Here is a 461,373-nt window from a genome sequence, read left to right on the forward strand (position 1 = left end):
GAGGCCACCGGAGAACCTATATTGGAGCTCTGCCCGGTCGTATATTGAGGGCCATGAAGAAATCAGGAAAAGGTAATCCGGTTATGATGCTGGATGAAATTGACAAAGTGGGTTCCGATTATCGCGGTGACCCGACTTCCGCCCTGCTTGAGGTACTTGACCCTGAGCAGAATGACAGTTTTGCCGATAATTTCCTCGAGCTTGAATATGACTTGTCACGCGTTCTCTTTATTGCTACGGCAAACTCACTCGAAACCATTCCTGCTCCGCTTCGTGACCGTATGGAAATCATCAATATCAGCGGTTACACGCTTCAAGAGAAAAGTGAAATTGCCAAACAGCATCTCATACCAAAGCAGATTAAAGAAAACGGGTTGACGGAAGATCAGATCAAAATTACTTCTCAGGCACTAGATAAAATTATTGAGGAGTATACCCGTGAGTCGGGCGTTAGAACGCTTGAACGTCAAATAGGCTCTGTCTGCCGGGGTGTAGCAGCCAAGGTTGCAAAAAGCGGTGACAAAGATAAGAAGCATACTGTTGGTGTAAACGAAATCCACGAATACCTCGGTAAACAGAAATACTTCTCAGAAGTCGCCGAACGAACCACTGTACCCGGTGTTGCTACCGGATTGGCATGGACGCAATACGGCGGTGATATTTTATTTATTGAGGCTAGCGTCTCTAAAGGATCCGGTAAAATTCATATTACCGGTCAGTTGGGTGATGTGATGAAAGAGTCGGCCATGCTTGCCATGTCATACTTGAGAGCCCAAGCCGAAGAACTGGGTATACCGGAAGAGGCATTCAAATATTGGGACCTCCATATCCACGTGCCTAAAGGAGCCGTACCTAAAGACGGGCCATCTGCCGGAGTCTCCATATTCTCTGCCGTTGCTTCCATCTTTACCCAGAGAAAAGTAAAAGGTACTCTGGCTATGACCGGAGAAATTACGCTTCGAGGTCTTGTACTGCCTGTCGGCGGTATCAAAGAAAAAGTCCTGGCCGCGAAACGATCGGGTATAGAAAAAGTACTGCTGCCCAAAAAGAATGAGAAAGATGTCGATGAGATTGAAGAGGATGTAATCGGTGATTTGAAGGTACAATACCTTGACCGCATGGATCCCCTGCTTGACATCGTGCTTGAGAAAGAAGCTGTGATGGACCCCAAAGAGAGGTTCAAAGTTTCAGAAGCACATAAATCTCAAAACGGCAGAACCGATCAAACCAAGGACTCCACTGAAGAGACGGTTGTAATGGAGTAATATCTAAAAGTCAATATTGTTCTCTAAAGCGATATCACTAAGTGTTCCTTAGTGGTATCGCTTTTTATGGAATCATTTTCCGGGCATCTGAATTTTATTATTGAATAGAAATAAAAAGAAATCAGAGCCTATTATGACAAATCAATTACAAGGACGTAAGATTGCCATATTAGCAACTGATGGTTTTGAAGAAGTTGAATTAACCAAGCCTAGGGAAGCGCTGGATAAAGCCGGTGCAGAAACCCATCTTATCTCTCCAAAAGAAGGTACCATAAAAGCCTGGAACCATACCAAATGGGGTGATGACTATGACGTAGATACTACACTTGATGAGGCGGATCATACCGACTATCATGGTCTGATGCTACCGGGCGGTGTCATGAATCCGGACAGTCTGAGAACGGAGAAGAAAGCAGTAGAATTTGCCACCCGTTTCCTACACTCCGGTAAACCAATCGCAGCCATCTGTCACGGTCCACAGCTTCTCATTGAAACGAAAGAACTACAGGGAAGAACCATGACCTCTTATCCATCTATTAAGACTGACCTGATTAACGCCGGTGTTAACTGGGTGGATAAGGAAGTAGTGGTCGATTATGGATTAACCACCAGCCGAAATCCAGATGATATACCGGCATTCAATAATAAAATGATAGAAGAATTCCGGGAAGGAGTCCATGAAGAACTTGCTCCAAATTAGTAACTGATCATTCCAGAACAAGGCCATCTCGCTTTTGCGGGATGGCTTTTCTTTTTTGATGTAATAGAAATACCTTAACAGCAAATTATCATAAATAATAACGAATTGAGAACTGTAGAAGGACGTATAGTAGAATCAACCGGCAGCTGGTATGAAGTTGCCATCTTCGATGAGATCAATCAATCGGAAGGAACGATAGAGGCCCGTTTGCCGGGACGTTTTCGCCTGGATGACCAACAGGTAACAAATCCCTTGGCTGTAGGAGATTACGTGGAGCTATCACTAAACGAAGACGGCACTTGCTCCATTGAAGATATTAAAGAACGGGAAAACTATATAACCCGCCAAGCTACCCATGGTCGTCAGGGTGAACAGATATTAGCCGCCAATATTGATCAGGCTTTTGTTGTACAATCTGTGCGTAAACCTAAAATTAAGGAAGGATTTATCGACCGTTTTCTGGTTACCTGTGAAGCTTACCAGCTGAAGCCAGTGATTCTGATCAATAAGATGGACCTGGCCGGTGAAGAGGGACAAGCCTACGTCGATGAACTCATAGAGCTTTATCAGTCTCTGGATTATACCATACTAAACTGTAGCATATTTGATGAGAAATCACTCGAGAATCTGAAAACCCACCTTAAAGATAAGACCTCCGTATTCATTGGTCCTTCAGGCGTTGGCAAAACCAGCATCTTAAATCATATAGATCCAAACATAGAACGTAAAGTGGCTGATGTATCGGACTATTCAAATAAAGGAAAGCATACAACCACCTATGCCAAACTGTTACCACTCTATTTTGGCGGATATCTGGTCGATACACCCGGTATACGTGAATTCGGGCTCGTTAATATAGAACCGTGGGAGTTGTCCCTGTTTTTCCCGGAAATGTTGGAGCCACGTCAGCATTGCAAGTTTAACAATTGCACACACAGTCATGAGCCCAAATGTGGAGTCATTGAAGCCTATGAAAATGGTGAAATTGATGCCGGAAGATACCACTCCTACCTTCAAATGCTCGATTCACTTAAGAAATAATTAATTTTGGGGTTCCTTTTCTTTTATCTAGATTCGGTTAAATAGCCTAACAAGCTATAATATCACTCTTACAGACATACTATTACTAATTAACACCCCTTTTGCTATGAAAAACGGAAAAAGTATAACCCTTTCTTTTTTGACGGGAATATTATTGTTCTTTCTCGTTACGCCCACGGCATCTGCTCAGATAGACAATGTCAGTCGTATTTTGCAGGCCAGCCAAGGAGATGCAAATATCCTGGTCAGAGAGTACCTGAAGCCATTTGGAAGTGGGTTCGGTGCAGGAATTAATACCGGATGGACCAATACCGCTCAACCTCATAAAAAATTCGGTTTTGATATTACTATTACCACAGGGCTTGCGGTTGTACCGGGATCGGATAAATCATTTGATGTTACCCAAATCGGGCTGCAGCAGCTGGAATTGGAAAGTGGACCCAGTATTACTCAAACAATAAATGGCTCCGATGAATCACCTTCAAATAACGCTACAACTTTAGCTGCCTATGAAACTATCAATGGTCAGAGAGTAAAATTATTTCAGTTTGACATGCCTTCCGGAACGGGGTTTGGTTATGTCCCGGCACCTAAAATTAAAGTAGGTTTAGGATTGTTTAAAGATACTGAAATAATGGTGCGATACGTGCCTGAAATCAGTATAGAAGACTACGGAACCTTTAAGCAGACCGGTTTTGGCGCCAAACACGGTATAAACCAATGGCTGCCGGGAGGAAAACTGCTTCCTGTTGACATTTCAATAATGGCCGGTTTTACTAATCTGAATGTGACTTCTGATTTCAGAATTACTGACCAAGATGTAATAACAGATCCGAATAACACGGAAAATCCATATGCAGGACAGTCAACCACCTGGGATGGCCAAAAGGTTGAAATAAATACCGATGCATTTACCTTTAGCGCTTTGGTAGGAAAAACACTCCCAATTATCTCAGTTTATGGTGGTGTTGGATTGGAAACTTCAACTATGAGTATCAAAACACCCGGAACCTATCCGACTATTGTTCCGAATCCGGCATTTGAAACTGATCCCCAAAATGAAGATCCATTGTTAGTTGATACCATTGAACAACCAATTGATGTGGAGTTAGAAGGCGGCAACAGCTTTCATGCTTTGGCAGGATTCAGGCTTAAACTTTCCGTATTCCATATTTCGGCCTCTTACACCCTATCGAACTACTCGACTTTAAATGCCGGTTTTGGATTTACCTTCAGATAGGCCGGAAACATTATACTTCATTTTTAAAAGGGGACCTCAGAGGTTCCCTTTTTTTATTTGCGAATATCTTGATATGGCTATCAGGGAACATTCTGAAAGCTTAGAACTATAATGTATTCAATACGTTGAATTCTATAATCTAATTCGGGGGATATATGAAAAAGATTACCCTTACACTGGTATTTATATCACTATTCGCAATTTCAGAGCTACATGCGCAGCAACAGCTAGAGCTTTCCACCATACAGTTCGGAACGGCAGTTGAGAACCGTGAACTGGTTGGGGCCGACAGTACCTTCTCTACCGATGTGGGTACGGTATTTTGCTATACGCATGTTACCGGCGGCCAGGATACCACTGAGATCGCACATGTATGGTATTATCAAGACGAGGAAAAAGCCCGCGTCTCTTTAGGCGTTCGTTCTTCTGACTGGAGAACCTGGAGTTCTAAGAAAATCTTGCCAACATGGGCCGGAGAATGGAATGTAAGAGTTGAAGATGCCGAGGGAAATGTACTAGGAAGCAGCTCGTTTATTATTAATGAGTGAATTGAAGGGATTGATTTACTGATCTACTGAGGGATTGATTGAATATAGAAGCTATACACACTCAGGCCCTCAGTAAATCAATCCCTCAGTCCCTAACTCCGTCCCTCAGTAAATCAGCTCCTCAACTCCTCTTAATGTGCTTCCAGCCAGTTATCTGCCAACCCCATATCAACCTTTAACGGAACTTCCAGCTCAAATGCTGTTTCCATCAGGTTTCGAATTTTCGAGGGTAGGGTGTCCTTTTCTTCTTCATGGATCTCAAAAATCAATTCATCATGTACCTGCAGCAGCATGCGACTTTGACATTCCTCTTCTTCCAAATACTGCTGGATATTGATCATGGCTGCCTTTATGATATCTGCGGCCGTACCCTGAATAGGCATATTTATGGCCGTACGTTCAGCAAAGGAGCGCACATTCCAATTTCCTGAATTGATTTCGGGTATATATCTCCGTCGGCCCATTAGAGTTTTAACGTAACCGTTTTCTTTAGCGTAATCCTTGGTCTCGTTTATATATTTTAGGATACCTGGGAAACGATCAAAGTACTGATCGATCATCTCCTTACCCTCATCGTTACTGATTCCCAGGCGAGAAGCCAGCCCATAGGCACTTACTCCGTATGGAATACCAAAATTCACCTCTTTGGCCTTTCTTCGCTGGTCGGGAGTTACATCATCAATGGAGTCCAAGCCAAAAACTTCTTTTGCCGTTCTTGAGTGAATATCCTCGTCATTCATGAAAGCTTCCATCATATTTTCATCCCCGGCAATGGATGCAATAACACGCAGTTCAACCTGTGAGTAGTCGGCGGAGAGCAACTTGAACCCCTCCTCTGCTATGAAGGCTTTCCGTATCTCTCTGCCACGTTTTGTCCGTATGGGAATATTTTGCAGGTTGGGATTCGATGACGAAAGCCTGCCTGTTGCCGCAATGCTTTGGTTAAAATCAGTATGAATTCTACCCGTTTCTTCATTAATCAGTTTGGGAAGCGCATCAACGTAGGTAGACTTCAACTTGCTAAGAGCCCGGTATTCGAGTATCAGGTCGGGCATTTCATAGTCATTCGCCAGTTTGGTCAGCACCGATTCAGCGGTAGAGTATTGACCGGTTTTTGTTTTTTTGCCTGCCGGCAAACCCATTTTATCAAAAAGTACCTCACCCAGCTGCTGGGGCGAATTGATATTGAATTCTGTCCCCGCTTTTTCATATATACTCTGTTCAAGCTCCAGAATATCGTTTGTCAGGGTTTTGGAAAAGTCATTCAGCATTTCCGTATCCAGAAGAACTCCATTCATTTCCATCTTGGCGAGCACTTCGATGAGTGGAAACTCCAGCGTCTCGGCAATGTCTTTAAGTTCATCCTCTTCCAGGATATTCTTTAGAACTTCATGAAGTCGGAGTGTTATATCCGCATCCTCACAGGCATAGTCGGTTATCTTTTCGGGTGCAATCTGATCCATCGTCTTCTGTTTTCGGCCCGAACCGATAAGCTTCTCAATTGAAATGGGATCGTAATTTAGGTATTTCTTCGCCAAATCATCCATTTTCAATTTCTGATTGGCATCGATAAGGTAGCCGGCGATCATGGTATCGAATGCCTCACCTTCAATTTGCAGACCCGCCCTCCTTAGCATGATATAATCGAACTTATAATTATGTGCAACCTTAAGAGAGTCTTTTTCAAAAAGCGGCTGCAAAATTTCAATAGCCTTGGATTCCTCAATGCCTCCTTCGACGTTAATCGGAATATAGTAGGCCACACCGGGCGTAGTGCTTAGAGATATACCGACCAGTCGTGATTTCATCATATCAACGCCGTCCGTCTCCGTGTCGAAACAGAGCGTATCCTTTTCCAACAACTTATCTACCAATGATCGAAGATTATCAGCCTTATTTATAAATTCATAGGTTACCAAATCCTCATCGTAAGAATCCGGTTCATCTTCCGCTACTGCGGCCGGTTTTGGAGAACTGAATAAATCCTTTTGCCCGTTATCGGAACTTTCCTGCTTATTTTTACCTGGAGCTGATTCTTCCCCGAGATATTTTTTGGTGAGCGTGCGAAATTCCATTCGTTTAAAGAATTCACCAAGACTCTCTTTATCCGGTCCTTCCCAAACCAATTCTTCCCATTCAATAATGTCAGGTACATCCGTTTTTATCTTAACCATCTCCTTGGCATGCAGTGCCTGTTCAGCATACTCTTGCAGGCCTTCACGATGGCGCTTTGAACTCATATTAGGCGCATCATCTATGGCTGCCTCCAGTGTATCGTATTTATTGATGAGCTTAGGGGCACCTTTTTTGCCTATGCCACGCACGCCGGGAATGTTGTCTGAAGTATCACCTAGAATAGCCAGCACATCAACAACTTTTTCGGGATAAACACCGAAATATTCTTTAACCCCTTCACGATCGATAATATTAAACCCACCGTTTTGGTTGTCGGGTTTGTACATTTTTATGTGATCATGGATGAGCTGCATGAAATCCTTATCAGGCGTAACCAGATAGACATCCACATCTTCTTCATTAGCACGGTCTGCTATGGTACCTATCACATCATCTGCTTCATAACCGTCTTTTTCAATACTTGGAATTCCATATCCGTCCAGCATCTCTTTGATTAAGGGTATACCTATTTTCAGCTCTTCCGGCTGTGGAGGACGGTTGGCCTTATAATCTTCATCCATCTCATGGCGAAAAGTCGGTACATGGGTATCCCAAGCAACAGCAATATGGCTTGGTTGCTCTTCCTCCAGCATCTTCTCCAAGGTATTGGCAAAACCTAATATAGGTCCGGTTGGAATACCTTCTGAATTCTTAAGATTGCTGTTTATAAATGCAAAATGGGAACGGTAGGCAAGTGCCATACCATCCAGTAAAAAAAGGAGACTCTTAGACATATGGGTTTAAAAAAGGTTCGATTTGTTCTCTCCAAAGGTAATAAACCCTCGCATTAATTTTTAACCGTTAAAGCCAATCAATTTGTATTTATTACTTATGTTATCTCTTTACATTTATTGGCTTCTGTTGCATGTATTAGGTGAGAACTTTGAAACAAATAAAGCGTAAATTAAAATCACAGGTTTAGCTTATTTAGTAATCATCCCTTTGTTACATTGAGGAGTTGTAAAATTAACCTAAACTTTTAATCCTGAATCTCGAATAAGTATTTCACTAACTAAATTCTGAAAGAATTTATATGGGACTAAAGAACGAAGCGCAATCTGCGTTGCAAAATACAAAGACGGCTTACAAGGAGTATATTTCCGGAATGACCAAGGACCGTCTTGGCAAGGAGTTTTACAAAGACACCGATCGCCTTAAACAGCTCTATCATGATGCCATCGGGCAGGACGTGGACGATCCCCAGAGAGAAGAGCTGCCTGCCCATACCAAATTCCTGCGACTCTTTTCTTCCTTGACACAGCGGCTTAATCCAACGCGAAGGCTGATATTCGGACTCTCTTCCCTCACCTTTGTTGGATACTACCTATTCGATTTGCTGGGCATCAGTCAGTATATCATTTTCTACGATCTGATGATGCCCTTTGCCTTCGGATCTATGCTAATGCTCCTGCTTGTAGAACTGTTAGAGAAGAGTGATGTAAAACGTGAAATAGATCTGGCACGTGAGATACAATTGAGCCTGCTCCCTCCTACCGAATTTGCCGGCAATAACTTGGAAATTTACTCATTCGCCAATACGGCCAAAGAAGTTGGCGGTGACTACGTTGACATGATTGACACAGAGGAAGGCACTTACATTGTCATTGCTGATGTCTCCGGAAAAGGACTAACTGCTGCCCTCTATATGGTTCGTATGCAGGCCCTTGTGCATCTGATCATAGAGAAAAGTAAGCCTTCTCCCAAAGAACTGTTTCTCGAACTGAATAATTACGTGAAATCGGATATCAAGGATAAAACCTTCGTTACCGCTTGTGCGGCTTTCTTTCCAAAGGGAGAGAGTAATTTTCAATTTGCACGGGCGGGACATAATGCTCCCATATTCTTCAGCAATGAAAGAGATGCCACCTTCGATCTCAGATCTGATGGCTTTGCCTTGGGTATGACGAACACGCAGAGTCTAGAAGATCACCTGCAAGAGAAGAAATTTCATTTCAAACAGGGTGACAGCGTACTCTTCTATACCGACGGACTAACGGAAGCACGCAATGAATTCGGGGAAGAGTATGGTGAAGACCGTCTGGACGCCATCATGAGCGTGTATGGCTCCCTGCATGCCAAAACAATCATCAGGAAAGTACAGTCATCCCTGGAAAACTTTATTGGTACAGAAAAGCCGGCGGATGATATCACCTTTACCTGTGTACACCGCGTGGAGTAAGTGGCCTTCATTATCGCAAATGACTAATCTAAGCAGTTAATACTCAAGGCCTATAGTAATATGCAATTTGCAACTTTACTGGCCTAATTTTAATCATTTCGATATAAAGCTTGCAGGAACAGTCATATTTTATACACCCACCTTCAAGTATTAAGGTGCTTTTGTTTAATCAGGCTAATTTCAGCATTCCCTTAGCTTCTTTGACTATTCGCTCGCTGGTAAGTCCGAAATGTTCATAAATTTCTTCATATGGTGCCGAGGCCCCGAAATGGTCTATTCCAATGGCAACGCCTTCCGAGCCTACCCATTTTTGCCAGCCAAATGTGGAACCCGCTTCAATGGATATCCTGGCGGTAACTGATTCCGGTAGCACTTTATTTCGGTAGGCCTGATCCTGCTTTTCAAACAACTCCCATGATGGCATGCTTACTACGCGGCTGTCGATATCCATTGATCTTAACTTTTCCTGCGCGTCCATGATCAGTTGCACCTCAGACCCCGTAGCCATCAGTATCAAATCAGGTACTTCGCCTTCTGAATCGGAAAGAATATAAGCGCCCCTGCCAGTGTGGGAAGCCGCATTGTTTTCCTTTCTGTCAAAAATTGGCAACGCCTGACGCGTTAGAGCAAGTAATGAGGGCCCGTCTTCATATTCAAGAGCTGCTTTCCAGCACCAGGCTACCTCGTTGGCATCAGCCGGGCGCAAGACCTGTACATTAGGCATGGCCCGTAATGAGGCAAGGTGTTCAATAGGCTGATGGGTGGGTCCGTCTTCCCCAAGGCCGATACTATCGTGGGTGAGAACAAAAATGGAAGGTATATGCGACAAGGCTGCGATACGAATGGCCGGACGGCAGTAATCGGAAAATATCAGGAAAGTACCCCCAAATGGAATAATGCCACCATGCAGTGCCATACCATTTAGGGCCGCTCCCATGGCATGCTCCCTAACCCCGAAATGTACATTTCTACCGGCATAATTTTCAGCATCAAAGATAGTGGCATCATCAATCCAGGTTTTATTGCTACCTGTCAGGTCAGCCGACCCGCCCAGCATTGCAGGTATGTGACCGGCAATCGCATTGATTACTTTGCCAGATGCTGCTCTTGTGGCAATTCCCTTCTCACTTGTTTCGAAAACCGGCAGTATCTTTTCAAACTCACTGGGAAAGACTCTTTGAGTACGATTTTCAAATTCTTGCGCTTTCTCAGGATTTGTATTCTTAAATGCATCAAACTTAGTTTTCCACTCCTCTGAGAGAGCTTTGCCTTTAGAGACAGCTTTTCTGAAATGAGAAAGTACCTGCTCGGGGATATAAAATTTCTTATCGGGATCCCAACCGAGGTTCTCTTTAGTTTTTGCAACTTCTTCAACACCAAGTGGCGAACCGTGAGAATCGGCGCTGTCCTGTTTGTTAGGACTGCCAAAACCGATATGGGTCTTACAGATGATGATGGAAGGTTTGGAATCTACATTTTGGGCTTTCTTAATAGCTTCTTCTACTGCCGAACGATCATGTCCATCAACCTCCAAGACGTGCCAGTTGTAACTTTCAAAACGCTTAGCGGCATCTTCGGTATAAGTCAAATCAGTATTGCCATCAATTGAAATATGATTGGCGTCGTATAGATAAATGATCTTTCCCAGTTTCAGGTGCCCGGCAAGTGAGGCTGCTTCATGTGAAATTCCTTCCATCAAGTCCCCGTCACTGACAATACCGTATGTATAGTGATCTGTGATAAGATGCTCTTCAGTATTATACTCCGCTGCCAAGTGTCTCTCAGCCATAGCCATTCCCACACCTGTGGCAAATCCTTGTCCAAGGGGGCCCGTAGTAGTTTCCACTCCGGGCGTATGACCATACTCCGGGTGACCGGGTGTCTTGCTTTCCCATTGTCTAAAATTTTTCAGTTCTTCCAGGGAAAGTTCATAACCCGTAAGATGAAGCAGGCTGTAGAGCAGCATCGAACCGTGTCCTGCCGAAAGGATAAATCGATCCCTGTCGTACCAATTGGGGTTAGAGGGATCGTGTTTCAAAAACTTAGTCCATAACACATAAGCAGCATCTGCCATACCCATCGGCATTCCCGGATGACCTGATTCAGCTGCCTGAACGGCGTCCATAGACAGGGTTCTAATGGTATTTACACATAGTTCATCGAGAGATTGGGTAGACATGCTAACTGAGTCGCCTAAAGTGTTAAGTTTTATAAGATTTAAACTGTGGGGAAAATAGGTAAAGCTGAAATTACTTAAAAACTAAAGATAGGCTCTCAGATCGTTTCAAATAAAAAAGCCCTCTCAACTGAGAGGGCTTTCAAGAAATTCTATAACCAGGAATCGTACTTAGTTGGTCGTGCTCTCACACTTAAGTTCAAACTCCATCTGGTGTTCTGCAGGAGATTTGAACGAACCGAAAGCAGCGTTTTTGAATGCACCGCAGGCTTGTTCAACATTTCCTTGATTCTTATAGGCGGTTCCAAGTTCAAAATAGATCTTGGCTTTCTCTGTACGACCGCCATTTTCCAACTCAAGAGCAGTATTAGCATGAGAAATCGCCTGATTCCACAGCGCCTGCTTGTTATACGCTTCAGCGAGTCGATAGTGAGCATCGGCAGACTCAGTTTCATACTCAAGTGCACGATCGAGTAGAGTTACGGCTGTTTTATAGTTTTTGGATTCCGTTGCTTTAGACCCTCTGTAAAGAAGCTCATCGTGAGCAGCTTCACGCGCCTTTCTAACAATCTGGTTGTCATTAACCCTGTTTCCGACTTCAATAGCCTGATCGAATTGTTCCAGAGCTCTTTCAAAATTGCTGGACTCCTGGTTCTTCAGAACAATGCCTTTCTGATAGTAAGCCTTAGCATAGTTCGGATTTCTTTCAATCGCCTGATTTAATGAAGCAAGAGATTCCGAGTAATTACTTGACTTATATTGTAATATGGATTTTGTGTAATAGAGCTGGGTAACTACCTGATCGGCTTTACCGGAAATATCATCATTACCATACTCTGAAGACATCTCAGAAGCTTCCTGGAAATTTTCGATCGTCGTTTCCAGGCTGGATAGAGACTTTGCTTTCTGAAACTCTTTATAAGAAGCCAGCGCCTTCTGATAATAGATGGATGGCAATTGTTTTTCTACACGTTGTACAATATCCTGACCTTCTTCACCCAGCTGTTCTGCTTGAGCGATGGCTTGGTTGTACATTTCAATTGCCTGATCATATTCGTTAGACTTTGCCAGTTCCAGGGCTTTATTGAAAGCCTGAACTGCGGCTCCTCTATCCTGGGCCATCAGGTTAGTCGAAAAGCCAACCAGCATAAGTCCTAGTAGAAATCGTACCGAGATTTTCTTCAAATGCTTCATTTTCCTAATTATTTTTGGTTGATCGTTCAAAGCGATTAATGTAATGAAATAAAAAGTTTATTTAAAAGTAAATAAGAATGCCCATTAAATCACTGATTCATAAGGATTTGGTGATATATTTTACCATTCTTAACCAATCACTTCCTACTTCGCCTTAAAGGTATTTTATTTTAATATGTTCCGCTTTAGATAACTAACGCGATACCCGTCTCTCAGATTGTGCACAAAAAAATTTAGAAGTTCGGACTTACGGAATGTTTCTTATAGAACTCACAGATTATGTTGACTGCTTCTCTGGGTTCATCAGTAAGATGAAAGAGATCGATATCACCCGGTGAGATGGTTCCTGCATCAACCATATTGCCTCTAATCCATGATACCAGTCCTTCCCAATAATCACTACCCATCAGGATGATAGGGAACCGGGTAATTTTACTGGTCTGTATAAGAGTCAAGGCTTCGAAAAACTCATCCAATGTTCCAAATCCGCCCGGGAAAACAATGAAACCCTGTGCGTATTTGACAAACATCACCTTGCGAGCGAAAAAATAATTGAAGTCAATTTCGTAATCGGGATCTACAAATTGGTTTACACCTTGTTCGTGTGGCAGGCTTATTCCCAGACCGACTGACTTTCCCTTGCCTTTTGCGGCTCCTTTATTGGCTGCTTCCATAATTCCCGGTCCGCCTCCGGTAATTACACCGAAACCCTGCTCGGTAATCATGGTTGCGGTATCCATAGCTAATTCGTAATACTTGTCGTCAGGTTTTGAACGAGCAGATCCAAATATGGATACACAGGGACCGATTTTGAAAAGTTTATCGTAGCCCTCAACAAATTCTCCCATGATCTTAAATATACTCCAAAGATCCTCGTCGTGCCCCTGTTCAAAGTTTTCAGGCAGTTTCACTCTATCATTATTGTCAGAACTCATATTTATTTCGTTTTATTTTTTTTGAATAACTCCATTGATAAAGTAACCCCCGGCCTTCCACTAGCCAGGACGGATGGTTTCACGCTGGTTCGAACGCTAAGATCTTCAGATACATCAAAAGACCGCATGTGGGCAAAAACATAGGCATCAATAATGTTTAAACCATACGCAAGCCCTATAGTTATATAAATGAAGTCTCTTCTGTTCCGTAAAAAATTGCGGTTGGTCCTTAATGATTCCAGGTTTTGTCCGGCCAGGTAATCGGGTGTGGGACCAAATCTCAAGTCATCGGGTGTATTTGTATTTTGATTATAATAGGCAGCGCGATAGTCGTGATATTTTTTTGTCAGATCAATACTATACCAGGTCAGTCCGCCCAACAAACCGTAAACCAACGGTACCTTCCAGATTTGCCTGTTGGTAATCTGCCCCCAGCCCGGAATGATCATTGATTTAAACATTACAGCCTTGGGGTTGGGTAACTCCCCGGCAGTATTTTCATTCTGAAGAGTATCTAAAGCAGATAATCCTATATTAACATTGCTACTTAAAGCAATTGAATTAGGAGAAAGTTGGCGGGATAAGCTTTGACCGCAAGCAAACGTACCGGTTAACAAGACAGTAAATAAGCAGGCACTAAGAGATCGACTCAAAAAGCTCAAGCAGCCTTTCCAGCTCTTCATCGGTATAATACTCGATACGAATTTCACCGCCATTCTTTTTTGACTTGATGTTAACTTTAGTACTCAATTTACGTCTCAGGCGGCTGGATATTTCATTGTAGAACGCCTGATTTTCATCTTTGCCTGACTTCTCTTTTTTGGATTTCTCATCACCCAATGAGCGAACGGCCTTTTCAATTTGCCGCACCGAATAGTCGTTCTTTACTGCCTTTTTATAAATTTTTTCCTGATCATCGGGATCATCCACACTGATCAAAGCACGTGCATGACCCATGGATATTTTATCATCTCTCAAGCCAGCCTGAATAAATGCCGGCAGATTCAACAATCGAAGCATATTGGTAACCGTAGTACGGTTTTTACCAACCTTTTCGGCTACTTCAGCCTGAGTGTAATCGAGTTCATCAACCAGCCTCTTATATCCCATGGCTACTTCAATGGGATTCAAATCTTCACGCTGTATATTTTCAATCAGTGCAAAAGAGATAACCTCTTCATCATCAACTTCCCGAATATAAGAAGGAATTTCCTTCAATCCCGCCAGCTTGGAAGCCCTCAATCTGCGTTCACCGCTAATAAGCTCAAATCGCTTCTCCCCGATATATCTAACAGTTATAGGCTGTATGAGTCCATGCTTTTTGATCGAACCGGCCAGTTCTTCCAGGCTCTCCTCTTTAAATTCTTTCCTGGGTTGATGTGGATTCGGGCGTATATTTTGTACCGGAATGTTCAGAACAACGTTGACCCTTTTCTTAGGATCTAAATAACTGCCGGAGGTGTCTGCCTGTTCTTTGGGTTTCTTCCCTCCTTCCCCTTCATCCTCATAGTCAGGAAAGAAGGCTCCTAAGCCGCGACCTAAAACTTTTTTCGATGCCATAGAATACCTCTTCTATTAGCTTGCAAAGACAGTGCTGTCTTTAAATAGCTTCTTATTTCTCTGGATGATTTCTTTGGCTAATGCCAGATAATTTTTGGCACCTGTACTGGTAGAATCATAAAGAAGGGCCGGTTTCCCGAAACTCGGTGCCTCTGCCAGACGTACGTTTCTGGAAATGACTGCTTTGAACACTCTGTCCTCGAAATATTTTTTTACCTCATCAGCTACCTGGTCGGAAAGGCGGGTACGGGTATCATACATCGTTAAAAGCACACCTTCAATTTCCAGTTCCGTATTGAGGTGCTGGCGTACAATTTTGATGGTATTTAACAGTTGACCGAGTCCCTCCAAGGCGAAATATTCGCACTGTACCGGGATGATGACCGAGTCAGAAGCCGTAAGTGCATTGATTGTCAATAATCCAAGTGAAGGCGGACAGTCTATGATGATAAAATCATATTTATCACGCAGACCTGAAATAGCTTTTTGCAGAATGCGTTCGCGTTGTTCGCGATCTATCATTTCAATCTCTGCACCAACAAGATTTATATGAGAAGGAATCAGATCTAGAAAAGGTAACTCTGTTTCACGAATGGCATCGGTTGCATTTACCCCACCCACCATAATTTCATACACGGAATTAGATACCGTTTTAGATTCAATGCCTAAACCGCTGGTGGTATTACTCTGAGGGTCGATATCAATGACAAGGGTAGGATGTTCTATAGCTGCCAGGCTGGCGGCCAGATTGATAGCAGTGGTTGTCTTTCCTACGCCGCCTTTTTGATTAGCTATGGAAATAACCTTACCCATATAATACTTTTATCAAAGATTTTTAAGTAGATGTTTATTTTGAAAATATAATGTGCAGTAATATGGTAAACAAAAATACTTATTAACAAGTTGTTAACCAATCATATACATATTCAACTCCTTGAGAGACATGTATTTACGGTGTATTCCCTCGTAAAAGGATATAATATTCCACAATTTTGTCGTTTTAAGCTTCAGTAATGGCATTCAACCGGGTCAAAATATCCTCTTGAACCTTATAATTTCCAGAATTCCACAAGCAAAAACTAAAAATAACTTACAGCACCTCATCAATGGATGTATATTCCATATCGAATGCCGCTGCGACATCTTTATAGACAATTTTTCCTTCGGCTATGTTGAGGCCCATTTTCAGCTCTTCATCTTCATTAAGGGCTTTTTTCCATCCTTTATTAGCCAGATCAACGGCGTAAGGCAGAGTTACATTGGTGAGACCTAAGGTGGAGGTATAAGGAACAGCTCCCGGCATGTTGGCCACACAGTAGTGTACCACATCGTCAATCACGTAAATCGGGTCGTCATGAGTGGTGGGCTTGGAGGTTTCAAAACATCCCCCCTGGTCAATAGCGACATCTACAAGAACTGTTCCCGGGCGCATGTTTTTAAGCATTTCACGGGTAATCAAGTGAGGGGCTTTGGCACCCGGCTTCAGAACTGCGCCGATGATAAGGTCTACATCCGGCAAGAGTCTTTTTATATTCGCCTCTGAAGAGAACATGGTGTTTACATTCTTATCCATAACGTCATCCAGATACCGCAAGCGTGACATATTGATATCCATGATCGTGGTATCGGCACCCATACCGGCAGCAATTTTAGCAGAATTAACCCCAACGATTCCGCCTCCCAGTACCAGAGCTTTTGCAGGAGGTACACCGGGTATGCCACCCATCAGAATTCCTCTTCCACCTGTAGCTTTCTCAAGGTATTTGGCTCCCTCCTGCGCCGCCATCCTTCCCGCAACTTCGCTCATTGGTATCAATAATGGAAGAGAACCGTCTTCTTTTTCTACCGTTTCGTAAGCGATGGCAACACAGTTTGAATCGACTACCTTTTCAGTGAGTGTTCTGTCGGCAGCGAAATGGAAATAGGTAAAGATAATCTGCCCTTCTCTCATACGGCTGTATTCTGCCTTAATAGGCTCTTTCACCTTCATGATCATTTCAGCCTTTGCCCAGAGCTCCTCGACATCATCAATAATAGTTGCACCGGCATCAATGTATTGCTGATCCTTAAAACCACTGCCATTGCCGGCTCCCTTTTCGAGTAGAACTTTATGTCCGTTTCGCTTCATTTCGGTAACGCCGCCGGGAAGCAGGGCTACACGATTTTCGTGAGTCTTTATCTCTTTGGGTACTCCGATAATCATGGCTAGAAAATTTAATTCAGGTTGATCAATTCCGTGCCAAAGGTAGGTAAATTTTCAGAAAATTTTTAACTAAATAGAGAAAGGATGCAGAAGTCCAGAAAGGTCAACTATTTAGGTCTCTACATTTATCCAAGCCTTTTTGAGTGACTTTTATGTGGCCATAAAGCAAAGGTCCGCCAATAGTAACTATTTCGATGTAATCAAGTTCTTGTAAGTACTCCAACACATTCTTCAACTGGGTACGATCAAGCCCCAATTTTTCGTTAATGTCATGTACCGATAACTTGTTATCTATATCCCCATTTGAAAGGCGGCAGATTTCACAGAGGTGTTCCTGGTTCTTTTTACTGAATTCGCTCCCAATAATCATTGTACTGATCTGTAACTATTTACCTGAAGTATCAATACACAAAACAAGTCTCATGAAATCTTTACCTAATTGTTATGATATTGTTAAGAAAAGTTCGGTAATGCTTTTTACAAACATTTCTATATTTTCAAGAGCCGCAAAAAGAGTATGGTCAACAATCTCAAGCACGCATGATTTCAAAAGAAATACTTAAGAAAGTCCGAAAAATTGAAATCCACACCAAAGGCATGGTGAATAATATTTTCGGGGGAGAGTACCAGTCGGCCTTCAAAGGTCGCGGTATGGAATTTTCAGAGGTGCGAGCATATACATATGGGGATGACATCCGACAGATTGATTGGAATGTAACTGCACGTACTGGTGAACCCTTTATAAAGATGTTTGAAGAAGAGCGCGAGCAGACCCTGATGCTCTGTGTAGATATTTCACCCAGCGGCATTTTTGGTAGCCGAACCCAAAGCAAAATGGAACTGGCTATTGAAATATGTGCCGTACTTGCTTTCAGTGCCATCAAAAACAGTGACAAGGTCGGGTTGGTTCTCTTCACCGACGTTATTGAAAAAGTTGTCCCACCCAAAAAGGGACGCATTCATGTACTTCGACTGATCCGGGAGTTGCTAACCACGGAACCCGAAGGTACCGGTACGGATATCAGCGAAGCGCTTTCATATGTCAACCGATTATTGAACAGGCGAGCTATTGTAGTAATGGCCAGTGATTTTCAGGATGATAACTATGATAAGCAGCTAAAAATCACCAACAAAAAACATGACCTGGTGAGTATTTTCATCAATGACAAACTCGAAGATGAGCTTCCCGATTTAGGACTTATTCCTTTAAAAGATGCAGAGACCGGTCAGGAGGTACTCGTTGATACTTCAAGCAAGAAAGTGAGACAAACCTATCAAAAACGGCGCCTGTCTGAGAAAAAGCAGATCCGTGACCAGTTTCTGCGCATGAAAATCGATACTATTGAACTGCATACCAATGAATCGTATGTGCAGCCGCTCATGAATTTCTTCCACCGTCGCGCTAGACGTTATTAATAGCACCGGATTATGCAGATTTTACTGATTTACACTGGTTATTGTAATGGGGAGACACCCCTGAGTCTTTGCTCCCTTTTGTTGGAAATTTTAGCGTTTTTCGAATCAACAAAGTTACATCGGCGGGACTCTTCCGCGCTGGGGTTTTAGTATAATCTCCTCAGCGACCGTTCGCGTTGAGAGCTGGGAAATGCTTACCAGCAGCTTTCCAACATCATCCGGATCAATGAGCAAAAGCGGATTCACATCCGAACTTTCCCAGGAAGTCGATTTGGTCTGGCCCAGGTTGAGGGCAGTCACGGCGATATTAGATTGCATAAGCTCTTTACGTAAGGAGCGTGTGTAACCCAATAGTGCATGTTTGGAGGAGGCATACGCTCCGCTCTCCTTAAGACCCTCAATGGATCCTACCGAGCAGATATTTATGATAATTCCACGCTCTCTGTTTTTTAAGTCACCTAAAAACCGGTTGGTCACATATACCGCAGAAAGAAGATTGGTCTCAATTTGTTCAATAAATTCACTGGTCTCTGTATCATTCAAGTCCTTGTAGAGATAGGAACCGGCATTATTGATAATTATACCCGGTTTTGGGAAATCTGCAGGCATTGAAATTTCTGAGATATTGCTTTCATTGGTCAGATCGCAGGGAATTACAGTTACTCTTTCTGCTCCCGCCTCTTCACAGAGCTGCTTAGTCTTCTCCAAGCCTTCTTCTGAACGAGCTATGAGCACCAGCGGGTGTCGGGTTTTACTTGCAAATTGTACCGCTATTCTTCTGCCGATACCTCTGCTTGCACCGGTAATAACTACAGCGGATGACTCAAAGCTCACGTTAGCGAACCCCCAGAAATTTATGGGTTTGCAGGCTTATGCCCCATTCGGGATGCTCTTTCACATACTCTACGATAAGATCCATGGATGATGGGGTGTCCCATTCCGGTTGTAGCAACAGTCGTGTTCCTTCAGGGCATTTAGCGGCATTCTTCTCAGCCCATTCGATATCCTTGTTTTTAAGGACTACCACTTTTAGTTCATCTACGTAAGGAAAAATATCTTCAAGCGGTTTCTTGAATCGTTTCGGGGAGAGAGTAATCCAGTCAAGATACCCTGATAAGGGTGAAGATCCGCTGGTTTCGATGTGTGTCTGTAAGCCCTCCTGCTTCAGGCGCATTGTAAGAGGATCCAAATCGTGTAATAAGGGCTCTCCGCCGGTGATCACTGCAAATTCAGCACCGCTCTCTTTGGCGCGCTTAACGATATCTCCGACTTTGACCTCAGGATGTTTCGATTCATCCCAGCTCTCCTGAACGTCACACCACCAGCAGTTGACATCACAGCCTGCCGTTCTTATAAAATAAGCCGGCCGGCCGGTATGTGCCCCTTCACCCTGGATGGTGTAGAAATCTTCCATCAGCGGTAGTTTGATGTTATTCAATTCATCCGCACTGCGCTCCAGAATCGATTCAAAGGCTTGATTGTCTTCTAAGGGTGTAAACATTCTATTCTGTGTATTCTACCCAGCTGTTTTCTGTTTCCCAAACAGTAATTGTGAGTTTAATGCCTTCAGGAATTCTCCGATCGGTTTCTTTATATATGTACTCTGCAATGCGTTCTGCTGTAGGATTCACTTTCACCAGTTCATTCAGAACTCCGTGGTCTAAACCCCCTTTTTCTGCATCTTTAGCAGCCCATTTCAATTCTCTGAAATCGCATACCATATCTGAAGTTTCCAAATATTTTGAAGGATTCAGCTTATTGGATTCAGCACTGAGATGTACCTTATAACTATGGCCATGCATACGACCGCATTTTCCATCGTAACCCTCTATCAGGTGGGCTGCATCAAATTTGAATTCTGTGTGTAAAGTCCATTTTGGCATTACTACCGTTCTGTATACCTATTTGTACGTTAGTGTTCATATGGTAAGCCTGAGAGGCTGACAAACCATAAAAATAAGGATAATTCTAGCGAATGTGAATTTGTTTACGATGGCCATTTAATGGTGCATCCCAGCGACTTCGATGTTTTTACGCTGATTCCCTCACCGTGACCAAGAGCCTGAATAGCATTTTTGAGGTATGGCTCTTTTACATCTTCAGCTGAGTTGGCATTGTCATCTATGGCACCCCTGTACACAAGTTCCATGTCTGAGTTGAACAAAAAGATATGCGGTGTTCGGGTTGCACCGAATGCTTTTGCCATTTCGCTGTTTTTATCGAGGGCATAATAAAATTCATACCCCTGTTCTTTGGCACGCTCCTGCATATCCTCAAAGCCATCGCCGCGATCACGATAAGCGGTATTTGGATTTAGCGCAATGGTCCCTATTCCATTTTCTTCTGCCAACCTTGCATGAGGGTTGTATCGATCTTCCCATCTTTTGACCCATGGACAGGTGTTGCAAGAAAAAATGACCAACAATCCATTCTCTTTGGATACCTGTTCGAGCGTAACCATCTCGCCGGATACATCTTTAACTTCAACATCAGTCATAGGAGCCTTGGCCCCAATCTCAAGCTCTGTGAGAAGAGAAATATCAACCGGTTTCCACGCACCAAGAAATACTGCTATAAGTATCGAGGAGGTGATAAAAAGAGTCGTTTTCTTCATAATATTTAACGGTTTAAGGCCTGTTTAACATGATTATCAAATTTAGAGAATGTAGCACTGTTTTCCCAACTGGCTACTACCTCTCCTTCCTTATTGATGATCTTAGAAAATGGCAATGCACCGGTCCACTCACTTGAAAGTGCTTCAATAAATTCCTGGTCACTCCCCGTTTTAAAATAGGTCGTCCAGTCAACGCCTTGCTCTCTTAGAAATTGCAGGGCAAGATCACGGCTATCCGGGAAGTCGGCCGAAATAAAAATCACCCGTAAGCTGTCTTCGTATTTACGCTGTACCTTCACAATTTCCGGAAACTCCTCAATGCAGGGAGCACACCATGTCGCCCATACATTGACCAAGACAGCTTTATCCCCTTCAAAAGATTGTAGAATACCCCTCAATTCTTCTGCAGTTACATCCTTCAACAACGGATCGGAAGTCTGAGTATCACTGTGTGAAGGATTATGCCACCCATAGGCACTCAATAAAATAAGGGCCATCCCGGCGAAAAAAGTTTTCCCAAATTTCTCGGCACTCATCATTCAACTCATTTCATTCGGATTCCAAAAATGTTTCTCGATATCTACAGTGTACTCTTCTGTAAAGCTAATGTTTTCCTGCTGCAAGCGCTCACGCATCGTATCATCTGGGAAATGCGCTCTTCCCGTCAGCTGTCCCAACCTGTTCAATACCCGGTGAGCGGGGATACCTGCTTTATGCGACTTATTCAAGGCATACCCTACCATTCTGGCACCTGAAGCTATCCCTAGATAGGAAGCTATGGCACCATATGTGGTTACCCTGCCTTCAGGTATTTCAGCCACAACCCGGTAAACATGTTCATAAAAATCTTCACCAAAATTATTATTTGTCATCTTTAAGCAGTCGATACATTTCCGCTTTTTTACCTCCACCCAAGCTTCTTGATTCTTCCGAAAGTTGCAGGGTTTCTAAACCTAAGCTCTTATACGTGTCAAGCAGATCTACATCACTTTTTAATAATTCCAGGTGTAGCCTTACCGTTTCGATATCTCCTCTTTTAATTGGGCCGGTCAGTGCTTTCGCCGCACTCTTTGATTCCAAATTCTGCAAGGTAGTTCGAACAAGTGGAAGCATTGCTGCCATAGCTTCCTGTTTGTCAATGCCTCCCAAAGCGGCAATCTTGCCGGAAATATCAAGCAAGGCAACCAGGTAGTTGGAAGAGACGACCGCCGCTGCATGCAGATAAGGTTTTGCTGAAGAAGTTATTCGAATGGTTTGTCCGCCCAAATGTTCAGCAAGATTCCGAAGGCGGTTATAGGTGATATCATCAGCTTCAACATCAAAATAGATATTCCTGAATTCCTGAGTACCCGAGCCGGATGTAAAGGTCTGAAGAGGATGAAAAGCAGCTATCCCAGCCCCTCTTCTTTTCAACGGCGTAAGAACCGAAGCTTCTTTACTGCCTGAACAATGAACAACCATTGTACCCGAAAAGTCGTGGGAGATGCGTGAAAGATTGTCAACTGAGTGCTCAATTTCAGAATCCTGAACTGTCAGAAAGATCAGCGAACCGAGCTCTTTAGAAGATTCCGGGAACTCGGAAAAATAGGTGGCCCCAACTTCACGGGCAACGGACTCAGCCTTTCGCAGGCGCCGGTTAAACAAACTGGTTATGGTGTAATTATTATCAAACAACGCCTTTGCAAGCGCTGAGCCAAGGGAACCTGTTCCTATTATGGTAACATCAGGTCGGCTCATGGCGACATTTAAAGTAACACTTTCTGGCGATCTGCATAGCCGGTCAGCAAGCTTCCCCGGTAATTGCTGTATTGATCTTCAAGAAACCTGATATCCAGCTCCCAGGCTTTGGCAACCAATACACCGGCGATAAAAGTAGCCACACCTTCCATGTTGGATTCGCCGCTATTCAAATAGTTCAAAAGGCCCGACTCATTCTCATCTTCAAGAAGCTTGTTAATTTTTTCAAACTCTTCCTTGTACCTGTTATCCAGGCGACAGCAGAAAATGATGAGCGCTCTTCTGGGCGCCAGTACTTCCTGCATTACATGGGCCAATTCTTTTACGATAGCCTGTGCCATGTCAGCTATCTGAACACTGACGACTGAAAAATCATCAAAAATGCACTGCAGCATCATCAGCTGACTGAAAAGACTCATATCTTTATTGAATCCTTCGTCATGGATGAAGAAGTCATCATCCTCATCGCAAAACTCATTGCGCATGTAATCATTCACCTCTACCCTTCCAAGTGGTGTTTCAAAGTATTTATTGGATGGCATCGGAAGTTTTTTGTCAAGCACCTCATCATATGACTCAATGATTACCACGGTTTCATAGTTATCGGGATCTATTCGGCTGTAGATATCGCAGGCCCTTTCAAAGTTATCTTCATTGATATCGGTCGGCGCGAAAAGTAGCCTGATATAATCGTTGGCACCGGGATGATCGGCTCTAGCGTCGGTCAACCCCTTCTGAATCTTCTCTTTAGAATACGAAGTAATGTTCATTGCTTAAGTGTGTGCAGATATCTTTAACATTATTGATAATAGGCAACTGAAACCCAGTGTTCGTTATGCTTAAAACTACAAATTCTGGCGCTTTTCTCATCATTAAATATGGTTGCATATTCTGTATCACTAATTCTTTGAAGCCGCAAATCATTCAGATTTGTTCTTAGTCCGCCCCCATGTAACTTGACCAATGCTTCTTTCAACGTCCATATGCGAATTAGCTGCAAAGACCTAATATCATCACCCTCTTCCGGATGAAATATTCTTTTTTTAAGACCCTCATGCACCTTTCGATCTTCAGGCTCCAGATCTATTCCAATATCAATAGTTTCGGAAAGTGCACAAAGAACATAGTCGGATGAATGAGCAATGCTCAAAAAAAGGTGTTTTGCTCCGGTTTCACAGTAAGGTTTACCCAGATCATCTTTTCGAATCCTGAAATCTTTTTCGAGAAGTCCGAATTTTGCTGCTAATCCCCTGATCAAATGCCGGCTACTCAGAAATTCATTCTTCCTGTTCTCACTTTTTATACTTTCGTATTCAACTATTTCCTCCTCTTCCAAACTTTGAAGGACTTCTTGAGAATGGTCGATAAAAGCCATTCCCAAATAGATACCTTCAGGAAGGTTTTGATTGTTAAGCAGTGAATAACTCATAAAATTCGATATTGGGAATCGGGTTAGGGCTTTTGGTTCTTTAGAATCATGTTTTAAGATCAATAAAGCAAAGAGAAAATCTCACAACTCTGTTTACAATTCCCTATTTTACGCGACTAAAATTTACACGTTAATTTATTGAATTTTTTATCCATCATTTACCATGAGTAACTCTGAACTCTCCATCAGTGAGCAACATGAAATACGCCTGGAAAAGCTTGAAGAACTCCAGGAAATGGGCATCAATCCTTATCCCTATGATTTTGATGTGACCCATTCCAGCGAGGAAATTCTTAACAATCCGGAGCTGATAAAAAAAGATGACCAAGATGCAGAAGACGCAGAACAGGTTGCCGTAGCCGGTCGCATCATGACACGCCGAATCATGGGTAAGTCTACTTTTTTCAACCTCCAGGATTCGGAAGGTACCATTCAGGTTTACATCCGCCGGGATGATGTTGGGACGGAAACTTACAATACGGTATTCAAGAAGCTTACTGACATTGGCGATATTGTAGGAATCAAAGGACATGTTTTTATTACGGGTACCGGTGAAACAACAGTTTATGCCAAGGAATTTGCACTGCTCAGCAAAACCTTGCGTCCCATACCGGTTCCGAAAGAAGTAGAGACAGAGGATGGAGAAACAAAAGTATATGATGCCTTCACCGATAAAGAACAGCGTTACCGCCAGCGCTATGTAGACCTGATCGTGAACCCCGAGGTTCGGGATGTATTTCGCCAGAGAACCCAAATGGTTCAACACATGCGAAATTTCATGAACAATAAAGGCTACATGGAAGTGGAGACACCCATACTTCAGCCAATCTATGGCGGGGCATCTGCAAAGCCTTTCAAGACCCATCATAATGCACTGGATATGGATCTCTACCTTAGAATAGCCAACGAGTTATACCTCAAGAGATTGATCGTAGGTGGCTATGATGGTGTATATGAATTTTCAAAAGATTTTAGAAATGAGGGACTTTCACGCTTTCACAATCCGGAATTTACACAGGTTGAGCTCTATGTAGCCTATAAAGATTACAACTGGATGATGGATTTCGTTGAAGCGTTGATTGAAAATGTAGCAAAAGAACTTCACGGAACCACTAAAGTCACCGTTGGAGATCATGAGATTGACTTCAAGCGTCCCTGGCCACGCATACCGATGTTTGAGGCTATTGAGAAAGAGACCGGTAAAGACCTCTACGGAAAGGACCTGGACGAACTGAGGAGCGCAGCTGAAGAACTCAATATTGAGCTTGAAGAAGGTTCCGGTAAAGGAAAAATTATTGATGAAATTTTCGGAGAATTTGTAGAACCCAAACTTATTCAGCCAACATTCATAACCGACTATCCTATTGAAATGAGTCCGCTGGCCAAGAAGCACCGCGAAAAAGAAGGACTTGTTGAGCGTTTTGAGTGCATCTGCAACGGTAAAGAGATAGCTAACGCTTTTTCCGAGCTTAATGACCCTGTTGATCAGAAAGAGCGTTTTCAGGAACAAGCCCGGTTACGGAGTGAGGGCGACGAAGAGGCGATGGAGATCGACGAAGATTTTGTGAGAGCTTTGGAATACGGAATGCCCCCTACTGCAGGCCTTGGCATCGGCATAGACCGCCTGGCTATGATCATGACCGATTCCGATTCAATCAGAGATGTCCTATTCTTTCCGCAGATGAAGCCGGAAAAAGAGTAATATGTTAATAAGGATTGGGTCTCGTGATACTATTTGCCTATCCTTTGCGTAGGATAATATTCCGGAATTGCGAAATCTCCTAAGTGATAATCTATGAAATTTGAGTGGTATCTGGCACTAAGGTACTTTAAAGGAAAACGGAAAGGCTCCCGCTTTCTCTCCTTCATTAAAATTATGGCTATTACCGGTGTGGCTGTAGGCTCTGCGGGTTTGCTGATTGCACTTTCCATTGTTCACGGTTTTAAGTCAACCATCGATAATAAAGTGCTGGGTTTTGCTCCTCATATTACCATATCAACCTACTCCAGCGATCCGTTGTACCGGTCGGACACTCTTGTCACCGATCTGACTAAATACGAAGAGATTGAAAACGCTCAAGCTGTAGTATATGGCCAGGCGATGATTCAATCACCGCAGGAGGTTACCGGCATCTTTTTTAAAGGCGTAGAGTCACAAGGGGATGTTACAGACCTTAATCAGTATATTGCGGAAGGCGAATTCGATCTGCGCACGGACTCATCTAATATGCCCGGAATCGTTCTCGGTCGTCAGATGGCGAATACACTGAACGCTTCCATAGGTACCATACTGACAGCTTATACTATTGAAGGTATTCCCTCCCCTCTGAACTCTCCCGAGATTCAGCAGTTCAGACTTACGGGAGTTTATCAGACCGGCATTGACCGCTTTGATGAGATCTATGCACTGGTCGACCGGCGCTATGCACAGGAACTGTTTCGAATTCCAGGGGTCCATGCTTCGGCGGTAGAGATAAGACTGCGTGACAATTCGAATATACAGTCCTTCAACAAGGAGCTTTCGGAGAGCCTGCCATTTCCCTATTACACGGAGACGATTTACAGCCAATATGGAAATATTTTTGCCTGGGTTGACCTTCAGGAAGAAACAATCCCTTTTGTTATAAGCGTGATGATCATCGTGGCCGCGTTCAATCTGATTGGAACCATTTTAATGATGGTCATTGAGCGTACCCGCGATATTGGAATACTTAAAACAATTGGAGCACAGAGCAAAAAAGTGCGAAAAATATTTCTACTTGAAGGTTTCTTTGTTGCGAGTGTGGGACTGATTATAGGAATGGGCATCTCACTTCTGTTTGCATGGGCTCAGAGCACTTATCAGATTATTCCGCTCTCAGAACAAAACTATTACATGTCTTACGCGCCGGTAGAACCTCATGGGTTGGACTTCATAATAGTGGCCGCAGTCACCTTTTTACTTTGTGCGCTGGCCTCCTGGCTCCCGGCCCGGGTTGCATCGAAAACAGACCCACTCAAGGTTATTGCTTACGGTAGGTAATCAGCCAAAGACAGGTTCCCTATGTTTCCTTATCTGAGACTTTTTCGTTCTCAGTCAGCATCTTACCATTATCAGAAGCTGTTGAAATATCAAGCTCTTCTAGAAATTGATCACGCTTACTCTTGAAATTATCTATAGAAGAGGCCGGAATGGATTCCGAGGAAGGTAAATCGACTGTCAGTGGATTTACGGGGCTGTCATTTTTATAGATTCGATAGTCAAGATGGGTCCCCGTTACACGTCCCGTTTTACCGACATAACCGATAACCTGTCCCTGTTTTACAGTTCTGCCTTTCTTGATCCCACTTGCAAAACCACTGAGATGCAAATAGGCCGTTTCATAGGTACTGTTGTGCCGAATTTTGACAATATTACCATTGGCACCACGATACCTGGATTCGGTAACTGTTCCGTCACCCACTGAAAGTACAGGAGTACCGTGAGGTGCGGCATAATCTACGCCGTAATGTGGTAGCCTTCTCTTTAGAACCGGATGAAACCTATTATGTGAAAAACCGGAACTGATACGCTGATTAAACTTAAATGGGGCCTTTAATAGGGCTTTTTGCACGCTGTTGCCGTCTTCATCAAAATACCCACTAATATTCTCATCTTCGAATTTAAACGCATTATAGGTTTCACCGCGATGAGTAAATGAAGCTGCCTTTATGTCTCCAATTTCAAAAAAGGTGTCATCAATATATTTTTTCTCATAGATCATTTGAAAACTATCGCCATTGCGAAGGCTGAAAAAATCTATCTCCCAGGCATATATTTCAGAAAGTTTGTAAGCCAGCAAGGGACTTAATTCTTCCATCACCATAGTCTCATATAGTGAACTATTGATCTCTGCAGATGCTGTTTCTATCTTAGTTGTTACAATTTTACTGGATTTATAAATTTGCAGCGAGTCCTGCCAGTCAAAGACTACATAATCCAGCGGATTAGGCTGCCAAACCAAACGGGTAAGGGCTTCATTTTTTCCTTCATTTAGGGAGGCGTATATTCTGTATCGCTGTCCGGGTTTAAAAGAACGAACATCAATAAGGTCACGTGCCTGCTGTGTGACAGCGTAAATTTCCTGGGCAGAGAAATCAAATTTGTCCAATATCAGATAGAGGCTTTCGTTCTTCAACACCTCATGATCCTGTACTTTTGCGGTGTCTACTCTAAAACCGAAATCATCATACTCTTCATTTAATGTATCAGCTTCAGTAGCTACGGAATCAGTGGTTAACTGATCGCCTTTCACAAGAGCTTTATCCTTTTCTGTATCTTGGCTACAGGATATAAATAAAGCGACCGCTAACAATAGCGCAACTAGTCTTGACATGTACGGATGAATGTGGATTTTAAAATTTCATGCCTAACATACGAGTTTTACACTTTCATTGCATATTTCTTTGAATTGAGTAAGCATAAAAATTAGATCCGATTTTTTCCCAACGCTTAGATTTTTTCTATATTTAGCGCCGCATTCAGCGCCATTCCAATACAATATCTAAAGCCATTGTATTGTTAATTTACAAATGAATAATTTGTCGCCATTGAATAACAGGACTTTACACGTAGCGACTCTCGTATTAATTGCGGGAATTCTCTTCTTATTATCTCCGCATGCTACGCAAGCGCAGAGTGTTAAAGAATACGCCAGTATTGATTCTCTTAGCGTAGGAGACCGATTTTCTTATACCATTACCTTGAGTAAAGATCAGCCTTATGAAGAGATAATTTATCCCGACTCCTTAAGCTTCGGTTCGCCATTTGAGATTCGTTCCCGGCAGAGATACCAGGTTACCGATTTTAAAGACAGCCTGGTGTATGATTTGCAATTCTTCGGTACAGAAGAAACACAAATCCCCCCGGTATCAGTAAGACTAGTAAATTCAGGAGATACAACAGTGGTGTATACCAATCCTGTTCCTGTTCCATTTAAAACAGTGTTACAGTCAGAACAGGAGTCACTTCGTCCGTTTAAACCAATATTCGATTTTGCTGCGGCATGGTGGCCTTATCTAATAGCACTTTTACTGCTTGTGGCTGCAGGCTGGTACCTCTACAAGCTTTATCAGGAAAAAGGATTGGAACCGAAACCTGTGAAAAAGAAACAGGTTTACTCTCCTACACCTTTTCAGGATCCGTTACACAGGCTGGGTAATATTCTAAAGCAGCTCAAGGGCTATACCTTCAGTTCGGAAAAAGATTTTGAAGTTTTCTATGTAAACCTCGGAGATGCCATCCGTGAGTATTTTGAGGATCTGTATCGCATCCCTGCCCTGGAATCTACAAGTCGTGAAATACTCTATGAATTGAGCCGCCGTTCTGTCGATTCCGAACTCATAGATAAAACAAAAGCGGTTTTGCAGGAAGCCGATATGGTAAAATTTGCTAAGTTCACTCCTTCTGAGAAGCAAGCTGAAAAAGCACTGGAGAAGGCTGATGCTTTTCTGGAACGTGCCCGGGAAGTTGACAAGCCACGCGTTGATCACCTGCGAAATAAACATCAACAGGAGAACGAAGAAAAGCGTAAAGCTTTCGAGGAATCACAAAAGTCTGAGGTAGAGCGGGTATGAGCTGGGCAAATCCTGAATTTTTATGGCTATTGCTACTTCTGCCCTTGCTGATGGGACTGTACATCTGGCGCTATCTGAAAAACAGAAGGCCAACATTGACATTTTCGGATACTTCCAAGCTCACCGATCTGCCGGGCAACTGGCGTACCTACGGTACCTGGTTGGGACCTGTAACCCGATGGATAGCGTTTGCACTGGTTGTGCTGGCACTTGCACGTCCACAATTCAAAAATACGACCGTCGAGCGCAATGCCGAAGGTATCGATATTGTGCTGGCGCTGGATATTTCAACATCCATGAAAGCCGAAGACCTGAAGCCCAACCGTTTTGAAGCTGCCAGAAGTGTAGCTATCGATTTTATAGACAAACGCTTATCTGACCGTATCGGGCTTGTAGTTTTTGCAAGAAAAAGCTTCACCGTTGTTCCTCCTACCCTGGATTATCGCCTTCTCAAACAGCTTCTCAATGATGTTCAGATGGGAATCGTGGAAGACGGAACAGCTATCGGAATGGGTATTGCTACCGCCGTAAACCGCTTGAAGGAGAGCGAAGCAGAAAGCAAGGTTATCATACTGCTTACCGACGGACAGAATAATTCAGGTGAGATTGACCCCGTAACAGCAGCCGACCTGGCTGTAACATATGGAATCAAGATTTATACTATTGGGGCCGGTACACGCGGAACAGCTCCATATCCTGTTCAGGATCCAATTTTCGGGAAGCGATATCAGAATGTTAAAGTAGACATTGACGAAGAAATGCTCACCCAGATTGCCTCAATGAGTAACGGAGCATATTTCCGTGCTACCGACACTGAAAGACTAAAAGAGATCTACAACCAAATTGACGAATTGGAAAGAACAGAAATTGAGGAACTCATTTTCACCGATTTTGAAGATTTGTATGGCTGGTTCCTCATTCCCGCCGTTCTGCTATTGTTGCTTTCCATCGTGTCAGAAAAAGTACTCTTTAGAACGGAACCCGCCTGAGTATATAAACTTATTTAAGAGTCATGAATTTCGAATTCTATCTGCCGGCTAACTTCTCTGCCAGTTGACCGTTCCAGAGCTTTCAGTTCAAGCACATAACTTCCGGGATCAAATGAAGATGTATCAATCTCCAAATCCGTTTTATAAGTTGATTCAAATGTTTCAAAATTAAGTGTCAGGCTTGTCTTGTTACTATTTTTAAACAAGCGCTGGAAGAAGTTTCTGTTCTTGGGACGAACCTTATATTGCACTTCAAATGGACCGGGAGTTTGAGAAATAGAATCTGTTCGCAAGTGATATATCTCAAAGTGAATCATCAAATTATTATCTGCGGGTATCTTTCTATGGTGACTTACATCAAATTTAACAGGGGAATCAGCGTATCTTACAAAAGGTGTGATAGTTGAACCTACAATAATGTCACTCATTTCCAATTGCTCAGGATTAGTGGAAAGAGGTTCAGGCTGATTTTTTTCAATTTTGCCAAATGCACTGATAGAGTTTGATTCCACCGCCATGATACTGTCTGATGCGGTTTCTTCATTCAATCGGAGTTCAGCAGTAAATAATTGGTCAATTTCACTCTCTATGTTCGGAACACGCATGAATACGCTGCTCGGATCCATCTGCTCAACATCCCCTCTCCCATCCAAATAAATGGGAGCGTTTTTTTCAGCTCGGTATATAACATTATAATCCGAATCGGTACTCTTGTTGTAAAAAGTAAGACTAAAATCATCGGACCCGTATCTATTCTCTTTTACCTGGTTAAATACCAAAGCTTTTTGCGGCTGTCCGGTCAAATAAGTAGCCAAATAAGGCTTATTGTTATCATCTAAAAGGCGATATTGGTATACATCCAGATCAAAAGCTCGTTTTTCGTTTTCAAAGGTTGACTCTTCCTCAGGTGCCTGAACCTGGATATAATTCAGTTCGTTGATGTTTTTTGAGCGCGCCGTAAAAGCCGTCATTTTATTGAGACCGTTTACCGAGGTCAGTCTGGATTCCAGATCATAAAAAGCGTTTGCGAAATAGTCATCAACGGTCAGCACCTGCTGGTAAAAAAGAAGCTGTAACAAATAAGCCGGACTTAACACAGCGCCCTGTCCTCCCTGGTCCCGGAATGCGGCATCCGGTATCATATCTTCGAGTGACCTCAGCATACCGAAAAAGCCGGTATCTCCATGCTCGCCGAATATATAGACAAGGTTCTTATCATAATCTCCCGTAGGGCCATTTTCATCTCTGAGGTAGATCCAAATTTCATAATCTCTGATGCGATGCAGCTGCTCTGCCTCCCTGCTGAACCTATCAGCCCTGTCAACTCGTGCTCTATCCTGAACCATACTACGCGAGATGGAAGGCCTGCGATCTCCACTGGTTGCACCCGCCCTTGAAAGAGAATCACTGCTGGAGGAAGCACCACCCAGTGATCCGCCCGGAAAATTCATTGCATCCATCACCCAGGCACGAACCTGGGAACGATTATAGCGCATGGTGTTTCTCCGTCTGTAATCGGGTTCACCTAGCTTGATATAAACCAGTGCCCGATCATCAGTACCGTAAACCGTAGCCGAATTTCTGTTGAAGTGGGTCTTGGAATAAGCGATCCTCTCCCAGTGTTCAATTAGCCGTTCATTATACTCTGTGGATAAAATCGGATCCATCTGCTTCCAATACCTGCTAAGTATGCTACAAATTGTGTCGAGATCGTTATTCAGATATCCTTTCCAGGCTTTGTACATACCAGGGTTTATGATAGGCCTGATTCGCTCCAATTCGGTTCCGATCTCACTTCGATGATTTTCATTACATTTTCCCGAAAGCCCCCAATAAACCATATCGGAAGCATCCTTATAATAGTCCATAAGCTTATTGCTTGTGACTACTTCGATATAATCAAAACCGATTCTTGGATCCGGCTCAATATTTTCATTCGCATCTTTAGCTGTTTTCCAAATCCTTAGAGCCTCTTTTGCATTACCGCTAGCTAAAGCCTCTTGTCCCTGCCTCCATATAGTTTCGGAATAATCGATGGACTGGTTAGAAGCAGGCCAGGCCTGAAAGGATAAAACAACCAGTGTGAGTAGTACACTTTTCATAGATTGCAGGTTATTTGATATATCATACCAAAAATCGTGAATTATCTCCAGCAATCCGTTATCAACACAAAAATAAAATGATAAGATGGTGATAGATGGGCTGAGAAGCCTATCATTTTTGAATATTGAGATTAATCAAAGCTTTGAATGAAAAGCAAAATGAAATGCTCTTTTTGTTTTCTATGTTGGCATAATCTGTTTAATTTGAACTTTAAATGCCTTTTTAATCTCCAATCGTTTAATGGCTCTTACATCAATATCCAAAACACTCTCCTCACTGATTCCCTGGCAGGAGATACATGACCATATCCAGTCAAAAAAAAGCATCAACCTCGAACATTTTGTCGGATCCTCGCATGCTTTTCTTATAGCTGAACTGGCTGAAAAATACGATAACATTGTTGCAATTTATCCTGATGTGGAGCATGCCAAGTTCCTTAAATCAGATCTTGACCAGATTGGCATTCAACAAGCACTCTATTTCCCACAAACCGGACAAAAACCATATGATAGGCAACACATAACCGACAGCAGCCTGATGGTACAGCGATCCGAGGTACTTGAAGGCATTCAACACTCCAATAAATCGGTCACGGTAACATCTGCCCAGGCTCTTTTCGATAAAATTGTATCGCCGGAAACATTTGCCTCGGTATCTATTACTATTGAAACAGGGGATGAAATTGATTTGGACTCACTCAAGGAGTCGCTGGTTGATCAGCAGTACGAGCCTGTAAAGTTTGTCGATCAACCGGGTGAATTTGCTCATCGAGGAGGCATTATCGACATATTCCCTTTCTCCGGTGAATATCCTATCAGACTTGAACTGTTCGGCGATGAAGTGGATTCCATTCGTGAATTTGATCCGGATTCACAGCGCTCTATTTCATTCCTTAACGTTGTGCGAATCGTTCCTGACGCGACTAATCTGGACAAAGGTGAAAAAAATCACCTTCTCTCCTACTTCAATGATGATGATACACTACTGCTATTATTTAATGCACCACTCATTGAAGCTGAGTTTGAGAATCGCTTTACAGATGCGGAACAACACTATAGTGAACTAGAAGATAATGAGGATGCAGTTAATCCTTCCAAATTATTCTTTTCGTTTGAGGAATATCACAAAGCAAGCGGTGATTTTGTAAAACTTCATTTTGGAGGATTTTCTTCCGGCAAAAAAGCGGACTTTCGCTACCGCCTTGATGCCTCTCCTCAACCCGATTTCAATGGCAGCATCAAACTGCTGAGAGAAAATATTAAGGATCTCAGTCTGCAGGGATATGATGTCTATATTTTATGTGATAATGAGGGCCAAAGAGACCGATTTGAAGAATTACTGGGAGAACAGAGCAAGGAACTACGCTATCACCTGTCCATAGACACCATCCACGAAGGATTTATCCTTAAGGAAAAGGGACTGGCTGTTTATACTGACCACCAGATATTTAACCGGTATCACCGCCCTAAAGTGAGGAAGAGAAAATATCACGGGGGTATTTCATTCAAGGAACTACGTGATTTAAGCATAGGCGATTATGTAGTTCATGTGGATTACGGAATCGGGAAATTTGCCGGTTTCAAAAATATCACTATTAAAGGTGTGGAACAGGAATCTGTAGTACTCAGGTACAAAGAGGATTCTGTTCTTTACGTCAATGTTTCCAGCCTACATAAAATTCAGAAATATTCCGGCAAGGAAGGAACCCAGCCAAGGATAACAAAACTGGGATCAGGTCAGTGGGCTCGTAAAAAAGCACAGACCAAGAAGCGAGTCAAAGATATTGCGCGTGACCTGATCAAGCTTTATGCCAAACGCAAAGCGCAAAAAGCCTATGCCTTTGATGATGATACCTCCTGGCAGACGGAAATGGAAGCCCGGTTTGAGTTCGAGGAGACACCTGACCAAAGAAATGCCATTGAGGCTGTAAAGAAAGATATGGAACAGAAGATGCCGATGGACCGACTCGTCTGCGGCGATGTCGGGTTCGGCAAAACAGAAGTAGCAGTAAGAGCTGCTTTTAAGGCCGTCATGGATCATAAGCAGGTTGCCTTGCTGGTTCCGACCACTATTCTTGCCGACCAGCATTACAAGACCTTTTCACGGAGAATGAAAGAGTTCCCGGTATCCATCGAAGTTCTCTCGCGTTTCCGAACCAAAGCCGAACAGCGTGAAACCCTGAAGAAACTGAAGGATGGCAAAGTGGATATCGTAGTGGGCACCCATCGCCTGACCTCAAAGGATGTTGAATTTGATGATTTGGGCCTGCTCATTGTTGATGAAGAACAACGATTCGGTGTTTCAGCCAAAGAAAAGCTGAAAGAGTATAGAGCAACAGTGGACGTCCTTACCCTCACGGCTACTCCGATCCCGAGAACCCTTCAGTTTTCCCTTATGGGAGCCCGTGATCTGAGCATTATCAATACCCCACCACCAAACAGGCAACCGGTTGAAACCGAGATACATAGTTTTAACCACGAGCTGATACGCGATGCTATCACGCAGGAGATGTCTAGGGGCGGACAGGTTTTCTTCATTCATAACCGGGTGAAAAATATTGAAGAAGTCTCCAACATGGTGCGACAGCTTATACCGGATGTCAGGGTCCGTTTTGCTCACGGGCAGATGAGTTCGGCAAAGCTGGAAAAAATAATCGAGGACTTCTACGATCATAAATTTGACGTACTTGTATCGACAAATATTGTGGAGAACGGCATTGATATTGCCAATGCCAACACCATGATAATAAATCGCGCGGACCGGTTCGGCCTGGCCGAGCTTCACCAATTACGCGGGCGAGTAGGAAGATCTAATAAAAAAGCTTTCTGTTACCTGATCACTCCCCCCATCGAGACATTGACCAATGAATCCCGTAAGCGCCTGCTTGCCCTTGAGGAGTTTTCAGACCTAGGCTCAGGATTCAATATAGCAATGAGGGACCTTGATATCCGTGGTGCAGGAGATATTCTCGGTGCTGAACAGAGCGGATATATCAATGATGTGGGCTTTGAACTGTATCAGAAGATACTGAATGACGCAGTAAAAGAACTGAAAAAAGAAGAGTTTAGCGATGTATTCGAAGATGTAGAGGTAGAAACAGAACTGCCTGAAACCAATGTTGAATTTGACGTACCCGCATTACTGGATAAGAATTATGTATCCGACAATATCGAAAGGCTTAATCTTTACCGGAAGCTGGCCAAAGCTACGAGCAAAGAAGAGATCGCTGACTGGGAAAATGAGATTACCGATCGTTTCGGTCCCCTTCCAAAATCAGGTCAAAATCTTGTTCTGGCAGCTAAAATCAAGCTTTTTGCCTCACAAAACTTCTTCACAAAGGTGACAGTGCGTTCAGACAGGATGTGGCTGGTATGTCCTAAAAATGAATCGGAACTTGGAGAAGAATTTTACCAGAACCGATTCCAGACCTTATTGAAAAAACTGCAGGAAGAAAAGGACAATGAGTTGAACGTAGTTCAGAAGAATGATCGGGTACGTTTTGTCATAAGCGACATTCCTGACCTTGAAAGTGCAACAGAATATCTAAAATCTATTGTCATATCCCCGAAGACTGAAAAAGAGGTTAGCATTGCTTGAAAAGTACATACAACTGATTAAATCTGGTGAAGTTGTAGCTTTTCCTACCGAAACGGTTTACGGACTGGGTGCTGATGCGCGAAACCCGGATGCTGTCAAGAAAGTATTCGAAACCAAGGGCAGACCGGCAGATAATCCCCTCATCATACATATTGCCGACATCAAATCGGTAAAAAACTTTGCCCTGGATGTACCCGAAGCCGCTGAGAAGTTGATGGAATCATTTTGGCCCGGACCGTTGACTCTGATTTTTAAGAAAAAGCCTGAGGTTCTGGATATTATTACGGGGGGACTGGCAACAGTTGCTCTGCGATGGCCCAGTCATCCCATATCCCAAAATTTGATAGCACAGACGGGGCCACTGGTTGCTCCAAGTGCAAATACCTCCGGTAAACCTAGTCCCACTAAACCGGAACATGTAACCGAAGATTTCGGAGAAGACTTTCCGGTAATAGAAGCAGGAGAAACACAAATCGGTCTGGAATCAACAGTGCTGGACGTGTCCCATAAACCTTTCAGGATTTATAGACCCGGTTACATCGGCAAAACACAAATCGAAAATATTATCGGGGAAAAAGTATGTTTTGCAGAGTCCGGAGAAAATACTGAAACAAGGAGTCCCGGAACTAAATATAGCCACTATAGCCCTAAGGCAACGGTCCGTTGGCTGAAACCGGGAGAAATGGCAAATGCTGATAACGCCTTATATTTATTCCATGAAAAAAATCCTGAACATGTCTCTGACCACATCATCTACTATCAGGGAAACTATCACCAAATGGCCCATGAACTGTTTGATCGATTCCGGCAAGCCGATCACCGTAACCTCAATGAGGTAGTTATTGAACAGATTTCTGAAGAGACTCAACAAGAAAATGCCATAGCCATGGCGCTCTATAATCGCATAAATAAGGCTGTGGGCTAAAAAACTAGCTAATAACACAGATCACAGAAAATAAATTCATTTTTTTTAAATATTTCCTAGTCATGCCCTGTAATTCTTGTGTACTAACACTGTAAATCTAAACGAATGGATTCAATATCAGATCAACAATTTTCATTATGGGCTAAGCGCATACGAAATAGCGACGAACAGGCTTTCAAGGCAATGTTCGATGCCACCTTTGAGAATTTTGTACGATATGCCTGGAAATACACCAAAACGAAAGATTCGGCTATGGACATTGTTCAGGAAAGTTTTATCAAATTATGGAATATCAGAGAAAGGTTGGATCCGGCTCAATCTCTGAAAACCTATTTCTACCGAATGGTAAAACACAAATCACTCAACTACCTGCGCGATGTTAAAATACATACTGAAGATGTGACCGAGATGGAAATTGCTGATAGCAACCTTTCCATTCTAAAGGACGATGATAGTGAGTCTTCAAAATTATTAGAACCTTTAAAACGCTGGATCGATGAATTGCCGGATAGACAACAAGAGGCATTCAAGCTGAGCCGCTATGAAGGTCTTACGCATGAAGAAATAGCAGAGGTCATGGAAGTCTCTCCACGCACCGTCAATAATCATATTGGTGCGGCACTTAATCATTTGCAGGAACGCTACAAGAAATATAAGGACCATAATTAAAGACATTATGCCACGCGACAAATCCGAAAATAACTGGCTCGAAAAAATCCTGGAAAAGCTGGATCCTGAACCGAGAAAGAACGCTGAACAGATCTGGAAGGAAGCACCGAAAACAGATGACAGTCAACACGTCCCCATCAGTGACAGCGACAAAGAAGATATATTCTCGAATATTATGGCGGAAACCGGTATCAATCCGGAAGCAGAAAACGTCCATCATTTTGAATCTAATACAGAGTATGCATCTCGCTGGAAATGGATCGCAGCCGCTGCCGTAATATTGATAGCAGCAGGTCTCTCCTATTTAACTATTCCAATAAATCATACAGCGCCATATGGAGAGATGGTCACAGTAACTCTGCCCGATGACTCCAGGGTCACTTTGAACAGCGGAACATCTATCTCCTACAACAGGCTTTTTGACATTATGGATCGAGACATCTCATTACAGGGTGAAGCCTATTTTGAAGTGGAGAACGATGATATCCCCTTTATCGTCCACACCTCCAATACTTCCGTGAAGGTGCTGGGAACTGCTTTTAACATCCGTTCGTGGGCACAAGAAACAGATAATGAAACCTCGGTCGTACTAACAGAAGGTTCGCTTTCATTTTATCCGGAAGGTCAACCCGACAAATACGTAATACTGAAACCCGGAGAAAAAAGCATATTTAAGCAGAGCAGCGGAACGCCCACGCAGCCGGTAACAGTTGATAGAGAACGTGCATTGGCCTGGACTGAAAATCGTTTTGCTTTCGAATCGATGACACTTGTACAAATCATCAATGAAATCGAAAGAAGATTTAATTTGGATATCCAAGTTCAGCAAGAGGATGTTTTGTTTGACACGCTGACTGTTTACTACAACAAGAATGTAACAGCAGAGCAAATCATACAGGATATTTGCCAAACCAAAGCACTTAGTTTCCGAAAAATAAACGGTGGGTTTGTTATAGAAGATTAGAGTTATTATCTCTTTATCCTTACAGTATGAAGTTCAAAAGCATTCTGCTATTCATCTTTTTGTTACTTTCAGTTTCCCCGGTCCTTGCCCAGCAGGATGGTAAAACGGAGAATGAGCGATTCACCCTATTGTTTCGCGGTACTCCTATAGAAGAAGCTATCAAAGATCTCGTTAAAGAGACTAGAATAGATCTTATATACGATCCGTCCATACTTAGTTCTCAGCGGGTTTTCAGTCTTTCCAAAAATGAGTATCCCGAACAGATTCTTTCAAATATTTTAAAAGGCACTAACCTTGATTATATCCAACTCTCATCGGGCACGTATGTCATTATTAAATCGGCAGTAAATGAACCGCGATATGGAAGTCTTGCCGGTATCGTTCTGGACAAGAGTACCGGAAAACCGCTTGAAGGCGCTAATGTCTTGATTGCCGATGCCTCTACCGGAACCTCCTCCAACGGGGCCGGACGCTTTACAATTGCTCCCTTGCTGACCGGTAATTATGAAATAACTATTACCTATGTCGGTTACCAAACGGTACGAGATACCGTCTCCATTCCAAGACAACAGGACTCACTGAGGAGATTTTATCTTGAATCGCGCCCCGTTTTTGTAGAACCCCTGGTTATCTCCAGCCTTCAAAAAAGGCTACCCTATTACAATTCCGGTAAGGAAGAGGTTACCAATCTGACGAATTCGCTTTCATCCTATACAGGATCCCCCGATGCCTTACGAAGTGTGGAATCTGTAATGGGGGTGAATTTCAGTATCCCTCTTGCTGATTTTAACATTCAAGGTGGAGCAGAAGGCGAACACCAGGTAATGCTGGATGGGGTCCCCATTTACAACCCTACCAGTTTTGGCAGGCTAACTGGTGCTTTTAGTCCTTATGCACTACAAAAGATTACAGTGCATAAAGCCGGTTATGGATCATCTGTAGGGAGTCAGCTATCCGGAATAATTTCCATCGACCAGGATCTGCCTGCCGATGAAGAAAAAAACCTTATGCTTCAGGTTGATCCGCTCAGTTTGAACGGAAGAATTAACCTGGCCACTTCAATCAATGATGATATACAGTTTAAAACAATGATTGCCGGGCGCAGCAATATATGGAGGTGGTATCAAAAACCTGCCCTCTCGAATACTCTCGAAAACTGGGACCGGCTGGATCCCATAATCTCCGGCAATCTTATTAACAACGGTATGGAGGACGTATTCTTTGAAAAAGTAAACCACCGGTCAGATGTTGATTTTTATGATTTCCATTGGAGTAATGAAATAGCATTCAGTGATTTCCACACTACCTACTTCAGCTACTATCGTGGCACGAATTACTTGCAGACCAGGCTTCTTTCTGATAACAGCAGTCCGCAAGCCGGTAATCCGGAATCTATGTATACCCGTGATACTTATGACTGGCTAAACGATATTGTTAGAGTAGAACATAACTGGCTCATTAATTCGAGATGGCAAACCCAGCTTGGTTTTTCCTATTCCAATCACTATTCAAATCACCACTTTGGAATGGCGAGTACGGATGATATCTCCGCAATTCCTTCAAACAATTCACAGCTAATATCTAGCCTCGACAGGTATATCGATGAACAACCGCACACCGGTGATCAAAATCTCATAAGGGAAACAACCTTTAATGCACGTTTTGAATATAGTTTGAACCAGGACCACAAATTGAATTTCGGTATTGAGTCTAAGGTAATTGATTACTCATTCAGTCTCTCCGATCTGTTTTACCATTTCTCTTCGTCCAGAAATTCTACTGTCATGCTCAATGGATTTCTGGAAGATGAATTTTCACTCAATTTTAATACCAAGCTTATAGGCGGTTCGCGGTTTACCTTTATCCCAAATGAGCAAAAGATTTATGCGGAACCGAGGATCTCTGTTCAAACAGATCTACAGGAAACGCACCTTGGATTTATTTCTTTAAAGCTGGCCGGGGGGGTATACCGCCAGTATGTCAACCAGTTTGACCTGACAAATGTCGGACCCAGTTCCATTGTACCTTCCATTCGTTTCTGGGTACCGGTTGATTTCACCACCGATGTTCCGAAATCGTATCACGCCAGTTCAGAGATTCTTATAGAACCTGAAGAAACATTATCCATTAAATGGGAAGGGTATTATAAATGGAATCCTTCCGTTCTTTCCCTTGATTATCACGCACTTCTTGAAGAACCCGATAATCCTAATGCCAGATTTAACAATCAAAGCACTTTCACCGAACAGGGACGCAGTTACAGCTATGGAACCGGCATCAGTATCGAAAAGCTATTCGAAGACCCCATGATGGAGTTTAGTCTCTCTTATGAGTATAGTTTGGCACGTAAGAGAACTCCTAAACGATTCAATGGGCAGTATGTGGATACGCCCTGGAATGAACCACAAAAACTGCAAGCTGCAGTCAATTGGAACATTATTCCCTCACTCTTAACCACAATCAGATGGCAAAGTATTTGGGGAAGAAGCTGGGCCTACAACCAGGCATATTATGATTACCTGACAATAGATGGTAATCAATCCCAATATGGAACCATAACCTTTGACAGCCCTTCTAACGACACTTTGAGCCCTTATCACCAACTTGATATCGGTTTCAGCTGGTCTCAAAATATTAATCGCTCAAAAGTACAGTTAAGGCTAGACCTGGTAAATATCCTGGACCGGCAAAATACACTCGAGAAAAGACTGATTCCTCAACAAAATAATGAGGGTACATTGCAATATACCACTCAGCCAAAAACTCTGCCCGGTTTCACCCCATCTATAGGTATCCGATTTATTTATTAAAAAAATTCTTCTAAGACTAGTCATACCCCATTTTTCTAGTGTACTTGAGTGTGAAGTTAACCCTTAAACATTTCACACAATACACTATTATGGATTCAGTAAACGATACATTTAAAAAGTTTGGTCTTAAGACCATGCTGATGCTATCAGCTTTCATTGTATTCGGCCTTACAGGATGCGTGGATGATGACGATAACGTAAATGCCCCACCGACCAGTCTTAACATAGTCACATTGGCTGAAACCAATGATCAGCTAAGCATTCTCGCCAGTGCAATTTTTGATGCCGATTTAGGAGGAACCCTGCAAGGTACGGGACCTTTTACCGTATTTGCTCCTAATAATACCGCATTCAACAATCTGCCTGACGGTACACTTGACAATCTCTCATCAGAACAACTGGCACAAATACTTTCTTTCCACGTTGTGGAAGGTGAGATTACAGCGAGCGACCTATCCGCAAGCCAGACAGTGGAAACTATTCAAGGTGAAGAGCTACTTGTTACCGTAGACGGTGGAACTGTTACCGTTAACGGTAGTGCTGTAGTAGGCACACCGGATGTTGAAGCTTCTAATGGTATCATTCATATCATTGATGAAGTATTGCTACCCCAGGAATTCCGTGAGCCTAACATCATAGATCAAGCGGAAGAACTTGGTAATTTCACAACCTTGACAAGTGCAATTGAGCAGACAGGACTGACATCAACTCTTCAATATCTCGGACCATTTACCGTGTTTGCACCGACCGACGCCGCCTTCAATAACCTGCCCGCAGGATTGCTGAACGGCCTTTCCGATGAAGAGCTTGCTGAAATTCTCCAATATCATGTCTTAAACGGTACCGTACTATCTACCGATTTAATGGCAGAACAAGCTGTACCTTCGCTTACTCAAGAAGAGCTATTTATAACCGCAAATGGTGGTGTCACTGTTAACGGAAGTTCTTCAGTGGCTACGGCCGATGTTGAAGTGAGTAATGGTGTTATTCATGCCGTAGACCAGGTCTTACTGCCTGACGCTTACGGTACCATTGTAGATGCAGCATCCAAGAGATACTTCTTCTCAACGCTTGTTTCTGCAGTGGCAGATGCCGGGCTTGTGGATGCACTCTCTAGCACAGATGCCAACCTGACCGTTTTCGCACCGACTGATGAAGCTTTTGCGAATCTACCTGATGGACTGCTTGGCAGTCTTACCAATGAGCAACTCTCCAGCATTCTTCAGTACCATGTATTGGGCTCCGAAGTATTTGCAGGTGATTTGTCTTCCGAACAATCACCCGAAAGCCTTACAGGTGAAGATCTCTTTATCACTGCTGGCAGTGAAGGTGCATTTGTAAACGGTTCTACTGAAATCATCACCACCGATGTTGATGTAAATAATGGTGTAATCCATGCAATCGACGGGGTACTTTTGCCCAACGTATTCCTGGATATCGTCCAAATTGCTCAAAAAGATTACAACCTAACATCACTGGTCACTGCCTTAAGCGATGCCGGTTTGGTGAACACACTTAAGGGTGACGGGCCATTTACGGTCTTCGCTCCTACTAACCAGGCATTTGAAGATGCCAGCGCTGTTATTGAATCGCTGAGTGCTCAGCAGGTTGAAGATGTACTTCTCTACCATGCTGCAGCAGTTGAAGCTTTGTCAGGAGATCTCTCCGACGGGCAAACCATTCAGACTGTTCAAGGAGAAGACATTACCGTAAGCATTGATGGTCAAGGTAACGTCACTTTAAATGGTTCTGTGAATGTTATTGAAGTAGATCGGCAAGGCACCAATGGTGTAGTCCACGTCATAGACGGAGTACTTGTACCGCCAAGCTTCAATTAATTGACTCCAAAACCTGTGTAACATGGGTTCGAGCCCGTCTCTTTTCGAGACGGGCTTTTTTATTTCCAACGGCTCCTAAAGTATTATCTATTCCTAATGTAATATTTCTTCGTTTTGTAGTCTTGTAGTATCATCGGCATAAAAACTACAGACCATATACATCATATTACCATGAGATTAATCGGCCTATTACTCATTATTTGTTTTGTACTAAGTTCTTGTACCTCATCCAGGAAATTGCTGGAAAAGGGAAAGTACGATCATGCAATAGAGAAATCTGTTAAAGCATTGCGTAAGGATCCGGGGGATACTAAAGAGTTCAACGTACTTAAGGAGGCATATCAAAAAGCAAATTATTTCGACAATGATCGTATTGCCTACCTCAAGAATGAAGGCCGTTCTGAAAACTGGCTCGAAATATATACACTTTATTCACAACTGGAATCACGTCAGAATTGGATTGAATCGTTGCCCGGAAACTTGCCAAATCGATTCGAGCTGGTGGACTATGATGAGTATTTAATCGATAGTAAAGAAAATGCCGCTGAATTTGCTTATCAAAAAGGCATTGAATACCTGGACCGTGGGGATAAAGAGAGTGCAAGACTTGCCTACCGAGAATTTGAAGAGGTTCAATATTTGTATGGCGACTACAAGAATGTAGCTCAACACATGCAGGAAGCACGTTTCCTGGGTACTTCTCATGTTCTTTTCCGTGTTGAGAACAACTCAGAAGTTCTACTTCCAAGAGATTTTGATTACGAGTTGAGAAAAATCAGTTTGAAAGACCTCAATGATCAGTGGACCAACTATGACACCTATGCCGACACCTCATTGGTATATGACTACTACATCGAACTTAACCTGAATGACATTCGGATATCACCGGAACGTATTGATAAAGAATCATATACTGAGACCGCAGAAATACAAGACGGTTTAAAGTATGTCTTTGATCAGAATGGCAATGTCAAAAAAGACTCGCTGGGAAATGATATTAAGGTACCGAATATGATTACTGTATCAGCAGACATAACCGAATCACGCCAATTCAAGCATGGTATCATTTCCGGCTCTCTGGATTATATCGATCTGAATACAGATCAGCTTTTAAAAACAGAAGATATTTCCGTAGATGCCATATTTGAACATTTTTCAGCAGTTTATTCAGGTAATGAAAAAGCTCTAACTGAAGAAACTAAAAGAAAGCTACGGAGCAGACCCGTTCCCTTTCCAAGCGATGAATCACTACTCTTGGATGCCGCAGAGCTTCTGAAAAACGAAAGCAAGGCATTTGTACTGAGCAACAGAAATGTGCTTCTTTACTAATCAACCTATCACGTTAAAGGTCTGATCAGGTTCCAGAGCCAGCACCGTTTCGGTCATCAGGTTGATAAGGGCATCTACATCCTTGATGGAAGCCATTTCGACCGGTGAGTGCATGTACCTGAGCGGCAGTGAAATCAGTGCGCTGGCAATGCCCGTTTTCTGATAAAAGATGCTGTCGGTATCGGTTCCGGTACGCACACTGGTTGCCTCATGCTGTACCTCTATTTCTTTCTCATCACTGACTGTTTCCAGAAACTCTACGATCTTTGGATGATTTGCCCCGCCATGCTGTAATACCGGTCCCTGACGAAGTTTTATCAGACCGTGCTGCTTGTTATCAATTCCGGGAGTATCGGTCGCATGGGTAACGTCAGTTACAATAGCCATGTCGGGTTCCAGTCGGTAGCTCATCATTCTTGCCCCGTAACCGCCCACTTCCTCCTGCACCGAATTGAGTGCCATAACATTTACCTTAAGCTCGTCCCGTCGCCGGTGCAGGTTTTGCAGAACGCGCGCAATCACATAACCGCCGATGCGATTGTCCAGAGCACGACCGGTAATGATGTCATCCGATAGGTACTCATAATCATCGCTATAAGTGATGGGATCCCCAATCTGAACCATCTTCAGGGCTTCTTCCCTGCTTTTGGCTCCTATATCCACGTAAATGTCTTTCCATTCCGGCTGTTTCCCGCCACCATTCTTTTTGTCTTGTAAATGAATGGCCGTATTTCCAACAACACCCGAAACTATACCATCCCTGCTGTGGATAAACACCCTTTTAGCCCGGGCTATAGTAGAATCGCTCCCACCGAGCTTATTGATAAATACATATCCGTCATCTGTTATATGCTGTACAATCATGCCGATTTCATCACAATGCGCCTCGATCATGACGGTGATGACATCAAAACTGGTATTAAGTTTGGCAACAGCCGAACCATAGGTATCGGTTTGAACTTCATCGGCATACTCTTCTACATAATTTTTCCAAACTTTTTGGCCCGCCGATTCAAACCCGGTTGGACTCGGAGTGACTAGCAACTCTTCTAAAAAATCAAATTCAGGTGATTCATCCATATTCTGCAGTAGTTTTCTGTTTCATGATTTGAAGAGAATATACAAATTCAATGATGATCAGCTAAATAACTTTTGAGAATTGATTTTTGAAATGAGTCAAAAGGATCGCATTTTTTATCCGAATTTAAAAAGTATCATTATTCATGTATAAACCTGAATATCAGAAAGATCTGTTCCCTCACTGGTTCACACAAAAGATTAGATTTCGGGATCTCGACCCACTGAATCATGTCAATAACGCAATCTTTAATACCTACTATGAGGAAGCGCGTATCGGCTTTATTCAGGTTGTCCCGGAACTGGCCGAACAAATGTCAAATGGGTACAGTTTTGTATTGGCGACCATTTCAATCAATTACCTTAAGCCTGTCACCTATCCTTCCCGGCTGCTCATAGGATCCGGAGTTAAGAAAATGGGAAATTCAAGCATCACCAGTTTCCAGGCAATTTATGATGAAGAAAGCAAAGAACTGGTTTCAGTAGCTGAAGCATCAGGCGTCTGGTTTGATCTCACTAAACAACGTCCCAGCCGGATTCCGGATATTGAAAACAAACAAAAATATATGCTTGATATGGAAGAGTTATGAACCATTTCTTATTGAATGAGAATTCAAATCAACTCTTCTATTTAATACTAATTTCGAATAATGGATAAGAGTACTCAGTACAAGATTTTCAACGACCCCATTCACGGCTTCATCACGGTGCCTAAAGGCATCATTCTACAACTGATTGATCACCCCTATGTTCAGCGCTTGCGGCAGATCAAACAGATGGGACTGGGTTACCTGGTGTTTCCGGCAGCGGAACATTCCCGTTTTTCCCATGCCCTCGGGGCTATGGAACTGGCACAGAGAACCCTTAACAACCTGAGGGAAAAAGATACCACTATCAGTCCGGCTGAATTTGAAGGTACCCTGATTGCCATCTTATTGCATGATGTCGGACACGGCCCCCTTTCCCATACCCTGGAATGGGATTTGATCAGCGATTTCAGTCACGAAATGATGACGCTGGCCATCATGCGGGAGCTTAACCAAACCATGGATGGGAAACTGGAAACTGCCATCAAAATATTTACCGACCAGTATCCCAAGAAGCCTTTTTTGAATCAGTTGGTTTCTTCTCAGCTCGATCTCGACCGGCTGGATTACCTGAAACGTGACAGTGCCTTTACCGGTGTCTATGAAGGTTCGGTGGGAATTGATCGTATCCTGAAAACCATGCGGGTTCACAAAGGCAATGTCGTTATTGAAAAGAAAGGTATCTATGCCATTGAAAACTACATATTAGCACGTCGACTGATGTACATGCAGGTTTATCTGCATAAAACCGTTCTGAGTGCCGATAAGCTGATGCGAAATATCTTTAAACGTGTTAGAGTACTCATTGATCATGGTGTTGATTTGCCAAGCCACTCCCCATCCCTTACTTATTTCCTTAAAAATAGACCAAGCGCAAAAAAAGAGATTTCCCAGGAAGTGCTCTATAATTATGTTCAGCTCGATGATAATGATGTTTTTCAGAGCATCAAATACTGGCAAAATTCCGATGATGCTATACTCGCTGACCTTTGCAAACGCTTTCAATCACGATCGCTCTTTAGAACCACCTTTCTCAAATCCGGCAAAACGGGAAAGCTAGAACAGAAGATCAAAAACAAGACCAAATCGCTGCTTAAAAAGCGAGGCCTCCCTCATGATGATGAGTCAGCCGCCTACTACTATGACTTTGACAAGAGCTATAGCGAGGCATACAAATACGAAAATGAAGGAATATGGATACTGGAAGAGCAAAACAAGGCCATAGAGTTTTCAAAAGCGGCCGACACCAAAAATATTATCGCTCTTACACAGCCTGTGGTAAAACCTTATGTAGTACACTTGAAAGGATTGGAGATATAAAAATGGGAGGAATTCCTTTGTAAACTCCTCCCAATAAAGGATTGTAACTTATTTTCTGAGCAGTATATTCAGCCCGTTGGTACCTTTAGCAACGAAAATGGTTTTTCCGGACGGATCTGTTTTGATATAATTCGCAGATGCCCCGCTGTCGTCATTCCATTGTGCAACCAGTTCCAATTCAGGATTTTGATTGCTTTTCTTGGTGATATAGACACCGTCTGTGCCGTGAGCAATAAATACATATTTAGCGTCAGCTGTGACACCGTTTGCTACATCACTGCCCAAGCCATCGAAAGAAAATACCGGCACTTCCTGCTGGCTTAAATCATATCCACGCACACCCTTATTTCCCAAGGCTATCATCGTAGTATTATCACGATGTTCTACCACATTTTTGCCGTCTTTGGGCAGCACATTGAATCCGGTTTCAACGCTATTAATACTCATGGTATTGAAATCAAAAGTATAGATCATCGCGTTATCACCTTCTACCGAAAGACCTACCAGATCGTCATTGCGCCGATCGATATATTTGGAGTAGCTACGGAAAATACTTTCTGTAATTACAAAATCGTCTTTGTCAACCTGGAATAGTCCCCCACCCGTGGCACCGCTGGTAGCATACACATTCTGGCCCATCTCAACGACAGCATTGCCTGAATAACTTGGCAGCGGCAGCTCATTGATATTTTCGGTGAGCTCTTTTTCTTCAAAAATGATCTCTCCAAGTATGGCACCTTTGTGAACTTCAGTATCATAACCGGAAGCATCAACATCACGTCCTCCTACATACCAGGCTTTCTTGATATTTTCATCGACAACTATGGCATTCACATCCGTATCATCGAAAAGTACCTGAGATATGATCTCCGGATTTTCAGGATCCTTAAGGTCAAACATTTCAATCGCGCCTCCATACTCAGATCCCTTAAGATGATAGGAGACAAAAGCGAGATGTTTATGATAGTACACACTTGTAGCACTCAGTACATTCCCGTTCTGATCACTTGGAGATTGTACGTTGGCTAGATGAACAAACTCATCTTCCGCTTTGGATAACGCTTTCGCTGGTTCTGATTGGTCCGTTATCGGTTTGTTAATGATGCTGATTCGGGAACTCAGGCTTTTAACATCATTTGTTATTTTTAAACGATCATCCTGAAAACCGTTTTCACTCTGAAGGTCGCACCCAATAATACCCGCGACAAGGGCAATAGCTATTATTGATCTTGTAATCCTAGTCATGATTCACTCCTCTGTATTGATGGTTTATTTAAAAGTATTTAATGATTAATGAATTTTTAAATTAAGATACCCTAATCTCAAATCTTAAAATGTCATTAAGCCGGCAGTATCGACTTAAATATCCAGCTGTCGGGCTTGTTTTGATGTTTTAGCCGGATTCCAGGAATCTTTGTAAGATGACCTGAAAACGAGCTCTTTAAGGTACGCCCATGAACGTACAAACCTGATGAAGTTACCTGTATAAAAGACCATGGCAGGCATATACATATAGTATTGTAACTTCTCCCACTTTTCGTCAGAAAGTGCTATGACGATTGTAAATTCTACCGTTTTTGATACCGTGTACAAGGCAATACCCATAAGCAAGATGTACATAATAGTCTGGGTAAAACTGGTGACGATATCGAAAATATAAAAGTACCACAAGAACGTAAGCACAAAGTTGAAGAAGATATTTTCGGTAATCGACAGGAAATTCAACAGATCGAAATTTTTGTCTATGAAGAATATGTTCTTGTGCTTCCGGAATCGAAAACGGATCAGTGATCGACTCCATCTTACCCGCTGCTTAGCCAGTTTCGCAAAGGTTGTGGGAACCGAAGTTAAGGCTACCGCACTGTACTCAAAATGGGCCTTATATCCCAGTTTTCTGATCTTAAGCGTAAGATCACCATCCAAACCGGGTCCTACATCCCAGCCGGACACTCGCTCCAGAGCTTCTTTCCTGAATGCCCCGAAGGCTCCTGATATGATACGTAGTATTCCCAAAGTTGAAGCACCCAGCCGTCCTACCGAAATGGTCAGATAGTATTCAATGGTCTGCAGGGCCGTACAGAGGCTGTCCTCTTTATTGCGAACCTCAAGGTTGCCCCCTACGGCCCCGATTTTTTCATCCTGATAAAAGGGTATCAGAATATTTTCCAAGGCATCCGGTTTAAGGGAACAGTCGGCATCACAGTGAACAACGAACTCTCCATCAGAATATCTAAGTCCCATATTGGCTGCGGAAGCTTTACCTCCCCTCACCTCATTCCTCAAAAAGTGCTCTACCTTTCCCTCCCTTTCCAGTTTGCGGCCTATCAATTCTGAATCATCTGTAGACCCGTCATCCACCAGGATAATTTCATAATTCTTGTAGGTCTGCTCTTCTAATGATTTTACCAGCCTGTAATAGTTTCGGCCTTCATCTTTTCCCGGAACAATTATACTTACCAGAGGCATCTCTTTGAGCAGCTTCTTGTGGCCCTCCCGGCGATCTTCATTACCAAACTTCCGTTTATACAGGTAGTAGGCCAGCACAAAGTAATCGAGCAACACGTATCTAGGCAGCTCGAATACAAAATAGAACCAAAAGATTCGAATGAATCCATCGGTCCCCTGCTGATGCCAAAAGTTTAAAAATTCCTGCATACTCTCAGACTTTCTGCTGATTTTCTACCAATTCAGTGATAAGGTCATCCGCGTAAGTACCGGATGGCACCTCTTTTATTTTAGGATCAGCAACCAATTCAAATCCCTGGAAATTATCTGCAATCAACTCCTTGACGATTCGAATGATCTCCTCAACAATAGCTTCTGCTTTGTCCGTATCCTTGTCGGTAAAAAGCATCATTACCGTTATCATATCCTCAAAAACAGCCAGATCCGACACCGGAATGTTTTCCGTAATAACTTCATACAACTCTCTGACCAGATCTTTTTGCATACTTTCTCCGGTCTCTTTAAATAGCTCAGGCAGATTGGCAAATCGTATCATGGCCATCGTAGCATCTAGGTCGGTATTCTCTATTCTCTCGATCTCCTGCTGCAAGATTTTCCGGAAGTAGCTCATATCCATAATCTCCGAAAGCTCATCAAACTCTTTGAGGCGTACCGTGATTTTACCCATCGCAACATCCTCGCCTAATTCCGTCATACGGTATGCCTTAAGCATGGATTTTGTCAAATGTTCCACCCTTGTATCCGAACCGCAGTTGTTGCACTTGGCTTTAACCTGGGGATCCTGAAAAGAGTGGTCGCAATTCATGCAGTTGTACATCACCGAAGGCTTATCATAGTCAACACCGATATGCTTCAAATATCGGCTGCACTTGGGACATTCCATGCTATCCCGTTCACCATCACCTTCAAAATCAGAGGCTGGCCCTACATATGCACATGGAAAGTGATGTATGAGGTCTTCCGTTTTTAAATGGGTCGATGAGCAGAAAGGACAGCTTTCCCTGAAGTGCATATAAGCATTGGAGCAGGTATTACAAAGGTACAGGCTCTCAACAAAATCTCCGGTAAGCAGATCTTCCTCTTCTGCAGCTTTCAAAATTTTAAGAGCTTTCTGCTCTTCGTCAAATTCTAGATTAGTACTGAGCATGGGATAAATAAACCCAAGTTTTGCCTCTCGGACCGGAATAGGACTTAACATATCTATTTCCCTGGTGTACATATACCGCAGTACTTTCTCCAGGAGAATATTCTCCAGATCTTCAAACTCATTGACATTCCTGACTACCTCAGCAGCCCTGTTGATGGCCTTGTTAAAACGTGCATAGGAGAAAGGCTTTTTCAGGTAATCAGTCACGCCATATTCAAATGCCTGTAAGGCGTAATCGCCCTTTTCGCTATAGAGAATGGTCTGAATATCCTCAGAAGCATCAATCTCATCCATAAATTCAAAGCCGGACATGTCTTCCAGTTCCACATTCAGAAAGATCAAGTCAATCTGGTGCCGGTAGAAAAAACCAAGCGCCTCCCTCCCGCTCTCTGAGCTGCCAACCAGTTTAAGCTGGCTGCTGTTTCGCTGGATAAGATTTGCCAATAATTCCTTGGATTCTTTGTCACTGTCAACTATTACACAATTTAATCTCATAACGGCATCTCAATTTGTTGAATGCTATTTACATCCGGGATTTTATTTTCCGGGTGATATCTGCAATCGGTTTCAGATCTCCCAGGTTGCTGGTGGTACCATCAACCAGCTTTGCTATCAGTTTGTCAGGTTCACCGTAGAGCCGGTAGAGAAACAGGGGCGTCAAATAGACCGATGCCTGATTATGCGAACGGATATTTTTAACAAGTTCCAGTGAAGACTTCTTTTCGGTAAACTCAATTACAACACCGTCAAAAGGCTTGATCTGGTCGAGATGAAAAGGATACCTGTCACTGACTCTCAGGAAGGTCAACTCTTCATATTTTAAGGTCTGTACGGTATTGTTCATAATGAATAAATACTTTTAGTTACCGTTACACCTAAGTGGCTTAGTGACTCCCACATCTTTCGGGCCTCTTCATCCACCGGCATTAATTCAACGATATACTGATCATTCATCTCGTTAATATCCAGCTGTTCCAGGGCTTGACCGTTAGCTGCCTCCAGATTAACAATTCTGCCTCTACTGGTCTGCCCATCGTCGAAAGTAACTCTTACCTCATCCCCAATTGACAAGTGTTTCACACTCTGCTCACTGAACACTGCTTTTATCCTGACTTTTGGTTTCTGGATTTTAATGGAAAGTACTGGCTCCGAGCGAAATGCAAATTCTGATTGCTCTTTAAACAGGTTGCTTATTTGTCCGCCTATGGGTGAACGGTACAAATTATCGCTCCCGGGATATTCGGTGTAAAGTAGGCGTTCTGAAGCAACCGCTTCTGAAATACCCTCGCGAGATTGCTGCATCCTATTGACTTTCAGGCTCATCAGGTTCAACTCTTTTTGAAGGATGTTGAGTTCTGAATTGAGATCAACCAGTTTGCTGTTCAGCGAATTTAATTTATTCACCGGCTCGATATCGAGCTTAACCTCTTTCTCTATCAAACCCTTTTGCCTTTCGTAGAAATTGATTCTTTCTCTCAACTCCGCTCTCTCTGTAGCTTTCAAATCGATCTCGGACCGCATCTCAAAGATTTCCTCGCGTAGCTCTTGACGGATATCCTGCAGCTCACTCCGCGACCTGCTTTTCTCTATTAAGATATAGCTGAACAGAGAATCTTGTTCACTGACTCTGTCCCCTTGGTCCACAAAGATTTCGGTGATTTTTACATCCGAAGGGAAACGAACCTGGAGATGAGTGCCGATGATACGACCTTCTCCGCTCACAAAGAAGTAAGCACTCAGCAAATAATACAAAACCACAATAATTAAGATGCCAAGAAACACCATGTAGATGACGCGATCCCAACTGCGATCTCGCGCTGTGGTTTTTTCTTTCGTCCCCCTTATCTGTGAAGGTCGATTTTTAAATTGTTCACTCCTCATAATAATTCAGGGTAACTTCACTGTTATCTAGTTTCATCAAAGATTCTATATCGTGTATAGCAAATGTTCGAACATTCAATTCTCGAGATAGCTTTTCAATAAAAGATTCAAATTCGTTCAGACTCTGAAAATCTTCCGGACGCAAAGCAATTGCCAGGTTCTCATCCATTACTTTCATCTCTCCTTCTACCTTTTCTTTGACTTTATCCGAATCATCCATTCCATATGCCATCACATAAATATCATCCGTCAATTCAGCAACCTGTTCAATAATTGAGTCATAAAACACGGGTACAGAAACGGATAGGCTCAATCCATGGGCACCGGCCAGCTTTTGTGCTTTGCCCAGCATCTCCAGGTAAAGTACTTTATACTCTCCTTTTCTGCTGTCCCAATCATTTCTTGCATGAGGTTCTACATCCAGGTGAATACCGGTCATGCCCAGCTTTTTACCGGTGCTGAATAATTGCTCTAGTTCAGTATCGTGACCTGGCATCAATAGATCATTATCCCCTATCATCCATTCAACTTTTATACCCCGACTTTCGGCAATCGGTATAAAGTTTGCCGCTTTTTTTCTTAGCAATGAATCAGTACCGGTGGATAGAAGCAGTTGATTTATCCCATGCTTCACAAGGAATTCAACAAGCTCTTGATTGGAAAGTTTATTGAATTGAGATGACCAAAGATATGCTGTTTTTGAAAGTTTAGAATTACTATCAGCAAAATAATCATCAGGATTTATGACATAAATAAACTCACTGAAGTCACTGCCTGGTACATTATCACGTACCTCAATAAGAATCTCGTACATATCCTGCTTGATGGACAGAAGATCCCTCTTTACGTCAATTCGTTCAGCGAGCAATTCAAACAGTACCAATGGACTATAAGCTGGATCATTCAATTCTTGACGCTGTTGTTGTTTCCGGATGCTGGTATTCAGCTGCAGTAATTGTTGATAGCTGCTCAAATACTGTTGCAATTTCTCCTGGTAACGGGAATAGTCTGAATATATACCTTCGGAGCTTCGGTTTTTTGTACGAGTCAGTTCAGCCTTAAAGAGGTTTTCCCTCGCTTTGGCAATCTTTTGATTGCTGGACTTAAGCAGTGGCAGCGGTACAGATAAGTTCAGTCCAACCGAGAAATATTCCCTATTTCTGATATTTGAAATATTGACATCTGAAGTACTATTGTAATAATTGTAGCGAACAAATGTCGATAGGGAAATATCTCTCCAGGAATTGTACTCATTATCAATTTTACCGACCTGCTGTGCAAATATGCTATCCTGCAGCGATTCAAACTGACCCTCCTCAAGCAGCTTATTAATACGGATATTCAAAAGGGGCAATTCATTATCCCCTGAAACTGGTAGTTCCAGATTAGCAAACTGCCTGCTTCTTGATAACAGATTTTCAAGCTCCACCTCAGCCTGTGCCCGTTTGGATGTCACCTCTATAACCTCTTCCCAAGGTTTATAATTGAGCTGATACAGCTCCGTAGCAATCCGATGCCGGTCTTCTAAAATGGCAAGGTAATCTCGCACAAGTGACGCCTTTTGACCGGTGAAATAGTTCTTGAAAGCATACTGCAGGGAGTCAATTTCATCAGCCTGTCGGCGGCCTGCATACTCAAAACGTGCAATTTGTTTTTCATTTTCCAGCTCCCTGATTTCATGGCGGTTATCCAGGTAACCGTTATTCAAAATATCCCACTCCAGCTCCAGCTGAGCGCGCCGACGATAGTAGATTCCCTCCACATTAAATACTCCCTGCTCCAGGTTTTCCAGATATCCGGCGTTCAAATCCAATCCGATGTCCCGGTGTAATTTATCTTGCTCGGCCTCAATTACCTTCACCTCATATGAGCCTGATCCCGAATACTCCAAACTGAATAACTCTTCTAAATTACCTTTAAATGACGGTTTATCAGTTACCGGGGCAGTTTCGGTATGATAGGCAACGAGGGAGTCCACTTTTGAAATGAGATCGGATAATCGCTCTTCCCTTTCGTTCTGGGCTGTAGCACTATTAACGGTGATTGCACAAAGGCATACCGATAATGCTATGATTCTGAAAGCAGATACACTTGTTGCAGGAACCTTTATAAAAGGGTATAGATTGCTATTGTGCATTATTACTTAGCACCTGTCTGTTGTCAACTAGTTAACTGTTTAAACCCCGTATTCCAGAGGAAAATTATTCAATTTTTTATCTATTGATTCCTAATCTATGCTACAGCTTGAAGAACTTCGTTAATGAACTTAAAGTCAAAGTCTCTTGCTGATTTTTTTAGTTTTTTCAGCGCTTTATTGTTTGGTTCAAACCGCCTGCTGAGATATTGATCTATTTTTGAAAGCTTCTCAAGATCCTGAAGTTCCAGCGCCTCCATTATGATATCTTTATTCTCACTGTCTAAAGTATCAATAAAACTTGAAATATCATTAACAGTAACCTTTTCCTGCTTCATTTCCGTCTTATTCACAAAGGTGAATACCTGGCTTTCCTCGTATAATTCATCGGATGCCTTTACAGGTATTACAACCATGAAGTCAGATCCAAAACCCGGGTCACTCTTTACTTCTACTTTACCGCCCAAAAACCGTGTCAACCTGTCAACAAGGGTTAAACCCAAACCGGTACCTTCTTTGGTTTCGGAATTAATTTTGGAAAACGGCTTAAAAATCTGACTCTGCTTATCTTCCGGAATTCCAATACCGCTATCGCTGACTATAATAAAAAGCTTTCCGTTAACACCGCTCCCTTCCTCTTCTACTCTTTCAAAATCAATGTTTATCGAAACTTCACCTTGGTAGGTGTACTTCAAAGCATTGCCAACCAGTTGCTGTAGGATGCGTTCCAATTTCTGAAAATCAGTAGTAAGCGTTCTGGGTACCCCTTTTGAAACGGTACCGCTCAGTCCCAAACCCTTTTTTCTGCACTTACTGATAGAAGAGTCAACCGCGTCTTTTATAAGTTGTTCTACCGAAAATGAAACTTCCTTATAGGTAATTCTCGAGGTTTCAATCTTAGAGAGGTCAATCACATTATTGATCATGGATAAAAGTTGCATACCACCATTTGAAATCTCTTCAACAAAGGTTCGCTGCTCATCCGAAAGTTCACCGGTATTTTGCATTACCTGGGTGTAGCCAAGGATAGCATTGAGCGGTGTCCTGAACTCGTGAGACATATTTGCAATAAAAGTAGATTTGGCCCTACTTGCTTCTTCGGCCCGTTCCCTTGCTTTTATAAGCTCCATTTCGGTGTTCTTTCTATCCGTAACTAATTCTGCGTAAATGATTATTCCTCCAACTTCTCCGGAAGTTTCATGCCATGGATGAATTTCCCATTCAATCCACTCTTCTTTGCCGCCGCGTGTTATAATTTTATCTTCACCTTTTCGGGTGATTCCTGTCATACAAATCTGGTATATTTCAACCCAATCTTCCGAGATGTCAGGAAAAATCTCGTAATGTGATCTTCCAATGACCTCTTCATCCTTGATATCATAATCCTCCAGCCAGCGGTCACTCACCACAATGTATCGCATATCCCGGTCGAACATCGCAACCGATGCCGGATTATGCTTTACAAAAATTCTGAACCGCTCTTCACTTGACTCGAGTTTTTCTTCAAAACTCTTGTCATTGAGATTATCTTGATTCATTACTTTCAGAATACGCTGCTCCTGTCTTTTTGAAACTAATTGATATTGCTTCAATATGTGAGAAGTACGTTAGACTCTACGGAATTATGATACTATTGCTTAATCTGATTTTTCAGAAATCCCTAAATAGGGTATACGATCACTCCTTTTATATTAGAATGAAAACTAAAGAAAAATTAAACAGTCACACAGTTAGGCTTTTTTAATATCAATCAAGTGAAGATGTAATAGGAAATACAAGAAAGGACAGATTAGGCTTAAGTAATGGACGCTCAAAACTTGTTTTAAGAAATCAGTTCCTTATTCTTTCATACACTACGAAGGATAATTCGGGATGATCCTCTCTTTTTATTTCTTTCCAGACAGATCCGATATCATCCCTGTATTCCGGAAAATAAGTGTCTCCTTCATATTTTTCGTGAATTTCAGTAACAAAAAGTTTGTCGGCATCTGAAATGGTCTGCCGGTAAACTTCTCCACCACCAATCACAAATACGATATCCGCACGTTTCAAATAAGTTAATGCCTCTTCTAAAGAAGAAAAGGTTGGAACATGATCGTAGTTACGTGAACGACTTAAAACTACGTTTTCACGTCCGGGGAGGGGTTTCTCATTAATTTCTTCAAACACACCTCTGCCCATGAGAAGCGGGTGACCCATAGTAGTTTTTTTGAAATACTTCAGATCATCTGAGTAATGCCACGGTAAAGTACCGTCTTTCCCGATAACAAGATTAGGATCATGCGCTACAATCAAAGCCAGCGTCATACCGCTACCTCAAATTTGATAGACGGGGCCGGATCATAATTTTCGAGCTTGAAATCCTCGTACTGAAGATCATCCAGCGGTTTATCGGCTATATGCAATGTAGGTAGAGGTCTGGGCTGCCTTGTTAGCTGCTCCTTGAGACCTTCCACATGATTTTCATAAATATGGGCATCCACGATCGTATGAGCAAATTCGCCATACTCCAAACCAACTTCATTGGCGATTGCCATGGTTAAAGCTGAATAGCAAGCAAGGTTGAAAGGAATTCCCAGTGCTATGTCCCCACTTCGCTGGGTTAGGTGACAATTGAGCTTACCGTTTGAGACATTAAATATATACATCACATGGCAAGGCGGCAGAGCCATCTCATCAAGCAGACCGGGATGCCAGGCACTGACCACAATGCGACGACTGTTTGGATTGTTTTTAAGCATATCAATAGCTCTCTGTACCTGATCAAATTCTTTCTTGACCCATACGGTTTTAACGATATTTGTGGCGTCGCCCTCGAATCCGACATCCTCTCGTTCAAAATATGGAAAACGCCTCCACATTACGGGATAAATCGGGCCTACATGTCCATCTTCATCTGCCCAGTCATCCCAGATATGGCAATCCTTTTCATCGCGCAGCCAGCGAATATGGTCTTCCCCCCTCAGGTACCACAATAATTCTAAAATCACTGATCGAAAATAAACTTTCTTGGTGGTAAGAAGCGGAAAACCTTTTTGAAGATCTACCCTATAAGATTCGGCAAAGCTGGAAATTGTATCTGTCCCCGTACGGTTTTCCTTCTTTACTCCATGATCCAATACATTTTTAACCAGATCGAGATATGCTTTCATAAGTACTGTAAATCAATTAATAAATAACTGTTTGTCTCTTAAAGAACTACGCCCTGCAAAAGTAACAGAGCAATAGAGAAATAAATAATGATTCCTGTTACATCAACTAATGTTGCTACAAAGGGTGCTGAAGTTACTGCGGGATCCAGGCCGAATTTTGTCATTACAAAAGGTAACATTGAACCGCTTAAATTACCAAACAACACTACGCCAACCAGACTGCATCCTACGGTCAGCGCCTGGAGTACCAGCTGAATTGAAAAAAGCTCACCCCTATACATCATCCAGAGTGCAATAACTATTGATCCCATCAGTCCGATCAAACCACCTAGTAATGCACCCGACAAAAATTCTCTTTTTAAAACCTTCGTCCAGTCTTCAAGATTGATATCGTCTGTTGAAAGTGCCCTGATAATCAGAGTAGCAGCTTGTGAACCGGAGTTACCACCGCTAGAGATAATCATCGGTATAAAAAAGGAAAGAACTGCCGCTGCGGCAAGAGCACTCTCATACGTAGCCATGGCCGTAACGGTTAGCATTTGGCCCATAAATAAAATGACCAGCCAGCCAATTCTCTTCTTCACCATCTCTGAAATGGAAGTTTGGGAATAGTAGTCATCGAGGGCATCCATACCGGCCATAAGCTGCATATCCTCGGTGGTTTCCTCTTCTGCCACATCAATAACATCATCAACAGTTACAATCCCAACGAGAATGCCCCCTGAGTCAACCACAGGCATTGCCACACGGTCGTACTTACTCAGCATCTTTACTGCCTCCTCCTGATCATCGAATGCACTTAATGCTTCGAAATTCTCATCCATCAGGGATGATATCTTTGCTTCCGGATCAGCCAAAATGAGCTGATTCAGCCTCAAATCATCAATGAGTTTTTCTTTCTCATCCACTACATAGATCACATTCACCGTCTCAACACTGTGACCAAAACGCCTGATGTGTTCCATGCTTTTTAGGATGGTCCAGTCTTTTTTCACTTTGACATAGCGAGGCGTCATTAAACGACCGACGCTCTCCTCGGGATAACCCAACAGCTTCTGAACCAATTTACGGTCGTCTTTCTCCATTGAGTTCAACACGCGCTGGGTGAGGTGGCCCGGCAACTCCTCCATCAGAGCCACTCGCTCATCAGGCTCCAGGTTAGACATGACATCACTCAACTGCTGAGCGGTAAATATGTCAAGAAGTTCAGCGCCTTTACCAGTACTCAGATAGGAAAATACATCAGCGGCTTTTTCTTTTTTCAGTAGACGAAAAATGACCACTGCTATTTCGTTGTCGAGCTCTTCCAAAAGCTCTGAGACGTCAACTGCCGGAACATCATTCAAAACCTCTTTGAGTGTAACCCAATCCTTTGCTTTGATTAGCTCCTCAAATTCCGGTTTTAGAAGATGGACGATCATAAGACGTCTGTTTAATTTAGCAACAAATTAGTGTCGGGTATTAAAAAATTACCTCCACAGGAGGCCGGATTGGGTACAAGAATCGCATAAAAAGATACAAAAAACAAGCCACTAATTTCATCCCCCTTCTGGCCCCGACATGGAGTTAAAATATTCTTTAAACAATAGTAGTTTTATTTTGCGATTTTATGCTCACTTTGTGACTTTAGGACTTAAATTTAACAAACCAGTCATTTCACTTTGAAAATTATCATTATTGGTGCCGGTGAAATCGGCTACGATCTGGCAAGTGTACTCTCCAAGGAAAAACATGATGTCATAGTTGTAGATCGCGAAAAGACCTGCCTCGATAAAGTATCTGAAAACCTTGACGTACTCTGCTATGAAGGCAATGCCACCTCAGCCAAAGACCTCGTAGAGGCAGGTGTGAAAGATGCCGATATTCTGATTGCTGTGACCAGTATTGATGAAGTGAACATGATTGCATCCATGATGAGTAAGCGTCTTGGAGCCGATATGGTGATTGCAAGGGTTCGCAGCGACGAACTTTCCCGCCCCAATGCACCACTGAAATCAACCGATCTTGGCATTGATGTGCTTATTCATCCCGAACAGAGTGCCGCCCAGGAAATTGTACGTCTGATCAAGCGGGCCTCCGCCAGCGACCTTATTAACCTTGCCGATGGGAAAATGCAGCTGATCGGTCTTAGAATAGGCAAGAACTCTCCACTTACCGGGAAGCTGATCAGCGAGTATGCCCAGGAGTTTCCTGATATTACTTTTAGAGTAACTGCTATCGGTAGAAAAGGGCTAACCATTATTCCATCAGGAAACCTGCGAATTCAGGCACTTGACCAGTTATTTATTCTTTCCAAGACCGAGGATATTCCTGCTATCATCAAAACAACCGGTAAACCCGATATAGAGATAAATCGCATTATGGTAGCCGGGGGTACTCCCATCGGTGCCATGATAGCCCGCATTCTATGTAATGAGGAGAAAAAATGGAATATAAAGCTGATTGAACCCGATTATGATACTGCTGTTGAATTAGCCCAAGAGCTAAAAGACGTACTGGTATTGAACGGAAACCCGACCGATCCGGATCTTTTGGCTACCGAAGGCATCACCGATATTGATGCATTCATTTCTGTTACCGATGATGAGGAATCGAATATTATTTCCTGCTTGATGGCCAAACACCTGGAGGTAAAAAAGACGGTTGCTCTTGTATCCAAGTCCGATTACATACCGCTCAGTCAGACCATTGGCCTCGATGCAGCTGTTAACAAAAAATCGGCGGCATCGAACGAAATACACCGTCACGTTCGCGGCGGACGCGTAATTTCAGTCACTGCTTTACAAGGAATTAAAGCTGAAGTGATTGAGCTTCAAGCGGCACCCAAATCAAAAATTGTTAAGAAACCCATACACCAAGTCAAATTCCCAGAGGGATGTGTCGTGGGGGGGATATTGAGAAACGATTCCATTGAAATTGCTACCGGACAGTCTCAGGTGAATGCTAATGACCGGGTTATCATATTCTGTCTGCCGGAAGCTATTGACAAAGTAACATCACTGTTTCAATAATGGCCAATACGCTAAATACCTCCTTTAAACGGGCTCAGTTCGATTTTTCTTCCGTACTTGGCATTTTGGGTGCCTTTATCTTTTTTCTGGGATTTGCCCTGATCTCTCCTTTAATCATTGCTCTTATTTACGGGGAGGCTATCTGGAATACCTTCTTATATTCAGCAGCCATCGCCTTTGTGGTTGGCGGGGCTCTATACTACTTCTTTAAAACCGATCGCGAGTTGCGGATTCGAGAAGGGTTTTTAGTTGTCAGTTTAACCTGGCTCTTCCTTTCGTTGGTTGGTGCCCTGCCCTTTGTCATTTCCGGGATATTACCCAGTTACACCGATGCCGTATTTGAGACCATGAGCGGACTAACTACTACCGGTGCCACCATCATGGGTGGGACGACGAGTGATGGATTTCATAACCCTCAAATCGAGACCCTGCCCAAAAGCATTCTCTTTTGGAGATCGCTGGCACACTGGCTGGGCGGAATGGGAATCATTGTACTATCGCTTGCCATTCTTCCGCTATTGGGCGTGGGTGGCATGCAGCTATTCCAGGCCGAGTCGCCCGGCCCTACCGCGGATAAACTGACTCCACGAGTTCAGGAGACAGCCAAGTTGCTCTGGGGTATTTACGTGGCCTTTACTGCTACAGAATTTCTGCTACTCTGGTTGCACCCTTCAATGGACTGGTTTGATTCGATAAACCATGCTTTCGCTACACTTGCAACCGGAGGGTTCTCAACCAAGAACAGCAGTATAGCGGCCTTCGATTCAGTGTATGTAGATGTAATCATAATCATATTCATGTTTTTGGCCGGTATTAACTTTGCCATGCACTTCCGACTGCTCAAGGGCGATGCGGAATCATTTTTCAATAACCGGGAAACACGCTTTTATTCCCTGATTACACTTGTTTCTATCATTGTAATTACTTTATCGCTGTGGTTTTTTGACGGGTACTCCATCGGCAGTGCCCTTCGATATGGTGCTTTTCAGGCTGTCGCCATTATAACCACTACCGGTTTCGGTACAGATAACTACGAGGTGTGGTACTCATTTGGGGCCTTTTTTCTCTTCCTCCTATTCTTTACCGGCGGATGTGCCGGTTCGACGGGCGGCGGACCTAAAATGATCCGTTGGATGATCATCATCAGAAATTCTTATAGGGAGGTGAAACAGATCGTACATCCCAAAGCTATCCTGCCTATTCGCATCGGGGAGAAAACAGTAGATCCGAATATTCAGCGTACCGTACTCAGCTTTTTTATGCTGTACATATTTGTATTTGGGCTCGGTGCATTAATAATGGCATCGATGGGTTATGGTATGGATTCGGCTATAGGCGCCAGTATTGCCTGCCTTGGAAATATTGGTCCCGGTTGGGGAGAATTTGGACCCACCGACAACTTTGCCCAGATACCATATGTTGGAAAATGGGTTTTGATACTATTGATGATGATCGGCCGACTTGAAATATTCACCGTACTTCTGCTCTTCACCCCTACCTTCTGGAAACAATAGAATAATTGTAGAATTATTGAGTTGGTGTGTTGGTGAATATTTAGCTTGAATTCTGTAAGGAAAGTTCAACTTAACAGTCATATTAATAAAGTATATATAAACTTTAGTTTGTTAATGTGAATAATAGTAAATCTAATTTTGCTGATGTGTTTAGAGACAGAACCAAGGCATTTGCTATTTCTGTAATCAAAATTTGTAGAGAGCTACCGAGGTCAAGAGAATTCAACATAATCAGCTATCAACTACTACGCTCATCTACTTCCGTAGCTTCCAATTATCGAGCTGCTTGCAGAGCACGTTCAACTAAAGAATTTTATGCCAAACTCTGCATTGTAGTAGAAGAAGCTGATGAATGTATCTTCTGGTTGGAGCTTCTTATGGAGTTAGAGGGGAACAAAAATGGGATTAAGATATTGATGCAAGAGGGGAAAGAAATATTGTATATCTCAGCAAAATCCAAGAAAACAACCGGCGGATCTCTTTAGACAAGATAGGATTACATTACTTTTCTAATTCACCAACTCACCAATTCACCAACTAAAACCGTATCCACTTTTTGTCTTCGAGCAGCTGTATAAGAGCGGGTAAGAAGGTGAGTGCAGCTACCAAAGTCATACCAATTCCAATTACGGCCATTTCACCAAGTGACTGCAAGCCTGGATGGTTGGTAAATAGCAGTCCCGAGAATCCAAGCATGGTGGTAAGAGAACCGATTGTAACATGCTGACCGGTACTGGAAAGCACGCTCCACATGCTATTCTCTCCTTCATCGCGATAGCGATGGGCAAGATGAACCCCATTATCCTCCCCTATGCCCAGAATAGCCGGCAATACAACAAGATTGTAAAAATTGAACATCATCCCGGCCATCATCATAATGCCAAACAACCATAGAAGTCCTACCACCAGCGGAAGCATGGCAATGAGTGCCCATCGCAGAGACCGGAAAGAAAAATACATCAACAGGAAGACGATAGTAAACGTCGCTCCAACCATATATGGACTCTCATTACGCATCAACTCCAGCATTTCAGCTGCAATGATGGAAGTGCTGGCCGCATAGAACGTTTCACCGTTGTCGAGTGTAACCTGCCCGACATCGTGCTTGAAAGCTATGGACTGCCTTCCGTCTGCCAACCCAACACTCGGATAGACGATAACAAAATTGCCAACCTCTCCATCTTTATTCATGAATTGGTCTTTGAAATAATCCGGTATTTCATCCATATCCATGGGTTTCATGGTCTGGGCCGCTCGTCTCAGCTTATCTAACTGAGGATCTTCTTTATTTCGCAAAAAAGGATCATCCAACAGTTGTCGTATACGGGCAATATCTTCCAATTTCTCTTGGGCTTCATCATCGGATACCGGAAATCGCTCTGGCAAAGCTTCGACATCCCTGATCGTCGGACTTGTGGTATCAGTTCTCATCTTGTAACGCAGCTTTTCCAATATGCCCATGACCTGTTGCTGGTTATCGGCCAATATGTAGGCAGGATTTCTCTTATCGGAAGTAGTCACCTGGTCAGAAAAATTTCTAAAAGATTCGTACTCCGGATATTCGGGTTCAAGCTCGCCAAAGTCATACTGAAATCTAAGTTGCCCGGAATTGAATATAACAAATACTGAAATGAGCAGGCCGACTGCCACAATGCTTCTGGCATAGGGGAATCTATGAAAACGTGTGGTATCTTCTGATTCATCCTCCTTTTCATTCAGCAGAATCCAGTCAAATTTCTCAAATAGAACCAATAAGGAGGGCATCACAAAAAGCATACAAAATAGAGCCAGGATAATGCCGGTGCCTGCAATAAACCCAAATTCAGAAAATCCCCTGAATTTCGCCAGAATCAATACAAAGAGTGAAAAAGCAGTAGTCAATCCGCTTACAACGATAGCCGAACCGGTCTTGTCATAGGTATTATCCATGGCATCCATGATGTTCATACCTGAAGAGCGAAATTCAATATACCGCGCGTAGAAATGGATGCCGTAATCTATTCCCATACCGAAGAGAATAACAAAGAGCACGGAGGTCATGGTATTCAGCATTCCGAGTACGCCGTAAGTGATACCAAAGGTCCAGGTGAGACTGATAAATAGAGGTATACCGATAATAAAGAACGGAACCGGCATTCTGATAATATGACTAAAGATACCGTGTTCCAGATCCCTCCTACTTCCATGCCTGTAATGAATATACTTCTTAAAGAAAAAGTATAAAATGACCAGCAAAATGACACTCGAAATACCTGAGGCAAAACTACTTAAGACATCATCCATCACTGAGTTAATCTCAGAGAGGTGGCGTTTTAAGCGACCACCAAATCGAACTTCCATCTCTTTATTATAGGTAGTCGGTTGCATCACCGCCAGCAGCGAATCGTACCTGCTAAACATTCGCTCCAGATAGGAAAGGTCACTCTTCGAACCGGTAGGATAAAATTTTAACAGCATAACAGTGCTGTCCGGACTAACAGGATATTCGGATGGAATCAGATTCTCGTAACTTTCTTCAAATCGAGAGAGATTACTTTCTCCGGCACTATCTTCTTCCTCACCAAAGTCTATATAAAAGGGATTGGCTTCTTCCTTTGCTGCCTGAATTTCATCTTGCAGATAAGTAGTTATGTCGCTGATTTCATTCGGTGTGGCAAAATAAAGTGCGTTATTTTGCAATACCTCCGTTTCTTTCCGGAACTCAGCCCGTTCAAAAAAAGGTGCGTTTCTTGTCGAATCGTATAGAGCCAGGCTTTGCTCGACCAGATCTTCGGCAAAACGCCGGTTATCCTCAAAACTGGGTGACTTTATAGCCACCTCCATCGCGGTTTCCCCTCCTACTGTTTCCTGAAGTTTTTCAAGTGCGATTACATGTTCGTTCTTCTTGGGCAGCAGGTTGGCAAGATCTGTATCTACTTTCAGTTGTAGGGCAAAATAGCCTGCAACAAAAGCGGAAGCCACCGAAACTGCCAGCACCAAAATAGGATGGCGATAGTTTAATTTTACAAGCGGTCGCAGAAACTGAAGAATCTTCTCCATTTAATTAGTCAGTAGAATGTTTCTTGCAAATAATGGGCAGAAGTTACATATAATTAAGGTAATTATTGAGCCTCCAAAATCGGAAGGGCTAATTAGAAAATTTATCATGGCGATTTCAGCATGATATCATCATAATCAGCCTTGACAAAACTTCCCGTGCTGTCACCGTCACTTAATATCAATATAGCTAATGGTGTCCTCGGTGGATCATCTCCAAATAATCTCCGATAATCCTCAACAATATTTCTTTCAAATTTAATCCATTTTCCGGTATTCTCACTTCCCGATTCAACGACTACGATTTGCTGATTGCCGAATAGTTTGGATGTCCGTGTACCTTCTTTCAGCGTAGTACTCCAAGTGTAGCGTATGGATTTAGGTACTTTTTTAAAGAGTGCCACTCTTCCAAAATCAAATACGACATAAACACTGGCTACCACATCATTTCGGTCACTGGAGTCCTCATTTCCATTATTGGGTAACGAATAAGCCCTGACTTTCCACGATAGAATAGGTGTTTTATATATATCAATACCGTAAATATTTTCTTTCTTCTTATTAATTAGCGGATAGTTGATATGTTTGGCTGAGGTACCTTCGTACCGCAAAAATTTATTAGAGTCTTCACTTAGTATCCGGTAATTATAATCCTCAACCACTTTAGGATCATGGTTTTTTAGTGTCTTATTTCCATTACGGTCATACCACCCGATTGGAAACTGTCCTACCGAATCTTCCTGAAAATCTTCAAGCAGGATGATGCCTTCATCAATCCTCTCCGGTCCGTTCTGTGCCAAAACAGGCAGACTGAATAGCCCAAGAAGCGCTCCTGCGCAAAACAGCGTAATCAAGAATTGAAAATATCGTAACCGTTTTATCATAAACTGTAGATTATAGTTGTTGTATTTTATTTCAACCGTAAATGCCTAAAAGCCTTATTAATTAGCTAACGTTCGGATTGTTTATTTATTCGCTTCATATTTTCTAATAATGAATCCGACACATGGTCCCAGGTTGCTTCTCTTAAGATACGCTCCCTTCCTTTCTTCCCCATCTGATTCGCAAGCTCTTCATTATTTAACAGTTTCAGCAAGGAATCTATAAGCTGCTCAACATTTTTATTTTCAATCAAATATCCCGTTTCACCGTGAATTACGGCATCAGGTATTCCACCTGTCCTGGAACCTATAACTACTGTTTCACAGGCATTTGCTTCAAGAAATACGATGCCGAATCCCTCGACATCCGGCGGATTATTACCGGCAGGCATAACAAATACATCTGCCATACTGTAGTAAGAGGCCATCTTCTCATCAGGGATTCGTCCGAGAAAACGAATATGGTCATTGAGCCCCAAATCAGTTACCAGTGCCCTAAGGCGACCTTCATCCGGACCGGTACCCCCTATCAGGTAGGTAACATCTTCATTTGATAATACTATTTGCTGCATTGCTTCAACCACCAGGTCCAGTCCTTTTCTGGGCACCAGCCGGCAAATTGAGAGTATTACTTTTTTATTTCCGATATCTAACTCTTCGGCTAATGTTGCTGTATTTTTTGGCTTGAACACCTCAGGATCGGTCCCATTTCCAACAACATAAGTATCTGATTGAGGCACCCCATCATTGTGAAGAAGCGAAGCCGTATAATTACTGACCGGGAAAAAGCCGTCAATACTTTTAAAAAGTTTTTTTCTAATACTGTGCAGTTTTTCTGATAACCACCCGTTGTCTCCATTGAAAGGACGCAATAGAAGTTCTCTTGCATGTGCTGCTACGTAGATATGTTTCGGATAACCTGCTTTCCGTGACAACACTGAAGCAAAAGAAGTCTGCCACTGCGTATGAAATGCCGTATCAAATTTATTTTTGAACATAAAATAGATAACACAAAATGGAGCCACCAAGGGCAAGAGACTGTTTTTGACCGGAATTCTGTAAACAGGAAATGATAATTTCCGATCGAACGCATCTGCATCCTCATGAGTCGGTGCTATTACCGCAAAAAATTCGACCGACGTGACAAAACGCTTGGCCAGTTCGAAACTGTATGTTTCGATTCCTCCGGTATTAGGAGGGAAATCTTGAGTCACCAGTAATAAACGCATGCTAAAGACGGTAGAATTTTCTTTTTGATAGACCCGAAACTAAGTATATTTTATCAGACATTTAATTGATTTACCATCCCAATAGTGAGCAATTTAGTTAGCGTTTATAAAAAATCCGTACGTATTGTAATTACAACATTTGTAATATATGCAATACTCGTGGCAACCCATCTAGGTGAGTTTTGGCCCTTTAGTATCTACCCCATGTTTTCACAAGCCGGTAAGCCCTGGAAAAGAGCCGTAGTAAGGGATGTATCAACAATTGAGGACAGCACCATCTGGAAAAACTACAATCACGATAATCTAGCCGGAGAACCTGTACCTCTGGATGATTTTAATATCAATACCAATGATATTGCAAACCTTCTTTCCAAAACTGATACATGGACCGAAGCAAAAGTAAACGGTGTCAGAAAGTTATTTTCAAAAAATATAGGTTCACAAGAGTTACTTATACTTCAAGCCCGAGGTATGCTAACTGAACAAGATAGTGTTGACGTTCAGTTCATTCCATTTATTTATTTATCACAGGACACTACTATTTTGAACAGCGAATTAAAATCCGAGTAACTTTTGAAATTCTGGAAACATTTATTCAAATACGACGCTGAAAAAAGTTTCGGCGAGGCTTTACATTTTAGACTATTTGAAGCCTTCGTTGTAAGCTATGTGATATATTTTGCCTGGGATTGGGGCTTCTACATACAACAGATCGGAGAGGTCGTTCTACCCCTTGGAATAGCCCAGTACATTGATATCAGTTTCATGTTTGATAACTATATTTCGGTATTCAATGCACTGCTGATGACTCTGTTTTCCGTGTTGGGACTGCTCAGAATTATGCCTAAATATGCATACATCCTCTCTTTCATCTGTTTTCACCTGCATTATGTATCCAGATATTCCCTGGGTGAAATTTCTCACGGTTCCAACTTTATAGGTATGAGTATCCTGGCGCTGGCCATCGCACTGTTTTTCTTTAAAGATCCGAAAATTTACAGGCGCTTTGTGTTCGGATTTCTGATTCTGTTCTTTGGCATCGGATATACCTCTGCAGGTGTCAGCAAGCTGATTGGAACCGGCATTACATGGATCGATGGCAGGCACTTGTGGTTGTGGATTGCAGAACGACGAGTGGATGTTTTATCGGCAGGCGGATCTTTTTCCCTAAATTGGCTTCAGGAAATATCACTCCAATACTCATGGATTGCCTCCCTTACCCTGCTGTTCGGTTTACTAGCTGAATTAAGTGGTTTTCTTCTCTGGTTTGATAAAACACGGCCCTTTATTGCTACAGCGCTTATTGGTATGCATTTTGGCGTGTATATTACTATGAATATTATGTTTGATGTCTATATTTATTTACTCTTATTCATAGGTTTTCCCTGGGGCTACTGGATTAACAAATACACCTCTCTGGGAGAGAGCAACCTATCTAATATCGCTTTATTAAAGAGGTAGCAATTATTGGAATTGATAGGATAGTAAATCTCCAGTTTGTTATCTGATGTTTCGCCAATTTATGTCTCTAATTTCAAAATTTCGAGTATCTCCTGCAACTACTTGGTACATACCGCAAAAAGGTCAAGGCCTTCAGGGGCATTTTCATCGAGAAAAAAACAGGATGTATCGTATTTTTTCATGAAGTCACCGTATAAATAACGCTGCATAAAATTGGGAACCAGTTTTTTAAGCGTTATTCCTCGTTTAACACGGTCAACCTCAATTTTCCTAACAACTTCCTGTGCATTCACGCCTTGAATCTCAACTTTTGAAAATATCTCCTCTAAAAGTGAACTAAGCTGTGAAGCACTGTATTCTCTAATGTGGAATGGATTCCAGGGTTCCTGTTCCCGCTCAAGTCTATGTCGCCTGTTGGGTGTTGTGAGTAGCAATGTACCACCTTTCTTAAGTACTCTGGCAATTTCTTCCAGGTACTGCTTGTCATTTTCAATATGTTCGATAACCTGATAGCTGACTACAGCATCAAACTCTTCATTTTCAAAAGGAACTCGGTCACCATCAAAATGTTCAAAGCTGCAATTATCCGAGCCATATCGTTTACCGGCATAATTTACCGCCTCTTCATTGACATCCAACCCAATCACAGAATCTGCAAATCGTGAAATCATCTTGGTTCCATATCCCTCTCCAAACCCGATTTCCAGCACCTTGTCGGTAGAATTTATATATGATTCCAACACTTCATAGACAAAAACATGCCTCAGGTAAAGCAGGTACTCTTCCCTGCTTTTAAAATTTTTAGGTACAATGCGTTCAACTGTTTTTTCAAGTTCCATGCGTCAGTTCTAAGGCTTGATTGTATATCATGAGTTTGCAGTCACTTTTCCGGCAGTAACTTCAACCTAAATGATGCTAATTTAAAAGAGGCTCAAATTACCCATCAACTTGCTGCCAAGCAATGTAGCAATTTTAATCAAGGGGAATTTCCATACAAGAGGCTTGTTAAGATATTATATGATTATACTTATATTGGCATCTGAATAATTTTGGCATAAAGTAGATATAAGCCCTCATAGCTTGTAACATATTTAATGGATTTAACCGATTCGAACGCAGAACATACTAATCCTCTAGTTAGCTGCCTTATAGTTACTGCCGACAGAGAGGCGTTGCTTCGACGCTCTTTACACTCCTACAAAAATCAGACCTATCCAAATACCGAGTTGGTCATCGTTGATAACGGACACGAGCCCATTCAAAGCCTGTTAGATGAATTCAGTTCTGAAGAGGTTCAGTACATTCGAATTGATCCTTCCGAAGAAATGGTATTAGGTGATCTTAGAAATATTTCTCTCTCTGAAGCAAAAGGTGACTATCTAATCTGTTGGGATGATGATGACTGGTTTCATCCAAAACGTATAGAAATCGAATTTAAAACTCTTCAGGAAGGATATGACGCTTGTTGCCTGACCGGAAATCTTTTCCATATTGATACGGAAGAATTCATGGAGCATCCTTACCGGGGATCTTTACCCAAAGGATCACCGAGTTCAATTATGCACAAAAAAAGCAGTGATATCAGATATCCCAGTTTACCACGGAAAGAAGACACTGTTTACCTGGAAAAATGGCGAAATAAAAAAAAATATAAGCGATTGGATTTATCTTACTCATACCTCTTCGTTCGTGTATTTCACGGTTCCAATGTTTCCTCCAAAAAACACTTCCTCAGAAGATTAAAGAATAACCCAATCAGCTGGGTACAATATATCTGGTATGCAAAAATTAAAAATCAGCTTTTTGATCACCCTAAATTTAACCTCACCGAAAAAGAGATAGAATCTTTCAACTTATTCATAGAGGATTCCAAAAAATTCGGTTTACTTTGATTATTGCCAATCCTGATATTTCACTGCAGGCTTCTTCATGAAAATTAAACTCAGAGCTATTTACAATCTCTACAGGAGAAAGATGAAGATCTTTTTTAAATCTCCTCCTGGCAAGAGGCTGGTTAAATATGGAACCTATTTTTTTCAGGTTCTCGTTTTTGGCTTAATTGTTTACCAGCTTACTGATATCGGTTGGGGAAACATCTGGAGATCCCTCCCTACAGAACCTTTATTTTACCTGCTGTTTCTGGTCATATATTTTCTACTACCTCTTTCCGATACTCTCGCATACAAGATAACCTGGGGTATACCCTACTTTAAAAGCATCCCCATATTTATCAAGAAAAGAATTTTCAATAAGGATGTGATGGGCTATTCCGGGGAAATTATTCTGATGCAATGGGGAATTAAGACACAATCTATCGACAAGAAGCAGGCGTTTAAGGATATCCGGGATATAAATATCCTATCCTCAGCAGCTTCCACATTTATCGCACTTGGACTACTTGTTGTTCTGATTATGACGGATCAGATACGTATTCTTGATTATTTTGACAATCTTGATTTTTGGGCTGAGACGGGGATCATGGAATACGTCATCGGAAGTGTTTTGCTAATCATTCTGCTTGGCGTGTTGTATCGATTCAGAAGTTATCTTTTTTCGATGTCCCTGAGCATTTCTTACAAGGTATTTTTAATCCACTCAATTCGAATGGTCATTCTATATGCCGCCCAGATTCTGCAATGGCATACCGTATTACCGGACTTAAGCCTGGAGATATGGTTTACCTTTTTAAGTGTAAATATCGTAATCAGCCGGATTCCCTTTTTGCCTAGTCAAGAACTCATAGCTACAGGAACCAATATCGAAATAGCAAAATTATTGAAAACACCGGTAGCTGCCGTATCAGGCATACTCTTGGTCCATAATGTTTTGGATAAAATTCTAAACCTGCTTTTCTATATTTACTATACGGTTCGGGAAAGGATTACTCCAAGCTATACTACCTCATTCAAATCTCCGGAGAAGGAATAAAGCTGAGACGAGGACAGAGCTCATCAATATGTTACGTAATAACCCGCCTATAAAGCAGTAATATAACTTACATACTGGGTTCCTTCAGAAGAATTATTTCGTCAAAATCTACTTTTGAACTGTCGTTGGTAGAGTCGGAATCTCCCCAAATTGTAATAGAAAGGGGGCGGTCAGGCGGTGTACCTTTTTTCAGGAAGCCTCCGAATACATCTTCATAATCCTCCAATAAATCGCGCTCAACAGTTTTCCAGCTTCCTACAGGACCTTCCAATGCGGAACTGACTACTATAACCGTCAGTGGACCGAAACCAACCCGTGTTCCGACCGGTAAACTTGAACTATACGTGTATTTGATGCTCTTTGGACGTCCAAGCCAATCAGTATCAAATGTGACATAGATTGCCCCACCTGAATCATTCTTGTCTTTTTCACTGGCACCTTCCGGTAGGTGCAGTGCCCTCCAATTCCATTTCAAGTAAGGGTACTCTTGGATATTCCAGTTGATGGCGGACCCATTGACCTGGGATAACCGGATGGATTCATTTTGTGTTTCCACCCTCAGATATTTATTTCCATCCTCCTGCATGACATGGAAACGTTCTCCCGCTTCCAGCGCTTCTCTTACGGGTAACTCATCTCCTGATTTAGTAATGTATTTCCAAGTATCAGCAATGGTACCGGTCTCATAAGACTCGAAATTATCAATCACTTTTGAAACTGATTCAACTGTTGATTGCTGCGCTTTGACCGGCATATGAATTAGCACGGCACCTAAAGCAATGGTAACTGCAGAGAAGATAAATATCGACTTAATCACTTGTTTAGTGAGCATAATGTGCATTGTATTTGTAGTAAGAGCTTATGAGAAGGTTTTTCATAATTCCCAAAACAGCATTTTAAAACACTTTTTGATGGTTAGTGAAAATGAAAATCGAGTTTTTGAAGCATCTTCTCCATAGGTTTTTTGGTAGAAAACTTATGTAGACACTCAACGGCATAATTTCGTGCATTATTACCCATTTGCTTCATTAAGACTTTATCATCAAAAAGCTCTTTTATCTCCTGAACATACGAATCCCTATCCAAACGCAGGCCGCAGTCTGTTGGCAGTACATCGGTAGCAATTGAATCTGCAAAAGCCAGCAAAATGCAACCACAGGCTGCAGCTTCCGAGATAACGCGCGGGAAATAATCATTCTCTCCAGGATGGATAAAGGCGTGAGCCTGATTAAGATAGTTGGGCACTTCATCATTTGGAACTTGCCCGACGAAATCTATTTTGGGAAACTTTTTCTCAAACTCTTCCTTGGCAGGACCTCCACCCACCATACAAACCTTAAAATGTTCCGAAAGCTCTTCCAGTTCATCATACGTTTTATATCGATTGATAAGGCGCCCTACGCAAACAATATCCCATTTTTTGTTCAAATCAGGTGCCGGACTAAATAGATCTGTATCGACAGATTTAGGAAGGCGAAGTAACCGTTCTTCTTCTACTGCTCTTCTCCAGAAGCGCCATCCAGGATTATTCAGTTTCTCTTTTTGTTCTTCAGTCTCATAAAAAACCAGATCAGCTTTTGGCACATTGCCGGTGTAGAACTTACCTCCTATGATGAATACAAAAGGTTTATCTTCAGGCAGTAAATACTGGTTCAGTAGCCGAATTCCGACGCCTCCATCCACCCCTTTCAGGAGATGGAGGTCCGCATCATAGCTTTTGGCATACTCCACTAAGGCATCGCTATAGTGTTTTTTTGTTTGGCTTTGGTCAGAAACCGTTTCAAATAACCGGATCTTGTAAGAACCCATGCCCTCTTCATCGATATCAGATTTGTGTACACTGCCCTCGTAATCTCCTCCCCATAATTCAACCTCACTCCCCATGTCAGCCAATATACCGGGCATCCACCGGTCTCTGTTGATACGACCCAGCCATTGTTCGGTATCTAACAGGTCGTGATAAATCGGGTAGGTTTGAATAAAAACCGAACGCATCAGGAGGCACTTGTTTCTAAAAGCTCTAGATCTTTACTGTCTTCCAGATAGAGCCGGAAAGCTTCCTTGGCCTTTTCATTGAGATCGAATCGAGAATGAAGAAAAATATTCTTCTTCACATAACGGTACCATAAATATGAAAGGGTATCGGGGATGGTGTTTCTCATTCGAGTTAAAAAGTGCTTCTTTTCCCATGTATTCTCCCCATGAAAACATCGGATAAAAAGATAAGCCTTCTCTGCAGAAAGCATCGTATAATCTTTTTGAAGCCATTTTTCCAGATAGATGGAATCTTCGGCTCTTTTTAATTCCGGGTAGCGAATATCTTTACTTGCATAATGCATGATACTGCCGGGCACTCCTTTTTTCAGGTGACCAATGTACGGATGATTAAAAAACTCCTCATCACTGATATGCATCAGCGTGGCCTCGAGACAGCAGGCATCATAACCTTTCAGCAGTATTTCTACCTGTTTTTCGATTCTTTCGGGATGGTACCATTCATCATCATCCCATTGGGTAAATATATCTCCGGAAGCGGTATCAAGAGCTATGTTTCTCAGCTTGCCAAGTACAAAATTTGAACCTCCGGTCAATCGTAAATAGGTCAATTCATCGGCAGGTACAGTTGACAAAACCGGGGTGAGGTCTGTGTCTCCATCATCTACAACGACCAGTTCCTTATTCTTGTAGGTTTGCCTGTTATAACAACGAATAGCTCTTCGGCACAGGTCCGGACGATCTGCCGTCACCATCAGACAACTGACTTTAGGTAAATTTTTTCTCTCCGCAAACATAAAAATTAATTAAAAACTACATTTTGTAGAATGCGATAAACAAATTTAGAATCGCAAAAAGACTTCTACACAATAAAGTAAAAGTTATGCAAATGTTCACAGGTCTGGATTAATTTTTGGAGTTAATGTATTCCAATCTTTCAATGGATTCTGATTTTAGTCTGTACATGCGGCTGGCTGTCAATTATGCGCCGTTACATACCATCTGTTTTCAATATCTAAGGGGTACAAATGAAAATTACTGTAGTTTTCTTTTAGAATCCCAATAGTGTTTTCTGCGTTACAGAGATCACCGTGGACTTCTCCAAACAGGTGACGAATTTTTTTATACCCTGCGAAATTAGCAAAGAGCTTTTCTTCTGATCCTTCTATGTCAAATTTCAAGATATCTATTTCTTCTATATTCAACTCATCCAATACAGTGGCAAGTGTTTTAATCTGAACTTTTAATTCCAGTTGGCGATCCCTGAGTTTTTGCGTGGAAGAGGAACTGCCCCTATGAGGATCTGCATAGAAGGAAATTTCCCCGTTCTCACCCCCCACCGCAAAATCATAAATCGTCATATTCCCCAGATACCCGGCATTTTTCTTTAACTGCTTTAGATTTGACGGATCCGGCTCAAAGCTGTGTATGTGAGCTTCGGGGTAGAGCAAACGAAAGTAGAGCGCTGAGACACCTACATTGGCGCCCAGATCGAATATAGTGGAGACGTTATTGTATTTTTTTGGACTATAAGGATTATCAAGAAATATTTCACAGAACAGACCATAATCACTTAAGTCATCGAAGTAAAAGAGGTTTTGAGAATCAAAATGGGAAACAGTCGCCGTAAAGCTTAGTCTTGATTTCCAGGTGTCGTTGAGGATAAACCAAATGCCGCCAAAAAAGAGCTTGACCTTTGATATCGGATCTGCAGCCATATGAACCGAAACATCTCTCACCCAATCAAAACGCTCCTTCAATCTTTCAAAAAAGCTGTAGATGCCTTTTAACATGAATTTCGTGATAATCTAAAATAAAATCGGTGTGGCAAATAAAATCCCTCTTCCAAAAGACTTTTATAAGACCACACCGAAATAAAACTGTGACAGATTTTTATCTACGTGGTAATGTATTAATTACATGGTGCCGCGCAATCTGTATATCTGGGTCCCTCCATCCTGTAGTACCCATGGAACTCCCTGTGGAGTAACCGCTATCTTACTTGCCTTACCGCCTTTGTTCATCCATTCAAAAGCCTGATCATTCCACTGGTAAACTTGTCCGTTTTCACCGATAACCCAAACGGTTCCGCCTCCGGCTGCGATGGCTGTTGCTTTTCCGGGCATGCTCTGCCAGTTACGACCCCTCAAGCGATATATCTGTTTATTGTTTACAACCCATGGGATTCCATTTGAATCGACAGCAATCAAATCAGCATTTCCGCCGAACTCTTCCCATGAAAAAGCTTCATCATTCCATTTGAAAGCTGTCTTATTTTCACCGAGTACCCAAACGGTTCCGCCTCCTGCAGCAATGGCTGTTGCTTTTCCGGGCATGCTTTGCCAGGTTCTGCCACGCAGTCGATAAATCTGCTTATTGTTAACTACCCAGGGTCGGCCCTGGTTGGTTACTGCGATCAAATCACCTTTTCCCCCGAAATCTTCCCAGGAAAAGGAATTTTCATTCCATTTGTATGCAGAGTTATTTTCACCAAGTACCCAAACTGATGCTGTGCTATCCCCTCCAGCAGCAATTTCTTTGGCTTTACCGGGAAGATTTTCCCATTGGGCAAAGGCCGTACCGGAAAATGTGCCACTAAACACAAAAAATAGAGTAACCAGTAAGGAAGTTAAAGTGGTTTTTTTTCTTGAAGTGAACATTGTCTTTATCATATCCATTGAATTGTTGGTTTGTTAGCGTGTACCGTATTTATTTATACAAGCCAGGTATTATAGATGCCAGGTAGATGACCCGTATCCCTTTTGTTATTTCTTAATTTATAGTTTATATCTCAATATTCACTAATCTATAAAAATATTCTAATTATAAAACTATATTAAAAAATACCTCAATATAGTCTGATGTATATAAAATTAGATTACGATTTCCCCTCTGCCTGTTTTTTGGCTCCTAAGTCCTCGATCCACTGAATTAAAGCGGGTAAAAACAATAGCGCTGCCATTAAAGTAGTTACGGCACCAATAACGGCCAGTTGTCCAATCGAGCGTAATCCCGGGTGAAAGCTGAAAAGCAAACCAAAAAATCCAATCATTGTTGTCAGAGATGCAATGGTACAATGTTCACCCGTTGAGCGAAGTACCTTCATCATAGATCCTTTACCCCTTTCACGGTAACGATGCACCAGGTGAATACCGTCGTCGTTTCCGATTCCCAGCATTGCAGGCAATACTACCAGGTTGAAAAAGTTAAGCCTTGGTCCAAATAGTTCTACTGACAGTAACATCCAGAGTAAACCCACCACCAATGGGATCAACGCAAGAGCAGCCCATTTTAAAGACCTGAAGTACAATACCATAATCAGTGCTACGATGATAAATACTGCGACTACCATATACGGTGATTCTTCTTGCATAAGGCGAAGCATTTCAGCAGCTATCAGCGATGTGGAACCGGCATGGTACACCTCCCCGTCATCAGTGTTTATGGTTCCAACATCATCTGCAAAAGCAATAGATTTTCTCCCGTCAGATAGTCCTACCGAAGGGTAGATCATCACGAACATACCGATCTCGCCGGATTGTGTGGTAAATGTATCTTTTAGGTAATCAGGTACCTGCTCAGGAGAAATGGGCTCACGTGTTTGGGCAGCACGGCGAAGTCTTGTAAGCTCTTCTGAGTTTTCATTACTGAGGTACTGACTGTTCAGCAGTTCCCTAATTTCTGCAATATTTTCCAGGCGATTCTGCTTTTCCTCTTTCTGTAATGGGAATCTCTCCTGCAAGGTCTGAACCTGCTTGATGGTCGGTGAAATAGTATCCTTTCTTGCTTTTTCACGTACTGCCTCTGCAACTTTTACAGCCTCTTCAGGAGTATCTACGACAATGTATGCGGGATTACTACCCATCCTGCTGCTGCTTACACGGTCAACTATATCATCTTTTGCTTCATATTCCGGGTATTTTGGCTCTAACTTACTAAAATTGTATTCAAAGGAAACCGTAGGCAACATGATGAGTGAAGCAACTACAGCTAAAACACTGACCATAAGGATTGATTTGGCAGCGGGCATGCGCTTATTCCTGACCGTAGCCTCACCTTCAAAGCCACCGGCCTTATTTAAATTGAGCAACCCATACTTTTCAAATATTGAAAGTAGGGCAGGCATAACAACAATCATCGCTACTACTGCAAACAGAATACCGATACCCGCAATCAAACCGAATTCACTGAAGCCTTTAAAGTCTGCAAAAGTCAGCACCAAGAGTGCCGTGGAGGTTGTTAATGCACCTACAGCTACAGCCTGACCCGTACTTAAAAAAGAAATTTCAGCGGCATCAATGATGGATTTATCCATACCTCTCTCTTCGGAATAACGTCCATAAAAATGCACTCCAAAATCTACACCAAGCCCGAATAGTAGCAGGGCAAGAGTGGAAGTCATAATATTCAAATTACCAACCATCAGATAGGCCATACCGAAGGTCCAGGCGAGACTCATCAAAAGCGGTATGGTAATAACAAGAGCAAGAACAGGCATCCTGGCCAATTCAGTAATCAATATTTTCCATGAAAATCTCGACCCTGCCCTTGCACTGTAAGATTTATACAAAAAATAGAAGATAACCAGCAGTATCACGGCAGAAGCTCCTACCCCAAATGTTTTAGCTACATCTCCGCGGATGGCTTCAACCTGTATACTTCTGCGCATAAGACGACCCGCAAGTGTAATTTCCATCTCCGGATGATACATGGAAGGTTCCATGGTCGCCAGCAGTTCTTCAAAATCCTCATACAGATTATTTATAAAACTGATATTGGTCTGTGACCCTTCCGGAAAGAAGCGCAATGTCATGGTCGTGCTATCATCCGATATTGGGTACTCTTTCCCAACCAGCTGCTGATACACAGAGTCCAGTTCACCGATGGTAACGCCCGATTCGTTGGTTGACTCATCTTCTTCACTAAAATCAGTGTAGAATGGATTGGCCTCGAGCTTGGCTTGTTCTATCTCGTCCTGCAAATAATCTTTAATGTCATCCAACTCTTTATCAGTGGCAAAATACAGGGCATTCTCTTCCATAAATTGCGTATCCCTTTCGTATTCCACTGTTCTGAGATATGGCTTGTTATATCCCTCTCCTTTAAGTTTCAGTGCCTTTGGGATTAACTCCTCAGCAAAAGCTTTATTGGCCTCAAAAGAGGGGCTAACAATTCCAACAGCCAAATCACTGCCTTCGCCGCCAACCGTATTTCTGACTCTTTCAAGAGCCTGGTAACTGGGATAATCCTCAGGAATAAGCTTTGAAAAATCCGTATCAATTTTCAGAAAGCTGGCATAATAACCACCTGCAGCGGCAAATAACGCAGCAATGAATAGCACCAGCCATGCCCTATTGACTACTCCCCTGATGAAAGGACGAAGCGATTCAAAAAACCTATTCATATCACTGTGCTATTTAAAATAAACCGTAAATCGGTTCAATTGAATTTCCTGAAATTTCACTGCAGGTCATTATGAAACTAAAACGAAAGAACTTAGATGAAATATTGGTCAATTCAAATTAAGCGGACTATTTAGTTACGACTAGCCCATTAGTATTATCCAGTCAGTCTTAATCCATAATTCATAGATAGTTACCTAAAATTCCAGGTCAGATCTGCCATGAATCCCAGATTTTCACGGTACATCTCTCCGGTATCTGCAGAAAGTGATAATCCTATTGTTAATGCTGATACATTTGGCACATTGTAATTCATGGCTATGAGAAAAGAGTACTGGTCTTCTCTTCTGGATGGGAAATCAATCGTTTCGGGTGGTACTTTCCCACCGACGATTCCATAATTACGGGTATAGGTTCCAAAAACTTTGTATTCCAGATTTTTCTTTAAAAAGCCTGAAGCACCAATGTGATGGCCCACCAATATGTTATTATCCACGCGATTGGTTTCGGGATTATAGGTTATTAATGGAATGCCAATAACCCTTCCATAATTTGACCAACCATTCCGGTAAAGAAAATGATTGTAATAGTTTGCCCTTCCCCTTGCCTGAAAAGCCCTGGAATCCTGTCTCCTGGTATTGATATGTTCATAAGTTATTGCCTGCAATAGACGTGACTGCTCTTTAAAAACAATATTTAATCCCCAGGATCCGTCCCATGGACTGCGAAATCGCCTGGAAACACCATCTTCTAGAAAAAATACCCTTGTTGCAGTGAGTGTAAGATCTTCAAAATCATAAGTCGCACCAAATTCATACGAAGCGATAGAATTACCGATGGTATTGCTGATCTCTCCTCCCGGAGCATCACTATCCGGATCAGCTGAAGAGCCCGTAATGACTCGTAAATAATCAGAAAAAGATTGAGGAAGGCTGCCAACATTAGGATTTTCACTGGTTCCTCCCCATAACGCGTTATGAACTACTCCTCCGATTGCTGAGAGTTTACCGATATTAAACTTTAGGTAGAGGTACTTTTGGTGTAGATAGGCATCATCCACATATCGGTCTTCTGTGAACCAACCGTGACTGAACATCCCTTTATACTCTAAGAAACCATTACTGAAGGGAGCTGAGACAAACTCCGGATTGGAAATGGTGATCCTGGTTACGGGAATGGCATTGGTACTCATCATCATTGACCCGACTGACAGTGCATGATTATTCAACCCAATCGGTTGATTGAATCTTCCAACATCAAGACGAAAGGCGCGATAGTTTATACTGCCATACAGCTCTGTAAAATGCATGCTGTTATCTTCCGACAGGCGCCCTACCAGATTGCTACCGGTTTCAAAACTTAAATCAGGCGAAATCTCAAATGTCCTGCTGAAACCAAGTTCATTGATAAAATTTGTATTGTTCGGATCTACTTTCCCATTCACATTTGCTGTAAACCAAAAAGGCATAGAGCCATCGGTACTACCATAAATTGAAGTACGGTAGAAAAGATTAAAATCATTATTTTGGGCACTTGAGAATTGAGTAAACAGGAAAAAGAGACAAAGTAAAAGCAGGCTACCTTTCAGGATGCTGGATTTCTTCAAAATTATATGATTGGATTAAGATTAGGACGTCCGGATAATATAAGTTGGCAGCAAATATAACATGGAATGAAAAAATTCACCAAATATAAGTTCATCCTCTTCGCTATACTGGCTCTGAATATAGTGTTGGTCGCCACACATGAAGGAGAGTTCTGGCCGTTCAGTATTTTCCCGATGTTTTCGCAAGCGGGAAACCCGTGGTCAAGAGGTGTGCTGGAACGCGTAGAAAACAATAACGACTCAACCATCTGGAATACCAAAACATTATCCGATATCAGACGCAGAGCAGTGTCTCTAGATTCTATAGGGGTTGACGCTATTGACTATGCCAACTTCGTAGCCAAAACCGAAGACTGGAATCAAAAGAGAATAGCAGGCTTAAGGGATTTATTGAATATTAACGAGTATCCGGATGCTCGTTGGATGGCTACCAGGGTAAGTGGATACCTCACAGAAGAAGATTCAGTAGTAGTGGAAGCTGTACCTCTCCTTTTATTTACCAGAGACACAACCTATAAGAATCCCAAAATATTCCAGGATAAGTAACATGAATTCACTCCTGCAAAACCTGTTTGAATTCAAGAGGCCAGACTCCATTGGAGTAAAGCTGTATTTACGGTTGTTTGAACTATTTTCCGTCTGTTATACCCTCATATATGCATGGGACTGGGGATTTTACATACTAAGAATCAGTGATGTTGTTCTGCCCCTGGGATTGGCAAATTATATCGATGTAGAGATTTTTTTTGGTAACAGCCTTCCTTTGATTTCAGCTGGGCTAATTAGCGGATTGGCAGTCGTGGCCTTTTTCAGCAGGCGATACAAATGGCTTTATATACTAATTTTCCTGCTGCTCCACTTGCAATATGTAACACGGTTTTCACTGGGTGAAATACCTCATAGTTCAAATCTCATAGGGTTTAGCATACTGGGATTGGGACTGGCTTTCTGCTTCATCAATAATAGATGGAAAGCACTGTCATTTGCCTATGGTTTTCTTGTTTTCTTTGTCGGACTGAGTTATACCTCCGCTTCTATTTCTAAGCTCGTCGCTTCAGGTATTTCCTGGGTTGATGGGAATCATTTATGGCTTTGGATAGCAGAGAAATCTACCGATGTACTTTCTGCAGAAGGAAGCTACACCCTAACCTGGGTTCAGGAGCTTGCCCTACAGAGCAGGTTAATTGCCACAATAATATTAATTATAGGATTAGTTACTGAGATATGTGCTTTTTTATTCTGGTGGAAAAGGCTTCGTCCTTATATAACCCTTCTGCTGATCGGGATGCACATCGGGATATATTATTCCATGAATATCTGGTTCATGTCATACCTAATTGAACTATCCATCATTGGTTTTCCCTGGTACAAATTATTCAATTACCTTGATGAAAAGTACAATTTACAGAACAGGAATAATCTGTTGAAATACCTGTAATATTTATCAATTACCGGTTCTGCTTGAATACTTTACTCGATTGCTTAACCTGTTCGATATTTTTGGTAAGCTGGTTCCAGGTTCTCTCGGCAAACTCAAAGAAAGGTTGTTTCTGGTGATACCAGCCGAAATGAAGGCAGTAAGGTGTAGTTTTTAGATAATCCCCTTTTCCGGGCCAAAGTGAGAAAAACCCTTTCAATAAATTTCTAATCCACTTTACTTTTAACCCGCGCAGGTTATAAACCAACTCATCACAGTAATAGGTGCATACTACATATTCAAAATCAGGATCATGGGAAGTGAAATCCGAAATATAATCCAGTTGCGGACTGTTGTGTCCCTGTAGCCAGGGATATACCGGAATATTTAACTTAGACATAGCCATAGCCATGCTCCATTCACACGACTCTTCACTGCGTCCTTTTTCAAGAGTCCGGCTTCTGAAATGTGTTTCATTTTTCCGATCCAGCATCTTGCCGGCCAACTCCGAAACTTTTTTGGTGAGATTGTAGTCTTCAGCATAGATCATACCGGTTTGCACCCTGCTTAAATAGGTTAGCCCAAAATGATTAAGAGTGCGCTGACGACGTCTTAGTAAAATATCTGATAGTATTCCGATATTTTTGGGACCACCAAAAAAGTTGTCAGATACCTGGGTTCCGGTGATGGTAAAAGAATAAGGCTTTAGAGATTGCCAAAGAGAATCCGGATCCTTACACCATATAATATCGCTGTCGAGAAAAAGATTCTTTTCAAAAAAGAGATAATCATGGATGTTATGCTTGAATCCAACAATTGAAGCTCTTTCCGGCGACATAATATGGATGATATCGAAAATACCCGCGAGCCCGTTCTCTTCCAGTATCCTTTTCTGCTTTTCTTCACAAACCAAGGCTACAGGTCGATCTTCATCATACCTGCGTAATGAAACTACCGATGCAATGGCATGCTTGAGATACTTAGGGTGACCGTAGGTCGCGTATACGTAACCCTCAGGTGCAATCTTCTTATGTTGGATTGATCTTAGCATAAATTGATTTAGACCCAATATAGGGCGAAATTATCACTTATTAAATTACCTGCTGGCCCGCTTTCTCAAGGTTTCGAGTAGAGATTGATAGCCCTTTTTCCGTATGATGTTCTGAAACTGTCGTCTGTAAGATCCCGCAGTGGAAACATCATCGATAACCATATCCGTAACTACCCACTGATCATCGTATTTCATGTCATAAATCACAGGTGTTCTGACATCATCAAGTGTCACCATGGTAGTAACCTCTGCTGTATCATCATTCACCTTAATTGCGTCGTAGCGCACATCCGCACGGTATATGTCCAGTTTATTTAAGGATTGATCCCGTATAATGGTAGCAAAGAGATCCACAAATTCTTCACGTTGATCTGTGGTAAGGGTGTCATAGGTTTCTTGAAGAGCAAAACTCGCCATGGCTTCATAGTCTATGATGCCGTTAATAATATCTTTCAACTTTTCTCTACGTTCCTGGGTATACTCCGTCCCTTTCGGTCCTACCAAGTCCTTGATCTCCTGGTCGCGCTGTTCGAGCAGCTCTCTTACTGTTGTACTATCCCGCTGTGCCGCTGCCGAACTGTTGATAGCGCTAAGTGAAAAAATTATCAGACTAATTAGAAGAAATAAATTTCTAGATGACTTCATATCAATTGTTGTTCAATTTAAGGGTAGTAATATCCATTCCTGATGCTTTATAGAGTTCCGCCATATTTTTGTTGAACTCGAATATTTCTCGTTTCAGCTGAACTTTCAGTTCCAATTCTTTCTGCATGGCATCAATCAGGTCCTTTGTATCTCCCATACCGAAGTCGTAATCCAATTGTTCCTGTCTCAGCCATTTTTTACTGGTTACCAGTGCCTCATCCGTTCGATCTACTTTTACTTTTGATAAACTGGCGTTTTTGTATTTGTCATTAATTTCAAGGACAATGCCATCAACGGCTGCATCTTTAAGATATTTTGCCTGGTTATATTGAATGTTGCTTCTTTCAACGTCAGCTTTCATACTGAAGAAATCCAGGTTTTGACGAATACCTATTCCAAAAGCTGCAGAAGCATAATTTGAATTGTTTATTATAAAAGGGTTACTCTGCCTGGGACGATTCGGTGTGTTGGCATAGCTTCCTGAAAGTCCGAGGAAAAGAGTTGGGTAATTTTGGGCCTTTGTTGCATCCAAACCATATTCCGCTGCTTCGATACCTGCTTCAATAGCTTTAACTTCTGCCCTTTCCTGAATTGCATGGGTCCTGTAGTAATCAAGTTCTTGAATGCTGTTGCCTACTGGGTCCAGGAACTGCAGGTCGGGCATATAAATGGTATTTTCATCCGACTGGGTAACATAAGACCAGATACTTTTGATGTAGGCTATATTTTCATTGACTTCAGCTGCCCGAATGGCAAACTCTGATTTAAATATCTCAAACTTAAACACATCCGATTCATCCAGTTCGGAATCTCCGCTTTCTCTCTGTTCTTCAATCTGTTCACCAATATCTTCAATCTTTCCATTGGCTTCATCCAGCAGTCGTTGCAGCTCTACAGAAAGCAGATAACTTTCATATAACTCATACAGACGTATTTCAATGTTGCTCTGTTGTGATTCGAACTGTTCTTTTGCAGACTCCGCACCGGCACGAGCTGCTTTAACCAGACTGCGAAGTCCACCCCAGGCAAAAATGGGTTGAATAGCATTTACTTCCGCTCGCGTAAATACACCTATATCCTCCCAATCATTCTCCAGGTCAGGGTCCAGGTAAAACTCATTCGGATCCAGTCCTTCCACGTTACTTTTTACACCGGGTACCAAACCGTGTTGTGTTGAGAGATCAAATCTCGGCAGATAACGCTGGTTTTGTGCCTGATCGATGCGGTTTTCAGCCAGGGAAACTTTTTGTTGCTCAAAATCCAGCTGACCGGAGTTGTTAATACCTATTTCAATAAACTCCTGCAATGATACTTTAACAGTATCCTGTGCCGATACATTATTAACCGCAACTACCAGTACGATGCCTGCAAGCAGTAGTCGTAAAAACATACGTGATCTTTTCATTATTTGACTCATTGATTGGTAGTTTAACGTGGAATCAATTGAAATATTTAAAGAAAAAGCCCCAACCTTTTAGGGATGGAGCTTTATGGTTGCGGAGAGGGAGGGATTCGAACCCCCGGAGACCAGAAGCCTCAACGGTTTTCAAGACCGCCGCATTCGACCACTCTGCCACCTCTCCTTAAAAATCACAAATTGCAAAAGTCAGTTTTCAAACAAGCTAAAAATAGCAAAAATAAAATTTTGAAATTTGATAATTGAATATTGGTATTTAAAATTTTCGAAGAAAATTTTTCTACGCTTCCTGCAGCGCCTGGGCACCGGAAATAATTTCGGAAATTTCAGTAGTAATTGCGCTTTGTCGTGCCCTGTTATATTCCAGCTTAAGATCGTTCTGCAACTCTTTCGCATTCTCCGTTGCATTATCCATTGCCGTCATACGAGCACCTTGCTCTGCGGCATTGGATTCAAGAATTGCTTTCCAAAGCTGCATATTCAGGTGCAAGGGTAAAAGCTCTCCCAGAATGGCATCTACATCAGGTTCATAGATATAATCAATATTCTGATCCGCCTCCTCCTCATCCCCCAAAAGAGATTCGGGTTCGATAGGCAATACATTTTCAACAATTCTATTCTGAGCAATAACCGACTTGAACTCATTGTAAGCCAGAAATACTGAATCGTATTCCCCGAATTTGAATTGATTGATTATTTCCTTCATGATTTCGGAAGCATTGCTGTAAACCAACTCATCAAAAAAGCCGGGATAAGAATCCACAATATTATATTTACGCTTCTTGAAGTGCTTGGTGGCTTTGCTTCCCAAAGTAATCAGCAAGAGATTATCATTCGCACGATACTCCGAGAAATCATCTTTTATTCTTTGTTCAACCTCTTTGAACAAATTATTATTAAAACCGCCGCATAAACCTCTGTCGGAACCAACAACAATCATCACTACCTTCTCGGTTTTTTCAGGTTGACGAAGAAGTATATCGTTTTCGTCAGCATTCCTGGCCAAACGTGCTACAACTTCTTTCATCTTGTAAGAGTAAGGTCGCGTCTCTATGATACGATCCTGGGCCTTACGTAATTTAGCTGCCGCAACCATTTTCATGGCTTTGGTAATCTGCTGGGTATTTTTAACCGACTCTATACGGTTTCGTATGTCTCGCAGGTTTGCCATAAATTAAACTTCTTCAGCAGCTTTAACTTGATCAATTACTGTGTTAGCAGTTGAAATCAGCTTCTCGCCAAATTCATCACTGAGAACACCTGAGTCTGAAAGATTTTTCATCTCTTCGTCGTATTTGGCATTGATCGTCTCTAGATAATTCTCTTCGAATTCCGGAATCTGATCAACCGTCAGGTCATCTAACAAACCTTCACTATTTATTTTCAACAGTGCAATCTGTTCCTGAACGGATAGCGGCTGGTAGATATCCTGCTTGAGCAGTTCTACCGTACGCTCACCACGTTTCAGCTGTCTCTGAGTAGATGGATCCAGATCGGAACCGAACTTAGCAAAAGCCTCCAGCTCGCGGTACTGTGCTAGATCAAGCTTCATAGTACCGGAAAGTTTCTTCATTGATTTAACCTGAGCTGAACCACCAACACGTGATACCGAAGTACCAACGTCAATCGCAGGTCGTACACCCTGGTTAAAGAGATCAGTATCCAGAAAAATCTGACCGTCGGTAATAGAAATTACATTCGTCGGTATATATGCAGAAACGTCTCCAGCCTGGGTTTCAATTACAGGTAATGCTGTAAGCGAACCTCCGCCTTTGATCATTGGCTTTAACTGTTCAGGTACGTTGTTCATCTGCTTTGCAATCTCATCATCTCCATTAATCTTAGCTGCGCGTTCGAGCAGACGACTGTGGAGGTAAAATACATCTCCCGGGTAAGCTTCACGTCCCGGAGGTCTTTTCAGCAGCAGTGAAAGCTCACGGTAGGCTACAGCCTGTTTTGAAAGATCATCATAGACAACGAGCGCATGACGTCCTGTATCACGGAAAAATTCACCGATAGCAGCACCGGCAAATGGTGCAATATAACGCATGGGGGCAGAAACACTGGCAGGTGCAGAAACAATGATTGAGTAATCGAGAGCTCCGTTATCTTCAAGTGCCTTTGCAATACCCGCAACCGTAGAACCTTTCTGCCCTACAGCTACATATATACAAACTACCGGTTTGTCAGTATCCTGTGTTTCACGCTGGTTAATAATGGTATCGACCGCAACAGAAGTTTTACCTGTTTGGCGGTCACCGATTATAAGTTCCCTCTGTCCTCTTCCAATGGGAATCAAAGAATCAATGGCTTTAATACCGGTTTGCAGGGGTTCCTTTACCGGCTCACGGTAAATCACACCGGGAGCCTTTCTTTCGAGGGGAACACGAATAGTATCACCGCTAATTGGTCCTTTGCCGTCAAGAGGTCTTCCGAGCGGGTCGATTACACGGCCTTTTAAACCGTCTCCCACATTGATTGATGCAATATCCTTGGTTCTGCGAACAGTATCACCCTCTTCTACAGCACTGGTGGCACCGAAAAGTACGACACCAACATTATCTTCTTCAAGGTTAAGCACCATACCGCGAACGGCATTGCCGTCACTGTCCTTGGAATCAGGAAGTTCAACAAGCTCACCGGCCTGTACTTTAGATAACCCGTATACACGTGCAATACCGTCTCCAACTTCAAGAACGGTACCCACATCATATACGTCGGCTTCACTGTCGAAGCCCGATAGTTGTTTGCGTAGAATTGCTGATACTTCGTCTGGTCTTACTTGACTCATTGGTAGTGTTTAACGTTTAAACTGATTTAAGTTCTATTCGATGGCGGTGCTCAAAAGCTTCTGCTCCAGTTCCACAAGCTTATGCTTTACAGAACCGTCAATAACGGTATCATCTATTCTTACCGCTATGCCGCCTTTAAGGGAAGCATCCTGCGAAAGAGACATGTCTACTTTCTTATTGGTTCTCTTCTCAAGCGCTTTTTGTAATGATTGTACCTGGTCATCATTCAGCTCTTTGGCTGATAATACTTCAATCTTTATGATGCCTGCATAATCGTTATACTTATCAACGAAAGCCTTGGCAATCTGGTGCAGTAAATTGGCTCTGCCCTTTCGTGCGAGCAAGGTTAAAAATTTTCCGGTAACCTCACTTACCCTGCTGGTAAATATTTCATCGAGTGCAGCTTTCTTATCATCGTACTTAATGATAGGACTACTGATAAACATAGTCAGCTCTTTTGAGCCTTCTATGGTATTGTCAATAAGTTTAATATCATCAAGAATTTCTTCTACCTGATCCAGCTCCTTGCCAATTTCAAGAAGGGCGGTAGCGTATCTTCGGGCTGCTTTAGTTATGAACATCTCTTAGTTTTTTGCGATGTCTTCAATGTAGTTGTTTACCAGCTTGCTGTTCTTCTTCTCATCCAATTCCGAATCCAGAATAATGGAAGCAGATTTCACAGCCAGTTTGGCGACCTCGTCACGCAACTCAATTAGAGCTCGTTTCTTCTCCTGTTCGATTGTTGTTCGTGCCTGCTCAAGAATTTGAGCCGCTTCTTCCTTTGATTTCTCGATGCGCTCGGCACGCAGCATTTCGGCTTCCTCAATCGCTTCTTTACGAATTTTTTGAGCTTTGACCTCGGCTTCACGAAGTGCCTGCTCATTGTTTTTCGATATCTCTTCGGCGCGAGTGAGAGCTCTTTCTGCTGATTCGAGGGATTCCTTAATGCGGTTTTCACGCTCCCGAAGAGCATCCATAATCAGGGGTACTGCATATTTACTCATCACTACCAAAAAGATAATTAGCGTGATGGCTACCCAGATGGCAAAACCACTGTTAAAATTGAGGATCCCTCCTCCACCGCTACCTGCTGCTGCTATTATCAGCGACATAATTTAGTTGATTTTGAATTAAGCGAAGAATACAAGTAGAATACAAACGATAGCTGCAATAAGAGCAACACCCTCAATAAGAGCGGCTGTCAAAATCATCGCGCCACGAATGTCTCCTGAAGCTTCAGGCTGGCGGGCAATACTTTCAACAGCTCCTTTACCAATCATACCGATTCCTATACCAGCTCCGATAGCTGCGATTCCTGCTCCAATTCCTGCTGCTAATAAACCCATAATGTATACCTTATTTTGTTTTAGTTGTGTTGATTTAGTGGATTATAAAAGTTCTTTATTTGTCAAGCGTGTGCTTCGACTCCTTCTTCATGATGATCATGCTCTTCGGCAGCCATGCCTATAAACACGGCAGAGAGCAAGGTGAAGATGTAAGCTTGCAGTACTCCTACAAAGGCTTTGAGAACGTACAGTGCTACAGTCAATGGCACAACCAGAATACTTGACCCCGCTCCAAAAATGGTTCCGAAAAATTCTGTGAAAATAAAGATCAATCCCAGAATACAGATGATCATGATTTTACCGGATAGCATATTTGCAAAAAGACGTACAGCCAGTGCAAGTGGCTTAGTAAATAATCCCAAAATTTCAATGGGAGTAAGAATCACACGCATCAGCGGAGGAACACCCGGAAACACAAACACATGCTCCCAGTGATCTTTGGACCCATTCCATTGTGTTAAAAAGAAAGTAAAAGCCGCCAAAATACCAGTTACAGTGATATCTGCTGTTGCAGTAACTCCCCAGGGAAGCAGTCCGAATAAATTCATAAAGGTGATGGCGACAAACACGGCAAACAGATAAGGAACGAATTTTTCATACTTATCTTCGGGGATATTGGTTTTGGCTATATCATCACGGACAAATACAAAGGTGATTTCAAATAAGTTCTGGAACCAACCCTGCGGTTCAGTTTTTCGCCCGGCCCCTTTCTTGTATTTACGCGCCATGGCTATGGTAAGCCATAATGTTAGCACCACGCCAAACCAGAAATACATCAGGTGGGAAGTAATAGAAAAATCCATGGTCATCGTTCGACCATCGGCTGGTACCAAAGCCCCTGCTTTTTCAGTAAATTCGCCGGATTCAATCGCACTTTCGGTGTTACTGTAAACATACCATTCGCCTTCGACTAAAAGTATGCGTGGCAGGTATAGGTGATATCCCGCTACATCAAGATAATGATGATCCTGAACCTTGCCGATTACATCAATAGGCATTTCCTGTTCAGATTCAGCTTCCTGGCTGTTCTGAGCAGACTCTTGAGTAGCATGAATGGTCGGTACAACAGTAAATAATATAAGAGCAGTGACTAGTAGTCGGCGAAAGGCCTGTATCATGTATCTCTAGCTGTCGGTTTCCAATATTTGGTTTATAAAAATAATTTCGATTACAGAATGGAAAATATAAGAAATTATAAAACTAACTGTAAAGAAAATCTGATGAATTTTTATCACTTCAAGAACAAATATCAGGGCGGCTATAACCAGTATAAATCTGGCCGCTAGAGAGACCAGAAAAATCCGATAGAATTTTTTGTGATCATTGAGATCAAGTTTGCTGACGGTAAAGAAATTGCTCCCAACAAATAAATAGCTCAACACAAAGGCTAAAGAAAAGGCAAAAAGAAAAGAAGTACCCAGCAGCAAACCACCCAAGAATATTAAGCAAAAGAAGATTAAGGATATCTTGGTAAGCCTGCTGAAGTAGTGCCGTACTGTTGTTTCCACGCTTAATTATCGAGACGTTTTGCCAGCCGAAATATAATGACAAATATATTGATGATTCCCAGGCCACACCCTCCCAACAAGATCCAGGGACTGGTTTCAAAGTATTCATCCAGCCAGTAACCGATTAGTATGGGAGCTGCCAGACCGATAGCTATTTCAGCCCCCAACGATAAATATTCTGCGTACTCGGTTAAAGGATTTTTCTTGTCACTCAAGCTTCTTCTTTTTCTTTCTCTTTTAACTTCTCTGCTACTTTAGAACTTGAAGTTGAGGAGGAAGAAGATTTTGAGGAGGAACCGGAGGATGACGAAATCGAGGATTTACTGCCATCTTCATTCATGCGGCAGGCACCGTTTATTTGAGCCCCTTCCTCGACCAACAGTGACTTGGTGTAAATATCGCCGTCAACGATAGCCGATTGCCTGAGAATCAATTTGTTGCTTACATGGATTTCTCCGAGCAACTTTCCTGCGATGTCAGCATCCACAGCTTCTATGTCTCCGTCAACAACACCGGTAGAAGCAATGATAAGCTTTCCTTTCGCTTCTGCCTCGCCTTCAAGTTTCCCGGCAATCCGTATGTCATTTTTGGTGTTCAGTGTCCCCTTAACGTGGGTTCCTTCGCTAATCATATTGATCGATGGTAAATTGTTACCTGAGGTATTTGAATTCACTTTAGCAGCCGATGATTTTTTGTTGTTGTTATTGTTAAACATAGACAAGATAGATATTTATGATTTAATAAGATAAGAATTGGGGTTTTGGGGTACTCCGTTCTTCCAGATTTCCAAATGCAAATGAGGACCGGAGCTTAAGATCCCGACATCTCCTACTGTCCCCAGAATTTCGCCTTTTAATATCACATCACCAATATTTTTTGAAACACTCGATGCATGTTTATAAATGCTGATGATTCCGTCGTTGTGTTGAACCTGAATCACATAGCCGTAATTTGCGGTCCAGTCCTGATTTATAACAGCCCCATCTGCCAGTGCTTTAAATGGGATATTATTTTTCGTTGCTATGTCAATTCCGTAGTGACCATTACCTGGATTATATCCCCTGGTCAGAGTGCCATTCACCGGATAAAATGCCGGGAAGTCTGGTGCGCGCTTGAATAAACTGGAGAAAATAATCTCATTTTTAGAGATCATCTCATAGGCATTTACTCCTGACGCAACATTTTGTTCCGAATTACTTTGCTCGGCAACCGTACTGTTAGACTTCTGCAGTTGCATGCCTACCCTGAATGTGGTGTCTTTACCGGCAGCCATAATCTCCTGAATTTCTGCGAGCTGCATATCACGCGCATGGAGCGAGTCTCTGAGGGCTTCCACTTTTTGGGATATTTCAATTACCGACTCGCGCAGTTCCTGATCTTCCTGGTTATATATAAGGTTACCCAGCGGAGTAAACATAAAAAGCAGCAGGGCAATGACAACCATCAGAAAAAGAGATGTAAAGTAGAGTTGCCAAAGTTTTTTTGGCTTGAACTTATAAGTGTTGGATGAAGCAGGTCCTTCATCATCATCAAAGAGTACGAAAGTAAGATCGCTCTCTTTGGAATTGAATATTTGTTTTAGGAAATCCAGCATGGCTTAGGCTTCGGGTGTCGGACCCCTGAAGTTAAATGGGACATCAAACTTTTGATCGCTGTTGATAGCTCCGTGCTCTTCCTCAAACTTATTAACATTCTCAGCGAGTGCTGTGGCAAGCCTTTTGGCATGATCAGGAGTTAAAACCATTCGTTTCACCACTTTTGCTTTGGGATTTCCAGGCATTACGGCGATAAAATCCAGAATGAATTCTGAAGCCGAGTGGGTAATCATTACCAAATTAGAATAGGTACCCGTGGCTTCCGATTCCGGAAGCTCAATTTCCATTTGTCCCTGGTTGACGTTTTTAGTCTGGTCTGGCATAGAGGATAATAGCTTAGAAGATTAATTTTATAGATTTAATTTTCAGATTCCAAAAAACCCTTTTCACGCATCCATTCATCATTATAGATTTTCCCTACGTAACGCGTACCGCTGTCAGGAAGAATGACAACCATAAGATCATCTTTTTCGAACGAGTTATTCCGGGCGTATTCCAGCGCACCATAAACCGCAGCACCGCAGGAACCACCAACAAAAAGAGCCTCTTCCTCGGCAAGTCTTCTCGTGGTTATAAAGGCATTTTTGTCATTTACCTGAACCACTTCATCCAAGATATCGAAATCCATGTTTTTGGGAATAATGTCTTCGCCTATTCCCTCGGTGAGGTACGGGTGAATTTCATCCTTATCAAACTCGCCGGTTTCAAAATATTTCTTGTAAACAGAGCCATCACTGTCTACGCCGATTATTTTTATATCGGGATTCTGTTCTTTAAGATAGCGCGCCGTACCTGAGATTGTGCCACCGGTACCCATTCCTGCAACATAATGCGTTATCTTGCCCTCAGTCTGATCCCATATTTCCGGTCCGGTAGTTTCGTAATGCGCCTGAGCGTTACTCGGGTTATCATATTGATTAGGATAATAGGAGTTCGATATCTCTTCACTTAATCGTTTGGCTACCGAGTAATAACTACGGGGATCATCCGGTTCAACATCTGTCGGACACACTTTTACTTCCGCACCCATTGCCCGTAATAAGTCAATTTTCTCTTTACTCTGTTTATCGGTAGTGGTAAAGATACATTTATAACCTTTGACAGCTGCTGCAAGGGCCAGTCCGAGACCGGTATTCCCGGAAGTTCCTTCTATAATTGTACCTCCCGGCTCTATAAGGCCTTCTTTCTCGGCATCCTCAATCATCTTGAGTCCGATTCGGTCTTTTACACTCTGACCGGGATTAAAATATTCAACTTTCGCCAGTATGGTGCCTTCAAGATCTTCGGGCACTGCATTAAGTTTCACCAGAGGAGTGTTCCCTATGGTTTCCAAAATGGAATTGTAGTACATTGGGTTTTTGCAATCCGTTTATGATTCATTTGTTTAGCTCAATATAGCAAAATTGTGCTTTCAACCCGAACAAGAGCCTTGATTTTCGCTTAGGGCAATCTTCATTCAGTTTTTATATTCACTTTCTATTTCCTTAACTTCGATTCCAACCGAAAAAAAGTGTATTACCTAAATGTTTATTGAACAGAAAAAACCAAAGGATTACGATTGCGGACGCAACCTTGATAAGATGATTGCTTCCCTTCCCAGAATAGAAGACGAGGAACAGCGAATAGAATATGCCAAGCGGGCTGTAGGACTTATCAAACAGAGCCACCCAAACTGGGTCGACGATAATGGTAAAAGCGAAACAGCCTGGGAGCATTTCTTTAATCTGGCCGAATACAATCCCAAAGATTACGGAATATACAATCCCTTTGACTCCGGTCAGGAAGATGACGCCGCGTAGTTAACCGATAGAAAGAGCTTTTTTTTCGGGCATCGTGGTATCATACTCCGCTTTCAGCAGGCTGAAGATCAACTTATTACGGAAGGAACCTTTCTTGAGCACATGTTCGCGCAGCTCACCCTCCTGCTGAAATCCCAGTTTCTTTAACTGTTCAATCCAGGACGTGTTAAAATCAAAAGCGGTGGCGCCTACCTTGTGTAAATTCTTATCGGTAAAGCAGTGCGATAGTATAATTTTCAAAGCCTCAAAATCGTATCCCTCCCCTGCGTAATTCCGATCGCCAATGGTACAGTTTACAAAGCAGCGCTGATTGTACTTGTCAATGGCATGAATATCCACGATTCCTATCAGCGCATCATTTTCTGTAAGATGAATTTCAAATAGCTCGGCCGTTTGATTACGTTCATCCACCACCGATTTAACCCTTTTGAGAAATGACTCAAAACTTTCATGCTGATGCGGGTATTCCGAGTCGTAGTAATTTAACTCCTCATCATTATTCCATTTATAATGAATAGTAACATTTTGGAGATCGAAGGGTTTTATCTCTACCATAGCTGCACCCGTGCTGTGTGCCAATTTGGAGTTTAAGATAACAATGTGCTGTAGATTATTTGATGGTGTAGTGTCGAAAACTTCGTGAACTTATGCAAATTATATTAGCCACTTCTAACTGTATTTCAGATACGAAACAAAGAAACAGAAATTATGGTTTTTCCAATTTTCAATTTATATTGAAAGTTCTGAATATTGAATGACTGCAAGACCATATGTCTGAAAAATATACCGGACAAGACAACATAGAAGATCATCACGTTTTATCACGGCTGGAAACGTCGGACTATTCCCTATTCCTTAAAAATGTAAATGAATCGATAGGGTCAGACAGCATCGTTTCCGTTACCATGCCCATTGAGAAGATAGATCCTCTCGCCTGCCTGGAACTTCTCAATAACAAACAGGGGTATCATTATTTCTGGGAAAAGCCGTCAGACGAATTTGCAATAGCGGCAGGCAAGGCCTTAAAGACTTTTGATTCAAGAGGTGAAAAGCGATTTAGGGACATCGAGAATCAAATATCCAAGATTAAAGAACAAGCTCTCGAATTCACTACGGTTGAACACAGTCATGCAGGCATTCACTTCCTGGGCGGCTTTTCTTTCTTTGAAGAGAGTACTGATCCCGCTTGGAAGTCATTCGGGTCTGCTTCTTTTGTCATTCCAGAATGGCAGATAATCAGAGACGGACACCTAACACTGCTGACTCTGAATTTCAAACTCTCTGAATTTTATTCGATAACAGAATTGGATGAAAAGATAAAAGAAAGTTTTTGTGAGATTGAGGAGGTTTTAAAACTTAATAGCGAACCGGAGTTTTCTACATCTGAAACTCTTTACCGCACACCGGGTAATATTGTAAGCCGTAAAGCAACTAGCAGCTGGATAAAGTCAGTTAACAAAGCTAAAAGGTTGATAGCTGAGAATCAGTTTGAAAAAATTGTACTCGCTAGAGAAGCAACCATCCGTCTGAGTGAAACTCCCGAACCCACTCACATAATAAATATACTCAGAGAACAGTACCCTAATTGTTATTCCTTTTTGATTCGTAATGCAGGAAACAAAACCTTTCTGGGCTGTACTCCCGAGCGGTTGATTTCGTTTAAGAAGAACTATCTTTTAACCGAAGCTTTAGCGGGTAGTATTCAACGAGGTAATACGGCATCGGAAGACGCCTACATGAGCAAAGAGCTTATGAAGAGTCCTAAAAATGCTCACGAACATAATTATGTGATAAGGGCGATTGAACAGAAACTTAAACCCTTCGTTAAGAAAATTGAAAAGGGTACCAAACCGGTCATTAAAAAATTGACGAATGTTCAACATCTGTTTACCCCTATCACTGCCTGGCTGAAAGAAGATATCAGTCCTCTAGACATAGTAGAAACACTCCACCCTACTCCGGCAGTCGGTGGGTTTCCATGGGACCAGGCAAAGCCTTACATCAAAGAACTGGAAAATTTCGATCGCGGGTGGTATGCCGGACCGGTAGGATGGCTGAACAGTCAAAACGGTGGCGAATTCGCTGTAGCCATACGCAGCGGCTTAGTTGAAAAAGAAACTGCCACTTTTTTTGCAGGATGCGGTATTGTCGAGGATTCAGATGCAGAAACCGAGTGGCAAGAAACTATTTTGAAGCTCAGGCCGATGCTTTCTGCTCTGAAATATGACTGACTTAAACCACCAAAACCTCTCTTTTTACCGTTGTACTGTTTTCATTAGGGAACTATTCCAACGAGGTGTAAGGCATATTGTGATCTCTCCGGGTTCCCGATCTACACCTCTTACCCTGGCGGCTGCCGCACATCCCTACATTAAAAAGCATGTAATTCTCGACGAGCGATCTGCCGCATTCACCGCGTTGGGAATTGGCAAAGCAACCGGCATGCCTGCCGTACTGATCTGCACTTCAGGAACCGCTGCTGCCAACTATTTTCCAGCGGTCATTGAGGCATTTGAATCAGGTGTACCTTTGATCGTTGCAACGGCTGATCGACCTCCCGAATTACGGAATACCGACGCCAATCAAACAATTGATCAAACCGAACTCTACGGAAATTTTGTACTTGAATTCCGGGACATCAGCGAACCCACCGGTAGTGATCTTGAGCTGAATACTTTTATTGATAACACGGGTAAAATTATAGAACGGTCACTGACTGAGAAGGGACCGATTCATCTAAACTTTCATTTCAGCAAACCCCTTGAGCCTGAAAAATCCTTTTTAGAAGAAATTGAAGCTGAGAATAAATCCCTTGCACAAAAAACCGAAAAGCATATTGATCTTGAGCGAACAAGGAGTGCCGATCAGGAGGCTGAATTATACCCTCTTCTTGAAAATGCGATGAAGCCTCTGGTTATCATCGGACAATTGCCGGTGGGTATCTCCATTGATCCAATTTATCATCTTGCTGAAAATCTGAATGCCCCGGTACTCTCTGAGTCGGGCTATCAAAATCATTCAGTATCCATTCAGGGCTATGAAGGTTTTTTGCGGAACAGAGAGATCGTTGAAGAATTGTCACCGGATTTGATACTCCGTTTGGGTTTACAACCTGCCAGCAAGAGTCTATTAAATGCTTTAGACTATTGGAAGCCGGATCACCATATTTATTTCACCATCCCTCCCGGAAGAAAGGAAACCTCCCTGCCGGTTACGCATACATTCAGGTGGAATGGAAATGATTTTACCACAGAACCATTGACCGGAGGACGGAATTTTTGGCTGGATCAGTGGGATGAGGCAAGCAAAAAATACTTGGAATACAAATCTGTGCTCCGCGATAGCTATGATGTGCTAACCGACGGACATGTATACGAGCATATCTCCCGACAAATTCCCAAAGGCTGGTGGATTTTCTACTCCAACTCCTTCCCTGCCAGAGACCGATCCATGTTCGGCCAATGGAAAGGTCAGACAGTGTACACCAACCGTGGTGCAAGCGGAATAGACGGCATCACTTCTACTAATATCGGCATAGGACTATCAAGCTCTGATCCGGGAATACTGTTTACCGGCGACCTGGCTTTTCTTCACGACACCAATGCCCTGTTGAATAGCAGACTGCTAAGCAAGCCTCTTGTTATCGTGATTTTAAATAATAATGGCGGATCTATTTTTAGGATGCTTCCAATTGCAGATCATAAAAAATACTTTAACGATTATTTTGAAACTCCACAGCAAGTGGAGATTTCAACTCTTTGTAAAAGTCATCACGTATCCTACCAAAAGATAGAAAGCATAAAGCAATTCACAGATTTTGAATTGGGTACCTTTATAAATGAATCGAACAGCTCCTTGCATGTGGTAGAATGTGTTACAGATCCCGAGGCTTCCATGAAATTCCGAAAACAGTTATGGCAGAAGGAGTAAAGAAATGTATTCATATCAATGGATTAGACTATGCATGCCAATTTTACGGGCAAGATGCTTCTTTACCCTACCTGTTGATGCTACACGGCTTTATGGGAGACGGTAGGGGATTTTCTCACCTCGTTAATGACTTAACTAAGAGTTGTAATCCCATAACGATCGACCTTCTCGGACACGGTCAAACGGACAAGCCGGTAGACCCGGAAACCTATAGGGAGAAAGAACAAGTTGATCATTTAGTTGCCCTAGTAAATAAAATCGACAAATCGCCTTTATTTCTATATGGATACAGCATGGGCGGAAGGCTTGCCCTTAAAACAGCACAGGCTGCACCCAATTTATTCAGCGGATTGATACTCGAGAGTACCAATCCCGGTCTGTCTGATAAAAAAGAACGAGCAATAAGAAGAGATACAGACAAAGAACGAGCATCATCTATTAAAAATGATTTTTTGGCATTTCTTGAGAAATGGGAAGCCTTACCCCTCTTCAGCTCTCCTGCCGGTTTGAACTCAGAATTGTCAGAACTCTACAAACAGATACATGCCGAGCAGGAACCGGAGGCGATGGCTGCGGCAATATGTGGTTTTAGTCCTGGATCTATGAAGCCTGTTACAAAGAAGACACAAAATTATTACCATCCGGTACTATTAATTGCCGGTTCCGGGGACCAAAAGTATGTAACCATTAACAAAAATATGGAGCAGCTTTTCCCAAAGGCAAGATTGAGCATACTTAGAGCCGGACACAGGGTGCACATGGATAATCCCGATGCGCTCGGAGCAGAAATTAACACTTTCATTGAACAAAATTCTTAATAGATAATGAACTGGAAAACCGTAAAAGAATTCGACGATATTACATTCAAAAAATCAAACGGGGTCGCCCGAATCGCTTTTAACCGACCTGAAATTCGAAATGCTTTTCGGCCGAAAACATTGTTTGAACTTCAGGAGGCTTTCCTGGATGTCAGAGAAGATCAATCCATAGGAGTCGTACTTCTTTCCGGGGAAGGGCCTTCACCAAAAGATGGAAAATGGGCCTTCTGTTCCGGTGGGGACCAAAATGTACGGGATAAACTTGGCTACAAAGACGACAAGGGCACTGCCAGGCTTAATGTTCTGGATCTTCAGCGATTAATCCGGTTTATGGGTAAGGTAGTCATTGCGGTGGTACCGGGATGGGCGGTTGGCGGCGGTCACAGCCTGCATGTAGTATGTGATCTCACCATAGCAAGTAAGGAGCATGCCATTTTTAAACAAACGGATGCTGATGTCGCGAGCTTTGACGGTGGATTCGGCTCTGCGCTGCTCGCTAGGCAGGTAGGACAAAAAAAGGCGCGTGAAATATTCTTTCTTGGTAGAAATTATTCAGCACAGGAAGCTTACGAAATGGGCATGGTCAACGCAGTAGTACCTCATGAGGAATTGGAAGAAACTGCATACCGGTGGGCACAGGAGATTCTTGAGAAAAGTCCGACTGCAATCAGGATGATCAAATTTGCTTTCAACCTGGTAGATGACGGGATGGTGGGGCAACAGGTGTTTTCCGGAGAAGCTACTCGCCTGGCCTATATGACCGATGAAGCCAAGGAAGGCCGTGATGCCTTTCTGGAAAAACGGAAGCCGGACTGGGAAAAGTTTCCTTGGATTGGGTAGCCCTTATTGAGCTTTAGGAAACTTCAGAAGTTTCCTAAAGCTTGTGTTTAAGCATTGATATTCTATCAGTTACTGTTCTGATACATGTAATCAACCGTTAGTCCGGCCAATGCTTTTACACCTAGCTTCATCCCCTCTTCTTCAATATAGAAATCCGGTGTGTGATGCGGAGCGGCATCTGAAGGTTCCATTCCCTTAGGCATGCCCCCTGTAAAGAAGTAGAACCCGGGTACTTCATTCTGAAAGAACGAGAAATCTTCCGCTCCTGTGATGGCATCGGAGAGCACTACATTTTCGGTACCTGCCAACTGTTCAAGTGTTGGCACCATTTCTGCTGTCAACTGAGGATCATTGAAGGTGACCGGATAACCTTGCTGGATATCTACTTCGACCTCAGCTCCCATACTCTCTCCAATTTTGGTAGCAACATGACGAATATCATTATGAATCTTTTCCTGCATCTCGGTATCAAGAGTGCGGATTGTTCCGATCATCTCGGCTTCTTCAGGTATGATATTATTTCTCACCCCTGATTTGATTTTACCCACCGAAATTACTGCAGCAGCTTTTGTGAGCTCGGTTTTTCGTGAAATTATGGTCTGAAGTCCCTCAATTATTTTGGCTGAAGTTAGAATGGGATCTACCCCGGTCCACGGTGTGGATCCGTGTGTCTGCTTTCCTTTGACGGTTATGACAAAGCGATCTGCGGCGGCCATGGTACCTTCCGGACGATAGCGAATAGTACCCACTTCCGTCTGGGAGTTAATATGCTGTCCAAAAATAACATCAACATCGGGATTCTGTAATACCCCTTCTTCAACCATCAGCTCGGCACCTCCCTCTTCCCCCGGAGGCGCTCCTTCTTCGGCCGGCTGAAAAATGAATTTCACAGTACCATGTAAATCATCCTTCATGTCGGTCAATATTTTGGCAGCGCCCATCAGCATGGCTATATGAGTATCGTGTCCGCAGGCATGCATCACGCCCACTTCCTGGCCCAAATAGGTAGTTCTTTTGGTAGATTTGAAAGGTACGTCTGTTCGTTCTTTAACCGGAAGTCCATCGATATCCGCCCTAAGTCCAACAACCGGGCCGGGATTTCCTCCCTCCAAGATTGCCACTACACCGGTATGAGCTATCCCTGTTTCCACTTCCATGCCCAAAGAACGCATGTAGTCTGCAATATAGGCAGCAGTTTCATCTTCACGGTTTGAGAGTTCGGGATGCTCGTGGAAGTGACGTCTCCATTCCACTACCTGATCGAATACAGACTCAGTTTTACTGTTAATTATTTCATGTAGTTCAGCTGTATCCTGAGCTTTTAGGTCGGTTGTTAACAGAAGGGTAAAAATGCATAGTGCGTTGAAAAGATATCCTGGTTTCATCCCAAAAAAGTTTGTTAAAGAATAATATTGTGAGAATGTAATTAAGCTGAGGCTGAATATCGAATTATTATAAAAAAAGCGGCGCCTTCACTTGAAGACGCCGCTTTAAGATTTAGTTTAATGAATATTATTTCACAAAAAGCATCTCGCGATATACCGGCAAAGGCCAGTAATCGTCCGCCGTGTGACGTTCTAGGAAATCAACGGCATCCCGAATATCATTCATTGCGGGAATCACCTTATCCTTTACGTGGGTTGCGCGATCGATGATATCCTCATCTCCCACTTCGAGCACTTCTTCCCTCAGCTGCTCAAGTGCCTTGTTGAGATCGTTTAACCCATCGTTCACTTTATTCAGCATACTCGATGAACCGGTTGTTGCAAGTCCAAGCTTGTCAACCCGTTCCACGTTCTCAGCAAGTTCGTTCATGTAGCGAACGGCCGCCGGATAGATCATGGTTTTTGCCATGGCTTCAGTGGTATCGGCTTCAATATTTATAGTAGTTAAATATTGTTCAGCCCATATCTCCTGACGCGAATGTATCTCTCTATCATTGAGCACGCGATGCTTCTCAAAAAGATCGATGTTCTTTTTGTCGGTAAGCTTAGGCAAGGCATCCATTGTAGTTCTTAGATTCAAGAGGCCGCGCTTCTCGGCTTCTTTTTCCCACTCTTCGGAATACCCGTCTCCGTTGAAGATGATATCGTGTGACTCACTTAGAGAATCTTTCAGTACGCTTCCAAGTGCTTCCTCCAGGGAATTGTTGTCTTCCATCTCTTTTTCAAGCGTCGTGCACAGTTTATCAATAGCATCTGCTACAATGGTATTGAGTACGACGATTGGGAATGATATAGACTGGGAAGAGCCAACCGCACGGAATTCGAATTTATTACCTGTAAATGCAAAGGGAGAAGTACGGTTTCGGTCCCCTGCATGTTTGGGAAGAGAAGGCAGTACAGGAGTTCCGAGTCCCAGCAATCCGCCCTGCTTAGACTCACGCATACCACCATTTAGAAGCTGGTTCACAATATCTTCGAGCTGGTCACCTATATAAGCGGAAATAATGGCTGGCGGTGCTTCATTAGCACCCAACCGGTGATCATTCCCGGCATGTGCTATGGAAATACGAAGCAGATCCTGATGCTCATAGACTGCTTTTAGTATAGCAGCAAAGAAGAACATAAACTGCATGTTGTCGTGAGGATTATCTCCCGGCTCCAACAAGTTCATTCCTGAACTGGTACTCATAGACCAGTTCAAGTGCTTACCGCTTCCATTCAAACCGTCGTAAGGTTTTTCATGAAGTATGCACTCAAATCCGTAGATCCTGGCCACCCTTTTCAGTGTAATCATCATCAGCTGCTGGTGGTCGGCCGCAATATTGGCTGTTTCGAAAATCGGAGCAATTTCAAACTGGCTCGGGGCCACTTCGTTGTGACGTGTTTTCACAGGAATGCCCAGTTTGTAAAGCTCTTTTTCAGCTTCAAGCATGAAAGAAAGTACACGCTCAGAAATTGAGCCGAAATAGTGATCATCGAGTTCCTGCCCTCTCGGAGGCTTAGCGCCAACTAGCGTACGTCCGGCGGTCATAAGATCCGGCCGACGGTAGTAAAACTCTTGGTCAATCAGGAAGTATTCCTGTTCACATCCTACAGTAGAAGAAACGCGCTTTGCGTCCACATCAAAAAGTGCCAGAGCACGTTTGGCTTGCTTGTCGAGTGCTTCGACAGATCTCAGAAGTGGTGTTTTATGATCCAATGCTTCACCGGTCCACGACGCAAATGCAGTCGGAATACAGAGATACGAACCATTTTGATTTTCGATAATAAACGCCGGAGATGTAGGATCCCAGGCCGTGTATCCACGAGCCTCAAAAGTTTGTCGCAATCCACCGCTTGGAAAGCTGGAGGCATCCGGTTCGCCCTGAATCAGTTCCTTGCCTGAAAATTCAGCAAGGGCTCCGCCCCCCTGGTTTGGTGTAATAAAACTGTCGTGCTTCTCTGCAGTGAGACCGGTTAAAGGCTGAAACCAGTGCGTGTAGTGTGTTGCTCCTTTCTCGGTGGCCCAGTCTTTCATGGCCACCGCAACGGCATCCGCCACCTCAGAATTAAGCTGTTCGCCTTCACCCATTGTCTTTTTAAGATCTTGCCAAACTACCTTGGGAAGGCGTTCTTTCAGGTCTTCGAGTTGAAGCGTGTTTTCACCGAATATCTCGGTGATGTTAAACGGTGTATCAAAAGAGCCGTTAGACTTCGGCGTCCAGTTCCTGGCTGCTGCTAAAGTATCGTAACGTCTGATTGCTTTTGTCATGGAAGTATTAAAAGATGAAAGTTAATGTTTTCATTTCTGACTGCGTTAAAAATAATGCAATTGCATATTAACACAAATTATTTAGCCATATATTTATAAACATTTAATATAAAAAGGTGAATATTTTATTATTGTTTAATTTTTTAATGTATTGGCCTCGTTTCTCCTTTCTCACTTAACATTATTTTGTGAGCCTGAGGTTTGGTCTTCTTTTTTTAAGCATCGCTATATTTCACTATTTTCAGACAGACACTTATCCACAATTTATCACCAAAAAAATCCTCAATTGCCCCCATCAAAATTAGCAACTTGGATTGAAGCTGCGCGTCCGAAAACTTTGGCCGCCGCCTTTGTTCCGGTACTGGTTGGAGCGGCTATAGCTTATAACCATGACTCATTCGATTGGCTCCCCAGCACGGTAGCCTTGCTCTGCGCATTTCTCATTCAGATCGGTACTAATTTTGCAAATGATTACTTCGATTTTGTCAAAGGAGCTGACACCGAAGATCGGGTCGGATTCAAAAGAGCCACTTCCGAAGGGCTTATCTCCGCAGATGAAATGAAAATGGCAACCATATACACCATGACGATGGCATTCGTATTAGGATTATACCTGGTATGGCATGCTGGATGGGTAATCCTTGCCCTAGGTATTGCATCGCTGGTATTCGGTGTGTTGTACACCGGAGGTCCATTTCCATTGGGATACAATGGCTTGGGTGATCTCTTCGTTTTCATCTTTTTTGGTATAGTTGCTGTCATGGGAACCTATTATGTGAATGCACTGGAGTGGTCCACTGATTCATTCTGGTCATCTCTTGCTATCGGGGCCCTCTCGGTAAATATTTTAGTGGTGAATAACCTAAGGGATGTGGAGCAGGATGGACCGGCCGGGAAGAACACACTGGGTGTACTACTCGGTGAAAGTGCTTTGCGTTGGGAATATCTATTGATGATACTGGTAGCTGCAATTATACCCTGTTACATGTATGTTTATCTATCTTATAGTCTCTTCATTTTTCTTCCCTATACCACTTTTCCTTTTGCTGTCTACCTACTTAAGGTTATCTGGACTGAGAAAGAAAAACCTAAGCTCAATAAAACTCTGGAACAGACCGCCCAATTCATGACTTTATTTGGAATATTATTCAGCGCAGGTATAATAATCTGATATGAAGCTAAACGCCTATACTTACGCTTTTCCCTTTAAAGAACCTTTTCAAACGAGTTCCGAGACTTTCACAGAACGTAGAGGCCTTGTACTGGAATTGAAGGATGGTGAAATTGAGGCCTTGGGTGAAGCTGCTCCCCTACATGGATTTTCTGCAGAAACGCTGGATGAAGTTGTTCAGCAATTGAAAACATTTTCATCTGAAATTATTGAACTATTTCAGAAAGCTCTTTCATTGGATGCCATGCAGGTATTCCATAGAAAAAATAATATCTATCCCTCACTTCAGTTTGCTCTGGATACCCTGGTAGTGGATTTTTTATCACAGCGAGCAGGAACAACCGCGCAGGACTTTTTATTTGATGATTATTCCGACAAACTCCAGGTAAATGGAATTGCTCCCATTTCAAAAGGTGAGAAGACTTTGAAGAGAATTGAAGAATTGATCGATAAGGGATACTCCACTGTTAAAATCAAAATCGGGCAAGCGTTTGAAAACGAGCTAGAAGAACTCAGAAGAATTCGCTCTCTTTATCCGGATTTAAAGCTGCGGCTAGACGCCAACAGGGCCTGGGATCTTGAGGAGGCCGTTAGCAATCTTTCAAAGCTGGAGTCTTTGGATATTGAATATTGCGAGGAACCGCTTGCCAAAGCCACAGTTGAAAATTATAAGAAACTCCAAAAAAAGACCCGACTTCCACTGGCACTGGACGAAAGCCTTGTGAAGATCCGGGACTGGGAATCTATCATGCCCGTCATCTCTGCAGTAATCGTTAAGCCAATGGTTTTGGGAGCCTTATCAAAATTATTTGCAACAAATCGCCTTGCAAACAATCATGGTAATAAAGTCATCTACACAACAAGCCTGGAAAGTGGCATCGGGCGAACAATGACGGTAATTTTGGCAGCCGGCTTGGGCAACAGGGATTCAGCACACGGCCTCTCCACCGGCAGCCTGCTAACTATGGATGTTTGGAATGATGGAACTTATATTAATAACGGGAGTGTTAGTCTGCCTGATCGTTCTGAGTTGGGTGAAAGATACCACTCCAACCACAAATATTTAGAACCCGGTCAAATAGATTTGTAGTGTGAAAAGCACAGATTTACAGATACCTTCATTTGCGTCTCCGGATGCAGAAAATCTGTTTTTAGCTTCTAAAAATGGCTTACGAACCTACGCCGAACTCGCCCTCTTCTCTGATTTCTTTCTCCAGTTTCTTATTGATTTTGATCACGACCTTAAAAAGCCGGTCGGGTTCCTTGCCTCATCGTCTGATGAGCTTATTTTCTGTATCGGAGCTTGCTGGCAGCTGGGTATTCCTTTTATCTGTTTCAATCCGAAATCAACCGATGAAGAGCTTCAGTACCAGGTTAATGAATTACAACCGGGATTAATCATTACTGATGAAGATCATAACCACCATGACTTTCTAGGAAACCAGGTTGGCATCGCTGAAGTCAGGCTGGAACGAGCACTCAGTATCGATGTAGAATTAGGTCGAAGGGCAAAAAGATATAAGCCAAATTTCAAACCGGAGGACATTTTCGGTTACTTTTTTACATCCGGTACTACCGGTCATCCTAAGATTGTGCCTTTGAAACGGAGACAGATGCTCTTTGCAGCGGAAGCCTCTTCCCATAATTTTAAGCCCCGCGTGAATCATTTCTGGCTCTTATGCCTGCCACTTAATCATATCGGGGGCATCTCAATTATTCTCCGGTCCATCTTGTACGGATCTGGTATTTATCGCATGGATGAGTTTAATATCAATGCGGTTTCCACTTTTTTATCTGAGAATCCGATGTTCCAGGCGGCCTCCCTGGTACCTACTATGCTCAAAAGACTACTGGACATCAAAGGATTCCAGACACATAAAAACTTTCAGGCAATTTTGCTGGGTGGCGGACCGATAGATTCAGGTCTGCTGAGGGAGGCAACCGAATGGGGTATTCCCGTTGTGTCAAGCTATGGTATGACCGAAACCTGTGCCCAAATTGCAGCCAACCCCCTGCTCAAGCCGAGCGGAACCTATCGACCTCTTAAAAGTGTAGGCAACATATTTGAACCCAATCAAATTGAGATTCGCGACGATCAGAACAGGGATATTGGAGTAAACAATTCAGGTATTATCTGGCTCAAAGGACCACAGGTATTTGACGGTTATTACAAGAAACAGAAACCCAACCTCTCCTTTGATGAGGATGGATGGTTCAATACCGGAGATTATGGACATCTGAATGCCAACGGTCACCTTTTCATTGAATCGCGCCGTACCGATCTTATAATCACGGGTGGAGAAAATGTATCACCCTTTGAGGTCGAAGCGGAGCTTGAAAAAATCGAACCTATCAGAGAAGCCGCTGTTTTCGGTGTGGATGACAAAGAGTGGGGACAAAAGGTTGTGGCTGTGGTAGTTGCCAAAACACATGACCTGCTGGAAACTGAATCTATTCAGAAAACCCTTAAGAAACGCATCACATCCTATAAGGTTCCCAAGCAGATTGTGCAGGCAGACACTTTGCCCCGAACACATTCGGGTAAAGTTATTCGCGAAGAGCTGATCAAATTGCTGAAGGAACGAAAGAGAAAAGATAGCTAAGCTTTCTCTGACAAAGATCTCCTTTATATAGGATTTTAACATACAATTTCTTAGCAGGGAATCTATTCTTCGTCGAGATGTGCCAGACCCTTAACCCCGATATCGCTTCGATAGTAGGCATTTTCGAAAGTGACTTTCCTTACTTCGGCATAAGTATTCTTAATGGCGTCTTGAAGCGTTTCACCGGCTCCAACAATACTTAGAACCCTGCCACCATCCGTAAGAATCTCCCCATCCTTGGATACCGTTCCTGCATGAAATACATTGGCATCTACAGATATACGGTTAAGACCTTCAATAACTTTGCCGGCTTCATACGATTTGGGATACCCTTCAGAAGCAATAACCACACAACAGCGATATAGGTTGTCCAGCTCAATTTCATGTCCGGCAAGTTCACCTTTAGCAGCTGCCTCCATTAATTCAAGCAGATCGGTTTTGAGAGACGGTACCACTGCCTGGCATTCCGGATCTCCGAATCGGCAATTAAATTCTACTACCTTCGGACCTTTATCAGTAATCATCAAACCACAGTAGAGAATACCCTTATACGGCATATCATCCAGTAGCATAGCGGATATGGTGGGCAGTACAATCTCTTTCTCAATTCTGTGCCTGATCTCATTGGTTACTACAGGTGCCGGGCAGTAAGCTCCCATTCCGCCTGTATTCAAGCCTGTGTCTCCTTCTCCTATACGCTTGTGATCCTGGGCATTATGGATAACCTTGGCAGTCTGTCCGTCGGAAAGTACAAACACGGATGCTTCCTCCCCTTTCATAAACTCTTCCACCACCAGAGTCTCGGCGGCATCACTCAGTTTAGAATCTTCTTTAAGTTGATTTAGTCTTTGTTCAACATCCTCCTCTGTTTCACAGATAAACACTCCCTTGCCTCCTGCTAACCCGTCGGCCTTTAATACAACGGGATACTCGTCCCTATTTTTTATGTATTCAAAAGCTTCATCATACTCATCTTGTGTAAAAGTCTCGTAATCAGCTGTAGGAATCCTGTTCTTTTTCATGAACTCCTTGGCAAATTTCTTGCTGCCCTCTAGCTGTGCGGCTTTTTTTGAGGGACCAAAAACCTTATGTCCCTTCTGCTCTAAAAAGTCAACAATTCCGTCAACCAAGGGCTTCTCCGGACCCACTACCGTTAAATCTATCTCCTGATCCTCTATGAAGTCGAGAATCTCTTCAAAATCGGATAGCGACAGGTCGACATTTGTTCCTACTTCAGCTGTTCCGGGATTTCCGGGTGCAATGTAGAGTTTATCCAGTTTTTCCGACTTGTTGATGCACCAGGCCAGTGCATGTTCACGTCCGCCGCTGCCAAGAAGTAATACGTTCATTTGCTAGTTAGTATATTAGTTAGTGAAAGAAATACGGTAACTATTTTTACTTAATACTTAATGATGACTGTTCATCTGAGCCTCAGAGGAAAAGCTTTCTGCTAAGACAGCTTTTCAGCAATATTTATGATATCGGTAAAGCTATCCGCTTTCAAAGAAGCCCCGCCAATCAGTCCGCCATCCACATCAGGCTGGCTTAGAAGTTCTTCTGCGTTATGCGGCTTCATACTTCCCCCATAAAGAATTCGAATGGCATCGGCAGCGTCTTCATCATATAACTCAGAAAGTACCGACCTTATCATTTCATGCATTTCTTGTGCCTGCTCAGGGGTAGCTGTTTCACCAGTACCGATGGCCCAAATAGGTTCATAAGCTATTACTACATCACTGACATTATTTTCTTTTACACTATTCAGTGCCGCCTGAACCTGCTTTTTTACCATTTTCTTGTGCACTTCCTTTTTCCGCTGGGCCAAGGATTCTCCGACACAGAGAACAGGTTTCAGGTCATCTAAAAGTGCTTTAATAACCTTTGCATTAACTGTTTTATCCGTCTCTCCGAAATATTCCCGGCGCTCGGAATGTCCGATTATCACGTAGGAACAGCCCACTTCTTTTAACATACCCGTACTAACCTCACCGGTAAAGGCTCCTTCATCTTCGTAGTGAACATTTTGTGCTCCCAGATAGACATCATAATCATTGAGCACTTCCGAAGCCGTTGTCAGCGATATTTCAGGCGGACAAACAAGTACATCTACAGCTTCCGGTATTTGAGGTGAGAGTTCCTTGATCCCTTGAAGCAATTCTGAAGTTCTTCCGGGCCCGCAATTCATTTTCCAATTTCCTGCTATTAAATATCGTCTCATGACGGTGAATTATCTTGCTTAATTATAGTTTGTATACCTTGAATTACATCGGTGTATTCTCTGCCGACGTACTTTCGGATGATTCGTCCCTGCCGATCAATAAGAAAACGGGTGGGTATTACCCGGACATTAAATAGCTCGAGCAATTCCTGACGTTCGAATGCCTGAGCGGGTGCAACCGGCCAGGGCTTTATGCCTCTGGCTTCAAAAAAGGCATCTACCGTTACCTGACTGTTATCCAGCGGGATGGTGATAACCTGAAGCCCAAAATTCTTATAAAGACTGTGAATAGCAACTGTTCGGTCGTACTGATCCTGGTAGAGTCTGTTGGCAAGTGTAGTGATCTCCAGTATATACGGAGTGCCCATCAGGGAGTCTCTGCTGAAGGTATTTCCATTTACTTCAAAAGAAAATGAAGGAATAGTATCGCCGGGTGAAAGGTAGTTAAGATCGTAGCTGATTGCTTCAGCCCAGCTCTGGGCGTTTCTATTTTCCGGGTAACTCTGTTCAAATTGCAGCAGAAGTTGCTTGGCTTGTTCTACCCTGGCGCTGTCGTAAAGCAGCTTTATTCTTTCCATAGTAACGCGCATCTCGGAATCTTGGCTATTGGAATTATTCTGAAGGGTATCCAGGTATTGAAGCGTATAATCCAAACCCTTTTCTCCGGCAAGATAGCTCTTTCCGTAAGTTGCTCCCAGGCTTACCAGTTCATCCTTATCCTGAACCGATCGTATCTTGCTCATCATGGCTTCGTCATTCCACCCCTGAAGCAGACGAACTGACTCTGAGGCTGCCATCTGTGATGCCAGCGTTCCTTCGTGGTTTTGGTAAACCTCCCAGTAGAGATTGCTCCATTTATTCAGTTCCGTATTCAGACTGTCTCCGGTCAAACGTCCGGCCTGTGCAAATGCGGCTACACGCTGAAAGCCCCGGTTTATACGCTGGAAAACCTCCATTGCATTATGTTCTCTGGACTCAACTTCAATGGAATTTTCCAGGTTCGGCAGTTCCCCTCTTATTTTAATGGTATCCCTGTCAGCCAGTATGAGGCCGAAACGGGCAAGGTTCCGTTCATTTCGACTGATCAAAGCCGAGTACTGTCTTCTGTCTTTGAAGCGTGCTTCACCGCGAAACTTGCCTGTGGAGTCGGTCACCTGGTGAAAGAGTGTATCGGCATCAGCATTTGAAGAATCTCGTTTAACGATAGTCAATCCTATTCCCGAGAAGTCTCGACTGCTGTCTATGGAGTCGGCAACTGAAAATGATCCTTCAATAAATGCTGTTTTAAATTCATCATTACCGGAACAGCCGATCAAGGCTGAAATCAGCAATAAAATTGCCGTTAATTTATAAATCTTCATGAACCCGATTCTATTTAAAAGTTAGCCAACGAATTTCCTAAATATCACTCTTCAAGCTTTTCAGCAATTAGTTCTCGGACAAGATTGGGATTTGCTTTTCCTTGTGAACGCTGCATTACCTGACCAATAAAGAAGCCGATAAGCCCTTTCTTGCCGTCCCTGTACCGTTCTACTTCATCCGGATGATCACTGATTACCTCCTCTACAATAGGTTCGATGAATCCGGCATCAGAAACCTGCAGCAGATTCATTTCTTTTGCCAGCTCTTCGGCGGATTTATCCACCTCCAGCATAGCATCAAATATCTCGGTCATCGCTGAAGAGTTAATCTTGTCGTTTTCCCTTAGGGATATGAGTCCACCAAGCCTTTCGGGAGTGATTGGAAATGAGCGAATATCAATACTTCTTTCATTCAGTACCCTCAGCACCTCGGTTAGAACCACATTGGAAACAGCCTTTGGATTCTCAGCATACTCCAGAGTTTCTTCATAAAAATCTGCCAAATATCTATTCTCGGTAAGATTGTAGGCATCCTCTTCGCTCATACCGAATTCATCGGCAAAACGCTGCTGGCGAACATCGGGCAGTTCAGGAAGTTCTTCTCTAATATCATCCAGCATCTTTTCCGTTACCACCACCGGTGGGATATCCGGTTCGGGAAAATACCGGTAGTCATGAGCCTCTTCCTTCGTTCTCATGAGCCGGGTCTCCATCTTGTTGGCATCCCAAAGCAGGGTTTGCTGAACCACTTCACCACCTGACTCAATTAATTCAATCTGTCGGTCGATTTCATACTGAATAGCGCGTTCCACATTCCGGAACGAGTTCATATTTTTCAGCTCGGTACGAGTGCCGAATTTTTTCTGACCTTTAGGTCGAACGGAGACATTAGCGTCACAGCGAAGGCTTCCTTCCTCCATGTTACCATCGCAGATTTCCAGATATTGAACAATTTGCTTAATTCTGTTCAAGTAGGCATAGGCTTCCTGTGGGGTGCGAATATCGGGCTCCGATACAATTTCAATCAAGGGCACCCCTGCTCGGTTAAGATCCACCAGCGTGTTATAGGGATCCTGATCGTGGATTGATTTACCCGCATCCTCTTCCATATGGATACGCGTGATACCTATCTCTTTTTCTTCTCCTTCCGCTTTAATAGAAATATGGCCGTCATGACAGATAGGCGTTTCATATTGTGAGATCTGGTACCCCTTCGGAAGGTCGGGATAGAAGTAATTTTTACGTGCAAAAATTGATTTTTTGGCGATATCACAGTTGGTTGCGAGGCCCATTTTTATGATATACCTAACCAGGTTCTCGTTCAGAACCGGTAAGGTACCCGGGTGACCCAGGCAAAGTGGAGTAACCTGTGTATTAGGCGATCCCCCAAATTCTGTGGAGACCGGGGCAAAAGCCTTACTTTCCGTAAGCAGTTGGGCGTGGACTTCCAGACCGATCACTGCTTCGTATGAATTATTAATCGAAGTGCTCATGAACACCTATTTCTTGCTGTTGATTTTCAAGATGCGAAAGATATTAAAGATCAGAGACATTTATTAATGAATATCGTAGTAATCTCGCAACCCTAGAGGGCATTCAGAATAAACTTTCTGATTAGTTTCGTAAACTAGAGTATAAATATTCACGTTCGCCTATTGTCTAACTGAAATGTTAGATGATGGATTAATTCACAAGTAAAGAGTTATCAATCAAAATCTTACATTCGTTTGCAAAAGCATATAAATAAGACAATTGACGAACCCAGGATTTTCAAGGACCACTATTGAGAAAGCAAGAGCTACATATTTATGAAGAGGCCACCAATCTGTTTTGGGGACTCATTATTGTGGTTTCCACGACCTTGGCTACCTATATACTTGCCAATGCCTTTGTGACCAGCGGTTGGTCCATATCCAGCCTAAATCAAATCATTGCTCTGCTGCTATTTGTGTTAAGCTTTGTAGGTATACTTAAAATATCCGAACCACTTTACCATTTTGTTTTTACTGTCGAGCAGCAAAAATTGAAGATCATCTCCTATAAAGGGGAACAAGAAATCAATACCGACATGATTTCACTAAATGATATCGAAGGACTGAAATTTTCACCCTACCTTCCGAGAGAAAGAGGAGAAGCATTATTTGATTTCTCAACCAATTATAAATTGATGTACAAAAAGGGTTCACAATTTGATTATCAACCACTCATAGATATTGAAGACGCTGCTTTTACGCTGAAGGTGGATGATATTATTAAAATCATTAGGTTTATAAAATCTTACCAATCATCAGTAACCGTACCCCGAGAACAGGCTGAATTTTTTAAGATCTAAACGGCCGAGTATCCTAAATCCCGTACAGCTGTTGGGTAACACAATGAATGCTTCCCTGTCCCCATACCAGGTCCGAGCAAGGGATTCCGATGATTTCTCGGCTGGGAAAATAATTTCTGAAGAGATCCAGAGCCATCTCGTCAAAACGGATGTCGTAGGTGGGTACTAATACCACACCATTGGCAATATAAAAATTGGCATAACTCGCAGGTACAAATTCAGAACCGTCGACCGTGGTGCCTTCAATTTTTGTTTGAGGAAGCGGTAAAGTCTCAATGGAAAAAGAATTACCATTTACGTCTTTTGCCTGTTCGAGTATCTCCAGATTTCTTTCAAGAGCTTGGTAGTTTATATCGTCTTTGTCATCCACGACCATGGTGAGGATGGTTCCGGCATCGAGAAACCGGGAGAGGTCGTCAATATGACCGTCGGTATCATCTCCTGCCAGTCCTTTTTCAAGCCAGATGATCTTTGCAACTCCCAGGTAATCCTGTAATTTCTGTTCTATTTCCTCTTTTGACAGATCGGGATTTCTATTCTCATTCAATAAAACGGACTCGGTTGTAAGCAGCACACCCTCTCCATTAACCTCAATAGAACCGCCTTCCAGCACCATTTCGGGTTCAAAGCGCGGCAAATTATATTTCTCCGCAAAATATTTTGGCAGCTTATTATCGTCATCATAAGGTGGATACTTTTCTCCCCAGGCATTGTATTCCCAATCGGTTATCGCGAACTCTTCCCTCCCCTTCTCAACACGGCTGATAAATATGGGACCACAATCACGTGCCCAGACATCATTTACCTGTTGCAAGTGAAATGTAATTTGTTTGGGATCTATGGATCGCGTTTCAAAAAGGGATAGGATTTTTTCGCGGTAACCTTCGTCCGGTACTAATAAATGTATGGGCTCAAAAGTGTGGAGCGCATCGACAATATCTAGATATACTCGTTCCACCCTCTCCAATCTTTCACCGGGCCATGTTTCCCGATTGGTCGGCCAGTGCAGCTGCGTCCCGGCATGGGGATGCCATTCGGGGGGCATATGATAGTCTAGTTCTCTTGGTGTACCTTTCATACTCAAATTTCTTTTAAACACTAAGACACTATTGTCACTAAATTCTTTGTGAGCTTAGTGTTTAAAATTCGAATTTTAATCAATATATCGCTTTAGTATCGGCTCATAAGTATCAATCCTTCTGTCACGGAAAAATGGCCAAATTTGGCGTTGTTTTTCAATTTTGGATAAATCAATTCGGCTGATCAGCATCTCTTGCTCAGTACCCGCTTCAGCCAGCATCTGCCCGAATGGACCTGCCACAAAGGAATGACCCCAAAATCTGACCTCTCCTTCAACACCTACCCTATTGATGCTCGCCACGAAGCAACCGTTCGCAATGGCATGACTTCTCTGCATGGTCTGCCATGCTTCCAGGAACTCTTTTCCCATGGCTTCACCTTCATCCGGCAGAGTACCTATGGCTGTTGGGTAGACCAGTAACTCCGCCCCTTTGAGCGCCGTGATCCTAGCAGCTTCAGGGTACCACTGGTCCCAGCATATCAACGGGCCAATTTTAGCATATTTCGTCTCATAAACCTGGTAGTCGTCTTCACCGGGCGTGAAGTAGTACTTTTCATAAAAGCTAGGATCATCCGGGATATGCTTTTTTCGATATTTACCCAACAGAGTTCCGTCTGCATCTATTACTATCAGAGAATTGTGATACACGCCTGCTGCGCGCCTTTCAAAATAGGGCGCAACGATTACTACATCCAATTCTGAAGCCAATGGACAGAGTTTCTCAGAAAGCGGTCCAGGAATGGCTTCCGACCAATCAAAAAAACGGTCGTCTATTGACCGGCAAAAATAGGTAGTATTAAAAAGCTCCTGAAGCAGAATGATTTCTGCCCCTTTTGAAGCAGCTGCACGAATTTGTTCAACCGTTTTCGCAATATTATTCTCCTTCTTTTCAGTACAGCTTAACTGAACTAGTGCAAGTGTAACTTCTCTTTCCGGCATAGTTGTAAAAGTTAATAATGTGGTCGTTCACAAAGATCAAACATCGCAAAATTACGGAAAGATTATAAATCATATCTAAAAGACATGTAATTGTTGGTATCACTTAGGGAAGAAGAGCAAGCAGTTCTTCAAACCAATCAAAACCCCTCATTATTTTGCATCTAAAGCATAAAAGATAAGCCACCGGACGAATCTTTCGCATATATATTAAGCATCACAATTGATACAATTTAAGAATTAAGGATGTAAGCGCTTTCTTCTCTGAATGCCTTCGCAATCAGCCCATACACCCAATTTCAACCAAATTATTTGTATCTTCACCACCTGAAACAGGAGGCTATTTCTCTCCGTTTTAATATTTCATCAATTGTAATAGAATTAAAAAAGCACAAACATTTTACTGATGAGCAACCATTCAAATCCGAAAAGTTCAGTGGGTCTTGGCTACCTCAATTTGGAAGATAACGAACAAACGCTCTGGAACCTGACTCCACCGGAGCTTTATGAGGAGGCTATTGAGAACGGAGAAGCCATTTTAACCAAAGACTATGCACTTAGGGTACTGACTGGGAAGTATACCGGGCGCTCCCCCAAAGATAAATTCATTGTTGATCAACCATCTATTCATGATGACATCGATTGGGGAGATATCAATCAGCCGACGGATGAAGCTGTATTTGATAACCTGTTTGAAAAGGTTACCGAGTACCTATCCGACAAAAAGATTTATGTTAAGGATTGCTTCGCCGGTGCTGATGATAAATACCGTTTGAATGTACGCGTAGTAAGTGAAGCCGCCTATCACGGATTGTTTGCACATAATATGTTTATTCGTCCGAACAAAGACGAACTGGAGAACCATGAACCGGAATTCACCGTACTGGCCGCGCCCAATTTCAAGGCCAATCCTGATGTTGACGGTACCGATACAGAAACCTTTATCCTGGTAAATTTTGACAAGAAAATTATCCTTATCGGCGGCACCCTATATTCAGGGGAAGTGAAGAAAGGTATTTTCTCTATAATGAATTATCTGTTGCCCAAGCAGAATGTCATGGCCATGCACTGCTCGGCAAATATGAGCAAAGATGGCGATACAGCTGTATTTTTCGGACTTTCCGGAACGGGTAAAACAACGCTTTCTTCCGATCAGAATAGAATTCTCATCGGTGATGACGAACACGGATGGAGTGAAGACGGGGTATTTAATATTGAAGGCGGATGCTATGCCAAGACTATCAACCTCTCGGAAGAGAATGAGCCGCTAATTTATGCCACTACAAAAATGCCGGGTACCATTCTGGAGAATGTGGTTCTGCACGAAAACCGGGAACCTGATTTTGATGATACAACACTGACGCAAAATACCCGGTGTTCCTACCCTATTACCTCTATCCCGAATGCAAGCAGTGACGGCGTGGGTAACCACCCGAGCAATGTCATTTTCCTGACCTGCGATGCTTTCGGCGTACTGCCTCCGATTTCAAAGCTGACCCCCGAACAAGCAATGTACCACTTCATAAGCGGCTATACCGCCAAAGTGGCCGGGACCGAAAGAGGGGTTACCGAACCCCAAGCAACATTTTCAGCCTGCTTTGGAGCTCCCTTTATGCCTCTGCACCCAACCGTTTATGCAGAATTGCTGGCAGAAAAGATACGAACCTATAACTCAACGGTGTGGCTGCTTAACACCGGCTGGACGGGCGGACCCTATGGTGAAGGACATCGCATGAAGCTGAGCTATACCCGTCAGATGTTGAGTGAAGCTCTTGAAGGAAATCTTGATGATGCCACCTTTGAAATTGATCCTGTATTTGAACTGGCTATTCCTAAAGAAGTAGATGGGGTTCCCAGTGATATACTCGTCCCGAGAAATACCTGGAAAAACAAAGATGCCTACGATCAAAAGGCGGAGCGTCTGGCAGGAATGTTTGCCAGCAACTTCGAACAGTTCAAAGAAGCAGCAAGCAGGGAATTGATTAAAGCGGGTCCGAAAGTTTAGAGTGCTGGATGCTGGATGCTGGATGCTGGATGCTGGATGCTGGATGCTGGATGCTGGATGCTGGATGCTGGAAAAGGCTGATCAAATTTAGATTAGAATAGCAAATTGAGTACTCCTCGACACAGCAGCTTTAATAAACTCAAAAATTCTGGATACTGAATTCTGAGTTCTGAATTCTCATTCCATCACTGCATTCAGTTTTTCCAGGTTATCCTGCACGCGGAGCGCCTTGATGACTTCACCGATCTCTCCTTTCATGATGTCATCGAGGTTATACAGGGTAAGATTGATGCGATGGTCGGTTAATCGACTTTGAGGAAAATTGTAGGTGCGAATTTTTGCGCTGCGATCTCCGGTAGATACCTGACTTTTACGCTCCTCTGCCCTCTCCTTGCGCAGTTTCTCTTCTTCCATTTCATAAAGCTTTGACCGCAGCATGGTCATCGCCTTCTCCTTGTTCTGATGCTGAGAGCGCTCCTGCTGGCATTCCACCACAACCCCGCTGGGTTCGTGAGTCAGTCGGATAGCTGAATCAGTCTTATTCACATGCTGCCCTCCGGCACCGCTGGCACGGAAGGTATCAACCCGGATATCCGACATATTCACGTCGATATCTACCTCTTCGGCTTCGGGGAGTACGGCAACCGTCGCCGCTGAGGTATGAACCCTGCCCTGCGTCTCGGTATCCGGAACACGCTGCACTCGGTGAACCCCACTCTCGTACTTCATTTTTCCGTACACCTCATCGCCCTCAAGGCCAAAAACGATCTCTTTGTATCCGCCCTTTTCTGATTCGGAAACACTCATAATATTTTGCTTCCACCCCATCTTCTCGGCATAACGGCGGTACATATCAAATAAATCACCGGCAAAGATCGCGGCTTCATCGCCGCCCGTTCCGGCACGGATTTCAACGATAACGTTTTTGGAATCGTCCGGATCCTTGGGAATCAGCTTGAACTTGATTTCTTCTTCCAGCTCCTCCAGCCTGGGTTTCAGTTCTTTATTCTCTTCCTCTGCCATCTCGGTGATCTCCGGATCATCCCCATCCTCAATCAGCTCTTTATTACCTTTCAGCTGGTTCTTGATGCCTTTCCACTCTTCATAGAGCTCAACAAGCTCTTTAAGTTCACTATGTTCCTTGCTGAGTTCGGTATAGTGATCAGGATCATCAAATACGGAAGGATCGCTCATTGCAGAGGTTACCTCTTCGTATCGCTCTTTTACCTGCTGTAGTTTTGCTTCAATATCCATGTATGCAGTTTGGTACGTTTACAAATGAGATGGCTTTTAAAATTCGCACTTAAAATACGATTCTTTCTCCAAAATTAAGAATAGGTATTAGATAACAGGTTATCGGAATTATTCCTGCAGTTGTTTTCTTAATTCCCACTCAGATAATTCTTATAATTGCATACCTTTTTAACCACATTATTTTCAACAGTCTGTGAAAGAATTACAAAATCCACTTTCAGCAACATTTAGAATCGGTTTTTTAGGAGCGGGACAGCTGGCCAGGATGTCAGGTCTGCAAGCCTTCCGTTATGGAATTCAAATCGGGGTTTTTTCTGACCGCACCGAAAATGAGCCCGTTCAGTTTATGACCCCGCACTCTCAAAGCGGTTCATTCGATTCCGTATTTGATCTTGTGGAATTTGCCGGGACTTGTGATGTGCTTACCCTCGAAAACGAATTTATTAACTCCGATATTCTAAAAGAGGTACAGTCAGAAAGCGGGACGCCGATTTATCCTTCCCCCGAAAGTTTTGCCCTGATCGAAAACAAGCTGATTGAGAAACAGACTTTTGAAAAAGCAGGCATTCCTGTAACTCCCTATTCCCTAGTGGAAAGTGAAATGGATCTGGCTGATTTCGGTGAAGAATACGGCTGGCCTTACCTGCTTAAATCATCCAAAGGCGGTTATGACGGCTATGGTAACAAAACTGTTGCCAGTATTGAAGAAGCCAAAACGGCCTTTGATAAGCTGGGAGGAAATAAGGGCCACGACATCATCGCGGAATCTTTTGTGGATTTTACTCATGAACTTGCCGTACAAGTGGCAAGAAATGAAACCGGTCACATGGTCTACCCATGTTGCGAAACCGTTCAGGAGAATCATATTTGCGTTGCCGTCAAATCGCCGGCCCCGGTTGAGGAATACATCCGGAAAAAAGCAAGAGAATTGGCCCTGAAAGCCACTGAAGCCATAAACGGAAAGGGTATTTTCGCTTTTGAATTTTTTCTTAAAAGGGACGGGAGTCTGTTACTCAATGAATCTGCTCCACGCCCGCACAACTCCGGACATTATACAATTGAAGGCTGCGTGACTTCTCAGTTTGAAAACCATGTACGTGCCGTGATGGGACTGCCACTCGGTTCTTCTGAATTGCGTGCACCGGCAGTGGCCATGATCAATCTGCTTGGAACGGATCGCCGTGATGCCCAGGTGGATATTTCTGATGAAGCCCTGGGGGAGTCCGACGGACACTTGCATGTATATGGCAAGCTGGACAGCAAGCCGGGCAGAAAGATGGCACATTACACGCTTTTGGGTGAGAATATGGAAGAGACTTACAAAAAAGCACAGCGATTGACAGAGTGCATCAGGATTTAAAGTGATGCGATATTCTCGCTTTTGAATGTTGAATGATTGGCATTTAACATTCACTTAAATGTTTGTCACCGGCAAAAATTTAAAATTCCAAGTGTTTACTTTTTGACATAAGTAGATAACAAAAAAATCAACCAGCAATTATTATTTACTATGAGCAAACAAAACCCTTTAGTAGGCGTCATCATGGGCAGCGACAGTGACTGGCCTACCATGAAAGAAGCATGTGACATTCTGGATGACTTAAATATTTCGTATGAAAAGAAAGTGGTATCCGCCCACCGCACACCCGATGTAATGGCTCAATACGGTAAAACAGCCCGCGAGCGGGGACTGAAGGTGATCATAGCCGGTGCCGGAGGAGCGGCCCATCTACCGGGAATGACGGCGGCTTACACTACCCTTCCGGTCATCGGTGTACCGGTAAAGACAAGTACCCTAAGCGGGCTTGACAGTCTTTACTCTATCGTTCAGATGCCAAATGGTGTACCTGTCGCCACAGTTGCTATAGGGAAAGCTAAGAATGCAGGACTACTCGCGGCCCGGATACTAAGTACTGCTGATGATAAGCTTGTGAGCAAACTGGATGATTATCATACTTCGATGGCGGAAGCTTCAAAAGCAAAAACCAAGAATTTAACTTGAGACTTAAAGTCAGCGACTATCATGCAAAAACGGAATTGGGAATGTCCGAAATGCAAAAACAGGGAATTTGAAACAGACCAGATTTCAGCTACCGGTGGTGCCATTTCCAAGTTTTTTAATGTCCAAAATAAAAAATTCACCACAGTAACCTGTACCCGCTGTACCTATACAGAGCTCTATCGCGGCGACACAAGTACCGTTGGCAACATTTTGGATTTCTTGGGGAACTAGACTCAGTTTTAAATGGAGGTCAGTATACTCTCAATCCACCCTACCTTGTAATTCATGTTCTATCTCTCTCCACTCGGGAAAATAGCTATCCATCAGTCTGTAAAACCGTTTATTATGTAGCCTCTCGTGCAGGTGCACCATTTCATGAACAACTACTGATTCCAAACAGTCTGGCGATTTCTTAGCCAGTTCAAGGTTCAACCAGATACGCCGGGCTTTAATATTACAACTCCCCCACCGGGTTTTCATCTGCTTTACCCCAAATTCCTTGACGCTGACGCCCATCGGAGATTCCCACTTTTCAATGAGCTTTGCTATATCTTCCTTTAGTCTTGCCCTATACCACTCTTTAAGTACGCCGGCCCGCTTCTCGATCTTAGCGCCCGGTCTGACCTGTAGCTTGATTATGCCCTTCTCAATAGAATGCGATACTGTAGGCTTGATGTTCTTCTTGATAACCTGCAATTCATAGGGCTTGCCTTGATAGTAATGCACTTCACCGCTTTCATACCGTGGTTCGATTTTCCCCGGTATTTTCTGATATTTTGCAAGGTGTCTATTAATCCATGGCAACTTAGATTCGGCAAAGTCTTTTATCACCTTCATCTTTAAGTACCATGGAGCAGAAATGCGAACTTCACGCCGTGACGGATAGACCCTAAGATTGATGTTCTTGACTTTTTTCCGGGTGACTTCAATTGTGATACCGGATAGTTGCATCTCAGTTTTTTTCGGCGGCTTCCTTTTAAACATGAGGTTAGAATAGCACTTCCTGTGCAGTTTATAAAGCAGTGATTACTGATACCTTCCCTTAATTTTCATATCTTACTGTGCTTTTAAAATTACGGTCTTCGCCTTAGATCCTGACCCAAAAATTCTTACTTAAGCTACTAACAGACGCACCCACATCGCATGACCTACCTATCCGTAGAGAATCTTTCCAAGAATTATGGGCATAAAGTACTCTTTGAGGGTCTGACATTCGGCATCTCGAAAGGAGATAAAACCGCTCTTATCGCTCAAAATGGAACAGGCAAATCGACCTTGTTACAGATACTGGCCGGTAAGGAGGTCCCCGATGAAGGTAAGGTAATGACTGCAAGAGGTCTGGAAATCGATTTTCTGGAACAGGAACCCCAATTGGACGACCGCATGACCATCACTGAATTTATTTCACAGGGTGAATCGGAGATGGTAAAACTAGTGCGGAATTATGAAGAAGCTGCTCAAAATCAGGCTCAGGATTTTAATGCTGAGACGCAGGAAGCGTTTCAAAAAGCAACAGCGGCCATGGATGCCGCCAATGCCTGGGATTTCGAACACCGGCTGGAACAGATACTCGGGAAGCTCAATATCCACGACCTTGACCAATCTATTGCCTCTTTATCGGGTGGTGAACGTAAAAGAGTTGCCCTTGCCTTTGTTTTGCTGGACAATCCAGATCTGCTGATTCTGGATGAGCCCACCAACCACCTGGACGTGGAAATGATTGAGTGGCTGGAAGAGTATTTGCAGCAGAGCAATGTCACCTTGCTGATGGTTACCCACGACCGGTATTTTCTGGATCGGGTATGCAACCATATCCTGGAACTGGATAATGGCGACCTATATCACCACAAGGGCAATTACCAGTATTTTCTGACAAAACGGGCCGAGAGACAGGAAATAGAACGTCGCGAAGCTCATAAGGCGAAGCAATTGTACAAGAATGAGCTTGAGTGGATGCGCCGATCACCAAAAGCCCGTACCAGCAAATCAAAGGCGCGTATTGACGATTTTTATGAAACCAAGGAGAAAGCAGATACCGGACGTGATGATCCTGAGTTGAAGCTGGAAATGGACATGCAGCGCCTGGGCGGCAAGATCCTTGAGTTAATAAAAGTATCAAAAAGTTTTGATGATCAGGTTATCCTGGATGACTTCACCTATACCTTCAAAAAAGGCGAACGCATCGGTATCATTGGGAAAAACGGATCCGGCAAAAGCACCTTCCTGAATATCATCACAGGGAAAGAGCCATATGATTCAGGAAAAATCCGAACAGGTGAAACAGTAGTATTCGGGCACTATCGTCAGCAACAGCTGGATTTTGATGAAGATCAGCGTGTAATTGATGTCATTGAAGAGGTCGCTAAAGTAATTGAACTGGCTAATGGCAACAAGATATCCGCCTCTCAATTTCTAGAACATTTTATGTTCACCCCGGAGATGCAGTATACTCCGGTGGAAAAACTGAGCGGCGGAGAGAAACGGCGGCTTGGTTTAATGATGGTACTGCTCAAAAATCCTAATTTCCTGATTTTGGATGAGCCTACCAACGACCTGGACCTCCTGACCTTGAATAAGCTGGAGGAATTCCTGTTAAATTTTGGCGGATGCCTGATACTTGTTTCCCACGACCGGTTTTTTATGGATAAACTGGTGGAACATTACTTCGTATTTGAAGGTGACGGCGAAATACGGAGCCATCACGGCACCTATGAAGAGTACCGCGAGCAGAAGCTGTCGGAGGAAAAGGAAAAAATCAATGAAGTAAAGAATACCGGAGAAAAGAAAAACGGAAGACAGGATGAGGATTCAGCTTCTTCTAAAACACTTAAAAGTAAAAAACTGAGCTATAACGAAAGGCGGGAGTACAAAAAGCTTGAAGATGAAATTGCCAACCTTGAAGAATCCAAAGAGAAGCTTGAAGCCGAACTCAGCAGTGGATCACTGGACCATGAAGAACTACAGGAAAAATCCGCTCTCTATGGTGAGCTGTCTGAAGAGCTGGATCGCAAAACTGAACGCTGGTTTGAACTTGCTGAAAGATCAGAAGATGAATAAAAGTTTTGTTTCCTCCCTCAGGTCACTTTTCCTTCTGCCAGGACCTTACTGCAAAAATAACCAGAGTTAGTACAGTAATTGGGGCAACAAATATCATCATGACCTCATTAAACAATTCCAGATATTGATGCTGGGTTGCATCCAGGAACAAGTATAGTAGATAAGCAGCGTAGTATCCCAGGAATACAAATCCTTCCCACCTTGCTATGATATGCCCGGTGAAAAAAATTGGCAAACATGCAATGCTCACGGCTACCATAAATGGCAGATCGAGCGACAGGGCCGCGCTAGATATCGGCAACCCATCGGATGAAAAAAATGCACTGATGCCCAAGACCAGCAGTATATTGAAAATATTGCTGCCGATAACATTTCCAACAGAAAGGTCAGATTCATTCTGCCCTGCCGCGAGTACTGATGTAGCCAGTTCCGGTAAGGACGTGCCTATGGCAACTATGGTGAGACCGATAATCAATTCGCTCAATCCCCAAATGCGAGCAATAGTAATGGCGCTTTCTACCAGCCAGTGAGCACCCAAGGCCAGAAGGGCAAGTCCCAGCAGTAACAACACTCCCTGTAAATAGGGATTAGCTTCCCCTTCTGCCTCCTGGTTCTCATCTCTAGCTTTGACATTGTTATTCTTGTCTTTTCTGGCCTGTTGAATTTGAAATACCATAAAGCCGGCGAAGAGAACGAGCATAATAACTCCATCCATCGGCTGAAGTTTCTGATCGAGCGCCAACACGTAGAGTGCCACAGAGGCTAATATCATGATAGGAATATCCAGCCAAACTACTCTTTTGGTAACTTTGATGGGAGCAATAACTGCACTGAGTCCCAAAATAAGCAGAATGTTTGCGATATTACTTCCCAGCACATTACCCAGTGCGAGGCCTGCTCGATCTTCGAGTACCGCATCTAGACTGACGGCAATTTCAGGTGCACTGGTGGCAAACGCTACGATGGTCACCCCAATAAAAATGGTCGGAATACCAAAGCGTACAGCCAGCGTTGAAGAAGAGCTAACCAAAAGATGGGCCCCACCCAGCAACAAAATAATACCCGCTACAAAAAAGAGTCCGGTGCTTAGCATCAATAAAAGTAGATCAAGAGTTGCAAATAGCGTATTTGGAAGATATTCCTAAATGGTTGACCAGAGTCAGCTGTTCTCTTTATTCCATTCAAGGAACTGCACAACTGCTTTCCAGACTGCTTCCATTTTGGTCTGTTCCTCCGATTCAAAGGCGGTATCCTCATCCACAGTGACCCTACAGGTTTTATTCTTGATGGTGATACTATATCCCAGATCATCCTCGATTTTGATTACAACCGGCATCAGCCATTTCCAGGCGACATGAAATTTCATGTCTTCCAGTTTCAAGAATGCCAATGGGATATCCTTTACATCATCCTGATTTATCTTAATAGTGCTTCCCATAAACTGTGAAATCAATCGGTTGCCGTCAGTAATTTCCTGGTGTTCCAGTGCCATAGTATTGCGTCATTTGGTTAATTGACTGATTATTTGAGGCATAAAATGATAAAAAAAAATGAATTTTGAGAATCTGATATCGGTCATCTTTTAACCTGTATCATATAATCAATATAATGGGCCAATGATTTCCTGAATTATGTTAATTCCAACTGCTAAATCGACATAAAGAGTTCATTATGGGTGACCAAAATAATATCCAAACTGTAATAGAACAGTTTTTCCACGCTATGGATACCCAGGATTATGAACTAATGGATAATCTCATCCCAAATGAGTCAAACATGGTTCATATCGGTACAGGTGTCGGCGAGATTTGGAAAGGAAAGAATGAACTTTTGCAAGCGACCCGCGAGCAATTTGAAAATCTACAATATTACCGAGCCAAAATTCACAATCTGACAGTTAATTTCTCAGATTCAGGAAATACAGCCTGGTACTTTCATCTGCTGGATGCTGAGATTAAGTCAAACGATGTGATTACCCGCTGGGAAAATGCTCGTTTTACCGGTGTGCTTGAAAAGCAAGATGAACAATGGAAAATGATGCAAACCCATGTGTCCATTCCTGAATAATCTTAGGCTTAATTGCTACCTAAAAGGCTGTTACACGGAGTTACCCGGAGGAGCATAGAGTTTCACGGAGAATATTAGCCCGCAATAAATATCTACACATTATTATTGGCGATATTTTTGGAACCAGGCCAGTATGTGATCAATTTTTGTAATCAGCTGGCTCGGGCGGTTGGAGATAAAGTGGTATGATCCCGGAATCTCAACCAGCGCCGTCTCAATTTTACGCAATTTGAGTGCATGATAGAGTTGTTTCGCCTCAAAGAGCGGCGTCCTTAGATCTGCTGTTCCGACCATCACAAGCGTCGGTGTCTCTACGTTGCCTACCAGTGAAATGGGCGAATACTTCCAATACTCTTCAAAATTCTCCCATGGTTGCCCCGGATACCGGTAATAGGCGTAGCCGTAATAGTTATCTGCCGTAAGTGTTTTACTGATCCAGTTCATCACCGGCTTTACAACCGCTGATGCACGGAATCGATTGGTTTTTCCAATAATCCATGCCGTCATGATTCCACCTGCGCTTCCACCGGTCACAAACAAGCTGTCTTCAGAAACATACCCCCGGTCAATAACAGCATCGACACCATCCATCACATCATGGTAATCATTCCCGGGATAGTTATGGTACAGCAGGTTTCCAAATTCCTCCCCATAACTTGTACTTCCTCTTGGGTTGGGATAGAAAACTACATATCCGTCTGCTGCCAATAGCTGTATTTCCGGTGAAAAACGGTCTCCATAATTTGATATGGGTCCACCGTGGTTCTCTACAATTAACGGATAACTCTTTTGAGGATCGAAAAAAGGTGGTTTCACTATCCAGCCCTGAATATCGCGACCGTCAACTGAGGATGTATACCAAATCTCTTCCGTCTCTCCCAGCTTTCGATAGTCAAGCAGATCTCCATTGAGATCAGTGATGCGATCGGTTTGCTGCCCTCTCTTCACCACCGCAAGTTCGGCCGGGTAATAAGGCGTTGTAACATTCAAGGCAATGATGTCATTATCGGAGATAGAAAAAGAACCACCGCCATAAGGTCGGCCGATGGAGGTCCCTCCCACATCACCCGTAACCAGCTCGGTATTGCCATTCAAATCCGTGTAGCCGATTTTTGTATTCCCCTTGTCATCATACATGAAATATAAGCCCCCGCCTTCTGCATCCCATACAATATCAGATATACTGCGATCGAGACCGGTGGTAAGTTCTCTCTTGCCGGACCCGTCACTGTTCATCAGATAGAGTTTGTTCACCTGATAGGTCTGCACTTTATCATCATAGCCGACATAAGCTATTGTTTCGCCATCCGGGGAGACAGCCGGACTGTAGTCGGGACCGTCACGGTCGGTCAGTGCTTCTATATTTCCGTCTTCTACCGATACGGTATAGACCTCAGAATTACGCCTGTTGTATTCCCAATCTTCATTCCTGTTTGCTGAAAAAACGAGAGATTTACCGTCGGGAGTCCAGTGCGGTTTGCTATCGTGATGATAGTTGCCGGAGGTAATTTGACGCGCCGTTCCTCCTTCTGCAGGAACCACGAACAAATGGGAATAGCCAGGCTCGAGGTAACCTACGCCATCAGCTTCATGCTTAAGTCTTTTGGTAACACGTGGATGTTCTGCCCACTCGGCTCCATCCGGCTTTTTCGGCGGTTTGACCAACACGGGATTGGGTTCAGGTACATGCATGTTAAATGCGAGATACTTTCCGTCAGGCGACCAGCTAATATCACCCGGAGAGCGCTCAAGCTGAGTAATTCGGGCCATCTTATCGGAATCCACCCAATAAACAAAGATTTCACTGCCATTTCCCTCAGCCGAGCTTGCAAAGGCTATGCGCTTCCCATCGGGCGACCACCGGGCACTCGACTCATTTTCGTCCCGCTGAGTCAGCTTCATATGTCCTGTACCGTCTGCGTTAATAATCCAAAGAGTAGAAGTCCTTCGATCGGTCATTTTATCCATGCCTCGCCTTCGATAGACAATCGTATTACCGTCCGGAGAAATCTGCGGATCGGCAGCCCATTCCAGCTCAAAAACATCCATATCTTGAAACGGTGTGTCCTGAGCTTGGGTAGGGAAAATTAATATTACTAATAAAAGAGACGTAAGAATTGTTTTTCGTGGCATAAATGGTAGACAAAGTTAAGCGTTAAAATCCTGTTTTAAGTAACTTACTTGCTTCATCATTATCCAATAAAAAATTGAAAAGTGAAAAGGTCTCTTTCAGTAGGGACATCAATCATAGAAAACATAGCCTGAACCGCCTTACGGTTCTAATAAATGCTGATTCGTAACTTTAAGCGATCCGATACTGAGCAAATCGCCACGCTATTTCATGAAACCATCCGCGAAATAAATCGGGATCAGTACAGCTTGGAACAGGTTAAAGCCTGGGCGCCTGATGACATCCATTTCAAAGACTGGGAATCATTTTGCCTATCCAAGCATACCCTGGTTGCCGATGATGAAGGAGTCATCGCCGGATTCGCTCAAATCGAGGATAACGGATACATTGACTGCTTTTACTGTCACAAAAATTATCAGCAAATGGGTGTTGGTAGCCGGCTGTTTGAAGCCTTGGTAAAAATAGCGAAAGAGTTGAAGCTGGAAGAACTCATGGTGGAATCAAGCATCAGCGCGAGACCATTTTTTGAACATAATGGCTTCTCCGTGGTTACTCCCCAGAAAGTATATAGAAGAGGTCAAGTACTGGAGAACTTTCTGATGAAAAAATCTATCTGAATAATTTTTTCGAGATAGTAGGCATTACACATATAAACGTGTATATTTTTATTTCAATCACAATACACCTATTGCTTAATCGTCCATTTGAGAAGAGTCAGTACTCCATTCTTTTTATAAAGGTCCTTTTCGCATTGGTGACAATAAAACAATACTCGATATGCAATACGGTAAAGTAAAATGGTTTGATGCAGAAAAGGGATTTGGCTTCATTGAACCGGAAGATGGTGGCAAAGATGTATTTGTTCACCGTAATAACATAGAGAACCTTGGTTACGAAGAAGGGCTGCGTGACGGTGAAGAGGTAGAATTTGACATCGAAGAGACTCCAAAAGGCCTGAGTGCCGTGGATGTGCACCGTCTGGACTGATTCTCCTCATTCTATTCACAACGAAAGCCCTGTCATTTGACCGGGCTTTTTTTATTTCCGTAATTTCTTGCTTAACAGCTTCCATTTCAATCCAAACAACTCGATTTTGATTACAAGGGCACAAAAAGAACATCTGCCGGAAATCAATGATATCTATAACCAGGCCATAAATGACGGATTGCGTACCGCCCATCTAAGTCCGATTTCTGAGCAAGAGCGTCTGGAATGGTTTGAGCATCATGATAATGAGCAGTTTCCGATTTTTGTCTGGCTGGATAACGATACAGTTCTTGGATGGTTATCCGTATCGCCCTATCGCTCAGGAAGAGATGCCCTCAGCGAAGTGGCTGAAATTAGTTACTATGTCGATTACAATAGGCATGGCGAGGGAATTGCTTCTGAGCTGATGAAGCATGCCATAGCCTTCTGCAGTAGGGCTTCATACAGAATTCTGGTTGCCATTCTTATTTCAGGTAATGAAGAGAGTATCGGATTGTTGCATAAATTCGGTTTTGAAGAGTCGGGACGAATTAAGCGCGCTATTCACTATAAAGATATCTACCGGGATCATTTGTATATGAGTCTTAATGTTGAAAAGTGAAAAGTAAGAAGGGAGAAGGGAAACCGGAGAGTGGAGATTATAGTCTAGGGATTGAAATCAAACCTAGTAAATGGTTGACTAATATTTGGAGCCCGCCAACATTTTATAAAATGTAGATACTTTAACGACTTTAAAATCAACATGAGAGTGAATAATTAATTTCTTTTTGGTGAGTTTTAGATTTACTTTTGAAAAATAACGATGCAGGTTTTGTGGAAACAATACAAATTAGTTAGATAACTGTTTCTATTACTCTTGCACTCCATTCCTTTAAACCATAATTATCGGACAAAATTAGATGAATATTTACGTGGGAAACCTTGCCTACAAGGTTTCAGATCAGGAACTGAAAAAAGCCTTTGAAGAGTACGGTGACGTCCTTTCTGCCAAGGTTATCACCGATCGGGAAACCGGACGAAGCAAAGGTTTCGGTTTTGTTGAAATGAATAACGACAACGAAGCCCAAAATGCCATTGATGAATTGGACGGCCTAGAGATGCATGGACGCGCCCTGAGGGTTAACAAGGCCAAACCGAAACCAGCAGGAAAAAGCAGCGGTGGACGCCGAAACTATTAGTTTATCAAACAACTATATTCAAATCATTAAAAGCTTCGGATTTTGGTTCGAAGCTTTTTTTAATCCAACCCGGTGCTAAACTGCTATTTTTGAAATGACCCGATGATTGGCGTATTTACGTGTACATAAACGCATATACCAAGCGGAGAATTATTCATGCATGAACATCCGGATGTTGTCAATTTGATGCCACCGGGAACGTACCTGGAAACACTTGATCATCCTTCCGGTGAGTCCCGCAAAATTGAACTGGCGGTTTTTAAGGAACACCGTTTCGCTTTCTATTTCTGGAATCGCTGGAATAACACGGAATCGAATCTGCCTCCCCCCACCCTTGTAACGATAGATTGGCACCGGGATCTTGCTCCTCCCTCTGATGAAGAAAAGAAAGGACTTGATCACCTCGACCTGAAAGAAGAAGACAAGGTATCTACCTTTATCTGGTCGAATCTGAATACTCATAATGACAGTCACCTCTTGTCTGCCGCCTATAGAAATATTGTTGGCGACATACTATTGCTGAAAAACTATGGAAACGAATCACAATCGGTTTATAAGGATTGCCAGGAAAACAATCACCGAATCCTGGAATTTAAAACCACCGAGAATCTGGAAAATAACCTGTCGGAAAGACTAGACAGGCGTTTTATTCTGGATTTGGACCTGGATTTTTTTATAAAAGGAAAAGTGTATTCCCACCAGTTGAATGAGGTCGAACCCTATTCAGAAAGTGAAATTGCAGAAATTATAGATCCTTATTCTGCTCTGTTCCAACAACTTTTCCGGAGGCTGGAGGGTATTACTATTGCCACCGAACCCAGATACTGCGGCGGTATCTTGAAAAGCAATAAGATACTCAGGCAGGTAATGGGACAACTTTTTACGGACGAACTGGAATGGAAACACCTCATGCAGTAATAGCACCGCCCAAAGTGTAGATTATCAGGTAGTTACCGGAGCTCCTGATCCCACAACTCCGGTTCTCTATCCAAAAACGTCTTTTATTTTAGAAAAGAATCCTTTACCGGAGTCGTCTTTGTTCGTAGCAGCAAAGTTTTCATTGCCGCGCAATGCCTCAATATGTTTGCGCTCTTCACCGGATAGGTCTTTCGGCATATACACATTTACGCGAATGAATTGATCGCCGGTACCTGAGTTGTTAAGTCCGTTAATGCCTTTCCCCTTCATCCGAAGCAGTTTGCCGGGTTGGGTTCCCTCTTCAATTTTAACCTTGGCTTTACCTTTCAGGGTAGGAACTTCTACTTCGGTTCCAAGGATGGCGTCAGGTACACTGAGTACGAGATCATAAAAAATATCATTGCCTTCCCTCTCAAACTCCTCGTGTTCTTTTTCTTCAATTAGGACGATAAGCGATCCTGCTTCTCCTCCTCTTCTGCCTGCATTACCCTTTCCTCTCAGGGTTATATAATTTCCTTTGGAAACACCCGAGGGTACGCGAACCTTGACTGTCTCTTCGTCTTTGTAGCGGCCTTCTCCGTTACACTTACTGCATTTTTTGGTAATAATGCGTCCGTCACCCTGGCACTCAGGACAAGGTTGAACATTCACCATCTGACCCAGCATGGTTTTATGTACCTGGCGAACTTCACCCATGCCATTACAAGTTCCGCAGGTCTGGAAATCATCTTCCGTTTCAGCACCTGTGCCGTTACACTGGTCACAGGTCACCTGCTTTTTCACTTTCAGTTTCTTCTCAACGCCTTCGGCAATCTCTTCCAAACTGAGCTCCATGCGCAGTTTCATGTCCGATCCCGGCTGGCCGGGTGAGCGCCGTCCTCTGGAACGACCGCCGCCTCCGAACATTTCTCCAAAGTCGGAACCAAAAATTTCACCGAAACGGCTGAAAATGTCTTCAAAACCTACATTTTCAAATCCTCCGCCACCGAAACCACCGTTCATGCCCTGATGGCCAAATTGGTCGTAACGACGCCGTTTCTCTTCATCCCGCAATACCTCATAAGCTTCCGAAGCTTCTTTGAACTTCTCTTCAGCTTTAGGGTCATCCGAATTGCGATCGGGATGAAATTTCATGGCCCTCTTACGGTAAGCCTTCTTTATTTCATCCTGACTGGCATCTTTACTGATTCCGAGTACGTCGTAGTAGTCGCGTTTTGACATGTATTAAAAGTAGAGTTTATTCGCTTACAATTACTTTTGCGTGGCGTATGGTACGGTCGCCCATTCTGTAACCGTTCTCAATAACATCGAGAACGATGTCACTGTCGATGTTATCCTCTTCAGGTTTTCGACGCATCATGGCGTCATGCAAATCAACATCGAAAGGCACCATCTTTTCGTCAATTCGCTCAACACCATGATTTTTCAGTACATCTTCAAATTTTGAGGCGACCAGATTAACACCGTCAAGGAATGTGGGATTCACATCCAGATCTTCAGAAGCTTTCAATGTGCGTTGCAGGTCATCATTGATGGAAAGAAAATCGCGCAGTGCATTCGCCTTGGCTGTTTCATAAACTTGAGTACGTTCCTTTTGAACTCTTTTCTTGTAGTTCTCAAGCTCAGCAGCCTTACGAAGGTGTGCATCTTTGGCCTCTGAAAGTTCTTTTTCCAATTCTTCAACCTGTTGCTGCCGCGCATGGAGCATCTCTATCAGCTCATCTCTGCTATAATCCTCGTAAATCGAATAAATGTCTTCATCACGTTCTTCAACGACATTCTTTTCCTGATCCTGCTCGGCAGTATCCTGTTGTTTTTCAGTATTACCGTTGGTTTCGCTCATATATGTTGGTAACTGTTAATAAGTTTGTATAAATAATTTCTGATTCTGTTACTTGATTATGCAAATAACATGCCATTACCTGTAAGTATTATACGGAGTGTCAAAGTTGCGGAATTTAGAGAATCCGCAACTTTTAGTAACCTGTTCTGATCGTGCTATACATGTTTCTGACATGCTTTAGTTATCCCCTTCATCGTAGAAAAACTCAATCATATTGCCATCCGGATCAGAGATGAATACAAATCGTCCACGTTTACGGTTAGCCGGACCGCTTAGAATGGTCACTTCCTGCTCGCGGAAATAGTCTGCCAATTCATCTACCTTTTCCGCTGATTCCAGGTAAAAACCGAAGTGATCGACACGGTAATCCCGAGAAGAAGGATCGTAACTAGTCTCTGCTTCAACCAGTACAAGGGTGTCTTCCTCTCCTACCTGGTAAACAGCCATACTTTGGCCCATTTTTCGCAAAAGCTCAAAACCCAGCATATCGCCATAAAACTCTTCTGCTCTTTTGATGTCATTGACACGTATTGTGATATGATTTATTCCGGATGGATTAAATTTTGCCATATTTTTTAGTACAAATTTGATATTAAATAATTGACACTGATAATAACCTTTTTATCGTATTAGTTCATCCTGTATCGGGGATTAATGATTTGAAGGACTTAAATAATAATCCTATGCAAGCATTTGAATCTTCTAGCACAGATTTTTATCGCAGTGTTTACAAGAGTACTACACAGATATCGAACAATTTAAAGTTACGGGATTACTTGGCGTCACTATCATCAAGGCTTGGAGAGGAGTCAGTAATTATATCAACGAATTTATTCGCAGTGTCTGCCGAATATGAAAAATGATCTGCCTTTCTATGCTACAGCTATTATCTTCATACAAATTTAATTAAACTGATTACGTGAGCACCCTTTATCTGGTAGCAACCCCCATTGGCAATTTGAGTGACTTTACGATACGCGCGGTCGAGATCCTTAAAGAGGTTTCCTATATAGCTTGCGAAGACACTAGGACTTCGGGGAAGCTGCTCAGCCATTACGGTATTGACAAGCCCACATTTGCATTTCACCAGCATAACGAACACAAAAAAGTGGAGCACTTAATTAACCTTCTGGATGCCCACCATGACGTCGCACTGATATCCGATGCTGGAATGCCGGGAATATCAGATCCCGGTTTTTTGGCCGTTCGTGCAACCCATAAAGCGGGTCACAGTGTCAGTGTAATACCCGGTCCGGATGCCGCAACAACAGCCCTTGTGGCAAGCGGTCTACCCTGCGATAAATATGCTTATGAGGGTTTTTTACCTCAAAAAAAGGGGCGCCAAAAAAGACTTAAACAGCTTGCTGAAGAGGAGCGTACGTTGGTTCTTTATGAGAGTCCGCACCGGCTGATGAAATTATTGGATGAACTTGAAAAATATATGGGCAGCCGGCGGTATATAGCCATTGCAAGGGAACTGACCAAAAAATTTGAAGAGGTCGTCAGAGGTCCGCTAGACGAAGTAATGCTTAAATTCGAGACCCGTGATGAAATCAAAGGTGAAATCGTAGTCGTTATCGCACCCGAAGGGTATCAGGATTAGTTGTTCAGGAATAAGGAATAAGGAATAAGGTGAACACAATTGAATTCTAGCTTCTAGCTTCTAGCTTCTAAAAATGAATTTTTGTTTAATTGATCATCAATGAAAAGATTTGTCGAATTTGTTTGGAATACCAAGTGGGCGTTAAGCCTTTCCGCCGGTATATTGCTCGGCCTCAGCTGGCCTCCTTTTCCCTTTCCTTTCCTGGTTTTTCCGGCCTTCTTTTTGCTTTTTCGTTTGATCGACATCTGTGATACAGCTCGTGAAGCAGCCTATTGGGCCTATCCCGGACTTATAGTCTGGAATATCATTACTACCTACTGGATGGTTATGGCTACCGTAGCAGGCGGTATAGCCGCAATTTTAGCCAACTCCGCCGTTATGACCGTCCCTATCATGCTTATGTATCTATTTCAGAAAAAACTGCATAGTCACTGGCTGATAGCAATTACCCAGACAGCCACCTGGATCAATTATGAATACCTGCATCACTTATGGGACCTCGCCTGGCCGTGGCTCGCTCTTGGCAATGCATGGGCCAACGTACCTTCCCTGGTACAGTATATATCCGCTACCGGATACCTTGGCATTTCACTCTGGATTGTACTCGTAACTGCTTTAGCTTACCAGGCTACAAAAACTCAAAGCAGAAAACCGGTTTATGCCTCCGTTGTCGTTCTCCTCATATTTCCGCTTATATCGCTAGTACAGTTCAGTTCCCTCAACGTTGAAACGGACGGGTCACTGGAAACGGTAGTTGCACAACCTAATTATGATACCGCAACCTATCCCGATTTCGGGGGATATAGCGATGCCTATGAAGCATTGGATGTAGTTCTTGAAATTTCCGATTCCGTTCGCACCGACTCCACCGAACTGGTCGTCTGGCCGGAAAGCGGCATACGTACCCAAATTTATTCAGCTAGAGTTAACGACCGGGCAGCCAATGAGATCAAGCAACTCCTAAAAGAGAAGGCTGCTGAATGGGATCTGACGCTCCTTAGCGGAGTGGTTTACTATGAATTTTTCGATTTGGATAATGCACCATCACTCTCTCGTGGCACCGGCAGCAATCCCTATCTCTATTACAACGCAGCTTTAGGTTTTTACCCGGACAGCACCATAGAGGTTTATCGAAAACACAACCTGGTGCCTGTGGTTGAGCGTATTCCTTTCATCCATTTTCTGGATGCTATCGATGTATTCGACTGGGTTTCATTTGCAGATATTCAGGCTTTCGGTAAAGGCTACGAACCCACATCATTCAAAGCTGATGGAGTAAAGACTCAGGCACTGATCTGCTACGACTCCGTATTTCCAAGCTGGGTTCGCCGCTTTGTTCAGGATGGTGCCGGATTCATTACGATCATAACCAATGACGGATGGTGGGGTAATACCAGCGGACACGAGCAACATTTCTCTTATGCCCGGCTCCGGGCAATAGAATTTCGTAGATGGGTAGTTCGCAGCGCCAATAATGGTATTTCTGGAATCATTGATCCTTCAGGTTCCATCAAGGTAGAAACCAAGTACTGGACCAAAACCGCCTTTCGATATGATGTCCCGATTATCTATGAACAAACCCTCTACTCACGGTTCGGGGATTGGCTCCCCTATTCCATGATAGTCATTACGGGCTGGGGTATTTTGCTTCTTCTTTTCCGGAAATTCAGACCTGAAAAGGCAATCAGTTCGACCTAATTGAGACGATAATATTGAATAATAGATCGTGATCTATCCTTGGGAATACCAAGGATGACTGCGGGATAATCTGGCGATAAGTGTATTCAAAATTCGCCTTGATGGTTTGTGAAAATTGATAACCGATAATAGCAGACCCGTTGATGCGTGACTGTCCCTCCGTAAAGCTCTCCGTAAAATCATAGGCATTTACGTCTCTATTAATATTCTGCGGACCCTCCTGCAGGGCATTGTCCAGATCGGAATCGAGAATGAATTTCTGTTCGGTATCTTCAATGTAGGAGGCATTAAGAGTGAAATCCACGGCATTATCAAGTCGCGGGAAAAAGGGTAGCTTGAAATTTCTGATGGTATAACTGAAGCTGAACTGCAGCCCACGTGACAAACGCTCAGTAATTGTGGAGTTAGAAAGCGCCAGACTGGTGACTTTGCTGACTTCATACTGAAGGTTAGTGCGCAGATTCGACTGCCATGTGATATTAAGACCAATCAGCGGCACAAAGCGCTTCTCAACATTGATGGCATTGGGTTCATAGGGAGAGCGGTTGTTGGCCACGGTATATACTCCCAGGTTGAAAGGCTGTAGCGGACTCGTATCCGCATTAAAGGTCCATCCCAGACGGTATCTCCCACTATAGGCATGGTTGATGGTAGCCCGGGCCATAAAATTGCCGAAATAGGGAATAAAACGCTCCAGACCGGTCCACGTCACTTTCCAGCCCGGCAACGGAAAAGGGGTGAAGTTTCTACTGCCTATACCGGTAGTTGAAACTCCCAGGTAAGCTTGCCTGAAATCTTCCTCCAGAGAACGCTTGCCGAGCACGGTCTCACCATCCCTATTACCCAAAGCATCCGTCAGGCTGTCGTTGGCTGTATTGATATCATCAAAAGCGGTTTGCAGCTGTTTTCTAAAAAGTTCTCCGTAGCCTTTACCAAATGCCCACACGCTGGAGCTAATATTTCCGCTCTGGGTGCGAACCGTTGAAACTGACTCTGAAGGATCAATGGTTATGGATCTGGTTTTGGTCACATCCCACTGGGTGTTGAAAGTAAGGTCTATGGTAAAATTCCGGAATGGCTGGAACCTGGAAGTGGCCGTTAGATCATCCGAGAAACGTTTATTGGAAGGCAGCTGAATATTTGAATTTAAATCCGGATTGTCAATCAGCTGGGTGAATCCGATTTCATCTGTAAAACCGGTCCTATACGAGAATGGTGGAGAGTAATCATTTTCGGAATCCCTGAACATATAGTAGAGCTGTGAACCGCCGGCATACCCGCTTTGAAGAGAATTTTTTGAAATATTAAATGAAAAATCCAGTGACTGTATACTCAACAGTGCCATCAGACCTTTTCGAAACAGCCGGCCTATACTTTGTCCGGAAGAGCCGTTCGCAGTGTCAGCAACTGACCCATTTCGACTCCGTCGGCGTTCATCTGTGAGCCTGCTATACCAGTCCATACGATTAAACAGGTCACTGAAGTCAAAATCCAGTGACTGATTTAAACTCAGATTATTTGATATTGTGGCCCCAAGATTGGAACCCGCAGGACTGTTTCGCCACTGGTAACCGCCCCCGTAATTGGCCGAATAGCTGATCCAGCTGATAGGATCAATAGTGTTGAGCCTGGGCTGCCAGCCGGCAGTATAGGCTTCTTCATAATTGCTTCTCCTCGATTTGAGCGTGTCTGTGATCAGTTTATCGAAAACCTCAAATGTGGGGATGACCCTGAATTGGGTGCTATCTATAGTTCCCGGTTGACCGATCTGTTCTATACCGGCGCGTGAGAGATCAAAAACAGTTCTTGTCTGAAATGTTGTTTTGATAGAAGGTGTCAGGTTATAGCCCAACCCAAAATTTGTGTTGTAGTTGAAGGTATGGGACTGTTGCAGGGAAGCCAGATTCTGTCCTTCCAGGGTTCTTCTACGTCTTTCGTCGTAATCCCTATTTACTCCAAACGAGGCATTAATGGAAGCCGGTGTGTAACCCAGTTTAAGTCCGGAAAGTATATCCAAGAGTGGCACTTCCCCAAGAAAGCCGAAAGGTCTAAACAGCAGGGTATTCTGAAAGTTTACGTTGTAGCGCAGCGACCCGCTGTAGTTCCAATTATCCTGGAACACGTACTCCGGACTGCGCCGATCGGTGGTGTTATAAACGAAATTCAGGGTGGTTTTGTCGAGGGTGTACTGCAGGAAATTGGACTCAGAAAGTCTTTTTGAAACATTGGAGACGTTGATGGAGTAACTCTCAAGGTAAGTTTGACTTTCCCTGATGCGCTGATCAATAATAGTCTGCTTCTGCTCATCATTGATATCATTTCGAGCCTGAACGGCATCCTCAAATTCAGTAAGTCTCACGTCACCCTGATTAGGAAGGTACCTCGGAGTGGAGGTGGAACTGCGGGTAGAGAGGGAAACCGGAAAATTCCATCCATAGCGATCGGGCAGAAATTTATGAAGGTTCACAGTAGTATTGATATCGTAGCCAAAAATATCGGAAACCCTGCGCTGCCCAAGCCTTGAATTCAACGCACCGAACCCGTCGGTCTCCTGGGTTACATTTGCATTGATGGAGGCAAAATCGGCAAGCTGCAATTCTGCCTTTGCATTGGCTGCCCAACCGTTCTTATTGTCAAATCCCGAAACACGCAATTCATTAAGCCAGAACTGTGCCTCAAGTGATTGTACGCCCTGTTGCGGATTTGCAGGATCATAGGGATTACGTATTCCCATACCAATCTCACCGATGCGATCCAGCGAAGGATTTCCCTTAATAGCAACCACTGCACCCGGTGGCGCTTCCCGGACGATGTCACTCCGTTCATAGACCGTGCTGGGATCATCCTGCTGCTGATCTCGGAGCTGTTTCAGCTGGTTGAAAATCCTTAGCAAAATATTGACACTGTTTTCATCATAAAGCCATACCTGTTCAGCTTCTTGCTGTCTTTCTGCTTCGGTAAGTTCATCGAGTGGCTGGTTGGAAAAGGGATAGTCCGGATCCGTAGGTGAAATCGGCTGGCGATACTCATAGTAGTTGTTGATAAGGTCGGTACCGAAACGCATAACAAGCTCGGCTTCTCCCCGGTTTTCAAAGCCTTCGCCATGCACAAACATCCGCACATTGGAGTAATTGATCATATTCAATCCGCCCGGATACACCCGTTTCACCATCTTGAGTTCCTGGGAGCCCAGATTCTCCACGTCCAGGATGAGGGACTGTTCGTTGGCAATAGTCTGTCGCTGGCGGCTCCGGTTAGTAGCCCGGATAGCTCCCTCCGGCTGACGGTAAGGGATTGGCTGCCGGCGGCTGTTCTCCTCGATATTGACCGATGAAATGCTGAAATCAGCCTGTGAGGTCTGTTGCTGATCAACGTCATCGGCGTTTCGCCATTGGCTTCCTACCAGTTCAAAGGTGGCAAAACGCATTGTAAAAGGCTTTTCATAACCCGAAAGCCAGACGCGTATATAAGAAATATTCTGAAAATTTTCGATACTTCCGACTCTGCGAATCCAGTCTTGTAGCGGAATACGTACCTGATACCAGCGATCCTGCTGACGACTACCGGGCACCTTGTCGACGATAAACGTTCCGGGCTGGCCGACATCCAGCTGATTAAAATCAGCGGGATTCCAGTCTATTTCGTATTGGAAATAAGAATTGTTTTGCTCGACAATAGAGGGTGTAATTAGACCTTCGGTATCCGGCTTATTGGTAACAGCCCGTTTGTCGCCGCTACTGTTTGGCGGGGTGTTCCCGTCATGATACCCGTAAAGGCGGTGGAAACGGTTTTGCAGCGTCAGCTCAGACACCTGTTCTTCCCCGTAATAAATGTAATCATCGTTTGAGGGGTCAGCCTGAATCTCTCGAAACGCCTCACTACCGGCCCCATAGGATGCCTGCATAGCATTGATAAAGCTGCTGAACAGGGCCTGCTCATTCCGGCCATCGATGCCATCTGTATTTGGAGCCCCGTCCAAGCCCACATCTTCCTGCTCCCTCCTGTCGTTGGCAAACTGACCTTCAGGCGGTGGCGGCGGTACAGCTATATAAGAACGACTATCGGTGCCAAGATTATCAACCTGAAGGTCTTCCGGACGTCGGGTCAAACCGTCTTCCGTGTTGGTCTTGAAATTGGGCACGATATCTTCCGATACGATACCGATATCAATATACATGGTGCCATCGTAATCGGCTAGGTCTTGGGCTGTGGGTTCACGGCCGTTCGGTAATATTGGCTGTACCCAGAATTCCAGAAATTCGATGTTATTTTGGGTAAGATCTTCCTGCCCGGAAGGTACGGTAGTGACCATACCTCCCCATGTTCTGTCCTGATCGTTCTCAAGCAGGTTGCGGAGGTCCAGGTTGTAATTGTAGGGCCCCCTGTTTTCCGGATTGTAGTAAACATCCAGGGTGGTAATGAAGTTTTCTTCACTAAGTACATCCCGGTTGGGGAAAACATCCGTAACTCTTACAGGTTGGGTCTCCGGGGTCAACTGAACCCCGCCAAGAATTTCGGTAATATTACGTGGAATAGAATACCACGAAAACTGGCTGCGGAGATCCGAACGTGCGATCTTGTCGCTTAGGGTTACCGAGGGGTTGACCTGGGGGTCGGTACCGAATAAGGTCTGATCAGGAGCGTAGCCCGGCACGGCAGCAGGGGCGGCAGCCAGATTCCAACGAGATGGATTGGTAAAATTCAGCGTGATATCCACTCCCTCAAAATCATCGATGAAAGATAGCCCGTTCTCTTCATCCTTAAATAATTCATTACGGTCGATGGCATCGCTAACGGCATTGGTCTGTGCCACTCCCGGACGAAGCTGTGCAAACTCCCCGCTCATCGAAAAACTGGAGGGTGCATTGGTTTGCAATAGTGGTACCTTGTCGATGGCCCTGGTAAGCCATGGCAAATCGAAACGGGCATTGGCATCCAGGCCTATTACGGTGTTGTTCACCGGTTCATCCCCAATGCGAATTTTGTCCTGCAGGGGTTTCTCTTTGAGCTTAAAAAAGGTGCTGCCGAGCCGTATGTTATCGGTAAATTCATACTCAGCCCGCAGGCCGGTAAAATTCTTTTGCTCTATTTGAGCAAACTGGTTTTTCTCGTACTCTATCTTGATCTCCTGACCTTTTTTAAGGTACTGTTCATCCAAAATAGTGATGCTGCCTATGGAATAGTCAACCACGTAATCAGTTCCTTCAGTCAGCTCCCGCCCGTTGGCAAAGACTTTTACGGAACCTTCAACCAGTCCGAAGTCCAATGAGTAGCTTCCTGATGTTGTTCCCTTTGAACTCCCTTCAATAAGGAAAAAGCTATTCTTAGAGAGTTGGTTTGCATTTACCTTCTTCTCGTTGTAGAGCTCATTGAATGCGATTGCATTGATCTCTGTTGCCGGCAGACCGGTATTCTGCAGTAAATTCTCAATTCTGGAACCAAAAGGCTGCAGGTATGGAAAGATGATCTTACCATTTGCAGGATCGAGGGTCCCGGTACTGAAGTCAATACGGTTATCCGGTGAGAGGGCTCCCTGGTTGTCTACGCGGTCTAGTCCTAGATCTTGCAACAAAATATTGGTACGCTGCGGCAGGGAGCTGCTGGGTACGTTCTCCTGGGTATACTTGATAACCACCTCCAGTCCTTCGGGTGTGAGGTTGGAGGCCCCGACCGAATAGATATTTTTCATCATTAGGTCCCACGCTTTGTTCGTGGTCGTGGCATTTTGCGGGCGCAACAGTTTGAGATAAATGCGGCTGCCTCCCCCCTGACTCACATCACCCACACTTATCGTCTGCCCGGTTTGCGGATCGAGGTATTTAAAAGAGATTGCCAGTGCCTGCCTTGAACCCAGGTTACGCTTCAAGGATAGATAGCCCAGGTAACGGTTTACCTCATAATCCACTCCTTCCTGTAACGGGATAAAATACCCTTCCACAAATTCATCGGCATTGACCCCGAAATCGGTGGCAGAAGTACCTACTGAGGGATCCCTGAAATTATCAAGTGTTGCATCGGCAAAAGGATCGTTCTGCTCGTTTGGCAGTCCAAAGGTGCCGTTGATTTCGTTGACGCCCAGATCGACCAGAGCTATTGCCTGTCGCTCGCCTTCAAATGACTGGGTGGATTCCCGCAATATCCAGACATTGATTTCGGAGAGCTGATAGGCCTGACCCAGCTGCTGTGGATTCGACATATTTTGCTCAAACTGCTGGCGGTTGTAAAAATCCAGGAAAAAGTGGCGGTCGTTTTCATAATCTGCGGGCCGAATGGACAGCTGTTGCTCCTGGGCACCGCCGGTAAGCGTCTCGGTCTGCCCCTCACCCTCCTGTTGGGAAACAACCGAGGTGAGACGCAAAGAGCCAATCTGGGCAATGGACTTAATTCCGAACAGGGCACTTCCTCCCCTGATCAGAGAGTTGCCGGTCTCCATGGAAACATTACCCATCTCAATACGCTGTAAGATCTCATCCTCATAGCCTTGATAGACGATACTCAGCCTATTCTGAAAATCAAAAGCTGCTTCCGTGTCCCAGTCGGTCTGGATGGACAGTTTATCACCGATAGTTCCCTGGATGTTAAGCTTCAGGCTCTGCTCGAAGGTCGGATCAATTTGTGTCTGCTGATCAGGCGGTATCTCCGGATTTTCTGTCTTTTGAATGGATGCTCCCAGGTTCATATTCGCCGTACCGTTTACACGCAGATTGACCTCCGGTTTACCGAATATTGTGGTAAAGGTAGACTCCCTGCCACCCGGAACATCAAAGCGGAAGTCCAGCAATCCCCTCCTCTCTTCCCTGGTATCTTCGTATTGGGTGATAAGCATCTCCCAATTCTCCCTCTTGGACTTCTCAAGGCTTCTTTGGGCATACTCTTCAAAAGTCATGACATAGGGAAGCGCCATGGGTATATCATTGAGCAACCTTTGGCTTACATAATGCCCCGATGAATCACGATTAACCACTACTCTCTCTTCATTCAAGGCAACATGAAACAGGCGCGAGCGTTTTCCGGGAAAGGGATATGAAACGAGGTCGGGAGTGTGCATGACCGGCAAAGAATCAGGAAGCGCTGTAAAATCAATATCAATTGTGGTATCGACTTCAGCCGAAACCTGGGCAAATGCCCGGTCTGTGCCTGTTGCTAAGGCAATCAGGAGCACAAAAAGTAATTTATACCATATTTTGATGGCTTTGAGCTGCACGAAACCGTTTTTTAACTAAATTCTTGTCTTTTAACTATATAAAACCAGTCGTAACAGTATTAGATAGGCAGCTCCTTAACTTTTTGAAATTTAAATATGTTCGTCCTTTGCTGAATAGATTATACTACTAATTCAGAATTCTTGAAAATTACAAACTGAGGACTTGTTTCCGTTTAAATTGATTTTGCAAAGACGTAGTATAGGCCTAATTTAAAGGTTGTTCAAACCCGAAAATCCAAAGCCGTCAATGCTTAATAAGCTTCAACTCGACATTCTCAGAAGGCATGTAGGCCCGTTTATCTTCTGTTTTTTTACGGTGATGTTTCTGCTGTTGATGCAGTTTCTGATGCTTTATATCGACAAGCTGGTCGGCAAGGGCCTGCCTTTTGACATTATTCTGGAATTGATTGTTACCAATCTGGCAGCCATGGTGGTTCTGGCGGCACCAATGGCCGTTTTGGTCGCTTCCCTGATGGCCTATGGTAAATTTACTGAGCTAAATGAGCTTACTGCATTACGCGCCGCCGGTGTAAATCCCATACACATTATTAATCCGGTACTTGGAGCTGCCACCATTTTAACCATCAGCCTGGTGCTATTTGGCAATTATGTGCTTCCCGATTCCAACCAGAGGGCACGATCGCTGTTTATCGATATCCGTTTAAAGAAACCCGGCTTTGATCTTAAAGAAAATGAGTTCTATGAAGGCATCGAAGGCTATACCTTTCTGGTCAAGCGAATAGAGAATGAGGCAGATTCTCTGTATGACGTCACGCTTTTCCAGGAATCCACCAGAAATCGGGAAAAAGCCTACATCACGGCCAAACGCGGGACCTTGCAGAGTGAAGACGACGGGCAGACCTTAACCCTGTTTCTTTTTGACGGTAGCATACTCAGGTACCTCGATCGCGTTCAAAACGGTAAAAGAGTTGATATGTATGAAGAAACTGATTTTGACCGTTACCGTATCAGCTTTGATCTTTCTGAACTTGCGTTTTCACGTTCCAATCCCGACAAGCACTCCCGCAGTGACCGTACCATGAATATCAAGTCAATGCTGGCGGTTGTTGATTCGCTGAATATGGAAATCAATGATCAAAAGGAGAAGTTCGTTGAAAGAAATAATGATATCGCGCTGAATCCGGAAGACTCTCTCTTTTCCCAACAGCAGCATCTTGCCGGTGAAGACCGCGAGTATTACACTGAAACAGACAGTACAGATCTTCCCTACCAAAGTCATTATGTGGTTTTAAATAATATAAACCGGCTTTCTGCCCAAAAAAGCATACACCGGTCTGCATTAACTGAAATGCGTAACTATCGCTCTTCACTGGAAAATCTTGAGGTAAACCTGGATTGGAGGATCAGCCGTATTGCACGGTACCTTGTGGAGGTACATAAAAAGTTCTCCATCCCCATTGCCTGTATCATCTTTGTATTGATCGGAGCACCAATAGGCATGTACACCAAGAAAGGAAACCTCGGCTATGCTGCACTAATAAGTACCGGATTCCTGACCTTTTATTTCATCTCCATCATACAGGGAGAGAAGCTGGCGGACCGGCTGTTTGTGAGTCCTGTGACCGGCATGTGGTTTTCAAATGTGATTTTATCGGTCATCGGCATTTACCTGGTGATAAGGCTCTGCACTTCTTTTAAATTTTCAAACCTCTGGAGAAAAAGTGCGTAACAAGATCGACCGTTACATTTTTATCCGCTTGTTTGCCATCACCATATTTGTGCTTGGTGTGCTGATCTTCATCTTCCTGGTTATCGACTTTTCCAATAACAGTGATGATTTTACCGATCGTGGGGCCACTTTTATAGAGATATTCGGAGATTATTACCTGAACTACATTCCTGAGATCATCCGCCTGGTGATACCTGTTGCCATCTTTGTAGCCTGTTTATATCTGACCGGACAAATGACTGATCGTCTGGAAATCACTGCTTTAAAAGCAGCCGGGGTGAGCTTGTACCGCCTTATTGTGCCCTACCTGCTCTTTGGGTTTATCATGCTTGTTATTATCAGTTACCTGGATGGCTTCATCATACCCGATTCAAATTCCAAGCGCATCGCCTTTGAAAACCGCTATCTCAAAGACAAAACAGAGAAGGTAGACCGCAACCGTATCTACCGCCAGGAGTCGGAGAATACAATCTTTGAGATCAGGACTTTCGACGCCAACCAGAAGATTGGCTACAATATTGAAGTGATTGAATTTGAGGGTGATAGCATCAAAAAAATGATGAAAATTCAACGCATGGAGTGGATCCCGAATGACAGCCTCTGGAAATACACCGATATTGAAGAGAAAACGTTCACTCCTACAGGGTACGTCGATGAGTATAGTGACTCTATGAGAGTAGCCCTGAATATACTGCCCCGAGACCTGGCCCGTACCACTTCCGATATCTACCAGCTCACATACCGGGAGGCCTACAACTACATCCAATCCATTAAACGAAGCGGGGCCAGCAACACTGAGTTGCCACAGGTACAGTTTTATGGCAGGCTTGCATACCCGTTCTCCATCATCGTCTCAATACTGGTTGGGTTTGCCATCGCATCGGTCAGGCGCAGAGGCGGCAGGGGATTTCACATAGCGGCCGGGCTAACCATTAGCTTTCTATACCTGGCGCTTATGAAAGTAATTGAACCATTTGGCGGGCAAGGTGCCCTTGATCCGGTCATTGCAGCAACACTGCCCCATGTGTTCTTTCTGTTTGTGGGCCTAGTGCTGTTGTTTGCGGCAAGGAAATAATTGTTGAATTAGTGAGTTGGTGAATTACTGAGTGAATTATTTATTTCGCACAATCACCAACTCACCAACTCAATAATTCACTATTTAACTTACTGAGTAGTTCGGTGATTCTTTGGTAATCTGCACCGAGTGGGGATGGCTTTCTTTGTAGGCCGCGGCAGAGATCTGTACAAATTCGGCTTTCTGGAGATCCTCAATATTAGCTGCACCAGCATAACCCATGGCTGCCCGCAATCCACCGACCATCTGGTAGACCACCTCGCTGAGGTATCCTTTATATGGGACACGTCCTTCAATACCTTCCGGGACCAACTTGTTGATATCATCCTCCACATCCTGGAAATAGCGATCTTTTGAGCCTTGCTCCATTGCACCGAGACTTCCCATGCCGCGGTAGGATTTATATTTCCTGGATTCATAAATAATGGTCTCTCCCGGGCTCTCATCTACACCGGCAAACATGGAACCCATCATCACAGCCTGGGCTCCGCCTGCAATGGCTTTGGGGATATCTCCGGTTTGTTTGATACCGCCGTCTGCAATCAATCCCACGCCTGCTTTATGAGCAAATTCTGCAACTTCCATAACCGCGCTTAGCTGCGGCACCCCGACCCCGGTTACCACGCGAGTAGTACAGATGGACCCGGGTCCCACTCCAACTTTAAGAATATCGGCTCCGGCCTCAACAAGGGCTTTGGCCGCACTCTTTGTGGCGATGTTGCCTGCGATAAGATTGAGATCCGGATAGGCTTTTTTGATCTTCTTTACCATATTCAGCACTCCTTCGGAGTGCCCGTGAGCGGTATCTACGGTAATCACATCCACCCCGGTTTCAATCAGCGCATCTACCCGATCCATGGTATCGGGGGTAACTCCTACTGCAGCACCCACGCGCAGACGGCCCATCTCATCCTTGCAAGCATTGGGGAAGTTCATCTTCTTTTCAATATCCTTAAACGTAATCAAGCCCACCAGCCTCATGTTCTCATCTACGATCGGAAGTTTTTCTACTTTGTGCTGCTGCAGCAGCTTTTCGGCTTCTTCAAGGGTGGTTCCTTCTCTTGCCGTGATCAGATTGTCACTGGTCATGATTGAACTCAGCTTCTTGTCCACATAATGCTCGAAGCGAAGGTCCCGGTTGGTGACGATGCCGATCAGTTTGTTATCCTTTTCGATAATAGGGATACCGCCGATCTTGTGTTTTTTCATCAATCCCCGGGCTTCCCTGACGGTAGCATCTTCCGGCAGAGTCACCGGATCAACGATCATGCCGCTCTCACTGCGTTTCACCATGCGCACCTGGTCGGCCTGGTCTTCAATGGACATATTCTTATGCAACATGGCAATGCCTCCCTCCCGGGCCAGGGCAATGGCTAGCCGGTATTCAGATACCGTATCCATGGCGGCGCTCATGACGGGAACGTTCAGGGTGAGATTCGGCGTGAGTTTTACACTGGTATCGACATCGCGCGGCAGGGTTTGGGAATAGGCAGGGACCAGCAACACGTCGTCGTAGGTCAGTCCCTGTCGGGTAATTCGTTCGAATGGAGAGGAGTTTTGCATGATTCCGGGTTCTGCAAAATTTGGGTTCAGATTTTGGCTAAGATAAAAAAAATGTGGACGAAGTGCTTAATGGAAATGGCAATAATCTTTGATTGTTGTGCAGAGTAAATCCATTTAGAATTACATGGATTTAAAGGTGATAGTGATAGCAAAGGTTAGTCTGCTTCATGAATAAACTCCCGCAGATCCCGCTGATTTTCGCAGAAATGAATAACTAAATTCTGCGCTTGTCTGTGTCATCTCGACTTTGCCATAGTGCTGCGATTAATCTTCCTTGATGTAAGACCGCCAATTTTTCAATTACTTACAATCCCGAAAAAAAATATCCGGATTACTCAGCCAAATATCCCAAAGTATTATAGGAACGTTTTATCAGGCCGGTTTATCGCAATTTCTCGTTTCTAAAACCTATCTATTGTTTATTAAATCAAGATTAGAGCTTGTGCTATAAATTATTATCTCCTAGGTTAATTGGTATAAGATTATGTTAGCCTTTTTCTTCAGTAAGCAATTCAGTAAAAGTCAGTACATTCAATAATAGACAATTAAATTATTTCAGTTGAAAGAATTACTCGTAAAGTACAACTTCAGGGTTATTCTAGGTTTAACTGTATTAGTTGCTTTAATACTACTAATTATTGGAATAACAGAAGGAATTACTAGTCAAACCTTACTTATTGCCAGCCTCATTTTAGGTACTCTTTTAATTTCGAGTCAAATATTGCGTCATTCAATAATATCAAACAGCATACCGAAGTTGGATGTTTCGATAAAGAAAGCAGAAGAAATAGAGGTAGAGAATAATGCAGTTACCTTTGTTTCACTCGAATTAGGAGTTAAAAATGAAGGCATGGGAGTTGCTCTAATCAGAGATTATAAATTCGAATCCGAACTTCTTTCTGATGTAAAAGATAGGTATTTCGAAAAAGTACGAGATTCAGAGAGAGGGCAAATTAGCAAACCAGGTGTATCAAATAAAAATACTCCCACTCAAATAAGTTATGGTGAATCAGACATTGTACGAATTGCTATTAATGGCTTTGAATATTTTGGTTCTTATAAGATATTATGGCTTCAGATATATCCTGGCAATTAATAGTTGAGAAAACCGAAAAATACTAACAATTGCTTCAAAGATGACGCCACTCAAACTTGGTTAATGACTTTTAAAATGAATTAAAACACAAAAGAAATGAAGCCTAAAATAGTAACAATTATAGCAATACTGACTTTTATTGTGACTTTCAACAGTAATGCTATGGTTGGAAAAGGTATAGTAGCTGAGAGCTTCGATATCCAAAAAGATCTATTGTTATTACAGTGTGACTTTAAAACGGATGTAGATGACCTTCAAACTGTAGCAGCCTTTGCTACTTTATTGCATGACTCCAGGTTCTCAAAAATAAATTATCATGCAGTTGCCGGTACCTATGGAATTCAGGAAGGTTTATATGTTCCACCTAATCCCTTGTTTCAGCTTGCTTTTGGAGACAACTGGACAGACGCCCATAAAGATTCAGACACCGCTGTTGAAAAACTTTTAAAGATTATTAAACCTATCCTTTCAAAACAAGGTGATATTTGGATTTCAGAAGCAGGTCAATCTGATTTTACCGCAAAACTCATAAAAGCTATTCAATCTCATTATCCTGACGTATCTATTTCACAGCGTATTCATGTAGTTCAACATGCTGAATGGAATGAAGAGGCTACTTCCCCTGAAAGCCTGGAATTCGTTAAGAAAAGTACTGATTACCATAAAATACCTGATGGTAACGGAGTTGGAAACGGAACTCCGGGATTTAGAAATCCTGAATTTACACAATGGAAGAGTAAAATCTCTAACCCTAAGTTGACAGATTTATGGCAGCTAGCCATTGATATATCAAACGAATACAATGGAAAAGAGGGACGTTACAATAATGAGGCTATTTCGGCCGGCGGTCTTGACTTCTCGGATCTTGCCGCAGTTTGTTGGATTTTAGGAATACACAATGATATAAAGGATGTAGAAGATTTTTTTGATCGTTTTTCTAATTAGTAACACCTGCCATCATGTTTAAAACGCTTGAACAGGCTTACCAATTTGTCAAAGAAGTAAAGATTTGTACGGTCTTTATAAGTGATAAAACCGAGTATACGTCTCTTTGGGAACATGTTGACCTTCCGGAAAAACAACCCGGTGAAAAGGGATGGGGAGAGAAGATGACTGCCGTTTGGACATGGAAAAATCAGCTTCCGGCTGAGTATCCGAATGAAATATTTTATGGAAAAATCAAAGGTGGGTTAGCGGTACTGATGGATATAGATTATTTGGCTTGCGATCACTTTCCCCAAGCCTATAAAAATATCCAAACTTTAGATAGCCTAGCTCAGCATATCTACAGTAAAATAGTTGTAGAACCATGGGATACCACATCACTTAGAAAGGCGACAATACAGGAAGTTGGCTGTACTAAGAGTCAGTTTGACACGGCCCTAAAGAACCTTCAGATAACCATGAATATTGCCAGATTAAATGATTCTCAAATCGAACGAGATACGTGGGTACCCTTTTCGGATTTGTACCTCGATATATGGCAGCAATATGTACGAGATAAAAATGACTCGAAATAGACATTTTGATTAAGTCTCCCGCTTATACCAAGGGGGATATACAAGGATCTCTAATTAGTATAAGTATGGTATTTAGTGTTCTCTTTACTCGGTTCCTTTTCCATTCTGAGCTTGTCTCTCTCCCATATCTCGATCCAGCATGTACAGGCCGGAACCGTCTTCTCCGACTAAATTTAGTTTATCGATAATATCTTTCACCATCTCTTCTTCCTCTACCTGTTCATCAATAAACCAGAGTAACAGACTTTCAAGCGGATAATCATCCTCATCCCTGGCAAGCTTATACATTTTGTGGATACATTTTGTTATATGCTGCTCCTGTTCAAGAGCTAGTTCGAAGGCCTTTCGAGGAGAATCAAATTGCACTTTTGGCTTTTTAATATCTTGCAATATGGGTCGCCCGTCTCTTTGAATCAAGTGATTGTAGAACTTCATAGCATGTTCAATTTCCTCCTGCCACTGGGCTTTTAACCAGCTTGCAAAGCCGCTAAGGTTTTTGTCTTCAAACCAAGCCGACATCGCTAAATACGTATATGCCGATTGAAATTCTTCCTGAATCTGGTTGTTTATTTCTTCTTCGATATGTTGCTTAATCATGGCAATAAATGTTCAATTAAAAATTGAATGAGTTAAACTTCAGCTCAATAGTACTAACTTGCTGCTTTATTATCCTATATACTTATTATCTAATCCATAATGGGTACTAATGACCAACCGTCTATTATTTCTGCAATACATATTCCTGCTTCCAAAATAGTACTTTTTTGACAGGGTCTGCCAGGAACCAAACATGTAAATTGAGACAGAAAAACTAATCGTCACTCAGTCTTATAAATGCCTGTATCACAGCTTCAGCGGATGTCAGTTCCAGGGCACCTATACAAAAAAGTAACATTCCTTTAGCAAGAACATCAACTCTGGGCTCTTCATTGACGATTTTTTTTTGCAGTTAAGCCTATAAATCCGCTACTTCTAAATAATAAAACCCACAGCACCATTTTGCGCAATACCGTTATAACGCTGATAAACCGCAATTTTCAGGAGCTATTTTCAAAAAAGTCTAGATCAGGGTTTAAAAGACAATCTTTTGGACCTTAAAAAAGCATCAGAAACGATTTACTGAGAATCATTAATGGGAAACACTTCCGCCAACGCCCTGGCGAGGTGAATCGGTGTCGTGCTAAACACAATTTTTACCGGCTTATTAGCCGAATTTATACCGGGAGTACTTACAAATAGGACTAATTGAGCTTTATCATTACAAAAGTTTCAACCAGCACGATTATTCCAAAAATCAACGTATAGATCCATATTTTACCCTTTCCGGCTGTCTTCACCTCCTCATTATTAGTATCCCGGATGCTTAACACCCAACCCAGAATCAGGCCTATTGCCACTCCAATGGCAGGTCCCAAAGCTAAATTGCCGAAAACTAATCCCAGTGGAGTTCCAATTGGGATTCCAATTGCTAATCCCATTGCAAAATGACGTCCTTTGGTGTTTTTTGTGGATGCTTTCATATGTATGTGCTTAGATTAGATTAAAAAGTATAACTGTTACTGTGATGTATAAAATAAATCCGGTGATTAGACACCTTTTAAGTATCTTTCTTTCACCTGCTTCATGATGCTCATATATGCGCGAATAGAAAACGGTGAAGACCGGTGCCAGAACTGCCGTGAGTCGTAATATCCACTTGTCTGAAGTCATTGGTGTCATAATAATTTGATGATAAATAGTATCAACAGGGCTATACCGATCAAAGAAACGGTAGCGTAAACAACCTTCCGAGCCCTGCGTTTTGACTGAAGTTCAATGATCTTTAACTGCTGCTCTACTTCGTCAATATCAAGTTTAACCACCTGTTCCATTTCATCCATGAGCCTTGCATAGGTAATCCTCTGGGTTATAAACGGAATGAAAAAAGCGACCAGCAGGAACAGATACATAACCGGATCATTCATAATCTGAAGGAGACGGTCCTGCCCATACCTGAAAAGATTGTAGTACTGGAAACCGGTCAAAACGAAAAGAGAATGAGTAATGGAGCTGCTGAATAGAAATTCCCTGTAATACCGGTTTAGCATATCATATCTTTTTTGCAAAACATCTATGACGGGGTCTGACTCATTTATGGAGGTAAACAATTGTTTTATTTGGATATTTCTGTACAAGAGAAATGCAAGACTTGTGATAACCAGTATCCAGACAGTTAGTTTGACAGGTGTCGCTATACCAATGGCAATCAGGATGATATTACCGGAAAGTACCAGCGCTTTATAAGCTGAATCAAGGATCACTGTCCGCTGGCCGGATGTAAGGCTTTGAGTTGAAAATTCATTGGTCCTTTTTTGTATCTCTTTCAGAGAGAGTGCGTTTTCCAGATAACCGGGATCGTTCTGTTGATCCCATACAGATTCAAGTTGTTCGGTATTCATAATTGTGGAGTTTTGGTCAATTTTAGATACTGATCTTTAAGTTTCTCCTTAATTCGAACCAGTTTGACGCTTACATTTTTTTCGCTGAGACCCGTGATTTCAGCAATTTCCTTATAGGAATACTTATCCAGGTAAAGGATGATTATTGATCGATCCACGGGATTAAGCCGGCTGATAGCAATGTATAAGGCTTCTATATCGTATTCTGCTTTGTGCTTGTTGGGAGAGAGCATCGTAGATTCATCTAATTCGGTGGTCTGTACTCGTTTTTTCCGGCTATAATCTATGGCCCTGTTAAAACTTACCCGGTAGATCCAAGTCGTGATTTTTGAATTGCCCGAAAATGTAGTTCTCCCTTTCCAAAGGTTATATAGAATTTCCTGAAATAGGTCTTTCTGATCTTCCCGATTTCGAGCGAAAGCCCTGCATACCTTCCAAATAATTCCCTGGTGTTGCTGAATCAGCCTATCAAATTCATCTTTATTCAAAGCATTTCATTTATTGAAGTACCATTTATCTAATTAGACGTAAATCAGAAGAAATCACTACATTAAAAATGAAGGTATTAACAGGTAAGTACCACTTACTTTATAGATACCTATTAAATACCAAAACACTTTTCTACGATGGGCTGCTCTCCTCTTTTGCGACGAATTCCTTAACAGAAACATTAAAAATATACTGATTATGGAAGAGCATACACCAATTATTCGACTGTATTTTACGAAAATGAAGGAAGCTTTTAGTAATCTTTCAGACGAAGAGGAAATGGCTTTCATGCGAAAGGACAGAGAAAACCTTGACAAACTCGGAATGAAGGCAGTTACTATGATTAACTGCATCGGATTTAGTGACGACTGGGAGTACATCGGGGTTGAGGAATGGCCCTCCATGACAGCCATAGAAGAACAGGAAAAGTTTGAAAATGACATACTGGAAGTATCAAAATACGTAGAATTTAAAACCATACTGGGAGCTCCCGAATCCTTTGCCGAATACGGCAGGAGTTGAATGAACTAATTATCTACAAGCTTTAAGTGGTAATTGGCTGTGCCATTGTAATCGGAGTAGCAATTCGATCTGATTGCTGTCTTCTGTTATATATTGGCTACTTTTCTGGTATTATATAACGTTGTGGCTGTTATTTTTAAGACGGACTATAGATGAACTCATATTTGCATCCATGAAGAAATCTTTATTGTCATTTCTTGTACTTATTCTTTGCATACAGATTCAAACCAGGGCACAAATTGACTCTACCTTTCAGGGAGAACTCAGTGATTTTATCATTGAGCAGCATCCCCATTATTACCTCAAATACATCCATTCAAAGGAACTAAATGATGGTCTCAAAGCTCATTTTTTCATTTATAGAAATAAGGATGACAAATGGCCGTACGGTTCGGGATTTGAAATAATCCACCCCGAAAACGATAACCCCATATGGTATCTGAAAATGAACGGGGATTTTGGGCTTCACAGTCTTCAACAGATCGATATAAACGCAGATGGGAAGATGGATCTGTTTTTCTATGCAGGTTTTGAAGATGTATTCTCAACCTACATCTATACTGCCAACTACGGTACATTGTCAGGCAACGGCTATGATTCAAACAACTTTGCCAAGGCCTATGCAAATAAAAATGACTACTCAGTACTCCTGAATTTCGATAACCAATCCCGGCCTATCATTATTGATTCCGGATATGATGGTGACGAAAAAAGAAGCGGTATGTCCTGTTTCAGTAATCAAAGCGACTTGGCCGTCAGATCTGAAAACAAATTGATATTATCGGATTCGGTAAAACAGGAAATTACGAAGAAGTATGAGGAAGTTACGGGTCTTCTCGACCAATACAATTTTGATTACAATATGCCTGAAGTCTATTCGATTTTTAACACTAAAATTCTTGATCCTATCAAGCTATATAAAATTGAAGATAATGAGTCCGTCGAAGTTACCTCAGAGTATCCGACATACCTTAAATGGAGAATTGATCTGTTGAAAACGATACAATCAGAAAGTTCTGAAAATTGTATGGATAATATTCAGAGCACCATCAAGCACCTGGAAAGCTATCTTTGAGAGTATCCAATCTCTTATTATTCTTTCTATTGCTTCTTAAAGCTCTATTCCTTTTGCAGTCAATATAGCTAGTCCGGAAGAGCCCTCCGTCTTTTACGGCTTTAAAGATTGAAACCTTGCCTCCTGAAATAGCGTAGTGTTTAAGAGTTAAATGTGATTTCTAACCTGCAGTAAATAGCAGTTCTTTATACTAGCGATAGGAATTCAAATGGCTCATGATAAAGCATCTCCTTTAATTTTATACTTTGGGCTGTTCGCAGCAGTCGCGCTATTGATTGGCGTTGCCGGCTGTTCCACATCTTCGCAGTCATTAGGATGTGAGGGTAATACTGATGTAATGATACAGGCAGGTTCCTGTTTGCATTTCGAAGACGAAGGTCAACTTGATGAGTATCGCGATCGCATTATTGCGGTTGTAAAGGAGACTTATTCTCTGGTCAACAGTCTGATGCCTATTGATGATGTTCAAATTAGGGTCCTTGCCAATCCCCAGAATGTCATACCGGAGCTGGGAATGAATGGATATAATCCCGGTGCAAATGAAGTCATTTTATATTTCGATCCCCAGTCGAATGCATTATCCCATTCACTGGAGAGCAGCCTCTCCTCTATTTTATCGCACGAACTGCATCATGCCAAGCGCAAGCGCTCAGCAGGCTATGGATCTACCCTGTTGCAGGCTATGATATCAGAGGGACTTGCCGATCATTTTTCTATGGAAGTTACACAATCGGGTCCGCCAATCTGGTCAAAGGTATTAACGGAAACCCAATTGGAAAGTTTGCTACAGAAAGCTAGTCAGGACTGGAACAGCAGTCCCTATAATCATAGCCAATGGTTCTTTGGAAACGGTGAAGATATTCCCCGATGGACAGGCTATTCTATAGGTTTTGAGCTTGTTCAAATATACTTAATGAACCATCCCGACAGCAAAGCTTCCATTCTACACGAGGAACCGGCATCTTCTTTTGCACCGGAATAGTACTGCTTAAATTAGGGTATCCACAGTAATCCTATTTAACCTTCCGGAAATTTTTCAATTGGCAATACTTTCCAAAAGAAACTTGCCCATGTGCAGTTAAAGATTTTGGAGTTCTGCTTAATATAGGTTTTTAAATGATCCCTTCGTTTCTTACTGAAAAGTTTGTACTTGTATCACTAATACCTGGATAGACAAAAATGAAGAAGGTTATTGTTAAAATTACGCTCTCGATAATGCTTATTGTTACAGTTACCGTAGCCGGATTCTACTGGAATGAAGCACGGAAAGAGATAGTTTTTCTGTGTGCTAATTTTAAGAAAGGTGTTACCGAAGAAAGTGTACGTGAGCAGCTTGATACAGGAAATTTTCTGAAGTATCTAACGGAGGATATTCCCGGGGGAAAACGCATTATAGCTGAAAGTCCCTACAACTTATACATGAACCGCTGTGTCATTGAATTTGATAGCAGTGGTTTAGTGCAATCCAGCACAGTGAATTAGATACTATTGGATGAGAATCAAAACCGGAAGAAGTTTTTTGCCATGAAAATGCAAGTACCGACACCTGAAGAGTCAGCTAATAAAAAAAGGAACAAGTCCGCCGCTTTGTTGCCGGATTCGTAGCCGGTATAGTTATTTTCGGTCTATTGGGCTCACGAATCCTATGGTATGGTTTGGAAAGCGTGAATCCGGTTACCTGGATAGCTCTCGGAATCGGTGCCCTTTCATTCGGATTTCTATCCATGAAATTCGGACATGAATTCTGGCATAGGCTATTTGGGACCCACTAATGCATCCATCATTCCGTTCGTCTTTCCGAGATGGAAAGAAATACCCATAGAACAGTGACAGCGCAGGAAGTATTAATCAACATGTAGCGAAGAAAGTCTTGTATTACTCTCCTATGCAAAACTGCCTTTAGTTTTGTAGTTCTTAGCCTGATTCATCTGCTTCCCGGCAGATATGACTTCTATAAACTTTTTACTTTTAAAGCCTGAATAGCCGTATTCAGAGAGCAAATGCCGTCTTTGTAGCAATTTACCCAGTAGGTGACGCTTTGTCGGCGTCTTTTTACGTAGGGATCGCAGGATGAATACTGTCCCTGTAGTTCATCCACCATGGAAGAGACATCTTCTTTGATCTCTACTTTCAGTGCATCAGGTAAGTCTTCCCAGCCCATAAGTGCGAAAATTTCCTGCAGCTCCTTATGTTCCTTTTCTGCTACCAGGAAGGCTTCGCGCAGCAGCGGTTCAACATCAAATGTTCTTAAATCAGAAGGTGAAGTTATGGTCGATTTCATATTAGTACCTGTGGTTTGATTGAAGTTCATTTATAGTATAAACAGAGGGGGTGACATCATTATGTCACCCCTGTTTAAAAAAATTTTCACTCACTGATTATCATGGGTAATTATACGCTAATGCAATATTCAGACTAAAACTGAATGTTATAGGAATGCTTTTCTACATTTTTAAACCAAATTGAAGAGAGGCGTTTTAAAGATTTTTGAACTTTCCTGCAGATTTAATTACATAAAGTGTTTACCATGCAGGATAATCATATATAAAAATCACAAGTCTTGGATCTTTAATCAATAATAAGCCTGAACTCATGGATTCCATAGAGCATATCTTCTCAAGCCTCGCACTCTTTTCATTTTTTTTACTTATGGCTTCCTGTACGATTGAACAACCTAACTCTGTTACCTCACCTAACAGTAACGTGCGTATTTCCTTCTCCCTGTCAGAGAATGGTACGCCTCAGTATCAGGTGGCCTATCGGAATCAAACCTTGATAGATCCCTCTTCTCTGGGCTTCGAGTTTAAAAATTCCGGTTCGCTGAATTCCAATTTTTCGATAGAATCTACTCATACCCGTTCGGTTGATGAGACATGGAATCCCGTTTGGGGTGAGAATAGCGAGGTTGAAAACCGGTTCAATGAGCTGCTGGTTGAATTGCAGGAACAGTCAGAGCCTTACCGACGATTGCATTTGCGCTTTCGGGCCTATGACGACGGCATCGGGTTTCGCTATGAAATACCGCTACAACAGAACCTGACCGACACACTGTTTATAACCGATGAACTTACGGAGTTCAAACTCAAGGGAGATCATGATACCTGGTGGATACCCGGTGACTGGGACATCTATGAGCATTTATACAACACCACAAAATTTTCTGAAATTGATGCTACCAGTAAAAGAGATCATCCGAACCTGGCCCAGACCTATATCCCGGAAAATGCCGTAAATACTCCCGTTACGATGAAAACGGCAGAAGGACTTTACCTTAGCTTCCATGAAGCCGACCTGACCGATTATGCTGGCATGACGCTAAAGGTAGACACTGCAAATATGAGTATGACCAGCAATCTTGTGGGTTCTCAGCGACGCGATTATAAGGTGGAACGCAAAGCGCCTTTTAACAGTCCATGGCGTACCATTCAGATCGGTGAAAAAGCCGGCGACCTGATAGAGTCAAATCTCATTGTAAATCTGAATGACCCGAATGAGCTGGGTGACATTCCCTGGTTCAAACCTACCAAATATGTGGGGATCTGGTGGGAGATGCACCTCGGCAAGTCAACATGGGACTATGAAAGCGGTAGGCACGGTGCAACTACTGAAAATACCAAGCGATATATCGATTTCGCTGCGGATAATAATATAGGTGCCGTACTGGTGGAAGGATGGAATACCGGTTGGGAACGCTGGATAGGCTTTCCCGACCGTGAAGGTGTCTTTGATTTCGTCACCCCTTATCCCGATTACGACCTGCAGGAAGTAATGGGATATGCAAAAGAGAAGGGCGTGGAGATTATTATGCATCATGAAACCTCTGCTGCTCCTCGTACTTATGAAGCACAGTTAGACACCGCCTATAGTCTCATGCAAGATTTGGGTATACATGTGGTGAAAACCGGTTATGTGGGCAAAATTATTCCGGAAGGCGAATACCATCACGGACAATGGATGGTGAATCACTATCGCAAGGTGCTGGAGAAAGCGGCTGAATATGAAATTGCCGTCAATGCCCATGAGCCTATAAAAGGAACCGGTATTCGTCGCACACTGCCCAATGCTATCTCGAGAGAAGGTCTGCGCGGACAGGAGTATAATGCCTGGAGCGTTGAGGGCGGCAACCCGCCGGAACATCTCACAATTGTACCTTTCACCCGCATGCTTGCCGGACCAATAGATTTTACCCCTGGCATCTTCAATATTAAATTCGATGAGTACCAGGAAAACAACCAGGTGAACACAACGCTGGCACAACAGCTGGCCCTCTATGTAGTGTTGTACAGTCCCGTTCAGATGGCGGCGGATCTGCCTGAACATTATGAAGGAAATCCTGCTTTCCAGTTTATACGCGAGGTTGCCGTCAATTGGGATGAAAGTCACGTTCTAAACGGTGAGATCGGTGAATACGTCACGATCGCAAGAAAGGAGAAAGATTCGGACAACTGGTTTGTAGGAAGCGTAACCGACGAAGAATCCAGAAGTCTTGAAGTAACCCTCGATTTCCTTGATCCCGACATGACCTACCGCGCCGTGATTTACCGTGACGGAGAAGATGCCCATTGGGATGATAATCCATTGAGCATAGAAATTGATGAACAAGAGGTAACCAACGAGACCGTTCTGGAATTTGACCTCGCTCCCGGCGGTGGTCAGGCGATCAGTATTTTCCCGGTAAAGGAGTAAGAATAAAAAAATACACCTTACTACTTCCGGTGCTCTGCTCCGGAAGCATAATATTTCTTGAATTCTATTGAAGATCCGGGGAATGAGAGGTAATAGTGTATTACTTTGACATTCCGCAGCAGAGCGGTGGAATGAGTACTTAAATGAAATACTACTATCTTACTCCGGGTAAATAGACTTCTTGGCAGCAAGCAAAGTATTTTTCATAAGCATGGCTACGGTCATAGGTCCGACGCCCCCCGGAACCGGGGTGATCCAGCTGGCTTTCTCTTTGACGCTTTCAAAATGGCAATCGCCTACCAGCTTATACCCTTTTTCACTCGTATCATCGGCCACACGGTTGATACCCACATCAATTACCACTACGCCTTCTTTCACCATCTCACCCCGAATCAGGTTGGGCTGACCGGCTGCAACTACCAGGATATCCGCCGATATGGTGTGCTGCGTGAGATCTTTGGTATACTTATGGCAGACCGTTGTTGTGGCTTTTCCTTCCGCTTCTTCTTTAGACAGTAAAATAGAAACGGGCCTACCCACGATATTACTCGCCCCAACAATTACGGCATGCTTACTTTTAGTGGTTATGCTGTAATATTTAAACAGTTCAAAAATTCCTGCCGGCGTGCAGGATCGGAAACTGGGTTGCCCCACTGTCAGGCGACCGACATTCATAGGATGAAAACCATCCACATCCTTGCGATAATCGATAGATTCAATTACATCATGCGAAGAAAGGTGATTGGGAAGCGGTAGCTGAACCAAAATACCATCCACTGAATCGTCTTTGTTCAATTTACCAATAGTACTTTTCAGTTCCTTGGCTGAGATAGTATCAGGAAGACGCATGGTATCGGTTTCAATTCCCACTTCACTACAGGCCCTTGTTTTGGCTCCTACATACACATCCGATGCCGGGTCACTCCCAACCAGGACCACCTGCAAAAAGGGCGGGCGATTCCCATCTCCTACCCAGTCTTCTACATCCTTCCGGACTTCATCCCGCGTGATCTGTGCTACTTTTTTCCCATCAATTAGCTTTGCTGACATAATTGTTCTTTTTGAAAATTACTACTTAAAAATAAGTTGAAAATTCTTTGACCTAATAAATGAATAAACAAAGAAGTTAAAAGCTAGAAGTTAGACGCCTCTATTCATTTTAAACTAATCTCAACTTCTGGCTTTTTGCTTCTAACTTCCAGCCTCCAGCTTCCAATTTCCAACCTCCAAACTCACCTTTCTATATCATACTTCTTCATCTTGGTGTACATATGGCTTCGCTGTATGTCAATGGCTTCTGCCGTCTGACTGATGTTCCAGTCGTATTGTTCCAGTTTTCTCTTCAGGAACTCTCGTTCGGCAGCTTCCTTGAACTCCTGGAAATGTTCAATTTCGTCTATCATGTTTTCAAGTTTCCCGGTGTTCTTTCCTCGTGAAAGGCTGAGGTTCCTGACATCTTCTTTTTCAATCAGTGAATCAGAGGCCAGCAGGCCCATTCGTTCGATGGCATTTTGCAACTCCCGCACATTACCCGACCATTTGTGTTCTTTAAGGGCATCAAGTGCTTCTTCGGTAAACTCTACCCCTGAAAAAACGATGTCTTTTGCCGATAGTCGCTTCAGGCAGTTCACCGCCAGAGCGGGTATATCCTCTTTTCTTTCCCTCAGTGGCGGAATATGAATGGGTATGACGTTGATCCGGTGATATAAATCCTCCCTGAAATTGCCCTGTTCAATTTCTTCCATCAGATCTTTATTGGTTGCAGCCAGCACCCGAACATCCACTTTGATCTTCTGGCTGCCACCTACTCTAATAATGGCATTTTCCTGCAGAGCGCGCAATACCTTAGCTTGGGCATCTGCACTCATATCCCCAATTTCATCAAGGAAAAGCGTACCTCCGTCAGCCTGCTCAAATTTACCAATGCGCCGGCTGGTCGCGCCGGTGAATGCTCCCTTCTCATGGCCAAAAAGTTCACTTTCCAGAAGCTCGGTAGGAATAGCGGCACAATTAACGTCAACCATACGTCCCGATCTGCGACTACTTTTTTCATGTATCCATCGAGCCACAAGCTCTTTTCCGGTTCCATTTTCACCGGTAATCAGCACCCTTGAATTGGTGGGCGCCACCTTTTTTATGGTCTGCTTAATTTTTTGAATGGATTCGCTTTCTCCGATTATTTCCGGTACATCGGGAAGCTTCGAGCGCATGCTCTTGTTCTCCCTGGCAAGCTCCCTGCGATCAAGGGCATTCCGCACGCTGACCAGCAGTCGATTCAGATCCGGCGGCTTTTCTATAAAATCGAATGCTCCCAGCTTTGTGGCCTCCACCGCCAGTTCAATGTTGCCGTGGCCGGAAATCATGATAACCGGAAAATCCTGTCGGTTCTCCCTCAGGCTTTTTAAAACTTCCATCCCGTCCATCCCCTTCATCTTGATATCGAGCAGCATCAGATCCATATTCTGCTCTTTTACCTTCTGAAGGGCATCGGCTCCGTTCTCGGCTTCGAATACATCATAGCCCTCAAACTCAAGAATTTCTTTTAAAGAGTTCCGGATACTCTTCTCGTCGTCTGTGACCAGTATGTTTGCTTTAACCGGTGCCATGACTAATATTTCTCATAGATTTGCAACAAGATGGATTCATGCAAGGAATCAATATAGGAGGTCTTCTCAGTATGATTGTTGGTAATAATACTGAAAATGAGCGGTTTCCCCGTATCTGCCGTCATGTAACCGCTGAGTGCCCTCACACCTGATACATACCCTGTCTTTCCATAGATCTTTTTATATAGCGGTGTGCCCTTAAATCGATGCTGTAGCGATCCGTCTATGCCTGCAAGGGAGAGACTTTTCTTGTAGGTATCAAAATCAGAACGATTCTGCATCTTTACCATCAGGCTTGTAAGATCTTCCGGGGTAATCAGGGTAGCCGGAGCCATACCTGATCCGTCATTCAGCTCGATCTTGGTAGTATCCATCTGCATGGATGCTGCGAAGTCTTTAATCAGTGTGAGTCCCAGATCGGTTGTTCCCTGCACGTCGTAATGCTCGGCTGCCGCCGTTTTGAGCATCATTTCTGTAAAGAAATTGCTGCTTTCCTTGTTGATTTCAGCAAGCATTTTACCGACCGGTACCGACTCGTGCATGGAAAGCATTGTATAATCATCATCGTCAGTTTCCGGTACTTGCTCATCTATGATGATTCTTCCTCCCAGTGATATACCGCCGTCATTGAGATACTTTTTAAAGGTATCCATGAAATACATCGGGGCATTCAACACTGACAGGGATTCTTTTTCAACATAATTTTGCGGCACTTTACTTCTCAGAATAATAGTATTCGTACCGAGAATACGCCGGTAAAATTCATCATATTCAGTATTTGAAGGGGTTATGACCTGTTCGTTGATAAAATTCACATAATCGGTGTCAAACGGGAACCAGCGAATCTCAGGGGTCTCTCCCACAGCATTATCGGCAACGACCGTCAAATCCACCGCATTTTCGTTAAAGGAAAGAGCGCTTATCTCCACCCCATAGTAAAAGCTGAGGTCTTCCCAGCTCCACCCTTTGGGATAGGGCTGCTGATCAAAATAAGCAGTATTACCTATCAAATTGCCGCTTATCTTGCGAATACCAAGGGTATCAATGGCAGTATAAAATTTTTCTAAAACATGAAAGCGGTCTTCGTTGTAAAAGGTGCCGCTAATTGAGGGGTCACCGACACCTTCAATAATGATATCACCCTGCCAGGTTCCACCCTCTTGATAGCCAAACCCTAACATTCTGGTTTTATAGGTAAAGTCTTCGCCCAGCTCATCCAGGATAGTTGCGGAACTCAGCAGCTTCAGGTTGGATGCCGGCTGAACCAGCTTGTCGAAATTATAGCCTTCAAGTATACGTCCAGTAGAATCCCTGACGATTACCGACCAGAAAGCATCGTAGGCTTCACTGTTCTCTATGGTTTGAACAACATCGGGAGAAAAGATGATTGACTGAGCTCTGCCGGGAATACACACAGATATCAATAACGCAGTAATAATAAGATGTCTGTATTGCTTGTTCATAGCCCGCTGTTCTAAAAAAGTGTTGTGCTAACTCCCGAAATGAGTCTCCTCTTCTCTATTGAATACTTCCAGGATTTCCTCAGCCGTTTTACAGTCATTCAGTTCCGTTCTGAATTCACTGTTATTCATAAGCCGGGAAATGCGACTCAGCATTTTAATATGGAAACTGTTGCTCGACTGGGGCCCTACCAGTAAAAATACCATGGTTACCGGCTGCCCGTCAATGGCCTCGTACTCTACGGGTGAATCCAGTAATGCAAAAGCGGCATAATTATCCTTGATTCCGCTCGCTTTCCCGTGCGGAATGGCAAGACCTTTTCCTACACCGGTTGACATGATTTTTTCTCTTTCAAAAACTGCCTGATGTATGGCATCCAGCTCATCACTGTCAACTTTTGAAGATAAACTCGATATCAGCTCATTCAATACCTCTTTCTTGGACGAGGCTTTTAAATCAGGAATAACAGTGCTCTTATCTAACAAGCTGACAATGTTCATTATGGTAGATCTCTATTCATTTTCAAATTAAAGCCAAATATAGTCATCGTTTCACTTATGATACAGTTTATTTGCGAAGGCACTAAAATTACCCTGAGGTTTAACAATTTCTTTATTCGGATCGCCTGTAGCCGGATGATTGATGAATTAAGTGTGTCAACCTTATAGGTTTTGCCACAATTTTTGTAAACTTTGCCCATGGATTTTATCAAAGGTACAACCGCCGTTTTTTGGAAGGATATGCAGGCAGAGCTGCGATCCCGGTATGCCATCAATACAGTACTGGCATTTGTGGGAGCGGCCCTTTTGCTTATCCTATTCACTTTGAAGGCACAGCAGCTGCCTCCTACCCCGAAAAGCGGTTTGATCTGGATCGTGATACTTTTTGCAGCCTTGTCCAGCCTGTCACGTTCTTTCGTTGCTGAAACTGAAAGGCAAACTTTTGACTTACTGCGTATCCATGGGAAGCCTTCGGAGGTCTTTACAGGAAAATTGTTGTATAATTTTACGTTCACGTTGGCAGTTAATATCGGTACATTCGCTTTATATATATTTTTATTGGGTTTGCCGGTTGCCGATTTCCTGGCCTTAACACTGACGATCATTTTGGGGACACTGGGACTGTCATCTGTTGCAACCATGCTTGCCGCTATTGTTGCACAGGCAGACCGTAAAGGAGCCATTTTTTCGGTTTTAAGCATCCCGCTTTTGTTTCCGCTGATTCTTATTTTAGTGCGCACCAGTAAAGCGGCCCTGATTGAAGGTCTGACCCCGAATTACATCAACGACTTCTGGGCGCTTTTCGGTTTTAGCGGCGTGAGTATCAGTGCAGGAATATTACTTTTTGACTATATCTGGGAAGAATAATGACGGATTATCAGGATCTTAATTTTGAATTTGGAGACGAGCGACTGGTTGGACAACAGCTGGCTAAGGAACATATTGAGCGATTAATGACATCCGGGAGAGTCAGCCACTCCTACCTGTTTTCCGGACCTTCCGGAGTCGGGAAAACCGCTTTTGCCCTGGCATTTGCTGAAGTGCTTAACGGTATAAGTCACCTTACTAACCTTGGTGATCAGACTTTTTCGAAAAAATCCTCCTGGTTCACTCATCCCGATATTCACGTATTTATACCGGTACCGACCTCTGTCACCATAGAAGAGCTTCGCCTGCGCCTGGAGATGCTGAAAAAAGATCCTTATGAGATTGTGGATTTCAGTCTTCGTCCATCCATGACAGACGAAAGCAGTTCCAAGAATCTGCGCGCATTTTATCCCATTGATTATTTTCATGATGAAATCAGGCCCAAGGCTTTTCTAAAACCGAATGAGGGAAGAAAGACCGTCATCATAATGACCGGCATAGAAACCATGCGGAAAGAGGCAGCAAACGCATTTCTAAAGTTGCTGGAAGAACCTTCGGAAGATCTCATCTTTTTGTTGACAACCGGCAATACCGAAGCACTTCTGCCAACCATCATCTCACGCTGCCAGCACATTCAGCTGACGCCTCTTAAAACGGAAGAGATTGAAAAAGCGCTGATCAAGCAGGATGGACTGGCGGAAAAGGAAGCAAGATATCTCGCACGGGTATCCGGCGGAAACTATGCAATGACCCGGTTTTTTGATGCCGAAACCCTAAAAGCCACTCGGGAAGATATTATTAAATTTCTAAGGTATTCCTACACCCTCGATGCCAGAAACATTATTGAAGCCGCACAGGATTGGCAGAGCCAGAGAAATCTGGAGGGTCAGATTGCCCTGCTCAATGTGATGGAGGTATTTATTCGTGACCTGATGGTCTATCGAAGCTCGCAAAATGCTTCCCTGGTGACCAACGCCGATCAGATAGAAGTAATAGAAAAATTCTGCGAGACTCTGAATAATGCCCGGCTGGAAGACATGATTACCGAAGTAAACCGTTGCAAGCCTATGATGTATCAGTATGTTCAGCCCAAACTGATTTACACCGCGTTGGCTTTCCGATTTTCAAGCCTCATGCGCGGACTGGATACCACCATCTCATCCGGAGATTCATGGAAACATCTCCCTGCGTTTGTTGAATAGTTCATGGCTGAGATAAAGCACATACCGTTTGTTAAGATGCAGGGTACCGGAAACGATTTTATGGTGATTGACAACCGTGATACAACCTATACCAAAGCACAGCTTATTGCACTGACACCTAAGATCTGCCACCGAAAGTATGGCGTCGGTGCCGATGGACTGCTGGCGCTGCAGAAACCTCTGCTGGATGATACTGATTTTGAAATGCTCTACCGCAATGCCGATGGTAGCGATGCCGGCATGTGTGGTAACGGAAGTCGATGCCTGGCTCTCTATGCCTCTAAACAGGGCTTGGGCGACACATTGAAATTCAGCGTTCATGACCGGGTATATTCCGCCGATATCCGGAATGATGGACAGGTAGAAATTCATTTTCCCGTCACTACAAAAGTCAGAGAAATTTCGGTAGATGGAGAAAAGATGTTACAAGTTTACACCGGCACGGAACACGTAGTGATGCACGTCCCAAAGTTTAAGCTGGATGAGGAAGAAGAACTGGTTGACAAAGGAAGAAAGTTAAGATACGATGAATTCTTTAAACCCAACGGTACCAACGCCAATTTCTATTGCGGGGTCAATGAACAGGCAATATCAGTGCAAACCTATGAACGAGGAGTGGAAGGTCTTACCCTAGCCTGTGGCACCGGGGCAATCGCTTCTGCCATTGGCTGGCACCATCAGCAGGAACTAGGATACCATAGCAATGAGGTAACGGTAAAAACCAAAGGCGGGGACCTTCAGGTTTTATTTCAATACAAACCCGAAAAAGACGCCTATACCAATATCACATTGACAGGACCGGCTCATTTCATATGCAAAGGCACCTACTATGCTGAATAGAATCGAACTGATCACTTCTTCATTTCTTATATCAATCCTGCTCTTGCTGTTGATATTCGGCTGTACTTCACTGGAAACGGGCTCTCGTGAAGTAAATAACCGGCAGAGAAGTCCGGAATTTCAGAACCGATTCACCATTTCCCAGCAAAAAGCTCCGCCCCGGGAAATTCAAAGTGTTCAGCTTTACAGAAAAGGTAGCATGCAGAGTGCACCAATTATCACTTTAAACAGTTCGGAAAAACTTTCACTTGAATTCGATCATCTGGGTGAGGGTACAAAGCAGTTTAGACTTACGGTATCCCATCGATCCAAAAACTGGGAAGAAAGTCCTTTACCGCCGGATTTTTACCTTACCGGATTCAGTGAAGTTTATTTTAGCAATGCATCAAAAAGCTTCAGCCAGCGTCCCTCCTATTTTCACTATACGTATGAATTCCCCAATTCCCAGTTGAACTTCAAGGCAAGCGGCAACTACCTTTTGTCGGTTTATGATTACAACAACAATGAGCTGCTATTTACACTTCCTTTTTTCGTCACTGAAAACCAAGGCTCCCTCGATACCAGAGTAGAAACTCTCTATGTTAGGAGAGATGACCTGCGGCCTGAGGATCAGCCATTCAGCCGCTACCGGTATCCTGATTTTGTGGAGTTCCCCCAGTTCGACCTGTCCTATATGTACGTTCAAAACCAATTCTGGGGACGCTACCGGGTAGTCGAAAATAGTGATACAGCCACACCCGAAGTGGTAAATTTTCACTTGTCACGAGACCGCGCATTTCTGGGGAATTATGAATTCAATGCACTGGATCTAAGAAGCTTGAGGGCTGACGGACAACAGATCCTCGAAGTTCAACAGGGTGAGATCCCGCCCAAGGTGATACTTCGGCGAGACATACAATCGTTCGATGTCAAACCTGGCTTTGCTCCAGACGGCCGCTTCGGTATTCCTCTTGATAACCGAAGTGCGTCATATGCCAATGTACAGTTCCGGTTGGAAACTTCCGGGATGGTTTCGGGTGATGAAAATATCTTCCTTCTAGGTGACTTTAATAACTGGACCATCAATAATGACAATAGGATGCAGTACAATGTTGAATCCGACTTATGGGAGGGACAGGCATTTATCAAAGAGGGAGAATATGCCTATAAGTATGTGATGGTCAAAAACGGCAATATCGATGACCTCTCTCTTGATCGGGGATTTCAACGCACCGGTCAAAATTACGTGACCTTTGTTTACTACAAAGACCCCACCAGAAACTATGACCGCTTATTGAAGGTGGAACAAACACAAAGTAGATCCTTTTAAACCATTTGCATTTAGGGATGGCTGATTGATTAAAAGGGAGATTCCCTTCTTTTTGTCAAACATAATTGTCGGACGGTATAAGCGCTTCAGGCTAACTGCAATGGAAACTTTCGCCCACTTAAAGTACCTATAGTTACCGTAACCTGTGCAGTTAAAATAAAAAAGCCCCTCCAAATGAAGGGGCTTTGAAAAATAAATCATGTATCAACGTATTTTCTAAAAGTCGATGCCGATGGATATATAATGAATCGGGCTTCCGTCAAATCCGTCACGGTAGTACGGCCATCCAACATCATATCGCAGTGGGAAGCCAAGGAGTATGGTCCTTAGACCGAATCCGGCTCCAATCAGAACATCACCGCTCTGGAAGGGCTGCTGAAGGTAATCTACTCCATCTTGGCGACCATTTTCCTTAACTACTATGAGATCTCCATTAGGATCTAAATCAACACGACCCTGATCATCAAGTTGTATATAACGTGGCTCATCTTGCTGAACTTTAAAATTAAGATCAGAATCATTAACCGCATATTGCACATCCAAAGACTGAACACCATTTGACAATCGGACATTGTACGGAATGCTCTGTCCCCAGGCCATACCGGCATCCACAAAAGCCACGCCGGTCAGGTTATACAATGGAATAATCGGAATTGGTCCAGGTAAGAGGGCCGCAAACAATGGGAACCGAAATTCAGCGTTGACCAGGCTGAATCTATCACCATAGATTGAATTATACTCATGACCTCGCAGCGGTAGTGCAGGTAGGGTAAAGAAGGTATCACCCAAACGCTCGATAGGAATATTAGTATTCTCAGAGAACCTCCTGTTTAACCAACCAAGCATACCACCCATAAAGAAAGTTTGTGAGTCTCGTCCAAAGGAGGCAGCACCCGATCCGCGCAGGGCAAATGAGTAGCGGGATCCCAGGTTAAAATACTTGCGGTAATCACCCAGTACCGAAGCAAACTGTAAGGTATTGCTGGTAATCGGGGGACTTGCCGACAGACTCACGGCATACCTAGAACCCGAAACCGGAGTGATAAATCCCGGTAAGGTATTGTCTCTGGTATAGGTCAGCTGTGGGTAGGCAAAGGTAGACTCTTCATTTTGAGTCACATCACGCCCCACAACACTGAAATCCTGCGACAGACTGATAACAGAGAGACCGAAATCTATACGGCGAAACTTGTCAATGGGATACTGCGCATTGATCCCTCCACCAAAGGTTCGGAACCGGTACAATTGTCCGGAGAATGACTGAAACTGCTGGGAAGAGTGGAAAAAGTTAAAGAGATAATTGGTTCGCTGTTTCAAATAAGCGTACTGTAAAAAGTAATCGCTGTTGCGCAAGTCGAATACCAGGTTGCTACCGAAGGCTATCTGGTGGTTACCCAGCAAGTCACTGAACACGATCTGGGTGGTGCCATATGCCCCGTAATAGGTAGAAAAACTCCCACCGCCATAGACAAAGTCGGTTGAGAATCGGAGCCTATATTCTTTGGGAGAATATCTGCCATCATCTGTTACGTTATCCTCAGGCTCAAATTTCGACTCTTCGAGATATTTGTTGGTAAAAGCGGTGTCATTTTCAACCTCACTGTCGAATACGTAATTCCTAAAGTCAATTCCCGCATCTTCTGCGGTTTCATCGACAGTGGTGTCGCTTCCCGCCGAATCGGGACGCGATGCAAGAGTGGTATCCCCTGCTGCACCGGTCACTGCCATAGCACGAGCCGGTTGAGATAGATTATAATTGGCGCTTTGCGGAGTAGCAAGCATTTGCTGGGTATATCCAATGGCCGGTACAAGGTCTGCGGGCGTGGTTCGTGCACGACGTTCCGCCCAGTGATTTGGTGTCAGCTGCGCATCCATCTCACGCATAAAAGGTGATCGTACCAGAAAAATATCAAGATAACCCTCGTTGATCGAGTTTACGGCTAATCGGCTGCCATCGGAACTGACTGACATCTGAAGTACGCCCGTTTGTAAGTTGGTGAGCGGTCTGGTGGTGCGGTCATCCAGGTTCAGTTCATAGACATTAGGAATCCCGTTCTCGTCAGAGATAAAAATCAGTCTCCCATCACGTGTTGTAGCAGGTTGTTTCTCATTCCAACCCGGTGTCTTTGTTAACCGTACTGCACGATTCTCGCCCATGGTAACGGAGTAAATATCCGTGCTGTAAAGGTAATCTTCCGCGAGTAATCGGGTGTTATTCCTCACTTGGTTTAGCTGAACATTATCACCGCGCGCCGAAGTAAAATAGACGGTTCTGGAGTCGGCCGACCAGGAAGGTTCATAATCGGATATGACATCGTTGGTCAGGTTAGTAAATTCCTGCGTTTCAAGATTGTACACAAAAATATCCTGAAAAGGACCGACACTTCCATCAAAGGCAATTTTTTTGCCGTCAGGCGCCCATGCAACAGATCCGATGGCGTCAAGTTCCGGGAATTCAATCTTCCTTACTTTTCCTGACTCATAATCTACGATAGCCAGATTATCCGCACCCTTGGTTTTTGTGGAGAGCGTAATCTTCGAACCGTCAGGCGACCAGCTCAAATTCGGATTTAAAATATTCAATTCCTCAAAATTCACGTTATCGCCACCCTTGATCAGCGTTTTCAGCTTGTTACCGGTGACAGCACTGATAACCACTACATCCAGAAAACCTCTTGCGTTGGTGATAAGGGCAATTTTGTCTCCCTGGGGTGATACTGCCGGACTTGTATTATAGGTACCCGCTTTGCTTCTTTCGGTGAGCAGCGTAGCAAAATTTCCAATTTGCTCACGTTCAGCTACTTCAGGGAAATAAAGTTTTTTATTGTAGTCAATCCAGCTTTTTGACAACTCTTCCACACTTTGACCGATGGAGCGCTGAAAGGCTGCGTTGACACTTCGCTGGCTCTTCATGGTCTGCATGATCTCGCCGATTTTTTCCCTTCCGTACTCCTCAACAATATAATTCCAGACAGACTGGCCGCCGCGATAGGCATAATATCCGCTGAGTCTCGGTATGGGAGGCAAATAGTCGTTGATAGTGGCATCACGAATATAAATATCAGAGTTGGTATCCCAGCCGTTTGATGTATACTCGGCCAAACCCTCACTGAGCCAAAGAGGTATCTGCAGAGCTTCACCGCTTAATCGCGACTGCACCGTACCGCCATAATACATGTCATTCATAACCGCATGAACCAACTCATGGTGCAGGGTACTGCGGAATTCCGTGTAGTTACCACTAAAGGGCATGGTAATTCGGTTTTTGAACGCATCAGTCACACCTCCAATACCTTCCGCATTGGTCGGTAGAGGCACCACATTGGTCTGAGAGAAATCGTTGTGGGAATCGTAAATAATGACCTGAATTCGTTCGGCTATTTGGTGGTCAAAGTCTTCCTGCAACTGCCGTAAGGAAGCTTCAAGACTGATCGCCGTAAAATTGGCCAAGTCGTAATTCTTAGACTGATAATAGTAGACATCAAAATGCTCTGACTGAATGAAGCGCCAGTCAAAGGAATTGAATTGCACCCGGTTCTTCCCAAATGAAAAATACTGGGCATAGCTCTCGGTCACTGAGCTCAGGCCGATAAGCGAAGTTAGTAATAGAACTGCTGTTATTTTTTTCGAAAGCCTTGATGCATTCATGGTATTCACAATTATGGAGTCTGTAAGCTGTTTATCAGTCGTCGACTAATTGCAGATCAATTTGTCGTTGTTCTACATCAGTTCTAACGACCTTAACACGAATTTCTTTTCCAAGCTGGTATTTTTTTCCTTTGTTTCTTCCAACAAGACAGTGCCGCTTCTCATCATAAACATAATAATCATCCTTCAGATCACTCACACGGATCATTCCTTCACAGTGAATATCTTTCAGGTCGACGAATATGCCCTTGTCCATGACACCGCTGATAACACCATCGAAGTCCTGCCCAAGCCGTTCGCTTAAGTACTCAACCTGTTTCAGTTTGATGGAGTCACGTTCCGCATCTATTGCAGATCGTTCTTTTTCGCTGCAGTGAGTGCCGTGCTTTTTCAGGTCATCATACTTGTAGCTTGGTTTTCCTGCCGAATAATTCTTTAACAGTCGGTGCACAATCACATCAGGATAACGTCGTATGGGACTGGTAAAGTGCGCATAGTGATCGAACCCTAGCCCAAAGTGCCCGATATTATTCGGACTATATTCAGCCTTTGCCATAGCTCTCAGCATCAAATCATTCACTGTCAGTTCCAGCGAGGTATCTTCTACGTCCTGCAACAGGGTATTGATGGCTTTGGAACTGACGGTATTACTGTCAATTCGAAAATCAATCCCTATCGGTTTAACATTTTCTTCAATATTTCTGAGTTTGTCAATGTCCGGCTTATCATGAATACGGTAAAAGAAAGGATACAGATCTTTGGTCTTTTTCTTGTTGGATTCGCGCCGCAGCTGTTCCACGTGTTTTGCCACAGTTTGATTTGCCATCAGCATACACTCCTCTACCAGTCTGTGTGCAAATAGTCGCTCCTTCAACTTGACATCTACAGGCTTGCCATTATCATCAAGCACAAACTTGGGTTCCGGTGTATCGAACTTGATGCTGCCTTCTTTAAATCGCTTATCCAGTAAAGTATGAGCCAGTTTGGATACAATCTGCATCTCTTGGGAGAATTCACTCTCAGCTCCGTCGATCACTTCCTGGGCTTGCTCGTAGGTGAACCTATGATTTGAGTGTATGACCGTCTCTTCGATTTTGTGGTCTACAAGCTTGCCGTTGGGGGCAATCTCCATAAAGCAGCTGTATGCCAGTTTATCTTCTTTCGGACGAAGACTGCAAACACCATTGCTCAATTTCTCCGGAAGCATCGGTATAACCCGATCAACCAGGTAAACACTGGTACCGCGGTTATAAGCCTCCTTATCGAGTACTGTATTTCGCGGCATATAGTGGGTAACGTCTGCAATATGTACGCCGAGATAGTAATTGCCGTTATTCAGCATTTTAATGCTGATGGCGTCATCAAAATCTTTGGCATCTTCGGGATCGATGGTAAAAACCACTTCGTCCCTCATATCGTTACGTCGCTCGTATTCTTTAGAGGGAATCCGTTCGGGAATATCCTCCGCAAACTGAGTTACTTCATCCGGAAATGGGGCTTTAATATCATTCTCGGCAAGTATGGAAAGCACATTAGCATCATTGCTCCCCTCTTTACCCAAAACCTGTACAATTTTGGCCTCCGGTAAAGATTTGGGATGCACCCAGTCAACCAGTTCAAACACTACCTTGTCACCATCCTGGGCCTTGCCGACATTTTCAGGAAGCACAAAGAAGTCGGTATGAGCTGATTTCTCATCGGCGTGTATCAGAAAGTTCTTCTTACCTTTGCGATCGAGTTTACCTACATAAATATCTTTTCCTCTTTCCAGAACCTTTTTGACTTTGCCTTTACGGCGTCCGCCACGGTCCTTTTTGGAGAACAATTCGATTTCTACAATATCATCCTGCAGCGCCGTGCCCAGATGCTTGTTGGAAATGACCACATCTTCATCGAAGCGGTCAGTGATTACATAACCGGTTCCCCGCCTGTTGACATCCAGTTTACCTGAAATGCCCGAGGAACTATCTTTGTCACCATTTGGTGACAACTGAATTGCTCCACCTTTCTTTTTTACTATTAAATTCCGATCAAAGAGGCTGTTGATAGCCCCTTTTAACTTGTTATTATCTTTTTTACTGCTTACCTGAAGGATATTCTGCAATACATCGAAGGGAAGGTGTGCTTCAGGATTTTTCTTTAAAATATCGAGGATAATATCCTCGTATGTTTCTCTTTTATTATTTGACATCTATAATTTTTAAACTAACTAATAATTTCTTTTCTAATTCTTGGCTGCTTGTTTTGAATCTTCAGAAGCCAACTCTTCATTTTTCTCTTTGTTCTTAATTCCTAATAATTTATTAAATGTTCTTTTAATTCGATTTTTAAGTTCTTGCCAGGTGTTAAATTCCACTTTGGCTTCCAAGCCGATTCCATCCACGCTTGGGGTTACATCACCGGTACCGGAACCGCGGCTTACATTACTGATGGTTTGATCCTGCCTGTGAAAGGCCGTGACCGAAAGTCCCCGGTTAATTCTATAGGTTGCATTCAAGTCACCAATTTTTTCCCCAAAGGAACTTTCCTGTGATCCACCTGTCAGCTGGCCCTGACGCCGCAATATGAGCCTATCATTGTATAATCGCAAAGCGATACCCAAATCAATCTCATTGTAGGCATTCAGGTTAAAGTCTATATCAAAGCGGCTGACGTCACTGTCGAGCAACGCATTTATCTGGTTTGACAATAACGGACTGATCACCTGGTTTGAAAGCAGCGGATTAAATACAGTTGAACCACTGGTCAAATTCCTGCTCAGTGAGGTTGTTGCCTGGCCGTAAGATTGCGAAGGAATAAATTCACCGGTTAGCAGAATACTGGTAGCCTGTAAAAATTTTTGCTGTTCATCCCGGTTAATTTCATTGAGTGCAAATTGCAGTGTGGAGTTGGAAGATAAGTCAAGTGTGTTGGATGTCCTAAAATAGAAGTTATTTTCCACACTGGAAACCGTACCGGTGATTTCTATGATCAGATCAATGGGTACCCGTTGTCCGCTTCCATTTTCCCGGGTATTATCCTGCGAAACTGCAGCAGCACTCAAGTTATTGATATCCGGCCTTACGTTATAGATTGCATTGATATCCAGGCGCGCATTGGCGGGATCACCCTCCCAAACAATTGAACCCCCGCTCTCCAGCGACAGTCGCCTTGAGATGATTTCACCGCTCACAAACTGGTAATTACCGCCGGAGATATTATAGCGGCCAAACATCTGTACTTCTTCATCCTGCAAGGTAATTCTCAGCTGACCTGTTCCATTTGCTGTCAGCACCTCGCCGGTCACCGGATCAAAAATCAGCTTCACATTAATGGGTCGGGGTGCATCGAACTGCAGATCAATATTGAAGCGCTCATTAAACGTTAGGTCGCCTATGGCCTCTTCAAGCATCTGAGAGTTTACTGTAGTACCTCTTACCTGTTCCGAACCAAGCTTCAGGCGCTCTCGGCGGCTGAGATCAAACTCATCTACGAATTGAATAAAGCGATTACTTTCATCCAGCTCGGTTTCTTCTATTAGCGGAATAGACAACTCGGAATTCTCCGTTACTGAAATGGGCCTGGTAGATTGAAGAAATAGATCCGTGTTTGCCCCGGATAGCTTGACTTCACCCGTACCCGAAACACTACCGTAAAATGGCACATCAGGACCGAAATCATTATTAAGAAATTGCAGTTGGTTCAAGCTCAGGTTGAGGTCAAGAAAGGTAATGGGATCAAAATCATTCAGGTCAATGGTCCCCCAAAGCTTACCCTGTCCGCCTTTGGTGTCCGTAACATCTACAGAGTCAATAATGACACCGGTCTCACGATTAAACACCACATGTCCATTTAGAAAATAGTTTGTCTCCAGGAATCGGGGCTTGGCAAAAACATTTGAGACATTAAAATCAGAACTGAAATCAAAGTCTTCCAGGTTCCCTGTAATATAACCTTCACCGGTGGCCCTCCCCTCCATAGATTCAAAGACCTTATCGGCAATAAGCGGGATAATCCACATATCAATTTCATTGAAATCTACGTCAAAATTGTAGACTGTATCCTGTTCTACCTCAGGATTGGGCGGTACGAAGTAACCCGAAATCAGGATATCCTGACCAATATCATCATTTCGATCAAGATATTCATTGTACTTAGTGGTATCCGTGAGCACTCTCAGACGGGTATCGAAACGCTCCATCTGTTGATTGTATGTACTTTTAAACGCCGCATCCCCTATGATACGATCCTGAATGGTGAGTTGGTTGATATTGAGCTCACCCTGTACAGAAGGCCTGTCGGTTAGAGATCTGGTAACAAGCATGCCATTCATTCTCCCCCCAAAACTAACCTTGCCCTGAATCAGATCGGAGATCCGCTCCAGACTGACCTGCCGTAAAATATATTGTACTGAATCTTCCCTGTCTGCACTGAGGATTCCCTTCAGCTCAATGAATTCATTTTGGTTCTTGAAGCGAAAACGGTTGAAGGCAAGATCATCCTCACGGTTGTACACCAGCTGAGGTGTGCCATCATTTTGCCAGGCATAAATTTCATTACCCAGAAAAAATTCGGGAACACTTATTTTGAGCGTGGTATCGGTGATTACCGAGCGTAGGGCCAGATTCATACGTGCATTTTTCCCAATGGTACCTATCTGCTGGTTCAGGCTTAGTGAGTCATTACGCAGCGTCATAGCCATATTTATTGAATCTGCGTTTACCACGTTGGAATTTACCCGGGCTATGTCAGTTTTAAAGTCAATATTTGCAAACTCTTTTATTTTTCTGTCGCTTCGGAAACTGGCTGTTAACTGCGATGTGGACCTGCCCAGCTCAACCGAATTATATTTCAGACTGTCGGCTATAAGGCTACCGGAAGCCAGCATTCGTGCAGAATCGGCATTTACGTTAAACTTGAGCACTGTATTGCTTACAATTCGGGGGAATTGAGGAAGGTAATTTCTAATAAGAGAAAGATCTTTTACCCTGAATTCACCCTCCAGGAACATTGGCTGTGTTTGGATTTCAGTAGAATCGCTTACTACCACCGAATCCAACTTAATTTCCTGCTTGTAACTATTTTCAAGGTATCGCCTCCAGTACCTGTACTGACTGACCATATTGGTGGGGACAATATTACCCTCAAGGTTAAGGTCTAATATAGAACTGGTCAGCCTTAACGTACGGTTACTTTGATCCGGGGAGTCCAGATCAACATAAAACTGGTGGCTTCTCACCGTATCCTGATTGATAACCGATTGTTTGACATCGAGGTTGGCCCTGCCCTGCAGGTTATCGACTGATCTGCCTCTCAACTCAACATTATAGTCAAAGTTCAGGCTGCTTTGAGGTACAATCTCCTTTGCGGAATATCCGGAAAGGTCAATATTTCGCGCATATCCTTTTAAGGCCAATCGCGGTTCTTCCCTGCTGAAGTCTATCCAACCGGTACCCTCAACACTCTCATTACCCGATACATAGGTATAATCCTGTTCAAAAAACCCGCTCACCAGGCTCGACTCCAGTTCCATGCTCGAAATGGCGATATCGTTGATTCTGCTGTTGTAGGCACTGGCATTGAATTCCACCACAGCCTCTTCCATGGTAATGCCTGATCCATTGACGGAGGCATCAAAATTCAAACTCGTTGAGTCCACACGCGGGCCAAACAGAGACCGTAGGTTTAAACGTTTTCCGCTAATAGACCCGTTGTAGCTGAAAGGTCTGGTCAGCCTGGTACCTCCAATGAGGCTCAGGTCTCCTTTGGGACTGTATACATTTATATCAAAATCCAGGGAATCCCTGGTTCCGTTTGCCTTTCCCTCAAAACGCAGGCTGTCGAGCAGGGAAAACTGATTTTCATTGAGCGGTCCGGAGAAAATCTCTACATCATTTTTCTGTAGAACCACCTGAGACATTTTAAGCTCATACCTTAGATCACTAACGTTAGAGAGATTCCTGAAAAATCCATTAATACTGAAATAGCTGTCACCGACTCCCATTGAAAATTCATCAACCCAAAGTGAATCAAGAATACCTTCTGTTTGAACTGAAAATTCTATGGGCTTGGGAATGGCCGGCAGATCCGATACAACACCGCTAAACTCCTCCAGGTTTATTCTATTAGAGCTGACATCAATATTATAGCGAGCATTTCGAAGTTGTGAAGTAATGTCTTCCCGGTATAAATTGACCCCGTCAATCTCCCCGTTTAACCTGATCTCCGAACTTCCTGCCAGCAAGTTGAATGAATTAAATTCAAGAAAACGGTCATCGTTATAAACCTGTCCGTTTATACGGATATTGCCGGCTTCTACATCGACAATATCAGCCTCCAGATTTTCAATATCCCAAAACAGTTGTGTTTCGCTGATCTCCAGGAACATATTGGTACTGATGTTCCTGATACTGAGCGGTTCAGGCAGATTGATACGTGCATAGTCACCATGAAGCTTCTCAATGAATACCTCGCCATCGGAAATGGTAAGCTGTGGCGCCACAATCTCAATGTTAGGCATCCAGCCGGGTTCGTCATCTGCTGCCCATTGAAGCTTTTCTTTTCTGGTCAATGACTTTCCAAGAGTATAGCCGCCGCTTTCAGAACTGAGAAGGCGCACACGGGGAGAACTTACTGAAAACCCGGTAATGGAAATCTTATTTTGAAACAGGCTCCAAATGTCCAAGCTGGCATTTATCTGTTGTACACTCGCTAAAGTATCTCCGGGCAATGAATCTGTAGCAGAACTGTCCACGAGTGATACATCCTGCAACTGAAAATTAAACGGTATGAGCCCGTCAAGCTCACGGATTTCCAGCTTTGCATTGTAGGCCTTGCCGAAATCGCTTTCAATGCGTTCGGATATATAGTTCTTGGTTACCTGCATCTGCAGTATACCCAATAAACCGCCAGCCAGGATCATTATGATCAAAAGCGTAGAGAGCAGGATCGTCCAAAAATACTGCCAAATTCTATGAAACCAGCGTAGAAACAATGTTTATGTTATCGTATTGTCAATTTTCATTAATGGTGCGGTATGCAAAGTTCCAGGCTTCCCTCAGCAATCGTTCATCCGTACAGGTATGCAGGTAAGGTCTTCCCCAATCTTTGAGAAGTACCAAACGGATGTTGCCGTTCTGTACTTTTTTATCATGTTGCATGGCCTCGATCACTTTATCGATGGGAATTGTCAGCTCCTCAAGTTGGATCGAATAGAGATCCAAAAAGTCATCAAATATTTCAGGTGGCACCTCAGCACCCAACTCGTTCGAAGCTTTGCACGCCGCGAGCATACCTACCAGAACGGCTTCCCCATGCGAAATAGTACCGTAACCGGCTTTTTTTTCGAGTGCGTGCCCAAAAGTGTGCCCGAAATTAAGAAAAGCTCTTTCCCCTGCTTCCAACGTATCGTGTGAGACAATTTCACTTTTAATAACGGCACTTTGTCCTATGATTTTGGTCCATAACGCACCGGGCTGAAATCCCGAAGACACACAATCATAGGCCAGCTCAAATAATGATGGGTCTGAAATGGCAGCATATTTTAAAATTTCGGATAAGCCATTCACCCACTCTTTTTCAGAAAGCGTCTCCAGGTAATCGACATCAGCAAAAACCGCATCGGGTTGATAAAACGAACCTATGAGGTTTTTACCGGTCTCATGATTTATACCGGTCTTGCCACCTATTGAACTGTCGACCATGGCAAGCAAGCTGGTCGGCATATGAATCAGAGGGATACCCCGGAGAGCGGTTGCTGCCACAAAACCGGCAATGTCGCCGGTCACACCCCCTCCTACTGCGAGCAGTGGTGTCTTACGCTCTATACCACTCTTTAATACCGCATCTAATGTTTTGTTCCAGCAGGAGATCGACTTGCTCGTTTCGCCTCGGGGAATCTCAATGATTTCCAGTTCATTGAATAGTTCAGAGCACTCTTTGTGCACTCTTTCTCCGTGCAGGCTATTCACATATTCATCAATTATAATGACAAGCTTCTCAGGGGTATAGTGCTTCTTGCAAAAGCTGCCCACCTCACTCCACAAATTTGTCCCGACGGTAACAGCATATTGCTGTTCGATTGATACTGAAACCTCAGTAGTGAGAGACATGGTATTTTATTTTATTTGTTAATTGTTCTACCAAGGTCTCTAGTGTTTTCTCTCCGTCATCAGATACAGTCAGTTCCGACTGCTGATACAAAGGGAGCCGTTTTTTATAAAGTGCGCTGAGTTCTCTTTCCAAAGTTTCTCTTTCCTTAACCTTTCCCTCTTCATTCAACAGTAGAGGGCGATTTAAATCTTTGTCTATACGATCTAAGATAACGGAAATTGGCGTCTCAATAAATACAAGAAGTCCGTTTAATTTAATATGGTCAAGCATGTGTTGATTATGCAGGCTTCCCCCACCCAATGCAATAATGCCTTCGTATGTTCTAATGAGTTCAAGTATACATTCCCTTTCAATTTTACGAAATGCATCCTCTCCTCCTTCCTCAAAAATTTCAGAAATGCTTTTCCCGGCTTTGTGTTCTATGTAATCGTCAAGGTCCAGGAAGGTACGCTCCAGTTTTCCGGCAAGTTCACGACCTATAGTCGATTTCCCGGCCCCCATAAAGCCGCTTAGAAATATTCTGTCGGGTAAATTTGAAATCATAATGCTCGGTCTAACTGTTTTTGGGATTCAAGGGTGGCACCACTTCAACGTTCTCCCGCTCCACCACAACGGCGCCCGGAGCGGCGCCTTTTGGCTTTCGAACATACTTTCTTTTAGTGTACATAACAGGTGCCATCTCCATTCCTTTTGCCTTTGAATAAAAGGCCGCATATCCGGCAGCTTTCAGTATTACCTGCTTCGGTGGATACTCTTTCTGATTCCCCATTCTGATCACTACATGTGATCCTCCCACTCCCCGGGCGTGCAGCCAGATATCTTCCTTGTGCGCCAGACTTGTCAATTGATCATTGCTTTTGGCACTTTTGCCTACCCAAATTTCGTATTTGCCTTCCTTAAATTTTCGGTATGGCGAACTAGCTTGTGCATCTTCATCTACTCCATAGCCGAATTTTTCGAGCTCACTAGAATACTGCTTCATCCAGGATTCCAGTTCCGGCAGATGCTTAATTTCCTGCAGTTCATCCAGTAACCGGTTAGAAAGCTCCACCTCTTCCCTCACTGTCGGTATACGCTTTTTAGCTTCCTTATATGATTTGCGGGATGATTTTGCCTTATCGTAATAATACTCGGCATTTTCAGCAATCGATAGGCCTTCTTTCAGAGGGATCTCAACAGTTTCATTCTCATTATAAAAATCATCTACTTCTACCGCTTCTTTACCGAAATCAACCGAGCGATGCGCATTGGCCATTAACAGATGCCCGTATTTTTCATATTCATCTGCCCGATCCAGACTTTTATCAGCCTGCATCAGCTGCTCCAGCTGTGCCTCCTTCTTGGAAGTAACCCGTTCCAGTAACTGCTGCACATTTTGTTTCTTGTTGTGCAGACGGCGCAAATGCACGGCATTGCGATAGGCATGCCGAACCGCATTATTAACCGTTTCAAAACGGGCATCATCAGGAATATCCAGTATCTCATGCGACCACAGGCAAAGATCACCCGTTTCCAGTACTCTCGGATGGGGATCACTCTCCAGGGCTTTGGTTATAGTTTCAACAAAGGTTTTAACCTCATCCACGTCCATCTCTTCAACCCGGTGCTGTTCAATCAGGTAAGGCAAAAGATTCCTGGGAAGCAGCGGATTGAGTTTTGTAATTTGATTCTTGGGTTTTGCCTTTTCTGTTATTTCATCGGCAAATGAAGGGGCAAATGGCTCCGGAGGCTCCTCACCTTTCACCTTTTCTGGATTTTTAAAAGCCTCTTGTATTCTGCCATCCTCTATCAAGTATACATTTGGATTGCCCCCGTAGAGTTTAAAAAGCAGCTGTTTACCCCCTTCAAAATGGATATAAAAGAGTCTGTCTTTATCAGCAAGGTCCAGTTTTTCAATGGCATGTCCCTCTAAGCCTTGAAAAAAATCGATGACATTGCTTTTTTTAGGCGGTCGGTAATTATCCAGAAACAAAGCCGTCTCATTTGGGTTTGTACTGAATATCAGGCGGTACTCTCGCTCTCTTTGCTGAATATATATTTCGAAAACGTCTTTATGCGGACTTATGGAGAAATTGAAAATTCCATTTCGGATTTTTTCATTTAATTCTCGGTTTAAATATATTAGCGTATAAAAATTATTCATGTTCTATAGAGAGTGAACGCGAAACTATAATAAAAAAATAGGTTAGCGAATGACATACCCGATTTTTAATTCCGTAGTGAATTGTATAGAGAGTGAGCTAAATAAGAGGGATATTTCTATCAAGACATTTAAAACCTGGAATGAAGATAGAATAAATGCAACAGGGCTGGAAATTGTAATTGACCTTAGCAAAAAGGCAAATTTTCTTAAAGCCTTATCCATCAATTTCGACTGGGATCGGTTCAGGGAAACGGTTCTGGCACGTCAGCTTGATGGTATGGAAGAACATCCATTTCTACAGGAAGAAAACATGGTCAGCACTTCCATCTCACCGTTGATCGATATTGAGGTAACCTGGCTCTTTGATGAGGAGCAGTCACAGCCTCAGGTTCAGACCGAGAATGGTGCTTCACGCCTGGAATCAGCCAGTATCTGGATGGAAAAAATCAGTTCAGAGGTTAATGAACTGCTGGCAGAAGATGATATCATCACTCGTTGGCATGTTGAGGTGGAAGGTGACGAATATGGCAAATACCTGTCAGCCGTCAACCTGATCTCCTACTTCCAGTATACCCTCACTGATTTAAAGAGCTTAAATGCCGTTCACGAATTTGTGGGAGAACGGCTGCAGGAGCTCCTGTTGAAATCGAATCAGGTGATGAAAATTTCCGATTCCATCATTCATGATGTAGCTGCCTAAAATACAAAAGGCCTTCTCGAGAGAAGGCCTTTTGCTTATTAAGGACTTACTTTTTCTTCTTATGACGATTCTTTCTTAGGCGTTTTTTACGCTTATGCTTTGCTATTTTTTTACGCTTCTTTTTTTTGCCACTTGGCATAACTATCACCTGCTTGCTTTAAATTAATACGATTTATTTCTGATATTCTTTTAGGTTCTATCGGGCGATAAGATACAAACATTTTGCTGTTTTTCTAACCGGCCCGTTTCAATTTGTGTGCAATAGTAAATTCCGGATTCCGGGATCAGTTTTCTTCCTCTTCCATCATTGCCTCATTGACTTCCTCTTTGAAGTCTTTCGACATTTTCAATACCGGCACATATTGCTCGGGAACAATCACTTCTTCATTGGTTTTGGGATTTCTGGCTACCCGCTGAGCCCTTTTAACCACTTTGAAACTTCCGAATCCGCGAAGCTCAATAGTCTCTCCTCTTTTCATGGCATCGATAACGGTTTCCATAAAACCGTTAACCACTGCTTCCGTCTCAACTTTTGTCAAACCGGTTGATGAAGAAATCACGTCAACAATATCGGCTTTAGTCATAAATAGTCACCCTTTTTACTTTTATTCCATTTTATTTCCGTGAATAAAACGAGCGGTGTAAAATTAATTTAAATTTAAAGCATTTAGATGCTTTAATTCCAATCTTAGGCAAAAAAACTGATAAACGACATAAAAAAATCATACATAAGGATGCCAATGGCATAAATCTTTTATACTTTCAGCCTGATTTAAGAAATAAACAAATAAAATTACTGCATGGATACCTTCGACTTTATTATCTCCTGGCTTGAAAATCTAATCTGGAATACGCCCGAAGCTTTTCCTGCGATGGTCGTTGTTCTCCTCTCATTCGGTGTATTCATCACTTTTCGATTAGGTTTCATTCAAATACGAAGATTCGGTCATGGACTGAAAGTGGTTACCGGTTTTTATGATGACCCCGATGATGACGGTGATATCAACCACTTCCAGGCCCTGACTACTGCTTTGTCAGCTACAGTAGGTATCGGTAATATTGCGGGTGTAGCTCTCGCCATTCATTATGGAGGTCCGGGTGCCCTTTTCTGGATGTGGGTAACGGCTATACTCGGTATGGCAATTAAATTTACTGAGGTAACGCTTGCTCAGGAGTACAGAAGCCAGAATCCCGATGGTACCGTGTCAGGCGGGCCTATGTATTATATAGAACGGGGATTGGGACCCAACTGGAAGTGGCTGGCTTTCGCCTTTGCAATTTCGGCAGCGATTTGTGCTTTTCTGACCGGTAATGCCGTTCAGGCAAACACGGTAGCGGATGTGATGAAAACAGATTTTCAAATTCCCACAGCAATAACCGGACTAATCACTGCGAGTCTCGTTGCAGCGGTAATATTGGGAGGGATAAAACGTATCGGTAAAGTGACTTCAAAACTGGTTCCTTTTATGGGGATCCTGTACGTAGCCGGTGCTATCATAATTTTACTGCTTAACTACGATGCCGTTCTGCCTTCACTGTGGACGATTGTCAGCAATGCTTTCAATCCGCAAGCCGGGGCACTGGGTGTTGGTTCTGGAGCACTGATTTTTACACTTAGTTACGGGGTTCAAAGAGGACTCTTCTCGAACGAGGCCGGCCAGGGTTCGGCACCTATAGCCCACTCCGCGGCCAGAACCGACGAACCGGTACGTGAAGGGGTTGTTGCCTTGTTGGAACCGTTTATTGATACCTTGATTATCTGTACCATGACCGGACTCGTTATCGTATCTACCGGATCATGGGATATGCAGCATAAATCGGCAGTAGACCCATCTGCAGATATCGTATCCTATGAGGTTACCACAGAAATGGATGGGCAGAAGGCAAATCCGGATGCACGTGTACTTTATTTTGAAAACGGCCTGCCTGAAAACGGTACGATGACCCACTACAGTTTCCCGGTTGATACTATGTTTGCCGATGGCGGATATTCCCAGCCATTTACCGGTCGGGTTGAGATCACCGAACAAGGCGCGATGGCATATGGCGAAAACGGTACCCAGCTCACTTCGCTTTATGGAGGTGTCGTACAGAATGGGGCCCCACTGACTTCAGCAGCTTTTGAAAAAGGATTGAATCCCCTGTTCCCCGGTGGCGGATATCTGGTAACTTTTGCCGTACTACTTTTTGCAATTTCCACATCCATCAGCTGGAGCTATTACGGAGACCGTGCCGCTCAGTATCTGTTCGGCTTTAAGTCTATATTCTGGTATCGCCTTGCATTCGTGGGCATGCACTTTTTAGGTGCTGTAGCCACATTGACGGTTGTATGGAACTTTGGTGACGTGATGCTTGGCTTGATGGCCTTCTTCAATATTGTTGCCTTGTTTGCATTATCCGGCGTGGCTTATAAGATTACCAAAACATACTTCAGCAAAGATCATGAAACGCCAGAGTCTTAATTAGTGACTAGAGCCTTATGTCTCAGGAATCTTTAGAGGATCTTACATTAGTTGAACATCCGGTCATCTCTCGTGACCTCACGATACTGCGTAACAAAGAGACGAATATTGCCGAATTTCGTCAGGCTTTGAAAAGAGTGGGTATTATTCTTGCCTACCACGCATTGAAAGAACTCCCTCTAAAAGAGTACACTATAGAGACGCCGATAGAAAAGACGACGGGCTACGATATTGATCAGGAAATCATCGTGGTACCCATTTTAAGAGCCGGTCTCGGACTCACCGACGCTATCATACAGTTTATCCCCAATGCCAAGGTAGGGCATCTGGGTATGTATCGCGATGAAGAAACCCATGAGCCTGTCGATTACTACTCAAGCATTCCAGAAGGGGTTGAGGACGCTATGGTACTTGTAGTTGACCCAATGCTTGCCACTGGCGGCAGTGCTCATGACGCCTTATCGTTTCTGAAAAAACAGGGAGCACAACATTTACGATTTGTATCCTTAATATCGGCTCCTGAAGGAATTAAGAAACTCAGGGAGCTACATCCCGATGTTCATATCATCACTTCAGGCATTGACGAAAAGCTGAATGATGATGCATTTATCGTCCCCGGTTTAGGAGATGCAGGTGACAGATATTTTGGTACAGTTTAAAACATATCATGCACTCATCCTCAGTATCTTGATCATTCCGATCATTGGAATGTCTTGCAGTGATCTCTCAGAGAGAGAAAGTCAAAAGGTTACCGAAGCGCTCGACGACTCTCTGCTCTCCTCCACCGAAACCTGGAACATTGACATGAACCTTACCGAAGAGGGTCTAAAAAAAGTTCGTGTCCGTGGAAGTTATTCTGAGACCTTCAACCTGCCTGAGCTTAAGGAAACACGAATTAAAGGTCCTGTGCATATTGATGTTTTCGACAGTACCGGGGCAGTCAAAACGGTGGTTAAAAGTAATCGAGCTGTTTACCGGGCTGAAGAGTCCATATTTGAACTCTATGGCAATGTCAGGGTTGATACCCGCGATTCTACACATCTGGAATCGGAATACCTGATGTGGAATCAGTCGGAGAATCTTATTTCCACCCCGCAATTTGTTTATATCACCACACCTACCGATACTACGACAGGAAGTGACTTTACAGGCTCAACCGACCTGGATAATATTCGGATCCGGAATTATAGCGGGAGCAGTGTCATCAACAGAAACTGATCTGCAGAACAGTAATGGAAATCGATCTCCTAAACTGAATTTTGGGTATTATTGATTTTCTGACTCAAAAGTAAGTAATGAATACATTTCTGAAATTTTTACGATCTGCCCTACTGTTACTGGTTCTACTATCCCTGTTTACGTCAGCACGTGCTCAGATTTTATTGGATTCTCTTGATGCCGACCTTTTCGTAACAGAAACGATCGACGGGCAACGCGTGCAGAAGATGCTGGGAAATGCCTATATCATCAGCCTGGAAGAGGACATAGAAATCTTTTCCGATAGCATCTATCGATATATCAATTTGAATGAAATAAGGGCCTACGGTAACATCCAGATTAATACCGAAAATGAAAAAATCTGGTCCGATTCACTCGTCTATTTTACTGATATTGATTTCACCCAGCTTCGAGGGCGTGTAATAATTGAAGCCGACAGTACCACGCTTTTCGGCAGCAGCGTGGACTATCGTTTTAGCAACAAAGTGGCGCATTTCATTGATAATATCCGGCTGGAAGATCCCGAAGGTATTTTAACGGCCAATTCCGGTTTCTACTACCGCGAAGCGGACAGTGCGGTCTTTCGTGGACAGGTACAGCTTAGGGATACCACACAATACATTGAGGGAGATAGTCTTTTCAGCAATCGCGGCGAGAAATACTATGAGATGTATGGAGAAATATTTGCCGTTGACGGTGACAACAACAGCACTCTGAAAGGGGACTACCTTGAAGCAGATGCATCCGGTAGACGATTGCTTAGAGGCAATGCCTGGCTTAAGAACATCTCTGAAGATACTACCGGGACAGCACAATCTGATTCCATCCGGACCCGGCCACCTATTATGACCTCTTTCAGACCCGACTCAGTTTCTCTCCGACCTGACACTTTAAGCGATGTTTCTGATTCGGTTGCTGTTATCGCTGATGATGAGGATAGCATTGGTCAGGCTGAAGCCCTTACACACCGTGTTAGGGCAGGTGAAACACTGTTTGGTATTGCCCGGAACTATAATGTCACCGTAGATAGCCTAAAAAAATGGAATAACTTTTCGGGCAACAATTTGAATACCGGGCAGAATCTATTGGTAAAACCTCCTGAAAGCGTTTCTATTATAAAGCATACTGTTCGACCGAAAGAGACACTCTTCTCTTTGTCAAGGGAGTATCAAGTTACTATCGAACAAATTAAATCATGGAACAGTCTAACAAGCAATAACCTGAATGTAGGTCAGGAGCTGACGTTTTATAAAGATTCGTTAAATGGCGAATCCATTTATATCGTGGAAAGAGGTGACAATCTTTTCCAGATTGCACGCGATTATAATATGACTGTGGAGGAGCTTAGAGAACTCAATAATCTCACCACAAACAATATTACAGCAGGGCAAGAATTAAGAGTTAAGACTACTGATTCAACTAATTTTTCCATCGATACAGTGGCCTCTGACACAACTAATGTTCCTGTTTATGCCCGTGCAGAAGTCCCCGAGGATTCATTGCGATCACCCAGATCCGCAGGCATAGACACTACCCACATCCGTGCCAGTCGCATACTTTCTCAGCAATACAGTACGCCTACTGATACTTCTACTATAGTCAACGCGTATGAAAATGTGAGAATATGGTCACGGAAATTTTCAGCTATCTCCGACACCTCACGTTATGACGACCGGGAAGAGACCTTCGAATTATGGTCAAACGCCAAAACCTGGCACGAGCAGGTTCAACTCTCGGGACCCTACATTAAAGTATTTTTGCAGGATGGAGAAATTGACCAGCTCAGGGCTTTCCCAAAACCCTTTGCCGTACAGCAAGACACCAGCCTGAATCGTTTGAATCAGATTAAGGGAGATACCCTCAACGCCTATTTCACTGGGGGTGACTTAAGAGAAATTCACGTCTTTGGAGGAAGCCACCTATTAAGATTCACAAAAAATGATCAGGGTGATCCGGATGGGGCTATTGATTTGACTGCACCTTCTACTAGAATATTTTTTGAGGACGGTGAACTTGTAGAAATGAAATCTTTAGGTACCATCAACGGTTCCTACCTGCCTCAAAGCGAGCAAACTTCAAAACGCCAGTTGGAAGGATTTATCTGGACACCCGATCTGCAGCCCCAGCGGCCTCAGGAGAAGATGATTCCGCGTTTCCCACCTGTTCCTGAAGTGCGGCCCTTTGAACTGCCACGCAGGTATGTAAACTATATTGATGGTAAAACCGATCAATAATACGACATGCCAAGTTCAGCAAAACTTGGCATGTCTTGTGTTTCAGTTTTGTAGAAGTCCAAAACAGCTATTTATCCTACCTCCTCTAAGGCCATGGTTTCGTCCACGATGTGCTGCTGCATTTCATGCGGAACCGCCGCGTAATGAGAAAATGACCGGGTGTAGGAAGCACTTCCCTGGGTCATCGACTTAAGACGCGTGGCATAGTGATCGAGCTCCTTAAGAGGAACCTGGGCCTTAATTTTCTGGATGGAACCCTCGGCATCCATGCCTTGTATCTGTCCGCGCCGCGTACTGATATCGCTCATCACATCGCCCATGTAATCGGCAGGTACCGTCACCTCAATTTCATAGATCGGTTCCATCAATTTGGGCTTGGCCTGCATAAACCCGTCCCGGAATGCCATCAGGGCTGCGGTTTTAAATGCAGCGTCATTGGAATCTACAGAGTGCATGGACCCATCGTACACCGAAATCCGGATATCACGAACCCTGCATTGGCTCATCGGTCCGTTTTGCATTTTCTCCATTATACCTTTCAAAATGGCCGGCATAAATCGATTATCTATAACCCCGCCGACAATACAGTTTCTGAATATCAGCTTACCGCCCCATTCAAGTTCGATTTCCTGTTCGTCGCGCACCTTAAGATCACTGTGTTCGGGCATGTTGTCACGAAGCGGCTCCATCAACATGTACACTTCGCCAAACTGACCTGCACCACCTGACTGTTTTTTATGCTTGTAATGGGTCCTGACTTCCTGGGTAATGGTCTCCCGATAAGGAATACGAGGCTCGTGGAATTCAAAATCAAGATTGAATCGATTTTTTAGCTCGTACTCAATTACCGATAAATGCTCCTCCCCTTGCCCGTGGATAATAATTTGCTGTAGTTCCTGGCTGTGCTCAACCTCCATGGAAGGATCTTCACGCTGCAACTGGTGCAGGGCATTGCCTAGTTTATCTTCATCACCTTCTTTTTTCAGCTTAATGGCAGTACGAATTATGGGATCCGGGAAATGTATAGGCTCAAGCTCTACATCATGACCCTTCACATGCAGCGTATCATTCACCCCGGTATCCTTGAGCTTTACAGCAGCCCCCAGGTCTCCCGTTTTAAGTTCGTTCACTTCTATTCTTTTCTCCCCGTTGGTTAGGTAGAGACTTGAAAGACGTACGCTGTTGCCGTTTCTGCTGTTCACCAAATCGATTCCGGGTTTAACACTGCCACCGTAAACTTTAAAATAGAGCAGATCCCCGACGTGTGATTCGGCACTGTTCTTGAACATAAACATCACCGGATCTCCATCCTTGTTGAGCGGGAACTCTTCACCATCCGTTGTTTTGGGTGGATTTGCTTCCAGCGGGTTCGGAGATACATTGCCCAGAAATCCCATGACCCTACCGGTGCCCATATTTCGTTCAGCAGAGCAGCAGAACAAGGGGAAAATGTCTCTATTCAGCAAAGATTTCTGCAAGCCCTCTTTCATCTGGCTCTCAGTCAATTCACCTTGCTCAAGATAAAGATCAAGCAAAGTCTCATCATTTTCGGCTACCGCCTCAACCAATTCGTTATGCAACAACTCGGCCTGCGCTTTTTGTGAGTCGGGAATCGGCAGCTTGTCGGGCTTGCCTCCTTTTTCGGGAAATTCGTACATCGTCATTTTTAACACATCGATGATAGCATGAAAGTCATCTCCCTCGGTAAATGGATATTGCACAACCACTACTCCGCGACCGAAATGCTCTTTGGCCATATCTACCGTATTCTGAAAGTTCGACTGCTCAGAATCGGGCTTATTCACAATAAATAGAGAAGGAATACGGTATTTCTCGGTGTACTTCCATAATGAATCTGTACCTACTTCCACCCCGTACTCAGCGTTTAGCGTAAAAATGGCTGTATCAGCAACCCGCAAAGCCCCGACTACCTCTCCTATATAATCAGCAGTTCCAGGGGTATCGATGAGATTGATTTTACTACCTCTCCAGTCCAGATTAAGGAAAGAAGAGAAGACCGATTTCTGTTTCTCTTTCTCAATTTCGTGATAATCGGAAGTCGTTGATTTATTCAATACCGAACCCCGACGATGAATGGTTCTGGATTCAAAAAGCATCGTTTCAGAAAGCGTGGTTTTACCGGATCCGGCATGACCTAACAATACGACATTTCTGATTCTTGATGGTTGATACACATTCATAGTCTACCTCATATATATTAAGTTGAAACATAGTCTGAGCCGCCGACGTCCAAGAATGGCATTAGAAAAGTGCAGCGTATTTCTGATAATTTCAGTGGCATATCCGTACATCAGAGCCCGGCTTGATTGCTATCTAATGGTAAGTAATAGAAAAAAAGATTTGAGTTCAATTTTTTTTATCATTGGTTTGCACGAATCGGGTGGAGAATCAAAATTCTAACAAAATGCATCATACCAGGTAAATAATGAAGGAGATATTACTCATCCAGACGGGCGGTACCATTGCCATGGATATCACTCATGGAGAACCAAAGCTTGATCCGTCGAAGTGGTCGGAGCTGATGTACAAGGAAGTCCCTGAATTGTCAGAAATCGCGAAAATAGAGATTGAACAGTTATTTTTTGAAGACAGCTCGGATGTTAGTCCCGATCACTGGTCTCGACTCATAAAATACATTTCCGATTGCTACGGAGATTATGACGGCTTTGTAATTCTTCACGGGACTGATACCATGGCGTACACCGCTTCTGCCCTTTCTTTCGGATTGCAGAATCTTAAAAAGCCCGTCATCCTTACTGGCAGCCAGGTGCCGATGAGCAATATTCGCAGTGATGCTCGCAGAAATCTGGTGAATGCCATTGAAATGGCAACACTCCCCTTGAATGAGGTCGCCATTTGTTTCAACGATTTTGTGTACCGTGGCAACAGGGCTACCAAAATGAGCATCGGGGATTTTGACGCCTTCGCCTCTCCGAACTTTCCTCCCCTGGCCGAAATCGGTTTACATATAGAAATAAACAACCATCTGCCGGAGACGAAAAAACCATTTCTGAGCCTTCCATCATTCCGCGATGAGGTCTTCCTGTTGAAAATTTTCCCCGGACTTAACGCTTCCATGCTGGATGATATCGATTTTTCAGATGTACGCGTGCTTATTATAGAAGCCTTTGGAAGCGGTAATTTCCCCTTAACCGGCAAGCGAAGCCTTCTTCCCTTTTTCAAGAAATGTGTGGAAAATGGAATCATGCTGGTCATTACCTCTCAGGCGGCCTATGATGCCGTGGAATTAGAGAAGTACGAAAGCGGGAGAAAAGCCAGAGAACTCGGTGCCATCAGTGCCGGAGATATGACCACCGAAGCAACCCTCACCAAAATCATGTATCTTCTCGGTAATTATTCATCGGATGATGAAATCAAAGAATTATTCCAGAAAAATATTGCAGGAGAATTAACCGAATAACCTTTCCCTATGTACTTTGTTTTTGATGTAGAAACTGTTCCCGATTTTGAATTTGTACGCTCTGTGATAACGGAACCCGAAAAAGAAAATGAAGCTCTCCTCCTTCAGGCGAGTGAGGAATTGGCACATAACAAGTCAGGTTTTCTACCACCCATGTATCATCGCATAGTTTCGTGGGTTGGCCTGTGGATTGAAAACAACGGTGTACCCAAACAGAAAGTCAGCTGGAATGGTGAGGATGAAAAAGAAGGGCTTGTAACATTATTTGACGCGCTGAGTACCTATAAGGATTTCGGACTCATACATCATAACGGACGCGGATTTGATCTTCCTCTGGTTACCTATCGGGCGATGAAGCATGGGTTGCAGATGCCCTCTCGCATGAATCATCGTGAGATTCGTTACCGGTACAGCAACCATAACGTTGACCTGCTCGATGAATTCAGCAACTATGGGGCAAGTTCATGGCCCAAATTGAAGCACCTGGGCTATTTGATCAATATCCCCTTTAAACAGACCGGCGAAGGCAACGAAGTGCTCACTATGTACAATGAAGGCAAGCTGGAGGAAATTGAGCACTACTGTTACGAAGATGTCATGGCTACCTATATTGTTTGGCTGCACCTGAAGTATACGGTAGGTGACATCTCCAAGGAATTGTTCGATAACCTGAATGAGCGTGCCATGAACAAGCTGAAGGAGATTCAGGACACGGATCACTGATTATCATTATTCCACAGATCCGACTGATTCTTGAGAGATTCGGTGTAATCACCTAAATCCGGGATCAGATTTTCGTACCGTCGGGTATAACCGCACCTTTGGGTATCACCACAATACCGTCCACAACGTGAAATTTCCCGTGATCACCTTCATCCAGATGATCCCCACCGGCTATACGAACATCATTCCCAATCCGGCAATTTTTATCAATGATAGTATTGCTGATGAAGCAGCGCTGCCCGATAGCCATGGCCGGGTGGTCTTCCGTACCGCTTTCAATTTCTTGCTGAGATTGAAAGTAATCATTACCCATGATGATGGAACGCTCAATAGTTGTTCCTTTACCGATGCGGGATCGTATACCGATTACTGACCTTTCGATGCGGCTGGCTTCGATGAGACATCCTTCTGCAAGTACCGAGTGATCAAAGGTACTTCCCGAAAGTTTCGAAGCCGGAAGCATCCGGGCCCGGGTAAAGATGAAGTCTTCGTTGTCATACAGGTTAAATCGAGGCAGATCATCGCTCAGTTCGATATTTGCCTCAAAAAATGATTTCACTGTACCGATATCGGTCCAGTACCCGTCAAATTCATAGCTGGATACTTTGAAATCCCTGTTGATCGCTTCCGGTATAATCTCTTTACCGAAATCTGTGGCATCAGGGTGATTGTCAAAAAGTTCATGGAGGGTGTCTTTATTGAAAATATAGATACCCATGGAGGCCAGATAATGTCTGCCGTCACTGGTGAACTTAGCCGGCATATCAGATTTCCATTTATCCAGCTCATCCATAGAAGGTTTTTCAACAAAGTTTTCAATAAAACCTTCTTTATTGGTCTTCATAATGCCGAATCCGGTAGCATCTTCTGCAGCCACCGGTATGGTAGCTACCGTAAGGTCGGCATTACTGTCTTCATGCTGCTTCAACATTTTGCGGTAATCCATCTGGTAAAGCTGATCACCGGAAAGTATCAGCACATGTTCGTGTCGATGGTTTTCCATATGGTGCAACGACTGACGAACGGCATCGGCTGTGCCCTGGTACCAGTTTTTACTCTTCGGTGTCTGCTCAGCAGCCAGAATGTCAACAAAGCCGCGACTGAACACATCGAAATTGTAGGTGTTTTTGATGTGCCTGTTCAGTGAGGCAGAATTAAATTGGGTAAGCACGTAAATTCGACGAACTCCTGAATTAAGACAGTTGGAAATGGGAATATCGACTAATCGGTATTTACCTGCTATAGGAACAGCCGGCTTCGAACGTTCTTTGGTAAGCGGATATAGCCGGGTTCCCTGCCCGCCTCCTAATATTACTGCAATCGTCGAATTTCTCATACTTTCTACCCCTTAATTAATTGTTATTTGATTATACATCTTAATGTACTCACTTGCAGATGCATTCCACGAAAAATCCAGCTCCATGACTTTTTTCTGTATGCCGCTCATAATTTTAGGCTGTCCATAAATGCTTATTGCACGCCAAACAGCTTCGGCAGCCTCATAGAAGTCAAAATGCTGAAACTTTATTCCGTAACCTCCCTCCTCATCAAGGTCTTTAACGGTATCTTTTAAGCCCCCGATGTTTCGGACAATAGGTATGGTACCGTAGCGCATACAGTACATCTGATTAAGTCCACACGGTTCCACTCGGGAGGGCATGATCATAAAATCACTCCCGGCATAAATTAGATGCGCCAACTTCTCATTGTAATCAAGAGCAGCATCAAAATAACCCACATACTGATTGCTCATCTTCTTGAACTGCTCATGCAAAGCCGGATCTCCGGTACCAAGTACCACAAAATTAACACTGTGCTGGGAACTCAGGTAATTCCGGAATAGATTAGGCAGTAAATCGGCACCCTTTTCATAGGCCAGCCTCCCGATATAAGATATGGTTGGATATTGAGGATCAAGGCCAAACCGCTTGCATAATTTCTTTTTATTGGATGCCTTCCCAGCCTTTCGGGTTCTCACATCATAATGACGATCCAGATAAGTATCCGTTTTGGGATTCCAAACATCCGTATCTATACCGTTTACTATGCCACGTGACTTTGCCCTCTCATTTCTGAACAGAGGTTCGAGCCCATTGCTATGTTCACATAGTTCATCCATGTACGATTTCGAAACCGTGCTTATCTGCCACGCACATTTGAGTCCGGCAGCCATACAGTTCAGTTTACCGTTCCAATCCAGCATCCCTGCATTTCCCCTGTTAAAATCGGGTATCAGCCGGTCATTCCACCTGTCATAGGCTCCATGGTATTGCCCGTTGTGAACCGTGAAAACCGTAGGTATCCTTTTCAGTTCATCATAACGAAAACACTGCGTCATCATAAACGGCGCAAGACCTGAATGATGATCGTGGCAATGCACAATATCAGGTTTTTTTTTCATGTCTTTGATCCAGTCTAGAGCAGCTATCTGGAATCCCAGAAAACGTTCAAACTCGTCCCAGTAACCCGAACCGGAGTGGGGATCGGTATAGATGCCCGGCCGATCCAGCAGGCCCGGAATATCAACCACATATAGCGGAAAGCCCAAGCTGTCATCTTTTTCGCGTTGAATGCTGTAAAATATTTTGCCCGTATCCATGGGAGCATCACCCTCAAATACCGTTTTAAATTCATGGTTTTCAGTCCACTCATTCCGGTATTTGGGCATTACCACGGAAGCTTTTACACCCTCTTCAATTAAATACTTTGGCAGTGATCCGACTACATCAGCCAATCCCCCTACCTTGGCAACCGGGTAACATTCAGCGCTTAAATGAATTACATGCATTCGTTTAGGTCTATGGTTGAACAGTATAGGTTACACGAGTAACCAATTTGTTAACACGAAGTAATTAAAACTTTATGCTTGTGTCAAAGTCTTTCTTAATCAAGCAGTTCTATAGATTTCCCACGGTCATATAGCAGCCGTTATTAGATATCAACTCTACAAAAATTAACCGTACCAAGCGTAATGCTTCACTTTTAAAAATTCTCTTAAGATCAAACAAACTTATTTCAAAACCTTTGTTTGTTGGATCGAAACTTATATGTTCAGATGAATTTAAATCAACAGAACACTATGGCGGTAATAGAAGTAAAAAATATTGACAAATCCTTCGGCAACACACATGCCGTTAATAATGTCAGTTTTGAAGTTACCAAGGGAAAAATATTCGGTTTGCTCGGGCCAAACGGCGCGGGTAAAACGACCGCTATTCGAATCATCAACCACATCATTATTGCCGATTCCGGCACCATTACCATCAACGGAATGGAGGTCAGCCCCGAGACGCAAAGCATGATTGGCTATATGCCGGAAGAGCGGGGTCTTTATAAAAAGATGAAGGTTGGAGAGCAGCTGATATACCTTGCCCAGCTAAAAGGCATGGACCATGGAAAAGCAAAAGAAGCGATCCAATACTGGCTGGATCGTTTCGAAGCGGCTGACTGGTATAACAAGGAGGTGGGAGAACTTTCAAAAGGTATGTCACAAAAAATTCAGTTTATTGCCACTATCGCCCACGATCCTGATATCTATATTTTTGATGAGCCCTTTAGCGGACTGGATCCAATAAACAGTGAAATGCTAAAAGATATTGTCATTGATCTTCGGGACCAGGGAAAAACCATTCTATTCTCTACACACAGAATGGAGCAGGTTGAACAGATGTGCGATGAGATATGTCTATTTAACAAAGGGCGCGCCGTATTGAAAGGTGATCTGAGGGATATAAAAAAGTCATTCGGAAAAAATACCATAAATATCGAATTCCAGGGGGATGCAAGTTTCTTGGATCAGCTTGAAAATGTGAGGATTAACAATCGCTCTACCAACTATGCCGAAATTCGAGTTTTGAACGGCGAAAACATGCAGGATATTCTGAAAAAAGCTATGGAGCATAGCGAGATATACAAATTTGAACGCGTGGAACCCTCGTTAACTGAAATATTTATTTCCACAGTGGGAGAAGACAATATCAACCCAAAAGAACTGGCCTTAAAATGAATTTGCGACAAATAGTACTGGTATTAAAACGGGAATACCTTACCCGCATTAAGAGTAAAGCTTTTATTCTGCTGACCATACTCTTGCCTTTGGGAATGGTAGCATTCATTGGCATAGGAATCGGTATTGCCCTCTGGGATACCGAGACAACGCACAATATCGGCATTGTAGACGAAACAGAGGTCATCTTCCCCCGGCTAGAGCAGGCCAATGAAGAGCGATATTTGAATGTGTCTGACACTCCTATCGATACGTTGCGTAATATGGTGATCAATCAGGAGATGGAAGGCTACATCATCATCTCTAAAGAAAATATTGAATCAGATAAGAATGCCGAACTGGTCTATGGCGGGTCCGGAGGAATCAATCTGCTGAACAGCATACGTTCCGACCTGCGGGACGCCATCAGGGAAGAACGTTTAGATAGGGCGAACGTATCCGAAACGGTAAAAGATATATATGCCAGTCGTGCGGGTCTGGATACCCGAAAACTGACCAAAGAAGGAATTGAAACCGAAGATGATGCCGGTTTCAGGACCGTGATAGGAATGGTTATGGGTGTTATCATTTTCGGAATATTGCTGGGCTACGGCGGTTGGTTGACGCGAAGTGTCATCGAGGAAAAAACAAGCCGTATCATTGAAGTCATAGCTTCCTCGGTAAAACCTATAGAACTGCTGATTGGAAAAATCCTCGGAGTGGGTGCTCTTGCCGTGACTCAAATTGGAATCTGGGTGATTGCCGGAATAGGACTCAGCGCAGCTGCAGCCCCAATAGCCGCCATGTTTGTCGGTTCACAGATGTCACAAATTGATGCGGAAGCTGCAGAAGTGGCTGCTAACCCTGCCATGTTTGAGATACCTTCTATAGAAGCCTCACTGATTTTCTATTTCGTACTCTTCTTTGTTCTGGGATACTTTATTTACTCTTCGCTTTTTGCTGCCATCGGTTCCGCCGTTGACTCAGAAACCGATACCCAGCAGTTTATGTTTCCGGTGATGATTCCGATCATGATTTCCTATTTCATTCTCTTTCGACTGGTGGAGGCACCCGATTCCAGCCTGGCTGTAATCAGCTCCATGGTGCCATTCTTCTCCCCTATACTGATGGTATCACGCATCGCCATTACGGATGTCCCATTCTGGCAAATTGGCTTATCTGTAATATTGATGATCGGTACGTTCTTTGCCACCATTTGGCTGAGTGCCAAAATTTACAGCGTAGGTATCCTGAGTTACGGAAAAAGTGCCAGCTTCAAAGAACTCTGGAAGTGGGTTAAACAAGGATAGAATAGACGATATATAGGTTTAGTAAACTTTAAAAGTTTACTAAACCTGAGAGGGAATTAAACTCGTCAACCCGCTCCGCATTCATTAGAGCATGTTACTCTTATACTTAGAACTCAGTACTCAAGACTCATGACTCACGACTCAATATGCTTTCCATAGCCTTAAACACGCGCTGATCATATTCGTCCTGAATCACACTTTCAAGCAGTTCGCGGTAATCCAGTCCGGTAATTTTCGGGAGTCCGTTCACCGTGATATAGCGGATCCTCGGATCGGAATCCGATAGCATCTCTTTGGTTCTCACTTCCCAATCGGCGGGAGCATGGTCATGCTGAAGAAGAATTTTGAGAGCAGCAGAACGGACTTTGAAATCATAAACATCAGAGATATAAAATTCAGCCTGTCTAACGGCCCTATCAATGCTACCCCTGTTGGCAAGCTCCTGGATGGCAAAAATTGCTTTGTGACCCGCAGTATCTGCGCTTACCATATTTGATACAAAGCTCTCAAAAGCATTTGAATCACTAACCGATGAGTAAATTCGGGTAGCATTTTTGTAAAACTTCAGGCTGTCTGCTTCAAGGGCATAATCTCTGACCCGCTGTTGAACCGTCTCACTATCAGGGTAGTTCTGCAGTACCGAGAGGGCAGCCTCCCTTATATCCCTGTTTTCGTTTTGGAGGGCTTCGAGGAATACCTGCTCGGTTCCACTGGCTCCTCCTGCTATCTCCCCGAAAGATCTCAACAAGGCTGCCTTTACCCGTGGATCCAACTCCCTGTTCATAAAGTCCTTGATTGCCAGCTGCAGATCCGGATCATCGGAATGATAACCCAGTTTTTCGGCCGCTTCAATTCTCTCCTCAACCGATGCGGCATTGCGCAGTTGATATATCAAGAATGAGGCCGGCTTATACTGTTCAAGTATTAGGTTGGATCGGTCACCGGTTGTTATCGAAACGTTTTCAACAAGGGCAGGTACATTTATAGTGACCGAATCACGTGCCCCGGTAAAAGTAACCTGCGAGGTATCCACAGCATTGGCACTTACCTGAACAAGAGGTAGGGTAACCAATTCCTCATACCCTCCTTGCAGTGCTTCAAATGTAAGCTTTATATTGTCGGTATTTTGAGTATAGTCTACGCGATAAATAACAGTATCTGACTCCATTGATTCGGTGACACTATTACCGGAACCTTCCATTTTAAGTTCAAATACCGGCTGTCCCGTTTTTTGGTACCAAAACTCTCCATAGTCGCTGAAATCGTAGACTCCTTCACCCCAAGCTAATACCGAAGGCAGGTTTTCTTCAATCGTATCTAAGAAATTCTTCTCCAGGTTATCATAATTGCCCTGAAAGGTATTCCAGATCGAAGGGCCAAAAGTATCATAAACGCTTGAAGGCTTCTCAGAAGGGATATCCTCATAAGAAAGCCTGATGGTTGAATCTTGTAATCGGTAATGAAGGGCTGTCTGTAGCAGGTTTACGGCATTGGCATTTGCCCATTGCTCTTCCCGCTGGTAAACACCGAACCATTGACCATAAATGCCCCTTCTCAATTGTGCTTGAAGATTGCCGCCGTTCTCATGGATAAAAATCACAGAGGCGCCCCAGGTTTTTGTTTCCCAAAAATGATCCTGAAGCATCACGATATTGAGTCGTTCATAGGGATATTTCATGCCAATCTGCTCCTCGGTACGTTTAAGAATCTGAGCTGCTTCCTGTAATAGTGTTTTTCGCTCTGCAGCTGACCATAGGCCGCTCTCGGCATTCAGGTTTATTTTCTTAACCCCGAATGAGGTTTCATTCCTTTCCAATCTACCGACAGCGAATGTTAGGGAAGTAGTCGGAATTTCATTCCTGGTTTTAAAGACATACCTGACTTGCTCCACATCCAAAATTTCCTCTTCAAGCTTTACACCGTTAGCAACAGCTTGATAACCGGAAGGTACCGTCAACGATAGCGTACTGTTAAATGTAACCCTGGGATGATCAATAGTGGGGAACCAGTGTTTGTGGGATTGAGGCAATAGGGAGGTCCAAACCGTTCCCAAATCATTACTTAAAATTCCAAATTTCGGTATGGTACTATAATCAACGGTCAAACTGTAAGTCTTGCCCGGTAATGTACTGTCAGGAAGTTGAATAAACAGTGAATCATTATTCAAAGTAAATGAGGCTTCTGCATCATTAATACTAACGGAAGCTATATCCATGTGCGCTGCCTGCAGTACCAGTGAATCAACACCTCCTATATTAGCACTCAATTCATAGGCAGCGGTACCCTTTATACCATTGTTCTCAGGATCGATCGTTAAATCAAGATTTAGCTGAGAAAAATTGAAATTTAGTTTAGGGTATTTTTCAAAGTCAAAATCCTGTGCTTGTAATGGAGATATGAATAGTAAAAGTAAAAATAATAAAGCCAGTGGCAATCGCCCGGTTCTTTTCATGCTAATCTATTTCTGAAAGGTTACTAATTCTATCGATAGTCAATCTAAAATAAGAATCACAGGCTCACACAAAAAGTTTTTACTGCAAATTTGTAAACATGTAAATGTTTGCTGACATATTTCTGTTGAACATAATCAAAGTGATCTGTTTAACCTTAAACTATATTAGTTGACATGGCAAAAATGAACGCGATGCAGGTAACCGAAGCAGGAGGCGATTTCAAACCTGTGGAGTTGGATATACCTGAACCCAAAAATGACGAAATTCTTATTAAAGTTGAAGCATGCGGAATCTGTCACAGTGATGCTTTTGTAAAAGAAGGAACCATGCCGGGTATTGAATACCCCCGCGTTCCCGGACACGAGGTAATCGGTATCATTGAATCTGTTGGAGAAGATGTTAGTAAATGGGAAAAAGGCCAACGTGTAGGTGTAGGCTGGCATGGAGGACATTGCCATGAGTGTGAATCCTGCCGAAAAGGTGACTTTATAAATTGTGAAAATGCCAAGATAACCGGAATTAGCTTTGACGGAGGTTATGCCGAATATATGACGGCACCGGAAACAGCAGTAGCCGGAGTACCCGAATCGCTTTCATCTGCAGAAGCTGCACCGCTGCTGTGTGCGGGCATTACCACGTTTAATGCTCTTCGAAACAGCAATCTTCAACCCGGTGACCTGGTAGCAGTTCAAGGTATCGGAGGACTAGGACACTTGGGAGTACAGTATGCTCATAAATTCGGGTGTGAAGTGGCTGCACTTTCCCGCGGAACAGATAAAAAGAAATTGGCTGAAGAACTAGGGGCTGATCACTATATCGATACGGATGCTACCGATGCTTCCGAAGAACTTCAGAAGCTCGGCGGTGCCAAAGTAATTTTGGCAACAGCCCCCAATAGTAAAGCTATATCATCCGTAGTGGATGGTTTGTCGGTCGACGGTACGCTGATGGTTGTTGGAGCAGTTGCAGAACCTATGGAAATCAGTCCTTTTCAACTCATTATGGGTAGAAAATCTGTCAAGGGCTGGCCAAGCGGTACTGCCAAAGACTCTGAGGACACACTTGACTTCAGTGCTCTTACAGATATCACTCCAAAAATTGAAACCTATCCTCTTGAAAAAGCTAACGAAGCGTACGAACGAATGATAAACAACGAAGCCAGATTTCGAGTCGTTTTAGAGGTGGGATAACTATCCTGTAAGCATATTGCCGGGCACCTTAAGATTTGGGTGTCCGGTTTTTTTATACCGCCCTATTTTGCCTTATTAAATCTGCGCTTTCCGGTTTGTAACTCACCATCAACCCGGCGCATACAGCACCCATTAGCACAAGGCCCGCCGAAATAAACATCACTGTTTGAAAACTAATCAAAAATGACTGCTTGATAGTATTCTGCAGGGTGTTTTTCATTTCAGATGGTACATGATCCGGCACACTGGCTGTTGCTAAATTCGCTTTTTCCTGCATTAGTTGTTGTTGAATAGTCTGAGGAACATCGTTCTGCTGCATCGTGACCGACAGTTCATTGCCAAACAGAGTTATGGCAAGTGCACCCAAAAGTGCCACTGAAAGCATGCCTGAAAGTCTTGCAACTGCTTTGTTAACTCCCGATGCCGATCCGGCATCGCTTTTATCTACCGAACTCATTACAGTGGTATTCATTGGTGCAAAACTCACAGCAACTCCCAGTCCCATTAGGGAGATTCCCGGGAAAAAACAGAACCAATAATTACTACCGGTACCGTAAAGTCCCAAAAGCAGAAAACCAAGACTGGTAATAATGGGGCCGGCCATTAACATTGGCCGCGCGCCAAAGCGAACTATCATTCCACCCGACCAGCGTGAGAGTCCCCCCACCAGTAGTGGAAACGGGATAAAGGCTGCTCCTGCCGCTGTAGCAGAGTATCCCTGAACCTGAATAAGGTTAAAAGGAAGCAGAAAGAACACTCCTGCCAGGGAAAAATAAAAAAACAGGGTCACCAGATTTGCACCGCTGAAACTCATGGATCGGAACATGCCGAGCCTAACCATAGGATTCTCAATATTCTTCTCCAGCCATATAAAAGCACAGAAGATTATAATCCCTAACCCACCGGTTATGAGCACCACCGGGTTGTATATTCCAAATTCTGATGCCTCGATCAAACCGTAGCAAATCAGTCCCAGACCCAACGTAGCCAGCAACGCTCCTTTCCAGTCGGGTTGCCCTTCATTTGCTTTGACTTTGCTCTCAGGTACCCGGAAATAGAGTATGGCGAGAGCAGCAATTGCCATGGGTACACTGATAAGAAAAATAAATCTCCAAGAAAACTGATCAACCAATATCCCTCCCATTAGAGGTCCGGTAGCCGTTGCAAGTGCTGTGAAGCCCGACCACGTGCCTATAGCTTTTCCCCGCTGTTCTTTTTCATAAAGATCCGTAATGATAGCTAGGCTGCCGGGGATCATCATGGCGCCTCCTATGGCCTGTCCTCCCCTGGCTATGATAAGCTGAATCACATCCGGAGCCAACCCGCACCAAACCGTTGAGAGCAAAAATACAAAAACGCCCAGTCCGAATACCCTCTTTCTTCCGTAGTAGTCACCGGCTGATCCCCCGGTTAGTATCAACGTTCCGAGAATAAAGGTGTATATACTTACCACCCATTGCATGTCGGCAACAGTGGCATCGAGAGATGATTGAATAGCGGGTAGAGCTACATTGACTACGGATCCATTAATAAAAGCCATTCCTGAGCCAATGATCGTAGCCGCCAACGCCCATTTTTTTTCGGTACTGCTGATTTCTGACATATATAAGTCTAAAATTCTTCCAAATCACGAAAGTACTGCATAGCCTTTACCAAAACAAAGAAAATTAGCAAATAACCGGGATCCATTTAATCCATACTAAAATTGGAGATGCAGTTCAGAAATTATATTATTTACCCAATATTTTATAAATCTGTCTGATACTGTAACCTACGGTCGGAATTCCCGATCTCGAATTGTTGATATCATTCAAAAAGTATTTTCATGGAAAAAATCATCAGTGGTATACAGCAAATAGGTATTGGTACTCCAAATGAAAAAAAAGCCTTTGAGTGGTATAGAAAACACTTGGGAATGGATATCTGTGTCTTCCAGGATTCGGCGGAAGCTTCATTGATGTCGGGGTATACCGGGGATAAAGTACAAAGCCGTTCAGCCACCCTGGCAATGAATTTACAAGGCGGAGGCGGACTTGAAGTGTGGCAATATACGAGCAGAAATACCGAACCTCCCTCCTTCAATGTTCAGCTTGGAGATTTAGGCGTCTATGGAACCCGTATTAAATGCAAAAATCTGAAGCAGACCTATGAATTTTTAAAATCCCGGGATGTGAGGATTGTAAACGGAATTGAAAAGGATCCTTCCGGTTCGCCTCATTTTTTTGTTAAGGATCCCCACGGTTTGGTAATTCAAATGGTGACCGGTAATTCCTGGTTCTCCAACGGCAGTCACCACTCGGGTGGTATAGCAGGCTGTATGATTGGCGTATCTGATATCGATCGATCGATGGAGCTCTATCATGATATTCTCGAATATGATGAGATTGAATACGATGTCACCGGCGTTTTCGATGATTTGAAAGGATTGGATGGCAGTGATCAAAAAATCAGACGTGTGCTCCTAAGCCATAGCCAACCGCGCAAAGGCTCGTTCAGCCAATTGTTAGGCCCCAGCAAGATTGAACTTATTCAGACTTTTGACAGGGAACCGCGCAGAATTTTCGGCGACCGCTATTGGGGGGACCTAGGCTATATCCACCTCTGTTTTGATGTCAAAGGCATGGACCAGCTGAAGAAGGAGTGCAACGCAAAAGGTTTCAAATTTACCGTTGACAGTAAGAATTCCTTCGATATGGGGGAAGCAGCAGGTAGATTCAGTTATATCGAGGATCCCGACGGCACCCTGATCGAATTTGTTGAAACTCACAAAATTCCCATTTGGGAAAATGTTGGCTGGTACCTGGATGTAAAGAATAAGCCACCTGAGAAACCCATCCCCAAATGGATGCTTCAGTTTCTGAGATTGAGCAGGGTTAAATAACCACTAATTGAGATTTATCAGCTTATTCCCAGGCTGGAGAATAGTCTGCGCTTCAGCTCTTCAAATCTGTTTTTGTTGTCAACTGACATAAACTTCAGCTTAAGCTGTTGCCTCCACTCTTTCCATTTTTCATGTAGCTTCAAGCTGATTATACCTGATAAGGGTAGGGACATAAAATAGCCTAAGGTCCAAAATAGACTTCCTGAAAAAGCCTGGACCAATAAACTCTGCAGGATATAAATGACTGGAAAGGCAAGCAGTCCCATAGCCATCCGGGCTGAATTGATAAACTGGGTGTCATCTATCCTGTCCGCCATTTTGTGGATCAGGTTCCAAGGGATAATATTGTTAACCCAGCCATACAGAAAGAACGGAAGCATAACTACAAAACCGAGACCTCCAACTAGCAATTTTAGGGATGAGAAGATTGCTGCTAACGAGCAACTGCTGTCGAGCTTCTTCTCCTCAAGAAATTCACGAATTTGCTCAATAGTTTGTACCAGTTGTTCAGATGTCTCATCGCCTCTTTTTAGCACAGCCTCTAACTTTGAAACTATTTCTTTCTCAAATTTCAATTCATCGAGACTATATTTCTGATGAGAGGTAAAATTGTGAGTCATATTTTTTGTCAGCCGAATGGTATCCTCGATTAAATCATACCGCCCATCCAGCTGAATATCCACGGTAATTTCCTTTACCCGCTGCTCTACCTCGGAGGTGAGTTCAGCAAAAGCTGCGGCTTCATGCTGCCGATAGGACTCTTCATAATCTGCCAGTGAAACCGGTTCCCCGTATCGAACGTGTATGCCGCCCCTGGCTTCGGTACTCTTTCGATAATTAATTCCCACCGGTACAATCAAAATATCCAGATCAAAGTCATTTACCGTCTCGGCACCGAATGCGATACGTGCCAGTCCTTTTTTAAACCGCCTAACCTTTTTTATCGGAAAACAATTACCCTCGGGATGAATCAGCAAGTTTCTGTTTTTTGACAAAATGTAGTGGCAATCTTTAAATACAGACTGATTCCGTTTTTTGATATCAACCTTGTCTTTTGGACGATATACGGGCATCATATGAAACGAAGTCAATACCCAATCGATGAATTTATTGTTGCCAAAAGCATCGGCCCGAACTAATGGGTAGATAAACCGGTCATTTACATATCGGGCAGGTAAAATAAGGCAAAGCGCATCAGTAAAAGCACTTTGGTGAGATGCGGCAAAGATGATTGGCTTTTCCCAGTTAAGATGTTCTTTGCCTGAGTAGGTTACTGACTTATGATAAAAGTCGAACCACACCTTGACTACCGGCCGCACCCAAAAGTGAGTGAATGTCCAGTCTCTTATTGTGACATTCATATCCTTATACCAGTTCCTCATTCAATGATTCAAAAGTTGTGAACAATTAACTATAATAGAAGCTTCTTAACAACCGCTTATTTGAGGTTGGCACACAGAACATTAAACAGCAACGGCGATCACTTCGAAAATGTACAACCGAAGGCACCCTATTCATAACCTGACAATACAACTCAGGAAGAACCGGGCATTTTCAAAAGAAAATCTTCCTAAAATTGCCCTCTTTTACTTTAAACTACTGCTGCAGGAGCCGTTGCGAATTCTGGAGGAGGTTAATTATGCCCATGCCATTGATGACCACCGCTTTGTAAAAGATCCGATATTTATTATCGGCCACTGGCGCAGCGGGACCAGTTTTTTGCAATACCTACTGGGCCAAGATGATCAGTTTGGATATATAAATAAATTTCAGGTCGTATTTCCTGACATTTTTCTTTATTCGGAATCTTTTTTAAAACCATTTATCAGCAAAATCCCCGAGACATTCAATCTCACACAGGATGCCCAAGATATGTCTATAGACTTGGATTTGGATAGCCCGAGTGAGATTGAAATTGCATTGAGTACAATGATCTCTCCTGCAAGCTTGCATTGGGGACATATCTTCCCTCAAAAAGCCCGGCGATATTTTGACAAATTTTTGTTCTTGGAAAATACCGGTGAATCGGAATTAAATAGGTTGAAGCGGGACTACAATCATCTGATAAAAAAGATTTCCCTGGATAATGAAGGAAAACAGCTCATCATAAAGAGTCCCGGCAATGCAGCACGCATCCCTTTTTTGCTGGACCTATATCCAAATGCCAAATTTATTTTTATTCACCGGAATCCCTACGACACCTTTTACTCCAGCAAAAAGCTATGGCATACCCTGCTGGATAATCTGGCCCTTCAGCCAATGAGCAAGAAACAAATGGAGGATGAGATTATCAGAACCTACCAAAAACTCATGACCTCATACCTGCAACAGCGTGAACTGTTACCGGAAGGTCAACTGGTAGAATTGCGCTTTAACCAATTCATTGGCGATCCCGTAAATAAGCTTGCCAAGGTATACGAGGCTCTGACCCTTGATGGTTATCAATCGGCAGAGGGTAAATTTAATCAGTTTCTGGAACAAAAAACCAAAGGCAAATCCAGCAGTTACCGGTATGAAGATAGAATTCTGGATCGTATCAATTCAAAGTGGGATTTTGCTTTTAGGGAGTGGGGATATGACAAGATTGGCTGCGTTAACTAAGCAATTCTAGCGAAAAAGTTCATGGAACATTTCCAAAAATGGTGCCGTTTTAGTATTGTATAAATCCAAGAGTTGGTTAATTTTATCATCATAAAGTGGTTTCAAACAAAATAGGCAATAGCTATGCACAGAGAAATAAAGAATGAGGGACAAGGTGCGATTTTTGAGAACTCATTTCTGGAACCTTTAACAAAATCGCCACCTTATATTTCAGCTACGATTTACACGATTACCGTGATAGCATTACTGGTTATAGGCTATCAAATGGAGGTAGTTGACAGTTTTTGGACAGGAGCCTCCATTTATTTAGGAGCCATATTTTTCTGGACCTTTTTTGAATACTTTGCTCACCGGTATCTGTTTCACATTGATGAATATTTCCCTAAATCTGATTTTGCTCAAAAGCTGGCCTACACTTTCCATGGCATTCATCATGAATATCCCAGGGACAAAGAGCGAATCATTATGCCTCCGGTTCCCGGTCTCATGATTGTAGGACTACTCTACCTGTTTTTCTTACTGGTACTCGGTGATTACGCGTATCTGTTCATGCCGGGATTTGTAACAGGGTATTTATTATACACCCGCATCCACTATAAAACACACACAACACCCGTTCCCTCCTATTTGAAATCACAATATCGCCATCACTCTCTGCACCACTATAAATACCCGGAAAAAGCTTTCGGTATCTCTACCACTCTTTGGGATAGAATTTTCGGTACAATGCCTCCCGAAGAAAGTTAAGCCGAATAGATCTGATTTTTTTAAAAGGCGCCACACCGGCGCCTTTTTTATTTTAATACCTCAAGAACCTCCGGCAAAAGATCCTTGCCGCAAGAAAGTCCGTTTCCGGCCTCTATAGTTTCCACTCCTGTAACATCACAAAAGACACCTCCGGCTTCTTTCAAAATCGGCAACAAAGGAGCAGCATCCCAAATATTAAGAATGGGATCGAACATCAAATCGGCACGACCGGTAGCGACCAGCATATGACCGTAAGCATCTCCCCATGTTCTATTTATCCACGTCCTCTTAAGGAGTTCCTGGAAGGGTGCTGCAAAACCTTGTTCTGCCGATGTTGTGGCATCGGTTGACAGAAAAGTGGCCTCAGAAAGCTTGGCACAAGATCTTACCTTACATGGTTCGCCGTTCAACCGAGCTCCTAAGTTTTTGGTTGCCTCACAGATCTCTTCCAAAGCGGGTGCGTATATCACTCCAATCACAGGTTCGTTCTCAACCTGAACCCCAACCAGTGTCGTGTAAAGAGGCACTCCGTGTATAAATGATTTTGTTCCGTCAATAGGATCCAGAATCCACTGCACCGTGCTTTCCTCATTATCAGTCCCATATTCTTCGCCCACTATGCCGTGATCCGGAAACAGTCGCTGGATCTCTTCTCGCATGATTTCTTCAGCTTGCCGATCCGCTTTGGTTACCGGAGAATCGTCACTTTTCCGCTCCACCTCTATGGACTCTCCAAAATATTTTAGCGTATGATCACCGCCCTTTCTGGCTATCGCTATAGCGGCATCGTGCATCTTATTAATATCGAAATCCATGTGTGAATATTCTTTTAAGTGTTTATTTTTGGAGGCTCCCTAAAATAGGATGCAATACCTGAATGTACCGATCTTTGTTCCTGATAGTAAATAAAATTCAGGCTGGCGGCTTCAAACATCCAACAATACAAATCTAACCAGAATTAAGAATGACCGAATCACAGATCTTCAAACTCATTGCCTCAGAATTAAATCTCAAATCCAAACAGGTAATCAGTGTTGCAGAGTTTCTTGACGATGGTGCCACAGTACCATTTTTAGCAAGATATCGGCAGGAAGCAACCGGCGGACTGAATGAGGAAGAGATTCGTGATGTACGTGACAAACTCGAATTTCATCGTACGCTCGAAGATCGAAAGAAAACCATTCTTAAATCAATTGAAGAGCAGGACAAGTTAACCCCGGAACTTGAGGATAAAATACGTTCCTGTGCTGATCTCAAAACACTTGAGGACCTCTATCTGCCCTACAAGCCCAAACGGAAAACCAAGGGTGACATGGCAAAAGAAAAAGGACTTGAACCGCTGGCTGATTTGATTTGGAAGCAACAGACCATTGAGGGTAATCCACAAAATTATGCCCGAAATTTCGTTGATAAGGAAGGGGATGTGCCTACGCCGGAGAGCGCCATGGAAGGGGCCCTGCACATAGTAGCAGAATGGATTAACGAGTCTGTTGAGGTCAGGGACACATTAAGGAATATTTTTGAGGAGCATGCAGTAATAAGGACCGAAAAAAATCCCGCCGTTAAGGAGCGAACCAATTTTGAAGACTATTACGATTACAGCAACAAAGCAAAATATCTGAAACCGCACCAGATACTGGCCATCAATCGAGGCGAACGGGAAAATATTCTTTTCGTAAATGTGGAACTTTGGGATGAAATAACTCTTGAGCAGATAGATGACGTTGTAATTGAAGATGAACGAAGTATCTTCACCCCGCAATTGCAGGATGCGGTAGAAGATGCTTACAAGCGATTGCTCTTCCCATCTCTTGAGCGAGAACTTCGTAATGAGCTTACTGAAAAAGCTGACGAACATGCCATCGAGACCTTCGCTACTAATCTGGCAAACTTACTCATGCAGCCTCCTCTCGACGACAAAATCGTAATGGGCATCGATCCCGCTTTCCGAACAGGCTGCAAGATTGCTGTAGTTGACGAAACTGGAAAGTATCTGGAGGGAACAACCGTCTATCCAACCCCTCCCCAGAACAAACAGGAAGAAGCCGCAAAAGTCATCAATAAACTGATCGACCAATACCGGGTAGAACTGATCGCCATTGGTAATGGTACAGCAAGCCGGGAGACCGAACAGTTTATTGCAGAACTGATACAGAACCGAAAGAAGTCAGGAGATAAAAAGGAACTGAATTATATGATCGTCAATGAAGCCGGTGCCTCGGTCTATTCGGCATCAAAAGTTGCCAGGGAAGAGTTTCCTGACCTGGAAGCCGCCCAGCGTGGCAATATCTCTATTGCGCGCCGGGTTTTGGATCCACTGGCCGAATTGGTGAAGATCGATCCCAAATCCATCGGAGTCGGACTCTACCAGCACGATGTTAATCAAAACCGACTGTCACAAAAACTGGATGATGTGGTAGAGAGCTGCGTTAACCAGGTGGGTGTAAACCTGAATACCGCAAGTGCTCCGCTTCTATCTCATATATCGGGGCTGACTAAAAGAGTAGCCACAAATATCATAAAGAGAAGGGAAGAGCATGGAAAATTCAAGAAACGTGATCAGATAAGAGAGATCGACGGTGTCGGTGATTTTCGGTTTCAACAGGCTGCCGGATTTATGCGCATACCGGAATCATCAAACCCACTGGATAATACTGCCATCCATCCCGAGAGTTACGAAGCCGCTGAAAAGTTATGCAATCTTTTTAATATCAATTTGGAAAAGCTTGGTACAGAACGTGAAAAAATTGAGAATGTTTTTGAGGGGATTGACAAAGAAGTGATAGCCCAGCAGATAGGCGTTGGGGTTCCGACTTTGGAATTGATCATTGAGAATCTACAGAAACCCGGCAGAGACCCAAGAGAAAATCTCCAGAAACCGATGCTTCGCCAGGACATCATGAAGATGGAAGATCTTAGTATCGGACAAGTTCTGGAAGGAACCGTTCGCAATGTTGTTGACTTCGGTGCCTTTATCGATATTGGAGTCAAACAAGACGGGCTGCTGCACATATCGAACATGGCAGATCGAAGAGTAGAAGACCCCCATGAAATTCTTTCGGTTGGTGATATTTTAACACTTAAAATCGTTTCACTGGATCTGGAAAGAGGACGGATAGGTCTTTCATTGGAAGACTAAAAGCCGGACCAAGGGTAGGAAGTAATGTTCCATATTTTTACCAATAAGGGCTGTCGGTACTGAGCAATTATTCGATAGGAATCCAAGGATTTTATTCCCACCAGTCCAATCATTAGCCACTTCATCCTGAACGAAAAACAGTAGTTCAGGATGATTATTTCTCATCACAAAAGCATTCATCAGTAATAACCAGTGATTTTTTATTAATTATTACATTAAATATTTATTCTAATTAATTGGGCGACATGTATTTATAATTTTTATAATTTGTATTGCCAAATTGTCTATTGATGTAAAAAGAGTCCATACTTAAATAATTAAGGCAACAATTACTCTCAGCTTTCACCAAGCATCAGGCGTCAAAACATTTCCATAAGTTACATGTTTCCAATGATTTAAAAGCTTTGAGAAATAACAGATCGATACCTTCTACTTTTATGTATTATCCGATTGCCTAATTTATTTAGGTAGAGCACAGAAGGGGTCGAAAGTACATGGAAACGATTGAGATAACGAATTCTTATAACCCCATGGCAGGCATATTTTTATAAGTTTTCAGGAGCAAAATATAGTCAGCTTGACAATTTAAAAATACGCTATATCAGGTAACTTTAGACTATGGAACCGCCAGATTCTGTAGTGATCCTCCTAAGTTATTGATGGGCATCAAATTAATACCTGACTCACCCCTGCATTCAATTTTTTAAGTGCTAACTCTGACAAAAAGCCAGTGTCATACCTGTTAGTACTTCCTTGCAAATTATACTCTACAATTTTCGTTTTTTAACTTGATATAATTCATAAAGAAGAGTCCGACACCTTTGAGATGCCGGACTTTTTTCTGATGGATTGTTATCAATAAAATAGCGCGATGACGGATCGCTAAATTCGATTGATTAAGTTTATATCTAAGCGAAGTCTTCTTCACCATTCATTCGCTTGACCATCCACTGCGGATAGATCTCCTTTGGCTTGGTGACTTCTGCAATCTTTGCAAACTCTTCATCGGATAGCTCAACCTCGGCAGCGCCCAGATTGTCTTCCAGCTGAGACATTTTCTTTGCCCCGATGATGACAGAGGTTACCCCCTTTTTATGCAACAACCATGATAGCGCTACCTGGGGAATACTGGTTCCTTTGGCTTCAGCTATTTCGTCCATTACCTCCACCACGTCATAAGCCATCTCTTTATCGATAGGCGGGAAATCAAAATCCTTTCGCCGTGATCCTTCCGGTGCTTCTTTATCGCGACGGTATTTACCTGTTAGGAAGCCGCCCGCAAGCGGTGACCAAGGCAAGACTCCCAGTCCCTCTTCCCTGCACAATGGAAGCAACTCATATTCCAGATCACGTCCCGCTACCGAGTAATAAGCCTGAAGAGACGAAAAGCTTGCCCAGCCATTAGCCCTGGAAAGTTCTATGGATTTGGAGAGTTGACGCACACTTAGATTGGAACATCCGATATAGTGGACCTTACCCTGACGAACCAGATCATTCAGAGCTGCCAGCGTCTCTTCAATGGGGGTTTCGTTATCCACCCCATGAATCTGATACAGATCGATATAATCTGTGCCAAGGCGATCTAGACTGGCTTCAACAGATTCCATGATGTGTTTGCGGGATAAGCCTACATTATTGACGTCGCCTGTTCCTTCAGCCGCTTCTTCGCTCATGGCTCCGCGAACCTTGGTAGCAATCACAGCCTGTTCGCGTGGTATTTCCAGATCTTTTAAAGCTTTACCCAAAATCTTTTCCGATTCTCCCCAGGAGTATACATCTGCCGTATCAAAAAAGTTGACGCCTGCTTCCCAGGATTTCTTTACAATCTTGTTGGCCAAGGTCTGATTTACCTCACCTATGTTATAGAAGGTCGACCCAAAGGTCATCGTACCCAGGCATATCTCTGAAACTTTCAGTCCGGTATTGCCTAATCTTCGGTATTCCATATTTTCTATGACGATGTTTATCTTTGCCTTTCGAATTGTGTCTGGAATAACGTATAATTTTGGGCTTACGTTTAGTTCACTTGGTGAACGCACCCCCTACCCGGGTAGGTTATTGCGATGCAAGAATTACAAAGATTTTCCTGTGTATAAATTAGTTTTGACCTTCAAATCCGCACTATAATTATTTTCATGGATATAAAGGAAACGATCAACCGCTTCCATCTAGATGTATATAACCGATTTCCCATTACCCTTGTGAAAGGTAGAGGAGCAACGGTTTGGGACCGTGAAGGCAGGGAATATATTGATGCCCTTGCCGGAATTGCAGTCAATAGCCTTGGGCACTGTCATCCAAAGGTAGTGAAGGCAATTCAGGAGCAGGCTTCCCAGCTCATGCATATTTCTAATTTCTATTACAGTGAGCCCCAGTCTCGTCTCGTCGAGCTTCTGGCTGATATAGGAAACATGGACCGGGTTTTCCTCTGTAACAGTGGTGCTGAAGCTATGGAAGCTTGCCTGAAAACAGCCCGAAAGTTTGGTCAGAAATATCAAAAGAAAGGACCCTTGATTACGGTAAGTAATGCATTCCATGGCAGAACTATGGCGACTATATCTATGGGCATGGATAAATATGCTAAAGGCTACGATCCATTACTGAGTGGATTTAATGAAGTCCCCTTGAATGATGTCAAGGCTCTGGAAGCGGCATTCGATGAAGATACATTGGGCGTGGTACTTGAACCCATTCAGGGCTCAGGTGGTTTGCATATAGCCTCAGCTGAATTCATGGAAAAGATACAGGAACTCTGTGACAAACATGAAGCGCTCTTCATTGTAGATGAAGTTCAGACCGGCATGGGTAGAACAGGCCGGATGTTTGGATACGACCATTTCAAGGTTAAACCTGATATTGTTGCTATTGCTAAAGCAATGGGGGGAGGATTCCCCATCGGGGCCATGCTTTGCCGGCAAAAAGTCGCCGATGTCATGCATCACGGAGATCACGGTAGTACCTATGGTGGGAATCCCCTGGCCTGTGCGGCGTCCCACGCTGCTATCAAAGCCCTATTGGAGGAGAATCTTCAGCAAGAGGCACAGATAAAAGGTGAATATCTTATGGATCTCCTGAAGGATAAATTTAAACACTCAGACAAAGTAACAGATATAAGAGGTAAGGGACTTATGGTCGGTGTTGAATTGAGTTTTAACGGTCGTCCCGTCGTGGAGCGAATGCTCGAAAATGGTGTTTTGTCCAATTGTACCCACGGAAATGTTATGCGTTTAGTACCGCCGCTGGTAATAACCGAAGAAGAGCTCAACAACCTGGCAGATGTGTTAGAAGAGGCTATTAATACCACCCAATAAAATTCCTCAAATATCGTTACTTTACCTTGATATTTGGTGTAATACCTATAACTGTAATTAAATTTTGAGTTTGGCCATATCCGACACATACCGAACAGCAATGATAATGGCTGCTATTTGCTCTTTTATCCTTGTTCCTGCTCTCCTGGCTCAAGCTCAGCAGGCCGACTCCACGAAGAGGACGTTTTTCCTCAGGCCCGAAACAAACTCACTCAAGGCAGAGCCTCATAGCGAACGATCCATTGGAAGTTATACACTACCGGAAAGTGGTGTTTTTGGAGTACCCGAGGAGACCGAGTATTATGTCATTCCATTTAAAGGGCAAGAATATCTGGATATGGCTGTAGAAGCTTTACGCGAAGAACAGCGGGACAAACTTGGGCTCAACTGGTTATTTCGATTTTTAAATGCCATATCTCCCTATGTCAATAACCAATTCCAATTTGGAGTCTATCGCATCAATGACATGCCTGTTGTGGCAAGAGATAACCCCCTATTCCAGTCACACAACAGTCGCGAGGAGAGAAATTAAGTGTCCTTTGCCTACAGATCTTTACTTATAGACCAATTTAAAGATTGCTGAACTTGTTAGTCAAATAGCGCCTCCATTGCCTCGCTTACCATTTTCAATTCAGAATCACCAATCTCAAAATGAAATGTTGCACGAATGGTATTTGATCCAAAGGGCACCATATGAATTCCTTTCTTCTCAAGTAATTTTAGTGTTGAGTCTACTTCCCCACTATTGACTTCAAAAATAACAATATTCGTCTCTACAGTATCAGGATCAATAGCCAGTTTTCTGCAATTTGAAATGGTATAGGCCAGCTCTTTTGCCCTGCGGTGGTCTTCTTTCAATAGTGGTAAATGATGTTTTATAGCATAATCAGCAGCAGCGGCAAGCATACCTACCTGACGCATACCCCCTCCCAGCATTTTGCGAAAGCGTCGGGCTTTGTCTATTCGTTTTCTGGATGATAAAAGCATGGATCCGACCGGCGCACCCAGTCCCTTACTGAAACTCACCGTTATGGTATCGGCAACGGTACCATAAAATTCAGGGGCAGTTTGTGTAGCCGTCATGGCATTCCAGAGGCGAGCACCGTCAAGATGTACAGAGAGACCCAGTTCTTTTGCCGTATTTGACATAACCCGGAGATCGCTTTCCGAATAACAGGTACCCCCTCCTTTATTGGTGGCATTTTCGAGAACAATTACAGAAGGTTTCGGCTCCCAGTCTTGTCCTGAACGCATCGCCTCTTTTATCAGATCGGGAGTTAGCTTACCCTTTGTTCCTCTAAGCGGATTCAGTTGCACTGATGATATGAGAGAAGCCGCAGCCGTTTCATAATTGAATATGTGTCCCTTGTAGTCTATTAAGACTTCATCCCCGGCACTGCAGAGCAATTTCAAAGCGAGTTGATTACTCATGACACCGCTTGGCACAAACAGACCCGATTCCATACCAAACATGGATGATACTTTTTCCTGCAAGCGATTGACGGTCGGATCTTCCCCAAACACATCATCCCCTACCTCTGCCTGCACCATAGCTTTTCGCATCTCCTCGGTAGGTTTCGTTACGGTATCACTTCTAAGATCAATCATAGAACTCATTGTTTGTGCTTTGTGATATTATCGTAAAAGGTTTGAAGATCTATATTGCTGCCACAGACGATAATGCCCACTCGCTTATCTTTTAGCTTTTCGTGAAGCGGGTAACGCAGAGCTGCAGTAGCCGAGGCACCGGCCGGTTCTACAGCCAATTTCATTTCCAGAAACATCAGTTCCATGGTTTGCGACATCTGTTCATCAGAAACTTTGACTATCTCATCAACAAATCGTTTGGCCAGTCCAAAACTGTAGGGTGCTGCATGTGGAGCACCAAGGCTGTCGGCCATAGTATCAACTTTATCAATTTCTTCGGGCTTACCCGCTGCAAAACTTTTTGACATGGAGTCGGCCCCCTCCGGTTCAACGCCATACACCTTACACTCAGGCTGCATTTGCTTTACGGCAGCAGCAATACCTGCAATCAGTCCGCCTCCGCCAATCGGTACAATCACCGCGTCCATATCTTGAACCTGTTCGCATAATTCCAGTCCCACTGTTGCAGTACCCAGTGCTGTCAGCGGACCTTCAAAGGGATGGATAAAACTTCTTCCCTCCTCCTCTTCAATTTGTCGCACCTTATCAAAAGCCTGGTGGACATCATCTACAAGAATAACTTCAGCTCCATAGGACTTGCAACGTTCTACACGTGATGGATTTGCCGATTTTGGCATAACCACTTTAGCAGAGGTATCTACGGTTTTTGCGGCGTAAGCAACGGCAATAGCATGGTTACCGGCGCTCACGGCAGTCACTCCCCGCTTGAGCTCCTCCACATCTAGATCCAACATATTGAGGAGAGCACCGCGTGGCTTGAAACTGCCCCCGTATTGAAAGAGTTCTAGTTTCAAAAATAGCTCAGTTTTCTCACCGAATATCCGAGATGATTCATCACCTTTCCACTGCCATACCGGCGTGTGACGAACCTTGTCTCCCAATTTTTTACGCGCCGAACGGATTTCATCTGTAGTTGGAAATTCAATAGAACTCATAATGAATCATTTTTTGATTAGGCAAGATTATAAAAAAGGCAACAGCCATATGGAAATGCAATATAGAGAACATGAAGAGGGCTCTTTGTTAATACTTATAACAATTTCTTCACCTTGATAATACCCAATATGCCGCATTAATCTCAGAAGTGACACGCTTACTGCACTTACATGCACCCTGAAATTAAATACTCCAGTTGTTATACTGGTTTTTGAACTGTTGAATGGGACGATCAGGGAGTATTAAGAAAAGACGGGACCAGATGAATAGCCCTAAAAGTGAAAATGAGCTTAAGATTGACAAGAGTACCCACAAACCGGTACCCACCACTAAAGAGCGCATCAAATATGCCCTAACTTCTGTCCTGTTAGGCTTTCTCTTGGTACAAATTATTGGATTCTGGATGTTTCCAGGTCCCGGACTAGGCGGTATTTATATGTTCTCCTCCGCCCATCACCTGGTCAACTCTGTGGGCAGTATAACCACTGTAATCATAACCGCTTTTCTGGCTATCTGTTTGGTTGCAGGATGGTTTCAGGGTAAATATTTCATCGACCGTTTGAAAGGGTATGTCAACTTTTGGAAGTTTTGGTGATTTGCAATCTCCGGCTACCACGCTGAATTTGTACTTTGATAACTTCAACACATAAAAAAGGCGACTCTCTTTCTGAGCCGCCCTTTAATGATCCCAATAATTCACTAATTGGAAAATTTTCAAATTTACGGTTAATCAATCATACTCAAAGAAGCCTTCTCCGGTTTTATCTCCCAGCTTTCCGGCATCGACCATTTTTACAAGAAGCGGACAAGGTCGGTATTTGGGATCTTTGAACCCTTCGTACAACACATTCATGATATCCAGGCATACATCCAGGCCGATGAAGTCAGCTAGTCGCAACGGTCCCATAGGATGTGCCATGCCCAGCTTCATTACCGAATCCACATCTTCGGGCTCGGCCACGCCTTCATGCACACAGTATATCGCCTCGTTGATCATTGGCATCAACACACGATTGGATACAAAACCGGGATAATCTTCCACCGGTATAGGTGTTTTATCCAGAAGACGTGCTGTTTCTTCGATGGTTTCGTAAGTCTCTTCGCTGGTCTCAAAGCCTTTCACAATCTCAACCAGCTTCATCACCGGTACGGGATTAAAGAAGTGCATCCCGATAAATTGTTCGGGTCGTGAAGTGGCCGCTGCGATTTTGGTAATGGAAATGGAAGAAGTGTTGGTAGCTAGTATGGTTCGTTCCGGTGCGGCTTCATCAACCTTGGAGAATACCTTCTTTTTAAGCTCAAAATTCTCCGGAACCGCTTCCACGACCAAATCAACATCCTTAACCGCATCTTCCACAGAAGTAAAAGTGGTAATGCTCTCAAGAGTTTCCACTTTTTCAGTGGCATCAATTTTCTCTTTCTTTACCATCCGGTCGAGATTCTTTTCTATAGTCGAAAGGGCTTTTTCTGCTAATTCCTCGCTCATTTCTACCAGGTTGACCGGAATTCCGTTCATTGCAAAGACGTGCGTGATGCCGTTGCCCATGGTACCGCCACCTATCACTGCTACTTTTTTAATATCCATAAATATGTTGAACTCTTTGGTTTCGGTTAACGCTAAACTTTTTTCTAGTCGTTGAGAGTATTGAAATTAATCGGCACTTTCAATCACCAATTCATACAATAATCAGTGCATCTTTTGTACATTACCCTAACGTTTATGAACTAACCAAGATTCAACTTTCATGAAGACCTTTCTAAAGGGAGCACTTTTTCTGCTGGTATTTATTATCGGAGTTTCGGGCATTGCTATTTACTGGACTTTCTACCGTCCCCTTCCCGATTACAATGGAACCAAGGAGCTCGCCGGTCTGAACAATGATGTAGAAATCCACTGGGATACATTTGGCGTACCTCATATTTATGCTTCAAACAAAGAAGACCTTTACCGAACTGCCGGTTACGTTCATGCACAAGACCGGCTTTGGCAAATGACATTAACACAGCTAGCAGCTGAGGGTCGATTTGCAGAGTTCTTGGGTAAGGAACTTCTACCCTATGATCAGCTGCAACGTACCATTGGGTTTTGGAGAGTGGCAAAAAGAATGGAAGAGCAGCTGTCGGACAGCACCCGATCACTCATTCAAGCTTATGCAGATGGTGTCAACAGCTATGTTAAAAACCATCCGAAATCATTACCTATTCAGTTTGCACTTGCCGACATGGAACCGATACCATGGACAGTAACTCATACGCTTGCTCTCTCCAGGCTTATGGCCTGGGATTTAAATATTCCATGGAAGGCTGAAATAAGTTATTCTCTGGCACGACAAAAACTCAGCGACAATCAATTCAGGCAACTATTTCCCAACGAAAAATTATATGCGGAAAGGCAGCTTTCTGACTCTTCTACAATTCATTATGCTGAGATGCTCATCCCAATGCTGAAAAAGCAGCAGGAACTTGACAAGCTTCTGAATAAACAGGGAAGTTTGAAAGGAAGTAATGCCTGGGCGGTGAACGGTTCTAAAACCGACACCGGATTTCCTCTGCTTGCCGGTGACCCACACCTTGGCCTGAACATGCCGGGCAATTGGTACGAAATACATTATAATTTGAATGGCAAAAATCTATCAGGTGCTACTCTTGCCGGTGCCCCCGTCATCATTCTGGGACAAAACGATTCCCTGGCCTGGTCGCTGACTAACATAATGCTCGATGATACCGATTTTTTTGAAGAGGCTATCAATCCACAAAATTCCGATCAGTATGTGCTGGATACCCTGGCGGGGGAAACCCTTTATGAACAGTTTACTGTTCAGCGAGAGGTTATCAAGATTAAAAATGAAGATGATACCACTTTTACCCGCCGGCTCTCAAAGCACGGGCCCGTCATTTCAAATATTTATCACGACCGGGAACTCATTGATGATCGGGTAATTACCATGCAGTGGACCGGCCTGGATGTTACCAACGAGATGGAAGCACTTGAAAACATGGGATGGTCACAGTCATTTGAAGAGTTTCAACAGGCCCTTAGGTCATTCAGAGTACCAGGCCAAAATATTATCTATGCAGATAAAGCCGGAAATATTGCACAGTTCGCGGCTGCCAATATTCCTATTCGAAATCCCAATCAGGTGTTGATCAGGGAAGGTTGGGATCCCGATCAGGACTGGCAGGGCTATATTCCGTTCAACCGTTTGCCCAAAAGTATCAATCCCGAACAAGGCTGGGTAGCGAACGCAAATAATGCCATCCTTGAAGAAAATTATTCTAACTATATCACTGCTTACTGGCATGGAGATTATCGCTATCAACGTATACGCCAGTATTTGAGTCGCAACGATATTGTTAATGAACAACTATTTCAGCTGATGCAAAACGATACCTACTCTGCTCTGGCTGAAGAAGTAACCGGCTATATTCTGCCCGTTCTTGAATCGAGCCAAAATGAGAATGAGTATTTCGAAACTGCTATCTCCTACTTGCGTAACTGGGATTATACCTACAGTCCATCGGAAACGGCTGCTTCCATAATGGATGTGTTTATACTTGAGCTTACAAGAAACGTTCTCGAGGATGAACTGGGTAAGGACGTCTATGATGCTTTCATCAACTACTCAGGGCAGCCTGTAAGGGTAATCACCAGATTGATGAGGGATGGAAGCTCACTCTTTGACAATGTAAATACCCAACAGGAAGAAACAATGCGCATGCAGATCATTGCAGGTATGGAAGAGGCCCTTCAGTATCTTGTGGATACGCGTGGTCCGGAACCTATTGAATGGCGTTGGGAACAAATACATACCCTTACCCTGAAAGCACCCTTGTTTGGTGAAGCAGCAGAAAATGATTCGGCTCCTGTCGCCTTAAAGCTCATCGTAAACAATATGCTGAATAAAGGTCCGTTCCCGGTAGGCGGTCATAGCTACAGTATCAACAACGGCGAATATCGTTGGACCGACCCTTATGATATGGTGCTTGGACCGTCGATTCGCAGAATAGTCGATTTTTCAGACCTAAGCAGCACGCTATCCATACTGCCAACAGGACAATCGGGCAATCCACTTTCCCAGTACTATGGCGACCAGACAGAAAGCTGGCTAAACGGGGAGTACAAATTCTTTTACCAGGACAGTTCCTTTTTTAATGAAAGTCAGTATAGAAGCATGAGACTGACTCCCCCAGAATGACCGGTGAACAATAGATTGACTCAATTTGAAGTTTAAACTATGTTGCGTCACGAAAAAGTATCAGGCGAAAGCACTATCTAACTTAATACCCCATGTACAACTTATATATGCAAAAGCAATTTTTATTGGTCTTAGTACTCTTTCTGGGCCTCACAACTTTTACATTTAGTTGTTCATCCAGTAAAGAAACTCTTGAAGAAGAGAATCAGACATCACATGGTATTCAACAGGAAAGTGTTCTTAAAAATATCGAAGAGAAGCCTGCTTCTTCTGAAGGTTCAGATACATCTACTACTGCAGAGCATCAAGACATTGCTATATCTGCAGAAGGAGGAATTGATAGCCTTATTGAGGATATGTCATTGCGAGAGAAAATCGGCCAGCTGTTTTTTGTTTCCGCTTACGGAACCTATAAAAGTAATGATAATGCTTCCTACCGGGAACTAGTTTCACAGATCAAAGATCATCATGTCGGAGGAGTAATCTTTTTTAGCGGAGAAATCTATGGCCAGACGATACTTACCAATAAACTACAGGAAGCCAGCAGAATCCCTCTTTGGATTACCCAGGATATGGAATACGGAGCCGCCATGCGGGTTAGGGGTACTACCCGCTTTGCACCGGCTATGGGCGTAGCTGCCACCCGAAATACCGATTATGCCTATTGGGTCGGCAAAGTGACGGCAAGAGAGGCCAAAGCGCTAGGTGTCAATCAAATCTTTGCCCCGGTACTTGATGTAAATAATAATCCGGACAATCCTGTAATCAATGTCCGTTCGTTTTCAGGTGATCCGAAGACCGTAGCCTCTTTCGGTGAAGCATTTATTAAAGGGGCAGAATCAGAAGGAGTAATATCTACAGCTAAACACTTTCCGGGCCACGGTGATACCGACACCGATTCTCATATTTCACTGCCCACTATCAATTACGATTACGCTCGACTCGATTCATTGGAACTGGTTCCCTTCCGTTCTGCCATTAATAACGGATTGAAAAGTGTTATGAGCGCTCATATTGCTTTTCCAAAGATAAGCGATACTCCATCCATGCCGGGTACCATGGATGGATCCATACTCAACGGCATCCTTCAGGATTCACTTAATTTCAACGGTGTTGTGGTAACCGACGGCTTGGAAATGAGTGGTATTTCGTCCAACTACTCTCCCGGAAGTGCAGTGGTCAAGGCTTTGCAAGCCGGGGCTGATCTGATGTTACTTTCACCGGATTTGTTGACGGCAATCAATGAAGTTGAGAAAGCAATTGAAAAAGGAATCATATCCAAAGAGCGAATAGAACACTCAGTTCGCAAGCTGCTTCAATGGAAACAGCAGCACGGCTTATTCGAAAAAAATCGGGTGAATATAGAAAATCTTAGTGCCAGAATAAGCACACGTGAAAATGAACTTATAGCAGACGAAATAAGTAGAAAATCCCTGACACTGGTTAAAAATGAAAACGACATTTTACCAATCCGCCCTGATAAGTTTCCAAAGGTTATGGTTCTTTCCGTTGCAGATGACGAATCGGGCAGCACAGGGACGGGTTTCGCGGAACGACTGCGGACCTACCATCCCGACGTCACTTTTCATGTCTTAGACAAACGTACCAGTGAGGAAGAAGAGCTAACCATTCTGAAAGATGCTCTGGAGACTGATTTACTCATTATTGGATCTTTCATTTACGTCCGTTCGGGTCAATCTGTTCAAATAAGTGAAAAACAGATGAAATTGCTTAAGAGCTTGCCTGATAAGCCCACCGTACTGGTAGCTTTTGGAAACCCCTATGTGGTTCATGATCTGCCGGATAGCGATGTACAATTGATGGCATGGGCGGCAAATAGCGGTCAGATTAAATCGGTTGTGCCGGCTTTATTCGGGGGCAGCAGAATAGACGGAAGACTTCCCATAGAGATACCTGACATGTACAGCAATGGCCATGGCATCGATCTGCCTCAGACCACAGTTCGTTACGATGAGCCTGAAACAGCAGGCTTACAACGAGACTCACTCTTGCAGATCGATCGTATTATGAATGAAGCTATTTTTGACAGTACCTTTCCTGGTGGAGTCGTTGCTGTTGTAAAAGATGGGGTCATTGCATACCGCAAAGCATTCGGATATCACACGTATGATAAACTCGAAAAGGTCAGTGAGACAGATATCTATGACCTGGCTTCCCTGACTAAAGTTCTAGCCACTACCACCTCGGTGATGAAATTGGTTGATGAGGGTGACTTAAAACCATCCGATCCCGTTTCCAAATACATCCCGGAGTATAACAAGGGGCAGAAGCAAAACATTACCATTCGCAATCTGTTGCTTCATAATTCCGGACTACCACCATTTCGTGTTTATGTTGATTCCTTGAAAACCGAAAAGGAAATCATTCAGGCTATAAAAAATGAGCCCTTAATCAATGAGCCCGGTAAAAAGTACGTATACAGTGACCTTGGATTTATTTTGTTGGGTGAAATTGTTGAACAAATTACCGGCACCTCACTGGATAAGTATGTACGTAAAACCTTTTTCTATCCGATGGGTATGGGATCTACGTTTTATAATCCCAAAAAGGTAGGAAACTGGATTTCGAATAAGATCCCTCCTACCGAAATTGATACGGTTTACCGTGAAAAAGTAATTCGGGCCGAGGCACACGATGAATGTGCCTGGTATCTGAACGGAGTCGCCGGTCATGCCGGTTTGTTTTCAAGTGCCCATGACCTAGCTGCCTATGCACAAATGCTGATGAGTGGCGGCAGTTATGGGGGGAGAGATTTTATTTCAACAGAAACTGTGAACATGTTTACAGCGCGACAATCTGAGAACAGTGACCGCGGTTATGGTTTCGATCATAAAAGTGAAGAGGGTTTCAGTTCGGCCGGTACACTAAGCAGTACTGCAACCTATGGCCACACAGGTTTTACAGGAACCAGCATGTGGATTGATCCTGAAAAAAACGTGGGTATCATTATGTTGACTAACAGAACCTATCCGTATAGGTCCTATGGTTCAAAAATCAGTCAGGTACGGGCAAAAGTAGCAGATATAGTAATTTCTTCAATCATGGAATGATGAATATCGAACAGCTTAAAGATTCAAACTATGTTCCCTATTCCGGAAAAAGTTCCGTTGCAGTGGTAAAGAGTGTAGCCGGAAATTACTATCCGGGAGTACGGGTAGAAAATGTCACTTTCCCACTGACTATCAATGCTGCGCAAAATGCCTTATTCACATGCTTGAGTGAAAAAGAAAGGCCCAAAGCAATTTATGTAGAAGATACCAAAGCAAATGACCTTGAATTCTGGAGAAATGAATACAATGTATGGGTTTATCCACATGAAGAACTTGAAACCGGAGACTTAAAAGAGATACTATTGGATCTTCAGGAAAGTGAAATTAAATCAACGCTGAAAAAACTTTTGGATCATGCAGTCACTGAAAATTCCGACTTTCCTGTTTCTGCACTCCTGAAAACACCCCGGGGATATGTTTCAGGCGTAAACATTGAATGTTCCGAATGGAGCCTGGGGCTCTGTGCCGAACGGGTAGCCATTGGCAAAGCGTTGTCTTATGGCATCAAAGATTTTGAATCTATCTATATTCATACGCGATCGGGTGAATACAGTAGCCCATGTGGGGCTTGCAGGCAGGTCATTTACGAACATATGCCCCACAATCCGGTGCACCTGTTTCATGCAGACGGAACACGTTCCAAGCACTTCAGCTCTGACCTGCTGCCATATAGTTTTCGTTCAACCTCTCTAAATGTAAATGCTCGACAATAATTTTTATGCAATATCTTGCAGCTCTCGATTACGAACATCTCGACAACGGTGTATTTCTTACCTCTTTGGCACGATCTATCTCACGTCAGAAGAATGTACGTCCTATACTCCTTCACGGTGACAGTGAGTACACCGAAAGAGTGATACAAACCGGTGTTATGCGTGAAGAGGCTACCATCAGAAGCATCAAGGGCCTTAACCACAGGCTTATCGCACTGCTCGCAGATCAGGGAGTATCAACGATTGGCATAAACGGTTACCAGCGAGAGTTTATCACACTCAAAAACGACACGTTAAGCCTTGACAAGAAATTCTTTGACTCTTTACCCGGCCAATCGGCCTTGCTTATCTCTACGCTTGTCTTAGACGCCTCAAACGGCAGGCCGACTCCCGTTCCACTTACAAAACTAGCTTTGTTCCTCAGAAGTAAGCTTAACCTAAGAGATCTCTTTATATTTTCCGCTTCAGATGCGGATGAAATATTTACCCAAGAAGAGAAACCTGATAAAGTAAAGTGGAGCAAGCTCGATGAGGAGTATCAAAATGTGTTTATTCCAAAAGAGTTTACGAATTTTGGGGAACCTGTAAGACTCACTACTGCCCGGGATTTTGATCAAGTACCTGATCTTTCCAAGACATCTCTAATCCACTGATTTCATTTTTACCGGAACTTATAACACCTCATCTCAGTAAAATTGAAGTAAAATCAAGGATTAAATATTAAAAACCCCTTTTTTACTTGACAGAGCATCATCATATACATAGATTCGACCATTCGAAGAAAGTTACCTAACAGGTACATAAGGATTTAAATAACTAATAAATACTAACTAAACGGAGTTATACAATGAGCCGATACGATGAAATGAAAGAACTTTTAGATCAGCTGGAACCTGACATCAAGAAATTCTATAACAAGGGAAATAAAGCAGCAGGAACACGTGCTCGTAAAACCCTTCAGGAAATGAAGAAAACTGCCCAGGATATTCGTCTTGAAATCCAAGACTGGAAGAACAGTGGCAAAGTTGACGAAATCTAGTCGCCAGTACACATTTTATTAAAAGCCGCTTTTTTTAAAGAAAAGCGGCTTTTTTTTATTTCCCTTCTCAATTTACCGGTCTTTTTCTCTCCCATCCCTAACTGCCTCCTCATATAAACTGGCTTATAAGAATAAGTGCTTCGGCTTTGAAATCATTTGAGATTCATCTCAGTTTATAAAGGTGAGAGTAAGAAGTATAAATTAATAGCCTAGTTACTATGGCAAATTTAGACGCCCCATTAAATAATTCACCATATGATGAAGAAGAATTAATTCATTTTAAGGAGTTGCTTGAAGAAGAAAAGGAAGAAGCGGAAGAGGAAATTCAAAATTTGAAAGAGTCAGTAGAAGATCTGACCGGCACTCAAGATGATGAATACTCATCAGCAGCTCATCATCAAGGTAATGTTGCTAGTGAAGAAGAGGAAAAAGAGACTCTTTTCAAGCTAATCGAAAGAAATAAAAATAAGATCAAGGAAATAAAAGCCGCCCTCGACCGCATTGAGAAAGGCAACTATGGAATTTGCGAAGAAACCGGGCAAAAGATTCAAAAAGAACGATTAGAGGCCATCCCGTATGCGCGTTATTCAGTGGAAGCACGCAAAAAGGATGACCAATTTCAGAGTCCGCCCAAAGTCTGATAGACATCAGTTACTGTAAGGCATTTAATCATCTAGAATACCAAACTAGAAATTATAATGCAGAGTGAGTCTGGGCATAAGATCCGTATCAGGAGTAGTGCCCAGTGCAGTTTCTCCATAGATCACGGACTCAATATTCGGGATCAGATGAATATTTTCTTCTAATTGTATATCAACTCCGGCTATAATAAGTGTCGACTCTGCCTGATTACTGAATGGCAAGTAGTCAATGCCTTCCCCGCCCGGATTTGGATTGAACATGTGATCAATTCTCAATATGGAAGTTATCTTATCTGTCATTTCCATATTTGCAAATATAGATGCCAGATTTAAATTTACATCACCCAAAGCTGTGGTATTATTTCGGAACTGGTAAGCATATAGAGCTCCTACATTCAACTCTTCACTTTGATATCCTATAAAACCCTGCGCCGTATAGATATTTCGGTCATTGGGCTGACCGTTAACATCGCCATAGGCTTCAATAATTATATTCTCGGTCAGCTGATAATTTATAGCAAGCATTACTTTCTTGCCTTGGTTCAACTCGTTCCTATTACTGTTTCCGTTACCAAGCATGAAATTGTATCCCACTCTCTGCTCGTCACCTACTTTGCCTTGCACTTTAATACCAAAATCCCTGGAACTGCCGAAACCTTGTAAATCAAGCGGCGTCTTTTCCAATGCACGGAAACCCCAGACATCTTCCACTACTCCCCAAGTAGGTACGGAAGTTATTCCTGCGTAGACAGCATGATTGTCATTTTCCCATTTTAAATACGCATCTTTTACTGATGGAACCACGCTTGAGTTTGTGATAAAATCACCTTCGCTGCTCATATCAAGTCGTAACCTGCTGGAAAAGGAATCACTTAATTCACGGTCATAAGTAAAACGAATACGCCGGAACCAAAACCCGTTATTACCTTCAAGATCTGAATTATGGTTCATCGGTATCCAGTAAAAATCTCCAAATACAGTACCTTTGATTGTTCCGGATTCACCTATGTTAACCTGGGCAACTGAAATATTGGTACATACCAATGCCATGATAGAGCAAATCAATGCTATACGTTTCATACGAGTGCTGATTATGTTTTGATTTGTGTGCTGATCGAATTAATGGAATGGCAAAACTTGTCGGTAAAACACCAGCCATTCATTTAGATACTTCTTATTCAGGAATCGGATTCATTCTCAGAATTGGATTCGGAATTTTTCCCATCCCCGTTTTTAGACTTGTTCTTTTTGTGCTTCAGTACTTTTGCTTCTATATAAAATATCAGTTCCTCAGCTGTGTTCTTGGTCAGATCTCCTACCCGCTCCAGCTTCCTGATTATTGAAAACAGGTAAAGATATTGCTGGGCTTTTTCAGGATCTTTCTTGAGCAGTTTAGCGGTAATATCAGATGCTTCCCGGTTGATTTCATTAAGCACCTTATCCTTTGCAAATACTTTGCGGGCCAGCTGGGTATCCTCAGAAATAAAGGAACTAAATACGTTGCTTAGCATCTCGATGGCCGTTTCGTACATCTCCTCTATGCGCATTTCCTCGATAAGTTCTTCATCGATTGGGCCGCCAAAGTCAAGTATGTATTTGGCAATGCTATTAGCATGATCGCCAAGCCGTTCCAGATCGGAATTAATTTTAAAGGAAGCCAACACAAAACGGAGATCCACTGCAACCGGGTTGAACAAAGCTAAAATGTTTTCGCAATCCCGGTCGATTTTCAATTCTAGCGCATCAACCCTTTTTTCATTGGCTGTTATTTCATGTGCCAGTTCTTCATTGTAATCAATGAGGGCTTCATGTCCTTTTTCGAGCTGGGTTTTAACGAGATACATCAGTTCCAGTATATCGTCATTCAGTAAACTAATTTCAGTATCTAAATAGGCCATAATGCTGATCTTGATTTATTATGTGGTAGCCTTGATTAGCCGAATCTACCGGTAATATAATTCTGTGTTCTATCTTTTTCGGGATTCGTAAAAATTTTCTGTGTATCCCCATATTCAATAAGTCTTCCCATATAGAGGAAAGCCGTATTATCACTTATACGCCCTGCTTGCTGCATGTTGTGAGTCACAATTACGATAGTATATTTCTTCTTCAGCTCGTGAATCAATTCCTCAATTTTTGCAGTAGAAATCGGATCCAATGCTGAAGTAGGTTCGTCCATAAGCAGAACGGAAGGCTTTACAGCCAGTGCCCTGGCAATACACAGACGCTGCTGCTGTCCACCTGAAAGTGAAAGGGCCTGCTTATTTAAGTCGTCCTTGACTTCACTGTAAAGTGTAGCGTTCTTTAGTGATTTTATAACTCTTTCTTCAATGAAGTCTTTATCCTTTATGCCCTGAATACGCAGGCCATAGGCGACATTATCAAAAATGGATTTTGGGAAAGGATTAGGCTTCTGAAATACCATTCCAACCTTCTTTCGTAACTCCTCCACCTTGATAGATTCATCGTAGATACTCTTCTTATTAAGGAGTATTTCCCCATTCATTTTGAATCCGTCGATATAATCATTCATCCTATTGAACAGACGCAAAAATGTTGACTTTCCGCATCCAGAGGGGCCAATAAAAGCGGTGATGGAATTATCAACAATATCCAATGAAATATTATCTATGGCTTGAAAATCGCCGTAGAAAACATCAATATTTTTTGCTTGTAATTTGAAATCCTTGTTATCCGGATTCAATTTTGGCACCGTTTTATCCCTGGTCGCCTTTGGATTTTTTGCTTCAGCTTGCATAATAAGCTCTAAGTTGATTTAGTCTCTAATTCTATGGTGATCTACCAGCTGACCTTCTCTTGCCACTTGTTTCGTAAGTAAACAGCAATCCCGTTCATTACAAATGTAATAGTCAGCAATACAATGATGGCAGCTGCCGCATTGATAACGAATTCTTCCTGAGGACGTGAAACCCAGTTGAAAATTTGTATGGGGAGTACGGTAAATTCATCAAATGGCCCGGATGGAGCAAAAGGTACATAGGCCAAAGCCCCTACCACGATAAGAGGCGCGGTTTCTCCTACTGCACGGGAGATAGCGAGTATCACACCAGTCAAAATACCTCCGAACGAAGCCGGTAATATCTGCTTCCAAATGGTTTGCCATTTCGATGCTCCCATAGCAAAAGAGGCATCTTTGATCGTTTTGGGGACTGCCCGAATGGCTTCACGGGTGGAAACGATAATAATCGGCAAAATCAATAATGAAAGCGTCAGTGAACCGGCAAGAATACTGTTACCCATCCTTGATAGTCTTACAAACACTTCCAGACCCAGCAAACCATAAATGATTGATGGTACTCCGGCAAGATTGGCTATATTGATTTCCAGAAAAGTATTTAGTTTGTTCTTCTTTCCATACTCCTCAAGATAAATACCTGCCCCGACTCCGATAGGAAATGATATCAAAGTAGTAAGCACCAGTATCCACAGAGTACCGATCCATGCCGTATAAATGCCTGATTGCTCAGCAAAACGAGAGGGTAGACTTATCATAAATTCCCAGCTTAACCGCTCAGATCCCTGGTAAATGATAAAAGCCAGAAAGATAAACAGAATAAGAATGCAGCTGAATGTAGCCGTTATTCCGATACCCTTGAAGAGCTTGTCTTTATATCTACTCGATCTATCGCTACTCATATTTCTCCTGATATTTGGTTCGTATCCAATAACTGATGTTATTCAGGATAAATGTGAAGACGAAGAGTGTGATACCCGCAGCAAAAATAGTCTTGTAAGCCAGTGTACCATATGGTACGTCACCCATACTGACCTGTACTATATAGGCAGTAATGGTTTCAATTGGAATGGTGGGATCCAATGTCAATCGGGGTTGATGTCCGGCTGCGATAGCCACGATCATGGTCTCGCCTATGGCTCGTGATATAGCGAGTATTGCTGAAACTATGATGCCGGAAGATGCCGCCGGAACCATTACTCGAAAAGCCGTTTGAAACTTTGTTGAACCCATTCCGAAGGATGCCTGCCTCAGTGAGTTGGGAACCGAACTCAAAGCGTCTTCACTGAGTGATGATACAAACGGAATAATCATTATGCCCATCACTATCCCCGGGGATAGCGCATTAAATCCCGAAAGCTCCGGAATGATATTTTTTAGAAAAGGAGTCACGATCATTAACGCGAAGAAACCGTAAACAACCGTAGGTACCACTGCCAGGACTTCAAGCATTGGTTTCAAAATCTTCTTGAATCGTTTCGGAGCATACTCGTTTAAATACACTGCTATGGTAAGTCCCACCGGTAAAGCCACCGCAATAGCAATAGCTGTGGTTAAAAAAGTACCGGATAACAGCGGCAGAATACCATAGCTTTTCTGTGTAAACAGTGGCGTCCATTGCGTATCAGTCAGAAAATCAATAATGGAGACTTCCTGAAAAAATGCTATTGCCTCGATAAGCAGTATCAGTATGATACCGATTGTAGTGAGAATAGTCAGCAGGGCGCATGCCGCCAACAACTTCTCTATAATTTTCTCTTTCAGTTTCATGGAATACAAAGCTGAGGGAAGATCTGAGAAGAATTAGTTTTCAGAGGTAGCAGTGGAATCAGCCCCTACAAATTCCTGAAATTTGTTCTTCTGTCTTTGATAAGCCGAATCCGGCATTGGCACATATCCTATGTCTTTCGACAATTCAGGAGCATTATTCAGATAAAAATTCACAAATTCCTGAACCTGCTTTTTCTGGGCAGCGGATTCAGAAATATAGATAAAGAGCGGTCTGGAAAGTGGTGTATAAGTATTATTGGATACGGTTTCTAAAGAAGGTTCAACCGGTTCACCTTCACCGTCTTTAACACCTAACAGTTTCAACCTGTCAGCATTTTCCTCAAAATATGCGAGACCGAAAAATCCGATCGCATATTTGTCGGTTGCAATACCCTGTACAAGCACGTTATCGTCTTCACTTGCTGTAAAGTCACCGCGACTGGAACCGCTTTCACCGACAATTGCTTCGGTAAAATAATCATAGGTCCCTGAGGCAACGCCCGGTCCATACAGATGAAATTCTTCGTCCGGCCAGCCATCTCTTATTTGGTTCCAACGGGTAATGTTTCCTTGTGCAGTCGGCTCCCATATTTCTTTCAGTTCTTCAACAGTAAAATGATCAACCCAGTCGTTTTCCGGGTTTACAACAACAGCTAAACCATCATAGGCTACAGAAAGTCGTACGTAATCTACGCCAGCCTCTTCTGCCTCAGCAATCTCACTCGGCTTTATCTCTCGGGAAGCGTTATTAATATCAGTTTCTCCCCGAATAAATTTTTGAAAACCTCCACCGGTTCCGGATACCCCTACGGTCACTCTTACGTTTGGAGCTTCACTCCGGAACTCTTCTGCTACAGCTTCCGTAATTGGGAAAACCGTGCTTGATCCATCAATTTTAACCTCACCGTCGAGTCCATCTGAATTGTTGCCTGAACAGGAAGCGAGTAGCATTCCTAGGAAGATTGCTATTGCAAAGTATAATCTCATTGTCTCAAAATTTTCTATTAGTACCAATACCAGTGATTGGTGTGCTGATTTTTATGGTGCCTTAATGTATTGGAAAAGCAGGAAAGTATTGTTAACTCAATATTAAGATTTGCGACAAAAATGATGGACCACGCAACCTGTTAGCATAATCCACTTAATTATTAAGTAATGGTAGTTCTATTGAATTTTTGAAATTCCATTGAGTATCGCTTTAGATAACTTCAAACCTGACTTTTGACCAATGATTGAATGAAATAAAATCAAAAGCTTACCTATTTATGGCTAGAAGCTAGTTTGAAAATCAAAACAGTACAGGCAGATGTTTAACTGTTGAGTTGGAAGACATATTGGCAAACCAATAAGGCATTGGAACCAGGGTTGAACTGCAAGTCCCTTCTGGTTACACTGCCCTAAGCCTGTACCGACTGGTCTCCTCCTGCGGGTCATTAGACAATTATCTTACTCTCTTCCATCTTGGCCTCGGATATGCATAAAAAACTAAAATAATAAATATTAAATAGATGGGATCAGATGAACCTCAAGTAATCAAAAATCCTTAGATCAACACATTTCTACAATTACAGCAATAAGAATGATATACCATCATTCTTAAACTTTTATTACTGAAATTTGAATTCAATAATTTTATGTCTGTAGAATTACATGCAACTTAATAGGTAATTCTAAGTATACGCCCCAAGGTAATACTTATCAACAACTTACAGATAAGAAATTAATTAAAGGATTCTAATTTTAATCTTTTATAACCATTCACTAGAATGCTAGAAATCAAGGGTTTTTTAGCAATCGTTGGGGTAAAAAGAGAGCAGTAACCACATCTTCTATTACTGAAAAACTCGGGTACACATATAAAAAAATAATTGGGAGTATATTATGAGAGCAAACCTATACTATGGTTTTCTGGTCTTATTGATCGGATCACTATACCTAACCGCATGCGATAACGCAACATCAGGTAGCGATAATTTTGGAGAATCCATTCAACTTTATACTGACCTAGAGCCGGTACCCGGAGCTTCAAATACAACTGCAATTGTTAATCGAGGGGATAATGTTAAATCCAATTTTGGAAATACAGTTGGAGCTAATAGTTGGTTCCAAATAAAACTAAAAAACATAGAAAAAAATAGTTTTATAAATAATGGTACGATGGGAGCTTGGTGTCTAGAATGGAAAAAACCCCTCGATTCAAATAATGATGTACATGAGGGTACAAAAATCTATTCAACAAAAGGTGCTGCAAAATGGGCGCCAATGAATTATTTCTTTAGTATAAAAAATGATCTGATAAAAGAAGATCCAGGGATAACATCTAGAGAAATCCAATCTGTAGTCTGGTCATTAGCTGGATATATAGGAATTGCACCTGAGTTTGATATTACTAAGTTATCAAATAATGAATTGCCAGCGCGACTCTTTGATAATGGCCAACTAAAGGTTGATAAAAACAAAGTAGTTACTATTGTTGAAAAGGTTAAGAATGAATATAATCTAGCTAAGTTTAAGTCTGAACACGAGCAAGAATGTGCAGTGGTTGAGACAAATGGGGATCAACAAGATGTAATAGGTTGTGAGCCACCACCTGTAATAGATGTAAATACTAATATTTATATATATTTTGATGATTCTGGTTCAATGGATCGTACATTAGCTCCTTTAGAAACTATGAGAGATCAACAGTTAAAAGAAGCCTTGTTACCATTATATGATGGTAATGGAACAGAATACGACAACAGAGTTCAGGTGATCACTTGGTGCGATTTTACAAATTGTGAAAGAACTTTTAAAGTCGCTAACCTGGAGGGAGCCGCCCCACCAGCTAATGGCAATATAGTAGTACTTATATTCCAAGATGAAGCTCAAACTACCTATCATCCAAGTACCTCTTCATTTGACCCCAATGCAGGTCGAAGTACAAATTTCGATACGGATATTACAGATTTAAGAAACAGATTGGATACTTGGGCAACCACAGAAGGAACAAATTATTATCGTAGTGTAATCTTCCAAGTTGATGGATATCCAGGGTTTAAAAGCTTTATTGAATCAGTACAAAATGGTGTGGGAAATTATGCCGTGCCCTATGGTCTATCTGACAGAAACGAATTTAACTATGTTTATGACGTAGTTGATGGAGACACACCAGAAACATACCGAGATTTGATTATTGCAGCTTTAGAAGATCTCGGATTTGATTTATCTACACCTTAATCTTTAAAATGGTTATACACCATAGTTATTAGTTAAAATGTTAGCTCCTAACTAATAAAAGAGGTATTAATAGTAAAAAGGCTTTATCATAATATGATAAAGCCTTTTTCTTTGCTCCCCGGGTAGGATTCGAACCTACGACCCAGCGGTTAACAGCCGCTTGCTCTGCCTCTGAGCTACCGAGGAATATATCAGTAAATGTACTTTGACGCGTTCTCAAAGAGAGCACAAATATAAAGATTTGAAGGTACGCAAGTCAAGATTTTTTTGACCTTTTTCTAATAAACTACCTCTTCCAAAATCAACCCTTTTGCTGAGGCCCCGTGTCCGCTTTTGTTTTTGCTGGGTTTATACAAGAGATCTGAAAAATCATTCACTGTCAGTTTGCCTTGCCCCACCTGAAACATGGTTCCAATTAAACGACGCACCATATGCCTGACAAACCTATTTGCTCGAATGCGATAAACAATCAGTGGGTCATCAAACTCAAATCGTGAAAGGGTTACCTCGCAGTCAGTGCTTGGCTGCTCCTCACTTGAATAGGTAAAACTCTCAAAATTGTGCGTGCCTTTTACCTGTTTTGCACATTCTTTCATAGCATTGAAATCCAGATCTCCGAGTAACATCTCTGCGTGTCGGTTCCATAAGGGACTGGGACGGGTTATAACCTGAAAACGATACTGTCGTGATAGGGCACTGAACCTGGCATGAAAGTCATCATCCACCTTTTCCATATCCCAGACTGCAATATCTGAAGGTAAAACACCCAACAGAGCAAAAAGTATGCGATGTTTATCCAGCTTTTCAGAATAATCGAAATGAGCAACTTGCCCTTCGGCATGAACCCCGGCATCGGTTCTGCCCTGTCCGATGATATCAATAGGCTGTCGCAAAATTTGGCTTAATGCGCGTTCAATTTCTTCTTCGACCGTATTGGCATTCGGCTGTCTTTGCCACCCGCTGTACTGTGTACCGTCATATTCAATAAGCAATTTATATCGAGGCATATCAGAAGCGCACCTTCACATTAGCCATGATACCGGCTCTTGTTGTAGGGTGTCTGGAAAAGTAAAGTGCCGTATCGGTATTACGGGAATTTACATTGCCTGCACGATTATAAGCACTGATGGCACTGACCACTCTGTTAACTACCATTAATCCGATTAAAGCCGGAAGCTGTTGGTCAATATTCTCAAAACGGTTTCGGATGTCGTTGTATTCATTTCGATATGCATCACTTTGCCAATTCCACCTGTTTTTCGGTCTATCCTCCAACAGCTGATCCCAATTTCGTGTTCTCAATTGGTAATCATTGTAATCCTGAAGGTTGTTAAAATCACCAACAGCAAGCTGAATCTCCCGGCTCCGATTTTCAATATCTATTCCGGCTTCATCTCTGGCATAGCTGTACCAATTTTCTTGCAAATTGTTGGAGTGAATATTAAAACCAAAAAAGGAAAGGATAAGTACTGCATCAGCTCCCAAATGATATTTTCCCCTGTTCCAATCGCTCCGGTCAACGTAGTAGTGGCCCCATCCCGGCACAATCAGAGATTTTACAAAGGCGGTTCTTGGATTGACCTCTCCTGACTCACTATTAATATCCTGAGCAATAACTGCACGGCAACATACAACTGTAAAAAATAGTATTGGGAGTAATTGTCGCAATAGGGTGTTATGAGTTGGGCTTTTTTCGTTCTCTATCCCAATGTCGGAAAATGGAAACGCTAAATCCAATCATCAATAAAAATGTACCTGCCCACACCACCGAAATAAATGGTTTCTCCTCAGCTACCAATAACACCCACTCATCCTCGTACTCTTCATCGATTCCCGTAACGGTTAGTTCAATTTCTCCGCTTTCGGGTTTGACCTGGGTGAATTGGATACTGATATCATTTGTCAGCTGCTGCGGAGGGGTAAATGCCCAGCTTTTTCCATCCTGATTATATATTGCAAACAAAGGATTTAAACTTGTTGATTCACCCGTTGCCCTTTGGGAAATATTCAACCGTGCCCTGATAGCAATCATGGTACTGTCAGGAAGCTGCTGTATTTCACTGGTTTCTGCTCTAATATAGTCCTGGAAACTTATATCATAGCCGCCAAGGCTGATAGTTTCACCCCTGCCTACAGTAATTTTTTGGGTTGCCACGCTGTCAACACCGGTGCTATCTACGTTTTGAGAAGCTGCCTGCATCACCTTTTCATTGCGCTCATTGACTTGTTCAACGAAAGAGCTGCCTGCCACATAAAGATAAATATCACTGAATAAACCGGAACGAACATCAGGATCAACGGACCACTGAATAGCTCCGCTTCCGCCGCTATTCATTGGATATACCTGTGGATGCAGTGTAAAGAGTTCCTTCCCTCCTTCGGCTGACTGAAACTTGATCTTATATTCTTGCTGCCCGGGACGTTCCTGATTTGACATTGTGTAACCTTCGTAAGTTACCAGGTATTCCCCATTGATTATCTTGGATTTGTTTAATTTTAACTCCAGAAAATTAACCTTTTGTTTTACGGGAAAGCCCTGTTCATCCAAAGCTTCACCTCGTTCAACAGCAGCATTATAATTTAGAGTAGACTGGTCCAGAAGGTTTTCATTGTAGGCTGAGGAAGCGAGAATTCCAATTAAAAGAACTCCGAAACCGACATGACTAAGTGCACCTCCAATCAACAAGGAATTTTTCCGTATCAGGTGCAACATGATAGCTCCGTTACCGATTACAGCAAACCAGCCGGCCAGCAAGTATACCATGTAATAAAGATTTCGTACATCAGCAATCATGATACTAGCCAGAGTTGCAATACAGGCAATTGCGACAGGCCAGGTTAGATCTCTGGATAATGTTTCAGCATCCTGCTTTTTCCAGAACAGGTACTGCCCGATTACCGTCATAATTGCTGCTATGATGGCGAGCGGCATCGTCCACTCGTTATAAAAACTGACCTCCGGAGGAGTGGGATTTTCGGTAAACAGTTTCCCGATGATGGGAGAGCTGGTACCGAGCGCAATTACCAATCCAATAAGAAATAGTACCATGGCTCCTGCAAAGGTCATGAATTCCCTGCTCAGCAATTTGGAGTCATTCTTTTGCTGGGGTAAATCTTTATAACGGTACGCGAGCAGACCTAGTCCCACACCGGTTACTACAACCATGAAAACGACTAGCTGTCCGTATAATCCTAGATCAACAAAGCTATGTACTGAAGCATCCGCTAGAATACCGGAACGGGTTAGAAACGTCTCGTAAACAATTGCCACATAGGCCAATATGGCAAATACAATGGATGCTTTTTGAGATGTAGAGCTTTTCCTCTGAATAATCATGGTGTGAATGCCGGCAGTACCTAACAGCCATGGTACAAAAGATGCATTTTCTACCGGGTCCCAAGCCCAATAGCCTCCGAAGGAGAGCGTTACGTAAGCCCAATACCCACCAAGAAATATTGCAGTTAGTAAAGCAACATTTGCCGCCAGGGTCCACGGCAGAGCAGGATGAATCCATTCGTTATACTTTTTCTTCCATAAGGCGGCCATTGCAAAACAATAAGGAATGGTCATCATGGCAAAACCTAGGAACAATATCGGTGGATGAATCATCATCCAGGGACTCTTCAAGAGATCGTTCAAACCCTTGCCTTCAGCCGGTACGAAATCTGGATTAGCCTGCAAGAAAGGTGCATTAGGCATGGCTTCGGCGATTGTTCGAAACGGTGAGGCCCCCAGGGTGAAATCCCCAATAGAGATTCCTGAAATCATAGACAGCAGAAACACCTGCGTCATGGTTAGAAAAAACAGAACCGGTCCCCTGTAGGGTTTCCTAGTCCACTTCATTAGACCGAGCCCAAAAACGGTCGAGAGTAATATCCAAAGCATGAAGCTGCCTTCCTGGCCACCCCAAAATGCGGATATGAGATATTTTAACTGTAAATCGGAACTGGTATAATTATAGACGTAGTAATACCCAAACTCGTGATTCAGAATAAGATTGATTAGCAGTACGGAAGCTGCCAGCAGGAATAAACCCTGTAGCCCGAATATCCAGTTTGACCATCTAAAATAGCGGTTGTCGTCGTTTTTGGAGTAGATATAATAACCTACAAGCGCAATCAGGCTACTCAAGAATGCCGCATTTACCAGTAATTTTCCTGCTATTCCTATCATTAACTCTGCACGATTATTTAGTTCCTAAGTCTTTTGAATCCTATTCTTTGACTGAGTGTCCAAAGATAGTTTACTGATAACTACCGGGGTCAAATGCTGCCAAATTAAACGAACTATACCTAAAAAAACTATATCCATTAATGGATTATTGAGGGTTGTAATAGCATAATCCAAATGAATATCTGAATTAGTCGTGATCACTTAGATAAATCATCACTTAAGCATAGAGGTCATTGAGCAATATGTCCTCAGATCTGGTAGCCAGTCTTGTTTCGTTGTCAGCTTTGTTCTGAATTTGCTCTGGTAAACCCGGATGGATCAGCGTTATTGTATTTTGAAGGACATTTCATCAACATATCGTTGGCATAAAACACACCGTTCTGCATCTCACCGATTACTACCAGCTGATCAGCCTGTTCAAAATTATTCGGCTTCGGTTTTGGATAAATTACTCTTCTGGTATTACCGGACTTATCTTTCATGTAGAAACTAAAATTCTTTGATTCCATGGAGAATCCGTAATCCTGTGAATTATCCCAGGTTCCCACAACATGTGCGCCCTCCATACCTTGAGCTTGTTCAAAATCAACATAGGTGCTGATGCTGTTGCCAAAGTTATACATCAGTAAAGAGGTAAAGCCGATGATGGCGACAATTCCGAATATAAGCTTGGGTTTCATAGGTGTTAGGAGTTTTTAGTTTCTTCAATTTGTTGTTCCAACCGACTCACTTTTTTATCTACCCTTATGATAAAAAATAGTAGCACTAACCAGATGATCAGACTCACCGCTAGTACAATAAAAATAAGATCATATGAAGCTGCCGCCTGAATAAAAGCACTTGATTCAGCAAGTCCGTTGGCAGCTTCCCACTTCTGGGAGTAGCTTTTGGTAAGTGTATCAACGGCTGCCACCGAATCTTCTTGTATAAGAAAAAGAAAAATATTCATGCTTTCTGTTACTCTAGCTCAAGTTTAACTTTTTTATAGCGGTTGAGAATATTACTGATCCAAATTGCCAATCCTATAAATCCAACTACCGCAGGATAAAATATGTATCGAAGTTCCGGTGCCGTTATCTCACTGAATGCAGGATTTCCTTCCGCCCCGGGATGCAAACTCGGAAGCTGGCGAGGTATAATATACAGTAAAAACGGTATGGTTGTAGCTGCGAACACATTAAAAACAGCTGCTATTTTGGCTCTTTTTTCAGGATTGTCAAAAGCAGTTCTTAAGACAAAATAAGCCACATAAATCATCATTCCCAATGCTGAAAGATTCATTCTCGGCTCGGCAAATGTCCACCAAGTGCCCCAGGTAAACCTGGCCCAAACAGCACCGGTTAGCAGCCCGCAAATACCGAACATCAATCCTACCTGAGTCGCCGTTTCGGCCTTATGATCAGTTATGGGGTCTGGATTATTTAGATATTTAATACTGTAGATCAATCCGGCTCCAAAGCAGACCGCCATGGTAAACCACATGGGTACATGCAAAAATAGATTTCGGGCCGATTGTTCCAGAATGGGAATATCCGGTATGGGTATCAAGAAACCGCCTACGATGACCAAAGTCATCCATACAGCTACCGCATACTTCCAAGGTTTTAAATTCATAATCTAGATACGTTCATTTTCAGGCCGGATAATATACGAAATGTGTACGGGAAAACTTAGCTGATATTCTAGCATTTTAGCGAATTTTGCCTATGTTATCACTGTTATTTGAAGTTATTGTGAACAACTGAATATTGTACCATGACAAAGTCGTCTGAAAAAAAATCTTACACACTAACCCCAAGCTGGAAACATTATCTTTCCGGCTACCTGCTCAGCATACTTGCGGTTCCCCTTGCCGGCATCGGATTGATTGGGTTATACTTTGTTAGAAAAAGGCACAAGAGCACAAGATATATCATAACTGATACACAGATATCTTCAATCGACTCCAAATATCAACGAAATGTAGACCTAGTCAATATTGAGAATATTGAGCTTGAAGAAGGATGGTGGAAGCGAAAACTCGGTATAGGCAACCTCATATTGCACACATCTGCCTCTGAGCTCAATATCACAGGTATTGAAAATCCACGGGAACTAAAAGATCTACTGGAAAAAGCGATATCTGCAGAAATCCGAAAGCAGCAAGAGGAAGAAAAAAACAAGCCGAAGGAACCGAAATATAGCCCGGGGAGTATGGATAAAATGGAATATCTTACCGGATTATGGCAACAGGGTTTGATTTCTGAGGATGACTACGAGAATGAGCGCAAACATTTTGAATAACTTACCCATAGCCTCTTCTATTCATTTAGCTGTTGTACTTCAGAATAGGAAAGTTCTAAAGTCTCAATCATTTTATCTTCCTTTGGAAAAGTGCTTATAAAGAAAAATAGCGGTGCGATGGCTACGATAAGATACATCCTATCTCCTGAGAGTAAATAGGCCATAATCACTACCAGTGAAGCAGCTTCAACTAGTGCAACTCTAAGAATAGCAGCAGACCTAAAAGCATCTATTCTCTCTTTTAGAGATGAGCCTTTGACTATCTTTGAAATGCGATTTCTATAAGTGAAATAGGATAACCATAGTAGTAAACCGGCCAAAAGGAGAACAAGATAAAAGGCATTATCAGGAAGCGTAACCAATGAATCCCCTATACTCATGAAGTTGTGAAATGCAAAACTTATTCCCGCAAAGAGTATAACCCCAACAAATAGGGCCGCATGTAGTATTCTTATCTGAAAAAATGCCTGCTTTATATCCATAGTGCCTTTTAAATCTCAAAGAAAGTGAATTAAGCCGGGTAGTTTTAAATTTTTTAACCTGCCGTATTTAGTAACTCAGCGGTTAATTTTGTAAGTATAGAAAAATTTTTGGCTTTAGGCTTTAACAAATCAACAAATACTATGTGCGTATCGAGATCCTTCCTTAAATCGCTACTATTCACCGTTCTTGCATTTACACTTTTTGCAAATTTCACACTTGCTCAGAAAGCCGACTTTGAACAAGCTGAACGCTTTACCACCCAAATGATGGAGAAAATGGTAGGAAGTACAGAAGTAGATCCGGAGTGGATTGAAAATCAGGACAGGTTTTGGTACACCTATGAAAATTCAGAAGGCAAACACTGGTATTTCGTTGATGCAAACCGTGAGACAAAATCAAAACTATTCGACCAGGAAGTAATGGCATCCAAACTGGCCGAAATTTTTAACAAGCCTTTCAACAGCAAAGATCTACCGCTTAAAGATTTTGAATACAATACCGGTGAAGGATTCTTTGAATTTAATGTTGATAGTATCCAATTCACATATAGGATTGACAATAATAGTTTAATCAAAGGTGACTCACTAAGTGAAGAACCAAGCAATCGATGGAAAACATACTCACCTGACAGTACCTGGATAGCATTTGCTAAAAATCATAATCTCTACCTAATGAAAGCAGATGATCCCGACAGCGCAGAATATCAGCTTACCGAAGACGGGCAGCGATGGTACAGTTTCCAGGCAGATGAAGAAGATACAACGAGTAACAAGCGATTGCGCTCAAATGCAAGATGGTTTGAAGATTCTGAGAAACTATACGCACGCCGAGCAGATGTCCGGGATGTCGAAGAGTTATGGGTAATCAATTCACTGAAGGAGCGGCCTGAATTGCAGACCTATAAATATCCGATGCCCGGAGATGAAAACATACCGCAGGACGAAGTTTGGGTATTCGATGCTGACAGCAAAGAAGGAATCAAGTTGGATACTGATAAGGAAGAGTGGGAAGATGAATCACTCGGTGGAGCCTATTTCAACGATGGTGGATTCTATACGGGACTCGATTCCGATTACCTCTACATATTGCGAAGAAATCGACAATGGAATAAGATAGATGTCCTTCAGGCCAATACTGAAACGGGTGATGTTCGGATCCTGTTTTCTGAAGAGAGCAAACCCTATTTCAACACCCGTTTTGCCCAACTCGCTGTACTTAATGATGACTCGGAATTTGTCTGGTTTTCGGAGCGTACGGGGTGGGGACAACTATACCTCTATGATCAAAACGGAAACCTGAAAAATCGAATAACTGACGGTTTTTATACAGCCGGTGATATTGTCAAAATTGATACTACCGAACGCACTCTCTACTTCGAGGCCTACGGTAAAGAAGATGGAGTAAGTCCTTATTACGCCCAGCTCTATAAGGTTAACCTGGACGGCAGCGATATGAAAAGGCTGACTCCGGAAAATGCGCATCATGATATTAGTGCTTCAGAAGAGGGAAACTTTTTTCTGGACAATTATTCCAGGGTTGATATGCCAACCGTATCCGTTTTGCGTGACGGGGAAGGGCGTGTCGTCCAACAGCTGGAAAAGGCAGATATCAGCCGAATGGAAGAAGCCGGTTGGAAAGCACCTGAAGCATTTAAGGTCAAGGCTGCCGATGATGCAACCGATCTCTACGGCGTAATGTGGAAACCTTTTGATTTTGACTCGACGAAGTCATATCCAATCATCAGTTACGTATACCCGGGGCCTCAGACAGAGCCTTTCCCTGTTGGATTTACTATTCGGGGATCAAGGGCTCGTCCTGCCACCCTGGCTCAACTGGGATTCATGGTAATCGCTATGGGACAGCGAGGTGGCAGTCCTTTGCGTTCAAAATACTACCATAACTATGGATACGGAGATCTGCGTGACTACCCCCTTGCCGACAATAAATACGGTATTGAACAGCTGGCATCCCGCCACTCTTTTATTGATATAGATCGTGTAGGTATTTTCGGGCATTCCGGGGGTGGGTTTATGAGTACTGCGGCTCTACTTACCTATCCTGATTTTTATGATGTCGCAGTATCATCGGCCGGAAATCATGACAACAACATGTACAACCTTTGGTGGAGCGAGGTGCACAACGGCGTTAAAAAAGTTACTGAGAAAGTTAGAACCGACAGCACCGGTACCGACTCAGTTAAATCAGAATGGCAAGCACGTGTTGAGCCCAATACTGAACTGGCCGGAAATTTGCAGGGACACCTTCTCCTGGTACATGGAACAGTCGATGATAATGTACATCCGGGAAATACTATCCGCATGGCCGATGCCTTGATAAAAGAAGGAAAACGTTTTGATTTAATGATGTTGCCCGGGCAGCGCCACGGTTTTGGAGAGTACACCCCCTATTTCGAGCGCATGATGTGGTACTATTTTGCCGAACACTTACTGGGTGATTACCGTGATAATGTCAATTTCAATATTCCCGATTACGAAGAGTAGTAAATTAATTGGCAGGTTCTAGGTTCCAACGAACCCTCCAAGGGTTGAATAACCCTTGGAGGGTTCGTTATAGATAAATTATTCTATTCTTACAGTAAATATTTTAACCCCACCTTAAATCAATCTTTCGGCTCCCTAACCGCCGTCTGCGGCCAATTCTCTTTGATACACCCTCTCCTTTTGCGTCACCGTGAAATTCCAGATGACCCCGGTGATAGCGAGCATGATGGCAAAGAAAATAATCAGCTCTTGTATAGTGAAGAGCTTCTGTTCAAGCAGGGTCGAAGCAATAATCACCGAAGCCGACTGTGCCAGTGTAAACAACAGCCACTCAGTACTGAATATCCTACCACGAAAAGTGTCGGGTGTTCGTCGCTGTAATAACACCGTACTCATAACCCAATTTGCGCCGGATGCCGCATGAGCTACAAATACAAAAAAGAGCATGAGCCCCAGACTGCTCGACAAACCGACCAGCGCGTAGTTCACTCCGGCAAATATCATGCACAATCCCATCCCCCAAATCCAGCTGCTCTCATTTTCAAATATTCTCCTGCCAATTACCGGTCCCACTCCGGTACCTATGCCCCGCGCTGAATAAAGCAAGCCAAGTCCTATGCTGCCCATCATTAATACGTCCTCAGAAACAAGAATAAGCATATAGGTCAAGGCACCCAGAAACATGGTAAAGCACCCTTTGGCTAATGTTGGACGTAAGATGTGGGGCTGATTAAAAAGATATTGAAACCCCTCCCTGATGCCTGTTAATGGATTCTTGGTGCGCTCAAGTTCTTCCGGATCCATCTCTTTCTGTGGAATCACCGCTCTGTAGATGAACCAGGTCGAGACCCCATAGCTGATGGCATCAAGAATAAACACCAAGTCTGTTCCCAACCACTCGGTTGCCAATCCCCCGATACCCATACCCATTGTAAATATGATACTCCAGCTGGCGGCAGATAGCACATTAGCATCTACCAGCTCCTGTTCGGTAGTTACATTCGGAATAGATGAGGTTTTAGCAGGCTCAAATATTGCTGATAACATCATCTGTAATGCGGTCAAAACATAGGCAAGCCAAAGCGTTTGATAGGAGACTACCAACAACAGGCCTAGAACGATCATCCCCCTGAGAATATCACAGAACATCATCAAGTGTCTCCTGTTAAATCGGTCTGTGATATATCCGGCAAAAGGAGAAAATGAAGCCAGGCTCATCATCTTTACCACTATGATAAGCCCAAGCAGAAATTCTGAATCAGAATACTTTGTAATCAGGGCATAGACAGCGAGAATACCGAACCAGTCACCAAAATTAGATACAACCTGACTAAGCCATAACCGCCGATAGTTATGGTTGTTTTTTAGAAGGTTTATATATGGTCGTAATTTCTCGAGCATAGGTATTTAATTGCCACAGACAGGCACAGATATTAGAATAAGTATCATAACAGATTAAATTTGGTAACACATACGATTCTATCTGTGCTGATTAGCGGCAAAAATTTATTATCGCAAAATGGTGGTACTACTCAATTCCCGTGCTACCGAAACCACCTGTTCCCCGATCCGAATCCGGCAATTCCTGAACCTCTTCCGCAAACATCTGCTGCACGGGAGCAATAACCATTTGGGCAATACGGTCGCCGTGATTCACCTTAAACGTCTCCTTACCATGATTGATAGCCAGAACTTTTACCTCTCCCCTGTAGTCGGCATCGATGGTCCCAGGCGTGTTGAGCATAGTGATTCCATTTTTGTAGGCAAGTCCGCTACGCGGTCGGATCTGAGCTTCGTATCCTTCCGGTAGTGCCATCTGAAATCCCGTGGGGATTAAGGCCCGTTGACCGGGTTTCAATTCAAAGGGTTCATTTAGTGCAGCCCGCACATCCATTCCTGCTGCGTGACTGCTTTCATAGGACGGTAACGGGAGATCCTCCCCATGGGAAAGCTTTTTAAACAATACTTTTTTCATTTTCTAAGCTCTTTTTTGTAGTCAATTATTTTGATACGGACATTGCCCAGCCAAACCTTTACATGCGCCTCAAGGGGTACTCTAAGATCATCGGCAAGATACCACGATTTGAAATCGCCCCTGAATCCAAATGGTCCGTCAATGGTAGATTCCCCTTCCCCATAGTAGGTTTCAACCGGTTCATTGAAGGCTTTATAATTTCTCATTTCTTTCCTGACTGTATTATTAACCGATATAAAGCCTTTTTCAAGATTCAGATAAATGGGAATAGTAAAATCATTTTCAGTTCCTGCAAAGAGTCGTCCCAGGTGAAATATCAGTTGTCCCGAACTGGCCGGTTCCTCTATCGCCAAAGTATCTATCGTTTCCTGCTCTCTCATATACACATTACCGGCATCGTAATCATAAATATACCGGGTATCATCATACTCCTCATCATCAACATTGTCGGTCCAGTAGACTAAAGTATGGGGGAGCGAGTCGGTTTGAGTGAAGATAGTATTGTAATGATTCTCTTCTCTACCAACGAAAGGAATACCCGGACTAGAGGTTATAATGGTACGCAAATACTGAGCATTGTGTCCATCATAGAGGGTATCGCCCATCATTTCCACCTTTACCTCGCCAAGTTTGAATAAACTATACCTCACTTCATAGGTAAATACTTCATGCCACTTAAGCAGTTCACTCTCTGTGGGAGCACGATCTGCATGCTCAAAGGTTAGCAGTGAGTCCTGTGCCTGCAATACCAAGGGTATAAAAAGAAAGAGAAGGAGTTTAAGGCTTGTAATCCTGTATCGAGGTATCTTCAATTATATAGGTCTTGCCATTTTAAATTCGTTGTAATATAAAAGAATAAAGTTCCTTATCATTTAGTGCATCGTAACACGTGCTGAAACTATTTTTGATCCTTATCGTTCATGAATTACTCCAAACTTACAAATATTCCCAAGCTTTTACTGATAAGCTTTCTTTGTATTGCCTGCTCTCAAAGCGATGCTCAAAAAGAGTTTGAAAACCAAGCATTCAGAACACCTCAGAATATAACAGAAACCACTACCAACGGTGAACTTGTAGATGGTGGCGTTAACGACCCTGATGACTGGCGTATCGGTCCCGATTACCGGGGTCTGATTGAAGTCGGAAAACCGGCCTATCCCAATCCGGTTCTAATTGACGATTTCATCTTCATTGAGCTCGACTTCGGTTTTGAAAGTCGTATCCGCGGCCTCAGAGTTTTTGCTTTCAGCGATCCCAATGTCAACATTCAGCAAATAGATGAAATTACAAGAGAGTTGAGTACTATTGAAACATTGAGAATTTCACCCTCCTTGTTTGCGGGCTCCACCGGTGTCGGACTGGCAACAATCTATCGCATTGTCATAACCGATCAGAATGAAAATGTCTTAACCTATGGAGATGTTGAAGTGAGAAGGTAAGGTTGTAATAGACAATCATCCCTCCTATTTTCAGAATCAATTTAAGATGTATGATTAAACACAAAATTACCAAATCCGAGCGCCGGGTCTTAGAACGTTTAATTTTTCCGGAAACCTTCCAGGTAATAATGGAAGAGACAGGTCTGCTCTACGGCGAATTGAGAGATGATTTAATAAACCTTCTTAATTTCGGTTTTGTTGAAGCTTACGAGGTTGAAGGATCTAAAATTGCACTGACCAAATTTTACGATTCCGATAATTTGCAGAACTTCACCTTTCGTGCCACAAAACGCGGTTTATCAGCAATCAAAAATATTCGATCATGAAATTTGAAACTACTGTTGGCAGTGACTCCAAGGAAATTGACTTAAACAGTGATGAAGGTGAGTTCACACTTAACGGTGAAACCAGAAGCTTTACTTTTCATCGACAGGAAAACGGGCGATACCTGCTGAGATCGGGAACAAAAGTCTTCAAAATAGATAATGTATCATATGACAAACATACTGTTCAGTTCACTATAAACGGTGCCTGGACCAAAGTCGATGTTCGTGATGAGCAGGATCTTCTTCTTGATAAACTCGGCTTCAAAACAGCTTCAGAGATAGGTGAAGGTGAGCTCAATGCCCCCATGCCCGGAAAAATTCTGGAGATGATTGTCAAGGAAGGCGACGAAGTAAGCCTTGGTGATCCCGTAGCCATTTTAGAGGCAATGAAAATGGAAAATGAACTCAAAGCACCCATCGACGGCATTGTAAAAACTATTGCAGTGGCTAAAAACGATTCTGTAGAAAAAAATGCATTAATTTTAGAAATAGAGGCAAGTGGATAAATTTGTAATCGAAGGACCTACCCCCCTTCAAGGCACGATACCCATCAGCGGATCAAAAAATGCTGCACTCCCCCTGATGGCTGCAGCACTTCTAGGCGATTCACCCACAACTATCTACAATGTACCCAAGCTCAGAGACATCTATACCTTCAACAATGTGTTGCGGGTAACAGGTGCAAGGGTAGATTTTAATGAAGAGGATGGTACCCTTACCATAGATCCCGAAAATATCTCTTTTCTGGAGGCACCTTATGAGCTTGTTCGCAAGATGAGAGCTTCGTTTTATATGCTAGGGGCCCTGATGGGAAAATTTGGAGAAGCTAAAGTGTCGTTACCAGGTGGTTGCGCATGGGGACCTCGTCCGGTGGACCTTCATATTGAAGGAATGAAGACTATGGGAGCCCAAATAGATTTGGAACAGGGCTACGTAATTGCCGATTCTGAAGATGTTCTCAATGGCGGTGTATATGAGCTCAATCCAAGCAGTGTGGGAGCTACTATTAACCTCTTACTTGGTTCTGTATTAAAGGCGTCTGAATTTACCATTAAAAATGCTGCGAAAGAACCTGATGTGGTATTACTGTGTGAAGCGCTGCGTAAAATGGGCGCAGATATTGAAGGAATCGGTACCGATACTTTGACAGTTAGAAGAGTCGATTCACTATCAGGCATTGAGATAGATAATGCTCCCGACCGAATTGAAACCGGTACTTTTATGATTGCCGGAGCAATGCATCCTGAATCGGAAGTTACACTGCAGGGTGCCGACCCCTCAGAATTAGGTGCCTTTCCTGATACACTTAGAAAGACAGGGGCAAAAGTGGAGATTAACGGCAGTACCATTCATGTGAAAGCACCTGAAAAGCTTAAACCCATATCGGTAAAGACAAAGATTTACCCGGGCTTCCCAACTGATCTGCAAGCACAATGGTCAACAATGATGACCCAGGCCGATGGAGATTCAAAAGTGACCGATACCATCTACTATGACCGTTTCAGCTATGTGCCGGAATTAGTAAGGTTAGGTGCTAATATGAATGTTGTAGAGAATACTGTACACATCTCCGGGAAAACACCTCTGAAAAGTGCCTCTGTGATGAGTACAGATTTAAGGGCTAGTGTGAGTCTTGTTTTGGCTGCCATGGTAGCCAAGGGGGCAACGGATGTTCTTCGAATCTACCACCTAGACAGAGGCTATGAGGATCTTGAAGACAAATTATCCCAAGTTGGTGCATCGATAAAAAGGGTAGATCAGGACGCGTAAAAGTTCGTTAAAAAAACTAAATAACTCTTTAAATACAACGAACTAATTTTTTGGGATTTACATTAATAGCTTAGTACTTGTATATTATAGGATGATATTGATTCGATATTCAGAAATTCTATAAAATCACAGGTTTTTGTTGCAGCACAAATTGAAATTACTCGTACTATTTAGGTTTTTGAAGGCTTTTTCGGTGCGGCTTTTGGAATTTATAGCCACCTTTTTCCGGCTTGAAAGCTCCCATACTGTTCGCCCCACTGCTTTGCTGCATCTCCTTTCTTCTGAATATTTTGCAAAAACATCATCGAATTTTACGATTAATAAGAATATTAATTTCGCGGTTGCTGATTCTCCGCATGCAAATAACTATGTACATAAGTTTTACACTGCTATGATGCCTATTGATTTAACAAGAAGGATTTGTAGTCCCGGAGACAGCTACTGTATGAAAAGAAAGATTTTACATGAAAAACCAAATTATCATACACGCTTCGGGCAAACAAAATCGAATTGCCCTCCTGGAAAATGGGGAGCTGGCACAGCTCTTCATAGAGTCTGAAGAAAACCAGCGTACCGTTGGCAACATTTATTTAGCAAGAGTTCACAAGGTGATGAGTGGCATACGCGCCGCTTTCATTGACATGGGTACCCCCAAAGACGCATTTCTGCACTTCTCTGATGCGGGCGATCATCTCAAGGATTATGTTCAGATGTTGAACGGACCGGATGCCATATATAAGAATGTCAGAGATGAGCTAAAGAAAACGAACTTCGATAAGATATCGAACTACGAAAAGCAGAATTGGGCGGGGAAAATACTACGTACCGATCAAAGGTTGCTTGTGCAGATTGTAAAAGAACCCATTGGATCCAAAGGTCCCCGCGTTTCCACAGATATTACAATTGCCGGACGCTTTCTTGTACTCATTCCAATGGGCGAATACATTGCTGTTTCTCGTAAAATCAGCAACTATAAAGAACGCCGCAGGTTGAAAAGCGTTGTCGGTTCCATGCTTCCGGAAGGATTCGGTGTGATCATCAGAACTGTTGCCCAGGAGCAGGATAAGAAAGCCCTGGAAGACGACATGCGCAATGTACTTAAGAAGTGGGAGCGCATTCTAGAACGCCTCGAGACGGCTAAACCACCGGCTTTGTTATACAATGATCTGGATATGACTGAAAGCCTTGTGCGGGACTTATTCGCCAAACATTACGATCGTGTGCTTATCGACGATCAGGCGACGTACAAGAAACTGAAGAATTATGTCAGTCAGATTGCTCCCCAAATGATTCCTAACGTAGAGCTCTACAAAGGACGAGAGCACATCTTTGACTACATGAATATTGCCAAGGATGTAGATTCCATTTTCAGTCCGAGAGTTCGTATGCCATCCGGAGGTTATTTGATCTTTGAACAGACAGAAGCCATGTATGTGGTGGATGTTAACTCAGGTCCCTATGCGGCTAAGCAAAAACAGGAAGACAATTCACTTAAAACGAATCTAGAAGCTGCAAGGGAAATCGCCAAGCAACTCCGTCTGCGGGATATCGGCGGCATTATTTGTGTAGACTTCATTGACCAGCGGGATGATCGCAACCGTAAAAAGATCTATGACGAGATCAAGAAAGAGTTTAAGAAAGATCCCGCCAAAACAAACGTTATCGGCATGAGCGATTTCGGACTCGTTCAGATTACCCGTCAACGCATTCGTCCTAGCGTGGTTAACTCTGTTTCTAAAGTATGTCCGACCTGCGGAGGATCCGGTAATGTCGTTACACGCAATACCATAATAGCCGATCTCGATGCCTGGTTAAGTAAGTTCAAGCACAATACCGATTACCGGGCAATAGATATTTACATCAACCCTTATCTAAAGTCTCACCTTGAAAAAGGATTTCTCAGCATCAAATGGAAGTGGATGCTGCGCTATAGGGTTAAGATTACATTCGTACCTGATGAAACCGTCTCTCTTAATGACTACAAAATCACTCTTGCCGGTTCAGACATTGAAATCACGGACGTGGTGATGCAGGATGGAGATATCGATGAATTGCTCAGCCAATCTGAGCAGGAATTCCAGGAGATGGGTTCCGGTAAGGAAAATCTCGACTACTATCGCAAAAAGGACTCCAAGAGCAAATATTACAAGAATGGAGATTCCGAAAAAGATACCCGGAAGCCCCGACCCAGCTCTTCTGATTCCAACAAATATTATAAGTCGCGATCCTGATCGATCCGGAACAATATATTGAAGTTTTCTAAGTTTTAAGTAACCACTATGAGCATACCCCAACTCAAGGCAACAACAGTATTAGGAATCATCCACAATGGCGAGGCTGCCATTGGCGGTGACGGTCAAGCCACCATGGATAAAACCGTAATGAAAGCTACGGTCAACAAAGTCCGCAAGCTCTATGAAGGTAGAATCGCTGCCGGCTTTGCCGGTTCCACTGCCGATGCTTTTACCCTGTTCGAGAAATACGAAGAAAAGCTAAAGCAATATAACGGCAACCTGCAGCGTGCTGCCGTTGAGATGGCTAAAGAGTGGAGAAACGATAAATTTCTACGAAAATTGGAGGCCCTCCTTGTCGTCATGAGTAAGGATCAAGCCCTGCTGATATCCGGTAACGGTGATGTTATTGAGCCTGACGATCAAATTCTGGCAATCGGCAGCGGAGGGTCTTATGCCCTTGCGGCGGCCAGAGCATTGAAAGAGAATGCTCCCGAATTAACGGCGCGTGAAATTATTGAAAAGTCGCTGAACATAGCTGCGGATATTTGCATCTATACCAATCATAATTTGAGCATTATTGAAATTGAAGAGTAGTATCATGCAACAACAACTCGTAAAACCGAAAAATCTAACCCCACAGCAGGTAGTAGCAGAGCTGCAGAAGTACATTGTGGGACAGGATGATGCCAAACGTTCTGTCGCTATTGCCCTGAGGAATCGCTGGCGTCGGATGAACTCCGATGAAGAGATCCGGGATGAAATACTGCCCAATAACATATTGCTAATCGGTCCGACCGGCGTTGGTAAAACGGAAATTGCACGCCGTCTCGCTAAACTAGCGGAGGCTCCTTTTCTGAAAATTGAAGCATCAAAGTTTACTGAAGTCGGTTATGTCGGTCGTGATGTTGAGTCCATGATTCGTGATTTGGCTGATATTGCCGTGAACATGGTGAAAAGCGAAATGCAGGAGCGGGTTCAGGAGAAAGCAAAAGAAATTGTAGAAGAACGCATACTGGATATATTGATCCCACCTGTTAAAAAGTCTTCCGACTCTTCAACAGGTTTCAAAAACGATGGAGACAGTGATTTTGACCCGGATCGCGCAAGTGATCAGGAACTGAACCAGCGCACGAGGGAAAAATTCCGGCAGAAGCTGAGAGATGGGGAGCTGGATGACCGAAAAATTGAGATTGAGGTAAAGAAATCAAGTAAGGCACCCATGATGCAGATTTTTGGCCCCCAGGGTGGAATGGACGAAATGGGTATCAACCTGCAGGATATGCTGGGCAATCTTTCCGGTGATAAAAAATCTAAACGAAATGTCACTATTGAGGAAGCTCGAAAGATCTTGCTGGACGAAGAGGCCGAGAAGCTGGTAGATCACGACGCAGCAGTTCAGGAAGCTCTCGAACGCGTTCAAACACAGGGCATTGTTTTCATCGATGAACTGGATAAAGTAGCTACCTCCTCCGGTGACGGAAAAGGCGGAGGCCCTGATGTTAGCCGTCAGGGTGTACAGCGCGACTTACTCCCTATTGTTGAAGGTAGTAATGTTTCCACCAAACATGGGATGGTTAAGACCGATCACATATTGTTTATCGGATCAGGAGCTTTTCATGTATCCAAACCATCCGATCTGATCCCGGAACTCCAGGGCCGTTTCCCAATCCGGGTGGAACTGAATTCTCTGACTGAAGATGATTTCTTTGACATCCTTACGCAACCAAAGAATGCTCTTACAAAACAGTACCAGGCAATGCTTGAGGCCGAAGGCGTTAAGATAGATTTTACAGAAGAAGCCATACGTGAAATAGCTTCCATAGCGGCTCAGGTCAATGAGCGTGTGGAGAATATCGGAGCCCGCCGGTTGCACACTATACTATCATCCTTATTGGATGAGCTGCTGTTTGCTGTTCCGGATGATATTTCTTCCGGAGATATTACAATTGACAAAGAATACGTGAACAAACAGCTGGATGATCTTGTTAAAGACAAAGATTTAAGTCACTATATACTCTAAAAATCTTAGAATGAGGTTGTAAAAGTCAGGATTTTAGAGCTATTTGTGCAGTAGAAGCATTGATTTCTTCAGATAAATAATTTATCTGGTAATCACTGCGTTATTTTTACCAGACACTGAGAACAAATTTTTACCCTTTATGAGCTTTAAAAAGTTTCTAGCCCCAAATGCAGCTATTCTGATTCTGTTGTCTGTCTTCTGGTTTGCCGGAGTGGACACCATCGTAAAGTCACATGGAAGTGACCGTGAAAACATTCAGAAATATATTCAGACCCAGCGGCGAATTATTGATAACTATGTTGATAAAGTAGATATCAGTGAGCTTTACAAAAGCAGCATTAAAGGGTTGGTAAAAAATTTGAAAGACAGTACAGCAATGCTGGAAGGAACCCCGGCAGATACCGCATTTGGAGAAGTCACTATCAGCAGTCTGTCGGAATCGGTGAAAAGGTTTGAAGATGCCTACCTCTATCTGGCCAATAATTACCCCAACGAGAATATGTATGAGCGTACTGAAGACGCTTTGCGAGGTATGTTTAAATCACTGGACCCTCATTCGGTATATATCGAGCCCGAACAAAGTGAAGATATTGAACGAAATTTTGAGGGCAAATTTCAGGGTATCGGTATTCAGTTTAACATCATACAAGATACTATAACAGTCATTACTCCGATCTCCGGGGGCCCCAGTGACCAGCTAGGTATCCGATCCGGTGATCGCATTATTGCCATTAATGACAGCAGTGCTATTGGCTTTGAGAACGAGGATGTTCAGGATGCCCTATTAGGTCCCAAGGGCAGCAAGGTGGATGTGACCATCAAACGTCCCAAAGTTAAAGATCCGATAGAATTCACCATCACCCGAGATATCATTCCTATCTATACGGTAGATACTTCTTATATGCTTGATGATAAAACAGGCTATATTAAGATCAACCGGTTTGCCGCTACCACTCATGAAGAATTTATGGAAGCCATGCAGCAAATGAAGGATATAGGAATGGAACAGATCGTTCTTGACCTGAGAAGCAATCCCGGCGGTTATCTGGCACAGGCTGTTGCAATTGCTGAAGAGTTCTTTCCCAGAGGTACCAAGCTGGTGTCTACCAAAAGTCGACACACCCGATTTACCAACTCCTATTACTCACGCAGGGATGGCGAATATAAGGAAGAGCCGGTCATCGTATTGATCGATGAAGGATCGGCATCGGCCAGTGAAATTGTCAGTGGTGCCATTCAGGATCATGACAGGGGACTGATCGTTGGTCGCCGTTCTTTCGGCAAGGGCTTGGTACAGCAGCAGTATGGACTCGTGGATTCCAGCAAAATTCGTGTAACGATATCAAAGTATTACACCCCTTCTGGTCGGCTGATTCAAAAACCTTATTCGAAAGAAGGCAGTGAATCGTATGCCTATGAGATTTATGAACGTAATGATGATCCTAACGGCGACGTGAAAGAATTTATTGACCATGTCCCCGATTCATTAAGATACTATACCGATGCCGGACGTACAGTCTATGGAGGCGGCGGTGTAGTCCCTGATAAGATTGTTCAGCCCGATACTTCCCAATCTGCATTGGTCGTCAATTTCATGATGCGCGAACAAATCGCCTTTAACTTTGTCCGCAATTACCTGGACAATTATGATGAAGAGTTCCGCAGTAAATGGGAAGGCGACTTTGAGCAATTCCGGAAGGATTTCACCTGGGATGAAAAAGATAAACAGGAAATTTACGCTATGTTCAAAGACCATAATATGGTTGTAGCAGATACGCTTACCGACCCTACTTTCCGTAATGATTCGCTTTTTGTTCCAAAAGGTCATTATGAAGAAATAGAATGGATGCCGCTAGGCTATGCCAAAGCTTCCCTGGCACGACAAGTTTGGGGTCAGAAACAATTTTATCCTGTTTTCCAGGATATCTTCGACAATGTACTAGAGAAAGTGGGATCTTTTTGGGACGAGGTCCATGCCCTAGAGGAATACGCAGCAAACCATCAGAAACCGGTCATGGAAGGAAAGGACTAGAGGAGAAAGGGAGACTGGGAAAAGTTCGACCAAAAAGTCTGGGCTCCTTCAAGCGTGGACGCTTGAAGGAGGAATTAGTGACAAGTGTGAACGCTCGTCACAGCTTTATTATGATTTTAAACAGCTTCCTATCATTTTCAATTCTTGCTCCCGGCTCAGGGAGAGTTGTACTCCCGTGAATCGATTCTTGCCACAGTATCAAACGTGGTCCCTTGATTAAACTAATCAATTACCTGTTATCAGTTCATCAAATAAACTGACTGAGAAATACTACAGCCGCGGTTTCCGCTCGCAGTCGGTTTTTTCCCAACGATATTACTTGCCCACCCTTGTCAATTGTCATTCGAATCTCTTTCTCTGAAAACCCCCCTTCAGGTCCCACAAGCAGCATCGTTTTATTTTTTTTCCGCTGTTCAATACTGATCCCTGATTTTGCCTCTGCTTTTTCATGCGCAACCAGAACTTGATGATCAAAGTAGGTATCAAGCACGGATTCTACATTATCAAGAATCGTAATCTCAGGCAGATGGGCACGCAGGCTTTGTTTCATGGCCGATAAAGCTGTCATTTCCAGACGGTCTATTCTGATATTTTCTTTTATCGTATGACGGCTTCTGAATAGGACGATCTCTTTTACCCCGAGTTCGACCGACTTTTCAACTGCAAACTCCAGACGATCTCTTTTCTTTATAATTCCCATAGCCAACACTATCTCAGGGGTTGGAGAAGAAATTTGTTTGGCATGCTCTATGGTTGCCTTAACAATGGAACCGGCAACTTGTGCTATGGTGCAATCATACCAACCACCCGTCCCATCCACAATGTTTATGGTATCACCTTCACGGTATCGCAAGACCTTGGTAGCATGTTTTGCTTCCTGTCCGCTGAGCTCAATATGTGAATCGTAAACCTGTTTGGGTGGGGCGTAAAAAATATTCATGATTTGCTTGATTCAATTCCTGAATAATCTAGTACGAGCACAAATCATCAGCTTGTTTTCTTTTTCCTGTAGTAAGCTCCGGGTGTGAATTCGGTTTCACCGGTTTCTAATACCATTTCAACATAGGGGCTGCATAATCCACAACCGCTACTGCAGTATTTTCGCTCTTGGAGTTTCTCCACAGAACTTATCCCTTGCTCTTTGGCATACTCTTTAATCTCTTCGAATGAACGGCTGTGACAAATACATCTCGTAACATTTCTGTAAGCCATTATAACTAATCCTGTTTGAAATGCTTGCCTAGTTTCAGACCCTGACCCTGGTAATTGCTTTTGATGTCTGACCCATAAACAAATTCAGGAACTTCTGTATTGGGTTCAAACTGCATGCTGCAGAATGTTTGACCGTCTTCTATCAGGAAAGGAACATCATGCGAACGTACCTCAAGTACGGCACGTGCACCTCTGTCTTCCACCCTTCCGCCAAAACCGCTATCGAAGAAGCCCGCGTAATGTGTTCGTAACTCACCGGAACCGGTGTCATAGGCAATCATCTCAGCCGCCAAATGCTCAGGGATGCGGCAGCGCTCTTTTGAGGCAAAAATGTAAAACGCTTCAGGCTCCAGAATCAAATGATCATCAGGTTTAGAGTGAATAGGTTCCCAGAAGTCACTGACCTCATAGTGGTTGACATTTTCAAGGTCAATCAAATCACGGTGTTTCTTAGCCTTATAACCCACAATTGTGCCCTCCTCGGCATGGAGATTCACGCTTAAAAAGAGTCCGTTATTTACCTTGAGGTTATCAAGCTCAAGGATTTTTCCGCCACCGGTAAAAAGCAATGGATCTGAACCGTGCATTCTCAGTATATCCTGATCAGAGAGCACCGTATGTCCGTGACGGATGCGTAACTGGTTAAGGCGCTGGCCGGTCCTTACCTTTATAGGGAATGATTTAGGGACCACCTCCAGGTATAACCTACCCTTGTAGCCTGATCGAATTTCCTCAAATCGATGCGAATAATCTGTTATAACCCGTGTAAAAATATCCAACCGTCCGGTGGTACTCTTGGGATTGGCTTTTGCAGTCAGGTGTTCCTCGGAAATGATTCGGATATCATCATATCCTGTATCCCCATTAAAAAGCGCTTTCTGCGGTGAAATATGAGAAGGTAAATTCAGCTCCTCGAGGAGTGGTATAATGTAGACACAGTTTGTTTCGAGGACAGCCCCGTCTTCAATTGAAAATTCATACTGCCGGAGTTTGTCCACTTTCTGTTTTACGGATTCATCTTCAGGCAAGAAACTGCTGCGAACCCGGTACGCCTTCTTTCCCAAACGCAAATCAATGGAGTTTGGCTGAAATTGGTTCTCCTCAAGGGGATAATCGTCCTGAGCCGAAATGATTCCGGCATCAGCCAGGATATGAAGTTTCTGGACAGGCAGAATACCCTTGGTTCGGAGATATACTTCTTTAGACTTTTTATTCATTACTGAACTTTATGATCGATTTCATGAAATTACAGTTATCTGTCACGTAAGATGGTTCATGAGCAACTGCAACTAATTATTGCCACTCTATTTTGGTTTCGCACCGGCCATCTCGTGAATTTTAAGCCACTCCTCTTCCGTCACCGGGGTAATCGAAAGTCGAAAACGCTTTAATAACGTCATATCTTCCAAAGCCGGTTCGTTTTTGATGGCATCGCGCGTTACAGGCTCATCAAATTTTTGAACAAATTTCACATCAACCAATTCCCAAGTAGGATCTTCCTCGCTACTCTTTTCATCAAAATATTTTGAATCCGGATCGAACTGTGTGGGATCGGGATAGGGTTCACTGGCCACTTCCATAGTACCCACGATCACCGGGGGCCGAACGCTACTGTGATAAAATAGAATTCCATCCCCGATTTCCATATCATCTTTCATGAAATTACGGGCTTCGTAATTACGTATCCCATCCCAGGGTTCTGTACCCACTTCTTTAAGATCATCAATACTAAAAGCATCGGGTTCCGATTTCATCAGCCAGTAATTACGTTTACTCATGTTAGAAATATTTTTATGTTGGTCGAAATTAATTGGTCCCAAATATAGGAATTCAGTAACCGGAATTCAGAATGTCTTTCGAATTAATTCCTGAATCTGAATTCCTGAAAAATTCTCATAAATGGATATTCTATTCTGGAGCGGTGGAAAAGATTCCTATCTAGCCCTCGAGTTTTATCGTAAGGAGAATGATATACATGAACTGAAGTTACTGACTACTTATGAAGAGGAACGCAAAATAGTTCCCTTTCAGGAAATTGAGCTTAAAGAAATTCAGCAACAGGCTGATAAACTGGATCTTGATCTGATTACGGTACCCTTGCCCAGGCAGTGCCCAAATGATGTATACCTTAATCAAGTCAAAAAAGCTCTTGAAGCAACAGATCAGGAAATAGAGCACCTTTTATTTGGTGACTGGAAGTTGGAAGACATTAAAGAGTGGCGAGAGAAAGAGTTCGGTAAAATGGGTTATGAATGTCTATTCCCGATTTGGAGGAAGAGTCTGGATGAATTGATGCCTGTTCTTCTGTTAAAGCCGGTAGAAGTTACTATAAGTGCTGTGAAAGAGGAGTACAGAAAATTCATTGCGGTCGGTGAGACTTATAATCAGCGTTTTGTGCGACAGCTGCCCAAAGAGATAGACCCCATGGGAGAAAAGGGTGAATTTCATACCAAAGTGACCATAAAAAATTTTGATGATATAGAACCAAAGAAACAGCCGTTAATTTAATGGTACACGGATGCCACTGAACTATGAATACCGCTCAATATACCATCTAACTGTGCTTCTGAGATCTTCCTTGAAGGATCCCTCCTGTTTCCAACCCAGTTCAGATTTAATCTTTGATGCGTCGATAGCATATCGATAATCATGACCGGGGCGGTCGGTAACAAAGCTGATCAGATTCTTATAATCACCATCCGGGCCATCGCCAACTTCTTCATTCAACAAGTCACAAATAAGATGTACCAGCTCCAGGTTTTGCCACTCATTGTCTCCACCCACATTGTAAGTTTCTCCAGACCTCCCCTCATGGAACACCAGGTCTAAGGCATCGCAATGGTTTTCTACATACAGCCAATCCCTCACATTTTCCCCTTTGCCATAAACCGGGATTTCATTGTGTTTTACAGCATTCCGAATGACGGTAGGAATCAACTTCTCATCATGTTGATGGGGACCGAAGTTATTCGAACAATTGGTGGTCACTACATTCATACCGTATGTATGGAAATAAGAGCGAACAATAAAATCACTACCGGCCTTCGAAGCAGAATAGGGCGAGTTCGGAGCATAGGGCGTCTCCTCGGTAAAGTATCCCTCATCTCCCAGTGTTCCGTAAACCTCATCTGTAGAAACGTGTAGAAAACGGTTCTGCCAGGTTTGTTCGTCCTCCTGCCAAAGTTGCCTGCACTCCTCCAGAAGATTGAAAGTACCCACCACATTAGAGAGTATGAAAGGCTCAGGACCTTTAATTGAATTATCGACATGCGACTCTGCAGCCAAATGAAAGACACCTTCCGGCTGAAAATCTCTAATCGACTCTTTCACTTTATCGCGATCAGTAATATCGATTTTTCTGAATTGATATCGATCGGAATCGCTTATTGCATCCAGGTAGCTGAGGTCAGAAGCGTAGCTCAGCTTATCGATATTGAGAAATTGATAGTAGGGAAATTTCTCATGCAAAAAGAGCAATAAATTGGAACCGATAAAACCTGCGCCGCCTGTAACTAATATCTTCAAAATCTTGATTATTAAGTCTTGGAATTAAAACTAATCAAAGAGATCTTCTTCCGGAATATCAGCTAATTCCGGTTGATGTTTATCTTTTTCTGAAATGACAGGTTCATTCACTTTCCAGTCAATATTGAGTAATGAATCATTCCAGAAAAGGCCCCGTTCTCCATAAGGATTGTAATAGTCACTGCACTTATAATATACCAATGTTTCGTCAGATAACACTGAAAAGCCGTGAGCAAATCCTTTTGGAATAAATAGCTGATGCCTGTTATTCTCAGAAATAATGCGTGTAATTGCCCTGCCAAAAGTTGAAGACGATTTTCTTAAATCTACTGCCACATCCAGGATTTCTCCTTGCATGACCATAATCAGTTTATCCTGGGGATTATCTATTTGATAGTGCAGACCTCTGATTGCCCCTTTCTTGGATGATGAGATATTATCCTGTACAAAATCAACTTTCAAACCACGTTCCCTGAAAAGGCTTTTACGATAACTTTCCAGGAAGATGCCCCGCTTATCCTTAAAGATATCAGGTTTTAACAACAGTACGTCTTCAATTTCTGTCTTCTCAAACTCCATGTATTCGTTTTTAAACTTCAATTCTGTAAACCGCTTAAACGGTTTAGGGTATACAAATTATTTCACACCCCCGCAATGAATTGCTAGTTAATATAATACCTTCACTATCAAATTACATTTTCTCTCATACCGCCGCTCCGCTACGGAATTATAAGGTGCATTAACGCTTCCGGAGCAGAGCGAGGGAAGCAGATATAGATAAGTTGCAGATTACACCGAGAAATAATTTCAATGGTTTTCCAGCTGCTTCAACAATCTCTTCAACCCCTCCCTCCAGTCGGTGATCTCAACTCCTTCTACCTTCTCAGCTTTGGAGGTATCCAACTTCGAATATTTTGGACGCTTGGCTTCTGTAGGATACTCCTCCGAAGGAATTGCATTCACGTTTACATCAATGTTGGAATAGTCAAAAATAGCCTCTGCAAACTCAGCCCAGTTTGTGAGCCCCTTCGAAGTCAAGTGATAGGTCCCTTTAGCATCCGCTGTATATAAATTCATGCTATTAGCAACAATCTCATCGGCATAACCCGGACTCCCCCACTGGTCATTAACTACCTTGAGCTCTTCTTTTTCGCGCCCGTACTTCAGCATGGTCTTCACAAAATTATTTCCATATAGTCCGCATAACCAGGTTGTTCTGATAATAAGATGCCTGCAGCCCGATGCTCTAATTGCCTCTTCCCCCTCCCATTTTGTTTGACCATACCAGTTAACGGGTTCAGCCTGGTGATCTTCCGGATATCCCCGGGGATAACGCTTCCGGTCCTCTTCCTTACCGGGAAATACATAATCGGTGGAATAGTGAATAAGATGAATATCATTGCTCTTGCAGACTTTTGCCAGATTCTCTACAGCCCTTGCATTAATAGCCATGGCTTTGTCTTTTTTCAGCTCGGCCTGGTCAACAAGTGTATAAGCAGCACAGTTAATGATTACATTCGGTTGACGAGCACTGACTTCTCTGGCTACTTCTTCATAATGAGTTAAATCTAATTGCCCTGAGGTGTATGGAAATACGATGAGAGAATCGTCAGTATGAAGATTAAAGTAACGCTGCCACTCTCGTCCCAACTGTCCCGATGCGCCCAGTAAGATTATCTTCATATGTATTTTAGTAACAACCTATTTAGATTTGAAACTCAGATATTCATGAAATAGCCGTAAACTACTAACACAAAAAAAGTCCATTCACTACCTTTTCTAAAGATATTAATTTTTGCTAATTAACCCTTCTATTGTGTAACCGACAATAGGTTCACTCGTCACATTATTCGATTCTGTACGCTCTTTGTGTTATTGAATAAAATAATCTTAGTTGTAACTTTCCTGTGAATATGGAATAAACTACAACGGGATTACAAAGCTTTATTAGATTTTCGATAGCTATATTATAAAAGCTTTAATATCAGGCAATATTGGCAGAAAATTTATTATCATTGACACAGATAAAGAGACAAAAATCTATATGGTACTCAAGTATTAATACGTAACATCAGGTGCTTTTTGCTCTCTTATAATAAAGATCATTACAGACAAAATTTTTGAAATCCTTGATAGCAGAACTTTAGTACTGATAAAACAGGGATACACAATGTGTTTGTTTCTATTAATTAATCTACACCGCTATGTTTGGATACACTGAAGTTTTACAAGTTATCGGGGCGATGATCATTTTTTCTCTGATCTTAATGACCTCGAACTCCATGATCATCCGCAACAGCACCATGCAGGTTGAAGGTGAGCTGGAACAGGAAACCATTGCACTTGCCCAGGATATTATTGAAGAAGCCCGAATTAAAGAGTTTGATGCCAATACTACCGCACCCTTACCCCCTACCAAAATTCCAAGTGGGTTTACTTCTGCAGGTAGCCTTGGTCCCGACGGAGGTACTTCTGAAGACGAGCGTCATGAATTCAATGATTTTGACGACTATAACGGACACACTGAGACAGTAAACACCGAACACGGTGATTTTACCATTAGTACTGAAGTATTCTACGTTGACAAAAACACATTCTCAAAAGTATCCACGCCAACTACATTCAAGAAAATGGTCGTTACCATCACCAATGCATTGCTGGTTGATGGTTCCGATAACATGAAAGAATACAAATTCGAATTTATCAGGAATTATTACGCTGATTAATAGATCTGTTGAAAATATAAAACATCTGCTATGAATTTAGGACTCGTAACAAGTTATATTATTGCCGGCATGCTGATGCTGGCTATCGTTACCATGAATATCAATCTGTCAACCAGCAGCTCTGACCTGACACTAACCCAGATTACCAAACAGCATGTACAGACGGTTACGGATATGCTGACTTATGATATACCAAAAATCGGTTTCGCACAAAATGGTAAGGTTACCAAGTATAACAATCCGGATACAGGTACCAACTACAATATGATTACCATTGCGGATAATAACCGGATCAGATTTTACAGTGATGTAGATAATAACGGACAGATCGACGAGGTTACCTGGGAGTTCAAAACCTCTGAACCGGTAGCAACCACAAATAATCCAAATGATTTTAAGCTGGTTCGATCACAGAGAAATATGGTCACCAATGTTACAGAAAGTACAGAGATAACATTAGGTGTCACAGAATTTGTGATCAATTACTATGATGAATACGGAGACAGCAAGATTAATAAATTAAGTACACCCGTCGCCAATCCTGATAATATCAAGCAGATAGATATTGAACTTGTTATGGAGAGCAAAGAAAAAATCAGGTATTCGGTTAATTCTGATGGCAGGTATGTTGCCTCAGCATGGGAGAAGAGATACACACCAAGAAATTTACAATAAACAGGAGTTTCAACGAACAAAGTAAACGTAGACTAGACGGCAATCCGGTACTAAAAAATCATCAACCGGATTAATAGGGTTACAACGACTAACTGACTAAAAATTAAGACTAACTAAGAGGTCATCTTATGGGACGAGCTATGCTAATCATATGTGCCGGAGTGCTTATATCACTCGGTTTCGTATCACTGGGAACCCAATCACAGGGTAAACAAATTATGAGCAATAATGTCGGTTATGCCGAATTTACACAGGCAAAGAACCGTGCACATACCGCCATTCAAATGGCCTTCCAGGAAATGAACAAAGATATTGACTGGGCAAAAAACCATGACGCATCCAATAAATGGACTCCTACGGTCGATGGGCAAACAGTAGAACTTTATGTCGACTATTTCCATGATAATCCCGCTTTCTTTGGCGTAGATTCACTGAGAATATTTGCATCTACTTTATATGGTGAAGATAATTCTAAAACCGCCAATATTGAGAGTGTGTATACTCGAAACGAGATTGACATGGTTCCTAAGTTTGAAGGAGCTCTAACACTTGCCAGTAAGTACACAAAGGTAACTACAAACGGGAGTGCTACCATAAGTGGAAATAATACTTCCTGCAGCGAAAATAAACCCGGTATAGTTGCAAACAATGCAGATGCTTATACCGATGCCACTTCAGGTACCCTTCAATTGCAGAGTAAAGATGCTATTCAGGGAGATCCTAATATTGGTCTAAATACAGATATTAAATATGATCCTACCGACGAATTAATTGCCAGACTTGCCGAATTGAGTGATGTAACCAAAATAACAGGAAGCTATAAAGGAGATTTGGGTACCCAGGAAAATCCGGGTGTATTTTTTGTAGAGGATCAGGCTTCATTAACAGGTGGAATTAGTGAAGGATATGGCATTATGGTGATTAGAACTAACGGAGCACTTTCCATCGACTCTGCAGGAACAGAACTGGATGTAGCAGGTAATCTCAATTTTAATGGCCTTGTAATATTTGAAAACGCCTACAATCTTGATGGTAAAGGTACCCCTACGATTAATGGCTCTGTTTTGGTAGGAAATACAGAAGATTACAATGGTAAAGATCTTGATATCGATCTGAGCGGTAATATCAATATCCAATATGACTGCAAAGGTGAAGATTATGCCAACCAGGCAGCGGCCATGGCCTTCAAACAGGGAAGATATAATAGAATTGTAACATTTGAGTAATACCGCTCTCTTGTAAGTAGTTACGCTAAAACATCTACAGCGAAATCCTCTTAAAAAAATTGAGGCTTACTACTTATGGGAAAAGCAATGTTAATCATCTGCGCCGGAGTGTTAATCTCCATGGGCTTTGTTGGAATGGGAACTAAAGAACAAGGCCAGCGCCTTACGGAAAATAACTCCGGTTACGCAGAATTTGTACAGGCCAAGAATCGCGCTCATACCGCTATTCAAATGGCTTTTCAGGAAATGAATAAAGACCCCAACTGGGCAAAAAACCACGATGCTTCCAACAGATGGAAGCCAAATGTAGACGGGCAAACCGTTGAATTATACGTCGATTATTTTCACGATAACCCAGCCTTTTTTGGCATCGACTCCCTTCGCATACACTCTTCGACTCCCTATGGTGACAACCTAAGTAAAACGGCCAGCGTCGAAAGTGTCTATACCAAGAATGAAATTGATCTGGTTCCTAAATTTGAAGGAGCTATTACTTTAGCCAGTGATTATACAAAAGTGACTACTAATGGGTCAGCAGTAATTAACGGTAACAATGCTTCCTGCACTGAAAATAAACCCGGTATTGTTGCCAATAACGCAATAGCATACCATGATGCTGACAGTGGAACACAATTACTTCAGGATAAAAATGCGTTGGATGGATACCCACCGCTTAAACTGGACACCAATATCAGTTACGATCCTACCGATGACCTAATTGCCAGATTAGAAGAATTAAGTACGGTTACGAAAATATCAGGCAGTTATAAAGGTGATCTGGGATCAGAATCTAACCCGGGTGTCTTCTTTGTTGATGATGCCGCAACTTTAAGTGGTGGTATCAATGAAGGATATGGCATTATGGTAATTCGAACGGACGGTGCCCTCTCTATAGATTCATTGGGAACCGAACTGGACGTTGCCGGTAACCTTACATTTAATGGCCTGGTCATTTTTGAGAACGGATATAACCTCGATGGTAGGGGAACCCCTTCTATCAACGGTTCTGTCTTAGTGGGTAACTCTGATGATTACAACGGTAAAGATCTCGATATTGATCTTAACGGAAATCTGACTGTTAACTATGATTGTAAAGGCGAAGATTACGCCAACCAGGCAGCGGCAATGGCCTTTCAGCAATCGAGATATAAACGAATCGTTACCTTTGAATAGACTGAACTGAGTTCAACACCTCTAGTTAGTTTTCAAAAGCCTGTCAGTTACCCTGGCAGGCTTTTTATATTACTTATAGAATTTGTCTTGAGAATTGTTTAAATAACTATACTTAGAGTTATGCAATAGTAATTTAATCAATTGAGGTTAGGATTATGGGTCGTGCCATGATCATCATTTGTTCCGGTTTGATCATTGCCCTGGGTTACACCACCCTTGGCACGAATAACCAGGCGCAGAGACTTACCAATTCCAATGTGGGTTATGCCAATCAAATGCAGGCCCAAAATGCCGCCCAGATTGCCATACAGGTAGGTATTGAAAATATCAATGAAGACCCTGCATGGGTGGATGCCCATGATACCGTATCTAGTGCATGGAGTGATGTCATCAATGGAGCAAATACTCAATTGTGGATAGAAAAGGTGTCCCAAACAACCAATGATTCAGGCTTGCAAGAAGAAACATTTAGAATACACGCTTCAGCAACTTATGACGGACAAAGCGCTACGGTAACCAGCCTATATGAAAAATCGGAGCTTCATTTTGTTCCGGAATTTAAATCCGTCATGTCCTTCTCATCCGGCAATTTCACCTTTTTGATGGCAGACAGTGCCACCATTAACGGTTCCGATTCCATGGGATCGTGTGAAGATCTTCCGGGCATTATTGCCTCATCTTCCGCTGACAGTACTGAGATTGTCAATAACATTGGTAGCGGACAGCTGCAAGGTAATCCCGCCATTAAAGTAGATGCAAACACGTCTTACAGCTCTTATGGAGAGTTAGTTGACTACCTGGAAACAATGCCGGAGGTCAAGCATCTCAATGGGAATTATACCGGAACGTTGGGCGATTCCACCAGTCCCGGTGTCTATTTTGTAGACTCCCCGGCCGATATTCAAAGTGACATTTCGGAAGGATATGGGATTTTAATCATTCAGGATGATGGAAAACTCTATTACAAAGGGAGTACCGATATTGCTGATAAACTAACTTTTAACGGACTGGTTATATTTGAAGATGCCTGGGATTTCCGGGCTGACAATACCCCCTCCATTGCCGGTTCGGTGGTTCTGGGTAATACGGGAAGCGCCCCGACACTGGATATCGTATTAGACGGCTCCATAAGTATAAATTACGACTGTAACGCACAGAAGTATGCCAGGCAGGCATCTGCCCTTATATTCGATCAAGACGGTTTCAGGCGTATTGTGACCTTCGAGTAGGCTGTTTCTCAGAGTTACACAGAGCATTCCCAGAGTTTCAGAAAGAATCTTCTTAGCTCAAAGGGAGGTTTACTCCCGCATAAAGGCATATATCATTGGTGGTTCAACCACCTTAAAGCAATGGGCCCTAATAAAACAGCTTAAACCCTTCTAATTAAAAAAATATAACTGGGAATAGGACCTCAAAAACAGGATATTTGGGCAAATAAGGACAAATTACCAGATCATCTACAGAAATATGAACCTGAAAACACTCATAGCATTAACAGCTATCGTGTACAGTTTAGGTGGAGCTTTTGCACCTGCCAGTTTTGCACAGGGAGGTACTTCCAGTGATCGATACAGTATTGGCGTATCGGCACGAGTTGTGAATACCATTGAGATGATCACACTCAGGGACATGCAGTTCGGTCCGGTACAGCCTGGGCAACAGCAAATCTCAATTAGCCCATTACAGGATTCCGAAACCGGCAAAATGATAGCTATCGGTATTCCCGGATCACGAATCAGAGTGAGTTTTGTAAGAGAACGTACATTAACAAGTTCTGACGGCTCTTCCACCCTTACATTTATCTATGAAATTGCCGGTAATGATCGGGACGATCAAAGTTCCGCGGAGTTGTTGCAAAGTGAAAATCGTAATTTTGACCTTAACAGTGAGGGAGAGTACTATTTCTGGATCGGGGGTCAAATAAACATTCAGGATGCCAAACCGGGACAATATAACGGTGATTTCACAATTGAAGTAGAGTATATTTGACAAGTCATCAATGTATGAAACGAATTACACTCATAGCAGCTATATGGTTTACGCTCACAAGTGCCATCTATGGCCAGCGGGGAAATATCAATGTCAATGCAGAACAGGATATTGTTATTACCAACCTTACTGGGGATTTAAACTTTGGTAGTGTAATTCAAAACCAAGGAACAGTACAAATACTGCTTACTGCTCCTGAAACAGTAGTTTTGCAGGTAGAAGGAAAAGAGAATCAACGTATCAGGGTAACATTCACTGCACCTCCCGATCTTCGACTGGATGCCCTAAATGCTTTGCCTTTTACTCTCAGGGCAGCCTACAATGATACCGGTAATAATAACGCTTCCGGTGCTACCGTCATCTCCTTACCGGTTTCCACGCAAACCTTCCAACTACCCAACAATCCGGGGCAAGATAAAACCGGTACCGCTTATTTATATATTTATGGTGACATACTCGTGAGCAACGTGAACGCCGGGTTGTATTCCAATACCATAAATGTATTAGTTGAATATGATTAAAGACAAACATCATATCAGTAGTCTAGCTCAAAAAAAATGTCTGTTATTGGTAATGGCATTCATTATGCCATTATATTCAGTTTCAGCTCAAACTGTCCAGTTCAGCATGAATGTGCAACCTGAACTCGGTATTGAAGTGTTACAGGATTTGAATTTCGGCACTGTTATCTCAAACAGCGGTACAGTAGGTATATCACTGGGTGAAAGCCGGATGGGTATCTTCAAGCTGAAAGCGCTCGCTGCTCAAAGTGCCGTACTCAGTATTCAGAAACCCGAATTTTTGAAATCAGAGGTTTCAAACAGTAAAGAGAACATCCCTGTAACTATAGAAGCCGCTTATGCCAAGACTCCCACAGAATTTAAAGAGGTACTGCATTTCCGAGACAACTTGCTTCAAATAACATTAGGAGAAGATAATCCCTCAAACCTATCCCCAAGCTGGGAAACGGGATATGTGTATATCTACGGTGATGTAATTGTTGGACCTGTAGCTGAAGGTTCGTATTCGGGTACCCTGACGCTAAATGTGACCTACCAGTAAATTAGGATCCATTAATATCCTGAATTTAAGAAACGCAGCATTCATAAATATGTGTTTGCTAAGCTGAAAAGATGCCATAATAAGCTCTAAACATCGATTTTTAGAAAGTCTTAATTAAGAGTATCTAACTAGGACAGGCTTCAGAAGGCATTTATCTTTCACAAAAGAAAATAAAATCATCTACAATAAAAGGACAATAACCATGAAACGATTACTCCAAATAACACTCGTTGCTTTTATAATGACCGGCTTGACCACTGTAGCATTTGCTCAAGGTCAATCAGATAATGCTTCAATAGGTGCCGATGCTACCGTAATAGCACAACTTGATGTCACCGCAGGAAGCAGTCTTAATTTCGGAAACGTAACTCCGGGTGTTTCAAGCTCTGTTGCCTATGGCTCAGGCGGTTCTTTTTCAATTACAGGTGGCGGAGGAGCTTCTATTGATTTAGATTTCACTTTGCCAGCAAATTTGACTCTCGGTGCCAACAATTTACCAATTTCTTTCAGCACTACTGATGCAAACTGGGAAGACGGAAACACTTCAAGCGGATCCAATGAATTTGATCCTAACGCCGGTACTACTATTACTTTTCCTGCCGATGGAGATATGACAGTATTTATTGGTGGAACCGTAAACCCGGGCGCCGGACAAGTTGCAGGAACCTATACAGGTAACATTGTATTGACAGCGACTTATAACTAGCAGATATCACATATTTTTAAAAAAGCCAAGGTTCATAATCTTGGCTTTTTTATTGTAAATCACCTTCTTATTTGCCATGCATAAAGATTCTTTAGAATGGTTTTTTAGTTCAAATTCCTTAGGTTCTTTACAATAACCATAATTGAAGCCCCTGCAATGAAAAAGCTGTCTCTCATAGTTCTACTAATTTTGGCCTTTTCTGCTAACGGTGTTTTGGCGCAAATTACTATAGCGCCAACTATGGTTTTTGTTGACCAGCAAAACCGGTTTGGCAGTTTCCTGGTACTAAACGGCTCAGAAGAAGCCCAGGAAGTCTCCATTGAGTTCCCATTTGGTTATCCTGTGACAGGACCGGAGGGAAATATAGATATGATTTATAATGATAGTACTGCTGCTAATCAATATGGTATCAGTGATGTAGTAAGAGGTTTCCCGCAAAATTTTGTACTGCAACCCGGTGAACGCCAGACAGTCAGGCTTACCATTCGGCCAAAAGATTATTCAAACGGGACCTACTGGACCCGCATAAAAACGACCTCAAACGCCCAGGAGCCTGCCATAGGGGCGACCTCAGATGATGAAATTACCGCCCAGATAACTTATCAGTTTGAACAGGTTACCACGTTGTTTTACAAGCACGGAGAGACAAATACCGGAATCGATATTAATAATTTCTCTGCCCGTGATACCGAAGATGATATTGAGTTTATCATCGACGCAAGCAGAACCGGTAATTCCCCCTTCCTGGGTTCCATCATCCTGGAAGTAAACGATGCCGATGGTAACACAGCAGCAGAAAAACTGGCTTCAACTTCCATTTATTTTGATTACCGGCAAATTTTTTCGATCCCTAAATCAGATCTCAATGACGGCAATTATAACGCTACAGTCACTTTTAAAACGCAACGGCCCGATGTCCCGAATGAAGATATCGTACAGATGAATCCCGTCTCAAGATCTATAAGTTATTCCAAAGAGTGAGCAAACCCGGTGTTACATGTATCTTAGCCGCCTTCGTAATATGTTTATTGTTGCCTGCCGGCAATTTTGCTTACGGTGTGGAACATTCCCCCTCCTCTTCCAAACTGCATGAATTACCTACGGAACAGGAAGTTTTTCTTTCTTTCAACTATAGAAACCTCTTCGAGAAAGTCATCATTGCTTACTATGAAGATGGAAAATACTATCTACCACTTTCCGAAATATTCAATACTCTAAAAATACCCTATGAGGTAAATACCTCCCGCCTGACAATGAACGGTAGCTACCTGGAGCCGGAGAACAGTTATCGTTTCGACTTTGCAAACTACACGGTAAGCCTCGACAGCCGAGGCAGCTTTAGCTACACAAGTAGCCAGATGCTTGTCAAAGAGATGGATTTCTATGTAGAGCTGGAAGTTTTATCCGAGGTCTTTAACCTGAACTTTACCGTTGACCTTAATAACCTGTTGCTACAACTACAGACACCGGAAGTGTTGCCGATCGTCAGGGAACAGGAACGGGCAGAAAGGCGTAGGAAAGCTGAATTGCAAGAAGTTCAACAAAACTTCTATCCTCTTGAATACGACCGGGACCGTGACCTCCTGGGAGGAGGATTTCTCGACTACTCACTTTCTGCAAACCTGAACGAGTCAATAAATTTTTATACTTATAATTTTGACCTGGGAACTGAAGTATTAGGCGGTGACCTGCAAGGTTCGGCTTTTGGAAGCTATTCCGAAGATTATTCAAACTTTACAACCAACAACCTGCGATGGCGTTATGTGATGAGGAATAATAGGAACCTCACACAAATATTTGCAGGGCAAACAAATTCCGACGGGTTAATAAATCGGAATTTTACCGGAATACGGTTGACCAACGAACCTATTGAACCTCGCTTTCTCTATGATTCTTACGAAATTGAGGGGCGAGTTGAAGCCGGTTCGGAAGTAGAACTATACTATAATAATAACTTGTATGACTATAAACGTGTAACCGATACAGGGCAATACCGCTTTTTGGCACCCCTCACCTACGGCACTTCGCGTCTACGCCTTCGAATTTATGGACCTGACGGTAGTATAACAGAACGGGAAGAGCGCATTCAAATTCCCTTCAGCTTTCTACCAAAGGGTGAATTTAGCTATCACCTGAATGCAGGACGATTGAATAATGCCATATTCGGCAGCGGCAGTGAAAGTAATATCGTTCAAGGAGATTTCGCATATGGGATATCGAGTTGGTTAACCCAAAAGGCAGGTATTGAATATTTCAATGAATTTTCAGATCAAACGCCTCTTATATACAGTTCTACCTCTGCCAGGGTTCTGGACGAATACCTGTTCAACCTCGACATTGCCCCCAACGCTTTTTACAGGATTTCCGGAAATGTTGTATATCCCAACTCGGCTAGCTGGGGTATCAATTATACCTATTTTACCGGTAGGGGTATTTACAATCCCCTTGGTTATGAAAGTGAGGTTTCAGGTAATGTCTTTGTCCCTTTTCGCTTATCTGAAATTCCTTTCAATCTGAGGGTGACCGGAAACTATGCCGTCAAAGAGCCGCTGGACAACAGTACTTATACTATTGATCTGAATTCCAGGATCAACCGTCTTAATCTACGTCTCAGTTATCGTGATAGGGAGTTCGGAAGATTCAATTTAAGTCCTGGAACCAATTCTTCTCTTGCTGCCTCAGCTACCTATTTAGTTTCCAGGAAACCTGAGATTCCCTGGTACCTTCAAAATACATTTATCAGCGGAAGTTTGGAATATAATCCCGGCTTATCCACTTTTGAGGAAGCTGAGCTTCAAGCATCCCGGAGCGTATTTGACAAAGGAAGACTACAGGCTTCCTTTTCAAGAAATTTCTTAGGTAACTTCAGCTATATAAATGTGGGATTAACTATCGATTTCAACAGCTTCCGATCTACATCAACGGCCCGAAATATCAGGCGTGAATCTTCTTTCACACAGAACATACGGGGATCGGTAGGATTTGATGACTTTAACAACGATGTTGTGTTATCAAACAGACAGCAGGTCGGTCGTTCTGCAACTTCCCTGAGGCTTTATGTGGATTCAAATAACTCCGGTTCCTTCGACGAAGGTGATGATGTAATTAATGATGAAGCCGTTCGCATTGGAAAAGCGGGCGTTACCACTAGTTCTAAGAACGGTATTCTCAGATTCAGCCAGCTGCAGGCCTATCATCGCGTCAATATGGAAATCAACGAATCGGCTATCAAGAATCCATTACTGATACCTCAAATAGATCAGTTCTCTATAGTTACCGATCCCAATCAGTATAAGCCGATTAATATACCGTTTTATGTCAGTGGGGTTATTGAGGGAAGGGTCAGACGCCTGAATACCAACGGTGAGCAAACAGCACCAGGCATTCGACTTTACCTGAGATCGGAAGACGGAGATTTTGAACGTGAAATACAGACCTTCTCTGACGGCAGTTTTTATGCCTACGAGGTGCCTCCCGGCAATTACAGCCTGCAGGTTGATTCAACCCAGCTCCAGTTTCTGGATGCCCGAACCGAGCCTGAAATTTTATCCTTTGAAGTTGAATCTTTAGCCGAAGGAGATTTTGTGGAGGATTTGCGTATCAATATTGTACCCAAGACTGCAACATCGTCCCCCGACACTTCGAAAACTGATCCGGAGACTACTCAGGAAAATCCTATAACTGAGAAACAGGATCTATTTTATCAAATTCAAATGGCCAGTTATGCAACTGCGAGCTTTACCCTCCAGGCAGTGGAGTGGGCTGAAGAACTATTCCCTGAAGCTTTCTACATTCGATATAACCCCAATGCAAATCTGTATGGAGTGCGTACAGCAGTGATGACAGACAAGAAAAGAGCCCTGCAAAAGTATGCACAATTTAAAGAGAGTCGATTCAATGAACCGGCTATAGTTGTGTCCCGTGATTCAGCTGGAAGCTCAAGAAATCTTTACCCGGGTTATGCGGTACTCTTTGGAACACTGAAAACTCAAGCCAAAGCAGAAGATTACGCCCAACAGGTTGCGCAAATTACCGGGTATGAATCAGAAATTGAGTTTATTGAAAGTGATACTATTTATAGTGTGAGATCAAAAACCTTTGAAAACAGAGACGATGCTGTGGCAGTGGCACAAGACCTTTACAGAAGATCCATATCTTCAGAGAGTAAATTCTCCCTGGTTCGGGTGGGTGAAAATGAAATATCGGGCCTCAGATTTGAATATGCTATTGAGGTTACAGGACTCAGCGGTAACACTGTCAGAGAATATCAGAACCTGATTCGGGATAGAAGAATAATACCTGAAAGTACCAGAATGGAAATAACCGATTCGACGATACGTATTGAGGGGATTTCATCATGGAGCCGAACAGTTCAGACCAAACGACAACTGGATCGTTTACTAAAAGAAGGCATGCCTGTTATCTTTTTAAAACAGTATAATGCAGAGTAGAGGAATCAGAAGCTACAAATAGGCTACAGAAGTTGTTAAGGTCCCTTTTAAAGATCCGGCCGGTCGCGCGGTTTCAGTAAGCGGTACGAGATTCAATTCGGAAGTAATCCCCTGATCAGTAATGTAATCCTGATAGGTTACCGGGAGCTCAAGACTTTTCCCGCTTTCATCTCTCAATAGCATCTTTTCCGGTCTTTGCATAATAAAAACCGACCCGGGTTCTCTACTAAAACTGATTTTGGAAAGTTCGGTCAATCCATTTGCGGTAACGGATTTATTCAACACCACTTTCTGTGGTTGATGCATAGAAATACTGTTCCCTTCAATTACCGTAACCTGCACTTTCATGGTAGCCTGTGCCGCTTGCTGAGCCATCAGTGTCGATACTGAAGCCAGGAAAAAGAGAATGGTTACTGTTAGTCTCTTGGAATTCATTATGTCACCCTGTAAATGATTTTATTCTACTATCAATATATTATAAATATTTAATATTAAAAACTTCTAATGTTAATTAGAGGACTCTAATGTTTAAAAATGGCGATTATAGGACTTGGTAGCGCTTTTACAATGATTAGAATATAGAGAATGTCAAATAACAGGCTATTTCACAAAGATGCACAGAGTATAATGGACCTCTCTTTGGTAATCAGTGGAAAACAGAAGGGAATAAAAAAAGCCCTGAATCGAATGTTCGACTCAGGGCTTTCAATACATTTTAAAAGGTATCAGAGCAGCATTCCCAGTGGGTTCTCCAGCAGGTTTCTTACTGTAGAGAGAAACTGGGCTGCGGTGGCACCGTCTACAATACGATGATCACTCGAAAGCGTGGCTTTCATGCGCTTGCCGGGAACAACTTCCCCGTTCTCAACTACGGGCACATCGCGTATGGCCCCTACTGCAAGTATACAGGCATTTGGTGGATTGATGATTGCCGTAAACTCTTCTATACCAAACATGCCCAAATTACTGATGGTGAAGGTGCTTCCTTCCATCTGCTCGGGTTGAAGCTTGCGGTCGCGTGCTAACTCAGCCAGTTCTTTGCTTTCGGCTGATATTTGTGCCAAACCTTTCTGATCAGTTTGCGGAATAACCGGCGTCACTAATCCCTCTTCAATGGCTACTGCAAATGCTACATTAACATCTCCATGTTCCAGAATGGTATCTTCTTTCCAGGAACTGTTTATAGCTGGATGTCTTCGTAACGCCATAGCACACGCTTTCACAACAATATCATTGAAGCTAATCTTCACATCACTGGCTTCGTTAAGCTTCTTACGCGCTGCGAAGACATGCTGCATATCAATATCGATGGTCTCATAATAATGCGGACTACTGTACTTACTCTCAGCCAGTCGACGCGCAATCGCTTTACGCATTTGTGAAACACGATGTTCTTTATCCTCTTTCGAGGCACTCGGCATAGCTGCCGGAGCAGCAGGTTGACGAGAAGGCGTATACTCTTCAATATCTCTTTTAATAATTCGGCCTTCGGGTCCGGAACCCTGTACGCTGGATAATTCAATACCCTTCTCTTCTGCCATTTTCCTGGCCAGTGGTGAAGCTTTTATTCGACCGTCATCGGTGACCGAAGCCGACTTCTGCTTAGTTCCCTGCTCAGATCCGTTTTGTTCTAATTCACCAAACACGGGATCTATCGGTTCTTTCTCCTCGCTCTTATTAGCTTTCTGCTTTTCTTTCTCGCTATCCGCAGTCTCTTCTTTAGCCCCGTTACCGCTTTGTGCTTCTTCCACAAGATCGCTGATATCTTCGCCTTCCTCTCCGATAATAGCCATTATTTTACCCAGAGGAACGGCATCACCCTCACTCGCCAATATCTTGAGGATGGTTCCGGAATCAAATACTTCAACCTCCATGGTCGCCTTATCGGTTTCTACTTCGGCGATAACATCTCCGGATTCTACTTTATCCCCTTCTACTACATTCCATTTGGCGATTACCCCTTCTTCCATGGTATCGCTGAGCTTAGGCATTTCAACTTTTATAGCCATACTAAAATTTCTTTATTATTAATTGATCTAGCTTCAATAGATTATGTCATTCAATAGATTTCCAAGTAACAAAGAGACAATGTAACAGAGAGTATTATCTCAGTCACTTTGTTTCTCAGTTATTTGTTACTTTCTATAGGTAACGGTATTCACCGCTTCAATTACCTGATCCGGGCTCGGAAACCACTCATCGAACAGGTTCTTGGCAAAAGGTGCACTGGTATCGGGCAGTGTGACCCGTTGAACAGGAGCATCCAAATAATCAAACGCTTCACGCTGAATGAGATATCCCACCTCTGCGGCAAGACCTCCGAAAGGATGTGCTTCGTCCACAATTACACACCTGTTTGTTTTCTTAATCGACTTGACAACCGTTTCCATATCTAAAGGTTTGACGGTACGGGGATCAATAATTTCGGCTTCGACGCCATCATTTGAAAGCTTCTGTGCGGCCTGTGTAGCCACATGGTACATCTTTCCGTGTGCAATAATAGTTACATCAGCACCTTCCCGCTTAACCTTCGCCTTTCCGATCGGAATGGTATAATCGTCTTCTTCCGAAACCTCTCCTTTCAGCCCGTACATCTGCTCCGACTCCATAAACAGTACCGGGTTATCATCACGGATAGCTGACTTTAGCAATCCTTTGGCATCATCAGGTTCGGATGGATAAATTACTTTCAGTCCCGGAAAATGTGCGTACATGGAATCATACGATACAGAGTGCGTAGCACTTAGCTGACCTGCAGAAGCATTTGGACCCCTAAATACAATAGGGATGCTGATCTGCCCGCCGGTCATGTATCGAATCTTTGATGCGTGATTGATGATCTGATCGGCAGCAAGTACAGCAAAATTAAAGGTCATAAATTCAATAATAGGCCGTAACCCATTCATAGCGGCACCTACACCGATACCGGCAAAACCAAGCTCGGAGATGGGAGTGTCAATCATTCGCTTTGAGCCGTATTTGTCCAGCAATCCTTCGGTCACTTTATAAGCGCCGTCGTATTCGGCTACCTCTTCGCCCATTACAAAGATATTTTCATCATGAGCCATCTCTTCATCAATCGCGGCTCGTATCGCTTCCCTAAATTGTAATTCAGCCATATCTGGTTTCGTTCTTACGAATTTATTGATTTAATAAAATTTCCTATTCAGGTGTGGGACACTTTAAAAGTGTACTACACCAAATTTTAGCTTCTAAGTATGAAACGGATAATCATCTTCAACAAAGACGTCATTATAAAGATCGTCCTTATCCGGGAAGTCGCTCTCTTCGGCAAAGTCAATCGCTTCCATTACCTCATCTTCAATACTATTCTGAATCTCATCTACCTTATCCTGATCGGCAAGATCATTATCCAGCAGGTACCTTTTGACGCGCTCCACAGGGTCCAGTTTTTCATATTGTTCGAGCTCTTCCTTGGTGCGGTACTTCATAGGGTCTGACATTGAGTGCCCTCTGTACCGGTAGGTTCTGATCTCAACAAACCAAGGCATGGAATTTTCACGAACGTCTTCGGAAATCTCTTTCATGGCTTCATAGACGGTAAACACATCCATACCGTTTATGACCTTCTTCTTCATTCCATATCCGTCAGCACGGTCAACGATTTCACCCACAGAGTGACGGTGGACGGCAGTACCCATCGCATAACCGTTATTTTCTACGGCATAGATGCAGGGAAGACCCCAGTTCTGACTCATATTAAAGGTTTCATGCAGAGCTCCCTGCGGAACAGCTCCATCTCCCAGGAAACAAGCGGTAACTCTTCCGTTCTGCTTGTATTTATTCGCAAAGGCAATACCTCCGCCCAGCGGAATATGTCCGCCTACAATACCGTATCCTCCCCAGAAGTGTTCTTTTACATTGGCAAAGTGCATGGAGCCTCCTTTACCTCTTGAACAACCGGTTACTTTTCCGTAGAGCTCTGCCATTCCTTCTTTGGCAGATACTCCCCTTACCAGTCCCCAGCCGTGGTCACGGTAGGCTGTAATAATATCGTCATCATCATTAAGGGCATAGGTAGTTCCGGTTGAAATAGCCTCCTGCCCCATGTACAGGTGCAAAAAACCGCCGAATTTTCCCTTTTGGTACATCTGCATTGCCCGTTCTTCAAATCGTCGCTGCAAATACATCTGTTCAAACATATCGACGACATCTTGGTCAGAAAGACCCAGATCTTTATGCGTCTTTTCGGTGGGGTCAGGCAATTCGGTACTTCTAACGATTTGTCCATTCGATCGAATGCCTGTTCCTGTCGGGGTAAATGTTACGTCCTTATTTTTTTCTTTTTTCTTTGCCATAATAAAAGTAGCTACAATTCGGCTATTGTGATTTCCATTTAACAGGAGTCGAAAATATACTTAAAATTCATAAAGATTACAGGCGATGTTCTAATGGACTACGGTCGACACAGAATTGACAGATTTAAACAGATATCTATTCAAGAACACCTTTTCTGCACTCTTTGCCATAATGCATATTTATTTTAAAAGACCGGCTATAACAGATTCAGCCTGGTTAAGCACTTTGTCAAGAGCTTCTGGTTTGCGTCCGCCGGCAGTTGCAAGATCAGGTTGACCACCTCCCCCGCCTCCGAGCATGTTGCCAAGCTTGCTAACGAGTGAACCCGCTTTGAGCCCTTTATCAATCAAATCTTTGGTTACGGCAGCTGCTATGTACACTTTGCCTTCGCCTGTATCTTTTGAACCCAGTATTGTGACCGTTCGTTCTTTTACTTTATCCAACGACTCATATCCCAACTGCTTCAGCAGATCCATATCCGCACCGGTAATTTCTCCTGTTACAAGTCGAATATTCTTATCGATCAAAGAGGCATTTTCGATAAGCTGGTTAAGCTTAGTGCTGCTCTGCTGATGACGAAGCCGTTCAACTTCCTTCTCCAACTGCTTACGTTCTTCGATCAGGTCACGAATATCTCTAACCAGATCTTCACTTTGGCCGATTTCGGACTTCACTGAGTGTACCAGCTCTTTTTCATTTCTAAGGTATTCATCAGCCTTCAACCCGGTTACCGCTTCAATTCGTCTTATTCCTGCGGCAGCCGACGATTCACCCAGGAATCTGAAGTATCCAATTTCACCTGTGGCATTCACGTGAGTGCCGCCGCAAAGTTCTACGGAATAGTCCGAATCAAAAGTGATCACTCGTACCTTTTCGCCGTATTTTTCCCCGAAAAGCATCATCGCCCCGCGTTCTTTAGCCTCATCTATAGGCACTTCCCGCTCTTCCCGCTTTTCAATATTATCCTGAATCCGTTCATTGACAATGCGCTCTATGGTATCCAGCTGTTTGTGCGTAACCGCTTCGTAGTGAGAAAAATCAAACCGAAGGTGCTTCTCATCAACAAGAGAGCCTTTTTGTGCTACATGCTCTCCCAGCACACTTCTCAGGGCAGCGTGTACCAGGTGAGTAGCGGAATGGTGTTTCCGGATCTCCTTCCTTCGTTCCGCGTCAACGATAGCCTCCCAATCTCCGTCGGGATCTTCAGGTAGCCTGTCTACGTAGTGGACAAACCCTTCAGGACCTTTTTGTACATTCAAGACTCTAATATGCTCTTCACCATTCGTTAAAATCCCGGTATCGGCGACCTGGCCCCCGCTCTCAGCATAAAAAGGTGTTTTATCCAACAGAACAGCCCCTTTCTCATTCTCATTACGCATAGCTTTTATATGGGCTTCAGCAGATAATGTATCATAACCGATAAAGGTGAAATCATCAGTATCCTGTACCTTGATCCAATCTTCCTTATCGGAATGGTCGGCACCAAACTTTCCGGCTGCCCTGGCCCGTTCTTTCTGCTCTTTCATGAGACGGTTAAATCCTTGCTCATCTACTTCAACACCACGCTCCCGTGCCATCAATTGCGTAAGGTCAATCGGAAATCCGTAGGTATCATGCAGCTTAAAAGCATCCTCTCCGGACAGTTCGTCTTTACCTTCTACCATCTCATTGAAAAGTTCAATGCCTTGTCCCAGGGTCTTTAAAAAGCTCTTCTCTTCTGCCCGAACGACATTGATCACATAATCCTGCTGTTTAACCAGTACCGGGAATACCTCTTTAAATTGTTCGGCAAGAGTCGGAACAAGTTTATGAAAGAAAGGTTCTTTAAGATCCAGTTTATCCCAGCCGTATCGAATAGCGCGCCTCAATATCCTTCTGACTACATATCCGCGGCCTTCATTACCGGGTGATGCACCGTCGGCAATTGAAAAACTTACTGCCCGTATATGATCAGCAATAACCCGCATGGCGATATCCGTCTGTTCATTATCACCGTAATCAATACCGGCCAGTTCAGAAATTTTATCTAGCAGAGGTTCAAAAAGGTCAGTATCGTAGTTGGACTTCTTTCCCTGAAGAACAGCACATATGCGTTCGAATCCCATGCCGGTATCTACATGCCGGGCGGGTAGTTTCTTCAGGGATGAATCCGGCTGCCGGTTAAACTGTATAAAGACGAGGTTCCAGATTTCCATTACCCTTGGATCATCCATATTCACCAAGTCGGCTCCGGGCTTTTTCTCACGTTCTTCATCCGGACGCAGATCGATGTGTACTTCCGAGCAGGGACCGCACGGGCCGGTATCACCCATTTCCCAGAAGTTATCTTTCTTGTCGAACTTGAGGATATGGTCTTCGGCAATACCTGTTTCAGACTTCCAAAGATCAATAGATTCCTGATCTACAGGCAAGCCGTCTTCTTCGTCTCCTTCAAATACGGTGGCATACATTCGATCCGGTTCAAGCCCCCACTTATCAACAAGCAGTTCCCAAGCCCATCCAATAGCTTCTTTTTTGAAATAATCCCCGAACGACCAGTTGCCCAGCATTTCAAACAAGGTATGGTGGTAGGTGTCGTGGCCCACTTCTTCCAGATCATTGTGTTTACCACTGACACGTATACATCGCTGGGTGTCGGCAGCTCTTTTCCAGGTCTTTTCTTCTCTTTTTAAACCTGATTCCTCACCCAGGAATATGGGCTTGAACTGATTCATCCCTGCATTGGTAAACAACAAGGTTGGATCGTTTTGCGGCACTACCGGTGCACTCGAAACAATGATGTGGTCTTTTTCTTCAAAAAAATCAAAAAAATCCTGGCGGATCTGAGCGGAGCTCTTATGCGACATTCTGCTTAGTTTTATGTATTGCTTTACGTTTAAGCCTCCAAAAATAGTAAAAAAACAGGTGACACTCACCCTTGCAGCCAATTTTTGATGGATTGCTTATCAGTGTGAAAACGACAGTGAAATGAATTAGATTCCCTATTGAATATCCAAGCTTAATTCTTCCCATATGAGAACCTTATTTAACTATTTCTTACGCGGACTGCTATTCGTTTTCCCTTTGGCTGCAACACTCTATATTATTATATCAGCGGTACGGTGGTCCAACCAGACATTCAATGATCTGCTTTTTGAATGGCTGAATATTGACATACCCGGGCTCGGTATCATTACGGTTTTCATTGTAGTAACAGTAATCGGTTATGTTTTCTCAAGAGCTTTTACCCGCCCCATTGTCAATTATTTTGAGAACTTACTGACACGCGTTCCGCTGGTAAAAATCATCTATACCTCTCTGAAAGAACTTACCGAAGCATTTGTCGGGGATAAGAAACGATTTAATAAGCCCGTGCTGGTAAAAATTGGTTCGAAAGATTTACAACGCATAGGTTTCGTTACCCAAAAAGACATGCAGGAGATCGGCCTTAAAGATATGGTCGCCGTGTATTGTCCGCACTCTTATAATTTTTCGGGCAATCTTTATCTTGTCCCAAATTCACATATCACTCCGTTGAATTTAAACTCCACGGAGGTTATGAAATTTGTAGTTTCAGCCGGTGTAACGAAAATTGAATCACGATCTTAATAAACATAACCGATACAAGGTTAATTTGCTTCAGGGATTATGGGAGAAAGCGGCGTGTCAGCAGCATTAAATCGAATCAAGCTGATCATTGGCAAAAGCATCAGTAATGCCATAGATGATGAAGTGCCGCTTCATGGTGCAGCAATTGCTTTCTATACCATATTTTCGGTTGCACCACTTTTTATCATTGTCCTATCCATTTCTCAATATTTACTTAGCGGTGACCTAGTCAGGCAAAAACTGTATACCATTGTTGCCGACTATACCGGACCTCAAATGGCCAGCTCCATTCAGACACTTGTAGAAGCTTACAGCAATACCGCATCCAATACGTTTACCTATATCATCGCACTGGTCATGCTAATCTTCGGTGCAACCACGGCTATCACCCAATTAAAGGCCTCACTGAATACTATTTGGAATGTCCCAGAAGAGGACAAGCATTTTATTTTCAAATACCTACTTGACCGTTCGATTTCTTTCCTTGTCATCATTATCATCACCGGTCTTTTTGTCGGTGTACTCCTGCTTGAAGCAGTAAGTCCTGTCATCACTAGTTTTTTCCACACTTTACTACCTGAATTTATTACATCTTTTCTATTCTTAGGGTTACCACTTTCTTCGGCCCTGATGACCCTGCTATTTTTCTATATCCTGCTTCGTATTCTTCCGGATACTACTATTCCCCGAAAAGATGTCTTCGTGGGAGCCCTTTTCACGACCCTTCTCTTTCTGATTGGGAAATACCTACTGGCTCTATACCTGGGCAATTCTTCTGTTCAGCTTGCTTATCGTGCAGCCGGTTCCTTTGTAGTTTTTCTGATTTGGGTCTACTACAATATCCAGATCTTTTTATTCGGGGCTGAATTTACAGGGGTATACGCCAATAGGCACAAGTTGGAAGGTTACAAGTGATCTCTCTTTTTTCTGACCTATCTCACTGGAATCAAGCAATCCCCAAATAAAGAATCTAATCAGCGCTATAACACATAGTTCACACTTTTCAGCTGATCAATAGACTTCAACGAATGTGCGGGCAGAAGGTTTAACGTAGCGCTTCATATCATTTTCGTCCCACTCATCGGGCTCCTTCTCTATGGCAGGCTCCCGGATGTCGAGGTATTCCTTAAAGCCCTTATTGGCCAAAGTTTTGTAAATGCCCGATTCCATACCTTTCAAGCCGCATATGTATAAAAGGGTGTTCTCCTTTTCAAGAATAGGATCGGTTATATCGGAATCGTCCTCGAGGCAGGTCTGGACATATCTCTTGGTACCATTAGCACGCCGGTCTTCCCGTGAGATATAAGGCAAGTAATGGAAATTATCACGAGCTTCATCCAGTGGTTCAAAATAATCAGGGTACAACAGATCTGTGCGATACGGGCAGCCAAATACGAGTAAAACCTCATTTTCGATACCCGCTTCCATCAGCTCCATAATCATTCCACGGTAAGGAGCAATACCGGTTCCTGTTGCAAAAAAAATATAGTTGAAATCAGTGGCATTTTCGGGAAGTAAAAACCGTCTGCCACTAGGCCCTGTCATCTGCACCGTATCGCCTGGTTTTAGGTCAGCCAGGTAATTGGAACATACACCAAGGTACAACTCATTATTCTCCAGCTCTTCAATGGTACGTTTGACCGTAGTAGATATGAGATTTGAATTACCCCGCTCTCCATTGCTGGGTGAGGATACCGAATAGAGCCGTAATTTGTAGGGACGTCCGTTTTCATTTTCACCCGGTGGCAGAATTCCAACCGATTGACCGACTTTCACTCTACCTTCCAGTTCGGTACCGGAGACATCAAAGGTGACATGACGGACAAAGTTAGGGCTGGCCTCCTTACTGCATATCCTGTTTTCTACGATCGGTACCTCAACAGGATCTTTTGGAGAGTAAATATTTAATTCAACTTCCGGAAGTTTAATTTCTGGCATATGACGTTTGAAGGGCTAATGTACACTATTTTTTGGCCTTGGAAATTGTAAAGGTTAACCGAAAGAAACAAGCCGAATTTAGATGTGCGGAACCCGGTACTTACCTCAGTTTATAAACAACTAATTCCCAGAAATACTGTTCACAGCTCAATGATCACTTTGCTAATGATCAATGTTTACTGTTAACTGATCACTGATTACTGATATGGTACCTTATTATATCTTCAATGCTGGGCTGCTCTCCCCTTTGTTCAATCAGTTGTTGTACCTCAGAAGTGGTAACACCGGTATCCCTCAATCTGATAAGTTCATCCTGCGTGATATCGGTATAGCCCAGATCATGCATATTGCTGGTAAAGTAAGCGGTAACATCATGCTGCCTCAACTGGATAAGTTCTTCAATCGTAAGGGTATAGCCCAGCTCCTTCATCATGGCAGCAAAACGTGAAGAGACGTCATTTTGAGCAAGACGAACCACTTCATCTAGAGTAAGATCGGTATATCCCAGATCTCGAATTCGGGAAGTAAATGTAGCCGTTACTCCCTGTTCTCTAAGCTCAATAAGATCTTCGGTAGTCAGTCCGGTATAACCCATCTCTTCCATCCAGGTACCCATACCTTCCAGCAGCTCCTGGTCAGGCTGATTAACCCAGGTAGTGAGGTCATCTATTGGGGTCAAAGATACATCCGGGGAACCCACATAACGGATCCCCGCATAGAGAATAAACACAGCCAGAAAACCACTAAAAAGCAGGTATCTCAACCATTTTGGACCGGCGGAAGGGCCGCGAGTCAGGCTATTTTTCTTATTGGTAAGCTTGGATTTGGTAAGCAACTCTCCTTCTTCCAAGTTGCTTAACTGCTCTTTTAGTTTTTTGAATTTCGTAGTCATAGCAATTCACTGTATCCGTTATTAGAACAAGTGTACGCAATTCTAAGGCTAAAGATTCAAAAAACCTAGCAGGCGCAGCTGAATGACCGGCTTAAATCTCCCTGTGTGATAGGCTTGGTTAAGAAGTCGAGCGGATCTACTTCCTCGACCCTCTTTCGATAGTTATCATCAGAATTTCCCGTAATAAAAATAACGGGGATCTTGGCTGAGCGACGAATAATTGACATGGCTTCAATTCCATCCATCTCTCCACGAAGTCGAATATCCATTAAGATGATATCAGGTTCATGCTCTTTGGCTGCTTCTATGGCATCCTCCCCTGTGGTAACTTTTGCCACCACATTATGACCCAGATTCTGGACCATCCGTTCGATCATTAATGCAATTATTAATTCATCCTCAACGATAAGTATCCCTTTTGAAGATTTTTCCACAACAGCAGTCGTTCAATTAGTTGATACGGTCTAATGCTAACCTTTACTGAAAAGAGGACAATCAGAGAGACATGTTACGATTCATAGATTAGAAAAATTTAATGCGCCATATAAAACTTTCCTTCTTCGAATCGTTCTACAATTCCACTCTCGGTTTTGAAGCGTACAGGAAGGGATTCGTTGGTTCCGTCTTCATTAACCTTTAGAACCATAAAGTGAAGATGTGGGCCGGTAGAATAGCCGGTATTGCCGGATAAGCCAATGATCTGTCCTTCACGAACTTTTTGTCCAAGTTCTACAAGAACCCCGTTTTTACTCAAGTGGGCATACTCTGCAAAAGTGCCGTCCTCATGCTCAATAACCACAAAATTTGACTGATCCTTAAAAACTTCAGCCTTACCACCCCGGTTTGAATCTTCTTTTAACTGAACCACGTAACCGCTGCGCGCCGCCCTTATTTGTGATTTGAGGGGCATCATAAAATCAACCGAGTATCGAATATTACCGTTGTGGCTAAAATCGCCATCATAGGACTGCCCTACCCGATAACTTTTACCCTTGCTGAAAGGGAGGCTGTAAATGTATGAATCATTATGGCTGGCACGCGTATTACCCATAATCCATTTATAGCTGGTATTGAACTTGAAATTCTTTTCTTTGTCGTCCGCAAATACAGAAAGCAGGTGTTTTGTAGAATTCGGCTCAATAATTTTGGTGACCGGCTGGCGGGTATTCAGTTTGAAATTATCCCCACTAACCTCAATGGTAAGTGTGATTGAGTAAGGATTCTTATTAGTTGCATTAAGATGAAAGGTGTCATTGGTTCGCACAGAGTTAACCTCAACACTCTTCTCCTCTTTTGGTGCCTGAGCATACAAATTTGTTGCTATCCCGGGCTGAAATAAAAATAACAACAACAGTAAGATTGACTGAGGTGACAGCTTCATGGGGTCAAATGCTTATTGAGACAAAACCTGTTCCTGTTCGTAGTTTACAAAATACATGTCAACCTTTCCCTTACCTTCTGCAATGATTTTACCCCGGTACTCGCAGTCGTAGAAATCCTTCACAAGCTCATGGGTCGTAGAAGAGATATTGACTTTACCCTCCACCCCTGCCGACTCCATTCGGCTGGCTACAATGACAGTTTCGCCCCAAAGATCATAGGTAAATTTTCTTTGTCCCACCACTCCGGCAATGACATCGCCTGAATGAAGACCTACACGCATCTCCCAGCAATGGCTCGACTTTCTGTTGCGCTCATCAATGTAAAGAAGCATTTCTCGTGCAGCTTTTACACACTGTAAGGCGTGATTCGCATTCTCCATGGGTATACCACCGGCGGCCATGTAAGCATCGCCGATCGTTTTTATTTTCTCCAGGCCGTAGTTGTCAATAATCTCATCAAACTTCTGGAAAATATCATTCAGTTCGGATACCAACTGATCGGCCGGCATATTACTGGCAGCTTCCGTAAAGCCCTTGAAATCGGTAAACAGGATGGTAGCGTGCTTAAATCTCTTTGGTGTGGTGGTACCCCGTTCTTTCAGCTCTTCGGCAACTTCCCTGGGAAGAATATTATACAGCAGACGATCGCTCTTCTCTTTTTCATTTTGCAATTCACTGGTACGTTCGGAAACCAGCCCCTCAAGCATCTGGTTCTGTACCTGCAGCTGCCGTTTTTTCTTTCTCTCTTTTGCAATACGGTAGTGGATAAATCCTCCTATCGCCATCACTGAGAGCACAATATAACTAAAATAGGCCCACCAACTAAACCATGGCGGCGGTGGTACGGTCATGGCAATAGAAGCACCCTTTTCGTTCCAGATACCGTCTTTATTGGCGGCTTTTATCCGGAGTGTGTAATCGCCGGGAGGCAGCGAGGTAAAAGAAATAAAACGCCTGTTCCCGATATACTGCCACTCGTCGTCAAAGTTCTCCAGTTTATAAGCATATTGGTTCTGACCGGGTGCTGCGTAATGCAGGGCCGCAAATTCAAATGAGATCACATTATCACGATAGGAAAAAGCCAGCGAATCGGTTTCAGTGATGGATCTCTTAAGCAGTGACTTCTGCCCAATTGGAATGGATTGGTTACTCACTTCGAGTTTGGTGAATACCACCGGCGGGATATGTGGATTATCGCGTATGCTGTCTGGCTCAAATGATACGAGTCCGCCTATACTGCCGAAATACATGGTACCGTTTTTAGCCCGGTGATAAGCCCCGAAACGGAATTCATTACTTGGCAGTCCATCACCTTCGTCATAATTTCGGAAGACTTCATTCTCAGGGTCAAAATCAGAAATTCCCTTGTTGGTGCTCAGCCAGAGATGGCCACGTTCGTCTTCAATAATTCCATAAATCACATTATTTGGCAATCCGTCTTCAGTTGTATAGGCGGCAAAATTCTCTGTCTCAGGATCTAGTTTATTCAGCCCGTTAAGTGTTCCGATCCAATATCGTTCTGAAGAATCCTGGTAGATAAAGTTGATAAAATTGTTACTGATGGAGGTGGGATCTCCCGGTTGGTTCACATACCGCTCAAACACATCATTCTTGCGATCGTATTTATTCAGTCCATACCCGTGCGTACCCACCCAAAAACTACCTTCCCGGTCTTCGTAAAAGGACCATATTTTATTATGGCTGAGGCTTTCCACGTCTCCTGCCCGACTCTGATAGTTTTTAATTTCACCGGTTTCCTTGTCATACTGACTCAAGCCGTTGTTCAGCGTTCCGATCCAGATCATCCCGTGCGCATCCTGCGAAATAGTAGTAATAATATTACCTGTGATGCTATTGGGATCCTCGGGATCTGCCCTAAAATGTCTGAAGGTTTCAGTTTCTGGATCATATTCATTCAGGCCGTTCAAGGTACCTATCCAAATGGTACCGTCACTATCCTCATAAATGGTATTTACGTAATTATCGGAAAGGCTGTTCGGATCCTGAGGATCGTGCTTTAATACTTGCTTTTCCGTTCGCTCCGGATTTAGCAGCGTCACGCCTCCCCCGTTAGTTCCGATCCACAAGGTGCCTTTGCTGTCTTCATGCACAGCCCAGACATTTTCATCTGAGAGACTAACCGAATTTCCGGTATTGGAATCATAGATTTTAAAGGAAGCTGTAGAGCGGACAAATTTATATAGCGCATTATCCTTCGTCCCAACCCAGAATACCCCGGAGCGGTCTCCAAGCAGGGCTGAAACAGATTTGTTCTCCAAATCGGGAGCATCCTTGATGCTGGCAACATCAATAAATCTGTTTTCAGTGCGATCCAGCAAGCTCAGGCCATCGACCGTACCAACCCACAGATCTCCGTATGAGTCTTCATACATCGTCAGCACCCAGTTGTGGTTTAAGCCTCCGGAGCCCGGTGCATCAGCTGTAAATCTTTCAAAAGAGTGGTCTTTTCTGTTAAAACGATTTACTCCACCACCTTGGGTGCCTATCCAAAGCTTATTTTTATTGTCCTCATATATGGTTACCACCCAGTTATCACTGAGACTCTTATCATCACTTTTCAGGTTTTCATAATGCAGAAAATTACCGGTTTCACGGTCAAATCTGTTTAATCCGCTACTCTGTGTGCCCAGCCAAAGTATACCATTATGATCTTCGAAAATTGAGGTGATCCAATCTCCCTTTAAGGAGTTCTCATTATTCGGATCGGAAGAATAGTGTAAGAAGCTGTCTCTCTCGGGCTGATAGATATCGAGCCCTTTCTGAGTACCTATCAAGATAACGCCGGAACGGTCTTCGAAAAGTGTTGTGACAAAATTATCACTGAGACTGGTAGAATCTGAGGGATCGGCCTTGTACCTTATAAAAGTTTCTTTATTGCGGTTAAACTTGTTGAGTCCGCCGTCTTTGGTAGCTACCCAGATATTCCCTCTCCGGTCTTCAATGAGTTTATTGATGGAATTATCTGATATAGAAGTAGAATCTCCCGGTATATTCTTATAAACGGTAAAGCCATAACCATCGTAACGATTTAAACCATCATCAGTGGCAAACCATAAAAATCCTTTACTGTCTTGAATAATGTCGTTTACGGTACTTTGGGAAAGGCCATCCTGAATAGTAAGATGGTCGAATCGCATCGAAATGTTTTGCGCATATAAGCTGCCTGGAATAAACAGGCAAAATATGCATAGCAGGTAAACTTTTTTGTTACCCTTCATCGTACCGGGATTAATAGTCTTCTTTTAACTGTAGATGATTTTAGGAAAATTTATAGGGGAAGAAAATTAAAATAAAGCAATATGGCTTAATATTTGCGGATTCTAATCTTCCACTAAGGAGCCATTCTTACTTATATTTCCTTCCAAACATCCCATCTTGCTCTCAATGTAACTCATGCACCTGAGGTATGATCAATTCCAATCTAAACTCAGAGTTAACTTCTAATCATGAGCAATGGTAATACTCTTTAATACTGTAGCAAGGTTGGATAATAATATGAAAGAGTCAAAATCATGCGCTGTTTTATTTGGTAATGAGAAGAGGGAATGATATAATTTTATGAGTGCTATCCTATCAGATTGGCAAACATCAACCATATTTATACTGACCCATGGATGGAGAGACATTGACCTGGATTTTTTTAGCCGGCGGTGCGGCGTTGATGATTCTGGAAACACTGATTCCCGGGGGGGTTTCTTTTTTTCTGGGATTTAGCGGCATCTTCGTGGGTGTACTGAGATACTTCGGCATCCTGGTAGAGCCGGGTACCTCCATCATAACATGGCTGGGAACCGCAATAGCCCTGATCCTGGTTTTCAGGCCCCTGTTGATGAAATACTGGGGAGGTGAAAGTTTTTTCAAACTGGCAGATGAAGACTTTGAGGCTATGGGACAAATTGTAGAAGTGGTGGAACCCATCAATGATCAGGATAACAGCGGGCGGATCAAGTTTCAGGGTATTTCCTGGCAAGCCCGAACCATTGAAGGAGATCTAAAGCCGGGACAGAAAGCAAAGATTAAATACCGCGACAATGTAACCTGGGTAGTAGAGCCCCTTGATGAATTGGAAGACTAAGTGAATACTTCAAATAGAGCAATCCAATTAGCGGGTAACTAATGCCAAAACAATACATCATCAACTAAATTAATTCCTAATTTTATGTGGACTTATCTTCTAATACTACTGGCCCTTGGTATCTTCATTGTTACCAAGGTGTTTAAAATTGTTGAGATGCGGGAAGAAGTCATCAAAGAACGACTCGGTAAATACAACAAAACCCTGAAACCGGGATTTCATTTTCTAATACCCTTCGTTGACCGGGCTGCTTACCGCCAGGAAATGCGGGAACAGGTTATCGATGTTCCCAGCCAAACCTGTATTACCAAAGATAATATTGAGGTAGAGGTAGATGGGCTGGTATACGTGAAGGTGATGGATTCATACAAGGCCAGTTATGGAATAGGAAACTATAAAATGGCTTCCATCAACCTGGCCCAGACGACCATGCGTAGTGAAATCGGCAAAATCACGCTGGATGACACCTTTTCTGAACGGGAACAGATGAATGAAAATATTGTCCGTGAAATTGATAAAGCATCCGACCCTTGGGGTATTAAGGTCATGAGATATGAAATAAGAAATATCCGCCCCTCTGACACTCTGATCAATACCCTCGAAAAACAGATGGAGGCCGAACGGGAGAAAAGAGCCGAGATAACTGAGTCTACCGGTACGCGTGATTATAAAATCAATGAATCAGAAGGGGAACGACAGGCTGCGATTCTGATTTCAGAAGCCAATCGTCAAAAAAGAATCAACGAAGCAAAAGGGCGCGCGAAAGAAATTGAGCTGGTGGCTACAGCTACAGCCAAAGGCATCAAAAGAGTATCGGAGGCCATCGCCAAGCCCGGGGGTGACCTTGCTGTAAAAACCAAACTGATTGAGCAGTTTATCAATCAACTTGGCAACGTTATTGAAAAATCAAACGTATCGGTACTGCCTACAGAAACAGCCAATTTAAAAACGTTCTTTGAAGGTGTCAGCAAGGTCAGCGACCACACGCCTCAAAATGTCAGAACATCTAATGCTACGGGAGGTAACCAATGATTATCAACTACATCAGCCAGGGAGTTTTAGGAATTCTGGCCATCTATACATTGTACAAGTTCATTCAGTCTATCCAACTGGTACCTACCCAGAAAGCCTACATCGTGGAGCGGTTAGGCAAATACCAGAAAACACTGGGACCCGGATTTCATGCACTTCTGCCCTTTTTCGACCAGGTGAAATACCGCCAGGACTTAAAAGAAGAGACCATAGAAGTGGAACCCCAGGAATGCTTTACCAAGGATAACGTCAAAGTTGAGGTAGATGGCGTCATATATCTCAGTGTGACGGATCCTGTCAATGCCAGCTATGGCATTACTAACTACCGTTTTGCCGCCGTACAGCTTGCCCAGACAACCACCCGATCCATCATAGGAACCATGGATCTTGACGATACCTTTGAAGACCGTGCAATGATTAATAAGGAAGTAGTTAGCGTGCTCGCTGAGATGGAGCAGGCATGGGGTATTCGCGTTCATCGTTACGAGATTAAAAATATTGTCACCCCGCGTACTATTCAAAATGCCATGGAGCGTCAAATGACCGCAGAACGTGAGCGACGGGCTACTATTGCTAAGTCGGAAGGTGTCAAAGGTTCCACCATCAACGATGCAGAGGGTGAGAAGCGTGAGATCATCAATGTGTCGGAAGGTGAAATGCAACGCCGGATCAATGAAGCCGAAGGGGTTGCGCAGGAAATTGAATCACTAGCCGAGGCTACTGCGGTTTCTATAGAACAAATTGCGGAAGCTTTGAACTCGCCAAAAGGCAAAGAGGCCATGCAGATGCGTCTTGCAGAAAAATACATATCCCAGCTATCCAAATTAGCCGATGACAAGAATGATATTATCATTCCAACGGATATCACCAATTATGATGCTATCATGGCCGGTTTATCATTGGATAAAATTTCCATCGTCCCCGAAAAGGAAAGTGCAAAAAATAGCGGCTAATAAACTTTGATGGGACAGGTATCATTTTATTTAATTCTGCTCGCCCTTGCCCTGTCAAAACTCTCTGAATCGGAGCGTGCCGAGTTGGCTCGTTCTATTAAGAACGGTGATCATGAAGCTTTTAAAATCTTCTACGAGCACCATCACGAGTCGCTGTATAGATATCTAATGGGAAAAGGGATTTCCGAAGAAGCAGCCCGTGACCTGGTGCAGAAAGCATTTATCTACATCTGGGAACAAAGGCAGCAGATTGATCCGTCAAAATCTCTTCAAGCTTACCTGTTTAGGATCGGATATACCCGAATGTTGAATCACATTCGAGATAACTCAAAGTTTGACGAATCTGAGGAGTTGCCTGTTATTGAGGACGGGAAAAATCCGGAAGACGACCTACGGGCTGCAGAGCTAAAAAAAGCAATCGACCGCGCCATATCCGATATGCCTGAGAAGCGAGGTATGGTATTTGAAATGTGTTTTATTCAGGAATTTACCTACCGGGAGACAGCCGAGTCATTAGGTGTTAGCAAAAAGACGGTCGAAAATCATATGGGATTAGCACTCAAAGATTTACGTGCTGCGCTCCGGCAGTTTGATCCCGAAAAGTAATTTACATTGGGGGTACCCCCCTTTCTTGTGTGTATAACCTGTGAAACCATACCACAAACAACTATCATGGGATGAATCATGAAAAAAATAAAATCTACATATAATACATACTCTATTTGGGCTTTGAGCATGGGGATACTGCTTTTTGTTTTATCAGGCTGCTCCATCAGCGGGGTTGATAAGCAGTCCGATGAAATAACCGAAGAAGATCTTCAGGCTGCCGGTCAGATATTGGGAGAATCCTTATCTGACGAGACATCAGGAATCATGGGAAGTCTTAATGACGCCCTTACCGGCATTTCTAGCGACGGATTCGTACGAACTACTGCCGCTAAAAGCATGGATGACGATGATGACGAAAACAGCGGACGCGGTCGGGAATCTAATTTCAGTTATTCCTATGATCCGGATACAGGCATTCACACTCTGGCTTTTCTGCGTTCTGTTACTAAAGCCAACTTTTCAAAAAGTGTGACCGATACACTTAAGTATATCTTTTCCGATAATAACGGAGCTTTTATTGCCTTTCCGCGCGTCAATAGAGAGCGAATTGAAACAATTGACTTCAAAGGATTCCGTGAAGGTACGGTAAATTCACCGTCCAGAAATTCCTTCTTCGCGAGAAAGGATACGTTCCTGATCGACGGAGTTTCACAGGCATCCAACATCCTCTCTATCGACGGAAAACATAATGGAGAAGGTAGTTTTGAGGGCACCAATGATGAAGGGAATCCCCTGGAACGAGATTATGAACTAGAAATCAATTTTTTAAATGTTGAGATCGATAAAGCAGTAGTTCAGACAAACCAGAGTCTGGAACAAGGGGTAACCGGTACTCTTACCTATGAACTTATTGTAGAAAAAGTGAATAACGGGTCCTCCTCCACCAAAACCATTCGTGGAACTATTGAGATGAATGGTGACGGCTCTGCCCTGCTTCGATTCGAACGATTCAGTAAACTGTTCCGCATCAATCTTGATGACGGTGATGTTAGCGATCAGGATGATGAATTTGAAGGCAAGGTTACATCTGTAAACCTAGAGAACAGTACCTTTACACTTTCAGAAGGACGTGTCATACGAATCACTGATGAAACGACTTTTGAAAACGATGGCGACCTCTTTTCACTTCAAGCAGTGGCTGAAACCCTTGAAGCCGGAAAACTCGTGGAAGCTGAGGGCGATGGTTATAAAGACGGTGATGTTTTCGTAGCCACCCAGGTTAAGTTTGAAATAGAAGAGGAAGATGACAGTATAGAAGGAGAACTTAATTTCGATGCCTTCATATCGAGCGTCAGCCTGGAAAATAGTACTGTAACTCTACAGGATGAACGTGTAATCAAAATTACTGATGACACTGTATTTGATGAGAGCGGTGATTTCATGGATCTCGAGTCCGTTCGAAATGCGCTGGAAGAAGGTCAGACTGTTGCTGCTGATGGAAAAGGAGTTGAATCGGAAGAGGAAGGCATAACCATAGTTGCTACCAGGATCGAGTTCGAACTTGAAGAATCAGATTCGGGCGATGATGGAGCTACCGATTAACTATCTGTAAATTAAACTATATGGTCGGGCACCCACCGGTGTCCGGACCATTTTAAATGATGAACGACATGACTCGCACAACACTTCCTGAAAATGATCCCGACCTGCAATTGGCGCGGAGAATAGGTAGTTACTTAGAAAGCGAGACTGATCTACGCAGTGAAACAGATACTCTTGTTGATACCCTCCTTAACTACAGAGAAAGTAGAGAAGCTAATAAAAGTTCTATCCCTGATGTAGCAGTACCCTCTGATGAAATTTGGCAAGAAATATCAGTAGCCATCCATTCTGAAGAGCATTCCGCCACCATCCACAAATTGGGAAGCTCTCAAACAGATTTTAAAACCATATGGGCAGTTGCTGCTTCCCTGCTGGTTGCCGCTTTCATCGGATTCGCTGCATATTTCTACCTGAGCCAGCAGCCACAGATGATTGCTTCCAGCTCAGCGAATATCGAAACTGTAGTTCTTGAGGATGGCAGCAAAGTAACGCTGAGGCCTCACTCTTCTATCAAAGCTTTGGAAATAAGTGCAAACGAGCATAACTATCAGCTCGAAGGCGAGGCATTTTTTGAAGTTATGAAAAGCGATAATCGCACTTTTTCGGTAAGAGCCGGAAACGGAGAGGTACAGGTCCTGGGAACCAGGTTTGATCTGAGTAACTGGGGTGATAAAACACAGGTATATCTCGAAGAAGGATCTATTCGTTTTGAAAACATTGAGAGTAAGGAAGCTGTAACTCTGAGTCCGGGTGAGGCCGCCGAAATTGGTCCGGATAACCTGTTAACTACTAAATCGGCCGAGATTACGGAATATACAGATTGGATGAGTAGTGAGTTAAACTTCCGCAACAAAACTACCCGTTACGTATTTAATGAGATGGAACAAGAATTTAATATTCGTATTTCTGCCCCTGATTCAATTATGAATACCCGTTTAAGCGGCTCGCTTGCTTTAAATAGCATCGATGAAAGCCTTGAGGATCTCTCGCTGGTACTGGACGGACAATTCATCAAAAATGGGGACAGGCAATACATATTCGTTCCAAAGAGATAATGTGTAAATAAAGTTATGCATTCTAAATTCCGGGGTACCTTTCTTATTATCGCTTGCTTTCTGTTGCCTTTAACAGCAATTGCACAATATAATTATACAAATGAGCCCCTCCTGCAGGTAATTGATGATATTCAACAAAAGACATCTTACCGGTTCTTATATCGTGAAGCGATGATTTCGGAAATCCGGGTTAGCTTCCGTGCCGATAATGATAATCTGATGGATGAGCTATCAAACAGCCTTCAATTTCAGCCTGTAGCTTTAAAAGTAGACCGTGCACGTAACCAGGTAGTGATCCATCGAAACAGCAAAACAGACAGGGGGAAGCGAGTCACGGTTTCGGGCCAGGTGGTAGATGCGACTACCGGAGAACGTCTCCCTTTTGCCACGATTTCCTGGAAAAGCAACGGCAGCGTAGAAGGTGTCACCAGCAATTCTGCCGGAGCTTTTAATTTCACGCATACTTTCGTAAATCCCGAAATCACGATTAGAACATCCTATGTCGGATATGCTACAGAAGAGCTTGTTCTGGATCTAAGTGAAAATTCCGATATCTCAGATATTAATTTTCGACTCCAGCCTACTTTTGTAGGAGGAAATGAGATCATCATTACGGGAATGAATTATTACTCCACTGTAGACACTTCCCTGCAGCAATCCGTGGATATCGGAACCTTCAGTCCACTGGGTGAAAGCAACTCTATTCGCGCCCTGCAGCAGTTGCCGGCTGTAAATATCAATACGGCCCTGGACAACGGTCTTAATGTAAGAGGCAGTCCTGCAGACGGCTTCCGTATTCTGCTGGACGGAATCACTATTTATAATCAAAGTCATTTGTTTGGCTTGCTCGATAGTTTTAACTCGGATGCCCTGCAAACAAGCGGGCTTTTCTATGATATTACTCCCGCACAATACCAGGCCCCGCCCGGCGGTACCCTTTCGTTTTATACCAAGACCGGTTCACTTAATGAAATCAGGGGCACCGCAGGTCTGAGCAACACTACCACCCGACTGACACTTGAAGGCCCCATCAGTAAAGGAAAAGGCAGCTGGCTAATTTCAGGCAGAAATTCCTATATGAATGCCATCGACTGGCTGAATAATTCAACTCTTATAGAATGGGGGCTGGACGTAGACCGGTCTCAGCAGGTTCTTGCTGATAACCTGATTGATATCGAATCGAGACTGGTCAGACCTGTGGAAAGTAATGCTCACTTTTTTGACCTGCATGGGAAAGTGTATTTTGAGGGAAAATCCGGAAATCGTTTTATTCTTTCAGGTTATTTTGGTCAGGATAACACCGAGCAGCAGGCAAACAGAGTCTTCCGCTCTTTTGATTCCATTAGTGGGAACCGGATCGAATTACGTCCTGTAGAAACAGATAACAGCTGGAGTAACGTTGCGGGCAGCATACAATATCAGGCTCCACTCTCATCCACCTCCTACTCCTACACATCCGCGGGCCTGAGTATCTACGATACCGATTTTGGCAAGGATGATTTTACCTACTATCGATTGAATGAAGCCTCCGAATCCTTTCAGTTGTTCACTTATCCTTTGGAGATGAAAAGCATCATTAATGAGATCAAAGGCGAGCAACGTTTTGATTTCTCTTTTTGGAGCGCAACATGGACATTCGGAGGATCCTACCACTATTATTCAGGGGAATATTTTGAGGATTCCTTTGATCGTCCGGGATTTTTCACACAGAACACAGCTCACCGGGTTGATGCCTACGCGCAGGTAGATCTGACAAAGTTTGAATGGTTCGATTTGTTTGGAGGAAATAGGACTCACTATTACAGCAACGGCAACTATTTGAAATTTTCGCCAAGAGTGAAGTTAAAACTATTTCCGAAAGCTGACCTTTCAGCTTCTATCGGGTATAGTAAGAACTACCAGTTTTTAAACCAGATATCCTTGAGTAATATTGTCAGTTCCGATATCTGGATACTGGCCACAGATCTGCAGCCACCGTCTTCAGTAGATTATTTCTCAGCCGGCATCTACCTGAAGCCGTTCAAACACACCCATTTCCAGATCGAAGCATATAAAAAAGAATATGAAAATGTGCGCCTGCATGAAATTAATACCTACTCCCTGAACAACACGTTTTCGGATTCGCCCTGGTTTTCTGATAACTCCGGTGAAGGAGAAGGCATTGAATTTTATTTAAGAAACCAGTTCAGGCATTTTGCATTATCACAGGCATTCACACTTTCCAGGATGCAATTACAAAATCCGCTGCTTAACCAAGGTGAACCTTTCTATGTAGATTGGGATCGAAGATATCGCTACAATAGTACAGTAGAACTCTATCCGATAAGCAACCTCTCGGTATTTGTATCATGGATGTATGCTACAGGCACACCTAACAAACTGGCTATTTTTGGACCTGCCAACGATCAAAGGCTTGAAGATTACATGCGAACTGATTTAAGTGTGGAATATCGGAAGGAATTCAAGTCAGCAACCCTCAAGACCACTTTTTCCGTATATAATCTGACGGACCGTAACAACCCCTGGTATCGGGAGCTATCTCTGGTGCTTGACCAGTCAGCCGGCCAAAACCGATTTTCGAATGTACCCGTAGAAGTTTACGACCTGGGAATACAGCCCTCATTTAATATCTCTGTAAGCTTTTAGGCAGATTCCTGGCTTTTACTCACTCTTCATACTCAAAACGCGGATACCAATCGGTCCCTCTTCCCTCAGGAGTCATATCAAATACATTCCAGAGCGGCCATATTAAATCAACATGCCTTGGGTTTTGGCCCTTTTCTGAAGGAGCATATAGCAGTTCGGTATTGTAGAAATGAAAAATGCCATCCCGTGTTTTTCGGAATACATTGACTGCAGGCCACTGACTGCCATCAGGAGATTCCCCGAAATAGTCCAAATTATAATTGTTTTTATAAGAGGATAGCATGCGCAGATTATTCCATCCTCTTTTTAGTGCCCAACTCCTTATCTTTTGAATAGGTGCCTTTGCTACGACCGCAAAATTGACCCGGTCTGCAATATGAGGCGCCTGTCCGTTTAGCCCATCCAAGACAGAATTACAACTCGTACACGGAACCTCGGAGTCAGGATGATACATAAAACTGTAAATGAAAAGACTCTGCTTCCCATCCTCAAAAAGCTCGGAAATACGAACATCCCTCCGAGTCTCACGATCGGTTAATTCTGATGCTCCTTCCTGGAAGACATAATCTACTTTCACTGGTCCACCAACCGGCAGTGCTCTTCGCTGTTCTGCTACTCGCTCAATTTGTCTTCTAAGTTCGATTTCTGCTTGTAACAGCCTGTCACGTTTCTTCCGATATTCAGCAGACTCGCCCGGAAAACTTTTATCATGAAATTCACCCATAGTATACCTCCGTACTTATGTCTTTAACAGATTCAATACCCTGCAAAAGGCAGCCGTAACCTAAAGGATTAGCCTTAAAGAAATGTATATTTTGTTATTTTCTTTGCCAATCTACCAATATCAGCTTTCATTCTTTTATTACTGCTACTGCCTCAATTTCAACCAGCATGTCGGCATCAATTAGGCGACTGACTTCAACCATCGAAGTAGCAGGTAATATAGAACCGAAATATTTACCATGTGCACTACCCACTTCTTTCCAATCCGACATGTCGGTAACATAGATTCTGGTGCGGACGACATCTGACAGTTCCGCATCAGCTTTTTTCAGAGCTCTTTCAATATTTTCGATAATCTTCACTGTTTGACGATAGGGATCTCCAATACCGACCACCTCACCCTTATCGTCTGTTGCCGTAGTTCCTGATACATAGATGGTCTGACCAATCCTTACCGCCCGGGCATAACCGACCACGGGCTCCCATTTGGTATTCGAAGAGATGTTTTGTCGTTTCATAGCTTACTGGATGCTGGATGCTGGATGCTGGATGCTGGATGCTGGATGCTGGAAATTAGAAGTCGGATGTTGTAATGCAAGTAAAATCTCTTCTTCGGGAAAAAATAATCCTAAATAGTTTTAGCCCTGGCCCCAGAACCATATGAGTACGGCAAATATTACCAGCAATACGAACCAGATGACAATAGCATAGCGTGTAGCTTTTTTAGCTTTTTCGGCTTCCCACCAACTTCGTGGACGAACGCCCTGAAGCAGAAATGTCACCACTCCCGCAAGGTTTATACATATGAGGTTGGTAAAGGTGAGAATTGTGGCCCCTATCGCCAGCTGCATATATCCGCTGCCGAGCAAGAGTCCGATACCTACCAAAGGAGGAAGGAGGGCTACAGCTACCATTACACCTACCACTGCAGCCGGAACGCCACGTGTAAATGCCAGTACTCCCGCGCTCCCGGCCGCCAGAGCAATGGTAATATCACTTAAGCTGACCTGGGTCCTGCTCATAATCTGCTCGGAGTTCAAGTCAATATTCAAGACCATACCCATTACCAGCGCTATTCCTAACGACATAAACAAACCTGCCGCATTCGCTTTCAGCGATCGCCAGGCCAGCTGCATATCGCCGAGCGTCACCGAGAGTGCCATTGATACATTCGGTCCCAACAGTGGGGCGATCACCATAGCTCCGATAATCACGGCCACATCGTCACGCATCAATCCCACAGCCGCCACCAGGGTCGAAAGGATCACCAGAGCAATGTAGACCTGCGATAGCTCACTCCCGCTGGTAACATCCGCATATAACTCTTCTCTGCTTATCCTGCCAACCTTTCTGGTTTCCTGCTCATCTTCCTGTGTTGTTTCTTCTTCCTTCTCTTCCCTCTCGGGTTGCGGAAGGGTTGCCTCTATGGTAAATAGGAGAATACGAAAACCGTCGGTGTTAGCATACTTGTCGCTAAGCGTGTCAGATAAATTCTCTGTTTTGTCGGCATCCACCAACACTCGCACCACTGTATAGCCATTACTATGTTCATCAGACCACATCCCTATAGGCTCCTGTTCCTCCACTGTTTGAATAGCCTCTTCAACTTTTTCATCCGGAATCATGAGCTCAAGCAAACGATAATCCATGAAATGTGCCTAATTTCTTTAGCCTGTCGGGTTACTGTCTTGAAATAATAGTATGAAAAATATTATTCATATTTGAGATTGATTATGCTACCTCAGTCAAGAGTGGGTTCAGCAGCTATTTGAGTGGAAACAGGATTATTCGATACTATTTTATCACAAGGAGATTGCGAACCATAAAAAAGCCCATCGTAAAAACCGATGGGCTTCGTTTTGCTCAAAATATCTACCGACTATTCAAAAGAGTACTCCCCTTGACTAATGGTAATGTAATCTTGCGCTTATTTTCTATGTAGAATTCTTTTTCCAGTACTGACTTTGTGAACTACGTTCACTTTATACTTTTGTTTTGCCAATCCCAAGGGAAAGTTCACCGGCCAGGAAACAAAGCCTCTTACAAAGCTGTAGAGGCTTTTAACGCCTTCTTCCAGGGGTGACATACGATCCTGGTACCCCCGTTGCGTGATGCCGAATATGCCCATTACCAATGAAATGGCGAGCCAGATTGAAATAAAAATAAATGCTGTGTTCATGTATCTAAAATTAAGTTTAAATTGTTGTTTGCTATCAGCCGACACAGCACTTTAAAATGATAATCCGTTCCCGGGTTTGCATTAGTATTTTCTATGATTAGCATCGGAATAACCTATGCCATTTTCCATTCGTAATGATAAACTGAAAAGAGGATAACACCCCAGTCGAAACTATACTGATTTTGCAAGATGTGATTTATTTAAACATAGTTTTTATAATCTATTACTAAGTTTATCATTAGTAAAATAACGGGAACAGTATTATGGATTATTTAAGATCACTACTCATATCAGCACTAGTTATAACTTTACTGGCATTGGCAGGCTGTGCCACAAGCGGCAGTTCAGGGAAGAAAAGTACTGCTCCGGAAGACGAGACCTGGACGCTTGAAGAACATCTGAGAAGGATTAACGGTGTCCAAATAATGGGAAGCGGGGATTACGCCAAAGTGATTTTACGAGGCTCCCAGGGTATTTCCAGTGTCAGTCGGGGTATGGGTGAGCCCGAAGATAAAAAGGATATAAACCTGGGAGACAGTGACGAGAGACAGCCACTCTTTGTAGTAGACGGTCAAAAAGTAGGACGAAACTATCCAAATGTTCGCGATATGTTTAGCCCGGGTGAAATTGCAACAGTCAAATTGCTAACCGATTCACAAGCTGCCCAATATGGGAGTCAGGCCGGAAATGGCGTTATTGTCATCACCACCAAATCGGCCCAGAAGAGTTCGGAACAGTAGTATCCGAGCTATATCTTAAAACTATATTGCTATTCCCAAGGTAACAGTCACAAAATAAAAATCTGAATCCGGGCAAATAGAAATTACATCAAAAGTGCACCAGAACTATATCTAGTCGGGACAGTAGCCGGTTATAGCTTTCTTTACGATATATTATATCTAGCAATTCTCATCCGGCTATCACTACTTTTAATGCTACCCTTCATATTTTTTAGACAATACTTTAGCTTCTTTCTGAAATTTGTAGTAAGCTTTTCATATTGAGGGGTTTAAGCCGTGATCACAAAATAAGGAGGGGATTATGAAATGGACCGTAAATGAAAAATATGATAGCGTAGTTATTGAATTCAAGGGAAAGATGATAGGAGGCCCAAAAGCAGATCAATTCCGGCACGATCTGCATGATCTAATCCTGGATAACAAGACCAATATTGTAGCTGATTTAAGCAAGGTTAAATTCATGAACTCAAACGGTCTTGGGATATTGATTGGGGGACTCACTACCATGCGAAACGCGGGCGGCGACCTAAAAATTTGCGGTGCCACAGATCAGATCAAAAGCCTGCTGATGGTATCACAGCTCGTAAAAATCTTCGACAATTACGATAGCGTGGAAGACGCCATTGCGGCATATGAGTGATATTAACAAAATACAGTTACTAGTGAAATTGGTTGACTCTAAATTGAGAATAACTATAAGCAGTTCACTCAATTACGTCTCTCAATAAACCAAGAGAAAAAAGCAAAGTTACAAGCCTGAATGGTCCAGCAGGAGCGGGCAATGCGAGTAATTTTACAATCTATAAAGGCAATAGTTAGAGTTGCTCTTATGAGTACTATCCTTTCTATGTATTGGAATTGCGATGACTCACTTGCGCAGATTGCAAATCAAAAATTTTACGGAGATGATGGATTAATCTATGAATTTGGTATTAAAAGATTTACAACCGAGACAAGATTTCCAGGAATACATACTAAAAAACAGATTTCCAAAGGTAGCTTTAGTACTGATGGTGACACTTTAACTATAAACTACATCGCTTTTAAAAATCCACCGAAAGCTTACTTCAAAATCATTGATAGAAAATCGATTTTAAATCTCGCAACTTTTGATTCCTCCCTTGTCGATAGTTCTCTTTATGTTCATTTTAAGATTGTGGAAGAAAATGATAGGCCTATCTATCCAGCTCCTATAGTGCAAATTAAAAATGACAGCAATAAGACAATACATGGCTTTCAAGCAGATTCAACCGGGAACATTCCTGAAATTTTTATATTCGGCAAATCTGATCTGATTTTTAAGTTTACGTCTTTAATTAATGAAGAGTTGGTGCTGGATGCTGATACTTTGATGGGCTATAAGTCTACTGTAAAAGTGAGCTTGCCAAAAAGAATAGAGTATCGTCAATATGAAGGCAGAGAAAAATATCTTTTCAAACAACTATCCGGCAATAACTTTGAACTGCGTTCCCTTAATGGGGGTAGAACGGTACTGTTGGAAAGAATAAAATAATGGTTCTTTCTTGTTTAGAATTACGAATATGTACCACCTATTAAACTTCTCCAGAGACAGGATTTAGCCGTGCTGCAATGATCATGGAGACTAAATTTCAACGATGCTTTTAACTATTATCTCTATAGTAATATTAGGGTTATCTCCGGTTGAAACACCGCTAGCAGAAGATTCTGTTCTTTATTTAAGGTTTGAACAACAATCAGATGACGTGGTTCGAAAGCGAATAGGACTGCCACCAAATTCATACTTTTATGAATACAAAATGATTTATAAAGGTACAGATTATAGCCCCATAAGTTTATATGAACCAGAAGTAACAAATATTGATACGGTTTCTTTAGATAAGATAAAATCATTGGATATTAAGACCCACATGTGGCTTAAGGACTATTTTTTAGAATATTTCAAATATTTTGAAGAACAAAATCCATATGTAAATGATGATGGTACTTGTAGGTTTTTTGAATTTGGAGAAGTCGATAGAATAGTCATTGTAGAGATAGATAGAGAAAATAATAGAGCATTATTGCATTATGTAATACATCAAAAGTATGAGTAAATATATCTTAGTGAGTTGAAGGAGTAACTTTATGAGCCATTTTAAGTAATTTGGTATGAGAATATATATGCGCAGTGGGATACTGATTTCACTTTTCATATTCTTTCAATCTTCAACGGTTTTTGCATGCGATTGTATGCCTCATAGTATGAAAGATGACTTTGAAACAGTTGATTTCGTTATAAAAGGTGAAATCATAGGAATAAAAGATCTGGGATATCCCAACATTGAAAATACACTTACCTATAAACTCAAACGGGATTACATTGAATCTTCTGGATATTTTGTACAGGTAAACGTTTCAGAAGTGTTTAAAGGCTCTCCACAAGATACTGTGACTATTACACCGAGATGGACGAATTGTGACCTTCTTTTCGAGAAAAATTCTGAATACATCATATTCGGATACCGAGATAAAGATGGGAATTATCGTACCAATATGTGTACCAATACATTTAAAATGAATTCCGAAGATATGTCACGGTTAAAAGCAATCATAGGTGACGACAATTAGACAAATGCAATGATGATTAATGGTAGGGGATTTTTATTAAGAATTCCTATTCAATAAGCACACAAGAGCACCATACAGCAGAATTTTGAGAGGAACTTTGGGTAGAAAATTAAATAGGCAAGTCAGTCCGAACTAACGAACCTACTTTACAAAAGTGGAGTTGCGGAGAGTCTCCCACAGGGATGCCTTTGGCAGAACCCCGGGGTTCGAAATGATTACATATAAAAAAAGCCGGTCCGAGTTAACGAACCAGCTTTGTAGTAGTGGAGGTGCGGGGAGTCGAACCCCGGTCCGAAATGGCATATCGTTCAAGTATCTACATGCTTAGTTACCGAATTGAGTTTCGCCTGAAGCTACGCTCGGTAACAAACAACTCCAGACTAGACTGTTTTAATCTCACATGACATCCGACAGACGGCGAATGCCATATTATCCTATCATAGTCGGCGTTCTAACGGCACTGACAGGCAAGAAGCCGAGAGAACGGCAAAGCTGTTTATGCAGCTAAGCTGTAAGAGTAATTGTTGTCAATTACATATATGCATGATGCTTTTTAACGAGTGTCATCGCGCAAACTCGGCATGCAACCTGCGATTTTACTCATTCCGTCGAATCCGGTACACCCCCAAAATGTTAAAGAACATCTTTCTTTGATATCCTTAATATAACAGAGAATAACGGACTTAAATTCCCATTATTTTAGCAGAATACCAAGATCTAATACCACTTAGTCACTTAGTGTACTAAGTGGTTTAATACTGCCTATATCAAAATTTCAGTTGCCGGCATACGTAGATTGTAGCTGGAGCTCATTACCCTGCCATAGGCGCCGGTGTTGGCAATCAAAATCACATCCCCCTCTTCCGATTCAGGGAACAATCGGTCTATTCCCAGCTTATCACCCGATTCGCAAATGGGTCCGACGATATTTACCACCTGAGTTGATTCCTTATCCAGCTTACTGAGATTGACAATGGTATGGCGGGCTCCATAGAGCGCCGGACGGATAAATGAGTTCATACCCGTATCAATACCTATATATTTCACACTTCCCTTCCCTTTAAGTTGTGTCACATTTGCCAATAGAACTCCGGCTGTGGCTGTGAGGAAGCGCCCCGGCTCCACCCATAGTTCGTAATTGGGATGAGCATCTCTGAACTGCTTCAGCAGCTCGTCAACCTGTTTCATATTGAGTGAGGCCTGGGTGTCGTTCTCGCGGATTCCAAACCCTCCTCCAAGATCCAATACATCTACGCCTCCCAGTTCTTCCGCAACTTCGTGCAAAATAAGAGCAGTGCTCTTCCACTGGGTCGGATCTTTTATTCCGCTGCCAATGTGGGCATGCAACCCTTTCACAGTGATACTGATATCATCAATAATAGATTTCACTTCAGGTATTTCAAATCGCGGGATTCCAAACTTGGAGTGCACCCCTCCCGTTTTTACATGATCATGATGACCATGCCCGTGTCCCGGATCAATACGCAGGAAAATGGTTCTGTTCTCAAAGACCTCCGGCCATTTCTGCAGGGGATAAATATTATCGAGCGTCACGTTCACACCATGATCAAACGCTTGTTCGTATTCTTCCCGAGGGGCAAAGTTGGGTGTAAAAATGACCTCCCCGGGATCTATATCCGGGAACAGTTCGAACACCTCTTCAACTTCACCTATGGATACGCACTCAAATCCTAAATCCTGTGAGCGAAAGGTTTTCAGCACATCAATATTGGCATTGGCTTTCATGGCATAAAAAAACCGGTCGACAGAGTGAAGCTCTTTCAGCCTTTCGGTATTTGCTATAAGTGCATCTTTACTGTACACATAAGAGGGCCCTTTCTCCCGCGAGAGTTGAACAAGTTCATCACGCTTCCCCTTCCACCACGCCTCATGGAGCTCTTCCTTCTCCTCCACATCACCCATCAATTCAGGCCACGTAGGTCCGAATGACTGCTGATTTCCGGATTGTGAGATGACCTGCTCGTGCAGTTGTCGTACCAAACGGTCAGCCTGTTCGCTTTCTACGACAAAAGTAAAGTTCAGGTCATTGGCAGCCTGACTCAGCAGGTAAACCTGGTGCTCCTGAAATACCTCAAAAGCTGAGCCCAGCTGGTGCAATATGGTACGAATATGACGGCCCAGTAAGCTGACGGCAGACGTCGACTCAATGACATTAACTTTACAATGGGCACTCAATTCCTCCACGAATTCATTTCGAATATCCTGGAAATGCGCATTTAGTCCCGGATCGAGGGATACCGTTACGTTCGATTCAGAAGTTGAGACCAAGTCGATAGAAAGACCGTGATTCTTGAACACTTCAAAGACATCCGCCAAAAAACCTACCTGCTGCCACATGCCCAGCGACTCCATACTCACCAGGATAATATCACCTCGCACGGCGATGGCCTTAACCAGGGCCGTATCATCTGAAACCGCTGAAGAGATAACTGTTCCTTCAAGGTTTGGCTTATGCGTGCATTTGATATGCACAGGAATTTTATGCTTGCGCGCCGGCATGATACACCTGGGATGCAGTACCTTAGCCCCATTGGTAGCGATCTCCTGGGCTTCTTCGTAGCTGAGATGCTTTAAAAGACGCGCCGAGGGTACCGCATGGGGGTTGGCTGTAAACATACCGGGAACATCGGTCCATATTTCAAGAATTTCTGCCTTCAACTTTGAGGCAAGATATGCGGCAGACACATCTGAACCGCCCCTGCCTAATAGAACAGTTTTATCACTCTGATCGCTGGCGATAAAACCCTGGGTAAGAATTACATTACCTTTGTCCGACAGTTCCAGCTGCAGTTCTTTATCCGGACTGTCATCACACACTGCAGAGAGCACGATATTTTTTTCGCTCGCATTCTTCTGAGGAACTGTTTTAAGCAGATCTCTGGCATCCATCCAATTGGTTTCAATGTCCTCTTTCTTAAGAAATGCCGCCCCAAGTGTTGTGGCCATGAGCTCACCCAGGGACATCAGCTTGGCTTGAACCCTGAAACTCGCTTCCTCAACCAACGCAATACCTTTGGCTAGCTGGTCCAGTTCCAGAAAATAATCACCCAACAGTTCGTAAGCATCCAGCCCGAGATCATCTGCAAGGTCACGATGGGTGTCCTTAATGGAGTCCAGCAAAGCCGTATAATTGCCTCTTGGTGCCTGATCAATGACTTCCTGCAGTTTATTTGATATTCCACTGACAGCAGAGTGAACAAGGCAGACCTTATAACCACTGTCTCGGTGTTGTTTGACTACCTCACGAATATTGTCCCAATTTTGACGGTTGGATACACTTGTCCCGCCAAATTTTAATACGATCCAGTTTTTTCTTTCCGGCATTGCCTTAGTACTAACTAAAAATTTGATGAGCTGCTAATATAAACCTGTCTGAGCATTGATTAAACTCTAATTATAGAATGTAATTCTCCCGCTGATCAGTTATATCCGTGTTCCATAAAGGTAATTGTTAACATTCTTATAACTGTGATCTCTGGTTACTTCATGATTGTCACCAAGTGAATTAATTGAATTATTCTTTAGGGGAACTATTTTGTATCATTTTGCTCTTACATTTCTAAAATTTATTTGTAGAGCATACAACCCTATTGCCGTTGAAATTTCGATTCATCTTTATTCTCCTAGCATTCACAAGTAACGCTTTAGCCCAAGAGTCCGCCTCAGTAAGCGGTTATATAACCGATGCTGAAACGGGTGAAACACTTATTTCAGCCAACATTGCTCTCGAAGGCACCCGTAAAGGCATCTCCTCAAATACATCTGGATATTTTACCATTACCAATATCTCTCCCGGCACCTATACTCTGGTCACATCCTATATCGGTTACCGACAGTTCTCTCGTGAGATTAGCCTTGAAGAGGGTGAAAATTTGAGACTGGATATCGCTTTGCAACCCGAAGGATACCGGCTGGAAGAGGTCATTGTTGAATCGGAAGCCGAAAAGAAAGAACAAAAAAATATCGGGGTTGCCCAGGTACAAACCGAGTTAATTAAAAGGGTTCCCTCTGTATTTCAGGCTGATGTGTTCCGCTCGATCCAGCTATTACCCGGGGTGAAGGCCTCTTCTGACTTCTCCAGCGGACTCTATATTCGGGGCGGTAGTCCCGACCAAACATTGATTCTCCTTGACCGGACAACCGTTTATAATCCCACTCATTTTTTCGGATTTTTCTCAACCTTCAATCCCGATGCCGTAAAAGATATCCGGCTTTATAAGGGTGGCTATCCTGCTAAGTACGGTGGAAGACTGGGTTCAGTACTAACTATTTTCAATAAAGACGGCAATCGCAACGAATTCGCAGGGTCGGCTACCCTTGGTTTGCTGGCCTCCCGTTTTATGATCGAAGGCCCTTATAAAAAAGGATCCTATATGATTGCGGTACGCCGCTCCACTCTCGAGCCGCTGCTTGCCGCATTGAGGAACTCATTCGACGGTATTCCCGACAAGTTCTACTTTCTGGATCTGAACGGAAAATTTAACTTCGATGCAAACGAGAACAACAAATTCTCCCTCGCTTTCTATTCCGGTAGCGATGATGTGGCGGTTCCTTTCGCAGATGATGCCAGCATAAATTTAAATTATGGTAATCAAACTCTAAGCGGGAACTGGAGCCATATTTTTTCCGAACGTCTTTTCGGGAACCTGACCCTGACTGGTTCCCGGTACTTTAATTTCCCGTCTTTTAATATTGCATCAACACCCTTCGAAAGGAACAATAATATCTATGATTTTTCTGTAAAGGGTGATCTGGAATACCTGTTAGGGGAGAACCATGAGATTGAGACCGGTTTTTGGGGAGGACTGCTCACACTGAGGCTCCAGGATGAATTTGATGGTGTGGAGACGTTCAGCTCACGCATTCAGACCACCTACGGGTCCTGGTACCTTCAGGACACCTGGCAAATAGCGCCAGACTGGAAACTGAAACCCGGAGTTCGCGTCAACGCCTTCAGCGAAGGCAATTACTTTCGTATAGAACCGCGCTTTTCTGCTGAATATGAGCCATTCGATGCTCTTAGACTACAGGCAGCTTACGGTCGATATAATCAGTTTCTCACCTTGATAACCAACGAAGCATTTTCCGGTTTTGATGTATGGCTAACTACGGATAACGGTGTTACGCCGGCATATGGAGACCAATTTGTACTGGGTGCAAAAACCCAGCCTTGGGAAGGATACGGTTTTGATGTTGAGTTATATTTCAGAACCATGAATGATCTATTTGAGCTGGACCCCTTCTTGCCCGATCCGGCCGGACTTGATTATCCCGACTTGTTTCGATTTGGCACAGGCTACGCTTATGGGGCAGAGTTTTTAATGGAGAAACAAATAGGCCGTTTAACAGGCTTTTTGGGATATACCATCAGCGTAACCCGTAGGAAGTTTCCCAATTTCAATGAACCTATTGGCAGCAACGAAGCCAGATTCTATCCCCCGAAATACGACCGCTCTCACGATGTAAACCTTGTTTTGGACTACCAACTAAGCGAACGCTGGAAAGCGACCATGGCATTTAACTATGCCACCGGTCAGGCTTACACCAAACCGCTTGGCAGAACGGTGGCCCTGGATTTTCCTTTTTCGAGTTCCTCGGGTTCCGGTACCGTTGTTGATCAGTTAGTAGTAGGTAAAGTCAACGCTTCCAGGTTGCCTGCATACCACCGCCTGGATCTCTCTTTCAGCCGGCAAGGTACCTTCTTCGGTTCGGGAGAAGCTGAGTGGCAATTTCAAATAATTAATGTCTACTCCAGACGAAATGTTTGGTTCTACAATTACGATCTTGAATTTCCGGTAACCCGAGAAGCAGTCCGGTTACTACCTATTTTACCCAGTGTCTCATATACGATTAACTTCTAGATATGAATAAATTTTATTTACCTATAGCATTAGTATTTCTTTTTGTCTGGTCAAGCTGTGACCTGTATCCACAGGATGAATATCGTGAATTCTATGTTGTGGAATCGTATCTGGTAGCCAACCGTGCCCTCCCCGGTGTAAGGCTTAGCCGCACCGTTTCATTGGAAGAAGAATACAGTGTTCAGGAATCGGGTATCGGTAATGCCAACATTGAAATGTACCTGCTTGCGGAAGACGGTTCGATTGAAAGAACTTATACTTATGTGAATGACCCAAATAATGCCAACAATTTTTATCGGACGGTGAGTCAAGATCGGATTTTGCCGGGTAGAAACTACCAATTGCAGGTAACCTTTCCTGGAAATAGCGATACCGTTCGTGCCACTACCCTGGTACCCGGAGAGTTCCAGACCGTAGGTTCAGTCATTGATACGGCTTTTTATCAGTCAGAGGAGCAGATTACCGTGACCACCACCCAAAGTAAGTATCCCGGAAGGCAGACCTATTTCGTGTTTTCTGTCATTTCCGCAGAACCCGTTGAAGAAAACCTAACTCCCTTTTATCGGGATCAGGTTTTCGACCAGGATGAAGACATTGAAGATTTTGAGATCAACTCATCCGGTATTATCAATGAAGGAAATTATGATATCAACAGTGATGGCACCCTATCCTTGCGAGTACCATGGCTTGCGGTGGCTTTTTATGGTGATAATGATATCGTGGCCAATACCATCGACGATAATTTGTATGATTTCATCCGCTCGCAGGAGGTCCAAACCGGTGGCGGACCTTCGATCCTTCCCCCGGGAGAAATACAAAATATCATTTATAATGTGGAGGGCGGAATAGGTATTTTTGGGAGCCTTGCCAGTGACACCAACCGCGTATTTATCGAACGGCCTATTCAAAATTAAGAAACAGTAAACTAAGCTTGATCGGCTTCCGTTAGTTATTGTCGGCTTGTTATTTTATTGGAATAGAAGTGTATATTTGTTCAAATGAAAATTAAACAATCAACCGTACTATTTACTCTGCTGATCTTTTTGTGTACGATCGCTGTCCCAAGTGAGGCTCTCTCCCAGGACAATGATAGCTTCACGCTTGCCAGGGTTAAATACCGGGGTGGAGGTGACTGGTATAATGACCCCTCCTCTCTGAAAAATCTTATTGAATTTACCCGCGACAGGGTACCAATATCCATCGATGCGGAATATGAGGATGTGGCAATAGGAAGCAGAGATTTATTTGAGTATCCCTTTGCCTTCCTTACCGGTCATGGAACCATAAGCCTGAACAGTACGGAGGCCTCCAATTTGCGTGACTACCTGGATAACGGGGGTTTTCTGTATATAGATGACGACTATGGTCTGGATGAGCACTTCAGAAAGGTAATAAATCAGATTTATCCCAATGAAGAACTCATTGAAATTCCTTTTGAGCACAAGATTTACCACCAGGTCTATGAATTCCCGAACGGTCTTCCTAAAGTACATGAACATGACGGTAAAGCGCCACGCGGTTACGGGTTGTTTCGACAAGGAAGAATGGTACTCTTTTACACGTATGAATCTAACCTGGCCGACGGTTGGGCCAACCCTGAAGTGCACCAGGATCCGGAATCCTTACGGCAGGAGGCACTCCAAATGGGAGTCAATATTTTGGTCTATGCGTTGACCAGCGGAAGATGAGCTGGAGGTTGGAAGTTAGAGGTTGGAGGTTATAAATTAGAAAAGAGCTTCTAGCTTCTAGCTTCTAGCTTCGAGCTTCTAGCTTCTAGCTTCTAAAAAAATACTGATTGATTGTATTGCAATATTCAAGATTTAACATTTAACATTATCTTTTTTTTCGAGATATTAAACTCATGATTTTTACTAAGAAACAATCTCACCGATGATCATACCAATTGCCAGCGACCACGCCGGATTTGAAGCCAAAGAGAAAGTCAAAAAAATGCTCGAGGATATGGGTCACATGCCGGTAGACTTCGGCACCCACTCCGAAGATTCGGTAGATTACCCGGACTTTGCTGTACAGGTTGCACAGAAAGTCGATGAAGGGGAGCATGAGCAAGGTATTTTGATTTGCGGGAGCGGCCAGGGTATGTGCATGACGGCCAATAAGTTCAAAAATGTAAGAGCAGCACTCGTTTATAATGAGAAAACAGCGGCCCTCACCCGTCAGCATAACAACGCCAACCTGTTATGTCTCCCCGGCCGTGAACTAGATGAAGATGATCTAAAGGCTATTCTCAAAGCATGGTTCGATTCCGATTTTGAAGGAGGCCGCCATGAACGACGGGTCAAAAAAATTCACTCACTAACCGAGAACAACTAGTCAATACATGAAATCACTAGCTGAAAAAGACGCTGCAATTTTTGGATTGCTTGATGAAGAACGTCAACGTCAAAATGAAAATCTGGAACTGATTGCATCCGAAAACTTTGCATCTAGAGCCGTCATGGAAGCTATGGGCTCTACCCTTACCAATAAGTATGCCGAAGGATTGCCCGGCAAACGGTACTATGGAGGCTGCGAAGTGGTTGACAAGGTGGAAAATCTTGCCCGGGACCGTGCAAAGAAACTATTCGGAGCCGAATGGGTAAATGTTCAGCCGCATTCCGGTGCCCAGGCCAACGCCGCAGTGTATCTCAGCTTTATGGAACCGGGTGAAACACTGCTCGGACTGGATCTGTCTCACGGCGGTCACCTGACGCATGGCTCACCGGTAAATTTCTCAGGTATTTTATACAACTCAGAATTTTACGGGGTGGACAAAAATACCGGACGCATAGATCTAGAAAACGTCCGTTCTAAAGCAAAGGAAATCAAACCTAAACTGATCTCTATAGGAGCATCCGCTTATCCAAGGGATTTCGATTACGCCGCTTTCCGTGAGATTGCGGATGAAGTCGGTGCTTATCTCTGGATGGATATGGCTCATACTGCCGGATTAATCGCTGCCGGGTTACTTAACAATCCCTTACCGCATTGCCACGTAGTTACCACGACCACCCATAAGACGCTTCGAGGCCCCCGTGGCGGAATGATACTGTTGGGCAAGGATGGAAAGAATACACTGGGTGTAGAAGCTCGCAAATCGGGCCGTACCAAACAGTGGAGTGAAGTGCTGGACTCTGCAGTATTCCCCGGAACACAAGGCGGACCGCTGATGCACGTAATTGCTGCAAAAGCCGTCTCTTTTGAGGAAGCCCTACAGGAAGATTTCAAAAGCTATCAAAGTCAGGTTCAGAAAAATGCAACTGTTTTGGCTGAAGCTTTTAAAAGCATGGACTATGATCTGGTCAGCGACGGTACGGACAACCATCTCATACTGGTAGATCTCAGAAACAAGGGACTCACCGGCAAAGTGGCCGAGGAATCACTGGACGAAGCCAATATTACACTGAACAAAAATATGGTTCCCTATGATACCGAAAGTCCTTTTGTTACTTCAGGTATTAGAATTGGATCTCCGGCTATGACTACACGTGGTTTTGGAGAGGATGAATTTAAACAGGTGGCCCGTTTAATTGACAAAGTACTTCAGGATCCGGAAAATGAAAGCCGGCTTCACACTGTAAAAGAAGAGGTAAAAGAGCTCTGTGAACAGTTTCCTTTATATGATTTTGTTACCGCATAATTCTGAATTTAGCAGCTATTCCCACAAATAATCTTTGCCTTTAATGCCTTAGCGGTTAAAAATATTTATGTCCCCATCTGAAGAACGTCACATTATGACCCAGGATCCTCCCAAGGCTAAGGCCCCGGTGGATCGCACCGCTGACATGTCGTTTCTGGAGCACCTTGAAGAGTTGCGCTGGAGACTCATAAAAGGTCTCGGCGGACTCGCAGTAGGCATGCTTGTAGCGGTCTTCTTCAGTGATTTCCTGGTCAATAAGGTAATGCTCGGGCCCACCCGTGCCGATTTCATCGTTTACCAGATACTGGGAATTGATGCCATAGACTTAACCCTGCAGAGTAGAAAACTTCCGGGTCAATTTTTTACCTACTGGGGAACATTGATCCTTATGGGTGCCATTATCGGTTCACCGATTCTATTTTACCAGCTTTGGGCATTTGTAGAACCCGCCCTCGAAAGTGCTGAAAAATGGAAGAGTCGCCTGCATTCCCTATTTATCACCGCTTTTTTTATTGCAGGAGTTTGTTTCGGGTATTTTGTGCTGGTACCTTTTGCACTGCAGTTCTTCAGCCAGTTCCAGATATCCGATGTCATTCACAATGATTTTGACATCAATGAATATTTCAGTTCCCTTTCGATGTGGGTAATTTCCTGCGGTATCATATTTCAGTTACCGGTAATAAGTTACTTCCTGTCAAAATTTGGATTACTCTCGCCGGAATTCCTCCGCAAGTATCGACGCCATTCTATTGTAGCCTGCTTCATTATGTCGGCTTTCTTGACTCCACCTGACCCAATATCGCAGATCATAGTAGGAGTACCCTTGATATTCCTTTATCAGCTCTCGATTTGGGTAAGTAAGAAAGGGGTTCAGCATCGTGAAAAAGAGCTCCAAAAGGCATTTAGTGGCACCAATTAGACTCAGCGATAATAAAACCATAGCATTTATATTTTATCGAGCCCTCAAAATCCCTTACCTTATCGGGCTTAGTTAACAGGGTAAAAATCATGCGACCAAAAACTCTTTTTTTACTTCTTACGATTGTGGGCTTTACGCTCTTGTCATGTTCCGGTTCAGTAGAACCCGAGCAGGTAGCGGGAACCTATCGCGGTGTGCTTGAAAGCCCTGGAGGTGAGCTGGCATTTCCCATCACCATTTCTAACTCCGGTGATTCCCTACAAGCTTTCAGCTCAAACGGAGCCGATACCGTTTATTACAATGACATCACTGTAAAAGAGGATTCCTTGATTTTGGGATTTGATTATTACGACTCATACCTTCGCGGAAAAGTAAATTTTGACGGATCCTTATCCGGTAATTGGAGCAGGCGTGCACCGAATGGCCGGCGATCGGTTTTGCCCTTCCGTGCTGAAAAAGGGGTTACTGAGCGGTACCCGGAAACCTCCCCCGACAATTACAACTTTGAGGGCAACTGGAAGGCTACCTTTACAGACGAAGACGGAACCTTCCCGGCTCAAGGTAAATTTGTATCACAACCGGGAGGAAAGCTGTTTGGCACTATCAAGAAAGAGACCGGGGATTACCGCTTCCTGGAAGGTTTTTATACCGATTCTACACTTACCCTCTCAACCTTTGACGGTGCTCATGCTTTTCTGTTTAAAGCACAATTACAGCCTGATGGGACACTGAAGGGAGACTTATGGTCACGGGATGACTATCATGCAACCTGGACCGCTGAAAAAGGGCAAGCATCACTGCGCAGTCCGCTACAAATTTCTGCAGAAGAAGCAGTTGGCAATTCCATGGAATTTACATTCCCAAACCTTCAGGGTGATACTCTCCGGGCTGACGATCCCGCTTTCCAAAACAAACCGATGCTCGTTTACCTCTTCGGCTCCTGGTGCCCTAATTGCGCCGACGAAACCAACATGCTGAAAGAAATTTATTCTGAAGAATACTCTAATACTGATTTGCAGATCGTGGGACTTGCCTATGAATTTAGCGGAAACTTTGAAGATGATGCCGAAATGGTTAACCGCTATCGCAAGAGGTTTGATATCCCATGGACATTACTGGTGGCAGGTGTAAACGATAAGGAGGAAGCAGCAGATACTCTCACTTTTCTGGATAGTGTCATCTCGTATCCGACCAGTTTTTTTGTAGACCGAAATCATAAAATAAGGGCAGTACACGTTGGTTTTAACGGACCAGCAACCGGCAGTACCTATTTTCAGGAAATTCAACGATTTAAAAATCAATTAAACCAGATTACCAATTAGAAGATGAAACACTTTAAGCATCTAGCATTAATTTTACTCGCGCTATTCTTGCTACAGTCTTGTGGTCAGGATCCTACAGGTCCGGATTATAGCAATGCACCTGCACCCTATGATACGACTAGTGCCGTCAGCAGTACTACATCAGAAGACGGACTTAAAATCTACGTCATTGAAGAGGGTTATGGTGCGTTTGAAGTGGTTAGCCGTGACCAGGTGAGAATCAGATTTACAGGCAGAACAGCAGACGGAAGAATTTTTGACAGTTCCTATGCCAACGGATTTTCGACTCCCCGCACTTTTCGAAATCTGACGCCGGTACCCATAAATGACGGATTTAGTCAGATATCTCCGCTTATTGACGGATTTCGTCGCGGACTTCTGGGTATGAGACAGGGTGAGAAGCGAACGGTTGTTATCCCGCCCGAACTGGGCTACGGCGACAGCCGTGAAGGAACCAATGGCTTCGACCTGAGGAATGACACCCTTATTTTTGATATTGAACTGGTAGAGATTCTGAGCCTTCAATAAAAAAGATTCAAAGGACCCTCAATTCAGCCTCTTTGAATCTATTTTAAACGTATATATTCTTCTTATTCTTTGGAATATACTTCAACCTCTTTTGAATAATAAGAGAAGAACTTGTTATTGCTTCTTCTAAAATTTCTGCAATAGATCCTGAAACAAGTTCAGGATGACAACAATAACGTTATAACAAAATATTTAAAGCCAAATCTTTCATTGAGGGATTAAGCTTCTTTATTAGGTTCACCTTCCATTCATGATGCCAATTTTTTAGTTGTTTTTCCCGAAGAATTGCATCAACAATGTTGGGGAACTCTTCATAGTAGACCAAGAACTTTAAATTATACTTTTTAGTGAATTTTGAGCCTTCATTGTTTTTATGATCCCTTATTCTCCCTTCTAAATTACTGGTTACACCGATATAAAATATATTCCGATTGTAGTTTGATAGGATATAAACATAACCAACCTTTCCATTGTAATCGTAATAACCCAAATTATGCGCTTTGAATAGTTAGGTATGTAATAGTAAGACCCGTAATTCAAACAATCCTTACATAATAAATAAGAGTACATCAAAATTGATATATTCAACATTTGAAAAAAATCAAAATGTTGTCATCCTGAACTTGTTTCAGGATCTATTGCGCAAATTTTTATTTGGGGGAAAAGATCACATCTTCTCTTAAAAATTCATAAAAGACATAAAATCGGTCTCAGCGGCCTATACTAAAAATTAAATTAAAGTGTCAATTAGTGGTAAATCAGTAATAATCTATTCACGCCTACTCATAGACCCGAGGTATCTTTGGCAATAGAGATGTCAATATCTCGTAAGGAATAGTGCCAGCCAGTTCGGCCCAGTTGCTGAGATCATTCTTTGAAGAACTCAGTAACTCTACACCCGTGCCCGCATCATGCCGGTCCTGATCCAGAAATACCATGCAGTAATTCATAGTAATATTCCCCACCTGCCGGTACTCTTTGCCTCCGATGCCGATACGAATCTTTCCGCTCAACACCCTCTTCAAGCCATCTTCATATCCAACCGGAATCACACCTACAAATCCGTCACGGGGTGCTTCCCAATGAGCGCCATAGCTCACACTATCGCCCTTACGAATTGGATTTACCTGAACAAGTTTGCTTGACCAACTCAGGGCAGGCTTTAGGCCCTGAATTACATTTTCAGCAGGAGAATAACCGTAAATACCTATACCGGGTCGGATCAGGTCAAAGGTTGTATTCTTATAAAAAACGGCACCACCTGTATTTGCTATATGAGTGAAAAGATGATCCGGAAACCGAATTCTGATCTTCTTAAAACGTTTAAGCTGAGCCTCCACCATCTCCGAACCGGGGACATCTGAAGTCGCAAAATGAGAATAGATACCGGTACAAATCAGTGCTGAATGTTTTTCCATCTCAAGGACAGCCTCATCAACCCTATCTCCCTGGATTCCTAGTCGTCCCATACCCGTATCAAAGTTCAGATGATACTCAGTTCCGGCCGGCAGGAAGCCAAAATGACTTAATTCACTAATCGTAGCGGTCAGGTTGAAATTGGTATACAGATTGGCCGTTTCACTATTGGGTACACAAAAAACCAGAATAGGAAGATCAATACCGTGGTCGCGCAGTTCAATGCCTTCATCAACAGAATTGACCGCAAACCAATCAACTTCGTTTTGCAGGGCTTCTGCGACTTTTACACTTCCATGTCCATACGCATTTGCCTTTACAACCGGCATCACACCGGCATCGGAACCGGCAAGCTTCCTGATCACCTTCAGATTATGCCGAATAGTCGACAGATCAATGGTTATTACTGAATCTCGTTTCATTTGTTAGTTATAATTAGTCAAAATGAGAACCAGTTTTTCTTCTTCAGATCCTTCAAAACTACATTGGCAGCATTATAGCCGGCAGCACCGAACACACCTCCTCCAGGGTGACAAGAAGCAGAAGAAAGATACAGATTTTCTATAGGGGTTTTGTAATTGCTCATCTCTGGGATGGGACGGAACATAAACATCTGGTCAAAACTCATCTCTACATGCATCACATTTCCTTTGAGTAAACCATGCTTGCGTTCAATATCCAGGGGGCTTTGAATATACCAGTCAATCAGTTTGTCTTTCATATTGGGAGCATAGCGCGTTACAACATCGTAAATTTTCTGCGCTTCCTTCTCGCGGATGTCATCCCAGTGTAAGTTATTTTGAAGCTCATAAGGATGCCATTGTGCCCATGCAAATAGGGTGTGTCCCCCACTGGGAGCTACATCCTCATCAATTTCCGAGAATGTCATGGCCAGTACAGCCGGATTCTCCGGCGGTTTCCCTTTAAGGTAATCTCCAATGGCATTATTCATATACTGAACGGATGGGGCTAATAGCTGCATACCATTGTGTATGTAAGGATCATCCGGACAGGCCGTATATCTCGGCAACTCTTCAACCGCACACCGTATTACCATCCCGAAGCCGTTACCGACATTTATATTTTCAACTTTTTTGTACATCGATGGTTCCAGGTGTTCTTTACCTACAAGCTTCATCATCGTTGTCTGTACGTGCGCATTGGAGATGATGGTATCTGCACGATATTCTTCACCGCTTTCTGTCTTGACACCTTTTGCCTTCCCGGACTCAATAAGAACTTTTTTAACGGGAGAAGCGGGTATCACCTTCGAACCGCGTGCTTCCAGGTAATTGGCCATGGCCTGGGTAAGCATTCCGCTGCCTCCCCGAGGATGCTTGGCCCCGCTTTGGTGCAGCATGGACTGCCAGCCAGCAAAATCGCCGGTTGCCGGGTGATCGGGTGTCGGTCCCGACTGAGCCGCAAACCACATTACAGCAGCCTTTAGATGCTCATTTTCAAAAGCATCGTCAACTACTTTACCATAGCTGCTTAGAATTTTCTGAAGGCTGCTCATCTGCTCACCTTTTTTAAACATCGACCCGTTTTTGATCTGCCCGCGGGCCATCTCTGAAACAATATTCTTTCCTTTGGGCGGCACCATGAACGTCTTCAACACCCCTTCATTCACCCTACCCCAGAAATCAACAAATTCCCTGTAGTTCTGCACATCTTCCGGGGCAACTTTCCCAATAGAATTCAGGGTACGTTCAAGATCTTTGAAGAAGTGAATCACTCCCTCTCCTTCCGGTAGCGGATACGACATTATCGGATCCATTTCAATGTATTCCAGTCCGTAGTTCTCCAGTTCCAGCTCTTCCAGAATACCGGTCTGATGTATCATAATATGTACAGAAGAACCAACGTCCATTCTGAATCCCTTAGGGAATTGCTCCGACCGGAACATCGTTTCTGTTGACACGGCACCTCCGATGGTCTCGCGCCGTTCCAAAACACAGACCGAATAACCCGCCTTGGCCAGGTAACAAGCTGTAACCAAGCCATTATGCCCTGAACCGATGACTATGATGTCGTATTTATTCATTGTGGAAAACCAAGTCTTTTAATAACATGTTGGTTAAATTTTCGTACCGGCATTAGGCGGAACATAATTAGTAACAGATAATTTCCAGATTATAAATCAACCCAGATGAAATTTTTCCAAACCCTGATTGCAGCAACCTTAGGTACCCTGATTGCTCTTTTTCTCGTATTTATTGTCCTATTTATAACGCTATCGAGCACCTCATCAGAGCCTGAACCTTATATCAGAGATAATACGGTGCTTAAACTGGAACTCAGTGGGACACTCCCTGCACAAGCCAGAACCAATCCTTTTGATGAGCTCTTCAGCCAGGCAGGGAATAATAAGGTGTCTCTTGAAACATTAAAAGAGAATCTTGCCAAAGCAAAATCGCACGATAAGATTCAGGGAGTTTGGTTGGAAATTGACTTTATGTCGGAGGGCTGGGCCAACCTCGAAGAAGCACATCGTATGATCTCAGCTTTTCGCGACAGCTCCGATAAATTTGTGTATGCCAGTACTAATGATCTGGGCTTAAATGAGCAGGGTTACTATCTCGCTACCGCTGCCGACTCAATCTTTTCTCCGCCTGAATCGTTCTTTGAATTCGACGGGTTTTACAACCAGGTTACTTTCCTGACAGGTCTCTTCGAAAAAATAGGAATTGAAGCTCAGGTAAGCCGGAGCGGCAAGTACAAAAGCGCTGTTGAACCTTATATCAGGAAGGACTTGTCGGAAGAGAGCAAGTACCAGTTAAGGGAGATCCTAAATAAGACCAGCGGTACTTTTGTGAATGCAGTGAGCCAAAAAACAGGCAAATCACCCTCAGAGATCAACGGACTAATGAATTCAGAACCAAAGCTGAATTCAAGTTTCGGTTACCAAAACGGGCTGATCGATTCCCTGATCTATGCTGACCAGGTTGAAGCACAAATCAAGCGTCGGCTTGGACTTGAAGAGTCGGCAACCCTGCAAACAGTATCAAATAAACGCTATGCTCGTGTAACACAAGAGACGGCTGGACTGGAAGGCAACAATACGAGTGATCGCATTGCAGTCATTTATGCATCCGGACCAATTCTACCGGAAATCAGCTCAAACTCTCCATTTGATAACGAGCAGTACATCACGACAGGCTTTTTTGAAAAACAACTCGAAGACATTCGTGAAGATGATAATGTGAAGGCACTGGTAGTGCGTATCAACAGTCCCGGTGGTTCCGGCAGCACCTCTGACGCCATATGGCGGATGCTGCAAGAAACTAAGAAGGAGATCCCTGTGATTGTTTCCATGGGTCCGGTCGCTGCTTCCGGCGGGTATTATATTGCAATGGCCGCAGATAGTATCGTGGCTGATCCGACCACTATTACGGGATCTATCGGCGTCTTTGCTACCAAACTGAATACCAAACAGCTCTTCAACGAAGAACTGGGCATTACTTTCGATGAGGTAAAGTCGCATGATTATGCCGATTGGCTGCTGCCAACCAATGATTTTACGGATTCTGAAGAGAAAGCCTTCAATGATTACGTTAACCGGTTCTATGATACCTTCATCACGAAAGTTGCTGAAGCCCGGGGCATGACCAAGGAACAGGTCGACAGTGTGGCACAAGGTAGGGTGTGGACCGGTGAGGCTGCCAAAGAACAAAACCTGGTGGATGTTATTGGAGGGATGGATACTGCTATGGGCATCGCTGCACAGAAAGCCGGTATTGAGGCGTATGATGTAGTCACTTATCCCAAACCCAAGGACCTATACCAGCTGTTGATGGGATCTGCCCAGACGCAGGCAAAAGCTATGATCGGGGAGTCCTGGTTTGGTACTCCTTACGCACAAGATGTCGCTAAAAAGCTGTCCATATTGAAACAGCAACGAGCTCTTGCACTCTTCCCTTATGAAATAACCATACAGTAAGATGAAATTAGGTCGTTTCTCCATTGAACAGTTAAGTGAGGGTCGATTTGAAGTTTTTTCTGATGGCACTATTAACCGAGAACCTATAGACCAATCCAAGCAGGATGACAGCAAATTGAGGAAGTCGGGTGATTCAGCCCGTATCGGTATCAATCCCATTTTGCTGTCGGATGAGAAATATAAAATTCTGTTGGATACCGGTTTGGGTTGGGGATTGGATGCAGGCAGCCAATACAAGAATGTCTCCAATGTAGCCAGCAACCTCGACATCTTCGACCTGAAACCGGCAGATATCACACATGTGATTCTCAGTCACTTGCATTATGATCATGCAGCAGGTTCATCCTATACCAATGAAGAGTCGGTAACCTGCGCTACCTTTCCCAATGCTCAATATTTTGTGCAACGAAGTGAGTGGGAGTATGCCCTGAAGGAACAATTTGCTGAACATAGTCTAAAGGGCTGTGACTACAACCTTGATGACCTTTACCGTTTAGTAGCCGAAAATCGTTTCAATTTTTTGGATGAGGATAAAGTCGAAATTATAGAGGGTATTGAAATCATTCGAACCGGAGGCCATACACCCGGTCACCAGGCAGTTCGTATTCAGGAAAGCGGTCAAACGGGTTACTACCTGGGCGATCTGCTGCCGAGCGAGCACCACCTCAATCAGTATTCCATGCGGCAGATGGATTTTAAGCCGCTGACAGCCAAAAAAATGAAGATCCAGCTGCTAAGAAATGCCTTCGAAGAGGAAGCTGTACTTCTCTTCTATCACTCACTCTATTCAAGTATGGGAAGGCTGGAAAAAGATGACAACAAGAAATACGTTCTAAAGGAGCCGAATTGAACATACCAATCGGCTCTAAGGGGGCTTGAAGCCCGCCCAAAAAGACTGAGCCCCATAAATTGGTGTATATCCATTTCTTAATCTCTCCACGTGGGTACAACCCCCTCTGAGCATAAGAAAGTATGCGGAAATTTATATCTAACTCTTCTCCATCGCATCAGTTTTATGTCCCGCAAATTCCGCTGATTTTCGCAGAAGAGTTATTCCTAAATCTGCGCCATCTCCGAGATCAGCGGGAGGATGACATTTACTAGAAATTTATAACCGCTACAAGGGCTTGAAGCTTCGCCGGAAAGGCAGTTACCCAAGTATGCAGAGAAATGTTAGTGGTCGTCCCACCACGGGGGTACAACCCCCTCGGAGCGTAAGAGTGTAACCTACTGGCCCATTCACTTTTTAGGGATATTGACCAAACTTTTAGTATTCTGCAGACGTAAAATTCTCAGAATAACCACGCAATTGAACACAATGATGATCCATAAAAATATAATGTTGGCGTTGCTGCTTTTCTTTCTACCCTATTATGTCACTGCCCAACCTAGTGAGACCAATACCAAATATGACCTTACAACGATTGATGGAACCATCGAAGCGCTATATGCTTCCATATCCGGGGAAAAAGGTGAGCAAAGAGACTGGGTAACCTTCCGCAACCTTTTCACTGAGGGAGCTAAATTAATACCTGCAGGAATTTCTCCTGATGGAAATTTCAGGTATCGATATATGAGTCCTGAAGACTATATACAGAATTCAGGTCCCTGGCTGGTTGAAAATGGATTCATTGAGGAAGAGATCCATCATGAAACTGACCGTTTTGATCCTATAGCACATGTGTTCAGCACCTACACATCCCGAAATACCGCTGGGGGAGAAATTATTGACCGCGGCATCAACAGCATTCAGCTATTTTATGACGGGGATAGATGGTGGGTTGTAAATATCTACTGGACAGGGGAAAGGGAAGGCCATCCAATTCCACAGGAGTACAATGCAAAGGATTGATCTATTATTGCGAGGTTTAATCTAAATACTTCAATAGTATCTGAGAGCTATAATAGTTATAACACAGAGGATACAGAGTTACACAGAGTTCCTTATACCTTATACCCTATACCTTATTCCTAAATCACTCCTTATTCATGGAGATGAGAAACTCTTCGTTGTTTTTGGTGCCTTTCATCTTTTCTTTGAGGAATTCCATCGCTTCGAATGCATTCATGCGATTTAGGTAGCGGCGCAGCAGTACCACTTTCTCACGTTCCGCATCAGGTACGATAAGCTCTTCACGGCGTGTTCCGCTTTTGAAAATATCGATGGCCGGGAAAATTCGACGGTCAGCCAAACTGCGATCCAGCACGACCTCCATATTACCGGTTCCTTTAAATTCTTCAAATATCAGATCATCCATCCGTGAACCGGTCTGAACAAGAGCGGTCGCCAATATGGAAAGACTTCCGCCATTTTCAATATTCCGTGCGGAGCTGAAAAGCTGTCTCGGAGCTTTCAATGCTTCAGAATCGATACCACCCGACATAGTTCGACCTGACGTAGGGGCACAAATATTATAGGCACGGGCCAGACGAGTGATTGAGTCCATCAGCATCAGTACATCGTGGCCACTTTCAACCAGGCGCTTGGCCTTTTCAAATACAATTTCTGAGAGTCCCACATGATTTTCCGGACGCTCGTCAAAAGTAGAAGCAACCACTTCTGCGTTCTGAACAGTGCGCTCCATTTCGGTAACCTCTTCAGGGCGCTCGTCAATGAGCAGGATAATAACCTTAGTATTCGGATTATTATCATTTACCGCATTGGCAATATTGCGCAATATCGTTGTTTTACCGGTTTTTGGCTGGGCAACGATAAGTCCCCGCTGTCCCTTACCAAGGGGCGCAAACAGATTGATAATCCTCGTGGTATACTCGTTCGATTTATGCTCAAGATCAAAACGTTCATCGGGATAGATGGGAAGAAGATCTTCAAAATCTTCCCGGTTATCCATGTCATGAGGAATTTTACCGTTTACACCGTCTACACGAAGCAGGGCAAAATATCGCTCTCCAACTTTAGGAGGTCTGATAATACCGATCACACAATCCCCCTGTTTTAAACGAAAACGTTTTATCTGTGATGGGGAGACATAGATATCATCCGGACTCGCCTTATAATTATAATTCACTGATCTCAGAAACCCGTATCCATCAGGCAATATTTCAAGGGTTCCCTCCTGGATGAGAAAAGGTCCCAGGTCAGGTTCAATTTCTTCGAGGCGCTCCTCTAAAGTGGGTGCATCCGACTCCGGTAGGATATCGTGAACACTCTTTTTCTTTTTGCCCTTTCGCTTCCCCCCTGACTTTTTATTTCGTGAACGGTTGTTGCTGTTTTTTCGGGAATCACGGCTATCGGGAGTGTCGTAAGGCTGAGTATGCTGGGTGCCGTCTTGTTGGGCATTTGCCTGATCAGGCTGTTGAAGTTCCTTATCCTCTCCCTTTAAGGCTTTTTCAATACGTTCCACAAGTTCCTTTTTTCGAAGACCCGTAGGTTTAATACCCTGCTCGCGTGCAATCTGCTGCAGATCTTTTACCGTTCTCTGAGGTAACGAATCAATATCTTCTTTGGTTACTCCATCGGTTTGGTTATCCGACATAATTATCTATACAATGAGTTTTTATTGAGATGAATAAATGGTTCTTGTAATCTTATACAAAGCTGTAAAAGAGAATTGATCTACACTGCGCTGTAAATGGTGGAATAATCAGAGTAGATATGATTTAACGGTCGTTTACGAAAGATGCTATCCAATCCCTGACCGTTGAGTAAAAGTAAAAACTTCCTGTAAAAATTACTAATTCCGTTTCAAATTCTTCAAATAACCGCTTTTGCTCATTTTTTGTTACAGGAAACGGACGCACGGTCGGTAATAACGCTTGGACCTGATCTAATGTTGCTGCCCGCTGAGTGTTTAACTCATGATAAAATATTTTATTGAATACTGAAAACTCATTTATCAACTTCCGGTTAACCTTATCACTCATCATCGATAACACGACCGTGCACTCTTTAAGGGGGGCAAGTCGCTCTGCAGACTCTTTCATGGATCGCACAGCTTCAAAATTATGGGCTCCGTCAAAATACCACTTGAAGCGATTATGAACCTTTTCGAATCGACCCAGACTTGGGTACAAAGTCCGTACATTGGAAACACCCATTCGATATTGGTCATCGGAAACAGGGAAACGATCCTTCTGCAAACGACTTACCACGAAGGCTGCAGCAAGGTTATAAACCTGAACCGGAGCGTTGAGATCACTTTCCAATCTCATCTCTTTTTCATCCGGATGAAGGAAATAGGTACCTGACTTAAATTCCGGGTGAAGTTCTTGGATATCATGAACAGGCGCTTCTTTATCCTGGGCTATCTTCTTCAGTACATTCTTTGCATCCTCATTCAGGTTACCGAATACTACCGGCTTAGCCTGCTTAATGATGCCGCCTTTTTCAGCCGCTATTTCCGCTACAGTCTCTCCAAGAATATCGGTATGGTCCAGGGAGACATTGGTTATCACAGAAACTTCAGGGGTGATCACATTGGTCGCATCCAGCCTGCCTCCAAGCCCTACTTCAATGATGGCCAGATCAACCTTCATGTCACTAAAATACCAAAATGCGATGGCCGTGCTAATTTCAAAATAGGTTAACCTAAAACTTTTCAGTAAGCTTTCATGGCTGTTGAAAAAATCAAGGAGGGCTTTTTCTGTTATTTCTTTGCCGTTAACTTTAAAGCGCTCGCTGAAATCAAGTATATGCGGTGAAGTATATAGGCCGGTTTTATATCCGGATTGCTGATAAACGGATGCAAGGATATGACATGTACTCCCCTTTCCGTTCGTTCCACCTACATGGATTGTGGGGAAATCGTTTTGCGCATCGCCGGCCGCCCTGCAGAATTTCCTGAAGCGATTCAGGTTAAAATCAGCCGCACTTTTACCGGATGATTGAAACATCGGTATGGACTCCAGGTATTCCCTAACCGCTTCATAGGATTTAAATGGCATAAGTTAATACACACTCGATTTCATTCTTATGGTAAAGCTCTTTACTTTATCTCCGCAAGATAACGATCCTTTAAATCCTATATGATATATAAGTCTCTTGTACGGCAGCTTCTTTTCAATTTTGATGCTGAAAAGGCGCATGATATTACCTATCGTTTTGCTGAGATTGCATCAGGCAGTTCTATTCTAAAAAGTATTGCAAAAGCCCTCTACAGTTATCAGTCACCCAAACTATCCCAGCAGGTTTGGGGTCTGAACTTTAGAAACCCCGTTGGACTCGCAGCCGGTTTTGACAAAAATGGCAAAATACCGGCCATCATGGAAGCTATCGGCATGGGTTATGTTGAAGTGGGCAGCATTACCGCCAATTCCAGCACCGGAAACCCCAAGCCACGCTGTTTTCGATTGCCCAAGGACCAAGCACTTATCAATCGCATGGGATTGAATAACGATGGAGCCAAAACTATAGTAAAGCGTCTTCAAAACAAAAGTATATCTTTTCCGCTGGGTATCAATATCGCCAAAACCCACGATCCGCAGATCATGGGTGATGAGGCAATCAGGGATTATATATTCAGCTTTAAAGAGGCCAAAGAGGTTGCCGATTATATCACCATCAACATCTCTTGCCCCAATACCACTGAGGGTAAAACCTTTGAGGATCCGGCAGCACTAACAGAGCTTTTAGACGCTTTGAAGCTACGGGATGATGCTAGCATCGTTCCCTCATTGATCAAGTTTTCTCCGGATCTATCCAAAGATAATCTTCTTGAACTACTGGAAATCTGTGAAAATCACCGGGTGCACGGCTACGTTGTTTCTAACACTTCTTCTGATAGAAGCAGTTTAAAGACGGAATACAAAAAACTAAAAAAGATAGGTAAGGGAGGACTTAGCGGACCCCCTCTTGCATCGAAAAGTACAGAGCGCATTCGGTGGATAAGCAATGCCACGAAAGGGCAAAAACCCATAATCGGGGTAGGAGGTATTAATTCGGTTGAAGTAGCATTAGATATGATTCGAGCGGGAGCCGACCTGCTGCAAATCTATACCGGACTGGTGTATGAAGGTCCCGGTTTGGTAAAGAAAATCAATAAAGGCCTGGTCGATTACATGGATAGGCACGGCCTTGAATCGATTCACCAAATTCCCAAGGAGTAAGTGTTGGGTATAAGGTTTAGGGGTATAAGGTATAGGGTATAAGGAATTTGTTGCCATCCCGAACTTTACCATGGGTATTCCCTCAGGATTTTCGGGATCTATTGCACAATTTATACAATGACCTTCAGTTTAACTTCTATGATGCCAATGTATAAGAAAATTTTCAAGCTATTTCACAGAGTTACACAGAGGTTACAGAGTTTCACAAAGGTCCCTTAAACCCTATACCTTATACCCCTAAACCTAATAACCCCCTCCCACGGGGAAACTAATGCTGCAGCTCTGATTCTTAATCCGGTCATTCAAAGTGTAAGGATCAAAATAGAGACGGTTGTCAATTGCATTTTGGAATGCCTGGTCTATCCGTCCCGGTGCCTGGCTTGATAGCATTTTCACTACTCTCACTTTACCGTTAGCCTCTATATAGATTTCAAAAGTGATCTCTCCCGATAGCGTCCGTCTGTTCACACCTTCCGGGTAGTTCACCGTCGAAAGGAAATTTTTCATCCCGCCAACCACATCGAACTGTGAATCCAGATCCTCGCATGCACGCAAAAACTGTTTAGAGGGCTGCTTTTGAGTTTGAGCAACGGTTCGGTTCTCGTGCTGAGCTTGTTTTTTAATTGGGAAACTGATACTGCAGCTTACCGCCTCCGGCTTTCCGTTAATCAGTATAGGATCGAAATAGAGGAAGCTATTGATAGCATTATCAAAAGCCTTTTTGAGAGCAGGCGGCAGCTCTGTTGTTAAGGGAGTGCTGGAATCAACTTTTCCATCTTCAGAGACCACAATTCGGTATGATATTTCTCCCGCTTCAACTTTATCACACAATTCACGCGGATAATCAATCCTTGACAGGAAGTTTGTCATACCCCCTACAATCTCAAGATTTGTCCCAAGGTCTCTGCAGGTACGCAACGCTTTTTTCTCCTGTGTTACGGTTTCTACAGGCTCAGCTTCGGTTTTTGTTTTAGCGGTAAACTGAATCGGTGGAGCTTCAGTCCTTAGTTCGCTGTTCAGATACTTTCTTAAAGTTTGTACGTCTTCACCAAGTGGTTTATCAGCGAATAGACTGTCATACTCTGAAATTGTATTCCGAACGCTATCCCAATAAGTGCCATAAAATGGATAGAGTTGCGCAACCAGGGAATCACCGGCAACCGAATCCGGTTCAGTGGCAACGTTTAAAAATTGTCTATAGCGTTCTCTCTCAGTATTATTTTTTGCCAATTGAACATAACTGCGGATTGATCTGTAGTGAATGTAAGGAGCCATATCAGATGAACTGTTCGCCAAAGCAAGACGTCTAAACTGTTCCGCCTTATAGATAGAGAGAGTATCTGATGCATTTTCAATTCTCTGAAGCTGCGCCAAGAGGTTTTCTGAACCATTCTCCCTCTGCTGCTCACTTTCTGCCATGCCATTCAACCTTACATCCACCTTATCCGCATACCTGGTTTCAGGGTATTCCCTTAATATTCTATTTCCCCAATAGCGGAATTGCTGATCATTTCCATTTTCACTGTTGATCTCAAAAAGTGAATACATAGACTGCGGCACCAACTCACTTTCAGGGTAATTTCGGATGATGTCCAGAAAATAGGTGCTTGCACTGTCGGGCATATTCATGGTAAGTAAAAAGAGATTTCCCAATCGATATTTGGCACCGATCAGCCTCTGGCGGTACTCTTCTTTTTCAGTAGACGTAGCCGGAATCTCACTCAGATCGATATTCAATCGGCTGTCTATATCCTCGCTTAGTATCTGAGGCCTGTTAATCTGCCGATCCTCTTCTCTTTCAACATCGGCGAGTCCCGTACTCCGCACCACCTCAATCCTGCGCCAGTTATCTACCAGTGGACGACTTCCCCAAAGAGCTTGAAAATTATTGATGGACTCTCTCTTCAGTCTCGGATTTTTGTAATTGAGAAACCCGTACAGGGAAGTATCACCGGTTAGGTTATCCGATGGTCTGTTGCCGACATTGGCCAGACGGCCGGTCGCACTCTCCCTGTTTTGCAGCCTGCGATTGAGGGCCTCCCTCCTCTTATCACGAAGCGTATTTACCACCGAATCCAGATCCGAGGATGAGAGCGAGCTCAGCCAAAGAAGACTGTCAACCCTGTTAATTTCAGATTTCAGCTCTGAATAGGATCCATAGGCTGAGGCAAGCTCTCCCGCATCAAATTTATCTTCCAAAAATTGGGTATTGGCATTTTGTGTGGAGGCAGAATCGTAGTAAGCCGCAGCCGTCGTAAAGTTTTGGTACTGATCACTATAGATTTTACCGAGGCGGTAATAGGTTTTTGCCCGAACATTTTGGGAAGGAGCCGTTTTGCTGTCGTGCAGAATCTCCTTATACCTCTGTTCAGCCTGCTGTATATCTCCCATCATTTCATAGGTCCGCGATATCTCGTAGTTAATACGATCCAGTCTTGAAACATTTTTGTCATCCCGGCTCATCGAAGTATAGATAGAAATTGCTGACTCCAGATTGCCTTCTTTTCTTGCAACCTCGGCCTTTTTCATTCGTGACCAGTAGATGTATTCGTAGTCAGGAAATTGAGAGGCTACTTTATCATAAGCAAAAAAAGCTTCCCCATATCGTTCCAGCCGTTCCAGAACCTGGCCATAAAGAAAAAAGGCCCTGCCTTTAAGCTTTCCGTCACGCAGCCCTGCCATAGCTTCTCCCATGTAATCAGCCGATTCCTTCCAGTTGCCGAGCATCGCATAGTGTTCTGAGAGCAGTACTTTCAATTCTGCCAGATAGGAACCGGTTAAATATCCAACATTGAGCGCGCCAGTAATGAATGAAATTCCTTCGAGGTATTCTTCAAGGTCGAGCTGACTCCGAGCTTTCCAGACAAGTGCCTCCTGCCGGTATCGCCGGTTGGTAGTGAGTTCAGCTAATTCCTCAAACTTTTCAATGGCCAGGTAAAAGTCCTCTTTGTAATAATAGGATTTTCCCAGCAGGTATAAGGCGTCATCCGTCCATTTTGATTCGGGAAACTTTCGGAGGATTTCTGCTCCCTTTTCGATGGTATTGTCGAAGTTTTGCTCTGATACACCCGGGGGCGAAAGGTGGACGCGCTGCGGCATTTCGGGATTTACTTCAACGGGTTGATCTTCCACAGTCCGTAAACCGGCACTGTAACTTTTCTCGGCATTGTAATAGGAGTTGTAGTGAGCCCTAAAGTTCTTCCAGGAACTTTTAATACCGGAACAACTTACCAGGATAAGTGTCAGGAGAAGAAGAGATATGTATTTTGAAAATTTCAAATATCAACTCTCAAAATTCAAACAAATCAAAAGGATCAATTACTAAATCCAGACCCCATGTTTCGAATTTCAGTCATTGAAATTTCGAATTTGTTTGTAATTTGTTACTTGTAAATTGCTATTTATTCTATTGTGCTCACCTTGATCATGTTCGTACGACCGCGCTTGGCAATAGGCATACCGGTAGCTATGATAACCCGGTCTTCCTTGTCTACCATACCATGACGCTTCAGGTACTCTTCCATTAGCTTGACGCTCTTATCGGTATCAAAGATTTCATCAATTTTTACCGGACGTACCCCCCAAACCAGACCAAGCTGTCTTCGTACCTTGTCGCTTTCAGTAAATGCCACTATCGGCACTCGTGGTCTGAATTTGGCAATTCGCCGTGCTGTACTGCCTGAATGGGTTATGGTGCTGATAACCTTGGCCTCAACATTCTCACCGAGCATAACGCATGAGTACGCCAGGGATTCTATAACTTGCTTCTCTTTCCATTCCGGTTTTCGATAACCGAGACTGTTATAAATATGAGTAGCATTTTGCTCCACCGAACGGCAAATTTTGTCCATTGCCTGGATAGCTTCCACCGGGTATTCGCCGGCAGCCGTTTCACCGCTGAGCATCACAGCATCGGTGCCATCAAGCACGGCGTTGGCCACATCCGAACTTTCCGCCCGGGTAGCACGCGGGTTATTAATCATGGAGTCGAGCATTTGGGTCGCAGTAATCACCGGCTTACCGGCTTTTCGGCAACGCTCGATAATGTTCTTTTGCACCATAGGGACTCTTTCACTGGCAATTTCAATACCCAGGTCTCCCCTGGCGACCATGATGCCGTTCGCTTCTTCGATGATTTCATCAATCACTTTTACCGCCTCTGGCTTTTCAATCTTTGCGATGATAGCAGCCTGGCTTCCGGCTGCCCTAACACGTGAGATAACCTCCTGTACATCATTGGCCGAACGTACGAACGACATAGCGATATAATCGACGTCTTCCTTGACGGCATGTTCCAAGTCCTTAATATCTTTCTTAGTAAGTGAAGGCATGCTGATCTTCACATCCGGTAGGTTCACACCCTTTCTTGATTTCAGCAACCCTCCCACTTCTACCTTTGCAACAACCGAGTCTTCATTCTTCTTGACAATTTTCAGTTCCAGAAGACCGTCATCCATTAGAATTTTGTTCCCCTCGGCAGCATCATTAGCCAGATCTTTGTAATCAATGGGGATTACTTCAGAGGTACCTTCAATATCTTCGGAAGTCAGGGTGACATATTCCCCCGCCTCCAGCTCCTGACTGCCATCCTTCATTTTCCCTACCCGTATTTTGGGCCCCTGTAAGTCGGCTAGAATGGGCAGACTCAGATTGTAGCGATCTGCCACTTTCCGGAGGATGCCAATAATTTTTGAATGGTCCTTGTGGGTGCCATGCGAAAAATTAATCCTTGCCACATCCATACCGTTGCGAACAAGCTGGTCGATCATCTCTTCTGAATTGCTGCTTGGCCCGAGGGTACAGACTATTTTGGTTCTTCGATCACTAAGATTCATTAAAAAAGTTGTTCAATAAATTCGAATTACATCGGTGCCGTGAAAAGTAGCTGAGGCGATGGCAACGCTTTTGAATAACATCTGAAGCTACAATATAATGATTAGATAAAAAAAGCTAAGCTGAATTGTCTTTGGGGTATAAGGAATAGGGTATAAGGTATAAGGAACTTCGAGTAACTCTGTGGCTTCTCTGTGTAACAGCTTAAATATTTACTCAATAATTGACAGATTTCAACTTAGGCTAAAGTCCAATGAATGTTAAGGGCCATAGACTACCATAGGAGGAGGAAGTTAATTTCCTAACGTAAAGCCCCACCCTCCAAGGGTCGCGCCCCTTGGAGGGTGCTTACCTTATACCCAATCTTCATATTTTCGAATTCCTCGACCCTTGGAGGCCGGTAAATGAACAAACCGAATGATCCATCCAACAGTGATGTTGCTGGCTACTTATAATAATTATGCTCAATTAGAGTTTATATGATACCCTGTAATCATATTTCACTTTTAACTTATCCTACTTATTGCTTATTTGTGATAGACATGCATCAGACTGACCGACTATGAATAAAAGAAAGCACTTAAAGGCCATTCCGTTTTACCTGCTGTTGCTTAGTGTAGCTCTCGCTTGCTCACGTTCCATGAATCCGAATATTGAGAGAGGATCTACCTTTAAATTCAGGCAGGGCTTCCCGGAAGTACGAATATCAGCTATTGGTTTCTTAGACGAAGGAGATGATCCCGGCATTGACGTAACGGCTGATATCGTATACGGCAGCCTAATCTATAAAGAGAATCAAGACAGCCTGCAGGCTCGTTTTACTATTGAAATTCAGGTTCTGCCCAAGGACAATACTTCAGGTTCCCCGACCACCCACCAGGAGACTATTACTATAACAAGGTCAAATTCGAATATTGTAAATAGCCAGGATCTCTATTCATACGATAAGCGAATTCCTGTAGATCCCGGCACCTACGATATTAATGTTACCGTTATCGATCGAAATTCCGGTAAACAATTAACACGGCAGACTCAGACATTTATACCCGATCCAGGTAACAGCGTACAGAATCTCACCAACATTCAGTTATTGGGTAAAAAAGCAGCCGGTGATTGGGCTCCCATTACCACCTATGACGTTCAGCGTGATGTAGACTCCCTGATGTTTCGTCTTCAGGTTACCAATAACACTTCCGAAGAGCCCTTGGCCATCAATGCCAGACTGATGCGCTTTGAATCGGATACCACCATTGCACGCCCGATGTACTTTAATGGGTATAGCCCATCGAGCATACAATATAAAGGTATTGATTATGACGAGGAGGAGGTTTTGCAATCCACCCGAAGGATATTGACCCAGCCGGGCAGCGTTCTCATAGAATATAAATTTGGCAGCCAGCCACGGGGAAATTATCGCTTTGATGTTCAAAATGACGAGGATGAAGAAAACCGTCTTTTTAAAGCGCGTGACTTCGGGGTTAAAAGCAAGAACTATCCATCCATCAAATCTGCCAGGGAGTTGGCTAGCCCACTTTACTATCTGATGAGTAAAAAAGAGTATGAGGAACTGATGGCCATTCAGGATAAGGACTCCCTGAAACAAGCCGTAGATCGATTCTGGCTTAAAAACCTGAATAACAAAAACCGGGCTCGCCAGGTTATACAGATGTATTACCAGAGAGTGGAAGAAGCCAACAAGCAGTTTTCAAATTTTAAAGAAGGTTGGAAAACCGACTTGGGCATGATCTATATTCTCTTCGGTCCACCCTGGTATGTTGACCAATCGTTGAATAGAATGCGGTGGTCGTACTCTTATAACCGCGATGATCCCGAATACAATTACCTCTTTGAGACTCCTAAACTACAATCGGAATTTTATCCGTATCAGAATTACCTACTGCAGAGAAACCAATACTACTTTAATGTAGAGTACCAGCAGACCCAGCTCTGGCTGACCGGGCAGATATTGCGCAGAAGCCTATAAATAAAACTGTGCAGATAACGTGTGTCTTCTGCACAGTTTTATTAAGCTCCAAATACCAAGCGGCAAATAACAAACAAAAGACAAATTTATAATGACCGGCAAAGTAAAGGACTAAATGGTCATTATTTAAGTTGCTTCCGCTGGAGGTGGTAGTATCACCGTCCTTATTAGCAGCAAACGTTAAATAAAATTCTTCCCTAAGTTGTTTGCTACTATCGTTATAAACTAAGCAAAAAGGGAGCACTATAGATCAAAACTATAAATTCGTCTTTTCGAATGCTTTCTGGACTTAATGCGATTTGCTAGAAATCATTTTTATGAGATCCCTGCCTTCGCAGGGATGACCTATTGATATGAAATAACTGAAAACAGTAACAGAACATTACCACCCCGGACTATTTCGCTCAAATTAGAGCAGTAACGTTCCGACCAAATGTAATAAAATGTTAACAGGTTGCCACCTTATCTTTCTATAAAGATAGATTGCATAAAAATGCCCTCTTTGCAGTCAGTCTCGATCATGCTAAGAGATGAGTCATACAATACAGAAATACGCTTTTTGAGACAAATAATGATGATTATTGACTTCCTGAACAGCATATTCTTTCCACCTAAAGCAGAGCTCCCTTTCCTTTAGGATACAGGGTGGCAATGGATAATATTTTTTGTTTTTTTAATGCTATAATTTAACTTAATTAGGTTCATAAAAATGTCACAAATGACATTGTAAATCTAAATCCCCAAAACGGCAGTTGAACAGGCTTAAATAAGGACAACAATAACTACCGTATTATCTTTTTCTTGGGGATCAGATGGTACGGTCTCCTTTCTATTCCTATTTGGCTGCTTTCCGAATAATTAAAACAAACAAATATGAGGTTATCTATGCTTAGAAAGATACTCTATATAGCAACAGTATGCCTGTTTACGTCCGCTGCGGCCTTTGCCCAGACCGGTACGTTGTCAGGAACCGTTACTGATGCAGAATCGGGTGAAACTCTTCCCGGGGCCAACGTATTAATCGTTGAGCTTCAAAGGGGTGCATCCACTGATACTAACGGTGAGTTTACGGTCGAAAATATTCCGGCTGGAGAATATAACCTGCGGATCTCTTTCGTCGGTTATCAAAACTACACCAGAACCATTCAAATTAACTCCGGACAGACTACCGAAATCAATGCCGAAATGCAGCCAGGCGCTGTAGGCCTTGACGAGGTTGTTGTAACCGGTTACGGCACTACCACCAAAAGAGAGCTGACCGGTTCAATTGCCAGTGTAAGCTCTGAAGACTTTGAAGGGGTAGACGTTCAAAATACTGAAGCGATCCTTCAGGGACGTGCTGCCGGTGTAACTGTTACCACCACTTCAGGTAACCCGGGCGGTGCCTTCCAGGTACAAATCCGTGGAAACGGTTCTATTAACGCTGCTTCTGAGCCTCTTTACATTGTAGACGGTGTTCAGATCAGTTTTGATCAGCTTTCTGCCCAAACTAGCCAATCTCCTCTCAACTCAATTGCACCGGGCGATATTGAATCTATTGAGGTGATAAAAGGTGCTTCTGCTGCCGCTATTTACGGTTCGCAGGCTGCCAACGGGGTAGTTCTGATTACTACCAAAAGAGGTCAATCCGGGACCACCAACATCTCTGTTCGTGCGCAAACCGGTATAAGCGGTGCTACTCAACGCGTTGACTACATAAGCACCGAGCAGTATCTCGACTTTGTTGGAGAAGGCTGGGCACTTAACGCAGGTGTTACTCCTGTAGGAGATGCGGGTCTGGAAGAGGGTGGATCTTATATTCCATACCGTGATGCTTATGAGAATTTCTTTCTCGGCTTCTTCGGATCCCCAACAGGAACACCTGATGATCCAACCGGTGACGGGACGTTAGCCAACACCGATTGGCAGGACTTCATCTACGACCAGGGAGTAACCCAGCAATACAGGGTTTCTGCTGATGGTGGTAATGAAAGCACCCGCTTCTATATTTCCGGTCGATTTGAGAAAACCGACGGACATATTTTCAACAGTAAGTTCGATGCTATCGGTGTTCGCAGTAACTTCGACCATCAGTTTTCGGATAAGTTCAATGCCAGCCTGAACCTGAACCTTTCTCAGACCAACCAGTTTGGTATTTGCCAGGACGGTAACTTTATTAACTGTCCTCCTTCTCAGGCTATGTTCGAAGCTCCGATGTCTTTCCCATTCTTTAGCAATGGTGAATATAGCAACCTTACTAGATTCGGACGATCCAATAACCCTGCGGTTATTCGTGATGAGGTTGAGAGAAACGTACAGGTTATCAGTATTCTAAGTAACCTGAATCTCAACTACCAGTTCACTGACTGGTTAAACCTGAATGCCACCGCCGGTGTTGACTATCGTAATGTCGAAGATGAGCGTTATGAAACTCCTATTGCCGATCCCGGTGTAGACGGAAGTCTTTCTTACGATTATCGTAACGTATATAACTTCACAACCAACGCAACGCTTAACGCACGTTATACTTTCGACGACGTTCACAATGTATCCGGTTTCTTGGGTACTGAGTATCGACGAAACTACTGGACTCGCGTAGGAACAACCGGTGAAGGTTTCCCGGGCAGTTTCTTCCGCGTACTGAACGCTTCTTCAAGTCCTGTTGAAGCTTCCGGTACCAACAGTGAGTTCCGAATCGGAAGTTATTTCGGTACTGCCAAGTACAATTACGATGAGAAGTACTTTGCTGCTGTTACTGCTCGTTATGACGGACACTCACGTTTCGGTAATGAAACACGCTGGGGTTTCTTCCCATCTATTTCCGGTGCATGGAGAATTTCTGAAGAGGACTTCTTTAATGCAGACTTCGTTAATGAGTTGAAGCTGCGTATCGGTTACGGTGTAGTAGGTAATGCTGCTATCGGTAACTTTGCTTCACGCGGACTTTATTCAGCAGTCGGTTCTTACAGCGGTACTACTGCTCTTACTCCGACTCAGCTGGCTAACGTCAACCTGAGCTGGGAAGAGGCCAGAGAGATCAACCTTGGTCTTGACTTCGAAATACTCGAAGGACGCATCAGCGGTGCTATCGATGTTTACCGCAGAGACAATGAAAACCTACTGCTTGACCGTGAGCTTCCAACCGAAAGCGGATTTGGAGATATTACGGAAAACGTAGGTGCAGTACGTAACGAAGGTGTTGAACTTGAGCTCTCTTCTGTTAACGTGAACACCGGAGACTTTGTCTGGCAGTCACGCTTCAATATAGGAGCTCTGCGCAACGAGGTACTGGATCTTGGCGAAGATGATGTATTAAACGAGAATGACTTTAACGAAGAAATTCGTGTAGGACAGGCTATCGGTATCTTACAGGCACCGAGATGGGCTGGAGTTAACCCTGCCGACGGTCGACCTATGTGGTATGACATTAATGGAAACCTGACTTACAGGCCTAACTTCAACGACGACTCCATCAACTACAAGGATGGTGTAGCCAACTACACCGGTGGATTCGGAAACACCTTTAACTATAAAGGACTACAACTGGATGTATTCTTCCAGTTCAGTTTCGGAAAGTGGGCTTTCGCTCAAAGCGACTGGTACTTTACCAGAACACCTGACTTCCTCATGAACCTGGATGAAATGGTACTTGACCGCTGGAGAGTTCCCGGCGATGTTACCTACTTCCCTCGTGCGCATGAGGCAGGTACTGACTTCAACGAAACAGCAAACTTCAGAACCCAGCTGGGTACTCACTCAATCTACAATGCAAGCTACATTCGCTTGAAGAACGTATCATTGAGTTACAACCTGCCGGCGTCTCTTACTGAAAAACTTAACCTCCGCGGACTGCGTCTGTTTGCCAACGGTCTGAACCTTGCTACCTGGACCGCATGGCCTTTCTATGATCCGGAAGTTGCTGACGGCACCAACGATATTTATGGTAACGTTGTGGCTGCTTCTTATCCGACCGGATTGCAGATCAATGGCGGAATTGAAGTTCAGTTCTAAACAATTTTATAAAGTTAGAGGTATACACTATGAATAAACTTAAATATTTAAAGTATCTACTGGTTGTAGGCATCTTCGCTTTTATAGGATGTAACGACTTTTTAGAGAAACCTAGCCCGGCTACGTCTGTACCCGGTGAGCAAGTACTGACCTCCGAAGAAGGAGTAGTTAGTCTGCGGGCTTCTATGTACTCGCGTTTACGAGCCAGTTTCGACTACTCTACCGAGTATTTTGTAGGGCCCAGCGCTTTTGCAGATGAGACTAGAAACCGTCCGGGATCCACACGCTTCCAAGGTTTAAATGAAGCAGTCGGAACCGACGGCGACACTAATGGTCTATCTTCTTACAGCGATACCTACGAGATCATACTGGACGCCAACCTGTTGATCAGTGGCGTTCAGGATGGAGTGCTTGACCAGGCCACCCTAAACCGCTATCGCGGTGAAGCCTATGCTCTCAGAGCTATGGCTTTGCATCATTTGGCGCGTGCTTTAAGCTACGAACCCGGTCAGGAACAAGGCGGTTGGACGGAAGGTATAGTCCTCGTCACTACCCCTACACAGGATATTGCTGATGTCGGACCGAAGGCTCGTGCATCTGTATCAGAAGTGTACTCACAGATTCTTTCCGATCTTACTGAAGCTAGAAACCTGCTTTCAGGAGTTAACAGTGATAACACCTATATCACTGAGGCTTTTGTTGACGGTCTCACTGCCCGCGTAAATCTTTACGCCGGTAACTGGGGCGCTGCCAACACAGCTGCAGGAGATGCAATCTCAAATAGTGGGCGTTCATTAGAAAACACTGATTCAGGTGTTGCTAATATGTTCGATGAAACCGCTGGAGGACATCCTGAAGCTATCTTTAAGGTGGTAGTAAATCCTGATACCGAACCTATTGCGGGAAGTAATGTTAATAACGGATTGGCAGCTTACACTGCAGAGCAGTGGTCAGCACAGTTGCCAACCAACGTGGTACTTGACAGTTACGAAGCCGCCGATTATCGACTCGGGTGGTACGCTCCTTGTTTTGACAGTTTTAACGGGGCTGCAGAATCTGACTGTGCCGATGTGAATGATGAAGGTTTTGAACTTCAGAAATTCAATGGTGAGTTAGGGAATTTAGCAGATGATATTCCTTACATGCGGATTGCTGAGATGTACCTGATTCAAGCCGAAGCAGCTGCTAAAGATGCTAATAGCGTCGCTGCCGGTATTGGCCCTTTGAATACACTTAGAACTGCAAGAAATGCAAGCACCGTAGCTGCTGCAGACTTTGCTGATCTCGAAGAATTCGAGGATTTCATCCTGCAAGAACGTATTCGAGAACTGGTTTCCGAAGGACACCGTTTCTGGGACCTGAAACGTCTTGGTCGTGACATCCCCAACACGGATGGTTCTACTAAGATACGTTACGATTCCTATCGTATTCTGGATGATATCGGAGCTGGAAATATCAGCTCTAATCCGGAACTCGTTGAGAATCCAGGCTATTAACGGTTAATTCAAAAATTTCTTAAAGCATATTCAATTATGAGAAAATCAATCAAAAACACAGCACTTGCAGTTTTTCTGCTTCCCCTGCTCTTTATGGGTTGTAATGACCTGTTCGATAAGGGTGATGTAGAGAAGACATATGACGGCCCTGATGTGGTCGCTTTTGCGGACTTGCAATCTGAAGTAACTGAAGGTTCAAGTCTCGACGTTGAAGTTCAGTTCATTAGCAGCCAAGGTTTAGCTAATTCTGATATTAACGTCAGCCTAAGCGCTGAAGGGGCTCCCGCCAGTACTTATGCACTTAGCACGAACTCCGTGACTATTGCATCTGGAACTGCAACCGCTTCATTTACAATCGACTTCCCCACTAATGCTGACATAAGCGATGGGGATGAGGTAACATTAACTGTTACCCTCAGCAGCAGTGATGTTGCAGCCGCTGAAAACCTTAATACAAAAACCATCTTTATATCAGGTGTTGATTAAACAACATCTATTGCACTAACATAATCAGTGCAGATTTGGTTTATTTAAAAGCCGTCCCGTTAAATCGGGACGGCTTTTTTAATTGATAGCATTCTTATATTTAAAAAGGTACTTTTCTATATAGAATTAAATTGATATCTAATTCGTTATCTTACCTTGCCAATTAAAATATCATACACTCCAAGAATGAAAAAGCTATTACTTTTAAGTATTCTTACAGTCACATTTTTTACCAGCTGTATCCAAACCCCGGAACCTGACTCCCCTAGAAGACTGGCTATAGTCCTAAACGTAGCTAATGTCGGTAATGATATTGTAGTAGATCAGGATACCGTTAATATTGAAGTAGTAAAACTCCTTGCCGACAAAATAAATTTTTCGTTTCTAGATGACAGGATACTACAGACCCAGCCAGACGCACTGGTGATGACCTATCGGAATCAGTTTGAGGGAGAGGACGAAACAATCGTAGCAGCTAACATCGGGATTGATGATTTCCGCGGTTTTAAGGGTATGAGAGTGTTTATAGATACTCCAAAAGAAGGCGACAATATCAGTGATAACCAATTCTTCGGTAGTTCTGATAACTATTCATTCATCCTTACAGGAAGTTTTAATGGGAAAAACTTTACTTACCTGTCAAGTCCAGTATTCGAAAAGAATTTCCCATTTGATTCAAGTATTGAACTCACTAATGAGAATGAGACCCTGTTTAGCAAAATATTTTACGATATGAGTGAGGTTCTGATTGATAATGAAAACAATCAATTATTGGATCCAACTAATCCTGATAACCAAGCTACTATTGATTCCCTTCTACAAGAATCACTGGAAATTGAAGCCAGAGCAATTGATATTCTGTAGTTCTAATAGCAAAGATGAAAAATAGTTAACACATGCCAAGTTTTCGAAAACTTGGCATGTGTTATTTTTGGGGATACCAATAAACCTTACTCCCATTCCCCCGGTCTGGTGCCGAATTAAATAGATCTGACCACTTCTACTTGCTTCCGGAACAGAGCACCGGAAGCAGTAAAAATGAAAGAGAAAGCTCTGTGTAACTCTTTTTCCTCAGTGAAACTCTGTGAAATAACTGGAAAGGATTCTAAAGATGAATCGTTGGTGCTTCACTTTAGCTTCCCCAGCAGAGCAGCGGAATCAGAGATATTAGTAAGTTCACTCAATAGAGAATGGTTGCGTCTTAGTAAACGTGGAGTCAGAATTCAAATCACTGATAGAAATGTTCAACAAGTACTCACCGGGTTCCTGATTGGAGGTATCAATAATTATCACATTCTTATCGGAATCCCCGATCACTGTATTATTAATCGCAATACTTAAGAGTGCATCTTCCCTTCGTCCGAAGAGCCCTCTTTTCTCTTTGGTAATAGAATACTCAAAACTGTATTCACTGATCTCATCCGTACCCTTGGGTAGGAGGTTATAGAGCTCATAATAGAAGCTGAGATCCGATCCTTGAGGTATCACTTTTTTGTGGGCTATGGTAAAATCGATTGAATCCCTGCTGATTTCGTTATCTTTGTCTTCCTGGTAGCTATACCCCATGATCAAATCACTTAGCTGCAGCCCCTCTGTAGGAAGAGGTTCGCCTAGATCCAGCCGGGTATTATTAATACCTTTAAGAGAAGCCGGGAATGGACTTTCGGAAGCGACTTTCTCTACTCCAAGAGAATCTGAACTGTGCAACTCATGCGACAACAGAATTTCCTCTATGCCTTCCTCGTAGGGAATATTGAATCTATTTTCTATGCTTTGGAATGATTTTACGGGTCTTTGTATCGACTCACTTTTCAATGTTTCCCCGCTTTCATCCCGTATCTCATATCCGCCAATCAATCTGTAACGATCAGCCAACTGGGTTTGGAGTGAATTTGTTTTCCTGAGTATGTCATAATAAGCCGCTTCATCCAGAGTAATCTGTGTAAAAACCTTGCTGTAGGGTTCGCTCTGTTCATTTAAAAACCGGTAGGTATAATATTCAGCCGGCATTTCTATAAGGTTTTCGAACAAGGTAGTTTTTTCATTGGGTGCCCTGCTCTGAATAGCCACCAGTTTTGTGCCGTGCATAGTATCAAATTCCCTCGCTAGTCCTTTAAAACTCGTGCCGAAGGAGTTGGAAACATTGATAAAACGGTCCATCATCTGGTCATAGGCATTGCCAAAATAGGCATCCAGGGCTGCAAATTGCTGATAATACATGAGCTGTAGTATTATCGCGGGTGTCAAAGTAACCTGAGAGTTTTGACTGGCACTAGTATTATTAAATTGTACAGATTGACGACTTCTTTCATTAGATTCCGAGTCTCCGCTTCCCGTCCCTCCCCCAGAACCTTGTCCCGAGAACGAGTAATTGTGTTGCAGATAACTGCGGTAAGCCCCACTTGGGATAAAATCATCCACCGATCGGATTCTACGAAAACTGCTGGTACCATTTCGGGTTCCGAACATGAATACAGTATTCTGTAATTCCTCATTCAAATCCCGATATATCCAAACTTCATATCTATTATATTCATGATATTGTCGCACCCGATTCTCAAGATTCATACGCTGTGTGGAAGTAATAGCCAGCTGTTCGGCCGAGCCAAAAGAAGGGGGCCGTATGCCCTCTTTCAGAATGCGGGTTACGAAACTAGGGATATAATTCAGTTGACCCTCCTTAGAATAATAGGGTTTACCATATTTAATATAGATATCGGCACGGTCATCAAACTCTTCTCCATTTGCTTTCACAAAATGGTTACGCGCATAATTGATTCGCTGCCAGTGCTCTATTAATCGTTCGTTATAATCGGTGAGCGGGGTTGGATCCAGTGAATTCCAGTAGTTTGCGATTTCTTTCAATGCCCCGGAATCAGAATTCTCAATTCTATCTTCCAGGTTTCTAAAACGTTTCCTTTCCAGGAGGGGCCGTAAAAGAGTAAGCTCATTTTGCAAAGCCTCCTTTTCAGAGTCAACAATCTTTCCGCTTAAACCCCAATAGTATATTTCAGAGGCGGCAGTGTAGTAATCTTCTAGTTTTTCCTTTGTAGCGAGTTGAATAAAAGTCTGTGATATGCGAAAATCAGAATCCTCAAGGTTACTCTTTGCTTCCAACCATATTTGCAGTGCCTCTTCAAAATTCCCCTCTTCTAGTTCTATGAGACCCCTGTTATAATATCCCTCCTTATCAACTTGGGGAGAACTTGCGACAAGATGAAGCGGAATAAAAGTCAGAATAAAAATGCCCGCTACCTTCCGTTTCTTCATACTGAAACTGAGAATGGTGCGGGCAAAATTCACAATGTTCTCTTTCGAGGTCATAACTGGAAATTCAAAATTGCTAGGCTATTTCAATGCATAATGCGATAGACTCATTAGTAAGAAAATTTATACAATAAACGAATCTAAAAAGTTCTAGGATCCGGATTTTAGCTGGTCGTAATGGGCCAGTATGTTGTCAAGATCCTGCTCTTCACCGAAATCAAGATTTTGTTGATCGGCAAATTCTTCTACCTGGTCTCTTAAATCTTTTTCAAGAGTCCTTAGAATATGGCGCTTCTTGAGCTTTACATCATGATACGAACCTGATTCATCAATGATAAAATATTCGGTATCATCCACATACTCATCTTTGATATTTGCCGATCCATATGTGGGAATATTCTTCTTAAGTGAGCTACTGTAATGGGCAATCATTTTCACATTGCCATCATACATTATTCTAACAAATGTAGAAGGTTTGATATCATGGTCCTCTGACTTAAATCCGTTTTTAAACACGATGTTTTCAGGCTGTGCAAAAAAGGTAAAACCTTTAATTTTTCCCGAATTCATCAAATAGACTTTCTCCCCTCTCGTAAATTCAAGAATATTATCAGCTATATTTAATCTAAGTAGGAGCTCTTCGGTTTCTGCTTTTTCGGTAATCTGAACTTTTCCTTTAAGCCAATCGCTGTTAAAATATGGGTCTCCTTTCACATCACGACTTTGAGAACTTAAATAATAGTCACCGCTGGTATTATCCAGTGCCTGGCTCATTTCCATCAGTTCTGCATCGGTAAAGTTAGAATCCTGCGCAAGTGCCGCAAATGCAAAGGTAAAAGAGAAAATCGTTAGTAATAGAATTTTGAGTAATTTCATTGCTAAATAGTTTAGTGCTTAGATTGTTTATGCGGTGCTTAAGAAAGCTAATTATTAACCCAATCATTATAAAATAATCTTCGTAACACCACCATTAACAATAACTAAATCATCATTGAAATATTATATAACTCTTTCAATATAAATGTGATCAGCTGAGTATATATCAGACGAGTCATTGATTTAGCGTACGAATCGGCAAAACCACTATCAATATATCTCGATAATTTTTGGAATAAGACCCAATTAAGAACCTTAATTTATTGTCGTATAAATCTATATTTATTAGACGAATAGATATAAATACCTAAGACTCTTAGAAAGATTAGGAAATAATTTAGGTTTTTTAATTACAAAAATTTACATTATTAACGATGTGGGGATAAGTATTTTATCTCCTCATATCAGCGATTAAGAGGGATGAAATTGCACTATATATATTAATAGATCGGCTTACTTTATCTTGGGGATTAAGTTAACCGAAAGCATTTCTTACCATTTTTTCGCCAACCCAATAACAAAAACATACACATAGAGGTTATTTATGCTTAGAAAGATACTTTCTACGGCTTTTGTAGCCCTCTTTATGACTACGCTGGCTTATGCCCAGAGTGGCTCCATAACAGGGGTTATAACAGACCAAACTTCAGGTGAAGCCATGCCCGGAGTTACCGTACAGTTAGTCGAATTGAATCGTGGCGCAGCTACAAATATTGACGGTGTCTATGCCATCACTAATGTACCTGCAGGAACTTATACCCTAAGAGCTTCTTTTGTAGGCTTTAAGGCAAGATCCGTACAAGTCACCATCGGATCCGGTGAAACAACCCGAGATCTGCAACTTCAACAAGACATTCTTGGTCTTGAAGAAGTGGTAGTTACCGGTGTGGGAACGGGAACAGAAACAACCAAGTTGGGTTTCTCCGTTGCCAAAGTAGGTGAACAGGAGTTAACCACAGTGCCTGCTGCCGATGTGGGATCTGCCATTCAGGCCAAAGTGCCGGGCGTGACCATTGTCAAAGCTTCCGGTGACCCTTCTCGTGCTGCAACCATCCGACTTAGAGGTTCCACTTCATTGTCAGATGACCAGGAACCACTGATTATCGTTGACGGTATCATTACCGACGGTAGTCTGGCTGATATCAACATGCAGGATGTGGAGTCCATTGAGATTGTAAAAGGTGCTGCTGCAGCTTCCCTTTACGGTTCACTGGCCGGTAACGGTGTTATTCAGATCATTACCAAACGCGGTTCCAAGTCTATTGACAAACCACAGCTTACCTTCCGTAGCGAGTATGGGTTCTCAACCCTTGGTAATGAATACCCGGTAGCCAAAACACACCCATGGGTAGAAGACTATACCCTGACCAGCGACGGTGCAGCCGTAGCTTCATGGCCCGGCTTTAATACTTACGATGCTGACAGAGTTTGGGATAACGAATTCCCGGTTTATAATGATAACCTGGATGCCGTTTTTGAAGGACAGCCTTACAACTCCAACTTCATTAACGTAGCCAACTCATCGGAGACCTTTAATTACTATGCTTCCTATGAGAATCTGAGCCAGGAAGGTGTGATTAAAAACCTACCGAACTACAACCGTAATTCGGTTCGATTGAATGCCGATTATACGTATGACAACCGCTTCCGAATCGGATTCAGCGGTTCGTATGTAAATGTTGAGTATCCTGATATCACCGAACAGGGACAGGGGTCTAACTTCTTCTATTCGGTATTAACGGCTCCTCCGATCATTAACTTCAATGAGAGGAATCCAAACGGAACTTTTTCAAACAGTCCGCAGGGATATGATATCGTAGGTAGTAACTTCCAGAACCCGCTTTACGTAGCTGAGCAGTTCCAGGATAACTTTACCCGCGATCGTTATATCATGGGTTTCACTGTCAATTATGAAATCAATGATAATTTCACAATTGACGGACGCCAGTCTTTTGACAAGCGTTTTACCTTGCAGGAGACCTTTGCACCGGTTGGATACCAAACTCCAACCCCAAGTACTGCCCTGAACAACGGATTTGAAGGAAGAGAAACCTTTGAAAACTCTACTTCTATTACCGAATTATGGGCTACCGGCCGTTTCCAGGTCGAAGATTTGGGCATCCGTGTAATTGCCAAGTACTTGTATGAAGACAGAGAATTCGAAAATTATGACTTCTCAGGTTTTAACTATTCTGTATCCGGAATTCGAAACTTCGGTGCGGTAGATTCTGATACTTACAGCATCGGATCAGAATTCATCACGGAACGTGCAGAGAATATTATTCTGGATTCCGAATTCGACTACCAAGACAAGCTGATTCTTGGCGGTATGGTACGTCGTGACGGTTCTTCCAGCTTTGGTGAAGACGAGCGCTACTCCATCTATTACAGGGGTTCGCTGGCTTACCGCGTGACCGAAGACATTGACATAAACAATGTACAGGAACTGAAACTACGTGTTTCTTACGGTACTTCCGGTCTGCGTCCTCCTTTTGAGGCTCAGTATGAAACCTATTCTGCCGGAGCTACTGTACTGCTTCCAAACGTACTCGGTAACACCGAAATTAAACCTTCGGTTGTTGCAGAAACTGAGTTTGGTGTAGATGTAGCTTTCCTTGATAAGTTTAACGCTTCTCTGAACTACTCATGGACCAACACTACCAACGATTACCTGCTTGCACCACTTGGCGGCGATAATCCGTTCTCTGCCCAATGGCAGAATGTAGGTGAGATTGAGAACAGAACCTTTGAAGCTTCTCTGCAAGGTAACCTGGTTCAACAGCGTGACCTTCAAGCAGGGTTCAACCTCTCATTCAGTAAAACCCTGCAAAAAGTTACGGATCTCGGCGGTGTACCTGCCTTCACCCGTGCTGCAGGAGCTGCCATTAACCTCTTCCGCTTCGAGGAAGGAGTTTCCTACGGCGCTATGTATGGTAACAAACTCATAGGCTCCGTTAATGAGCTTACGCTCGATGAGAACGGGTTTGTTCTGAACGCAGGCGGAGGCACCCTGACGCCGGACGACTTTAGCGTCAATAGCCTTGGTCATGTTGTTATTACAGCAGATGCAGGCACTCAGGCAGAACGTCCCATGTACCTTGTAGATGAAACCGGTACCCCGGATATCGTTCAAATCGGTGACACCCAGCCTGACTTCCAGGTAGGTCTTTCAGGTAACTTCAACTGGAAGAACCTCGGACTCTTCATGGTATGGGATTGGTCACAAGGCGGAGAAGTGTATAATTACTCCAAACAGCTGCTTTATTTCAACTTTATGCATGCTGACCTGGAAGATTTCACACGCGCCGGATTTGATCCTGATTATGCTCTTGCTTCTGATGGATTGTACAATGCATCCAATGCACTTAGCCACTTTGTGGAAGATGCTTCCTACCTGAAGCTTCGTGAAGTTTCTCTCTCTTATACCCTAACCAACAGTAATCTTGGAAAAATTGGGAATTACCTGAGAGATGTACAGTTCTCGGTAGTAGGTCGTAACCTGCTCACCTTTACTGATTATACAGGATATGATCCTGAAGTTGCTCTGAGAACCAACTCCACCAACTTTAGGATTGATGAATACTCATATCCAAACTTCCGAACCTTCTCGGGATCCGTAAGAGTAAGATTTTAATCCATAAAAAATATTTATTATGAAAACATTCAACTTTAAGTCATTGGTTTTGTTGCTGGTAGCCGGTTCGGTGACCTTTGTCAGCTGTGCTGACCTATCGGTTCAAAATGTCAATGAACCAACACGAGAAGTAGTTGAAGGTAATGCAGAGAACCAAACCAAACTGCTTGCCGGTGGATTTTATGATCTCACCACAGCTATCGTATCCAATTCAGGTGTCAACATAAATATGTTGGCTGACCAGAATACATCGACCAATAACTTCAATGCTTATTGGGATTACACTGATGAGCCCAGAAGACGACTGAATCCGACTCCGAGCAGTAACAACCCGGATGTCTTCACCGACTTTTTCGGTGGATTCAACTCCAGTGTGGCTACGGCGAATATCTTCATTAACAACATTGTAAATGAGGGTCAAACTGTTACCAACCCGGCCGGAGACGACGTAACCGATGATATCCTGGCACAGGCTTATTTCTTAAGAGGCCTTGCTTATGGGTACCTTGGTTTAATGTACGATCAGGCCTACCTGATTGATGAGAACTTTGTAGTGGGCGAAGATGAACCTTCATTTGTCCCCTATGCGGATCTCATTGCAGGTGCAAAAGCAGACCTTGACCAGGCCATTTCACTTGCTGCCGGATCGAGTACTTTTACTTTCAACTCCATGCCTAACCCGGTTGACAGCTGGGATGCAGATGAATTTATTGATATTGCCAATTCGTTTGCAGCCCGCATTCTTGCCGGTCAGGCTCGTACAGCTGCTGAACGCGACCAGCTCGATTGGGCTACAATTCGAGGCTACGCTGAGAAAGGACTTGGCGGACCTGATGCCCGTTCCAGCCTTGGTGTATTCAAGAACCAGAATATCGGTTCCAGTGGTGAGTTCGCCAACTATCTGGCTGACTGGTCCAACTTCGTAGTTGCCGGTGGCTTCTCAGGTGCAGGACAGGGACACGGTTACAATCCGACCGACGTAAAAGTGATTCACATGATGGATCCAAATTACCCTGTGGAATATCCGGAAAGTGAGGCAAGCGGTTCTTCTGCAAGTCTTGCTGCTTCCGATACCCAGGATCCGCGTATAGATTACTTCCAGTATACCACGAATCCTGGCTTCCTGAACCCTGCACGTAATGCACGGCTTTACAGCAACTATTTCAGTGCAAGAAACTTTGCTGAAAACGACTGGTGGCCGGCTGAAAATTCAGTGATCTTTTTCACAGATACTGAAAACCTATTACTGCTAGCTGAAGCGCAACTGCTTACCGACAGTCCTGTACTGGCGGCTCAAACCATCAACAGTACTCCTTCCGGAGACGGTGAAACCACTCTTGGCTTTACCTTCCCGGCTGAAAGACTGGGTTATATTGAAGATGCCACGCTATCCGGCGGGTACACCATGGACGGTACCGAAAGTGTTGCCGAATTCCAGTGGGCACTTCTTCGTGAGTACTCTGTGGAAATTCACTTGCTGGGCGGCACAAGCCCGCAATGGTTTCTCATGAGACGTCACGACATGCTGCAAGTTGGAACCGCAACCATGCTTCCTGTTCCCGGCTCTGAGCTGGAAATCAGAGGGCTGGACGGTTATACCTTTGGCGGACCTGACTTTGCCGGTGATGTAGGTACCTCTGACGGTGCCAATAGCTGGAAGAACCTGGCGCAAGCTGCCGGTCTGGCCAAATCCGTAGCCAAGACTTCGGATGTAAGTTACTCTCCGCTGCAGCCTGACAATGGTCGTTCAGATATTGATAATACCAGAACGGCTCGTAACAAGGGAGCAGGAGATCACTAAGAATCCAATTCCCCTAATTACTTTAAAGCCTCCGCCTCCGGGTGGGGGCTTTTTTTTGCTTTTTATTTTGGGGTGTGGTCTGCCCTTTCGACTCACCAACAAAACTCTCAGATAGATGCATCTATAAGATATCATCCGTTTATAGTAGGTACCGGTATTCCAAAACTATGGGAGGCTAAACTATAATAACCTTAAGGTACTTCTACCGTAATTTTAGCAGGATATTCAGAAGAGGTTTTTACGGTAAATGCCGTTGAGTCGGGTCGTTGTAGGATCAGCGTGCCAAAGGCCAGCATACGATAACGCTCATTTATTTTAACGCGTGCCAGAGTAGTATCTTTTCTGGTATGTGCCAGATCAATGGAGTTACCGAGTCTGATAGCAATGGAAAAATCATTTACCGGCTTATAGCGCTGCTCCCTTGAACTATCTTTTTTAACGATATAGTAGACCTCTTTACTTGCGGGCAAGGAGTATGCATCCTGCTTAGATTTCATAAAATTCTGGTAATGTGTATAACGAACGCCATCCACTTCGATCCATGCCTCATCTTTTATCTCATCGATATTCCTAAAGTCAATTTCAATGACTCTACCGGTGTACGTATGTTCAGAGGTGCAAGCAGCAGCAAGCAAAACCAAAGGTAACATCAGGCAGAACAATAGAGTGCTTTTGCCTCTCTTTAGTGTATTCTTCATTGTGATCAGTATTGTTAGCAATTAGGATATAACCACCCGGTCCGTGGTAAATAACCGGGCTAAATTACTTATAATTGGCCATAATTTCATTGCCTCGGTACGCATTTACATCAATTCTTTGAAGGCCTGCTTCATATGTGGTATTGATCGCTTGTATAAGTTGATTGGTAAAAATGGCATTACCGCGGGGATTAAGCGTATACCCATCACTGGAAAAAATACCATACCTATTAAACTCCATACCTAGCCGAACACCATTAAAGAGATAGGCTCCCTCATTTACAGCATTGATAATGGACTTCAAATCAACCAAATGAATTCTTTCATTCGATGAAACCAGATTCTCAATGATGTTATTGTATGCCGCAACCCTTTGATTGATGATTTCTATTTCAGGTTCAGTCAGCACCTGGGCATCGGAAAGCGGTTCTATTCCAGATAATGATGAAGATTCGTTCAACTGCGGTTCGGTTTTATAAAGAACCAATTCACCTTCCTTGAGCTGCCTCCATTTGGGGATAACAGTACCGTCATTTAAGCTTGCCTCGTTCAGATACTCATCTACGATAACTCTAGCCCTGTTATTGGGACTAATCTGTGGATATCCCATGGGATCCACGATTATGCGCGGACGATCGAGCTCAGCGGGTGCTCCACCATCTTCCACATCGTTATACTGAAATACATCGTAGTTAAAATCAGTATAATGCGATCCTACTTCTCCGAGGTAACCGGAGGAATACTTCTCTATTTCCAGGGCATAGCTGATGGTTTGAAAATATGGAGCCTGTAGAGGATTAAAGAGATTGGCAATAAATATATCACTCTGAGTTTCCTGCAGAAGTCTGTTAATAATTTCATTGACAGCATTTTCAAATACCGACACCGGAGTCAGATCCGAATCACCGATCATTACCGGGTCCGGGTTTGCATTACCGGCTGCTCCATTCAGGGCGTAATTCAGAATATCCTGATAACCAAGATGGATCAGCACTGCAGTGGGTTGCCTCTGTATTATCAGGTCCAAAAGAGTGGCACTACCGAGACCCAGCCTGTTATAATAGGCATTTTGGACCAATGCAAGGTTGCTGTCCACCTCAAAACTTTTAAGTCCGGGGATTGAGAAATCTTTTAAATTATCAGGCGATCCTCCCCATTCGGTAACCTGTTCACCTTCTGATGGGTTTCTTGCGGGATAAATGCTAAGCGGAGTACGGTACAGAAGACTGTACTTTCCTTTCAAAACTTCTTCACCTTCGGAGGCTTCTGCATTATAGCCCATTTCACCGGCTATTTCGGCCTGTTGAAATACCGGCTCTGAGTATATCTCATTGAGCTTGTTGCCGAATATATTCGCATAGGAATATTCCTGCCCACCGTTGTAAAGTGCACCATCCATGTACCCTGAAGCATAGGTATCACCAAGCACATAGAATTCAGAAAAAGTTTCGGGCAGGCCTTCGCCCTCATTCGAAACCGGTTCTTCCGGGAACTGGTAGGAACAAGAGACAAAACCCGTAGAAAGAATCAGAATTACTAAAACAAAAGTTTTTCGCTTGTATGTGTTTGTAGTTGCGGTCATTTAATTACCTCCCGGACTGAACGTAAAAGTTGTAAACAGAATACTGCCGATAGCGGGACCGCCAAAGGTATCATAGTAAGGGGTTACACCAAGATTCGTAATTCCTGTCTTTAATCGTGACTGAATTGCCGGGAACCTGATATTGAATTGAAAATCAAAATGGCCATAAGCCGGTACCCTTCCGTCCAGAAAAGAACTTTGCCAATCATACCCGTTACGAGCCCTAAAAGTCATTTTAAAGCCACCGTTGGTAACCAGATCTCTGGCACCCCATTCAAAATTTATTTTCAGTGGAGGGGTGTTGTATCCCGGAATAATAGGATCGCTAGTTTCTTTGGTGAGCTGTGTCCAGGTTCCGTTCAAGCTACTCATAAAATTTCCTGAGGTATATTGAATATCAAATGATACCCCTTGAGCTGTTACGCGTCCCTCAGAATTACTGTATACGTAATAACGTTCATTTTCGCTAACGCGGTTTATTTGTCCCGCAGCGGCAAAAAGATCGGTGACCGGACTGGTTCTCGGTTTAACAAATCGTTTGATTCCAATGAAACCGTCATAGAGACTTACAAAGTAATTAAGATCAACATAGAGTCGTTCATTAATCAGCTGGCGATAACCCAATTCGAGTGAGTTGGTTATCTCAGGTTCAATGGTAGGAAGTCCATCTTCACTCAGAATACCTTGTTCTAATATATTCAGGTGGTTTAATTCTGCCTGTTCCCGGTTATAACCTCCCGAAAGAGGCCTGAGATCCAAGGATACTGCACGGTTAAAATCCTCTACCGATTGAACCGTAAATGCATTCAATGGTAGCTCATAGTTTCCATTTATTTGTGAGAGACCGCCGAGCAGCCTTGCTTTACCCAGGTTCGAATTGATAAACTGTTCGCGTACGGTAGGATAACGGAAACCATTTTGGAAAGAGAACCGAAAGTAATGTTTCTCTCTGAGATTATAGTTAAAACCAACCTCCTGGCTTAGCTTGTAATCAAAATTTTCATTTTTATCGTAACGGACTGCTGCAATACTATTCAGATTATCATCAAGAAAACTCTTCTCAAACTGCAAGAATAGCCCATATTCATAGTTGGTGATATCGTTACCGGTAGTATCAGGAAAAATGGTCCCTTTTGATTCCAGGTCATAATAGCGAATAGAGCTTCCTGCCGTAACATCCAGTCCTTCCAGGACATCCTCAAATCGATTACTGACATCGGTGTGATACAATATAGAATTGTCTACAATACCTGCTCCCTCACTGAATCCGGTAATATTCTTTAATCGATGCAGTTGCTCTTTATATTCCGGGGTACCCGGTTCCAAGCGTGAGACAGCCTCACTGCCTGATAAAAGTGTAGAGCCACTATCGGCATAATCTCTTGCGGCCTCAACACTTCCTTTGGGAATTCCAAATATAGGACGTCCATTTTGGTAAACCAGTTCGAAATCACGGAACCAGTTTATATCATTTTTAGCATAAGAAATCAGTTCATTAGCCAGTATATTCACGTTGTAGGAGTTACCGGAATATTGCGTGGTCGCATAACCACGTATCATAAAGTTGTGAAGATTCAGCTCTGAATGCACCTGATACATTTCAAAGTCTTCCAAACGTACTCTGCTGTCACCGGTATAGAGTGTGTTGGTATATCCATATCTACCCTGCACGCTTACCCGGGACTGTTCATTAAATTTATAATGAAGAGAGGCTCCCACTTTTCTGGTTGCTATATCATAATCCACCAGATCTTCTTCTCTGTAACCTGTCCGGCTCACCGGGACGAAACCTTCCTCTATTTCAAAACCGACCGGCAACAGACTAAAGCTTTCATCGCCATATAAATTGACACCATTATAACCGGGATCTCTCAATAGGTTTTCGGTCCACTTCTTATCGGATCTTAGGTTTTCATAGTTATTAGCTGACCAATCAGTACCCGTTATCATCGTACCCGTGATTTTAAATGCAAACTTCTCTCCTACCGCTTGTGCATAGCGAAGTCCAAAATCATAAATCCCTTCGCCCTCTACGCCCCAGGCGTCAGCGCCACCCAGTTTAAAGTCATGAGTCCCAACTTGCGCATTGAAAGAGAAGCCCTGGCTCACAAAGGGATCTTTGGAATGTGTGAGAAGAACTCCGCTCATGGCACTGGAACCGTATTGGGTTGTGGAGGGGCCAATGAGGAGCTCCATGGATGCAATATCCAGATCAGAGGGACCCATTAAATTTCCAAGCGGGAAACCAAGACCCGGTGCCTGGTTGTCGATACCATCAGTAAGCTGCAAAAAACGGGGGTTAGCGGTTGAGTTAAAACCGCGCGTACTGATAGATTGGAGATTAATACTTTGAGTGGAAACATCCACTTCCCGCATCGTCGAAACAAGATCAAAAGCACTCATCGAGGCGATTTCCCTGATTTCAAGATTCGAAATTTTATCGATGGTGCCGGTATTTTTCAACTCATCTTCACTTACTATTTCGGATATCACATAGATCTCTTCACCTTCTACCGATTCCGGCAATAATTCCACTTTGATTCGGCGATAGGTAGGATCCGTGATGGTTAATTCCTTTGTTTGGTAGGATATGTGGGAAAACCTCAGTCTGAAGGGGACCGAGAATCGGAATGTAAACTCGAAAGATCCATCCAGGTCGGTGGCTGTCCCAATGGATCTCTCCAAAGTTGCGTTTGGGCTTGCCGGAAGCACCTGTACGGTTGCGAATTCAATGGGGTTTCCGTTGGTCTTATCGATTACATTTCCGCCCAGCCTGATATAGTTACTCTCTGCTTGAGCACGCAACACAAATACGGTATCGGGACGGTAGATTGTGCTTGTATTGATGCTGACGTAATCAGGATGATTCACTGAAAAAACCAGCCGGTTCGAATGATTGAGATTTAGGGTAGTATTCAGTTGAAAACGACCGTCGCCTCCGGACTTATCAATTAAATCGGTCTCTACCGTCTCTCCATCAATTGATTGTAGCCTAACCTCAGCCATACCAATGGGTTCATCATCACGTACCGATAATACTCTTCCCTCGAGCTGCACCTCCTTAAGTGCACTCTCCAGCTCAATCATTATAGTTCTATTTAGCTCTTCACCTAATGAATATTCGATTGTTTTGAACAGGTATTCGGGATGCCGTACCGTGATTGTGAACGGACGAATTTTTGGTATGGCGGCTGTAAAGGAACCTTCCGAGTTTGAAGTGAGTATGATCTGTTCAACATCGGAGTTCCCGGGAAAGGAGATGGTAATTCTTGCCTGACTCACAGGTCTTTGGTCAGTTTCATCATATATAGTACCTATTAAAGTATCGGCTTGTACCTGGCAAAAAGCAGAAAATTGACCGGCAATAAAAAGAGATAGAAACAGCAGAAAGGCTGAAATATATCTCATAAACGGTAAGTGATTCATGGCTTAAGTAACGTAATGCCTTTCTTGATGACTAAATATATAAGCCTGCAAGTTGCAGCAGAGGTAATGAAGCAATGGTTCTATTGTCATCCCAATAATAAATGCCGACTCAATTCGAAGGGAAGGTTTACAGACTTTTAAAGATAATGCTTCCCTGATATCTTTATATGCTAGATAGAAAAATTATTTTTTGAATGCTACATAATATTGCAGAAATATATTACCAATTGAATTTATCCCCGAAAATATTCGGACATCTGCGTGAGTATTCTTTCCTGTATCTTAAAATGTAGCTAGTGGAATAGGTTGATAAAACTATTAGTGTGAATCTTTTTACACTCCTACCACTTTATTTTTTCACCATCACACATGCGATTAAGACTTATCAAAAATTACAATTTTTCAGTTTGCTAGAGTTTGAATGAATCAACTAAACAATTGAATAAAAATTTCTATATGTTCTTGAAAATAATGTTTTAACAAATAGCGAATATTGCTATCCAGGTTGTCCCATAGCTCTTCAAAGTACCCGGTGCTTACAGGTTTACTTGTACTGCTGTATTCAGTTATCCTACCCGGCTGCCAGAATCAACATGAACTAAAATGGGAGCAGGGTGATAATTATAGGCGGGCCGAACTTCCGGAATTTAACTCCCAAAATGTGGGGTTCTCAGCCCTGTCTGCAAGGGAGACCAATATCGATTTCATCAATACACTTCCTGAAGACGATATAGTTGAAAACCGTCATCTTCTTAATGGATCCGGGGTAGCTGCCGGGGATATCGATGATGACGGATTTGTAGATCTTTATTTCACCCACTTAAACGGAGCAAATGAGCTGTTCCGGAATACGGGAGGCATGCAGTTCGAAAATATTACTGAAACGGCAGGTGTTGCTCTTGACGATTATTACTCAACAGGTGCAACCTTTTCAGACGTGACCGGTGATGGAAAACTTGACTTGCTGGTGACTACCAATAATAGTGGAACCTTTTTATATGAAAACGATGGCAATGGTAATTTCAGCCTGATCAAAGATTCCGGACTAAATTCTAATAGCGGTAAAGGAGGCACAACCTTAACTCTGGCAGATATAGACGGAGATTCCGATCTGGACCTATATGTGACGAATTACAAACAACAATCCGTGCGTGACATATATAATCCCAGGGATTTACAGTGGAACCGCATTGTGAAGAGAAGTAACGGAAAGTATGTGATAAAGCCCCCGTACGACAAGCATTATACCGTTATTGAACAGAGAGGCGTGGTCGGCCGATATGAATACGGGGAAAGTGATGAGTTGTACATTAACCGTGGAGATGGAAAGTTTAAACAAGTTACCCGGGCAGATAGCGTGTTTTTTGATACAGACGGTAAGCCTGTTTCACTTCCAAAAGATTGGGGATTGACAGCTAAATTTTATGATATCAATGATGACGGATTTCAAGACCTGTATGTTTGCAATGATTTCTGGACGCCCGATCGCATTTGGATCAACCGGGGAGACGGTTCATTCAAAGCGATTGATAAATTAGCCATACGTTCGCTTAGTGCTTCGTCAATGGGCGTCGCTTTCTCGGATATCGACAGAGACGGACATACCGATTTCTTCACAACTGATATGCTAAGTACCAGGCATTCTAGTCGAATGCGCCAAATCGCTACTGAGGAACCCGTACCCCCTGAAATCGGTGCTATAGACAACCGACCGCTCTACATGAGAAATATGCTCTTTCATAACCGGGGTGATAATACCTTTGAGGAAATTGCACAATATAGTGGTGTAGCAGCTAGTGAATGGTCATGGGCTACCAATTTCATGGATATCGACCTGGACGGTTATGAAGATATATTTGTGACGACCGGAAATGCCTACGACGTTCAGGATGCGGACGTAGCTGCCAGAATTTCCCAAGGAAACTTCCGCAACTGGAAAGAAGCCCAGGAAACTATTCTGACCTATCCAACCCTAAAACTTAAAAACAGGTTTTTTAAAAACGACGGCGATCTGACTTTTACAGATAAAACAGATGACTGGGGAATAGATTCCAGGGATATATCTAATGGTGCAGCCACAGCGGACCTCGATAATGACGGGGATCTGGATATAATCCTGAACCGGTTAAATGAGGATGCCGTCATCTATCGCAATGATGTGTCCAAACCTCGCATAGCAATCCGTCTTGTTGGGAATAATCAAAATTTCCAGGCAATAGGTGCGAGGGTTATGCTTCAAAATGGGGACAAAATACAGCAAAAAGAGATCAGTTCAGGTGGTGGTTATTTATCCGGCTCTGATCCACTGACTGTTTTCAGTACCGATTTAAACGAGTCATATAACCTGACAATAAAATGGCCTGATGGTAGGAAAAGCAGTTATAAAGACATACGTGCCAACCATATTTATGAGATCGCAAAACCTACTGATACTGATTCTATCAAGTCGAATGTTTCTGAAAGTGATTCCACCTTCTTTTTTAAGGAGGAGTCTGATCGGGTGAACTACAAACATCATGAAGAATCATACCAGGATTTCAAGCTTCAACCCCTTTTACCATACAAATTAAGCCGCCTCGGCCCCGGTGTTTCATGGATTGACTATAATTCTGACGGTATTGAAAATTTATTTGTCAGTTCCGGGAAAGGTGGAGTAACCGGCATTTTCGAGGATGATGGAACTACGTTTAGCGAGGAGGAACTAGATCCTTTAACTGACCCGGCAACCGGTGACCAGACTACGATACTTGGATGGAAGCAGAATAATAAGGTACATCTTATTGTCGGTTCTGCTAATTTTGAACAGGGACGAACGGATGCACCTTCGGCTTATCATTATATCCTTAATAATGGTAAAGTTATTGATCAGGAATCCATACCCGGTGTTTTATCTACTACTGGTCCCTTGGCAATGGCTGATTATACCGGTGACGGGTTCTTGGATCTTTTCGTCGGCGGTACATTTAATCCGGGGCAATATCCCATCTCGGCCAGCTCTAGATTGTTTATAAATCAAAAGGGGAAATTTAAACCGGATACTAATAATACCGGTCTTTTAAAGAATATTGGGCTTGTCAAAAGCGCCACATTCAGCGATTATGATAAAGACGGTGATCCTGACCTGATCCTTGCCACAGAATGGGGCCCTATTAAAATTTTTGAAAATAATGAGGGTGCTTTTGCGGAACGATCCAGTCACCTTGGAATAGAGGAGTACACCGGCCTGTGGAATGGTGTAACTACGGGGGACATAAACAATGATGGCTTGCCCGATATTATTGCTACCAACCGAGGTCTTAATTCCGGGTACCAACTTAAAGGCGACAGTCCGCTCTATATATACTATGGGGATTCGGACAGAGACGGCAGACTTGAAATGTATGAGGCCTATAAGAGTGAAGAACTCGGTGAAATTGTACCCTTATATAATATGAATAAGGTTTCCACTTCCGACGAAGCGCTTAACAGGAAAGTATCATCTCATGCAGCTTACGGTGAAGCCTCTCTTTCTCAGATTATAGGTGCCGATCTGGAACGAGTACCCAATAAAGATGCCGCCACTCTGGCTCACATGCTTTTCATTAATACCGGAAATGGTTTCAGGACACAGCAGTTACCCTCAAAGGCTCAATTTTCAACCGCTCATTATGCAGGCATAGCAGATTTTGACGGAGATGGCAACGAAGATATCTTTTTGAGCCAAAACCTATTTGCAGTTCCGGCACAAAGCTCTCGAAGTGACGCAGGACGAGGCCTCTGGCTCAAGGGAGACGGAAATGCCAACTTCACAGCTGTAGATGGACACAAAACCGGAATCAAGGTTTACGGTGAGCAGCGGGGTGCAGCACTGGGTGACTACAATGATGATGGCAGAATAGATTTGGCGGTTTCACAGAATGGTACAGAGTTGAAACTTTATAAAAATATATCCGGCAAAAAGACACTTAGCGTAGAATTACTTGGCCCAGCTTCCAATGCCTGGGCCATCGGTTCCGGGGCTCGATTAGTATTTCCAAAAGGAAGAAAAGGTCCCTATAAAGAGATTCAGGCAGGCTCAGGTTATTGGTCCCAGAACAGCAGGTTGCTACTATTTGGCTACAATGAAGAACCGGTCAGCATCGAAATCAACTGGTTTGACGGTACCCGACAGAGAATAAAACTTGAAGAACTGCCGGAAGATCTTCAGTTGCAGGTTGAATATTCAAACACTCCAAAAAAGTAGACAGAGCGGACCTCCAAGTGATTATGGCTTCTTTTTGCAGTAGTTCAAAAACTTTGGCAATCACTATCCTGGTTGCAATCGTTGGATGCAGCCACCCCCAAACCGGTGAATGGCATAACGAAACCGACTACCGCTGGAAAGAGATGGGATCATCATTTCACTTTTTCCAACAAAATGGTTTCGAAGCAAAATCTCCGGATGAAACGGGTATATCATTTACAAACCGTTTGAAAAACGAACAAATTGAGAGAAATCGAAACCTATTGAATGGTTCAGGAGTTGCTGCAGGAGATATTGACGGTGATGGATGGATTGATCTTTACTTTGCCAAGCTGGATGGACCCAATAAACTGTATAAAAATCTGGGTAACTGGCAATTCCGGGATATTACCGCTCAGTCAGGACTTGGCCTCAGTAATCAATTTTCAACCGGGGTAAATTTCGCAGATATCGACGGGGATAGCGATCTGGATTTACTGGTTACCGCATTGGGCAGTACCAACAAGATTTTTATAAATAACGGCGAGGGTCAATTTCAGGAAATAGCGGGGGCGCTCGGAACCGGGGCTTACGGTAGTATGTCGTCGACTTTCGGTGATATTGACCGAGACGGTGACCTGGACTTGTATATCACCAACTATAAGCAAAAGTCTGCCAAAGATATCTATCCACGACAACGGGGATTTTCAGATATCATCAAGCAGGATGATCAGGGTAACTACTATATCCCGGATCATTTAAAACCCCATTATGAGTTTGAGCAGCGTGGAGATGTTATGCTATGGTTCGAAACAGGCGAAAATGATTTGCTATATGAGAATGATGGCACCGGTAACTTTACAGAGATTCCCTTTTCTTCAGGTGTTTTCGAAGATCAAGATGGAGAAGCAATCACTGCTCATAACGGCTGGGGACTTCACACCCGCTTTTTTGATATTAATGAAGATGGATATCCCGATCTGTATGTATGCAATGACTTTGAGACTCCCGATCGCATCTGGATAAATGACGGTGACGGAACCTTCACAGAAATAGATCCACTTGCCATCCGTCATCTCAGTCTCTCATCGATGTCCGTAGATATATCTGATATAAACCGTGACGGAGCATACGATATTTTTGTGGTTGAAATGTTAAGCAGAGATTATAGGCTTCGAAGCAAGCAACTCTCGACCATGATTCCGCTGCCGGATACCACAGGTACCATTTCCAATAGACCGCTCTACATGGGTAACACACTATTTTTAAATCGAAGTGATAATACCTTTTCAGAGATTGCAGAGTACAGCGGAGTAGCTGCATCAGAGTGGTCATGGGCAACCTCATTTCTTGACGTAGATCTGGACGGGTATGAGGATATAATCGTAGCTACGGGTAATTATTTCGATACCCAGGACCTCGATGCGAACAGTAAGATTGCGCGAAGAGAACAGATGGGCACCATTGATCCCACGCAAACCATGTTTGAGTATCCCAGCCTCGAATCACAAAATGTAGCTTTTAAAAACAATGGGAATCTACAGTTTAAAGATAAGAGCACTGAATGGGGTTTTGACGAAGATGATATTTCACATGGCCTGGCCTCAGCTGATCTAGATAATGACGGAGACCAGGACCTGGTTTTTAACCGATTGGGATCTGAAGCCGGCCTATTTGAAAACAAAGCTACAAAACCACGAATCAGGATCAGGCTTCAGGGTGAACAGCCTAACACCCATGGCATAGGCTCAACGATTGAAGTAAAAGTTGGCTCTCTAATCCAAAAAAAACAGGTGACGGCTTCCGGTTCCTATCTTTCAGGGTCTCCAGCTGACTATACATTCGCAGCTAGTGATGATTCTGTAATGAGTATTCGAATAACATGGCCCGATGGTTCAGTTAATACTATACCTGATGTACAGGCAAACCGATTTTATGAAATTATAAAGACGGTGAATAACTCAACTGCAGGCCATAATCAGAGTGATCAACTTTCTACCTACTTTAAAGATGTGAGTTCTAAGTTGCAGCATGAACATCAGGATCCATTTTTTGACGATTTTGAGGCCCAGCCGCTGCTCCCCTACCGGTTAAGTCAGCCCGGCCCTGCCGGGTCTTTTTTTGACGTCAACAAGGATGGATTTGACGATTTGTTGATCGGAACAGGGAAAAGCAGACATATGGCCTATTATCAAAATGACGAAAGGGGAAATTTTAAAGAAGTTTCTGACCCTGCCCTCTCTGAACATCTCGATAATGATCTTTCAGGAATATTAGGGTGGCACGATTCCAGGGGTACACACATAGTCACCGGGAATTACTTATATGAAGATAGCAGTACCGCCTCCCATTCGTTTAATATTTTTTCCGAAAGTAATTCTGATTTTTCGCGATCCTATACTCAAGAAATAAAATCGAACCCGGGAACAGCAACAGGACCACTGGCTATGGCTGATATTGATGCAGACGGTGACCTGGATCTTTTTGCCGGCAAACGTTTCAAGCCATATAACTATCCCGTCCCGGTATCTTCTCATTTATACATCAACAACAGCGGAAACTTCGAACCTGTGCAACAACAGGAAAATCCATTTGAAAAAGTAGGCTTGGTATCCGGAGCCGTATTCAGTGATCTGGACCTGGACGGGTATCCCGAATTGCTTTTAGCCACTGAGTGGGGACCAATAAAAATATTCAAAAATGAACAGGGTAAGTTTAGTGAGATTACTCATTCAACAATATTCGGTGGTCTAACCGGCCGGTGGAAGGGTATAACAACGGGAGATTTCAACAACGACGGGCGCCTTGATATCCTGGCAACCAATCAGGGGCTTAATGATTTCTACATGAGTAGAGATGAAAGTGAAAAGTACATGCTGTATGGGAATTTTGACAATAACGAAAACACAGAAATTATTGAAGCACATTACGAAAAGGATCTCAATGCAATCGTACCCAGTCGCAAGTTGCGCCTATTGGGAGCAGAAATTCCTTTTATTGGCAAACAGTTCTGGTCATTTGAGCAATTCAGTAATTCAACACTGCAGGAAATGACGGATAATGCTGCAGTGGAAATTGATACAGTAGAAATAAATACTGCAAAGACCATGCTGTTCCTCAATTTTCAAGACGGCTTTAGGACTGCCCCCCTGCCACAAGAGATACAATTTGCCTCTGGCTATTCAGCAGTTGTAATGGATTTCAATGCAGACGGAAATGAGGACCTCTTCCTGTCTCAGAACTTTTTTGGTACACGAACACAAGACCGGAGATCGGATGCCGGTAGAGGACTCTTATTACAGGGAGATGGAACCGGGAAGTTCAAAACGGTAGATGGAGTGAAATCAGGCATCAAAGTTTATGGAGAGCAACGGGCCGCCGCAGTAAGCGATTACAACCGCGACAACAGGATTGACCTGCTCGTGACTCAAAACAGTGCTCAAACAAAGTTATTTGAAAACCGGAGCTCCAAATCAGCCCTCAGGATTACGCTGAAAGGTGGCAAAGACAATCCAACTGCTATAGGTGCTGCAGCCAGGCTTTTATATGAAAAACACTCCGGTCCGCTGCGGGAAATAAAAGCTGGATCGGGGTACTGGTCTCAAAACTCCGCCGATCTACTTCTAGGATATCAAAACTATCCACGTGCTGTGCAAGTAAACTGGCCCGGTGGGAAAACTGATACCCTTACCCTGACACAAAAGTCCGATAATATCATTATATATAAGGACGGGACCATAGAATACAACTAACCGCACATGCGCGTTAATCCGGTTTATAATTAAAAGATATGTCTAAAGTTCATCTACTCCTTGGTGTTGTTGTTACACTTTTTATCTACAGTTTGGCAGGGTGCCAAAGCAAACAGCCTGTTAAGTTGAAGGACGGTACTGCTGAAATGGTAACAAGACTTGAAAAACTCAGCGAAAATGTAAATCCCAGAACCAATGAGTACGCAAATCTAAAGCGAGTAGAATATTACCGGAGTCTTCCCGAGCCGGAGAGGCCCGATCGAAATATACAATATCATGCCAGAATCGCCCAGGAACTACTTTATTCCGGACAGACGGAAGAAGCCATTGATAAGTTTAAAACAATTAGGGAAGCTCTCGAAAACCGCGATCTCAATGCCCCGCAATCATTTGTTACTACTATAGAAGAACTGTTGGCTATCTCTTATATGAGGCTGGGAGAACAGCAAAACTGCCTTCTCAATCACTCCTCATCCTCCTGCCTGATACCCATTGAGGGTGAAGGAGTACACAGCCTGACCGAGGGATCAGAGAAAGCTATTGAAGCTTATACCGAGATTCTGGAAAAACGTCCGAATGACATGGCTTCGCAATGGCTGCTGAACGTGGCCTACATGACCCTGGGGAAATACCCGGATGAAGTTCCTAATGAATGGCTCATTCCTAAAGACGTTTTCGATTCAGATTACGAGATCGGTAGATTTTACGATATCGCACCCGATCTGGGACTGGCTGAAATGGGACTATCAGGTGGCAGTATTACAGAAGATTTCAACAATGACGGTCATATAGACATCATGGCTTCTTCATGGGGGCTTGAAGATCAACTACAGTATTACCAAAACAATGGTGACGGTACTTTTACCAAGAAAACAAAAGAGGCCGGTCTTACGGGAATTACCGGGGGTCTTAATATGATTCATGCTGATTTTGATAACGATGGCTATGCTGATGTATTTGTTCTACGTGGAGCATGGCTGGCGAATGACGGTAAGCATCCAAACTCACTACTTCACAACAATGGAGACGGTACCTTTTCGGATGTAACGGAAAATGCTGGTCTCCTGAGCCGACACCCTACCCAAACCGCGGCATGGGGTGATTACAACAATGACGGCTGGCTGGATCTTTATATAGGCAATGAAAAAACTAGAAACAGTTATAACCCTTCCGAGCTCTATCGAAATAATGGTGACGGTACTTTTACCAATGTAGCTGTAGAAGTCGGTATCAACGCAACAGGATTTATAAAAGGAGTAGTATGGGGCGACTATAATAATGACGGCCTTCAGGATCTATATGTATCGCGTCTTGGTGAATCCAATTTACTTTATCACAACGATGGCGCTAAAGGTAACTCTTGGTCTTTTACTGAAGTTGCTGAAAAGGCAGGTGTACAGGAACCTATCCGAAGCTTCCCCACCTGGTTCTGGGATTACAATAATGACGGCTGGCTGGATATCTTTGTCTCAGGTTATTATGCCAACGCAGCCGATGTTGCCAATGAATACCTTGGTAAACCCACCCAGGCAACTATGCCAAGACTTTATGAAAACAACCATGATGGAACATTTGAGGATGTGACTCAAAAGGTCAAACTTAACAAGGTGCTGTACAGTATGGGCAGTAATTACGGAGACCTGGATAACGACGGGTATTCTGATTTCTATGTGGGAACCGGAGATCCCGATTTCCGGGCCTTGATGCCAAGCAGGATGTTTCGCAACAATGCCGGTAAAAACTTCCAGGAAGTGACAACAAGCGGTGGTTTTGGAAATATTCAAAAGGGACACGGGGTGTCATTTGCTGATCTGGACCACGACGGAGACCAGGATATTTTCATGGTTATGGGTGGAGCACTCAAGGGAGATACCTATCTCAATCTATTATTTGAGAACCCGGGTCATGACAATCACTGGCTCACATTGGATCTTGAGGGGGAAGCCTCCAATAGATCCGCAATAGGTGCTCGAATCAAGATAAGCGTGGAAGGCAGTGAAGGTACAGAATATGAAATTCACAAGACCGTCTCTACCGGAGGCAGTTTCGGTTCCAATTCTCTTCAACAGGAAATAGGGCTTGGAGATGCAGAGTCTGTCCGTTCTGTCTCAATAACCTGGCCTACAACAGGTAAGACGCAGACTTTTACCGATTTAGCAATGGATAGTCATTACAAGGTAAAAGAAGGTGAGAAACCAATAAATATATCTCGACCGACTTTTTCCTTAAGGGCCAATTAATACTCCATAACGCCCGCTTTGAACTCCGTCTCATAGTCATCAAAAATGGCATCGATGAACTCTTCTCTTTCGGGAGTTATCCGGATGTTATTCCAGCTTCCTGTGTTGTTATCAGTAGTACCCTGCAATTCCGCCGTGAAATTTAAATTGTGTACGGTAAACTCATCCATACCCCGGCGAAGTTTCTGACTTCTAATTTTTATTCTGAGACGGACATCCGATATCCCTGCCTCCTGTTCTGCGGTATTGGGCTCAAGGGTTTTCCAATACGTTTCAAAATAGAGACTAGAATTAGTCTCCTCCGTTCTATTCATACGGAACTGGTACTCATTCACAATAATTTTATCGGTATAAGACTTTATATCACTTGGAGTGACTCTTCTGATCGTCTCCTTCATTGTACCATCCCGCGCAGTCTGCTGCATACCCTGACAGCTGGTTAAAATTCCTAATACAACAAAACCAAGTACAAATTTTAATCTAAACATCATGACTTATCTCCTATTATGAATTAATGGCAAGATAAAAAAAGGGAACACATATCAAAATGTGTTCCCTTTCGGTTCGCTGGTCATCTATGCTATTCTGTAGTGTTGGTTTTGCCAGCATTTCCTACCGTTTCGGTGGTATATATCGCTTCCCTTAGCAACTCTAATTCTGCACCCGGTATGGGTAGATGATAAGGGGTTCCGACAACCAGATCGCCCCATCCGCGTTTGTCATAAAAAGCTAATCCTGAAGCAGTTCCGAACGATTCCATTCTCTTCTCATGCTTCAGCATGCTCCAGACTGTAGCACCATCCGATCGTACCGGATTCTGGGCATCGCTCATACTGCCGGTCGGATCGGTATACAACGCATCCGGAAGCTCACCAACTTGTACCCGAGATTCATTGATAATATCAACAACCTGGTTTTTGTTAGCTACAGGGTCCAGATGCAACAGGGCTTCTGCTTTTAGCAAACGCATCGTTGCAGGTGTCATAATCCACTTTTCATTACCCTGGGCATAGCTGTATCGAGGCCCCGGGTTCCTATTTAAATAGGCATAGTTGGAATAGTGGTAAATACCACGGTCAGACGGGAAAAACGAAGCGCCGGCATAGGCAAAATACTTACCATCTGATTGTGGGTCACCTTCACCCGTTATCCGACGATCCTCCGTGGTAATATCAAATGGCAAACGTTGACTGAGGTCGCTGTTTAACCAATCATCATAATTACCGGATTCATCAGCCGGACCGATGGTTTTATAATCGGCACGGGTCCATACCAAGTCCTTACCATAATAGCGCCAACCGGAGAACCAATTTTCCTGAGGATCGTTAATAGCGAAAACATCATCTACCATTTCGGTATATCCGGCATCGACATCATCAGCTACCTGTTGCCAATCCACATTCTGGCGCTCCTGCGGATTACGTGCCATCGCTGCCCGGTAATGGGCACGATACATCCTAATGATAGCAATAAACTCATCACGGGAAAATTCCGTAGCTCCCATCCATCCGGAAGGGATACTGGAAAAGGAAGCGGATTGAGCTGTGCTGATTGCCTGATTCAAGTAAGGTAGGGCACCGTTTGACCATACATCTGTATAGGGAACAATTTCAAACGGCGGATTTTCCGCATCAAACTGTCCGGTTGGAACCTGATCTACGATGAAACCTTGGTCAAAATTTACAGCGATATTTGCATGTGCCAATCCGATCACAAATTCGCCGAAAGATTTCGCTCTCGCCGTTTGATCAGCATCACCAATTTCAAGCCCCCCTTCTATGGCTCCGAGACCATCAAGTGCAGCAGAAATAGCCGCATACGAGTTGGTAAATGGAATCTCAGCTACCGCGGAATAACCGTAGGACGGATCGTTGTTATAAGGCTCACGCGGCTCAGAACCCATGTCCTGCATCCCGAAGTTACCCCATGACGAACTCTGTTCGTCTGCGGCTACTGAAAGAGCAAATGTGGGTTCATAATTCTCACTGGCATAATAATAAGTGCGAAACGTTCCCTGTATCAGGGTTTCAATATCACCCGGTTGTGACAAGGCACGCTCGCGGTTCGGGTCATTTTGATTTGTCACCGACAAGTCTTGGCATCCACTAAACGCCACCAGACCGGCCAGCACAAATGGAACAAATGTTTTAAATAATCTCATAATATGTTCCTCTGTAGTTTTAATTAAAATTCGAGAGTAATTCTACCGGTATAGGTGCGATAGGTCGGGTAGGAAAAGTTATCAATCCTATAACCGTTGGAAATAACATCGGGATCATATCCGGAATAACCTGTAAATGTTAGCAGGTTACGTCCGACAACACCGACCGAAACTTCACGAAATATACTTCCTACGCCATCTCCGAAGACATTACTTAAAGTACTACGCCCCATAGAATATGTGAGACTTACTTCTCTTAACTTTAAATAAGTAGCATCCTCTACAAAATGACTGTTTACCGCATTTGTATTGTAGAGTGTACTGTAATACTGTATAGGCTTCTTATTACCTTCCGCTTTACCTTGCTGATCAACAGCACCGGCTAGAAACTCGCGATAAGGCCATTGTGCCGTACCGTTATAGATGTCACCACCAATTTGGGCATCCCAAAGCATAAAGGCATTGAATCCTTTATAGTTGAAATTGGTGTTGAAACTGAAATTAAAGTCAGGTACTACGCTACCGATCTTGGTGAACGAACTTCCTTCCTCATCTACATAAGCAATCGGCATTCCCCAGTCGTAGGTATTACCTGCAACCGTACCTGTCGTACCCCAGAGTTGATCCGAGATACCATCCTGGTAGGTATTACCAGAACCGACAAATACCAGGTATCCGTCATCATTTATATCAAAGGCGTCTTGATTGCCCTGAACTGCAGATGGAAGCTCATCATAACCGGTGATATACTTGGTTCCATATAAAGCTCCAAAGGTTTCACCTTCTCGGTTATAGAAGGCATTATATCCACCGGCACCAACGCGATAAGCGGGAAGATTAAACTTAGTAATCGTTTGATCCGTCATATCAAAAGTACCTCCAATATTCAGTGTCATATCGTTGGTTCTCAAGACTGTCGCATCAAGTGTGGCTTCCCAGGTATCGGTTTCTACCGTACCGGCGTTCTGCCATTGTGAACTGTAACCGTAATAGGATGGCAGCGGTACGTTTAGAAGCTGATCTTCGATAGTTGACTGTGCATATACAACGGTCAAATAAACCTGATCCATAATGCCCAGCTCCATTCCGAATTCTTGCTCGGTTGTGAACTCAGGCTTAAGTTCGGCATTACCCAGTGTCTGCTTGTTAATGGATCCGACGCCTACACTGAATGTTTCATACTGTGCCTCGAAATCCGGACGGGCACCTGCAGTACCAAGTGAGTAGCGAAGCTTAAACTCATTTATGATATCCGGTGCGAACCACCATGGCTCTTCCGATATCCGATAGGCACCACTGACTCGGTAATAGGTTTGCCATCTCTCATCTGAACCGAAAAGAGAACTTCCATCACGACGAACCATCAGGTCCAGGATGTAACGATCCTTATAATCAAGATTTGTAATGGCAAAATAACCACGTGCCCTTATTTCCTGCAGATAAGAATTTACATCTTGATTATCTGGGTGGATAGCTCCAAGACTCTTGGTATCGGCTACGATAAATCGATCACCAGATGCAGTAGTCGACTCAAAGCTGTTATCCTCATACAGTACCCGAAAGCGGGTCTGTGTGGCAAGATCACCGAATTCCTTAATAAAAGAAGCGGTTAAGCTTGCATTGAGTGCATTGTCAATGTAGTTATACCTGCTATAGAAGCCTGATTCTGTTCCGGCATCGATAGACTCAAAGCCTAAGGGCAGATAATCCACATCTTTGTAATCGAGACGATCGTAACTGAGATTTGCCTCTAGGTTGAACCAATCAACAGGCTGGAATGTACCGTTGATACTTCCGGTAATACGCGACCGGTTGTGGGTTTCTTCGGCTTCTGAGCGAATACCGTATAGCGGATTTTCTTCCTGGATTCGCTGGGTGGGCTGAACATCCGGTAGTCCGTCCCCGTCACGGTCTGCGGCCAAATCCATATTCGGATATTGAAATAGCAATCCAAAGAATGGGTTGGGCATGCCTCCTACACTCGGATCATCACGTTCCGAATTAGCATATCCTGTACTTGCTGACAGTTTTAATTGGCTGCTCACATCATGATCAATATTAAAACGGAGGGAATTCCGGCTATATCCTTCTAAACCTGTAATAACTCCTGCTTCCTGTGTATTTGAAGCGGAGATCATAAAATTCGTTTTTTCCAGGTTTTGAGAAACCGACAATTTATTTCGATATGTATTACCCGGATCAAAGAAGCGCGCCAGGTTGTCATATGTCTGTCCGGGATAAGGATTATCCGCAAAAGAGATATTATTACCGCCAGGATAGACATCATCGGCAGCTGCATCGAAACCTACTACATTCCCACCGGCATCCAGCCAATCTCCTGAACTGTTGGTTCGGAACCAGTGGCTTTGATTCGTTTCCACTGTATTATGCAATTCGTTGATACCTGCTTCGGTTGTAAATTGAACCTGGGTATCACCGAGACTTCCGCGGTCACCTCTTTTGGTCGTAATATTTATTATACCGTTCTGAGCTCGTGACCCATAAAGAGAAGCTGCGGCAGCACCTTTCACTACCTCAATATTGGCAATATCCTGCGGATCTAAATCCGTAGGCTCTGAAGCCAATATCGCGCCGTCAACAATATAGAGAGGTTGGTTGGATCCTTGAATACTCCCAGTACCTCTCAAAGTAATACTGCTGCCTGAGCCTGGAAGACCGCTGCTTTGAACAACATCCACTGCAGCTACTTTACCCTGGAGAGCGGCAGTGGCTGAAATAGCCGGTGCTTTATCCAGTTCATCAGTTGAAACCTGTTCAACGCTGAACGTTGTTTTTTCTCGCGCTGTCTCGGAAATAACCCCGGTAACAACCACCTGGTCCATACCAAGAACATCCTGTTCCAAAGCTATATTTACTGTTTCTTCAGAACTTTGTAGATCAACTTCAACTGTTTTTCGTTTATAACCTATAAAGGTGACGCGTAATCTATATGTACCATATGGTACATTTTCGATAGTATACTGACCTTCAGCATTTGTAGCGGAACCTCTTTCAGCTCCGACAACAAATACATTTACGCCGGGTATAACTTCGCCTGTTTGTGAGTCTGTAACTGTTCCTGAAATAGTGCCGGTCTGAGCAAAAGCCATACCAACCCCACACAGAAACATAGCAATCATTGTTGCTAGTAGCTTCTTAAGCATAATTAACCTCGTTTCATTATGATTTTTGTGAAACAAGGGCAAATAAAGATGTGCCTGTTAAGCCCTAACTTAACAAAGAGTTATCCCCATACATCCCGTTATATAATATTTTGCCCTAATTACTCGCCTAAATAATTAATATTTTCTAACAAATCAAGCATTTTTACTGATTTGCCAGGAAACATCAATAGTTGTGAAAAGAGATTTGGCTAATTACGGTCATGAAGTGAATTGTGTTTCCCAAGCTTATTATTAAACTTTTTTTACTTTGCTCATTATCATTAAACGCTTTTTATAGCGTACCAGGAAGTTGTATGTAAGCAATGAATTACCTTTAAAGTCAGGCTTGGTCATGACTTTATACCCTCACTATTCGGGAAATTATGTAAAGGAATTGTGGCGCAAATAAAAACGAAGTAGTTTCTCCGGGGAAATGTTACTAATCTAGTAATTAAATTTTATTCCACCAGATACCTGGGCAGCTGTGAGGGAATTCTGACCAAGACTTCGTAATTTAGGAAGTTAGTCATTTCACTGAACGAGGAAACCGTCATTTCCTGATCTCCCTGTTTCCCGATAATCACGACTTCATCTCCTTTTTTAACCCCGGGGATATCCGTGACATCGATAGTAAGTAGATTCATATTCACCAATCCGGCCACTCCTGCCCTTCGACCTTTGATGAGCACAATTCCGGCATTGGTGAGGTTCCTGCCAAAACCGTGAGAGTAACCGATAGGCACGGTGGCAATTTTCTGTTTGCGGCTGGTCTGATATGTATTTCCATAACCAATAAACTCACCGGCCTCGACATTCTTGGTACTCATCACCACACTTTTCCACTCCATCACCCTTCTGAGGGGATCTTTATGCTCTTTTTCAATATCAGAGTGGTTCTTTACGAATTTCATGTAGGTCTCCCGATTAGGCCAGAATCCGTATTGCGCTATTCCAATGCGAACCATATCCATGGTTGTCTCCGGGTAATTCAATGCCGCTGCCGAGCAGGCCGTGTGCAAGTGTCTGGGCTCAATGCCCAGATCGATTAGTTTCTTGCTTAATTTTTTAAAATTCTCGATCTGTCGGGTAACACGTACATGATTGCTGACGCTTTCTGCTCCCGCATAATGTGTGCATATACCGTCAACCTGTAAATGATTAATGTTGTCCTTGATGAGTTTAACTGTTTGTTCGATTTCACCGTTTTCAAGACCGGTTCGGTTCATGCCTGTTTCCAGGTGCAGATGAATGCGGGCGGGCATCCCCAAATCTTTTGCATGCTGTATAGCTGCTTTCAAACGGTCGTTTTCAAAAATGTAAAACGAGACATCCTGTTCAATGGCCCACTTGATTTCGGAGTTCTCAATCATACCCATAATCATAATGTGACTCCCATCATCGGTCTTGGCATCATGGGCTCTTTTCGCCTCATCGGAACTGAAAACAGAAAAGTGTCTTATGCCACAACTTTCTGCCAGGGGAACAAACTGCTCAATGCCGTGCCCATAAGCATTTCCTTTTATTACAGAACTGAAGACTACATCCTGCCCCACATAGTCCTTTAAGAATTCAACATTCTGTTTAAAGGCTGATTTGCTTAGTTCTATATGGGATGGCGCGAACATGGAAGTTGTTGAGTTGTTGAGTTGTTGAAGAGAGGATCTATCCTTTAATAAGGGTGAAAGATTACACGGTCGAAGTCAAGCTACATTTTAAATGTTATTATTCTTAATTAAGCATTCAGAGTGGAAGCAGAGCATCCGGGAAGGTGTCAACCGCAGAGCGATTGACAAGAAAATTCCTAATTGTTCATTGTTCATTGTTAATTGTCAATTGCCATACACTGTTCAATAATTTTGGCAAACATCTTTACCCCTGTCTCAATTAAATCATCCGGGAAATCATAATCGGAAGCGTGTAACGCCGACTGATCGATTCCAGCCCCCAATCCAAACATCGCGCCGGGAAAGACGTCCGTAAAATGTCCGAAATCTTCCGACCAGCTGAAGGGCTCTGCTTTTTCCAGCAATGAAAATTCATTTTGCTTTGCCGCTGACCTTATTATTTCTACAGCTTCAGTATCATTAACCGTAGCTGAAAAAGACTCCACCCATTCGGTCTCCAAGCCCAGATTATAGGTTTCAGCATGCCCTTTTGCAAATGTAACGGCCTGCTGTTTTAATTGCTCCAGTGTGTCATCGTCATAGGTTCTCAGGGTCATCATGACTTCAGCAAAACCGGGCGATGTGCCAAAGGCCCGCTCTCCAAGCCGGGCATGGATTACAGTAGCTTTTGCTGCTTGAGCCAATCCGGTATGAAATTGTGGAAGGGAGGATAAATCCCCGATTAAGTGCGACATTGCCATGGCCGGACTTTTTCCTTCATCCGGATGTGCCGCATGCGAGGTCTCACCTTTCAGGCGAATAATGAGCCCAATGGATGCCGCTGCAAAAGCTTTCTCCCTAACTACAATCTGGCCTTTTTCATAGCCCGGAAGATTGTGCAGGGCGAATACCCAGTCAGGTGTAATATCCTTGAACCCCTGGTCTTGCAATACACGTCGTGCTCCCTCTCCGGTTTCTTCGGCCGGCTGAAAAAGTAGCAGAACATCTCCTAACTTAGGCCTTTTTTCACCAAGCCATTGTGCTACCCCACAAATAATGGCCATATGTCCATCGTGGCCGCATTTGTGTCCCGTCTGCGGATTACCCGAGCGATAATCAATATCATTCTCCTCAGGGATGGGAAGGGCATCCAGTTCACATCGTATAAGTATTGTTGGACCATCTTTCTTTCCCTCAAATCCGGCTAGTACTCCGTGGCCTCCCAAACCGGTAAGAAGTGTATCAGGATCGGTAGATTTTAAGAAATCGATTATCCTGGAGGCCGTTTGCTCTTCCTCTCCGGAGACCTCTGCGAGGCTATGAAGCTCATGGCGCAGCTCAACCAGTTTTTTAATATCTAATCCGGAATTTGTGCTCATGGTAAAATTCAGTCAATTCCTTTGTGATACTTATTGTAAACTTTGAGCAACTTTGTGAAATAGCCGACTAAAATTATAACACAGAGTTACACAAAGAAGCGCTGAGGGACACAGAGGACTTATCTATGTTAATAGAGATCTCCGAGTACGATGCGGGGATCGGGGTAGAGCTTGAGTGCCTGTTCATGAAACTCATCAGCAACGACTCCGGGCATATCCGCTTCACCGGGATCCTTAATTGAGATCTGAAAATGAAGATGCGGAACCCAGCCGCCATTAATTTTTTCCTCTCCAAGCTCGGCAATCTTTTCTCCTTTTTCAACAGATTGTCCAACTTCCCATTGATCAAGGCATGCTTCAGAAAGGTGTCCGTATAGTGCGAATAAGGTAGTGTCTTCGAATTCGTGACGTGTTACCAGCGTAGGACCATAGTTACCCTTCTGTGCATGATTTTCTTTATAGGCAAGCTCTCCATCATAAAAAGCATAGACCGGAGCTCCGGCATTTGTCCATATATCGATGCCCATATGAATGTTTCTTTTCCCTTCGTACTGATCAGCCGTGTACATCCTGGTTCTCTTCTCATTATACTTGCCTATGGCCCATGATTTTGAGCTAATAAATTCAGGATCATAGCGCTCGGAGAGATCAAAGACAAAGAGCTCCTCCGGGTAATCCATAACCGGGGTTAAATTAAATTCAGAGAGGTCAATCATTAATAATAAATCATGTTAAACCGAAAATTATGCCGGGAATTCGCATAGGACCCCAAGTTATTGTAAAATCAGTTCTATTGGCAATTATTTGAGCATCCGAGAAGATAACAAGCTTATTCGACAATCTTATCAATGTAATCGGAGTTCATAATTCCAAGCGCTCCCATGTATTTCATACGAAAACGAATAAAGTCACCGACTTCGTAATTATTCTTGTTATCACCCACATCCAGGATAAGCATATCGGAACTGGCATCGGCGACTTTAACATCATCATGAATATTTATTAGATGATCGGGATTGATATCCAAGTATCCGATATCCAGTATAGCCCGGTAGGATGTTTTACCGTACTCATCCTTGTCGATGGATGCGACCTTGCCTTGGGGATTTTTGCCGAGATCACCGCTTGGTACCTTCGGTTTTTCTGCAATCTCAATAATTTGCGAGTAGAGCTCCAGTACATCGTTGTGCATGCCTTCTATGGTCCCATCTGAAAACAGGTCTTTGCCGAAGAAGAGAGCCTCACCCACCCGGAAATGATTGATGCCTTTGGGCAGCTGATTGCGCAGCAATAAGGGAATAGTCACCGTCGTTCCTCCCGAAACAAGGGGAATCTCTTTGTCAAACTGCAGTGAAATAATCTGCTTGTAGAGTGCCAGCTGTATTAATTTATCCTCGTCTGGCATTACCCCATGCATGCAATTTAGGTTGGTACCGATACCGATGACCTTAATGGCAGGAAGTTCGAATACCTTTTCGTAGAAAGTAATCAGATCTTCGCGCATTACCCCCTCCCGCAGGTCACCCATCTCAATCATTATTATAACTTTATGTACAGTTCCCTGGCGCTGGGCCTCTTTAGAAAGCGCATGCAGCGTGGAGAGCTCAGTATTAAGGCTGGCATCGGCATACTTTACCACCGATTCGATAATATCTTTTGGCGGAGGTTTGATATAGATGGTCAGCACTTCAGAATCAATCTCTTTGATCTTTTTAAGATTGCTGATCCGGGAGTCGTGCATTTCACCAATTCCAAGGTCGGCGACCTCCTTTAGATAATCCGTATTGCCGCAGAGCAGCTTGGTGGTGATACCCCACTTTATGTCGTTTGACTTAAAGAGATTATCCAGGTAGTTATAATTGTCGCGCAGCTTGTCGCGATATAGCTTTAGATAGGCCATCCCCTACTTATTAAGTCTCATTTCAAGATATTTATTGGTGAAGCCGTACTTCTCATAAAGATACCTGGCCGGGTTATCGGGCTCAACATGCAGTGCTATATCTCCTTCTGTGGCATCAATGATACGTTCCATAAGTTCTTTACCGATTCCCTGCCCGCGCTCCCTGGCATCCACTGCAATATACACCAATATATGTTCGGGGATATACCCGCCCATATTTGTGTCATTAATGATTACGGCTCCAACGATTTTTTCATCACGATGGGCAACCAGTATAAATCCGTCTTGCCCTTCACCATCTCCATAGGCGTAGGCAATACAGCGCAAAATGCTCTCTTTTTTATCACCGTATTCATCCAGGTGATGATAGAGAAATTCAGCAATATCGTCCCGGCTGAATACGGTCGGATTGTTTTCATCCGATTCAATGATAGAATATTTGATCATAAAAATAGCTAAGTGTTAATTTGTTCTTCAACAAGTGTTTCGTCTTTCACTTCAGTATCAAGTTCTCCGTCGCTATCAGGAAACGCCAGCGATACAATTACGAAGGCAATGAGTGAAGCTGTGATTCCGAATACATTTGGATCGAGATTGTACGGTAATTGTTTCACAAAAATTTGCAAATACAGAGTGGTTCCTCCTCCAATAAGCATGGCTGAGATTGCACCAATACTGCTGCTTTTTTTCCAATATAAAGCACCGATTATAGGTACAAATAATCCCGATACCATGAAAGCATAGGAATAAAGCATAAGATCTAAAACACTGGTCATGGTTGTGGCAATCAGCAAGGCTGCTACCCCGATAATAAGTGTTGTTACCTGTGAAAAGCGGAGGAAAGAGTCACTTTCATGGTCCACATCCTTAAAATACACTATAATGTCAGAAACCACATTTCCTGATGAGGCCATCAGGCAACTGTCGGCAGTTGAAAGTATGGCTGAAAAATAGGCCGACATCATAATACCCATCAAACCTACAGGCAATACCGTTCTCAATAACATCGGTAACCCGGTTTCAGGATCAGTATCAGAAATATTTTCGGCGCCGAGGTAATCGAACATTCCCTGTCCGGCCCCCACTTTGGCAAAAAGACCCAGCAAGACTCCCATGAATGCCATAACCGGCCATTCAAACAGACCGGCAAGGTACCATGCTTTTTTAGCAGTCTTCTCATCATTACAGGCATAGATTCGCTGGTATAAGGTCATACCAACAAACCATATGGGAATGATAGTCACCGCCCAGTATACCACATTCTGCCATGTGATATTTGTCATGGAGAGTAACTGCGGATCCACCGTGCTGGTAATTCCCTCCCACCCTCCGATAGCGGTATAAGAAATCGGAATTCCGATCAACACCAAACCGGTCATCAGCAGTGCCCACTGCAAGGTGTCTGTGTAAATTACAGCTTTCAAGCCCCCCATGACGGTATACACCACTGCGATAGTACCCATTATCAGCAGGGCGGTATTCAGCTCAAGATCTGCAAAAGTACCGGTAGCAAGTTTAGCTCCAGCTAGAATCTGCGAGCTGGTAAACCCGGCATACCCGATGGCCGATATGATCCCGGCTATCAAGGCCACACGTGCATTGAAGTAATATTTAAAAACTTCAGGAAAGGTATAGGCTTTATCAAAAACCGGGTTACCTTTTACCTTGGGGATGAGAAAAACTGCAGCAAGCCAAGCCCCAATCAGACCGGTAAAAAGCATCCATGATCCTGACAATCCCATGGTAAATCCAAGTCCGCCAAGGCCGATTGAAAACCCACCCCCCACATCTGTTGCAACAACAGAAAGTCCGACATGGAGACTACTCATATTTCTTCCGCCTACATAGTAGTCATCCGCTCCCTTGTTTTTCTTCAGAAAGAAAAACCCGAAGCCGAGCATGACAATCATATAGAGTATGAAGATGGAAAAATCTATCCAGTGCATAAGATGGGACGAGAAAAATAATTAACCAGAAGGGTGCAATTAGACCGGTAAAGGTAAATTCATGTAATAGCGTCAAGGAATATTTACGACCCTAAATATAGGCTTAATCTGGCAGGGATGTCAAATTGATCACATCAATATAAGATGGGCAAAAAGGAAGAATTACTAACTGCCGTTTCTACTCGGGCCTACCAGCAGTTTACCGTTATAAACGGATCCTTCATCAAAGGAAATGTTCTTAGCTTTTATGTCTCCCCTTAACACGGAACCCTTTTTAAGGTGAATGGCATCGCTGGCATGAACGTCACCTTGCATCGATCCCTCAAGCACCAGTTTGGAGGTTTTTATGGTACCCCTGAAATTGGTGTCCTTGTCGAGGTATGTATAACTCTCCGAATTTTTCACTGTTTTCAACCCTTTTAAATTACTCCTTGAACAGCAGTACCTTTTGTCGGCAACCTGCTAACTCATTATTTCTATTGCTAAAACCTTAGCTAATTATAACAAATTTTAGCTAACAAATATATTATTGAGCTAAAATATAATATTTCACCGTGTCGGAATGACCGGTCTTATCATCTTCCCATTATGCGCTCTCGCAGTGTTTCGCAGTTGACTTCGCTGAGTTACGCAGAAATTTTGACCCTCTCCAAGCATCGGCGAAAAACTTAGCGCAATCAGCGATAGAAAATTTACTTTAAAACAGGTTAAGCACTAATAGAACCATTAGAGTAGTTGTTATTTTTCCTTATTTTTCTGATTAGAAAATCAATCCAAAATCCATCGTATTTATCTATGATCACGTCTGAAGAAGCAATGGCTCTCGAGAATCAATACGGAGCTCATAATTATCATCCGCTCCCGGTAGTACTTTCAAAGGGTGAAGGAGTGTATGTGTGGGATCCGGAAGGCAACAGGTATTTTGATTTTCTATCAGCTTATTCGGCAGTAAACCAGGGGCATGGCCATCCTAAAATACTGAATGCACTCAAAGAACAGGCAGAAAAGCTTACTTTGGTTTCGCGAGCTTTTCATAGTGATATTCTAGGAGTGTATGAGGAGTACATGCACAACTATTTTGGCTATGACAAGCTGCTGCCAATGAACACGGGTGCCGAAGGCGTGGAGACGGCTATTAAACTGTGCCGAAAGTGGTCATACGAGAAGAAGAATCTCACCCCGGAAAAAGCTACTATCATTGTAGCAAAAGGAAATTTTCATGGCCGAACGACCAGCATCATTTCCTTTTCAAATGATCCGGTCGCACGTAAAAACTTCGGCCCCTATACGCCCGGTTTTGTCTCTGTAGACTATGACGATTTGGATGCATTGGAACAAGCCCTGAAGGAAAAAGATGTCGCCGGTTTCCTAGTGGAACCGATACAGGGGGAAGCAGGAGTAAATGTACCAAGTGATGGATATCTGAAGAAAGCTTATGAACTTTGCCAGAAACATAATGCTCTATTCATTGCCGATGAGATTCAAACTGGCATTGCTCGTACCGGAAAATTACTCTGCGTTGATCACGAAAATGTAAGACCGGATATCGTAATTCTTGGAAAAGCGTTATCCGGCGGGGTCTACCCGGTATCGGCGGTACTGGCAGACGATGAAATTATGGAGTGTATTCGACCCGGCGAACACGGCTCCACCTACGGAGGAAACCCACTGGCTTGTGCTGTAGCGATGGCGGCTCTTGATGTTGTCAAGGAAGAGAATCTGGCTGAAAATGCAGAAAAGCTGGGCAAAATTTTCCGGTCTGAGATGGAGAAACTGGCAGAGAAATCTAAACTGGTAAAAAAAGTTCGTGGAAAAGGCTTATTAAATGCAGTGGTTATCAATGATTCGGAAGAAAGCGAGACTGCATGGAATATCTGTGTGGCCTTAAAAAATAACGGTCTCCTTGCCAAGCCTACCCATGGGAATATCATCCGTTTTGCACCTCCCCTGGTGATGACCGAAGAGCAGCTTATGGAGTGTGTTTCCATCATATCAGATACCGTGATGGAATATGAAAACGTCGCGGTATAGAACACGGATGCATGGAACACGGAAAACGCAGATATTGCGGATTGGCACTGTTTTGAGTTTAGGTTACCTCAAATTTTAGATCTGCACAAACCAGTCTCATCGGTGTCATCTGTGTTCCATAAAAAAAGCGGCTTCCTAAATTAGAAAGCCGCTTCTGTAGTGGCGGGGGTAGGATTCGAACCTACGACCTTCGGGTTATGAGCCCGACGAGCTACCAGCTGCTCCACCCCGCGATGTAAGACTCCAAAAATAGGCTTGATTTGGGTACTTGTCAATAGTAAATTTATATTTCTTTCCGCTAACAGCTACGGCTTTCTTTCAAATTTATAATTACAAAAAACAAGCGCTATATGTCTACCAATACCAAGGTAAATCCTAAAGAAGTACACAGTATCCTTGATAAGCATATCCTTACCGATGGTCTGGATATGGTTCTGGATCTTGAGAAAAGCGAAGGTGTTTACCTTTATGATTCGAGAGGCGAAAAGCGCTACCTGGATTTCTTTACTTTCTTTGCCTCCAACCCACTGGGTATGAATCACCCGAGGCTGTCGAATGATGAATTTATACGTAAAATAGGAAAGGCTGCCGTCAACAAGCCATCCAATTCGGACGTCTACACTGAGGCAATGGCAGAGTTTGTCGACAATTTTGACCGAATCGGAATACCGGACTACATGCCCTATGCTTTCTTCATCTCGGGAGGAGCTCTCGCAGTTGAAAATGCCCTTAAAGTTGCATTTGACTGGAAGGTTCAGAAAAACTTTGAGAAGGGTTATCGTCAGGAAAAAGGTCATAAGGTCCTTCACCTTGAAAAAGCTTTCCACGGGCGCTCGGGCTACACGTTATCACTTACCAATACCCTGCCAAATAAAACGAAGTATTTCCCTAAATTTGACTGGCCTCGCATCGTGAATCCTGTCATGAAATTCCCTGCCACTGACGAGCATGTTCGTCAAGCAGTAGACCTGGAAGGTAAGGCCATAGCCCAGGCGGAGCGTTACTTTGAGATGTATAAAGACGAAATTGCCTGCATCATACTTGAACCCATACAGGGAGAGGGAGGAGACAACCATTTCAGATTAGAGTTTCACCAGGCCCTGCGTGACCTGGCCGACAAACATGAGGCCCTGCTTATTTATGATGAAGTGCAGACCGGCGTCGGTCTCACCGGTAAATTCTGGGCTCACGAACACTATGTGAAACCGGATATCCTTGCTTTCGGCAAAAAAGCGCAAGTTTGCGGAATACTTTCCAACGACCGGGTGGATGACATAGAAACCAACTGCTTCCACGTTTCATCTCGTATCAATTCTACATGGGGAGGTAATCTGGTGGATATGGTTCGTTTCGGTAGAATACTAGAGGTAATCGAAGAAGAAAAGCTCGTAGAAAACGCTGCTGAGGTCGGCTCCTACCTTCAGGATAAACTCAGTGAGCTGGCCGAAGAGTTTGAACATTTTAGCAACCCCAGGGGTAAAGGTCTATTTTGTGCCATTGACCTGCCTAACGGCCATGCCCGGGATGCCGTCAAGAAACAGTGCATTGAAAATCAACTGATGATTCTGGCCTGTGGTGAGAGAACCATCCGGTTCCGTCCGCCACTGAACGTAAAGAAGGAGCATGTTGATGAGGCAATAAGCATTATGCAGAAATCCTATAAGGAAGCTGCCGGTAAATGCCCGGCACTGACTTCAAATAGCTACACCCTGCCCAACGGCAATAGTGGAAGTTGATCGCTTGGAAATTGCAGTTCTTTCAGGATCACTGTTTCTAACTCTTTAGTAGCACTTAATATATTCTATTTTGATCCGGTGACTGCTCCTGTAATTTCTATATCTTTATCTTTTCAATATATCGATAGCTAATTTTCCAGTCTTAGTATCGGATTACTTGTAGTAGTACTTTTTGTATAGAAGCCATCCTTTTATTACTTGATTAGGTGCCTTATTCGCTTATCTTGGATATTACACCTAAATCACAAGTGACTAAATAACAATGGCTTATATAGAATTGAATAATAAGATGCCCGGTATAGCCGGACTCTTGCAGTATCGACCAGAAACGGCAAAACCTTTGAGTGAACTTGCCGAAATTTTACTAAGGGGTCCTTCCAGCCTCTCTTCCGGTGAACGTGAAATGATTGCTTCTTATGTCTCCTACAGAAATAAGTGTCATTTCTGTCACACCTCCCATGGAGCTGCAGCTGCCCATCATTTCGACGGTGATCTTTCACTAATCGATGACATCAAAAATAATTTCAAAAAAACTGAGATCTCGCCAAAGCTGCGTTCATTACTGGATATTGCTGCGAAGGTTCAACAAAGCGGAAATGATGTAAAAGAGTCAGATATCGATGCTGCCCGTAATAATGGCGCTTCGGACCGTGAAATACACGATGCGGTTTTAATTGCTGCAGCTTTCTGCATGTACAACAGGTATGTAGACGGGCTGGGCACCTGGGCACCGGAAGAAAAAGAAGCCTATGATGAATCCGGCAAACGACTTGCCCATGAAGGCTACTTATCTATTAACTCCTAATTCAATCACATCTATACCATTTGATGTGATTCCGGTTGTATGGTGATTTCGTTCAGCACCGAATCCGCAGGCTGGTTGGCAGCATAGTAGATTGCTTTGCCCACTTCTTCCGGGGTCAGCATCTTATCGCGCTGTACTCGCATATCAACTTTGTCATCATCCCAAAAGGGAGTGTCAACGCCGCCAAGGTGCATCAGGGTAAATTTGATACCGCTTCTCTTGTTCTCTTCAATTAGGGCTTTGGTAAAGCCGGTAACGGCAAATTTGGAGGCCGCGTAGACGGATGAATTTTTCATCACGTATTTGCCGAGTGTACCGGGAAGCATGATAACCCTCCCCTTTTTCTCGGTAGCCATATGTCGAACGACTGTCTGGGTAACCAGAAAGGTACCGTATACATTTGTTTCAAGTACATTTTTGGCATCATCAGGTTTAATATCCAAGAGCGGTTGGATGATACCTTGTCCGAACGCATTGACCAGTACATCTATACTGCCGAGATCTTCAGTTACCTCCCGGGTCATTGTTGATACCGATGCCAGGTCGGTGACATCCACACCGATTACAAAAGCTTCTCCACCGCTGTCGTTAATCTCTTTGGCTACTTCTTCTGCCTTACTCTTATTACGAGCGGCAAGCACCACTTTCGCGCCGGCTTTCGCAAATACTTTGGCCGCAGCGCTTCCAATTCCGCCTGAGCCACCTACAATGAGTACAATTTTGTCTTTCATAAATTGTCAATCTGATCTTATAAGTAGTTAGATCAAAGTAAGCAGATTTGCAGGATTTCCGTTCCGAGAATGTTCGTACCAATTAATTAACTATCTAGTCAGATCAACGAACCCTCCAAGGGTTGCATAACCCTTGGAGGGTTCGTTTACTTATTAATTGGAAATTAGGCCTTTAGGTAGAAGGGTTTTCCTATTTCACTCTTTTGTACTCGATCCGCCAGTTGAGCATCCAGGTATCTCCTTCATTAGTGGATGATTCCCAGTCCCAGGTGAAGGTATTTTCAGTAATATCATAGAAAACCATTCGGCTAATGATGGTGTTGCCCTGGGGACCGGGTCTCGGCCCTGTTTGAAAGATTCGCTTGTTTCCGTCAACAGACCCAAGCAGATCAATATACCCACCCTGATTATCCGCCCATGCCTGGTGCCATGACTCTCTCTGCGGATTATAAACTGAAATACTTGTACCCTTGTATCCTTTTTGGGATCCTCCAGTGCTTTCGAAATGTTCCTGAATGACTTCTCCGTCAAGAATTTTTTCTATGACATTGATGCCCTTGCCCTGATTGCCCTGTTTATCAGTCCAGCTGAGCTCCCATTCTCCCACCCAAAAGTCAAAATACTGCTCCGGTTCTAAATCTTCGATACTATTTTGCGCATTGGCCGGTAAGCTTAAGAACAGAAGCAATAAAAAGAGTAAAGTAAATGACAAATATCTCATCGGTCCGAAATTGTAGTGAGGGATAAACTGAATCTAACATTATTGCTAGCCTACAATATAGCAAGTCTAGCTTGATAAAAGACCTGAGATGGTGTTAAGCGGCAATAACCCGGTTTAAAATTCTGGGGATATAACCGGGCAGTTACTTGTCAGAAAAGAATATGACCTTAATGTAACACACCTCCAAGGTTCAGGATCTTGGAGGTGTGTTACATCATAAAAATTAAAATATACCTAAACCGGCAGCTGCATGGCTGAAGGAATAACTCCTTCATAGATCTTGCTAAGCTGATCTACGGGAAGGGCTACCAGGTTCTCTATAACCAATTTACTGCCACCCGTCATACCTATTTTGTGAACCGGTATCCCGGCTTTGGAAAAATGGTTTTCCATAACCTCTTGTTGTTCTTCTGAGACAGTAATAACAACACCTGATTGTGCCTCGCTGTACATCACTTCATGACTGTCTTCTCCTAGTTCGGAAATATCGATAGCCGCCCCAATGCCTGAAAAAATTGATTTTTCAGCTAGACTCACAGCCAAACCGCCATCAGAAAGATCATGCGCTGATTTTATCATGCCCTGTTTGATACTATCCAGAAGCGTTTCCTGAAGTTTAGCCTCAAATTCAAGATCGATGTCAGGAGTATCGCCGGTGGTCAGATCAAAGAGTGAACTCAGGTACTCCGTTCCGCCCAAGCCTGATCTCTCGGCACCGATATAATAGATAACATCATTCTCTTCTTTAAAACCCGGCGTCATCCTGTGGTTTTCAAGATCTTCAATGAGCCCGAGCATTCCGATAACCGGGGTTGGAAATACGGCTGCTTTTGGATTCTCGTTATAGAAACTGACATTACCGCCGGTAACCGGAGTGTTGAAGGTTCGACAAGCCTCGCCCATCCCTGCCAATGCCTCCTTAAATGTCCAGTACACCTCAGGTTTGTAAGGATTCCCAAAATTGAGGCAGTTCGTAATAGCCATCGGCTTTGCTCCGCTACAGACCACATTTCGTGCGGCTTCAGCTACTGCGATTTGTCCGCCTCTACGAGGATTTAAATACACATAACGTCCGTTACAGTCAGTCTTTACCGCCAGGCCTTTGTTGGTGCCTTTGATGCGAACCACGCCCGAATCAGAAGGTCCGGGTGCATTCACCGTATTGGTTCGTACCATGGTATCGTACTGCTCGTGAACCCATCGTTTGGATGCGATATTCGGCGATCCCAGCAGCTTTTTAAGGATATCATTGTGATCCTCGGGATGATCCAATGAGTCAGTATTAAAATTCTGAGTCTCATCCAGGTATGACGGACGTTTGGTTTCTCTTTCATAAACCGGTGCGCCACCACCCAATACGAGGCTGTCGGCCGGAATATCCGCCTTTGCTTCCCCATCTTTAAGATAGGTCACATTTTCTCCTTCAACGACTTCTCCAATGACAACCGCATTCAGATCCCATTTTTCATAAATATCGATGAGCTCCTGCTCGCGTCCCTTTTCAGCAACGATCAGCATGCGTTCCTGGCTTTCCGACAGCAGCATCTCATAGGCAGTCATACCTTTCTCACGCGCCGGCACTTTATCCAAGTCTAACCGCATGCCGCATTTGCCCTTGGCACTCATCTCGGATGAGGAGCAGGAAATACCTGCGGCACCCATATCCTGCATGCCTACGATACCCCCGTTTTTGATGGCTTCCAGGGAGGCTTCCAGCAACAGTTTTTCCGTAAATGGGTCACCGACCTGAACACTCGGACGCTTCTCTTCACTCTCCTCGCTGATCTCCTCCGAGGCAAAAGTAGCCCCATGGATACCATCGCGCCCGGTACTCGACCCTACAATCAGTACGGGGTTGCCGACCCCTTCAGCAATAGCCGACACGGTCTGTCCTTCCTTGACAATACCCACGCTCATGGCATTGACCAGCGGATTGCCTTCGTACTTTTCATCAAAATAAATTTCTCCGCCCACTACAGGTACTCCAAACGAATTACCGTAATCGGCAATCCCCCTTACCACGCCGTCTAGCAGGAACCGTACTCGCTCATTATCGAGCTTTCCGAAACGCAGCGAATTTAGACTGGCCACGGGACGGGCACCCATAGTAAAAATATCACGATGGATACCTCCTACACCTGTCGCTGCACCCTGGTACGGTTCAATCGCAGAAGGATGATTGTGACTTTCAACCTTAAAAGCACATCCGAGTCCGTCACCGATATCTACGAGTCCGGCGTTTTCTTCACCGGCTCCCACCAACAACTGGGGACCTTCATTGGGAAGTTTTTTTATTTCAAGGATGGAATTCTTGTAGGAGCAGTGCTCACTCCACATAACTGAATAGACACCCAGCTCCGTAAAGTTTGGAGTACGCCCCAGGTACTCTTTGATTTTCTCAAACTCTTCTTCATTAAGACCGTGGTCTTTGGCCAGTTCCAGTGTTACTTCCGGTTCTTGTATAGTTTTTTCCGGCATCAGTAGATCAATATTAGAAGTTAGAAGTATAACCTTGAAGATAATGCTGCCTAATGCAGATTACCTTCAACATTATACTGTTAAATTATACCTCCAGGTAACGGTACAAGTCATTGAATGTATTGAAGACAATATCGGCTTTATCATGCTCCTCTTCTACCCCATTAGAGGTGTACCAGGCAACTTTCCAACCGTAAGAAGTACCGCCAAGGACATCTGAATTATAAGAGTCTCCAATATAAAGGATATCACTCGCATCATATCCTGTCAGCTCAGTAGCATACTCAAAAATCCTGGGGTCTGGTTTCAAGTGACCTACATCCTCAGATATCACTAGCTGACTGGCATGGGAATAGAGATTAAATTGTTCAAACTTGGCTTTTTGAGTCTCCGAAAACCCATTGGTCAATATCCCGGTCTCAAAATCTTTTCTAATTGAATGAAAGGCTTTTTCAGCCCCTTGAACCCACTCCCAATGGTTGCGATAGAAACCCATGTAGGCCGTCCCGATTTCTTCATAACGGCTACCATCCAATCCCAGCTTCTCCAGTGTTTCTTCGAAACGGTTACGCTGCAGCTGTTCCCGGGCAATTTCACCCTCACCGTATAATTTCCACTGGCGACTGTTGACCTTATGGTAGGTATCTATGAGATCTGCAACGTCCGTGTCTCGGAAGCAGTCGAAGTGCTCATGAATATCATTTAAAGCACTTTTTTCAGCACTTTTATGATCCAGGAGCGTGTCATCCAGATCAAAATAAATAAATTTAGGTTTCACTTTCATTAGGGGGCTTTTAATTCAAGGCCAAAGATAGGGAACTTCAATCAGATCGGAAAATAGATTTGGCCATCTGCATTACACCAATAAGTTGTTTATCTATAACTTAAATTTGGAAACGAATGAGAACTAAAGGAGCTGTATCCTTTTTATTCTCATTTCGTATATTGAAGCGCTTAGGAAATAATCCATAAACCATTTTTACACATGAATATTAAAACTCTTATCGTCTTGGGGATTGTTGCCCTTCTGGTAATTTTTGGGATCAGCTCCTACAATGGTCTGGTTCAAAAACAGGAAACCGTAAACCAGGCTTGGGCACAAGTAGAAAATCAATATCAACGCCGGTCTGAATTGATACCTAATCTGGTAAACACCGTGAAAGGTGCTGCTGATTTTGAACAAGAGACACTGACACAGGTCACCGAAGCCAGAAGCCGGGCAACCTCCATTCAGGTTACTGCCGAAGATTTAAATAATCCTGAAAAACTGGCCCAGTTCCAACAGGCACAGAGCCAGCTTTCCGGCGCCCTGTCTCGCTTGTTGGCAACCGTGGAGCGTTACCCCGAGCTGCAGGCGAACCAGAACTTTCTGGACTTGCAATCTCAGCTTGAGGGCACAGAGAATAGGATCGCTACCGAACGCATGAGATTCAACCAGTCTGTGCAGACCTACAACACATCCATCAGAACATTTCCAAGTAATATCTTTGCGGGGATATTTGGTTTTGATAGCAAGGCCTATTTTGAAGCAGACGAGGGAGCCCAGGAAGCTCCCGAAGTGAATTTTGACTAGCTTGCAAATTATAGATCATGTCTGACAACGGTTTTCTTACGGAAAAACAGGAACAGAGGATTATCAAGGCTATTGCTGAAGCCGAGAATAAAACATCGGGTGAGCTGCGTGTTCACATTGAACACAAAAGCAAAAGAGATCCTCTGGAACGTGCTGCTCGCATTTTCCATGAGTTGGGCATGGATGATACCGAACTCCAGAATGGAGTATTAATATATATTGCCAGCGAGGATCACAAAGCTGCGGTATATGCCGGTAAGGGAATTCATGAACAGGTAGAAGATGGATTCTGGAGTGATGTACTGAATATCTTGCTGGATTACTTCAAAAAAGAGGAGTATGAAAATGGAATTGTGGAGGCTGTTAAGAAAGTCGGTGAAAAGTTAAAAGAGTTGTACCCCTATCAGAGCGGCGACATAAATGAATTGTCCAACGAAATCAGCTATTACAAAAACGATGAAGAGTAGCACATTCGGTAAACAAAGCAACAATTCGAAAGCCGCCAAGTCACAAAAGTATTCGACGGAGCAGGTAGCCGGACCTATTACGATTTCTCAGTCCTTTCATCAAAATAGGGTGACACAAATTTTGCGAAGATACCTTTCGGTATTGGTATTTCTTCTCATCCCTTTAACACTTATAGCGCAGGACTTTCCTTCTGAGTCAACAGGCATGGTCAGCGATTTTGCCAATGTCTTTACCTCTTCTGAGCAGCAGCGGCTGGAAACAAAACTTCGCAATTATCGCGATTCCACCACCAACGTTATTGCAGTAGCCACTCTTCCTGATTTAAAAGGGTATGACATACAGCAGGTTGGCACAGAGCTCTTCAATGAATGGCGCATGTGGCATGAAGAGCGCTATAATGGCGTGTTGTTGCTCATCGCGCCCAATGAACGAAAAGTCCGAATCGAGGTTGGATACGGCCTCGAAGGAGCCATAACGGATGCGATGTCAAGCCGTATTATCCGAGAAGTGATTACTCCTGAGTTCCGGAGCGGTAATTTTTATGCAGGAATCGATAAAGCCACTACCATTATGATCGATCTGGCTGAGGGTGAGTTTGAAGGAAGGATGCCGGAAAGCAGCAGCTCAGGAGAGGACGATCTGGTATCCACCATTATTTTTATACTATTTATCTTCTATGTGATCTATTCTATTTTCCGTCGCGGCGGTGGCGGTCGAGGCAAACGCAGAAGAAGAACGCTGGGATCCGGCGGTTTCATTTGGGTTGGCGGAGGCAGCTCCGGCGGCTTTAGCGGTGGAGGTGGCGGAGGCTTCGGAGGTTTCAGCGGTGGCGGAGGCTTCGGTTCCGGTGGCGGAGGTGCCAGCGGAGGATGGTGAGGGTAGTTATTGATTTACTGATTTACTGAGTTGGTGAATTTCCGGTAACCTGCTTGTATAAGACTGAGAATAATAAATCTTCACTTATCTGTTTCCGATGCTCTGCTGCGGAAACTTGGTGATACTTACTCCATTCTATAGAAACTACCGGTCTTATATGATTCCTGAAATACAATCGCTCCATTCCAGATATTCTTAAGGAGTAGAGCACGGTAAGCAGGATAAACGACAATCTCATTAAATGAAAGAGGCCTTATCCTGTATAGGATAAGGCCTCTTTACTTATTTTATTTTGGACTGAGCACTCTATGCAAACTCAGTGCTAAACGCTGTTACTCTGCTTTCTCTGTAGCAGCCTGCATCTCCTGTTTGGGATGCGCCTTTTCTGTTTTTATCGGTGAATTCGGCGTATCATGCAGATACTCATCCAGCGTGAATTCATCTACCTGAACTACATCAATACGAGCGTCTTCAGCTTTTCGAATAAGTTCCGCTTCCTCGTCGTTAATGATACCTTTATCCAGGGCTTCATCGATCACAAAGCGTGGCTGCGTTTTGGGCAGCTCTTTCTTCTTGGTTGCCACATGAATCTTCTTGTAGACAGGTTCGGCTTCTACTAAGGCATTCAGAGCATATTCGTAGCGGCCAAGAGCCTCTTCCTTATCTTTAGGAACATATATTCCGGATGTGAGACGATCACGGACCTCACCCGGCTCCTGCATGGCTTGCGCCACTTTACTGCCAAGCTTATCGGATGGCATACTGCTGATACGGTTCATGCGAGACCACAGCGCTATCGGCCCCTTGAAAAGCCACGATAGACCCGGAACTTTTATTTCTTTGAAAATACCATCAAAGGCATTCTGAATCTGAGAGAAGCCGTATTGCATGGTCCAATCGAGAAATATTTCATCTTCTTTCTTGCGTCCCTCTGCCTCATACCTTCGCAAGGTTGATGTAATCAGATACATCCAGCCTAGTATATCGGCAAATCTACCGCTTATCTTCTCTTTAATTTTCAGTCCGCCACCGTAGGAGCCCAGCGCAATATCTGCCATGAAAGCAAATGTGGCTGAGGTCCATGCCAGTTTTTTGTAGTATTTGGCTACCGGACCTTTGGTCGGTGCTGAAGCAATTCTTCCACGGGTAAGGCTCATCAGCAAGGCTCTTGCCGAATTTTGACAGACATGACCAATGTGCTTCCAGAATACATCATCGAAGGCTTTCACATCCTTGTTTGTCAGTGCCTCGATTTCTTTGAAGGCATACGGATGACAACGGATGGCACCTTGACCAAATATCATCAGGGTGCGTGTCAGTATATTGGCTCCTTCCACCGTTATGGCTATGGGAGTAGCAATATAGCTATGAGCAAACAGGTTTCTGGGGCCGCGTGAAATGGCAGCGCCCCCCTGAACATCCATGGCATCATTGACTACCTTCCTTCCCAACTCAGTGAAGTAGTATTTGGCAATAGCGGTGATCACGGCCGGTTTGTTTCCGATATCCAGTCCGCCGCAGGTGTAGCGCCGGCCGGCTTCCATCAGGTAGGTAAAACCTCCCACCCTGGCCATCGGCTCTTCAATACCTTCAAACTTACCGATATTGATTCCAAACTGTCTGCGCACTGCCGCGTAGGCACCGAGTGCCCGACTGGCCGTTTTCGATCCGCCCACACTTTGAGCAGGCAGTGAAATACCGCGTCCAACGCCCAGCGATTCCATGAGCATTCTCCAGCCATTGCCGGCTTGTTCGGGCCCACCAATGATTTGATCCACGGAAATAACCGCATCATTACCGTCAATCGGACAGTTGTAAAACGGAACACCCAAAGGATCGTGTCTTCGGCCCAATACAATACCCTCCGTGTCACTGGGTATCAGAGCACAGGTAATACCGAGATTCTCTCCTTTACCCAAATGGTTTTCAGGATCACGAAGCTTGAAAGCCAATCCAATTACTGTTGAAATTGCGGCAAGGGTAATGTAACGCTTATTAAAGTTCAGCCTGATCTTCAGCTCACCGTCATCGTCTTTAAACACCACCCCTTCTGCAGTCATAGCACCTGCATCGGAACCTGCAGTGGGCTCAGTGAGACCGAAGCACGGCATCTCCTCACCGGTTGCCAGTTTCGGCAGGTAGTGATCCTTCTGTTCATCCGTACCGTAATGCATCAACAGCTCGGCCGGACCCAGTGAATTGGGTACCATTACTGTAGTGGCCAATGGACCGCAACGAGACGCCAATTTGGTGATGATAGCACTGTGAGCAGAAGCTGAGAATTCAAGCCCACCATACTTTTCGGGTATGATCAAGCCAAAAAACTTGTTCTCCCGCAGATAATCCCACGTCTCATCGGTAAATCCCTTTCTGACAAACACATCCCAGTCACTGACCATACCGCATAGCTCCTCTACCGGCCCGTCCAGAAAAGCCTGCTCTTTGTCAGACAATTCAGGATAGCTTTCTGCAGCAAGGCGATCCATGTCGGGTTTGCCGGAAAAGAGTTCGGCATCTACCCACGTCGTTCCCGCTTCAATCGCTGTTCTTTCGGTTTGGGATATCTTTGGCAGGAAGTTCAATGCATCCAACAGCTTCATGATGCCGTTGGTTATCAGCGTTCTCCTGATAGGCTTGATATTAAACACCAGGCAAACGACAGCGTAAGTGATCAAGAGCCATGCCGGGGCATTGACTCCCCACAGGGTAATAAAACCTGCAACCGCCCAAATACTAAGCGGTACGCCCCAAAAGGCGAACAAGATTCCTACGACTAAAAAGCCTGTAATGATAGTCCAAACGGGAAATTGATTTAAAAATCCCAAGCTTTCAATTAACGTTTCCATGGCGGATCCTCCGGGTATTGGTTAAATTCAAACTTAATCTTTTAAACTGGCCGGTATGGCAGTTCGAACATGAAAACCATGGATAATATGTTCAATGGCTTGTCCGATGAATTCCTGCTGGTTCAAACGGTTATCCAGTCTTTTAGTTAATACTACAGACATCACTCCGTGCAACTGCGCCCAGAACGTATAGGCAGCAATGCGCGGATGATCTTCATCCAGTAAATTCTTCTCTACTCCTTCTTCTAAAACTTCTGTTACAATTTCGTAGCCGCGCCTGGCTTTTCTGAACTTCTCCTTTGGGTAACGCGATATTTGGTCAGAACTTACGGTATAGATAATCTGGTACTCTTTTGTGTTCTCTAATGCAAACTCAACGTAAACTCTTGCGAGAATATTCAGTTTTTCCAAAGGATCTGTCTTGCCCTTGATGGATTCCTCCAACTTATTATTCAATCTATCAATTGATTCTTCCATCAAAGCGTGGATCAGATGATCTTTACTCTCAAAATGAAGATATATACTGGTTGCACTTACACCGGTCTCCCGGGCAATTTTTCGCAGCGAAAAGTTACGCTGACCCTCTTCCAGCAGAATCTTTCTGGCTGAATCGAGCAGCCGTTCTCTGAGGTCGGACATCTTTTATTTCCTTAATAGGTTAACAGTGTTAACTAAGAAATAAACAATTCCGCTTTTAAAGTCAATATTTACCGTATAGCGTGCTTAAAATTGGTTGAAACTGGCTAAATTGAAAAAATAAGAAAGGCTTTACAGTGAAAACTGAAGATATTTTATAATTTTGCCCTTTTTGAGATGCTTACGCTCAAAATCAGTTTTCAGGGTCAAAATATCATCATCCGGACAGTCGGAATAAATATCTTCCACTTCATCCTGTATGCGTCCCCCGTTTTTTTCAACCGAATATTTGCTGAATTTAAAGAGGTCCTCACTATCAGTCTTCAGATGTATGGGTCCTGATTTTTGAAGAATATTCCGGTAGATAGCTAGAAATTTATCTGATGTCAGTCTTTTGCTTCTGTTACCCCCTCTCAGGTAGGGATCAGGAAAAGTAATCCATATCTCTTCCACCTCTCCCTCATCGAAGTACTCATCAAGATGATCGATATAAATTCTCAGAAACCTGGCGTTTGAAAGTTGCTCTTCCCTTGCCTTACGCGCACCTTTCCAGAGTCGTGACCCCTTTATGTCTATCCCAACATAATTTCTGGACGGGTATTTTCTTGCAAGGCCCACCGTGTAGTCACCTTTGCCGCAGGCTAGTTCCAGCGTGATTGGATTTTCATTGCCAAAGATTTCCTCCTTCCAAACTCCTTTCGGTTTCGACCGGGCATCCTGAAAATCAGTGAGCTCGAGCACGTTTTCAAATTGATCGATATCCTCAAATCGCTGAAGCTTGGTTTTGGCCATTGTTCAAGAGGTATTTCCTTATCTCATTATTTATTGCAGTGACAGTATTGAAATGCCTAACGCATGCTTACGATAGGTACAGTATTAAAAAGATTTAGAAAAGTTTTAACCTATGGGGCTAATCTTTTAATGGTCCATTCGTTCGCCTCATTCACATAAATCAAACGGTCATGCAGTCTGCCCCTCCTCCCCTGCCAGAATTCCATAGAAGATGGCTTTAGCAGATAACCACCCCAATATTCAGGGACCGGAATAGCATTATCTTCATATTTTTTCTTTAGTTTCTGAAACCGCTCTTCCAGCTCTTCCCGAGAGATGACCTCCTCACTTTGATTGGAGGCCCAGGCCCCGATCTGACTCAGACGTGGTCGTTTATGGAAATACTCTTCCGACTCTTCTCTGCTTATTTTTTCGACTGACCCCTCCAGGCGAACCTGTCTTTCCAGTTCAGGCCAGAAAAAACAGAGTGATGCGTTAGGATTCACATCCAGTTCTTTACCTTTTCTGCTTTGATAATTGCTGAAGAAACGAAATCCATCCTTATCAAAACCTTTTAAAAGTACAATGCGAACCGATGGATTCCCGTCGCTCCCGGCTGTGGCCAACGACATTGCATTCGGTTCCACAACTTCCGATTGCAGAGCCTGCTCAAACCATGTAGCAAACTGGTCTACCGGATCTTTGCTGACATTTTCCTCGAGCAGTTCTTCACGGGCATATTCCCGCCGCAGTTGTTCAATCTTTGAGTTGCTTTCGTTCGATTTGATTTCCATAGTAATTTATTACCTAGCCAAAATAATCTGGTTCATTTCCGGGTTTCCATTTAATGTTGCAGCCCATACTTGGAATTTGCTCTTCCATTATTTCTCCATCTTCGAGCAATAGGTCAACGGCTTCTCTTAAGTCGTCACCGGTTACAGGTTTGCCATTCCCGGGTCGGCTGTCATCAAATTGCCCTCGGTAAACGAGCTCACGGTTCTCATCAAAAAGATAGAGATCGGGAGTGCATGCTGCTTTGTATGCTTTGGCCACTTCCTGGCTCTCGTCATAGAGATAGGGAAAAGAATATCCAAAATTTTCAGCATCCTCTGCCATCTTTTCCGGTCCATCCTGGGGATATTTTTCGGCATCATTTGAGCTGATTGCTACAATTGCCAGCTCTTCTTCCGAATAATCGTCGGCAAGCTCAACGAGTCCCTGTTTAATGTTCTTAACATACGGGCAATGATTACACATAAAAATGACCAGTAGAGCCTCCGAATCCTCAAAATCAGTTAATGACATATGGTCTCCGGTTACGACGTCGGGGAGATTGAAATCAGGCGCATCGGTGCCCAATTCAAGCATAGTAGATGGTGTTGCAGACATAAAATAAGATCTTAATTCAGAATTAGTTTAATCTTACAAAGATTAAGGAATAAGCATTCCTTTTCATAGGGATACTTCGCAAAGATAGGCGGTTAGAAAGAAAATATAAAAGCCCGACGCCTGATTATTTTCCTGAGGTTATTTATGCTTAGAAAAGCCACTATCTTGGGGATAGTTCTAAAAGCGTCGGGCTTTTATCGTAGCTGTTTATTTCATACGGCAGAGGGGCTCAAATAGTTTCATTATTAGTTGTAATAATTTGAAATAATTATACTTATCCCGAAATTCTCTACAAATATAATAGTCGGTTTCTATTCATTTCTCCTTCCTTATGTTATAACAGGTTGAATAACGTTCCGTACCGCTATTACCTGTTTTCCGATAACACTCTTAAAGCGATAAAACTCATCTCAACAATATCTAGCTGCTTATCATCCCTGAGCACCTGTCATTGAGATTTCTTTTGGCTAAGTTATTAACTACAAAAATTCCAATTAGTAACGGGTAATTTGTACATTTAGAATGAGGCTTTGTTACTAATGTCTTTGAAGGTCCGATAATATGGTTGCTACCACCTTAATACTACTTCAGCTCTTAACGCTTCCGGTTCAAGATGTTGCTCTGGCTGAGCCCATTCCACCGGCGGATGCAAGAACATTAGCTACTCATCTATCAGAACCTTGCCCTATCGGTACCAACCACTTTTCTGATATCCAATATGAGACGGTACCTCTTGATGATTTCAGAACAAACATCGAACAAAAGGTATGTACCGATCCTGATACCAAAATTGCATTTGTACATAATGTTATCGAAAGTAATGCTACCGACCATTTCACTTTTGCCCAGCAAATCTATTTTGAAGTCTTGCGGGAGACACCTGCCCACAAAAGGTTCGGAATCATTGAAATAGAGGCTATAAATACATTGCCGCTTGTTCCTGAAGAACAAAAGTCAGAGTGGAAAACTAAGATAGAAAGCAAGGATAAGAGTCTTGCTCACGACATAGCTTATTTTTGGAGCATTCGCGATCCGGTACGTTCTACTCAAATAAATGAGCGGCTATCGGAGCACTGGCAACGTATTGCTCATGCTCGAAAGAACTATACAAAAAATACCGATGGACTTTATGGTACTGACGACCGGGGTACTATTTTCGTTAGATACGGTAAACCAACCATTGAAAGGTCCGGATTACTCTCCCCTTCAAACACAGAGATAAGAAGTAAGCTTTATGACCTTTCCTTTTTCAAGGGTGGAATTGATCCCAGAGAGCTTTACAACCTAAATATGTCGATCAAGCAGCAGTATATGCCCAAGTATTACGAGGTTTGGGTATACAGGAATATTGAAAAGAAACAGCCCCTCATTTTCATTTTCGGTGAATCGGCCAACAAAGGTACTTTTGGACTTAGAAAAAGCCTGGAAGACTTTATTCCCAACGGCTCTTTTAACATGGGCATCAGTTCTTCCTGGCGATATGATACCGGTCCCCGTGGTTTGACGGCCGGTCCTTTTCTGCAGATGGCGCTTTATGATCGCCTGTCGACGATAGATATATTTTTCGGTAAACAGCTTGCCAGCTATGAGGATAACTGGATGAAATATATGCGAGGACACCTGAACTTCAATTCGTTTAAAATGATCAGTCGTTCGCCGCAGGCTGAAATGGCATTGCAACGACTGCAGGATAGGGCCCCGGAATCGAATTCAACTATGGAAGAGAGGTTAAATCTGATTTCACAGCACTATAAATCCTACCGTTTTCTGGATGAAGAAAATAATCCCTATCGAAAGCTTGTTTTGTTCAGTAATCCTCATAATAACTTGATCTCCTACGATGCCGTAATCTCCCAACATCAGAAACCCGTTTACAAACTCACAGCATCTGTAGACGCTGTTAATAGAGAGGGCCGTTCCATCCTGATAGACAAGCAGGAGACTTTTTTAAGAGGTGATCTTCCGGGTACCATAGCCACGCTATTGAGTATTCCGAAACAGAGTGCTACCGCCTCAGACTCATCAAAAGCTATAATGATCAGCAGCGAAGTGTCACGAATACCACAGCTAAAAGGTGAGGAGTCAGAGGCCGACAGGTATATTCTTGCATCTGCAGTGAGCCGTATCCAGGAGAGCAGTCCATTGAACAGCAGCAGTGATAAGATAGAAGTCAGTGATATCATATGGGGATACCGAGGCAAGGAGAAAACAAATCAGATTGAAGAGTTCCATTTTATAATACCGCCTGATGATCGCCTGCCCCAAGGCGAAAACCTTGCCGTATATTTCGAGACTTATCACTTAAATGCAGGAACGGATAGCCTCTACCAATACCAGGTCGAATATTCCATTCATCGCAAAAAAAGGCGTAAACTGAGAGATACCGGAATAAGATTGACCCTCAATTTATCCTCAGCCTCAGATCGGGGAAGTGAAAATATTGAAATTCAAACTGCTGATCTCGAAACAGGGAGCTATCGCGCCGTATTCCGGTTTTTAAATCCTGAAATACCGGGAACTACCGAAGAACGTTACATTGATTTTCAAATTGAAGATCAACCCTGAACCGGACTAATCCTTTTTAAAAATCCTCATCTAAGCAAGCTAAATTACGTATCGGTGGTATAGTGATTTAATTCCGGCTTTAACTGAACTTCTCCAGGATCTCTTTATAGTTTCTGCTCATCGTAAGCTTATGATCGTTATACATGATCACCTGGTAATCCCCGTGAAACCACTGTTCCAGCTCTTTGACCTTTTCTACATTGATTATTGTGGATCTGTGAATTCTGAAGAAGGTATCGGAATCCAATTTCTTCTCCATGTTTTTCATAGTCTCTCGTATAAGGTAGTTTTTGCCACCGGAATGAATGCGCACATAGTTACCTGACGATTCAATCCAATCGATATCCGTTGCTTTAAGGAAAAAATACCGCCCTGAAGATTTTACAAGAATGCGTGATTGCGGCCCGCCTGACTCATCCAGGTATTCCAACAGGTCCTCTATTTTGCCACTCATTTTGGCTTTGTCATCCTGTTTAAGAGCTTTCTTTGCCCTATCCAGGGATTCATAAAACCGCTCTCGCTTAAATGGTTTCATGATGTAGTCCAGTGCGTGTACATCAAAGGCCTTAATGGCATACTCATCATATGCGGTTACAAATACCACTAAAGGTACCTTATCCTGATCAATACCCTGTAGCACTTCAAAACCATTGATTTCGGGCATCTGAATATCAAGGAAAACCAGATCCGGGCGCTCTTTCTCAATCGTTTCAATAGCTTCCTGACCGTTTGCACAAGATTCCAGTAACTCTATCTCTTTATCTTCTTTAAGTAGACTTTCGAGTCGTTTACGGGCCAAAGGTTCATCATCCACTATAACAGTTCTGATTTTTCTATCCATGGTTTGCCACCGCAGTTTGCTTTTTGGTAGTAAAAGGAATTCTGATTTCCACCTTCAAGCCTCCCAGTTCTGATCTAAGAAGCTCAAATGAGTTTTCAGTAAAAAGCTGGTTCAAACGCTGCCTGATATTTTCAAGTCCGATACCGCTTCCATTTGACGTTCCATTAATGCCGGGACCGTTGTCCTCAACCGACAGGTTCAGGTATTCTCCCGATTTTTTGGACGTTATTCTTAGAATCCCGGGCTGCATTTTTTTGGAGATTCCGTGCTTAACTGCATTTTCAACCAGGGGTTGCAGTAGGAAACTGGGGACCAGGGCATTTATAGTATCTTCCTCAATATCTGTATTAATAGTCAGCCGATCACTAAACCGTGTTTTCTCGATGGCCAAATAGGTACCTGTGAATTCGAGTTCATCCATCAGCGGAACCAGCTGTTTATTGACACGCTTGATGGATATTTGCAAGAACCGCTTCAGAAGATTCAATAACCGGCGGGCTATCTCAGGGGCTTCGTAAATCAATGAATTTATATTGTGAAGCGTATTAAAGAGAAAATGCGGATGAAGCTGAACTTTCAAAACGTGAAGCCTGATAGAAGCCAGTTCAGCCTGCATTTCCATATTCCGCAATTGTCGCTCTTTATACTGGTCATAGTATTTTTTCAGGTAGTAGGAACCTATAGTCAACCAGTATGACAACGGACCTACAATTCCATAGGAGACCATAACAGTAGGAATGGAGGCCATCATGGATTCCAGATTCCATGAGTTATCATACCAAAGAACGAGCATCAGCAAACGATATGTAACCGAATACACCGGTACAATGAGGATGCTCATTATGATGTGAATACCGAAGGTCAGAACGGTTGAATCATGCTGAAACAGCTTTCTGGCCAATTTGATCCAGACAGGAGTAAACAGGGCAATCACCCCCCATATGAACAAAGCCCTGACAACCAGAAAATTCAGATCCGGTACCTCGTTATTACGTATAAAATAAGCATAGGATTTGCTGATTGTTGTCAATACCAGAAAGAGCCATACCGTAAGGGCGATAGCTACTATCAGTTTCTCCTGTTTTATTTTGCTATATAAAGAATTCATAATCACTGGTATAAACTGCCGATTTCAGTATCATCGGCTTCAGCTATTTCTTCTTGATCCTCTTCTGATGGCAGGAATGGAAATGTCAGGTTTATAGTGATGCGTTTTTTTCCCGTCTGAGTCTTAAAATCAACCTCTCGGTACTTGTTTTGATATTTGTCTACTATCTTGAGGATTTCAGTATTCATCAGATATTTGGGCACTTTCGGATATGGAAGGTTTATCCCTTTTATAGCTACCTGCAAATGAATTTTTCCCTGTATGAGTACAGCATTATAGCTTATTTTTTGAATAATATTCCGGGAAGGTTCAATAGAGGCAATGATCTGCTCAAAAACCGGGATTAGAATAAGGAATGAGGGAACCAGGGCCTCATTACAGGATTCCTCAATATTTTTCTCAATAAGCATGTCCTGTCCCAACCGTTTTTTCAGAATACTCGTGTATAGCTCAAATGCCTTTAGATCTTCCTCCAGCACCACTTCATCCTTTTTAACGTTAGAGAGCATGATTCGCAACAGGTCACTGAACTCGGTTAAGATCTCCTCGGAGGCTTCCTCGCCTTCATCCAGGCTGTTTTTTATGGCTTCAATAGTTTCCATCAGAAAATCAGGCTGTATCTGATTTATCAGTGCCTGAAATTTTGCTTCGTTCAGTTCGGCTTTAATGCGAGGCTCCTTAAGTTGTATGGCCCTGTATTTTCTCTGAAAATCGAGCGTATATACTCCGAGTAGGATTCCCGCATAGAGCATTACACGCATATCGATAAAACCGAGAAAATCTCTTTGAATATACGCCCAGCTAAAAGCGACTTCATAAAATTGGGATACCGTGAAGCTCTGGACCAATGAGTGCACACTAAACAGGAATAGCATTGAAACGAAATGCATCCCTATGCTGGAATAGATGCTCTGCTTTTCAAATTTATAGCTGCGGGCCAGCCATATTATGACAGGGGTTAATGCTATCCAGGGTGAAATACAAAGGATTTCGAACCATATGATATTGAAGAAATCAATATCCGACCCTTCTTGGAGGGTTGTTAGCATTGTTATGGATGAAATCAGCAGTATCACGACAGACCAAAACCCGATAATGACAAGTGATTTGATCACCAAACCCCGATAAAACTGACTCTGAAACATGAGTGTATAAGCGTAAAATTATGTGCTGTATAAACTGCCGGACTGTCTCAATGTACAATCCTTTTCGCTTAGCTGCTTGTCCCCATGCTACAAAATTCCGGTTTTTAGTGTTACCAAATTTACGCGGGATTGGACAAAATGTTAGCCTGATGGGATCAGAAGGATATATGCAGGACGACCGAGGAACTATTGTGACCAACAGCAGAGGGCCCGGGGCTCAAAGGGATAACATGGATTCGAAAGGATAATTTATTTTACAATTATTTGTACAAATTATTTCTGTAAACGCTTATAAATAGTCAGAAAAGGTTTAGTTGCGATCCTTTACCGGGCCGGAAACCTTCGGTATTAAGGTTTATCCGTGCGCGGTTGAAGCCCAATCTTTCTGTATGGATTCTAAATAAACTTCTGATTTGATCAGCAAATACACCCTCCCCATGGAATCTTTTCCCAAATTCAGAATTATTTAAGTCACCTTCCCGGATACTTCTAATCCTGTTGAGAACCTTATCTTTCCGTTCAGGAAAATGGTGCTCCAGCCAGTCGGAAAACAGATCCTTCACCCCATATGGCAAGCGAATGATAGTATAACCTGCATATTCTGCACCTGCTTCCCTGGAAGCTTCCAGAATGTTTACACACTCGTGGTCGGTCAGTCCGGGAATGATAGGGGCTACATTAACCCCTACCGGTATTCCTGCTTTACTTAACTCTTCAATAGCCTGAAGCCTTCTTCCCGGTTGGGAGGTTCTCGGTTCCATAACCCGAGCCAATTCTCTGTCCAGTGAAGTGATAGATAACGTTACATGAACTGCCTGATGCTCTGCCAACTTTTTGAGCAGATCGATATCCCTAGTAACCAGATAGTTTTTGGTTATGACACTCACAGGATTTCTAAATTCCTCAAATACCATCAGGCAGGCCCTGGTAATACGTAGTTTTCTTTCCACCGGCTGGTAGGGATCGGTCACTCCGCTCATAAGTATAGTTTGAGGTTCCCAGCTTTTTGATTGGAAGCGTTTTCTCAGTTTTTTTGCGGCATCATATTTTACCACAATCTTGGACTCAAAATCCTTGCCTGCTGAAAAATCCAGGAATTCATGAGTGGGACGTGCATAGCAGTAAATACATCCGTGTTCGCATCCCCGATAAGGATTTAAGCCGTAGGTAAACGGGATATCGGGACTTTGGTTTTTAGAGAGTATCGTCTGTGTATGGTCCTTGAACAACTCGGTATCAGGAGACGGTTTTTGCCCGGTTTCCTCATCCAGATCATAATCAACATACTCACCGCTAAATCGATTTGCGGGATTATCCGATGAGCCTCTTCCTCTTATGGGGTTTTGTTTTGGCATGTCTTATACTAGTACATTTCTTGTAAATAATTACATGCGCAATTTCTTCGCTATTTAGATTACACGTATTGAGCGAATCTAATTTTATATAATCCGCATGACAACTGCTTAAGCTTGAACTCACTCAGTAACTTAAAAATAACCGTTTGAGTGTCAACATATTGTCAGGTGGGATTTTATTAGACAATCTTTTTCAATCTGTTTTGCAGCTTTTCTTCTAACAAGTGCTTTTGTTATTTCACAGAGTTACGCAGAGAAGCTCACCAGTGAGTAGAAGCACTTCAGTATACAGGCGCAGAGGGGCTTAGAGTTATTTTCAATAAAATTAAAGACGGGTTTAAAACTATTAAGGATATCCAGGGATAAAATATTAGAAATAAATAGTCCCGCAATTAAAAGTAACTCAATTGCGGGACTACAGAACCTTTTGTGTTAAACTATCAGGTATTGGAACAACTAATATCAACTACCGTATTGTTGGAACTGTCCCAGCATAATGGTGTATCAGTGCCCTGTTGTATGTAGCCAAGGTTGGTATCGGTGTTCCAGCCTATTTCCATGTCATTGCCCCCTGTTCCTTCTCCGGTTACAATCATCAGGAAATCAGTACTAACCTTGTCATAAGAGATAGTGATATTTCCGGAACTGTTATCCAGGATTTCTATCGTTATCTCACTCTCACCTTCACCATCAGTAACCCAGTTTGAAGTTAAAAAAGGTACCGGTGTATTGGATTCTGCTTCAAATGAATTGAAGGTCCAATTACCGGTCAGTCCGTCATTCTGAGTGGTCCCTTCCATTAATTTATAATCTTCAATAGTCACTTCGGTATCACTATAAGACCAGTAAACAGCCCAGGAAATAGCATTCCCATTATCCTGAGCGGTAACACGCATTTCTGAGCTGGCACCCTGATAATTGTAGCTGTAAGTCCATTCCCATGTACCATTATTAAATGAGCCCTCTCCTTGCGGAGCTGATTCAAGAATACTTCCGTATAACATTCCAATACTGCTTATGCTACCGTAACTCAAAACCATACTTTTTGCCATTAAGAAATTCTGTGAAGCGGATTTTGTCTTAACGGTGGTATTTTCAAAATAACTGACGTCAGGTTGAGAATACTCCAGGTTGGGTAATGCCGGAGCCTCCTCTTCTGTTGCTCCGGTGCTGTTGTCTCCGCACGCGGTCAATACTAAGGTTGCTGTAGCTATAGCTAGAACGGTAAAGATTAGTTTTCTATACATGGTCCCTCGGTTTTAATTGATGTGGTCTTACTCTATATGCGTAAGAAATCGCAATATCAGCCCATTCGACTAACAGGCATTTTAAGTAAGACCGCCCGGGAGTCCATTCCTTACAAAATTTATGAAATATATACTGTTTTGATATTTACGAACTCCTTGATGCCATGATGGGAGAGCTCCCTGCCATAACCTGACTTTTTGATTCCGCCAAAGGGAAGGCGCGGATCTGATTTCACGAAATCATTTACAAAGCAGCAGCCCGCTTCCAGGGATGTCGAGGCCAAACGTTCAGCCCGTGTAACATCTTCAGAGAAGACAGCAGCACCCAAACCATAGCTGTTATCATTGGCAATGGCTATAGCTTCTTCCTCACTCTTTGCCTTGAATACCGAGGCTACCGGACCGAATAACTCCTCTTCGTAGGCCGGCATGCCTTTCTTAATGTTTGCCAGTACTGTTGCCGGATAGAATGCTCCATCATCATCGGGAATTTCCCCTCCAAGCAGGCAATCGGCACCCTTTTTTCGGCTTTCTTCAACCTGCTCATGCAACTGATCTCGCAGATCAAAGCGTGCCATCGGACCTATATCCGTATCTTCCTCAAATGGGTCTCCGATTCTTTTTTCTTTCATTTTTGATAATACCAATTCCAAAAAGTCATCATACACTTCTTGTACTGCAATAAATCTTTTAGCAGCAATACAACTTTGACCACTGTTAATGAGCCTGGAGGTTACACAGCTTTCAGCTGCCATCTCCAGATTAGCATCTTTCAATATGATATAGGGATCACTGCCACCCAGTTCCAAAACCGTTTTTTTCAACACGTTTCCCGCCTGTCCGGCGACAGCCTTTCCGGCTCTTGTACTTCCGGTTAAGGTAACTGCATCAATTGCCGAATGCGTAATCATAGCCTGGGTTTGATCGATATCCGCAAGCACGGTTCTAAACAGGTTTTCAGGGATTCCGGCTTTATGAATGATCTTCTCGATTTCCAGAGCACAGCCGGTTACGTTTGGAGCATGTTTAAGCAAGGCTGCGTTGCCGGCCATCAGAGCCGGTGCCGCAAATCGGAAAAGTTGCCAGAAAGGGAAATTCCAAGGCATGATGGCCAATACAGTCCCCAAGGGATTATAGCTCACGTAACTTTGAGAGGCATCAGTTTCGATCTGTTCATTCTCCAGAAATTGAGCCGCATTTTCCGCATAATACTCGCAAACCCATGCACATTTTTCTGCCTCCGATACCCCTTGGGGCAACGGTTTTCCCATCTCCCGGGCCATCAGTTCGGCCAGCCTCCGCTTCCGATCTTTTAAGATGTCAGCAATGTTATTTAGGTATGTTGCTCTTTCCTCGAAATAGAGATCTTTCCAATCGTCTTGAGCTTTTGCGGCGTTATTGATGATGGAATCAAGTTCCGAATCATCCATCAGTTTATATTCTTTGAGTACTTTACCTGTGGTTGGATTGATTGTTTTCATAATAGAATCACCATTTGCATTTCCCTTTGTAATTCAAACCTAAAATTCAGTAAGCCAATTCCAAATATTACTTACAGACAAAAGCAACTGTTGATGTAATTCATTTTTACGGTTTAAATGAAAAACATCCTTGCACGCTTTAGGGAGGGATTTAAGTACACATATGTAATAGAATCTCAGCCGCCCCGATGGGGTTGGAATGTGATTTGATTTCAACCCACCGATTTATCGGTGGATCTTGAATGAAATAATACATTTAAGTCCCTACGGGACGTCTGATATGCTGACAGATGCCTGTATTTTGTAATTATTACCAAAAAAAAGAAGCCCGCAATTATGCGGGCTTCGATATGCCTATTTAAATTAATCGGTATTACATGGTCTATCCGCAGGTCACATTCTCAAAGTTTTCATTCCAGCAGGCTTTTTCACCATTGTTGTAATTGGGCGCTATAATGTAACCGACATTGGTCTCAATATTCCATTGAAGTTCGGTAGTGCTGTCTTCATTAGCATTGTAAAAAACGACATTTTTAACCGTTCCGTCGAAAGAATACTCTATAAAATCACCCTCGTTGTTATAGCGATCGGAAACCACTTCAAGTCTTAAATCGACATTGCCTTCTTCAGATACCGACCAGTTGGTCACTGAGACTGCTTCCTCTGAACTGCTCATGAGACTATAATAAGTCCACGTTCCCTGTGTGCCTCCGGCCGTGGTGGTACCTTCAAAAAATAATTTGTCAGAGATATTCAATGCCGAATTGGTAACAAAAAACTGCCAGTTGATCTCATTTTCGTTTTGCTGCGAGGCTACAAGCCTAACTTCGTAGGTTTGATTACCGGCATTTTTGGTGTAGTTCCATACCCACTCTCCCTCTTCATTGAATTCTGCTTCACTCTCCGATGCAGCGGCCAACAGCGCTTTGGGAATAGCAAGATTCAAATCAACTACCGATTTGATCACAAAAGCCCTGATAGCGGCTTCCGCAAAGTTGGTATTAACTTCTTTGCTGAGAGCTTCCTTATTTTGCTGGTAGCCATCAAAATTGGAGAAGTCCATTGACATGGACTCAACGGGCGGTATTTCAGGCGGCTGCTCATTGCTAAGAGAGGCCGGATCATCATTGCAGGAGGTAACCAGAACCGCCCCTATTACAATTAAAAGAGTAAACTTTTGTACTGTACTTAACATAATTTCCGTCTTTTGATTTGTAGATTCTTGTACAATTTTACTGAGCAACAACAAAAATGTTCAGTACGTTTGCCGATTTCATGAAAATTTCTTCACACTATCCAGAATATCTTCAAGAGTATCTTTTAGCAATTTTGTTTCAATGATCAGCGGCGGAGCTAACCGAACCAATGTATCAGAATGAAGTGTCCACCCAAGAATAATTCCTTTTTCCAGGCAGTCCGAAACAACTTTCCGGGTCATGTCCTTATTTTCCAATTCCATACCTAACATGGCTCCTTTACCTCTGATTTCGACAATACCTTCTGCCTGCAGCACTTTCCTTACAGTAGTCTCTATCCTCCCTGCCCGTGAAGCATAGTTACCTTTAAGCAGTTCAGAAAGCGTGGCATGTGCCGCAGCACAAGATACCGGGTGTCCCCCAAATGTAGTTACATGATTCAATGGCGGATCGTGCCTGAAAACATCGAATATCTCACTTGATGATACAAACGCACCCAACGGCATCCCGCCTGCCATGGCTTTTGCCAGGCATAAGATATCCGGAACCACATCATAGTCTTGGAAGGCAAATAGAGATCCTGTACGGTAAAAACCGGTCTGAATTTCATCAAAAATAAGTAATGTACCTGCATTGTTGCATCTCTCCCGTATTTCCCTGAGCCATTTTTTATCAGCAGGTATAATTCCCCCTTCTCCTTGAATCGGCTCCATGATCACCGCTGCCGTCTTTTCATCTATAGTGTCCAGTTCCTCATTGCTATTGAATTCCAGAAAATGAACATCCGGCAAGAGAGGTAAGTACGGATCGCGGTAAACATCTCTGCCCGTCACGCTCAGCGAACCCTGTGTATCCCCGTGGTAGCCATTTCGAAATGCTACAAATTTGTGGCGTCCGGTAAACTTTTTGGCCAATTTCAGCGCTCCTTCATTAGCTTCGGTGCCGCTGTTGACAAAATACACCCGATCGAGATTCTCAGGAAGCTGAGAGGTCAATAAATGAGCATAATTAGATTGCGGATCCTGAATAAACTCTCCGTACACCATTACGTGCAGATGCCGGTCGACCTGTTTTTTAACAGCCTTGGTAACCGCCGGGTGACGATGACCCAAACTGCTGACCGCTATGCCGGATATAAAATCCACATAGCGCTTGCCATCTTTTGTATAAATAAATGGACCTTCGGCAGATTCAATTTCCAGCCCCATCGGTTCATCACTGGTCAGGGCAATATGATTGTAAAACTGTTCTCTTTGCTCCACAACTAGAATTTTCAGGTAGTTAATTGCAGGTTATTGACAGTATCGCCTAATTGTTTAAACTTTCTAAACAATTATATTGAACTAATTGTTTGTTTATTGCCGTTAATCGGACGTAATTCTATATCATTACCTAATTTTATGTACCTAATCCGGTTCTTTACTTTGATCTTCTCTCTGTTATTGATATCCGGATGCGGTGCCAATAAAAAGAGTTCTCAGCAGGAAAAAAATTTAGTATCCGCTCAAGATACAGTAAAAATGTCATCAGATACTATTCCCAAACCGTCTCCGCCACCTCCCGGATTACCACCAGGAGAGGCCAGAGTGCGAGGTGAAATTGTTGAAGTCGGAAATCAGACGAACAATCAGAATTCTTCCTTTTTCAAAATAAAAGTAAATCGTGTTCTCGGTTATGGGTCTTCCACACCTCCGGTAGGTACCGCTGACACCTTGCTGGTGAATATGGGAGTTGCGGATCAAAATCAATTCAAAATTGGGAAAATTGTTTCTGCCGTTATAAGTTATCGACAATTACCCGGCGACAGCGGGAACTCCTCTCGATGGACTCTGGTAACACTTGAAAAAGATTCCAACTAAGTAAAGTACGGACATATGAAAAAAGGCGCTACAAAATTTATCACCATTATTTGCGGTGTTGCCCTGCTTGCAACCGCCCTCTTTCTATTTCTGGATGAATCATCATCCGTCACTCAACAGCAGATTGATCAAAATCTGGGAGATAACCCGGAAGATGAGCTTGAAAAAGCTGAGATGAGTGCCAATCGCTATGAATATTTTTTCAAGAAACTGAGAGATCCTGCAACCAATAGTATTCCGCGAGATATCAGGGTCCGTGAATTGCAATATGCAAGGACCCTTCCAACCGCATCTCAGGTCAATGAACAGATTAAATCAAAGAGTCCTTCTCAAAAATTGGCTCCTGAATTTCAATGGAGTCTGGCGGGCCCCCCGGCAACCGGCGGCCGTACACGCGCTTTGGGAATCGACCAGCGTGATCCGAATATAGTCATTGCCGGTGGGGTATCAGGCGGTATCTGGAAATCCACAGATGGGGGTAACAGCTGGACGATGAAAAACCAGGATGTCCAAAACCTGGGTGTCTCTTCGCTGGCTCAGGATCCGAATAGTCCCGATACCTGGTACTATGCCTCCGGAGAATACCAACGATGGAGCAGCCAGAGTGCAACCGGCGCCCTCTATTTCGGTTCCGGTGTTTATAGGTCAACTGATAACGGAGAGACCTGGACCAACATCGCCAGTACTGAAGATTCTGACAACAATTTTAACAGCAAATTTGATTTCATTTCCCGTGTAGCTGTGAGTCCGGTTACCAGTACGGTATTTATTTCAAGCAATGGATTTGGCATCACACGTTCACCTGACGGCGATGATTACTCCGACCTGGTACTCGGGGGTCTTGGGTTTCATGAATACGCCGATGTAGCTGTAGCTTCTGACGGTCGAGTTGCCGCCGTACTCTCAAGCTCTGACCTGAGCGCAAACCCAGTAACCAATGATCCGGGTATCTTTATTTCAAACGACGATGGAAATAATTGGACTGAAATAACTCCCTCCAGTTTTCCTACGGAATACGGGAGAAGTGTGCTCACTTTCGCGCCATCCAACCCGGATATACTTTATGTCTTCACCAACAAACTCAATGACGACAGTAACCAGGGCGTAAGCTTTTACAAAATTGATTTAAATGCCGGCACTTTTGAAAATCGTTCTTCCAATTTACCTGACTTCGGAGAACCTGTAGGCGGTATGAATACCCAAGGGGGATATAACATGATGGTATCCGTGAAGCCCGACAACCCTGACTTTGTCCTTGTTGGCGGCACCAACCTATTTCGATCGACCGATGGATTTGCAACAGGTCCTACAGGTACCAGTGAAACTGAGAAAGATGAATTCTGGATTGGAGGATACGCACAAGTCAATAATATCAGCCAAACCGAAAACCATCATGTTGATCAGCACGTAGTAGTTTACGACCCAAGCAATCCCGATAGAATTCTGAACGGTAATGACGGGGGCGTTTATGCCACGGATAATGTCACTGCAAACGAGGTAGTATGGAGCGATCTGAATGAAGGATATATCGTTACACAGTACTATTCAGCAGCCATCCCCCCTACTTCCGCAAACAGCCGGTTCATGGGAGGAACGCAAGATAACGGTACCACCCTTTTTACCAACACCTCGAGCTCCCCGGATTCAACCTTTGATATCAGTTCGGGTGACGGCGGGTATTCCTTCTTTTCGGATGATTATCTTTTCGTCTCTTCGCAACGAGGCCGCATTATCCGCTGGAACACCGGGTTATCAAACCTGGATTATGTGTATCCCTCTCAAGCCGTAGATCAACTTTTCATTCACCCCTATGCGGTAGATCCCAATGATGATAACATCATGTACTACCCGGAAGGCAATCACATGTGGCGAAATACCACGCTGGGCAATATCAATAATGGCAATTCTAGCGGTACTTCGGTAGGGTGGCAGGAAATCACCTCCATCAATGTTCCATCCGGACATACGATCACCGCGCTTGAGGTATCTACCGCACCGGCAAATGTTTTGTACTACGCCGGGTATAATAACAATAGCCAACCTGCCATACGAAGACTGGATAATGCAAACAGTTCTACCAGCCCGACTGACATTGATTTACCTACAAATACCAGTCTCCAGGGTGCTTATGTCAATGATATTGCAATAAATCCGGTAAACGGAAATGAAGCAGTCGTCATTCTTTCAAATTACAATGTGCCCAGTATATGGCACACGACCAATGGCGGCAGCAGCTGGGAAAATATTGAAGGTAATTTAAGTCTTCAGTCGATACGCTCTGCCACAATGATTCCCGCAGAAGGAGGTACGGTTTATGTAGTGGGGACCAGTACCGGAATCTATTCCACCCAGCAATTAAACGGAACCAGTACCAGTTGGGGTCAGGAAGGGCTAAATGAACTCGGGTTCGCTGTTACGGAAGAAATAGCTTCACGCTCAAATGGTGATGTAGCAGCTGGAACGCACGGACGAGGTATGTATCTGGGTAGTTTCCAGGGATCAACAAGTTTCCCTTTCATTGCCATCTCCCCGACGGAAGCCAGAACCGGTGAAACCATCACCCTGACCGCAAACAATTTTGAATTCAGCTCCACACCTACGCAGAATATTGTTCAATTCAGGGCGTCGGATATTCAACAGAGCGGTGTTTGCAGAAACGCAACCATTGAGCCGGTTTCCGGGACCGTGGTTTCAGCAAGTGCCAATTCCATCGAAGTAGAAGTGCCCCGAGGCATTCTCCCGGATGAATGTGCGGTTTCCAATTCTGCAAGTATCAGTGTGAATGTAGAAAATCAAAGCCCTGATCCCGCACCCGGTACCTTTAGCGTACTGCCTCCCACGGAATTTGCATTGCAGCAAAACTTCCCAAATCCTTTTAATCCTACCACAACAATACCTATAAACCTTGCTCAGAATAGCAGGGTGACGCTGGCTATCTATGATGTACTGGGTCAAAAAGTGCTGGAGCCGATCTTTGAGGATGAGTTTATTGCCGGTACGTTTAATACCAGTATAGATCTATCAAATCTTGCCAGCGGTGTGTATATCTATCGGGTGGTGGCTACACCAACAAACGGAAACGGAGGGACCTTTGTTGAGACCCGAAAGATGACACTGGTTAAGTAAATTTGCAGCCTACCTCCTTCCGCAGCAGAGCAGCGGAAGGAGAACAGGGGCTTTTCCACGATTTCAGCAGACACTCCGACGCGAAGCGAAGGAAGATCAAAAATCATAAAATTATCAGCGCAAATCAGCGGCTAAACTAAGACCACTCTTCAATCAGCTCTTCAAATTCCTGCTGAAGTTCTTCAGTTTTGTCGTCGGCATAATACTTATGCAGTTTCTCCGCCCATTCTTCCATGGAGATTTCAGGATCATCTTTCCATTCCATCGCTTTTTCCTGAATGGATGAAGGTCTTGGTCCCCAGGTACCGATCTGCTCAAGGCTTTCTGCATCCAGGCAGATCAGTTTAGGAATAGATCGGCTGCCGTTGGTTAAATACTGATCCATAATTTCCGGATTTTCATCGCGAAGGATAAACCGCAGCTCAATATTGGAAGCAACTTCTGCCATCTTGTTAATTGCGGGAATATTTTGAGCGGCATCACCACACCAACCTTCGGTAATAACCAGCCAGATCCAGCTATCATCTAAATTTTCTAATTTCTCTTGTAAGGAAGTGTTCAACGTGACTTGATCATCAAGCCTGTTCATCCGCCGAACATTCATTCGGGTATATTCTAATATTTCTTCTGAATCTTTATCACTGGTAGTTCGTCCTCTTTCTAGCCGCTTGTCAATAAGCTGCCTGTACTGACGATAGGTAAAAGAATCTGCTATAAGTTCCTGGTTAATAAGCTTTTCTGTAGTCGTATCCATGTGCTTAGTTTGTTGCTGTTCTTTTAGTTCATAAATAAGCTGAATGGGGTTCAGCCGTTTTTCTTATATCAGTAACACATCCAAACCCGTAACTATTCCAAGATTTGTATGTTTTAACACTAAAATGAGTAAGATGAAAGCAACGAATAAGAGTGATGTCGCAAATTTGATGCGCATGACCAGCTCGTAATCTTCCTGTTCAGCAGTGAGCTGTAAGATCTTATTTTGCACCCAATAACCGATACCAAAACCCACCAGCAAAAATCCGATGCCCAATGCGACATGGTCAACGAACAGGGCCATTGATATGAGCAGGATTCCGGAGGAAAATGAAATAACAAAAAAGTTGAATACCCCGGAGAAACCGTATCTGATGGCAAAAGTACGGTCACCACGCTTTCTGTCTTCATCCATCTGGTAAAGTTGCGACAAAGGATATAGACTTAAAATAACCAGTGCCACTCCCACTGCCGCAAATATGATAGAAAGATCTATCTCATTCATTCCCGCTGACAGATAGCCCATCAGAAAAGAGTTTGTACCGGTGCTTACACCTATGGCAACAAGGCTTTTGATGGGATCCCCCTTCCAACGAGTAAGTGGGGAGGAATAAAGCCAAAAAAAGATCATGCTGAGAATATAGATACCCATAAAGGCGTTGCCTGCCGGTATCGCAACCAGCAATCCCACTGCCTGCATAAGGATTGACATCATCCACATCCAGCGAGTCATTGGGGGTGGATTTTTCAGGCCGCCTATGGGACCTTCATCTTTATCCCAGTAGGAATTATAAGCTGTTGCACCCCCGAAAAGTAGCAAATGTACATTGACGAATTGAAGCAAGTAGGAGTTCCAATTCAGAGAAGGACTTAAAAAACCGCCCAGTAGAAATCCGCCCGACAAAATAAAAACCTGGTAATGCCACCGCAGATGAAGAATAAAATTCCAGATCTCCTTCCCTGTTGATGTGTTCGAACTATTTCCTTTCAAGCCGGTCAGTTCAATGATTGTTCAATGCTAAGCTTAGTGAAATGGATTTTATCAATCCAGTGAAAGAATCGTATATTTTGTGACTTATGATTTCCACTGACACAAAAACAGAGCCCGTACATTCTGAAATTAAGAGAAGTGACTGGAGACAGCGGATCCGGGCACATAAAGAAGCTGTATCAAATCGAATCGATGACTACCTGGAGCTAAGGCAACAACATCGTAAAGATCCTGTATTGGATTTTCTGTTTGAATACTATGCCTTCCGACCCTCACACCTAAGAAGGTGGTCACCGGGATTCGGCGTTTTGTTGAGAGGAAATGAGAAGGATTCTTATCCTGAATTGAGCGAGCTATCAATGGGAATGAAGGGGGCTTACCTGAATCCCGAATACTTTCCTGAAAACAGAAAGAGATCCATACGCTGGATACTGGAGCTGCTGGAAAATTCCGGCCGGAGAAAACCTTCTTTCGGCTGTTTTGGGATGCATGAGTGGGCCATGGTATATAAGAAAGATAAGGATCAGATACGCCACAGGGATATTCCTCTTCGAATGGATAAAGAAAAACTTGCATCCTTTGTAGAATCCAGGCCCCTGGTTTGTACCCATTTTGATGCGTTTCGTTTTTTTGCAAAACCCGCCAAGCCGCTCAATAAATTTGAGCTTTCACGCGACTCCTTCAGTAACACCGAGCAGGCCGGCTGTATTCATACCAATATGGATCTTTACAAATGGGCATTCAAAGGATTCCCCTGGATTTCCAGTGAGGTAATTTTGGAAGCTTTCGATTTGGCAGTGGAAGCAAGAACCGTAGACATGAAGGCAAGTCCCTATGATCTAGAGGCCTATGGTCTTGAACCTATCCGGATTGAGACGGAGTCAGGGCGGATGGCGTACTTGGAAGCTCAGAAAGCGATCTACGAACGGTCGAAACCCATCAGGGATCATTTGATAAAAGAGTACCGTACTTTGGTTCACTACTTTGATGAGTAGTTACTAAAGAATAGCTGCTCTACCAAAGAGGTACACTGAGATTGATTGCCTTGCAGGTAATGCGTATTCTTTGCCATGCTAAATCACGCACACAAAATGGAAGATAATAGCTGCCATGACCGATTTTTCAGAAGATGATTATGAGGCTTACGAACAGGATCTTGAAATTCTGGTCGATACCCTGCGTAAATGTTTTAATGCCGATAAGGCCCGCTATTCCGTGATCGGACACCAAAATGCCCTGTACATTGAAATTGAGGGACTCGATGACCTGACTAACGAAGAAATTCAGGAAGTAGCCGAACCGGTTTTCAACGAGCTGGATATGGATTTTGATGAGATTTCACTGGTACCTCTCAAAAAATAGAGTGCTTATTTTAGGCCGACTGAGAAAAGAATTATAAAATCAGTAAGGTCATCCATCTGCACGGCCAAGTTAACTTTTTACATTATTTGCAGGAGATAAAGATCCATATACTTTACGATCAAGGGAGCTATTCGTATTTTTTAAAGATTCAAAAAAATGATTAAAACTGATACCATGAAGAGTACCTATTGCGACTACGAACTGCGCTGTCTGGAAAACGACCACATCAATGATGAGAAGGAGACTACTACATATTGTACCCAGTGTGATAGTGTACTGAGAGTATTTTATGATGAGGTATCAGACGATATACAGTATCCCATTAAGGATATTGTGGAAGATCCACTTAAAACCCATCCTTCAGCTCTTAAAAAGCTGGACCGGCTTTCAAAACAATATGAAGCTGACCTTTATGCCAAACTGGAGTTTGAACATCCCACCGGTTGCTTTAAAGATCGTGGCAGTTATATCGAAGTACAGAAAGCACTGGAACTGAAGGCAGATGCCATCTGCCTGGCTTCAACCGGAAATATGGCGGCTTCTGTTGCGGCTTATGCCTGTTATTTTAAGATTCCTTGCTTTGTATTTGTGCCAGAGAAAACCACAGATGCCAAAATTGCACAGGCGACCATCTATGATGCCAATATCATCCGCATCAAAGGGGATTTCAGCACATGTGAAGCACTTTGCCGTAAGTTCGCCAAATCAGGCAACTACTACCTGGCCGGAGATTATGTATTCCGGGAGGAAGGTCAGAAATCTTTCAGTTATGAACTGATTGAGCAGGGCGGTGACGATTTTGACTATATCTTCATACCGGTTGGCTGCGGCACCAATTTTGGAGCTATCGCAAAAGGATTTGATGAATTGAAAAAGTCAGGAAGAATTGATCGGATACCCCAACTCATTGCCATTCAACCTGAGCAGAGCTCCCCGGTTGTGGAGGGCATTTTCAAGAAAAAGAAAATCATTAAAAACCAGGTCAACACTATGGCTCAATCTGTCGCGGCCTCCGACCCGGTGGACTTTTACAAGGTACTTCTGGGAATTGAGGAGACAGACGGACAGGCTTATACCGTGACCGAGGATGAAATATTGCAGTCACTCAAGGAAATGGCCATCGAGGAGGGACATTTTACCGAACCGGCCTGTGCATTGCCCCTTGCAGCTTTCAAGAACAACAGTAATACCTTTAAAGGCAAAAAGTGCCTTTTTGTACTGACCGGATCTGGACTTAAGGATACTAAAGTGGTTGCCAAGCACTCCCTCTCCTCTCCTGTCCTTTCGCCGAAGCTTGAAAAGGTCATCAACTATATCAACTCGGGTTATATCGATATGCAGAAGAATTCCTGGGGGAAGTCACGGGATACCTTCATGGCCAACCTGAAAATGGACGAAGACCACGAGCGGCTATACAACAACTATGTATCAAACATTCAAAAGAAGGGTAAGACTCTCAGTAACAACGAAATCGAAGTTCTGCAATCGCTTGTATTCAATGAGGAACTGGATCTAGAGTACCCGGCCGAAGTACTTGATTACAAACTGACGATGCGCAAACACGGGCTCGTTCAGGCAGCCGTTAAGTTGAATATCAAGAATGAAGAAGTGATTACCAAAGCGAAAGGTGTCGGCCCGATAGATGCGATTCTCACAGCCATCAAATCAGAAACGGACAACCTGTTTCCCCTAGAGGTCAGTAACCATGAGGTTGAGATACTAAGTCCTGATACTGACTCTCTGGTTGTCGTCACCCTTACGCTCACTCACGGTGAACAGGAATGGGTTTCCAAAGGGGCCTCACCCGACACGATTGAAGCTGCCGTTCAGGCCTTTGTTAAGGGTCTGGCGATTGCAATGAAGTCGGAAGTGGCTTAGCAGAAGACAGGAGTCAGGAGTCAGGAGTTAGGAGTCAGAATAAGGTATCTGAGTATTCAATTTAAATCTTCTTTAAGAAAATTCTGAATTCTGTATTCTGACTCCTGTATTCCAGTTCCTTCTCTATGAAATGAAACTATTCCTCATACTCCTCTCAAATCCGTAAAAAGCACCCCCTTACCTGAGCGCCTCCTCCAGTTCCAGGGAAGCATCACTCTGCTCATCGCGATATTTTACGATCAGCGGACAGGCCATGCTGAGTCCGTTTTCTTTGGCCCACTTCCCACTCATAGGACGAGTGCCGGGAATGACCACTGCTCCTTCCGGTATGGCTGCACCCTTTTCCAGTCTTTTCTCATTCACGCAATCATAAACAGGGATGGATTTGGAAAGCGTGACTCCCGGCGCGATGACCGCTCGCTTTTTGACCAAAATGCCTTCCACAATTACCGAGCCCGCACCGATAAAGCAATCATCTTCAATAACGACCGGAGCTAATCCTACCGGTTCAAGCACACCGCCCAGCTGTACACCTGCCGAGAGGTGTACGTTCTTCCCTACCTGCGCACAGGAACCAACCAGCGCATGGCTGTCGACCATAGTTCCTTCATCCACATAGGCACCCACATTGATATATGCAGGTGGCATGATAATCACACCGGGCGCTACATAAGCTCCTCTGCGAACGGATGAACCGCCGGGTACCAATCTCACATTCTCCTCAGCAGTGAACTTCCTTGGGGGTAGATTATGCTTATCAACAAAACCGTTATAGATACCGGAGTACTCTGTGTTATTACCGGCCTTAAATGAGGCCAAGATTGCTTCCTTTACCTCGGTATTGGCCTCCCAACCATCACCTTTTGGCCTTGCCGATCTGATCTCACCTTTTTCCAGTTTTTCAAGTATTTCTTCCCAATTTTCCTGACTCATTTCTATCTATTTGTGTTTAACAATTATACAATTTCGATTTAGTTTTGCTGATCCAACCACTCACCAATGCGCTTGTCCGCATCCAGTAATTTTTTGGTATCTGTCACCTCATCATCCGTCAGCGGCGGTCGCAAGGTGGATGTTTTAATCCAGCCTTTTTCCTTTAATAATATCTTGCTTGGAATCGGATTGGATACTGAAAAAAGGGTATCCGTGCACTCCTGCCACAGAGGTAATAGTTGTGGCCCGTGCCCGGCCAGGCACTCATTCACGTAGGCATGGGTTGCCTTCGGCCATACGTTTGAAGCTACAGATACCAGTCCCTTGCATCCCGCCATGGCAAAAAATGGCGTCAATCCGTCATCTCCACTCAGGACTTTCAGATCGGGTGCTGCTTTGCGAAATTCCTGGAAATCGGCAATGCTGCCACTTGCTTCTTTTAAGGCAAACAAATTCGGATGATCCCGGAGCTCTTTTAATACCCTGGGATCAAGCTTAACTCCAGTTCTCGAAGGAACATTATAGATCATACAAGGCTTATCTGCAGCATCCATCAGGGCCTTAAACCAGGCTGTCTGGCCTTTCACATTTGGTTTGGCATAAAGGGGTGTTACCAACAGGAAAGCCTCAATTTCATATTCCTGGCAGTATTCGATCCACTCCAGCTGCTCGCGAAGATTAAACCCGCCGACGCCAACCATAACAGGAACTTCAATATTGAGGCTTGATGCCGTTTCCACAACCATTTTCTTGTCATCGAGGCCAAGTGCCAATCCTTCCCCTGTTGAACCGAGTATAAGTATACCGTTGCCGGCTTCATCCTGTTTGTGAATAAGGGATGCAAGATCATCGAGATCCAGATCACCATTTTCTTTCATAGGAGTTACGAGTGCAGTCCAGAGAGAAATATCTTCTACATTCATAATACTTTTTTTGATTTAAGTGCTGAAACTAATTAACACGAGAATGCAAGTAACCATTTAACAGGTTGGAGTTATGTCAATAATCTAAGCGGTCCCGGATTTAGACTCCGACCAATTCATCAAATACCGATTCAATATCATGCATACCCGGCTGCATGGAATCCTTAAGCAGTTGTCTGGCTGACCAAAGAGCTCCCTTGGCAAAAACAGCACGATTATGAGCCCGATGTTTCAGAAAAATGGATTCTGAGTTCGTTTTCATCTCCAGTTCGTGAATGCCTTTGATATCCCCTTTTCTTTCGGAGGTAATCTCGGCGTCTTTGCCCAGCCACTCTTTCCAAGAGATCGCTGTCCCGCTTGGGGCATCTACTTTCCCGGTGTGGTGTATTTCGTGGATATGAAACTCGGGCTCCGGCAACAGCTCAGAGCCTTTTGAAATGACAGAGATGCACCTTCTTACGATATTCATTCCCAAACTGAAATTGGAAGCTTTCAACCACTTGATACCCTTCTCCTTCAGCCTTTTATCAAGGTTCTCGGGCCACTCATGACCCGTACTTCCCCAAACTGCCGGTATTCCTGATTCAAGTACTGCCTCAAAAATATCATCAACCGCAGCCCCGGGAACAAAAATGATGATGACATCGGCCTGACGTAATTTCTCAGATGTAGGTTTGTTATTCGTATTGAAGGGTCCGACAAGATTTTCAGGCTCAACAAGGTCAACTACCTCACCCCCTGTTTTACCGGTTCCGATTACCGCAACATTCATTATACTCAAGGCTTTGCTTTCAATTCAATGAGCATAAGTATAAGCTTTTTGCCATCGATTTTCATGCTATTAAACCCTGATGTGTATTTGCACTATTGCCTAACTATAAGTTAGATTCCCACTTCCCAAAATCACTTAACCTATTTATATGGAATCAATAATTTTTGCCGCACCGCTCTTCACCAACGATGCTGTCGTTTTAGGTATTCTGCTTTTGATCCTTGCAGCAATCTTTATTACATCCAACAGTGACAATCCCTTTTGGCAAAAATTCTACACTTTTATTCCATCACTACTGCTCTGTTATTTTATACCCTCTATTTTCAACTCGATGGGCATTATTTCAGGTGAAGAATCCCAGCTCTATTTTGTGGCATCACGCTACCTGTTGCCAGCCAGTCTTGTTCTACTTACACTAAGCATTGATTTCAAAGGAATTCTAGGCTTAGGACCCAAAGCGATCATCATGTTCCTGGCGGGTACACTCGGTATCGTGATCGGTGGTCCTCTTGCACTGATAGTGTTCTCCTATATCGCACCCGGTGTTGTCGGCGGAGCCGGTCCCGAAGAGATCTGGCGGGGACTTTCTACCGTAGCGGGTAGCTGGATTGGCGGTGGTGCAAATCAAACAGCTATGTATGAGATCTACGATCCCAGTGATGAACTCTTTTCAGCAATGATTACCGTAGACATCATAGTTGCCAATATCTGGCTTGGCTTTCTCCTGTACGGAGCCGGAATATCGGATCGTATTGATAACTGGTTTAAGGCCGATGCCAGTCCTATAACAGAGCTTCGTAAAAAGATTGAAAGCTACAAAGCAAGTATATCCCGGATTGCCTCCCTAGCTGATATCACTACTATCTGTGCTGTGGCCTTTGGAATCACAGCCATTGCACATGTAGGAGCGGACACCGTAACGCCTTGGATCAATGATAATTTTCCTGCTCTTAGAGATCTCAGCTTGGGATCCCCGTTTTTCTGGATCATTGTAATCGCTACTACCGGCGGTTTGGGACTCTCTTTTACTCGTGCCCGTAAATTGGAGGGTGCAGGTGCTTCAAAAATAGGAAGCCTGTTTCTCTATATCCTGGTGGCAACAATCGGGATGAAAATGGACGTTCTGGCTATTTTTGAAAGTCCCGGCTTTTTCATGATTGGTATCCTCTGGATACTCATCCATGTTTTCATCCTCTTTGTAGTGGCAAAAATAATCAACGCCCCGTTCTTTTTTATTGCGGTCGGCAGTCAGGCGAATATCGGGGGCGCAGCATCCGCACCTATTGTCGCCTCGGCATTTCACCCAGCACTGGCACCGGTGGGCGTCTTACTTGCTGTTCTCGGTTATGCGCTTGGAACCTACGCAGCCATCATCTGCTCGGAGATCATGCGCTTTGTAAGCTAAGTTTTCGGGTGGCTTTCAGCGTACACAGGCTCCAAAATGATAGAAAACAGAACGAAATAAATGTTTCTGCGGAGAATGAATCCCTGCTTCAGGATGTTTATATTTTCCTTCGCTATTCCCTGAAGCAAAACAAAGCATATGCTCCGTATCTTAAAATTTCTTGGCGTTTTTCTAGCCGCCTTCCTGTTCATCTTCTTCATCGTGTTTGGATTTAATATGAACGCCCTTTTTACCCTAATGGAAAACTCTGAAGATATACAGGAGGGACAGGAATGGGTGGCCAAGACACAATCACTGAAGGGTTTGACGGAATATATTGGCCAGCAGCCCGAACGCGTGTCGATAGTTTCCATTGCCATTGAGAACCCGGATTCTTCCATATTATACAATGAACACGCTCCTCGTACCATGGGCATTCTTTCCAACATTTTTACGGTAATTGAATTTGCACGACAGGTTGAAGCCGGTGAGCTTGACCCTAACGAGCAGATAGCACTCTCAGAAGTGGATTACTTCCAGCTGCCGTATATGGATGCATCCAACCACAGCACCGCTGTTGACCAGCTTGAAGAGCGTGAAAAGATATCGGAGCAAAATACCGTAGCATTGGCTGACTTGGTTCAAGTTTCTGTGGAGTATAATGATTTGGCTGCCTCAGACTATCTTTTTTTCAGGTTTGGAAAGGAGCAGCTGGATTCTCTTATGAACCGGTTGAATATTGAAGAAACGGAATCTCCCCTACCTTTTAGTGGAATGTACGCCACTATGAAGCCCGGTCTCTATGATATGGAAGCACCGCAGAGAATGGACAGTCTGAGCGCTATGGATAGGAAAACCTTTGACAGCCTCGCCATTGCCACTGCCGGGAAACTTGCCGAAAATGAAACATACAGAGAAGAAGTATTTACACAGTTCCGTCAGGATGAAGGATTGGGTGTCCCCTTTTCTATGCAACGCGACTTACTGGACTTTTTTCCTAAAACAACAGCACTGGAAATGGCAACCCTGATGAAGAACATTCAGCAGGAAGAACTGATTTCGGTTGAAGTCTCAAGGCGTATCAAAGAAATTATGTCATGGCCCCTGAAAAGCAGCCGATTGCAAAGTGATTTCAGCTCATACGGTGCCTACTACGATAGCCGGCTCGGCCTTGTTAATGGAATAGATTTTGGAGCTTCCACCTACTCCAATGAACCTTTTGCCCAGGCTGTATTTTTTGATGACTTACAACTTGCTTTCTGGTTTCACATGAGCAGCAATCTGATTCACCAGGACTTTGAACAGCGGTTGATCTGGGATCCGGCTTTAAGAGAAGCAACCGTTAATGAAATCAGAAAAAATCAGTAACTTCTTTTTAGGAAATCAATCAATTAATCTGAATGAATTCGTAGTTTTAATTCATTTGAGTAATTCTCAATAACTAATTGGAGGGACATCATGGCATCTTCAGGAAATACCGTTGAATATGTAAAAGGTGGGATCACGTTGGGAACCGCTTTGGCTGTAACCATCTCCTGGTCAGTAAACAAATCGATTATCTGGGCAATCATTCACGGGCTCTTCAGCTGGTTTTACGTTATCTATTACGCGTTGGTTTATTAATCAGATATTTTTTCTAAATGTCAAAATTCAAGTTTCTCTATTTCTACTGGCTGATACCGGCATTTCTGCTTTTTTTGGTACTTCACCAGATCAGTGTCTATTACGGTGTCATCGATACCTATGAAAACGGTGACTCGTATACGGCTGAGGTCGTTGAGTTTGAACTCAAACAGATTGCGGCCCAGACCAACGGATATGTCATTTTACGCTTTAGTCCGGAAGGGGCTGGCGAAATGCAGCAAAAGCTTTCCCTCCCAGTTGAGATGGCCGGTCAGATTCAGGAGATACGCATTATACCAATTCGATACCAGGAAGGGGCGCGCCATAATATTGTCATGATGCCTACTTACGAAACGCAGAAGAACCTGGTGATGACCAATATCGCCATGGCGGCTGTGGGTTTCCTGATCACCTGTATCATCGGGTATTGGGTGAATCGTTATGTCAGCCGGAAAATGAAGCAAGGGGAAACAGAAATTGTATTTGAAAGAGTAGATACGGATGAGTAATTCAAAAGGGACACTTTACCTGATCCCCAATACACTCGGTAAAACGCCTGAAAACAACACCATTCCCGAGTATGTTTTAAATATCATCAGAAGTCTGGATGTGCTGGTTGTTGAAAATATCCAGACAGCCGTTAAATATTTGCAGTGGGTCGGCGACACCATACCGGAATATAAGATTGAATTCCTGCTATTGAATAAAAAGACACCTACGCACGAAATTGCCTCGTTTATGGATCCCCTGAAAAAAGGACGTGATGTGGGATTGATCTCAGAAGCTGGGTGTCCCGCCGTGGCTGACCCGGGCTCCGAACTCATAAAGATGGCACATGCCCAGCATATCAGCGTGCAGCCCCTGGTAGGTCCATCTTCCATCTTGCTGGCTTTGATGGGATCGGGCTTCAACGGACAAAATTTTGCCTTTCACGGTTATCTGCCCATTGAAAAATCCGGCAGGCAGCAGCAGATTCAGCAACTTGAACAAGAGTCAAGGGATAAAGACCGCACGCAAATATTTATGGAGGCTCCTCATCGCAATGACGCGATTATTAAAGATGTCACTAAGCTTTGCCACCCGGAGACTCGTTTTTGCACAGCCACCAATCTCACCTTGCCTGATGAATCGATCATATCGAAACCGGTATCTGCCTGGAAGCAAGAAAAGTGGGAGTCCATTAATAAAGAACCCACCATTTTCCTGCTGTACGCATCGAAATTATAAGTTTTATCCGCTGGTTTACACGGATTTGATGACTATTCTCATCCCGCAGCAGAGCAGCTGAATGAGAGAGAAGGGATCACAAAAAAATCAGGCAAATCTGCGGCCAACAAATACAAATAAGAAAAGCCTGCTCGAGTTATCGAACAGGCTTTGCAGTAACAATACTGCTATGTTATTAAGCCCCTGCCTCCTCAAGCAAGTGCAAAATATCGTCGTAATTATGAGAACTGGCCTGATCCTTCGCAGACCAACCGCGATCGTCCATCACATCAACATCGCTGTGGTGTTTAATCAATAGTTGAACTATGTCATGATGACCGTTGCTGGTGGCCCAATACAAGGCACTCGTCCCGCGATTATCTCTCGCGTTTACATCTGCCCCGTTGTCTAGTAAAAATTGTACAATATCAAGGTGGCCATGCTTTGCAGCTTTCATCAGTGCTGTACGGTCATGTTCATCACTGGTATTTACATCGATACCGTCATTAACCATGCCAACTATAGTATCGAGGTCTCCGCTCTCTGCGGCGTCAAGAAAGGTTTCATCATTCATACGCTTTTACCTCTGTTTTTTTGTATTTAGATGGGAACTATTTTATTGTAACTCATTGCAATGATAGAGTCAAACAGAAGCAATGTATTCTAATAAAAAATGTTAACCCGGAGGCCGGTAATCCCGCCTCCGAGATGTAACACTTTACAAGCCGATCTCTTCCAAACCCTGCTCAAAAGTTATGTCTGTAGGTATGCCTTCAGAGTCTACGCGATCGAGCGAAGCCTGCAGCTGTTCGCCGACCTGCCCATATTTCTCAACAAAATCTGAAACTCCCTCATAGTCTCCGTCGCCCTGCAGCATCAGAATCTTTCTGGAAAGTGCATTAGTAGCTTCTTCGATCTTATCAAAATTGACACTGTAGGTTTGGGTATCTTCATTATAGCTGAAAGCTCCCTGCTCCTTGAAAAAGTTAAACCGGATCAGGTTTGCTTTGCCATGAGCACTTGCAGAACCAAAACGTATGGAGCGAAAGATACTGGCCATAAAGGTCACGTAATTATCCTCAATACTTCCCTCGGACACCATACCATCTTCCCTAAGACTGGTAACCATGTACAGACCCAGTACATCGGCCTTGCCCTCTTCCAGTGCAGAGGCGTGTTCTTTCAGCGCTTCGCGGACCGTACCTTCACCGTCTAGGGTATTCTTGATACCCAGGCCGTGCGCCACTTCGTGGAACATGGTATTTCCGAAAAAGGCATCAAAGGTAATATGCTCTCTTTGCTCCTGCGCAATCAGTGTTTCTGAAATTGGGACCAGTATTTTATCATATTTCCCGCGCATAGCATTCTTGAGCTGCAGGCGCCGGGTCCCTTTTTGAAGCTGAACTTGCTCATCATTTGGTAGGTTAATGGCAATAGTCTTTGATCCGGCATTGGCATCGCCCGATACATAAACCACGTCATAGGCATTCAGGTCAGAATCACGCCCGGGTGTCTCCTGTTTGTACTCATCAGGTACTGGCAGCCCCTCCTGCAGTTCGGGAAGAACAGTGGCATATTTCGACAGGCGATCGCTCCACTCGGTGTCTTTTACAAGAATAAAGGTTTCATGAGCCGCCTTATAACCATATAGCTGATCCTCATAGGTTTCGATGGGCCCGATGACGACATCAATCACATTATCTTTCATATCCATCCAAGCCAGGTCGCTCTCCTGGTAGTCATCGGTAAGCAGGGCTTCGGCACGAAGATTCAAATACTCCTTCAGACCGGGATCTTCAGCAAGTTCTGCAGCCTCTTTCAGCTTCTCAGAAGCCAGTTTATGCTGCTCAGCAAAAGCCTGATGGTAAGGAACCGTAATCAGCTCGCCGTCGTCATCACGTCTGACAAGCGTGTAGAGATCATCCTTTGCTTCCGAGTCCCAAGCTTCAAACTCCTCCTTGGTGATATCTTCCGGGTAGAAATTTGCACCCGCAGGTTTGGCACCAAACCCTTCCACAAAGGGCTCATTCTCTTCGAGTCGATCCCATGGGCCAAAATTAATTTCTGCATAACGACTCGCTTGGGGACTATCAATCATATCCATAAGTTCTGACTTGTCACCATAGGCCTGCATCCAGAAAACCTCGTCCATAGCCTCCGCAGCTTCGATCAGCAGCGGGATCATCTTTCTCTCATTTTCTGAGAGCTTAGATACATCAGTAGTAAGGGTGAAAGAGGTGTACTGATCGAGGCGGTCTTCGATCGACATTTCGGAACCCTCATCCAACTGTTCATTTGTCCCGGCATTACCGGTACAGCTCTGAAGTACCAAACCGATTACCAGAAGTGAAAAAAATAGAGGGGAATTACATTTCAAGCGATCCATAATTATACCTTTAGTTGAAGATTAACGCCTTAGATTCATTTCTTTTAAATATCCGATAAATCGTACGGTCGGACAATATCTGTAAAAAATCAATTTCATCTTCAAGAAGCCTGCGGCAAATGACCCGGGACCAGTTTTCTTTTGTTGAGTTCCGACAAAATTAGTTCTGTCATATCACTCTGAAATGGAAATTCATAGCGTATGTCCAGAACATAGGCTTTTACCCGGAGTTTGACGACATAATTCTTCTGATGAATTTCATTCTTCGCAATTACAATAACCGGTTTCTGAAGGTAGGCATATCGCGATGAAATTGCAGCCTTGTAGGCAATACGTTTAACCAATTCCACATCAATATCAGCCGGCAGATAAATTTCTGCCACAACCTGACAGTCGAGCGCACTGGAATTGGCATTTGAAACCGCTTTATTCATCAGCTCACCATTCGGTATGGTAACGACGGAATCGTCAGGAGTAACGATTCGGCAAGATCTCAGTCCGATCTGTAGAACCTCCCCATAATATTCCCCTACCTGAATTTTATCACCAACCTGAAAAGGCCGATCCAGAATGATGATAAATCCACCAAATACATTTTTAAGGATATCCTGTGAAGCAAAACCTACAGCAATACCTATAGAAGCAGTAACTGTGAGTACCGTTTCAAAAGGCGGGTCGATAATACCGGCAATGATAATATACAGTGAAAAAGACCAGATCGTAATTCGCGCGATGGGGACCAGTCGTTTTGTAAAGAGCCGGTATCGCGCCGATTTCTCAGAGATATTATCCAGTATCCGAACGACAAATTTATTGAGAAAGTAAGTAATGGCCAGAATAAACAGGGTGAGAAAGATCACATTAAAAGAGATCAGCTCCTTTATTTCTTCCAGCCTGGATTCTGAGCCGGTGCCTTCGGCCTCTGCATTCTCTCCCCCGGATTCGGACAGGTTGTTCTGTGCAACCGTGTCTGAATTTTGAACCATCTCTTCCTGTGCAGCTGATGCATCAAGAGTATCTGTATCATTCTGGGCTGTACTCAATACCGGTACTTGTAATAGAAAGACCAGAAAGAATATTAAATGTGAAAAGTTTCGGTAACTCATAACATGCTCCTATACTAAGTGTATGATATTGCGTTCCTTAAGAACGCGTACAATTTGGCGATACATTAACTGGTTTACGAAATAACGATCCCCGTCCTGTCGTAGCAGTCCCCTCGTTTTAAGCCTTACCAACATGAGCCTGCTCTCCTGCTCCGTAAACAAAAGTACTTTTGACAGCTCGGAAGGTGTAAGAGTATCGTGTAATATGATGGAAGCAAGAGTAAACAACACATCCGGTCTCAGATCCTGTATCATTTCTACGGAGGTGACCTCCAGCGGCTTTATATAAAAATGGGTCTCGTCGAAGTCACGAATAGATCGGATCCAGAAAATCATGGCTATGGATGCATTTCCTTCGGATAAATTGGTCAGATCCTCAAAGTAAGCATCCTTTAAATATTTCCTTGCCTCCTCTTCCTGGTCCATAATTTTTCGGTAAGCCCGGCTTTTACTTTGAAGCTCACCGGGTTCGAAATAAAGTTCATAACCGCTCGAACGGTGTCGACTCAAGATAACTGATTCAATCTGACGGGCATCCAGTTTGTCAGTTCGCATCATGTGTGAAAAATATTCACTGATTGAGACTACCTTATCCATAAAATTCCATGCATAAAGTGAACTGCTGACTATCCAAAAGATGCTTTCCTTGGTTTCAGAAATTACATAAAGAAGGCTTTCCAAAGCTGCATACCCGTTTATATTTCTCAGGTATAGATTTTGAAGGGCTTCCAGTACAATGACCTTCTTCTTTTTTTCATTGCGAATAGCCTCAATAATACCTTCAATGGAATCTACATTTTCCAGATCCAGCTCCCTCTCCATCAATTTGATGAATTCAACTTCACTGGAAATAGCACCGACTAGGTGAATATCCTTGACCTCCCGTTGCTTGAAAAAATCGTCCAGTGCATAGCTAAGATAGGTCGATTTACCGCTTCCCTTTTCACCAATCACTGCGAAAGTAGAAGGATAGTTGTTTTCCCAGCTTTCAAATGCTTTCTGCAGGTAACTGAAATTCTCATTCAGAGTTACATAAAATCGGCGGTCGGTTTCCATGTCAAAATTAAAAAGCCGGCGATAAATGTAGGGCAGTTCCTTTATTTTTTCATCGGTATTGGACAGGTAGGTAGCCACATCCGTCTTTAAGACCTGTTCTGCTTGCTGTTCCTCGAACCCAAGAAAGCGTCGAGCCACTGAAAGATAGGCTTTGACTTTTTTCCCGATAAAACGTCGGAAAACAGCAAACGAATCCTGGATACGGGCCCAACGTGCCCCTGCCTTGGTCTGCCATCCATGCGCTTTCTGCTTAACCTTGTATTTGGCATCCAGCAGCTGTAACTCTTTGGAGTCACCATTGTGAACCAGATTCAGCATTTTGTTAGAAAACTCCCGGCACCCATCGATCACCACCAGTTTCAGCTGTTCCTGCTTGTTTTGAACCGTTTCTGCGGTGTTATCCAGTTTGGTGATAGTTCGCTCCACCGCTTCAATTACAATGCTGTACGGATCATTATCCCCGTCAGCATTCTCAAATAGCTCAAGCGCTGAGTCAAAATTCACCTCAATTACCTCCTGTACCTCAGCCAGGTCACCGGCAACTTGTACCATAAAATCTTCGTAGTGCTGCTGCGACGGTTGAAGTCTGTTTAACATATGCTCTTTCAGGCTGCGTACAAGCAGCAGACGCCACGTGATCATCCGGAAGTTAAAATCCGGTGGATTATTATCCGTATCGAGATCGTATAAAAATAGAACGTGTTCTGATATTGAATTTGCCTTCATCAGTACACGCTCAGAAAATAGATTCGCCTGGTTTGAGAGCTGTGTTTTTTCAATGAGCTCGTTCAGAGGATCCTTGGTCTCACTGACCAGTTTAGCCATCAGCTTTTTACTGTCGTCTATCAGTTGAAGTGCCGCCTCTTTATTTTGCTTATCCCGGTAAGTCTGTATGCTGCTTTGTATTCCCTGTAGGTCATTCTGTAAAGATTTGATCGGTTTTTTTAAATAGGAGTCGAAAAAGGTGGCAAGACTGTCGATAAAATCCATACCTTGCTCATCCAATTCCTTTTGAAAACCTACAAACTCTTTAACCGTTTCTGTTTTATCCAAAAGCTGTAGATTGGCCTCATTCCACTCCTCCAGTGCATTATCCAGTACATCTCTAAACCGGGAGGCTCTTTTCTCAACTCTTGACTCTTGATAGAACCCGGATCTTCGTTCCATCGTACCGACACGTTCCAGATAATGAAGGAGATTTTCCCGTATAGTATCAAAATCCTCCTCCACTTGCCGATCCAGATCATTACGATACTTCTTTGTGCCCTGTAACAACTCATTTACTCTTTCATCAAAAGACGGTGCCGGAACTACTTCCGGTTCTCCCCCGGATATATCGCTCTCATAGTAGTTTTCAGCAAGATAGTTTTCCAGCTCTAAAATTATGTCAGTAACATGACGATAATCACCATCAACACGTCTCTTTAAGAGTTCATCCGCCTTATACAGGTGATACTCGGTTACGTGTTGATAGGGTATTTGCTGCCGCCAGGGTTCATAAGCGCGGGTAGGTTTATTAAGCAACTTCCTTAATATATTGGAAAAATCACGTGAGATCGATCCCAATGATCTTGCAGTCCTCTTCAAAGATTTTATGAAGCGGACATTTGCCGCATCCTGCTCAAGTTTTTTAAAACGACTTTCACTTTGGCTTACAGAAATATCTTTTTCGAGTTCAAAAGTGTGCTTTTTGACTGCTGTCAAATAAACATCAGCAATTGTTGTCTCCTTATGCTCTTCGATGATACCTCTAATATTCTGGAGGGTATCGGTCATAACTTCCAGAACCTTGCTCTGATCATCCGTGACTTGGAGACGTGTTTGAAGCCTTTGAAGTAGTTCAATTACTTCTTCCAAATATTGGCTACGCTTTTCCCTTACTGCTTCTGCAAGCTTCTGATCGATCAGATCATTTAATGCAGACTTAAGGTCACGCATTCTTTTTTTCTCACTCATGTAAAACCCGGCTAAAATAACTTGATGTATTCAGTACACACAGATATAACATACATACTATCTCATTTAATAAATGACAGTGTTTAATCATTATAATGTGTAAATTATATCTGTTTTTATTCTTATCTAAATATTATTTAATTTCAATAAATGTGTTTCCTGCTTATTATTGCCATTAAGAACTGATAAGCGCCCCATAATCGTGAAGGTTCAGCAATATATCAAAACGAAGACTGTGACTGACAATTTATTCATGCCCAAAGCATGGCTTGCTTTTGCCATGTGCATGCTTTTCAGTATTTCAGGTTATTCTCAACAAAATAGCCTGAGCCGAGTATCTGCTGCAGAACGCAGTGATGGCAAAGGATATGTCATTCGCTATCATCTAACCGAAGAGGCAGATTCTTTCCGGGTATTCCAGCCCACTACTGACCTCATACAGATGACTCTTTACGGTGAGAACGTAGATACCACCGACATAGACTTTGTAGGCTCAAACAGTGTTTTTGATGACATTAGTTTCTATCAGATACCATTCGGTATAGGCGTCGATATTTACCTGCCCGACAGCACTTTTTATAAAGCAAGAAGTTACCACGATGGTGGCAGCGAAGACTTGCTTCTGGCTCTAACCTATGCAGAACGCGAAGATATCGCTTATCTGACGGAGGGACTCGACCCCGTCATTTGGCCTCGCCTCTCTAACGATAGCAGCGATATGCTGGTTGAGACTAACCGGAACATACAGAACGTGAGCAGCCGCGATTATACCGATAACACCTATGACCGGGTTAAGAATAAAATGAAATTCGATGTGGTAGTGATTGATCCCGGACACGGTGGGAAGGATGTTGGAGCTATCGGTTACAAAGGTGTGCAAGAGAAAGATATTGTACTGAACATTGCTAAAAAGGTTGGCGGTTATATCAATGAATACCTACCGGAAGTTAAGGTAGTCTATACCCGTGATGACGACACCTTCATTGATTTAGAAGAAAGAGGTCCGATTGCCAACAAGGCAGAGGGAGATTTGTTTGTGTCTATCCACGCCAACAAGTTTCACAACAAATATCCACATGGCACCGAGACCTATTTCCTTGGACTTGAGAAGAGCAAGTCGGCACTGGAGGTTATGAAACGGGAGAATAATGTGATTAACGGAGACGGTTTTGATCCGGACAAAGTACTTTCCCCTGAAGAGCTTCTGGTTTATGAGCTGCAAAACAGCGGTTATATCGCTACCAGTGAAAAACTGGCCGGGATGGTGGAAAATCAGTTTTCAGACCGTGCCCAGCGGAAATCACGCGGGGTAAAACAGGGACGTCTCGTGGTACTTTACCAGGCTTCCATGCCCGCCATACTGGTTGAAACAGGCTTTCTAAGCAATCCGAGTGAGCAGCGATTCCTTTCCAGTGATTACGGGCAAAGTATCATCGCCTCTGCCATTTTCCGAGCCATCAGAAACTACAAGGAAGAATACGAGAAGAGTCAGCACTTTAACACCAATTAAGCGAGCATTTGGAACCACTTATTATTGGCGTAGCCGGCGGCAGCGGGTCCGGTAAAACAACAGTTGTAAGGCATATCATAGACACCATCGGTAAAGAAAACATCGTGCTGCTGCAGCATGATTCTTACTACCGTGACCTGAAACACCTTCCTTTCGAAGAACGAAGCAAACAAAATTTTGACCATCCCTCTTCCCTGGAAACCGAATTGATGATCCGTCATATTGAAGCATTGAAGGAAGGGTATCATGTGGAAGTACCTATCTACGATTTTTCAAAACACGTCAGAAAAGAAGAGTCACGGGAAGTCTACCCCAAAAAGGTGATCCTGGTAGACGGAATATTGATTTTCAGTGAAAAGGGACTCCGTAAACAGATGGATATCAAATTGTATGTGGATACCGATGATGATATTCGACTTTTGCGGAGAATAAGGAGAGATATCCTGGAAAGAGATCGCGAATTGCAAAATGTCTTGGAACAGTACGAAGAATACGTCCGTCCCATGCACCTGGAATTTGTGGAACCCAGTAAACGCTACGCTGATATCATCATTCCCCGAGGGGGACAAAATGAAGTTGCCCTGCAAATGGTTGCGGCCCGTATTCAGGAAGAGCTTAGCAGATGACAATTTACAGTTACCAGTGAACAGTGTGTCAGGAGTCAGGAGTCAGGAGTCAGGAGTCAGGAGAGATTGTCGGTTTTAAGAACAGAAATCAAATCTTAGGTATTAATTAACACAATTGAATGAAGAAAAGGATGCAGAGCAACCGGCGCACTTTAACCGCAGAGCGATTGACGAGGCAATTAATTGTCAATTGTTAATTGTTCACTGACACACTGTTCACTGTTCACTTAAAATGGTCTTCCAGAAAGTATTGTATGCCTTCAAAGATAAGCATGGGTCTTACCTTGGGTTCACCCGGTAAAATGGAACTGAGCCACTCTGCTGAACCACCTGTGATAAAGATTTCAAAGCCGTCAAAACGCTCTTCGTGTTTCTCCAGTGCTCCCTGAATACTGTCAGAAAACGATCCGTATAACCCCCAACGTAAAGAAGTCTTTGTAGATTTGCCCGGCCACTCTTCCGGAATGGTTCGTAAAACGGCCGGAAGATTGGGGGCATAGTCTCTCAATGCTTTTTCCAAAATTCCGATGCCCGGCATAATAACGCCTCCACGAAAGACAAAATCTCCAGACATGTAATCGACGGTGCAGGCTGTTCCCGCATCTATCACAACCACGGGTTTACTGGTTTGTGCCACTGCTCCATAGCAGGCAAAAAATCGATCGATGCCCAAAGTATCCGGTGTTTTATAGTCCAGAAGATCAGATGGTATGTCCTCTACAGTCAGAACCCGCACCTTGTTTATCTCCAGACGATCCACAATAGCCTGCGTAGTATCATTGACCACGCTTACTATGACTACCATTCCAAAATCCATATGATGGCGGTTTATCCACTCTACAAGTTCAGAAGCATTTCTTATCTTGAAGGAGTCGGGACGGGTCCAGTTCAGGTCCTCTTTATAGGCAGCCTTGATGGACGAATTGCCTATATCCAAATAGAGTATGGTATCTTTAGGAGGAATGATATCATTCATATGTTTGCTGATAGATATGGATTACTTTAACATACACATTTCAAAAATTAAAATTATTTATGCAGCTGTCATCTAAAATTGCCATTGTCACCGGAGCAAGCAGCGGAATAGGTTCAAGATTCAGTAAAGACCTTGTAGATAAAGGAGCTACGGTATACGGTCTGGCCCGAAGCGAAGATAAGTTAAAGAGCATACAAACCGAACTTGGAAAAAATTTCATTCCGGTTGTGCTCGACATCACCGATCACGAAGCGATCAAAAAATGGGTGGATATCACTTTTGATGAAGACAAATTGCCCGACATTCTTATCAATAATGCGGGGCTTGGTCTGTTCGGTGATGTCGATGAATTGCCTCTTAAAGATTGGGATACTATGATCAATACCAATCTGAATGGTTTTTTTTACATGACCCGGCAGGTGGTTCCTCTTATGAAAAAAAATGAGGATGTATGCCATATCGTGAATATCGCTTCCATAGCAGGCAAGATTGGAAACCCACAGATGTCAGGATATAATGCTTCAAAATTCGGTGTGCGAGGTTTCAGCGAATCACTTTTTAAAGAGCTTAGGTATGACGGAATTAAGGTAACCTGTTTCTATCCCGGTTCCATTGCGACAAAGTTTTTTGAAAATGCGCAGGGAATGGAAACCCATCCCAATATGATGCAGCCCGAGGATGTTTCTAAACTGCTGATCAACGTACTGGAAACCTCCGATAACTTCCTAATCAATGAGATTACCATGAGACCGCTGAATCCCAAACCGCCCGAAAGCTGATCAATGAGCAGAACAATACTTAGCGTTATATTTGTATTTGTTGTTTTCTGGTTCGCCGGATGCAATCAAAACAGCTCCCCTTCTGCGGTTATCGGCGAAGAGAAGTATATCGACCTGATGGTAGAACTGCAGTTGTTTCGCTCATATATCCGTACCGTACCCTCCGATTCAGCAACAATTGATTCTCTACAAACTGAGATATTCAATAAATACAATGTGACTCGCGAAGAATTCCGGAAGAGTCACCAGTACTACCAGCAACAGTATGTTCAGCAAAAAGAGCGTATCGATAGGGCCATCGAACAGCTGCGCATGGACCAGGTGCAGAGTGACTCAACAAGACCGTGGGAACAGAACGCCAACCGCTAGCTTAAAATTTCTAGTCTCCAAAGTTCACTGCTTTACTCTCCTCAATTGAGTAAGCGCCTCTCAAGCTTTCCACTCGTACTTGTCTGCCTTGGATGTCACTTTTTCTTCTCTTATGAGATAGGATAGTGCCTGTTTCAACTGCTCTTTACTGTTGCCGGTAAGCTTATGCAATTCCTGCATGGACCTTGATCCGTTTTTAAGTATATCCGTAAGTTGCTGAATATCACTTTTATTCAGACCTTTTTCAGTCTTACCCATATCATCAAGGCAATTATCACAGTGCCCGCAATCGGAGACATTCTCCTCACCGAAATAATTACGTATAAAAACTTCCCTGCAAAGGTCTGTTTGTATGTATCTCCCCATATAGTCCAGCTTCTTTAGCAGACTGTTTCGGTGCTTTTCAAGCTGGGTTCTTCCAAACGGAAGGTTTCGCTGGCGCTCTTCGATCAATCGAACCAGCGGCAGTTCTCCCAGTGTTTCATAATTGAGTATCTGGTCGTGAGCCTGAAGCACCTGGAGCCCCTTGACTATGGCATTTTCCGTTTGATTAAGCTTTCGCTTTAGGTAATCAACATCCAGGTAAATCATCCCATTGAATGATTCAGGGCCAAACTGCCGGTAAAGGGTATCCAGGAAATCAGCTTTCTGATTATTTTCCAGGGTATCAATTTTATTTCTCACGTAATCTTCGGCAGCAATAAAGCGGACGCCTATCTGCGGTACGATATAATCGATCAGCTGAATAACGCCCAATTGATTGAGAACTTTCAGGGATGATTTCACGATTTTAAAAGGCAGATTGGCACGTTTTTGTAGCGCCGGTATTGAAACCTGTTCGGCCTCTTCCATCCCGGTATTTACGGCCAGGTTAAAGGTATCGCAGAGAGCATCATATACTTTCTGAAGCTGTTCCTGTTCGGGATAGGAATCTTTCAATCGCTTCTCAGCTATAGCTGAATCCGAAGGTTTATAGAGCAGAATGGGGAAACTCTTAACTCCGTCACGCCCCGCCCTGCCGGCCTCCTGGTAATAGGCTTCCAACGAATAAGGCATCTGGTAATGTATTACATATCGGCAGTCGGACTTGTCGATGCCCATTCCGAATGCATTGGTGGCCGCAACCAGTGGAAGGTCTCCGGCTATCCACTGCTCCTGAATCTTTATACGCTTCTCCTGTTCCACACCCGCGTGATAGGCTTTGGTGTTGATACCCAGTTTATCGGTAATTATTTCAGCCAATTCTTCACAGTTTCGGCGAGTTCCACCGTAAATAAGTCCGGCTCCATGTTCAGATCCTTTTCTTACAGCATTTAATAGCTTTTCACGCTTCTTTTCAGCCGGCACCACCCACCAATACAGATTAGGCCGATCATACCCCTTGGAAATTACGTTGGCATCCTCAAAGCCGAGATTATCTATGATATCTTTGCGAACTTCGGGAGTTGCCGTAGCGGTAAGAGCCATCCATGAGGTGGAATCATCCAGAGTCTCGAGCGATTCGCGGATTTCCCTATAGCTTGGACGAAAATCATGTCCCCACTCCGATATACAGTGTGCTTCATCAATTGCAACAAGGTCAATATCCAACTTCGGCAACTCGGCTTCCCAAAGGCTGGTTTTGAGTCGCTCGGGTGAGCAGTAGAGCAATTTATACATTCCATTGCGTGCATTCACCAGTCGCTGCTCGATTTCCCATGAAGAGAGTGTACTGTTGATAAAAGTGGCGGAAATTTTACGGTCTTTAAGTTGTTGTACCTGATCCTGCATCAAAGCCACCAGGGGAGATATTACAAGGGTCATCCCCTTAAAAACAGTAGCAGGCACCTGGTAACAAATCGACTTGCCACCTCCGGTAGGGAAAAGTACTACTGTATCTTCGCCTGAAAGAACGGATCGTATAGCATCATCCTGCCCTTCCCGGAAAGATTCATATCCCCAGTATTTTTGGAGGTTTTGCAGTGCTTTATCAAACATCAAACTGAGATATCAAAGTATTTTTTCTGAAATTAAAACCGGTTCTTCAAAGGGTGAAACTAATAAATCAAAGCCTATTTTTATGAACTTTCTTTGCTCGTATTAATCTTTAAATAATTTAAAATATTGCCCCTATTTCGTGACCAACTTGCAATTGTTTTAAATTTTGTTAGTTTAGTGTTCGATTAATGGCACAAAAATTACTACATAACGCCCAGATTTCCGGTGATGCCACTGTCGCTGATGGCCGTCGTGTAGTTCGTATTTCCCGCCTCCGCCGGGCCCTTCCGGGCTCATAACATCCTTCCTTTGCAGGGAGTCTAACCCTGCATTTCCAACATTTATCGACTTTTCACTCTACCACATCGGATAACCTTATCCGTCTACTCTTTATAACGACCATACAATGTCTATTAACATAACTGTAGCCGACCCCGGTCATGAACGTTACGCGGAGACAATCTGCAATATCATGGAACAGGCAGCCAAAGTAAGGGGCACTGGAATTGCCAAACGTGCACCGGATTATATCAGGCAAAAAATTGCTGAGGGAAAAGCTGTCATAGCTATTGATACCCATAACGACTGCTTCGCCGGTTTCTGTTACATAGAAGACTGGAGCCATGGCAAATACATAGCCAATTCAGGACTCATTGTAGCACCAGATTATAGAAAGCAGGGTATAGCAAAAGGTATCAAAGAAAAAATTTTTAAACTCTCGAGGAAAAAATACCCGGAAGCAAAAATTTTTGGGATTACCACCAGTCTTGCCGTCATGAAAATCAACTCCGACCTGGGATACAAACCTGTCACCTTTTCTGAGCTGACCCAAGAAGAAGCGTTCTGGAAAGGCTGCAGCAGCTGTCCCAACTATGACATTCTAAACAGAACGGATAAAGTCCACTGCCTGTGCACCGGGATGCTATACGAACCGGGCAAGCAGGAAGAGCTTCAATCAAAAAAAGATCGATGGATTCAATTTAAGCGCTTCATGAAGCTGCAGAAAGCGAAAATCAAACGCAAAACCGAACACCTTTTTAACCTTATTTAAAATGACTGACATAAATAAACAGAAAGTAGTTCTGGCCTACAGCGGGGGCCTCGACACTTCGTATTGTGTAGCCTACCTAAAGCATGAACAAGAGCTGGAGGTTCATACCGCCCTGGTAAATACCGGAGGTTTTGAAAAAAGTGAACTGAAGATGTTGAAGGAAAAAGCTCTTAAACTTGGAGCAGCTTCCCACAAAACTTTTGACCTGGTTGAGGATTTTTATCAAAAATCAGTCAAGTACCTAATCTTCGGTAATGTATTAAAAAACGATACCTATCCTCTCTCAGTGAGTGCTGAAAGGGCTTTCCAGGCTATGGAGATTGCAAACTATGCCAATCAAATAGATGCCGATTATGTCGCTCACGGAAGCACGGGTGCAGGCAATGACCAGATTCGTTTTGATATGGTATTCCAAATTCTGGCGCCTGAAGCAGAAATATTATCTCCCATCAGGGATCAGACACTTTCCCGGGAGCAAGAAATGGAATATTTATCAAAGCATGGTATAAAACTGGAATGGGATGATGCTAAATATTCCATCAACAAAGGACTTTGGGGAACCAGCGTAGGCGGGGCGGAAACCCTGACTTCACACCTGCCCCTGCCGGAAACGGCATGGCCCAATAGCCTCAGCAAGAAGCAACCTTTGGATGTAACCCTGGAATTTGAGGAGGGTGAGATAAAGGGACTTGATGGGTCACATATGGTCCCTGTTTCTGCTATACAAACACTCACATCGTTGGCCGATCAGTATGCAATCGGAAGAGATATTCACGTCGGGGATACTATTATTGGCATAAAAGGCCGGGTAGGCTTTGAAGCTTCCGCAGCACTGATTCTCATCAAGGCACATCACACCCTGGAAAAACATGTATTGAGCAAATGGCAACAGTACTGGAAGGGCCAACTGGCTGAATGGTATGGGATGTTGCTGCATGAAGGACAGTATCTGGAACCGCTTATGAGGGATATCGAAACCTTTATGGAACAGATGCAGCGTAATGTTTCGGGAAAAGTGCACCTAACCTTAAGCCCCTATCGATTTCAAATAAACGGTATTGAGTCAGATAATGACCTCATGAATTCCGGTTTTGGAGACTATGGGGAACTCAACAAGTCGTGGAGCGGAGAAGATGCCAAAGGCTTTGCCACCATATTGTCCAATCAAATGAAAATATATAACACAGTCCATAACAACCATGATTAAAGCAGGAATAGTTGGTGGAAGCGGCTATGCGGCAGGTGAATTAATCAGACTGTTGCTTTTCCATCCTAAAGTAGAAATAAAATTTATTTTCAGCTCTAGTATGAGTGGAAGTCCCGCCACTGAAGCTCACCCGGACCTGATTGGTGATACAAACCTTCATTTCAGCAGTTCGCTGGAGAAAGATATCGACGTGTTATTTCTTTGTACCGGTCATGGACAGTCCAGAAATTTTCTGAATGAACACTCCATACCTAAAGATGTCACAGTTATAGATCTGAGTCGTGATTTCAGGCTCAGTGAGTCATCGTCATTTGAACAAAGATCATTTGTCTATGGTCTTCCTGAATTACATTCGAATGCCATTAAAAAGGCGGGTAGCATTGCAAATCCGGGATGCTATGCCACTGCCATACAGCTAGCTCTGCTTCCGCTGGCAAGCGAAAAACTACTAAAAAGCGACGTTCATGTTCATGGCATCACCGGATCAACCGGGGCCGGAAAATCTCTTTCTGAAACCACTCACTTCAGCTGGAGGCATGCCAATATATCCCACTACAAAGCTTTTCAACACCAGCATCTTGATGAAATCGAACAGAGCCTGACCGGGCTTCAGCCTTCGTTCAGCAGTTCAATCAACTTCATACCCATGCGGGGTAATTTTACACGGGGCATATTTACAACGGCCTATTGTCATTGCGATCTCACCATCGAAAAGGCAGTCGACTTATACCGTGATTATTACCTTGATGCTCCTTTTACCCATGTCACCACGAATGAGGTCGAACTCAAGCAGGCTGTGGGCAGTAACAAGTGCATACTCAAACTCGAAAAGCACGGAAACAAACTTCTAATCACTTCGATAATTGACAACCTGCTAAAAGGCGCTTCCGGGCAGGCTGTGCAAAATATGAATCTGATCTTCGGGCTGGATGAGGCATCCGGCATACAACTTAAAACTAACCGATTCTAATATGCCATTATTCGATGTTTACCCATTACTGGATATTACTCCTGAAAAAGGGGAAGACTGTTTTGTCTATGACACTAAGGGTACAAAATACCTCGACTTTTACGGGGGCCATGCCGTCATCTCTATCGGACACTCCCATCCCCACTTCAGAAAACGCATTAAAGAACAGGTAGACAAACTTGCTTTCTATTCCAATTCGGTGTTAAATCCGCTGCAAACACAGCTGGCTGAAAAACTCGGTAATTTATCCGGTTATGAAGAGTATCAGCTATTTCTGAGCAACTCGGGAGCGGAAGCTGTAGAAAATGCCCTGAAGGTAGCCTCATTTTATACAGGTAAGAAAAAAGTTATCTCTTTTTCTAAGTCTTTCCACGGGAGAACCAGTGCGGCCTTGGGCGTTACCGATAACAGCAAATATTCTGCGCCGATCAATGAAAATGACCATACCGTTTTTCTTGAACTTAATGAAACAGAAGCCCTGACAAAGGAAATAAACAAGGGTGACGTTTGCGCGGTTATCATCGAAGGCATTCAAGGCATTGGCGGCATACACATCCCCGATCCCGAGTTTATGAAGCAAATCGAACTTCTCTGTAAGAAGCATGGTGCCCTTTTTATCTGTGATGAAATACAGTCCGGTTATGGAAGAAGTGGTAAATTCTTTGCCCACCAGCATGCCGGGGTGACGCCAGACATTATAACTATGGCCAAAGGAATGGGTAATGGATTTCCCATTGCAGGAACCCTATTTCACCCAAAAATTGAGCCCTGGCATGGAGAGCTGGGTTCTACATTCGGTGGCAATCACCTGGCATGTGCTGCCGGCCTTGCGGTTCTGGAAGTCATTTCTGATGAACAATTAATCGATAATGCCAACATTGTTGGCAATAGCTTAATGGAAAAACTGGCAGGACTACCCATGGTTACCGAAGTGCGGGGCGAAGGTCTCATGATTGGCGTGGAGTGTACTAATCCAATCAAAGAAATTCGGATGAAACTGCTTCATGAAAAGCATATTCTAACCGGCGTCTCTTCCGACCCTCATACACTGAGGCTGCTTCCTCCCCTGACCATCAGCAAAGATCAAGCCGATAAATTTGTAACCGACTTTCAACATACCTTAACAGCCATATCCAAAAATGAAACACTTTACCTCAGCTAATGATAGCGCGGATCCCCTGGTTCTTGCGCGACAGACTATAGCACTTAAAAACCAAAAACAGAATTTCGAGCATCTCGGCCGGTCGAAAACACTGGGGCTGGTATTTTTTAATCCTAGCCTGCGCACCCGTATGAGTACCACAAAAGCAGCTTACGATCTGGGCCTGAATGTGCTGGTTTTAAATGTAAACGGTGATGCCTGGAACATAGAGTTTGAAGACGGAACGGTTATGGACGGCAGTAGCCAGGAGCATGTTAAAGATGCCATTAAGGTTATGACCGGTTACTGTGATATCATCGGGGTGAGAACCTTCGCTGAACTGAAGAATAGAGAGGATGATTATACAGAACCCGTTCTGAATGCCTTTCTGGAATATTCAGAAGTTCCCGTGATCAGCCTGGAGTCTGCCACCCTTCATCCCTTGCAGTCGCTGGCGGATATTACCACAATACTTGAGACTGACATCAGCAATCCCAAAATAGCTGTGAGTTGGGCTCCCCATCCCAAAGCTTTGCCACAAGCTGTGACCAACTCCTTTTTACAATGGATCAAGTTTATAGAGGCAGAGGTCGTAGTTGCCCATCCGAAAGGCTATGAATTGCATGAAGAGTTCACTGGCGGATTTGAACTTACCAATGACCAGTCATATGCACTGGATAGTGCCGATTTTGTGTATGTGAAAAACTGGTCCAGTTATTCGAAATACGGACAGCGCCCGCCTGTTTCGCAGAACTGGACCATTACTTCAGAAAAGATGGCTGCAACAAATTCCGGTAGTTTCATGCATTGTCTACCGATTCGCAGAAATGTGGTTGCCGAAGATCAGGTCATTGATAACTCTTTAATCTACAAGCAGGCCAAAAACAGGGAAACTGCTGCAAAAACAGTTCTTAAAAATATACTGGAGGATATAAATGAATAGTCTCAATATTGTAAAAATAGGAGGCTCCGTACTAGAAGAGGAATCTTCATTACAGCAATTTTTGGATGATTTCGGCCGGATAGAGGGACCAAAAATACTGGTCCATGGAGGTGGTACCAAGGCAACTGCCTTAAGTAAAGAGCTGGGAATACCTGTCAGGATGCACGAAGGAAGACGTATCACTGATGCCGAATCGCTGGATGTTGCTGTGATGGTGTATGCGGGTCTAATTAACAAATCACTGGTAGCCAGGTTGCAAGGCCAAAATTGCAATGCCGTAGGTTTGACCGGAGCAGACCTGAATGTAATCCCTGCTTCAAAGCGTAAACCTGACTCTATTGATTTCGGATTCGTAGGAGATATTGAAACCCAAGAAATGAACGGCTATTTCATTAGCAGACTACTTGATGAAGGGGTAGTCCCTGTTTTTTGCGCTATAACACATGACGGTGACGGACAGCTCCTTAATACCAATGCCGATACCATCGCCTCCTCTTTATGTTCATTGCTTTCTGAAAACTATGAAGTCAGGCTGACTTATTGTATGGACGTGGAAGGAGTCATGCTCGATAAATATCAGCCTGATACCCTTTTTGAAACCCTCAACTCAGAACAGTTTCATCACTACAAGCAAGAGGGAGTAATCAAAGACGGTATGATCCCTAAATTATTCAATGGCTTTAAAGCACTCGAAAATGGGGTTCACAAAGTATCGATCAAACACTCAAAAAATCTTTTAAACGGAACTGAAACAGCGCTGATATCATGAACATCCCTTTTGGAAGCATAATAAACCTGCTTACCGAGCTGGTTTCCACACCTTCTCACTCCGGGGAAGAATCAGAAACGGCCGGATTGATAGCAGCCTTTCTTGAAAAGTCAGGAGTAACGGTTGAACGTCACCTGAATAATGTTTGGGCACAATCACAGTTTTTTGATGACAGGAAACCTACCCTGCTGCTCAACTCTCATCATGATACGGTAAAACCCGGAGAGGGCTATTCCTTTGATCCGTATCAGCCCTTCATAGAAGATGGAAAACTCTATGGTCTGGGTTCCAATGATGCCGGGGGAGCGCTAGTCTCTCTGATCGCTACATTTTTAAACCTCTACGATAAAACCAATCTGCCTTTTAACCTGCTATTTGCTGCATCGGCAGAGGAAGAGATTTCTGGCGAAAACGGTATCAGTTCTATTCTGAAAAAGATACCGGACCCAGATTGTGCTATTGTAGGCGAACCTACCCGGCTGCGAATGGCCACAGCTGAAAAAGGACTCATGGTTCTCGATTGCACCTCTAAAGGCATCAGCGGGCACGCGGCTCGGGATGAAGGGGAAAATGCCATCTACATGGCAATGAATGATATCTCATGGTTTAAAAACTATTCATTTGAAAAAAGCTCGGACTTGCTGGGACCGGTAAAGATGACGGTGACCGGTATTGATGCCGGTTCACAACATAATGTTGTACCGGATAGCTGCCGTTTTATGGTAGATGTGCGGACCACAGATGCATATGACAACCGGGAAACACTCAGCATTATCCAAAATCACGTGCACTCAAAAGTAGTACCTCGATCTCTGAGGCTGAACTCCTCGTCAATTCCAGAATCCCATCCTCTGGTAACCGCCGGTTCTAGGATGGGACTTGACATTTATGGCTCCCCTACTCTTTCCGACCAGGCACTGATTAATTTTCCATCCATCAAACTGGGTCCGGGAGATTCTGCCCGATCGCATACCGCGGATGAATACATTGCACTCGCTGAGATTAAGAGTGGAATTGACACCTATTATGAACTTATAAACAAACTTGAAACGCCATGAAACTTTGGGATAAAGGACAATCTGTAGATGAACTCGTGGAATCTTTTACTGTCGGAAATGACCGTGAACTGGACCTGCGACTCGCTATTTATGATCTGAAGGCATCCAAGGCACATGCAGAAATGCTTAATGCTATTTCCATTTTGTCTGATGATGAATGTGCTAAGCTGTTAACAGAGCTCGATAATCTCTTACACGATTTAGAGAACGGCGAGTTTGTAATTGAATCTGATTTTGAAGACATACACTCCAAAATTGAATTTGAGCTGACCGATAAACTAGGTGATACCGGCAAGAAAATTCACACCGGTCGATCCCGTAATGACCAGGTTCTTGTCTGTATGCATCTCTATATGAAAGATGAGATTACTGAGATTAAAGGGTTGATTAAAGATCTCTTTGATTTACTCATACTGCGATCCGGAGAGAACAGTGATACCATCATGCCCGGCTACACCCATATGCAGGCAGCGATGCCCTCCTCATTCGGTCTCTGGTTCGGGGCTTATGCCGAGACACTAATTGATGATCTCTTTCTACTAAACGCTGCTTATAGGATTGCCGATCAGAATCCATTGGGCTCGGCCGCAGGATTCGGCACCTCCCTGCCCATTAATCGTTCAATGACCACAGAGCTTCTGGGTTTTAAAACTTTAAAATATAATGTGGTTGCCGCACAGATGAGCCGCGGTCGACTGGAACAACAGATGGCGTCTGCCATCGCATCTGTTGCAGCTACCTTATCCAAAATGGCCGGGGATGTATGCCTGTATATCAGTCAAGAGTTTAACTTTGTATCCCTGCCCGACGAGCTTACAACCGGTTCGAGCATCATGCCGCACAAAAAGAATCCTGATGTTTTTGAACTTATCCGCGCAAGGTGTAATAGAATACAGGCTTTACCGAATCAAATCACCATGGTGACCGGCAACTTGAACAGCGGTTATCACCGTGACTTCCAGGAATTGAAAGAGCTGCTCTTTCCTGCCATCGATAAGATCAAGGACTGCCTGTATATGATGCATTTTATGGTGAAAAACCTGAAGATCAACAAAAATATTATGGATGATACGAGGTACCGTTTCATCTTTAGTGTGGAAGAGGTGAATAATAAGGTCCGAAATAGCATCCCATTCCGGGAAGCCTATAAAGAGGTCGCCCGGAATATATCAAACGGTAGCTTCCAACCGTCCCGGAAGATCAATCACACCCATGAAGGCAGTATTGGAAATTTGTGCCTGGATCAAATCAAATCAAAATTCTATTCTGCCTACCGTATTTAAGCAGTTTTTCATTTTAGTGCAATCTTTACCCGGGAAAAGACCTACTCTCTAATATCTAACTTATTTTGAGTCTATCCTGCCTTGCTTCTACTTTACTCTTCCAAATCCCAAAGAAAAATGAGAGGCTATGAACAGGAAAAAGTTTTCACCGGAAAGTTTAATGATGTCGTATGGATATAAACCGGAATTGTCGGAAGGAGCCATCAAGTGCCCTATTTTCCAAACCTCCACTTTCGTTTTTGATAACGCCAAACACGGCAAGGCATTTTTCGAAGTCGCTTACGGTCTCAGAGAGCAAAAGCCCAACGAAGAACTGGGACTGATCTACAGCCGGCTGAACAACCCGGATTTGGAAATACTTGAAGACCGGCTTTGTGTATGGGAAAATGCTGAAGACTGCGCAGTATTCGAAAGCGGGATGTCAGCCATCACCACTGTCCTACTGGAATTCCTGAAACCCGGGGATCTCCTATTTTATAGCCGTCCGGTTTATGGCGGTACGAATCATTTTATTACGCAGATCCTTCCTAAGTTTGGAATAGAAGTGCTTGGCTTCAGTGCCAAAGATGATAAACAGGAGATGATCAGACTGCTGGAAGAGAGCGGTTTGGGAGACAAGCTGGCCATGATCTATGTCGAGACGCCTGCGAATCCTACGAACGATCTTATAGATCTGAAAGCCTGCAGGGATATTGCTGACAACTACGCTAATAAAGAGAGAAAACCATTACTGGCTGTTGACAATACCTACCTGGGACCTATCTGGCAAAAGCCGCTGGAATTCGGTGCAGACCTCGTTCTCTATTCTGCCACTAAATTCCTGGGAGGTCACAGTGATGTCATTGCCGGTGCCTGCCTTGGATCAGAAGCACTTATGGCTCGGGTTAAAACGATGAGAACCTTTCTTGGAAATATGGCAGTCCCCTGGACCGGCTGGTTGCTGATGAGAAGTCTGGAAACCCTTAAGCTTCGGATGGAAAAACAAGTAAGAAACGCTGAAAAAGTGGCTGAATTTCTCAGAGACCATCCGAAGGTTGAAAAAGTTTATTACCTGGGATTTTTAGAAGAAAGTAATCCGGAGCAGCATAAGATATTTCAGAAGCAATGTCTTTCTAAAGGATCCATGGTCTCCTTTGATATTCGAGGAGGTGAAAAGAAGGCTTTTGCTTTTCTGGATAATCTGGATTTAATTCACCTTGCCGTCAGCCTGGGATCCACTGAGAGCCTGGCCCAGCACCCGGCAACCATGACCCATGCCGATGTGAATGAAGATGAGAAAGAGAAACTATCCATTTCTGAAAAAATGGTAAGGCTCTCCATAGGAGTGGAAAACGCTGACGACCTGATTTGGGATATCAGTCAGGCCCTGGAAAGCGTCTGAAGTAACAAACATTCGGTTGCTCCAAATTCCGGTTATTCCACAGAAATGGTAAATGCAGTCTAAACTATTAGGTTACGCTTCCTCTCCGGCAAAAGCAGCTTTCATATAGTTTTTGCGCATCTCTGCAATGGCCGAAATAGAAATGCCTTTCGGACAGACTGCCTCGCACTCCGCGAAGTTAGAACAATCACCGAAGCCTTCTTCTTCCATCTGTTCAACCATGTTGACAGTTCGACGCATGCGTTCCGGTTCGCCCTGTGGCAGCCGATTCAGGTGTGCCAGCTTTGCCCCGGTAAAGAGTGATGCCGATGAATTCGGACATGCCGCTACACAGGCACCGCATCCTATACAAGTTGCATAATCAAACGCAGTATCGGAGGTTGACTTTTCAACGGGTATAGAGTTAGCATCGGGTGCGGATCCCGTTTTAACTGAAATGTATCCCCCCGCTTCGATAATGCGATCAAAAGCTGACCGGTCAACAACTAGGTCTTTAATAACGGGAAAAGCTTTTGCCCGAAAAGGTTCAACGGTGATGGTGTCCCCGTCACTGTAATTTCTCATATGCAGCTGACACGAACAGGTCATGGCTTTTGGCCCGTGAGCCTTGCCGTTGATCATCAGGTTGCAAGATCCGCAGATACCTTCCCGGCAGTCGTAGTCAAATTCGATAGGCTCCCCGCCATCGGCAATAATCTGTTCGTTGAGTACGTCGAGCATCTCCAGAAATGACATGTGTTCATTCACCTGGTCGCAGGTATAGTCAACCAGTTTGCCCGGTTTATCGGGACCGTCCTGTCGCCAGACTTTCAAATAGATCGTAAATGTTTCAGCCATAATAACTTTGCCTCAATAATTGAACACTAAAGGACCGGGCGATGGCTTTTGCAACAATGCCTAAAGCAAACCGTCCAATCTGTATTATCCGCGTTCTATTCTATTTATAACTTCTCTGTTTCAGTTCAACAAATTCAAATTCCAGATCTTCCTTATGTAGCTCTTCCTTAAGCTCTCCGTTTACATTCCGGTATTCCCAGGCAGCTACATAGGAGTAGTCTTCATCATTACGCAGGGCCTCGCCTTCTTCCGTCTGGTGCTCTTCACGGAGGTGGCAGCCTGCCGACTCATCCCTGTGCAGGGCATCTTCGGCCATCAGCTCTCCAAGTTCAAGGAAATCGGCTACGCGACCGGCAAACTCAAGGTACTTGTTGTAATTTGCGGCTTCACCAGGTACGCGAACATTTTGCCAGAACTCCTCTCTCAGATCCCTGATTTCCTGGATGGCTTCTTTTAAACCTTCTTCATTTCTGGCAATGCCTACCTTATCCCACATGATTTTACCAAGCTCTCTGTGAAAATCAATGACACTCTTGTCACCATTCACATTAAGCAGCTTGTCGATGTGCGCCTGGGCATTCTTTGCCGCTTCATCAAATGCTTCATGATTGGTATCCGTTTCACTCAATTCTGCATCGGCAATGTAATTACCGACCGTATAAGGAATGATGAAATATCCGTCAGAGAGCCCCTGCATAAGCGCACTGGCACCCAGACGGTTTGCACCGTGGTCTGAGAAGTTCGCCTCCCCGGCTACAAACAGACCGGGCACATTGCTCATGAGGTTGTAATCCACCCAAAGACCGCCCATCGTATAGTGAACTGCAGGGAAAATGCGCATCGGGGTCTGGTAAGGATTGTCTCCGGTAATGTTCTCATACATATCAAACAGGTTACCGTACTTCTCTGAAATCGTTTGCCTTCCGTCGCGCTCAATGGCATCACGGAAATCCAGGTATACCGCCTTACCGGTAGGTCCGACACCCAAACCATCGTCGGTTACAATTTTGGCATTTCTGGAAGCCACATCACGAGGTACAAGGTTTCCGAATGATGGATATTTATCCTCCAGGTAATACCATCGATCTTCCTCAGGTATTTCACTGGGCGGACGATCATCCCCTTTCTTTTTCGGGACCCATACCCTGCCGTCATTCCTTAAACTCTCGCTCATCAAGGTCAGTTTAGACTGATAATCACCGGAAACCGGAATGCAGGTTGGGTGAATCTGAACATAACATGGATTCGCAAAAGTCGCCCCTCGTTTGTGACAACGCCATGCAGCCGTTACGTTTGAATTCTTGGCGTTTGTTGAAAGATAAAACACATTTCCGTATCCGCCGGTGGCCAGAACAACAGCATCAGCCATCCAGCGCTTTATTTCACCGGTAACCAGATCCCTGGTGATAATTCCTCTGGCTTTGCCGTCAATGATGACAAGATCCAGCATCTCATGACGGGTATGTAAGTCAATTTTCCCTTCATGAACCTGACGCATCATTGCCTGATAGGCACCCAGCAGCAGCTGCTGCCCGGTTTGTCCCCTGGCATAAAAAGTCCGTGAAACCTGTGCACCACCGAAAGATCGATTGGCCAACAAGCCTCCATATTCTCTTGCAAAAGGTACACCCTGTGCTACGGCCTGATCAATAATTTCATTTGAAATCTCTGCAAGCCGGTAGACATTGGATTCCCTTGAGCGGTAATCACCGCCTTTTATCGTATCATAAAAAAGGCGCCAAATACTATCCCCGTCATTGGGATAATTTTTGGCTGCGTTGATACCACCCTGAGCTGCAATGCTATGCGCTCGACGCGCTGAATCCTGTATACAAAAGCTCTGCACATTATAACCCAACTCTGCAAGGCTGGCAGCAGCAGATCCACCTGCAAGTCCGGTACCCACAACGATGATATTATGCTTGCGCTTATTATTGGGAGCAACAAGCTTAATATTTTCGAGATGCTTCGACCATTTTTCTTTAAGGGGACCTTCGGGAACTTTAGATTCTAAATTCATAAGTCTAAAAGTAGTTTTACAAAATGATTATTGGCATTGAATCAGCGCTGCTTCGCAGCCTCCGCCAAAGTATATATAAAGTGGTATGAAAAGGAATCCTACAGCCATCAGAATAGCGAAAATAATACCTATAGAATAGATCACAGCCGAATATTTTTTGTGCTTCATCGTCAGCGAGGTAAAAGCGCTCCAGAAACCGTGCTTCAGGTGAAAACCCAATAGAATCATAACCAGCGTATATCCAAAGGCATAGATCGGGTTTTGAAAGGTATCGATAACCAGGGCCTTTAGATTTCGCATCTGCGTTCCGTCATTCATCACAGTAGCAGTCTCACCGAATTTGAACGTATCTATATGTATTACCAGGAAAACCAGCAATACGATACCCGTGAATATCATGCTTTTCGAGGCCCATGATTGGTGGCTGGGACCTCCCTTGGTCTGGTATTTATTATAGCCTTCCGGACGTGCTTTTCTGCGGTTCCACCAGATTGAAATTCCGATATAAGCATGCAGTAAAAAGAAAAATGCCAAACCGGCCTCAACAATATAGAGCAGTACTCCCATACTCTCGAGCGCATAAGTATACTCGTTAAATGCTGAGGCATCACCGAAGAGGCTAAGATTGCCGGCAAGGTGTCCAATTATAAAAATGATTAGCCCGATTCCGGTTATACCGGTAAGAATTTTACGACCAACTTGAGATTTAAGCGCTTTGAGAAGTGATGGCATCGCTAAGTAAATGATTTGATCTATTTGTTTAAGCTACAGCAGCAACGTATGGGCTTTAGCTCTCGTTCCGAGGGAAAGAAGATGAGGGTTAATCCATAAAAAGGCAAGGTAGATTCAACCGAGAAAGGGAGCGAAAGCTAATTCAGAGATAATCTAAATTGAGTGTAGAGTGAGAAGTAAGAAGGTAGAAGGGAAAAGGAAAAAGAAATCAGAACCTCCAGCATCCAACCTCCAGCATCCCACCTCCAGCATCCAGCATCCAGCATCCTGTATCCTGCTTCAGAATTTCTTATCCTTGGGGCTCAACCATAAACCGCCAATTAAGACGGCTGATTTTGAATAAAGTAACACGTTCAACGACCGACTCTTTCCGAGAGACGGGATCCAAGTTTATTGGTCACCTGTTTCCGGTTGAGTCCAGGAAGGAGTTTGAAAATCGGCTTGCTGAGATTAAGTCCCGGTACCCGGATGCTACACATCACTGCTATGCTTGGCGGATAGATCCCGCAAACCTTGAAGAGTTTATCCAGGATGACGGCGAACCGGGCGGAACAGCCGGACTTCCTATTCTAAACCAACTCAAATCAAATGAAGCAGTCAACGCTGCAATAGTGGTAGTACGTTATTATGGGGGAACGAACCTGGGCAAATCAGGATTGATTCAGGCCTACGGGCGATCGGCAGAAGAGTGTCTAAAGAAAACAAAATTGGTGCCCATTACATTAGTATGGCAGGTTGAAGTAAGCTATCCCTATTCCGAAGAGAACAGTATTGATCAACTGATGCACCGATTCAATTTGACCGAAGCATCTTCGACCTATGCTGAGAAGGTCACTCTGATTCTGAATTGTCCCGAACAAAACCAAAAAGAACTCGAAGAAAATCTTGAACAACTGGAGCACCGAAATATTCATTTCCGCATGCTGAATAAGAGTTTTGTGTAACCCAAATTTAGAAATTCATTTGTCTCAATTATTAAATATTTTGGGGCGAAATAGTTAAAGAGTAAGGCTAGTTATGAAAATATATACCAAGAAAGGCGACTCCGGTGAAACCTCACTATTTGGAGGTACCCGTGTTTCAAAATCCGCAGCTCGTATTGAGGCTTATGGCACTGTAGATGAGCTAAACTCCGTGATCGGGCTCGCTGCCAGTTACTCCTTGAGCCCCAAAGGTACGGTATGGGTAAAAAAGGTTCAGGAATACCTCTTTATTCTGGGTGCGGACCTGGCGACGCCTCCTTCCTCCGATACCCGGATTGAACGAATCGGAGAAAAAGAAATTAAAGATCTGGAAGAGGCTATTGATGAAATGGAAGAGGAACTGGATCCATTAAAAAACTTCATTCTTCCTGGTGGAGGTCATGCAGGTGCTACCCTTCATGTGGCACGAACTGTATGCCGTCGAGCGGAACGTGCCACGGTTGCCTGCGGTAAAGAGGAAAACATTTCCGATCAGACGATCATCTTTTTGAACCGGCTCTCGGACTTCCTATTTGTTCTTGCCCGATATGAGAACAAATACGTATCAACACCCGAGGAGACCTGGAAACCGGATAGGCAGTGAACTGTTATCAGTTTGCAGTAAACAGTTATCACAAATCATCCAGCGTACAGCATCCAACATCCAGAAAAATCTAAACCAGTAACTCAACACTATGGCATTAATGATATCAGTCTCGGGGATCCGGGGCGTTTATGGAAGTGATCTAACTCCTCAAAATCTCACTAGATTCACTGCCGCATACGGTACCTGGCTGAAAGGAGGCAACGTAGTGGTAGGCAGAGACACAAGAGTTACGGGACAGATTTGTGAAGATATCGTCTGTGCCACGCTGCAATCTGTTGGTTGCAATGTTATCAAGGTTGGAGTCGTACCCACTCCTACCGTAGCCATGTCGGTTTTGAAGCATAATGCTGCCGGCGGAATCATCATATCGGCCAGTCATAATCCATCAGAATGGAACGCTTTAAAGCTACTAAATTCAAAAAGTGAATTTCTGGATTCCGAACAAGGCCAGCGTGTCATAGAGATAAGTGAAAGCGAATCTTTTGACTATAAGAAATTTGACGAAATCGGGACTCTTTCCGAAGACCCCAACGCGCTGGAAGATCACATTGATCGGATTCTTGACCTGCCGTACATCGATGCCGATCTCATTGCTTCAAAAAATTATACCATCGCCATTGATCCGGTTAACGGCACCGGGGGAATTGCTGTTCCTCCCCTGCTGGAAAAGCTGGGGGTCTCCACCATTCATAAAATTAATGAGGCGCCTAACGGCTTATTTGCTCATAACCCTGAACCGCTGCCGGAGCACCTCGAGGATATTTGCAAGCTTGTTGTTGAAAAAAATTGTGATCTCGGTATTGTCACAGACCCCGATTCCGATCGACTGGCGCTTGTAACTGACAAAGGTGAACTGTTTGGAGAAGAGTATACACAGGTTGCGGCTTTTGAGCTGATCCTTGAGAAAAATCCCGGAGCTTGTGCTACCAACTTATCTTCTTCCAGGGCGGCAGAGGATATGGCCAGAAAGTACGGACAGCAATGCCACCGCTCTGCCGTTGGAGAGATCAATGTCGTTAAAAAGATGCAGGAAGTAGATGCTGTGATTGGAGGTGAAGGCAACGGCGGGGTCATCAATCCGAATCTACACTATGGTCGGGATGCACTAGTGGGAACAGCCATGATCCTTCAGATTTTGGCTGAAAGAGATGTCTCTGCATCTGAATATCGCGCCGGACTGCCCGACTATTTCATGCGTAAAGGAAAGGTCCAACTGGAAGGTATTGACGGTGATGCGGTTCTTGAACAAGCTGAAACCGTATTTGCCGATATGCAGCCCGATACTACGGATGGGGTGAAAATAAACTTTGAAGATGGCTGGGTACATCTCAGAAAATCAAATACCGAGCCCATTATCCGTATATACTCCGAGGGTACCACTCCAGAAAAAGCCGAAGAGTTGGCAGAAAAGGTTAGAAAGAAAGTGTTTTAAGGTAAAGAACTTATTTCCCAAGCTGCCATACAAACATACGCATGAGCCATGATTTACACGTGAACCGGACATCCTGTAAGTCTGCACTCATTATTGGTTTTAATCGGGGGACTGCTTTTATATCTTTGGCTCATTCAATTTTTTAATTCACACTCCGCAAATTGGCATTATGATCATATCAATGACGGGCTTCGGAAGGGCGGAAGCATCTTCTGAGGGCATCTCTATTACTGTTGAAGCTAAATCGGTTAACAGCCGGTATCTTGATATCTCTCTGCGTCTACCGCAATCCATTCAGGATAAAGAGCTGGAACTTAAAGAAATAGCACAGGACCGTATCAGCAGGGGGAAACTCAATCTCAATGTTCGGATCAATAAAGCTGAGACAGGTGAGCCGGATGTAAAAATCAATCCTAAACTTGTAGCCGGTTACAAACAATTGCTGGATAGGCTGAGGGAAGCGGCCGACATCAAACAGGAAGTTACCCTTAGAGATCTGCTGCAGTTCAACGATCTGTTTATATCGCGTGAGGAAGATGAAGAAACTCTGGAGACAATTTGGGAAGTTACCAAAGAAGCTACCAAAGATGCTCTCGATCAGCTAATAGCGATGCGTAAACAGGAAGGCAAACAGTTGGAGAATGACCTTCTTAAACGCGTGGATCAGATAAAGGCGAAGATGGATAAAGTGCAAGAGCTCACCGAAGGACGTGCAAATGAAGTACGAAAGAACCTGCTGGAGCGTATCCACAATCTCATTGATGAAGATCTGGTTGATGAGGAGAGGCTGGAGATGGAAGTAGCCGTACTAGTAGACAAGATGGACATAACCGAAGAGATTGTACGCCTGAAATCTCATATTAAATTTTTCAGGGAAGCCATTGAAAAAGAGGAATCCGTAGGCCGGCGTCTCAACTTCCTGAGTCAGGAGATGAATCGCGAGATCAACACCATAGGCTCTAAAGCCAATAACTCAGAGATTTCTCAGCATGTGGTACATGCCAAGGAGAGCCTTGAACAAATAAAAGAGCAGATTCAGAATGTCGAATAATTCAGACAAGGAAGGAAAGCTCATCATACTGGTTGCCCCAAGCGGATCGGGCAAGACTACCATCGCCCATAAACTGCTTGATGATTACTCCAAAGTCAGATTCTCGGTATCTGCTACAACACGTCCACCCCGTGATGGAGAGGTAGACGGTAAGGATTACTATTTTCTCAGCAAAGAAGAATTCAACGAAAAGATTGAAAAGCATGAATTCCTGGAATGGGAGGAATTCTACAACGGAAGCCGATACGGCACGCTGCAATCTGAAGTTGATAAACTAATAGAAAGTGGCTATTTTCCCTTGCTTGACATCGAAGTGAAAGGTGCTCTGAATGTCAAGAGACAGTATGGCGCCAAAAGCGTTGCTATTTTCATAAGACCGCCGTCTCTGGAAGAATTGAAAAGAAGACTGTTGAAACGCGGTTCGGAAGATAACGCTTCTCTTGAAACCCGGCTGAAACGGGCAGAAAAAGAACTTACATACGCAAATAAGTTCGACTTCGTTGTCATTAATGACGAACTTGAAACGGCCTACAAGCAAGTTACCACTATCGTAGAATCTTTTATTACTGAATAACACTTACTTTTTGATTTATGCCTATTAAAACTCTGGATATTGAAAAACTGAACAAAGACACCGGTAATCAGTACGAACTGATTGTTATCATGTCGAAACGTGCCCGTCAGCAAGCGGCACAGGAAAAGCTTCAGTTAGATGAAAAGCTGAAATATTTTGAAGGCTTTGATGATGAAGATGAATTTTCCTTCAACGAAGAGCAGGAAAATATTTCCAAGGAATTTGAAGAAATGCCGCATGCTACACAGCGTGCCGTTGACGAAATGAGACGCGGAGAGATCTACTTCCGCTATCCTCAGGACGAAAACTAAGTCATGTTATCCGGCAAACGGATAATACTCGGTATAACCGGTGGAATTGCAGCCTATAAGGCTGCTTTTCTTTTACGTGCCTACCAGAAAGAGGGAGCTGAAGTTCGCGTAACCATGACACCCTCCGCCACCCGTTTTGTAGGTGTCGAGACTATTTCCTCCCTTTCCAAACATGAAGTAGCCATAGAGATCTTCCCGGAATCGGGAAATCAACCTGACTCTTGGACCCGCCATATCCAATGGGGTGAATGGGCCGACCTATTTGTAATTGCCCCGTGTACCGCCAACACCCTGGCTAAAATTGCTCACGGTATTTCAGATAATATGCTCACTTCAACGGTACTTGCTGCCCGCTGTCCCCTTCTAATTTGTCCGACTATGGACGGGGAAATGTATCAGGCAGCAGCAACCAAACGCAATTTAAAGATTCTCAGTGATTTCGGATATCACCTTCTTGAGCCGGAAGAAGGTTACCTGGCCAGCGGACTGGAAGGAAAAGGAAGACTCCCCGACCCCGAATCCATACTGGAGAAATCCTCGGCCATTCTTTCTAAAAAAAAAGATAATGGACCCTTGAGCGGTAAATCGGTGCTGGTAACCGCAGGTCCGACTCGGGAGCATATCGACCCCGTTCGTTTTATCTCCAACCCAAGCTCAGGTAAGATGGGCTTCGCGATGGCCAAAGCGGCACGTGATATGGGGGCTGATGTTACCCTGATCCACGGACCGGTTTCCATTGAACCCCCTAAAGGTATCCGAACCCTGAAATTTGAATCGACTCAGGATCTCTTTGAGAAAGTAAAAGAGCACGCCGATCATGATGTAATTATTATGGCGGCAGCCGTTTCCGATTTTAGTCCGGCGAAGTATGAGGCACAAAAGATAAAAAAAGAGAAAGCCACACCTGAGATCAAGCTTGAAAGAACCACGGATATTTTGGCCTGGCTCGGTAGCCAACGCAAAGAGGGACAGACGTTGATCGGTTTTGCCATGGAAACTGAAAATCTTTTGGAAAATGCACGGAAAAAACTCGAGAAAAAAAATGTAGCCTGGATTGCGGCTAACTCATTGAGTGATTCCGATTCAGGTTTTGAAGTAGATACCAACAGTATCGAATTGCTTTCAAAAGAGGACAGACATTCCTTTAAGGGCACAAAAGAGAAGGTCGCCCGGCAGATGCTGCAACATATCTTTGGCAAACAGGCCGGATAGTTTATTCAGCCATCAGTTCCTGTCGCTGAACCCCGTCGCGATGTATCTTATGGGAACTGCTGGAACCCGGCTTGTCAGATTTGGCAAAGCTGAAACTGAAGCTTGTACCCCAGTCACCGCTATCGACGTCAACATCGGCCTCCAACTGTTCTCCAAGCGTATTAACCAGGTAGATACCCAGTGAATTTTGTTTCTTTTTATCAAAATCCTTGGGTAACCCAATACCGTCATCCCTCACTTCGGTCAGTATCTTTTTACCCTGCTGGTGTACATTGATTCTTATATTACCTTTTTGTTTCCCTTCAAAAGCATATTCAAAAGCATTGGTAATTAATTCGTTAACTATCAAGGCACAGGGAATAGCCTGATTTACATTGAGCATGATCTCATCAGCATCAGTCGTCACTTCGATATTCTTATTATCAGGCTGCAGCGTATCGGATACCACTTCGCCGAGTTTGGTCATATAGCGACTCACTTCAATCTCTGAAAGTGTTTCAGACTGATAGAGCATCTCATGAACAATGGCCATGGAGTGTATACGCAGCTGACTGTCCTGGAGATGCTTCTTTAACTGTTCGTCCTCTTCAACGTTAAAGGTTTGAAGCTGCAATAGTCCGGATACGATTGCCAGGTTATTTTTTACCCGGTGATGCACCTCTGCTAGCAGAATTTCTTTCTCTTTCAGTGATCGCTGCAGCAGCTTTTCAGAACTTTTGCGTTCTGTTATATCCACATACATACCATAAATGGCTACCTGCTTGCCTTCATTATACACGGGAATTCCGCCTATGATGACATCAAGGGGGGTGCCGTCTTTAGCTATTCTCACCGACTCCATATTAAACTGTTTGCCGTGGTGCGTGGCATCGGTAATATGCTCCGCCTCCCCTTTTTTATTACGGGAGACAATCAGGTCATCTACATTTTTTCCTTCAAGTTCCTCAAATGAGTAGCCAAACATTTCTTCAAATGCAGCATTGGCCATTGTAACCTTATTTTCATTATTCATCATAACAATGCCAATAGGCGAATTCTGAAAAAGCTGGGTAAACAATTCGCCTCTCAATGCAATCTTACGCTCGTTTTCCTTTTGTTTGGTCATATCTCGAACGATAGCCTGTATGTGCATCTCGTTGTTAATCTCCACACGATTGAGGTTAACTTCCGAGTCTACCAGTTTACCGTCCCAAGTTTTATGTTTCCAGGAAAACTGCTGAGGCGTTCCCTGCAGGGCGAGGTTTATCTTACCAAAACCTTTTTCAGCCGAATCGCTGCCGTCGGGTTGCTTCTCAGGTGAAAAATCAATGGGCGTCCTTCCAATAATTTTATCCCTTGCGGCACCGAATATCTTCTCAAGCTTGCTGTTGCAATCAATAATTTTGTTGTCCTTCAGGATGCATATCCCATCCGTGGCGCTTTCAAACAGCTGACGGTAACGCTCCTCAACCTTCTTGTGCTGGGAATAGTCTTCTATAAAGGTAAGTACCGATACCAGCTTTCCTGATTCATCCCGTATTGCTGAACCGTGAATTTTGATATCGATGATCGAACGGTCCTTGGTATAAATCTTCGTCTCAAACTGATCCCTGTCATTACTGCCGTTCAGAAAACCCTGGATCTTTTTAGCAATTCTAAAAATGTCTTTCACATTATAGAAATCGAATATATAGGGGGTTTTGCCTACGACCTCCTCTTTTTTGAAGCCGGTCATCTCTTCAGCCCGATCCGACCACTCCTCAATTCTAAAATTCTTGTCCCACCTAACCATCGCCAAGGGACTATTCTGAATCAGGTGATTCAGTTCATCATAAGCCTTTCCCTGTTCTGAAATATTTCTCTTCCGGGTGATGTCATGAATTACAACCAGACGTAGGCGAGCACTATCCTTCTCTTTCTCAAGATCCTGATAACTTATTTTCACCTTGAAGCTGTTACCGTCTTTATCCTTATGACGAATTGGCTTCGATTCAAATAAGTTGTCCTCAAAACCTGTGGATGAATTAATAGAAAACAGGCTGTCTTCCTTTTCACCCAGTTTGGCAATAGAAAGGCCGATCATTTCATCTTCATCATACCCATATACACGAAAGGCTGCATCATTTGCCTTACGGATCTTGTTTGAATCAAGATCGTATATGAACATAGGATTAGGGTTATCCTTGAAAAACAAAGACTGCAAATGGTCCATGGGTTCTAATAGCTGATGATATTAGCTAGGTGTATGTCTTACAATAGAATACGATGATATTTGTCTATTGATTATCAATGTACAAATAGTAATTCCCTTATTTTATTATAATACTTTAACACGCATTGCAGGCTGTAATGCGTCATTAAAAGTGTTTGAACAGGTAAAATGACGATATTTGATCATATACATACTGTATGCAGCATGAGCTACAGTAATTCCAAATGTCATTCGATTAGTTTTAAGAATTACTCTCTGCTGGCTCTCTTTTGTATTGCTGAATTTTTTTCAAACAATAATTTCAGTATCCAATCCGGTTACTCGGATTTTTTAAATATTGGTTAGGTATTGTAGGAAGTGGACTTGTAAATTAATTACTGGTCATTCGGAGAGCAGATAAATGAAATATATTGGCGAAAACCATCAGACGGTTCAACGGGAAAATAAGGCTTCTAGGTTGCCTGTAACATAATTCTTTAATCATTACCAGAATGCAATTGTTATGTCAGAGCAGTTCCTATGCAACTAATAACCTTGCATTTAGAATAGTGTTCATTCTCTTTAAGGGCAGATAGAAATTCATGGCGGACTTCCTCATAATCTGATCCGCAAGTTTTCTGAAGTAGAGACATACGATCAGATCGTTTTCGCCAGGCAGCAATGACATCTTGAGAAGCCGAACCCGAAAATGAAAACTCTTCGTCATTTAGAGTAAACGTCTTGTCAATTTGGAAACCGCAATTTCTTAGATAATCCTCAAGTTTACGACCTATATTGAAATCATATCTCCCTTTTGTGTAAGCGTCCTCTACGTACTTTTCCAACAATTCTTTAGAATTCTCGTTAAGCGGTTCATGTCCAAAGAAATTATCTATTTCAGTCAATGCGATCCAACCTCCCTGTTTAATGTATCCTTTCCACTTCTTTAACACGGTTTGGAAATCCGCAATATAGGCTACAGCAAAGCTGCTCCATAAACCATCAACCTGTTCATTCAACTCTAAAGGGTTGCGAAAGTCGGATTTTATAAAACGGGTATTTTTCGGACAGTTTCTGCGAGCAATATCGAGTAGTTCTTGATTCATATCCACACCGATAACCCTTGCCCCCTGTTTGGCAAAATCTCTTGCCTGGTCGCCGACACCACATCCCATATCGAGTACTGTTTGACCCTTCATTTCAGGCAGAAAATTATATACCCTTTCCCCTGAGCGCCATTGGTATTGATTTCTATACTCATCAATCAAACTCATGACCCGGAAGCCTATCAGGTATAATAAATTGGATACTGGCAGTAGAATAATATCGGAAATGTAATAAATGAAATCTCTCACCCCATTATTAGTAATCTGTGTAAGAAGATATGAGTTAATTTATAATGATTTAAGCAGCATCCTGAACTTTTCTGCGTACCGGTTTTTGTCGTCTGATCTCAACCGCAGATTTCGGCTTCTTTCTTCGCCCCCACCAAATTAAAGTACCTGTTATCGGAAGGCTACCAACGATTAAACTACTGAGAAATGCGATAATCTTTCCGGCAATACCCCCTATTGCACCTACATGGATATCGTAGTTCATACGTTGTATCAGGTCAGCAGTTGAAGCATTATCAATGTCGCCATATACATGCCCGGGCTCAACCTCTTCTAACGTTCGACTGTCGAAATAACGATAGTCGGCATCCCAATATGTTCCTTCCGAAAATTTGATGTAGGCATATACCGTATATTCTTCTGAAGGTGGATAATGCATTTCAATACTGGTTGCTTGCGGATACTCTGCACTCATCTGTTTCCAGATAACGTCAATAGGTTCGGCCTCTACTTGCCTCTGCCCGGTTTCGCTGACATTCTCAGGGAAAGTAAACATTGGTGTTTTTTCACCGCCGGTAATCGTGTAAACGCCA

379 protein-coding genes, 3 tRNA genes, 1 other RNA gene and 1 pseudogene (2 of these 384 running past the window's edge) are annotated in these 461,373 nt (G+C 43.4%); 184 read left to right on the plus strand and 200 right to left on the minus strand.

What is annotated here, in order from left to right; all coding sequences use genetic code 11:
* The 5 genes from lon to G3570_RS08830 all read left to right on the plus strand — a co-directional run.
* Nucleotides 1–1,265, plus strand: the 3' portion of a protein-coding gene (gene lon, locus G3570_RS08810; RefSeq protein WP_249066903.1) for an endopeptidase La. It extends 1,276 nt beyond the left edge of the window; only the last 1,265 of its 2,541 coding nucleotides appear in the window; the start codon falls outside the window, past its left edge; it ends in the stop codon at nucleotides 1,263–1,265.
* A gap of 133 nt (nucleotides 1,266–1,398) precedes the next feature.
* Nucleotides 1,399–1,965, plus strand: a complete 567-nt coding sequence (locus G3570_RS08815) for a type 1 glutamine amidotransferase domain-containing protein (RefSeq protein ID WP_165141421.1) — start codon at nucleotides 1,399–1,401, stop codon at nucleotides 1,963–1,965.
* Between the two features lie 105 nt (nucleotides 1,966–2,070).
* Complete coding sequence (gene rsgA, locus G3570_RS08820) at nucleotides 2,071–3,006, plus strand: ribosome small subunit-dependent GTPase A (protein WP_165141423.1); 936 nt, start codon at nucleotides 2,071–2,073, stop codon at nucleotides 3,004–3,006.
* A 106-nt stretch (nucleotides 3,007–3,112) separates the two neighbouring features.
* Complete coding sequence (locus G3570_RS08825) at nucleotides 3,113–4,246, plus strand: DUF6588 family protein (protein ID WP_165141425.1); 1,134 nt, start codon at nucleotides 3,113–3,115, stop codon at nucleotides 4,244–4,246.
* Between the two features lie 155 nt (nucleotides 4,247–4,401).
* Complete coding sequence (locus G3570_RS08830) at nucleotides 4,402–4,794, plus strand: DUF2914 domain-containing protein (RefSeq protein WP_165141427.1); 393 nt, start codon at nucleotides 4,402–4,404, stop codon at nucleotides 4,792–4,794.
* A 131-nt stretch (nucleotides 4,795–4,925) separates the two neighbouring features.
* Here the strand turns inward: G3570_RS08830 and polA are convergent, their stop codons facing one another.
* Nucleotides 4,926–7,703, minus strand: a complete 2,778-nt coding sequence (gene polA / locus G3570_RS08835) for a DNA polymerase I (RefSeq protein ID WP_165141429.1) — start codon at nucleotides 7,701–7,703, stop codon at nucleotides 4,926–4,928.
* A 299-nt stretch (nucleotides 7,704–8,002) separates the two neighbouring features.
* Between polA and G3570_RS08840 the strand changes: the two genes are divergently transcribed.
* A complete protein-coding gene (locus G3570_RS08840) occupies nucleotides 8,003–9,148 on the plus strand; it encodes a PP2C family protein-serine/threonine phosphatase (protein ID WP_165141431.1) in 1,146 nt (381 codons plus the stop codon).
* 169 nt (nucleotides 9,149–9,317) lie between these two features.
* Here the strand turns inward: G3570_RS08840 and tkt are convergent, their stop codons facing one another.
* From tkt to ald, 7 genes are all read right to left on the minus strand, one after another.
* Nucleotides 9,318–11,327: a transketolase gene (gene tkt / locus G3570_RS08845; RefSeq protein ID WP_165141433.1), complete on the minus strand. Its 2,010-nt coding sequence runs from the start codon at nucleotides 11,325–11,327 to the stop codon at nucleotides 9,318–9,320.
* Nucleotides 11,328–11,495: 168 nt separating this feature from the next.
* Nucleotides 11,496–12,518 carry a tetratricopeptide repeat protein gene (locus tag G3570_RS08850; RefSeq protein ID WP_165141435.1) on the minus strand — a complete coding sequence of 341 codons (1,023 nt, stop codon included), beginning with the start codon at nucleotides 12,516–12,518 and terminating at the stop codon, nucleotides 11,496–11,498.
* A 233-nt stretch (nucleotides 12,519–12,751) separates the two neighbouring features.
* Entirely contained in the window at nucleotides 12,752–13,453 is a 702-nt protein-coding gene (locus G3570_RS08855) for an LOG family protein (RefSeq protein WP_165141437.1), read from the minus strand.
* Nucleotides 13,454–13,455: 2 nt separating this feature from the next.
* The gene (locus G3570_RS08860) at nucleotides 13,456–14,010 is read right to left on the minus strand and encodes a DUF5683 domain-containing protein (RefSeq protein ID WP_428841716.1); all 555 of its coding nucleotides are present in this window, start codon (nucleotides 14,008–14,010) and stop codon (nucleotides 13,456–13,458) included.
* Between the two features lie 79 nt (nucleotides 14,011–14,089).
* Entirely contained in the window at nucleotides 14,090–15,013 is a 924-nt protein-coding gene (locus tag G3570_RS08865; protein WP_165141439.1) for a ParB/RepB/Spo0J family partition protein, read from the minus strand.
* A gap of 15 nt (nucleotides 15,014–15,028) precedes the next feature.
* A complete protein-coding gene (locus G3570_RS08870) occupies nucleotides 15,029–15,826 on the minus strand; it encodes a ParA family protein (protein ID WP_165141441.1) in 798 nt (265 codons plus the stop codon).
* A gap of 277 nt (nucleotides 15,827–16,103) precedes the next feature.
* On the minus strand, nucleotides 16,104–17,216 hold the full coding sequence (gene ald / locus G3570_RS08875) for an alanine dehydrogenase (protein WP_165141443.1): 1,113 nt from the start codon (nucleotides 17,214–17,216) through the stop codon (nucleotides 16,104–16,106).
* A gap of 540 nt (nucleotides 17,217–17,756) precedes the next feature.
* On the opposite strand from ald, the gene G3570_RS08880 reads away from it, so the two are divergent.
* Nucleotides 17,757–18,632 (plus strand): DUF58 domain-containing protein, encoded by an 876-nt coding sequence (locus tag G3570_RS08880; RefSeq protein ID WP_165141445.1) that lies wholly within the window; start codon nucleotides 17,757–17,759, stop codon nucleotides 18,630–18,632.
* A 114-nt stretch (nucleotides 18,633–18,746) separates the two neighbouring features.
* Here G3570_RS08880 and G3570_RS08885 read toward each other — a convergent pair whose 3' ends face one another.
* The 9 genes from G3570_RS08885 to G3570_RS08925 form a co-directional block, all read right to left on the minus strand.
* Complete coding sequence (locus G3570_RS08885) at nucleotides 18,747–19,466, minus strand: SDR family NAD(P)-dependent oxidoreductase (RefSeq protein WP_165141447.1); 720 nt, start codon at nucleotides 19,464–19,466, stop codon at nucleotides 18,747–18,749.
* Nucleotide 19,467: 1 nt separating this feature from the next.
* Complete coding sequence (locus G3570_RS08890; protein ID WP_165142582.1) at nucleotides 19,468–20,046, minus strand: radical SAM protein; 579 nt, start codon at nucleotides 20,044–20,046, stop codon at nucleotides 19,468–19,470.
* Between the two features lie 88 nt (nucleotides 20,047–20,134).
* On the minus strand, nucleotides 20,135–20,515 hold the full coding sequence (locus tag G3570_RS08895) for a 6-pyruvoyl trahydropterin synthase family protein (RefSeq protein ID WP_165141449.1): 381 nt from the start codon (nucleotides 20,513–20,515) through the stop codon (nucleotides 20,135–20,137).
* A gap of 104 nt (nucleotides 20,516–20,619) precedes the next feature.
* Nucleotides 20,620–21,246, minus strand: coding sequence for a thioredoxin family protein (locus G3570_RS08900; RefSeq protein WP_165141451.1), 627 nt, complete (start codon nucleotides 21,244–21,246; stop codon nucleotides 20,620–20,622).
* 5 nt (nucleotides 21,247–21,251) lie between these two features.
* Nucleotides 21,252–21,782 (minus strand): TlpA family protein disulfide reductase, encoded by a 531-nt coding sequence (locus tag G3570_RS08905; protein ID WP_165141453.1) that lies wholly within the window; start codon nucleotides 21,780–21,782, stop codon nucleotides 21,252–21,254.
* A 3-nt stretch (nucleotides 21,783–21,785) separates the two neighbouring features.
* Nucleotides 21,786–22,118, minus strand: a complete 333-nt coding sequence (locus tag G3570_RS08910) for an MGMT family protein (RefSeq protein WP_165141455.1) — start codon at nucleotides 22,116–22,118, stop codon at nucleotides 21,786–21,788.
* Entirely contained in the window at nucleotides 22,108–22,983 is an 876-nt protein-coding gene (locus G3570_RS08915; protein ID WP_165141457.1) for a Rossmann-like and DUF2520 domain-containing protein, read from the minus strand. Before G3570_RS08915 ends, G3570_RS08910 begins: the two co-directional genes overlap by 11 nt.
* 8 nt (nucleotides 22,984–22,991) lie before the next feature.
* On the minus strand, nucleotides 22,992–23,753 hold the full coding sequence (gene amrB / locus G3570_RS08920; protein WP_165141459.1) for an AmmeMemoRadiSam system protein B: 762 nt from the start codon (nucleotides 23,751–23,753) through the stop codon (nucleotides 22,992–22,994).
* A 29-nt stretch (nucleotides 23,754–23,782) separates the two neighbouring features.
* Nucleotides 23,783–24,412, minus strand: coding sequence for a 4'-phosphopantetheinyl transferase family protein (locus G3570_RS08925; RefSeq protein WP_165141461.1), 630 nt, complete (start codon nucleotides 24,410–24,412; stop codon nucleotides 23,783–23,785).
* A 163-nt stretch (nucleotides 24,413–24,575) separates the two neighbouring features.
* On the opposite strand from G3570_RS08925, the gene lysS reads away from it, so the two are divergent.
* The gene (lysS, locus tag G3570_RS08930; protein ID WP_165141463.1) at nucleotides 24,576–26,114 is read left to right on the plus strand and encodes a lysine--tRNA ligase; all 1,539 of its coding nucleotides are present in this window, start codon (nucleotides 24,576–24,578) and stop codon (nucleotides 26,112–26,114) included.
* A 93-nt stretch (nucleotides 26,115–26,207) separates the two neighbouring features.
* A complete protein-coding gene (locus tag G3570_RS08935; RefSeq protein WP_165141465.1) occupies nucleotides 26,208–27,434 on the plus strand; it encodes an ABC transporter permease in 1,227 nt (408 codons plus the stop codon).
* 19 nt (nucleotides 27,435–27,453) lie between these two features.
* Here G3570_RS08935 and G3570_RS08940 read toward each other — a convergent pair whose 3' ends face one another.
* Nucleotides 27,454–28,767 (minus strand): M23 family metallopeptidase, encoded by a 1,314-nt coding sequence (locus G3570_RS08940; RefSeq protein WP_165141467.1) that lies wholly within the window; start codon nucleotides 28,765–28,767, stop codon nucleotides 27,454–27,456.
* A 214-nt stretch (nucleotides 28,768–28,981) separates the two neighbouring features.
* Here G3570_RS08940 and G3570_RS08945 point away from each other — a divergent pair, with 214 nt between their 5' ends.
* A complete protein-coding gene (locus tag G3570_RS08945) occupies nucleotides 28,982–30,007 on the plus strand; it encodes a hypothetical protein (RefSeq protein ID WP_249066908.1) in 1,026 nt (341 codons plus the stop codon).
* The gene (locus G3570_RS08950) at nucleotides 30,004–30,996 is read left to right on the plus strand and encodes a vWA domain-containing protein (protein ID WP_165141471.1); all 993 of its coding nucleotides are present in this window, start codon (nucleotides 30,004–30,006) and stop codon (nucleotides 30,994–30,996) included. The genes G3570_RS08945 and G3570_RS08950 overlap by 4 nt, the downstream gene beginning before the upstream one ends.
* A 14-nt stretch (nucleotides 30,997–31,010) precedes the next feature.
* Here the strand turns inward: G3570_RS08950 and G3570_RS08955 are convergent, their stop codons facing one another.
* Nucleotides 31,011–33,098, minus strand: coding sequence for a GWxTD domain-containing protein (locus G3570_RS08955; protein WP_165141473.1), 2,088 nt, complete (start codon nucleotides 33,096–33,098; stop codon nucleotides 31,011–31,013).
* A 241-nt stretch (nucleotides 33,099–33,339) separates the two neighbouring features.
* On the opposite strand from G3570_RS08955, the gene mfd reads away from it, so the two are divergent.
* The 7 genes from mfd to G3570_RS08990 all read left to right on the plus strand — a co-directional run bounded on the left by mfd (nucleotide 33,340) and on the right by G3570_RS08990 (nucleotide 45,231).
* Nucleotides 33,340–36,696: a transcription-repair coupling factor gene (gene mfd, locus G3570_RS08960; RefSeq protein WP_165141475.1), complete on the plus strand. Its 3,357-nt coding sequence runs from the start codon at nucleotides 33,340–33,342 to the stop codon at nucleotides 36,694–36,696.
* Entirely contained in the window at nucleotides 36,689–37,621 is a 933-nt protein-coding gene (locus G3570_RS08965; protein WP_249066910.1) for an L-threonylcarbamoyladenylate synthase, read from the plus strand. Before mfd ends, G3570_RS08965 begins: the two co-directional genes overlap by 8 nt.
* Before the next feature lie 105 nt (nucleotides 37,622–37,726).
* Nucleotides 37,727–38,290 carry an RNA polymerase sigma-70 factor gene (locus G3570_RS08970; RefSeq protein ID WP_165141477.1) on the plus strand — a complete coding sequence of 188 codons (564 nt, stop codon included), beginning with the start codon at nucleotides 37,727–37,729 and terminating at the stop codon, nucleotides 38,288–38,290.
* 7 nt (nucleotides 38,291–38,297) lie between these two features.
* Nucleotides 38,298–39,254: a FecR family protein gene (locus G3570_RS08975; RefSeq protein WP_165141479.1), complete on the plus strand. Its 957-nt coding sequence runs from the start codon at nucleotides 38,298–38,300 to the stop codon at nucleotides 39,252–39,254.
* Nucleotides 39,255–39,280: 26 nt separating this feature from the next.
* On the plus strand, nucleotides 39,281–42,064 hold the full coding sequence (locus G3570_RS08980; protein ID WP_165141481.1) for a TonB-dependent receptor: 2,784 nt from the start codon (nucleotides 39,281–39,283) through the stop codon (nucleotides 42,062–42,064).
* Between the two features lie 89 nt (nucleotides 42,065–42,153).
* Nucleotides 42,154–43,902, plus strand: a complete 1,749-nt coding sequence (locus G3570_RS08985; RefSeq protein ID WP_165141483.1) for a fasciclin domain-containing protein — start codon at nucleotides 42,154–42,156, stop codon at nucleotides 43,900–43,902.
* 171 nt (nucleotides 43,903–44,073) lie between these two features.
* Nucleotides 44,074–45,231 (plus strand): tetratricopeptide repeat protein, encoded by a 1,158-nt coding sequence (locus G3570_RS08990; RefSeq protein WP_165141485.1) that lies wholly within the window; start codon nucleotides 44,074–44,076, stop codon nucleotides 45,229–45,231.
* Here the strand turns inward: G3570_RS08990 and G3570_RS08995 are convergent, their stop codons facing one another.
* A complete protein-coding gene (locus tag G3570_RS08995) occupies nucleotides 45,232–46,311 on the minus strand; it encodes a M42 family metallopeptidase (RefSeq protein WP_165141487.1) in 1,080 nt (359 codons plus the stop codon).
* A gap of 143 nt (nucleotides 46,312–46,454) precedes the next feature.
* Between G3570_RS08995 and G3570_RS09000 the strand changes: the two genes are divergently transcribed.
* Both G3570_RS09000 and G3570_RS09005 read left to right on the plus strand, forming a co-directional pair.
* Nucleotides 46,455–46,898 carry an acyl-CoA thioesterase gene (locus tag G3570_RS09000; RefSeq protein ID WP_165141489.1) on the plus strand — a complete coding sequence of 148 codons (444 nt, stop codon included), beginning with the start codon at nucleotides 46,455–46,457 and terminating at the stop codon, nucleotides 46,896–46,898.
* A gap of 60 nt (nucleotides 46,899–46,958) precedes the next feature.
* The gene (locus G3570_RS09005; protein WP_165141491.1) at nucleotides 46,959–48,215 is read left to right on the plus strand and encodes an HD domain-containing protein; all 1,257 of its coding nucleotides are present in this window, start codon (nucleotides 46,959–46,961) and stop codon (nucleotides 48,213–48,215) included.
* Between the two features lie 48 nt (nucleotides 48,216–48,263).
* Here G3570_RS09005 and G3570_RS09010 read toward each other — a convergent pair whose 3' ends face one another.
* From G3570_RS09010 to mgtE, 10 genes are all read right to left on the minus strand, one after another.
* Nucleotides 48,264–49,460, minus strand: coding sequence for an LVIVD repeat-containing protein (locus G3570_RS09010; RefSeq protein WP_165141493.1), 1,197 nt, complete (start codon nucleotides 49,458–49,460; stop codon nucleotides 48,264–48,266).
* A 114-nt stretch (nucleotides 49,461–49,574) separates the two neighbouring features.
* A complete protein-coding gene (locus G3570_RS09015; RefSeq protein ID WP_165141495.1) occupies nucleotides 49,575–50,870 on the minus strand; it encodes a glycosyltransferase family 2 protein in 1,296 nt (431 codons plus the stop codon).
* 4 nt (nucleotides 50,871–50,874) lie between these two features.
* The gene (locus tag G3570_RS09020) at nucleotides 50,875–52,323 is read right to left on the minus strand and encodes a TackOD1 domain-containing metal-binding protein (protein WP_165141497.1); all 1,449 of its coding nucleotides are present in this window, start codon (nucleotides 52,321–52,323) and stop codon (nucleotides 50,875–50,877) included.
* Nucleotides 52,324–52,351: 28 nt separating this feature from the next.
* Nucleotides 52,352–52,672 carry a hypothetical protein gene (locus tag G3570_RS09025; protein WP_165141499.1) on the minus strand — a complete coding sequence of 107 codons (321 nt, stop codon included), beginning with the start codon at nucleotides 52,670–52,672 and terminating at the stop codon, nucleotides 52,352–52,354.
* The gene (locus G3570_RS09030; protein WP_165141501.1) at nucleotides 52,669–53,709 is read right to left on the minus strand and encodes an HlyD family secretion protein; all 1,041 of its coding nucleotides are present in this window, start codon (nucleotides 53,707–53,709) and stop codon (nucleotides 52,669–52,671) included. The genes G3570_RS09025 and G3570_RS09030 overlap by 4 nt, the downstream gene beginning before the upstream one ends.
* Complete coding sequence (locus G3570_RS09035) at nucleotides 53,699–55,846, minus strand: TolC family protein (RefSeq protein WP_165141503.1); 2,148 nt, start codon at nucleotides 55,844–55,846, stop codon at nucleotides 53,699–53,701. The genes G3570_RS09030 and G3570_RS09035 overlap by 11 nt, the downstream gene beginning before the upstream one ends.
* A 95-nt stretch (nucleotides 55,847–55,941) precedes the next feature.
* Nucleotides 55,942–57,381 carry a PAS domain-containing sensor histidine kinase gene (locus G3570_RS09040; RefSeq protein WP_165141505.1) on the minus strand — a complete coding sequence of 480 codons (1,440 nt, stop codon included), beginning with the start codon at nucleotides 57,379–57,381 and terminating at the stop codon, nucleotides 55,942–55,944.
* Nucleotides 57,382–57,673: 292 nt separating this feature from the next.
* Nucleotides 57,674–58,150: a dihydrofolate reductase gene (locus G3570_RS09045; protein ID WP_165141507.1), complete on the minus strand. Its 477-nt coding sequence runs from the start codon at nucleotides 58,148–58,150 to the stop codon at nucleotides 57,674–57,676.
* Nucleotides 58,147–58,995, minus strand: a complete 849-nt coding sequence (locus G3570_RS09050; RefSeq protein ID WP_165141509.1) for a thymidylate synthase — start codon at nucleotides 58,993–58,995, stop codon at nucleotides 58,147–58,149. Before G3570_RS09050 ends, G3570_RS09045 begins: the two co-directional genes overlap by 4 nt.
* Before the next feature lie 38 nt (nucleotides 58,996–59,033).
* Complete coding sequence (gene mgtE / locus G3570_RS09055) at nucleotides 59,034–60,416, minus strand: magnesium transporter (protein WP_165141511.1); 1,383 nt, start codon at nucleotides 60,414–60,416, stop codon at nucleotides 59,034–59,036.
* 240 nt (nucleotides 60,417–60,656) lie between these two features.
* Here mgtE and trkA point away from each other — a divergent pair, with 240 nt between their 5' ends.
* The 3 genes from trkA to G3570_RS09070 all read left to right on the plus strand — a co-directional run bounded on the left by trkA (nucleotide 60,657) and on the right by G3570_RS09070 (nucleotide 64,005).
* The gene (trkA, locus tag G3570_RS09060) at nucleotides 60,657–62,006 is read left to right on the plus strand and encodes a Trk system potassium transporter TrkA (RefSeq protein WP_165141513.1); all 1,350 of its coding nucleotides are present in this window, start codon (nucleotides 60,657–60,659) and stop codon (nucleotides 62,004–62,006) included.
* Nucleotides 62,006–63,520 (plus strand): TrkH family potassium uptake protein, encoded by a 1,515-nt coding sequence (locus G3570_RS09065; protein WP_165141515.1) that lies wholly within the window; start codon nucleotides 62,006–62,008, stop codon nucleotides 63,518–63,520. Before trkA ends, G3570_RS09065 begins: the two co-directional genes overlap by 1 nt.
* A 116-nt stretch (nucleotides 63,521–63,636) precedes the next feature.
* Complete coding sequence (locus G3570_RS09070; RefSeq protein ID WP_346267252.1) at nucleotides 63,637–64,005, plus strand: four helix bundle protein; 369 nt, start codon at nucleotides 63,637–63,639, stop codon at nucleotides 64,003–64,005.
* A gap of 52 nt (nucleotides 64,006–64,057) precedes the next feature.
* On the opposite strand, the gene G3570_RS09075 is transcribed toward G3570_RS09070, so the two are convergent.
* The 3 genes from G3570_RS09075 to G3570_RS09085 form a co-directional block, all read right to left on the minus strand.
* Complete coding sequence (locus G3570_RS09075; RefSeq protein ID WP_165141517.1) at nucleotides 64,058–66,559, minus strand: efflux RND transporter permease subunit; 2,502 nt, start codon at nucleotides 66,557–66,559, stop codon at nucleotides 64,058–64,060.
* Nucleotides 66,560–66,663: 104 nt separating this feature from the next.
* On the minus strand, nucleotides 66,664–67,440 hold the full coding sequence (locus G3570_RS09080; RefSeq protein ID WP_165141519.1) for a DUF3047 domain-containing protein: 777 nt from the start codon (nucleotides 67,438–67,440) through the stop codon (nucleotides 66,664–66,666).
* Between the two features lie 65 nt (nucleotides 67,441–67,505).
* Nucleotides 67,506–68,666 carry a glycosyltransferase family 4 protein gene (locus G3570_RS09085; RefSeq protein ID WP_165141521.1) on the minus strand — a complete coding sequence of 387 codons (1,161 nt, stop codon included), beginning with the start codon at nucleotides 68,664–68,666 and terminating at the stop codon, nucleotides 67,506–67,508.
* Nucleotides 68,667–68,870: 204 nt separating this feature from the next.
* Between G3570_RS09085 and G3570_RS09090 the strand changes: the two genes are divergently transcribed.
* Together G3570_RS09090 and G3570_RS09095 are read left to right on the plus strand one after the other, a co-directional pair.
* Nucleotides 68,871–69,236, plus strand: a complete 366-nt coding sequence (locus G3570_RS09090; protein WP_249066912.1) for a hypothetical protein — start codon at nucleotides 68,871–68,873, stop codon at nucleotides 69,234–69,236.
* Nucleotides 69,237–69,239: 3 nt separating this feature from the next.
* Nucleotides 69,240–70,127: an HTTM domain-containing protein gene (locus G3570_RS09095; protein WP_249066914.1), complete on the plus strand. Its 888-nt coding sequence runs from the start codon at nucleotides 69,240–69,242 to the stop codon at nucleotides 70,125–70,127.
* Between the two features lie 98 nt (nucleotides 70,128–70,225).
* Here the strand turns inward: G3570_RS09095 and G3570_RS09100 are convergent, their stop codons facing one another.
* Nucleotides 70,226–70,966, minus strand: coding sequence for a class I SAM-dependent methyltransferase (locus tag G3570_RS09100; RefSeq protein ID WP_165141525.1), 741 nt, complete (start codon nucleotides 70,964–70,966; stop codon nucleotides 70,226–70,228).
* A 255-nt stretch (nucleotides 70,967–71,221) separates the two neighbouring features.
* Between G3570_RS09100 and G3570_RS09105 the strand changes: the two genes are divergently transcribed.
* Nucleotides 71,222–72,019 carry a glycosyltransferase family A protein gene (locus tag G3570_RS09105; protein WP_165141527.1) on the plus strand — a complete coding sequence of 266 codons (798 nt, stop codon included), beginning with the start codon at nucleotides 71,222–71,224 and terminating at the stop codon, nucleotides 72,017–72,019.
* Nucleotides 72,020–72,056: 37 nt separating this feature from the next.
* A complete protein-coding gene (locus G3570_RS09110) occupies nucleotides 72,057–73,055 on the plus strand; it encodes a hypothetical protein (protein ID WP_165141529.1) in 999 nt (332 codons plus the stop codon).
* Between the two features lie 67 nt (nucleotides 73,056–73,122).
* On the opposite strand, the gene G3570_RS09115 is transcribed toward G3570_RS09110, so the two are convergent.
* The 7 genes from G3570_RS09115 to G3570_RS09145 form a co-directional block, all read right to left on the minus strand.
* Nucleotides 73,123–73,887, minus strand: a complete 765-nt coding sequence (locus G3570_RS09115) for a DUF3047 domain-containing protein (RefSeq protein ID WP_165141531.1) — start codon at nucleotides 73,885–73,887, stop codon at nucleotides 73,123–73,125.
* Nucleotides 73,888–73,970: 83 nt separating this feature from the next.
* On the minus strand, nucleotides 73,971–75,050 hold the full coding sequence (locus tag G3570_RS09120; protein ID WP_165141533.1) for a glycosyltransferase: 1,080 nt from the start codon (nucleotides 75,048–75,050) through the stop codon (nucleotides 73,971–73,973).
* The gene (locus G3570_RS09125) at nucleotides 75,050–75,847 is read right to left on the minus strand and encodes a glycosyltransferase family 2 protein (protein WP_165141535.1); all 798 of its coding nucleotides are present in this window, start codon (nucleotides 75,845–75,847) and stop codon (nucleotides 75,050–75,052) included. The genes G3570_RS09120 and G3570_RS09125 overlap by 1 nt, the downstream gene beginning before the upstream one ends.
* 180 nt (nucleotides 75,848–76,027) lie before the next feature.
* Nucleotides 76,028–76,843: an FkbM family methyltransferase gene (locus tag G3570_RS09130; RefSeq protein ID WP_165141537.1), complete on the minus strand. Its 816-nt coding sequence runs from the start codon at nucleotides 76,841–76,843 to the stop codon at nucleotides 76,028–76,030.
* Nucleotides 76,844–76,966: 123 nt separating this feature from the next.
* A complete protein-coding gene (locus G3570_RS09135) occupies nucleotides 76,967–77,722 on the minus strand; it encodes a tectonin domain-containing protein (RefSeq protein ID WP_249066917.1) in 756 nt (251 codons plus the stop codon).
* A gap of 206 nt (nucleotides 77,723–77,928) precedes the next feature.
* Nucleotides 77,929–80,454, minus strand: coding sequence for an efflux RND transporter permease subunit (locus G3570_RS09140; RefSeq protein WP_165141541.1), 2,526 nt, complete (start codon nucleotides 80,452–80,454; stop codon nucleotides 77,929–77,931).
* A gap of 191 nt (nucleotides 80,455–80,645) precedes the next feature.
* Nucleotides 80,646–82,058, minus strand: a complete 1,413-nt coding sequence (locus G3570_RS09145; protein WP_165141543.1) for a capsule assembly Wzi family protein — start codon at nucleotides 82,056–82,058, stop codon at nucleotides 80,646–80,648.
* Between the two features lie 66 nt (nucleotides 82,059–82,124).
* Here G3570_RS09145 and G3570_RS09150 point away from each other — a divergent pair, with 66 nt between their 5' ends.
* Both G3570_RS09150 and G3570_RS09155 read left to right on the plus strand, forming a co-directional pair.
* On the plus strand, nucleotides 82,125–82,604 hold the full coding sequence (locus G3570_RS09150) for a hypothetical protein (protein WP_165141545.1): 480 nt from the start codon (nucleotides 82,125–82,127) through the stop codon (nucleotides 82,602–82,604).
* 1 nt (nucleotide 82,605) lies between these two features.
* On the plus strand, nucleotides 82,606–83,496 hold the full coding sequence (locus tag G3570_RS09155) for a hypothetical protein (protein ID WP_165141547.1): 891 nt from the start codon (nucleotides 82,606–82,608) through the stop codon (nucleotides 83,494–83,496).
* Between the two features lie 10 nt (nucleotides 83,497–83,506).
* Here the strand turns inward: G3570_RS09155 and G3570_RS09160 are convergent, their stop codons facing one another.
* From G3570_RS09160 to G3570_RS09230, 15 genes and pseudogenes are all read right to left on the minus strand, one after another.
* Nucleotides 83,507–84,526 carry a hypothetical protein gene (locus tag G3570_RS09160; protein WP_165141549.1) on the minus strand — a complete coding sequence of 340 codons (1,020 nt, stop codon included), beginning with the start codon at nucleotides 84,524–84,526 and terminating at the stop codon, nucleotides 83,507–83,509.
* A gap of 45 nt (nucleotides 84,527–84,571) precedes the next feature.
* Nucleotides 84,572–85,171: an MlaC/ttg2D family ABC transporter substrate-binding protein gene (locus G3570_RS09165; RefSeq protein ID WP_165141551.1), complete on the minus strand. Its 600-nt coding sequence runs from the start codon at nucleotides 85,169–85,171 to the stop codon at nucleotides 84,572–84,574.
* 1 nt (nucleotide 85,172) lies between these two features.
* Entirely contained in the window at nucleotides 85,173–86,576 is a 1,404-nt protein-coding gene (locus G3570_RS09170) for a TolC family protein (RefSeq protein ID WP_249066919.1), read from the minus strand.
* A gap of 92 nt (nucleotides 86,577–86,668) precedes the next feature.
* Nucleotides 86,669–86,754, minus strand: a tRNA-Ser gene (locus tag G3570_RS09175).
* A 114-nt stretch (nucleotides 86,755–86,868) separates the two neighbouring features.
* The gene (gene atpG, locus G3570_RS09180; protein ID WP_165141555.1) at nucleotides 86,869–87,759 is read right to left on the minus strand and encodes an ATP synthase F1 subunit gamma; all 891 of its coding nucleotides are present in this window, start codon (nucleotides 87,757–87,759) and stop codon (nucleotides 86,869–86,871) included.
* Between the two features lie 3 nt (nucleotides 87,760–87,762).
* Nucleotides 87,763–89,379: a F0F1 ATP synthase subunit alpha gene (gene atpA / locus G3570_RS09185; RefSeq protein WP_165141557.1), complete on the minus strand. Its 1,617-nt coding sequence runs from the start codon at nucleotides 89,377–89,379 to the stop codon at nucleotides 87,763–87,765.
* Nucleotides 89,380–89,412: 33 nt separating this feature from the next.
* Nucleotides 89,413–89,961 carry an ATP synthase F1 subunit delta gene (atpH, locus tag G3570_RS09190; protein WP_165141559.1) on the minus strand — a complete coding sequence of 183 codons (549 nt, stop codon included), beginning with the start codon at nucleotides 89,959–89,961 and terminating at the stop codon, nucleotides 89,413–89,415.
* A gap of 3 nt (nucleotides 89,962–89,964) precedes the next feature.
* The gene (gene atpF / locus G3570_RS09195) at nucleotides 89,965–90,492 is read right to left on the minus strand and encodes a F0F1 ATP synthase subunit B (protein ID WP_165141561.1); all 528 of its coding nucleotides are present in this window, start codon (nucleotides 90,490–90,492) and stop codon (nucleotides 89,965–89,967) included.
* A gap of 18 nt (nucleotides 90,493–90,510) precedes the next feature.
* On the minus strand, nucleotides 90,511–90,726 hold the full coding sequence (atpE, locus tag G3570_RS09200; RefSeq protein WP_165141563.1) for an ATP synthase F0 subunit C: 216 nt from the start codon (nucleotides 90,724–90,726) through the stop codon (nucleotides 90,511–90,513).
* Nucleotides 90,727–90,788: 62 nt separating this feature from the next.
* Nucleotides 90,789–91,844, minus strand: a complete 1,056-nt coding sequence (gene atpB, locus G3570_RS09205) for a F0F1 ATP synthase subunit A (RefSeq protein WP_165141565.1) — start codon at nucleotides 91,842–91,844, stop codon at nucleotides 90,789–90,791.
* A gap of 392 nt (nucleotides 91,845–92,236) precedes the next feature.
* Nucleotides 92,237–92,449, minus strand: a complete 213-nt coding sequence (locus G3570_RS09210; protein ID WP_165141567.1) for an AtpZ/AtpI family protein — start codon at nucleotides 92,447–92,449, stop codon at nucleotides 92,237–92,239.
* Nucleotides 92,446–92,949, minus strand: a complete 504-nt coding sequence (locus G3570_RS09215; RefSeq protein ID WP_165141569.1) for a bactofilin family protein — start codon at nucleotides 92,947–92,949, stop codon at nucleotides 92,446–92,448. Before G3570_RS09215 ends, G3570_RS09210 begins: the two co-directional genes overlap by 4 nt.
* 15 nt (nucleotides 92,950–92,964) lie before the next feature.
* A complete protein-coding gene (locus G3570_RS09220; RefSeq protein WP_165141571.1) occupies nucleotides 92,965–93,828 on the minus strand; it encodes a murein hydrolase activator EnvC family protein in 864 nt (287 codons plus the stop codon).
* 3 nt (nucleotides 93,829–93,831) lie between these two features.
* Entirely contained in the window at nucleotides 93,832–94,152 is a 321-nt protein-coding gene (locus G3570_RS09225) for a DUF3467 domain-containing protein (RefSeq protein WP_165141573.1), read from the minus strand.
* A gap of 41 nt (nucleotides 94,153–94,193) precedes the next feature.
* Nucleotides 94,194–95,180: pseudogene (locus G3570_RS09230) on the minus strand (PLP-dependent cysteine synthase family protein); the annotation flags it as partial.
* A gap of 172 nt (nucleotides 95,181–95,352) precedes the next feature.
* On the opposite strand from G3570_RS09230, the gene G3570_RS09235 reads away from it, so the two are divergent.
* Nucleotides 95,353–95,628, plus strand: coding sequence for a DUF4290 domain-containing protein (locus G3570_RS09235; protein ID WP_165141577.1), 276 nt, complete (start codon nucleotides 95,353–95,355; stop codon nucleotides 95,626–95,628).
* Here the strand turns inward: G3570_RS09235 and G3570_RS09240 are convergent, their stop codons facing one another.
* On the minus strand, nucleotides 95,629–96,183 hold the full coding sequence (locus tag G3570_RS09240; RefSeq protein WP_165141579.1) for a GNAT family N-acetyltransferase: 555 nt from the start codon (nucleotides 96,181–96,183) through the stop codon (nucleotides 95,629–95,631).
* Nucleotides 96,184–96,398: 215 nt separating this feature from the next.
* Here G3570_RS09240 and G3570_RS09245 point away from each other — a divergent pair, with 215 nt between their 5' ends.
* The 4 genes from G3570_RS09245 to G3570_RS09260 are packed head-to-tail and all read left to right on the plus strand — an operon-like array spanning nucleotide 96,399 to nucleotide 101,216.
* On the plus strand, nucleotides 96,399–97,859 hold the full coding sequence (locus G3570_RS09245) for an isochorismate synthase (protein WP_165141581.1): 1,461 nt from the start codon (nucleotides 96,399–96,401) through the stop codon (nucleotides 97,857–97,859).
* A complete protein-coding gene (gene menD, locus G3570_RS09250) occupies nucleotides 97,852–99,558 on the plus strand; it encodes a 2-succinyl-5-enolpyruvyl-6-hydroxy-3-cyclohexene-1-carboxylic-acid synthase (protein ID WP_165141583.1) in 1,707 nt (568 codons plus the stop codon). The genes G3570_RS09245 and menD overlap by 8 nt, the downstream gene beginning before the upstream one ends.
* On the plus strand, nucleotides 99,543–100,376 hold the full coding sequence (gene menH, locus G3570_RS09255) for a 2-succinyl-6-hydroxy-2,4-cyclohexadiene-1-carboxylate synthase (RefSeq protein ID WP_165141585.1): 834 nt from the start codon (nucleotides 99,543–99,545) through the stop codon (nucleotides 100,374–100,376). Before menD ends, menH begins: the two co-directional genes overlap by 16 nt.
* Before the next feature lie 6 nt (nucleotides 100,377–100,382).
* Nucleotides 100,383–101,216, plus strand: a complete 834-nt coding sequence (locus tag G3570_RS09260) for a 1,4-dihydroxy-2-naphthoyl-CoA synthase (protein ID WP_165141587.1) — start codon at nucleotides 100,383–100,385, stop codon at nucleotides 101,214–101,216.
* A 65-nt stretch (nucleotides 101,217–101,281) separates the two neighbouring features.
* On the opposite strand, the gene G3570_RS09265 is transcribed toward G3570_RS09260, so the two are convergent.
* A complete protein-coding gene (locus G3570_RS09265) occupies nucleotides 101,282–102,601 on the minus strand; it encodes an amidohydrolase (protein ID WP_165141589.1) in 1,320 nt (439 codons plus the stop codon).
* A gap of 127 nt (nucleotides 102,602–102,728) precedes the next feature.
* Nucleotides 102,729–104,912: a glutamine synthetase III family protein gene (locus G3570_RS09270; RefSeq protein ID WP_165141591.1), complete on the minus strand. Its 2,184-nt coding sequence runs from the start codon at nucleotides 104,910–104,912 to the stop codon at nucleotides 102,729–102,731.
* A 286-nt stretch (nucleotides 104,913–105,198) separates the two neighbouring features.
* Here G3570_RS09270 and G3570_RS09275 point away from each other — a divergent pair, with 286 nt between their 5' ends.
* From G3570_RS09275 to G3570_RS09285, 3 genes are read left to right on the plus strand one after another with little or no spacing between them, the layout of a single operon-like run.
* Nucleotides 105,199–106,083, plus strand: coding sequence for a 1,4-dihydroxy-2-naphthoate polyprenyltransferase (locus G3570_RS09275; RefSeq protein WP_165141593.1), 885 nt, complete (start codon nucleotides 105,199–105,201; stop codon nucleotides 106,081–106,083).
* A 1-nt stretch (nucleotide 106,084) separates the two neighbouring features.
* Nucleotides 106,085–107,173: an o-succinylbenzoate synthase gene (gene menC / locus G3570_RS09280; protein ID WP_165141595.1), complete on the plus strand. Its 1,089-nt coding sequence runs from the start codon at nucleotides 106,085–106,087 to the stop codon at nucleotides 107,171–107,173.
* A 1-nt stretch (nucleotide 107,174) separates the two neighbouring features.
* Nucleotides 107,175–108,686: an AMP-binding protein gene (locus tag G3570_RS09285; protein WP_346267255.1), complete on the plus strand. Its 1,512-nt coding sequence runs from the start codon at nucleotides 107,175–107,177 to the stop codon at nucleotides 108,684–108,686.
* Between the two features lie 62 nt (nucleotides 108,687–108,748).
* On the opposite strand, the gene purD is transcribed toward G3570_RS09285, so the two are convergent.
* The 4 genes from purD to gatB all read right to left on the minus strand — a co-directional run bounded on the left by purD (nucleotide 108,749) and on the right by gatB (nucleotide 113,758).
* Nucleotides 108,749–110,035, minus strand: coding sequence for a phosphoribosylamine--glycine ligase (purD, locus tag G3570_RS09290; RefSeq protein WP_165141597.1), 1,287 nt, complete (start codon nucleotides 110,033–110,035; stop codon nucleotides 108,749–108,751).
* Between the two features lie 101 nt (nucleotides 110,036–110,136).
* Nucleotides 110,137–110,904, minus strand: coding sequence for a triose-phosphate isomerase (gene tpiA / locus G3570_RS09295; protein ID WP_165141599.1), 768 nt, complete (start codon nucleotides 110,902–110,904; stop codon nucleotides 110,137–110,139).
* Nucleotides 110,901–112,265, minus strand: a complete 1,365-nt coding sequence (locus tag G3570_RS09300; protein ID WP_165141601.1) for a TlpA family protein disulfide reductase — start codon at nucleotides 112,263–112,265, stop codon at nucleotides 110,901–110,903. Before G3570_RS09300 ends, tpiA begins: the two co-directional genes overlap by 4 nt.
* 44 nt (nucleotides 112,266–112,309) lie before the next feature.
* Nucleotides 112,310–113,758, minus strand: coding sequence for an Asp-tRNA(Asn)/Glu-tRNA(Gln) amidotransferase subunit GatB (gatB, locus tag G3570_RS09305; protein WP_249066921.1), 1,449 nt, complete (start codon nucleotides 113,756–113,758; stop codon nucleotides 112,310–112,312).
* A 290-nt stretch (nucleotides 113,759–114,048) separates the two neighbouring features.
* Between gatB and G3570_RS09310 the strand changes: the two genes are divergently transcribed.
* On the plus strand, nucleotides 114,049–114,597 hold the full coding sequence (locus G3570_RS09310) for a hypothetical protein (RefSeq protein ID WP_165141603.1): 549 nt from the start codon (nucleotides 114,049–114,051) through the stop codon (nucleotides 114,595–114,597).
* A gap of 13 nt (nucleotides 114,598–114,610) precedes the next feature.
* On the opposite strand, the gene G3570_RS09315 is transcribed toward G3570_RS09310, so the two are convergent.
* Together G3570_RS09315 and G3570_RS09320 are read right to left on the minus strand one after the other, a co-directional pair.
* Entirely contained in the window at nucleotides 114,611–115,675 is a 1,065-nt protein-coding gene (locus G3570_RS09315; protein WP_165141605.1) for an agmatine deiminase family protein, read from the minus strand.
* A gap of 75 nt (nucleotides 115,676–115,750) precedes the next feature.
* Nucleotides 115,751–116,617 (minus strand): carbon-nitrogen hydrolase, encoded by an 867-nt coding sequence (locus G3570_RS09320; protein ID WP_165141607.1) that lies wholly within the window; start codon nucleotides 116,615–116,617, stop codon nucleotides 115,751–115,753.
* A gap of 403 nt (nucleotides 116,618–117,020) precedes the next feature.
* Here G3570_RS09320 and pckA point away from each other — a divergent pair, with 403 nt between their 5' ends.
* Complete coding sequence (gene pckA / locus G3570_RS09325) at nucleotides 117,021–118,619, plus strand: phosphoenolpyruvate carboxykinase (ATP) (protein ID WP_165141609.1); 1,599 nt, start codon at nucleotides 117,021–117,023, stop codon at nucleotides 118,617–118,619.
* 177 nt (nucleotides 118,620–118,796) lie between these two features.
* Here the strand turns inward: pckA and prfA are convergent, their stop codons facing one another.
* Entirely contained in the window at nucleotides 118,797–119,867 is a 1,071-nt protein-coding gene (prfA, locus tag G3570_RS09330) for a peptide chain release factor 1 (RefSeq protein WP_165142592.1), read from the minus strand.
* A gap of 199 nt (nucleotides 119,868–120,066) precedes the next feature.
* On the opposite strand from prfA, the gene G3570_RS09335 reads away from it, so the two are divergent.
* From G3570_RS09335 to G3570_RS09345, 3 genes are all read left to right on the plus strand, one after another.
* Nucleotides 120,067–121,233, plus strand: coding sequence for a 5-(carboxyamino)imidazole ribonucleotide synthase (locus G3570_RS09335; protein WP_346267257.1), 1,167 nt, complete (start codon nucleotides 120,067–120,069; stop codon nucleotides 121,231–121,233).
* 150 nt (nucleotides 121,234–121,383) lie between these two features.
* Nucleotides 121,384–121,875 (plus strand): 5-(carboxyamino)imidazole ribonucleotide mutase, encoded by a 492-nt coding sequence (gene purE / locus G3570_RS09340; protein ID WP_165141611.1) that lies wholly within the window; start codon nucleotides 121,384–121,386, stop codon nucleotides 121,873–121,875.
* A 21-nt stretch (nucleotides 121,876–121,896) separates the two neighbouring features.
* On the plus strand, nucleotides 121,897–122,106 hold the full coding sequence (locus tag G3570_RS09345) for a zinc ribbon domain-containing protein (RefSeq protein ID WP_165141613.1): 210 nt from the start codon (nucleotides 121,897–121,899) through the stop codon (nucleotides 122,104–122,106).
* Nucleotides 122,107–122,136: 30 nt separating this feature from the next.
* Here G3570_RS09345 and G3570_RS09350 read toward each other — a convergent pair whose 3' ends face one another.
* Nucleotides 122,137–122,826 carry a M48 family metallopeptidase gene (locus tag G3570_RS09350; RefSeq protein ID WP_249066925.1) on the minus strand — a complete coding sequence of 230 codons (690 nt, stop codon included), beginning with the start codon at nucleotides 122,824–122,826 and terminating at the stop codon, nucleotides 122,137–122,139.
* Nucleotides 122,827–123,018: 192 nt separating this feature from the next.
* Between G3570_RS09350 and G3570_RS09355 the strand changes: the two genes are divergently transcribed.
* Nucleotides 123,019–124,932 (plus strand): ABC-F family ATP-binding cassette domain-containing protein, encoded by a 1,914-nt coding sequence (locus G3570_RS09355; protein ID WP_165141617.1) that lies wholly within the window; start codon nucleotides 123,019–123,021, stop codon nucleotides 124,930–124,932.
* A 22-nt stretch (nucleotides 124,933–124,954) separates the two neighbouring features.
* Here the strand turns inward: G3570_RS09355 and G3570_RS09360 are convergent, their stop codons facing one another.
* Nucleotides 124,955–126,025, minus strand: a complete 1,071-nt coding sequence (locus tag G3570_RS09360; RefSeq protein WP_165142596.1) for a calcium/sodium antiporter — start codon at nucleotides 126,023–126,025, stop codon at nucleotides 124,955–124,957.
* A gap of 66 nt (nucleotides 126,026–126,091) precedes the next feature.
* Nucleotides 126,092–126,424: a hypothetical protein gene (locus G3570_RS09365; protein WP_165141619.1), complete on the minus strand. Its 333-nt coding sequence runs from the start codon at nucleotides 126,422–126,424 to the stop codon at nucleotides 126,092–126,094.
* Nucleotides 126,425–126,603: 179 nt separating this feature from the next.
* On the opposite strand from G3570_RS09365, the gene G3570_RS09370 reads away from it, so the two are divergent.
* Nucleotides 126,604–126,999, plus strand: a complete 396-nt coding sequence (locus tag G3570_RS09370) for a nuclear transport factor 2 family protein (protein WP_165141621.1) — start codon at nucleotides 126,604–126,606, stop codon at nucleotides 126,997–126,999.
* Between the two features lie 102 nt (nucleotides 127,000–127,101).
* Here G3570_RS09370 and G3570_RS09375 read toward each other — a convergent pair whose 3' ends face one another.
* Entirely contained in the window at nucleotides 127,102–129,132 is a 2,031-nt protein-coding gene (locus G3570_RS09375; protein WP_165141623.1) for a S9 family peptidase, read from the minus strand.
* 153 nt (nucleotides 129,133–129,285) lie between these two features.
* On the opposite strand from G3570_RS09375, the gene G3570_RS09380 reads away from it, so the two are divergent.
* The 5 genes from G3570_RS09380 to G3570_RS09400 all read left to right on the plus strand — a co-directional run bounded on the left by G3570_RS09380 (nucleotide 129,286) and on the right by G3570_RS09400 (nucleotide 132,213).
* Nucleotides 129,286–129,747 (plus strand): GNAT family N-acetyltransferase, encoded by a 462-nt coding sequence (locus G3570_RS09380; protein ID WP_165141625.1) that lies wholly within the window; start codon nucleotides 129,286–129,288, stop codon nucleotides 129,745–129,747.
* 160 nt (nucleotides 129,748–129,907) lie between these two features.
* The gene (locus tag G3570_RS09385) at nucleotides 129,908–130,117 is read left to right on the plus strand and encodes a cold-shock protein (RefSeq protein WP_165141627.1); all 210 of its coding nucleotides are present in this window, start codon (nucleotides 129,908–129,910) and stop codon (nucleotides 130,115–130,117) included.
* Between the two features lie 106 nt (nucleotides 130,118–130,223).
* Nucleotides 130,224–130,718 carry a GNAT family N-acetyltransferase gene (locus G3570_RS09390; protein WP_165141629.1) on the plus strand — a complete coding sequence of 165 codons (495 nt, stop codon included), beginning with the start codon at nucleotides 130,224–130,226 and terminating at the stop codon, nucleotides 130,716–130,718.
* A 298-nt stretch (nucleotides 130,719–131,016) separates the two neighbouring features.
* Nucleotides 131,017–131,295 carry an RNA-binding regulator gene (locus G3570_RS09395; protein ID WP_165141631.1) on the plus strand — a complete coding sequence of 93 codons (279 nt, stop codon included), beginning with the start codon at nucleotides 131,017–131,019 and terminating at the stop codon, nucleotides 131,293–131,295.
* A gap of 156 nt (nucleotides 131,296–131,451) precedes the next feature.
* Nucleotides 131,452–132,213 (plus strand): UPF0489 family protein, encoded by a 762-nt coding sequence (locus G3570_RS09400; RefSeq protein ID WP_165141633.1) that lies wholly within the window; start codon nucleotides 131,452–131,454, stop codon nucleotides 132,211–132,213.
* Between the two features lie 66 nt (nucleotides 132,214–132,279).
* On the opposite strand, the gene dnaJ is transcribed toward G3570_RS09400, so the two are convergent.
* The 3 genes from dnaJ to G3570_RS09415 form a co-directional block, all read right to left on the minus strand.
* Nucleotides 132,280–133,434 (minus strand): molecular chaperone DnaJ, encoded by a 1,155-nt coding sequence (gene dnaJ / locus G3570_RS09405; protein ID WP_165141635.1) that lies wholly within the window; start codon nucleotides 133,432–133,434, stop codon nucleotides 132,280–132,282.
* Between the two features lie 16 nt (nucleotides 133,435–133,450).
* Nucleotides 133,451–134,056 (minus strand): nucleotide exchange factor GrpE, encoded by a 606-nt coding sequence (locus tag G3570_RS09410; protein ID WP_165141637.1) that lies wholly within the window; start codon nucleotides 134,054–134,056, stop codon nucleotides 133,451–133,453.
* 177 nt (nucleotides 134,057–134,233) lie between these two features.
* Nucleotides 134,234–134,626, minus strand: a complete 393-nt coding sequence (locus G3570_RS09415) for a VOC family protein (RefSeq protein ID WP_165141639.1) — start codon at nucleotides 134,624–134,626, stop codon at nucleotides 134,234–134,236.
* Between the two features lie 349 nt (nucleotides 134,627–134,975).
* Between G3570_RS09415 and rsmI the strand changes: the two genes are divergently transcribed.
* On the plus strand, nucleotides 134,976–135,659 hold the full coding sequence (gene rsmI, locus G3570_RS09420; protein WP_165141641.1) for a 16S rRNA (cytidine(1402)-2'-O)-methyltransferase: 684 nt from the start codon (nucleotides 134,976–134,978) through the stop codon (nucleotides 135,657–135,659).
* A 99-nt stretch (nucleotides 135,660–135,758) separates the two neighbouring features.
* Nucleotides 135,759–137,357 carry an apolipoprotein N-acyltransferase gene (lnt, locus tag G3570_RS09425; RefSeq protein ID WP_165141643.1) on the plus strand — a complete coding sequence of 533 codons (1,599 nt, stop codon included), beginning with the start codon at nucleotides 135,759–135,761 and terminating at the stop codon, nucleotides 137,355–137,357.
* Here lnt and sov read toward each other — a convergent pair.
* Nucleotides 137,344–144,561, minus strand: coding sequence for a T9SS outer membrane translocon Sov/SprA (gene sov, locus G3570_RS09430; RefSeq protein WP_165141645.1), 7,218 nt, complete (start codon nucleotides 144,559–144,561; stop codon nucleotides 137,344–137,346). The genes lnt and sov overlap by 14 nt on opposite strands.
* A gap of 247 nt (nucleotides 144,562–144,808) precedes the next feature.
* Here sov and G3570_RS09435 point away from each other — a divergent pair, with 247 nt between their 5' ends.
* Together G3570_RS09435 and G3570_RS09440 are read left to right on the plus strand one after the other, a co-directional pair.
* Nucleotides 144,809–146,251 carry an LptF/LptG family permease gene (locus G3570_RS09435; RefSeq protein ID WP_165141647.1) on the plus strand — a complete coding sequence of 481 codons (1,443 nt, stop codon included), beginning with the start codon at nucleotides 144,809–144,811 and terminating at the stop codon, nucleotides 146,249–146,251.
* Nucleotides 146,244–147,326 (plus strand): LptF/LptG family permease, encoded by a 1,083-nt coding sequence (locus G3570_RS09440; RefSeq protein ID WP_165141649.1) that lies wholly within the window; start codon nucleotides 146,244–146,246, stop codon nucleotides 147,324–147,326. The genes G3570_RS09435 and G3570_RS09440 overlap by 8 nt, the downstream gene beginning before the upstream one ends.
* An 84-nt stretch (nucleotides 147,327–147,410) precedes the next feature.
* Here G3570_RS09440 and guaB read toward each other — a convergent pair whose 3' ends face one another.
* Nucleotides 147,411–148,889, minus strand: coding sequence for an IMP dehydrogenase (guaB, locus tag G3570_RS09445; RefSeq protein WP_165141651.1), 1,479 nt, complete (start codon nucleotides 148,887–148,889; stop codon nucleotides 147,411–147,413).
* A 559-nt stretch (nucleotides 148,890–149,448) separates the two neighbouring features.
* On the opposite strand from guaB, the gene G3570_RS09450 reads away from it, so the two are divergent.
* The 3 genes from G3570_RS09450 (at nucleotide 149,449) to G3570_RS09460 (ending at nucleotide 151,505) form a co-directional block, all read left to right on the plus strand.
* Nucleotides 149,449–149,985, plus strand: a complete 537-nt coding sequence (locus G3570_RS09450; protein WP_165141653.1) for a hypothetical protein — start codon at nucleotides 149,449–149,451, stop codon at nucleotides 149,983–149,985.
* Between the two features lie 96 nt (nucleotides 149,986–150,081).
* Nucleotides 150,082–150,930 carry a hypothetical protein gene (locus G3570_RS09455; protein ID WP_165141655.1) on the plus strand — a complete coding sequence of 283 codons (849 nt, stop codon included), beginning with the start codon at nucleotides 150,082–150,084 and terminating at the stop codon, nucleotides 150,928–150,930.
* 14 nt (nucleotides 150,931–150,944) lie between these two features.
* Nucleotides 150,945–151,505 (plus strand): AlkZ-related protein, encoded by a 561-nt coding sequence (locus tag G3570_RS09460; RefSeq protein WP_165141657.1) that lies wholly within the window; start codon nucleotides 150,945–150,947, stop codon nucleotides 151,503–151,505.
* A gap of 84 nt (nucleotides 151,506–151,589) precedes the next feature.
* On the opposite strand, the gene G3570_RS09465 is transcribed toward G3570_RS09460, so the two are convergent.
* The 4 genes from G3570_RS09465 to G3570_RS09480 form a co-directional block, all read right to left on the minus strand.
* Nucleotides 151,590–152,102 (minus strand): ferritin, encoded by a 513-nt coding sequence (locus tag G3570_RS09465; RefSeq protein ID WP_165141659.1) that lies wholly within the window; start codon nucleotides 152,100–152,102, stop codon nucleotides 151,590–151,592.
* Between the two features lie 644 nt (nucleotides 152,103–152,746).
* Nucleotides 152,747–153,025 (minus strand): glycine zipper domain-containing protein, encoded by a 279-nt coding sequence (locus G3570_RS09470; RefSeq protein ID WP_165141327.1) that lies wholly within the window; start codon nucleotides 153,023–153,025, stop codon nucleotides 152,747–152,749.
* A 195-nt stretch (nucleotides 153,026–153,220) separates the two neighbouring features.
* Entirely contained in the window at nucleotides 153,221–153,943 is a 723-nt protein-coding gene (locus G3570_RS09475) for a hypothetical protein (protein ID WP_165141661.1), read from the minus strand.
* Nucleotides 153,940–154,431, minus strand: coding sequence for an RNA polymerase sigma factor (locus G3570_RS09480; RefSeq protein ID WP_165141663.1), 492 nt, complete (start codon nucleotides 154,429–154,431; stop codon nucleotides 153,940–153,942). Before G3570_RS09480 ends, G3570_RS09475 begins: the two co-directional genes overlap by 4 nt.
* A 199-nt stretch (nucleotides 154,432–154,630) precedes the next feature.
* Between G3570_RS09480 and G3570_RS09485 the strand changes: the two genes are divergently transcribed.
* The 4 genes from G3570_RS09485 to G3570_RS09500 all read left to right on the plus strand — a co-directional run bounded on the left by G3570_RS09485 (nucleotide 154,631) and on the right by G3570_RS09500 (nucleotide 157,511).
* Nucleotides 154,631–154,954, plus strand: a complete 324-nt coding sequence (locus tag G3570_RS09485) for a hypothetical protein (RefSeq protein WP_165141665.1) — start codon at nucleotides 154,631–154,633, stop codon at nucleotides 154,952–154,954.
* A gap of 172 nt (nucleotides 154,955–155,126) precedes the next feature.
* Nucleotides 155,127–156,029: a hypothetical protein gene (locus tag G3570_RS09490; RefSeq protein WP_165141667.1), complete on the plus strand. Its 903-nt coding sequence runs from the start codon at nucleotides 155,127–155,129 to the stop codon at nucleotides 156,027–156,029.
* Between the two features lie 208 nt (nucleotides 156,030–156,237).
* Nucleotides 156,238–157,011, plus strand: coding sequence for a DUF2268 domain-containing putative Zn-dependent protease (locus G3570_RS09495; protein ID WP_165141669.1), 774 nt, complete (start codon nucleotides 156,238–156,240; stop codon nucleotides 157,009–157,011).
* Nucleotides 157,012–157,208: 197 nt separating this feature from the next.
* Complete coding sequence (locus tag G3570_RS09500) at nucleotides 157,209–157,511, plus strand: hypothetical protein (RefSeq protein WP_165141671.1); 303 nt, start codon at nucleotides 157,209–157,211, stop codon at nucleotides 157,509–157,511.
* A 469-nt stretch (nucleotides 157,512–157,980) separates the two neighbouring features.
* On the opposite strand, the gene G3570_RS09505 is transcribed toward G3570_RS09500, so the two are convergent.
* Nucleotides 157,981–158,310, minus strand: a complete 330-nt coding sequence (locus tag G3570_RS09505; RefSeq protein ID WP_165141673.1) for a hypothetical protein — start codon at nucleotides 158,308–158,310, stop codon at nucleotides 157,981–157,983.
* A 368-nt stretch (nucleotides 158,311–158,678) separates the two neighbouring features.
* Between G3570_RS09505 and G3570_RS09510 the strand changes: the two genes are divergently transcribed.
* Complete coding sequence (locus G3570_RS09510; protein WP_165141675.1) at nucleotides 158,679–160,715, plus strand: glycoside hydrolase family 97 protein; 2,037 nt, start codon at nucleotides 158,679–158,681, stop codon at nucleotides 160,713–160,715.
* Nucleotides 160,716–160,874: 159 nt separating this feature from the next.
* Here G3570_RS09510 and folD read toward each other — a convergent pair whose 3' ends face one another.
* The 4 genes from folD to G3570_RS09530 form a co-directional block, all read right to left on the minus strand.
* Nucleotides 160,875–161,765: a bifunctional methylenetetrahydrofolate dehydrogenase/methenyltetrahydrofolate cyclohydrolase FolD gene (gene folD / locus G3570_RS09515; protein WP_165141677.1), complete on the minus strand. Its 891-nt coding sequence runs from the start codon at nucleotides 161,763–161,765 to the stop codon at nucleotides 160,875–160,877.
* Between the two features lie 182 nt (nucleotides 161,766–161,947).
* Nucleotides 161,948–163,321 (minus strand): sigma-54-dependent transcriptional regulator, encoded by a 1,374-nt coding sequence (locus G3570_RS09520; RefSeq protein ID WP_165141679.1) that lies wholly within the window; start codon nucleotides 163,319–163,321, stop codon nucleotides 161,948–161,950.
* Between the two features lie 2 nt (nucleotides 163,322–163,323).
* Nucleotides 163,324–164,784: a D-alanyl-D-alanine carboxypeptidase/D-alanyl-D-alanine endopeptidase gene (gene dacB, locus G3570_RS09525; protein WP_165141681.1), complete on the minus strand. Its 1,461-nt coding sequence runs from the start codon at nucleotides 164,782–164,784 to the stop codon at nucleotides 163,324–163,326.
* Between the two features lie 27 nt (nucleotides 164,785–164,811).
* Nucleotides 164,812–165,282, minus strand: a complete 471-nt coding sequence (locus G3570_RS09530) for a PTS sugar transporter subunit IIA (RefSeq protein ID WP_165141683.1) — start codon at nucleotides 165,280–165,282, stop codon at nucleotides 164,812–164,814.
* A gap of 198 nt (nucleotides 165,283–165,480) precedes the next feature.
* Between G3570_RS09530 and G3570_RS09535 the strand changes: the two genes are divergently transcribed.
* Genes G3570_RS09535 through G3570_RS09550 form a run of 4 tightly spaced genes read left to right on the plus strand, consistent with a single transcriptional unit; the run spans nucleotide 165,481 to nucleotide 169,500 of the window.
* Complete coding sequence (locus G3570_RS09535) at nucleotides 165,481–166,149, plus strand: heme exporter protein CcmB (protein ID WP_165141685.1); 669 nt, start codon at nucleotides 165,481–165,483, stop codon at nucleotides 166,147–166,149.
* Nucleotides 166,149–167,351 carry a DNA polymerase III subunit gene (locus G3570_RS09540; protein WP_165141687.1) on the plus strand — a complete coding sequence of 401 codons (1,203 nt, stop codon included), beginning with the start codon at nucleotides 166,149–166,151 and terminating at the stop codon, nucleotides 167,349–167,351. Before G3570_RS09535 ends, G3570_RS09540 begins: the two co-directional genes overlap by 1 nt.
* A gap of 3 nt (nucleotides 167,352–167,354) precedes the next feature.
* Nucleotides 167,355–168,191: a diaminopimelate epimerase gene (gene dapF, locus G3570_RS09545; protein ID WP_165141689.1), complete on the plus strand. Its 837-nt coding sequence runs from the start codon at nucleotides 167,355–167,357 to the stop codon at nucleotides 168,189–168,191.
* Entirely contained in the window at nucleotides 168,181–169,500 is a 1,320-nt protein-coding gene (locus tag G3570_RS09550; protein ID WP_165141691.1) for a type IX secretion system plug protein, read from the plus strand. The genes dapF and G3570_RS09550 overlap by 11 nt, the downstream gene beginning before the upstream one ends.
* Nucleotides 169,501–169,716: 216 nt before the next feature.
* Here the strand turns inward: G3570_RS09550 and G3570_RS09555 are convergent, their stop codons facing one another.
* From G3570_RS09555 to G3570_RS09580, 6 genes are read right to left on the minus strand one after another with little or no spacing between them, the layout of a single operon-like run.
* A complete protein-coding gene (locus tag G3570_RS09555; RefSeq protein WP_165141693.1) occupies nucleotides 169,717–173,148 on the minus strand; it encodes a peptidase MA family metallohydrolase in 3,432 nt (1,143 codons plus the stop codon).
* Nucleotides 173,149–173,182: 34 nt separating this feature from the next.
* Nucleotides 173,183–175,339 (minus strand): ribonuclease R, encoded by a 2,157-nt coding sequence (rnr, locus tag G3570_RS09560; RefSeq protein ID WP_165141695.1) that lies wholly within the window; start codon nucleotides 175,337–175,339, stop codon nucleotides 173,183–173,185.
* A 33-nt stretch (nucleotides 175,340–175,372) separates the two neighbouring features.
* Nucleotides 175,373–180,121 (minus strand): translocation/assembly module TamB domain-containing protein, encoded by a 4,749-nt coding sequence (locus G3570_RS09565; RefSeq protein WP_249066929.1) that lies wholly within the window; start codon nucleotides 180,119–180,121, stop codon nucleotides 175,373–175,375.
* A gap of 19 nt (nucleotides 180,122–180,140) precedes the next feature.
* Nucleotides 180,141–181,238 (minus strand): 3-dehydroquinate synthase, encoded by a 1,098-nt coding sequence (gene aroB, locus G3570_RS09570; protein WP_165141699.1) that lies wholly within the window; start codon nucleotides 181,236–181,238, stop codon nucleotides 180,141–180,143.
* Nucleotides 181,222–181,782, minus strand: a complete 561-nt coding sequence (locus G3570_RS09575; protein ID WP_165141701.1) for a shikimate kinase — start codon at nucleotides 181,780–181,782, stop codon at nucleotides 181,222–181,224. Before G3570_RS09575 ends, aroB begins: the two co-directional genes overlap by 17 nt.
* Before the next feature lie 10 nt (nucleotides 181,783–181,792).
* Nucleotides 181,793–183,382: an NFACT RNA binding domain-containing protein gene (locus G3570_RS09580; RefSeq protein ID WP_165141703.1), complete on the minus strand. Its 1,590-nt coding sequence runs from the start codon at nucleotides 183,380–183,382 to the stop codon at nucleotides 181,793–181,795.
* Nucleotides 183,383–183,431: 49 nt separating this feature from the next.
* Here G3570_RS09580 and G3570_RS09585 point away from each other — a divergent pair, with 49 nt between their 5' ends.
* Nucleotides 183,432–184,082, plus strand: coding sequence for a hypothetical protein (locus G3570_RS09585; RefSeq protein ID WP_165141705.1), 651 nt, complete (start codon nucleotides 183,432–183,434; stop codon nucleotides 184,080–184,082).
* A gap of 284 nt (nucleotides 184,083–184,366) precedes the next feature.
* On the opposite strand, the gene G3570_RS09590 is transcribed toward G3570_RS09585, so the two are convergent.
* Nucleotides 184,367–184,666, minus strand: a complete 300-nt coding sequence (locus tag G3570_RS09590; RefSeq protein WP_165141707.1) for an HU family DNA-binding protein — start codon at nucleotides 184,664–184,666, stop codon at nucleotides 184,367–184,369.
* 216 nt (nucleotides 184,667–184,882) lie between these two features.
* Between G3570_RS09590 and G3570_RS09595 the strand changes: the two genes are divergently transcribed.
* The 4 genes from G3570_RS09595 (at nucleotide 184,883) to G3570_RS09610 (ending at nucleotide 189,996) form a co-directional block, all read left to right on the plus strand.
* Complete coding sequence (locus tag G3570_RS09595; protein WP_249066933.1) at nucleotides 184,883–186,544, plus strand: alanine/glycine:cation symporter family protein; 1,662 nt, start codon at nucleotides 184,883–184,885, stop codon at nucleotides 186,542–186,544.
* Nucleotides 186,545–186,561: 17 nt separating this feature from the next.
* Nucleotides 186,562–187,203: a uracil phosphoribosyltransferase gene (gene upp, locus G3570_RS09600; protein WP_165141709.1), complete on the plus strand. Its 642-nt coding sequence runs from the start codon at nucleotides 186,562–186,564 to the stop codon at nucleotides 187,201–187,203.
* A complete protein-coding gene (gene lptC / locus G3570_RS09605; protein WP_282958235.1) occupies nucleotides 187,172–187,762 on the plus strand; it encodes an LPS export ABC transporter periplasmic protein LptC in 591 nt (196 codons plus the stop codon). The genes upp and lptC overlap by 32 nt, the downstream gene beginning before the upstream one ends.
* 77 nt (nucleotides 187,763–187,839) lie before the next feature.
* Nucleotides 187,840–189,996, plus strand: coding sequence for a LysM peptidoglycan-binding domain-containing protein (locus G3570_RS09610; protein ID WP_165141713.1), 2,157 nt, complete (start codon nucleotides 187,840–187,842; stop codon nucleotides 189,994–189,996).
* Between the two features lie 71 nt (nucleotides 189,997–190,067).
* Here G3570_RS09610 and G3570_RS09615 read toward each other — a convergent pair whose 3' ends face one another.
* Nucleotides 190,068–192,197 carry an elongation factor G gene (locus tag G3570_RS09615; RefSeq protein WP_165141715.1) on the minus strand — a complete coding sequence of 710 codons (2,130 nt, stop codon included), beginning with the start codon at nucleotides 192,195–192,197 and terminating at the stop codon, nucleotides 190,068–190,070.
* 245 nt (nucleotides 192,198–192,442) lie between these two features.
* Between G3570_RS09615 and G3570_RS09620 the strand changes: the two genes are divergently transcribed.
* Together G3570_RS09620 and G3570_RS09625 are read left to right on the plus strand one after the other, a co-directional pair.
* Nucleotides 192,443–193,438 (plus strand): asparaginase, encoded by a 996-nt coding sequence (locus tag G3570_RS09620; RefSeq protein ID WP_165141717.1) that lies wholly within the window; start codon nucleotides 192,443–192,445, stop codon nucleotides 193,436–193,438.
* Between the two features lie 9 nt (nucleotides 193,439–193,447).
* Nucleotides 193,448–194,161, plus strand: coding sequence for a 3'-5' exonuclease family protein (locus G3570_RS09625; protein WP_165141719.1), 714 nt, complete (start codon nucleotides 193,448–193,450; stop codon nucleotides 194,159–194,161).
* A gap of 64 nt (nucleotides 194,162–194,225) precedes the next feature.
* Here G3570_RS09625 and G3570_RS09630 read toward each other — a convergent pair whose 3' ends face one another.
* Nucleotides 194,226–195,497, minus strand: a complete 1,272-nt coding sequence (locus G3570_RS09630) for a glucose-1-phosphate adenylyltransferase (protein WP_165141721.1) — start codon at nucleotides 195,495–195,497, stop codon at nucleotides 194,226–194,228.
* 12 nt (nucleotides 195,498–195,509) lie between these two features.
* Nucleotides 195,510–196,949: a glycogen synthase gene (locus tag G3570_RS09635; RefSeq protein WP_165141723.1), complete on the minus strand. Its 1,440-nt coding sequence runs from the start codon at nucleotides 196,947–196,949 to the stop codon at nucleotides 195,510–195,512.
* A 291-nt stretch (nucleotides 196,950–197,240) separates the two neighbouring features.
* Between G3570_RS09635 and G3570_RS09640 the strand changes: the two genes are divergently transcribed.
* Nucleotides 197,241–198,167: an ABC transporter ATP-binding protein gene (locus tag G3570_RS09640; RefSeq protein WP_165141725.1), complete on the plus strand. Its 927-nt coding sequence runs from the start codon at nucleotides 197,241–197,243 to the stop codon at nucleotides 198,165–198,167.
* On the plus strand, nucleotides 198,164–199,456 hold the full coding sequence (locus G3570_RS09645) for an ABC transporter permease (RefSeq protein ID WP_165141727.1): 1,293 nt from the start codon (nucleotides 198,164–198,166) through the stop codon (nucleotides 199,454–199,456). The genes G3570_RS09640 and G3570_RS09645 overlap by 4 nt, the downstream gene beginning before the upstream one ends.
* Before the next feature lie 127 nt (nucleotides 199,457–199,583).
* On the opposite strand, the gene G3570_RS09650 is transcribed toward G3570_RS09645, so the two are convergent.
* Entirely contained in the window at nucleotides 199,584–201,908 is a 2,325-nt protein-coding gene (locus G3570_RS09650; RefSeq protein WP_165141729.1) for a M1 family metallopeptidase, read from the minus strand.
* A 174-nt stretch (nucleotides 201,909–202,082) separates the two neighbouring features.
* Between G3570_RS09650 and G3570_RS09655 the strand changes: the two genes are divergently transcribed.
* A complete protein-coding gene (locus tag G3570_RS09655) occupies nucleotides 202,083–203,099 on the plus strand; it encodes an alcohol dehydrogenase (RefSeq protein WP_249066936.1) in 1,017 nt (338 codons plus the stop codon).
* Nucleotides 203,100–203,151: 52 nt separating this feature from the next.
* Here the strand turns inward: G3570_RS09655 and G3570_RS09660 are convergent, their stop codons facing one another.
* Nucleotides 203,152–204,702, minus strand: a complete 1,551-nt coding sequence (locus G3570_RS09660; protein WP_165141731.1) for an MFS transporter — start codon at nucleotides 204,700–204,702, stop codon at nucleotides 203,152–203,154.
* A 222-nt stretch (nucleotides 204,703–204,924) separates the two neighbouring features.
* Here G3570_RS09660 and G3570_RS09665 point away from each other — a divergent pair, with 222 nt between their 5' ends.
* On the plus strand, nucleotides 204,925–205,980 hold the full coding sequence (locus tag G3570_RS09665; protein ID WP_165141733.1) for a VOC family protein: 1,056 nt from the start codon (nucleotides 204,925–204,927) through the stop codon (nucleotides 205,978–205,980).
* Between the two features lie 17 nt (nucleotides 205,981–205,997).
* On the opposite strand, the gene G3570_RS09670 is transcribed toward G3570_RS09665, so the two are convergent.
* Nucleotides 205,998–207,341 carry a 1-acyl-sn-glycerol-3-phosphate acyltransferase gene (locus G3570_RS09670; protein ID WP_165141735.1) on the minus strand — a complete coding sequence of 448 codons (1,344 nt, stop codon included), beginning with the start codon at nucleotides 207,339–207,341 and terminating at the stop codon, nucleotides 205,998–206,000.
* 130 nt (nucleotides 207,342–207,471) lie between these two features.
* Here G3570_RS09670 and G3570_RS09675 point away from each other — a divergent pair, with 130 nt between their 5' ends.
* On the plus strand, nucleotides 207,472–208,581 hold the full coding sequence (locus G3570_RS09675; RefSeq protein ID WP_165141737.1) for a sulfotransferase family protein: 1,110 nt from the start codon (nucleotides 207,472–207,474) through the stop codon (nucleotides 208,579–208,581).
* 123 nt (nucleotides 208,582–208,704) lie between these two features.
* Complete coding sequence (locus tag G3570_RS09680) at nucleotides 208,705–209,328, plus strand: sterol desaturase family protein (protein ID WP_165141739.1); 624 nt, start codon at nucleotides 208,705–208,707, stop codon at nucleotides 209,326–209,328.
* 47 nt (nucleotides 209,329–209,375) lie between these two features.
* On the opposite strand, the gene G3570_RS09685 is transcribed toward G3570_RS09680, so the two are convergent.
* Nucleotides 209,376–210,143, minus strand: coding sequence for an inositol monophosphatase family protein (locus G3570_RS09685; protein ID WP_165141741.1), 768 nt, complete (start codon nucleotides 210,141–210,143; stop codon nucleotides 209,376–209,378).
* A 149-nt stretch (nucleotides 210,144–210,292) separates the two neighbouring features.
* Between G3570_RS09685 and G3570_RS09690 the strand changes: the two genes are divergently transcribed.
* On the plus strand, nucleotides 210,293–212,467 hold the full coding sequence (locus tag G3570_RS09690; RefSeq protein WP_165141743.1) for a Tex family protein: 2,175 nt from the start codon (nucleotides 210,293–210,295) through the stop codon (nucleotides 212,465–212,467).
* A 908-nt stretch (nucleotides 212,468–213,375) separates the two neighbouring features.
* On the opposite strand, the gene G3570_RS09695 is transcribed toward G3570_RS09690, so the two are convergent.
* Complete coding sequence (locus G3570_RS09695; RefSeq protein ID WP_165141745.1) at nucleotides 213,376–214,413, minus strand: aldo/keto reductase; 1,038 nt, start codon at nucleotides 214,411–214,413, stop codon at nucleotides 213,376–213,378.
* A 189-nt stretch (nucleotides 214,414–214,602) separates the two neighbouring features.
* Between G3570_RS09695 and G3570_RS09700 the strand changes: the two genes are divergently transcribed.
* Complete coding sequence (locus tag G3570_RS09700) at nucleotides 214,603–215,778, plus strand: aspartate aminotransferase family protein (RefSeq protein ID WP_165141747.1); 1,176 nt, start codon at nucleotides 214,603–214,605, stop codon at nucleotides 215,776–215,778.
* Nucleotides 215,779–215,884: 106 nt separating this feature from the next.
* A complete protein-coding gene (locus G3570_RS09705) occupies nucleotides 215,885–216,310 on the plus strand; it encodes a hypothetical protein (protein WP_165141749.1) in 426 nt (141 codons plus the stop codon).
* Between the two features lie 56 nt (nucleotides 216,311–216,366).
* On the opposite strand, the gene G3570_RS09710 is transcribed toward G3570_RS09705, so the two are convergent.
* Together G3570_RS09710 and G3570_RS09715 are read right to left on the minus strand one after the other, a co-directional pair.
* The gene (locus tag G3570_RS09710; RefSeq protein ID WP_165141751.1) at nucleotides 216,367–217,386 is read right to left on the minus strand and encodes a threonine aldolase family protein; all 1,020 of its coding nucleotides are present in this window, start codon (nucleotides 217,384–217,386) and stop codon (nucleotides 216,367–216,369) included.
* Nucleotides 217,387–217,391: 5 nt separating this feature from the next.
* Nucleotides 217,392–218,381, minus strand: coding sequence for a threonine ammonia-lyase (locus G3570_RS09715; RefSeq protein ID WP_165141753.1), 990 nt, complete (start codon nucleotides 218,379–218,381; stop codon nucleotides 217,392–217,394).
* A 263-nt stretch (nucleotides 218,382–218,644) separates the two neighbouring features.
* Between G3570_RS09715 and G3570_RS09720 the strand changes: the two genes are divergently transcribed.
* On the plus strand, nucleotides 218,645–218,977 hold the full coding sequence (locus tag G3570_RS09720) for a hypothetical protein (protein ID WP_165141755.1): 333 nt from the start codon (nucleotides 218,645–218,647) through the stop codon (nucleotides 218,975–218,977).
* A gap of 135 nt (nucleotides 218,978–219,112) precedes the next feature.
* Here G3570_RS09720 and G3570_RS09725 read toward each other — a convergent pair whose 3' ends face one another.
* Nucleotides 219,113–219,967, minus strand: a complete 855-nt coding sequence (locus G3570_RS09725; protein ID WP_249066938.1) for a 3-hydroxyacyl-CoA dehydrogenase family protein — start codon at nucleotides 219,965–219,967, stop codon at nucleotides 219,113–219,115.
* A 160-nt stretch (nucleotides 219,968–220,127) separates the two neighbouring features.
* Here G3570_RS09725 and G3570_RS09730 point away from each other — a divergent pair, with 160 nt between their 5' ends.
* From G3570_RS09730 to G3570_RS09755, 6 genes are all read left to right on the plus strand, one after another.
* Complete coding sequence (locus G3570_RS09730) at nucleotides 220,128–222,578, plus strand: penicillin acylase family protein (protein ID WP_165141757.1); 2,451 nt, start codon at nucleotides 220,128–220,130, stop codon at nucleotides 222,576–222,578.
* Nucleotides 222,579–222,685: 107 nt separating this feature from the next.
* A complete protein-coding gene (locus tag G3570_RS09735) occupies nucleotides 222,686–225,649 on the plus strand; it encodes a serine hydrolase domain-containing protein (RefSeq protein WP_165141759.1) in 2,964 nt (987 codons plus the stop codon).
* Entirely contained in the window at nucleotides 225,646–226,362 is a 717-nt protein-coding gene (locus tag G3570_RS09740; protein ID WP_165141761.1) for a cytidine deaminase, read from the plus strand. The genes G3570_RS09735 and G3570_RS09740 overlap by 4 nt, the downstream gene beginning before the upstream one ends.
* Nucleotides 226,363–226,367: 5 nt before the next feature.
* The gene (locus G3570_RS09745; protein WP_165141763.1) at nucleotides 226,368–227,015 is read left to right on the plus strand and encodes a hypothetical protein; all 648 of its coding nucleotides are present in this window, start codon (nucleotides 226,368–226,370) and stop codon (nucleotides 227,013–227,015) included.
* Nucleotides 227,016–227,209: 194 nt separating this feature from the next.
* Nucleotides 227,210–227,401 (plus strand): histone H1, encoded by a 192-nt coding sequence (locus G3570_RS09750; RefSeq protein WP_165141765.1) that lies wholly within the window; start codon nucleotides 227,210–227,212, stop codon nucleotides 227,399–227,401.
* Nucleotides 227,402–227,619: 218 nt separating this feature from the next.
* Nucleotides 227,620–228,042: a TraR/DksA family transcriptional regulator gene (locus G3570_RS09755; RefSeq protein WP_165141767.1), complete on the plus strand. Its 423-nt coding sequence runs from the start codon at nucleotides 227,620–227,622 to the stop codon at nucleotides 228,040–228,042.
* A gap of 45 nt (nucleotides 228,043–228,087) precedes the next feature.
* Here the strand turns inward: G3570_RS09755 and G3570_RS09760 are convergent, their stop codons facing one another.
* The 6 genes from G3570_RS09760 to G3570_RS09785 all read right to left on the minus strand — a co-directional run bounded on the left by G3570_RS09760 (nucleotide 228,088) and on the right by G3570_RS09785 (nucleotide 233,554).
* Nucleotides 228,088–229,122 carry a hypothetical protein gene (locus G3570_RS09760; protein ID WP_165141769.1) on the minus strand — a complete coding sequence of 345 codons (1,035 nt, stop codon included), beginning with the start codon at nucleotides 229,120–229,122 and terminating at the stop codon, nucleotides 228,088–228,090.
* A 98-nt stretch (nucleotides 229,123–229,220) separates the two neighbouring features.
* A complete protein-coding gene (gene phoU, locus G3570_RS09765) occupies nucleotides 229,221–229,940 on the minus strand; it encodes a phosphate signaling complex protein PhoU (RefSeq protein WP_165141771.1) in 720 nt (239 codons plus the stop codon).
* A 35-nt stretch (nucleotides 229,941–229,975) separates the two neighbouring features.
* The gene (pstB, locus tag G3570_RS09770; protein ID WP_165141773.1) at nucleotides 229,976–230,800 is read right to left on the minus strand and encodes a phosphate ABC transporter ATP-binding protein PstB; all 825 of its coding nucleotides are present in this window, start codon (nucleotides 230,798–230,800) and stop codon (nucleotides 229,976–229,978) included.
* Nucleotides 230,801–230,841: 41 nt separating this feature from the next.
* The gene (pstA, locus tag G3570_RS09775) at nucleotides 230,842–231,699 is read right to left on the minus strand and encodes a phosphate ABC transporter permease PstA (protein ID WP_165141775.1); all 858 of its coding nucleotides are present in this window, start codon (nucleotides 231,697–231,699) and stop codon (nucleotides 230,842–230,844) included.
* Nucleotides 231,692–232,567 carry a phosphate ABC transporter permease subunit PstC gene (gene pstC, locus G3570_RS09780; protein WP_165141777.1) on the minus strand — a complete coding sequence of 292 codons (876 nt, stop codon included), beginning with the start codon at nucleotides 232,565–232,567 and terminating at the stop codon, nucleotides 231,692–231,694. The genes pstA and pstC overlap by 8 nt, the downstream gene beginning before the upstream one ends.
* A 33-nt stretch (nucleotides 232,568–232,600) precedes the next feature.
* The gene (locus G3570_RS09785) at nucleotides 232,601–233,554 is read right to left on the minus strand and encodes a PstS family phosphate ABC transporter substrate-binding protein (RefSeq protein ID WP_165141779.1); all 954 of its coding nucleotides are present in this window, start codon (nucleotides 233,552–233,554) and stop codon (nucleotides 232,601–232,603) included.
* Nucleotides 233,555–234,448: 894 nt separating this feature from the next.
* On the opposite strand from G3570_RS09785, the gene G3570_RS09790 reads away from it, so the two are divergent.
* Complete coding sequence (locus G3570_RS09790; RefSeq protein ID WP_165141781.1) at nucleotides 234,449–235,786, plus strand: hypothetical protein; 1,338 nt, start codon at nucleotides 234,449–234,451, stop codon at nucleotides 235,784–235,786.
* Nucleotides 235,787–235,900: 114 nt separating this feature from the next.
* Here G3570_RS09790 and G3570_RS09795 read toward each other — a convergent pair.
* From G3570_RS09795 to ccsA, 7 genes are all read right to left on the minus strand, one after another.
* Nucleotides 235,901–235,972, minus strand: a tRNA-Asn gene (locus G3570_RS09795).
* Between the two features lie 92 nt (nucleotides 235,973–236,064).
* The gene (gene truA, locus G3570_RS09800) at nucleotides 236,065–236,793 is read right to left on the minus strand and encodes a tRNA pseudouridine(38-40) synthase TruA (protein ID WP_165141783.1); all 729 of its coding nucleotides are present in this window, start codon (nucleotides 236,791–236,793) and stop codon (nucleotides 236,065–236,067) included.
* Nucleotide 236,794: 1 nt separating this feature from the next.
* Nucleotides 236,795–237,454 carry a hypothetical protein gene (locus G3570_RS09805; RefSeq protein WP_165141785.1) on the minus strand — a complete coding sequence of 220 codons (660 nt, stop codon included), beginning with the start codon at nucleotides 237,452–237,454 and terminating at the stop codon, nucleotides 236,795–236,797.
* Between the two features lie 7 nt (nucleotides 237,455–237,461).
* Entirely contained in the window at nucleotides 237,462–239,960 is a 2,499-nt protein-coding gene (locus G3570_RS09810; RefSeq protein WP_165141787.1) for a heme lyase CcmF/NrfE family subunit, read from the minus strand.
* Nucleotides 239,961–240,238: 278 nt separating this feature from the next.
* A complete protein-coding gene (locus tag G3570_RS09815) occupies nucleotides 240,239–240,640 on the minus strand; it encodes a cytochrome c maturation protein CcmE domain-containing protein (protein WP_165141789.1) in 402 nt (133 codons plus the stop codon).
* 5 nt (nucleotides 240,641–240,645) lie between these two features.
* Entirely contained in the window at nucleotides 240,646–240,909 is a 264-nt protein-coding gene (locus G3570_RS09820) for a hypothetical protein (protein WP_249066939.1), read from the minus strand.
* Nucleotides 240,910–240,917: 8 nt separating this feature from the next.
* The gene (gene ccsA / locus G3570_RS09825) at nucleotides 240,918–241,574 is read right to left on the minus strand and encodes a cytochrome c biogenesis protein CcsA (protein ID WP_249066941.1); all 657 of its coding nucleotides are present in this window, start codon (nucleotides 241,572–241,574) and stop codon (nucleotides 240,918–240,920) included.
* A 141-nt stretch (nucleotides 241,575–241,715) separates the two neighbouring features.
* Here ccsA and G3570_RS09830 point away from each other — a divergent pair, with 141 nt between their 5' ends.
* The gene (locus G3570_RS09830; RefSeq protein WP_165141791.1) at nucleotides 241,716–242,243 is read left to right on the plus strand and encodes a PH domain-containing protein; all 528 of its coding nucleotides are present in this window, start codon (nucleotides 241,716–241,718) and stop codon (nucleotides 242,241–242,243) included.
* A 17-nt stretch (nucleotides 242,244–242,260) separates the two neighbouring features.
* Here the strand turns inward: G3570_RS09830 and G3570_RS09835 are convergent, their stop codons facing one another.
* Nucleotides 242,261–242,725: a hypothetical protein gene (locus tag G3570_RS09835; protein ID WP_165141793.1), complete on the minus strand. Its 465-nt coding sequence runs from the start codon at nucleotides 242,723–242,725 to the stop codon at nucleotides 242,261–242,263.
* Nucleotides 242,726–242,866: 141 nt separating this feature from the next.
* Between G3570_RS09835 and G3570_RS09840 the strand changes: the two genes are divergently transcribed.
* Nucleotides 242,867–245,227: a S9 family peptidase gene (locus G3570_RS09840; protein WP_165141795.1), complete on the plus strand. Its 2,361-nt coding sequence runs from the start codon at nucleotides 242,867–242,869 to the stop codon at nucleotides 245,225–245,227.
* A 135-nt stretch (nucleotides 245,228–245,362) separates the two neighbouring features.
* Here G3570_RS09840 and G3570_RS09845 read toward each other — a convergent pair whose 3' ends face one another.
* The 3 genes from G3570_RS09845 to G3570_RS09855 all read right to left on the minus strand — a co-directional run bounded on the left by G3570_RS09845 (nucleotide 245,363) and on the right by G3570_RS09855 (nucleotide 248,014).
* Nucleotides 245,363–246,628 (minus strand): MFS transporter, encoded by a 1,266-nt coding sequence (locus tag G3570_RS09845; protein ID WP_165141797.1) that lies wholly within the window; start codon nucleotides 246,626–246,628, stop codon nucleotides 245,363–245,365.
* Between the two features lie 127 nt (nucleotides 246,629–246,755).
* A complete protein-coding gene (gene dut / locus G3570_RS09850; RefSeq protein WP_165141799.1) occupies nucleotides 246,756–247,202 on the minus strand; it encodes a dUTP diphosphatase in 447 nt (148 codons plus the stop codon).
* Entirely contained in the window at nucleotides 247,199–248,014 is an 816-nt protein-coding gene (locus G3570_RS09855) for a DUF3108 domain-containing protein (protein WP_165141801.1), read from the minus strand. Before G3570_RS09855 ends, dut begins: the two co-directional genes overlap by 4 nt.
* 108 nt (nucleotides 248,015–248,122) lie before the next feature.
* On the opposite strand from G3570_RS09855, the gene G3570_RS09860 reads away from it, so the two are divergent.
* The 8 genes from G3570_RS09860 (at nucleotide 248,123) to G3570_RS09895 (ending at nucleotide 257,023) form a co-directional block, all read left to right on the plus strand.
* Nucleotides 248,123–248,641 (plus strand): hypothetical protein, encoded by a 519-nt coding sequence (locus tag G3570_RS09860; protein ID WP_165141803.1) that lies wholly within the window; start codon nucleotides 248,123–248,125, stop codon nucleotides 248,639–248,641.
* A gap of 50 nt (nucleotides 248,642–248,691) precedes the next feature.
* Nucleotides 248,692–248,967: a hypothetical protein gene (locus G3570_RS09865; protein ID WP_165141805.1), complete on the plus strand. Its 276-nt coding sequence runs from the start codon at nucleotides 248,692–248,694 to the stop codon at nucleotides 248,965–248,967.
* The gene (locus tag G3570_RS09870; RefSeq protein ID WP_165141807.1) at nucleotides 248,964–249,473 is read left to right on the plus strand and encodes an acyl-CoA carboxylase biotin carboxyl carrier protein subunit; all 510 of its coding nucleotides are present in this window, start codon (nucleotides 248,964–248,966) and stop codon (nucleotides 249,471–249,473) included. The genes G3570_RS09865 and G3570_RS09870 overlap by 4 nt, the downstream gene beginning before the upstream one ends.
* Nucleotides 249,466–250,737: a UDP-N-acetylglucosamine 1-carboxyvinyltransferase gene (murA, locus tag G3570_RS09875; protein ID WP_165141809.1), complete on the plus strand. Its 1,272-nt coding sequence runs from the start codon at nucleotides 249,466–249,468 to the stop codon at nucleotides 250,735–250,737. Before G3570_RS09870 ends, murA begins: the two co-directional genes overlap by 8 nt.
* Nucleotides 250,738–251,201: 464 nt before the next feature.
* Nucleotides 251,202–252,968, plus strand: a complete 1,767-nt coding sequence (locus tag G3570_RS09880) for an Rne/Rng family ribonuclease (protein WP_165141811.1) — start codon at nucleotides 251,202–251,204, stop codon at nucleotides 252,966–252,968.
* Between the two features lie 48 nt (nucleotides 252,969–253,016).
* Nucleotides 253,017–253,565, plus strand: coding sequence for an ATP-dependent protease subunit HslV (gene hslV / locus G3570_RS09885; protein WP_165141813.1), 549 nt, complete (start codon nucleotides 253,017–253,019; stop codon nucleotides 253,563–253,565).
* Nucleotides 253,566–253,569: 4 nt separating this feature from the next.
* Nucleotides 253,570–254,991, plus strand: coding sequence for an ATP-dependent protease ATPase subunit HslU (hslU, locus tag G3570_RS09890; protein WP_165141815.1), 1,422 nt, complete (start codon nucleotides 253,570–253,572; stop codon nucleotides 254,989–254,991).
* A gap of 139 nt (nucleotides 254,992–255,130) precedes the next feature.
* Nucleotides 255,131–257,023, plus strand: coding sequence for a S41 family peptidase (locus G3570_RS09895; RefSeq protein ID WP_165141817.1), 1,893 nt, complete (start codon nucleotides 255,131–255,133; stop codon nucleotides 257,021–257,023).
* A 247-nt stretch (nucleotides 257,024–257,270) separates the two neighbouring features.
* On the opposite strand, the gene G3570_RS09900 is transcribed toward G3570_RS09895, so the two are convergent.
* The 4 genes from G3570_RS09900 to G3570_RS09915 all read right to left on the minus strand — a co-directional run bounded on the left by G3570_RS09900 (nucleotide 257,271) and on the right by G3570_RS09915 (nucleotide 260,013).
* On the minus strand, nucleotides 257,271–257,963 hold the full coding sequence (locus tag G3570_RS09900; protein ID WP_165141819.1) for an RsmE family RNA methyltransferase: 693 nt from the start codon (nucleotides 257,961–257,963) through the stop codon (nucleotides 257,271–257,273).
* A 47-nt stretch (nucleotides 257,964–258,010) separates the two neighbouring features.
* On the minus strand, nucleotides 258,011–258,235 hold the full coding sequence (locus G3570_RS09905; protein WP_165141821.1) for a (2Fe-2S)-binding protein: 225 nt from the start codon (nucleotides 258,233–258,235) through the stop codon (nucleotides 258,011–258,013).
* A 5-nt stretch (nucleotides 258,236–258,240) separates the two neighbouring features.
* Nucleotides 258,241–259,452: a 2'-deoxycytidine 5'-triphosphate deaminase gene (locus G3570_RS09910; RefSeq protein ID WP_165141823.1), complete on the minus strand. Its 1,212-nt coding sequence runs from the start codon at nucleotides 259,450–259,452 to the stop codon at nucleotides 258,241–258,243.
* 87 nt (nucleotides 259,453–259,539) lie between these two features.
* Nucleotides 259,540–260,013: an EVE domain-containing protein gene (locus tag G3570_RS09915; protein WP_249066943.1), complete on the minus strand. Its 474-nt coding sequence runs from the start codon at nucleotides 260,011–260,013 to the stop codon at nucleotides 259,540–259,542.
* A gap of 121 nt (nucleotides 260,014–260,134) precedes the next feature.
* Here G3570_RS09915 and G3570_RS09920 point away from each other — a divergent pair, with 121 nt between their 5' ends.
* The gene (locus tag G3570_RS09920) at nucleotides 260,135–260,743 is read left to right on the plus strand and encodes a Dph6-related ATP pyrophosphatase (RefSeq protein WP_165141825.1); all 609 of its coding nucleotides are present in this window, start codon (nucleotides 260,135–260,137) and stop codon (nucleotides 260,741–260,743) included.
* Nucleotides 260,744–260,764: 21 nt separating this feature from the next.
* On the opposite strand, the gene rfbB is transcribed toward G3570_RS09920, so the two are convergent.
* The 3 genes from rfbB to rfbD all read right to left on the minus strand — a co-directional run bounded on the left by rfbB (nucleotide 260,765) and on the right by rfbD (nucleotide 263,443).
* Nucleotides 260,765–261,763, minus strand: coding sequence for a dTDP-glucose 4,6-dehydratase (gene rfbB, locus G3570_RS09925; protein WP_165142610.1), 999 nt, complete (start codon nucleotides 261,761–261,763; stop codon nucleotides 260,765–260,767).
* A 27-nt stretch (nucleotides 261,764–261,790) separates the two neighbouring features.
* Nucleotides 261,791–262,360 carry a dTDP-4-dehydrorhamnose 3,5-epimerase gene (rfbC, locus tag G3570_RS09930; protein WP_249066947.1) on the minus strand — a complete coding sequence of 190 codons (570 nt, stop codon included), beginning with the start codon at nucleotides 262,358–262,360 and terminating at the stop codon, nucleotides 261,791–261,793.
* 207 nt (nucleotides 262,361–262,567) lie between these two features.
* Entirely contained in the window at nucleotides 262,568–263,443 is an 876-nt protein-coding gene (gene rfbD / locus G3570_RS09935; protein ID WP_165141827.1) for a dTDP-4-dehydrorhamnose reductase, read from the minus strand.
* Nucleotides 263,444–263,964: 521 nt separating this feature from the next.
* Here rfbD and G3570_RS09940 point away from each other — a divergent pair.
* From G3570_RS09940 to G3570_RS09990, 11 genes are all read left to right on the plus strand, one after another.
* On the plus strand, nucleotides 263,965–264,486 hold the full coding sequence (locus G3570_RS09940; protein ID WP_165141846.1) for a type IV pilus modification PilV family protein: 522 nt from the start codon (nucleotides 263,965–263,967) through the stop codon (nucleotides 264,484–264,486).
* A gap of 30 nt (nucleotides 264,487–264,516) precedes the next feature.
* A complete protein-coding gene (locus G3570_RS09945; RefSeq protein WP_165141848.1) occupies nucleotides 264,517–265,161 on the plus strand; it encodes a hypothetical protein in 645 nt (214 codons plus the stop codon).
* 128 nt (nucleotides 265,162–265,289) lie between these two features.
* The gene (locus tag G3570_RS09950; protein WP_165141850.1) at nucleotides 265,290–266,387 is read left to right on the plus strand and encodes a hypothetical protein; all 1,098 of its coding nucleotides are present in this window, start codon (nucleotides 265,290–265,292) and stop codon (nucleotides 266,385–266,387) included.
* Nucleotides 266,388–266,462: 75 nt separating this feature from the next.
* Nucleotides 266,463–267,560, plus strand: coding sequence for a hypothetical protein (locus G3570_RS09955; protein WP_165141852.1), 1,098 nt, complete (start codon nucleotides 266,463–266,465; stop codon nucleotides 267,558–267,560).
* A 155-nt stretch (nucleotides 267,561–267,715) separates the two neighbouring features.
* Nucleotides 267,716–268,789, plus strand: coding sequence for a hypothetical protein (locus G3570_RS09960; RefSeq protein WP_165141854.1), 1,074 nt, complete (start codon nucleotides 267,716–267,718; stop codon nucleotides 268,787–268,789).
* A gap of 238 nt (nucleotides 268,790–269,027) precedes the next feature.
* On the plus strand, nucleotides 269,028–269,549 hold the full coding sequence (locus G3570_RS09965; RefSeq protein ID WP_165141856.1) for a DUF4402 domain-containing protein: 522 nt from the start codon (nucleotides 269,028–269,030) through the stop codon (nucleotides 269,547–269,549).
* 14 nt (nucleotides 269,550–269,563) lie between these two features.
* Nucleotides 269,564–270,070: a cellulose biosynthesis cyclic di-GMP-binding regulatory protein BcsB gene (locus G3570_RS09970; protein WP_165141858.1), complete on the plus strand. Its 507-nt coding sequence runs from the start codon at nucleotides 269,564–269,566 to the stop codon at nucleotides 270,068–270,070.
* Nucleotides 270,071–270,134: 64 nt separating this feature from the next.
* Nucleotides 270,135–270,611 carry a hypothetical protein gene (locus tag G3570_RS09975; protein ID WP_249066950.1) on the plus strand — a complete coding sequence of 159 codons (477 nt, stop codon included), beginning with the start codon at nucleotides 270,135–270,137 and terminating at the stop codon, nucleotides 270,609–270,611.
* 202 nt (nucleotides 270,612–270,813) lie between these two features.
* Nucleotides 270,814–271,317 carry a DUF4402 domain-containing protein gene (locus G3570_RS09980; RefSeq protein ID WP_165141862.1) on the plus strand — a complete coding sequence of 168 codons (504 nt, stop codon included), beginning with the start codon at nucleotides 270,814–270,816 and terminating at the stop codon, nucleotides 271,315–271,317.
* 156 nt (nucleotides 271,318–271,473) lie between these two features.
* Nucleotides 271,474–272,298: a fimbrial biogenesis chaperone gene (locus G3570_RS09985; protein ID WP_165141864.1), complete on the plus strand. Its 825-nt coding sequence runs from the start codon at nucleotides 271,474–271,476 to the stop codon at nucleotides 272,296–272,298.
* A 50-nt stretch (nucleotides 272,299–272,348) separates the two neighbouring features.
* Nucleotides 272,349–275,768: an SPOR domain-containing protein gene (locus G3570_RS09990; protein ID WP_165141866.1), complete on the plus strand. Its 3,420-nt coding sequence runs from the start codon at nucleotides 272,349–272,351 to the stop codon at nucleotides 275,766–275,768.
* A gap of 12 nt (nucleotides 275,769–275,780) precedes the next feature.
* Here the strand turns inward: G3570_RS09990 and G3570_RS09995 are convergent, their stop codons facing one another.
* The 5 genes from G3570_RS09995 to alaS form a co-directional block, all read right to left on the minus strand.
* The gene (locus tag G3570_RS09995) at nucleotides 275,781–276,203 is read right to left on the minus strand and encodes a hypothetical protein (protein ID WP_165141868.1); all 423 of its coding nucleotides are present in this window, start codon (nucleotides 276,201–276,203) and stop codon (nucleotides 275,781–275,783) included.
* Between the two features lie 290 nt (nucleotides 276,204–276,493).
* Entirely contained in the window at nucleotides 276,494–277,777 is a 1,284-nt protein-coding gene (locus G3570_RS10000; RefSeq protein WP_165141870.1) for a pyruvate dehydrogenase complex dihydrolipoamide acetyltransferase, read from the minus strand.
* Between the two features lie 126 nt (nucleotides 277,778–277,903).
* Nucleotides 277,904–278,887: a pyruvate dehydrogenase complex E1 component subunit beta gene (locus G3570_RS10005; protein WP_165141872.1), complete on the minus strand. Its 984-nt coding sequence runs from the start codon at nucleotides 278,885–278,887 to the stop codon at nucleotides 277,904–277,906.
* 93 nt (nucleotides 278,888–278,980) lie between these two features.
* Nucleotides 278,981–280,087: a pyruvate dehydrogenase (acetyl-transferring) E1 component subunit alpha gene (gene pdhA, locus G3570_RS10010; RefSeq protein WP_165141874.1), complete on the minus strand. Its 1,107-nt coding sequence runs from the start codon at nucleotides 280,085–280,087 to the stop codon at nucleotides 278,981–278,983.
* A 180-nt stretch (nucleotides 280,088–280,267) separates the two neighbouring features.
* Complete coding sequence (gene alaS, locus G3570_RS10015; protein WP_165141876.1) at nucleotides 280,268–282,934, minus strand: alanine--tRNA ligase; 2,667 nt, start codon at nucleotides 282,932–282,934, stop codon at nucleotides 280,268–280,270.
* 166 nt (nucleotides 282,935–283,100) lie between these two features.
* Here alaS and G3570_RS10020 point away from each other — a divergent pair, with 166 nt between their 5' ends.
* Both G3570_RS10020 and G3570_RS10025 read left to right on the plus strand, forming a co-directional pair.
* Nucleotides 283,101–283,676 (plus strand): DUF502 domain-containing protein, encoded by a 576-nt coding sequence (locus G3570_RS10020; protein ID WP_165141878.1) that lies wholly within the window; start codon nucleotides 283,101–283,103, stop codon nucleotides 283,674–283,676.
* 39 nt (nucleotides 283,677–283,715) lie between these two features.
* Entirely contained in the window at nucleotides 283,716–284,591 is an 876-nt protein-coding gene (locus G3570_RS10025; RefSeq protein WP_165141880.1) for a YihY/virulence factor BrkB family protein, read from the plus strand.
* Nucleotides 284,592–284,687: 96 nt separating this feature from the next.
* Here G3570_RS10025 and G3570_RS10030 read toward each other — a convergent pair whose 3' ends face one another.
* From G3570_RS10030 to G3570_RS10050, 5 genes are all read right to left on the minus strand, one after another.
* Nucleotides 284,688–285,614, minus strand: coding sequence for a ferredoxin reductase domain-containing protein (locus G3570_RS10030; protein WP_165141882.1), 927 nt, complete (start codon nucleotides 285,612–285,614; stop codon nucleotides 284,688–284,690).
* Between the two features lie 190 nt (nucleotides 285,615–285,804).
* Complete coding sequence (locus tag G3570_RS10035) at nucleotides 285,805–286,506, minus strand: hypothetical protein (protein ID WP_165141884.1); 702 nt, start codon at nucleotides 286,504–286,506, stop codon at nucleotides 285,805–285,807.
* 65 nt (nucleotides 286,507–286,571) lie between these two features.
* Complete coding sequence (locus G3570_RS10040; protein ID WP_165141886.1) at nucleotides 286,572–286,940, minus strand: response regulator; 369 nt, start codon at nucleotides 286,938–286,940, stop codon at nucleotides 286,572–286,574.
* Nucleotides 286,941–287,038: 98 nt separating this feature from the next.
* Nucleotides 287,039–287,887: a M23 family metallopeptidase gene (locus tag G3570_RS10045; RefSeq protein WP_165141888.1), complete on the minus strand. Its 849-nt coding sequence runs from the start codon at nucleotides 287,885–287,887 to the stop codon at nucleotides 287,039–287,041.
* Between the two features lie 12 nt (nucleotides 287,888–287,899).
* A complete protein-coding gene (locus tag G3570_RS10050; RefSeq protein WP_165141890.1) occupies nucleotides 287,900–291,127 on the minus strand; it encodes a two-component regulator propeller domain-containing protein in 3,228 nt (1,075 codons plus the stop codon).
* 392 nt (nucleotides 291,128–291,519) lie between these two features.
* On the opposite strand from G3570_RS10050, the gene G3570_RS10055 reads away from it, so the two are divergent.
* The 7 genes from G3570_RS10055 to G3570_RS10085 all read left to right on the plus strand — a co-directional run bounded on the left by G3570_RS10055 (nucleotide 291,520) and on the right by G3570_RS10085 (nucleotide 299,821).
* Entirely contained in the window at nucleotides 291,520–291,984 is a 465-nt protein-coding gene (locus tag G3570_RS10055) for an NfeD family protein (RefSeq protein WP_165141892.1), read from the plus strand.
* Between the two features lie 84 nt (nucleotides 291,985–292,068).
* Nucleotides 292,069–293,016, plus strand: a complete 948-nt coding sequence (locus tag G3570_RS10060; protein ID WP_165141894.1) for an SPFH domain-containing protein — start codon at nucleotides 292,069–292,071, stop codon at nucleotides 293,014–293,016.
* A complete protein-coding gene (locus tag G3570_RS10065) occupies nucleotides 293,013–293,969 on the plus strand; it encodes an SPFH domain-containing protein (RefSeq protein ID WP_165141896.1) in 957 nt (318 codons plus the stop codon). Before G3570_RS10060 ends, G3570_RS10065 begins: the two co-directional genes overlap by 4 nt.
* A gap of 9 nt (nucleotides 293,970–293,978) precedes the next feature.
* Complete coding sequence (locus G3570_RS10070; protein WP_165141898.1) at nucleotides 293,979–294,575, plus strand: RNA polymerase sigma-70 factor; 597 nt, start codon at nucleotides 293,979–293,981, stop codon at nucleotides 294,573–294,575.
* A gap of 78 nt (nucleotides 294,576–294,653) precedes the next feature.
* On the plus strand, nucleotides 294,654–296,120 hold the full coding sequence (locus G3570_RS10075) for a DUF5666 domain-containing protein (protein WP_165141900.1): 1,467 nt from the start codon (nucleotides 294,654–294,656) through the stop codon (nucleotides 296,118–296,120).
* A 68-nt stretch (nucleotides 296,121–296,188) separates the two neighbouring features.
* Complete coding sequence (locus tag G3570_RS10080; protein WP_165141902.1) at nucleotides 296,189–297,175, plus strand: FecR family protein; 987 nt, start codon at nucleotides 296,189–296,191, stop codon at nucleotides 297,173–297,175.
* A gap of 15 nt (nucleotides 297,176–297,190) precedes the next feature.
* A complete protein-coding gene (locus G3570_RS10085; RefSeq protein ID WP_165141904.1) occupies nucleotides 297,191–299,821 on the plus strand; it encodes a TonB-dependent receptor in 2,631 nt (876 codons plus the stop codon).
* A gap of 19 nt (nucleotides 299,822–299,840) precedes the next feature.
* Here the strand turns inward: G3570_RS10085 and G3570_RS10090 are convergent, their stop codons facing one another.
* The 4 genes from G3570_RS10090 to G3570_RS10105 all read right to left on the minus strand — a co-directional run bounded on the left by G3570_RS10090 (nucleotide 299,841) and on the right by G3570_RS10105 (nucleotide 302,723).
* Nucleotides 299,841–300,545, minus strand: coding sequence for a DUF899 family protein (locus G3570_RS10090; RefSeq protein ID WP_165141906.1), 705 nt, complete (start codon nucleotides 300,543–300,545; stop codon nucleotides 299,841–299,843).
* Between the two features lie 127 nt (nucleotides 300,546–300,672).
* Nucleotides 300,673–301,062 (minus strand): RidA family protein, encoded by a 390-nt coding sequence (locus tag G3570_RS10095; protein ID WP_165141908.1) that lies wholly within the window; start codon nucleotides 301,060–301,062, stop codon nucleotides 300,673–300,675.
* A 120-nt stretch (nucleotides 301,063–301,182) separates the two neighbouring features.
* Nucleotides 301,183–302,193 (minus strand): TIGR00341 family protein, encoded by a 1,011-nt coding sequence (locus G3570_RS10100; protein WP_165141910.1) that lies wholly within the window; start codon nucleotides 302,191–302,193, stop codon nucleotides 301,183–301,185.
* 278 nt (nucleotides 302,194–302,471) lie between these two features.
* Nucleotides 302,472–302,723: a hypothetical protein gene (locus G3570_RS10105; protein ID WP_165141912.1), complete on the minus strand. Its 252-nt coding sequence runs from the start codon at nucleotides 302,721–302,723 to the stop codon at nucleotides 302,472–302,474.
* A gap of 263 nt (nucleotides 302,724–302,986) precedes the next feature.
* Here G3570_RS10105 and G3570_RS10110 point away from each other — a divergent pair, with 263 nt between their 5' ends.
* From G3570_RS10110 to G3570_RS10130, 5 genes are all read left to right on the plus strand, one after another.
* Entirely contained in the window at nucleotides 302,987–303,463 is a 477-nt protein-coding gene (locus G3570_RS10110; protein WP_165141914.1) for a TonB-dependent receptor plug domain-containing protein, read from the plus strand.
* A gap of 301 nt (nucleotides 303,464–303,764) precedes the next feature.
* Nucleotides 303,765–304,103 carry an STAS domain-containing protein gene (locus G3570_RS10115; RefSeq protein ID WP_165141916.1) on the plus strand — a complete coding sequence of 113 codons (339 nt, stop codon included), beginning with the start codon at nucleotides 303,765–303,767 and terminating at the stop codon, nucleotides 304,101–304,103.
* A gap of 120 nt (nucleotides 304,104–304,223) precedes the next feature.
* Nucleotides 304,224–304,976 (plus strand): hypothetical protein, encoded by a 753-nt coding sequence (locus G3570_RS10120; protein WP_165141918.1) that lies wholly within the window; start codon nucleotides 304,224–304,226, stop codon nucleotides 304,974–304,976.
* Nucleotides 304,977–305,079: 103 nt separating this feature from the next.
* On the plus strand, nucleotides 305,080–305,538 hold the full coding sequence (locus tag G3570_RS10125; RefSeq protein ID WP_165141920.1) for a hypothetical protein: 459 nt from the start codon (nucleotides 305,080–305,082) through the stop codon (nucleotides 305,536–305,538).
* Nucleotides 305,539–305,674: 136 nt separating this feature from the next.
* Complete coding sequence (locus G3570_RS10130; RefSeq protein ID WP_249066952.1) at nucleotides 305,675–306,052, plus strand: hypothetical protein; 378 nt, start codon at nucleotides 305,675–305,677, stop codon at nucleotides 306,050–306,052.
* 261 nt (nucleotides 306,053–306,313) lie between these two features.
* Here G3570_RS10130 and ssrA read toward each other — a convergent pair.
* Both ssrA and G3570_RS10140 read right to left on the minus strand, forming a co-directional pair.
* Nucleotides 306,314–306,679, minus strand: a transfer-messenger RNA (tmRNA) gene (gene ssrA, locus G3570_RS10135).
* 135 nt (nucleotides 306,680–306,814) lie between these two features.
* Nucleotides 306,815–309,397 carry a bifunctional aspartate kinase/diaminopimelate decarboxylase gene (locus tag G3570_RS10140; protein ID WP_165141924.1) on the minus strand — a complete coding sequence of 861 codons (2,583 nt, stop codon included), beginning with the start codon at nucleotides 309,395–309,397 and terminating at the stop codon, nucleotides 306,815–306,817.
* A gap of 272 nt (nucleotides 309,398–309,669) precedes the next feature.
* Here G3570_RS10140 and G3570_RS10145 point away from each other — a divergent pair, with 272 nt between their 5' ends.
* From G3570_RS10145 to G3570_RS10180, 8 genes are all read left to right on the plus strand, one after another.
* A complete protein-coding gene (locus tag G3570_RS10145) occupies nucleotides 309,670–311,934 on the plus strand; it encodes a TonB-dependent receptor (RefSeq protein WP_249066954.1) in 2,265 nt (754 codons plus the stop codon).
* 2 nt (nucleotides 311,935–311,936) lie between these two features.
* Nucleotides 311,937–312,848 carry a DUF4249 family protein gene (locus G3570_RS10150; RefSeq protein WP_165141926.1) on the plus strand — a complete coding sequence of 304 codons (912 nt, stop codon included), beginning with the start codon at nucleotides 311,937–311,939 and terminating at the stop codon, nucleotides 312,846–312,848.
* Nucleotides 312,849–312,932: 84 nt separating this feature from the next.
* Nucleotides 312,933–313,622, plus strand: a complete 690-nt coding sequence (locus tag G3570_RS10155; protein ID WP_165141928.1) for a DUF4159 domain-containing protein — start codon at nucleotides 312,933–312,935, stop codon at nucleotides 313,620–313,622.
* A 202-nt stretch (nucleotides 313,623–313,824) separates the two neighbouring features.
* Nucleotides 313,825–314,268 (plus strand): ribose 5-phosphate isomerase B, encoded by a 444-nt coding sequence (rpiB, locus tag G3570_RS10160; protein ID WP_165141930.1) that lies wholly within the window; start codon nucleotides 313,825–313,827, stop codon nucleotides 314,266–314,268.
* Between the two features lie 7 nt (nucleotides 314,269–314,275).
* Complete coding sequence (gene glyA, locus G3570_RS10165; RefSeq protein ID WP_165141932.1) at nucleotides 314,276–315,574, plus strand: serine hydroxymethyltransferase; 1,299 nt, start codon at nucleotides 314,276–314,278, stop codon at nucleotides 315,572–315,574.
* Nucleotides 315,575–315,641: 67 nt separating this feature from the next.
* Nucleotides 315,642–316,493, plus strand: a complete 852-nt coding sequence (gene tatC / locus G3570_RS10170) for a twin-arginine translocase subunit TatC (protein ID WP_249066955.1) — start codon at nucleotides 315,642–315,644, stop codon at nucleotides 316,491–316,493.
* A gap of 89 nt (nucleotides 316,494–316,582) precedes the next feature.
* A complete protein-coding gene (locus G3570_RS10175; protein ID WP_165141934.1) occupies nucleotides 316,583–317,815 on the plus strand; it encodes a TlpA disulfide reductase family protein in 1,233 nt (410 codons plus the stop codon).
* 3 nt (nucleotides 317,816–317,818) lie between these two features.
* Nucleotides 317,819–318,343 carry an FKBP-type peptidyl-prolyl cis-trans isomerase gene (locus G3570_RS10180; protein WP_165141936.1) on the plus strand — a complete coding sequence of 175 codons (525 nt, stop codon included), beginning with the start codon at nucleotides 317,819–317,821 and terminating at the stop codon, nucleotides 318,341–318,343.
* A gap of 178 nt (nucleotides 318,344–318,521) precedes the next feature.
* Here G3570_RS10180 and G3570_RS10185 read toward each other — a convergent pair whose 3' ends face one another.
* The 3 genes from G3570_RS10185 to G3570_RS10195 form a co-directional block, all read right to left on the minus strand.
* A complete protein-coding gene (locus G3570_RS10185) occupies nucleotides 318,522–318,833 on the minus strand; it encodes a GIY-YIG nuclease family protein (protein WP_165141938.1) in 312 nt (103 codons plus the stop codon).
* 289 nt (nucleotides 318,834–319,122) lie between these two features.
* Nucleotides 319,123–320,181 carry an alanine racemase gene (alr, locus tag G3570_RS10190; protein ID WP_165141940.1) on the minus strand — a complete coding sequence of 353 codons (1,059 nt, stop codon included), beginning with the start codon at nucleotides 320,179–320,181 and terminating at the stop codon, nucleotides 319,123–319,125.
* A gap of 17 nt (nucleotides 320,182–320,198) precedes the next feature.
* On the minus strand, nucleotides 320,199–321,803 hold the full coding sequence (locus G3570_RS10195; RefSeq protein ID WP_165141942.1) for a phytoene desaturase family protein: 1,605 nt from the start codon (nucleotides 321,801–321,803) through the stop codon (nucleotides 320,199–320,201).
* 105 nt (nucleotides 321,804–321,908) lie between these two features.
* Here G3570_RS10195 and sppA point away from each other — a divergent pair, with 105 nt between their 5' ends.
* From sppA to G3570_RS10210, 3 genes are all read left to right on the plus strand, one after another.
* Entirely contained in the window at nucleotides 321,909–323,699 is a 1,791-nt protein-coding gene (gene sppA, locus G3570_RS10200; protein WP_165141944.1) for a signal peptide peptidase SppA, read from the plus strand.
* Nucleotide 323,700: 1 nt separating this feature from the next.
* Nucleotides 323,701–324,549, plus strand: coding sequence for an MBL fold metallo-hydrolase (locus G3570_RS10205; protein WP_165141946.1), 849 nt, complete (start codon nucleotides 323,701–323,703; stop codon nucleotides 324,547–324,549).
* Between the two features lie 468 nt (nucleotides 324,550–325,017).
* Nucleotides 325,018–325,551: a hypothetical protein gene (locus tag G3570_RS10210; protein WP_249066958.1), complete on the plus strand. Its 534-nt coding sequence runs from the start codon at nucleotides 325,018–325,020 to the stop codon at nucleotides 325,549–325,551.
* A 124-nt stretch (nucleotides 325,552–325,675) separates the two neighbouring features.
* On the opposite strand, the gene rho is transcribed toward G3570_RS10210, so the two are convergent.
* On the minus strand, nucleotides 325,676–327,196 hold the full coding sequence (gene rho / locus G3570_RS10215) for a transcription termination factor Rho (protein WP_165141948.1): 1,521 nt from the start codon (nucleotides 327,194–327,196) through the stop codon (nucleotides 325,676–325,678).
* Nucleotides 327,197–327,320: 124 nt separating this feature from the next.
* Complete coding sequence (locus G3570_RS10220; RefSeq protein WP_165141950.1) at nucleotides 327,321–328,604, minus strand: bifunctional folylpolyglutamate synthase/dihydrofolate synthase; 1,284 nt, start codon at nucleotides 328,602–328,604, stop codon at nucleotides 327,321–327,323.
* An 81-nt stretch (nucleotides 328,605–328,685) separates the two neighbouring features.
* On the opposite strand from G3570_RS10220, the gene G3570_RS10225 reads away from it, so the two are divergent.
* The gene (locus G3570_RS10225) at nucleotides 328,686–329,765 is read left to right on the plus strand and encodes a quinone-dependent dihydroorotate dehydrogenase (protein WP_249066960.1); all 1,080 of its coding nucleotides are present in this window, start codon (nucleotides 328,686–328,688) and stop codon (nucleotides 329,763–329,765) included.
* 243 nt (nucleotides 329,766–330,008) lie between these two features.
* Here the strand turns inward: G3570_RS10225 and porW are convergent, their stop codons facing one another.
* On the minus strand, nucleotides 330,009–333,044 hold the full coding sequence (gene porW, locus G3570_RS10230) for a type IX secretion system periplasmic lipoprotein PorW/SprE (protein WP_165141952.1): 3,036 nt from the start codon (nucleotides 333,042–333,044) through the stop codon (nucleotides 330,009–330,011).
* A 122-nt stretch (nucleotides 333,045–333,166) separates the two neighbouring features.
* Nucleotides 333,167–334,600, minus strand: coding sequence for a pyruvate kinase (gene pyk / locus G3570_RS10235; protein ID WP_165141954.1), 1,434 nt, complete (start codon nucleotides 334,598–334,600; stop codon nucleotides 333,167–333,169).
* 560 nt (nucleotides 334,601–335,160) lie between these two features.
* On the opposite strand from pyk, the gene G3570_RS10240 reads away from it, so the two are divergent.
* The 5 genes from G3570_RS10240 (at nucleotide 335,161) to G3570_RS10260 (ending at nucleotide 343,418) form a co-directional block, all read left to right on the plus strand.
* Nucleotides 335,161–336,582, plus strand: coding sequence for a GWxTD domain-containing protein (locus tag G3570_RS10240; protein WP_249066961.1), 1,422 nt, complete (start codon nucleotides 335,161–335,163; stop codon nucleotides 336,580–336,582).
* An 885-nt stretch (nucleotides 336,583–337,467) separates the two neighbouring features.
* A complete protein-coding gene (locus G3570_RS10245) occupies nucleotides 337,468–340,572 on the plus strand; it encodes a SusC/RagA family TonB-linked outer membrane protein (RefSeq protein WP_165141956.1) in 3,105 nt (1,034 codons plus the stop codon).
* Nucleotides 340,573–340,601: 29 nt separating this feature from the next.
* Nucleotides 340,602–342,068, plus strand: coding sequence for a RagB/SusD family nutrient uptake outer membrane protein (locus G3570_RS10250; protein WP_165141958.1), 1,467 nt, complete (start codon nucleotides 340,602–340,604; stop codon nucleotides 342,066–342,068).
* A gap of 36 nt (nucleotides 342,069–342,104) precedes the next feature.
* The gene (locus G3570_RS10255; RefSeq protein ID WP_165141960.1) at nucleotides 342,105–342,554 is read left to right on the plus strand and encodes a hypothetical protein; all 450 of its coding nucleotides are present in this window, start codon (nucleotides 342,105–342,107) and stop codon (nucleotides 342,552–342,554) included.
* Nucleotides 342,555–342,740: 186 nt separating this feature from the next.
* Entirely contained in the window at nucleotides 342,741–343,418 is a 678-nt protein-coding gene (locus G3570_RS10260; protein WP_165141962.1) for a hypothetical protein, read from the plus strand.
* 312 nt (nucleotides 343,419–343,730) lie between these two features.
* Here G3570_RS10260 and G3570_RS10265 read toward each other — a convergent pair whose 3' ends face one another.
* Nucleotides 343,731–345,878: a GWxTD domain-containing protein gene (locus G3570_RS10265; protein ID WP_165141964.1), complete on the minus strand. Its 2,148-nt coding sequence runs from the start codon at nucleotides 345,876–345,878 to the stop codon at nucleotides 343,731–343,733.
* Between the two features lie 93 nt (nucleotides 345,879–345,971).
* A complete protein-coding gene (locus G3570_RS10270) occupies nucleotides 345,972–346,697 on the minus strand; it encodes a hypothetical protein (protein ID WP_165141966.1) in 726 nt (241 codons plus the stop codon).
* A 544-nt stretch (nucleotides 346,698–347,241) separates the two neighbouring features.
* On the opposite strand from G3570_RS10270, the gene G3570_RS10275 reads away from it, so the two are divergent.
* Together G3570_RS10275 and G3570_RS10280 are read left to right on the plus strand one after the other, a co-directional pair.
* On the plus strand, nucleotides 347,242–350,331 hold the full coding sequence (locus tag G3570_RS10275; protein ID WP_165141968.1) for a SusC/RagA family TonB-linked outer membrane protein: 3,090 nt from the start codon (nucleotides 347,242–347,244) through the stop codon (nucleotides 350,329–350,331).
* 19 nt (nucleotides 350,332–350,350) lie between these two features.
* Complete coding sequence (locus tag G3570_RS10280) at nucleotides 350,351–352,132, plus strand: RagB/SusD family nutrient uptake outer membrane protein (protein ID WP_165141970.1); 1,782 nt, start codon at nucleotides 350,351–350,353, stop codon at nucleotides 352,130–352,132.
* A 191-nt stretch (nucleotides 352,133–352,323) separates the two neighbouring features.
* On the opposite strand, the gene G3570_RS10285 is transcribed toward G3570_RS10280, so the two are convergent.
* The 3 genes from G3570_RS10285 to G3570_RS10295 form a co-directional block, all read right to left on the minus strand.
* Nucleotides 352,324–352,830, minus strand: coding sequence for a hypothetical protein (locus G3570_RS10285; RefSeq protein WP_165141972.1), 507 nt, complete (start codon nucleotides 352,828–352,830; stop codon nucleotides 352,324–352,326).
* A 64-nt stretch (nucleotides 352,831–352,894) separates the two neighbouring features.
* Nucleotides 352,895–354,412 carry a hypothetical protein gene (locus G3570_RS10290; protein ID WP_165141974.1) on the minus strand — a complete coding sequence of 506 codons (1,518 nt, stop codon included), beginning with the start codon at nucleotides 354,410–354,412 and terminating at the stop codon, nucleotides 352,895–352,897.
* Nucleotides 354,413–357,820: a TonB-dependent receptor gene (locus G3570_RS10295; protein WP_165141976.1), complete on the minus strand. Its 3,408-nt coding sequence runs from the start codon at nucleotides 357,818–357,820 to the stop codon at nucleotides 354,413–354,415. It lies immediately after the preceding gene.
* A gap of 550 nt (nucleotides 357,821–358,370) precedes the next feature.
* Here G3570_RS10295 and G3570_RS10300 point away from each other — a divergent pair.
* The 3 genes from G3570_RS10300 to G3570_RS10310 are packed head-to-tail and all read left to right on the plus strand — an operon-like array spanning nucleotide 358,371 to nucleotide 368,031.
* The gene (locus tag G3570_RS10300; RefSeq protein ID WP_165141978.1) at nucleotides 358,371–362,060 is read left to right on the plus strand and encodes an FG-GAP-like repeat-containing protein; all 3,690 of its coding nucleotides are present in this window, start codon (nucleotides 358,371–358,373) and stop codon (nucleotides 362,058–362,060) included.
* A 53-nt stretch (nucleotides 362,061–362,113) separates the two neighbouring features.
* Entirely contained in the window at nucleotides 362,114–365,791 is a 3,678-nt protein-coding gene (locus G3570_RS10305; RefSeq protein WP_249066962.1) for a CRTAC1 family protein, read from the plus strand.
* 38 nt (nucleotides 365,792–365,829) lie between these two features.
* A complete protein-coding gene (locus tag G3570_RS10310) occupies nucleotides 365,830–368,031 on the plus strand; it encodes a CRTAC1 family protein (protein WP_165141982.1) in 2,202 nt (733 codons plus the stop codon).
* On the opposite strand, the gene G3570_RS10315 is transcribed toward G3570_RS10310, so the two are convergent.
* From G3570_RS10315 to G3570_RS10360, 10 genes are all read right to left on the minus strand, one after another.
* Nucleotides 368,028–368,522, minus strand: coding sequence for a hypothetical protein (locus G3570_RS10315; RefSeq protein ID WP_165141984.1), 495 nt, complete (start codon nucleotides 368,520–368,522; stop codon nucleotides 368,028–368,030). The genes G3570_RS10310 and G3570_RS10315 overlap by 4 nt on opposite strands.
* 89 nt (nucleotides 368,523–368,611) lie before the next feature.
* Nucleotides 368,612–370,192 carry a hypothetical protein gene (locus G3570_RS10320; RefSeq protein WP_165141986.1) on the minus strand — a complete coding sequence of 527 codons (1,581 nt, stop codon included), beginning with the start codon at nucleotides 370,190–370,192 and terminating at the stop codon, nucleotides 368,612–368,614.
* Between the two features lie 23 nt (nucleotides 370,193–370,215).
* Entirely contained in the window at nucleotides 370,216–373,356 is a 3,141-nt protein-coding gene (locus tag G3570_RS10325; protein WP_165141988.1) for a SusC/RagA family TonB-linked outer membrane protein, read from the minus strand.
* A gap of 458 nt (nucleotides 373,357–373,814) precedes the next feature.
* Entirely contained in the window at nucleotides 373,815–374,981 is a 1,167-nt protein-coding gene (alr, locus tag G3570_RS10330; RefSeq protein ID WP_165141990.1) for an alanine racemase, read from the minus strand.
* A 197-nt stretch (nucleotides 374,982–375,178) separates the two neighbouring features.
* Nucleotides 375,179–376,339, minus strand: a complete 1,161-nt coding sequence (locus tag G3570_RS10335) for an amidohydrolase (protein WP_165141992.1) — start codon at nucleotides 376,337–376,339, stop codon at nucleotides 375,179–375,181.
* A gap of 128 nt (nucleotides 376,340–376,467) precedes the next feature.
* Nucleotides 376,468–377,055 (minus strand): peptidoglycan DD-metalloendopeptidase family protein, encoded by a 588-nt coding sequence (locus tag G3570_RS10340; protein ID WP_165141994.1) that lies wholly within the window; start codon nucleotides 377,053–377,055, stop codon nucleotides 376,468–376,470.
* A gap of 113 nt (nucleotides 377,056–377,168) precedes the next feature.
* Nucleotides 377,169–378,239, minus strand: a complete 1,071-nt coding sequence (locus G3570_RS10345) for an alanine racemase (RefSeq protein WP_165141996.1) — start codon at nucleotides 378,237–378,239, stop codon at nucleotides 377,169–377,171.
* A 3-nt stretch (nucleotides 378,240–378,242) separates the two neighbouring features.
* Nucleotides 378,243–378,686, minus strand: coding sequence for a GNAT family N-acetyltransferase (locus G3570_RS10350; protein ID WP_165141998.1), 444 nt, complete (start codon nucleotides 378,684–378,686; stop codon nucleotides 378,243–378,245).
* A gap of 8 nt (nucleotides 378,687–378,694) precedes the next feature.
* On the minus strand, nucleotides 378,695–380,185 hold the full coding sequence (locus tag G3570_RS10355) for a sodium:solute symporter family protein (RefSeq protein ID WP_165142000.1): 1,491 nt from the start codon (nucleotides 380,183–380,185) through the stop codon (nucleotides 378,695–378,697).
* A 165-nt stretch (nucleotides 380,186–380,350) separates the two neighbouring features.
* Nucleotides 380,351–380,590: a polymer-forming cytoskeletal protein gene (locus G3570_RS10360; protein WP_165142002.1), complete on the minus strand. Its 240-nt coding sequence runs from the start codon at nucleotides 380,588–380,590 to the stop codon at nucleotides 380,351–380,353.
* Nucleotides 380,591–380,980: 390 nt separating this feature from the next.
* Here G3570_RS10360 and rocD point away from each other — a divergent pair, with 390 nt between their 5' ends.
* Complete coding sequence (gene rocD / locus G3570_RS10365) at nucleotides 380,981–382,216, plus strand: ornithine--oxo-acid transaminase (RefSeq protein WP_165142004.1); 1,236 nt, start codon at nucleotides 380,981–380,983, stop codon at nucleotides 382,214–382,216.
* Nucleotides 382,217–382,376: 160 nt separating this feature from the next.
* On the opposite strand, the gene G3570_RS10370 is transcribed toward rocD, so the two are convergent.
* Nucleotides 382,377–382,449: transfer RNA gene (locus G3570_RS10370), tRNA-Met, on the minus strand.
* A gap of 117 nt (nucleotides 382,450–382,566) precedes the next feature.
* Between G3570_RS10370 and lat the strand changes: the two genes are divergently transcribed.
* Complete coding sequence (lat, locus tag G3570_RS10375; RefSeq protein ID WP_165142006.1) at nucleotides 382,567–383,952, plus strand: L-lysine 6-transaminase; 1,386 nt, start codon at nucleotides 382,567–382,569, stop codon at nucleotides 383,950–383,952.
* Between the two features lie 262 nt (nucleotides 383,953–384,214).
* Nucleotides 384,215–384,757, plus strand: a complete 543-nt coding sequence (locus tag G3570_RS10380) for a carboxymuconolactone decarboxylase family protein (RefSeq protein WP_165142008.1) — start codon at nucleotides 384,215–384,217, stop codon at nucleotides 384,755–384,757.
* Nucleotides 384,758–384,768: 11 nt separating this feature from the next.
* On the opposite strand, the gene G3570_RS10385 is transcribed toward G3570_RS10380, so the two are convergent.
* From G3570_RS10385 to G3570_RS10400, 4 genes are all read right to left on the minus strand, one after another.
* Nucleotides 384,769–385,488: an SDR family oxidoreductase gene (locus tag G3570_RS10385; protein ID WP_165142010.1), complete on the minus strand. Its 720-nt coding sequence runs from the start codon at nucleotides 385,486–385,488 to the stop codon at nucleotides 384,769–384,771.
* A gap of 190 nt (nucleotides 385,489–385,678) precedes the next feature.
* On the minus strand, nucleotides 385,679–386,209 hold the full coding sequence (locus tag G3570_RS10390) for a DUF1579 family protein (RefSeq protein ID WP_165142012.1): 531 nt from the start codon (nucleotides 386,207–386,209) through the stop codon (nucleotides 385,679–385,681).
* Nucleotides 386,210–386,443: 234 nt separating this feature from the next.
* Nucleotides 386,444–388,687 (minus strand): phosphoribosylformylglycinamidine synthase subunit PurL, encoded by a 2,244-nt coding sequence (gene purL / locus G3570_RS10395; RefSeq protein WP_165142014.1) that lies wholly within the window; start codon nucleotides 388,685–388,687, stop codon nucleotides 386,444–386,446.
* Between the two features lie 85 nt (nucleotides 388,688–388,772).
* Nucleotides 388,773–389,471: an HAD family hydrolase gene (locus tag G3570_RS10400; RefSeq protein WP_165142016.1), complete on the minus strand. Its 699-nt coding sequence runs from the start codon at nucleotides 389,469–389,471 to the stop codon at nucleotides 388,773–388,775.
* A gap of 201 nt (nucleotides 389,472–389,672) precedes the next feature.
* On the opposite strand from G3570_RS10400, the gene G3570_RS10405 reads away from it, so the two are divergent.
* Genes G3570_RS10405 through G3570_RS16495 form a run of 3 tightly spaced genes read left to right on the plus strand, consistent with a single transcriptional unit; the run spans nucleotide 389,673 to nucleotide 391,604 of the window.
* On the plus strand, nucleotides 389,673–390,260 hold the full coding sequence (locus G3570_RS10405; RefSeq protein ID WP_165142018.1) for a LemA family protein: 588 nt from the start codon (nucleotides 389,673–389,675) through the stop codon (nucleotides 390,258–390,260).
* 17 nt (nucleotides 390,261–390,277) lie between these two features.
* A complete protein-coding gene (locus tag G3570_RS10410) occupies nucleotides 390,278–390,727 on the plus strand; it encodes a TPM domain-containing protein (RefSeq protein WP_249066966.1) in 450 nt (149 codons plus the stop codon).
* Nucleotides 390,717–391,604, plus strand: coding sequence for a TPM domain-containing protein (locus G3570_RS16495; RefSeq protein ID WP_165142020.1), 888 nt, complete (start codon nucleotides 390,717–390,719; stop codon nucleotides 391,602–391,604). Before G3570_RS10410 ends, G3570_RS16495 begins: the two co-directional genes overlap by 11 nt.
* A 332-nt stretch (nucleotides 391,605–391,936) precedes the next feature.
* Here the strand turns inward: G3570_RS16495 and G3570_RS10420 are convergent, their stop codons facing one another.
* From G3570_RS10420 to G3570_RS10440, 5 genes are all read right to left on the minus strand, one after another.
* Nucleotides 391,937–394,450: an acyl-CoA dehydrogenase gene (locus tag G3570_RS10420; protein ID WP_165142022.1), complete on the minus strand. Its 2,514-nt coding sequence runs from the start codon at nucleotides 394,448–394,450 to the stop codon at nucleotides 391,937–391,939.
* A 33-nt stretch (nucleotides 394,451–394,483) separates the two neighbouring features.
* Nucleotides 394,484–395,089 (minus strand): TetR/AcrR family transcriptional regulator, encoded by a 606-nt coding sequence (locus tag G3570_RS10425; protein WP_165142024.1) that lies wholly within the window; start codon nucleotides 395,087–395,089, stop codon nucleotides 394,484–394,486.
* A 129-nt stretch (nucleotides 395,090–395,218) separates the two neighbouring features.
* Nucleotides 395,219–395,878, minus strand: a complete 660-nt coding sequence (gene trmB / locus G3570_RS10430) for a tRNA (guanosine(46)-N7)-methyltransferase TrmB (RefSeq protein WP_165142026.1) — start codon at nucleotides 395,876–395,878, stop codon at nucleotides 395,219–395,221.
* Nucleotides 395,879–395,988: 110 nt separating this feature from the next.
* Entirely contained in the window at nucleotides 395,989–396,651 is a 663-nt protein-coding gene (gene pdxH / locus G3570_RS10435; RefSeq protein ID WP_165142028.1) for a pyridoxamine 5'-phosphate oxidase, read from the minus strand.
* A gap of 13 nt (nucleotides 396,652–396,664) precedes the next feature.
* Nucleotides 396,665–397,246: a thioredoxin family protein gene (locus tag G3570_RS10440; RefSeq protein WP_165142030.1), complete on the minus strand. Its 582-nt coding sequence runs from the start codon at nucleotides 397,244–397,246 to the stop codon at nucleotides 396,665–396,667.
* Between the two features lie 561 nt (nucleotides 397,247–397,807).
* Between G3570_RS10440 and G3570_RS10445 the strand changes: the two genes are divergently transcribed.
* Entirely contained in the window at nucleotides 397,808–399,811 is a 2,004-nt protein-coding gene (locus G3570_RS10445) for a GWxTD domain-containing protein (RefSeq protein WP_165142032.1), read from the plus strand.
* Between the two features lie 79 nt (nucleotides 399,812–399,890).
* Here the strand turns inward: G3570_RS10445 and G3570_RS10450 are convergent, their stop codons facing one another.
* From G3570_RS10450 to G3570_RS10485, 8 genes are all read right to left on the minus strand, one after another.
* Complete coding sequence (locus G3570_RS10450; RefSeq protein WP_165142034.1) at nucleotides 399,891–400,652, minus strand: LytR/AlgR family response regulator transcription factor; 762 nt, start codon at nucleotides 400,650–400,652, stop codon at nucleotides 399,891–399,893.
* Nucleotides 400,645–401,760 (minus strand): sensor histidine kinase, encoded by a 1,116-nt coding sequence (locus G3570_RS10455; protein ID WP_165142036.1) that lies wholly within the window; start codon nucleotides 401,758–401,760, stop codon nucleotides 400,645–400,647. The genes G3570_RS10450 and G3570_RS10455 overlap by 8 nt, the downstream gene beginning before the upstream one ends.
* A 2-nt stretch (nucleotides 401,761–401,762) precedes the next feature.
* Nucleotides 401,763–402,809 carry a histidine kinase gene (locus tag G3570_RS10460; RefSeq protein WP_165142038.1) on the minus strand — a complete coding sequence of 349 codons (1,047 nt, stop codon included), beginning with the start codon at nucleotides 402,807–402,809 and terminating at the stop codon, nucleotides 401,763–401,765.
* A 395-nt stretch (nucleotides 402,810–403,204) separates the two neighbouring features.
* Entirely contained in the window at nucleotides 403,205–404,260 is a 1,056-nt protein-coding gene (locus tag G3570_RS10465) for a PA0069 family radical SAM protein (protein WP_165142040.1), read from the minus strand.
* Between the two features lie 440 nt (nucleotides 404,261–404,700).
* A complete protein-coding gene (locus G3570_RS10470; RefSeq protein WP_165142042.1) occupies nucleotides 404,701–405,507 on the minus strand; it encodes a hypothetical protein in 807 nt (268 codons plus the stop codon).
* Between the two features lie 119 nt (nucleotides 405,508–405,626).
* Nucleotides 405,627–406,988, minus strand: coding sequence for an NAD-dependent succinate-semialdehyde dehydrogenase (locus G3570_RS10475; RefSeq protein ID WP_165142044.1), 1,362 nt, complete (start codon nucleotides 406,986–406,988; stop codon nucleotides 405,627–405,629).
* Between the two features lie 382 nt (nucleotides 406,989–407,370).
* Nucleotides 407,371–408,183 carry a hypothetical protein gene (locus G3570_RS10480; protein WP_165142046.1) on the minus strand — a complete coding sequence of 271 codons (813 nt, stop codon included), beginning with the start codon at nucleotides 408,181–408,183 and terminating at the stop codon, nucleotides 407,371–407,373.
* A 78-nt stretch (nucleotides 408,184–408,261) separates the two neighbouring features.
* Nucleotides 408,262–409,446, minus strand: coding sequence for an aspartate aminotransferase family protein (locus G3570_RS10485; protein WP_346267266.1), 1,185 nt, complete (start codon nucleotides 409,444–409,446; stop codon nucleotides 408,262–408,264).
* 258 nt (nucleotides 409,447–409,704) lie between these two features.
* Here G3570_RS10485 and G3570_RS10490 point away from each other — a divergent pair, with 258 nt between their 5' ends.
* Together G3570_RS10490 and G3570_RS10495 are read left to right on the plus strand one after the other, a co-directional pair.
* Entirely contained in the window at nucleotides 409,705–410,043 is a 339-nt protein-coding gene (locus tag G3570_RS10490; protein ID WP_165142048.1) for a hypothetical protein, read from the plus strand.
* Nucleotides 410,044–410,058: 15 nt separating this feature from the next.
* A complete protein-coding gene (locus G3570_RS10495) occupies nucleotides 410,059–413,169 on the plus strand; it encodes a T9SS type A sorting domain-containing protein (protein WP_165142050.1) in 3,111 nt (1,036 codons plus the stop codon).
* A 136-nt stretch (nucleotides 413,170–413,305) separates the two neighbouring features.
* Here G3570_RS10495 and G3570_RS10500 read toward each other — a convergent pair whose 3' ends face one another.
* Both G3570_RS10500 and G3570_RS10505 read right to left on the minus strand, forming a co-directional pair.
* A complete protein-coding gene (locus G3570_RS10500; protein WP_165142052.1) occupies nucleotides 413,306–413,923 on the minus strand; it encodes a thioredoxin family protein in 618 nt (205 codons plus the stop codon).
* A gap of 63 nt (nucleotides 413,924–413,986) precedes the next feature.
* Entirely contained in the window at nucleotides 413,987–414,913 is a 927-nt protein-coding gene (locus tag G3570_RS10505) for a UbiA family prenyltransferase (protein WP_165142054.1), read from the minus strand.
* A gap of 86 nt (nucleotides 414,914–414,999) precedes the next feature.
* On the opposite strand from G3570_RS10505, the gene G3570_RS10510 reads away from it, so the two are divergent.
* The 3 genes from G3570_RS10510 (at nucleotide 415,000) to thrC (ending at nucleotide 418,153) form a co-directional block, all read left to right on the plus strand.
* The gene (locus G3570_RS10510; RefSeq protein WP_165142056.1) at nucleotides 415,000–415,908 is read left to right on the plus strand and encodes a 3-methyladenine DNA glycosylase; all 909 of its coding nucleotides are present in this window, start codon (nucleotides 415,000–415,002) and stop codon (nucleotides 415,906–415,908) included.
* A gap of 115 nt (nucleotides 415,909–416,023) precedes the next feature.
* Entirely contained in the window at nucleotides 416,024–416,275 is a 252-nt protein-coding gene (locus tag G3570_RS10515; RefSeq protein ID WP_165142058.1) for a hypothetical protein, read from the plus strand.
* A 156-nt stretch (nucleotides 416,276–416,431) separates the two neighbouring features.
* Entirely contained in the window at nucleotides 416,432–418,153 is a 1,722-nt protein-coding gene (thrC, locus tag G3570_RS10520; RefSeq protein WP_249066967.1) for a threonine synthase, read from the plus strand.
* Nucleotides 418,154–418,330: 177 nt separating this feature from the next.
* On the opposite strand, the gene G3570_RS10525 is transcribed toward thrC, so the two are convergent.
* The 3 genes from G3570_RS10525 to G3570_RS10535 all read right to left on the minus strand — a co-directional run bounded on the left by G3570_RS10525 (nucleotide 418,331) and on the right by G3570_RS10535 (nucleotide 420,781).
* Nucleotides 418,331–419,086 (minus strand): 2,3,4,5-tetrahydropyridine-2,6-dicarboxylate N-succinyltransferase, encoded by a 756-nt coding sequence (locus tag G3570_RS10525; protein WP_165142060.1) that lies wholly within the window; start codon nucleotides 419,084–419,086, stop codon nucleotides 418,331–418,333.
* Nucleotides 419,087–419,124: 38 nt separating this feature from the next.
* Nucleotides 419,125–420,009 carry a 4-hydroxy-tetrahydrodipicolinate synthase gene (dapA, locus tag G3570_RS10530; RefSeq protein WP_165142062.1) on the minus strand — a complete coding sequence of 295 codons (885 nt, stop codon included), beginning with the start codon at nucleotides 420,007–420,009 and terminating at the stop codon, nucleotides 419,125–419,127.
* A gap of 100 nt (nucleotides 420,010–420,109) precedes the next feature.
* Entirely contained in the window at nucleotides 420,110–420,781 is a 672-nt protein-coding gene (locus tag G3570_RS10535) for a dihydrodipicolinate reductase C-terminal domain-containing protein (RefSeq protein WP_165142064.1), read from the minus strand.
* A 148-nt stretch (nucleotides 420,782–420,929) separates the two neighbouring features.
* On the opposite strand from G3570_RS10535, the gene G3570_RS10540 reads away from it, so the two are divergent.
* The 5 genes from G3570_RS10540 (at nucleotide 420,930) to G3570_RS10560 (ending at nucleotide 425,015) form a co-directional block, all read left to right on the plus strand.
* Nucleotides 420,930–422,186, plus strand: a complete 1,257-nt coding sequence (locus tag G3570_RS10540) for a DUF819 family protein (protein WP_165142066.1) — start codon at nucleotides 420,930–420,932, stop codon at nucleotides 422,184–422,186.
* Between the two features lie 138 nt (nucleotides 422,187–422,324).
* Nucleotides 422,325–423,533, plus strand: coding sequence for a serine hydrolase (locus G3570_RS10545; RefSeq protein ID WP_165142068.1), 1,209 nt, complete (start codon nucleotides 422,325–422,327; stop codon nucleotides 423,531–423,533).
* 90 nt (nucleotides 423,534–423,623) lie between these two features.
* Entirely contained in the window at nucleotides 423,624–423,788 is a 165-nt protein-coding gene (locus tag G3570_RS10550; protein ID WP_165142070.1) for a hypothetical protein, read from the plus strand.
* Between the two features lie 17 nt (nucleotides 423,789–423,805).
* Nucleotides 423,806–424,297 (plus strand): hypothetical protein, encoded by a 492-nt coding sequence (locus tag G3570_RS10555; protein WP_165142072.1) that lies wholly within the window; start codon nucleotides 423,806–423,808, stop codon nucleotides 424,295–424,297.
* Nucleotides 424,290–425,015 carry an SAM-dependent methyltransferase gene (locus G3570_RS10560; RefSeq protein ID WP_165142074.1) on the plus strand — a complete coding sequence of 242 codons (726 nt, stop codon included), beginning with the start codon at nucleotides 424,290–424,292 and terminating at the stop codon, nucleotides 425,013–425,015. Before G3570_RS10555 ends, G3570_RS10560 begins: the two co-directional genes overlap by 8 nt.
* A gap of 175 nt (nucleotides 425,016–425,190) precedes the next feature.
* On the opposite strand, the gene G3570_RS10565 is transcribed toward G3570_RS10560, so the two are convergent.
* The 4 genes from G3570_RS10565 to G3570_RS10580 all read right to left on the minus strand — a co-directional run bounded on the left by G3570_RS10565 (nucleotide 425,191) and on the right by G3570_RS10580 (nucleotide 431,498).
* Entirely contained in the window at nucleotides 425,191–425,568 is a 378-nt protein-coding gene (locus tag G3570_RS10565; RefSeq protein WP_165142076.1) for an ankyrin repeat domain-containing protein, read from the minus strand.
* Nucleotides 425,569–425,712: 144 nt separating this feature from the next.
* Nucleotides 425,713–427,380 carry a dipeptidyl-peptidase 3 family protein gene (locus tag G3570_RS10570; RefSeq protein ID WP_165142078.1) on the minus strand — a complete coding sequence of 556 codons (1,668 nt, stop codon included), beginning with the start codon at nucleotides 427,378–427,380 and terminating at the stop codon, nucleotides 425,713–425,715.
* Nucleotides 427,381–427,481: 101 nt separating this feature from the next.
* Nucleotides 427,482–428,486, minus strand: coding sequence for a mechanosensitive ion channel family protein (locus G3570_RS10575; RefSeq protein ID WP_165142080.1), 1,005 nt, complete (start codon nucleotides 428,484–428,486; stop codon nucleotides 427,482–427,484).
* 9 nt (nucleotides 428,487–428,495) lie between these two features.
* On the minus strand, nucleotides 428,496–431,498 hold the full coding sequence (locus G3570_RS10580) for a hypothetical protein (protein WP_165142082.1): 3,003 nt from the start codon (nucleotides 431,496–431,498) through the stop codon (nucleotides 428,496–428,498).
* 235 nt (nucleotides 431,499–431,733) lie between these two features.
* On the opposite strand from G3570_RS10580, the gene G3570_RS16555 reads away from it, so the two are divergent.
* Nucleotides 431,734–433,008 carry an N-acetylmuramoyl-L-alanine amidase family protein gene (locus G3570_RS16555; protein ID WP_346267268.1) on the plus strand — a complete coding sequence of 425 codons (1,275 nt, stop codon included), beginning with the start codon at nucleotides 431,734–431,736 and terminating at the stop codon, nucleotides 433,006–433,008.
* A gap of 8 nt (nucleotides 433,009–433,016) precedes the next feature.
* Nucleotides 433,017–433,634, plus strand: coding sequence for a uridine kinase (gene udk / locus G3570_RS10590; RefSeq protein WP_165142084.1), 618 nt, complete (start codon nucleotides 433,017–433,019; stop codon nucleotides 433,632–433,634).
* A gap of 223 nt (nucleotides 433,635–433,857) precedes the next feature.
* Here udk and G3570_RS10595 read toward each other — a convergent pair whose 3' ends face one another.
* Nucleotides 433,858–434,610 (minus strand): type III pantothenate kinase, encoded by a 753-nt coding sequence (locus G3570_RS10595; protein WP_165142086.1) that lies wholly within the window; start codon nucleotides 434,608–434,610, stop codon nucleotides 433,858–433,860.
* A 59-nt stretch (nucleotides 434,611–434,669) separates the two neighbouring features.
* Between G3570_RS10595 and G3570_RS10600 the strand changes: the two genes are divergently transcribed.
* A complete protein-coding gene (locus G3570_RS10600; RefSeq protein ID WP_165142088.1) occupies nucleotides 434,670–435,389 on the plus strand; it encodes an SDR family oxidoreductase in 720 nt (239 codons plus the stop codon).
* A gap of 3 nt (nucleotides 435,390–435,392) precedes the next feature.
* The gene (locus G3570_RS10605; RefSeq protein ID WP_165142090.1) at nucleotides 435,393–435,758 is read left to right on the plus strand and encodes a DUF4296 domain-containing protein; all 366 of its coding nucleotides are present in this window, start codon (nucleotides 435,393–435,395) and stop codon (nucleotides 435,756–435,758) included.
* 60 nt (nucleotides 435,759–435,818) lie between these two features.
* On the opposite strand, the gene G3570_RS10610 is transcribed toward G3570_RS10605, so the two are convergent.
* Both G3570_RS10610 and G3570_RS16500 read right to left on the minus strand, forming a co-directional pair.
* Nucleotides 435,819–437,735 carry a RecQ family ATP-dependent DNA helicase gene (locus tag G3570_RS10610; protein WP_165142092.1) on the minus strand — a complete coding sequence of 639 codons (1,917 nt, stop codon included), beginning with the start codon at nucleotides 437,733–437,735 and terminating at the stop codon, nucleotides 435,819–435,821.
* A 174-nt stretch (nucleotides 437,736–437,909) separates the two neighbouring features.
* Nucleotides 437,910–438,032 (minus strand): hypothetical protein, encoded by a 123-nt coding sequence (locus G3570_RS16500; RefSeq protein ID WP_282958236.1) that lies wholly within the window; start codon nucleotides 438,030–438,032, stop codon nucleotides 437,910–437,912.
* 109 nt (nucleotides 438,033–438,141) lie between these two features.
* On the opposite strand from G3570_RS16500, the gene G3570_RS10615 reads away from it, so the two are divergent.
* The 9 genes from G3570_RS10615 to G3570_RS10655 all read left to right on the plus strand — a co-directional run bounded on the left by G3570_RS10615 (nucleotide 438,142) and on the right by G3570_RS10655 (nucleotide 447,538).
* Nucleotides 438,142–438,786 carry a GNAT family N-acetyltransferase gene (locus tag G3570_RS10615; RefSeq protein WP_165142094.1) on the plus strand — a complete coding sequence of 215 codons (645 nt, stop codon included), beginning with the start codon at nucleotides 438,142–438,144 and terminating at the stop codon, nucleotides 438,784–438,786.
* A gap of 1 nt (nucleotide 438,787) precedes the next feature.
* Nucleotides 438,788–439,993 carry an argininosuccinate synthase gene (locus G3570_RS10620; protein WP_165142096.1) on the plus strand — a complete coding sequence of 402 codons (1,206 nt, stop codon included), beginning with the start codon at nucleotides 438,788–438,790 and terminating at the stop codon, nucleotides 439,991–439,993.
* The gene (argC, locus tag G3570_RS10625; protein WP_165142098.1) at nucleotides 439,986–440,963 is read left to right on the plus strand and encodes an N-acetyl-gamma-glutamyl-phosphate reductase; all 978 of its coding nucleotides are present in this window, start codon (nucleotides 439,986–439,988) and stop codon (nucleotides 440,961–440,963) included. The genes G3570_RS10620 and argC overlap by 8 nt, the downstream gene beginning before the upstream one ends.
* Before the next feature lies 1 nt (nucleotide 440,964).
* Nucleotides 440,965–442,125 carry an aspartate aminotransferase family protein gene (locus G3570_RS10630; RefSeq protein ID WP_165142100.1) on the plus strand — a complete coding sequence of 387 codons (1,161 nt, stop codon included), beginning with the start codon at nucleotides 440,965–440,967 and terminating at the stop codon, nucleotides 442,123–442,125.
* On the plus strand, nucleotides 442,103–443,047 hold the full coding sequence (locus G3570_RS10635; RefSeq protein WP_165142102.1) for a Rossmann-fold NAD(P)-binding domain-containing protein: 945 nt from the start codon (nucleotides 442,103–442,105) through the stop codon (nucleotides 443,045–443,047). The genes G3570_RS10630 and G3570_RS10635 overlap by 23 nt, the downstream gene beginning before the upstream one ends.
* Entirely contained in the window at nucleotides 443,040–443,816 is a 777-nt protein-coding gene (gene argB, locus G3570_RS10640) for an acetylglutamate kinase (protein WP_165142104.1), read from the plus strand. Before G3570_RS10635 ends, argB begins: the two co-directional genes overlap by 8 nt.
* Entirely contained in the window at nucleotides 443,813–444,874 is a 1,062-nt protein-coding gene (locus G3570_RS10645; protein WP_165142106.1) for a M20 family metallo-hydrolase, read from the plus strand. Before argB ends, G3570_RS10645 begins: the two co-directional genes overlap by 4 nt.
* Complete coding sequence (gene argH, locus G3570_RS10650) at nucleotides 444,871–446,157, plus strand: argininosuccinate lyase (RefSeq protein WP_165142108.1); 1,287 nt, start codon at nucleotides 444,871–444,873, stop codon at nucleotides 446,155–446,157. The genes G3570_RS10645 and argH overlap by 4 nt, the downstream gene beginning before the upstream one ends.
* 127 nt (nucleotides 446,158–446,284) lie before the next feature.
* The gene (locus G3570_RS10655) at nucleotides 446,285–447,538 is read left to right on the plus strand and encodes a cystathionine gamma-synthase family protein (protein ID WP_165142110.1); all 1,254 of its coding nucleotides are present in this window, start codon (nucleotides 446,285–446,287) and stop codon (nucleotides 447,536–447,538) included.
* Between the two features lie 72 nt (nucleotides 447,539–447,610).
* On the opposite strand, the gene G3570_RS10660 is transcribed toward G3570_RS10655, so the two are convergent.
* The 3 genes from G3570_RS10660 to G3570_RS10670 form a co-directional block, all read right to left on the minus strand.
* The gene (locus G3570_RS10660) at nucleotides 447,611–448,375 is read right to left on the minus strand and encodes a succinate dehydrogenase/fumarate reductase iron-sulfur subunit (protein WP_165142112.1); all 765 of its coding nucleotides are present in this window, start codon (nucleotides 448,373–448,375) and stop codon (nucleotides 447,611–447,613) included.
* Nucleotides 448,376–448,475: 100 nt separating this feature from the next.
* Entirely contained in the window at nucleotides 448,476–450,395 is a 1,920-nt protein-coding gene (locus tag G3570_RS10665) for a fumarate reductase/succinate dehydrogenase flavoprotein subunit (protein ID WP_165142114.1), read from the minus strand.
* A gap of 27 nt (nucleotides 450,396–450,422) precedes the next feature.
* A complete protein-coding gene (locus G3570_RS10670; protein ID WP_165142116.1) occupies nucleotides 450,423–451,127 on the minus strand; it encodes a succinate dehydrogenase cytochrome b subunit in 705 nt (234 codons plus the stop codon).
* Nucleotides 451,128–451,462: 335 nt separating this feature from the next.
* On the opposite strand from G3570_RS10670, the gene G3570_RS10675 reads away from it, so the two are divergent.
* The 7 genes from G3570_RS10675 (at nucleotide 451,463) to coaBC (ending at nucleotide 457,276) form a co-directional block, all read left to right on the plus strand.
* Nucleotides 451,463–452,071 (plus strand): IMPACT family protein, encoded by a 609-nt coding sequence (locus G3570_RS10675; RefSeq protein ID WP_165142118.1) that lies wholly within the window; start codon nucleotides 451,463–451,465, stop codon nucleotides 452,069–452,071.
* A gap of 73 nt (nucleotides 452,072–452,144) precedes the next feature.
* Nucleotides 452,145–452,693 (plus strand): cob(I)yrinic acid a,c-diamide adenosyltransferase, encoded by a 549-nt coding sequence (locus G3570_RS10680; RefSeq protein ID WP_165142120.1) that lies wholly within the window; start codon nucleotides 452,145–452,147, stop codon nucleotides 452,691–452,693.
* Between the two features lie 91 nt (nucleotides 452,694–452,784).
* On the plus strand, nucleotides 452,785–454,128 hold the full coding sequence (glmM, locus tag G3570_RS10685) for a phosphoglucosamine mutase (protein WP_165142122.1): 1,344 nt from the start codon (nucleotides 452,785–452,787) through the stop codon (nucleotides 454,126–454,128).
* 169 nt (nucleotides 454,129–454,297) lie between these two features.
* Nucleotides 454,298–455,179, plus strand: coding sequence for a YicC/YloC family endoribonuclease (locus tag G3570_RS10690; protein WP_249066969.1), 882 nt, complete (start codon nucleotides 454,298–454,300; stop codon nucleotides 455,177–455,179).
* Nucleotides 455,169–455,753 (plus strand): guanylate kinase, encoded by a 585-nt coding sequence (gmk, locus tag G3570_RS10695; RefSeq protein ID WP_165142124.1) that lies wholly within the window; start codon nucleotides 455,169–455,171, stop codon nucleotides 455,751–455,753. The genes G3570_RS10690 and gmk overlap by 11 nt, the downstream gene beginning before the upstream one ends.
* A gap of 17 nt (nucleotides 455,754–455,770) precedes the next feature.
* Complete coding sequence (locus G3570_RS10700) at nucleotides 455,771–456,064, plus strand: DNA-directed RNA polymerase subunit omega (protein WP_165142126.1); 294 nt, start codon at nucleotides 455,771–455,773, stop codon at nucleotides 456,062–456,064.
* Nucleotides 456,065–456,067: 3 nt separating this feature from the next.
* A complete protein-coding gene (gene coaBC / locus G3570_RS10705; protein WP_165142128.1) occupies nucleotides 456,068–457,276 on the plus strand; it encodes a bifunctional phosphopantothenoylcysteine decarboxylase/phosphopantothenate--cysteine ligase CoaBC in 1,209 nt (402 codons plus the stop codon).
* A gap of 1 nt (nucleotide 457,277) precedes the next feature.
* On the opposite strand, the gene G3570_RS10710 is transcribed toward coaBC, so the two are convergent.
* The 3 genes from G3570_RS10710 to G3570_RS10720 all read right to left on the minus strand — a co-directional run.
* On the minus strand, nucleotides 457,278–459,467 hold the full coding sequence (locus G3570_RS10710; RefSeq protein WP_282958237.1) for a PAS domain S-box protein: 2,190 nt from the start codon (nucleotides 459,465–459,467) through the stop codon (nucleotides 457,278–457,280).
* A 500-nt stretch (nucleotides 459,468–459,967) separates the two neighbouring features.
* The gene (locus tag G3570_RS10715) at nucleotides 459,968–460,720 is read right to left on the minus strand and encodes a class I SAM-dependent methyltransferase (RefSeq protein ID WP_165142132.1); all 753 of its coding nucleotides are present in this window, start codon (nucleotides 460,718–460,720) and stop codon (nucleotides 459,968–459,970) included.
* Between the two features lie 130 nt (nucleotides 460,721–460,850).
* A protein-coding gene (locus G3570_RS10720) for a PepSY-associated TM helix domain-containing protein (protein WP_165142134.1) crosses the window boundary here: on the minus strand, nucleotides 460,851–461,373 show its 3' end. It continues 656 nt past the right edge of the window; only the last 523 of its 1,179 coding nucleotides appear in the window; its start codon lies off the right edge, out of view — the gene reads right to left on this strand; its stop codon occupies nucleotides 460,851–460,853.

The sequence above is a fragment of the Halalkalibaculum roseum genome (assembly GCF_011059145.1).
GTDB classification, from domain to species: domain Bacteria; phylum Bacteroidota; class Rhodothermia; order Balneolales; family Balneolaceae; genus Halalkalibaculum; species Halalkalibaculum roseum.

What these genes read in the sequence shown, in the direction of transcription:
- G3570_RS09950 (WP_165141850.1), top strand. Translation starts at nt 265,290, where the DNA reads ATGGGACGAGCTATGCTAATCATATGTGCCGGAGTGCTTATATCACTC.
- G3570_RS09980 (WP_165141862.1), top strand. Translation starts at nt 270,814, where the DNA reads ATGAAACGATTACTCCAAATAACACTCGTTGCTTTTATAATGACCGGC.
- G3570_RS10450 (WP_165142034.1), bottom strand. Translation starts at nt 400,652, where the DNA reads ATGGATAGAAAAATCAGAACTGTTATAGTGGATGATGAACCTTTGGCC.
- G3570_RS10700 (WP_165142126.1), top strand. Translation starts at nt 455,771, where the DNA reads ATGCCTATTAAAACTCTGGATATTGAAAAACTGAACAAAGACACCGGT.
- G3570_RS09040 (WP_165141505.1), bottom strand. Translation starts at nt 57,381, where the DNA reads ATGAATCAAGATAATCTCAATGACAAGAGTTTTGAAGAAAAACTCGAG.
- G3570_RS09165 (WP_165141551.1), bottom strand. Translation starts at nt 85,171, where the DNA reads ATGAAGTCATCTAGAAATTTATTTCTTCTAATTAGTCTGATAATTTTT.
- G3570_RS10325 (WP_165141988.1), bottom strand. Translation starts at nt 373,356, where the DNA reads ATGCTTAAGAAGCTACTAGCAACAATGATTGCTATGTTTCTGTGTGGG.
- G3570_RS10260 (WP_165141962.1), top strand. Translation starts at nt 342,741, where the DNA reads ATGAAAAAGCTATTACTTTTAAGTATTCTTACAGTCACATTTTTTACC.
- G3570_RS09155 (WP_165141547.1), top strand. Translation starts at nt 82,606, where the DNA reads ATGAATTCACTCCTGCAAAACCTGTTTGAATTCAAGAGGCCAGACTCC.
- G3570_RS10220 (WP_165141950.1), bottom strand. Translation starts at nt 328,604, where the DNA reads ATGCCATTTAAATCCTATGAAGCGGTTAGGGAATACCTGGAGTCCATA.
- G3570_RS10445 (WP_165142032.1), top strand. Translation starts at nt 397,808, where the DNA reads ATGGTTGCTACCACCTTAATACTACTTCAGCTCTTAACGCTTCCGGTT.
- G3570_RS09840 (WP_165141795.1), top strand. Translation starts at nt 242,867, where the DNA reads ATGTGCGTATCGAGATCCTTCCTTAAATCGCTACTATTCACCGTTCTT.
- G3570_RS09345 (WP_165141613.1), top strand. Translation starts at nt 121,897, where the DNA reads ATGCAAAAACGGAATTGGGAATGTCCGAAATGCAAAAACAGGGAATTT.
- upp (WP_165141709.1), top strand. Translation starts at nt 186,562, where the DNA reads ATGTCTCAGGAATCTTTAGAGGATCTTACATTAGTTGAACATCCGGTC.
- coaBC (WP_165142128.1), top strand. Translation starts at nt 456,068, where the DNA reads ATGTTATCCGGCAAACGGATAATACTCGGTATAACCGGTGGAATTGCA.
- G3570_RS08935 (WP_165141465.1), top strand. Translation starts at nt 26,208, where the DNA reads ATGAAATTTGAGTGGTATCTGGCACTAAGGTACTTTAAAGGAAAACGG.
- G3570_RS10570 (WP_165142078.1), bottom strand. Translation starts at nt 427,380, where the DNA reads ATGGATCGCTTGAAATGTAATTCCCCTCTATTTTTTTCACTTCTGGTA.
- G3570_RS10025 (WP_165141880.1), top strand. Translation starts at nt 283,716, where the DNA reads ATGGGAGAAAGCGGCGTGTCAGCAGCATTAAATCGAATCAAGCTGATC.
- G3570_RS09550 (WP_165141691.1), top strand. Translation starts at nt 168,181, where the DNA reads ATGCTGAATAGAATCGAACTGATCACTTCTTCATTTCTTATATCAATC.
- G3570_RS10610 (WP_165142092.1), bottom strand. Translation starts at nt 437,735, where the DNA reads ATGTTTGATAAAGCACTGCAAAACCTCCAAAAATACTGGGGATATGAA.
- G3570_RS10550 (WP_165142070.1), top strand. Translation starts at nt 423,624, where the DNA reads ATGGCATCTTCAGGAAATACCGTTGAATATGTAAAAGGTGGGATCACG.
- G3570_RS09715 (WP_165141753.1), bottom strand. Translation starts at nt 218,381, where the DNA reads ATGAGTTCTATTGAATTTCCAACTACAGATGAAATCCGTTCGGCGCGT.
- G3570_RS09985 (WP_165141864.1), top strand. Translation starts at nt 271,474, where the DNA reads ATGAAAAAGCTGTCTCTCATAGTTCTACTAATTTTGGCCTTTTCTGCT.
- G3570_RS09580 (WP_165141703.1), bottom strand. Translation starts at nt 183,382, where the DNA reads ATGAATAATTTTTATACGCTAATATATTTAAACCGAGAATTAAATGAA.
- G3570_RS09110 (WP_165141529.1), top strand. Translation starts at nt 72,057, where the DNA reads ATGAAAATTAAACTCAGAGCTATTTACAATCTCTACAGGAGAAAGATG.
- G3570_RS09590 (WP_165141707.1), bottom strand. Translation starts at nt 184,666, where the DNA reads ATGACTAAAGCCGATATTGTTGACGTGATTTCTTCATCAACCGGTTTG.
- G3570_RS10035 (WP_165141884.1), bottom strand. Translation starts at nt 286,506, where the DNA reads ATGACTACGAAATTCAAAAAACTAAAAGAGCAGTTAAGCAACTTGGAA.
- G3570_RS10645 (WP_165142106.1), top strand. Translation starts at nt 443,813, where the DNA reads ATGAACATCCCTTTTGGAAGCATAATAAACCTGCTTACCGAGCTGGTT.
- G3570_RS09370 (WP_165141621.1), top strand. Translation starts at nt 126,604, where the DNA reads ATGGGTGACCAAAATAATATCCAAACTGTAATAGAACAGTTTTTCCAC.
- G3570_RS09900 (WP_165141819.1), bottom strand. Translation starts at nt 257,963, where the DNA reads ATGAATATTTTTTACGCCCCACCCAAACAGGTTTACGATTCACATATT.
- G3570_RS09615 (WP_165141715.1), bottom strand. Translation starts at nt 192,197, where the DNA reads ATGAATGTGTATCAACCATCAAGAATCAGAAATGTCGTATTGTTAGGT.
- G3570_RS09915 (WP_249066943.1), bottom strand. Translation starts at nt 260,013, where the DNA reads ATGAGTAAACGTAATTACTGGCTGATGAAATCGGAACCCGATGCTTTT.
- atpB (WP_165141565.1), bottom strand. Translation starts at nt 91,844, where the DNA reads ATGATACAGGCCTTTCGCCGACTACTAGTCACTGCTCTTATATTATTT.
- G3570_RS10665 (WP_165142114.1), bottom strand. Translation starts at nt 450,395, where the DNA reads ATGAATTTAGAATCTAAAGTTCCCGAAGGTCCCCTTAAAGAAAAATGG.
- G3570_RS09625 (WP_165141719.1), top strand. Translation starts at nt 193,448, where the DNA reads ATGTACTTTGTTTTTGATGTAGAAACTGTTCCCGATTTTGAATTTGTA.
- aroB (WP_165141699.1), bottom strand. Translation starts at nt 181,238, where the DNA reads ATGTCTCTCACTACTGAGGTTTCAGTATCAATCGAACAGCAATATGCT.
- G3570_RS10580 (WP_165142082.1), bottom strand. Translation starts at nt 431,498, where the DNA reads ATGAGTGAGAAAAAAAGAATGCGTGACCTTAAGTCTGCATTAAATGAT.
- G3570_RS09635 (WP_165141723.1), bottom strand. Translation starts at nt 196,949, where the DNA reads ATGCATGTAATTCATTTAAGCGCTGAATGTTACCCGGTTGCCAAGGTA.
- lat (WP_165142006.1), top strand. Translation starts at nt 382,567, where the DNA reads ATGTCTACCAATACCAAGGTAAATCCTAAAGAAGTACACAGTATCCTT.
- G3570_RS10110 (WP_165141914.1), top strand. Translation starts at nt 302,987, where the DNA reads ATGGATTATTTAAGATCACTACTCATATCAGCACTAGTTATAACTTTA.
- ald (WP_165141443.1), bottom strand. Translation starts at nt 17,216, where the DNA reads ATGATTATCGGAGTACCCAAAGAGATAAAGACTCACGAAAATCGTGTA.
- G3570_RS10465 (WP_165142040.1), bottom strand. Translation starts at nt 404,260, where the DNA reads ATGCCAAAACAAAACCCCATAAGAGGAAGAGGCTCATCGGATAATCCC.
- G3570_RS10045 (WP_165141888.1), bottom strand. Translation starts at nt 287,887, where the DNA reads ATGAAGCTGTCACCTCAGTCAATCTTACTGTTGTTGTTATTTTTATTT.
- G3570_RS09555 (WP_165141693.1), bottom strand. Translation starts at nt 173,148, where the DNA reads ATGAATGCATCAAGGCTTTCGAAAAAAATAACAGCAGTTCTATTACTA.
- G3570_RS08990 (WP_165141485.1), top strand. Translation starts at nt 44,074, where the DNA reads ATGAGATTAATCGGCCTATTACTCATTATTTGTTTTGTACTAAGTTCT.
- G3570_RS09085 (WP_165141521.1), bottom strand. Translation starts at nt 68,666, where the DNA reads ATGCGTTTATTACTGGTGACTCAAGATTTCCCTCCTAATACCGGAGGA.
- G3570_RS10000 (WP_165141870.1), bottom strand. Translation starts at nt 277,777, where the DNA reads ATGGCTATAAAAGTTGAAATGCCTAAGCTCAGCGATACCATGGAAGAA.
- G3570_RS10120 (WP_165141918.1), top strand. Translation starts at nt 304,224, where the DNA reads ATGGTCCAGCAGGAGCGGGCAATGCGAGTAATTTTACAATCTATAAAG.
- G3570_RS10670 (WP_165142116.1), bottom strand. Translation starts at nt 451,127, where the DNA reads ATGCCATCACTTCTCAAAGCGCTTAAATCTCAAGTTGGTCGTAAAATT.
- G3570_RS08870 (WP_165141441.1), bottom strand. Translation starts at nt 15,826, where the DNA reads ATGGGTAAGGTTATTTCCATAGCTAATCAAAAAGGCGGCGTAGGAAAG.
- G3570_RS09995 (WP_165141868.1), bottom strand. Translation starts at nt 276,203, where the DNA reads ATGAATTCCAAGAGACTAACAGTAACCATTCTCTTTTTCCTGGCTTCA.
- G3570_RS09905 (WP_165141821.1), bottom strand. Translation starts at nt 258,235, where the DNA reads ATGGCTTACAGAAATGTTACGAGATGTATTTGTCACAGCCGTTCATTC.
- G3570_RS09610 (WP_165141713.1), top strand. Translation starts at nt 187,840, where the DNA reads ATGAATACATTTCTGAAATTTTTACGATCTGCCCTACTGTTACTGGTT.
- atpH (WP_165141559.1), bottom strand. Translation starts at nt 89,961, where the DNA reads ATGTTCATAACTAAAGCAGCCCGAAGATACGCTACCGCCCTTCTTGAA.
- G3570_RS09365 (WP_165141619.1), bottom strand. Translation starts at nt 126,424, where the DNA reads ATGGCACTGGAACACCAGGAAATTACTGACGGCAACCGATTGATTTCA.
- G3570_RS09375 (WP_165141623.1), bottom strand. Translation starts at nt 129,132, where the DNA reads ATGCCACGAAAAACAATTCTTACGTCTCTTTTATTAGTAATATTAATT.
- G3570_RS08975 (WP_165141479.1), top strand. Translation starts at nt 38,298, where the DNA reads ATGCCACGCGACAAATCCGAAAATAACTGGCTCGAAAAAATCCTGGAA.
- G3570_RS10385 (WP_165142010.1), bottom strand. Translation starts at nt 385,488, where the DNA reads ATGAAAGACAAAATTGTACTCATTGTAGGTGGCTCAGGCGGAATTGGA.
- G3570_RS09830 (WP_165141791.1), top strand. Translation starts at nt 241,716, where the DNA reads ATGACAAAGTCGTCTGAAAAAAAATCTTACACACTAACCCCAAGCTGG.
- G3570_RS09235 (WP_165141577.1), top strand. Translation starts at nt 95,353, where the DNA reads ATGTTTATTGAACAGAAAAAACCAAAGGATTACGATTGCGGACGCAAC.
- G3570_RS09075 (WP_165141517.1), bottom strand. Translation starts at nt 66,559, where the DNA reads ATGGAGAAGATTCTTCAGTTTCTGCGACCGCTTGTAAAATTAAACTAT.
- G3570_RS10405 (WP_165142018.1), top strand. Translation starts at nt 389,673, where the DNA reads ATGAATATTAAAACTCTTATCGTCTTGGGGATTGTTGCCCTTCTGGTA.
- G3570_RS16500 (WP_282958236.1), bottom strand. Translation starts at nt 438,032, where the DNA reads ATGAGCCCGGAAGGGCCCGGCGGAGGCGGGAAATACGAACTACACGAC.
- G3570_RS08865 (WP_165141439.1), bottom strand. Translation starts at nt 15,013, where the DNA reads ATGGCATCGAAAAAAGTTTTAGGTCGCGGCTTAGGAGCCTTCTTTCCT.
- G3570_RS09030 (WP_165141501.1), bottom strand. Translation starts at nt 53,709, where the DNA reads ATGAGGAGTGAACAATTTAAAAATCGACCTTCACAGATAAGGGGGACG.
- G3570_RS10320 (WP_165141986.1), bottom strand. Translation starts at nt 370,192, where the DNA reads ATGAGATTATTTAAAACATTTGTTCCATTTGTGCTGGCCGGTCTGGTG.
- G3570_RS10470 (WP_165142042.1), bottom strand. Translation starts at nt 405,507, where the DNA reads ATGTATAGAAAACTAATCTTTACCGTTCTAGCTATAGCTACAGCAACC.
- G3570_RS10595 (WP_165142086.1), bottom strand. Translation starts at nt 434,610, where the DNA reads ATGAATGATATCATTCCTCCTAAAGATACCATACTCTATTTGGATATA.
- G3570_RS08915 (WP_165141457.1), bottom strand. Translation starts at nt 22,983, where the DNA reads ATGAGCCGACCTGATGTTACCATAATAGGAACAGGTTCCCTTGGCTCA.
- G3570_RS09500 (WP_165141671.1), top strand. Translation starts at nt 157,209, where the DNA reads ATGAAGAAGGTTATTGTTAAAATTACGCTCTCGATAATGCTTATTGTT.
- G3570_RS10495 (WP_165142050.1), top strand. Translation starts at nt 410,059, where the DNA reads ATGAAAAAAGGCGCTACAAAATTTATCACCATTATTTGCGGTGTTGCC.
- rocD (WP_165142004.1), top strand. Translation starts at nt 380,981, where the DNA reads ATGATCACGTCTGAAGAAGCAATGGCTCTCGAGAATCAATACGGAGCT.
- G3570_RS10335 (WP_165141992.1), bottom strand. Translation starts at nt 376,339, where the DNA reads ATGAGCACAAATTCCGGATTAGATATTAAAAAACTGGTTGAGCTGCGC.
- G3570_RS10090 (WP_165141906.1), bottom strand. Translation starts at nt 300,545, where the DNA reads ATGGGTGAATTTCATGATAAAAGTTTTCCGGGCGAGTCTGCTGAATAT.
- truA (WP_165141783.1), bottom strand. Translation starts at nt 236,793, where the DNA reads ATGCCTCGATATAAATTGCTTATTGAATATGACGGTACACAGTACAGC.
- dapF (WP_165141689.1), top strand. Translation starts at nt 167,355, where the DNA reads ATGGCTGAGATAAAGCACATACCGTTTGTTAAGATGCAGGGTACCGGA.
- argB (WP_165142104.1), top strand. Translation starts at nt 443,040, where the DNA reads ATGAATAGTCTCAATATTGTAAAAATAGGAGGCTCCGTACTAGAAGAG.
- G3570_RS09940 (WP_165141846.1), top strand. Translation starts at nt 263,965, where the DNA reads ATGTTTGGATACACTGAAGTTTTACAAGTTATCGGGGCGATGATCATT.
- G3570_RS09090 (WP_249066912.1), top strand. Translation starts at nt 68,871, where the DNA reads ATGTTTTCACAAGCCGGTAAGCCCTGGAAAAGAGCCGTAGTAAGGGAT.
- G3570_RS10455 (WP_165142036.1), bottom strand. Translation starts at nt 401,760, where the DNA reads ATGAATTCTTTATATAGCAAAATAAAACAGGAGAAACTGATAGTAGCT.
- G3570_RS09465 (WP_165141659.1), bottom strand. Translation starts at nt 152,102, where the DNA reads ATGATTAAGCAACATATCGAAGAAGAAATAAACAACCAGATTCAGGAA.
- gatB (WP_249066921.1), bottom strand. Translation starts at nt 113,758, where the DNA reads ATGAGCACTTCGATTAATAATTCATACGAAGCAGTGATCGGTCTGGAA.
- pckA (WP_165141609.1), top strand. Translation starts at nt 117,021, where the DNA reads ATGAGCAACCATTCAAATCCGAAAAGTTCAGTGGGTCTTGGCTACCTC.
- G3570_RS10600 (WP_165142088.1), top strand. Translation starts at nt 434,670, where the DNA reads ATGCAGCTGTCATCTAAAATTGCCATTGTCACCGGAGCAAGCAGCGGA.
- G3570_RS10130 (WP_249066952.1), top strand. Translation starts at nt 305,675, where the DNA reads ATGCCTCATAGTATGAAAGATGACTTTGAAACAGTTGATTTCGTTATA.
- pyk (WP_165141954.1), bottom strand. Translation starts at nt 334,600, where the DNA reads ATGAATCTTAGTGATCGAAGAACCAAAATAGTCTGTACCCTCGGGCCA.
- G3570_RS09245 (WP_165141581.1), top strand. Translation starts at nt 96,399, where the DNA reads ATGTCTGAAAAATATACCGGACAAGACAACATAGAAGATCATCACGTT.
- G3570_RS10195 (WP_165141942.1), bottom strand. Translation starts at nt 321,803, where the DNA reads ATGAATAAATACGACATCATAGTCATCGGTTCAGGGCATAATGGCTTG.
- G3570_RS10020 (WP_165141878.1), top strand. Translation starts at nt 283,101, where the DNA reads ATGAGAACCTTATTTAACTATTTCTTACGCGGACTGCTATTCGTTTTC.
- G3570_RS10115 (WP_165141916.1), top strand. Translation starts at nt 303,765, where the DNA reads ATGAAATGGACCGTAAATGAAAAATATGATAGCGTAGTTATTGAATTC.
- G3570_RS09760 (WP_165141769.1), bottom strand. Translation starts at nt 229,122, where the DNA reads ATGAAACGTATAGCATTGATTTGCTCTATCATGGCATTGGTATGTACC.
- G3570_RS09860 (WP_165141803.1), top strand. Translation starts at nt 248,123, where the DNA reads ATGAATTACTCCAAACTTACAAATATTCCCAAGCTTTTACTGATAAGC.
- G3570_RS10175 (WP_165141934.1), top strand. Translation starts at nt 316,583, where the DNA reads ATGCGACCAAAAACTCTTTTTTTACTTCTTACGATTGTGGGCTTTACG.
- G3570_RS08815 (WP_165141421.1), top strand. Translation starts at nt 1,399, where the DNA reads ATGACAAATCAATTACAAGGACGTAAGATTGCCATATTAGCAACTGAT.
- G3570_RS10290 (WP_165141974.1), bottom strand. Translation starts at nt 354,412, where the DNA reads ATGACCGCAACTACAAACACATACAAGCGAAAAACTTTTGTTTTAGTA.
- G3570_RS10390 (WP_165142012.1), bottom strand. Translation starts at nt 386,209, where the DNA reads ATGAGATATTTGTCATTTACTTTACTCTTTTTATTGCTTCTGTTCTTA.
- G3570_RS10535 (WP_165142064.1), bottom strand. Translation starts at nt 420,781, where the DNA reads ATGAATGTTGCGGTAATCGGAACCGGTAAAACAGGGGGTGAGGTAGTT.
- G3570_RS09845 (WP_165141797.1), bottom strand. Translation starts at nt 246,628, where the DNA reads ATGCTCGAGAAATTACGACCATATATAAACCTTCTAAAAAACAACCAT.
- pstC (WP_165141777.1), bottom strand. Translation starts at nt 232,567, where the DNA reads ATGAAACTGAAAGAGAAAATTATAGAGAAGTTGTTGGCGGCATGCGCC.
- pdxH (WP_165142028.1), bottom strand. Translation starts at nt 396,651, where the DNA reads ATGGAAATCAAATCGAACGAAAGCAACTCAAAGATTGAACAACTGCGG.
- G3570_RS09495 (WP_165141669.1), top strand. Translation starts at nt 156,238, where the DNA reads ATGGCTCATGATAAAGCATCTCCTTTAATTTTATACTTTGGGCTGTTC.
- G3570_RS10265 (WP_165141964.1), bottom strand. Translation starts at nt 345,878, where the DNA reads ATGACCTCGAAAGAGAACATTGTGAATTTTGCCCGCACCATTCTCAGT.
- G3570_RS10285 (WP_165141972.1), bottom strand. Translation starts at nt 352,830, where the DNA reads ATGAAGAATACACTAAAGAGAGGCAAAAGCACTCTATTGTTCTGCCTG.
- G3570_RS08830 (WP_165141427.1), top strand. Translation starts at nt 4,402, where the DNA reads ATGAAAAAGATTACCCTTACACTGGTATTTATATCACTATTCGCAATT.
- G3570_RS09690 (WP_165141743.1), top strand. Translation starts at nt 210,293, where the DNA reads ATGACCGAATCACAGATCTTCAAACTCATTGCCTCAGAATTAAATCTC.
- G3570_RS10480 (WP_165142046.1), bottom strand. Translation starts at nt 408,183, where the DNA reads ATGTTAAGTACAGTACAAAAGTTTACTCTTTTAATTGTAATAGGGGCG.
- G3570_RS09810 (WP_165141787.1), bottom strand. Translation starts at nt 239,960, where the DNA reads ATGATAGGAATAGCAGGAAAATTACTGGTAAATGCGGCATTCTTGAGT.
- G3570_RS09720 (WP_165141755.1), top strand. Translation starts at nt 218,645, where the DNA reads ATGAATAGCCCTAAAAGTGAAAATGAGCTTAAGATTGACAAGAGTACC.
- G3570_RS09000 (WP_165141489.1), top strand. Translation starts at nt 46,455, where the DNA reads ATGTATAAACCTGAATATCAGAAAGATCTGTTCCCTCACTGGTTCACA.
- G3570_RS10680 (WP_165142120.1), top strand. Translation starts at nt 452,145, where the DNA reads ATGAAAATATATACCAAGAAAGGCGACTCCGGTGAAACCTCACTATTT.
- G3570_RS10635 (WP_165142102.1), top strand. Translation starts at nt 442,103, where the DNA reads ATGAAACACTTTACCTCAGCTAATGATAGCGCGGATCCCCTGGTTCTT.
- dnaJ (WP_165141635.1), bottom strand. Translation starts at nt 133,434, where the DNA reads ATGTCAAAACGCGACTACTACGACGTACTCGGAATCAGTAAAGATGCC.
- G3570_RS09505 (WP_165141673.1), bottom strand. Translation starts at nt 158,310, where the DNA reads ATGAAATCGACCATAACTTCACCTTCTGATTTAAGAACATTTGATGTT.
- argH (WP_165142108.1), top strand. Translation starts at nt 444,871, where the DNA reads ATGAAACTTTGGGATAAAGGACAATCTGTAGATGAACTCGTGGAATCT.
- G3570_RS09785 (WP_165141779.1), bottom strand. Translation starts at nt 233,554, where the DNA reads ATGAGATTATACTTTGCAATAGCAATCTTCCTAGGAATGCTACTCGCT.
- pdhA (WP_165141874.1), bottom strand. Translation starts at nt 280,087, where the DNA reads ATGGCAAAGAAAAAAGAAAAAAATAAGGACGTAACATTTACCCCGACA.
- G3570_RS10560 (WP_165142074.1), top strand. Translation starts at nt 424,290, where the DNA reads ATGAGTAATTCAAAAGGGACACTTTACCTGATCCCCAATACACTCGGT.
- G3570_RS10245 (WP_165141956.1), top strand. Translation starts at nt 337,468, where the DNA reads ATGCTTAGAAAGATACTCTATATAGCAACAGTATGCCTGTTTACGTCC.
- G3570_RS09395 (WP_165141631.1), top strand. Translation starts at nt 131,017, where the DNA reads ATGAATATTTACGTGGGAAACCTTGCCTACAAGGTTTCAGATCAGGAA.
- G3570_RS09140 (WP_165141541.1), bottom strand. Translation starts at nt 80,454, where the DNA reads ATGAATAGGTTTTTTGAATCGCTTCGTCCTTTCATCAGGGGAGTAGTC.
- G3570_RS09150 (WP_165141545.1), top strand. Translation starts at nt 82,125, where the DNA reads ATGAAAAAATTCACCAAATATAAGTTCATCCTCTTCGCTATACTGGCT.
- G3570_RS10620 (WP_165142096.1), top strand. Translation starts at nt 438,788, where the DNA reads ATGACTGACATAAATAAACAGAAAGTAGTTCTGGCCTACAGCGGGGGC.
- thrC (WP_249066967.1), top strand. Translation starts at nt 416,432, where the DNA reads ATGATTAAAACTGATACCATGAAGAGTACCTATTGCGACTACGAACTG.
- G3570_RS09910 (WP_165141823.1), bottom strand. Translation starts at nt 259,452, where the DNA reads ATGAATAAAAAGTCTAAAGAAGTATATCTCCGAACCAAGGGTATTCTG.
- G3570_RS09965 (WP_165141856.1), top strand. Translation starts at nt 269,028, where the DNA reads ATGAACCTGAAAACACTCATAGCATTAACAGCTATCGTGTACAGTTTA.
- G3570_RS10500 (WP_165142052.1), bottom strand. Translation starts at nt 413,923, where the DNA reads ATGGATACGACTACAGAAAAGCTTATTAACCAGGAACTTATAGCAGAT.
- G3570_RS08970 (WP_165141477.1), top strand. Translation starts at nt 37,727, where the DNA reads ATGGATTCAATATCAGATCAACAATTTTCATTATGGGCTAAGCGCATA.
- G3570_RS10715 (WP_165142132.1), bottom strand. Translation starts at nt 460,720, where the DNA reads ATGAGTTTGATTGATGAGTATAGAAATCAATACCAATGGCGCTCAGGG.
- G3570_RS09670 (WP_165141735.1), bottom strand. Translation starts at nt 207,341, where the DNA reads ATGAATGTCACAATAAGAGACTGGACATTCACTCACTTTTGGGTGCGG.
- G3570_RS09215 (WP_165141569.1), bottom strand. Translation starts at nt 92,949, where the DNA reads ATGTTTAACAATAACAACAACAAAAAATCATCGGCTGCTAAAGTGAAT.
- G3570_RS09705 (WP_165141749.1), top strand. Translation starts at nt 215,885, where the DNA reads ATGGCTGCTATTTGCTCTTTTATCCTTGTTCCTGCTCTCCTGGCTCAA.
- pstA (WP_165141775.1), bottom strand. Translation starts at nt 231,699, where the DNA reads ATGAGTAGCGATAGATCGAGTAGATATAAAGACAAGCTCTTCAAGGGT.
- G3570_RS09955 (WP_165141852.1), top strand. Translation starts at nt 266,463, where the DNA reads ATGGGAAAAGCAATGTTAATCATCTGCGCCGGAGTGTTAATCTCCATG.
- mfd (WP_165141475.1), top strand. Translation starts at nt 33,340, where the DNA reads ATGGCTCTTACATCAATATCCAAAACACTCTCCTCACTGATTCCCTGG.
- G3570_RS10605 (WP_165142090.1), top strand. Translation starts at nt 435,393, where the DNA reads ATGAGCAGAACAATACTTAGCGTTATATTTGTATTTGTTGTTTTCTGG.
- G3570_RS10070 (WP_165141898.1), top strand. Translation starts at nt 293,979, where the DNA reads ATGGGACAGGTATCATTTTATTTAATTCTGCTCGCCCTTGCCCTGTCA.
- G3570_RS10690 (WP_249066969.1), top strand. Translation starts at nt 454,298, where the DNA reads ATGATCATATCAATGACGGGCTTCGGAAGGGCGGAAGCATCTTCTGAG.
- G3570_RS16495 (WP_165142020.1), top strand. Translation starts at nt 390,717, where the DNA reads ATGAAGAGTAGCACATTCGGTAAACAAAGCAACAATTCGAAAGCCGCC.
- G3570_RS09680 (WP_165141739.1), top strand. Translation starts at nt 208,705, where the DNA reads ATGCACAGAGAAATAAAGAATGAGGGACAAGGTGCGATTTTTGAGAAC.
- G3570_RS10240 (WP_249066961.1), top strand. Translation starts at nt 335,161, where the DNA reads ATGAATAAAAGAAAGCACTTAAAGGCCATTCCGTTTTACCTGCTGTTG.
- G3570_RS10100 (WP_165141910.1), bottom strand. Translation starts at nt 302,193, where the DNA reads ATGGATTATCGTTTGCTTGAGCTCATGATTCCGGATGAAAAAGTTGAA.
- G3570_RS09410 (WP_165141637.1), bottom strand. Translation starts at nt 134,056, where the DNA reads ATGAGCGAAACCAACGGTAATACTGAAAAACAACAGGATACTGCCGAG.
- G3570_RS08940 (WP_165141467.1), bottom strand. Translation starts at nt 28,767, where the DNA reads ATGTCAAGACTAGTTGCGCTATTGTTAGCGGTCGCTTTATTTATATCC.
- rpiB (WP_165141930.1), top strand. Translation starts at nt 313,825, where the DNA reads ATGATCATACCAATTGCCAGCGACCACGCCGGATTTGAAGCCAAAGAG.
- G3570_RS09865 (WP_165141805.1), top strand. Translation starts at nt 248,692, where the DNA reads ATGATTAAACACAAAATTACCAAATCCGAGCGCCGGGTCTTAGAACGT.
- G3570_RS10400 (WP_165142016.1), bottom strand. Translation starts at nt 389,471, where the DNA reads ATGAAAGTGAAACCTAAATTTATTTATTTTGATCTGGATGACACGCTC.
- G3570_RS09725 (WP_249066938.1), bottom strand. Translation starts at nt 219,967, where the DNA reads ATGGATATTAAAAAAGTAGCAGTGATAGGTGGCGGTACCATGGGCAAC.
- G3570_RS09010 (WP_165141493.1), bottom strand. Translation starts at nt 49,460, where the DNA reads ATGACTAGGATTACAAGATCAATAATAGCTATTGCCCTTGTCGCGGGT.
- G3570_RS10055 (WP_165141892.1), top strand. Translation starts at nt 291,520, where the DNA reads ATGGATGGAGAGACATTGACCTGGATTTTTTTAGCCGGCGGTGCGGCG.
- G3570_RS10050 (WP_165141890.1), bottom strand. Translation starts at nt 291,127, where the DNA reads ATGAAGGGTAACAAAAAAGTTTACCTGCTATGCATATTTTGCCTGTTT.
- G3570_RS10565 (WP_165142076.1), bottom strand. Translation starts at nt 425,568, where the DNA reads ATGAATGATGAAACCTTTCTTGACGCCGCAGAGAGCGGAGACCTCGAT.
- tatC (WP_249066955.1), top strand. Translation starts at nt 315,642, where the DNA reads ATGTCCCCATCTGAAGAACGTCACATTATGACCCAGGATCCTCCCAAG.
- G3570_RS09485 (WP_165141665.1), top strand. Translation starts at nt 154,631, where the DNA reads ATGGAAGAGCATACACCAATTATTCGACTGTATTTTACGAAAATGAAG.
- G3570_RS09120 (WP_165141533.1), bottom strand. Translation starts at nt 75,050, where the DNA reads ATGCGTTCGGTTTTTATTCAAACCTACCCGATTTATCACGACCTGTTA.
- G3570_RS10155 (WP_165141928.1), top strand. Translation starts at nt 312,933, where the DNA reads ATGAAAATTAAACAATCAACCGTACTATTTACTCTGCTGATCTTTTTG.
- G3570_RS09920 (WP_165141825.1), top strand. Translation starts at nt 260,135, where the DNA reads ATGGATATTCTATTCTGGAGCGGTGGAAAAGATTCCTATCTAGCCCTC.
- G3570_RS10310 (WP_165141982.1), top strand. Translation starts at nt 365,830, where the DNA reads ATGTCTAAAGTTCATCTACTCCTTGGTGTTGTTGTTACACTTTTTATC.
- G3570_RS08980 (WP_165141481.1), top strand. Translation starts at nt 39,281, where the DNA reads ATGAAGTTCAAAAGCATTCTGCTATTCATCTTTTTGTTACTTTCAGTT.
- argC (WP_165142098.1), top strand. Translation starts at nt 439,986, where the DNA reads ATGATTAAAGCAGGAATAGTTGGTGGAAGCGGCTATGCGGCAGGTGAA.
- G3570_RS09575 (WP_165141701.1), bottom strand. Translation starts at nt 181,782, where the DNA reads ATGATTTCAAATTTACCCGACAGAATATTTCTAAGCGGCTTTATGGGG.
- G3570_RS09355 (WP_165141617.1), top strand. Translation starts at nt 123,019, where the DNA reads ATGACCTACCTATCCGTAGAGAATCTTTCCAAGAATTATGGGCATAAA.
- glyA (WP_165141932.1), top strand. Translation starts at nt 314,276, where the DNA reads ATGAAATCACTAGCTGAAAAAGACGCTGCAATTTTTGGATTGCTTGAT.
- G3570_RS09350 (WP_249066925.1), bottom strand. Translation starts at nt 122,826, where the DNA reads ATGCAACTATCCGGTATCACAATTGAAGTCACCCGGAAAAAAGTCAAG.
- G3570_RS09100 (WP_165141525.1), bottom strand. Translation starts at nt 70,966, where the DNA reads ATGGAACTTGAAAAAACAGTTGAACGCATTGTACCTAAAAATTTTAAA.
- G3570_RS10655 (WP_165142110.1), top strand. Translation starts at nt 446,285, where the DNA reads ATGAACAGGAAAAAGTTTTCACCGGAAAGTTTAATGATGTCGTATGGA.
- G3570_RS09790 (WP_165141781.1), top strand. Translation starts at nt 234,449, where the DNA reads ATGAGAGCAAACCTATACTATGGTTTTCTGGTCTTATTGATCGGATCA.
- G3570_RS10355 (WP_165142000.1), bottom strand. Translation starts at nt 380,185, where the DNA reads ATGCACTGGATAGATTTTTCCATCTTCATACTCTATATGATTGTCATG.
- G3570_RS09665 (WP_165141733.1), top strand. Translation starts at nt 204,925, where the DNA reads ATGGAAAAAATCATCAGTGGTATACAGCAAATAGGTATTGGTACTCCA.
- G3570_RS09945 (WP_165141848.1), top strand. Translation starts at nt 264,517, where the DNA reads ATGAATTTAGGACTCGTAACAAGTTATATTATTGCCGGCATGCTGATG.
- G3570_RS09135 (WP_249066917.1), bottom strand. Translation starts at nt 77,722, where the DNA reads ATGATAAAGACAATGTTCACTTCAAGAAAAAAAACCACTTTAACTTCC.
- G3570_RS10345 (WP_165141996.1), bottom strand. Translation starts at nt 378,239, where the DNA reads ATGGCCTATCTAAAGCTATATCGCGACAAGCTGCGCGACAATTATAAC.
- lysS (WP_165141463.1), top strand. Translation starts at nt 24,576, where the DNA reads ATGAGTAACTCTGAACTCTCCATCAGTGAGCAACATGAAATACGCCTG.
- G3570_RS10270 (WP_165141966.1), bottom strand. Translation starts at nt 346,697, where the DNA reads ATGAAATTACTCAAAATTCTATTACTAACGATTTTCTCTTTTACCTTT.
- tpiA (WP_165141599.1), bottom strand. Translation starts at nt 110,904, where the DNA reads ATGAGACGATATTTAATAGCAGGAAATTGGAAAATGAATTGCGGGCCC.
- rho (WP_165141948.1), bottom strand. Translation starts at nt 327,196, where the DNA reads ATGTCGGATAACCAAACCGATGGAGTAACCAAAGAAGATATTGATTCG.
- lptC (WP_282958235.1), top strand. Translation starts at nt 187,172, where the DNA reads ATGCAGGTGACAGATATTTTGGTACAGTTTAAAACATATCATGCACTC.
- G3570_RS09630 (WP_165141721.1), bottom strand. Translation starts at nt 195,497, where the DNA reads ATGAGAAATTCGACGATTGCAGTAATATTAGGAGGCGGGCAGGGAACC.
- folD (WP_165141677.1), bottom strand. Translation starts at nt 161,765, where the DNA reads ATGTCAGCAAAGCTAATTGATGGGAAAAAAGTAGCACAGATCACGCGG.
- atpG (WP_165141555.1), bottom strand. Translation starts at nt 87,759, where the DNA reads ATGGCAAACCTGCGAGACATACGAAACCGTATAGAGTCGGTTAAAAAT.
- G3570_RS09755 (WP_165141767.1), top strand. Translation starts at nt 227,620, where the DNA reads ATGGCAAATTTAGACGCCCCATTAAATAATTCACCATATGATGAAGAA.
- G3570_RS10210 (WP_249066958.1), top strand. Translation starts at nt 325,018, where the DNA reads ATGATGATCCATAAAAATATAATGTTGGCGTTGCTGCTTTTCTTTCTA.
- atpF (WP_165141561.1), bottom strand. Translation starts at nt 90,492, where the DNA reads ATGTCGCTGATAATAGCAGCAGCAGGTAGCGGTGGAGGAGGGATCCTC.
- sppA (WP_165141944.1), top strand. Translation starts at nt 321,909, where the DNA reads ATGAAATTTTTCCAAACCCTGATTGCAGCAACCTTAGGTACCCTGATT.
- rnr (WP_165141695.1), bottom strand. Translation starts at nt 175,339, where the DNA reads ATGTCAAATAATAAAAGAGAAACATACGAGGATATTATCCTCGATATT.
- G3570_RS09260 (WP_165141587.1), top strand. Translation starts at nt 100,383, where the DNA reads ATGAACTGGAAAACCGTAAAAGAATTCGACGATATTACATTCAAAAAA.
- G3570_RS08825 (WP_165141425.1), top strand. Translation starts at nt 3,113, where the DNA reads ATGAAAAACGGAAAAAGTATAACCCTTTCTTTTTTGACGGGAATATTA.
- dut (WP_165141799.1), bottom strand. Translation starts at nt 247,202, where the DNA reads ATGAAAAAAGTATTGTTTAAAAAGCTTTCCCATGGGGAGGATCTCCCG.
- G3570_RS09620 (WP_165141717.1), top strand. Translation starts at nt 192,443, where the DNA reads ATGAAGGAGATATTACTCATCCAGACGGGCGGTACCATTGCCATGGAT.
- G3570_RS09640 (WP_165141725.1), top strand. Translation starts at nt 197,241, where the DNA reads ATGGCGGTAATAGAAGTAAAAAATATTGACAAATCCTTCGGCAACACA.
- G3570_RS10080 (WP_165141902.1), top strand. Translation starts at nt 296,189, where the DNA reads ATGACTCGCACAACACTTCCTGAAAATGATCCCGACCTGCAATTGGCG.
- G3570_RS10490 (WP_165142048.1), top strand. Translation starts at nt 409,705, where the DNA reads ATGTCATCAGATACTATTCCCAAACCGTCTCCGCCACCTCCCGGATTA.
- G3570_RS09675 (WP_165141737.1), top strand. Translation starts at nt 207,472, where the DNA reads ATGTACAACCGAAGGCACCCTATTCATAACCTGACAATACAACTCAGG.
- G3570_RS08985 (WP_165141483.1), top strand. Translation starts at nt 42,154, where the DNA reads ATGGATTCAGTAAACGATACATTTAAAAAGTTTGGTCTTAAGACCATG.
- G3570_RS09225 (WP_165141573.1), bottom strand. Translation starts at nt 94,152, where the DNA reads ATGCCAGACCAGACTAAAAACGTCAACCAGGGACAAATGGAAATTGAG.
- G3570_RS10615 (WP_165142094.1), top strand. Translation starts at nt 438,142, where the DNA reads ATGTCTATTAACATAACTGTAGCCGACCCCGGTCATGAACGTTACGCG.
- alr (WP_165141990.1), bottom strand. Translation starts at nt 374,981, where the DNA reads ATGTTCGCGCCATCCCATATAGAACTAAGCAAATCAGCCTTTAAACAG.
- G3570_RS09585 (WP_165141705.1), top strand. Translation starts at nt 183,432, where the DNA reads ATGACATACCCGATTTTTAATTCCGTAGTGAATTGTATAGAGAGTGAG.
- mgtE (WP_165141511.1), bottom strand. Translation starts at nt 60,416, where the DNA reads ATGATCGTCCATCTTCTAAAACCGGAATTTGAGGAGCTAATCAAAGCA.
- glmM (WP_165142122.1), top strand. Translation starts at nt 452,785, where the DNA reads ATGGCATTAATGATATCAGTCTCGGGGATCCGGGGCGTTTATGGAAGT.
- G3570_RS10350 (WP_165141998.1), bottom strand. Translation starts at nt 378,686, where the DNA reads ATGATCAAATATTCTATCATTGAATCGGATGAAAACAATCCGACCGTA.
- G3570_RS09380 (WP_165141625.1), top strand. Translation starts at nt 129,286, where the DNA reads ATGCTGATTCGTAACTTTAAGCGATCCGATACTGAGCAAATCGCCACG.
- G3570_RS10710 (WP_282958237.1), bottom strand. Translation starts at nt 459,467, where the DNA reads ATGGACCATTTGCAGTCTTTGTTTTTCAAGGATAACCCTAATCCTATG.
- G3570_RS10250 (WP_165141958.1), top strand. Translation starts at nt 340,602, where the DNA reads ATGAATAAACTTAAATATTTAAAGTATCTACTGGTTGTAGGCATCTTC.
- G3570_RS09270 (WP_165141591.1), bottom strand. Translation starts at nt 104,912, where the DNA reads ATGACAAAAGCAATCAGACGTTACGATACTTTAGCAGCAGCCAGGAAC.
- G3570_RS09535 (WP_165141685.1), top strand. Translation starts at nt 165,481, where the DNA reads ATGGATTTTATCAAAGGTACAACCGCCGTTTTTTGGAAGGATATGCAG.
- G3570_RS09115 (WP_165141531.1), bottom strand. Translation starts at nt 73,887, where the DNA reads ATGCTCACTAAACAAGTGATTAAGTCGATATTTATCTTCTCTGCAGTT.
- G3570_RS09125 (WP_165141535.1), bottom strand. Translation starts at nt 75,847, where the DNA reads ATGTTTGCGGAGAGAAAAAATTTACCTAAAGTCAGTTGTCTGATGGTG.
- G3570_RS08910 (WP_165141455.1), bottom strand. Translation starts at nt 22,118, where the DNA reads ATGACAAATAATAATTTTGGTGAAGATTTTTATGAACATGTTTACCGG.
- G3570_RS09035 (WP_165141503.1), bottom strand. Translation starts at nt 55,846, where the DNA reads ATGCACAATAGCAATCTATACCCTTTTATAAAGGTTCCTGCAACAAGT.
- G3570_RS09025 (WP_165141499.1), bottom strand. Translation starts at nt 52,672, where the DNA reads ATGAACAATACCGTACAGACCTTAAAATATGAAGAGTTGACCTTCCTG.
- G3570_RS09435 (WP_165141647.1), top strand. Translation starts at nt 144,809, where the DNA reads ATGCTTAATAAGCTTCAACTCGACATTCTCAGAAGGCATGTAGGCCCG.
- hslV (WP_165141813.1), top strand. Translation starts at nt 253,017, where the DNA reads ATGAGCATACCCCAACTCAAGGCAACAACAGTATTAGGAATCATCCAC.
- G3570_RS09660 (WP_165141731.1), bottom strand. Translation starts at nt 204,702, where the DNA reads ATGTCAGAAATCAGCAGTACCGAAAAAAAATGGGCGTTGGCGGCTACG.
- G3570_RS09870 (WP_165141807.1), top strand. Translation starts at nt 248,964, where the DNA reads ATGAAATTTGAAACTACTGTTGGCAGTGACTCCAAGGAAATTGACTTA.
- G3570_RS09490 (WP_165141667.1), top strand. Translation starts at nt 155,127, where the DNA reads ATGAAGAAATCTTTATTGTCATTTCTTGTACTTATTCTTTGCATACAG.
- G3570_RS09320 (WP_165141607.1), bottom strand. Translation starts at nt 116,617, where the DNA reads ATGCCGGAAAGAGAAGTTACACTTGCACTAGTTCAGTTAAGCTGTACT.
- purL (WP_165142014.1), bottom strand. Translation starts at nt 388,687, where the DNA reads ATGCCGGAAAAAACTATACAAGAACCGGAAGTAACACTGGAACTGGCC.
- G3570_RS08905 (WP_165141453.1), bottom strand. Translation starts at nt 21,782, where the DNA reads ATGAGTGCCGAGAAATTTGGGAAAACTTTTTTCGCCGGGATGGCCCTT.
- G3570_RS09470 (WP_165141327.1), bottom strand. Translation starts at nt 153,025, where the DNA reads ATGAAAGCATCCACAAAAAACACCAAAGGACGTCATTTTGCAATGGGA.
- G3570_RS09540 (WP_165141687.1), top strand. Translation starts at nt 166,149, where the DNA reads ATGACGGATTATCAGGATCTTAATTTTGAATTTGGAGACGAGCGACTG.
- G3570_RS10180 (WP_165141936.1), top strand. Translation starts at nt 317,819, where the DNA reads ATGAAACACTTTAAGCATCTAGCATTAATTTTACTCGCGCTATTCTTG.
- G3570_RS10540 (WP_165142066.1), top strand. Translation starts at nt 420,930, where the DNA reads ATGGAATCAATAATTTTTGCCGCACCGCTCTTCACCAACGATGCTGTC.
- G3570_RS09475 (WP_165141661.1), bottom strand. Translation starts at nt 153,943, where the DNA reads ATGAATACCGAACAACTTGAATCTGTATGGGATCAACAGAACGATCCC.
- alr (WP_165141940.1), bottom strand. Translation starts at nt 320,181, where the DNA reads ATGAAACGAGATTCAGTAATAACCATTGATCTGTCGACTATTCGGCAT.
- G3570_RS09745 (WP_165141763.1), top strand. Translation starts at nt 226,368, where the DNA reads ATGCAATATCTTGCAGCTCTCGATTACGAACATCTCGACAACGGTGTA.
- pstB (WP_165141773.1), bottom strand. Translation starts at nt 230,800, where the DNA reads ATGCAAGCTGAAGCAAAAAATCCAAAGGCGACCAGGGATAAAACGGTG.
- G3570_RS10315 (WP_165141984.1), bottom strand. Translation starts at nt 368,522, where the DNA reads ATGATGTTTAGATTAAAATTTGTACTTGGTTTTGTTGTATTAGGAATT.
- G3570_RS08925 (WP_165141461.1), bottom strand. Translation starts at nt 24,412, where the DNA reads ATGAGTTATTCACTGCTTAACAATCAAAACCTTCCTGAAGGTATCTAT.
- G3570_RS08840 (WP_165141431.1), top strand. Translation starts at nt 8,003, where the DNA reads ATGGGACTAAAGAACGAAGCGCAATCTGCGTTGCAAAATACAAAGACG.
- G3570_RS10005 (WP_165141872.1), bottom strand. Translation starts at nt 278,887, where the DNA reads ATGGCTGAATTACAATTTAGGGAAGCGATACGAGCCGCGATTGATGAA.
- G3570_RS09880 (WP_165141811.1), top strand. Translation starts at nt 251,202, where the DNA reads ATGAAAAACCAAATTATCATACACGCTTCGGGCAAACAAAATCGAATT.
- G3570_RS09655 (WP_249066936.1), top strand. Translation starts at nt 202,083, where the DNA reads ATGGCAAAAATGAACGCGATGCAGGTAACCGAAGCAGGAGGCGATTTC.
- menC (WP_165141595.1), top strand. Translation starts at nt 106,085, where the DNA reads ATGAAGCTAAACGCCTATACTTACGCTTTTCCCTTTAAAGAACCTTTT.
- G3570_RS10125 (WP_165141920.1), top strand. Translation starts at nt 305,080, where the DNA reads ATGCTTTTAACTATTATCTCTATAGTAATATTAGGGTTATCTCCGGTT.
- G3570_RS10280 (WP_165141970.1), top strand. Translation starts at nt 350,351, where the DNA reads ATGAAAACATTCAACTTTAAGTCATTGGTTTTGTTGCTGGTAGCCGGT.
- rfbD (WP_165141827.1), bottom strand. Translation starts at nt 263,443, where the DNA reads ATGAAGATAATCTTACTGGGCGCATCGGGACAGTTGGGACGAGAGTGG.
- alaS (WP_165141876.1), bottom strand. Translation starts at nt 282,934, where the DNA reads ATGTCGCATAAGAGCTCCGCTCAGATCCGCCAGGATTTTTTTGATTTT.
- lnt (WP_165141643.1), top strand. Translation starts at nt 135,759, where the DNA reads ATGAAAAGATTTGTCGAATTTGTTTGGAATACCAAGTGGGCGTTAAGC.
- G3570_RS08895 (WP_165141449.1), bottom strand. Translation starts at nt 20,515, where the DNA reads ATGCCAAAATGGACTTTACACACAGAATTCAAATTTGATGCAGCCCAC.
- G3570_RS09520 (WP_165141679.1), bottom strand. Translation starts at nt 163,321, where the DNA reads ATGGCACCGGTTAAAGCAAACATACTGGTCACAGACGACGAGAAGAGT.
- G3570_RS08850 (WP_165141435.1), bottom strand. Translation starts at nt 12,518, where the DNA reads ATGAAGCATTTGAAGAAAATCTCGGTACGATTTCTACTAGGACTTATG.
- G3570_RS10255 (WP_165141960.1), top strand. Translation starts at nt 342,105, where the DNA reads ATGAGAAAATCAATCAAAAACACAGCACTTGCAGTTTTTCTGCTTCCC.
- G3570_RS09020 (WP_165141497.1), bottom strand. Translation starts at nt 52,323, where the DNA reads ATGAGATTAAATTGTGTAATAGTTGACAGTGACAAAGAATCCAAGGAA.
- trmB (WP_165142026.1), bottom strand. Translation starts at nt 395,878, where the DNA reads ATGGCCAAAACCAAGCTTCAGCGATTTGAGGATATCGATCAATTTGAA.
- G3570_RS09685 (WP_165141741.1), bottom strand. Translation starts at nt 210,143, where the DNA reads ATGGATTTCGATATTAATAAGATGCACGATGCCGCTATAGCGATAGCC.
- G3570_RS09735 (WP_165141759.1), top strand. Translation starts at nt 222,686, where the DNA reads ATGCAAAAGCAATTTTTATTGGTCTTAGTACTCTTTCTGGGCCTCACA.
- G3570_RS10660 (WP_165142112.1), bottom strand. Translation starts at nt 448,375, where the DNA reads ATGGCTGAAACATTTACGATCTATTTGAAAGTCTGGCGACAGGACGGT.
- atpE (WP_165141563.1), bottom strand. Translation starts at nt 90,726, where the DNA reads ATGGGTTTATTAGCAGCAGGAATTGGAGCAGGAATCGCAGCTATCGGA.
- G3570_RS10420 (WP_165142022.1), bottom strand. Translation starts at nt 394,450, where the DNA reads ATGGAAACGTTAATTGAAAGCTTGGGATTTTTAAATCAATTTCCCGTT.
- guaB (WP_165141651.1), bottom strand. Translation starts at nt 148,889, where the DNA reads ATGCAAAACTCCTCTCCATTCGAACGAATTACCCGACAGGGACTGACC.
- G3570_RS09695 (WP_165141745.1), bottom strand. Translation starts at nt 214,413, where the DNA reads ATGGAATACCGAAGATTAGGCAATACCGGACTGAAAGTTTCAGAGATA.
- hslU (WP_165141815.1), top strand. Translation starts at nt 253,570, where the DNA reads ATGCAACAACAACTCGTAAAACCGAAAAATCTAACCCCACAGCAGGTA.
- G3570_RS10150 (WP_165141926.1), top strand. Translation starts at nt 311,937, where the DNA reads ATGAATAAATTTTATTTACCTATAGCATTAGTATTTCTTTTTGTCTGG.
- G3570_RS08995 (WP_165141487.1), bottom strand. Translation starts at nt 46,311, where the DNA reads ATGGATGAATCACCTGAATTTGATTTTTTAGAAGAGTTGCTAGTCACT.
- G3570_RS09105 (WP_165141527.1), top strand. Translation starts at nt 71,222, where the DNA reads ATGGATTTAACCGATTCGAACGCAGAACATACTAATCCTCTAGTTAGC.
- G3570_RS10340 (WP_165141994.1), bottom strand. Translation starts at nt 377,055, where the DNA reads ATGATTGACCTCTCTGAATTTAATTTAACCCCGGTTATGGATTACCCG.
- G3570_RS09265 (WP_165141589.1), bottom strand. Translation starts at nt 102,601, where the DNA reads ATGAAACCAGGATATCTTTTCAACGCACTATGCATTTTTACCCTTCTG.
- G3570_RS10075 (WP_165141900.1), top strand. Translation starts at nt 294,654, where the DNA reads ATGAAAAAAATAAAATCTACATATAATACATACTCTATTTGGGCTTTG.
- G3570_RS09415 (WP_165141639.1), bottom strand. Translation starts at nt 134,626, where the DNA reads ATGGCAAAATTTAATCCATCCGGAATAAATCATATCACAATACGTGTC.
- G3570_RS10225 (WP_249066960.1), top strand. Translation starts at nt 328,686, where the DNA reads ATGATATATAAGTCTCTTGTACGGCAGCTTCTTTTCAATTTTGATGCT.
- G3570_RS09730 (WP_165141757.1), top strand. Translation starts at nt 220,128, where the DNA reads ATGAAGACCTTTCTAAAGGGAGCACTTTTTCTGCTGGTATTTATTATC.
- atpA (WP_165141557.1), bottom strand. Translation starts at nt 89,379, where the DNA reads ATGAGTCAAGTAAGACCAGACGAAGTATCAGCAATTCTACGCAAACAA.
- G3570_RS10575 (WP_165142080.1), bottom strand. Translation starts at nt 428,486, where the DNA reads ATGAGTTACCGAAACTTTTCACATTTAATATTCTTTCTGGTCTTTCTA.
- G3570_RS08955 (WP_165141473.1), bottom strand. Translation starts at nt 33,098, where the DNA reads ATGAAAAGTGTACTACTCACACTGGTTGTTTTATCCTTTCAGGCCTGG.
- G3570_RS10295 (WP_165141976.1), bottom strand. Translation starts at nt 357,820, where the DNA reads ATGAGATATATTTCAGCCTTTCTGCTGTTTCTATCTCTTTTTATTGCC.
- G3570_RS09160 (WP_165141549.1), bottom strand. Translation starts at nt 84,526, where the DNA reads ATGCTAAGATCAATCCAACATAAGAAGATTGCACCTGAGGGTTACGTA.
- ccsA (WP_249066941.1), bottom strand. Translation starts at nt 241,574, where the DNA reads ATGAATTTAAAACCTTGGAAGTATGCGGTAGCTGTATGGATGACTTTG.
- G3570_RS10085 (WP_165141904.1), top strand. Translation starts at nt 297,191, where the DNA reads ATGCATTCTAAATTCCGGGGTACCTTTCTTATTATCGCTTGCTTTCTG.
- G3570_RS10105 (WP_165141912.1), bottom strand. Translation starts at nt 302,723, where the DNA reads ATGAACACAGCATTTATTTTTATTTCAATCTGGCTCGCCATTTCATTG.
- G3570_RS10380 (WP_165142008.1), top strand. Translation starts at nt 384,215, where the DNA reads ATGGCTTATATAGAATTGAATAATAAGATGCCCGGTATAGCCGGACTC.
- G3570_RS09650 (WP_165141729.1), bottom strand. Translation starts at nt 201,908, where the DNA reads ATGAAAAGAACCGGGCGATTGCCACTGGCTTTATTATTTTTACTTTTA.
- G3570_RS10630 (WP_165142100.1), top strand. Translation starts at nt 440,965, where the DNA reads ATGCCATTATTCGATGTTTACCCATTACTGGATATTACTCCTGAAAAA.
- G3570_RS08900 (WP_165141451.1), bottom strand. Translation starts at nt 21,246, where the DNA reads ATGAAGAAAACGACTCTTTTTATCACCTCCTCGATACTTATAGCAGTA.
- G3570_RS09750 (WP_165141765.1), top strand. Translation starts at nt 227,210, where the DNA reads ATGAGCCGATACGATGAAATGAAAGAACTTTTAGATCAGCTGGAACCT.
- G3570_RS09815 (WP_165141789.1), bottom strand. Translation starts at nt 240,640, where the DNA reads ATGAAACCCAAGCTTATATTCGGAATTGTCGCCATCATCGGCTTTACC.
- G3570_RS09065 (WP_165141515.1), top strand. Translation starts at nt 62,006, where the DNA reads ATGGCCAATACGCTAAATACCTCCTTTAAACGGGCTCAGTTCGATTTT.
- G3570_RS10475 (WP_165142044.1), bottom strand. Translation starts at nt 406,988, where the DNA reads ATGAAAACAATCAATCCAACCACAGGTAAAGTACTCAAAGAATATAAA.
- G3570_RS09360 (WP_165142596.1), bottom strand. Translation starts at nt 126,025, where the DNA reads ATGCTAAGCACCGGACTCTTTTTTGTAGCGGGTATTATTTTGTTGCTG.
- tkt (WP_165141433.1), bottom strand. Translation starts at nt 11,327, where the DNA reads ATGTCTACCCAATCTCTCGATGAACTATGTGTAAATACCATTAGAACC.
- G3570_RS09595 (WP_249066933.1), top strand. Translation starts at nt 184,883, where the DNA reads ATGGATACCTTCGACTTTATTATCTCCTGGCTTGAAAATCTAATCTGG.
- phoU (WP_165141771.1), bottom strand. Translation starts at nt 229,940, where the DNA reads ATGGCCTATTTAGATACTGAAATTAGTTTACTGAATGACGATATACTG.
- purE (WP_165141611.1), top strand. Translation starts at nt 121,384, where the DNA reads ATGAGCAAACAAAACCCTTTAGTAGGCGTCATCATGGGCAGCGACAGT.
- G3570_RS10555 (WP_165142072.1), top strand. Translation starts at nt 423,806, where the DNA reads ATGTCAAAATTCAAGTTTCTCTATTTCTACTGGCTGATACCGGCATTT.
- gmk (WP_165142124.1), top strand. Translation starts at nt 455,169, where the DNA reads ATGTCGAATAATTCAGACAAGGAAGGAAAGCTCATCATACTGGTTGCC.
- amrB (WP_165141459.1), bottom strand. Translation starts at nt 23,753, where the DNA reads ATGAACATTACTTCGTATTCTAAAGAGAAGATTCAGAAGGGGTTGACC.
- G3570_RS09835 (WP_165141793.1), bottom strand. Translation starts at nt 242,725, where the DNA reads ATGGATATAAAGCAGGCATTTTTTCAGATAAGAATACTACATGCGGCC.
- menD (WP_165141583.1), top strand. Translation starts at nt 97,852, where the DNA reads ATGACTGACTTAAACCACCAAAACCTCTCTTTTTACCGTTGTACTGTT.
- menH (WP_165141585.1), top strand. Translation starts at nt 99,543, where the DNA reads ATGGCAGAAGGAGTAAAGAAATGTATTCATATCAATGGATTAGACTAT.
- G3570_RS09240 (WP_165141579.1), bottom strand. Translation starts at nt 96,183, where the DNA reads ATGGTAGAGATAAAACCCTTCGATCTCCAAAATGTTACTATTCATTAT.
- G3570_RS09400 (WP_165141633.1), top strand. Translation starts at nt 131,452, where the DNA reads ATGCATGAACATCCGGATGTTGTCAATTTGATGCCACCGGGAACGTAC.
- G3570_RS10060 (WP_165141894.1), top strand. Translation starts at nt 292,069, where the DNA reads ATGTGGACTTATCTTCTAATACTACTGGCCCTTGGTATCTTCATTGTT.
- G3570_RS09530 (WP_165141683.1), bottom strand. Translation starts at nt 165,282, where the DNA reads ATGAACATTGTCAGCTTGTTAGATAAGAGCACTGTTATTCCTGATTTA.
- G3570_RS09130 (WP_165141537.1), bottom strand. Translation starts at nt 76,843, where the DNA reads ATGTTAAAAGGCATCTACAGCTTTTTTGAAAGATTGAAGGAGCGTTTT.
- G3570_RS10440 (WP_165142030.1), bottom strand. Translation starts at nt 397,246, where the DNA reads ATGTCTGCAACACCATCTACTATGCTTGAATTGGGCACCGATGCGCCT.
- G3570_RS10545 (WP_165142068.1), top strand. Translation starts at nt 422,325, where the DNA reads ATGCTCCGTATCTTAAAATTTCTTGGCGTTTTTCTAGCCGCCTTCCTG.
- G3570_RS09975 (WP_249066950.1), top strand. Translation starts at nt 270,135, where the DNA reads ATGCCATTATATTCAGTTTCAGCTCAAACTGTCCAGTTCAGCATGAAT.
- G3570_RS09820 (WP_249066939.1), bottom strand. Translation starts at nt 240,909, where the DNA reads ATGAATATTTTTCTTTTTCTTATACAAGAAGATTCGGTGGCAGCCGTT.
- G3570_RS10425 (WP_165142024.1), bottom strand. Translation starts at nt 395,089, where the DNA reads ATGTCCGACCTCAGAGAACGGCTGCTCGATTCAGCCAGAAAGATTCTG.
- G3570_RS09080 (WP_165141519.1), bottom strand. Translation starts at nt 67,440, where the DNA reads ATGATAAAACGGTTACGATATTTTCAATTCTTGATTACGCTGTTTTGC.
- G3570_RS09510 (WP_165141675.1), top strand. Translation starts at nt 158,679, where the DNA reads ATGGCTTCCTGTACGATTGAACAACCTAACTCTGTTACCTCACCTAAC.
- G3570_RS10205 (WP_165141946.1), top strand. Translation starts at nt 323,701, where the DNA reads ATGAAATTAGGTCGTTTCTCCATTGAACAGTTAAGTGAGGGTCGATTT.
- G3570_RS09460 (WP_165141657.1), top strand. Translation starts at nt 150,945, where the DNA reads ATGTTTAAAACGCTTGAACAGGCTTACCAATTTGTCAAAGAAGTAAAG.
- G3570_RS09385 (WP_165141627.1), top strand. Translation starts at nt 129,908, where the DNA reads ATGCAATACGGTAAAGTAAAATGGTTTGATGCAGAAAAGGGATTTGGC.
- G3570_RS10410 (WP_249066966.1), top strand. Translation starts at nt 390,278, where the DNA reads ATGTCTGACAACGGTTTTCTTACGGAAAAACAGGAACAGAGGATTATC.
- G3570_RS09005 (WP_165141491.1), top strand. Translation starts at nt 46,959, where the DNA reads ATGGATAAGAGTACTCAGTACAAGATTTTCAACGACCCCATTCACGGC.
- G3570_RS10510 (WP_165142056.1), top strand. Translation starts at nt 415,000, where the DNA reads ATGATTTCCACTGACACAAAAACAGAGCCCGTACATTCTGAAATTAAG.
- G3570_RS09700 (WP_165141747.1), top strand. Translation starts at nt 214,603, where the DNA reads ATGGATATAAAGGAAACGATCAACCGCTTCCATCTAGATGTATATAAC.
- G3570_RS10065 (WP_165141896.1), top strand. Translation starts at nt 293,013, where the DNA reads ATGATTATCAACTACATCAGCCAGGGAGTTTTAGGAATTCTGGCCATC.
- G3570_RS09050 (WP_165141509.1), bottom strand. Translation starts at nt 58,995, where the DNA reads ATGAAAGCATATCTCGATCTGGTTAAAAATGTATTGGATCATGGAGTA.
- G3570_RS10525 (WP_165142060.1), bottom strand. Translation starts at nt 419,086, where the DNA reads ATGAGTCAGGAAAATTGGGAAGAAATACTTGAAAAACTGGAAAAAGGT.
- G3570_RS10140 (WP_165141924.1), bottom strand. Translation starts at nt 309,397, where the DNA reads ATGCCGGAAAGAAAAAACTGGATCGTATTAAAATTTGGCGGGACAAGT.
- G3570_RS09645 (WP_165141727.1), top strand. Translation starts at nt 198,164, where the DNA reads ATGAATTTGCGACAAATAGTACTGGTATTAAAACGGGAATACCTTACC.
- G3570_RS10515 (WP_165142058.1), top strand. Translation starts at nt 416,024, where the DNA reads ATGACCGATTTTTCAGAAGATGATTATGAGGCTTACGAACAGGATCTT.
- G3570_RS09960 (WP_165141854.1), top strand. Translation starts at nt 267,716, where the DNA reads ATGGGTCGTGCCATGATCATCATTTGTTCCGGTTTGATCATTGCCCTG.
- G3570_RS10095 (WP_165141908.1), bottom strand. Translation starts at nt 301,062, where the DNA reads ATGAAACGACAAAACATCTCTTCGAATACCAAATGGGAGCCCGTGGTC.
- G3570_RS09740 (WP_165141761.1), top strand. Translation starts at nt 225,646, where the DNA reads ATGATGAATATCGAACAGCTTAAAGATTCAAACTATGTTCCCTATTCC.
- G3570_RS09045 (WP_165141507.1), bottom strand. Translation starts at nt 58,150, where the DNA reads ATGACGCTGGCTTTGATTGTAGCGCATGATCCTAATCTTGTTATCGGG.
- G3570_RS09300 (WP_165141601.1), bottom strand. Translation starts at nt 112,265, where the DNA reads ATGAAGATTTATAAATTAACGGCAATTTTATTGCTGATTTCAGCCTTG.
- G3570_RS08855 (WP_165141437.1), bottom strand. Translation starts at nt 13,453, where the DNA reads ATGAGTTCTGACAATAATGATAGAGTGAAACTGCCTGAAAACTTTGAA.
- G3570_RS09895 (WP_165141817.1), top strand. Translation starts at nt 255,131, where the DNA reads ATGAGCTTTAAAAAGTTTCTAGCCCCAAATGCAGCTATTCTGATTCTG.
- dapA (WP_165142062.1), bottom strand. Translation starts at nt 420,009, where the DNA reads ATGAATGTAGAAGATATTTCTCTCTGGACTGCACTCGTAACTCCTATG.
- G3570_RS09315 (WP_165141605.1), bottom strand. Translation starts at nt 115,675, where the DNA reads ATGAAAGGTACACCAAGAGAACTAGACTATCATATGCCCCCCGAATGG.
- G3570_RS10030 (WP_165141882.1), bottom strand. Translation starts at nt 285,614, where the DNA reads ATGCCAGAAATTAAACTTCCGGAAGTTGAATTAAATATTTACTCTCCA.
- G3570_RS09710 (WP_165141751.1), bottom strand. Translation starts at nt 217,386, where the DNA reads ATGATTGATCTTAGAAGTGATACCGTAACGAAACCTACCGAGGAGATG.
- G3570_RS09015 (WP_165141495.1), bottom strand. Translation starts at nt 50,870, where the DNA reads ATGCAGGAATTTTTAAACTTTTGGCATCAGCAGGGGACCGATGGATTC.
- G3570_RS09220 (WP_165141571.1), bottom strand. Translation starts at nt 93,828, where the DNA reads ATGCTGGATTTCCTAAAACAAATATTCAATTCCAAAGAGAGCGATCTT.
- G3570_RS09970 (WP_165141858.1), top strand. Translation starts at nt 269,564, where the DNA reads ATGAAACGAATTACACTCATAGCAGCTATATGGTTTACGCTCACAAGT.
- G3570_RS09170 (WP_249066919.1), bottom strand. Translation starts at nt 86,576, where the DNA reads ATGAAAAGATCACGTATGTTTTTACGACTACTGCTTGCAGGCATCGTA.
- G3570_RS10275 (WP_165141968.1), top strand. Translation starts at nt 347,242, where the DNA reads ATGCTTAGAAAGATACTTTCTACGGCTTTTGTAGCCCTCTTTATGACT.
- G3570_RS08890 (WP_165142582.1), bottom strand. Translation starts at nt 20,046, where the DNA reads ATGGAAGATTTCTACACCATCCAGGGTGAAGGGGCACATACCGGCCGG.
- G3570_RS09455 (WP_165141655.1), top strand. Translation starts at nt 150,082, where the DNA reads ATGAAGCCTAAAATAGTAACAATTATAGCAATACTGACTTTTATTGTG.
- purD (WP_165141597.1), bottom strand. Translation starts at nt 110,035, where the DNA reads ATGAACGTATTACTTCTTGGCAGCGGCGGACGTGAACATGCACTGGCC.
- G3570_RS10460 (WP_165142038.1), bottom strand. Translation starts at nt 402,809, where the DNA reads ATGCTAACAACCCTCCAAGAAGGGTCGGATATTGATTTCTTCAATATC.
- dacB (WP_165141681.1), bottom strand. Translation starts at nt 164,784, where the DNA reads ATGAACAAGCAATACAGACATCTTATTATTACTGCGTTATTGATATCT.
- G3570_RS08950 (WP_165141471.1), top strand. Translation starts at nt 30,004, where the DNA reads ATGAGCTGGGCAAATCCTGAATTTTTATGGCTATTGCTACTTCTGCCC.
- polA (WP_165141429.1), bottom strand. Translation starts at nt 7,703, where the DNA reads ATGTCTAAGAGTCTCCTTTTTTTACTGGATGGTATGGCACTTGCCTAC.
- G3570_RS08880 (WP_165141445.1), top strand. Translation starts at nt 17,757, where the DNA reads ATGATTTCAAAAGAAATACTTAAGAAAGTCCGAAAAATTGAAATCCAC.